This is a genomic window from Microbulbifer aggregans, from assembly GCF_001750105.1.
GTDB lineage: Bacteria > Pseudomonadota > Gammaproteobacteria > Pseudomonadales > Cellvibrionaceae > Microbulbifer > Microbulbifer aggregans.
On the sequence record NZ_CP014143.1, the window covers coordinates 2618187 to 3079559 of the forward strand.

At 58.6% G+C, this 461373-nt stretch carries 398 protein-coding genes and 9 tRNA genes (2 of these 407 running past the window's edge); 227 read left to right on the plus strand and 180 right to left on the minus strand.

The annotated features are described in order from the left end of the window. The 3 genes from AUP74_RS11365 to AUP74_RS11375 form a co-directional block, all read left to right on the plus strand. Window positions 1-384, plus strand: the 3' end of a protein-coding gene (locus AUP74_RS11365) for a DUF2157 domain-containing protein (RefSeq protein ID WP_069947667.1). The gene continues 933 nt to the left of window position 1, outside the view; the window shows 384 of its 1317 coding nt (coding positions 934-1317); the start codon falls outside the window, past its left edge; it ends in the stop codon at window positions 382-384. Further along, window positions 381-911, plus strand: a complete 531-nt coding sequence (locus AUP74_RS11370; RefSeq protein ID WP_226999773.1) for a GDYXXLXY domain-containing protein — start codon at window positions 381-383, stop codon at window positions 909-911. Before AUP74_RS11365 ends, AUP74_RS11370 begins: the two co-directional genes overlap by 4 nt. A gap of 85 nt (window positions 912-996) precedes the next feature. Then, a complete protein-coding gene (locus tag AUP74_RS11375) occupies window positions 997-1605 on the plus strand; it encodes a CPBP family intramembrane glutamic endopeptidase (protein ID WP_069947668.1) in 609 nt (202 codons plus the stop codon). Here the strand turns inward: AUP74_RS11375 and AUP74_RS11380 are convergent. From AUP74_RS11380 to AUP74_RS11420, 9 genes are all read right to left on the minus strand, one after another. Beyond that, on the minus strand, window positions 1592-2176 hold the full coding sequence (locus AUP74_RS11380) for an exopolysaccharide biosynthesis protein (RefSeq protein WP_069947669.1): 585 nt from the start codon (window positions 2174-2176) through the stop codon (window positions 1592-1594). The genes AUP74_RS11375 and AUP74_RS11380 overlap by 14 nt on opposite strands. A 221-nt stretch (window positions 2177-2397) precedes the next feature. After that, the gene (locus AUP74_RS11385) at window positions 2398-2988 is read right to left on the minus strand and encodes a Tll0287-like domain-containing protein (RefSeq protein ID WP_069947670.1); all 591 of its coding nucleotides are present in this window, start codon (window positions 2986-2988) and stop codon (window positions 2398-2400) included. A 120-nt stretch (window positions 2989-3108) separates the two neighbouring features. After that, window positions 3109-4488, minus strand: coding sequence for an MBL fold metallo-hydrolase (locus tag AUP74_RS11390; RefSeq protein WP_226999774.1), 1380 nt, complete (start codon window positions 4486-4488; stop codon window positions 3109-3111). Between the two features lie 125 nt (window positions 4489-4613). After that, window positions 4614-7772, minus strand: coding sequence for an efflux RND transporter permease subunit (locus tag AUP74_RS11395; protein WP_069947672.1), 3159 nt, complete (start codon window positions 7770-7772; stop codon window positions 4614-4616). 25 nt (window positions 7773-7797) lie between these two features. Then, entirely contained in the window at window positions 7798-8943 is a 1146-nt protein-coding gene (locus AUP74_RS11400) for an efflux RND transporter periplasmic adaptor subunit (protein ID WP_069947673.1), read from the minus strand. Between the two features lie 122 nt (window positions 8944-9065). Further along, on the minus strand, window positions 9066-9728 hold the full coding sequence (locus AUP74_RS11405; protein WP_069947674.1) for an NAD-dependent epimerase/dehydratase family protein: 663 nt from the start codon (window positions 9726-9728) through the stop codon (window positions 9066-9068). A 185-nt stretch (window positions 9729-9913) separates the two neighbouring features. Continuing rightward, window positions 9914-10366 (minus strand): NUDIX hydrolase, encoded by a 453-nt coding sequence (locus AUP74_RS11410; protein ID WP_069947675.1) that lies wholly within the window; start codon window positions 10364-10366, stop codon window positions 9914-9916. 105 nt (window positions 10367-10471) lie between these two features. Next, window positions 10472-10831: a DUF4174 domain-containing protein gene (locus tag AUP74_RS11415; protein WP_158514565.1), complete on the minus strand. Its 360-nt coding sequence runs from the start codon at window positions 10829-10831 to the stop codon at window positions 10472-10474. A gap of 221 nt (window positions 10832-11052) precedes the next feature. Further along, entirely contained in the window at window positions 11053-11601 is a 549-nt protein-coding gene (locus AUP74_RS11420; protein ID WP_069947677.1) for an NUDIX hydrolase, read from the minus strand. 524 nt (window positions 11602-12125) lie between these two features. Here AUP74_RS11420 and katG point away from each other — a divergent pair. Next, entirely contained in the window at window positions 12126-14303 is a 2178-nt protein-coding gene (gene katG, locus AUP74_RS11425) for a catalase/peroxidase HPI (protein ID WP_069948856.1), read from the plus strand. A 129-nt stretch (window positions 14304-14432) separates the two neighbouring features. Here katG and AUP74_RS11430 read toward each other — a convergent pair whose 3' ends face one another. The 5 genes from AUP74_RS11430 to AUP74_RS11450 form a co-directional block, all read right to left on the minus strand. Then, on the minus strand, window positions 14433-14870 hold the full coding sequence (locus tag AUP74_RS11430) for a DUF2784 domain-containing protein (protein ID WP_069947678.1): 438 nt from the start codon (window positions 14868-14870) through the stop codon (window positions 14433-14435). Continuing rightward, window positions 14845-15573 (minus strand): DUF6064 family protein, encoded by a 729-nt coding sequence (locus AUP74_RS11435; RefSeq protein WP_069947679.1) that lies wholly within the window; start codon window positions 15571-15573, stop codon window positions 14845-14847. Before AUP74_RS11435 ends, AUP74_RS11430 begins: the two co-directional genes overlap by 26 nt. After that, window positions 15570-16502 carry an aldo/keto reductase gene (locus AUP74_RS11440; RefSeq protein WP_069947680.1) on the minus strand — a complete coding sequence of 311 codons (933 nt, stop codon included), beginning with the start codon at window positions 16500-16502 and terminating at the stop codon, window positions 15570-15572. Before AUP74_RS11440 ends, AUP74_RS11435 begins: the two co-directional genes overlap by 4 nt. Beyond that, window positions 16499-16954: a hypothetical protein gene (locus AUP74_RS11445; RefSeq protein ID WP_069947681.1), complete on the minus strand. Its 456-nt coding sequence runs from the start codon at window positions 16952-16954 to the stop codon at window positions 16499-16501. Before AUP74_RS11445 ends, AUP74_RS11440 begins: the two co-directional genes overlap by 4 nt. A gap of 154 nt (window positions 16955-17108) precedes the next feature. After that, a complete protein-coding gene (locus tag AUP74_RS11450; RefSeq protein WP_069947682.1) occupies window positions 17109-17765 on the minus strand; it encodes a peroxiredoxin in 657 nt (218 codons plus the stop codon). 717 nt (window positions 17766-18482) lie between these two features. On the opposite strand from AUP74_RS11450, the gene AUP74_RS11455 reads away from it, so the two are divergent. The 3 genes from AUP74_RS11455 (at window position 18483) to AUP74_RS11465 (ending at window position 23584) form a co-directional block, all read left to right on the plus strand. Beyond that, window positions 18483-20171, plus strand: a complete 1689-nt coding sequence (locus AUP74_RS11455) for a VRR-NUC domain-containing protein (protein ID WP_069947683.1) — start codon at window positions 18483-18485, stop codon at window positions 20169-20171. Continuing rightward, entirely contained in the window at window positions 20168-22666 is a 2499-nt protein-coding gene (locus AUP74_RS11460) for an ATP-dependent DNA helicase (RefSeq protein WP_226999775.1), read from the plus strand. The genes AUP74_RS11455 and AUP74_RS11460 overlap by 4 nt, the downstream gene beginning before the upstream one ends. Window positions 22667-22768: 102 nt before the next feature. After that, window positions 22769-23584, plus strand: a complete 816-nt coding sequence (locus AUP74_RS11465; protein ID WP_226999942.1) for a CLCA_X family protein — start codon at window positions 22769-22771, stop codon at window positions 23582-23584. A gap of 101 nt (window positions 23585-23685) precedes the next feature. Here AUP74_RS11465 and AUP74_RS11470 read toward each other — a convergent pair whose 3' ends face one another. Both AUP74_RS11470 and AUP74_RS11475 read right to left on the minus strand, forming a co-directional pair. Continuing rightward, window positions 23686-26808 carry an efflux RND transporter permease subunit gene (locus tag AUP74_RS11470; protein WP_069947686.1) on the minus strand — a complete coding sequence of 1041 codons (3123 nt, stop codon included), beginning with the start codon at window positions 26806-26808 and terminating at the stop codon, window positions 23686-23688. Between the two features lie 3 nt (window positions 26809-26811). Next, window positions 26812-27885 (minus strand): efflux RND transporter periplasmic adaptor subunit, encoded by a 1074-nt coding sequence (locus tag AUP74_RS11475; RefSeq protein ID WP_158514566.1) that lies wholly within the window; start codon window positions 27883-27885, stop codon window positions 26812-26814. 476 nt (window positions 27886-28361) lie between these two features. Here AUP74_RS11475 and AUP74_RS11480 point away from each other — a divergent pair, with 476 nt between their 5' ends. Next, window positions 28362-29471, plus strand: a complete 1110-nt coding sequence (locus tag AUP74_RS11480) for a MipA/OmpV family protein (RefSeq protein WP_069947688.1) — start codon at window positions 28362-28364, stop codon at window positions 29469-29471. A 247-nt stretch (window positions 29472-29718) separates the two neighbouring features. Here the strand turns inward: AUP74_RS11480 and AUP74_RS17230 are convergent, their stop codons facing one another. The 10 genes from AUP74_RS17230 to acnB form a co-directional block, all read right to left on the minus strand. Then, on the minus strand, window positions 29719-30225 hold the full coding sequence (locus tag AUP74_RS17230; RefSeq protein WP_145924385.1) for a hypothetical protein: 507 nt from the start codon (window positions 30223-30225) through the stop codon (window positions 29719-29721). A 554-nt stretch (window positions 30226-30779) separates the two neighbouring features. Beyond that, window positions 30780-31241 carry a hypothetical protein gene (locus AUP74_RS11485; RefSeq protein ID WP_145924386.1) on the minus strand — a complete coding sequence of 154 codons (462 nt, stop codon included), beginning with the start codon at window positions 31239-31241 and terminating at the stop codon, window positions 30780-30782. A gap of 177 nt (window positions 31242-31418) precedes the next feature. Beyond that, entirely contained in the window at window positions 31419-31784 is a 366-nt protein-coding gene (locus tag AUP74_RS11490; protein WP_069947690.1) for a hypothetical protein, read from the minus strand. Window positions 31785-31908: 124 nt separating this feature from the next. Then, window positions 31909-32259: a hypothetical protein gene (locus AUP74_RS11495; protein ID WP_069947691.1), complete on the minus strand. Its 351-nt coding sequence runs from the start codon at window positions 32257-32259 to the stop codon at window positions 31909-31911. 93 nt (window positions 32260-32352) lie between these two features. Further along, window positions 32353-32676, minus strand: a complete 324-nt coding sequence (locus tag AUP74_RS11500) for a hypothetical protein (protein ID WP_069947692.1) — start codon at window positions 32674-32676, stop codon at window positions 32353-32355. Between the two features lie 48 nt (window positions 32677-32724). Further along, the gene (locus AUP74_RS11505; RefSeq protein WP_069947693.1) at window positions 32725-33033 is read right to left on the minus strand and encodes a hypothetical protein; all 309 of its coding nucleotides are present in this window, start codon (window positions 33031-33033) and stop codon (window positions 32725-32727) included. A gap of 99 nt (window positions 33034-33132) precedes the next feature. Further along, window positions 33133-33447 carry a hypothetical protein gene (locus AUP74_RS11510; RefSeq protein ID WP_069947694.1) on the minus strand — a complete coding sequence of 105 codons (315 nt, stop codon included), beginning with the start codon at window positions 33445-33447 and terminating at the stop codon, window positions 33133-33135. 46 nt (window positions 33448-33493) lie between these two features. Continuing rightward, entirely contained in the window at window positions 33494-33892 is a 399-nt protein-coding gene (locus AUP74_RS11515; RefSeq protein WP_145924387.1) for a DUF6334 family protein, read from the minus strand. 74 nt (window positions 33893-33966) lie between these two features. After that, window positions 33967-34755: an HNH endonuclease gene (locus tag AUP74_RS17075; RefSeq protein ID WP_083260948.1), complete on the minus strand. Its 789-nt coding sequence runs from the start codon at window positions 34753-34755 to the stop codon at window positions 33967-33969. A gap of 361 nt (window positions 34756-35116) precedes the next feature. Beyond that, a complete protein-coding gene (gene acnB / locus AUP74_RS11520; RefSeq protein WP_069947696.1) occupies window positions 35117-37732 on the minus strand; it encodes a bifunctional aconitate hydratase 2/2-methylisocitrate dehydratase in 2616 nt (871 codons plus the stop codon). A 306-nt stretch (window positions 37733-38038) separates the two neighbouring features. Between acnB and AUP74_RS11525 the strand changes: the two genes are divergently transcribed. The 3 genes from AUP74_RS11525 to AUP74_RS11535 are packed head-to-tail and all read left to right on the plus strand — an operon-like array spanning window position 38039 to window position 39914. Continuing rightward, window positions 38039-38494 (plus strand): DUF1289 domain-containing protein, encoded by a 456-nt coding sequence (locus tag AUP74_RS11525; RefSeq protein ID WP_069947697.1) that lies wholly within the window; start codon window positions 38039-38041, stop codon window positions 38492-38494. Between the two features lie 44 nt (window positions 38495-38538). Then, window positions 38539-39477 (plus strand): lipid kinase, encoded by a 939-nt coding sequence (locus AUP74_RS11530; RefSeq protein ID WP_069947698.1) that lies wholly within the window; start codon window positions 38539-38541, stop codon window positions 39475-39477. Beyond that, window positions 39474-39914, plus strand: a complete 441-nt coding sequence (locus AUP74_RS11535; protein WP_069947699.1) for a hypothetical protein — start codon at window positions 39474-39476, stop codon at window positions 39912-39914. Before AUP74_RS11530 ends, AUP74_RS11535 begins: the two co-directional genes overlap by 4 nt. Window positions 39915-39950: 36 nt before the next feature. Here AUP74_RS11535 and AUP74_RS11540 read toward each other — a convergent pair whose 3' ends face one another. Further along, the gene (locus AUP74_RS11540) at window positions 39951-40898 is read right to left on the minus strand and encodes a hypothetical protein (RefSeq protein WP_069947700.1); all 948 of its coding nucleotides are present in this window, start codon (window positions 40896-40898) and stop codon (window positions 39951-39953) included. A 175-nt stretch (window positions 40899-41073) separates the two neighbouring features. Between AUP74_RS11540 and AUP74_RS11545 the strand changes: the two genes are divergently transcribed. Together AUP74_RS11545 and AUP74_RS11550 are read left to right on the plus strand one after the other, a co-directional pair. Further along, complete coding sequence (locus tag AUP74_RS11545; protein WP_158514567.1) at window positions 41074-41835, plus strand: iron-containing redox enzyme family protein; 762 nt, start codon at window positions 41074-41076, stop codon at window positions 41833-41835. A 72-nt stretch (window positions 41836-41907) separates the two neighbouring features. Beyond that, entirely contained in the window at window positions 41908-42531 is a 624-nt protein-coding gene (locus AUP74_RS11550) for a MiaE family protein (RefSeq protein ID WP_069947702.1), read from the plus strand. A 29-nt stretch (window positions 42532-42560) separates the two neighbouring features. Here AUP74_RS11550 and AUP74_RS11555 read toward each other — a convergent pair whose 3' ends face one another. Then, complete coding sequence (locus AUP74_RS11555; RefSeq protein WP_069947703.1) at window positions 42561-42827, minus strand: DUF3081 family protein; 267 nt, start codon at window positions 42825-42827, stop codon at window positions 42561-42563. A 64-nt stretch (window positions 42828-42891) separates the two neighbouring features. Between AUP74_RS11555 and AUP74_RS11560 the strand changes: the two genes are divergently transcribed. Both AUP74_RS11560 and AUP74_RS11565 read left to right on the plus strand, forming a co-directional pair. Next, a complete protein-coding gene (locus AUP74_RS11560) occupies window positions 42892-43386 on the plus strand; it encodes a DUF3429 domain-containing protein (protein WP_069947704.1) in 495 nt (164 codons plus the stop codon). Between the two features lie 47 nt (window positions 43387-43433). Next, a complete protein-coding gene (locus tag AUP74_RS11565; RefSeq protein ID WP_069947705.1) occupies window positions 43434-44066 on the plus strand; it encodes a malonic semialdehyde reductase in 633 nt (210 codons plus the stop codon). A gap of 77 nt (window positions 44067-44143) precedes the next feature. Here the strand turns inward: AUP74_RS11565 and AUP74_RS11570 are convergent, their stop codons facing one another. From AUP74_RS11570 to AUP74_RS11580, 3 genes are read right to left on the minus strand one after another with little or no spacing between them, the layout of a single operon-like run. Beyond that, a complete protein-coding gene (locus AUP74_RS11570) occupies window positions 44144-45301 on the minus strand; it encodes a saccharopine dehydrogenase NADP-binding domain-containing protein (protein ID WP_069947706.1) in 1158 nt (385 codons plus the stop codon). 48 nt (window positions 45302-45349) lie between these two features. Further along, entirely contained in the window at window positions 45350-46078 is a 729-nt protein-coding gene (locus tag AUP74_RS11575) for a UDP-2,3-diacylglucosamine diphosphatase (RefSeq protein WP_069947707.1), read from the minus strand. Between the two features lie 9 nt (window positions 46079-46087). Next, on the minus strand, window positions 46088-46597 hold the full coding sequence (locus AUP74_RS11580) for a peptidylprolyl isomerase (protein WP_069947708.1): 510 nt from the start codon (window positions 46595-46597) through the stop codon (window positions 46088-46090). A gap of 242 nt (window positions 46598-46839) precedes the next feature. Between AUP74_RS11580 and AUP74_RS11585 the strand changes: the two genes are divergently transcribed. From AUP74_RS11585 to AUP74_RS11630, 10 genes are all read left to right on the plus strand, one after another. After that, window positions 46840-48513, plus strand: coding sequence for a glutamine--tRNA ligase/YqeY domain fusion protein (locus AUP74_RS11585; protein ID WP_069947709.1), 1674 nt, complete (start codon window positions 46840-46842; stop codon window positions 48511-48513). 91 nt (window positions 48514-48604) lie between these two features. After that, the gene (gene cysS / locus AUP74_RS11590) at window positions 48605-49981 is read left to right on the plus strand and encodes a cysteine--tRNA ligase (protein ID WP_069947710.1); all 1377 of its coding nucleotides are present in this window, start codon (window positions 48605-48607) and stop codon (window positions 49979-49981) included. Between the two features lie 78 nt (window positions 49982-50059). Next, complete coding sequence (locus AUP74_RS11595; protein WP_069948857.1) at window positions 50060-50248, plus strand: DUF3012 domain-containing protein; 189 nt, start codon at window positions 50060-50062, stop codon at window positions 50246-50248. A gap of 14 nt (window positions 50249-50262) precedes the next feature. Then, the gene (locus AUP74_RS11600; RefSeq protein WP_069947711.1) at window positions 50263-51717 is read left to right on the plus strand and encodes a Wadjet anti-phage system protein JetA family protein; all 1455 of its coding nucleotides are present in this window, start codon (window positions 50263-50265) and stop codon (window positions 51715-51717) included. Then, entirely contained in the window at window positions 51710-52540 is an 831-nt protein-coding gene (locus tag AUP74_RS11605; protein ID WP_069947712.1) for a DUF4194 domain-containing protein, read from the plus strand. Before AUP74_RS11600 ends, AUP74_RS11605 begins: the two co-directional genes overlap by 8 nt. Beyond that, entirely contained in the window at window positions 52530-56174 is a 3645-nt protein-coding gene (locus tag AUP74_RS11610) for an ATP-binding protein (RefSeq protein ID WP_069947713.1), read from the plus strand. The genes AUP74_RS11605 and AUP74_RS11610 overlap by 11 nt, the downstream gene beginning before the upstream one ends. 145 nt (window positions 56175-56319) lie before the next feature. Continuing rightward, the gene (locus AUP74_RS11615) at window positions 56320-56781 is read left to right on the plus strand and encodes a hypothetical protein (RefSeq protein ID WP_069947714.1); all 462 of its coding nucleotides are present in this window, start codon (window positions 56320-56322) and stop codon (window positions 56779-56781) included. 166 nt (window positions 56782-56947) lie between these two features. Further along, the gene (locus AUP74_RS11620; RefSeq protein WP_069947715.1) at window positions 56948-57418 is read left to right on the plus strand and encodes a GAF domain-containing protein; all 471 of its coding nucleotides are present in this window, start codon (window positions 56948-56950) and stop codon (window positions 57416-57418) included. Continuing rightward, window positions 57418-58188: a class I SAM-dependent methyltransferase gene (locus tag AUP74_RS11625; RefSeq protein WP_069947716.1), complete on the plus strand. Its 771-nt coding sequence runs from the start codon at window positions 57418-57420 to the stop codon at window positions 58186-58188. The genes AUP74_RS11620 and AUP74_RS11625 overlap by 1 nt, the downstream gene beginning before the upstream one ends. 70 nt (window positions 58189-58258) lie before the next feature. Then, window positions 58259-58714 (plus strand): hypothetical protein, encoded by a 456-nt coding sequence (locus tag AUP74_RS11630; RefSeq protein ID WP_069947717.1) that lies wholly within the window; start codon window positions 58259-58261, stop codon window positions 58712-58714. A 22-nt stretch (window positions 58715-58736) separates the two neighbouring features. Here AUP74_RS11630 and AUP74_RS11635 read toward each other — a convergent pair whose 3' ends face one another. From AUP74_RS11635 to folD, 3 genes are read right to left on the minus strand one after another with little or no spacing between them, the layout of a single operon-like run. Beyond that, entirely contained in the window at window positions 58737-59762 is a 1026-nt protein-coding gene (locus AUP74_RS11635) for a class I SAM-dependent methyltransferase (RefSeq protein WP_069947718.1), read from the minus strand. 44 nt (window positions 59763-59806) lie between these two features. Beyond that, window positions 59807-60499, minus strand: coding sequence for a 16S rRNA pseudouridine(516) synthase RsuA (gene rsuA / locus AUP74_RS11640; RefSeq protein ID WP_069947719.1), 693 nt, complete (start codon window positions 60497-60499; stop codon window positions 59807-59809). Between the two features lie 30 nt (window positions 60500-60529). Further along, complete coding sequence (gene folD / locus AUP74_RS11645) at window positions 60530-61375, minus strand: bifunctional methylenetetrahydrofolate dehydrogenase/methenyltetrahydrofolate cyclohydrolase FolD (RefSeq protein ID WP_069947720.1); 846 nt, start codon at window positions 61373-61375, stop codon at window positions 60530-60532. Between the two features lie 321 nt (window positions 61376-61696). Between folD and AUP74_RS11650 the strand changes: the two genes are divergently transcribed. The 7 genes from AUP74_RS11650 (at window position 61697) to AUP74_RS11680 (ending at window position 65940) form a co-directional block, all read left to right on the plus strand. Further along, window positions 61697-61773, plus strand: a tRNA-Pro gene (locus AUP74_RS11650). Window positions 61774-61792: 19 nt separating this feature from the next. Then, a tRNA-Arg gene (locus AUP74_RS11655) sits at window positions 61793-61869 on the plus strand. Between the two features lie 163 nt (window positions 61870-62032). Further along, window positions 62033-62108 (plus strand) — tRNA-His (locus tag AUP74_RS11660). Window positions 62109-62263: 155 nt separating this feature from the next. Beyond that, window positions 62264-62890: an adenylyl-sulfate kinase gene (gene cysC / locus AUP74_RS11665; RefSeq protein ID WP_069947721.1), complete on the plus strand. Its 627-nt coding sequence runs from the start codon at window positions 62264-62266 to the stop codon at window positions 62888-62890. A 341-nt stretch (window positions 62891-63231) separates the two neighbouring features. Beyond that, on the plus strand, window positions 63232-65613 hold the full coding sequence (locus tag AUP74_RS11670; RefSeq protein WP_069947722.1) for a DUF6351 family protein: 2382 nt from the start codon (window positions 63232-63234) through the stop codon (window positions 65611-65613). Between the two features lie 148 nt (window positions 65614-65761). Further along, window positions 65762-65837 (plus strand) — tRNA-Val (locus AUP74_RS11675). 26 nt (window positions 65838-65863) lie between these two features. After that, window positions 65864-65940, plus strand: a tRNA-Asp gene (locus AUP74_RS11680). A 473-nt stretch (window positions 65941-66413) separates the two neighbouring features. Here the strand turns inward: AUP74_RS11680 and AUP74_RS11685 are convergent. Continuing rightward, window positions 66414-67394, minus strand: a complete 981-nt coding sequence (locus AUP74_RS11685; RefSeq protein WP_069947723.1) for a zinc-dependent alcohol dehydrogenase family protein — start codon at window positions 67392-67394, stop codon at window positions 66414-66416. A gap of 198 nt (window positions 67395-67592) precedes the next feature. Here AUP74_RS11685 and AUP74_RS11690 point away from each other — a divergent pair, with 198 nt between their 5' ends. From AUP74_RS11690 to AUP74_RS11725, 9 genes are all read left to right on the plus strand, one after another. Continuing rightward, entirely contained in the window at window positions 67593-67958 is a 366-nt protein-coding gene (locus AUP74_RS11690) for an MbcA/ParS/Xre antitoxin family protein (RefSeq protein WP_069947724.1), read from the plus strand. Continuing rightward, on the plus strand, window positions 67955-68752 hold the full coding sequence (locus AUP74_RS11695; protein ID WP_069947725.1) for an RES family NAD+ phosphorylase: 798 nt from the start codon (window positions 67955-67957) through the stop codon (window positions 68750-68752). Before AUP74_RS11690 ends, AUP74_RS11695 begins: the two co-directional genes overlap by 4 nt. A gap of 26 nt (window positions 68753-68778) precedes the next feature. Next, window positions 68779-69759, plus strand: coding sequence for a 1-aminocyclopropane-1-carboxylate deaminase/D-cysteine desulfhydrase (locus AUP74_RS11700; RefSeq protein WP_158514568.1), 981 nt, complete (start codon window positions 68779-68781; stop codon window positions 69757-69759). Between the two features lie 182 nt (window positions 69760-69941). After that, window positions 69942-70817 carry an NAD(+) kinase gene (locus tag AUP74_RS11705; RefSeq protein ID WP_069947726.1) on the plus strand — a complete coding sequence of 292 codons (876 nt, stop codon included), beginning with the start codon at window positions 69942-69944 and terminating at the stop codon, window positions 70815-70817. A gap of 89 nt (window positions 70818-70906) precedes the next feature. After that, window positions 70907-72076 (plus strand): nucleotide sugar dehydrogenase, encoded by a 1170-nt coding sequence (locus tag AUP74_RS11710; protein ID WP_069947727.1) that lies wholly within the window; start codon window positions 70907-70909, stop codon window positions 72074-72076. Continuing rightward, the gene (locus tag AUP74_RS17235; protein WP_145924389.1) at window positions 72069-72251 is read left to right on the plus strand and encodes a hypothetical protein; all 183 of its coding nucleotides are present in this window, start codon (window positions 72069-72071) and stop codon (window positions 72249-72251) included. Before AUP74_RS11710 ends, AUP74_RS17235 begins: the two co-directional genes overlap by 8 nt. Before the next feature lie 36 nt (window positions 72252-72287). Continuing rightward, window positions 72288-73682 (plus strand): glycosyltransferase family 4 protein, encoded by a 1395-nt coding sequence (locus AUP74_RS11715; RefSeq protein WP_145924390.1) that lies wholly within the window; start codon window positions 72288-72290, stop codon window positions 73680-73682. Continuing rightward, entirely contained in the window at window positions 73675-74883 is a 1209-nt protein-coding gene (locus AUP74_RS11720; RefSeq protein WP_069947729.1) for a glycosyltransferase family 4 protein, read from the plus strand. Before AUP74_RS11715 ends, AUP74_RS11720 begins: the two co-directional genes overlap by 8 nt. A 198-nt stretch (window positions 74884-75081) precedes the next feature. Further along, complete coding sequence (locus AUP74_RS11725) at window positions 75082-76320, plus strand: hypothetical protein (RefSeq protein WP_069947730.1); 1239 nt, start codon at window positions 75082-75084, stop codon at window positions 76318-76320. 317 nt (window positions 76321-76637) lie between these two features. On the opposite strand, the gene AUP74_RS11730 is transcribed toward AUP74_RS11725, so the two are convergent. Both AUP74_RS11730 and AUP74_RS11735 read right to left on the minus strand, forming a co-directional pair. Continuing rightward, window positions 76638-77333, minus strand: coding sequence for an ABC transporter ATP-binding protein (locus tag AUP74_RS11730; RefSeq protein WP_069947731.1), 696 nt, complete (start codon window positions 77331-77333; stop codon window positions 76638-76640). Further along, complete coding sequence (locus tag AUP74_RS11735; RefSeq protein WP_069947732.1) at window positions 77333-78097, minus strand: ABC transporter permease; 765 nt, start codon at window positions 78095-78097, stop codon at window positions 77333-77335. Before AUP74_RS11735 ends, AUP74_RS11730 begins: the two co-directional genes overlap by 1 nt. Before the next feature lie 228 nt (window positions 78098-78325). Here AUP74_RS11735 and AUP74_RS11740 point away from each other — a divergent pair, with 228 nt between their 5' ends. Both AUP74_RS11740 and AUP74_RS11745 read left to right on the plus strand, forming a co-directional pair. After that, window positions 78326-79435, plus strand: coding sequence for a glycosyltransferase (locus AUP74_RS11740; protein ID WP_226999776.1), 1110 nt, complete (start codon window positions 78326-78328; stop codon window positions 79433-79435). After that, a complete protein-coding gene (locus tag AUP74_RS11745; protein WP_083260953.1) occupies window positions 79428-80531 on the plus strand; it encodes a glycosyltransferase family 4 protein in 1104 nt (367 codons plus the stop codon). The genes AUP74_RS11740 and AUP74_RS11745 overlap by 8 nt, the downstream gene beginning before the upstream one ends. 56 nt (window positions 80532-80587) lie before the next feature. Here AUP74_RS11745 and AUP74_RS11750 read toward each other — a convergent pair whose 3' ends face one another. The 6 genes from AUP74_RS11750 to AUP74_RS11775 all read right to left on the minus strand — a co-directional run bounded on the left by AUP74_RS11750 (window position 80588) and on the right by AUP74_RS11775 (window position 87820). Further along, window positions 80588-82249, minus strand: a complete 1662-nt coding sequence (locus AUP74_RS11750; protein ID WP_226999777.1) for a BatD family protein — start codon at window positions 82247-82249, stop codon at window positions 80588-80590. A gap of 59 nt (window positions 82250-82308) precedes the next feature. After that, window positions 82309-84159, minus strand: coding sequence for a VWA domain-containing protein (locus AUP74_RS11755; protein WP_069947735.1), 1851 nt, complete (start codon window positions 84157-84159; stop codon window positions 82309-82311). Next, window positions 84156-85208, minus strand: a complete 1053-nt coding sequence (locus AUP74_RS11760; RefSeq protein ID WP_083260954.1) for a vWA domain-containing protein — start codon at window positions 85206-85208, stop codon at window positions 84156-84158. The genes AUP74_RS11755 and AUP74_RS11760 overlap by 4 nt, the downstream gene beginning before the upstream one ends. Continuing rightward, window positions 85201-85752 carry a DUF4381 domain-containing protein gene (locus tag AUP74_RS11765; protein WP_069947736.1) on the minus strand — a complete coding sequence of 184 codons (552 nt, stop codon included), beginning with the start codon at window positions 85750-85752 and terminating at the stop codon, window positions 85201-85203. Before AUP74_RS11765 ends, AUP74_RS11760 begins: the two co-directional genes overlap by 8 nt. Before the next feature lie 11 nt (window positions 85753-85763). After that, entirely contained in the window at window positions 85764-86765 is a 1002-nt protein-coding gene (locus AUP74_RS11770) for a DUF58 domain-containing protein (protein ID WP_069947737.1), read from the minus strand. An 83-nt stretch (window positions 86766-86848) separates the two neighbouring features. Beyond that, the gene (locus tag AUP74_RS11775) at window positions 86849-87820 is read right to left on the minus strand and encodes an AAA family ATPase (RefSeq protein ID WP_069947738.1); all 972 of its coding nucleotides are present in this window, start codon (window positions 87818-87820) and stop codon (window positions 86849-86851) included. A 294-nt stretch (window positions 87821-88114) separates the two neighbouring features. Between AUP74_RS11775 and AUP74_RS11780 the strand changes: the two genes are divergently transcribed. Beyond that, a complete protein-coding gene (locus AUP74_RS11780) occupies window positions 88115-92995 on the plus strand; it encodes an NAD-glutamate dehydrogenase (RefSeq protein ID WP_069948861.1) in 4881 nt (1626 codons plus the stop codon). Between the two features lie 55 nt (window positions 92996-93050). Next, complete coding sequence (locus AUP74_RS11785; RefSeq protein ID WP_069947739.1) at window positions 93051-94088, plus strand: quinone-dependent dihydroorotate dehydrogenase; 1038 nt, start codon at window positions 93051-93053, stop codon at window positions 94086-94088. Window positions 94089-94308: 220 nt separating this feature from the next. Here AUP74_RS11785 and rmf read toward each other — a convergent pair whose 3' ends face one another. Beyond that, complete coding sequence (gene rmf / locus AUP74_RS11790) at window positions 94309-94560, minus strand: ribosome modulation factor (protein WP_069947740.1); 252 nt, start codon at window positions 94558-94560, stop codon at window positions 94309-94311. Window positions 94561-94913: 353 nt separating this feature from the next. Here rmf and rlmKL point away from each other — a divergent pair, with 353 nt between their 5' ends. Next, entirely contained in the window at window positions 94914-97112 is a 2199-nt protein-coding gene (gene rlmKL, locus AUP74_RS11795) for a bifunctional 23S rRNA (guanine(2069)-N(7))-methyltransferase RlmK/23S rRNA (guanine(2445)-N(2))-methyltransferase RlmL (protein ID WP_069947741.1), read from the plus strand. 23 nt (window positions 97113-97135) lie between these two features. Here the strand turns inward: rlmKL and AUP74_RS11800 are convergent, their stop codons facing one another. The 3 genes from AUP74_RS11800 to AUP74_RS11810 all read right to left on the minus strand — a co-directional run bounded on the left by AUP74_RS11800 (window position 97136) and on the right by AUP74_RS11810 (window position 100976). After that, the gene (locus tag AUP74_RS11800) at window positions 97136-97519 is read right to left on the minus strand and encodes a hypothetical protein (RefSeq protein WP_069947742.1); all 384 of its coding nucleotides are present in this window, start codon (window positions 97517-97519) and stop codon (window positions 97136-97138) included. Window positions 97520-97587: 68 nt separating this feature from the next. Beyond that, window positions 97588-100029, minus strand: coding sequence for a bifunctional serine/threonine-protein kinase/formylglycine-generating enzyme family protein (locus tag AUP74_RS11805; RefSeq protein WP_069947743.1), 2442 nt, complete (start codon window positions 100027-100029; stop codon window positions 97588-97590). A gap of 17 nt (window positions 100030-100046) precedes the next feature. Beyond that, window positions 100047-100976, minus strand: a complete 930-nt coding sequence (locus tag AUP74_RS11810) for a PP2C family protein-serine/threonine phosphatase (RefSeq protein ID WP_083260955.1) — start codon at window positions 100974-100976, stop codon at window positions 100047-100049. A 376-nt stretch (window positions 100977-101352) separates the two neighbouring features. On the opposite strand from AUP74_RS11810, the gene AUP74_RS11815 reads away from it, so the two are divergent. Together AUP74_RS11815 and AUP74_RS11820 are read left to right on the plus strand one after the other, a co-directional pair. Next, window positions 101353-102237 (plus strand): FHA domain-containing protein, encoded by an 885-nt coding sequence (locus AUP74_RS11815; RefSeq protein WP_069947744.1) that lies wholly within the window; start codon window positions 101353-101355, stop codon window positions 102235-102237. Window positions 102238-102240: 3 nt separating this feature from the next. Further along, entirely contained in the window at window positions 102241-102489 is a 249-nt protein-coding gene (locus AUP74_RS11820; protein WP_069947745.1) for a glutaredoxin family protein, read from the plus strand. Between the two features lie 129 nt (window positions 102490-102618). Here the strand turns inward: AUP74_RS11820 and AUP74_RS11825 are convergent, their stop codons facing one another. Continuing rightward, entirely contained in the window at window positions 102619-104595 is a 1977-nt protein-coding gene (locus AUP74_RS11825; protein WP_069947746.1) for a transglycosylase SLT domain-containing protein, read from the minus strand. Window positions 104596-104756: 161 nt separating this feature from the next. Here AUP74_RS11825 and abc-f point away from each other — a divergent pair, with 161 nt between their 5' ends. Beyond that, window positions 104757-106673, plus strand: a complete 1917-nt coding sequence (gene abc-f, locus AUP74_RS11830) for a ribosomal protection-like ABC-F family protein (RefSeq protein WP_069947747.1) — start codon at window positions 104757-104759, stop codon at window positions 106671-106673. A 104-nt stretch (window positions 106674-106777) separates the two neighbouring features. On the opposite strand, the gene AUP74_RS11835 is transcribed toward abc-f, so the two are convergent. Next, window positions 106778-107215 carry a universal stress protein gene (locus tag AUP74_RS11835; RefSeq protein WP_069947748.1) on the minus strand — a complete coding sequence of 146 codons (438 nt, stop codon included), beginning with the start codon at window positions 107213-107215 and terminating at the stop codon, window positions 106778-106780. 141 nt (window positions 107216-107356) lie between these two features. On the opposite strand from AUP74_RS11835, the gene AUP74_RS11840 reads away from it, so the two are divergent. The 4 genes from AUP74_RS11840 (at window position 107357) to AUP74_RS11855 (ending at window position 111708) form a co-directional block, all read left to right on the plus strand. After that, on the plus strand, window positions 107357-107908 hold the full coding sequence (locus AUP74_RS11840; RefSeq protein ID WP_069947749.1) for a hypothetical protein: 552 nt from the start codon (window positions 107357-107359) through the stop codon (window positions 107906-107908). 229 nt (window positions 107909-108137) lie between these two features. Then, complete coding sequence (gene topA, locus AUP74_RS11845) at window positions 108138-110855, plus strand: type I DNA topoisomerase (protein ID WP_069947750.1); 2718 nt, start codon at window positions 108138-108140, stop codon at window positions 110853-110855. Further along, a complete protein-coding gene (locus AUP74_RS11850; RefSeq protein WP_069947751.1) occupies window positions 110852-111343 on the plus strand; it encodes a DUF6586 family protein in 492 nt (163 codons plus the stop codon). The genes topA and AUP74_RS11850 overlap by 4 nt, the downstream gene beginning before the upstream one ends. 107 nt (window positions 111344-111450) lie before the next feature. Further along, the gene (locus tag AUP74_RS11855; RefSeq protein WP_069947752.1) at window positions 111451-111708 is read left to right on the plus strand and encodes a hypothetical protein; all 258 of its coding nucleotides are present in this window, start codon (window positions 111451-111453) and stop codon (window positions 111706-111708) included. A 238-nt stretch (window positions 111709-111946) separates the two neighbouring features. Here the strand turns inward: AUP74_RS11855 and lexA are convergent, their stop codons facing one another. Further along, the gene (gene lexA / locus AUP74_RS11860; RefSeq protein ID WP_069947753.1) at window positions 111947-112552 is read right to left on the minus strand and encodes a transcriptional repressor LexA; all 606 of its coding nucleotides are present in this window, start codon (window positions 112550-112552) and stop codon (window positions 111947-111949) included. 207 nt (window positions 112553-112759) lie between these two features. Between lexA and AUP74_RS11865 the strand changes: the two genes are divergently transcribed. Next, window positions 112760-113398 carry an LOG family protein gene (locus AUP74_RS11865; protein WP_069947754.1) on the plus strand — a complete coding sequence of 213 codons (639 nt, stop codon included), beginning with the start codon at window positions 112760-112762 and terminating at the stop codon, window positions 113396-113398. A gap of 44 nt (window positions 113399-113442) precedes the next feature. On the opposite strand, the gene AUP74_RS11870 is transcribed toward AUP74_RS11865, so the two are convergent. Next, entirely contained in the window at window positions 113443-113754 is a 312-nt protein-coding gene (locus AUP74_RS11870) for a DUF6763 family protein (protein ID WP_083260956.1), read from the minus strand. 143 nt (window positions 113755-113897) lie between these two features. Between AUP74_RS11870 and AUP74_RS11875 the strand changes: the two genes are divergently transcribed. The 4 genes from AUP74_RS11875 to AUP74_RS11890 all read left to right on the plus strand — a co-directional run bounded on the left by AUP74_RS11875 (window position 113898) and on the right by AUP74_RS11890 (window position 117412). Continuing rightward, window positions 113898-114527: a TetR/AcrR family transcriptional regulator gene (locus AUP74_RS11875; protein WP_069947756.1), complete on the plus strand. Its 630-nt coding sequence runs from the start codon at window positions 113898-113900 to the stop codon at window positions 114525-114527. A gap of 70 nt (window positions 114528-114597) precedes the next feature. Further along, the gene (nagZ, locus tag AUP74_RS11880; RefSeq protein WP_145924392.1) at window positions 114598-115638 is read left to right on the plus strand and encodes a beta-N-acetylhexosaminidase; all 1041 of its coding nucleotides are present in this window, start codon (window positions 114598-114600) and stop codon (window positions 115636-115638) included. Window positions 115639-115774: 136 nt separating this feature from the next. Beyond that, window positions 115775-116881 (plus strand): mechanosensitive ion channel family protein, encoded by a 1107-nt coding sequence (locus AUP74_RS11885; protein WP_069947757.1) that lies wholly within the window; start codon window positions 115775-115777, stop codon window positions 116879-116881. Window positions 116882-117196: 315 nt separating this feature from the next. After that, entirely contained in the window at window positions 117197-117412 is a 216-nt protein-coding gene (locus tag AUP74_RS11890; protein WP_067081471.1) for a cold-shock protein, read from the plus strand. Window positions 117413-117573: 161 nt separating this feature from the next. Here AUP74_RS11890 and AUP74_RS11895 read toward each other — a convergent pair whose 3' ends face one another. The 3 genes from AUP74_RS11895 to mfd all read right to left on the minus strand — a co-directional run bounded on the left by AUP74_RS11895 (window position 117574) and on the right by mfd (window position 123262). Beyond that, a complete protein-coding gene (locus tag AUP74_RS11895) occupies window positions 117574-118809 on the minus strand; it encodes a DUF819 family protein (RefSeq protein WP_069947758.1) in 1236 nt (411 codons plus the stop codon). Window positions 118810-118931: 122 nt separating this feature from the next. After that, on the minus strand, window positions 118932-119708 hold the full coding sequence (locus AUP74_RS11900; protein ID WP_069947759.1) for a CsiV family protein: 777 nt from the start codon (window positions 119706-119708) through the stop codon (window positions 118932-118934). A gap of 62 nt (window positions 119709-119770) precedes the next feature. Then, entirely contained in the window at window positions 119771-123262 is a 3492-nt protein-coding gene (gene mfd, locus AUP74_RS11905; RefSeq protein ID WP_145924393.1) for a transcription-repair coupling factor, read from the minus strand. Between the two features lie 384 nt (window positions 123263-123646). On the opposite strand from mfd, the gene AUP74_RS11910 reads away from it, so the two are divergent. The 11 genes from AUP74_RS11910 to AUP74_RS11960 all read left to right on the plus strand — a co-directional run bounded on the left by AUP74_RS11910 (window position 123647) and on the right by AUP74_RS11960 (window position 134491). Beyond that, entirely contained in the window at window positions 123647-125032 is a 1386-nt protein-coding gene (locus tag AUP74_RS11910) for a glyceraldehyde-3-phosphate dehydrogenase (RefSeq protein ID WP_418287629.1), read from the plus strand. A gap of 401 nt (window positions 125033-125433) precedes the next feature. Then, on the plus strand, window positions 125434-126774 hold the full coding sequence (locus AUP74_RS11915; RefSeq protein WP_069947761.1) for a Na(+)-translocating NADH-quinone reductase subunit A: 1341 nt from the start codon (window positions 125434-125436) through the stop codon (window positions 126772-126774). A 2-nt stretch (window positions 126775-126776) separates the two neighbouring features. Beyond that, complete coding sequence (locus AUP74_RS11920; RefSeq protein ID WP_069947762.1) at window positions 126777-127988, plus strand: NADH:ubiquinone reductase (Na(+)-transporting) subunit B; 1212 nt, start codon at window positions 126777-126779, stop codon at window positions 127986-127988. Next, the gene (locus AUP74_RS11925; protein WP_069947763.1) at window positions 127981-128763 is read left to right on the plus strand and encodes a Na(+)-translocating NADH-quinone reductase subunit C; all 783 of its coding nucleotides are present in this window, start codon (window positions 127981-127983) and stop codon (window positions 128761-128763) included. The genes AUP74_RS11920 and AUP74_RS11925 overlap by 8 nt, the downstream gene beginning before the upstream one ends. 2 nt (window positions 128764-128765) lie before the next feature. After that, the gene (locus AUP74_RS11930) at window positions 128766-129422 is read left to right on the plus strand and encodes an NADH:ubiquinone reductase (Na(+)-transporting) subunit D (protein ID WP_069947764.1); all 657 of its coding nucleotides are present in this window, start codon (window positions 128766-128768) and stop codon (window positions 129420-129422) included. 3 nt (window positions 129423-129425) lie between these two features. After that, window positions 129426-130034, plus strand: coding sequence for an NADH:ubiquinone reductase (Na(+)-transporting) subunit E (gene nqrE, locus AUP74_RS11935; RefSeq protein ID WP_069947765.1), 609 nt, complete (start codon window positions 129426-129428; stop codon window positions 130032-130034). Window positions 130035-130052: 18 nt separating this feature from the next. Beyond that, entirely contained in the window at window positions 130053-131276 is a 1224-nt protein-coding gene (nqrF, locus tag AUP74_RS11940; protein ID WP_069947766.1) for an NADH:ubiquinone reductase (Na(+)-transporting) subunit F, read from the plus strand. Window positions 131277-131428: 152 nt separating this feature from the next. Then, window positions 131429-132355: an FAD:protein FMN transferase gene (locus tag AUP74_RS11945; protein ID WP_193427340.1), complete on the plus strand. Its 927-nt coding sequence runs from the start codon at window positions 131429-131431 to the stop codon at window positions 132353-132355. Next, complete coding sequence (gene nqrM, locus AUP74_RS11950; protein WP_069947767.1) at window positions 132355-132591, plus strand: (Na+)-NQR maturation NqrM; 237 nt, start codon at window positions 132355-132357, stop codon at window positions 132589-132591. Before AUP74_RS11945 ends, nqrM begins: the two co-directional genes overlap by 1 nt. Window positions 132592-132632: 41 nt before the next feature. Further along, window positions 132633-134030, plus strand: coding sequence for a Si-specific NAD(P)(+) transhydrogenase (gene sthA / locus AUP74_RS11955; RefSeq protein ID WP_069947768.1), 1398 nt, complete (start codon window positions 132633-132635; stop codon window positions 134028-134030). Beyond that, window positions 134027-134491 carry a thioesterase family protein gene (locus AUP74_RS11960; protein ID WP_069947769.1) on the plus strand — a complete coding sequence of 155 codons (465 nt, stop codon included), beginning with the start codon at window positions 134027-134029 and terminating at the stop codon, window positions 134489-134491. The genes sthA and AUP74_RS11960 overlap by 4 nt, the downstream gene beginning before the upstream one ends. Here the strand turns inward: AUP74_RS11960 and AUP74_RS11965 are convergent. The 7 genes from AUP74_RS11965 to AUP74_RS11995 form a co-directional block, all read right to left on the minus strand. Continuing rightward, on the minus strand, window positions 134485-135492 hold the full coding sequence (locus tag AUP74_RS11965; protein ID WP_069947770.1) for an extracellular catalytic domain type 1 short-chain-length polyhydroxyalkanoate depolymerase: 1008 nt from the start codon (window positions 135490-135492) through the stop codon (window positions 134485-134487). The two genes, AUP74_RS11960 and AUP74_RS11965, sit on opposite strands and share 7 nt — an antisense overlap. Window positions 135493-135656: 164 nt before the next feature. Further along, entirely contained in the window at window positions 135657-137096 is a 1440-nt protein-coding gene (locus AUP74_RS11970) for an extracellular catalytic domain type 1 short-chain-length polyhydroxyalkanoate depolymerase (protein ID WP_083260959.1), read from the minus strand. 141 nt (window positions 137097-137237) lie between these two features. Continuing rightward, window positions 137238-138869: an AMP-binding protein gene (locus AUP74_RS11975; RefSeq protein WP_069947772.1), complete on the minus strand. Its 1632-nt coding sequence runs from the start codon at window positions 138867-138869 to the stop codon at window positions 137238-137240. Between the two features lie 25 nt (window positions 138870-138894). Further along, on the minus strand, window positions 138895-140148 hold the full coding sequence (locus AUP74_RS11980; protein WP_083260960.1) for a thiolase C-terminal domain-containing protein: 1254 nt from the start codon (window positions 140146-140148) through the stop codon (window positions 138895-138897). After that, on the minus strand, window positions 140148-141023 hold the full coding sequence (locus tag AUP74_RS11985) for an alpha/beta fold hydrolase (RefSeq protein WP_069947773.1): 876 nt from the start codon (window positions 141021-141023) through the stop codon (window positions 140148-140150). The genes AUP74_RS11980 and AUP74_RS11985 overlap by 1 nt, the downstream gene beginning before the upstream one ends. A 56-nt stretch (window positions 141024-141079) precedes the next feature. Further along, a complete protein-coding gene (locus AUP74_RS11990; RefSeq protein ID WP_226999779.1) occupies window positions 141080-143320 on the minus strand; it encodes a TonB-dependent receptor in 2241 nt (746 codons plus the stop codon). 162 nt (window positions 143321-143482) lie between these two features. Further along, the gene (locus AUP74_RS11995; RefSeq protein WP_069947775.1) at window positions 143483-144949 is read right to left on the minus strand and encodes a sodium:solute symporter family protein; all 1467 of its coding nucleotides are present in this window, start codon (window positions 144947-144949) and stop codon (window positions 143483-143485) included. A gap of 134 nt (window positions 144950-145083) precedes the next feature. Between AUP74_RS11995 and AUP74_RS12000 the strand changes: the two genes are divergently transcribed. Beyond that, on the plus strand, window positions 145084-145767 hold the full coding sequence (locus tag AUP74_RS12000) for a TetR/AcrR family transcriptional regulator (RefSeq protein ID WP_083260961.1): 684 nt from the start codon (window positions 145084-145086) through the stop codon (window positions 145765-145767). A 109-nt stretch (window positions 145768-145876) separates the two neighbouring features. Here AUP74_RS12000 and AUP74_RS12005 read toward each other — a convergent pair whose 3' ends face one another. Continuing rightward, the gene (locus tag AUP74_RS12005; protein WP_069947776.1) at window positions 145877-146173 is read right to left on the minus strand and encodes a hypothetical protein; all 297 of its coding nucleotides are present in this window, start codon (window positions 146171-146173) and stop codon (window positions 145877-145879) included. Window positions 146174-146351: 178 nt separating this feature from the next. Between AUP74_RS12005 and AUP74_RS12010 the strand changes: the two genes are divergently transcribed. The 6 genes from AUP74_RS12010 (at window position 146352) to AUP74_RS12035 (ending at window position 151941) form a co-directional block, all read left to right on the plus strand. After that, window positions 146352-147983: an alpha/beta hydrolase gene (locus AUP74_RS12010; RefSeq protein ID WP_069947777.1), complete on the plus strand. Its 1632-nt coding sequence runs from the start codon at window positions 146352-146354 to the stop codon at window positions 147981-147983. Window positions 147984-148067: 84 nt separating this feature from the next. Next, window positions 148068-149309 (plus strand): lipoprotein-releasing ABC transporter permease subunit, encoded by a 1242-nt coding sequence (locus AUP74_RS12015; protein ID WP_069947778.1) that lies wholly within the window; start codon window positions 148068-148070, stop codon window positions 149307-149309. A gap of 41 nt (window positions 149310-149350) precedes the next feature. Further along, complete coding sequence (gene lolD / locus AUP74_RS12020) at window positions 149351-150106, plus strand: lipoprotein-releasing ABC transporter ATP-binding protein LolD (protein WP_069947779.1); 756 nt, start codon at window positions 149351-149353, stop codon at window positions 150104-150106. Then, window positions 150099-151361: a lipoprotein-releasing ABC transporter permease subunit gene (locus AUP74_RS12025; RefSeq protein WP_069947780.1), complete on the plus strand. Its 1263-nt coding sequence runs from the start codon at window positions 150099-150101 to the stop codon at window positions 151359-151361. Before lolD ends, AUP74_RS12025 begins: the two co-directional genes overlap by 8 nt. Window positions 151362-151370: 9 nt before the next feature. After that, window positions 151371-151595 carry a DUF7661 family protein gene (locus tag AUP74_RS12030; protein WP_083260962.1) on the plus strand — a complete coding sequence of 75 codons (225 nt, stop codon included), beginning with the start codon at window positions 151371-151373 and terminating at the stop codon, window positions 151593-151595. Between the two features lie 31 nt (window positions 151596-151626). Continuing rightward, the gene (locus tag AUP74_RS12035; RefSeq protein ID WP_069947781.1) at window positions 151627-151941 is read left to right on the plus strand and encodes a hypothetical protein; all 315 of its coding nucleotides are present in this window, start codon (window positions 151627-151629) and stop codon (window positions 151939-151941) included. 18 nt (window positions 151942-151959) lie between these two features. Here AUP74_RS12035 and AUP74_RS12040 read toward each other — a convergent pair whose 3' ends face one another. Then, window positions 151960-152487 carry a DUF2062 domain-containing protein gene (locus AUP74_RS12040; protein ID WP_069947782.1) on the minus strand — a complete coding sequence of 176 codons (528 nt, stop codon included), beginning with the start codon at window positions 152485-152487 and terminating at the stop codon, window positions 151960-151962. 301 nt (window positions 152488-152788) lie between these two features. Between AUP74_RS12040 and AUP74_RS12045 the strand changes: the two genes are divergently transcribed. The 10 genes from AUP74_RS12045 to AUP74_RS17240 all read left to right on the plus strand — a co-directional run bounded on the left by AUP74_RS12045 (window position 152789) and on the right by AUP74_RS17240 (window position 166140). Then, window positions 152789-153469 (plus strand): GntR family transcriptional regulator, encoded by a 681-nt coding sequence (locus tag AUP74_RS12045; RefSeq protein ID WP_069947783.1) that lies wholly within the window; start codon window positions 152789-152791, stop codon window positions 153467-153469. A 3-nt stretch (window positions 153470-153472) separates the two neighbouring features. Further along, window positions 153473-154351 (plus strand): methylisocitrate lyase, encoded by an 879-nt coding sequence (prpB, locus tag AUP74_RS12050; protein WP_069947784.1) that lies wholly within the window; start codon window positions 153473-153475, stop codon window positions 154349-154351. A gap of 148 nt (window positions 154352-154499) precedes the next feature. Continuing rightward, entirely contained in the window at window positions 154500-155627 is a 1128-nt protein-coding gene (gene prpC / locus AUP74_RS12055) for a bifunctional 2-methylcitrate synthase/citrate synthase (protein ID WP_069947785.1), read from the plus strand. Between the two features lie 365 nt (window positions 155628-155992). Next, on the plus strand, window positions 155993-158605 hold the full coding sequence (gene acnD, locus AUP74_RS12065; RefSeq protein ID WP_069947787.1) for a Fe/S-dependent 2-methylisocitrate dehydratase AcnD: 2613 nt from the start codon (window positions 155993-155995) through the stop codon (window positions 158603-158605). 164 nt (window positions 158606-158769) lie between these two features. Next, window positions 158770-159948 (plus strand): 2-methylaconitate cis-trans isomerase PrpF, encoded by a 1179-nt coding sequence (gene prpF, locus AUP74_RS12070; RefSeq protein ID WP_069948868.1) that lies wholly within the window; start codon window positions 158770-158772, stop codon window positions 159946-159948. Between the two features lie 424 nt (window positions 159949-160372). Then, window positions 160373-160882 (plus strand): hypothetical protein, encoded by a 510-nt coding sequence (locus tag AUP74_RS12075; RefSeq protein ID WP_069947788.1) that lies wholly within the window; start codon window positions 160373-160375, stop codon window positions 160880-160882. A gap of 109 nt (window positions 160883-160991) precedes the next feature. Continuing rightward, window positions 160992-161393 carry a hypothetical protein gene (locus AUP74_RS12080; RefSeq protein WP_069947789.1) on the plus strand — a complete coding sequence of 134 codons (402 nt, stop codon included), beginning with the start codon at window positions 160992-160994 and terminating at the stop codon, window positions 161391-161393. 128 nt (window positions 161394-161521) lie between these two features. Continuing rightward, on the plus strand, window positions 161522-164107 hold the full coding sequence (locus tag AUP74_RS12085; protein ID WP_226999780.1) for a TrlF family AAA-like ATPase: 2586 nt from the start codon (window positions 161522-161524) through the stop codon (window positions 164105-164107). Window positions 164108-164364: 257 nt separating this feature from the next. Next, window positions 164365-164859, plus strand: coding sequence for a hypothetical protein (locus tag AUP74_RS12090; protein ID WP_069947790.1), 495 nt, complete (start codon window positions 164365-164367; stop codon window positions 164857-164859). A gap of 216 nt (window positions 164860-165075) precedes the next feature. Next, a complete protein-coding gene (locus tag AUP74_RS17240; protein ID WP_145924394.1) occupies window positions 165076-166140 on the plus strand; it encodes a hypothetical protein in 1065 nt (354 codons plus the stop codon). A gap of 4 nt (window positions 166141-166144) precedes the next feature. Here AUP74_RS17240 and AUP74_RS12105 read toward each other — a convergent pair whose 3' ends face one another. Continuing rightward, a complete protein-coding gene (locus AUP74_RS12105) occupies window positions 166145-166348 on the minus strand; it encodes a hypothetical protein (RefSeq protein ID WP_069947793.1) in 204 nt (67 codons plus the stop codon). A gap of 265 nt (window positions 166349-166613) precedes the next feature. On the opposite strand from AUP74_RS12105, the gene AUP74_RS12110 reads away from it, so the two are divergent. The 4 genes from AUP74_RS12110 (at window position 166614) to AUP74_RS12125 (ending at window position 171274) form a co-directional block, all read left to right on the plus strand. Continuing rightward, window positions 166614-169016, plus strand: coding sequence for a DNA polymerase II (locus AUP74_RS12110; protein WP_069947794.1), 2403 nt, complete (start codon window positions 166614-166616; stop codon window positions 169014-169016). Beyond that, window positions 169016-169603, plus strand: a complete 588-nt coding sequence (locus AUP74_RS12115; protein WP_069947795.1) for a cation efflux transmembrane domain-containing protein — start codon at window positions 169016-169018, stop codon at window positions 169601-169603. Before AUP74_RS12110 ends, AUP74_RS12115 begins: the two co-directional genes overlap by 1 nt. Before the next feature lie 73 nt (window positions 169604-169676). Further along, complete coding sequence (locus tag AUP74_RS12120; RefSeq protein WP_069947796.1) at window positions 169677-170600, plus strand: M14 family metallopeptidase; 924 nt, start codon at window positions 169677-169679, stop codon at window positions 170598-170600. A gap of 107 nt (window positions 170601-170707) precedes the next feature. Further along, entirely contained in the window at window positions 170708-171274 is a 567-nt protein-coding gene (locus AUP74_RS12125; RefSeq protein WP_069947797.1) for an SRPBCC family protein, read from the plus strand. Window positions 171275-171353: 79 nt separating this feature from the next. On the opposite strand, the gene AUP74_RS12130 is transcribed toward AUP74_RS12125, so the two are convergent. From AUP74_RS12130 to AUP74_RS12145, 4 genes are all read right to left on the minus strand, one after another. After that, window positions 171354-172067, minus strand: coding sequence for a YrhK family protein (locus AUP74_RS12130; protein WP_069947798.1), 714 nt, complete (start codon window positions 172065-172067; stop codon window positions 171354-171356). Window positions 172068-172262: 195 nt separating this feature from the next. After that, on the minus strand, window positions 172263-172706 hold the full coding sequence (locus tag AUP74_RS12135; protein WP_069947799.1) for a hypothetical protein: 444 nt from the start codon (window positions 172704-172706) through the stop codon (window positions 172263-172265). Next, window positions 172693-173385 carry a response regulator gene (locus AUP74_RS12140; protein ID WP_226999781.1) on the minus strand — a complete coding sequence of 231 codons (693 nt, stop codon included), beginning with the start codon at window positions 173383-173385 and terminating at the stop codon, window positions 172693-172695. The genes AUP74_RS12135 and AUP74_RS12140 overlap by 14 nt, the downstream gene beginning before the upstream one ends. Next, window positions 173385-174641: a sensor histidine kinase gene (locus tag AUP74_RS12145; RefSeq protein WP_083260963.1), complete on the minus strand. Its 1257-nt coding sequence runs from the start codon at window positions 174639-174641 to the stop codon at window positions 173385-173387. Before AUP74_RS12145 ends, AUP74_RS12140 begins: the two co-directional genes overlap by 1 nt. Window positions 174642-174872: 231 nt before the next feature. Between AUP74_RS12145 and AUP74_RS12150 the strand changes: the two genes are divergently transcribed. The 6 genes from AUP74_RS12150 (at window position 174873) to AUP74_RS12170 (ending at window position 181374) form a co-directional block, all read left to right on the plus strand. Continuing rightward, entirely contained in the window at window positions 174873-175451 is a 579-nt protein-coding gene (locus tag AUP74_RS12150; protein ID WP_226999782.1) for a DUF2306 domain-containing protein, read from the plus strand. Then, entirely contained in the window at window positions 175412-175702 is a 291-nt protein-coding gene (locus AUP74_RS17425; protein ID WP_226999783.1) for a hypothetical protein, read from the plus strand. Before AUP74_RS12150 ends, AUP74_RS17425 begins: the two co-directional genes overlap by 40 nt. A gap of 304 nt (window positions 175703-176006) precedes the next feature. Next, complete coding sequence (locus AUP74_RS12155) at window positions 176007-176855, plus strand: PA4780 family RIO1-like protein kinase (RefSeq protein WP_069947801.1); 849 nt, start codon at window positions 176007-176009, stop codon at window positions 176853-176855. Between the two features lie 49 nt (window positions 176856-176904). After that, window positions 176905-178101: a formate-dependent phosphoribosylglycinamide formyltransferase gene (gene purT, locus AUP74_RS12160; protein ID WP_069947802.1), complete on the plus strand. Its 1197-nt coding sequence runs from the start codon at window positions 176905-176907 to the stop codon at window positions 178099-178101. 146 nt (window positions 178102-178247) lie between these two features. Further along, complete coding sequence (gene dbpA, locus AUP74_RS12165) at window positions 178248-179651, plus strand: ATP-dependent RNA helicase DbpA (protein ID WP_069947803.1); 1404 nt, start codon at window positions 178248-178250, stop codon at window positions 179649-179651. 238 nt (window positions 179652-179889) lie between these two features. Further along, window positions 179890-181374, plus strand: a complete 1485-nt coding sequence (locus AUP74_RS12170) for a bifunctional 2-methylcitrate dehydratase/aconitate hydratase (protein ID WP_069947804.1) — start codon at window positions 179890-179892, stop codon at window positions 181372-181374. Between the two features lie 58 nt (window positions 181375-181432). On the opposite strand, the gene AUP74_RS12175 is transcribed toward AUP74_RS12170, so the two are convergent. Beyond that, complete coding sequence (locus AUP74_RS12175) at window positions 181433-182395, minus strand: porin (RefSeq protein WP_069947805.1); 963 nt, start codon at window positions 182393-182395, stop codon at window positions 181433-181435. 450 nt (window positions 182396-182845) lie between these two features. Between AUP74_RS12175 and AUP74_RS12180 the strand changes: the two genes are divergently transcribed. The 13 genes from AUP74_RS12180 (at window position 182846) to pgsA (ending at window position 197280) form a co-directional block, all read left to right on the plus strand. Then, window positions 182846-185278: a DNA internalization-related competence protein ComEC/Rec2 gene (locus tag AUP74_RS12180; RefSeq protein ID WP_069947806.1), complete on the plus strand. Its 2433-nt coding sequence runs from the start codon at window positions 182846-182848 to the stop codon at window positions 185276-185278. Between the two features lie 184 nt (window positions 185279-185462). After that, complete coding sequence (locus AUP74_RS12185) at window positions 185463-186281, plus strand: hypothetical protein (protein WP_069947807.1); 819 nt, start codon at window positions 185463-185465, stop codon at window positions 186279-186281. Window positions 186282-186303: 22 nt separating this feature from the next. Then, the gene (locus AUP74_RS12190) at window positions 186304-187098 is read left to right on the plus strand and encodes a hypothetical protein (RefSeq protein ID WP_145924395.1); all 795 of its coding nucleotides are present in this window, start codon (window positions 186304-186306) and stop codon (window positions 187096-187098) included. Window positions 187099-187325: 227 nt separating this feature from the next. Continuing rightward, window positions 187326-187946 (plus strand): MotA/TolQ/ExbB proton channel family protein, encoded by a 621-nt coding sequence (locus tag AUP74_RS12195; protein ID WP_069947809.1) that lies wholly within the window; start codon window positions 187326-187328, stop codon window positions 187944-187946. Window positions 187947-187960: 14 nt separating this feature from the next. Beyond that, window positions 187961-188380 carry an ExbD/TolR family protein gene (locus AUP74_RS12200; protein ID WP_069947810.1) on the plus strand — a complete coding sequence of 140 codons (420 nt, stop codon included), beginning with the start codon at window positions 187961-187963 and terminating at the stop codon, window positions 188378-188380. Between the two features lie 131 nt (window positions 188381-188511). Further along, window positions 188512-190341 (plus strand): lipid A export permease/ATP-binding protein MsbA, encoded by a 1830-nt coding sequence (gene msbA, locus AUP74_RS12205; RefSeq protein WP_069947811.1) that lies wholly within the window; start codon window positions 188512-188514, stop codon window positions 190339-190341. A 3-nt stretch (window positions 190342-190344) separates the two neighbouring features. Further along, window positions 190345-191379, plus strand: a complete 1035-nt coding sequence (gene lpxK, locus AUP74_RS12210; RefSeq protein WP_069947812.1) for a tetraacyldisaccharide 4'-kinase — start codon at window positions 190345-190347, stop codon at window positions 191377-191379. Continuing rightward, complete coding sequence (gene kdsB, locus AUP74_RS12215) at window positions 191372-192142, plus strand: 3-deoxy-manno-octulosonate cytidylyltransferase (protein WP_069947813.1); 771 nt, start codon at window positions 191372-191374, stop codon at window positions 192140-192142. The genes lpxK and kdsB overlap by 8 nt, the downstream gene beginning before the upstream one ends. Further along, window positions 192139-193155, plus strand: coding sequence for a UDP-N-acetylmuramate dehydrogenase (gene murB / locus AUP74_RS12220; protein WP_069947814.1), 1017 nt, complete (start codon window positions 192139-192141; stop codon window positions 193153-193155). Before kdsB ends, murB begins: the two co-directional genes overlap by 4 nt. A 63-nt stretch (window positions 193156-193218) precedes the next feature. Then, the gene (locus AUP74_RS12225) at window positions 193219-193857 is read left to right on the plus strand and encodes an alpha-ketoglutarate-dependent dioxygenase AlkB family protein (protein ID WP_083260965.1); all 639 of its coding nucleotides are present in this window, start codon (window positions 193219-193221) and stop codon (window positions 193855-193857) included. A 196-nt stretch (window positions 193858-194053) separates the two neighbouring features. Further along, window positions 194054-194707 (plus strand): response regulator, encoded by a 654-nt coding sequence (locus AUP74_RS12230; protein WP_069947815.1) that lies wholly within the window; start codon window positions 194054-194056, stop codon window positions 194705-194707. A 67-nt stretch (window positions 194708-194774) separates the two neighbouring features. Further along, a complete protein-coding gene (gene uvrC / locus AUP74_RS12235; protein WP_069947816.1) occupies window positions 194775-196622 on the plus strand; it encodes an excinuclease ABC subunit UvrC in 1848 nt (615 codons plus the stop codon). Window positions 196623-196713: 91 nt separating this feature from the next. Beyond that, a complete protein-coding gene (gene pgsA, locus AUP74_RS12240) occupies window positions 196714-197280 on the plus strand; it encodes a CDP-diacylglycerol--glycerol-3-phosphate 3-phosphatidyltransferase (RefSeq protein ID WP_069947817.1) in 567 nt (188 codons plus the stop codon). 179 nt (window positions 197281-197459) lie between these two features. On the opposite strand, the gene AUP74_RS12245 is transcribed toward pgsA, so the two are convergent. The 6 genes from AUP74_RS12245 to AUP74_RS12270 form a co-directional block, all read right to left on the minus strand. Then, window positions 197460-197546, minus strand: a tRNA-Leu gene (locus tag AUP74_RS12245). Between the two features lie 89 nt (window positions 197547-197635). Continuing rightward, a tRNA-Cys gene (locus AUP74_RS12250) sits at window positions 197636-197709 on the minus strand. Between the two features lie 499 nt (window positions 197710-198208). After that, window positions 198209-199450, minus strand: coding sequence for a hypothetical protein (locus AUP74_RS12255; protein ID WP_069947818.1), 1242 nt, complete (start codon window positions 199448-199450; stop codon window positions 198209-198211). Window positions 199451-199652: 202 nt separating this feature from the next. Then, a tRNA-Pro gene (locus AUP74_RS12260) sits at window positions 199653-199729 on the minus strand. A gap of 79 nt (window positions 199730-199808) precedes the next feature. Further along, the gene (locus AUP74_RS12265; RefSeq protein WP_069947819.1) at window positions 199809-200663 is read right to left on the minus strand and encodes an acyl-CoA thioesterase; all 855 of its coding nucleotides are present in this window, start codon (window positions 200661-200663) and stop codon (window positions 199809-199811) included. A 173-nt stretch (window positions 200664-200836) separates the two neighbouring features. Further along, window positions 200837-201574: a peptidylprolyl isomerase gene (locus AUP74_RS12270; RefSeq protein ID WP_158514569.1), complete on the minus strand. Its 738-nt coding sequence runs from the start codon at window positions 201572-201574 to the stop codon at window positions 200837-200839. 404 nt (window positions 201575-201978) lie between these two features. Between AUP74_RS12270 and AUP74_RS12275 the strand changes: the two genes are divergently transcribed. The 4 genes from AUP74_RS12275 to AUP74_RS12290 all read left to right on the plus strand — a co-directional run bounded on the left by AUP74_RS12275 (window position 201979) and on the right by AUP74_RS12290 (window position 208191). Then, a complete protein-coding gene (locus tag AUP74_RS12275) occupies window positions 201979-202665 on the plus strand; it encodes a TetR/AcrR family transcriptional regulator (RefSeq protein ID WP_069947821.1) in 687 nt (228 codons plus the stop codon). Next, window positions 202658-203230, plus strand: a complete 573-nt coding sequence (locus AUP74_RS12280) for a DUF1285 domain-containing protein (RefSeq protein WP_069947822.1) — start codon at window positions 202658-202660, stop codon at window positions 203228-203230. Before AUP74_RS12275 ends, AUP74_RS12280 begins: the two co-directional genes overlap by 8 nt. A 438-nt stretch (window positions 203231-203668) precedes the next feature. Next, window positions 203669-205333, plus strand: a complete 1665-nt coding sequence (locus tag AUP74_RS12285) for a serine/threonine protein kinase (protein WP_069947823.1) — start codon at window positions 203669-203671, stop codon at window positions 205331-205333. A gap of 116 nt (window positions 205334-205449) precedes the next feature. Continuing rightward, on the plus strand, window positions 205450-208191 hold the full coding sequence (locus AUP74_RS12290; RefSeq protein WP_069947824.1) for a TonB-dependent receptor domain-containing protein: 2742 nt from the start codon (window positions 205450-205452) through the stop codon (window positions 208189-208191). Between the two features lie 89 nt (window positions 208192-208280). Here AUP74_RS12290 and AUP74_RS12295 read toward each other — a convergent pair whose 3' ends face one another. Together AUP74_RS12295 and AUP74_RS12300 are read right to left on the minus strand one after the other, a co-directional pair. After that, window positions 208281-208910, minus strand: a complete 630-nt coding sequence (locus AUP74_RS12295) for a cysteine hydrolase family protein (protein WP_069947825.1) — start codon at window positions 208908-208910, stop codon at window positions 208281-208283. Window positions 208911-209075: 165 nt separating this feature from the next. Beyond that, window positions 209076-210698 carry an electron transfer flavoprotein-ubiquinone oxidoreductase gene (locus tag AUP74_RS12300; protein WP_226999943.1) on the minus strand — a complete coding sequence of 541 codons (1623 nt, stop codon included), beginning with the start codon at window positions 210696-210698 and terminating at the stop codon, window positions 209076-209078. 368 nt (window positions 210699-211066) lie between these two features. On the opposite strand from AUP74_RS12300, the gene AUP74_RS12305 reads away from it, so the two are divergent. The 16 genes from AUP74_RS12305 (at window position 211067) to AUP74_RS12380 (ending at window position 226682) form a co-directional block, all read left to right on the plus strand. Further along, entirely contained in the window at window positions 211067-211816 is a 750-nt protein-coding gene (locus AUP74_RS12305) for an electron transfer flavoprotein subunit beta/FixA family protein (RefSeq protein WP_069947827.1), read from the plus strand. Continuing rightward, on the plus strand, window positions 211816-212745 hold the full coding sequence (locus tag AUP74_RS12310; protein ID WP_069947828.1) for an electron transfer flavoprotein subunit alpha/FixB family protein: 930 nt from the start codon (window positions 211816-211818) through the stop codon (window positions 212743-212745). The genes AUP74_RS12305 and AUP74_RS12310 overlap by 1 nt, the downstream gene beginning before the upstream one ends. Window positions 212746-212984: 239 nt before the next feature. After that, window positions 212985-213653, plus strand: a complete 669-nt coding sequence (locus AUP74_RS12315) for a type II secretion system protein N (protein ID WP_069947829.1) — start codon at window positions 212985-212987, stop codon at window positions 213651-213653. 67 nt (window positions 213654-213720) lie between these two features. Continuing rightward, window positions 213721-215691: a type II secretion system secretin GspD gene (gspD, locus tag AUP74_RS12320; RefSeq protein WP_083260967.1), complete on the plus strand. Its 1971-nt coding sequence runs from the start codon at window positions 213721-213723 to the stop codon at window positions 215689-215691. Further along, entirely contained in the window at window positions 215688-217184 is a 1497-nt protein-coding gene (gspE, locus tag AUP74_RS12325; protein WP_069947830.1) for a type II secretion system ATPase GspE, read from the plus strand. Before gspD ends, gspE begins: the two co-directional genes overlap by 4 nt. A 2-nt stretch (window positions 217185-217186) precedes the next feature. Next, on the plus strand, window positions 217187-218404 hold the full coding sequence (gspF, locus tag AUP74_RS12330) for a type II secretion system inner membrane protein GspF (protein ID WP_069947831.1): 1218 nt from the start codon (window positions 217187-217189) through the stop codon (window positions 218402-218404). 75 nt (window positions 218405-218479) lie between these two features. Continuing rightward, window positions 218480-218908: a type II secretion system major pseudopilin GspG gene (gene gspG / locus AUP74_RS12335; protein WP_069947832.1), complete on the plus strand. Its 429-nt coding sequence runs from the start codon at window positions 218480-218482 to the stop codon at window positions 218906-218908. 20 nt (window positions 218909-218928) lie between these two features. Beyond that, complete coding sequence (locus tag AUP74_RS12340; protein WP_069947833.1) at window positions 218929-219501, plus strand: type II secretion system protein; 573 nt, start codon at window positions 218929-218931, stop codon at window positions 219499-219501. Next, window positions 219494-219865 carry a type II secretion system minor pseudopilin GspI gene (gene gspI, locus AUP74_RS12345; protein ID WP_069947834.1) on the plus strand — a complete coding sequence of 124 codons (372 nt, stop codon included), beginning with the start codon at window positions 219494-219496 and terminating at the stop codon, window positions 219863-219865. The genes AUP74_RS12340 and gspI overlap by 8 nt, the downstream gene beginning before the upstream one ends. Further along, on the plus strand, window positions 219862-220623 hold the full coding sequence (gspJ, locus tag AUP74_RS12350; protein ID WP_069947835.1) for a type II secretion system minor pseudopilin GspJ: 762 nt from the start codon (window positions 219862-219864) through the stop codon (window positions 220621-220623). The genes gspI and gspJ overlap by 4 nt, the downstream gene beginning before the upstream one ends. After that, window positions 220623-221633 carry a type II secretion system minor pseudopilin GspK gene (gene gspK, locus AUP74_RS12355; RefSeq protein WP_069947836.1) on the plus strand — a complete coding sequence of 337 codons (1011 nt, stop codon included), beginning with the start codon at window positions 220623-220625 and terminating at the stop codon, window positions 221631-221633. Before gspJ ends, gspK begins: the two co-directional genes overlap by 1 nt. An 11-nt stretch (window positions 221634-221644) precedes the next feature. Next, window positions 221645-222958, plus strand: a complete 1314-nt coding sequence (gene gspL / locus AUP74_RS12360) for a type II secretion system protein GspL (protein ID WP_158514570.1) — start codon at window positions 221645-221647, stop codon at window positions 222956-222958. Between the two features lie 39 nt (window positions 222959-222997). Further along, window positions 222998-223483: a type II secretion system protein GspM gene (gene gspM / locus AUP74_RS12365; protein ID WP_069947838.1), complete on the plus strand. Its 486-nt coding sequence runs from the start codon at window positions 222998-223000 to the stop codon at window positions 223481-223483. A gap of 200 nt (window positions 223484-223683) precedes the next feature. Then, window positions 223684-223956: an acetyltransferase gene (locus tag AUP74_RS12370; RefSeq protein ID WP_069947839.1), complete on the plus strand. Its 273-nt coding sequence runs from the start codon at window positions 223684-223686 to the stop codon at window positions 223954-223956. Window positions 223957-224159: 203 nt separating this feature from the next. Then, window positions 224160-224363, plus strand: a complete 204-nt coding sequence (locus AUP74_RS12375) for a DUF2788 domain-containing protein (RefSeq protein ID WP_069947840.1) — start codon at window positions 224160-224162, stop codon at window positions 224361-224363. 108 nt (window positions 224364-224471) lie between these two features. Further along, window positions 224472-226682, plus strand: a complete 2211-nt coding sequence (locus tag AUP74_RS12380) for a hybrid sensor histidine kinase/response regulator (RefSeq protein WP_069947841.1) — start codon at window positions 224472-224474, stop codon at window positions 226680-226682. 3 nt (window positions 226683-226685) lie between these two features. On the opposite strand, the gene arsJ is transcribed toward AUP74_RS12380, so the two are convergent. The 6 genes from arsJ to AUP74_RS12410 all read right to left on the minus strand — a co-directional run bounded on the left by arsJ (window position 226686) and on the right by AUP74_RS12410 (window position 233759). Further along, a complete protein-coding gene (gene arsJ, locus AUP74_RS12385) occupies window positions 226686-227903 on the minus strand; it encodes an organoarsenical effux MFS transporter ArsJ (RefSeq protein WP_069947842.1) in 1218 nt (405 codons plus the stop codon). A gap of 83 nt (window positions 227904-227986) precedes the next feature. Then, window positions 227987-228988, minus strand: coding sequence for an ArsJ-associated glyceraldehyde-3-phosphate dehydrogenase (locus AUP74_RS12390; RefSeq protein ID WP_069947843.1), 1002 nt, complete (start codon window positions 228986-228988; stop codon window positions 227987-227989). A 59-nt stretch (window positions 228989-229047) separates the two neighbouring features. Continuing rightward, window positions 229048-229398 (minus strand): metalloregulator ArsR/SmtB family transcription factor, encoded by a 351-nt coding sequence (locus AUP74_RS12395; RefSeq protein WP_069947844.1) that lies wholly within the window; start codon window positions 229396-229398, stop codon window positions 229048-229050. Between the two features lie 256 nt (window positions 229399-229654). Next, window positions 229655-230470 (minus strand): exodeoxyribonuclease III, encoded by an 816-nt coding sequence (gene xthA, locus AUP74_RS12400; RefSeq protein ID WP_069947845.1) that lies wholly within the window; start codon window positions 230468-230470, stop codon window positions 229655-229657. A 123-nt stretch (window positions 230471-230593) separates the two neighbouring features. After that, the gene (locus tag AUP74_RS12405) at window positions 230594-232699 is read right to left on the minus strand and encodes a carboxy terminal-processing peptidase (protein ID WP_069947846.1); all 2106 of its coding nucleotides are present in this window, start codon (window positions 232697-232699) and stop codon (window positions 230594-230596) included. A gap of 346 nt (window positions 232700-233045) precedes the next feature. Continuing rightward, window positions 233046-233759 (minus strand): winged helix-turn-helix domain-containing protein, encoded by a 714-nt coding sequence (locus AUP74_RS12410; RefSeq protein ID WP_069947847.1) that lies wholly within the window; start codon window positions 233757-233759, stop codon window positions 233046-233048. Between the two features lie 218 nt (window positions 233760-233977). Here AUP74_RS12410 and AUP74_RS12415 point away from each other — a divergent pair, with 218 nt between their 5' ends. The 10 genes from AUP74_RS12415 to AUP74_RS12460 are packed head-to-tail and all read left to right on the plus strand — an operon-like array spanning window position 233978 to window position 241941. After that, entirely contained in the window at window positions 233978-234445 is a 468-nt protein-coding gene (locus AUP74_RS12415; RefSeq protein ID WP_145924396.1) for a hypothetical protein, read from the plus strand. A 15-nt stretch (window positions 234446-234460) separates the two neighbouring features. Then, on the plus strand, window positions 234461-234973 hold the full coding sequence (locus tag AUP74_RS12420; RefSeq protein ID WP_226999784.1) for a Na+/H+ antiporter subunit E: 513 nt from the start codon (window positions 234461-234463) through the stop codon (window positions 234971-234973). After that, a complete protein-coding gene (locus tag AUP74_RS12425) occupies window positions 234970-235248 on the plus strand; it encodes an MrpF/PhaF family protein (protein ID WP_069947850.1) in 279 nt (92 codons plus the stop codon). Before AUP74_RS12420 ends, AUP74_RS12425 begins: the two co-directional genes overlap by 4 nt. Continuing rightward, window positions 235241-235633, plus strand: a complete 393-nt coding sequence (mnhG, locus tag AUP74_RS12430) for a monovalent cation/H(+) antiporter subunit G (RefSeq protein WP_069947851.1) — start codon at window positions 235241-235243, stop codon at window positions 235631-235633. Before AUP74_RS12425 ends, mnhG begins: the two co-directional genes overlap by 8 nt. Window positions 235634-235651: 18 nt before the next feature. Further along, entirely contained in the window at window positions 235652-236650 is a 999-nt protein-coding gene (locus AUP74_RS12435) for a DUF4040 domain-containing protein (protein ID WP_083260969.1), read from the plus strand. Next, entirely contained in the window at window positions 236640-236993 is a 354-nt protein-coding gene (locus AUP74_RS12440; protein WP_069947852.1) for a cation:proton antiporter subunit C, read from the plus strand. The genes AUP74_RS12435 and AUP74_RS12440 overlap by 11 nt, the downstream gene beginning before the upstream one ends. Next, on the plus strand, window positions 236987-238471 hold the full coding sequence (locus AUP74_RS12445) for a monovalent cation/H+ antiporter subunit D family protein (protein WP_069947853.1): 1485 nt from the start codon (window positions 236987-236989) through the stop codon (window positions 238469-238471). The genes AUP74_RS12440 and AUP74_RS12445 overlap by 7 nt, the downstream gene beginning before the upstream one ends. Next, window positions 238471-239931, plus strand: a complete 1461-nt coding sequence (locus AUP74_RS12450) for a proton-conducting transporter transmembrane domain-containing protein (protein ID WP_069947854.1) — start codon at window positions 238471-238473, stop codon at window positions 239929-239931. The genes AUP74_RS12445 and AUP74_RS12450 overlap by 1 nt, the downstream gene beginning before the upstream one ends. Window positions 239932-239938: 7 nt before the next feature. Next, window positions 239939-240250, plus strand: a complete 312-nt coding sequence (locus tag AUP74_RS12455) for a hypothetical protein (RefSeq protein ID WP_069947855.1) — start codon at window positions 239939-239941, stop codon at window positions 240248-240250. Continuing rightward, on the plus strand, window positions 240247-241941 hold the full coding sequence (locus tag AUP74_RS12460) for a Na(+)/H(+) antiporter subunit D (protein WP_069947856.1): 1695 nt from the start codon (window positions 240247-240249) through the stop codon (window positions 241939-241941). Before AUP74_RS12455 ends, AUP74_RS12460 begins: the two co-directional genes overlap by 4 nt. A gap of 1 nt (window position 241942) precedes the next feature. Here the strand turns inward: AUP74_RS12460 and AUP74_RS12465 are convergent, their stop codons facing one another. After that, window positions 241943-242596, minus strand: a complete 654-nt coding sequence (locus AUP74_RS12465) for a TetR family transcriptional regulator (protein WP_069947857.1) — start codon at window positions 242594-242596, stop codon at window positions 241943-241945. Between the two features lie 221 nt (window positions 242597-242817). Between AUP74_RS12465 and AUP74_RS12470 the strand changes: the two genes are divergently transcribed. From AUP74_RS12470 to AUP74_RS12490, 5 genes are all read left to right on the plus strand, one after another. Next, complete coding sequence (locus tag AUP74_RS12470; protein ID WP_069947858.1) at window positions 242818-243984, plus strand: efflux RND transporter periplasmic adaptor subunit; 1167 nt, start codon at window positions 242818-242820, stop codon at window positions 243982-243984. A 9-nt stretch (window positions 243985-243993) separates the two neighbouring features. After that, the gene (locus AUP74_RS12475; protein ID WP_069947859.1) at window positions 243994-247164 is read left to right on the plus strand and encodes an efflux RND transporter permease subunit; all 3171 of its coding nucleotides are present in this window, start codon (window positions 243994-243996) and stop codon (window positions 247162-247164) included. Between the two features lie 142 nt (window positions 247165-247306). Continuing rightward, a complete protein-coding gene (locus AUP74_RS12480; RefSeq protein ID WP_158514571.1) occupies window positions 247307-249367 on the plus strand; it encodes a TonB-dependent receptor in 2061 nt (686 codons plus the stop codon). 160 nt (window positions 249368-249527) lie between these two features. Then, window positions 249528-250325: a DUF547 domain-containing protein gene (locus tag AUP74_RS12485; protein WP_069947860.1), complete on the plus strand. Its 798-nt coding sequence runs from the start codon at window positions 249528-249530 to the stop codon at window positions 250323-250325. 31 nt (window positions 250326-250356) lie between these two features. Beyond that, the gene (locus AUP74_RS12490; RefSeq protein ID WP_069947861.1) at window positions 250357-252720 is read left to right on the plus strand and encodes a TonB-dependent receptor; all 2364 of its coding nucleotides are present in this window, start codon (window positions 250357-250359) and stop codon (window positions 252718-252720) included. A gap of 139 nt (window positions 252721-252859) precedes the next feature. Here AUP74_RS12490 and AUP74_RS12495 read toward each other — a convergent pair whose 3' ends face one another. Then, a complete protein-coding gene (locus AUP74_RS12495) occupies window positions 252860-253792 on the minus strand; it encodes an AraC family transcriptional regulator (RefSeq protein ID WP_069947862.1) in 933 nt (310 codons plus the stop codon). A 296-nt stretch (window positions 253793-254088) separates the two neighbouring features. Here AUP74_RS12495 and AUP74_RS12500 point away from each other — a divergent pair, with 296 nt between their 5' ends. The 4 genes from AUP74_RS12500 (at window position 254089) to AUP74_RS12515 (ending at window position 257246) form a co-directional block, all read left to right on the plus strand. Continuing rightward, window positions 254089-254835 carry an SDR family oxidoreductase gene (locus AUP74_RS12500; RefSeq protein WP_069947863.1) on the plus strand — a complete coding sequence of 249 codons (747 nt, stop codon included), beginning with the start codon at window positions 254089-254091 and terminating at the stop codon, window positions 254833-254835. A gap of 98 nt (window positions 254836-254933) precedes the next feature. Beyond that, the gene (locus AUP74_RS12505) at window positions 254934-255479 is read left to right on the plus strand and encodes a (R)-mandelonitrile lyase (protein ID WP_226999785.1); all 546 of its coding nucleotides are present in this window, start codon (window positions 254934-254936) and stop codon (window positions 255477-255479) included. A gap of 60 nt (window positions 255480-255539) precedes the next feature. Further along, window positions 255540-256007 (plus strand): cyclophilin-like fold protein, encoded by a 468-nt coding sequence (locus AUP74_RS12510; protein WP_145924397.1) that lies wholly within the window; start codon window positions 255540-255542, stop codon window positions 256005-256007. A gap of 75 nt (window positions 256008-256082) precedes the next feature. After that, window positions 256083-257246, plus strand: a complete 1164-nt coding sequence (locus tag AUP74_RS12515; protein ID WP_069947864.1) for an NAD(P)-dependent alcohol dehydrogenase — start codon at window positions 256083-256085, stop codon at window positions 257244-257246. A gap of 163 nt (window positions 257247-257409) precedes the next feature. On the opposite strand, the gene AUP74_RS12520 is transcribed toward AUP74_RS12515, so the two are convergent. The 4 genes from AUP74_RS12520 to AUP74_RS12535 all read right to left on the minus strand — a co-directional run bounded on the left by AUP74_RS12520 (window position 257410) and on the right by AUP74_RS12535 (window position 260463). Beyond that, on the minus strand, window positions 257410-257916 hold the full coding sequence (locus AUP74_RS12520; protein WP_069947865.1) for a nucleoside deaminase: 507 nt from the start codon (window positions 257914-257916) through the stop codon (window positions 257410-257412). Between the two features lie 69 nt (window positions 257917-257985). Further along, window positions 257986-258795 (minus strand): 4,5-DOPA-extradiol-dioxygenase, encoded by an 810-nt coding sequence (ygiD, locus tag AUP74_RS12525; RefSeq protein ID WP_069947866.1) that lies wholly within the window; start codon window positions 258793-258795, stop codon window positions 257986-257988. Between the two features lie 112 nt (window positions 258796-258907). Next, the gene (locus AUP74_RS12530) at window positions 258908-259501 is read right to left on the minus strand and encodes an FMN-dependent NADH-azoreductase (protein ID WP_069947867.1); all 594 of its coding nucleotides are present in this window, start codon (window positions 259499-259501) and stop codon (window positions 258908-258910) included. A 104-nt stretch (window positions 259502-259605) separates the two neighbouring features. Then, window positions 259606-260463: a mechanosensitive ion channel family protein gene (locus tag AUP74_RS12535; RefSeq protein WP_069947868.1), complete on the minus strand. Its 858-nt coding sequence runs from the start codon at window positions 260461-260463 to the stop codon at window positions 259606-259608. A 430-nt stretch (window positions 260464-260893) separates the two neighbouring features. Here AUP74_RS12535 and AUP74_RS12540 point away from each other — a divergent pair, with 430 nt between their 5' ends. Together AUP74_RS12540 and AUP74_RS12545 are read left to right on the plus strand one after the other, a co-directional pair. Further along, a complete protein-coding gene (locus AUP74_RS12540; RefSeq protein ID WP_069947869.1) occupies window positions 260894-262534 on the plus strand; it encodes an acetolactate synthase large subunit in 1641 nt (546 codons plus the stop codon). Between the two features lie 68 nt (window positions 262535-262602). After that, entirely contained in the window at window positions 262603-264036 is a 1434-nt protein-coding gene (locus AUP74_RS12545; protein WP_069948876.1) for an aldehyde dehydrogenase family protein, read from the plus strand. 67 nt (window positions 264037-264103) lie between these two features. Here AUP74_RS12545 and AUP74_RS12550 read toward each other — a convergent pair whose 3' ends face one another. Next, entirely contained in the window at window positions 264104-265117 is a 1014-nt protein-coding gene (locus AUP74_RS12550; protein WP_069947870.1) for a zinc-dependent alcohol dehydrogenase family protein, read from the minus strand. Window positions 265118-265258: 141 nt separating this feature from the next. Then, entirely contained in the window at window positions 265259-266581 is a 1323-nt protein-coding gene (gene trhP / locus AUP74_RS12555; RefSeq protein ID WP_069947871.1) for a prephenate-dependent tRNA uridine(34) hydroxylase TrhP, read from the minus strand. A 547-nt stretch (window positions 266582-267128) separates the two neighbouring features. Here trhP and AUP74_RS17510 point away from each other — a divergent pair. Together AUP74_RS17510 and AUP74_RS12565 are read left to right on the plus strand one after the other, a co-directional pair. Beyond that, the gene (locus AUP74_RS17510; protein ID WP_257785515.1) at window positions 267129-267260 is read left to right on the plus strand and encodes a hypothetical protein; all 132 of its coding nucleotides are present in this window, start codon (window positions 267129-267131) and stop codon (window positions 267258-267260) included. A 56-nt stretch (window positions 267261-267316) separates the two neighbouring features. Continuing rightward, window positions 267317-267871, plus strand: coding sequence for a SixA phosphatase family protein (locus AUP74_RS12565; protein WP_226999786.1), 555 nt, complete (start codon window positions 267317-267319; stop codon window positions 267869-267871). 24 nt (window positions 267872-267895) lie between these two features. On the opposite strand, the gene AUP74_RS12570 is transcribed toward AUP74_RS12565, so the two are convergent. The 4 genes from AUP74_RS12570 to ycaC all read right to left on the minus strand — a co-directional run bounded on the left by AUP74_RS12570 (window position 267896) and on the right by ycaC (window position 272122). After that, window positions 267896-269233, minus strand: coding sequence for an alginate export family protein (locus AUP74_RS12570; RefSeq protein ID WP_226999787.1), 1338 nt, complete (start codon window positions 269231-269233; stop codon window positions 267896-267898). 350 nt (window positions 269234-269583) lie between these two features. Next, window positions 269584-269652: a hypothetical protein gene (locus AUP74_RS17565; protein WP_418287630.1), complete on the minus strand. Its 69-nt coding sequence runs from the start codon at window positions 269650-269652 to the stop codon at window positions 269584-269586. Further along, window positions 269627-271396 (minus strand): amidohydrolase, encoded by a 1770-nt coding sequence (locus AUP74_RS12575; RefSeq protein ID WP_069947875.1) that lies wholly within the window; start codon window positions 271394-271396, stop codon window positions 269627-269629. The genes AUP74_RS17565 and AUP74_RS12575 overlap by 26 nt, the downstream gene beginning before the upstream one ends. Window positions 271397-271492: 96 nt before the next feature. After that, window positions 271493-272122: an isochorismate family cysteine hydrolase YcaC gene (ycaC, locus tag AUP74_RS12580; protein WP_226999788.1), complete on the minus strand. Its 630-nt coding sequence runs from the start codon at window positions 272120-272122 to the stop codon at window positions 271493-271495. Window positions 272123-272375: 253 nt separating this feature from the next. On the opposite strand from ycaC, the gene AUP74_RS12585 reads away from it, so the two are divergent. Beyond that, entirely contained in the window at window positions 272376-272696 is a 321-nt protein-coding gene (locus AUP74_RS12585; protein WP_069947877.1) for a DUF202 domain-containing protein, read from the plus strand. Window positions 272697-272729: 33 nt separating this feature from the next. Here AUP74_RS12585 and hypE read toward each other — a convergent pair whose 3' ends face one another. From hypE to AUP74_RS12640, 11 genes are read right to left on the minus strand one after another with little or no spacing between them, the layout of a single operon-like run. Continuing rightward, on the minus strand, window positions 272730-273770 hold the full coding sequence (gene hypE / locus AUP74_RS12590; RefSeq protein ID WP_069947878.1) for a hydrogenase expression/formation protein HypE: 1041 nt from the start codon (window positions 273768-273770) through the stop codon (window positions 272730-272732). Then, complete coding sequence (gene hypD / locus AUP74_RS12595; RefSeq protein ID WP_069947879.1) at window positions 273760-274863, minus strand: hydrogenase formation protein HypD; 1104 nt, start codon at window positions 274861-274863, stop codon at window positions 273760-273762. The genes hypE and hypD overlap by 11 nt, the downstream gene beginning before the upstream one ends. Beyond that, the gene (locus AUP74_RS12600; protein WP_069947880.1) at window positions 274860-275114 is read right to left on the minus strand and encodes a HypC/HybG/HupF family hydrogenase formation chaperone; all 255 of its coding nucleotides are present in this window, start codon (window positions 275112-275114) and stop codon (window positions 274860-274862) included. The genes hypD and AUP74_RS12600 overlap by 4 nt, the downstream gene beginning before the upstream one ends. Beyond that, the gene (gene hypF / locus AUP74_RS12605) at window positions 275105-277435 is read right to left on the minus strand and encodes a carbamoyltransferase HypF (protein ID WP_069947881.1); all 2331 of its coding nucleotides are present in this window, start codon (window positions 277433-277435) and stop codon (window positions 275105-275107) included. Before hypF ends, AUP74_RS12600 begins: the two co-directional genes overlap by 10 nt. Beyond that, window positions 277419-277697, minus strand: a complete 279-nt coding sequence (locus AUP74_RS12610; protein WP_069947882.1) for a hydrogenase maturation nickel metallochaperone HypA — start codon at window positions 277695-277697, stop codon at window positions 277419-277421. The genes hypF and AUP74_RS12610 overlap by 17 nt, the downstream gene beginning before the upstream one ends. Beyond that, complete coding sequence (locus AUP74_RS12615) at window positions 277679-278164, minus strand: hydrogenase maturation protease (protein ID WP_069947883.1); 486 nt, start codon at window positions 278162-278164, stop codon at window positions 277679-277681. Before AUP74_RS12615 ends, AUP74_RS12610 begins: the two co-directional genes overlap by 19 nt. Further along, window positions 278161-279489, minus strand: a complete 1329-nt coding sequence (locus tag AUP74_RS12620) for a Ni/Fe hydrogenase subunit alpha (protein WP_069947884.1) — start codon at window positions 279487-279489, stop codon at window positions 278161-278163. Before AUP74_RS12620 ends, AUP74_RS12615 begins: the two co-directional genes overlap by 4 nt. Next, on the minus strand, window positions 279476-280282 hold the full coding sequence (locus AUP74_RS12625) for an NADH-quinone oxidoreductase subunit B family protein (RefSeq protein ID WP_069947885.1): 807 nt from the start codon (window positions 280280-280282) through the stop codon (window positions 279476-279478). Before AUP74_RS12625 ends, AUP74_RS12620 begins: the two co-directional genes overlap by 14 nt. A 25-nt stretch (window positions 280283-280307) precedes the next feature. Further along, the gene (locus AUP74_RS12630; RefSeq protein WP_069947886.1) at window positions 280308-281129 is read right to left on the minus strand and encodes an FAD/NAD(P)-binding protein; all 822 of its coding nucleotides are present in this window, start codon (window positions 281127-281129) and stop codon (window positions 280308-280310) included. Continuing rightward, on the minus strand, window positions 281126-281608 hold the full coding sequence (locus tag AUP74_RS12635; protein WP_069947887.1) for a cyclic nucleotide-binding domain-containing protein: 483 nt from the start codon (window positions 281606-281608) through the stop codon (window positions 281126-281128). The genes AUP74_RS12630 and AUP74_RS12635 overlap by 4 nt, the downstream gene beginning before the upstream one ends. Continuing rightward, entirely contained in the window at window positions 281605-282726 is a 1122-nt protein-coding gene (locus tag AUP74_RS12640) for a 4Fe-4S dicluster domain-containing protein (protein ID WP_069947888.1), read from the minus strand. The genes AUP74_RS12635 and AUP74_RS12640 overlap by 4 nt, the downstream gene beginning before the upstream one ends. Window positions 282727-282925: 199 nt before the next feature. On the opposite strand from AUP74_RS12640, the gene AUP74_RS12645 reads away from it, so the two are divergent. Together AUP74_RS12645 and ppsA (AUP74_RS12650) are read left to right on the plus strand one after the other, a co-directional pair. Next, window positions 282926-283396 (plus strand): GNAT family N-acetyltransferase, encoded by a 471-nt coding sequence (locus AUP74_RS12645; RefSeq protein WP_226999789.1) that lies wholly within the window; start codon window positions 282926-282928, stop codon window positions 283394-283396. Between the two features lie 143 nt (window positions 283397-283539). Next, complete coding sequence (gene ppsA / locus AUP74_RS12650) at window positions 283540-285954, plus strand: phosphoenolpyruvate synthase (RefSeq protein WP_069947890.1); 2415 nt, start codon at window positions 283540-283542, stop codon at window positions 285952-285954. A 38-nt stretch (window positions 285955-285992) separates the two neighbouring features. Here ppsA (AUP74_RS12650) and AUP74_RS12655 read toward each other — a convergent pair whose 3' ends face one another. Further along, on the minus strand, window positions 285993-288734 hold the full coding sequence (locus AUP74_RS12655; RefSeq protein ID WP_069947891.1) for a cation-translocating P-type ATPase: 2742 nt from the start codon (window positions 288732-288734) through the stop codon (window positions 285993-285995). A 104-nt stretch (window positions 288735-288838) separates the two neighbouring features. On the opposite strand from AUP74_RS12655, the gene acsA reads away from it, so the two are divergent. The 6 genes from acsA to AUP74_RS12685 all read left to right on the plus strand — a co-directional run bounded on the left by acsA (window position 288839) and on the right by AUP74_RS12685 (window position 295380). Further along, window positions 288839-290602, plus strand: a complete 1764-nt coding sequence (acsA, locus tag AUP74_RS12660) for an acetate--CoA ligase (RefSeq protein ID WP_069948877.1) — start codon at window positions 288839-288841, stop codon at window positions 290600-290602. Beyond that, a complete protein-coding gene (gene pdhA / locus AUP74_RS12665) occupies window positions 290599-291606 on the plus strand; it encodes a pyruvate dehydrogenase (acetyl-transferring) E1 component subunit alpha (protein ID WP_069947892.1) in 1008 nt (335 codons plus the stop codon). Before acsA ends, pdhA begins: the two co-directional genes overlap by 4 nt. A gap of 45 nt (window positions 291607-291651) precedes the next feature. Beyond that, the gene (locus AUP74_RS12670; RefSeq protein ID WP_069947893.1) at window positions 291652-292632 is read left to right on the plus strand and encodes an alpha-ketoacid dehydrogenase subunit beta; all 981 of its coding nucleotides are present in this window, start codon (window positions 291652-291654) and stop codon (window positions 292630-292632) included. Then, window positions 292625-293794: a dihydrolipoamide acetyltransferase family protein gene (locus AUP74_RS12675; protein ID WP_069947894.1), complete on the plus strand. Its 1170-nt coding sequence runs from the start codon at window positions 292625-292627 to the stop codon at window positions 293792-293794. The genes AUP74_RS12670 and AUP74_RS12675 overlap by 8 nt, the downstream gene beginning before the upstream one ends. Continuing rightward, window positions 293791-294054, plus strand: coding sequence for an acyl carrier protein (locus AUP74_RS12680; RefSeq protein ID WP_069947895.1), 264 nt, complete (start codon window positions 293791-293793; stop codon window positions 294052-294054). Before AUP74_RS12675 ends, AUP74_RS12680 begins: the two co-directional genes overlap by 4 nt. A gap of 123 nt (window positions 294055-294177) precedes the next feature. After that, complete coding sequence (locus tag AUP74_RS12685) at window positions 294178-295380, plus strand: glutaredoxin family protein (protein WP_083261129.1); 1203 nt, start codon at window positions 294178-294180, stop codon at window positions 295378-295380. Between the two features lie 49 nt (window positions 295381-295429). On the opposite strand, the gene AUP74_RS12690 is transcribed toward AUP74_RS12685, so the two are convergent. From AUP74_RS12690 to AUP74_RS12760, 15 genes are all read right to left on the minus strand, one after another. Then, the gene (locus AUP74_RS12690; protein WP_145924398.1) at window positions 295430-296182 is read right to left on the minus strand and encodes a ZIP family metal transporter; all 753 of its coding nucleotides are present in this window, start codon (window positions 296180-296182) and stop codon (window positions 295430-295432) included. A gap of 2 nt (window positions 296183-296184) precedes the next feature. Continuing rightward, the gene (locus AUP74_RS12695) at window positions 296185-297030 is read right to left on the minus strand and encodes a F0F1 ATP synthase subunit gamma (RefSeq protein WP_069947896.1); all 846 of its coding nucleotides are present in this window, start codon (window positions 297028-297030) and stop codon (window positions 296185-296187) included. Continuing rightward, the gene (locus AUP74_RS12700) at window positions 297027-298502 is read right to left on the minus strand and encodes a F0F1 ATP synthase subunit alpha (protein ID WP_069947897.1); all 1476 of its coding nucleotides are present in this window, start codon (window positions 298500-298502) and stop codon (window positions 297027-297029) included. Before AUP74_RS12700 ends, AUP74_RS12695 begins: the two co-directional genes overlap by 4 nt. Beyond that, on the minus strand, window positions 298495-299259 hold the full coding sequence (locus AUP74_RS12705) for a F0F1 ATP synthase subunit delta (protein ID WP_069947898.1): 765 nt from the start codon (window positions 299257-299259) through the stop codon (window positions 298495-298497). Before AUP74_RS12705 ends, AUP74_RS12700 begins: the two co-directional genes overlap by 8 nt. Before the next feature lie 16 nt (window positions 299260-299275). Continuing rightward, the gene (gene atpE / locus AUP74_RS12710) at window positions 299276-299545 is read right to left on the minus strand and encodes an ATP synthase F0 subunit C (RefSeq protein WP_069947899.1); all 270 of its coding nucleotides are present in this window, start codon (window positions 299543-299545) and stop codon (window positions 299276-299278) included. Then, window positions 299538-300236, minus strand: coding sequence for a F0F1 ATP synthase subunit A (locus tag AUP74_RS12715; RefSeq protein ID WP_069947900.1), 699 nt, complete (start codon window positions 300234-300236; stop codon window positions 299538-299540). The genes atpE and AUP74_RS12715 overlap by 8 nt, the downstream gene beginning before the upstream one ends. A 2-nt stretch (window positions 300237-300238) precedes the next feature. Further along, a complete protein-coding gene (locus AUP74_RS17570; protein ID WP_083261130.1) occupies window positions 300239-300457 on the minus strand; it encodes an AtpZ/AtpI family protein in 219 nt (72 codons plus the stop codon). Window positions 300458-300510: 53 nt separating this feature from the next. Next, window positions 300511-300936 (minus strand): F0F1 ATP synthase subunit delta/epsilon, encoded by a 426-nt coding sequence (locus AUP74_RS12725; protein ID WP_069947902.1) that lies wholly within the window; start codon window positions 300934-300936, stop codon window positions 300511-300513. A gap of 71 nt (window positions 300937-301007) precedes the next feature. Then, complete coding sequence (atpD, locus tag AUP74_RS12730) at window positions 301008-302408, minus strand: F0F1 ATP synthase subunit beta (protein WP_069947903.1); 1401 nt, start codon at window positions 302406-302408, stop codon at window positions 301008-301010. 16 nt (window positions 302409-302424) lie between these two features. Continuing rightward, window positions 302425-303336: a pirin family protein gene (locus AUP74_RS12735; protein ID WP_069947904.1), complete on the minus strand. Its 912-nt coding sequence runs from the start codon at window positions 303334-303336 to the stop codon at window positions 302425-302427. Between the two features lie 11 nt (window positions 303337-303347). Continuing rightward, the gene (locus AUP74_RS12740; RefSeq protein ID WP_069948880.1) at window positions 303348-304346 is read right to left on the minus strand and encodes a hydrolase; all 999 of its coding nucleotides are present in this window, start codon (window positions 304344-304346) and stop codon (window positions 303348-303350) included. 99 nt (window positions 304347-304445) lie between these two features. Continuing rightward, a complete protein-coding gene (locus AUP74_RS12745) occupies window positions 304446-305039 on the minus strand; it encodes a DUF411 domain-containing protein (RefSeq protein ID WP_069947905.1) in 594 nt (197 codons plus the stop codon). Next, on the minus strand, window positions 305011-305976 hold the full coding sequence (egtD, locus tag AUP74_RS12750) for an L-histidine N(alpha)-methyltransferase (protein WP_069947906.1): 966 nt from the start codon (window positions 305974-305976) through the stop codon (window positions 305011-305013). The genes AUP74_RS12745 and egtD overlap by 29 nt, the downstream gene beginning before the upstream one ends. A 2-nt stretch (window positions 305977-305978) precedes the next feature. After that, window positions 305979-307268, minus strand: coding sequence for an ergothioneine biosynthesis protein EgtB (gene egtB, locus AUP74_RS12755; protein WP_069947907.1), 1290 nt, complete (start codon window positions 307266-307268; stop codon window positions 305979-305981). Window positions 307269-307439: 171 nt separating this feature from the next. Beyond that, window positions 307440-310043, minus strand: coding sequence for a TonB-dependent receptor (locus AUP74_RS12760; RefSeq protein WP_069947908.1), 2604 nt, complete (start codon window positions 310041-310043; stop codon window positions 307440-307442). 305 nt (window positions 310044-310348) lie between these two features. On the opposite strand from AUP74_RS12760, the gene AUP74_RS12765 reads away from it, so the two are divergent. Beyond that, window positions 310349-312706 (plus strand): penicillin acylase family protein, encoded by a 2358-nt coding sequence (locus AUP74_RS12765; RefSeq protein WP_069948881.1) that lies wholly within the window; start codon window positions 310349-310351, stop codon window positions 312704-312706. 54 nt (window positions 312707-312760) lie between these two features. On the opposite strand, the gene AUP74_RS12770 is transcribed toward AUP74_RS12765, so the two are convergent. From AUP74_RS12770 to AUP74_RS12800, 7 genes are all read right to left on the minus strand, one after another. Then, the gene (locus AUP74_RS12770; protein ID WP_226999790.1) at window positions 312761-312985 is read right to left on the minus strand and encodes a hypothetical protein; all 225 of its coding nucleotides are present in this window, start codon (window positions 312983-312985) and stop codon (window positions 312761-312763) included. 104 nt (window positions 312986-313089) lie between these two features. Then, window positions 313090-314472: a siroheme synthase CysG gene (gene cysG / locus AUP74_RS12775; RefSeq protein WP_069948882.1), complete on the minus strand. Its 1383-nt coding sequence runs from the start codon at window positions 314470-314472 to the stop codon at window positions 313090-313092. Window positions 314473-314608: 136 nt separating this feature from the next. Continuing rightward, window positions 314609-315898, minus strand: coding sequence for a serine--tRNA ligase (gene serS, locus AUP74_RS12780; protein ID WP_069947910.1), 1290 nt, complete (start codon window positions 315896-315898; stop codon window positions 314609-314611). An 18-nt stretch (window positions 315899-315916) separates the two neighbouring features. Then, window positions 315917-316291, minus strand: a complete 375-nt coding sequence (gene crcB, locus AUP74_RS12785) for a fluoride efflux transporter CrcB (RefSeq protein ID WP_069947911.1) — start codon at window positions 316289-316291, stop codon at window positions 315917-315919. A 50-nt stretch (window positions 316292-316341) separates the two neighbouring features. Then, the gene (locus AUP74_RS12790; RefSeq protein WP_069947912.1) at window positions 316342-317688 is read right to left on the minus strand and encodes a replication-associated recombination protein A; all 1347 of its coding nucleotides are present in this window, start codon (window positions 317686-317688) and stop codon (window positions 316342-316344) included. Next, the gene (lolA, locus tag AUP74_RS12795; RefSeq protein ID WP_069947913.1) at window positions 317681-318292 is read right to left on the minus strand and encodes an outer membrane lipoprotein periplasmic chaperone LolA; all 612 of its coding nucleotides are present in this window, start codon (window positions 318290-318292) and stop codon (window positions 317681-317683) included. The genes AUP74_RS12790 and lolA overlap by 8 nt, the downstream gene beginning before the upstream one ends. Window positions 318293-318371: 79 nt before the next feature. Further along, on the minus strand, window positions 318372-320714 hold the full coding sequence (locus tag AUP74_RS12800; protein WP_069947914.1) for a DNA translocase FtsK: 2343 nt from the start codon (window positions 320712-320714) through the stop codon (window positions 318372-318374). A gap of 453 nt (window positions 320715-321167) precedes the next feature. On the opposite strand from AUP74_RS12800, the gene trxB reads away from it, so the two are divergent. From trxB to infA, 4 genes are all read left to right on the plus strand, one after another. After that, entirely contained in the window at window positions 321168-322118 is a 951-nt protein-coding gene (trxB, locus tag AUP74_RS12805) for a thioredoxin-disulfide reductase (RefSeq protein WP_069947915.1), read from the plus strand. Between the two features lie 86 nt (window positions 322119-322204). Beyond that, window positions 322205-322924: a leucyl/phenylalanyl-tRNA--protein transferase gene (aat, locus tag AUP74_RS12810; protein WP_069947916.1), complete on the plus strand. Its 720-nt coding sequence runs from the start codon at window positions 322205-322207 to the stop codon at window positions 322922-322924. After that, window positions 322917-323636, plus strand: coding sequence for an arginyltransferase (locus AUP74_RS12815; RefSeq protein ID WP_069947917.1), 720 nt, complete (start codon window positions 322917-322919; stop codon window positions 323634-323636). The genes aat and AUP74_RS12815 overlap by 8 nt, the downstream gene beginning before the upstream one ends. Window positions 323637-323753: 117 nt before the next feature. Continuing rightward, window positions 323754-323972 carry a translation initiation factor IF-1 gene (gene infA, locus AUP74_RS12820; protein WP_067081888.1) on the plus strand — a complete coding sequence of 73 codons (219 nt, stop codon included), beginning with the start codon at window positions 323754-323756 and terminating at the stop codon, window positions 323970-323972. Window positions 323973-324085: 113 nt separating this feature from the next. On the opposite strand, the gene clpA is transcribed toward infA, so the two are convergent. Beyond that, window positions 324086-326368, minus strand: coding sequence for an ATP-dependent Clp protease ATP-binding subunit ClpA (gene clpA, locus AUP74_RS12825; protein ID WP_069947918.1), 2283 nt, complete (start codon window positions 326366-326368; stop codon window positions 324086-324088). Between the two features lie 111 nt (window positions 326369-326479). Next, window positions 326480-326857 (minus strand): ATP-dependent Clp protease adapter ClpS, encoded by a 378-nt coding sequence (gene clpS, locus AUP74_RS12830; protein ID WP_069947919.1) that lies wholly within the window; start codon window positions 326855-326857, stop codon window positions 326480-326482. A 298-nt stretch (window positions 326858-327155) separates the two neighbouring features. On the opposite strand from clpS, the gene cspD reads away from it, so the two are divergent. Next, entirely contained in the window at window positions 327156-327440 is a 285-nt protein-coding gene (cspD, locus tag AUP74_RS12835; RefSeq protein WP_069947920.1) for a cold shock domain-containing protein CspD, read from the plus strand. Between the two features lie 238 nt (window positions 327441-327678). Here the strand turns inward: cspD and icd are convergent, their stop codons facing one another. Beyond that, window positions 327679-328929, minus strand: a complete 1251-nt coding sequence (icd, locus tag AUP74_RS12840; protein ID WP_069947921.1) for an NADP-dependent isocitrate dehydrogenase — start codon at window positions 328927-328929, stop codon at window positions 327679-327681. Window positions 328930-329146: 217 nt separating this feature from the next. Here icd and AUP74_RS12845 point away from each other — a divergent pair, with 217 nt between their 5' ends. From AUP74_RS12845 to AUP74_RS12875, 7 genes are all read left to right on the plus strand, one after another. Continuing rightward, on the plus strand, window positions 329147-329743 hold the full coding sequence (locus AUP74_RS12845; RefSeq protein ID WP_069948883.1) for an rRNA large subunit pseudouridine synthase E: 597 nt from the start codon (window positions 329147-329149) through the stop codon (window positions 329741-329743). Between the two features lie 118 nt (window positions 329744-329861). Continuing rightward, the gene (gene mnmA / locus AUP74_RS12850; RefSeq protein WP_069947922.1) at window positions 329862-330992 is read left to right on the plus strand and encodes a tRNA 2-thiouridine(34) synthase MnmA; all 1131 of its coding nucleotides are present in this window, start codon (window positions 329862-329864) and stop codon (window positions 330990-330992) included. A 40-nt stretch (window positions 330993-331032) separates the two neighbouring features. Then, entirely contained in the window at window positions 331033-331668 is a 636-nt protein-coding gene (gene hflD / locus AUP74_RS12855; protein ID WP_083260975.1) for a high frequency lysogenization protein HflD, read from the plus strand. A gap of 16 nt (window positions 331669-331684) precedes the next feature. After that, a complete protein-coding gene (purB, locus tag AUP74_RS12860; RefSeq protein ID WP_069947923.1) occupies window positions 331685-333058 on the plus strand; it encodes an adenylosuccinate lyase in 1374 nt (457 codons plus the stop codon). 165 nt (window positions 333059-333223) lie between these two features. Further along, window positions 333224-334378 carry a cupin domain-containing protein gene (locus tag AUP74_RS12865; RefSeq protein WP_069947924.1) on the plus strand — a complete coding sequence of 385 codons (1155 nt, stop codon included), beginning with the start codon at window positions 333224-333226 and terminating at the stop codon, window positions 334376-334378. Between the two features lies 1 nt (window position 334379). Next, the gene (locus AUP74_RS12870; protein ID WP_069947925.1) at window positions 334380-334805 is read left to right on the plus strand and encodes a GNAT family N-acetyltransferase; all 426 of its coding nucleotides are present in this window, start codon (window positions 334380-334382) and stop codon (window positions 334803-334805) included. Beyond that, complete coding sequence (locus AUP74_RS12875; protein ID WP_069947926.1) at window positions 334798-335319, plus strand: DUF7931 domain-containing protein; 522 nt, start codon at window positions 334798-334800, stop codon at window positions 335317-335319. Before AUP74_RS12870 ends, AUP74_RS12875 begins: the two co-directional genes overlap by 8 nt. 3 nt (window positions 335320-335322) lie before the next feature. Here the strand turns inward: AUP74_RS12875 and AUP74_RS12880 are convergent, their stop codons facing one another. Further along, on the minus strand, window positions 335323-337500 hold the full coding sequence (locus tag AUP74_RS12880) for a malate synthase G (RefSeq protein WP_069947927.1): 2178 nt from the start codon (window positions 337498-337500) through the stop codon (window positions 335323-335325). A gap of 359 nt (window positions 337501-337859) precedes the next feature. Here AUP74_RS12880 and AUP74_RS12885 point away from each other — a divergent pair, with 359 nt between their 5' ends. Next, a complete protein-coding gene (locus AUP74_RS12885; protein WP_226999791.1) occupies window positions 337860-338978 on the plus strand; it encodes a cyanophycinase in 1119 nt (372 codons plus the stop codon). 122 nt (window positions 338979-339100) lie between these two features. Here AUP74_RS12885 and AUP74_RS12890 read toward each other — a convergent pair whose 3' ends face one another. Then, window positions 339101-340036: a LysR family transcriptional regulator gene (locus AUP74_RS12890; protein ID WP_069947928.1), complete on the minus strand. Its 936-nt coding sequence runs from the start codon at window positions 340034-340036 to the stop codon at window positions 339101-339103. 109 nt (window positions 340037-340145) lie between these two features. On the opposite strand from AUP74_RS12890, the gene AUP74_RS12895 reads away from it, so the two are divergent. The 4 genes from AUP74_RS12895 (at window position 340146) to AUP74_RS12910 (ending at window position 345822) form a co-directional block, all read left to right on the plus strand. Further along, window positions 340146-341744 carry an isocitrate lyase gene (locus AUP74_RS12895; protein ID WP_069947929.1) on the plus strand — a complete coding sequence of 533 codons (1599 nt, stop codon included), beginning with the start codon at window positions 340146-340148 and terminating at the stop codon, window positions 341742-341744. A gap of 324 nt (window positions 341745-342068) precedes the next feature. Continuing rightward, window positions 342069-343280, plus strand: a complete 1212-nt coding sequence (locus tag AUP74_RS12900; protein ID WP_069947930.1) for an acetate kinase — start codon at window positions 342069-342071, stop codon at window positions 343278-343280. Next, window positions 343280-345412, plus strand: a complete 2133-nt coding sequence (gene pta, locus AUP74_RS12905; protein WP_069947931.1) for a phosphate acetyltransferase — start codon at window positions 343280-343282, stop codon at window positions 345410-345412. Before AUP74_RS12900 ends, pta begins: the two co-directional genes overlap by 1 nt. Before the next feature lie 119 nt (window positions 345413-345531). Further along, the gene (locus AUP74_RS12910) at window positions 345532-345822 is read left to right on the plus strand and encodes an antibiotic biosynthesis monooxygenase family protein (protein ID WP_226999944.1); all 291 of its coding nucleotides are present in this window, start codon (window positions 345532-345534) and stop codon (window positions 345820-345822) included. Here the strand turns inward: AUP74_RS12910 and AUP74_RS12915 are convergent. The 5 genes from AUP74_RS12915 to ppsA (AUP74_RS12935) form a co-directional block, all read right to left on the minus strand. Beyond that, on the minus strand, window positions 345801-348029 hold the full coding sequence (locus AUP74_RS12915; RefSeq protein ID WP_069947933.1) for an acetyl-CoA hydrolase/transferase C-terminal domain-containing protein: 2229 nt from the start codon (window positions 348027-348029) through the stop codon (window positions 345801-345803). The two genes, AUP74_RS12910 and AUP74_RS12915, sit on opposite strands and share 22 nt — an antisense overlap. A 32-nt stretch (window positions 348030-348061) precedes the next feature. Further along, window positions 348062-350278: an acyl-CoA dehydrogenase gene (locus tag AUP74_RS12920; RefSeq protein ID WP_083260976.1), complete on the minus strand. Its 2217-nt coding sequence runs from the start codon at window positions 350276-350278 to the stop codon at window positions 348062-348064. A gap of 260 nt (window positions 350279-350538) precedes the next feature. Then, window positions 350539-351015: a ribonuclease E activity regulator RraA gene (rraA, locus tag AUP74_RS12925; protein WP_069947935.1), complete on the minus strand. Its 477-nt coding sequence runs from the start codon at window positions 351013-351015 to the stop codon at window positions 350539-350541. Between the two features lie 186 nt (window positions 351016-351201). Continuing rightward, window positions 351202-351774: a L,D-transpeptidase family protein gene (locus tag AUP74_RS12930; protein WP_083260977.1), complete on the minus strand. Its 573-nt coding sequence runs from the start codon at window positions 351772-351774 to the stop codon at window positions 351202-351204. Between the two features lie 369 nt (window positions 351775-352143). After that, a complete protein-coding gene (gene ppsA, locus AUP74_RS12935; RefSeq protein WP_083260978.1) occupies window positions 352144-354507 on the minus strand; it encodes a phosphoenolpyruvate synthase in 2364 nt (787 codons plus the stop codon). Window positions 354508-354667: 160 nt separating this feature from the next. Between ppsA (AUP74_RS12935) and ppsR the strand changes: the two genes are divergently transcribed. The 3 genes from ppsR to AUP74_RS12950 all read left to right on the plus strand — a co-directional run bounded on the left by ppsR (window position 354668) and on the right by AUP74_RS12950 (window position 357356). After that, window positions 354668-355495 (plus strand): posphoenolpyruvate synthetase regulatory kinase/phosphorylase PpsR, encoded by an 828-nt coding sequence (ppsR, locus tag AUP74_RS12940; protein WP_069947937.1) that lies wholly within the window; start codon window positions 354668-354670, stop codon window positions 355493-355495. 75 nt (window positions 355496-355570) lie between these two features. Continuing rightward, window positions 355571-356911: an aminodeoxychorismate synthase component I gene (gene pabB, locus AUP74_RS12945; protein WP_069947938.1), complete on the plus strand. Its 1341-nt coding sequence runs from the start codon at window positions 355571-355573 to the stop codon at window positions 356909-356911. A 163-nt stretch (window positions 356912-357074) separates the two neighbouring features. Next, window positions 357075-357356: a hypothetical protein gene (locus tag AUP74_RS12950; protein ID WP_069947939.1), complete on the plus strand. Its 282-nt coding sequence runs from the start codon at window positions 357075-357077 to the stop codon at window positions 357354-357356. 48 nt (window positions 357357-357404) lie between these two features. On the opposite strand, the gene cysB is transcribed toward AUP74_RS12950, so the two are convergent. The 5 genes from cysB to AUP74_RS12975 form a co-directional block, all read right to left on the minus strand. Then, the gene (gene cysB / locus AUP74_RS12955; RefSeq protein WP_069947940.1) at window positions 357405-358376 is read right to left on the minus strand and encodes an HTH-type transcriptional regulator CysB; all 972 of its coding nucleotides are present in this window, start codon (window positions 358374-358376) and stop codon (window positions 357405-357407) included. A 159-nt stretch (window positions 358377-358535) separates the two neighbouring features. After that, window positions 358536-359438 carry a 5'-nucleotidase gene (locus tag AUP74_RS12960; protein ID WP_069947941.1) on the minus strand — a complete coding sequence of 301 codons (903 nt, stop codon included), beginning with the start codon at window positions 359436-359438 and terminating at the stop codon, window positions 358536-358538. 1 nt (window position 359439) lies between these two features. Next, complete coding sequence (locus tag AUP74_RS12965) at window positions 359440-360123, minus strand: TetR/AcrR family transcriptional regulator (protein WP_069947942.1); 684 nt, start codon at window positions 360121-360123, stop codon at window positions 359440-359442. 126 nt (window positions 360124-360249) lie between these two features. Further along, complete coding sequence (locus AUP74_RS12970) at window positions 360250-362610, minus strand: TonB-dependent receptor (RefSeq protein ID WP_083260979.1); 2361 nt, start codon at window positions 362608-362610, stop codon at window positions 360250-360252. A 166-nt stretch (window positions 362611-362776) separates the two neighbouring features. After that, window positions 362777-364084 (minus strand): NAD(P)/FAD-dependent oxidoreductase, encoded by a 1308-nt coding sequence (locus tag AUP74_RS12975; protein WP_069947944.1) that lies wholly within the window; start codon window positions 364082-364084, stop codon window positions 362777-362779. Window positions 364085-364344: 260 nt separating this feature from the next. Here AUP74_RS12975 and AUP74_RS12980 point away from each other — a divergent pair, with 260 nt between their 5' ends. After that, entirely contained in the window at window positions 364345-365679 is a 1335-nt protein-coding gene (locus AUP74_RS12980) for a glutamine synthetase family protein (RefSeq protein ID WP_069947945.1), read from the plus strand. 109 nt (window positions 365680-365788) lie between these two features. Here AUP74_RS12980 and AUP74_RS12985 read toward each other — a convergent pair whose 3' ends face one another. The 21 genes from AUP74_RS12985 to AUP74_RS13085 form a co-directional block, all read right to left on the minus strand. Beyond that, the gene (locus AUP74_RS12985; RefSeq protein ID WP_069948886.1) at window positions 365789-367447 is read right to left on the minus strand and encodes an alanine/glycine:cation symporter family protein; all 1659 of its coding nucleotides are present in this window, start codon (window positions 367445-367447) and stop codon (window positions 365789-365791) included. Window positions 367448-367558: 111 nt separating this feature from the next. Next, window positions 367559-368569: a D-cysteine desulfhydrase family protein gene (locus AUP74_RS12990; protein WP_069947946.1), complete on the minus strand. Its 1011-nt coding sequence runs from the start codon at window positions 368567-368569 to the stop codon at window positions 367559-367561. Window positions 368570-368677: 108 nt separating this feature from the next. Beyond that, the gene (gene yajC / locus AUP74_RS12995; protein ID WP_069947947.1) at window positions 368678-369010 is read right to left on the minus strand and encodes a preprotein translocase subunit YajC; all 333 of its coding nucleotides are present in this window, start codon (window positions 369008-369010) and stop codon (window positions 368678-368680) included. A 108-nt stretch (window positions 369011-369118) separates the two neighbouring features. Next, complete coding sequence (locus AUP74_RS13000; protein WP_069947948.1) at window positions 369119-369565, minus strand: helix-turn-helix domain-containing protein; 447 nt, start codon at window positions 369563-369565, stop codon at window positions 369119-369121. Window positions 369566-369960: 395 nt separating this feature from the next. Beyond that, entirely contained in the window at window positions 369961-370437 is a 477-nt protein-coding gene (gene bcp / locus AUP74_RS13005) for a thioredoxin-dependent thiol peroxidase (RefSeq protein WP_069947949.1), read from the minus strand. Between the two features lie 112 nt (window positions 370438-370549). Next, window positions 370550-371071, minus strand: coding sequence for a DUF2244 domain-containing protein (locus tag AUP74_RS13010; protein WP_069947950.1), 522 nt, complete (start codon window positions 371069-371071; stop codon window positions 370550-370552). A gap of 273 nt (window positions 371072-371344) precedes the next feature. Beyond that, complete coding sequence (locus AUP74_RS13015) at window positions 371345-372325, minus strand: malate dehydrogenase (RefSeq protein ID WP_069947951.1); 981 nt, start codon at window positions 372323-372325, stop codon at window positions 371345-371347. A 124-nt stretch (window positions 372326-372449) separates the two neighbouring features. Next, window positions 372450-373076, minus strand: a complete 627-nt coding sequence (locus AUP74_RS13020; RefSeq protein ID WP_069947952.1) for a dUTP diphosphatase — start codon at window positions 373074-373076, stop codon at window positions 372450-372452. A gap of 18 nt (window positions 373077-373094) precedes the next feature. Next, window positions 373095-373868, minus strand: a complete 774-nt coding sequence (locus tag AUP74_RS13025) for a TatD family hydrolase (RefSeq protein ID WP_069948887.1) — start codon at window positions 373866-373868, stop codon at window positions 373095-373097. A 93-nt stretch (window positions 373869-373961) separates the two neighbouring features. Then, window positions 373962-374315, minus strand: a complete 354-nt coding sequence (locus tag AUP74_RS13030; RefSeq protein ID WP_069947953.1) for a PilZ domain-containing protein — start codon at window positions 374313-374315, stop codon at window positions 373962-373964. 79 nt (window positions 374316-374394) lie between these two features. Continuing rightward, a complete protein-coding gene (locus AUP74_RS13035) occupies window positions 374395-375420 on the minus strand; it encodes a DNA polymerase III subunit delta' (RefSeq protein ID WP_083260982.1) in 1026 nt (341 codons plus the stop codon). Window positions 375421-375445: 25 nt separating this feature from the next. Beyond that, window positions 375446-376075 carry a dTMP kinase gene (gene tmk, locus AUP74_RS13040; protein ID WP_069947954.1) on the minus strand — a complete coding sequence of 210 codons (630 nt, stop codon included), beginning with the start codon at window positions 376073-376075 and terminating at the stop codon, window positions 375446-375448. Window positions 376076-376077: 2 nt separating this feature from the next. Next, entirely contained in the window at window positions 376078-377142 is a 1065-nt protein-coding gene (gene mltG, locus AUP74_RS13045; protein WP_226999792.1) for an endolytic transglycosylase MltG, read from the minus strand. Further along, on the minus strand, window positions 377136-377906 hold the full coding sequence (locus AUP74_RS13050) for an aminotransferase class IV (protein ID WP_069947955.1): 771 nt from the start codon (window positions 377904-377906) through the stop codon (window positions 377136-377138). The genes mltG and AUP74_RS13050 overlap by 7 nt, the downstream gene beginning before the upstream one ends. A 51-nt stretch (window positions 377907-377957) precedes the next feature. Next, window positions 377958-379199 (minus strand): beta-ketoacyl-ACP synthase II, encoded by a 1242-nt coding sequence (fabF, locus tag AUP74_RS13055; RefSeq protein ID WP_069947956.1) that lies wholly within the window; start codon window positions 379197-379199, stop codon window positions 377958-377960. 192 nt (window positions 379200-379391) lie between these two features. Then, the gene (gene acpP, locus AUP74_RS13060; RefSeq protein WP_067080870.1) at window positions 379392-379628 is read right to left on the minus strand and encodes an acyl carrier protein; all 237 of its coding nucleotides are present in this window, start codon (window positions 379626-379628) and stop codon (window positions 379392-379394) included. Between the two features lie 224 nt (window positions 379629-379852). Then, window positions 379853-380608 carry a 3-oxoacyl-ACP reductase FabG gene (fabG, locus tag AUP74_RS13065; protein WP_069947957.1) on the minus strand — a complete coding sequence of 252 codons (756 nt, stop codon included), beginning with the start codon at window positions 380606-380608 and terminating at the stop codon, window positions 379853-379855. Window positions 380609-380635: 27 nt separating this feature from the next. Further along, window positions 380636-381580, minus strand: coding sequence for an ACP S-malonyltransferase (fabD, locus tag AUP74_RS13070; protein WP_069947958.1), 945 nt, complete (start codon window positions 381578-381580; stop codon window positions 380636-380638). Window positions 381581-381624: 44 nt separating this feature from the next. Beyond that, complete coding sequence (gene plsX / locus AUP74_RS13075) at window positions 381625-382611, minus strand: phosphate acyltransferase PlsX (RefSeq protein ID WP_226999945.1); 987 nt, start codon at window positions 382609-382611, stop codon at window positions 381625-381627. Between the two features lie 27 nt (window positions 382612-382638). Next, a complete protein-coding gene (rpmF, locus tag AUP74_RS13080; RefSeq protein ID WP_069947959.1) occupies window positions 382639-382830 on the minus strand; it encodes a 50S ribosomal protein L32 in 192 nt (63 codons plus the stop codon). Window positions 382831-382903: 73 nt separating this feature from the next. Next, window positions 382904-383452: a YceD family protein gene (locus AUP74_RS13085; protein WP_069947960.1), complete on the minus strand. Its 549-nt coding sequence runs from the start codon at window positions 383450-383452 to the stop codon at window positions 382904-382906. Window positions 383453-383652: 200 nt separating this feature from the next. On the opposite strand from AUP74_RS13085, the gene AUP74_RS13090 reads away from it, so the two are divergent. Then, window positions 383653-384243, plus strand: coding sequence for a Maf family protein (locus AUP74_RS13090; RefSeq protein WP_069947961.1), 591 nt, complete (start codon window positions 383653-383655; stop codon window positions 384241-384243). Window positions 384244-384267: 24 nt separating this feature from the next. Here AUP74_RS13090 and AUP74_RS13095 read toward each other — a convergent pair whose 3' ends face one another. Together AUP74_RS13095 and rluC are read right to left on the minus strand one after the other, a co-directional pair. Beyond that, window positions 384268-384912 carry an HAD-IA family hydrolase gene (locus AUP74_RS13095; protein WP_069947962.1) on the minus strand — a complete coding sequence of 215 codons (645 nt, stop codon included), beginning with the start codon at window positions 384910-384912 and terminating at the stop codon, window positions 384268-384270. Window positions 384913-384939: 27 nt separating this feature from the next. Continuing rightward, window positions 384940-385962 (minus strand): 23S rRNA pseudouridine(955/2504/2580) synthase RluC, encoded by a 1023-nt coding sequence (gene rluC / locus AUP74_RS13100; protein WP_069948891.1) that lies wholly within the window; start codon window positions 385960-385962, stop codon window positions 384940-384942. A 751-nt stretch (window positions 385963-386713) separates the two neighbouring features. Between rluC and rne the strand changes: the two genes are divergently transcribed. The 4 genes from rne (at window position 386714) to betA (ending at window position 394261) form a co-directional block, all read left to right on the plus strand. Beyond that, window positions 386714-389731: a ribonuclease E gene (rne, locus tag AUP74_RS13105; RefSeq protein ID WP_069947963.1), complete on the plus strand. Its 3018-nt coding sequence runs from the start codon at window positions 386714-386716 to the stop codon at window positions 389729-389731. A gap of 116 nt (window positions 389732-389847) precedes the next feature. Next, window positions 389848-389935 (plus strand) — tRNA-Ser (locus AUP74_RS13110). A gap of 551 nt (window positions 389936-390486) precedes the next feature. Then, entirely contained in the window at window positions 390487-392553 is a 2067-nt protein-coding gene (gene betT, locus AUP74_RS13115; protein ID WP_069947964.1) for a choline BCCT transporter BetT, read from the plus strand. A 10-nt stretch (window positions 392554-392563) separates the two neighbouring features. After that, entirely contained in the window at window positions 392564-394261 is a 1698-nt protein-coding gene (gene betA / locus AUP74_RS13120; RefSeq protein WP_069947965.1) for a choline dehydrogenase, read from the plus strand. A gap of 102 nt (window positions 394262-394363) precedes the next feature. On the opposite strand, the gene betB is transcribed toward betA, so the two are convergent. Both betB and AUP74_RS13130 read right to left on the minus strand, forming a co-directional pair. Then, entirely contained in the window at window positions 394364-395827 is a 1464-nt protein-coding gene (gene betB, locus AUP74_RS13125) for a betaine-aldehyde dehydrogenase (RefSeq protein WP_083260984.1), read from the minus strand. Between the two features lie 108 nt (window positions 395828-395935). After that, a complete protein-coding gene (locus AUP74_RS13130) occupies window positions 395936-396715 on the minus strand; it encodes a TorF family putative porin (protein WP_158514572.1) in 780 nt (259 codons plus the stop codon). Window positions 396716-397030: 315 nt separating this feature from the next. Here AUP74_RS13130 and AUP74_RS13135 point away from each other — a divergent pair, with 315 nt between their 5' ends. The 9 genes from AUP74_RS13135 to AUP74_RS13175 all read left to right on the plus strand — a co-directional run bounded on the left by AUP74_RS13135 (window position 397031) and on the right by AUP74_RS13175 (window position 405948). Next, window positions 397031-397741, plus strand: coding sequence for a TVP38/TMEM64 family protein (locus AUP74_RS13135; RefSeq protein ID WP_069947967.1), 711 nt, complete (start codon window positions 397031-397033; stop codon window positions 397739-397741). After that, complete coding sequence (locus tag AUP74_RS13140) at window positions 397741-399987, plus strand: glucosidase family protein (RefSeq protein ID WP_069947968.1); 2247 nt, start codon at window positions 397741-397743, stop codon at window positions 399985-399987. The genes AUP74_RS13135 and AUP74_RS13140 overlap by 1 nt, the downstream gene beginning before the upstream one ends. Continuing rightward, on the plus strand, window positions 399984-401264 hold the full coding sequence (locus AUP74_RS13145) for a glycosyltransferase (RefSeq protein ID WP_069947969.1): 1281 nt from the start codon (window positions 399984-399986) through the stop codon (window positions 401262-401264). The genes AUP74_RS13140 and AUP74_RS13145 overlap by 4 nt, the downstream gene beginning before the upstream one ends. A 2-nt stretch (window positions 401265-401266) precedes the next feature. Then, window positions 401267-403732: an endonuclease/exonuclease/phosphatase family protein gene (locus AUP74_RS13150; RefSeq protein WP_069947970.1), complete on the plus strand. Its 2466-nt coding sequence runs from the start codon at window positions 401267-401269 to the stop codon at window positions 403730-403732. A gap of 94 nt (window positions 403733-403826) precedes the next feature. Next, complete coding sequence (locus AUP74_RS13155) at window positions 403827-404507, plus strand: Bax inhibitor-1/YccA family protein (RefSeq protein WP_069947971.1); 681 nt, start codon at window positions 403827-403829, stop codon at window positions 404505-404507. 64 nt (window positions 404508-404571) lie between these two features. Next, window positions 404572-404970, plus strand: coding sequence for a sulfurtransferase complex subunit TusD (tusD, locus tag AUP74_RS13160; protein WP_069948893.1), 399 nt, complete (start codon window positions 404572-404574; stop codon window positions 404968-404970). Next, complete coding sequence (gene tusC / locus AUP74_RS13165) at window positions 404967-405329, plus strand: sulfurtransferase complex subunit TusC (protein ID WP_069947972.1); 363 nt, start codon at window positions 404967-404969, stop codon at window positions 405327-405329. Before tusD ends, tusC begins: the two co-directional genes overlap by 4 nt. A 2-nt stretch (window positions 405330-405331) precedes the next feature. Beyond that, window positions 405332-405607 carry a sulfurtransferase complex subunit TusB gene (tusB, locus tag AUP74_RS13170; RefSeq protein WP_069947973.1) on the plus strand — a complete coding sequence of 92 codons (276 nt, stop codon included), beginning with the start codon at window positions 405332-405334 and terminating at the stop codon, window positions 405605-405607. 2 nt (window positions 405608-405609) lie between these two features. Beyond that, window positions 405610-405948 carry a TusE/DsrC/DsvC family sulfur relay protein gene (locus tag AUP74_RS13175; protein ID WP_069947974.1) on the plus strand — a complete coding sequence of 113 codons (339 nt, stop codon included), beginning with the start codon at window positions 405610-405612 and terminating at the stop codon, window positions 405946-405948. 11 nt (window positions 405949-405959) lie between these two features. Here AUP74_RS13175 and AUP74_RS13180 read toward each other — a convergent pair whose 3' ends face one another. Beyond that, window positions 405960-406367, minus strand: coding sequence for a secondary thiamine-phosphate synthase enzyme YjbQ (locus AUP74_RS13180; RefSeq protein ID WP_069947975.1), 408 nt, complete (start codon window positions 406365-406367; stop codon window positions 405960-405962). Between the two features lie 117 nt (window positions 406368-406484). Here AUP74_RS13180 and trmA point away from each other — a divergent pair, with 117 nt between their 5' ends. After that, window positions 406485-407573, plus strand: coding sequence for a tRNA (uridine(54)-C5)-methyltransferase TrmA (gene trmA / locus AUP74_RS13185; protein WP_069947976.1), 1089 nt, complete (start codon window positions 406485-406487; stop codon window positions 407571-407573). A gap of 82 nt (window positions 407574-407655) precedes the next feature. On the opposite strand, the gene AUP74_RS13190 is transcribed toward trmA, so the two are convergent. Genes AUP74_RS13190 through AUP74_RS13200 form a run of 3 tightly spaced genes read right to left on the minus strand, consistent with a single transcriptional unit; the run spans window position 407656 to window position 410447 of the window. Beyond that, window positions 407656-408120, minus strand: coding sequence for a DUF2489 domain-containing protein (locus tag AUP74_RS13190; RefSeq protein ID WP_069947977.1), 465 nt, complete (start codon window positions 408118-408120; stop codon window positions 407656-407658). 15 nt (window positions 408121-408135) lie between these two features. Further along, window positions 408136-409065, minus strand: coding sequence for an AEC family transporter (locus tag AUP74_RS13195; RefSeq protein ID WP_069947978.1), 930 nt, complete (start codon window positions 409063-409065; stop codon window positions 408136-408138). Next, window positions 409065-410447, minus strand: coding sequence for a DNA recombination protein RmuC (locus tag AUP74_RS13200; protein WP_069947979.1), 1383 nt, complete (start codon window positions 410445-410447; stop codon window positions 409065-409067). Before AUP74_RS13200 ends, AUP74_RS13195 begins: the two co-directional genes overlap by 1 nt. Window positions 410448-410539: 92 nt before the next feature. Here AUP74_RS13200 and murI point away from each other — a divergent pair, with 92 nt between their 5' ends. From murI to AUP74_RS13250, 10 genes are all read left to right on the plus strand, one after another. Further along, on the plus strand, window positions 410540-411394 hold the full coding sequence (murI, locus tag AUP74_RS13205; RefSeq protein ID WP_069948894.1) for a glutamate racemase: 855 nt from the start codon (window positions 410540-410542) through the stop codon (window positions 411392-411394). A 31-nt stretch (window positions 411395-411425) separates the two neighbouring features. Further along, complete coding sequence (locus tag AUP74_RS13210; RefSeq protein ID WP_069947980.1) at window positions 411426-414152, plus strand: PD-(D/E)XK nuclease family protein; 2727 nt, start codon at window positions 411426-411428, stop codon at window positions 414150-414152. Further along, entirely contained in the window at window positions 414149-417607 is a 3459-nt protein-coding gene (locus AUP74_RS13215; RefSeq protein ID WP_083260986.1) for a UvrD-helicase domain-containing protein, read from the plus strand. The genes AUP74_RS13210 and AUP74_RS13215 overlap by 4 nt, the downstream gene beginning before the upstream one ends. Window positions 417608-417843: 236 nt before the next feature. Continuing rightward, the gene (locus AUP74_RS13220) at window positions 417844-418917 is read left to right on the plus strand and encodes a 3-deoxy-7-phosphoheptulonate synthase (protein WP_069947981.1); all 1074 of its coding nucleotides are present in this window, start codon (window positions 417844-417846) and stop codon (window positions 418915-418917) included. A gap of 203 nt (window positions 418918-419120) precedes the next feature. Beyond that, on the plus strand, window positions 419121-419402 hold the full coding sequence (locus tag AUP74_RS13225; RefSeq protein WP_069947982.1) for a DUF427 domain-containing protein: 282 nt from the start codon (window positions 419121-419123) through the stop codon (window positions 419400-419402). A gap of 83 nt (window positions 419403-419485) precedes the next feature. Beyond that, a complete protein-coding gene (tmpT, locus tag AUP74_RS13230) occupies window positions 419486-420127 on the plus strand; it encodes a thiopurine S-methyltransferase (RefSeq protein ID WP_069947983.1) in 642 nt (213 codons plus the stop codon). Between the two features lie 84 nt (window positions 420128-420211). Beyond that, window positions 420212-420670: a thioredoxin TrxC gene (gene trxC / locus AUP74_RS13235; protein WP_069947984.1), complete on the plus strand. Its 459-nt coding sequence runs from the start codon at window positions 420212-420214 to the stop codon at window positions 420668-420670. Between the two features lie 70 nt (window positions 420671-420740). Beyond that, window positions 420741-423305 carry an ATP-dependent helicase HrpB gene (hrpB, locus tag AUP74_RS13240; RefSeq protein ID WP_226999793.1) on the plus strand — a complete coding sequence of 855 codons (2565 nt, stop codon included), beginning with the start codon at window positions 420741-420743 and terminating at the stop codon, window positions 423303-423305. Window positions 423306-423403: 98 nt separating this feature from the next. Further along, window positions 423404-424402 carry an endo alpha-1,4 polygalactosaminidase gene (locus AUP74_RS13245; RefSeq protein ID WP_069947985.1) on the plus strand — a complete coding sequence of 333 codons (999 nt, stop codon included), beginning with the start codon at window positions 423404-423406 and terminating at the stop codon, window positions 424400-424402. Between the two features lie 81 nt (window positions 424403-424483). Then, the gene (locus AUP74_RS13250; protein ID WP_069947986.1) at window positions 424484-425230 is read left to right on the plus strand and encodes a hypothetical protein; all 747 of its coding nucleotides are present in this window, start codon (window positions 424484-424486) and stop codon (window positions 425228-425230) included. 201 nt (window positions 425231-425431) lie between these two features. On the opposite strand, the gene nfuA is transcribed toward AUP74_RS13250, so the two are convergent. Beyond that, a complete protein-coding gene (nfuA, locus tag AUP74_RS13255; RefSeq protein ID WP_069947987.1) occupies window positions 425432-426034 on the minus strand; it encodes a Fe-S biogenesis protein NfuA in 603 nt (200 codons plus the stop codon). Window positions 426035-426338: 304 nt separating this feature from the next. On the opposite strand from nfuA, the gene metH reads away from it, so the two are divergent. The 8 genes from metH to AUP74_RS13295 all read left to right on the plus strand — a co-directional run bounded on the left by metH (window position 426339) and on the right by AUP74_RS13295 (window position 439488). Then, complete coding sequence (gene metH / locus AUP74_RS13260) at window positions 426339-430034, plus strand: methionine synthase (RefSeq protein ID WP_069947988.1); 3696 nt, start codon at window positions 426339-426341, stop codon at window positions 430032-430034. 58 nt (window positions 430035-430092) lie between these two features. After that, complete coding sequence (locus AUP74_RS13265) at window positions 430093-430323, plus strand: DUF2970 domain-containing protein (RefSeq protein ID WP_069947989.1); 231 nt, start codon at window positions 430093-430095, stop codon at window positions 430321-430323. A gap of 437 nt (window positions 430324-430760) precedes the next feature. After that, window positions 430761-432422, plus strand: coding sequence for a nitrite/sulfite reductase (locus AUP74_RS13270; RefSeq protein ID WP_069947990.1), 1662 nt, complete (start codon window positions 430761-430763; stop codon window positions 432420-432422). Then, window positions 432406-432963 carry a DUF934 domain-containing protein gene (locus AUP74_RS13275; protein ID WP_069947991.1) on the plus strand — a complete coding sequence of 186 codons (558 nt, stop codon included), beginning with the start codon at window positions 432406-432408 and terminating at the stop codon, window positions 432961-432963. Before AUP74_RS13270 ends, AUP74_RS13275 begins: the two co-directional genes overlap by 17 nt. A 222-nt stretch (window positions 432964-433185) precedes the next feature. Next, a complete protein-coding gene (asnS, locus tag AUP74_RS13280; protein WP_069947992.1) occupies window positions 433186-434586 on the plus strand; it encodes an asparagine--tRNA ligase in 1401 nt (466 codons plus the stop codon). 100 nt (window positions 434587-434686) lie between these two features. Then, on the plus strand, window positions 434687-435820 hold the full coding sequence (locus AUP74_RS13285) for a mechanosensitive ion channel family protein (RefSeq protein ID WP_069947993.1): 1134 nt from the start codon (window positions 434687-434689) through the stop codon (window positions 435818-435820). Between the two features lie 317 nt (window positions 435821-436137). Continuing rightward, window positions 436138-437457 carry a hypothetical protein gene (locus tag AUP74_RS13290; protein WP_069947994.1) on the plus strand — a complete coding sequence of 440 codons (1320 nt, stop codon included), beginning with the start codon at window positions 436138-436140 and terminating at the stop codon, window positions 437455-437457. A 6-nt stretch (window positions 437458-437463) separates the two neighbouring features. Next, window positions 437464-439488, plus strand: a complete 2025-nt coding sequence (locus AUP74_RS13295) for a CocE/NonD family hydrolase (protein WP_069947995.1) — start codon at window positions 437464-437466, stop codon at window positions 439486-439488. 37 nt (window positions 439489-439525) lie between these two features. Here the strand turns inward: AUP74_RS13295 and AUP74_RS13300 are convergent, their stop codons facing one another. Then, window positions 439526-440116: a rod shape-determining protein gene (locus tag AUP74_RS13300; RefSeq protein WP_069947996.1), complete on the minus strand. Its 591-nt coding sequence runs from the start codon at window positions 440114-440116 to the stop codon at window positions 439526-439528. A gap of 73 nt (window positions 440117-440189) precedes the next feature. After that, window positions 440190-441413 (minus strand): CaiB/BaiF CoA transferase family protein, encoded by a 1224-nt coding sequence (locus tag AUP74_RS13305; protein WP_069947997.1) that lies wholly within the window; start codon window positions 441411-441413, stop codon window positions 440190-440192. Window positions 441414-441605: 192 nt separating this feature from the next. Between AUP74_RS13305 and AUP74_RS13310 the strand changes: the two genes are divergently transcribed. Next, complete coding sequence (locus AUP74_RS13310) at window positions 441606-441932, plus strand: Mpo1-like protein (protein ID WP_069947998.1); 327 nt, start codon at window positions 441606-441608, stop codon at window positions 441930-441932. An 18-nt stretch (window positions 441933-441950) separates the two neighbouring features. Here the strand turns inward: AUP74_RS13310 and AUP74_RS13315 are convergent, their stop codons facing one another. After that, window positions 441951-443384 carry a TyrR/PhhR family helix-turn-helix DNA-binding protein gene (locus tag AUP74_RS13315; protein ID WP_083260987.1) on the minus strand — a complete coding sequence of 478 codons (1434 nt, stop codon included), beginning with the start codon at window positions 443382-443384 and terminating at the stop codon, window positions 441951-441953. 169 nt (window positions 443385-443553) lie between these two features. Between AUP74_RS13315 and phhA the strand changes: the two genes are divergently transcribed. The 4 genes from phhA to AUP74_RS13335 all read left to right on the plus strand — a co-directional run bounded on the left by phhA (window position 443554) and on the right by AUP74_RS13335 (window position 448096). Then, window positions 443554-444369, plus strand: coding sequence for a phenylalanine 4-monooxygenase (phhA, locus tag AUP74_RS13320; protein ID WP_069948000.1), 816 nt, complete (start codon window positions 443554-443556; stop codon window positions 444367-444369). A gap of 247 nt (window positions 444370-444616) precedes the next feature. Beyond that, window positions 444617-445093: an Lrp/AsnC family transcriptional regulator gene (locus tag AUP74_RS13325; RefSeq protein ID WP_069948001.1), complete on the plus strand. Its 477-nt coding sequence runs from the start codon at window positions 444617-444619 to the stop codon at window positions 445091-445093. Between the two features lie 98 nt (window positions 445094-445191). Next, on the plus strand, window positions 445192-446820 hold the full coding sequence (locus AUP74_RS13330) for an aminotransferase class V-fold PLP-dependent enzyme (RefSeq protein ID WP_069948002.1): 1629 nt from the start codon (window positions 445192-445194) through the stop codon (window positions 446818-446820). A gap of 106 nt (window positions 446821-446926) precedes the next feature. Further along, on the plus strand, window positions 446927-448096 hold the full coding sequence (locus tag AUP74_RS13335) for a cation:proton antiporter domain-containing protein (protein ID WP_069948003.1): 1170 nt from the start codon (window positions 446927-446929) through the stop codon (window positions 448094-448096). A 13-nt stretch (window positions 448097-448109) separates the two neighbouring features. Here the strand turns inward: AUP74_RS13335 and AUP74_RS13340 are convergent, their stop codons facing one another. Genes AUP74_RS13340 through AUP74_RS13350 form a run of 3 tightly spaced genes read right to left on the minus strand, consistent with a single transcriptional unit; the run spans window position 448110 to window position 453948 of the window. Continuing rightward, the gene (locus tag AUP74_RS13340) at window positions 448110-451256 is read right to left on the minus strand and encodes an efflux RND transporter permease subunit (protein WP_069948004.1); all 3147 of its coding nucleotides are present in this window, start codon (window positions 451254-451256) and stop codon (window positions 448110-448112) included. Beyond that, entirely contained in the window at window positions 451253-452503 is a 1251-nt protein-coding gene (locus tag AUP74_RS13345) for an efflux RND transporter periplasmic adaptor subunit (protein ID WP_069948005.1), read from the minus strand. The genes AUP74_RS13340 and AUP74_RS13345 overlap by 4 nt, the downstream gene beginning before the upstream one ends. Next, a complete protein-coding gene (locus tag AUP74_RS13350) occupies window positions 452503-453948 on the minus strand; it encodes an efflux transporter outer membrane subunit (protein ID WP_069948897.1) in 1446 nt (481 codons plus the stop codon). The genes AUP74_RS13345 and AUP74_RS13350 overlap by 1 nt, the downstream gene beginning before the upstream one ends. A gap of 338 nt (window positions 453949-454286) precedes the next feature. Here AUP74_RS13350 and AUP74_RS13355 point away from each other — a divergent pair, with 338 nt between their 5' ends. The 6 genes from AUP74_RS13355 to AUP74_RS13380 form a co-directional block, all read left to right on the plus strand. Beyond that, the gene (locus AUP74_RS13355; protein ID WP_069948006.1) at window positions 454287-455471 is read left to right on the plus strand and encodes an acyl-CoA dehydrogenase; all 1185 of its coding nucleotides are present in this window, start codon (window positions 454287-454289) and stop codon (window positions 455469-455471) included. Window positions 455472-455608: 137 nt separating this feature from the next. After that, entirely contained in the window at window positions 455609-456229 is a 621-nt protein-coding gene (locus AUP74_RS13360) for a trimeric intracellular cation channel family protein (RefSeq protein WP_069948007.1), read from the plus strand. Between the two features lie 33 nt (window positions 456230-456262). Then, window positions 456263-457876 (plus strand): alpha/beta hydrolase, encoded by a 1614-nt coding sequence (locus AUP74_RS13365; RefSeq protein ID WP_069948008.1) that lies wholly within the window; start codon window positions 456263-456265, stop codon window positions 457874-457876. 338 nt (window positions 457877-458214) lie between these two features. After that, window positions 458215-459501: a DcaP family trimeric outer membrane transporter gene (locus AUP74_RS13370; RefSeq protein ID WP_145924399.1), complete on the plus strand. Its 1287-nt coding sequence runs from the start codon at window positions 458215-458217 to the stop codon at window positions 459499-459501. 40 nt (window positions 459502-459541) lie between these two features. Continuing rightward, window positions 459542-460552: a glutaminase A gene (gene glsA / locus AUP74_RS13375; protein WP_069948899.1), complete on the plus strand. Its 1011-nt coding sequence runs from the start codon at window positions 459542-459544 to the stop codon at window positions 460550-460552. 152 nt (window positions 460553-460704) lie between these two features. Then, on the plus strand, window positions 460705-461373 hold the 5' portion of the coding sequence (locus tag AUP74_RS13380) for a sulfurtransferase (protein ID WP_069948009.1). It continues 231 nt past the right edge of the window; only the first 669 of its 900 coding nucleotides appear in the window; the start codon lies at window positions 460705-460707; its stop codon lies beyond the right edge, outside the window.

Below are 461373 nucleotides of genomic sequence, written 5' to 3' on the forward strand. Positions count from 1 at the left end.
ATTGTGCTTGGTGCAGCCGGATTGTGGCTTGCCCGCAAGGCGCAGCGGCTCCCCTCCGTCGCACTGCTGTTCGCAACGTTGATCGTTGTGATTCTTGCGGTGATCGTCGATGGCCAACCTGAGCATGCCGTCGGGTTTCAGTTGATCGCCAACTTTGCCCTTCTGGGTACAGGCATCTGGCTGATTGTTCGCGGAATCAACAGTGGCATTTCCCATTATTTCTTCCTCGGGGTGACGGCCATCCTGGCCACAGCCTTCCTGCGCTATATCGACCTGATCGGGGACTATCTCGGCGGGGCCGCGCTGTTTACCCTTTTCGCGCTGCTGCTCCTGTTGGCTGCGCGTTTCTGGAAGCGCGTACGCGAGGGGGAGAGCAGGGCATGATGAAATTGCCGAGTAAGTCTCTGCTACCCCTCACAGCTGCAATCATCTTCCAGGTTCTGGTCCTGATCGGAAGTGTGCTTACGGCACAGGCACCACTGTGGAGCGGTCGGGAGATCCGTATGGAAACCTTACCCGTGGATCCTCGCTCACTGTTCCGTGGCAACTATGCCCGGTTGCAGTATGCCATTTCGGAACTGGATGCTGCCTCCTTGGCAACGGAGCGGCCCCTGCGCAATGGAGAGGTGGTCTATGTCATGCTGGAGCCCGGTAAAAAAGGAGTGTACCGCTACGCTGGTGTGACCCTGGATCAGCCGGAAGAGGGGGTGTTTCTGCGCGGTCGGGTCACCGGCCAATGGTGGCGCAGGGAGGGGGATGTGTACCGAGTCCGCTACGGCATCGAGGCCTTTTTTGCACCGAAAGAGAAAGCCCTGGAGCTTGAGAGGGAGCTTCGCGATGGCGGGGTGGCGGTACTGAGGGTGTCGGATTCCGGCAGGGCGCGGCTGGCGGATATCCTGCCCAAACAGTAACTGACCGTGCCTTTGGCGGCGCCGATGGGAAATCGGTACGCTTTAGAACAGGCAAGTAAAACCACAGCTTGGAAGGGGAAGTGAAATGCAGGACAAGCCATTGACCACGGCGCGGGTATTTCGCATTGCGCTGATTTCCCAGGCGGCGCTACTGCTGCTCGCGCTGCTCGGACTGTGGTTGAGCGCCGTGCAGTTGCCGGCAGTCCGCGGCAATGAAGTGACCTGGATTATTGCTGGCACTATGGCCGCTCTGGCGACCTATGCAGTGGCGGTGTTTCTGACAAGGCTTCCCGGTAGCCTGGGCGCGTCGCTGCGCCGGCTGTGTGCGCTGCTGCATCCGCTGTTTTCGGGGTTCTCGTGGGGGCAGATCGCGGTGGTGGCTCTGGCCGCCGGTATTTGCGAGGAGTTGTTCTTCCGCGTTTTTCTGCAGAGCTGGTTGATGGAGTTTGGACATCCCCTCTGGGGCCTGTTTACTGCATCGCTGCTGTTTGCGTTGCTGCACTTTGCTTCACTGCTCTATTTCACGGTGACGCTGGTGATGGGGCTATTGCTGGGCTGGTTTTACTGGTCCACCGGCAGTGCTCTCGGTGTCATGGTGTGGCACGGCCTGTATGACCTGCTGGCGATCGGCATGCTGGCGAAGTTCCCCCATCTGCTTGGCCTTGAGTCCGCCAACCGTCTCAGATCAGGCTGAACAAAATCATTCCGGCGGTAAGAGCCGTGAGCGCAAAGGCGATAATGGCGAGCAGCCCGTCGTGCGCCACCAGGGCGAGGCCGAATGCCGTCAGGGCCACTCCGGCCATGGAAGCGGAAAAGGGCACCACCTCCATCAGCGGCAGGGCCAGGGCAATGACGACACAGATTCCCGCAATCACGTAAGTCCCGGTGCGGTAGACCAGAAACCGGAAGCGTGGACGCAGCCAGCGGTCGCTGACCTGCGCTGGCCGCTTCAGGAAATGGAGCGCGCGCTGCAGGCTTTTTTCAGAGATGGATCGGCGCAGCAGCCACTGCGGCAGCCAGAAATACTGGCGGCCTAACAGCAGTTGCAGTGCCACTAGCAGCACCAGAATGGCCATGATGGTGGGTACTCCCGGAATGCCGCTCAGGGGTGAGAAAAGAATCAATCCCACCAGTAACAGCAAGGGAGCGAAAGAGCGTCTTCCCACAGCACGGATGACCAGATCCAGGGTCACCCGCTCTTGCGAGGCGGCCTCCCGGCCGATATGTTCGAGCATCTGCTGCAGGCTGGTGAATTCCCGGGACATAGTAAACTGTGGCTACAAAACTGAACCCGCATTCTACTGTGCAGGGGGGCACCCGGCGCAAATGTATTTTCCGCTCGGATCACCTTGGCATAGTCCCGCCGACACTGAATATGATCGATCCAAAGCAGGCGACTGGACATTGAGCCGGTGGCTGTTACTGACGCTCCAACGGGTTGATCCTATCGATAAATAGGTTGAAACCCGTCGTGGTGAGCTTGGCTCTATTCAGTGGAGAGCGCCTTCTCCAGAGTGAACGCACCACGCAGCTCACCCAGTTGATACCCGCGTGCCTTGTCATGCGGGTACAGGCCGTCCAGCTTGTTCTGTACCGCCGGCGACAGGGTGGCGCCATGGCAGGCGAGGCAGGGGCCCTGTACCGGGATGGCCTTCATATAGCGCTGGATTGTTACGCCATCGCGCGTTTCGGTGGTCATGGACTCGAGAGATGCCATGGGTTCACCGGCGTCCAGCCGGGCCTGGAACTTCTCCAGCTGCCGGCGCTCCCAGTCGTCCGGAGTATTGGCCGGGTTCCGCACTTTCAGGCTGGTTCGCCCGACCTGCCAGCCGGTCTCTTCCGATATCTGCTCTGTCAGGGGCATGGCCTTGAGATTGCACACCGAAATGGCCTCCACCGCCCCTCCTTTTTGCATGGCCGAGACCAGCTCCTGCTTGAGAGTTTTACCCAGAGCGACGGCAGCCTGTCGCGCCTGTTGGGTCGCGATATCAGCTTCCTCTGCCCATGCAACGTTCAGGGCTACCGGCAATGCGAGAGCGAAAGGAATGGTAACGGTAACAGCGAAGAGTGCTTTCATTTTGATTTTTTTGTGTTGGTGTTGCAGTGAGCGCAGGTCAGCTGCCCCAAGACGTCGGCAATTCGCCAGAGAAGCTGACCGTCTCATGGAGTCCCTTGTATCGGTTGCGACACCTTCCCGTCAATCTCCCGAGGCCACATCATTTCCTTTTGCTTTCCAGGCGCCCATGGAGCCGAGGAAGATATCGACCTTGTCGAAACCGGTGCGCCTGAGGATAGATGCGGCGATCGTGGCACGTGCACCACTGGCACACATCACGGTGTAGTGTTTGTCTTTTGCGAGCTTTTCCAGTTGCTCCGGCAAGTGTCCCACGTAAATACATCGGGCAGTGGGAATGACCCCTTCGGCGACTTCTTTTTTACCGCGTACGTCGAGTAACTGCCAGCCGTCACCGCCGTCGTGTACACGAGTTTTCACGGTGTCGACGTCCACCACGGGGACGCTGCCAAAAGGTCGCCCGGCGGCGGCCCAGCCCGGCATGGCGGTGTTGAGAAAGCCCAGTACCCGGTCGTAGCCAATACGGGCGAGATGGCGCGCCGCCGACTCGGCCTGCGCGCTGCCGTCAGCAACCAGGATGATTTCATCCGTTGCATCCAGGTACCAACCGGCAAATGCGGGGAGCATGTCGCAGGGAATCGCGAGACTGCCGGGTAGGTGGGCGCCCTGATAGGCGCTGGCGCTCCGCACGTCGATGACCTCGGCCTTTTCAATCAGTCGGTGCACATCATCGGCATCCAGCACAGGGGGCGTCACTACGCGGGCGGCCGGAGCACTGCCATCCAGGTTGAGCTGCTCCATATTGTGAAAGTAGGGCGGCTGCTCGTGGTGTTCGGCCACTTTCCTAGCGATAAACTTTTCACGATCAGTAATTAAAAGCATCGGGTTGTTGACCCGCTCGTAACCGAGGGTGGAAAAGTCCCGATCGGCCATATTGTCACCACACACGGAGCCGGCGCCATGTGCTGGATAGAGAATGGTCTGGTCGCCGAGCGAAAGGATTTTTTGCAGGCTGTCATAGAGGAGACCGGCGACTTCCTCTTTGCGATCCGGATAAAAGTCTGTGCGTCCCACATCACCGACGAACAGGGCATCACCGCTGAATACACCGATTGCCTGATTACCGAAGTCCTGGTCGTAGATGGCAAACGAAAGGCTGTCATCGGTATGGCCGGGTGTTTCCAGCACTTTCAACAGCATGGAGCCAAAGCTGAAGTCATCCCCCTCGCGCACAGTGTCGGCGTAGGTAACCTCACCGGCGGCATTTGGTCCGTGATGGACCGCGGCGCCGGTCAATTCGGCGAGGATCGGGGCCCCGGAAATCAGGTCTTCATTGCGATGGGTCTCAAAAATATGGGTGATCCGGCAGCCACGCTGGCGGGCCATTTCCGCATAAATTTCGCAGTCCCGGCGGGGATCGATGACGGCAGCTTCACTGCCATCACCAATCAGGTAGGAGAGCTGGGCGAGTCCGGGGGACTTGATGGGTTCGACAAACATCATATCTCCTCGATCTTTCTGCTGATGGAGAGGCGGGCAGGGCGATCACAGCGCTTTACCCTCTTACCTTAGTCCCTGAAGGCGAAGGGGTGAGAGTTCAACCCCCAGACTGTACTAGTTGGCGGGCGCTACCCGTCGGACTGCTCGCTGTGCCGCGCCTGCAGCCGCTCGTGCCAGTTGAGCGCAATGACCGTCAGGGCCGGCAACATGGTGAGAGTCACCAGGGTGGCGCCGATGATGCCACTCATCACAATGATGCCCACGCCGCGGTAAAGCTCCGTGCCGGCGCCGGGCAGGAAGACCAGCGGCGCCAGGCCACAGATGGTGGTGATACTGGAAATGGCAATCGGCCGCAGTCGTGAACTGACAGCCTCCTGTACCGCATCGACGGGAGGCAGCCCCTCTTCCTTCATGTTACTGATCGCTCTGTGCACGATCAGGATGGGATTGTTGACCACCGTGCCCATCAGGATCAGGAAGCCGAGCATGGAGATCATGTCGAATGGCTGGTGAAAGCCCTCCAGGCCCATGCTCCGCAATAGGCCACCGACCAGGTTCATCAGCGCCAGGCCCGCGATGCCGCCGGCGATGCCCAACGGGATCGTGGTCATGATCAGCAGCGGATAACCCCAGTGGGAGAAGATGGCCACCATCAACAGGTAAACGATCAGCAGTGCCACCACGTAGTTGCTGCTCAGGGACTCGCGGGTGGCATCCAGCTGGTCGGCCGCTCCGGAAATGGTCAGGCTGACTCCGGCGGGCACCTGTCCAGTGTCTTTCAGGTGTTGCACAAGCGCAGTGCGAACCCGCTCCACGCCGGTTTCCAGGGCCACGGAGCGGGGAGGAATAATATTGAGGGTAACGGTACGCCGGCCATCCACCCTGCGCACCGTGCTGGTGTCCACTGTCTCAATGGTTTCCGCCAGCTCCGAAAGCGGCAGGACGGTGCCTACCGGGGTATAGATAAAAATGTTCTGCAGGGTATCGACCGTGGCTTCGGGGCCTTCACGGTTGTAGAGGTACATGTCGATCTTGTCGTCATCGAGGAAAAACTCGTTGACGAAGGCCCCGTCGGTGAGTGCGGCAACGGTGAAACCGATATCCTCGGCGGTCATCCCGACTTCGGCGGCCCGGTCCCAGCGCGGCCGCACCTGCAGCAGTGGCTGCGCGAGGGCGAGGCTGGAGGGGCGTGTCTGGATACTGGGGTTGTCGAAGATTTCCTCGGCACGTCCATAGGCGGCCCGCGCCACCTCGTACAAATCGGCCAGGTTTGGCCCCGAGATATCGAGGTTGACGCTGCGGGTGCCGCCGTCGTTGCTGCTGATGATGGAACCGCGGGTGGCGAAGGCGCGCATTCCCGGATAGGTCTCGTATTTGGCGACGATCGCCTCCATCAACTCATCGATATGGCGGGGGTCCTTGGTTTCGGAAATGATGCGGATACTCTGCGGCGAAACACGCATGTTCACGTACTTCATCGCCGGTACCTCGACCTCACCCCGCTCAAAAGCCGCCGGCTCGTCCTGCACAAAAGGAAGAAAGTATTCATGCAGCTCCCCGGCGATGGCTTCCATCGTATCCATGTTGTAACCGGGCGGAGCGTTCATGCTGGCAAAGGTTTTGGCTTCCTCACCCTCGGGGAGATACTCGGCTGGCGGCGTCAGCAGCAACACGATCGCCAGGCTGGTCAGAACGGTGATGCCGATACAGTAGAGACGCCGGGCGGGTGTGGCGATCGGCCAGTCGATTTTTCCCAGCACCACATTTCTCAGTGCACTGTCCGGGTGTTGCAGGGTGTCGTCACCGAAACCAAGTCGTGCGGCAGCGGTGGGAATGACCGTGATGGCCACCAGCATGGAGGTAAGGATGGCCGCGGAAATGGCAATGGCGATGTCTGAATACAGCTGACCGGCTTCCTCGGCAATAAAGACCACCGGCAGGAACACCATGACCGTGGTGAGGGTAGAGGCGAGCACCGCGGGCCAGACCCGCTGCACACCCGCAACTGCCGCCTTCAGGCGGTCGAGCCCCCGGCGCCGTTCCAGTTCGATGCTCTCCAGCACCACGATACTGTTGTCCAGGGTCATGCCGATGGCGAAGGCCACTCCGGCCAGGGAAATTACATTGATGGTGCGCCCGGTGACCAGCAACCCGATAAACGCAGCGATGGTACAGATGGGAATACCCACCACACCGAGTGCCGTGGCCCGCGGGGAGCGCAGGAACAGGTACATGATGGCAGTGGCCAGGAGGGCGCCCAGTAACAGGTTCTTCCACACGTTAAAGACAGAATCCTGCACATAGCCCACGTCGTCGGCGGTCAGTGCCAGCTCCATGCCCTCCGGGTGCAACAGCTCGGCATTGATGCGTTCCATCTCTTCCATCATCGCGCGCTTGATGGCAATGACGTTGGAGCCGCTCTCCCGCCGGACCGAGAGGCCGATCGACGGCAGGCCATCGACGTAGGAACTACTGCGGATCTTGAAATGGTCCAGGCTCACCTCGGCCACATCGCCGAGCCGCACGATGCCGTCGCCGCTGCGCTGCAGCACCATCTGGCGCAGGTCGTCCAGGTCCTGGAAGCGCCCCAGGGTGCGCAGCAGGTAGCGGCGCTTGCCGCTCTCGACCTCGCCACCGGATACATCGCGGTTGCGCAGGGTGATGGCGAGGCGCACGTTGTTGAGGGTCAGGTTTCTCTCTGCCAGGCGCTCGGGAATGAGGCGGATCTGGATTTGCCGCTCGGCACCCCCCCAGACATCCACCTGGGCCACGCCCGGCACGCCGGACATGCGCGGGCGCACATTGTCCTCGACGAAGTCCCGCATCATATCCATATCCAGGTTGCGCGGATTACCCGGCAGCGGTGAAATGCGGAAATACATAAATGCGTTGGCGGAAAATGAGGTGGCATAAACACGCGGCTCGTCCACATTGAGTGGATAGCGCGGCACCTGGGTAAGGGCATTATTGACGCGAATCAGGGTCTCGGTTATATCCACCCCGAACGGGAATTCCAGCTCGATTTCCGCACTGCCCAGATCTGCCGTGGCCTGAAGTTCCTGCAGGTAGGGGATATTGCGCAGGTACTCTTCCTGCTCGATCAGGATTTCCTTCTCGATATCCTGCGGGGTGGTGCCGGCCCAGTTGGTCTGGATGGTGACGGTGCGCACCTCCAGGTCGGGAATCATCTGCACCGGGATACGCAGTGCCGCCACCACACCCAGGATCACAATGATCAGCGCGGTGACCGTCACCAGGATGCCGTTGCGGATGATCTGCTCGAACATGCTACCTGTGCCTGCCTCCCGGACCTCAGCCCGGCGCCGGTGCGCGGCTCTCTTGTGGTGCCCGCTGCAGGATGACCTGCTGCCCGTCCCGCAGACTCTCGTTGCCGCGGGTTATGACGGTGGCGTTGGGGCTCAGTCCCTCGCGTATCTCTATCCAGCCGTCGAAGCCCAGACCAGTCTGCACCGGCTGCTCGCGCACCGTGGTTTTCGCCCCCCAGTCCGCCTGTGCGGCGACCCAGACGGTGACACGACCGTCCGGGTAGCGGATCACGGCATCCCGCGGCACGGCCACGGCAGTGCGCTCCGTACCCAGGCGCAATGTGGCCGAGACGGACATGCCGGCAATCAATTCCGGTGTGCGCTCGCCGGTGATTTCGGTGCGCAGGAGAAAAGTGCGTGCACCGCTGCGGCTCAGGGGCACCTTGTGCAGAACCCGGGCCGGGAAGCGCCGGGCCCCACTGGCATCAAACTGCACCTCCAGCGGCGTTTCCTCGCTGATGCGCCCGTAGACCCGTTGTGGCACCTCGAAATCCGCGCGAAGCCGGCGCGCGTCCACCAGCTCGAAAAGGGCGACACCCGGCTCAACCCACTCCCCCAGTTCCGCCATGCGTTGGGCAATGGCACCGGTAAACGGCGCCTTCACCTGGTGGCGGCGCAACAGGGCAGACTGCCGCTCGGCCTCGATCTGGGCAGCGCGGAATTCGGCCTCGCGAATACGCACCTCGGAAGTCAGTGCCAGTACCTCGGTTTCCGAGATGTAGTTGTCTCCGACCAGGGCCTGTGCCTCGCCCAGGCGACGGCGGCTCTCCGCCAGCGCCTCGCGGGCCTGTTCCACTTCGGCCAGTGCGGCGTCGCGGGCAATGCCATTCAACTCCCGGTCCAGTTCCAGGAGCGGCGCTCCGGCCTCGACGCGGTCGCCGACATCCACATGCATTTTGTTGACCAGCCCCGCGACCTCCACGGAGAGCATGGCCTGGCGAGGGGGTGTCAGGGTACCTGTCACCGGGATCGTCTCGACCACTGGCCGCCGGGCGGCAGGCACTGCCTGCACGGAAATAGCAGTCTGGCCCTCCTGCGCCTGCACGAACGACACTGCGGCGATAGCAAGCACCGTGGCTGCGCCGAGAGTCGTTATGAACTTTGTCAGTATTTCACTGGCAATGCGCAGCATCGAGATCCTGACGGGTCGTTATCGTTGGTGCGCCGTTACAGGACTGATGGCGCGGTTTGCGTAAGTCTAGCTGCCCTGTGTTGCTCTAGCGGGATACCGCTCACCCGCGACAAGCGGATCGCTCAGGAGGGGACATTCTTGTCGGGGAACACTTCGTCCAGGCTGAAGAACTCGAGCGCAGGTCCGGGCGTTGTACTGACCTGCACCATCTTTTCTGCGACCTGATCCCCCCGAATCGGGCGAAAGCGGCGCAGGCCAGGCAGTGTGCACAGTAGCGGCAGGATCCAGCTGCCCAGCTTTTCGCCAAGCCGCAGGTGGTTGCGTTCGCCCAGGAGGAGCGAGGGGCGGAAGATACTGATGCGCTCATAGGGCAGGGCGCGCACGACCTCCTCCAGCTCTCCTTTCATTTTGAGGTAGGGGTTGGAACTCTGGGCGCTGGCGCCGCTGGAGGAAACCAGAAGGTAGTGGCTTATCCCACCGCGGGCGCCCAGTTCCGCGGCCTGCTGTTGCATTATCAGATCGACCTGGCGTTGTGCTTCGATGGAGCCCGCCTGGCGGCGGGTGGTGCCGAGGCAGGAAAAGAGCCAGCGGCCGCGAAACAGCTCGCCGTAGTCCTCCAGTCGCGCAAAATCCGCCACCCGGTTTTCCACCTTCGCACTGGCGTGAGGCGCAGGGCGACGGGTAAGGGTGATGATTTTTTCAATATGTGGGGCTTCGGCGAGCCGATCGGTGAGGGCAGCGCCCACCAGACCGGTGGCGCCAATAACGATGGCTGTGGCTGACATAACAGGGCTTCAGTGGCAAAAAGTGGCTCTGACAGTGCATTACCGGGACGAGCAACGTCAACCGCCAAAAAAGGCGGATTGATTGGCCGAGATCCATCGCCAGCACGGGTCTCCGCAAGCAAGAGCGTCTCGGGGGATGGCGGCTGTTATTAGCTGGGGACGGATGGCATGTGCATGGGAAGCCGTTAACTTTCGTTATCGCGCCCCTCTACACGGCCTTGCCACTCCGGTAGCGCTGGCAGTATGTCGGCGAAGAAATCCCTCGCCTCCGGAAAAGTCCGCTCGAGATTGGCGAACTCATTCGGGTAGATCCAGCGCGCCGCCGCTACCTCGTCATCGGCTACCTTCAAATTTCCAGCGATAGGGTTAGCGAGCCACCAGTAAAGATCGTAGTTGGCGCCGTGCGCCGGACATTGCCAGACGCAGCGAATGGGTTGCACTGTCAGTCCGACCTCTTCCCGGGTTTCTCGGATGACAGCGGCAGGCTGATCCTCCCCCGGCTCAATTTTGCCCGCCGGCGGGGTCCAGTACCCGGCCGCGGGTACCTTGTCGCCACGGAGGATCACGAGAATCCGCTGGTCACTCATTATCACAGTGACGACGGCCTTTCCCCTGTGTGTGGCCGAGCCTTTATGCATGATCCCTAGATGCCTGTTCCCGAGTTTTTGGGGCTTCTTTCCAGCGAGGGGACTGCCTGATGCCGCCAGCAGTACAGGCTGTTTTCAAGCTGCGTTGCGCTGATTCTAGCGCTCGATTTCCTGCTTGCGCATCGGCATGGCATCGATCAGAGAAAAGACGTTTTCAAGATTCAACTCGGGGGCCCGGTGTTTTACTCCACCATCCTTGCCGATGAGTACGACGTTGTCGCCGGCCTGCGGGAAATAGCCTTCCAGGAGTTTATCCGCGAAATCTTCCGCAAGTGCTCCCGGGTAGTTTGTTTGCACGATGTTCCTTGCGGCAACAATGAACCAGACCATATCTCGGTCAGTGACCCCCGCTTCGGCTTCGCGTAACTCCCGGGCTGCGCCATCCGTTTCCGTGGCGGCTCGGACGAGCAGAATACGGTTTTTCCACTGCAGCTGATCGAGGCTTTGCAGGGGCATTTCTGATGCTCCTCCAGAGAGGCTGAATGCACTCAACAGGGCGAAGAGAGAGGCCATGGCGGGGAGGGGAAATGTCGGCATGTTGCTTCTCGCTGTGGGGGTGGTCCCGATTACGCCACCGGCCTGTAAATGGGGCGCGCCTTTTCTGTCCCGATTTGGCTCTGTCCCCAAGTTCACCTGGATTCTGCCCTGTGCATTCAGTGTTCAAGGTGGCGAAACAGCTATTGGGGCGGTGCGGATTGCTCGGCTCTCGTGCGGCGGTAGCGGCGAATATACGGTTTGTGGGTGTAGATGATGTCCTCGGGGAGATCGGCCAGTTTGAAAAACTGGAACCCGGCGATCTCGGCATCACGGATTTCGACACCCTCTCCGCCCAGCCGGCCGCGGATGGCGACATTGATGATTTCCGACCTGGGCACCTTGGTCACTTCCAGCACCTCGAAGTCCTCGATTGCTATTCCCAGTTCTTCCTGCAATTCACGTCGTGCGGACTCCTCAAAGGACTCGTTTCTTTCCAGCCAGCCTCCGGGCAGTGCCCACTTGTCCTGGTAGGAGTGCCTGACGAGAAGCAGCTCATCGCCCCGCTCGACGAAGTAGATCATGCCCACCACAAACTTATCGGCTACGGCATAGGAGATATCCCAGCGAACGGGAGGGGAAAGACGGCGATAGACCTCGTACTTGAGGCCTGGGAACAGGATAAACAACAGGGCTGTGAGAGCGCCCAGCAGAAACAGGGCGAGCGCAGTTTTTTTCAGGAAAGATCGCATTTCCCCAGAGTATCCCGCGGTAACGGCAGAGGACCAGGGTTCAATGGTAGCAGGATCGGGTGGTGAATGCTGCCAGTGGCGAGTTGGGCCTCAGGTGCAATGAGTCAGCGAGAGTCGGGATGCACCACTTTCCTTCCTCTTTATGATCCCTCCGGATGATCAGTGCCGGGCCGAGGAAGGTTGGGCCTTTTGCCGGTTGAGGGGAGGTTCGGGCGCATGCTCGATATAGCGTTTCGACCCATACATATTCCTCTCCCTGGAAACCGACCAGAGATTGGCGTGTGACTATTCTTCCTGGTCGTCACTTCCCTCCTGTCTGCCCTTCAGAACTCTGAATCTCTTATATCTTTGTGCATACCCTGCGTTACTTCTCCTCGGGAGCCACTGATATGCTCAACAATAAATCAATCGGCGCTGTGTTGGCGCTTTCTGCATCTTTGTTTTTTTCACCGGGCTTGATTCAGGCCCAGGAGCAGCCTCCACTCGAGGCGGTCGGCAATCCGGAGGGACCTAGTCAAAAGCGCATGCAGGGAGCGCCGAAGTCCAATCAGTTCTGGTGGCCGGATCAGCTGGATCTCGCGCCGCTACGGGATCACGGTGCGGAATCCAATCCGCTGGGGGAAGATTTCAATTACGCCAAGGCCTTCAACAGCCTCGATCTGAAAGCGGTCAAGAAAGATATCGAGACCACCCTGAAGACCTCGCAGGACTGGTGGCCGGCCGATTACGGCCACTATGGCCCGCTCATGATCCGGATGGCCTGGCACAGTGCCGGCACTTACCGGGTGGCCGATGGCCGGGGTGGTGCTGGCGGCGGTCAGCAGCGTTTCGACCCGCTCAACAGCTGGCCGGACAACGCGAATCTCGACAAGGCTCGCCGCCTGCTCTGGCCAGTGAAACAGAAATACGGTGAAGCCCTCTCCTGGGCGGATCTGATGGTGCTGACTGGTAATGTCGCCCTGGAGTCCATGGGGTTCAAAACTTTTGGCTTTGGTGGCGGCCGTGTCGACGACTGGGAGCCGGACCTCGTGTACTGGGGGCCGGAAACCAAAATGCTCGATGCCGAGAAGCGTTTCAAAGGCGGCAAGCTGGACAACCCTCTGGCCGCCACGGTAATGGGCCTGATTTACGTGAATCCGGAAGGCCCAAACAGCAGCGGCGACCCGGTAGCCGCAGGGGAACGCATCCGCCTGTCATTTGGCCGCATGGCCATGAATGACGAGGAGACGGTGGCGCTGATCGCCGGTGGCCACGCCTTTGGCAAAAACCACGGCGCGGTGAAGGCGGACTGTGTCGGCCCCGAGCCGGCAGCTGCGCCGATTCAGGAGCAGGGTTTTGGATGGAAAAACAAATGCGGTAAGGGCAACGCCTCGGATACTTTTACCAGCGGGCTGGAAGGCGCCTGGACCGTGAGCCCGATCCAGTGGAGTAATAATTACCTGCAGAACCTCTACAACTTCGAGTGGAAGCAGGTGAAGAGTCCGGCCGGCGCAATTCAGTGGATCCCCAAGGATCCCAATGCCGCCAACCTGGTGCCGGATGCGTTCGATCCGAAGAAGCGGCATGCGCCAGTGATGTTGACCACGGATCTGGCGCTCAAGATGGACCCGGCCTATCGCAAGATTTCCGAGCGGTTCAAGAACAACCCGAAAGAGCTGGAAGATGCCTTCGCCAGGGCCTGGTTCAAGCTGACCCACCGCGATATGGGACCGAAGTCCCGCTATCTTGGGCCGGAAGTGCCGAAAGAGGATCTGATCTGGCAGGATCCGGTGCCGGCGGTCGATCATAAGCTGATCAGTAGTGGCGATGCCGACAAATTGAAAGCCAAGATTCTCGCCTCCGGCCTGACTATCCCAGAGCTGGTGCGCACCGCCTGGGCTTCTGCTTCCACCTTCCGCAGGAGCGACCTGCGTGGTGGTGCCAACGGTGCCCGCATTCGCCTGGAGCCACAGAAGAACTGGCCGGTGAACAACCCGCAGGAACTGGCCAAGGTGTTGAACAAACTGGAAAGCGTTCAGCAGGATTTCAATAAGTCACTGTCTGGCGGCACAAAGGTGTCCCTCGCCGATGTGATCGTGCTGGCTGGTTCCGCGGCCATCGAGGAAGCAGCCAAGAAGGGCGGCCACAACGTCAAGGTGCCTTTCACTGCGGGCCGGAGCGATGCCACTGCGGAAATGACCGAAGTTGAATCCATCAAGTATCTGGAGCCCAAGGCGGATGGCTTCCGCAACTTCTACACCGAAGGCGGTGGCACCATGCCGCCGGCGGAGGCGCTGGTCGATCGCGCCGACCAGTTGTCGCTGTCGGTGCCGGAGATGACGGTGCTGGTGGGTGGTCTGCGCGCGCTCAATGCCAATACCGGCGGTTCCAAGCATGGAGTGCTGACGGATAAACCCGGAACCCTGAGCAACGATTTCTTCGTCAACCTGCTGGACATGTCCACCGAGTGGCAAAAGTCATCGAAAGGCCCGGGTGTCTACGAGGGCAAGGACCGCAAGACCGGCAAGCCAAAGTGGACGGCCACCACCGTGGACCTGATCTTTGGCTCCAATTCCGAGCTGCGGGCAGTTGCCGAGGCCTATGCGACCAAGGGCAGCGAGGATCGTTTCGTCAACGACTTCGTCGATGCCTGGGTAAAGGTGATGAATCTCGATCGGTTTGATGTGCCGGCATCGCAGGGTTCGCAGACTGCAGCAAGATAATCCGGCGCGGGGGCGAGCAGGGCACAGCTTTCTCGCCTCTGAGATTGAGCATGGAAACTGACTTGAAGAGCGGCCAATTGCCGCTCTTTTTCTTGGTGCGGTGCTTCCCGTAAGCAAGGAAGCTTCCGGTCAGCCCTTACCCGAGAATCGTCGAACAAAAGGCCGCGGTCGCACCCAGTACCAGCTTGCCAGCACCAGCACGCCGAAAACCGTGTAGCTGAGGACAAAGACCCAGTTCGGAAAGCGGTAATACAGAGCGGTGCCCAGCCAGTGCGCGATGAAGCTGCCTGAATAGGTGGCTTCCCCGGCGCGCTCCCGGAGTGCCATTTCCCAGAGCGTGAGCGGGCAGATGGCTCCCAGCCAGGACTGCAGCACCACCACACCAATCGCCGCCAGGTGTGCGAGCCGAAACCACGGATTGCGTACCCAGTCCCAGGATCGCAGTTTTCCAATCAGGATCAGGGCAAGACCGAGCACAACAAAAGCAACGAAAACCACGTGTGTAATGAGGATCAGGTCTGCCGCCAAAAGGTAGAGTGCCTCACCAGTCACCGGGCAGCCCGCCATTTGAATCCCCTTTACCAGAGCGTCCCTCAACCTGTTTGCCACTTGCGATGCTCTTCCAAACCAGTGCCACCGGTATCAGTGCAAGCAGGCTCAACAGTGGCGTGGCCCAGGGCAGCTCCAGTACAAAAAGCGTGAGTGCAGAGAGCACGGTAGTAAGGAGGGGGATGATGCTGGCAATCCAGAGAGTGATACCTTTCAGCACTATCAGGCCAAGGCCCAGGGTGGCGAGCGCGGTGGGATCTGGATGGATACCGAAAACCTCTGCCTGCCGCCAGGAGTAGCCGGCTAATAGCGCTATCAGGGGGTAACCGAGCAGGCTGAGTAGCGCGATCGAGACGCCGACCAGGCTGGAGAGTTTGTCGGAACTTTCCCTTCTGTCTGTCCCGATCCCGGTAGTCCCGATGAGTGTCAGAATCACTGCCTGCGCCAGAAAGGTCCACCCGAAATAATGTGCAGCCCAGTTGAGTTCTGCAAACCGTTGCAGATGGAAGACCAGCCCTGCGAAGATCCATGCTGGTGCCATGAAAAGACAGGCAATGCGGGGGCGACGCTTCAGAGCGAACACCAGGGCGGCTAAGCCAAGCGCCAGCATGGCCAGGTGCAGAGGCCAGACGCTCTCGTTAAGCCGCTCGAGCAGGCGCAGGTAAACTTCCTGCGAGAAGGGGATGAAGTCCTGCAGGCTATACGTGGACCACTCGCTCATAGAGACTCGATATAACTGGCCATCCGCTCTCTGCAAGAGGCAGATGGCATGGGGCTCTGGCCGGCGCGCATATTTTCGTTCAGGTGGTCGACACGGGTTGTAGCAGGGATGGCGCAGTTGACCGCCGGGTGGCTGACAATAAATTTCAGCAGGAAGTCAGCCCAGGTCCTGCAGCCACACTCCTCGACTGCCCACTCGGGTACTTTTTCCCGGCGCTTGAGGCCCTTGATCAGGTTGCCGCCGTCGTAGGGTCGGTTGGCGATGACGGCAATACCCCGCTCGCGTGCCAGTGGCAGCAGGCGATCCTCGGCTTCTCGATGGGTGATGTTGTAGGTCAATTGGGCAAAGTCGATGTCTTCGCTCGCCATCACCCGTTCGAATTCGCTGTGGCGTCGGCTATGGGAAGTGGTGATACCGATATAGCGAATCTTGCCGGCGGCTTTCAGTTCGCGCAGTGCCGCCAGGTGTTCTTCCCAGTCGGTCAGGTTGTGTACCTGCACCAGATCAAAAGTCTTCACGCCCCAGCGTCTTGCCAGCTCATCGACCTGTTCTCGTGCCGTCCCACCCGCCGGACTCCAGACCTTCTCCGCAGAAAAGAGGGTGTCCGGTTCTCCCAGGCGCTTGAGGGCATAGCCGATGACGTCGGGGGCAGAGCCATACATCGGTGATGAGTCGATCAGTCCTCCGCCGTGCTGAAAGAAAGCGTCGACCACTTGGGCGCGTTCCGCCAGCAGCTGCGGGTCGCTGCCGACATTGAATGTTCGCCAGGTCCCCAGTCCAATCACCGGGAGCGGCTCGTCGCTTGAGGGAATGGGTTTTCTGACGGCGGTGGGGCCTGCTGCAATCAGCTTGCTGCACGGCAGCCAGAGAGCTGTGAGGCCGGCGCCGAGTACATTCAGAGCTTGTCTGCGGTTGTATCGAACTGTCATGTGATCCTTGCAGTTTGGGAATTCCCTTTAATGGCTCCGGGGCGCCAGACTGCAGTCCCCAGCAGCAGTACAAAGCATGCGAGCACGAACACTTTGTTCACAAACCAGTTGGTACGCCAGATCGACCATTCCGGGTCAGCAAGGAACCGGGCAAAAAAGCTGACAATGATGACGATCTCGAGGACGGAAACCACAAGCGCCAATGGATAGGTATAGTTTGGCCGGGCCAACAGGGCCCATCCGAGCCAGAGATGAATAACCGGCCAGAGATCCCAGTAGATATACTGGCTCCACGGCTCACCCATTGCCACCGCGTAACCAATGGGAAACAGGTATTTGATGAACAGGGTCCAGGCCACGAGGATGAAAAGAAAGTGGGCGAGAAAGGCAATCCAGCCGCTCGGTGAGGTCTGCCGTTTTCTTTTTGGGGCTGTCTGGGGCAACGGATCCATCGCTTTCTTCTACTGCTCGAATTGAACGGGGGCTGGCTGAAGATCACCCTCACTGCGCGTAGATGCCGAGGCCTGGAGGGTTGGTTTAAAAAGGCCGGGACAAAGCTTGCCCCGGTCTTCTCTCACTTTCAGCGGTCGGATTCCAATCGGCAGCTTATTTGCCCGGCGCTTTCGTATAACGGAGGTAGGGCAACTTGATGTCGATCTCGCCGAATTTATCCTTTGCCTGCTCATCGTTCAGGCTCAGGGCGACGATGACGTCCTGGCCAGGAACCCAGTTTGCCGGTGTCGCAATCGGTACTCCGTCTGTGGCCTGCACAGCATCCAGGGCTCGCAGGATCTCGGCGAAGTTGCGGCCTACCGACATGGGGTATGACATTGTCAGCCGAATCTTCTTGTCCGGACCAATGATGAAGACCGTGCGCACCGTGGCGCTATCGGCAGGGGTGCGACCATCAGGTAGGTAGGCGTCGGCCGGCAACATGTCGTACAGTTTGGAAACGTTTAAAGAAGTGTCATCAATGATCGGGAAATCCGCCTGTGCGCCGGCAAAGGATTCGATGTCACGCTTCCACTTCTGGTGCTCTTCCACACTGTCTACGGATACACCCATCACCTTGGTGTTGCGCTTTGCAAACTCTGGCGCAAGTTGGGCGACGGCGCCGAACTCTGTGGTGCAGACCGGGGTGAAATCTTTCGGGTGAGAAAACAGGATGGCGTAGCTGTCGCCAATCCAATCATGGAATGAAATCTTTCCCGCAGTGGAGTCGGCGGTAAAATCTGGAGCGGTGTCATTGATGCGTAGAGACATCGATTCTGATCCTCGGTTGGTTGTCAGTGCACTTGTCGATCCGTCGCTTCTTACCTCAAAGCATTTGAACTGAGGTTTGAGCATATTTAGCTGGGGGCGGAAGTTCAACGATCAACGACTAGCGGCCAACAGGGAATAGGGCTTTCTGTATCCTGTTCCGATGTGAGCAATTGTCGGTAGGGGTTATGACCCTGTAGCGCGGCTTAAGTTGTCATTCATCATCGTCGACAGAAAGACTGCGTCCGAATCAGCGCTACCGGTCAGCTTCATTGAAATAATCCTGCGCCAGCTGCAAGGAGGTATCAGTGCTAGCTATCGATGGCTATTGAACTTGGGTGAGTTTCCCGGGAGTGAGTTCCTTGCAATTGAATCGAAGGGATCAACGATTTTGTTCAGAGTTGCTTGTAGCTATTCGAACGATGTCGCCGACTGCCACGCCATTTCATTGGCAATTGCTGAAACCCAGCCTCAGTGCTTGCGACCGCCAATAAAAGCTTCCGAGTCGCTCGGGCTCAGGGTAAGTGCCTGGTCAAATATTGTCCGGCGGTGTTGCTGGGCGGGTGCGTGTACTGCTGGCTAGTCAGTCGCGGCGCGGGTTTGTTCGCGGTCGGGGACTTCTGTATAAATATGCAGTAGTGTCCTTTAGCCCGGTTGGGGCATCCCCCATCAATCTGAAAACCCGCTTTCAGAACAGCCGTGAATGCTGAGCAGTAGAGAATGTCCGCCGTCGTCGAACTCGCCCCTGACTATTATCTGACCAACTTTCGTGCCCTGGTGGACTTTGTGGTGGCCCGCTACGAGCGACTGCTTTCTGCCGATGAGCGTCAGTTTTACCGTGCCTTCCGGGCCATGGATATCAACAGCCAGCGGCTGTATGTGCGACTGCTGTCCCGCAAAGGGGTGCCCTCATCAGCAGGCGCTTTGTTTCGCCTCGGCAAACTGAGCTACGTGGAAATCGATGACCTGACCGGCGCCGCGGATCGGTTGGTCTCTGCGGGCCTGTTACTGCGTGATCCAGCATTGCCCCTTGCAGAGATCCTGCCCCTCTACAGCAAGGCCGAGTTATTGGCCTCTAGCCCCACAACCCTACCCAAAACCCTGAAGCGCCAGGCTCTGGAACAGGCGCTTCTGGAGCGGGGTGGAGATGAGGTGGATAGTTTGGGTGTGCTCCTCGCCGATGACGCGGTGCTCGCCGTGCAGGGCGCAGACCATTTTGACACCTTCAAGCTGTGTTTCTTTGGCAACCTGCGGCAGGACCTGACCGATTATGTGCTGCGTGACCTGGGCCTGTATCGTTTTGAGAGCTACCCCCTGGACCGACAACACCTGCCTTTCCAGAGCCGCACACAGGTAGAGCAACACCTGTGTTACTACGCGTGTCTCGAGCAGCTGGATACGGCGATGGAGGAGGGCGCGGAGGCGATCGTTGCGCTGGCGGAACAGCTACCCGCGCATAGCGAGGGGGATGCGACCCTGCACCGGCGCCTGGACCGCCTGCGCCTGACCCTCGCCCGGCAGCTGGAGCGACTGGAGGCGTTCGAGGCGGCCGACCAGCTGTATCGGCAGTGCAGCCGGCCACCAGCCCGGGAGCGCCGGGCGCGGATTGCGGCCCAGTGCGGAGAGGTCGATGTCGCCTTGAGTCTCTGTCAGGAGATCCTGGCGACACCCCACAACGAGGCCGAGCAGATTTTTGCCGAGAGCTTTGGCTACCGCACGGCCAAGCGGGCAAAGCGCCTCGCGGGCTGGGATCAGCCGGCTCGCTACCAGCCACCCACTGAGACCGTCACCCTGCCGCCAGAACCGGATCGCGTCGAGCGGCTGGCCGCGCTCTACCTGCAGGGCGGGCTGCCACCCGCAGAGGTTGAGTCCGATCAGTGTTTTTACGTGGAAAACTGTCTGTTCAACGGCGTTCTGGGACTCTACGTGTGGGACATCCTGTTTTCAGCGACGCCCGGGGCCTTCTTCAATCCCTTTCAGGCCGCGCCCAGTGACTTCCGTACCCCCGACTTCTATCCCATGCGCAGGGAGGCTTTCGAGGTGCGCCTGGCCGAACTGGATAATGACAATCTGGCCCGCCGGGTCTGGTCGAACTACCGCGAAAAATGGGGAATCGCCAATCCGCTGGTGGCCTGGGAAGCGCTTTCTGAGTCCTTGCTGGAACTGGCTCTGGCCAGAATTCCGCCGGAACACTGGCAGCTGCTGTTCAGGCGACTGCTGAACGATATCGAACACCATCGCAACGGGTTGCCGGACCTGATCCTATTCCCGGCAGAGGGAAGTTATGAGTTGGTGGAGGTGAAGGGCCCGGGCGATCGCCTGCAGCAAAACCAACGGCGCTGGTTGACGTTTTTTGCCCGTCACCAGATTCCGCACCGTGTCCTACACGTGGAATGGCAGCAGCCGTGAGTGAGGTAGATCCGGTCGAGAACACCGTAAGTGACGATAAGGCAAAGGACCTCCCGGTGTTGGAACTCTCTGTGGGTGAACTGGTGGCTTTTGCCTGTCGCCGTGGCGACCTGGTTGGTGAGCGAACTGGCGGCCCCTCGGCCCAGGAGGGTATCCGCGTCCATCAGAAACTGCAGAAAAAGCGCCCACCGGGCAGCGAAGCCGAGTACCTCCTGCAGGTGCAGTGGCATTGTGATGGGCAGGCCGTCGTGCTGCGCGGTCGCGTGGATATCCTGCACCCGCAAACCGACCTGCACCGGCCCGTGCAGCTGGATGAAATCAAGACCACCTATTGCCCGCCGGAACACCTGCCGGAGTCGGCCCGCCAGCTGCACTGGGCACAGCTGAAAATTTACGGCTTCTGCTATCTCCTGCAGCAGCGCCGTGAAGCAGAGAAAGCCGCCACTGGCGACCGCATCGCCCTGCAGATGCTCTGGTACAACCTGAAAGAGAAGAAGGGTTATCCGGAGTTGCGGGAGTTCAACTGGGGTGAGCTGGAGCGCTTCACCAGCGACGCCCTGCGGGAGTACCTCCTGTGGCACCGCCGCTGGCAGCAGCACCGGCAGCGCGTGCGTGAGTCTGCCCGGGTGCTGGCATTTCCCTTCACCGACTACCGTGCCGGGCAGAGGCCACTGGCGGTGGCGGCCTATCGTTGTATCCGTGATGGCGGTGAGCTGGTGGTGGAGGCGCCCACCGGTATTGGCAAGACGGTCAGCACCCTGTTCCCGGCGATCAAATCCATGGGCGAGGAGCATGTGGATCAGCTGGTCTACCTGACCGCCAAGAACTCCGGCCGGGAGGTCGTCCGGGATACGATAGCGCGACTGCAGGAAAACGGATTGACCCTGTCCCTGCTGCAAATTCAGGCCAGGGAAAAAACCTGTGCCTGCTCGCTGGGGCTGTGCAGTCGCGATGCGGATGGTATCTGTCCCCGTACCCGTGGTTTTTTCGACCGCCTGCCCGAGGCGCGGCATCAGTTACTGGGGGAACCACTGCTGACCCCCGAGGTGCTGGCAGAAGTCGCCGACCGATTGCAGTTGTGCCCGTTCGAGCTGTCCCTGCAGATGCTCCCCTGGGCCGACCTGGTGGTGTGTGATTTCAATTATGTCTTTGATCCGCTGGTGCGGTTGAATGTACTGCAGGACCGGGCCCAGCGCCGCGCTCTATTGGTCGATGAGGCGCACAACCTGGGTGACCGGGCGCGCGGCATGTTCACGGCCGCGCTCAACCGCAGTGAGAGCCGTCGGGCAGCGTCGGCCTGTAAAGGCACCCATCCGACACTGCGCCGCAGTATCCAGTCGCTGGTGCTGGCTCTGGACAAGTGGGTTGCCGAGCGGCGGGAAGAGGGCAGTCGTTTAGCAGTAACGGGCGACGACAAGACTGAACTGTGGGTGACCTCACTGGCGGAGTCGGATTCGCGCCCCCTAGCCGTCAGCCGAGCCGCCGACAAGGTGGCAACCGTGGTGAGCCAGTTGTGGGAGCAGGGCCAGTCAGCACCCGATGATATCGCTGACTGGCTGAAAGCCCTTTACCGCTTCCTGTGTATCGAGCAGCTGGCTGCAGAACAACATCGTTGCCTGACGCGAGTGCGAGACCGCGATGCGCCCTGGCAAGAGCAGCAGCTGAAGCTTCTCTGCCTGGATGCAGCAGACTACCTGCAGCAGGTGTATCGCCAGTTCCACGCCATCATTGCCTTTTCCGCCACCTTGCGGCCCCCGGCCTACGTCACCCGCGAACTGGGTGTTCAGAGTGCGTCATCCTACCTGCAATTGCCATCGCCCTTTGACCCACAGCAACTGGGTGTCTTTCTCTGCCCGTATGTGGACACCCGCTACCGGGCGCGGGATCGTGCCACGGATGCGCTGGTCGACATGGTGGCGCGGGTCTATGGCAGCCGGCCGGGTAACTACCTGGTGTTCTTTCCCTCCTACCGGTTTATGAAGCTGGTGGCGGACCACTTTGCCGGACGATTCCCCCAGGTGGATCTGGTGCTGCAGCAATCCGGCGCCAGCGAGAGTGAACGCGCGGCCTTCCTCGAGCACTTTACCGAGGGCCGGCAGAGCCTCGGCTTCGCCATTATGGGTGGTGTCTTTGGTGAAGGCGTCGACTACGTGGGCGAGCAGCTGGTGGGAACCATCCTGGTGGGAGTGGGGCTGCCACAGGTCAACGAGGAGCAGGAACTGTTGCGTGCGGCCTACGACAGCGGGAGTGAAGCCCTGGGTGGCACAGGTTTCGACTTTGCCTACCGTTACCCGGGTATGACGCGGGTGCTGCAGACTGCCGGGCGGGTGATCCGCACTGAATCCGACCGCGGCGTAGTGATTCTGGCCGATTACCGTTTCTCCGATCCCTTTTACCGCGCCCTGTACCCGGAACACTGGCAAGTGAAGGTATGCAGTGATGGCGAGGCGCTCTCGAATGGGCTCAGCCGCTTCTGGGAGCCCCTGGTGTCGTAAACTGCCCTCTGGCCACCGACTTGCCCACTGTTGCACAATGGCTGCTGTATCCATGTACAGCTCTATGCTGCAGTCCAACTCTGAACCAAAGCGCCATTGACCGTGTTATCCCGACAGTTCTACCGCCGCGGACCGAATCTGAATCATCTCCACCCGGTTACTTTTACCGATGTGCGCAGGACCTTCGGTTTCCGCTCCATCAGTATCGGCCGCTGGGTGACGCAGGCAGAACGGGATCGTGCCGCCGGGCTTTTCCATGACGCCCTCATCGACTTGATGTCGATCCTGCGGGGCCCCGAACTGCTGATCTCCCTGCGCGGAACCCTGTCGTTCCAGTATGGGATTGGCGGCCGTCCGGGCATATCCGCCTTCTACGAGCCGGCTTCCAGAAGCTTCTCTCTGGCCAAGAACGCGGGCCCGGGCTCCATTGCTCACGAGTGGTTCCATGCACTGGACCACTACCTCGCCGGCAAGGCCTTTACCGATGCCCCCGGGCGCATGTTTGCTTCCGAGGCCTGGTTGCGGGACGCGACTCCGGTGGTTCATCCCCTCAATGACCTTCTCTACGCCTGTTTCCGCACCATCATGCTGGATGAAGAGGGCGAGGAGCCCAGTGAGCTGTTCCGCATCTCCAGTCGGGTCGACAAGGCCAATGGCTGTGTCTACTACAGCGAGCCGGCTGAACTCTGCGCACGCGCCTTCGAGGCCTTTGTGCAGGATGCCAGTATCAGCAACAACTTCCTCGTCGCCGGCACCAAAGCAACCTCTGAGGCAAAAATGGGCCTCTACCCGAGTGGCGAGCATCGCCGGCGCATCAACGCGGCATTTGCCGAGTATTTTGCCTTGCTGGGTAGGGCCCTGCGTGCGGACCTCATGCGATCGGAGCAAGAGGAACTGGAACGAGAGCAGTTGAAATAACAGCGCCCGGAACCGGAGCTCTGCGGGCAGGCCGCCCGGCATTGGGGCGCCCCGCTGCTCCCGACCACCATTCTCGGTGGCGGGAGCATCGGTGGGGGTGATTAGCGGATGGCCTGCAGCTCCGCGTCGAGCCGTGTGGACTCCACCGAACGCGGCTTGTGGAAACGGCCCAGGGCCAGATAGACCACCGGGGTCAGGTAAAGGGTGAATAGCGCCGCCAGGCCGAGGCCACCGAACATCACCCAGCCGATGGCAGCGCGGGCCTCGGCACCCGGGCCGCTGCTCAGAATCAGTGGCAGGCCGCCCAGTACCGTCGACAGCATGGTCATCGCAATCGGGCGCAGGCGCACCCGCGCCGCTTCGGTAATGGCGTCATAGACACTGTGGCCACGGTCCCGAAGCTGGTCGGCGAACTCCACCAGCAGGATGCCGTTCTTGGCCATCAGCCCGATTAGCATCACCAGCCCGATCTGCGAAAAGATATTGACGGTGGTGCCGGTGAAGAACAGAGAGTAGACCGCTGCAGCCAGGCCGAAGGGCACGGTGGTCATCACGATCACGGCACTGCCGAAGCCCTCGAACTGCGCACACAGCACCAGGAATACCACCAGTGCGGCGATGGCATAAGTCATCGCCACCTCCCGCGAACTCTCCTCCAGTGTTTCGGCTTCGCCGAGGAACAGGATGCCTACGTCGGGCGGCAGAATTTCTTTCGCCAGTGCCCGCAGCTCGTCGACCGCACTGGCCAGCGGGTAGCCCGGTTCCAGTCCCAGATCGATTTCAATGGCGCGGCGCTGGCCCAAGCGATCCAGCTCGGCGGCGACGCTCTCCTCGCGCAGGGTGACCATGCTCGACAGCGGCAGCAGGTCGCCGTTGCGGCTCTTCACGTACAGGTTCACCAGGTCCTCTGGCGAAGAAACCGTTGTGTTGGCTGCCTCCAGCATCACTGGCACCGCCTGGTCCCCAACATTCAGGTCGACTACATCGAGGCCGTCGACCACTGCGCGCAGGGTGGTGGCGATATTGTCCAGGGGGACACCGAGATCTGCCGCGCGGCGGCGGTCGATTTCGATCGAAAGCTGCGGCTGGGTCGGGCGGTAACTGATGTCCGGCTGGCCCAGGTGCGGCAGGCGGTCTTCGATGGCGCGGGCCATGTCCCGGGAGGCCTGATAAATACGCGCGTAATCGTTGCCCACCAGCGCTACCTCGATGCCACCGCCGCCACCGCGCAGGGACAGGCTGTTGGGGCTGCTGACACGGATGCGCGCTCCGGGAATTTCTGCCAGCGGGCCGGCGATTTCCCCGGCCAGGGCCTGCTGCGTGGCCTGTCGGGCATCCCATGGCGCCAGCGGCAGGGTGACACGGGCGCGGTTGGGGTCATAGCGGCCGATTTCCGTGAGGATGTCGGTGGCATCGCCGCGCTGCACCAGCGGTCGCAGCACGTCTTCGATCTGCTCGGCCTGGCGGCTGATGTAATTCTGCCCGACGCCATCCGGACCGGTGGCGTCCACACGGATCAGGCCGCGATCCTCCGGCGGCAGCAACTCTTTGCCCAGTACCAGGTAGAGACCGCCGGCACCGATGGCCAGCAGCAGCGCGATGGCAAAGCTCAGGCGGGCATGGTGCAGGCACCGCGCCAGGCTGTGCTGGTAAGCCGCACCGACACGCCCGCCGAACCGGGCCAGCCGATCATAGAGCGGCCGGACACGGGGGGTATCATCGTTGTCGGCGAGACGGGCGGTGAGCATGGGCACCAGGGTCAGTGCCACCACCGATGACAGCGCCACCGCCGTGGCCAGCACCAGGCCGAACTCGCGGAACATACGCCCGGCAGTGCTCGGCAGCAGGGCTATGGGGATAAAGACACTCACCAGCACCGCCGTGGTGGCCAGCACCGCAAAGATCACCTGACGTGTACCCAGCACGGCGGCCGCCCTGGCACCGAGGCCCTGGGCCCGGCGACGCTGGATGTTTTCCAGCACCACGATGGCATCATCCACCACCAGCCCGGTGGCGAGCACAATCGCCAGCAGGGTGAGGATGTTGATCGAGAAGCCCATCAGCCAGATGCCGGCCAGGGTGCCGACCAGGGCGACCGGGATCGCAGTGCTGGGCACCAGGGTGGTGCGGATATTGCCGAAGAACAGCCAGATTGCCGCCACCACGATCAGGATGGTGTAACAGAGGCTGATGACCACCTCGGTCACCGAGCCACGGATAAACACGGCGCGGTCTTCAGTGACGGTGATATCGAGATTGTCGAAGCGCTGGTTCAGTCGCTCGATTGCCCGGTGCACGGCGGCGCTGATTTCGATGGTATTGCTCTGCGCTTGGCGCACGATACCGAGGCCGATTACCGGGCGGTCGTTCAGGTATACCAGCGACTGCACGTCCTCGGGGCCGAACGCCACATGGGCGACATCACCCACCCGGGTCTGGCCGCTGATAATGATGTTGCGCACCTGCTCCTCAGTGACTGTCGATGCATCGGTACGTACCAGCAGTTGCTGGTCCTCGGAGCGGAAGCTGCCTGACGGTACATCCAGAGGTGCCTGTTCGAGCACGGCGGCCACATCGCTGACGGAGAGGCCGAAGCTGGTGAGCCGCAGCGGATCCAACACCACCCTCAGTACCCGCTGGCGCTGGCCGGATATGGGCACATCCGCTACGCCGGAGATCGAGATAAGCTCCGGAACGATGTCCTTCTCGATGATGTAGGTGAGGGCCTCATCGCGGAGCTGGTCACTGGTCACCGCCAGGTGCATGACCGGTTCCGGCTGGTCCGCGGCCTTGACCACCACCAGCCGCTCCACATCGTCGGGCAGCTCCCGCTGCGCCTGGCTTACCGCCTCGCGCACGTCCGCCGCGGCGGTATCGAGGTCGACGTTGGAGTTGAACTCCACGTGGATGCGGAAATTGTTCTCTTCGCTGGAGGACTCGATAGTACGGATGCCGGACACCCGCGCAATCGCGCCCTCGACGATGCCGGTGACCTCGGCGTCCATGGTTTCCGGCGACGCTCCGCGCATCTCGCCACGCACCGAGACCACTGGCACATCCACATCCGGTAGCTCTCGCACCTCGACGGCAGTAAAGGCGGCGATTCCGGCGATGGCGATCAGTAGGTTCAGTACCAGCACCAGTACCGGGCGACGGATGGCAAGGGCAGCCAGGTCGCTCCGGGAGTGTTCGTTTGCGAGCTTGTCGTCAGCAGGGGCAGTCATGGCTTACAACCCCGCGATGCTGGCAACAGGCAGGCCCTCGCGCATCCGCTGGGTGCCCTCGGTCACCACCGACATGCCTTCCGGAAGCGCACCGGATTCCACCAGGATCTTGCCCTGCAGGCGCTGGACCACAGTCACGGGGACGCGGCTGACCGTGCCACCATCGACGGCCCACACATAGGCGCCGTCATTACCCCACTGCAGCGCGACCTCCGGAACCACCGGGTAGCGGCCCGCCGCCAGGTCCAGAGTAATGCGGAAGCTCATACCCGGCCGCAGCCGGTCTTCGGTGTTGTCCACCTGCGCACGCACGTCAAAGGTGCGGGTCTGCGGATTTACGCGACTGTCGATCTCCAGTACTTCACCTTGGTGCTGCGGGCTGCCGCTGGCCCAGGTGGAGACCGCGATGGCCTGGCCCTCGGCAATCTGGCCGAGAAACAGTTCAGGGATCTGGAACGAAACCAGCAGGCTGCTGCGGTCATCGATGGTGGTGATTTCGGTGGACGGGTCCACCTGGGCGCCGGGGTCGATATCGCTGATGCCGATATGACCATCGAAAGGAGCGTCGATGGAACGGTAATCCAGCGCCACCTCGGCCCGGTTCAGGTTGATGCGCGCACGCTCTACGGCACTGCGGGCATCGTCGAGGGCACTTTCGGTGACACTGCCGGATTCGCGGGTGCGCTGATAGCGCCCGTAGCGCCGTTCGGCATCCCGCAATTCCACTCGTGCCAGTTCGACCGCCAGGCGCTGGTCGCGGTCGTCCAGCTGCACGATAGTCTGCCCGGCCTTGACCCTGTCGCCCGCTTTCAGGGTCACCTCGACCACCTCACCGGTGACTTCCGGAAACAGGGTCACGCTCCTGGCTGCCCGGGAGGTCCCCACCGCTTCGATTCGTACCTGGCGCGGCTGCCAGTCGACGGACTGCGTCACGACAGGCTGCGCCCGGTCTTTTTTATTGTCGCCTCCAGCCTGATCGCGGCTTTCGCAACCGGGCAGGGTGCCGAGCATCATAAAGGCCATGCCCAGGAGGCCGCTCCGGGGGAAACTGCTGGCCAACGAGATTACTGAGTTCAAGTTTTCTCCCATCCGCTCTGGTAAGTCGCCTGAAATTATTCGCGCCCCAGCTTACCTGCCAGCCCGCACAATTGTCATCCGCGCGCAGGCGGGTAAATGTTATGGGAAATAGTTACGGTCACCGGTTTGCCACGGATGAGCCGTAAGCCGGGAGCGAAAAATTCCCTGTAATTTGCAGGGGCTTTGCGCAGGCAGCGATGCAGAGCCTACTGCGGGCAGAGCCAGCAAGAGGCAGCACCGGAGTGGCACCGTGGGAGCGAGTTAACCGGAACGATCCTGCTAGGCTGTTATGCTCAGGTCGCATTCCCGCACCGGGTGTTTCTCGATGCCGACATACTCACAAGGTATGACAGGCGGATAAATCGTGAGCGATTAGAGTAGCAAGGCGTGCTCATCGTCATCTATTTCGTTGCGATGCGCGTACTGATCACAATCCACCTTCAAAAACGGTTCTTTCAGTGCGGAGACACACATCCATGAAGACACTGCTCGTAGCCCTGGCACTGTTCACATTGTTCAGGTTTTCATCAGCGACTGCGGCAGAAATCACCGTACGGCTGCAAAACCCGCCCCCCGAGGGCTCACTGGTGTTGCAGGTTTATGACAGTCCAGATGCATTTGGGGATTTCCGCCGCCCGGCGCGTGAGATGCGCTATGCAATTCAGGCTGGTGAGACTTACCTGATTCCCGACGCACCCGCCGGGCAGGTGGCAGTGCTGGTTTATGTGGATGAGAATAACAACCGTGCGCTGGACCGTAGCTTTATCGGTATTCCGCGTGAACCGCTCGGCCTGTCCAATAACTACCAGCCCAAGGGGCCGCCGAGTTTTCAGCGCGCCAGCTTTTCCGTGGAAGAGGGGAGGGCGAACTATATCGATATTGAGCTCTATTCCGTACTCGGTGATGCCGGCCAGTGGGGCGTCGGCCTGGGAGCGGTTGGTCGCAGCAGCCCCTATGTGGGATCGGACACCAGCGTGGTCCAGGTGATTCCAGCCATTACCTATTTCGGTGAGCGGCTGCAGTGGGTCGGCCCCAATCTGCGCTACGGCATCGCCGGTAGTGACCGTCTGCGTCTGGCCGTGACTGCCTCTTATCGGGTCGGCGCCTATGAAGAGGATGACAGCTCCAACCTGCAAGGTCTTGGCGACCGGGACTCCACCGTGATGCTGGGGATTGGTCTGATCTATGAAGGGCCGTACGGCATTGAGTTCGATCTCGGCTACGAAAACGACGTGCTCGATAACGTCGGTGGGGGTGGCAACGCAGTGGCGAGTGTCTCCCGGGGGTTCCAGTTCGGCAATATACGCCTGAACCCGGCCCTGGGGGTGAACTGGATCAGCAGCAGTCTCGCCGACTACGACTTCGGCGTGCCGCAATCGGCCGCACTGCCGGGGAGACCGGCTTACGATGTCGGCAGCAGTATCACTGTTGAGGCCGGCGTTGGTGCGTTATGGGAGCTTTCCGAGAACTGGCGCATTGCCCTCAATGTGGCGTGGGAAAATCTGGATAGCGAGATCACCGACAGCCCGATTGTAGATGAGGACTATGTGATCAAGGGCTTTACTGCGTTGACCTATACGTTTTAGGGTTGCTCGCCTGATTTGCAAAGCCCGTGGTTTTTGTTCATACAACCGACTGCGGGCTCTAGCGTCCACATAGTGTCCCTGTTTGTAGCAAGTCTTTTCATTTCAACCGGCTTGGATGGCACTGAGCTGGTCATTGTTAAAGCGGATGTTCGTGGGTAGGATCAGTACATAACGCCCGAATTAGGGGCGGCTGGAGCGTAGCGTAAGCCGTCCCAGCCGCGTCTTTCGCGGCGATGACAACCGCTTGTTATGTGGTCACTCCGACAGTGCGTAGTTTACGATACATTCTGGTGATTGCTTTATTACCAAATATCAGGAGTAATGAAATAGCAAATACCATGATGTAACCGTAATTCACGGTACCAACGGATGATAGTTGGCCGACGACAACCCCTACTGACCTTAATGCCCAATAAGTCCCGATAAGAAACGTACCTGCTGCTACTAGGCCGCCTTCAGATAGCGACGTGCCTTCCTCGCCGTTGCCGATTGCTTTTTGTGCAATGGTTGACGCCGAAAACCAAAGAACAAAACCAACCATCAGAGGGATACCCAACCAGCCAATTAAAGGCCAGATGGGTACGTCACTTTGAGTACCCCATGCAGCAGGTGAGAAGAACAAGGGTATGACGTTTCCTAAGTTGCTAAGAGCTAGATATGCCGCAAATATTTTTATCGCTAACTCTGAAAATTGTTTCATTGTTTTACCGCATAAACGCCCGGCTTTGGGGCGGACTTGTAGTGGCGAAGCCATGGGAAGGCTGTCCCAGCCCCGCAGGGGCGATAACAGCCGTTTGTTAAATTTCTAGTCGCTGCAGATACCCTGCTGAACCAACCCGAATTCTACGTTTGCCCAGCAACCACAGGGGTCATTGGATTCTGAGCAACTACCGACTGCGAAAACGCTACCCCAGTCACTCTCTGTAACCTGGCACTCTCCCTCGCACTGCGATCCAGTAATGCAGGGTGAACCGGCATCTTCATACTGAACAATGCACATCTGGAAGCCGCTCATACAAACTGGACCAATCGTACCGCCGGCCAAACTACATGACTTTGCGGATTCGATCTCTGAAAGCTTCTCCAGAACAGCTATTTTCTTCGAAGCATTCATCCACTGCGCCATTGCAAAGAGCATTAACAACACGACAACCAGAGAGGAAATAGCTCGAATCATAGATGTAAATTTAACGCCGAAATCAGACCCGGCTTAATTTGAGTGCTTTTTGCACGAAAATAGGAGCGCAGCGACCGTGTAAAAAATGCACAAAGTAAGGGGTCTGCTGCATTACATTGTTAAGTTTTTCGCTACTGGGCCATGTAATAGGGACTGTACAACTCATGTGCAGAATAGTTAAGGTCAACTACTTCAAAGCGACCCGCGATCAACTCCATTTTTCGATCTTTTGAAACGCCATACATGTTGGATATAATTCCGTTCATCAGGCCAACAAGATCTCCAGATGAAACACGGAAGTACTTTATATTATTCATTTCCTGTGCTTTCACAGAAAAGCCTTTTTCACGTGAAAAAGAAAGGAATTTTTCCTTATCCCTAGTCTTAATATCTCCCAATAATACCCAATCTAATCCTACTACATCGTTCTCAATGCAATATTGCAGCTCAACGTGATTCTTCGAATCTTCGATATCAGGAAAAAAAGCAAATATTGCACACGACCCATTACGCCCGTTATTTTCTAACTGGCGGTAGATATTGCTTATATCGCTTCTCGTGACTGTATAGAATCTAAGGTTTTCGTTTTTCATTGCCTCATCCATGACTTGGTTGAAATCAGGTTTGGAGCAGCTAATAAGAAAAATAGTAATAACTAGAAAATATCTACTCATATGTCCGAAAACAAACGCCCGGCTTTGGGGCGGGTTTGGAGCTGCGAAGCAGCGGGAAGGCCGTCCCAGCCCCGCAGGGGCGATAACAGCCGATTGTTATCTGTTATACCGCTGTTCTTTCTCACTGATGCTCCGTGGCTCTTTTTGCATGATGTATATCTGCCTTCTGCTATCTACATAACCAGATATCCTCGCCTGGATTTTTTCACCAATCTGGCAATATTCATCCTTTTTATATAAGTCTGGGTTCATGCCTTCAATGACAATGATCTCTAGAAGAGCTGGAAAACTAAAGCCAAGATCAACCCAAACTCCGAATTCGCTTCTTGCAACAACCTCACCTGCTACCGCACTTTCTGGAGGGTAACTTAACTTTAATGATTCCCATGCGGCCTCCATTTCCGGAGATTGGTAGTCACCGAATACCTCTTCTAATTTTTTATCAAAGTTTTCTGTATACAAGAGACTCGCTCACCTGAAGACACATAACGCCCGGCTTTGGGGCGGACTTGGAGCGGCGAAGCCGCGAAAAGGCCGTCCCAGCCTCGCAGGGGCGATAACAGTCGTTTGTTAGAGGGTTGCCCGTTTAGCACTCCAACTCTCCGAAAACTAGGATGTCATCGACCTCTAAAGGATAATCTAAGTCTTGTTTTATGCATACGAACGAGCCATCAGGTTTCACAATATGGATATCCACGACGGTTTGTCTTTTCTTACTGTGATAGAAAAAATATTTTGGAGGGTCGAAGAATCCTATTTCTTCGATACTTCCATCATAGGGATAAACCTCGACGCCATATTCAGCCGAATAGGCACGAATTGCATCCATAACATTATCGGCATCGATATGAAATCCCTGCCCATCATACAGTTTGGGATAATCACGAAATAGATACTGAAGCTTTTCATCGTTATCTGGGCCAATTATTTGAATCATTCCTATACCCTCTAACGACCCACACAGGGGCAGACAAATAAGCGTAGCGTTTTGGCTGTCCCGACGACCAAAGGGAGCGATTGCTGCGGCTTGTTATGCGTTTCCATACTTGACCAGTATCTCGTTGCAAGCCTCGTCAACCTGGCTTTTGTAAAGCTCTACGCACTCTGCAATCTCCATGTCTGCTGCAGCCAACCATTTTCTAGAGCAGAGTTCTCGAACTTTCGCTGTAGGTAAATGATCTGTTTCAGACTCTATCAACCCAAAAATGTGAAATTCGGTATCCCATACTTGACCATGTATGAAATTTCCAATTTTCCACATCTCAATCACACGATCCATATAGTCTGAATCGTCCGAGAGAAGAGCTTTAGCAAGCTCACAAGCTCTCGTCTTTCTCTCTTCAAGCTCTGTCATATTATCTTACGCATAACGCCGCCGGCAGGGGCAGCTTGCCCGGCCTTGTTATGCATTGTCGCTGGTAAGGTGACTGTACCCAGCTGAAATCACAACATCACAGGCTAACCTTAGGCCGCAGTTACCCTCCACTTCCTTCCCTCGGTACTCATATTCTCCCGGTATAAAATCCAAATATGGAGAGAGATCGTGACCCTCAGAATTCAGACGGGAAACGATCCTGGAGAAGGCTGCCTCGATTTGTTGATGAAGCTCCGCGAGAACAGCATCCTCAAGTTCGTTGGCTAGAATTTTTGCCCTATCGCTATTTATACCAGCGTTCTCGAAGGCTGATTTACTGTATTTTTCAAAATTCATGCATTTCTTCCATGGGATGCATAACGCTCGGTTTAGGGGCGGCTGGAGCGTAGCGTAGGCCGTCCCAGCCGCGCTCTTTGCGGCGATTACAACCGCTTGTTATGAGTTCTGGATCCGCTTGAGGGTCCCGAGAACTCGCTCACCCATTTCTTCGTAGCTTTTAAGTTCCGGGGAACTTGAGCCTTCTGAGTAATACGAAAACTCATGACATAACTCCAGAAGGGCTTCCTCCACCCCTAAAGAGGCACCTTGAATCGCATAATTACCGACGACTTCCTCAAACTGCATCGCAACCTGCGCCCTCTCATTGTGGCCTTCGGCTCTCAGCCAGTCGTCCAGGATGCAAAGAACCTCTCCCAATTTGATTTTGGGTAGCGGTGGTAACTCCTCTTCAGTAGGTTTTCCTACTTTCATAGTGAAGACTCATAACGCTCGGTTTAGCGGCGATTACAACCGCTTGTTAGGTGCTTATCACGCGTGAGGCTGAAAAAACACAAATTTCAGATGCCTCCACTATGACCTCCAGAGCCAGCTTCGAATTTAATCCTGCAAACTCCATCCTCATTCCATCACTGTAGCCCTGGTGATTTGTTAGCATCCAGGACCAAAGTACTTCTTGGCCTATGACTTTATTCCAAGGGTAATTTCTGCTTACGTCGGTGCTACTTAGATTTTTATCATCGGGACCCCAGGAATCAGTAATCACTAATGCATCAAGCTCGGCGTCCGCAAGGAGGAAGTATGTACGACTTTGAAAACAAAGCTCTAAAGCAATCAATAGCTCATTTGCAAACTGATACTCGACAACGTGCCGGAGCACGCCGGCACTATCATGTATATCCTGCAGTGCTTTCAGCAAATTAAGCACCTAACGCCCAAAGCAGCGGCGCGCGTTAGCGCGTCCAGCCCGTAGGGCGATGCTGCCTTTGTTTGTTAGTGCTCATACGCCTGATTTCTTTTCTTAATTAGTTCAACCGAAGGTCGTACACTTATATCTTTTGGCAGCCGCAAGAGCTCTGAATTAAAAAGCACGGTGGCAGCCCTGTCAGCGTCGCTATAGTCTCGCCCTGCCGCTCCATGAAGTATCTCGAAGCCAGTTGTTATTTTAATTATTCCGACATCAAATAGCCTATGATGATTTGAACACAGCAAAACACCATTGCAAGGAGAGATTCGCTCTTCAGGTTTTGCCTTTGACCAAGGGATAATGTGAGCTGCCTCTAGCGCCTCCATGAAGCTGAAACCGCAAATAGCACATTTGCAATCATATGCCTTAAGCAGTGCTGCGCGAAAAATACGCTGTGCTGTACCCCTTATCTTTACTTTTGTATAAATCTCTTTAGCTTTGCTTGGCGCCTTTATAAGTTCATTGGACAGGCTCTCTATGGTGTCATTTTCAGAAAATCCGCCAAATGGATTTGGTATTGATGACCAAGGGTAATCAAAAACCTTTTCAAAAGCTGTTTCTATGTCATCAATATCCCAAGCGATAAACCCCCCTCCCGGTAGCCCCGTGGTTTTACCAACAACAATTGCGGATAACGGAGGCAATTTAGAATCCATACAATATGCTTGAATGGGTTCTAAGGCATTTCCAACGCTTAGGGGATTTGTCTGAATTAAAGGTGCAAGTTCCCCATATATAGGTTTTCTACGATCTTTAGCTGCTGCCACCAAGACTGGCCATAAAAGGCCCGCAGCATATTCCCAATTCTTTGACATTACTGATCTCTTTTAGGCACTAACAGTTTTATTCACAAGCCTATGGCTTGTGTTGCCTTTGGCTATTGTTTCCCAGCTTTCCTTATCTCCCAGCCTAAGAAAACTTCAATAAAATTAGTTGCTTAGCGCGAGTCTGTCGCAATCTTTCTTGCGGCAACACAAGCCTCAGGCTTCTTTTTTCATTGCGGGGGTTGGCTTTTGATCATATGGCGCCCCCCTTTAAAGTCAATGAGTTAAGTCTTGTCTGAGGGTGAACAAAAGCCATAGGCTCCTGTACAAGGTAGAAAATTGCGAGGGAGACCAGGCAAAAAAAAGCCCCGCCGGTGAGGGCAGGGCTTTTCGTTTCAGCTCAGGCTAGCGCTTAAACACTCACTTCCTGAATCTCGGTCGCGGCGATCCGTCGGCCTTCTTCGGCAGACTTCTGGAACTCTTCGATCTGGTCGAAATTCATGTAGCGGTAGATTTCTGCCGCCATGGAGTTGATGTTCTTCGCGTACTCCTGGTACTCCGCCGGGGTGGGCAGTTTGCCGAGGATGGCGCCCACGGAGGCCAGCTCCGCAGAGGTCAGGTACACGTTGGCCCCGTCGCCCAGGCGGTTGGGGAAGTTGCGGGTGGAGGTGGACAGCACGGTGCTGTTCGGGGCCACACGCGCCTGGTTACCCATACACAGGGAGCAGCCGGGCATTTCGGTGCGGGCACCGGCACGGCCGTAGATGTTGTAGTAACCCTCTTCCATCAGCTGGTGCTCGTCCATCTTGGTGGGCGGGGCGATCCACATGCGGGTCGGAACGCTGCCTTTCACCTGCTCCAGCAATTTACCGGCGGCACGGAAGTGACCGATGTTGGTCATACAGGAGCCCAGGAACACCTCGTCTACCTTGTCGCCAGCCACTTCGGACAGCAGGCGTGCGTCGTCCGGGTCGTTCGGGGCGCAGACGATCGGTTCCTTGATCTCGGCCAGGTCGATTTCGATCACCTCGGTGTACTCGGCGTCGGCGTCGGCTTGCATCAGCTCCGGGTTGGCCAGCCACTCTTCCATGGCGCGCGCGCGGCGCTCCAGGGTGCGCTTGGAGCCGTAACCTTCGGCGATCATCCAGCGCAGCAGGGTGATGTTGGAACGCAGGTACTCGGCGATGGTTTCTTCAGACAGCTTGATGGTACAGCCGGCAGCGGAGCGCTCGGCGGAAGCGTCAGACAGCTCGAAAGCCTGTTCTACGGTCAGGTTGTCCAGACCTTCGATCTCGAGGATGCGGCCGGAGAAGATGTTCTTCTTGCCTTTCTTCTCGACGGTGAGCAGGCCCTTCTGGATCGCGTAGTAGGGGATCGCATGGACCAGGTCACGCAGGGTGATACCCGGCTGCATCTCGCCCTTGAAGCGCACCAGTACGGATTCCGGCATGTCCAGCGGCATAACGCCGGTGGCTGCGGCAAACGCTACCAGGCCGGAACCGGCCGGGAAGGAGATGCCCATAGGGAAGCGCGTGTGGGAGTCACCACCGGTGCCGACGGTGTCAGGCAGCAGCATGCGGTTCAGCCAGCTGTGAATGATGCCGTCCGCCGGGCGCAGGGAAACGCCGCCGCGGTTCATGATGAAGTCCGGCAGTTTGTGCTGGGTGTCGATGTCCACCGGCTTCGGGTAGGCCGCGGTATGACAGAAGGACTGCATCACCAGGTCGGCCTGGAAGCCGAGGCAGGCGAGGTCTTTCAGCTCGTCGCGGGTCATCGGGCCAGTGGTGTCCTGGGAGCCTACGGTGGTCATCTTCGGCTCGCAGTAGGTACCCGGGCGCACGCCCTCCATACCGCAGGCCTTACCGACCATCTTCTGGGCCAGGGTGTAACCCTTGCCGGTGTCGTTCGGCTGCTCCGGCTTGCGGAACAGGTCGGTGGACTCCAGGCCCAGGGACTCGCGGGCTTTGTTGGTAAGGCCACGGCCAACGATCAGGTTGATACGACCGCCTGCCTGGACTTCGTCCAGCAGTACCTCAGAGCGCAGTTCAAATTCAGACAGTACTTTGCCGTCTTCAGCCAGGATCTTGCCGTCGTAAGGGCGGATCTCGATGATGTCGCCCATGTTCAGATCGTCGACCGGTGCTTCGAACACCAGTGCGCCGGCGTCTTCCATGGTGTTGTAGAAGATCGGCGCTACTTTGCCGCCGATACAGATGCCACCGCCTTTCTTGTTAGGTACGCCCGGCATATCTTCACCGAAGTACCACAGTACGGAGTTGGTGGCGGACTTGCGGGAAGAACCAGTACCAACCACGTCACCGACGAAGGCAACCGGCAGGCCCTTGGCCTTCACTTCTTCAATTTGTTTCAGCGGACCGGTCACGCCGTGCTCTTCCGGCTCCAGGCCATCGCGCTTCATTTTGTACATGGCCAGCGCGTGCAGGGGGATGTCCGGACGGGACCAGGCATCGGGGGCAGGGGACAGGTCGTCGGTGTTGGTTTCGCCAGTCACCTTGAACACGGCAACCTTGATGCTTTCCGGCACCTTGTTGCGCTTGGTGAACCACTCGCCCTCGGCCCAGGATTCAATCACGCCCTTGGCGTGCTCGTTGCCGGCCTTGGCTTTCTCTTCCACATCGTGGAAGGCGTCGAACATCAGCAGGGTGCCTTTCAGCTGCTCGGCAGCCAGTTCGGCCAGTTTACTGTCGTCCAGCAGGTCGACCAGGGTGGCGATGTTGTAACCGCCCAGCATCATGCCCAGCAGTTTGGTGGCGTGTTCGCGATCGATCAGCGGGCTCTCGGCCTCGCCCTTGACGATGGCGGACAGGAAGCCGGCCTTAACGTAGGCTGCTTCGTCCACACCCGGCGGTACGCGGTGGGTCAGCAGTTCTACCAGTTCCTGTTCTTCGCCGGCGGGGGGATTCTTCAGGAGCTCTACCAGCCCGGCCACTTGTTCGGCATCTAAAGGCTTGGGCGGAATACCCTGTTCGGCGCGTTCTGCGACGTGTTTGCGATAGGCTTCAAGCACGGATAAGTCCCTCTTAGTATGTGGGGTGTAACCAACAGCTGGCGAAGTCTTAGCCGGTTTTGCCGGCCAGGCTTTTTTCCGTTCGTGGCCGCTGGAGGCGGGTGGCGAATTCTACCGGAAAGGCCTACAGCTGTTAAGTTTATTGAAAAATCAATAACTTACGCGAATTACCACTATTTGTTTGGTGAATTCGGGTCAAAAATTAGGCGTCAGACTTCCTTTCAGAATGCAAACAAAATAGTCTAGCGCCGCAATGATTCCACTCCCGCCAGTTGTATTTCTGGCCGTCGAAGAACTGGTCGTTTGATGTACAAGAAAGTCCGCACTCCCTGTATCGGTGTCTGCTCCACTGGCATTGGCGATGATGTCTGCCGCGGTTGCAAGCGGTTCGCCCATGAGGTGATCGACTGGAACGCCTACAGCGAGGAGCAGCGCCGGATCATTGCGGAGCGTCGCGAAACCTACCTGACCAATGCCGTGCGTAGCCAGCTGGAGATTGTCGATCGCGATTTGTTGCTCGCCCAGCTGCAGCACCAGCAGATCCGCTTCGATCAGGACCAGAACCCTTATTGCTGGGTCTTCGAGTTGCTGCGGGCTGGTGCAAGCCAGATACAGAATACCCAGGACTATGGCCTGCAGCCCACGGCGCAGGCGCGAGGCGTCTCCCTGGTGGAGGTGCGGCGACGCATTGACGAGGACTTTTACGCGCTGTCTGTAGCCTACTATTTGCGCTACGTGGCGCCGGGTCTGCAGCAGGCCTGACACGGCTCCGAGGGGGATGCCGGAGGCACGCATAGCGAGGGAATGTGACCAATCAAAGTCAAAGTGCAGGGCAAAAGGCCCTGTTGCTGGTGAATCCGGCCAGCCGTAATGCGGCAGGTGCGGATCTCGATCGGGGTTTGGAGTCCCTCCGGGCCGCGGGCATGGAAGTGGAGCTGCTCGAGTCCTCGTCCGTGGAGGATTCCCGCCGGGCCATTCGCGATCGCTGTGCCCATCTGGAGCTGGTGATTGTCGCCGGTGGTGACGGCACGATCAGTTCGGTGGCGGGCACGCTGCTGGACTGCAAACTCCCCTTCGCCATCCTTCCCCTCGGCACTGCCAATGACCTGGCCCGTTCCCTCGGCATCGAGGGCGATCTTGCGGCCGCGTTTGAGTGTATTCGTGCAGATCACCGCCAGAATATCGATCTGGGGGAGGTCAATGGTCACTATTTTTTCAATGCGGCCAATATGGGGCTCGGCACCAAAGTCACCGAAGAGCTGGAGTCTGAGGCCAAGGCGCGTCTGGGGGTATTTGCCTATTTAAAGGCGGTGATTGCCGCACTGACTCACGCCGAGCAGTTTCGGGTCGAGGCGCAGGTGGATGGCGAACGTCACCGTTTTCACTCGATACAGCTGGCGGTGGGTAACGGCCGCTTTTATGGCGGTGGTAATGTCATCGACCGCGATGCGCGCGTCAATGACGGCAAATTGTCGCTATACAGCCTGCGCCCCCAGCGGCTCTGGGAGCTGTTGACGCTGGCACCGCTGCTGCGCCGTGGGGAGCACCGACTGGCCAAGCGGGTGTTCAATGCGGCCGGGCGCGAGATCCGCATTCGCACCTGGCCGGCAGGCATGGCGGTACATGCGGACGGGGAGCCGGTTACTGAAACCCCGGCTATGTTCAAGGTGATACCCGCTGCGCTGGAGGCCGTCGTGGCCGCCCGCGCACCGGTTCTGCAGGACCAGGAGAGCCGACAATCATGAGTATTATCCGTAACGATACGCAGGTGGCGCTGAATGATCTGCATGTGGCCTTGAAGCGCAGTGCCGATCATTACCGCGATGCGGCGGAGTTCCTGCAGGACGGAGAAGTGAGTGCATTCTGTGGGCGCGCCGCTACGGAGCGCGACCAGTTGGCGGACGCCGTCGGTAAGGCGATCAGGGAGCATGGTGAGTTGCCGTCGGTCCCGGACCGGGATCGGGAAACCGGGGAGCAGTTGCTGGAGCGCCTGGAAAGCCTGTTTTCTGCCGACCAGACCCGTGAGGTTTTGCAAAAGCGGCTGGAACATGAGCGACAGCTGCTGGCCACGCTGGGTGAGCCGGAAATGGCGGCTCTGGATAAGCAGTATGCAGACCTGAAAAGTCGCTGTCGCGATAGCATCGGCGAAGCCATCCAGGCACTGGAACAGCGCATCGGCTGAATGGCAATTTGCTTGAGGCTTACCGCAGAAGCGGGCTTAACCCTGATGCCGCAGGTGCACCCGGAGGGCCGGCAGGAAAGCTTCCCGGTCCAGTGACAGGTCGCGCCGCTGCCGCCGTCGGCCTTCCGGCGGCTCATTGCCCACTCTGGAGTATTCCGGCAATTGCCGGCTCTCATCGCTGACCACCAACACCGGCATGGCTGCATAGCCCACCTGGTGGTAGCGCTCCCCCTCGTCCCCTCGAAAGATCTCCGCCACCTGCAGATTGGGGCGGCTCTGTACCTGTACCTGCCGCAGGTCGTCGTGCTGACTTCTGTGCAGGCCTGCCAGCAGCTGGCGCTGGTATTGGATGCCCGGGTCAGCCCCCTGCGGATCCATCTGCACCAGCTTGCGCTCGCACCAGTCGACCGTCACCTTGCGAATAGACTTGCGGGCCTTGATCCAGCTGACGGCGAGGGCATCGGGGCGCTCTGGGCAGAGAAGAATCTGGCGGTAGCACTGGCGCAGGTGCAGGCGGGGAAAGCCGGCGTCGGCGAACAGGTCGCGCAGGCGTCGGTCCCGCTCATACGCGGGGCGCTTTTCTGTTGAGTCGCGGAATACTTTCACGGCATCGGTAAACGCAAACTTGGCCTCGTTTAGCCGAGAAGCGAGAGCGATGGTTTCTGCCGGCACGCAGAGCAGGCCGGGTATCTGTAAGGTGTTCCGTGCGTCATTACCCGCTTCTTCGCCGTAGCTCAGGCTCGAGAAAAGGGCCCCGGCAAGAGCAAACGGACGCTCGAAGCTGCCCTCGAGTTGCTGGGCGGCGTGCCTGGCAAACGGTGGCTGCAGCAGGTAGTGCTCGTAGGGGCGGGCGCTCTGGTCAAGGTTGGCGAGATTGTCGCGCAGGGCTTCGGCTGCCTGGTGTAACTCGAGTAGCAAAGGCGGAATCAGCGCCGCCGAGTTGGCTGACGTTGATTGATCGCTGTTTGTTGAGAGGTCAGCCATAACGCTCCCCTGAATTTCCTTGCGCACCTGATGGCGCTGGACTGAATTAAAGACAATTTAATAAGTCGTTATCATATGACCAATATCTCTGCTGGTCACCCCCTCCGAGGACTAAGAAAATGGTCGCCAGAAACGGGGATACCGGCTGGCATGGGGCGGGCCTATCATGCGCTGCATGAATCGCTCTGAATTCAAAGAGGGATTATTGCGGGTGATGGAACGCCGGGTGCACTGGTCCGAGGCTGCATTTGCTGCCGGGCAGGTGCCGAGGGATCGGCTGCATATTCTGCTGGAGCAGGAATACGCCAGTCATGTGCGGGATCTTTCGATCCTGCTCGGGCAGGCGTACGTGCAATGCCCGCTGTCGAAGGCGCGCAAGCTGCTGGCGGAAGAGCTCTATGAGCAGGAGACTGGGGGGCTCAGTGGTTCCGACGGTAATGCTGAGTTGTTCCTCGGGCTGGCTGCTGGCTTGGGTTTGTCCACGGATCGCTTCCGCCACGTAACATTACTGCCGGAGGCCGCCAAATTTCACCAGCTCCTCATGGAGGCCTGCAGCCGCCATGGTTGGGAGGTGGGCGCGGCGGTCACCATGGTCTTTCTGGAAGGTAACCCCTATGCGCGCGCCGGCCTCGAGCCTGGCGTGGCTGATGCGCCGCGGGTGCGCCCGGTGGATCATCCACTGGTCCGGTTCTACGGGTTGCCACTGCAGAGTTTGGCCCTGACCCGGGTTCACCATGGCCGCGACCGGGCTCAGCGCAAGGCGGCCTGGCACCTGATGCTGGATTTCGTCGACGAGGAGGCGCGTCCTCGTGTGCTGCAATGGATGGGGCAGGTTCTGCATGGTTGGCTGCACTACCGCGATGAATTGGCAGGGAAAATTGGTCTGCTGCCGGTAGGGGCGCCTCCTTCGGCCGGCCACTGGCGAGACTCGGCTTGAGGCGCCACGGCGGTTATAATCGCGCGCCTGTTTTACCGATGTACTGCCGCGCGCCAGCGCCACGAGCCCGTTATGAGCCAAGCCGTTCCCGATCTCTCTGCCATCCATGACTTCCTGTTGTGCCCCACCCCCGATGCCTGGGTTGAGGCTGCACTCGAGGAGCCCGAGCTGATGCTGGTGGACCACGCCAATTGCGAGAAGAAGGCGGCCGGTACGGCGCTGAACCTGATGTTCCGCTACCTCGAGGACTTCGAATTACTGAACAAGATGTCGCGCCTCGCCCGGGAGGAACTGCGCCATTTCGAGCAGGTGCTGGCGATCATGGAACGGCGAGGAATTCGCTACCCCCATGTCAGTGCTTCCCGCTATGCGGCGGGCTTACGCGAGCAGGTCCGTAGCGCCGAGCCGGGTCGTCTGGTCGATACCCTGATCTGCGGTGCGATCATCGAGGCCCGTTCATGTGAGCGTTTTGCCCGCATTGCCCCTCACCTCGATGAGGAATTGCAGAAATTCTATCTCTCGTTGCTGAAATCCGAGGCGCGTCATTTCCGCGATTATCTGGCGCTGGCAAAGAAGGCTGCCGGTGAGGATATTTCGGTACGCGTACAGGAGCTGCTCGAAGTGGAGCAGGCGCTGGTGCAGAACCCGGACGGCGAATTCCGTTTTCATAGCGGCGCGCCCCAGGTCACTGCTTAGTGCGGGCTAGGTTCCCCGAGGCTGAAGGCCTAGCTGTCGGCCCGGTCGATCTTCGCCAGCAGGTCGACGAATTCCTGTAGTTCGAGCGGGTTGCCGTAGTCCACCGTGTACTTGTTGTGAAAGAACACGGTCAGCTGGGCCCTGCCGTCGCTGATAAACACGGTGTAGCCGTCAAAGTCGGTGCTGCAGGTCAGTCCCCGGTAGTGCCAGCCGTCATCCCGTTTCTCCCCCTCTCTGGTTGCCTTGTCAAATACGCGCAGGGCCTGCTTGACGTCGATCTTGTGTTCTTTTTCCACGGTATTTCCTGCTGTTGGGTACGCTAAGCTTAACTTTCCCCGTCCGCTTGCCAGCTTAGCGCACATGAACGATTCCCTCGATAAGCCACCGCCAACGGAGCCGACGCCGCTATTCGATGCGCTGGCCTATGCCGGAATATTGCCCTTTGTGTTGGGCATCTGGCTGCAGTGGAGGGGGGGCGATCTCCTTGGAGTCGAGGGCCATTTTCTCTTTGCTGCTTACAGTGCCTGTATCCTGAGCTTTCTCGGCGGTATCTGGTGGGGCGGTGCGCTTAACGGTCCAAATCACCCGCGCCGCCTGTCTCTCACTCTGCAGAGCAACGGTGTAGCCCTGCTGGCCTGGCTGGGCCTGCTGCTGTCGTCGACGCTGTGGGGGTTCGTTTTGCTGGCGCTCGGGTTTGCCTATGTGCGCTGGGAAGAGGCGCGGCTCAATCCCAATGCCCGCCGGCTGCGTAACTACTTCCGCACGCGCAGCCGCGTCAGTTACTTGGTGATCCTGTGTCACCTGGTGATGGTGTTGCTGTTGTTATGGCGCGGAGGAGTCAATCAGGCTACCTAGGTATATCGGACGGTCGATATAGAGTAGGAATGAGGAAAGGAGAATCCATGAGCGAGAGTATCCCGGCCGGAGCCCGCGGCCAGCTGTTCACCGAGGCCCGCACCCATAGCCATTGGCAGGACAAGCCGGTCGGTGACGAGACGCTGAAGCAACTCTACGACCTGATGCGGATGGCGCCGACCAGTGCCAACTGTTGCCCGGTCCGCATTCTGTTTCTGCGCAGCAAGGAGGCCAAGGAGCGTCTGCGCCCGGCCCTGAATGAGGGCAATATCGATAAAACCATGGCCGCGCCGGTGACGGCGATCATCGCTCACGACATGAAGTTCTACGAATACCTGCCCAGGCTGTTTCCCCATGCCCCGGCCAAGGACTGGTACAAGGATGATGCGGAACTGGCGGCGGCGACTGCGTTTCGCAACGGCTCGTTGCAGGGGGGCTATTTCATTCTGGCTGCGCGTGCGGTGGGGCTGGATTGTGGACCCATGTCCGGGTTCGATAACGACATGGTGGACAGAGAGTTCTTTGGTCAGGACAGTGATCGGGCCGCTTTCCAGCAGGAGCACTGCACCAGTGGTCATATCAAGTCGAACTTCCTCTGCAACCTGGGTTACGGCAAGCCGGAGATGCTTCACCCGCGCAGTCCGCGGTTCGAATTCGATGAGGTGTGCAAGGTGATCTGAACTGCGCGCGAATGTGTCCCCAGCCATTAACGTTTGCGGGCTGGGTGACGGCATCCGAGGGCAACCGTTAAATCCGCTCAGGTGCCGGCTATGGCGGAGGAGAGGGTCGACTGCCCTTCCAGTGTGTCGACCGCAGTTACCACGGAGTAGGGAGTCAGTTCCCGCAGGATTTCGTCCATGCCCAGCAACTGCCAGCAGATGGCTGCCCCCGCGGCCGGTCCTTCGCCCCGCAGGATTTTCCTGGCCAGTGCTGCTGCGGGGGCGGCGGGAATCCAGGGCCCGTCGCCATCAAGGCCCAGTATTTGCCACCGGCGCGTCAGTGCCAGGCCGGCGTGATTCTCCCCTTGAATTCGAATCTGCATCCCGCCGTGGGGGGAGCCCCCGGGCCAGCGGGCAGCGAGCTTGTGGCCGAGCGATGCGAACCAGGATTCCGTAGCCGGGAGGCGCAGCCGCGCCAGGTGGGCGCAGGCGGCCAACCCAAGTTGCAGGGTCCTTGGCTGCACACCGGTACCAAAGCGCATATCTGACAGGCTCGTTTGCGCCCGCGGCCACAGTTCCAGATCGGGCACCTCGAAGTCACAGACCCAGCGCTCGCCGATGGGGTGTGCCAGTTGTACCCGTCGCAGGCGGTTGCCAGCGAACGTTTCCCGCCACTGGCCGCGGCGGAGGACCGGAAAGCTCTCGCCAAGGGATTCGAAGCCCGCGCGCACCATGGCCAGGCCACGCTCGATGCGGTGTCCGGGTGCAATCTCGATGCGGGCGCTGTCAATGCGGCCAAAGTCGTGTGAGAGAAGTGCCAGGGCGGCCGAGCTGAGTGCGGGCAGGGTGCTGGCGCCGGACACCAGGGGCACGCCGGCAGCTTCCGCCGCTGGCGAGAGCCTTGGAAAATCGCAGACGAACCGGCGGCCGTCGGCAATATCGATATAGGGGGTGTGGGCCTCAATACAGGCCTGGGCGACCCGGTAGTCCTGGCGCTGGAAGGGGCCGGCACAGTGGATCAGCAGGTCCAGGTGCAGGGCTTTGAGCTGCGCCGCCAGATTGATGGAGTCCCGCTCCAGGCGCAGGCCCTCGGCTAAATTGGGCAGTTTCGCAGCGAGGAGGTCGGCGCGAAACTTATCGCGCCCGGCGATGATCAGCTGGATATCCGGCTCATTGGAGAGCAGTTGCGCGATCCGGGAGCCAAAGCTGCCGTAACCACCCAGAATGAGGACCCGTTTTTTGTAGTTCCTGACCATGCCCCGCTGCTCCCGTCTCTGCGGCTGATTCCCTGCAGGCCGAGAATATCAGGAAGTGATGGGCCAGTGGATCAGTTCGAGGGTTTTGTCGTCGGCGCGGATACACCAGCCGTCTTTACCCCAGTCGCCAAGGACGATGCGCTCTGCGTTCTCGCCATCGACGGTGAGTGTGTGGCGGGCGGGGCGGTGGGTGTGGCCGTGGATGAGGGTGTGTACGCCGTGATTGCGCATGGCTTTTTCCACCTCTTCCGGCGTCACGTCCATGATGTCTTCGGCCTTGCGGCTATTCATGGACTTGGAAACAGCGCGGATCTGCGCGGCGATCTGGCGACGCTCGTCCAGTGGTTTTGCCAGCAGGGCCGCCTGCCATTGCGGGTCACGGGCCTGTTGGCGAAAAGCCATGTACTCGGTGTCCCGGGTGCAGAGGCTGTCGCCATGCATCAGCAGCACCTTGCGGCCACCGAGATTGACCAGGCTTGGGTCCTGCAGCAACACCGCCCCGGCGCGGTGGGCGAAGTCTTCCCCGAGGAGGAAATCCCGGTTGCCGTGCATCAGGTACAGTTCGGCACCGGTGCCGCTGTAGCGGCTCAGTTCTTCCGCCACTTCCCGGGCGAAAGGGGAGTCATCATCATCGCCGACCCATACCTCGAAGAAATCACCGAGGATATACAGGGCCTCGGCGCCCGCGGCTCTGGTACGCAGGAATTCATAGAAAGCCGCCGTAATGGCCGGGCGGCTCTCGTCCAGGTGCAGGTCGGAGATGATGTAGGCAGTCAAAACCGGGCCTTACTTGTCCGCGTAGGCGTCGGAGATGGTCACGCCAGTGATCTCGATAGTCTCCAGCGGCACGTCCTGGTGGAAGCCCTTGCTGCCGGTTTTGACGCTCTTGATCTTGTTGACCACGTCCATGCCGTCGACCACTTTGCCGAATACGCAGTAACCCCAGCCCTGTGCATCTTTGCTGCGGAAGTTGAGGAAGTCGTTGTCCTTCACGTTGATGAAGAACTGGGAGCTGGCGGAGTGCGGATCCATGGTGCGGGCCATGGCCAGAGTGCCGGTGTCGTTCTTGAGGCCATTGTCGGCTTCGTTCTCGATCGGCTCGCGGGAGGCTTTCTGCTCCATTTCCGGCGTCATGCCACCGCCCTGGACCATGAAGTTGTCGATCACCCGGTGGAAGATGGTGCCGGTGTAGAAGTCGTCACGGCAGTACTGCAGGAAGTTGGCTGCAGTCTTCGGAGCCTTGTCAAAATCGAGTTCGATGGCGATGTCGCCGTGGGTGGTGTGCAGGGTGATCATAAAACGTCCTAAAGGTTCAACTCGGCGCGCATCATACCTTGTCGCCCGGTGGGATCAAAAAAATCGGACCTATCACAACGACAGTTGTTCAAAAAATGTGCGGCGCTGATTTCTGGTGCGATCATCAGTCTGTCAACCGGTGTTCTGTGGCGCAACTGCGCTATAATCCGCCGCTTAACCAGACCCACGGGATGGCAGGAAAGACCTCCCATTCCTCGCCGCAGCTGTATGTAGAGAATCTTATGACATCCGAGAGCAAACCCGCTCACTTTCTGCAGAACATCATTCGCGAAGATCTGGCCGAGGGCCGGGTGTCCCAGGTGGTGACCCGCTTCCCGCCGGAGCCAAACGGCTACCTGCACATCGGTCACGCCAAGTCTATTTGCCTGAACTTTGGCCTTGCCCAGGAGTTTGGTGGTAGCTGTAACCTGCGCTTTGACGACACCAACCCCGCCAAAGAAGAAGAGGAATATGTGGCCTCCATCAAGCGGGACGTCTCCTGGCTGGGTTTCGAGTGGGCCGACGGCGCCAAGTACACCTCGGACTACTTCGATCAGCTCCACGAGTGGGCGCTTCACCTGATTCGCGAGGGCAAGGCCTATGTGTGCCACCTGAACCCGGAGCAGGCCCGGGAGCACCGCGGCACGCTGACCGAGCCGGGCAAGAACAGTCCCTACCGCGACCGGTCTGTCGAAGAGAACCTGGCACTGTTCGAACAGATGAAGAACGGTGAGATGGAAGAGGGCGAGTGCAGCCTGCGTGCCAAGATCGATATGGCGGCGCCGAACATCAATCTGCGCGACCCGGTGATCTACCGTATCAAGAAGATGGCCCACCACCAGACCGGTGATAAGTGGTGCGTCTACCCCAGCTACGACTTCGCCCACGGCCAGTCGGATGCCATCGAGGGGATCAGTCACTCCATCTGTACCCTGGAGTTCGAGGATCACAAGCCGCTCTACGACTGGTTTATCGAGCACCTGCCAGTGCCGGCCCGCCCGCGCCAGTACGAGTTTGCGCGCCTGAACCTGAACTACACCGTGGTTTCCAAGCGTAAACTGAAGCAGCTGGTGGACGAGAAGCATGTGGACGGCTGGGACGATCCGCGCATGCCGACCCTTTCTGGCCTGCGTCGCCGCGGCGTGACTCCGACAGCGATCCGCAATTTCTGCGAGATGATCGGTGTTACTCGCTCCGACTCCGTGGTGGATGTGGGCATGCTGGAATACTGCATCCGTGATGACCTGGACAAGAACGCGCCCCGGGCCATGTGCGTGATGGAGCCGCTTAAGGTGACCCTGACCAACTACCCGGAAGGGCAGAAAGAGATGCTGAGCGCACCGGGCCACCCGGTGCGGGAAGACCTACCTGCCCGCGAGCTGCCGTTTACCCGTACCGTGTACATCGAGAAAGAGGACTTCCGCGAGGAGGCCAACAAGAAGTACAAGCGTCTGGTACTGGGCAAGAAAGTGCGCCTGCGCAACGCCTACGTGATTCAGGCGGAAGAAGTCGTGAAAAACGATGCCGGCGAAATCGTTGAAGTGCTTTGCTCTGTTGATCTGGATACCCTCGGTAAGGACCCGGCCGACGGTGTGAAGCCAAAGGGTGTTATCCACTGGGTGTCCGCCGATGACAACGTCGACTGCGAGGTGCGCCTGTACGATCGCCTGTTTGACGATGCCGCACCGGATGCCGGAGGCAAAAACTTCCTCGACCATGTGAACCCGGAAAACCTGAAAGTGCTCACTGGCTGCAAGGCTGAAATTGGCCTCGCCAATGCCGAGCCGGAGCAGGGTTACCAGTTCGAACGGAACGGTTACTTCTGTCGTGACAACAAGTACGGCAGTGCGGAAAAGCCGGTCTTCAACCGCACTATCGGCCTGCGCGACTCCTGGGCCAAAGAGCAGAACAAGTAACTCAATTTTTCTCCGGATTCCGGCGTAGGCCGGAATCTGGTTGATCGGGCCCGCGAGCCGGGCTGAAACGAAAGAAAGCGCGAAAGGATTTATGGCTTTACAGCTCCACAACACTTTCTCCGGACAGAAAGAACCCTTCAAGCCGCTGGTGGAAGACCGGGTGCGCATGTATGTGTGCGGCCCCACCGTCTACAACCGGGTGCATATCGGTAACGCGCGGCCAGCGGTGGTGTTCGACACCCTTTACCGCCTGCTGAAACGCAACTACAGCGACGTGGTGTACGCGCGTAACATCACCGATATCGACGACAAGATCATGAAGGCAGCCCGCGATCAGGGTGAGGATATCGGCACACTGTCTGCCCGTTTTTCCCAGGCCTACTTTGAGGATATGGCGGCGCTCAACAATCTGGAGCCCGACATCATTCCTTACGCCACCCAGCATCTGCCGGAAATGATCGCCATGATCGAGCAGTTGCTGGAGAGGGGGCATGCCTACGCGGCGGAGGGGCACGTGCTGTTCGCCGTGGATTCCATGCCCGACTACGGCAAGCTGTCCAAGCGGTCCCTGGATGACATGCTGGCCGGTGCCCGGGTGGAAGTGGCACCCTATAAGAAATACGCCGGTGACTTTGTGCTGTGGAAACCGTCCAAGGATGACGAGCCCGGCTGGGATAGCCCCTGGGGCCGTGGCCGTCCGGGCTGGCACCTGGAGTGCTCGGCCATGATCAAGAAGCACCTGGGAGAAACCATCGATATCCACGGTGGCGGTCGCGACCTGACCTTCCCGCACCATGAGAACGAGCGGGCCCAGAGCTGCTGTGCCAATGGCTCCGATTTCGTGCGCTACTGGATGCACAATGGTTATGTGAATATCGACGGCGAGAAGATGTCCAAGTCCCTGGGTAACTTCCGCATGGTCAACGACCTGCTGCAGCAGTATCCGGGCGAGGTGCTGCGCTTTGCCCTGCTGAGCGCGCACTACCGTTCGGAGCTGAATTTCAGCGCGGACCTGCTGGACCAAGCCTGGCGCAGTCTCGATACCCTGTATGGTTTCCTTCGGGATGTAGAGGATGTCACTTCGGCAGAGTCCGACCTTGCTGGCAGTCCCTTCCTGGCGGCCCTGGAAGATGACCTGAATACGCCGGTTGCCATCAGCGAGCTGCACCAGATGGCGAAGGAGCTGAACCGAACCGATGAGTCGGACAAGCCCCAGCAGAAGGGCCTGTTGTTGGCGGCCGGGCAGATGCTTGGCATCCTGCAACAGGACCCGGAAGCCTGGTTCAAACAGGCTCGCGGTGGCGAAGAGTCCATCTCCGAGGAAGAGATCGAGGCGCTGATCGCCGAGCGTCAGCAGAGCAAGAAGGACAAGAACTACGCGCGCGCCGATGAGATCCGCGAAGAGTTGAAGGCCAAGGGTGTAGTGCTGGAAGACAGCCGCGAAGGTACCAAGTGGCGCAGGGAATAGCCTGTTCCAGCTTGGGATCTGTCGATATCAATTGCCCAGAGAACAACAGAATAAATTGTATTAAAAATGGAAAGCAGCATGAAAAAATTCCTGATCCTCGCCACTGCGATTTCTGCCCTGGTCGCTATGACCGGCTGTGAACCCAAGCGCGGTTCCGAAGCCTGGTGCAAGAAAATGGACGAAATGCCCAAGGGCAAGTGGACCCTGGAAGATGCCGGTGATTACACCAAGTACTGTGTCCTGAACCAGAAGCCGGACGAAGAGTAAGCGGAAGTCAGCGGTTGTTTTTCGCCGACCATTACCAGCATTTCTTCCGTCCCCTTACCGGTAAGTATCGCGAACAGGTCGTAGAGTGCCTGCGGTTACTCTATGAGCGCCTGTATACCGCCAAGGCGGATTATGGCGAGTCCCTGGCGCGGGAGCAGATCCTCGAGATCTTCAGCGAGGCACTGACCCGTGCGCCGCAGCTGGATAGCGATGACGGACCGGAAGACGCCATCCGACCGAAGAGCCCTGGAGCCAAAGAGCACCGTTTCCGTAATCTGCGCGAGCAGGCGGTCTGGGTCCTCAACAGCCTGGTGGAGTTCGGCTGGCTGGAGAAACAGGTGGACAGTGCCACGCTGGTCGCTACCTACCCGTTCAGCCGTCGTGGGCGCCTGTTCACCCAGCCCCTGGTAGAGGTGAACAGCACACGCGTGCGTACCCGCCACCGCAATACCCGCAATACCCTCAATGCGCTGGAAGCATTCGCCAGCCGCGGTGAAATCCATGACCTGATCGATGCCTGGGAATATTCAGAGCGGATCGTCGCGGATTTCACGGACATGATTGCGGAGCTGGAGGAGCGCAAGCGGGAGCTGGTGCGTGAGGTGGAGGCGCAGCTGCTGGTGCAGCAGGCTACGGATGAGTTTTTCTCGTTCATGGAAAGCCGCTTCCAACCGGATCTGGCGATCCGTCTCTCAGCGGACAGTGTGGAAAAACACCGGGATGCCATTGGCCGGGTGATCGCACGTATCCGCCGCAAGGATAAAGCCCAGAAAGCGGAGTGGGAGCGCCGGCTGCGGCAACTGTTGCCGGAGCTGGTGGAAGAGGGGCGTTCACTGCTGTGGTGGATGCTGGACACCATCGAGGACCGCATGCGTCGGGCCTGTGAAGTGAAGCTGCCCGCATTGCGTCACGCCCTGCACGGGTTCACCAAGCGTGCCGATATCATCATCCGCCAATTGAGTTACCTCCACAGCCAGTCGGAGGGCGCGTTCACCGATCTGTGCCAGCAGCTGGGCGAGAACCCCGAGCGCGATGAACTGCTGAGCCACCTCGGGCAGCAACTGGGCAGCTTCCAGCTGCGCCTGTTCGACCCCAGGCAGACTCAACTGTGGCAGCGTCAGCGGCGCCAGCCCGTCAATACCCGGGTGGAGGAAGAGCAGCCGCTGGGCGAGGATAATCGCCGCGAGATTCTCCTGCAGCAGATGCTGGACCAGGCATTCAATTTCAACTCCCGCGACCTGCGTGACTACTTGCAAAAAGCACTCGGCAGCGGCCGTCGCATCAACAGTCGTGAGCTGCCTCTGGACAATGCCCGCGACCTGCTTGCCATGAGTCATGCCCTTGAAGCGGCGGCGGTCAGTCAGGGTGGTGGTCCACGCGTTGCCGTGGAATTTACTGGCGAGACAGCCAGTAACGATTACTTTGACCAATTCGATGAATATTACCTTGAGCTGAAAGACAGTGATTGAACAGGCCTTGGAAGAAGCGCTGGCGCAGTGCCAGGTGACGCGCGGGGAATTCTCCGAGTTGCTGGTGCGCCTGATGGATTACGGCGTAATTTGCCGTGACGAGAGCCAGGTGGAGGCGACCCTCTACGACCGTTTCCAGCGCTGTGAGGCGCTGATACGCGAGTGGCTGGCGCCACTCGGTTTGCGCCTGCAGCACGATAGCCGCTTCCAGTTCATCCGCCTGTATCCGCCGGGCGCCGAAGTGCCGGCGATGCCGGACCAGGAGGAGCCGCACCACGGCGGTTTCCGGGGTCGACTCTCCCAGCAGGAGGTGGCGGCCATCCTGGTGCTGCGGGTGGAGTACGACAAAGCCCTTCGCGAAGGGCAGGTGGATGATAGCGGTTGTGTGACCCTGTCCCTCGAAGCCCTGGAACTGGGCCTGCGTAACCTGCTGAAAATGTCCCTGCCGGACCGCCTGGCTGAACGGCGCAACCTGCTGAAAAAACTGCGACAGCTGCGCCTGGTGCAGTTTGCCGGTGAAGAGACGGAGACCCTGGCCGAGATCTGGCTGCGAGTGCGGCCGACCATTGCGCACTTCGTCAGCGAGAGTGTGCTGGAGCAGCTCCTGGAGGGAGATGTTTCCACATCGGAGGCGAATCCCGCACAGGATCAAGCACCTGCTGGCAGTGATGCCGGTAAGGAAGGCGAGGGCGCTGCCAGAGAAAATATCGAGCGAATCACGCCCGGGACCAATGAGCACAGCCTTTTTGCGGCTGATAGCGAAACCGGTGAATTGGCCGCAGAGCTGATCACTGAAGAGGGGGAGGCCGACGGTGTTTCTTAAGAAGCTGATCCTGATCAACTGGGGCAATATCCCGCAGCTGGAATACGAGTTCGGGCCTATCAACCTGTTTTCCGGCGGCAACGGTTCGGGCAAGACCACGGCGGCGGATGCCATTCAGACCCTGATGACCGCTGCCCACGATACGCTGTTTACCTTCAACCCGGGCCAGGACGAAACCACCCAGCGCGGCCGTGGTGGCAAGCAGGTACGGACACTTGCCTCCTATGTGCTGGGTTGTGACGATGGTAGCTTTGCTCGGTTGGATCCGACCGATTGTTACATCGCCGGTGTTTTTCATCCGACCAGCGGTGAAGACAGCGATCCGTTTACCGCGGTGATGGCCATCCGCGCCCACCTGGATTCTAGTAGCAAGCCGGCGCAGGCGCGCCAGGACGACCTCAAGTTTTTCCTGTTCCCTGACCAGCAGTTGGCCATGGGTGACTTTGTCCGCGAGTACAAGGACGGGCGCCATTTGCTGCCGCTGGACAAGTTCTATTCCGTACTGGCCAAACACTTCGAGAAAGTCGAGCAGTACGACAAGAAAAAGGCTTACCTGCGCCGGCTTTACGGCGCCCTGCGTGGCCGCCGGGATGCTGTTCCGGACCGTGAGGCGATGCACGCCGCGCGCACCTTTGCCAACTTCATGGCGTATAAGCCGGTAAAAAGCATCAACGATTTCGTTGCTCAGGAAGTATTGGAAAAGCGCGATCTCGGCGAGGCCATTCGCTCGGTTTCCGAGCTGATGAAAACCATCCACGCCATGGAGCAGGAGGCCCGCCAGATCGTTGACCGGGTTTCTGCGCTCGAGCAGATCGGCCAATCGGCTTCCCTATATCGGGAGCAGTGGCTGCAACTGCGGGTGCAGGAATACCTGCAGGCACGCCATCAGCAGCTGCGGGTGCAGAAGACCTACCTGGCCGGCAAGCAGAATCAGCAGCAATTGCGCGCCGGGCTGGACACCAATGCACGGGAAACGCAACTGGCGGCCGAGCGCAGCGAGGAGCTCAGCCGTCAGCTGGTAGAGCTGCAGGCACAGCGGCTGGGTATCGACGCGTTGCGTAACAAGGATGAGCTGGAGCAGCGGATCAGCCGCGCGCACCGAGAGTTGTCGGCGCAGGGCGGCCCGCTCTCCGCAGCTCAGGATCAGTGGCAGCGCAATCGAGAAGCGGCGGCCAAGCTGGTTGAGCTGCTGAACGGCTCGGCGGCCGAGCTGGAAATTCCGGCCCTCAGGAATAAGTCCCTGGTGCAGGCGGTTCGGCAGGTAGCGAAGGAAGAAGATCTGCCGGATCTGCACAAACTACTGGGTAAGGACTGGATTGATCTCTCCGCACTTGACCCGCTGCGCGAGCGGACCGTTGCCACGGAGCAACTTCACAGCCGTCTGATGCGCCAGCTGGTTAGCGCCGGCGGGGACGCCAGTGACAGTCTCTCCCTGCGAGAACAGATTGCCCAGCAGGTATCTCGCTGGGAGATGAAAGCTCAGCAGGTGCAGAAACAACTACATGCCCAGGAAAATCGTATTCACCATCTGCAGGCCAACCGCGTGCGCTATCCCCAGTCGGTGGAGCAGGCGGTAGCGGCGATCCGTGAGCAATGTCCGGCTGCGGAGCCGCGGGTACTCTGCGACTACGTGGAGGTACTCGACGAGCGCTGGCAGATGGCGGTCGAGGGATACCTGGGTGGTGCGCGGTTCGCAATCTTGGTCGAGCCTGAGCACGAGGCTGCGGCCATTCGCATCGTGCGCAACCTGCCGGGACGCAGCAGCCGGGCCCGGGTCATCCAGGGGGACAAGGCACGCCGCGACGCGGAGCGCGCGACCATCCCGCAGGGCTCCATCGTCGAGCTGATGTCGTTCAACCACAAGACTGCCGAGTATTATCTGCGCGCCTCCTATGGTTCGGTGCAGCAGGTAGCCGATGAGGAGGAGCTTCGCCAGACTCGCCGTGGCCTCACCGCCGAAGGGGTGGCCAGTGGCAGTTACAGCATGTGGCGCTGCGATATCGAGGATGGGGAGCTCGTGTTCGGCCAGGGTGCGAGGGCCCGGGCACTGGCTGCGCAGCAGCGCGCAATGGAGCAGCTGTTGGTGGAGGCGGGGCAGGTCAACGAGCAGTACCAGCTATTCCGCCGGGTGGCGGCTGCGGTGCGTGATCTGCAGGAGCTGTCACTCATTTCGGTAGTGGACGCGGCACTGGCTGCCCAGCGGGAATGGCGTAGCGCCGAACAGGCGCTGGAAAACCTGGACCTGGCCGATAGCCAGCATCTGGAAGCGCAGGTCGCCGATTTGCGGGAACAATTACAGTTACAGCAAAAGCAGCAGTCCGGCCTGCAACACGAAGCGGGCAAGCTGGAGCGGGACCTGGAGAACACCGGCAAGCAGCTGAAGGCGCTTTCCGGCGAGCTGGACGCGCTGGACGAGGCCCTCTCCGATTGTGAAGCCGCGGTGAAACGTATCGCGCAGATCACACCAGACTACGATGCTGAGCAGATCTTGCAGACGGCCGATGAGCAGGTCGAGCGGGCCGGGGACAATTTCGACTTCGGTGCAGAGCTGGAAGAGTGGCAGGGCCGTCTGGAGAAGTACTGCCGCCAGCTGGATCGTGCGGTGATGGAATATAACGCGGAAGGCTCTACCGGTGATTCTCTTGCCTTCGAACCTGATCTGACATCGGGTCATGATGAACGGCTGTTCCGGCTGGTCTCTGGCCTGTACGACCAGGTGGAGGCATTGCGCAATCGCCTGAAGAACAATCTTCTGGTGGATCGCCACGAGCAGCTTTTGGGACTGAAGAAGTCCTTCAACACCACTTTTGTCACCCACCTGTGCCATGCGATCTACCAGTCCATCAACGACGGTAAGCAGGTGCTGGATGACCTGAACAAGGAGTTGGAGCACCACCGCTTTGGTGCGGACAGGGAGCGGTTCCGTTTCGCCTACCGCTGGGTGCCTGAATTCAAGGAGTACTGGGATTTCTTCCGCGCGGTGATCGAATTGCCGAGTCTCGGTGAGGAGCAGAGTCTCTTCGATGCGGACCTGGACCAACGCCACCAGAAGGTCCGCGATCGCCTGTTGAACATGCTGTTGAGCGAGGATGAGCAGGTGGCGCGGCGGGAGCTGGATCGCATCAGCGACTACCGCAACTATCGCAATTACGAAATCTACAAAGAGCCGGAGGGCAAAGAGCCTATTGCTCTAAGCCAATACGGTACCGGCTCCGGCGGTCAGCTGGAGACGCCGGCCTACATTATTCGCTCTGCGGCGGTGACCTCCGCTTTCCGCTTCAATGAGGGCAGCAGCCACCTGCAGATGGTGCTGGTGGATGAAGCCTTCTCGAAAATGGATGAGACTCGATCCAAAGAGGTCATTCGCTACCTGACAGAGACTCTGGGCCTGCAGCTGCTGTTCATTATGCCCAGCAGCAAGTCCGGTCCCTTCATGGACCTGATCTCCAACCAGTTTGTGTTCAGCAAGTGTCCCAGCGCCTCACCGGTTGGGCAGCTGAACACCCGGGTCTATGTCGATCGCAAGGTCTGTAATCGTGAGCGTATTGCCGAACTCTGGGCCAATCACCGCCGAACGATTCGACAGCAGGCATCGCTGGACTTTATGGAGCTTGTGGAAGGTGAGCCGGCGTAGGTGCCGATCTCACCAGGAAACTTGCCAAGTGTGCAGCTGATCAAGGACTATACGAATAAATTTCGTTATTACTTTCTTTTGATCATCAGTCTATCGCTCAGCTGCTCAGCCTAAAGCACCGGCGGGCAAAAAAACTGGAGAGCCCATGCGTCTGTTTTCGATTCTCGTCATTTTCGTGATCGCCTTCGGTGGCGCAGCCATGCTGTACGAGCAGGAGAGCCGCAAGGTCAAAGGTGTGCTGACCCAGATCACCGAACTTCAGGCGCAACTGGGCGACCTGCAGGCGGAGGTGAACAAGTTGCGTGGGGAGTTGGAAGCGACCAAGCTGGCGGAGCGTCGTCGACCCGGGCTCAAGGAAATGGCTGCCAGCCCGCGCCGCTCGCAGCCGGCGCCTGCGGCCACTACGAGCAGGACGGAAGAAGTCACAGGCCGGGACGGTCGGGCACTGATTGCCTCAGACGTGACCAGTGCACCGCCAGCGATCCGTCGTGACGCGGAGGGTGAAGAGGATCCCGAGTGGAGCCGCCCCACGGTCGATGCCGAAGAATATCGCCGCGAGTCTGGACCGCAGAGTGAAAAAGGGGAGTCCGTCGACCCCTATCAGTGATTGCGATTGCGTCGGAATGACCCTCCCTTGAATCTGTGTGCAGTGGCCCCACTAAGGAGTTGACGCGAAAGGCCTCGGACCGCTGCCGGTGACTATCCGGTAACGTTTGACCCGAGGCCAACAAACACTACCCGGTACGACTGGTGCCGGCTTTGGGACGCCTTACATGTCTTCCAGCGATTTCTATACCTCTCTCCATGCCCAACTGGCGGGCCTGCTTTCGGAAGAGCGCGACTGGCTGGCCAATACTGCCAACGCCAGCGCGCTGCTGTTTATGGAGCTGGCTGATATCAACTGGACCGGTTTTTACTTCCTGCGCGGTGACGAGCTGATCCTCGGCCCATTCCAGGGCAAGCCGGCCTGCACGCGCATCCCGGTTGGTGCAGGGGTCTGCGGTACAGCCGTAGCCACGGGCGAGGCGCAGCTAGTCGAGGACGTTCACGAGTTCCCCGGGCACATTGCCTGCGACGCTGTCTCTGCGTCCGAGGTGGTGATCCCGCTCTACGATGGTGACCGCTGCCTGGGAGTACTGGATATCGACAGTCCCTCTCTGGCGCGCTTTACCGAACAGGACCTGGCCGGACTGAAAGGTTTTGCCGAAGTCCTCCTGCAGAACAGCGACCTGTCCGGCGCCTGATGGCGCTGGTCTGGGAGAAGCGCACCGGCGGCAGTCACTATGAGGTGCGCCGTCACGGTGCCAGTATCCGGCTATACAGCAACGGTGTTTTCCACTCCCAGTGGAACGAACGCGACCCGCTGAAGGGTTCCCTTTGGGAGCTGCTCTTCCTGCCCACTTTTTTCCTGCCGCCTGAACGGGTTCGCTCGGTACTGCTGCTGGGGGTCGGCGGCGGTGCACTGATCCGTCTTTTACAGCGCTTTGTTGCGCCAGAGAAGGTGGTCGGTGTGGACCTCGATCCGGTCCACCTGAAAGTCGCTCGGAATCACTTCGGTGTGCATGACACCGAGCTGGTCTGTGCTGACGCCCGCAGCTATGTCTCGGATTACCTGAGTGACTCGCACAACCTCGGATTTGATCTGGTCATCGACGACTTGTTTGGACACTGCGACGGCGTCGCCGAGCGGGCTGTTGCTGCGGATGAGACCTGGTGCCGACAGTTGCTGCGTCTGGCTCGTAGCAGTGGAGGGCAGGGTGCCTCTCCCGGATTGGTGATCGCGAACTTTGGCAGCCGCGGCGAGCTTTTGGACAGCGCCTGGCGATCTGCCGGGATTCGACAGCGGCTCGGTGGCAGTTGGACGGCGGAACTTCCAGGCTACGAAAATTGCGTGCTGGCGGCGAGTGCGGCCCCCCTCGAGCGACGGCATCTGCTCCGGTCTGCTCCCGCGGCGATCAACCCCTCCAGTCCCGGCTGTCGACTGGTAAGTCAGCTCCGTAGGCTCCGCTGCTAGCGGTTTATTGGCGGGTATTCTGTCTTGCTGCCTATACTGAACGGGAGGTATTTCTTTTCGGGGCAGCTGCATGCGCTACAAAACAGTTGGCGAAGTTATTCAAGAGGACAAGGCGTTCCACGCCCGGTTGGCAAAGCAGTACGGGGAATACGAACAGCTGGTGTCGGATCAGCGTATTGAATTGCTGCTGGATCAACTGCATCGCCGCGAAGAGGCAATGGCCCATACCCTCGACAACCTTCTCCACGATGTGCATCCGGGAGCCCTGAGAACGTGGGTACAGTTTGCGCCTGAGGGGCGCGAGCCGGAATTTTTACAGCGCTTGCGTAATGTCGACCTTAATGATCTGGATGAGATTGCCAAGCTGGCAATGGATATCGAGGTCTATCTTGCCGACCACTATCGGGATCTGCTGCTGGACGCCGATACCCCTTCCGCTCGAGACACGTTCGAGCGCCTGCTCGAGTTGGAGCAGCTGGAAGAGCACACTCTCTCGATGAATTTATTCAATTTGCGGGACTATTGAGCGTGCACAGTCGAGCCCGCCCTCAATTTAATGGCTTACTCAGGTAGTAAACGCAGAAGCCCTTATTTTTGACTAATTGGCGAATCTCGCCGAAATTGTTTTCAGCCTTTTTGGCCAGTGGAATAAATTCATTCACGACGAAGAGCGCCACCCCGTTACTCTTCAGTAGCCTGGCGGCATTGCTGAGGAAGCGTGAGGTGAGGTCTCCCTCCACCTGAAAGCCCTGATGAAACGGCGGGTTGCAGATCAGCCAGTCGGCGATATTGTCACCCAGCTCGGCACCGGCATCAGACGGTACAACCGTGCCCCGAATCTCCATTTTCCTGAAGTTCTCGCGACAGGCAATCAGCGCGGCGGCGTTATTGTCCGTAGCGGTGAAGTGGAAATCATCCAGTTGCGCTAACTGGGTGCTCAGATAACCGTAACCGCAGCCGAGATCCACCACGCTGCTGCCGTTCGCTGGCCGGGTTTCGGCAAAAGATCCCGCAAGCAGGGCGCTGCCGACATCAACCTTGTTCCAGCCAAAGAGCCCCGGCTTGCTGAGCAGTCCACCGAGTTTTTTCAATGGCCGCAGCCCTGCATAGTTGTCTTCGTCGAGGCGGTTTTCTGGTGAAGGTGGACTATGGAGAATGTTGAGAGTCAGGTACTCGCTACCGTGCTTCTCCAGGTGTTTGTCGGAGCTGAAGCAGTTGGCAACTTTGGCGGCATACGTCTTGATGCCACTTTGTTTGCCTCCCAGCATGGCCAGCTCGCCACCGAGGCCCAGGGCCCGGTGGCACTCGTTGACCACATGATGGACAACCGCCTTTTCCTTGGACACCGGGTAGATGATGCGTCGATAGTGTCGCTCGGTTTCATCAAGGCGAAAATCGTTGAAGAAACTGTGCCGGACCTTGCCTTCCGCGAGCCGCGCGATGTCCCAGCGATTGGTGAGCAGGTCACCACTATAGGAAAAGCCTGATTGGAGCAGGAACTTGCTGTTCTCGTCGGCGATCCACAGAGTCTCCGACGGGTTCTCCTGAAGCAGCTGTTGGAGGAGGGTGGACATGGTGTTTTCCCTGCAATACTTCCCTGAAGCAGAAGAGAGTGGTGTTAAGTGACTGACACGATTTCCTCTGGCGTCAGTGGGCGATAGTCACCTTCAACCAGATCCTCGTCGAGCACGATATCTCCGATCCGCTCGCGGTGAAGTTCCAGTACACGATTACCCAGAGCGGCAAACATGCGTTTTACCTGGTGATAGCGGCCTTCACCGATAGTTAGGCGAACCTCGTTGGCAAAGAGGATCTCCAGCTTGGCCGGTTTGGTCCGTTTCTTTTCACCGTCGAGCCAGATGCCCTTGGCAAACTTCTCCACCGCACTTTCATCGATACGTTCCGCCAGCATCGCGTAGTAGGTTTTGTCACAGTGATGCCGGGGCGAAGTGATCTTGTGGGACCACTGGCCGTCGTCGGTCAGCAGGACCAGGCCAGTGGTGTCGATGTCCAGTCGCCCGGCGATGTGCAGTTTCTGCTTGTTGGGCTCTTCGAGCAGGTCGAGTACGGTGGGGTGCTCACTGTCTTTGGTGGCACTCACATACCCCAGGGGTTTGTGCAGCATAAAATATCGCGGGCCCGCTTCTTCCAGCAGCTCGCCGTCGAGGCACAGCTCATCGGACTCACTGACTTTGGTGGCCGGGTTGCCGGCCACCTCGCCATTGACAGTGATGCGACCGGCTTTGGCCGCGCGCTTGACCTCGGCCCGCGACAGGTCCGTGACCTGGCTGACGGCCTTGTCCAGCCGCATCTCCTTGCTTTCACTTTTACCCAAGGGGGATCAGCCTATCTTGCGCTCGCCGGAATCGACGGACTGGTAGATGAGGGTGTTGATGGTCATGGGGCCGACACCACCGGGAACCGGGGTGTAAGCTGCTACGCGATCCACCAGCGGGGCCAGTTCGATATCGCCCACGCCGCCGGGATGGTAGCCGGCGTCGACAACCACGGCACCGTCCTTGATCCATTCGGCCTTGATGAACTCCGGACGGCCCACTGCGCCGACCACGATATCCGCCCGACGGATGTGCTCAGCCAGATCCTTGGTGCGGGAGTGGCAGATTGTGACAGTGGCGTTGGCGTTCAACAGCATGGCCGCCATGGGCTTGCCGAGGATTGGGCTGCGGCCTACGACGACGGCATGCTTGCCTTCCAGCTCTACCTTATAGGCTTCCAGCAGACGCATGATGCCCTTGGGGGTTGCACAACCGTAGGCTTCTTCTCCCATCGCCATGCGGCCAAAGCCGAGGCAGGTTACGCCGTCTACATCCTTGTCCAAGCCGATGGCATCGAAACAGGCGCGCTCGTCAATCTGCTCAGGAACTGGATGCTGAAGCAGGATGCCATGTACGTTCGGGTTCCCGTTCAGCTCCTCGATCTTGGCGAGCAGTTCTTCGGTGGTGGTAGAGGAGGGCAGTTCCACCTGGAGAGAATCCATTCCAATGCGACGGCAGGCATTGCCCTTCATCTTTACGTAAGTGGCGGAAGCGGGGTCATCACCCACAAGGATGGTGGCCAGGATCGGCGTCTGGCCGCCGCTCTTTTCCTTCAGCTTGGCCACGCGGGCCGACAGTTCTTCTTCGGTTTTCTGAGCCAGGGCCTTGCCATCGAGAACCAGTGCAGACATACGGATATCTCAAACAGTAAATAAAGATCTTGGGCGGATGCCGGAATGGACGCGTACCCCGGACTAGCACCTGTGGCGCCAGGTCCGCGAGTCGATTTCGGCACGGGTTTGCGAGGGGCGCTATTTTGTCACAGGCCGCGAATAATTTCCCTACTTGGTCACCGGTTGACCACTACAATGAAAACTCTGCAAAAAGAATAGCTTAGCGGCGTTGACTCCCCCCGGGACCCTGAGTATTATGCGCGCCTCGTCAGGGAGGCGAGCTTCGAAAAACCGCGCTACGCAGCTTTTCGCAGGCACTTCCTGCAGAGAATAGGATTTCGGGGCATAGCGCAGTCTGGTAGCGCGCCTGCTTTGGGAGCAGGATGTCGGGGGTTCGAATCCCTCTGCCCCGACCAGATTCAACCGGGTTTCCTTGCGCCCGTAGCTCAGCTGGATAGAGCATCCGCCTTCTAAGCGGATGGTCGCAGGTTCGAGTCCTGCCGGGCGCGCCATCCTCTTGATGGTGGCGACAGTTTGGCAGATTCGATTCAGTCCGCTGCCAGCTTGTTGTCGCAGGACTATTCGGGCTAACCAGCGTAGCTGGTTGGCACCGGGCGTAAGCTCGGTACATATTTGTAACGCAGCCACAAGGCGTTACTGGTGTCACGATTAATGGTGGCCGTAGCTCAGTTGGTAGAGCACAGGATTGTGGCTCCTGAGGTCGCGGGTTCGATCCCCGTCGGCCACCCCATATCCAGGTCCCTCGGGACCTCAAGAAAGCCCGGCACTGTCCGGGCTTTTTTGTGCTTGTTTCTCGACCCGGCTCGCAGGCGCAAAGAGGCTTGAATGGTGGTAAACTCCGCCGCTCATCTAAACACAAACAACCAACGAGTTAGAGGGTATCCGGTGTCCACGACCACTTTAGAGCGCAAGGCAACCAATGTTCACTGGCATGACGGCGAGGTCACTCGCGAGAACCGTGCCAAGATGCTGGGTCACAAAGGTGTGACTCTGTGGTTCACCGGCCTGTCTGGTTCTGGCAAGAGCACTGTGGCAGTGGCGGTTGAGAAAGCGCTGGCTGCCCGCGGTGTGCTTAGCTACCGTCTGGACGGCGACAATATTCGTCTTGGAATCAACGCGAACCTGGGCTTCTCTGCAGAAGATCGCCAGGAGAATATCCGTCGTGTCGGGGAGATCTCCAAGCTGTTTGCCGATACCGGTGTGGTCGTTCTGAGCAGCTTCATCAGCCCCTACCGCGAAGATCGCGAGATGGTACGCCGCATGCACGTGGAAGCGGATCTGCCTTACCTCGAGGTATTCGTTGACTGCGCCTTGGAAGAGGCCGAAGCCCGTGATCCGAAAGGGCTGTATAAGAAAGCCCGTGCCGGAGAGATCCGCGGCTTTACCGGTATCGACGATCCCTACGAGGCGCCTGCAGCGCCGGAGCTGCACCTGCGCACTGACCAGATGACTCTGGAGCAGGAAGTGGAGATGATCATTTCCAACTTGCAGGCCCGCGGCATTATCGCCTGATCGTCGCTTCGCCCCGGGACGGTAGTATCCGTCCCGGGCTATCGGGTCTTTCAGCAGTTTGACTCTTTCGACGTTCGTCCTCTCTCCAATAGCGCTCGCTAGAAAAGCTATTTCCCCAGTCTTGGGAACTTGTTCTTAAATTTCCCTGCGGTTGGCTGTCATTTTCCTCTACAGCTGCATTCCTGCCTCGGCAGTGTTTCACTCCTGTTGAAGTTCGCCTGCGCCACCGGTTCGCTTAACTCTGCGCACATGTTGTTTGAGGCGCCAACCCGCGGTGGAGATTGTCTCGGGCACATATACTCAAACTATATCAAGGGCGTGAGAGCAGTCTGGAGGCGAATATGTCAGTACGGAGAGGACGGATACTCTCTGGCATCGTGATTGCGGTCTTTCTGGCGCTGGGGGCGGGGGGCTGGTACGGCTACCAGGAGCTGCCACGAATCCCGGGCGTGCCCAAAGCCCCGGTGGTGGGGGTTCCGCAAGGTGCCCTCAGTCACCAGCCGCTGCCAGCCTATGATGGTCCTCATCCCCGGGTGATGCCGAGGCCCCCGGAGTATTTCCCCTTTCCGATTACCATCGGTGAGATCGGCCCGGTGGAAACGCTCTTTGCCGGTCCCTCGACTTATCCCTTCTACTGTGACGAAAACAGTGTCACCAATCGCCAGCCCCTTATCGATAACCATGAAGGGGAGGGGGTGCCAGTATTTGCCGAGGGGGAGAATGGAGAGCTGACTGACGAGGTGATCGGATATAGCCGCGATTGCAGCCACGCCACGGCCGTGACTTACTACTATCGCAGCACCACCGATGGTGATTTTTATCTGCTCGAAGACGCCAACGGCGATATCGATCAGGTGACGGTGAATGGCCGCACGACCGACTTTATCGTGCGCCTTGAGACCGGCACCATCAACCGCTATCACTACGCCATCGCAGCCCTTAAGGGTGACGGGGAAACGGCGAGCCGGCCCAGCCCTTCTAACTGGAATAAACGCCTGATCTACCAGATGCGAGGAGGCGTCGGGGTAGGGCGCAGACAGGGCGACATCAGTAAGGGGGATATCATTTCCCGGCGTGCTGACCAGCTCGCCCGGGGCTATGCCATCGTCTACTCCACAGCCAACCAGACCAGCAACCACTACAATATCTGGCTCGCGGAAGATACCGCACGGCGCCTCAAGAAGCAGTTTGAAGCACTGTATGGCGAGCCTCTTTATACAGTGGGCCTGGGTGGTTCCGGCGGCGCGATCCAGCAATATCTTTTCGCCCAGAATGCCCCGGGTCTGCTGGATGCGGCCATTCCGCTTTACTCCTACCCGGATATGGTCACCCAGACCATCTATGTTTTTGACTGCGAACCATTGGAGTACTTTTTCGATGTGCTGGATGCGGACAATCCCCGCTGGAAGGATGCCCGAGAACGCACTGTGATTCAGGGCCTCTCCGCCAGTAATGAGGTAGAGAGCCGGTTCAGCACTCTGAAAACTGCCGCTGCTCTGTTTGACGGGCGATACAGGGATGGCGGTCAGGGTGCCACAGAATGTACTCAAGGCTGGCGGGGGTTGGTGCCGCTGGTCAATAACCCCAACTTCGCCCACTTCATGAAGTACTTCGATGACGAGGTGGCGGAGCGCACACACTGGACGCACTGGGAGGACCTTCGCCAGTTTTATGGCGCCGGAGAATCCGGCTATGCCAACAGCGCATGGGATAACGAAGGTGTCCAGTACGGCCTCGCAGCTCTGGTCGCTGGGGAAATCTCAGTCGACACTTTCCTGCGGTTGAATGCCAGTATTGGTGGCTGGAAAGAGCCGATCAATCAGAGTGGAGAGAAGTTGTGGTTCCTGAACGGTGACCTGTTCCCGCCGGAGTTGTCGGTTTGGAGCGAGCAGAACATGAATATCGGCAGCCTCGATCGCCCTGCCAGCCGCAGCCGGGCGAGCTTGGAAGCCATCGAGGGGATCTACCGGTCCGGCCACGTTTTTCTCGGCGACGCGGAAATTCCCATTATCGATCTTCGCCACTACCTCGACGGTGAGTTGGACATGCACCACAGCTTTGCTTCCTTCTCCGCACGTGAGCGCATGCGTCGGGCCCGTGGGCATGCCGACAACCAGCTGATCTGGGTGGCTCACAAGGACTACACCCCGCTGGACGAGGCGTTGGATACCATGGACCGCTGGATGTTGAATATCATGGATCACCCGGAGGCTGGCGTTGCCGCCAACCGGCCCGTTGATGCCAGTGATCAGTGTTTCGACCGTGAAGGCAATATCATTGCCGCAGGACCGCACGTTTGGGATGGTGCCTGGAATGGCCAGGCCTCGGGAGCCTGTATGCAGGAGTATCCGACCTACCGCACCTCGCGACAGGTGGCCGGGGCGCCCATCACCGATGACGTCTTCAAGTGCGAGTTGCAACCGGTAGAGCAGGCCCTGGCCGAGGGCGTCTACGGCGAATACAGCCAGGCGCTGTCAGAGCGGATGATGGATATGCAGCGCATCTTCCCGACGGGTGTGTGTGACTACAATGCGCCGGACCTGGCCCGGCCCTCTGAGGATCTTATTCCCGCGCGGGAGCCGGTGCGTATTGCGGGCCACCTGATTCGCCCCGACTACCGCCAACCCGTCGACGGAATGACCGAGGGAGAGGTGGCTGAATCGGCCGCTGATGAGCAGCCTGTACCTGTCTCTTTGCCGATGGAGCAGGGCGCACGGGACTGAATTTGATCAACATGGCTGTAGTTTGAGCGCTCGTGCAGATAATTGTTGGCGCGTATTTATTTCTTGTTGACAGTCGAACTCCATCGGGTATGATTCGCGTCGCTCGAGGGGCAAGACCCCAAACCACAGAGCGACGCGAAAGCGACACGGGTGGTTAGCTCAGTTGGGAGAGCGACGGCCTTACAAGCCGTAGGTCACAGGTTCGACCCCTGTACCACCCACCAATCTCCTCACGGAGATTTACTACCGAGGACCGGTAGTTCAGTTGGTTAGAATGCCGGCCTGTCACGCCGGAGGTCGCGGGTTCGAGTCCCGTCCGGTCCGCCAAATACTAAAAAGCCCCCTCACGAAAGTGAGGGGGCTTTTTAGTATTTGGGGGGATCGGTGGGCGAGGGCCCCAGTTCGAGAAAATTGCCGGGAGCAATTTTGGACGCCGTAGCGAAGCGAAGGCGCCCGCAGGGTTGGCGCCATGGATGGCGCCAATCAGTCCCGTCTCCAACGTTGCCACTATGCTTGCTTGCCACACGAAAGTGAGGGGGGCTTTTTAGTATTTGTCAGATCGTCGTGAAAGAACCCCTGTTCGACAAATTCGTCAGGAACGAATTTGGGCGAGGGCCATGGACAAATCCGCCAGGAGCGGATTTGGGCAGCTTCAGCTGGCCGAAGGCCGAGCAACATGGAGGTGGCGAGTCATTGCCTCCATCAGTCCCGTCCCCGACGCTGCTTCTGCGCCCGCGTGTGCCCCACGAAAAGAATACTGGCTCATGCCGATATGAAGGGTAGTCCAGCTTCACAAAGCCTCACGCCGTCACCAACACCTTCCCACTCCGCTCCCCTTCAGCGGCCAGCGCCACCGCGCGCTTGATGTCTTTCACGCTGAACACGCTGTCGATCGGTGCTTTGAGTTTTCCCGCGGCAATCAGTTTGGTCAGCTCCCCATAAACCGCTATCTGCTGCTCCGGAGACGCGTTCTCAAACCATTTCGCTAGCCAGAAACCTTTTAGTGAAACACCGCGGAAAATCAGCGAAGCCGGGGAGATCTTGCAAGGCTTGCCGCTCATCATGCCGTAGTTCACCAGCGTTGCAGCCTCTGCCAGGCAATCAGCGATTCGCCCGGTCGCGGTATCACCCACCGCATCGATGCCGAGACGGATTGGCGCGCCGCCGGTGGCCTCTTTGACTCGGCTTGCCAGGTCGTCCCCATCGACCAGCACGACATCCGCTCCCTCTTCTTTGAGCGGTGCAATCAGCGACTCGCGGCGAACAATATTTACAGTCCTGAACCCGCGGATCTTGGCCAACTGGATCAGGTAGCTACCGACGCCGGAGTTGGCGGCGTTCTGAATCACCCAATCGCCCGGCTGTAAATCTACAAACTCGCTCAGCAGCAGTGATGCCGTGGGTGGGTTGATGGAGATCATCGACAATTGCTGCGGATCTGCCTCATTGGGCAGGGGGATCAGCTTGTCGGCTTGGGCAACCAGATGCGTTCGCCAGGTGCCGCAGCCCACCGGGAGCAAAACTGTCTGGCCAACGGCAGGCTTATCGACACCAGGGCCGAGCTCAACCACCTTGCCAACGCCCTCATTACCTCCCACGGCTGGGAGGGGCGGCAACATCCCGTATTCGCCGGTCAGTGTCAGCACATCGGAGGGGTTGATGGGGGCGGCCAGAAGCTCGACGAGTACTTCGCCCTCCCCGAGTGCCGGTTTTTCAAACGGCACTGCCTCAATCACATCCTGCGGCACCGGGCCGCGCTCTTGATATTCCGCTTTCAACATTGCTGTTTTCCTTTTCCTGTGCGCGTTGGTTGGGTAGGACTCTAAATCAAAAAAATGACCATAGGCCACTCACCTGTCATGATGACCAGCCATCACTGCAGTTGATAACAGTCCGGTTTGATTCAACTTGGCTATACGCCTTGCAAAATGTCCGCTTGAACGCTAAATTTCGGACAAAAGCGCCATTGGAGTGTTGCAGTGAGCACCTCAGCCTCAATCAAATCCAGCCCAACGGAAGGCACCGTCCTTCTGGAGGCGTTGCTACGCACCAGTGAGCAACTCGGACTGAGAAAGCGGGAGCTCGGGGACATCATTCACCTGGATGATCGCACCCTACGCCGCAAGGTCGAGCTCGATCCGGAAAGTGCACCAGGTCAGCTGGGGCTTTTGTTGGTGCGCGCCTATCGATCTGCCTTTGTGCTGATGGGTGGTGAGGAGGGCGCGCGCCACTGGTTCCAGACGGAAAACCGGGCCTTGAACGGTGTACCCCGGGAACTGGCTACCCGAATCGACGGCCTGGTTCGTGTTGTCAGTTACCTAGACGCCATGCGGGGCAAGGTGTGAGCGAATCCCTGCCTGATCTCATCGTTACCACAAGACGTCGCTTGCTGGGGAAGCTCTACCGTATTGTGGAGTCTCAGGAAGAGGTCGCTACCCGGGGGCTGGTGGACAGTCTCCAGAAACAGCAGGTGCTTGAGAGTCTGCTGGAGCGCAGCAAACCGGCAAGCTTGCCCGGAAGTGAGGGCCTCCACTATCTGCTGGCCACGCCTTTCCGTTACCCCCCTTTGCCCTGGGGTTCCCGTTTCGGGCGTGTTTCCGAGAACGGCATTTTCTACGGCAGCAAAAGCCTAACCACAGTGCTTGCGGAGGCCGCGTTTTACCGGTTGCGCTTCTATTCCGATATGGCTGAGCCGCCACCCCGTCCGATCACCACTTACCACAATATCTTCTCCGCCAAGTACCGCATCCACCAGGGTGTGGCGCTGCAGGATGCTGGCTGGCGGCCTCACTGGCAAAAGCTGAGTGATCCGGTGGATTATCGCTTCACCCAGCAATTGGGCACAAAATTGCGGGGACTGGGTATCGAAGGAGTAGAGTCATTTTCCGCCCGGGCGATCCAAACAGGGCTCATCAGTCTGCCCACTAAAGGCGATATCGAGAGCACTGAGGGAATCAATGTGGCGCTGTTCGAGCCTGCCTCCCTCCTCAAGCGTCCCCCCGCGCAGGAGGCTGACGTGACTGCTGAAACCGGCAAAGATGGAGTCACTTTCCTGATCAAGAGCGCAGAGCGCGTGGAGACCAGGGAGTTCCAGGGCACCAGTTTTGTGGTCGAGGGTCGGCTCCCCGAGCCGGCTTAATCTTCCCCCAGCCGATCTTATCCCAGTTGACGGAAAATCCGGTGACACTCCGATACCTCTCAGAACTGACTCTCCCTGAGCTCGAGCAGGCCGCTCGCGGAGTACCTTATCAGCGTCTGCCCGACGAGCTGTTTCCCGGCATCGAGGTCTGGATTCGCCGGGACGACCTGCTGGACCCACTGATTTCCGGAAACAAGGCCTACAAGCTGCTGTTTAATCTGCTAGAGGCCCGAGAGCGAGGTGCTGAAAAAATAATCACCTGTGGTGGTGCGTGGTCAAACCATATCCATGCCGTCGCCGCGGCTGGCCGCCGCTTTGGTTTTCAAACCGTGGGCATCATCCGCGGCGAACGACCGCGTCATCTCAGTGCCACGCTTCAGGATGCAGAGCGTTTCGGAATGGAACTTCGTTTCGTATCTCGTGATCGCTATCGTAAGCGGGGCGACAAGAGCTTCTTGCAGCAGGTCGGCTTAGAGGACAAACGAGCCGTGTTTGTTCCAGAGGGCGGCGCGAACCTAGCCGGCGCACAGGGTACAAAGTTTCTGGGCGAGGTGATCGGAAGGACCGAACCGGTACACTTCGACCAGGTATGGCTGGCCTGTGGTACGGGACTAACGCTGGCCGGTGTGCAGGCCGGAATCACTGAGGTACCTGTCATTGGAGTACCGGTACTGAAGGCGGAACGGTCAATTATTGAACAGGCGGCTCTGTGGTTGCAGAGGTCAGGCAATAGTGTCCGACTCCAGTCGCTTCGTAATGGGCATGACTGCGGTGGCTACGCACGAACGACCACTGGGCTAATGGCGTATATGAGGCGTTTTGAACGGGTTGCCAGTGTGCCATTGGATCCGGTGTACACCGCAAAGCTGGCTTACGGGTTGCAATGTGAGCTCGAGGCAGGTCGTGTTACTCATGGCCAAAAGATATTGCTCTTGCACTCGGGTGGGCTGCAGGGACGGCGAGGACTGCCAGGGTGGTCAAATAATAACCGCTCAGGCGGCGCATAGCAGCAAAACTGCAGGGACACATTCGACTCGAAAAACCGGGTAATGCATAATGGTCGGTTTGGGGAAACGGGGCTGCGGCCCTCATCGTGCTGCGAAAGTTGAACAAAAAACAAACTGTCGCATCAGAGAAAAAGAACTTTTAACGAGTTGCAGGGCCCGGAATCGGGCACCATGGGGGAACGGTGTCGGAGTTCCAGAACATTGGCCTGATCGGCCGAACCGAAAGCGATAGCGCGGTCCTTTCGCTCAAACGTCTGATGGCGTTCCTGGAGCGGGAGGGGTTCTCTGTTGTGCTAGAAAAAGAAACCGCTACTGCAGTACCCGGTCACTCCGCTCGCGTTTCGTCAAAAGACAAGCTCGGCGAGCTCTGCGATCTGGTCATTGTCGTCGGCGGTGATGGCAGTCTTCTGGGTGCTGCTCGAGCACTCGCCAAATACAGTGTGCCACTTCTCGGTATCAACCGGGGGCGCCTTGGCTTCCTCACCGATATTACCCCCGATGAAATTGAGCAAAAAGTAGGCGAAGTCTTGGCCGGCAAATATATGGCCGAGAGTCGTTTCCTGCTGGACATGTCTGTCACGCGCGATGGCAAGCCCGTCGGAAAGGGCTCTGCTCTCAATGATGTGGTGATTCACCCAGGCGAATTCATCCGCATGATTGAATTCGATTTGTACATCGACGGGCAGTTTGTTTACAAGCAGCGCTCGGATGGCCTCATCATCTCAACCCCGACGGGCTCGACAGCTTACGCACTATCTGGTGGTGGCCCAATCATGCATCCGAAACTAGATGCCATTTCTGTTGTACCGCTGAATCCCCATACGTTAAGTAGTAGACCGATCGTTGTCGAAGGTAGTAGCGAATTCAAAGTGGTTGTTGGTGAGCACAACGTTGCTAAGCCCCACGTTACATGTGATGGGCATGACCAGGTAGTTACAGAGCCAGGTGATGTGGTCCGAATTCATAAAAAGCCTCATCGGCTGACTTTGATTCACCCTATTGATCATAACTTCTATGAAACATGCCGTACTAAGCTTGGTTGGCAGGTAGGTGGATAGATTGGGTGAAAGTCTTACTAATTGAGGTCGCATTTGCAGCTTCAATCGTTTACACGTGTGTTTTCTAATTAACTAGGTATAGCTGATCCATGAAAAGAATAGCCATTGCAGGAACAGGCTATGTCGGTCTCTCTAATGCAATATTGTTTGCCCAGCATAATGAGGTTACCGCGCTGGACATTATTCCTGAGAAGGTGGACATGCTGAACAGTGGCCATTCACCTATTGCAGATGCTGAGATTGAGGAGTTTTTGGTTAATCGGAAGTTGAACTTCCGAGCAACCCTTAACAAGGCTGAAGCTTACGATGGCGCTCAGTATGTAATTATTGCGACGCCAACAGATTATGATCCGGAAACCAACTTCTTTAATACTAGTAGTGTCGAAGCGGTGATTGAAGACGTTCTGGATATTAACCCGGATGCACTGATGGTGATCAAGTCCACAGTGCCGGTAGGGTATACCGAGAAGGTAAGAGAAAAGTTTAATACAAAAAACATTATTTTCTCGCCAGAGTTTCTCCGTGAAGGAAAAGCCTTGCACGACAACCTCTATCCATCACGCATTATCATTGGTGAGAAATCGGAGCGTGCTGAAGAGTTTTCCGAACTGGTTCTCCAAGGCGCCGTCAAGCAGGATGCGCCTGTCCTATTTACAGGTAGTACTGAAGCAGAAGCAATCAAGCTGTTTTCGAATACGTACCTGGCAATGCGTGTTGCTTATTTTAATGAGCTTGATACATACGCTGAAACGCATGGCCTAAGTAGTAGGCAGATCATTGAGGGGGTGGGGCTCGACCCCAGGATTGGCAATCACTACCACAACCCTTCATTTGGTTATGGGGGGTACTGCTTACCTAAAGATACCAAGCAGTTGTTGGCTAATTATGACGATGTACCAAACAATTTGATAAGGGCAATTGTCGAAGCTAATACGACACGGAAGGATTTTGTAGCAGAATCCATCGTTAAGCGAAACCCAGAAACGGTGGGTATTTACCGCTTGATCATGAAATCCGGTTCTGACAATTTCCGCGCTAGTGCTGTGCAAGGTGTGATGAAGCGGATTAAGGCGAAAGGTGTGAGAGTGATTGTCTATGAGCCAGTTTTAAAGGAAGAGAAATTTTTCAATTCTGAGGTCATTAGCAGTCTCGAGCAGTTCAAGGGTGAGGCTGATGTTATTGTAGCTAACCGATTGGTTAACGAGCTCGCTGATGTTGCCGAAAAGGTCTATACAAGGGACCTTTTTGGGAGTGACTGAAGATTTGGTTGCTGATTCATCAGCAGTTCTTGGTCTTTTTGTTGCGCCAAAAAATGAAGTATTTTGGATTGCTCTGTCAGGTTTACTGTTGGTTTCACAAGGGGGGGGTGGCAGTTTACCCAAGGCGGAGCTGGATCAGGTTTTATATATTAGGCCAATAATTTCAGAAGTTTAAGGTCTTGATGTGTAAGTTTTTCCCGAGGGGGGATTGGTGTTTTATAAAACAGTTTTAGTTATAACTGACAAGTTTCCACCAGAGGTGTCGGGTGGTGCGGAGCTTAGTCTTAATAATATGCTCTCAGAAATGAATTATCATAATATGAGGGTTGTTGTGGCGGCTCTATCGCCAGGCAGGTACGAGCTAAAAAAAGATATCTACCGGGATCGTACCGTTTATAGGATTCCTTTTGAGGACTCTTGGCCGGTAAGTACGGTTTCGGCTGGCAAGCTTCGGATGTCTTATCGCTTGCTGAAGTATTTGCTTCGGAACTTCACAAAAGGGAATTTCAAGTCCATATACCGGCTGGGTTTGGCTTCAGTTGTGAGAAAACTTTGGCCGAGGGAGGCTGGCACTCTGCCGCTAATGGATGCTGACTACTTGATTAATTCTCGAGCTGCTTCGATTTTAGGCAAGGTAGTTGAGGAAGTTAATCCTGACGTCATACATGCAGATAATTACAGAAGTATTGTCCTGGCGAACAACTTAGACTCGTCGGTACCGGTGATCTCCTATGTCAGAGATAATAGATTTTTTTGTGGGCATAAAAACCAGGCTACTAATGTTAGGGGTGACATCTGTAACATCTGCGACAAAAGTTGTGTGGACAGGCGCTTCCCTTTGCCTGTTGAGCGAAGCGTAAAGCATCTGATGTCCGAATCCTTACAGATTAGACAGAAGGCATTGGCCAGTTCAGCTGTTATCGCGACTACTAGTCAGTTTCTCTGTGATCAGGTTCAGTCCGTGCTCCCCGGGCGGGAGGTTGTTAAGATCCCTAATCTGATAGAGCCTGCTAGGCACGTGGATGTTGCTCAGGAAGGTATTAGCCGATCTTCAGTTCCGGAAATACTTGTGGTTGGTATGATTGGACACAATAAGGGGCAAGCGCAGCTTGTAGATATTGCAAAGCACCTTAAAGCGATGGTGGGTGACTTCAGGATTGTGATCGCAGGTCGTGGACAGATGGCCGAAAAGGTTTTGTCGGATGCGGAATCCGAAGGCCTGAGGGATCATTTCTGGGTGACAGGATTTTTGGGGCGCGAGGAGCTGTACCGCGTATATGCCCGCAGTACTGTCGTTGCGTGTCCCACGATTTGGCCTGAGCCATTTGGTAGAGTTCCCTTTGAAGCGGCAATGTCTTCACGGCCTGTGGTGGCGTACGCGGTTGGTGGATTAAAAGAGAACATCATTGATCGCGAGACTGGTATTCTGGTCAATCCTCGGGACAAAAGGGCGTTTGCTTCTGCGGTTGCGGAATTGATTAATGACGAAGATTTGGCAAAGGTGATGGGGCGGCGAGCTCGTGACCATGTTTTGTCTCTATTTGAGCGGCAAAATTCCGCCCAAAAGCTAACAGATCAGTGGGAGGCGTTGGCCTTCAATGAATAAAATTTTAATTATCAGTGTCGATTTTTTCCCGAAAATAGGTGGGATATCTTTGATGACTCACCATTTGGCGAATGGATTTTGCCAAAACGGCTGGGAGGTAAGTGTTCTTGCTCCTGCGGATGCTCTGATACCTGCTGACTATTCGGCTCTTTATAGTCTCGTCGTTGACAGAGAATCCAACCCAAAGCGCAGAGCTAATTTAGAAGGCTTGAGGGAAAGAAGGCGAATTTTCGACTTCCTGTGTTCCTTGGGTGAGTTTGACCATGTTTTGCTTTTGCATCCCTTCTATTATGGGCCTGCCGCTTTAGATTATGCTAGGTCTATTCAGGCAACGATCTCCTGTTATTTTCACGGGTTTGAATTGAAGAGTCAGCTTCTTCATCGTGACAAGTTGGTGCAAAGGGTATTGGGTAAATTCTCTCCCATAAAAACGCTTCGGCAATCAACGCTGTGCTTGGCAAAAAGCGTTGATTACGTTTTTACAAATAGTAGCGAGACCGCTGAAATCGTCCGACCGGTTAGATCTTCTAATGTCGTGATCACAGGTTGCGGTCTTGATGTTGAAACATATCGTGAAAAATTGATGGAGCCCAAGGTTTCATCCCTGAAAAGCGGCATTGTCGAGCAAGGTATGACCCTGGGTTTTGTCGGCCGAATCGTTGAGTCGAAGAATTTAGAGTTTCTAATTGATTTGCTGCGACATCTTCCAAGCTACAAGTTGCTTGTGGTGGGTGACGGTCCTAAAAAGAAGGAATTGCAGAAGAGGGCAAAAGTGTCCGGGGTCGGTGATCGTATTACATGGGCAGGCAGGGTTTCGGAAGATGGTAAGTGGGAGGCGATTGATAAGATGGATTTGCTTTGCTTGCCTTCCAGGAAGCTTAATAAAGGCCAAGTTGAAGGCTTTGGAATTGTAATGCTGGAGGCAACCCTTCGCGGTATTCCTGTCGCAGTATCTCATGAAGGTGGCATGCGTGATTTCATTCTTGAGAAAAATGGAATTTATTTGGATATTAATAACAAGAAAAATAGCGCTGATAAAATTCAGAGCTTCTTCCAAGATGGTGGCGAAGTTCTGAGAACTGTAAGTAGGGCTCAAAAACTTCTTGGAGAAAGTCTTACTTATGACAAGATTGCTGAAGGACTCATTGAGTTGCTCCAGTCAAGCCAGCTTGATGCAGAAGAAGACAAAGTAGTTGCTTAAGGTGTGTGGTGGGGGGTGTTGTAGATTACTCCTTTCCCACTGAGCGAGATTGATTTTTAGGTGGCTACTGTTGTTGGGGTAGAGTTGCTACGTGCATCTCCGGAGTGTGATTTTGAAAGTCCCTGGCTTTAAGTCGACAAGTATGCGTTGGTTGGCTTGTAGGGCACTATAAGCGTAACGTGCAATGAGTGTGGTTGTATGAAGGCAATAGTTCATATCGGAACTGAAAAGACTGGGACTAGCACGATTCAGGAGTTCTTCAATCTCAATCGTGCGAGGTTGATGAAAATCGGGGTTGCCTATTTGAAGAGCCCTGGTCCTATAAATAATAGGAAGCTCGCAACATATTGTATGCGAGATGACTTTATAGATGATCACATAAAACAACTGGGCCTCTTGGATCATGAAAGGCGTCAGGAATGGAAAAGGGAATTTTTGGCTGAATTTCAGGGTGAAATTCAGGGTTTGGGCAGTGGTGCTCAGAGTGTGGTGATTTCATCTGAACACTTCCACTCACGGCTTCGCGGGAGGGATGAAGTTCAGAATTTGAAGGAAATTCTTGAGCCGTATTTTGATGATATCCAAATTGTCGTTTACTTGCGAAGGCAGGATGAGCTCGCAGTAAGCCACTACAGTACGCATTTGAAAACCGGAAAATTTCGTGATGAAGTTCTCGACTCGAGAGTGAGTGCTGACAATTCATACTTTGACTATTACGGGCTTGCCAAAAAGTGGTCTGAGGTTTTTGGGTTTGAAAATGTAACGCTTCGCCCTTTTGTTAAGGAGCGCCTTGAGCGCGGCGATGTTTTGGAGGACTTTTTATCGCAGTGTGATATTGATAGCCGAATCGGGTTTAAGTTTCCTGAGAGAAAAAACGAAACTTTATCTGCGCCGCTACAGAAGTTTCTCAGGGCTTTCAATCAGGCTTTTCCACGCTACCAAGATAATAGAGAAGATTTGCTAAGTAGAGACTTGCGCAACTTCCTAATACAGGGGTTGTCTGGTTCCGGAATTACTGGGGGAGAGAAGGTTCTTCCCTCCAGGGCGCAAGCCCTCGAGTTTTATCAGCGTTTTTCGGATGGAAACAACAGGCTGTTTGATGAATTCTTCAATGGTGAGAGTATCTTTTCAGGTGATTTCTCAAGGTATCCGATCGAGCCGCAAGTGGGGAGCCTGCCAGAAGATTTTCTTGCTCAGGCCCTAAAGCTTGTTGCTTCATACATCAATCTGAAGCTCATTAACGAGGTAGACGTAAAGACCGTAAAGCGTTCAGCTGGTCCCGGGTTGATGTTGCGAGATGTGGGTTTGATGTTTAAAGATTCTCAGCCAGAGGTGGCGCTGTGCCTGCTTCGGGAGGCCAGTAAATATCGGCCCAACGGTCCAAAAATACTGGCGGCCATTGAGGAGTTAGAGGAGCGAATTGGTCAGAGTTCTTAATGCTTTGTCCCAGTCAGCTTGTGTGGGCGCTCGGAATTGCGGCTCATTCCCTGCGGTTGTGAAGTCTTCGAGAGTCTGCCTTGCGGATAAGTTTAAGTTTCACGTATTCGGGGGGGTACTCTATAGGTCGTGTGAAGTCTTATTTTTTGTGAGAGGCCTGAGCAGCAGGGCTGCGGCGGCTATGCAGTATTAATTATTTGCTTAATCTTGGTGCTTGTTAGTTTGATGCTCATTCCAACCAGTAAAACTGTCTCATGACGTCCCGTGCAGAATTTTATGGCTAGAGTGGTTAAGTCGTTCTGCCTGATATTGAGTGGCTAGGCTTGTTGGGCTTTCAGGTATAAGTCTGTCACTTGATTCGCACAGCCTGAAGCTTTGATGTTCCCATTTTCAATCCAAATCGCTTTACTGCACAGGTTTTTGATAGTCTTAGCTGAGTGGGATACAAGGATAACTGTCTGGTGCGAGTTGACCTTTTCCTTGATAAGCGCCTTGGACTTTTGTTTGAAATTCTTATCTCCGACGCCGAGAATTTCATCAAGCAAAAGGATGTCCGGTTTTGCTTGGATGCTGATTGAAAAGCCAAGCCTTGCACGCTGACCTGCCGAATAGGTTTTTAGTGGTTGGCTTGAAATATGCTCTAGTTCAGCAAATTTAATGACATCATCGATTTTCATTTTTGCTTGTTTGATTGTCATCCCGTGAGTCACGAGGGCCATGAGCGCATTCTCTTCACCTGTCAGCTTTCGGTTGAATCCAAGGTTTAAGGTTAGTAGCTGAGAGGTGATGCCAGAGTGCCTTTGTATGCTCCCTTGATCGGGCTCAATTATATTTCCGAAGAGTTTCAGCAGCGTGCTTTTTCCGGCCCCATTCCGGCCAATAACGCCAAGAACTTCGCCCCTGTATAGATCAAAGTTTAAATCCCTCAGGACCCAGTCTTTTTTAGCGAAAAGGCTCAGTCGCTTGCGGTAAGCGACTCCCACATTTCTAAAGCTCAAGATCGGAGCAGTCATTAGAGAACTCTTGGGTAAAATCTATCTAAACGTTTTAGTAAAAAAAGCCCTGCTGAAGCCAGTGATATGCCGAGAGTAAGGGGGTATATGAGCCTTCCTGTATTTACAGTATCACTTGAAAGAAGTGTGTCACGGTAGCATTCGATGATTCCGGTTAAAGGGTTGAGATACAGAATCTCTTGGACTATCGCGGGTCTTTCACTAATGTCGAAAAATATTCCTCCAGTAAAAAGGAGGCATGTAATGGATATGGGTATTACATTGGATAAGTCAGGAATGATAGGAACCAGTGATGAGGTAAAATAACTTAGGCCCAGGTTGAGGATTAGTTGAGTCGCCACAATGGGAAACAAGTCTATCCACAGTGTTGTGGGTAGGTAGCCTCCGATCAGAATGGTTGCGATCAGTAGAGGGAGGACAATCATAAATCTAAGGGTAAGTGTTAAGCTCACCGCCGTTGGAAAAATCCATTTTGGTAGATAAAATTGGCCGAGAATCCCTTTGTTGTCAGAGATGGCGTTTGCGCTGTTGTTGATTATCGAGGCAGTCCACTTGAAGGGGAACAGCCCGCACATGAGAAAAAATACAAAGCTTGCGCCTTTATCCCCGCCCCTTAGTCCTGAGGAAAAGGCGAGATAAAAAACCAATGTCAATAGTATTGGTTCCAATATCCACCAGAGGGTGCCCAGATATGAGTCTTCTGCGTCGGCCTTGAGCGCGCCAAGCCCTCGTACCCAAATAATGCTCAGGTAATTTCTTAACATCTTTTCTGACTATTTCGTTTCACTAGCTGTTGGGGCAATTTCACGACATTCACTTACTTGGCCCAGGCCGACAAAAAGTACTGATAAAGAACGCCGCGAATGGCTCGCTAAGTGACTGAATATACTAAATTTCTGCCCGAAACAGTAGTCTGGCCGCACTTTACCGGATCCTGCTTGCCCAATGACATGATGGTACTATTGCAACGTGGACGGTTCCGGAGTCTGAAGGTGGACACAAAAGCAGTTCAGTGTTATCGAACATTTTTTCCTGAAAGCCAGGGTGGTTTAGAGCAAGTCGTACTCGAGATCGCCCGAGGAGGGGGTGGTGAAGTTCTAACCCTCTCCGACCGTGGTGCCAGCAGCGGTGAGTACAGTGGTGTCAGATATCGTACCGCACGGCGCTGGTTCAGCGTAGCGTCTTGCTGCGTAGGTCCTGGGCTTTTTTTAGAGGTGCTCAAAAATTCATCAGGAGTGCTGCACTTTCACTTTCCTTGGCCATTCGGTGATCTTGTCTATGCTGTGGCTGGCCGGTCACGCCCGCTAGTGATTACCTATCACTCAGACATAGTCCGCCAGAGGTGGCTGGGCAGCCTTTATCGGCCCTTGATGCATTGGTTCCTGAGGCGAGCTGATCGCATTGTGGCAACATCTGCTAACTACGTAGAAAGCAGTGATGTATTGCGGGCCTATCGTGACAAAGTGGAAGTCATTCCTCTTGGGATTGCCGAAGGGCTTTACCCATCTTTAGAGCGGTCCTGTGTCGAGTCTGTCAAGGCAAAGTACGGCACAGATTTTATGCTCTTTGTAGGAGTGCTCCGTTACTACAAGGGGTTGGAGTTCCTGATCCGGGCTGCAGCAGGGCGGCCATACCCTATAGTGATTGCTGGCAAGGGGCCTGAAGAAGAGCGGTTGAGAGAGCTGGCTAGTCAGCTTGGGGCCAAAAATGTCCATTTTACGGGCTTTGTGGATGACGATGAAAAAATGGCCTTGATGCAGTTGTGTCGCGCTGTCGTTCTTCCTTCCCATCTCAGGTCGGAAGCGTTTGGGGTAACTTTGATTGAGGGGCTCATGAGCTCGAAACCCTTGGTTTCATGCGAGCTCGGCACCGGGACAAGCTACGTGAACGTTCACGGGCAAACGGGGTTTGTTGTGCAGCCCGCGAGTCCCAAGTCACTACGTCAAGCTTTGGATCGACTGTGGGAGTCTCCCGATTTAGCAGAGCGTATGGGGAGAGCGGGGCGGCTTCGATACGAGGCGCTATTCACCGGGGAGCGTATGGTGCGAGCATACATAGACCTTTACTGTCGGGTCCTGCGCGAGCGAGGCCTGGGTGTTTAAGATTGCGATTGATGCCAGGCCACTGTCCTCTCCGACAGCTGGAATAGGGCGTTATACAAGAGCACTTGTAGAGCGCCTGGTACATCATGATTACGAGTGGTACCTGTACAGTCACCGGCCTTTGGTGGATGAATCGGGGCTGGGCTCGAACGTCTCTATACGGACTGGATCGGTTCGTGCTGATAGCCTTTCCACTCTCTTTGCTCAGGCGGTCTTTCCGGTCTGGGCGCGTAAAGACGGTATCGAATTATTCTGGTCGCCGCGTCATCACCTCCCTCTTTTGCTTGGGGGGGCGGTAGCCAAGGTGCTCACTGTCCATGACTTGGTTTGGCGACACTTTCCGGAGACTATGTCTCGCCCTGGCCTTTTACTTGAGCGGCTGCTGATGCCAGCTTCGATCCAGAGCGCCTCTTCCGTCATTGCTGTTTCTAATAGCACGGCTGAAGAGCTTCGGGATGCGTACCCGCAAGAGTGCCACAAGGTGACGACGGTACTTGAAGCTCCTTTCCTAAGTCCCAGCCAAGCGACCAGTTTCGGCGATTATTTCCTTTTTTTGGGAACTTTGGAGCCGCGCAAGAATTTGCAGAGGCTGCTGGAAGGGTATGCGCGGTACTGTAGCAGGGTAAGGGCGCCATTAACTTTGAAGATCTGTGGCGCCAAGGGCTGGGGCCTCCCCGAGCTTGAGAGGTTGCTTGTTCAGCTGGGGCTTGAAAAGAAGGTGGAGTTACTTGGTTACCTTTCGGATGACGCTCTCCCTGGTCTTTACGCGGGCGCCAGGGCGCTGCTTATGCCTTCTCTCTACGAAGGCTTTGGTCTCCCTATTGTTGAGGCAATGAGTCAGGGTACTCCTGTTTTGGCATCCCGACGGGGCGCCATGATGGAGGTAGCTGGGGATGGAGGCGTTCTAGTTGATCCAGAAAGTTGTGAGGAGATTGCCTCAGCCCTAGTAACACTATCTGAAGACATGAGCCTCGTAGAGACATTACAGGAAAAAGCCAGTATCAGGGCTGGGCAATTCTCGTGGGACAATGCTGCAGAGCAAACACTGGCCCTTTTTGAAAGCCTGCTTTCCGAGCATGTGACCACTACACGGTAATTACCATGTGTTGCTATTAGCGCTCTGTATTCTTTTTATGAAGCATTGCTGCTTATTTAACCAAATAACTCCGGTAATTCTCTTTTTTCCTGGTGTTGATGTGCGTCTTTGTTTGTCTTGAGTAATCTACTGACAAGGATCTGCACCTGTTGCCGGTTCAGTGGCTGCGGGGGCTGGGCATAGAGAGTTGAGTTCAATAGGTTATGTAACTTGTCGAACTCCTCGATCCTGACAACTTTTCGCGTCTCATTAATGCTTTTGCCGGCCAGGTTCGGCCAGTGGGCCCAAACCCATGATTGCAGTGCCTGTTGTACCAAGGCCGCATCACCACTCTCTGCCGCCTTGACCAGGTTGTCGGCCTGTTTACTCGAATTGCTTTTTCCCCTCAGAGGGGAGGATTCTGCTGGGGAAGGAGCTAGTTGCCGTCGGTACCACCAGAAGTAAAAAATCCATAACAGGTGGGTCGCTACTGCCGTGACAGCTAGGTTCCGCCAGAATTGGTCTTGAGTAGATGCTTTCGGTTGGCCCGGTGATAAGCTGATTTGACCATCCGCAGGAGCGGTGTTGGTTGCAGCAGCACTTCCCGTCACCGTGAAGCGAAACGCCGGCAACTGGGTCGCCCGCTGCCTGCCGGTCTTGGTATCCCACCAGGTGATAGTAATCGGCGGCAGCTGATAATCCCCCGGTTTGGTCGCGACAATCGCGGTAGTCTCAATGCGGCTGCCGGTAATACCGCCGGTGCTTACCTGATCATCCTGCTGTGGCTGGTCGGGGTAAGTCTTGAGTCCGTCGACACTCAGTTGGGGCAGGGGAGGGAGCTGGGCGGCGCGGAGACCTTCAGCGCGCAGGGTCAGGATGCGGGTAATGGGTTCGCCCACGGTGAAGGTGTCTGGATCCTGGCTCCAGCTCTGCACGATCCCCAAGCTGGCAGCAGGGAGCCAGTGAGTACCGGTGTAGGTGTTGGGCTTCGGATTTACTTCAATGGTTTGAGGCTCCGAGCGTAAGCGCAGGCGCTGGGTGTTACGGTTGAATAAAGAGAAAGGGTCGCGACGGCCGGCGACGGCGACGTAGTTCAGGGCCGGGATTGTCAATTGGCCGGAACTCTCTGGGAAGATGGCATAGGTGAGCTCATAAACGGCGTGGCCGACACCGTTGATGCGGCGCTCGTAACGCTGTTCATCCACTTTTTCCACGTGTGCGCCGGGTACCTGCAACGCTTCGGTGGCGATATCGTGCAGGCCAATGGTGGTGTACAGGCGCACCTTCACCAATAGCTGCTCCTGGACAAAGACCCGATCTTTGTCGAGCTCCACTTCAAGGAACGCCTGCCGATTAGGGGCGTCTGGCCGGCTGCCAGGCTCACTCACAGCGATGGGAATCGCATCGGAGACCTCGCCGTGGTAGTGCATGGAAGGGATAAACAGATTCCCTTCCCGTTTAGGTGCCAGCACCAGCATCCATTCGACGAAGCTCTCGGCACGGCCGTTGATCACGCGATACTGATTGGATTGCTGGCGAGAGAGGATGTCAAAGTCCTGTTCAAGCAGTTCGAAGTCTGGCTGACCGCCGCTTTCCGTGCCGGAATAGCGCAGACGCAGATTGAGGGTTTCGTCGATACCGATTTCATTGCGGTCGACGGTGGCGTTCAGCAGGTCGGACGCCCGGGCGGCGGTTGGCAGAGTGAGGGCGAATAGTAGGCATAGCAGCAGTGCTGGCATGCAGCAGTCCGGCCTGCAAAAAGCGTTGGTCAGTCTTCTGGTCATCGGTTTATCGGTGACTACCATCGTTGGGTGGCTCCATTCTCCGGCGGTTCCCATTCGCCGGTTCGATAGGCCCGGCGGCGCTGCAGGCTCTCGTACTTGAACTTCTCTCGCATCAGCCCGGCCGGGTCATCGGGAATCTGGCGCAGCCACTGATCCAGGGCCTGCTGGGTCTCAGGGTCCAGTTCGCTCTCCCTGGCCCCGGCCTGTTGTTCTGCGCCGTTCTTCTCCTGCTCTTCGCCATCTTTAGGCTTGCCGGACTGCTGTTCTTCTTCAGCATTCTCCTGCTGATCACCGGAGTCGGCCTGTTGTTCGCCTGAGTCCTCCGGTTCCCCCTGATCATTCTGTCCGGCACCCTGATTTTGCTGATCCTGTTGTTGGTCGGACTGGTCTTGCTGTTGCTGGCCGCTCTGGGACTGCTGTTGATCCTGCTGGCCCTGCTGCTCTTCCTGTTGCTGCTGGTCCTGGCCCTGTTGGGATTGCTGTTGCTGCTGTTGCTTTTGTAGATCCCTTAATTGCTTGGCGATTTCCCGGTTGTGCTGTGCATCAGTCAGTTGCGGCTGCCTGTCGAGTGCGGCATCGAAGGCTTCAATGGCTTCGTCGTAGCGGCCCTGATGGGTGAGGGCATTGCCCAGATTGTACAGGCTGTCGGCGGTTTCGCTCTGGGAAAAGTCCTTTTGCGCGGCGGGAAAGTCACCGGCCCGGTACTGGGCGGTACCGCGCCACTGGGGGTCGCGAAACTTTTCTGCCGCCTCGCCCGCCTTGCCTTCTTCCAGCAGCCGTTTGGCCTGCTGGTCTTCCCGCAGCCACAGGTCCTGGAGCTCTACCGCATGTACCGGCTCCGGTAGCAACAATGTGAAAGAGAGGGGAAGGGCGCAGGCCAGCGCGCCGCGGCGGAATAGCAGTGCGGCCAGGGGCAACAGCAGTAATAGCAGCCATGGGCCTTCCTCGCGCCACTGGTCAAACTCGCGCTCGGTCAGGCGAGCCTGGTCCGGTGGGCTCTCTGCGGGTAACAGCTTGGCAATATCCTTGTCGTCCACCGCGATGCGAGCGAAACGTCCACCGCTGCCGCTGGCCAGTTTTTGCAGCTGCGCGGCATCGAATCCGGCGATGACGATGGCGCCGTTGCTGTCGGTGACAAAGCCGCCTCCGTCCCCTTGCGGGATCGGGCTACCCTCGCCACTACCAACCGCCAGTATCGACAGCTCGACCTGGTCGCCAGCAACCATGCCGGCCACGGTGGGCAGTGCTTCCTTGGCAATGCCGTCGGTAACCGCCAGCAGCTGGCCACGCCCATTGGCACCGTCCTCCAGCAGACGCAGGCCTGTCTCCACCGCCATCTCGATGTTGCTGCCCGGTACCGGCATGATCGTTGGTGACAGGGCCGGGACCAGGTTGGCGATAGTGGCGGTATCTTCCGTCAGTGGTGTGACCACATGGGCCTCGCCCCCGAAGGCAACCAGCGCGGTGAGGCCATCCTCCCGCTGGCGCAGTATGTCGAGAATCTTTAGCCGGGCCCTGGTGAGACGGTTGGGGGTCAGATCCGTCGCCATCATGGAAGGGGACAGGTCGAGCAGGATCACCAAAGCATCCTGGCTGCTGAAAACCGGCGTCGGCAACTTGCGCCAGGTGGGCCCAGCGAGGGCCAGGATCATCAGGGCCAATAGGGCAAAGATGAGGCTGAACAGCCAGGGGCGGCGCTCCCCGCCGCGGAGCAGCAGGTGTGGCAACAGGTCGGGATCAATCACCCTCTGCAGCTGACCGCTGTTGATGATCGTGCGGGCGAGACCAAGGCACATCAGGGCTGCCGGGATCAGTAGCCACAAGACGTGAGGACGCAGGAAGTGAAACTGGGAGAGTTCGTTCATGCGCCGCCTCCCTGTGCCACATTATTGCCTGCTTCGCGTTTGCCGTTGCCCGATTCCCGCAGGCGGAAGTTCATCAGCAAGGGGATTGCCGCCCAAAGCAGAGCCATGAGCAGCACGGCGGCGAGAGGCCAGATATAAAGTGACTTCAGTGGGCGATAGCTAGCCGCTTCCTGCTCCACCGGTTCCAGGCGGTCCAGCTCTGCATAGATCTGGGCCAGCTCCTCGGGGTTGTGGGCGCGGAAGAACTTGCCGCCGGTGCGGTCGGCGATGGCCTGCAGGGTTTCACTGTCCAGGTCCCGAGAGGGATTGATGCGTCGTGCGCCGAAGCGGCTGCCCAGCAGGCCCGGTTGCACCATCTCCTCGGCGCCGATGCCAACGGTGTAGACCCTTACGCCAGCCTGTTGGGCCAGTTCGGCCGCCTTGAGCGGGGCGACCTCGCCGGCCGTATTGGCGCCATCGGTCAGCAGGATCAGCACGCGCTGATCTGCGGGGCGCTCCATCAGGCGCTTGACGGACAGGCCGATGGCATCACCAATGGCAGTGCCCTGGCCGGCAAAGCCGATCTGCGCTTCCCGCAGTAGTGTGCCAACCGTTTCCCGGTCATAGGTGAGTGGCGCCTGAAGGTAGGCGCGGGTCCCGAATAAGACAAGGCCGAGGCGATCGCCCTCGCGTCGCTCGACAAAGTCGCCCACAACATTTTTGACCGCATCGATACGCATGGCTGGGCGAGCGTTGAGAAGCATGTCCGGTGTTTCCATGCTGCCGGATATGTCCACCGCTAACAGGAGATCGCGGGCGCTGCTGGTTTGGGTGATGGGCTCGCCGTACCACTGGGGCCGTGCGGTGGCGGCCAGTAGCAGTAACCACAGAATCGTCATCAAGAACAGGTTGAACGGGTTGTGGGGCGCACCACCGCCCCGTTGGGCCAGGCTGCTATAGAAGGGCACCTTCAATGCGCTGGCGAGCGGCTTGGTGCGCGGTAAAAGCAGGCGGGCCAGCAAGGGTAGCGGCAACATGGCGAACACCCAGGGCCAGGCAAATTCAAACACGGCTGGCCTCCCCGGAATAAACCATGGAGGCGGAAGTTGGCAGGCGGTCGCGTTTGTGGCTGCGGCTCCATTGAATGGCGTAATCCCGCAGTGCGTTATTGCCCTGTTCGTCCCAGCGATCGGCACGATACAGCTGTTCCAACAGCACAGTCTCAGCCGGTCCGGGGCAATCCACTTCGGCAGTGCTGCGCAGGAAATTCAGCCACTCTTGACCCGTCAGGTTGCCGCAGTGTTGGCGGCCATAAGTGGTGACCGCCACGCGCTTGAGGATTTCATTGATGGCCTGGGCGGCATCGGGCTCGCGGGTGTCAACCGCTTGCAGCAGGCGCACCGCCTCTTTGCGGTAGCGGTTGCGGCTCCAGCGCAATTGGCGCTGGCGCACCCAGCGGAAGAAAAAATAGAGGCACGCAGCCAGTGCTGCGGCGAGGAGCCACCAGCCAGGCGCCGGCGGCCACCAGCTGATGGGGTCCGGAGTATGAATGTCCCGTAGCTGATTGAGCAGGGCCTGTTCTGCCGGCGAGGGCTGTGCCGGTTGTTGCTGCATCAAGACCGCTCTCACGCGCTCACGCCTCCGTGTTGCTGCGCGCTGGGCCTGTGGTTTTGTTGGCGACTTCCGTTTTGACGGCCGCCGTATACCGAGAGCAGGGCAGGTACCAGGGGCTGCGTGTTGTCGAAGTCCATGAGTGGGATGCGGTGGCGTCGGCAGAGCCGCTCGGCTTCGGCGCGGGCCTCGGTCTGCAGTTCGGCGAACTGGGTTCGCAGTGCGCGGTTGCTTGCATTGAGAAAGGTACGTTGGCGGCCATCGGAAATGGTCAGGGCCTGCTCAGGTAGATTCTGTTCCAGTGGGTCGCTTACCCGGAGCACCTGCAGATCGGCGTGACGGGTCAGCAGCGCCAATGGTTGGGCGCAGTCTTCATCCAGATCGTGGCAGTCGCTGATCAGAAACAGCGCGCTGCCCGGTCGCGCCACCCGGCGTGCTTCATCGAGTAGCTGCTTCAGCGGTTGGCTGCCTTCCATGGGTACGGGATTGTCGAGGGTTTCCGCAAGCGCCACCATGCCGTGGATCATGGCCAGCACCGAGTGATGGCTGCGGCGCGGGCGGACGGTTTCCAGGTCGTGGTCTGAGAAGAGCAGGGCGCCAATGCGGTCACTGTGTTGCAGGCCGGCCCAGCCCAGGGCGGCGGCGATACCGCAGGCGGTGACTGACTTGAACGCCCGTTGGCTACCGAAAAACATCGGTGAGCGTAGATCCAGCAGAATCACGACCGGCCGCTCGCGCTCTTCCTGGTATAGCTTGGTGTGCGTGGTGCCGGTGCGCGCGGTTACGCGCCAGTCGATTGAGCGCACGTCGTCGCCTGGCTGGTAGTCGCGGACTTCCTCGAAGTTCATGCCGCGGCCGCGGTAGCGGGTTAGCAGGCTTCCCGCCTGGTCGCTCTTAACCAGGCGCGGGCGAAAAAGTTGCATCTGCCTTGCCACGTAGCGCAACTGTACCAGTGGCTCCACCGTCGGGTAGGCGCCGCGGAGATCCAGCTCTCTCTGATTGCTCACTTCAGCCATAGCACCTGTCTGTGGGGACTCCCGCCGCAGTAATCCATGTCGCACAAAAAGCTCTGTCTGTTAATGGGGATTACGCCGAGCCGTTAAATGGCTGGGACATGTTGCAGCAGTCTTTCGATGACCTGATCAGCCGTCACTCCAGCTGCCTCCGCCTCGAAACTCAGGAGCAAGCGGTGGCGCAGCACATCCGGCGCCACCTCCATGACATCGTCCGGGGTCACGAAATCACGGCCCGCCAGCCAGGCGTGGGCGCGGGCGCAGCGATCGAGGGAGATGGTGGCCCGCGGACTGGCCCCAAAATCTAGCCACGATGCCAGCTCGCTGTCATACTTCGCGGGTTCGCGTGTAGCAATGACAAGTTGGACAATATAGGTCTCAACGGCTTCCACCATTTGCAACGCGAGTACCTGATTGCGGGCCTGGAAAATCTCCGCCTGGCTCACAGTATCGGAAGGGCGATTTTCGCCAAGACTTGCCTCGGATCTGGCCAGGCGCAGAATTTTCGCTTCCGCGCTGGCATCGGGATAGGCAAGATTCACCTGCATGAGGAACCTATCCAATTGGGCCTCTGGCAGCGGATAAGTCCCTTCCTGTTCGATAGGGTTTTGCGTTGCCATCACCAGGAATAGCTCTGGCAACGGATAGGTTTTTCTACCGACACTGATCTGTCGCTCCGCCATGGCCTCGAGCAGCGCTGACTGTACCTTGGCCGGGGCCCGGTTGATCTCGTCGGCCAGTACCAGGTTGTGGAATACCGGCCCGGGCTGGAAATGGAATTCTCCGGTTTCCGGCCGGTAGATGTCGGTACCGGTTATGTCTGCCGGCAATAGGTCCGGCGTGAATTGGACGCGATGGAAATCACCCTCTACAGCATCGCCAAGGGTCTTGATGGCCTTGGTTTTCGCGAGCCCGGGCGCGCCTTCCACCAACAGGTGGCCGTCCGCCAGCAGGGCAATCAGTATGCGGTTGACCAGGGTCTCCTGGCCGATGATCTGTTGTCCGAGCCAATCCCCCAGGGAAGTGATGCGTTCCCTGACATTCTGATGCGCTTCCATAGTGTCTCTTTTGTTGAGAGTGATCCTGCCTCTGCCCGCCCGGCTGGGTATCTATCATCTTTTATATATAGTCGCCGCCAATCGGGGTGGGTGTGTTGATTTTAGCGGCAGTTGTCGTTTAGACAACAACCGCCGACCAACTGACCGTGGAACCGACCGTTGGTTCCCGTTGCCACAAGCGGTCAGCGCGGTACGAATTTAAAGCCTGCGGGCATCCGCAGGAGACTGAGCAAATAATCGCGGCCGGTGTTGTTTCCGGGTGCGGAAAAGGAACTTTGGAGGTTCTCCGTGAGTATGGCGACGGTCATAACCGACAGCCGAGAAGATCTAATCGAGCAGGTCCGTGCACTGGTGCGGGCACGGCTTGGTGACGATGCTGCACCGGTGGAGGCATTTGCCGAGCAATTCCTCCACCAGTATCCCCTGGAAGACCTGGTGGGGCGGCGCCTTGTGGATGTTTACGGTTGCATCTACACGTGGTGGGACTTTATTCAGCAGCGGCCTTCGGGGCGTCCCAAGGTCAGGGTTTTCAACCCGCGTCTGGAGGATGACGGTTGGGAGTGCTCCCACACGGTGGTCGCTGTGTTGCAGCGGGATATGCCGTTTCTGGTGGATTCCGTGCGCATCGAGATCAACCGCCGCGACACGGTGATCCACTCCATCAAAAGCACCGTCATGCAGCTGCGCCGGGACAAGAAGGGCAAGTTGCAGGAGCTGCTGCCCCGCCTCCATTCCGGGGAAGAGGCGAAAGCCGGCGCAACGACAGAAGCGCTGATCTATGTGGAGATCAACCGGGACACCTCGGAAGGCAATGCCGCCGACCTGGGTGCGGCGCTTCGCGATGTGCTCGGGGATGTCGAGCTGGTTGTGGACGACTATGTGCCAATGCTGGACACCTGCAGCGGCATGGAAGATCAGCTGCATGCCGGTATCGATGCGGAAGACGCCAACCTGCAGGAGGCCTGTGCCTTTATGCAGTGGATGCGCGACGGAAACTTTACTTTTCTCGGCTACCGGGAATACGAGTTTGCCGAAGAGGGCGAAAAGCGGGTGCTGCGCGAAGTGGAGGAGCGTCGCCTCGGTATCTTCAAGAAACTGGAGGAGCCGGCGGAGCCGACTCCCGAGGGCGCCTTCAATGAAGGCAAGCAGCGCTTCTACCAGGGCCCCAACTACCTCACGTTCGCCAAGTCTTCGGTCAAGTCCCGGGTGCACCGGGCTGCCTACTCAGACTATGTCACCGTCAAGCGTTACGATGCCCGTGGTGAGGTAATTGGTGAGTCGGCCTTCATGGGCCTCTACACCTCGCCGGTTTACACCGAGAGCCCGGCAAAGATCCCGATTATCCGCCGCAAGATGGCATCGGTGATCGAGTCCAGCGGCCTGTCACCGCACAGCCACGACGGCAAAGCGTTACGCCGTATTCTCGATACTTTCCCCCGTGACGAGCTGTTCCAGAGCAGCACCCAGGAACTGTTCCATACGGTCATGGGCGTGCTGAGCATGAATGAGCGCGCGCACATCCGGTTGTTCATCCGTCGCGACCCGTTCGGCAAGTTTGTCTCGGCGACGGTTTACGTACCGAGGGAGCAGTTCAGCAGTGATGTGCGGGAGGCGATTTGCGCGCACATCGCCAAGGCGATCAACGCCAGGGAATCTGATTTTACTACCTATTTCTCCGAGTCCATCCTCGCCCGGGTCCACTTTGTGTTCCGTGTCGACCCGAGCGAGCCAGTGGATATTGATGTCGCGCGGCTGGAGGCGCAGATCGTGGATATTACCCGCTCCTGGGAAGATGTATTCCAAAAGTCCCTTATCGAGAGCCACGGTGAGGAAGAGGGCAACCGCCTGTTCGATATTTTCGGGCACGCTTTCCCTGCCGGTTACCGAGAGGATTTCGAGCCGCGTATTGCCGTGCAGGACGTCAGTGCCGTTCAGGAGCTGACACCGAAAAACCGTGTGGCGATGAGCTTTTACCAGCCGGTCGGTGCGGCACCGGGCAGCCTGCGTTTCAAGGTATTCAACTGGGGCCGCGGCCTGACCCTTTCAGACGTGATCCCGGTGCTGGAGCACCTCGGCCTGCGTGTGATCGGCGAATTCCCCTATACGATCCGGCCCAAGGGCTCCACCGATGTATGGATGCACGAGTTCCACCTGGAGTTCGGCCTGCCGACCCGTGTCGACGCCCAGGCATCTCGCGGCATGTTCCAGGACGCCTTTGCGGCAATCTGGAATGGAGTGGCGGAGAGCGATGCATTCAATCGCCTGGTGCTGGCAGCGCGCCTGAACTGGCGCGAGGTGTCGATGCTGCGCGCCTATGCCCGCTACCTGAAGCAGACCAAGTTCAGTGCCAGCCAGCCCTACATAGCGGCCACCCTGGCCAACCACGTTGAGATCACCCGCAATCTGGTGGCGTTGTTCCGGGCCATGTTTGACCCGCGTATCAACAGCAGCAACAAGCAGGATCAGACCCGTGTGGAGCGCCTGATCAAGAAGATCCACGAGGGACTGGACAGCGTCGACAACCTGAACGAAGACCAGGTGATCCGTCGCTACCTGGACCTGATCCTGGCCACGTTGCGCACCAACTTCTTCCAGGTGGACGCCGAGGGCGAGCCAAAGGATTACATCTCCATCAAGTTCAGCCCGCGGAATATTCCCAATATTCCCGAGCCGCGGCCGGAATTCGAGATCTTCGTCTATTCGCCCCGTGTCGAGGGTGTGCACCTGCGCGGTGGCAAGGTGGCCCGTGGTGGTTTGCGCTGGTCCGACCGCCTGGAGGATTTCCGCACCGAGGTCCTCGGCCTGGTGAAGGCACAGAACGTAAAAAATGCCGTCATCGTGCCCAGTGGGGCCAAGGGCGGCTTCGTGGTGCGCAAGCCGCCGAAAGACGGCAGCCGCGACGCCATGCTGGAGGCGGGCATTGCCTGCTACCGCACCTTTATCCGCGGCCTGCTGGATATCACCGATAACCTGAAAGAGGGTGAAGTCGTTCCGCCTGAGCTGGTGGTGCGCCGGGACGAGGACGACCCCTACCTGGTGGTTGCCGCTGACAAGGGCACGGCCGCTTTCTCCGACATCGCCAACGGAATTGCCGCCGAGTATGACTTCTGGCTCGGTGATGCTTTTGCCTCGGGCGGCAGTCAGGGTTACGACCACAAGAAAATGGGCATCACGGCACGCGGTGCCTGGGTGTCGGTGCAGCGCCACTTCCGCGAAATGGGCGTCAATGTTCAGGATGAGGAGTTCTCGGTTGTCGGTATCGGCGATATGGGCGGTGATGTGTTCGGCAACGGCATGCTGCTGTCGGAACACATCTGCCTGAAAGGCGCCTTCAACCACCTGCATATTTTCGTCGACCCGAATCCGGACGCCGCGGCCAGCTTCAAAGAGCGCAAGCGCCTATTCGAAATGCCGCGCTCCAGCTGGACGGACTATGACCAGAAACTGATCTCCAAGGGCGGTGGTATCTTCGAGCGCCGCGCCAAGTCCATCCGCATCACGCCAGAGATGAAAGAGGCATTCGGTATCGAGGCAGATCAGCTGAACCCGAACGAGCTGATCAGTGCCATGTTACGTGCACCGGTGGACCTGATCTGGAACGGCGGCATCGGCACCTACGTGAAGGCCAGCAGCGAGTCCCACGCGGAAGTAGGGGACAAGTCAAACGATCACCTGCGGGTCAATGGTTCTGAGTTGCGGGCCAAGGTGTTTGGTGAGGGTGGCAACCTGGGTGTGACCCAGCGTGGGCGAATTGAGTTTGCTCTGCACGGCGGTCGCTGTAATACCGATTTCATCGACAATGCCGGCGGCGTGGATTGCTCGGACCACGAGGTAAACATCAAGATTCTCCTCGACAAGGTCGTCTCGAATGGCGACCTGACCGAGAAGCAGCGCAACCAGTTACTCGAGGAGATGACCGACTCTGTGGCCGAACTGGTGCTCGACAACAACTACAACCAGACCCAGGCCCTGAGCGTGGCAGAGCGGCAGGTTTCCGAGCGCATCGATGAATACCGCCGCACCATCAATACCCTGGAGGCCGAGGGCCGCCTGCGCCGTGCCCTGGAGTTCATTCCTGACAATGAGCAGATCACTGAGCGCCAGAACCGCGGGCAGTATTTGACCCGACCGGAGCTGTCTGTACTGATTTCCTACGTGAAGGTGAAGCTCAAGGAAGAGCTCCTCAATGCTGCCATCACTGACTATCCCCGGGTACAGGAAGCGGTGGAGTCCGCATTCCCGCAGGAACTGGTGGCGCGCTACCGGGAGCTGGTCTACGACCATCCACTGCGACGCCAGATCGTGGCCACCCAGGTGGCTAACGAGATGGTTAACAGCATGGGTATCACCTTCTACAACCGTATCAGCGGTGCTACCGGTGCGGATATCAACACGGTCGCTGCCGCTTACCTCAGTGCCCGTGAGGTCTATCGGATGCCGGTGTTCCAGGATCAGGTGGCCGCACTCGATTACAAGGTGCCGGCGGAGCTGCAGATCGAATTGCTGAACAGCATGGTAGGGCGTGTGCGTCGCGCCACTCGCTGGTTCATCCGCAACCGTCGCTTTGACCTGGATCCGGCCAAGGAGCAGGCGCAGTTCGGCGAATCGGTCCAGCGGGTGATCAAAGCCCTGCCGGAGGTCCTGAGTGGCGAGCCACGCCGTGAGTGGGAGCGTCGCTACCGCCGGCTGCAGGAAACACACGTGCCGGAGGAGATGGCACTGCTGGCAGCGTCACCGACGTACCTGTTCTCGGCGCTGGGGATTTCAGAGTCCGCCCGTACCAGCGATCGCCCGGTTGAAGAGGTGGCGCGGGTCTACTTTGGCCTGGCCGATATGCTGGATCTCTACTGGTTCGGCAACCAGATCATCGACCTCCCGGTGGAGAGCTTCTGGCAGGCGCAGGCCCGGGAAACCAGCATGGATGACCTGGACAGCCAGCTGGCCAGCCTGGCGGTGAACCTGTTGCGGCTCGGTGCCGGATCGGACCTGGATACCGATGGCGCGATGGAGCGCTGGGGCGTTATCATGGCGCCCGCTCTGCAGCGCTGGAAAGGCATTCTCACTGAACTCAAGGCATCGCCCTCCAGTGACTTCGCCATGTTTACCGTGGCGCTGCGGGAGCTGATGTACCTGGCCAATGCCACCGCGGACATGGAGTCGCTGGCCGAGGCCTGATGGCACTCCCGGCTTTCGAGCCGGGATGCCCGTTAGTGAGCAATGAAGGACAGCCATGTATTCGACCCTGCGAAAAGCCCTGTTTGCGCTCGATCCGGAGCGCGCCCACCACCTGACTATTGACGCCGTTGGCGCCGCCGAGCGTCTCGGCCTGATGTCCCTGTTCGCAAAGCCGGTGGTGAATGACCCGGTGGAACTGATGGGGCTTACCCTGCCCAATCCGGTGGGGCTGGCAGCTGGGCTGGACAAGAATGCCCAGGCATTCAATGGCCTGGGAGCGCTGGGTTTCGGGTTCGTTGAGGTGGGGACGGTGACTCCGCGCCCTCAACCCGGCAATCCGCTGCCGCGCCTTTTCCGCCTGGAGGAGGCGGAGGCCATCATCAACCGTATGGGCTTCAATAACGAGGGCGTTGATTACCTGGTGAATCGGGTGCGCCGGCGTCGTTATGGTGGCGTGCTGGGAATCAATGTGGGCAAGAATTTCGACACGCCGGCGGAGCGCGCGGCGGACGATTATTGTATCTGCATGGAAAAGGTTTACCCGTACGCCGATTACATCACTGCCAACGTTTCTTCCCCGAATACCAAGGGTCTGCGTGATCTGCAGTTCGGTGACAGCCTGAACCGGCTGCTCGGTACGTTGAAAGAGAAACAGCAGCAACTGGCTGCCTGTTCTGATCGCTACGTGCCGCTGGCCGTCAAGATCGCTCCTGACATGGATGATGAGGCCATTGCCCAGATCGCCGAGGCGCTGCGGAGTTATGAAATCGATGGGGTGATTGCTACCAATACCACCATTGATAAATCTTCTGTCGAGGGCCTGCCTCACGGCAAGGAGGAGGGCGGTCTCAGCGGTAAACCATTGCGTGAAAAGTCCACCCGGGTCATCCGGCAATTGGCCAAAGCGCTCGAGGGTGAGCTGCCGATTATCGGTGTCGGGGGCATTACGGATGGGGAGAGTGCAGCCGAAAAGGTTCGCGCTGGCGCCACCGCGGTGCAGATCTATACCGGACTGATTTACCGTGGCCCCGAACTCGTGAAAGAAGCCGCCGAAGCTATCGCCCTGGCGCGTCGGGAGAAAGCGGAAGGCTGATTCAAAGCCTGGCGGGCTGAGCCTGTGCGGGTGCTGGTCCAGTTGATCCCGGGCTCACTGGCATGCCCTGCGCATCCACAGCAGCTATCTTGCCTTCGTATTGCAAGAGCAGGCACTTTGATGAGCCATGAGGCAGTCGGCTTTGTCGACGCGGTCACAGGCAGGCCCAGTCAATGACTGGGCCCATTACCCCATTTAAATTGATCAGGCTAATGTCGGTTTACGCCGTTCTCCAACCATCCGGGTGATGGTTCTCGGCGGAAAAGTTGCGGTAGGTTTCCAGTTTCTGCGCCTTCGCAGACGCTCCAAACCCGTTCCAGTAGTCTTCCCGCCCCTCGCGCCAGCCGTTAATCCATTCCTGATGGAGTGGTCCATTAATGTAGGGACAGATGTCCTGCGGCTTGTTTTCGGACGCGGCCTGATATCCTTTGCAAAAGGCTCTCTCTAACTGGTTACGTTTTTGGCGTTTCATCGAATTGGCACCTCGCTAAAGCCGGGCCGGCTTTTCTGGTAGTCGGAGCAGAAGAGGCGACACTTCTTCTGCCGGGATTTTATCGGGTGTTTACTGTCAGTTGAGTGAAGGTTTTGTCGCCAGAATTGTTGCCCATATCCATAGCTTATGGTGGACGACCGGCGATCGGAAAGGCCATGCAGGACTGCTGTTGCGCGGCCGCCAACGGTATCAGTAGAGCAAACCGGGCGCTGGCTGTGAACGACCAGTTTGGTCTGACAATGTCATTTAATAGAAACAATACGTATAGGTTAGATGTGCTCTTGCCGCAGTGAGCGGAAGTTGGCACCGGAAACGTCTCGAGAAACTGTGATATGACACAAACACAAAATCTGGACCTGACAGCGACCTGCCCAAAGGGGCTCGAATCACTTCTGGCGGTGGAGCTGAACGAACTGGGCGCCTCGGTCACCCGAGAGCAGCCGGCAGCGGTCCACTTTACCGGCACCCTGCAGGTCGCCTACCGCTGCTGCCTGTGGAGCCGGCTGGCGAATCGGGTGTTGCTGCGGCTGGCCAGTGAAAAAATCACCGATGCCGAGGGTCTCTACCGGGCTGTCGCAAGCCTGCCCTGGGAGGAGCACATCACCCCCAGCGGTAAACTGTGGGTACAGTTTTCCGGCACCAATCGGGAGATTCGCAACAGTCAGTTTGGTGCCCAGAAAGCCAAGGATGCGATTGTCGACCGGCTGCGTCAGCAGGCGGGTACCAGGCCGCTGGTGGAGCGGGACAACCCCGATCTTGCCGTCGTGTTACGCCTGCATCGCGACCAGCTCGATATCTCCATTGATCTCAGTGGCGATAGCCTGCACCGGCGCGGTTACCGCACCCACATTGGTGCTGCCCCGCTCAAGGAAAACCTGGCAGCTGCGCTGCTGCTGCGCAGCGGCTGGCCGGAAATCGCGGCAGAGGGCGGTGCGCTCCTGGATCCAATGTGCGGCTCCGGCACGATCCTTATCGAGGGTGCGATGATGGCAGCGGATTACGCGCCGGGCCTTCTCCGGGAAAGCTTCGGGTTTGAACGTTGGCTCAATCATCAGAGTGATATCTGGCTCGCCCTGCGAGAGGAGGCACTAGCCCGCCGGGAGGCTGGCCTGGCCCGGGAGTTACCGGAAATCCGTGGCTACGATGCCGATGCCAAGGTGCTGTTTGCCGCCGAGGCCAATATCAATCGTGCGGGCCTGGAGCGGCAGGTGCGTGTGAGCTGCCGGCCCGTCGCGACCTTCAGGATCCCCAGCCACCGCCCGGTGAACACGGGGCTGGTACTGACGAATCCTCCCTATGGCGAACGTCTTGGGGAGCAGGAAGCACTGCGTGAAACCTATGCCGAGCTGGGCCGGCAGCTCAAGCAGGAGTTTCCCGGTTGGCTGGTGGGGATCTTCACCGGCAACCCCGAGCTGGGCTTTTCAACCGGGCTGCGCTCTCACAAACAGTACCAACTCTACAACGGCAGTATCCCAAGTCAGTTGCTGTTATTCCGGGTCCGGGAGGGCGCCGGTAGTTCTGCCGAGCCCCGCGCGCTGTCAGAGGAAGCGCAGATGGTGGCAAACCGCCTGCGCAAGAATCTGCGTACGACAGGAAAGTGGGCCAGCCGCAACGGCATCGACTGTTACCGGTTGTACGATGCTGATCTGCCGGAGTATGCGGCAGCAGTCGATATCTATCGCTCCCTGGAGGGGGCAGTTTATGCCCATGTGCAGGAATACCGTCCGCCGGCCAAGATTGAGGAGAACAAGGCCCGCAGCCGCCTGCGTGATCTGGTACGCGCAGTGAGGGAGGTGCTGGAAATCCCTCAGGACAACATCAGTATTAAGGAGCGCCGCAGGCAGAGTCACAAGGGCGGAGGTAAAGCGCCGAGCCAGTATCAGAGGCAGGGCGGGGCAGCGGGTGAGCGGAATTTCTGGATCAATGAATACGGTGCCGAACTGGAGGTCGACATCTGGACCTACCTGGATACGGGTGTATTCCTCGATCACCGTCCTGTGCGGCAATATATCCGTAAAGAGGCAGACGGGAAGACATTCCTGAATTTGTTTTGCTACACCGCCACAGCCACGGTACAGGCGGCCCTGGGCGGCGCAAAACAGAGCACCAGTGTCGATATGTCCAAGACTTACCAGGCCTGGGCGGCTCGCAACTTTCGCCGCAATAACCTCGACCCTTACCAGCATCAACTCCTTGAAGCCGATTGCTTGCAGTGGCTGACTTCAGCACAGCAGAACCGCCGCGGCCACTATGATCTGATTTTCCTTGATCCGCCGAGCTTCTCCAACTCAGCCAAGATGCGTGGGGTTCTGGATATTCAGCGGGATCACGAACGGCTGATCCGTCAGTGTATGACCCTGTTGGCCCCCGGAGGGGCACTGGTGTTTTCGAATAATCTGCGCAGTTTCAAAATGGACGAGGGGATCTTGGCTGAATTTGCGGTTGAGAACCTGTCCAGTGTGCTGCTGGATCGGGATTTTCAACGCAATCCCAAGATCCACAATGTCTGGAGAATCGAAGCGAAAGCCTGAGTGGCAATGGAATTGCTGTGGGATCAGGGCCTAGATTGCCGCTCGGGTACGGCATAGGCAACGCCGTGGCATTCCAGGTAGCGAAGGCATCCCTCGTAGCCGCCAGTCGCTGCTCCGCAGGCCTCCACGACTACTCCATTGCCCCCAAGTTTATGGGTGCGCTGTTTCAATTCCTGCACCAGTGTCGAGCGGCGAGGCTCGTCTTCGTCCGCTCTTCTCTGGCATTGTGCGGCCTCGACGAAACCGAGGGTGGTGGCATCGTAGCGGCCAATCTCAACCGGAGTGTATTCGCGGACTGAGGCGGCTTTGATGCGGCCCTCAGCATAAGGGCAAAGATTGGTGCTGAACTGTACCCCGTGGCATCCACCGAGTGCCGCTAGTGTGATCAGGAGAAGAACGGCTCGCATGGAAAACTCCTTTTTATGGTCAGTAACCGCCGGGATAAGTGACTGGGGCAGCCAGAGCCCTGTGCGTATTAATTGATTTCCATTAGTACGCGGAAACCTACATCCGTGGACAGGCTTTTCTGTTGCAGCCCCTTGCGATAGGCAGAGCTGACATTGGTAAGCGGATCCTGCATGGAGCCACCTTTCACCACGCGCAGGTCACAGTTGTTGATGCGCACCGGGCCGCCATCACGGCGGGCACCACTATGATCTCCCAGGTAGCAATCCTGGACCCATTCCGCCACATTGCCGGCGGTATCATGTAAGCCGAAGCTGTTGGGGAGATAGTGGCCGACCGGAGCGCTCGTGGCTTTGAAAAAACCGACAAAGTCGCTGGCGCATCCGCGGCGGCAATTGGCTTTGCCTCTTGCCTTTTGGTTGCCCCACCAGAATGGCGTGGAGCTTCCGGCCCGCGCTGCATATTCCCACTCTGCTTCGCTCGGTAAGCGGTAGCGTTTACCGGTTTCCCTGGAGAGCCAGCGGGCATAGGCCCGCGCGTCTTCCCAGCTCACATTGATCACCGGCCTGTCGCCGCGGCCCCAGCCGCTATCTCCGGGCAGGGCTGCGCCGGTGGCATCGGCAAAACGGTCGTATTCGTCAAACGTGATCTCGTGGGCGGAGATCGCAAAGGGCTTTGCTATCTCAATGCGCTGCACCGGGCTCGTGAATGGTTGTCGGCTGTTGCCTATTCGGAATGTTCCGGCCCTGACCACGACCATTTCCGGACCATTGCCTCCACCGGCAAGGGGGCTGCGGAGTGTAGTGCCGGGGCGGTAGCCGCGCTCGAGTTTGACCTGCAGAGTGAGATCGTCTTCCTCGAGGCTGACCCAGCGGCGTACGGTTTTGTAGCCCGGCCTGCTCACCTCAACATCGTATCTGCCCGGCGGCAGGGCCATGCCATAGCGATAGCGGGGCACGATGTTCATGATCCGGACCAGAGCCTGTTCCGGTTGCGTGTTGATCCTGAGTCTGAGCTGCTCAAGAACGGGCTCCGTTGCTGGTATCCGGCTTTCTGTTGTCTTGGCGGTTGAGACCTCGGGTTCAGGTTGTACCTTCTGCTCGTCTGGCGCCGCGGCCGGCTGCTCGCTCACTGCGGTGGTCGCTTCCGGTCCTGTAGCCCGTTCCGCTTTCTCTGGTAACTGTGTCGCGGGGCGCATCGGTGGTCGGAGTCCTTCCATTGATTCTGGAACGGCTTCACTGGTTCCCGCGCGCTGGAGTAGCGGGGTGATCTGGGCAGATCGGATCACCGGCTGATCTGCGGAAATTTCTGGCGCTGCTGCCCGGTCGGCCACCGGAACTGCACTGTTGATGGCTGCTGCGCCTTCGGCCCGCCAGGGTAGATGGTCGCCCCAGATTCCATACAGCAGGCCGCTAGCGGCCAGCGCAGCGATAGCAAGGGTGCCGGCAAACCACTGGCGTCTCTTGCGCTGTGGGGCCTGCTGGATCACCTGTTGGATCCGCATGATCGTGTCCTGCTCGGCACGGGGATGATGCCGGTCCAGCGGTTTGTCCCGCACGCGGGCCCAGAGTGCGGCGATCTTGTCTACCAGTGTGCCCCAGAGTGTCATCAGCAGAGCGCGCATGAGGCTCGAGGGACCGACGGCGGTGTTGTTCAGTTGCGTCGCCTGGGTGGTGGGCTTTCCCGCCAGTGCTGCGAGCAGCTGATCGATCGCCTCCACTACGTCCAGCCCACGCTGGAAGCGGTCTGCAGGATCCTTGGCCAGCAGCCGCTCTACCAGCCCCTGAAACAGAGAGTGGCGGGCTGGCAGTCGGGGGATCGGGTCGGTCAGGTGCTTGATGGCAATGGCCACGGCCTCATCGGCCTGGTAGGGCACGGCACTGGTCACCATCTCGAAAAACACCACGCCGAGACTGTAGAGATCGGCACGGCCGTCGATCGCGGCACCGCGGGCCTGCTCCGGGCTCATGTAGTGGGGCGTACCCACCACCATGCCGGTATTGGTCATTCGGGTTGTGCGGGCGACGGCCCGGGCAACACCAAAATCGGTCAACACGGCGGAGCCGTCTTCGCGGAAAAGGATATTCTCGGGTTTCAGATCACGGTGTACATAACCTTTGCCGTGAGCATGATCCAGGGCGAGCGCAATCTGTCGGGCCACATTCAGGGCCTCAATCGGATCCATGATCCCCTTGGCCAGTCTGTCGGAAACCGAGCCCCCGGGCATATAGTCCATGGCGATGTAATTGAGGCTGCGATAGCGGCCGATATCATGAATGGCGACGATATTGGGGTGGGAGAGCTGGCCGACGATGTTGGCCTCTCTCTGGAAGCGCTCGCTGAAGATCGGATCGGCATTCAGCACCGGTGACATGACCTTGAGAGCGACCTGGCGGCCAACGCTGCGCTGAACCGCCAGGTAGACAGTGGACATGCCGCCCTGGTTGATCTTCTTCAGAATCCGATATCCGGGAATCTCCAGTGATGTTGTGCCCGAGCTGACGACTTCCATTGAGTTCATCCCCTGAATCAAAGTGAGTCGAGCAGCCACGCGGTGAGCGTGGCCAGTAGAGCAAGCAAAATTACTGCGCTGAATGCCAGAGTCATAGTGCCCCCGGGGAGGAGGCTGGAGCGAGTGCCTTCACCATCATGAGCAGCCCCAAAGGGCCATTCCCGGCCATCTGCGGGGCTGGTGGGGGCTTCTACAACCTGTACGGTGATGTTGTCCTTCCCGCCTGCATCGAGGGCGGCGGCGATCAGCAGATCTACTGCACGGCGATTGTCGGGGTTTTCCGCCAGGATCCGGCAGATCTCCTCCGCCGGAACCTCCGCGCTGAGCCCATCGCTGCACAGCAGCAGGCGCTGTCCGGGCTGCCACAGTGCAGAGACGCGGTCGATTTCAAGCTGGGGGTTGGTGCTGCCGCCGATACAGCGGGTGATGACATGACGGTTGGGGTGGTTGGCGGCTTCCTCGGCGTTGATCGCGCCGGAATCCACCAGCATTTGTACATAGGAGTGGTCGATGGTGAGTTGCTTTAGCTCGCCACCCCCTGCGCTTGGAGTGAAAACGTAGGCGCGGCTGTCACCGACCCAGTAGATATGAAAGTAGGCGCCGTCTTCCGCCATCACCACCGCAGTGGATCCCATATTGGCGGTGTTTTGCTCCTCCCCCAGAAGCAGCGCATGGGCCCGTTGCAGGGCGCGCTCGTAGTGGCGATCTGTAGCGGCGGAGCGTTGCACCTCCTCGATCACCGTCATGCTGGCAATCTCACCCGCCTGATGGCCGCCCAGCCCATCTGCAACAACCCAGACGCCGCGGTCCTCATCTGACCACAGGGCATCTTCATTTTGCTCGCGTTTATAGCCGGGATGGGTGGCTCCCGCGCTCCGGGAGGGCGGGGAGACGCGCTGGATTGTCCCACTGTGCCGCGATCTTTCGCGTACGTTGGCTTCACTCACTGGCGTGCAACTACCTGTTTATTCTGATTTATCCGGTGGGCACCGCCGTGGGTGCCATCTGCAGCGACCGGGTGAGGCCGCGGGCCGGAATTCCTTCCATGGCCAGAGAGCGTTGATCCTGCCGCCTCCCGGCAATAGCCTGCAAATCCGTTCACTCGTGCATACTAGCGTCAGTGGGCATTGTAAGCTGCAAACCGAATCACACGCTAACCAAAAGTGCCGTGATAAACTCGCTACGGAGAACAATAATGCGCTGTATCCAGGTTGGTTCCCGCAGTTTCAACTGCGAGGCGCCTGCTCAGCCACTGCGGGTTTCGCCGTCAATGCTGAACTGAGGTTCCCATGCCGTGGCGGCCCGATCAAGGACAATATGCCCATGCTCAAACTTTGTGATCTCAAGGACGTCAGCCAGAGTGTATGGCTGGTGGCGCCGAAGGTAACGATCGGTCGTGCCAGCAATTGCGATCTCACCATTGCCGATGAATCGGTGGCTAAGTTACAGGTAGAGATTCTGGTGGAGGACGACAGCCTGGTCCTCAGGAACCTGGCGGAGCACGGTGTGGTTACCGTCAACGGTCAGCAAGTGGAGCGGAGCTGTCCGCTCAAGCTCAATGACAAAGTCACCATCGGCAGCCGCACACTGGGTGTGGTCGATCCCAAGGTGACGCGTCTCAAGGCTGCGTCATCGGCCGCATCGGTGGCCTGGGCGCTACGGGCGAACCACCCGGCGATTGCCGGCAAGGTGTTTCCGGTGCGGGAGACGACCGTAGTGGGGCGTTCCGATGAGTGTGATATCACGTTTTCGTTGTCGCACCTGTCTCGCAGGCACGCCCGCCTTGAGGTGCGCGACGGCCTGCTCTTTGTGACAGACCTGGGGTCTGCCAATGGCACCTATCTCAATAACAAGCGCGTGGTCGAAACCCGGGTGCGGCGGGGTGACGAGCTTCGTTTTGATACCCTGAGCTTCAGTGTGGTTGGCCCGGCTGACGACCTGGATAAGACGACAGTTCGCCCGGCGATCACTATCCCTCCTGAGGTTGTCCGCTCTGAAGGTCAGGTCGAGGCGCAGGTTCGCGACCGATCTGCCTCTGTGGCTGCGCGGGCGCCGGCCGCCAGCGATACGACCCGTGAAAGACAGCGTATGTCTGCAGATGCTGAGGCGATTGAGCGCGGCCAGGGTGTCTGGCCATGGGTGGGAGTGTTGACCATTGCCGCGGTCGTGATCGGTTATTTCTGGGCCCGCGGTCAGGGGTTGCTCTGAAGCATGGCTGATGAACTGATACTTTATACGACGCTGGGCTGCACGCTGTGTGAGAAAGCGAAGCCTGAGATCTGGCCTGTGCTTGAGGCTTTTGGCCTGCACTTAAAACAGGTGGATATTGCCGAGGACGAGGCTTTGATGGCGCGCTTCAGCACCTCAATTCCCGCTGTTGGCCTGGGTGACCCACGGGATGTCTGCCTCTGGCCTTTCGATCAGGCCGCGCTGGCCGAGTGGGTCTCGGCGCGGCTCTGATGTGCGAAAGGCGCGGGCCGCGGGCCTGCGCCTGATTCCCGCTCTTCTCCTTTCCCAATCCAGTCCTTCCTTGTCCCGGCCTGCTTCTCTTGGCGCCGATCGTTTCGGGATCGTTGGGGGTTGTCGTGATTAAAGCCGTGTAGTGGCCTCGTTTTCCCTCAGCAGCGGTAAATTGGTACCGCTTCGGTAGGCATAGATCACGCTATAGGCGAGAACGTTCTGCACGTACTTGCGCGTCTCGCTGTAGGGAATGGTCTCGATCCACACGTCGTAGGGCAGCTGCTGGCGAGTCTCCTTCAGCCACTGGGCAACCCGGGTCGGGCCGGCGTTGTAGGCGGCCGCGGCGAGAATGCGGTTGTTGTCGAAGCGGTTGAGCAGGGTACTCAGGTAGAAGCTGCCGAGTGCGATATTGGTGCTCGGGCTGAGCAGGTCCCAGTTGCGCCGGAAGTCGACCCCGGCGCGCCGGGCGGTAGCGCGGGCAGTGGACGGCAGCAGTTGCATCAGCCCGAGGGCGCCAGCGCCGGACTTGGCGTCGTGGCTGAAATGGCTCTCCTGGCGCGCGACAGCATAGATAAGGTACGGATCCAGTGCAGACTTGCTCCCCATGCGCCGGCTGACATCGGTGACGATGTCGGCGAACGCCAGTGGGAACCTCAGTTCGAGGTCATCCAGGTAGTCTGCTGCGAGCACTGAACGGATCGACTTGTGGTACCAGCCCCAGGCGCTCGCCACCTTACCTGCGGTCAGAAGTTCCTGATGATTCATGCCTTGGGTGGCGTAATCCCATTCCCGCCGAGCATGGTAGAACTCCCCGATTGCCTGCAGTTCCCGGGCTCGCTGCATGGCAGGGCGGGCTGACATCTCCTCGACCGCACGGGCGTTGATGGGCGCGGGGCGATCGACAAAGCTGTAGTTCTGGCCAAGGGTGTCGGCGGCGAGAAAACCGTAATAGCTGCGCTCCTGCGCCGCACGCCGGTAAAGGTAGGCGGCTTCCTGTGCGCGGGAGCTACCGTATTGTTCCTCGAGGACCCGGGCGCGCCAGTACAGCCAGCGCTCGTGATTGCGCGCTGTCTCTGGCAGGCGGTTGATCCAGAAGTCCACCTGGGCCCAGTCCAGTTCCCGCATGGCTTGGCGCGCGAGCCATTCGATGGTGCGCTCGTCGGAAAAATTGTCGCTCTGCTGTACCAGTTGGCGCAGCCCATCCAGGTTGTCCTGGCGGGCGAAATTGAGTGCGATTTCGCGCAGCAGGACATCCCGCTCTTTGTCATCGAAAAGGTAACCGGCATCATAGTGGCGCCAGGCGGTCAGCGCATCTTCCGCGCTTGCTCTGGCGAGCCTGGCGATTCCGTGCAGGACGATCTCCCGGTATTCCGGCTTGTTACTCAGGAAACGCTGGTGATCCAGGAGCTGCTCCGGTGCGCGGTGAACTGCTCGGGCGATTTTGGCCAGGGCGGCCTTTTCGGGGGGCATCTTTCTCGCAACATATTCAGCGAGATCCAAATTGCCTGCTTCCACCGCCAGCATGTGGCGGCGCCATGCCAGGTCTTCGGTGAGGCCGCCGTCACTGATCCAGCGGGCGAAAACCGGGTCGCATTCCTCAGCCTGGGAGTGGCCGACCAGCCACAGGTCCTCCACCAGTTGGTAGGCTTCTGTCTTGTCGCCGTGTCTGGAAAGCGCATCGGCGTAATAACAGCGCAGCGAGGTACGCACTACCTTGTCGGCGTCATAGTATTTCAGGTAGGCGCGGAATCGTTGGCGGCTGCCAAGTTCCCGCAGCACCTTGACCTGCATCCAGTCACCAATGGCGGTGCCCCGGTACTCCTCCAGGAAGCGGTCGATTTCACTGTAGGGGAGTTGCGAAAGTTTCTTGCTGAGCGCCCAGTAGTCCAGGTAAGGCAGCAGGGGATAGTCGGCGAGCTCATGCTTGAGTCTTGAGAGGGTTTCCCGGTCGCCCTGGGCGATAGCCATGCGGGCGCTCTGCAGCTTCTCCCGCTGGGCGACAGCATACTCGGCATCCGGCCTCTCGGCAGAGCCAGCTGCGGCTGAAATTGTTGAAGACAGGGCCAGGGATAAGATCAGCGCGAATCCCTTTGCGTCAATCGACATCTGAATCACCCGATTGAAAATTCGCGAGAGTAAATTTATCAATACAGCGCGAGGAAAACTACGTAAAATTTCCGTCTTTACGCGTGATCTGGAGCGCGTTATTGCCGTTTTTGCGGTGGTAACCGAATGCTCCAATCCACTTTCAATTGTAGTTGTATTTTATGCTCCAGTTAGACAATGTCGGCCTGCGTTACGGTGCCCAGGTGCTGGCGGAAGCGGTTACTGCCCGGGTTGAGAAGGGCGACCGGATCTGTCTCGTCGGCCGTAACGGTGAGGGAAAGTCGAGCCTTTTGCGCCTGATTGCCGGTGAAATCGACGCCGACGAGGGCGAGGTGGTCCGCTCGGCCGGGTCGCGGCTCGCCACACTCGAGCAGGAGCTTCCTGCCGATTGCAGGGACTCCGTTTACCAGTATGTCGCGGCTGGCCTGGGTGATGTTGGTCGCTATCTGGCGGCTTACCGAGAGCAGCCTGACGAGGACCTGCAGGAGCGCATCGAGGCTGCCCACGGTTGGGACCTGTTACCGCGCATCGACAGTATCATCGACCGCCTCGGCCTCGACGAGTCCGCAGTCGTGGCAGATCTCTCCGGCGGCTGGCAGCGCCGCGCCGCGCTGGCGAGGGCCCTGGTTACCGAGCCGGACCTGTTGATCCTCGATGAGCCCACCAACCACCTGGATATCACTGCCGTAGAGTGGCTGGAGGGGTTTCTCGCCGGGTTCACCGGCGCACTGCTTTTTGTCACCCACGACCGGGCTCTGGCCCAACGACTGGCCACGACTGTCTGGGACCTGGATCGCGGTCACCTGCGTGTCTTCAATTGCTCCTTCGATCGCTACCAGCAGGAGAAGGAGAAGCTGCTAGAGGAAGAGGCGCGCCATGAGGCACTTTTTGACAAAAAGCTGGCCCAGGAGGAGGCCTGGATTCGCCAGGGGATCAAGGCCCGGCGGACCCGCAATGAGGGACGCGTGCGCGCCCTGCAGGCGCTGCGCCGCCAGCGCGAGGCCCGTCGCAACCGACAGGGTACGGCCCGCATGGCCCTGGACGCAGGCGAGCTGTCCGGCAAGCTGGTTGCGGAGCTAAAGCACGTCTCCTTTGGTTATCCGCAGGCGGACCAGCAGGGACCGGATCTCGCCGAAACTCAGTACCTGATTCGAGATCTTTCCTACACCCTGATGCGGGGTGACAAGGTGGGCCTGATCGGCCCGAATGGGGTGGGCAAAAGCACGCTGATCCGCCTTTTGCTGGGCGACCTGGAGCCTCAGTCGGGCAGCATTCGGCTGGGAACCAAGCAGCAGATTGCGTATTTCGACCAGCGCCGGGACCAGCTGAATCCCGAGCTGACCGTGGTCGACAATATTGCCGAGGGCCGGGACAGTGTCACCATCGGTGGCAAGAGTCGCCACATCATGTCCTACCTGTCGGACTTCCTCTTCAGTGGCGTCAAGGCCCGCACAGCCGTTGGTGCGCTGAGCGGCGGTGAGCGCAATCGCGCGTTGCTGGCCAAACTGTTCAGTCAGCCGGCCAATATTCTGGTGCTGGACGAGCCGACCAATGACCTGGATGTGGAGACCCTGGAGCTTCTCGAGCAGTTGCTGCTGGATTACTCAGGTACGGTACTGCTGGTCAGCCACGACCGCGCTTTCCTCGACAATGTCGTCGATTCCTGCCTCGCCTTCGAGGGCAATGGCCTGGTTCGCGAGTACGTGGGAGGGTATTCGGATTTCATTCGCCAGGGCGGCCACTTTGCTACCGAGGAGGAAGCCTCCAAGAAAGACAGCACACCGGAGAAGGATGCGGGCGCTGCTGGCGACGCCGGTTCCAGAGATACCAGAGCTGAAGAAAAACCGGTCAAAAAGAAAAAGCTCAGCTACAAGCTGCAGCGGGAGCTGGACAGTCTCCCCGGCCTTATTGAGGCGCTGGAAGGGGAAATAGAAACACTGGAAAGCGAGGTCAGTGATCCGGCTTTTTACGAGCAGGATCCCGCACTAGTCGAGGAGCGGCTCAAGCTGCTGGCAGATCGTCAGGCGGAGCTTGATTCGGCATTTGAGCGTTGGGCCGAGCTCGATAGCGAGGGGTAGATACCGGCTTAATCAACTGCCGGCAGTGAAAAGACCGTATTTCCAGCGTGGCAAAACCCGGCGCGGCGAAATGCCCGCGCCTTGTCTGTCATTGACGCCAGGGGTCAGTCTGAGTGCACCCGGACGGCGAGTACGTCACAGCCGGCGCCGTGTAGAACCCCATTGGCGGTGGAGCCGAGCAGCAGAGCAAGGCCGTGCCGCCCATGGCTGCCCATGATGATCAGGTCTGATTCGAGTTCATCGGCGAGACGGTGAATCTCGGTTGCCGGTTGACCCAGCACTACACGCTGTCGTTCCTCAGCAACGCCGAACTTATCACCTGCCTTCCGCAGTTGTTCTTTTGCCTGGTTCTGAAGCTGCTCCTGCACTTCGGAGAGATCCATCGGGATGTCACCGCCATAGGCAAAAGTGAGTGGTTCGATCACGTGCGTCAGGCAAAGCTCGGCGCCGAACGCCTTTGCCATTTCCCCTGCCTTGTCCAGCACTTGTGAGGATTCTTCCGACAAGTCCAGGGCTACCAGAATGCGCTTGTAATCCGCCATGAGCACGCTTCTCCTTTTTTAATATCGCGTTGACAGTGGCTTGAGAGCTCACAGAGAGTCTACTGTAAAAAAAATCGATTGACAGGACCGGCGCGCGGCAAAGCACAATGGGCGCCATATTCATCAGACAGGGATACGCTTATGTCAGGATGGCTCCCCCTTCTTATTATTATCTTTGCCGTCGCCCTGGTGGTGGGGCCGGTCATGTGGATGAAGCCCAGCGACCGCGACCGCAGGCTTGCAGCACTGCGGCAGCGGGCGACCGCTGCAGGCATGACGGTAAAAATGCGGCCGTTACCGCCGGCATTGGGTGAAGGTACCGCCGCCGTTTACTTCAATCGATGGGAAGATCCCCGTCGACTGGATGTGGGCTGGAACATTGAGTTGCAACGCATGTCCCATGATCTCCACTTCTCCGATCGCTGGGATTGGGCCGGCAAAGCCGCCCCTGAGGCGGCCTGGCCGCTTGTCCGGGAGCTCCTCGGGCGCCTGCCGGAAGATGCCTGCGGTATCCACAGCACTCAGGGTGGCCTGGGCATTCAATGGCAGGAGCGAAGCGGTGACAAGGGTTTTGAGGCCGTGGAGCAGGCGCTGGCGCATCTGAGGCCGGAAATCGAGGAGGCAATCCGTCAGCGCCCCCGACGTACAGAGGAAAATGGTGGTGAGGGCGAAGAAAAGGGCGACGAAAAATAGTTGCCAGGAGGCCTTCTGCTGCCGCTTCTCAGTCGGAGCCCGGCTTCGGTTAATCGGCTTTCAAGAGGCGGTTCGAAGCCTGTAAAACCATCCTGCACGGAGGGGGATTTTACCCCTCCGGCTTGACCGCACTGGGTGCGGAGCTTATATATTCGCGCATTGCAGCGCCCATAGTTGCCACTGGAAAGGCGCTGTCGGCAGTAAAATTTCTTAAAGAATTCAAAGGCTTATGGGTAAATCACTGGTCATTGTCGAATCACCGGCCAAAGCGAAAACCATCAACAAATACCTCGGCAAGGACTTCGTGGTGAAGTCCAGTGTGGGGCATATTCGCGATTTGCCCACTGCCGGCAGTAACAAACAACCTGTCGATCCCAAAGAGCGTGCGCGCAAAGCGGCAGAGACGCGCAAGCTTTCACCGGAAGAGAAAGAAAAGTACAAGCGCAAGAAAAACCGCGAGCAGCTGATCAAGCGGATGGGGATTGACCCGGATCATGACTGGGCCGCGCATTACGAGATCCTTCCCGGCAAGGAAAAAGTGGTCAGTGAATTGCGCAAGCTGGCGGAAAACGCGGACCAGATTTATCTGGCAACGGACTTGGACCGTGAGGGGGAAGCGATCGCCTGGCACCTGCGGGAGGCGATTGGTGGTGATGACAATCGCTATCGCCGGGTGGTCTTCAATGAGATCACCAAATCCGCGATCCAGGAGGCCTTCAAAGACCCGGGCCGGTTGAACATCAATCGTGTAAACGCCCAGCAGGCCCGGCGTTTCCTCGACCGGATTGTCGGTTACATGGTCTCGCCGCTGCTGTGGGAAAAGGTTGCCCGCGGTCTCTCCGCGGGTCGGGTCCAGTCAGTGGCCGTGCGCCTCGTTGTGGAGCGCGAGCGAGAAATCCGTGCCTTTGTGCCCGAGGAATACTGGACCATCTCGGCCGATACTGAGACTGCCAAGACGGAGCCGCTGCACCTGGAGGTCAAGCGCCAGGCCGGTGAGGCGTTTCGCCCCACCAGTGAGGAGCAGGCCAGTGCCGCAGCCAAGGCCCTGCAGTCCAGCGAGTACACCGTTTCGCAGCGGGACGACAAGCCGACCAGCTCCAAACCCAATGCGCCGTTCATTACCTCGACGCTACAGCAGGCGGCGAGCAACCGGCTTGGCTTCAGTGTCAAAAAGACCATGATGCTGGCGCAGCGCCTCTACGAGGCAGGCCACATCACCTACATGCGTACAGACTCCACCAACCTGAGCAAAGAGGCGGTGGATTCGGCTCGGGACTTCATCCTCGAGAAGTTCGGTAAAAAATACCTGCCGGAGTCTCCCAACAGCTACAGCAGCAAAGAGGGCGCACAGGAGGCACACGAGGCTATTCGCCCATCAGATGTACGCATGCAACCGAATATGCTGAGCGGCGTCGAGAGGGATGCAGAGCGGCTTTATAACCTCATCTGGCAACAGTTCGTTGCCTGTCAGATGACACCTGCAGAGTTCACCTCGACATCGGTAGTGGTGACGGCAGGGGATTTCGAACTACGCGCTCGCGGTCGGGTCATCCGTTTTGACGGCTTCCTTAAAGTCGCGCCGCAAGTGAGCAAGAAAGATGAGGACCTGGTACTGCCCGACGTGAAAGTTGGGGAGAAGCTGGCATTGAAAAAGCTCGACCCCAAGCAGCATTTCACCAAACCACCGGCGCGTTTCAGCGAGGCCGCTCTGGTAAAAGAGCTGGAAAAGCGCGGTATCGGTCGCCCATCGACCTATGCCTCGATTATCTCCACCATTCAGGATCGCGGCTATGTCCGTCTTGAGAATCGCCGTTTCTATGCTGAAAAAATGGGCGATATTGTTACGGACCGTTTGAGCGAGAGCTTCAAGAACCTGATGGATTACGGCTTTACGGCCAACCTGGAGGAGTCCCTGGATGCCGTAGCCGACGGGGATCGGGGCTGGAAGGAGCTGCTCAACGAGTTCTATGAAGATTTCTCCTCGCGGCTGGAGAAGGCGCAGTCCCCAGACGGCGGCATGCGTCGCAATACGCCCACCGATACCGATATCGAGTGCAGCAAGTGCGGGCGCCATATGCAAATCCGCACCGGTTCCACGGGGGTGTTCCTGGGTTGCTCAGGTTACGGGCTGCCGCCCAAGGAGCGCTGCACCAATACCATGAACCTGGTTTCCGGTGAGGAGGCGGTTGACGCTGACAAGGATGAAGACGCCGAAACCCGTCAACTACGGGATAAGCGGCGCTGTGCCAAGTGCGGCACCGCCATGGACAGCTATCTCGTGGATGAGCACCGCAAACTGCATATCTGCGGTAACAACCCTGATTGCCCGGGCTACGAGGTGGAAAAGGGCACGTTCAAGATCAAAGGCTACGACGGTCCGGTCATTGAATGTGACAAGTGCGGTAGTGATATGCAGCTCAAATCGGGCCGCTTCGGCAAGTATTTCGGCTGCACCAACGAGGAATGTAAGAACACCCGCAAGCTGCTCAAGAACGGGCAGCCCGCACCGCCGAAGATGGATCCAGTACCTATGCCGGAGCTGCCATGCCAGAAGGTGGATGATCACTACATTCTGCGTGACGGCGCATCGGGACTGTTTCTGGCTGCGAGCCAGTTCCCGAAAAACCGCGAGACCAGGGCTCCGCTGGTAAAAGAGCTGCTCCCGCACAAAGCAGAGATTGATCCCAAGTACAGTTTCCTGTTTTCTGCACCGACTGAAGATGATCAGGGCAGGGACACGGTGGTGCGCTTCAGTCGTAAAACCCAGGAGCAGTACGTACAGTCTGAGGAAGACGGCAAGGCGACCGGCTGGAAGGCTTTTTATCGCGATGGCAAATGGTTGGTAGAGTCCACGGCCAAGCCCGCTGCCAAGCGAAAAGCCGCACCCAAGAAGAAGGCCGCAGCGAAGAAAGCACCGGCGAAGAAGGCGCCGAGCAAGAAGAAATGAGCAATCCCCATACCGGCTCGGTTGCTGCTGCGCTGCGCAAGGCGGCCCTTCTTGCGGATATTGAGCCCGACGGCAACCTGCAACGGCAGGCCCTCGATGAGGCCCGGCTGCTGCAGCTCCGGCGCGCTTATCAGGCTTTTCTTGCCGAGCTGGCGTTTCAGCTACAGCTCGGGGGCCAGCCGGACTCGGCGCTGGCGCTGGCCCGGCTGGCCGAGTCCCAGGGTAAGGGCTGTGGTGAGGCAAGGGAATTGCTGGAGTTGCTGGAGGAACCCGACAGCTGGTTGTCATCCCTCGAGCGTGCCTGGGCTGGCCTATGGGATTTCTCCGGGGATGCGAATCAACAGCGCGCGTCAGAGCCGACTCTGATTCCCAGCAGGGATCTTGGTCGGCGTCCTCTCGAAGCCCTGAACGGGCAGCAAGTGGATCACTGGCAGTCGGCTCTTAGTGAAATTATTCGACGCCAGCGCGCCCATAGTGCCGAATGGTGAACTTCCCGCTCCGGGTGGAATTCAAAGGGGCTCCTGCACCGGCACGCCATGAACCTGTCTCCGGTGCTGTGTTACACTGCGCAAAACTGATGTGAACGGAGATGCGCATGTCCTCTGAGACCTTTGAAATCATTGAACTGGCTAACGGCGATGTCGCCCTGCGCCGGGCCGGTGAGCGCGATGATCCCCTGGTGCGAATCCATTTTTCCGAGGAGAGTGTCCAGTTCCTGCGGGAGCACAAGATCGCGATCGCCAAGGCCATGCTGGAAGCAGGCATTGAAGCTGTTCAAAATTTGGGCGAACTGGAGCCGGAACCGGAAGCTTTCGAGGAAGAGCTGGAACCGGTCAACCATACCATCCACTAAGCCCCTCTAACTAAGCCCCTCTAGATGGCGGGTGCCATCCCCCGAGCTCGCGGCCGCGAGCGGGTCAAACGTCCGGGTTCCCCGGCTACTCAATCCAGTCTTTTTTGCTTGAATAACCCCAGGCCATCATCAGTCCGGGGAGCAGGTTTTATCTGGGGGGCGGATAAACGGGAGGGGATGGCGCTAGCCGGAGCTCTCCACCGGGCTTGTTTCTGCCGATGGAGAGCGGGGTGGGGAATCAGGGAGTCTGACGGATCACACCGACAGCCAGGCCTTCAATCGCGAAGTGCTTGTCCCGCATATCCACCTGAATCACTTCAAACTCGTCATTTTCCGGCAGCAACTGCACCAGTGCCTGATTGCCGCGGCGGCGGAAACGTTTGACTGTGACCTCGTCCTCGATGCGCGCAACGACAATCTGGCCGTTGCGAACCTGATCGGTGCGTTGTACCGCCAAAAGGTCCCCGTCCAGAATTCCTGCATCCTTCATGCTCATTCCATGTACGCGCAGCAAATAGTCTGCCGGAGGGTGGAAAAAGTCTGCTGGCAGCTCGCAGTAATCCTCGATGTTCTCCTCGGCCAGGATCGGGTTGCCCGCCGCGACACGACCAACAATCGGCAGGCCCGGCTGGTATCCGGGAATCCGAATTCCCCGGGATGCACCCGCGACCATTTCAATGGCCCCCTTGCGGGCCAGGGCCTTCAAGTGTTCCTCTGCAGCGTTGGGGGAGCGAAAACCCAGTTCCTGAGCGATTTCCGCGCGAGTGGGAGGGTAGCCGGTATCGTCCAGGTAAGATTTGATCAGGTCCAGTACCTGAGCCTGGCGCGCAGTGAGATTGGTCATGAGAGTCACCTGCCTGATGGTAATCTGTATTTTTATACAGTTGCTGTGATTATATACAGAATGAAAACGAGCGCAAACTTACCGGTCATGACGCAAAAAGCTGCTAAAGTGAAATCAGGGAGAATAATAAGTGCAGCCAGTGGAAAGGCTCGTTAGCCGGTAACTCTGTGAGCCGGGTCTGGTTGCATCAGCAGAGGGAAAGCGATAATGCTAGATGCAAAAATGCCAGAAGCCTGGCGCGTCCTCCGTATCCAATCTGAACTGGTCGATGGCATTGAGCGTTTGATTGCGCTCAGTGGAGCGGTCACCGTATTCGGCGGGGCCAGGTTTACTGAAAGTACCGCCGAGTACCAGCAGGCGGTTCGCCTCGGAGAATTGCTGGCCGGCGAGGGGATCTCAGTGATTACTGGTGGAGGTCCAGGCCTGATGGAGGCCTGCAACCGGGGCGCGCTTCCCCAGCCGGGCACGTCCATCGGCCTGAATATCCAGCTGCCTTTCGAGCAGGCGCCAAACCCGTATCAGGACATCAGCCTGAACTTTCGTTACTTTTTCGTGCGCAAATTCATGTTTGTGAAACACGCCGTGGGGTTTGTCGGCCTGCCTGGTGGATATGGAACTCTGGACGAATTGTTTGAGGCGCTGACTCTGGTGCAAACCAAGAAAGTACAGAAATTCCCCATTGTTCTGGTGGGCGAGCGTTACTGGGCGGGATTGCGAGACTGGCTCGTGGATACGGTGTTGGAGCGGGAATGTATAGACTCCTCTGACCTGGACCTGTTTCAGGTCGTTGACACGGTCGACCAGGCGGCGGAGATCATCATCGACTATATCCGCTCCAAAGAGTAGCGAAGTGCAGCGTTGGATCTCCAGCGCGAGCAGTCAGGCCCCAGTCAGAAGGGGCTTTCGTCGGTGCCAGTGAAACTTTCCCCTTCCAGATTATCCAGGGGGCTGAGCAGCTCCGGAGTGGAGCCAGCTGAATTCGGATCCTGTTCCCGCGCTGTTTGCCCGTAGGCGGCGTGGGCATCTTCTGGAGCGGCTGCGGGCGCCAGTGAGCGGCTGATCCAGTACTCCCGATCCATCTCATCCACGGTGCCGTCCAGGTACTGCACTTCCACTGTCTGGTGAAACTCGTCAAGGGCCACCACCTCGAACACCTCGCCACTTTCCAGGTCTTCGAACCAGTTGCCGATATCTGGTGCCATTTGTGTCATGACTTCCTGCCCCTCTTGTGTTTACCACAATCTAATGTCTGGGCCCCGGAGTCAGTAGCTGCGCCAGCTGCGGATGAATGTGCTAATCTGCGCTAAATACCAAACAACTGTTTTAATTGGTGGTTTGAATTCGTATGACCCAGACTGACACCGTCAGCCGGATACTGGATGCCGCGGAAGTCTTGTTCGCCGAGCGCGGCTTCACCGAGACTTCACTTCGCACCATCACGAGCACCGCTGGCGTCAACCTCGCTGCCGTAAACTACCATTTTGGCTCGAAGAAGGAATTGATCCAGGCGGTTTTCGAGCGGTTCCTGACGCCGTTTACCGAGAGCCTGGTCAAAGAGTTGGACCGCCGTGAGGCGATGGACGAACCTTTGAGCGCCGAAGTGCTGCTGGATGGGCTCTACCGGGTCGCGATGGCAAGTCTCGAGCGGCAGGGCCGTGATCCTCAGCGGTTCATGCGCCTGCTGGGGCTTGCCTACACCCAGTACCAGGGACACCTGCGACGCTTTATCGTATCCCGCTATGGCGAGAGCTATCGGCGATTTGCCGGCTTGTTGTCCAGGGCGCTCCCAGGGCTCGATCCGGTTACTTTCTACTGGCGCCTTTACTTTATGCTCGGGGCCACTATTTTCACCCTGTCCAGTTTCGATGCCATCGAGGCTATCCTCAAAGAGGATTTTGGTGCGGAGAGCAGCCTGCAGGAAACCCTGGAGCGGCTCGTGCCCGCGGCCGCGGCCATGCTGCATGCAGATGGCTAATAGGCAGAGCTGAGCCGTATCCTGCCAACGAGTTGAAGCCCGGAAATGGGCCCCGAACGTGAGATCAAAAATGGAACAGCAAACCGAGGGAAATGGAATCGGTCCGGTAATGATCGATATCGAAGGCACCGAGCTGACCGATCAGGACCGCCAAATCCTCAAGCACCCTATGGTGGGTGGGCTGATTTTCTTCAGCCGGAATTTTAAGGACCGCCCCCAGCTGGAGAGCCTGGCGGCCGAGATCCGCGCGGAGCGCCCCGAGATCCTTATCGCGGTCGATCAGGAAGGGGGCAGGGTGCAGCGGTTCCGGGAACTGGGCTTTACCCGCATTCCCTCCATGCAGAAGCTCGCCCGGGCCGCCGACGACCAGTGCCTCCGCGATGTCGGCTGGTTACTGGCGGCGGAACTTCTTACGGCGGGTATCGATTTCAGTTTCGCTCCGGTGCTGGATGCGGACGATGCCCACTGCCGTATCGTCGGTGATCGGAGTTTTGACGCTGATCCTGCCGCGGTGGGAGCAAAGGTGCGCCCATTTATGGCGGGCATGCATGAGGCCGGTATGGCGACGACCGGAAAGCATTTCCCCGGCCACGGTCATGTTCTGGAAGACAGTCACGAAGAGCTGCCAGAGGATGAGAGAGATCTCGAAGCAGTCATGGCCAGCGACGCCCTGCCTTTTTCGGAGTGTATTCGCAGCGGCGAGCTCGATGCCGTGATGCCGGCGCATATCCGCTTTGTGCAGGTGGATCAACAGCCGGTGGGTTTTTCATCGCTGTGGCTTCAGGATGTGTTGCGTGGCCAGCTTGGCTTCGATGGGGTGATATTCAGCGATGATCTCTCTATGGAGGGGGCCGGAGCGGCTGGCGGTTACGGAGCGCGTATTCAGGCTGCACTCTCTGCCGGCTGCGATATGGGCATCGTCTGTAATAACCGAGCCGGCGCCCTTGAAGTGCTAGACGCGTTGGAGAACTTTCGCCCGGATCCTGCGTCTTCAAAGCGGTTGGCCAGGATGCGGGGTCGGCCAGCCATTGATTCGTGGCAGGCTTTGCAGCAGAGTGAGCGCTGGCAGCAGACCCGGGAATGGCTCAATTCCCTGCTCGCGACGGACTGACACATGTCATAAGCTGCAGCCGCATTGGTTGAAGCCCCTTTGGGCCGCGCTTGTGCCCGTCTTTTTTTTGCCGCCCGGACCAGTGGGTGACGGCTGACAACTTTCAATAACAACGATGTGATTGGAGCAGTAATCAGTGGAAGCTTTTAAGGAACTGATCGTCCCCTGGATTGGTGACAATCGATTCTGGATCGTGGTTATTTTTTCGATCATCCTCGCCACTGCGTTCGGTGCCTGGTTCCTGAGGCGCTTCGTGCAGAAGCTGGAGGTCCGCACCGAAAAGACATCGAACCCGTGGGACGACGCGGTGGTGGGCGCGCTGACGCCGCCGGGGCCGGTGCTGATCTGGCTTGTGGGCCTGACAGTAGCCGCCGGCCGTGCCGGTGCAGCCACGGGAGCCGAGATCTTCGACCTGGCGACACCGATCAGGGATGTCGGCGTGATCCTGGTGGTCACCTGGTTTGCGTGGCGCTTCTCCCGCAATGTCGAGCAGAACCTGCGCGACCCGCGCTATATTGCCAAGCCAATGGATGCGACCACCGTACGTGCCCTTGGCAAGCTGGTGCGGGCCTCGATCCTGATCACCGCGGCGATGGTGATCATGCAGTACTTCCAGTACAGCATCAGCGGTATTCTCGCGTTTGGCGGTATTGGTGGTCTGGCGGTGGGCTTTGCGGCAAAAGACCTGCTGGCCAACTTCTTCGGCGGCTTGATGGTCTATCTCGACCGGCCCTTTGCTGTCGGAGACTGGGTGCGCTCTCCGGACAAAGAGATCGAGGGTACGGTAGAGGACATCGGCTGGCGGCTGACCCGCATCCGCACTTTTGACAAGCGTCCCCTCTATATTCCCAACAGTGTCTTCACCCAGATCTCGGTGGAGAACCCCTCGCGGATGCATAACCGCAGGATCTTTGAAACCGTCGGCATTCGCTACGAAGATGCGCCCCACATGGCCGCTATTGTTGCGGATGTAAAAGCGATGCTGCAGAACCACCCGGAGATCGATACCAACCAGACCCTGATCGTGAACTTCAACAGCTTTGCACCTTCGTCCCTCGACTTCTTCATCTACACCTTTACGAAAACAGTGGAGTGGATCCGCTATCACGAAATCAAACAGGATGTACTGTTAAAGGTTCTGGAGATCGTGGAATCCCATGGTGCCTCCTGTGCGTTCCCGACTTCCACGGTGCATATTGCGGAGATGCCAATGGTGGAAAAGCCGGTTCACGAGCCAGTCTGAATGCATTGGCAGGTTGTGCTGGAAAGTCTGTTTGGCCGGAATGTGACAGCTTTAACAGGTGTAGAAGTTTTGCCGCTTAGCGTTGATGAAAAATTGCGCGAAAAGTCCTCGATGTAGTATTTATTTCACATAGAAACCTAGACACTGGCGCCAATTTATCTAAGAATCATTGTTGTACACCTGAATGACTAGGTGGACAGTGCAAGAGAGCAGCCTGCCGGCTGCCGATATTGGGGTGGCGTTTGTCGCTCTCCACCCGCAGAGGTAACGCAGGGGTAGAGGGTGCAACGCAATAACAATAATGAGGTTGGCTCAATGAGTGATCGCGTTACAGGTACCGTAAAGTGGTTTAACAATGCCCGGGGTTACGGATTCATCACCTGTGGAGAAGGTACCGAGGATATTTTTGTTCACTATCGCAGTATTCGCGGCGAAGGTTATAAGACCCTGAATGAGGGTCAGGCCGTGGAGTTTGAAATGCAGAAAGGTGACAAAGGATTGTTGGCGGAAGATGTCGTTCCCTGCGAATGAGTCCCCGATAAGAACTTCTTTGTAATTGCCACTCCGTTGGGGTGTGCTCATTCAGTATGAGTGAGCATCAATGAGCCCACTGCAGGAGCACTGGTACACCTGGGCGGGCCTTTGGCCCGCCTTTTTATTGCCCGCCTGAAAGTGGTCTGCGGGATGGCCCCTTAAGGGCCTCCCACCACCCGCAGCAACTGACCGCAGAACCATGCGGCGTAAGTGCCCAGCGCATAGCCAAACACCGCCAGCAGCACGCCCACCGGTGCCAGTGACGGATGGAAGGCGGCGGCGACGACCGGCGCCGATGCCGCGCCACCCACATTCGCCTGGCTGCCCACGGCCATAAAGAACGTCGGAGCCTTGATCAGCTTGGCCACCAGCAGCATCAGTCCCGCATGAATGGCCATCCAGATGGCCCCAAGCAGGAACAGCTCCGGGCTATCTCGGAGTGCAGTGATATCCATATGGGTGCCGATGGTGGCCACCAGGAAGTAAATGAAGACCGAGCCAATCCTGGAGGCGCCGGCGCCCTCGAGCTTCGAGGCGGGGGAGAATGCCATTGCCACGCCCAGGCTGGTGGCAATGATGATGAGCCAGAAGAACTGGCTGGTGAAACTGAAGCGGGCCAGGTGCGGTGCGTTGGCCTGGAACCAGGGAGCCAGTTGATCGGCAAAGGCATGTGCAATGGCGGTCACCCCAAAGCCCACAGCGGCAATCAACATCAGGTCGGGCAGCGACGGAATGCGGGAGTGCTTTTTCTGCAGTGTCTCCACTTTCTCCCGTAGCTCAGTGATCGCGGTCGTATCGGCGCCCCGGCGTGCATCAAGCTGTTTCGCATTGCCCGCCATGATGAGCAGGACTGCCATCCAGATATTGGCGATGATCACATCCACGGCAACCATGGCCGAGAACACCTGATCACCGACACTGAAGATTTCTTTCATCGCGGTCTGGTTTGCACCACCGCCGATCCAGCTTCCCGCAACCGTCGTCATGCCACGCCAGACCGCATCCGGACCGCTGACCCCGAGAATGCCCGGGTCGATACTCGCCATGATCATGAGGGCAATAGGCCCACCGATGACAATACCAAGGGTGCCGGTGAGGAACATTACCAGGGCCTTGGGACCCAGGTTCGCGATGGCCTTGAGGTCGATACTCAGGGTCAGCAGCACCAGACTCGCCGGCAACAGGTAACGGGAGGCGACGTAGTAAAGATTGGACTGTTCCGCATCAATGATGTCGAACGTGGTCAGCAGTGAGGGAAGAAAGTAGCAGAGCAGCAGAGCCGGTACGAAGCGATAAAACCGCTTCCAGAAACGGTGGTCGCTGCCTGCGGTATAGAAAACAAAGCCCAGAATGGCGGCAAGCATGCCGAGAATGATGGCGTCATTGGTGATCATAGATAGGTCGTACTTCCGTTGTCGTTATTATTGCAGTCGCTGAATTCGCGTAGCCTCACCCGGCGCGTTAGGGCGGGGTGGGTTTGGGGCCGCCTGTTGGCCGGCGGCCCCGGTAATCTGAATCAGAGGGTGTCAGGGGCTGACTCGGACTCTTCTTCCTGTTCTACCGGTCGTACCTCGATCAGGATGCCGAAGCGCGGATGGTCGAGGTAGTGCAGCTCACCACTGCGCATGCGGCGTTCCTGCTGCAGCACGGCGACCCGGGATGCCGTCAGGGGCGGGCGCGGTTCACTGCGAATGGCGTCTACGGTCAGCGCTTGAGCCGATTGTCCGCTCAGCCCCATGGGTTCGTCCGACATGTTCTGCTCTGCCATTGGTGGGCGGGGCAGGGCGATACCACGGCTGGTCGTTGTGTCCGCGACTGACGGCTGCTGCGCGCCAAATTCGCTGAGCCACAGGTTGGTGCTGAGGTGCAGGTAGCGGGCCACGCTGATGGTGACTGATCCTTCCAGCTGGTGGTGGTCGCCCACCGGGTTGCCGCCGTTGATGACCACGGCGGGGCTGTTGCGCTTGTTCTGCAGAACCTGGCGCCACGCCTTGTGGAACAGCACCTGCTGGCCGCGGGCCCTGCGAATCGCAGCGACCTTGTTGTCCAGCCTGGTGGCGACCTGCTGCAGCAGGGGAGTCTCGCCCTCCATGCTGTTGAAGTCCACCCACTGCTGTGGGTATTCAAGGCGCGGAGATGCCGGCCAGTTCTCACCACTTTGTGCCAAACCGCTGTCGCGACCGAAGACGATCATCTCGATCTCGAACGTATTGCCGGCATAGTTCTTCGCTGAGGCGATGCCGGAAGCGGTGGCGAGGACCAGGCTCGCGCAAAGGTGCAGGAATCTTCTCATGGTGATACCGCTCTGATCGTTAGGGTTACGGCGCCACGAGGGCGCTGAGAAATCGCAGTCTATCATTGCGCCAGCTGCTCCAACACTCCCGTCACTTGTGCCAGCCGCTCCTCGGGGCCGCTTTCGTCCAGGGCGAAGGTCAGCTGGTTGGCGCCGGCCAGCTGAAACACGCCCGGCTGGTTCTGTACCAGCTTCACTAGTGTCAGTGGGTCGACGCTGGTGGCCTCCGAGAACTCGATGCGGCCGCGGGCAGCGGAGGCCTCCAGCTTGCGGATGCCCATGGTGTTGGCCTGCAGCTTGATTTCAGTCGTCCGGAAGAGGTGTTTGACCGGTTCCGGCAGCAGCCCAAAGCGGTCGATCATCTCTACCTGCAGCTCCCGCAACTCCTCACGGGTGGCGGCATTGGCGATGCGTTTGTACATGATGAGCCGGCCGTGGACATCGGGCAGGTAATCCTCGGGAATCAGCGCCGGTACCCGCAGGTTGACGTCCACCGCCGTGGATTCCAGCGGCTCGTCGATGTTTGGCGTCTTGCCCTCACGGATGGCTTTGACCGCCCGGTCCAGCATCTCCATATAGAGGTTGAAGCCGACGCTCTGGATCTGGCCGCTCTGCTCCTCGCCCAGCAGCTCGCCGGCACCGCGGATTTCCAGGTCGTGGGTGGCGAGGGTAAAGCCAGCCCCCAGGTCCTGGGCCTCACTGATGGCTTCCAGGCGTTTGACTGCGTCACTGGTCATGGAGCGCTTACCCGGTGTCAGCAGGTAGGCATAGGCCTGGTGGTGGGAGCGGCCCACACGACCGCGCAACTGATGCAGCTGGGCAAGCCCGAACTTGTCTGCGCGCTCGATCAGAATGGTGTTGGCACTCGGTACGTCGATGCCTGTTTCGATGATCGTGGTGCAAATCAGCACGTTGAAGCGTTTGTGATAGAAGTCGCTCATCACCTGTTCGAGCTCCCGCTCGCGCATCTGGCCGTGGCCGGTTGCGATACGCGCCTCGGGTACCAGAGCCTCGAGCTCGCGGGCGATGCGCTCGATGCTCTTCACTTCGTTGTGCAGGAAGTACACCTGACCGCCGCGGAGGATCTCCCGCAGGATCGCCTCCTTGATCAGCGCGTCGTCCCGCTGGCGGACAAATGTCTTCACCGACAGGCGTCGGGCCGGTGGGGTGGCGATCACCGACAGGTCTCGGATACCCGACATGGCCATATTCAGGGTGCGGGGGATGGGAGTCGCGGTCATGGTCAGGATGTCCACTTCTGCCCGCAGGCTCTTTAGTCGCTCCTTCTGCCGCACTCCGAAGCGGTGCTCCTCATCGATGATCAGCAGGCCAAGGTTTTTGAAGTCCAGGTCGCTCTGCAGCAACTTGTGGGTGCCAACCAGGATGTCCACTTTGCCATCGGCCACCCGCTCTTTGACGCTGTCCACTTCCTTTCCTGAGCGAAAGCGGGAGATCACCTCGACATTTACCGGCCAGTCGGCAAAGCGGTCCTGGAAAGATTGGAAGTGCTGCTGGGCGAGCAGGGTGGTGGGCACCAGCATGGCGACCTGTTTGCCGGCATGGGCAGCGACAAACGCCGCGCGCATGGCCACCTCGGTCTTGCCGAAGCCCACGTCACCACAGACAAGTCGGTCCATGGGTTTCGCGGATAGCATGTCGGCGACGACGGCCTCGATGGCCACCTGCTGGTCGGGCGTTTCCTCGAACGGGAAACCCGCCGAGAATTCGCGGTATGCCAGCCCCGGATTGTCGAAGGCATGTCCGACCCTGGCCTCCCGGCGGGCGTAGATGTCCAGCAGCTCGGCCGCCGCGTCGCGCACTTTTTCCGCTGCTTTGCGCTTTGCCTTCTGCCACTGCTCGCTGCCGAGTTTATGCAGGGGCGCCAGGGCCTCGTCGGCGCCGGAGTAGCGGCTGATCAGGTGCAGGCTCGCGACCGGCACGTAGAGTTTGGCCTCGTCAGCGTATTCGAGGGTCAGAAATTCCGCCGGCTGGCCATCGATATCCAGGCTCTGGAGTCCGCGATAGCGGCCGACGCCGTGATCGATATGTACGACGGGAGAACCGATGCGCAGCTCGGCCAGGTTCTTGACCACATTCTCTGCGTCGTCCTTGGCCTTCTTGCGTCGGCGCTGCTGCAGCACCCGCTCGCCAAACAGCTGTGGCTCGGCGATGACGTTGATGGCGGGGGAGTCCAGGCAAAGTCCCTGGTCTATTGGGGCCACAGCGATCCCGTGGGTGGTGTCGCTGTCGAGGAATTCCGCCCACGAGTCGAAGGGGGTCGGTTTCAACCGAATCCCTTTCAGGAGGTCCAGCAGTGCCTCCCGGCGACCACCTGACTCAGCGCAAAACAACACGCGACCGGAGTGTCCGGCCAGGTAAGCCTCGAGCTTGCCCAGAGGCTGCTCTGCTTTGCCGTCTACCGGCAGGTTGGGTGGCGGCTGGCTGGCGAAGTTGTAGTGGCCGGCAGCTTCTTCCAGGGTGTTTTCGGAAAAAATTGCCCGTGGCAGGTTTTTTATTGCGCTGTTGAATTCGTCCTGACGGAGAAGAATCTGGGCCGGTTCTAGAATTGGTCTGCTGAGGTCGCCGCGGCGGCTTTCGTAGCGGTTGTTGACCTCACGCCAAAAGTTTTCCAGAGGCTTTTGTATGTCCCCCTGGAGAAATGCTGCACTGCCCTCGGGCAGGTAGTCGAACAGGCTGGCGCAGTCGCCACCAAAAAAGAGCGGCAGGTAGTATTCAATGCCCGCGGGTGCGATACCGGCGCTGATATCCTGATAGATGGGCACATTGGCTGGATCGCACTCGAACGCTTCGTGCCAGTGGGCGAGAAAGTTGGACAGGGCCGCCTTGTGCATCGGGAATTCCCGCGCCGGTAGCAGCTGCACTGAATCCACCCGCTCGACGGTTCGTTGGGTTTCCGGGTCAAAGGTGCGCAGTGACTCGATCTCGTCATCGAACAGGTCAATCCGGTAGGGCAGGCGGCTGCCCATGGGGAACAGGTCCATCAGGGACCCGCGGACGGCAAATTCGCCGTGCTCATAGACAGTGTCGACGCAGTGGTAGCCCGCCTGCTCGAGCGCACGGCGCTGTGTGGCCAGATCGAATTTCTGCCCTTCCTCCAGCAACAGTGCATTGCCGGAAATATATTCCCGCGGTGCCAGCCTGTGCATGAGCGTGCTGACCGGCGCGATCACGATGCCCTTTTGCATGCGGGGCAGTCGGTAAAGCGTCGCGAGGCGGTCGGAAATGATGTCCTGGTGCGGGGAGAAAGTGTCGTACGGAAGGATTTCCCAGTCCGGGAAATGGATGATCTCCAGCTCCTCGCCGCCCTCGCTGGCGCCAGCCCTATCTCGCGAACTTTTGTTAAAAAATTTCAGCTGCACCTCCAGCCGGTGTGCTTCCTGGCTGTCGCGGGTGACCAGGAGCACAGGGGTATCTCGCCGCTGGGCCGCGCTCAGTATGGCCAGTGCGGCGGCCGAGCCGCAGAGCTGCCCCCAGTACTGGCGATCTGTTGCTGAGAGAAATTCCGGTGGAGATAGGGGGTTCAGAGAGGTCATGTTTACCTTGTAAATCCGCGCGTTTCCTCGGGGGAAAGAGGTGAGGGTGCGCTATTGTACCGGTGAAGTGGCGCGGGCGCAGTCATCACCGTTTTGGGGCCCGGGCCAGGCCGGGAATCTGGGGGCGCCCCAAAGATGCAATTGCCGCTTTGCTGGCGCAACAAATTGGTAGTTTAACTACAATTTTTAGGTGATTTTTTGCTCGGTTGCGCGGTCTGGGGGGAATACTGATAATGCGCAGCCACGTGGCCCGGGCAGCCCGGAACCCCACGATTTTCCTGCCTACCCATCATATTGCAGAGGTGTCTGACAGTGACTCAGAAGCGACCCAAGCCCGCGGATTTTTTCAAGGACTGGAAGGAGCGCGAAGCGCTGGCTGAAGCCATGATTCCGATGATTGGCAAGCTCAATCGCGAGCGCAACGTCGGTATTTACATGTACGGCCGCAACCTGGTGAACCGTTCCGTACTGAGCATCATGAAGGCGCACCGCTTTGTGCGGCAGGTGGAAGAAAACGAGCTTTCCGAGTTCGAAAGCTTCCCGGTGCTGGAAGCCATCTCCAAGCTGGATCTGGGGCCTGTCCATATCGACCTGGGTACCCTGACCAACAAATATATGCGCGACGATCGCGGCCTGTCCGTCGACCAGTTTGTTAAGGAAGAGCTGTCGGACGCCGAAGGTGCGGGCAAGCCGATTCCGAAGGCGCGCGACGTTGTGATCTACGGTTTCGGCCGTATCGGCCGCCTGGTGGCCCGTCTGCTGATCGAAAAGGCCGGTAGTGGCGATGTGCTGCGCCTGCGCGCCATCGTGCTGCGCAAGGGCAAGGCTGACAATGACCTGGTCAAGCGCGCCTCCCTGCTGCGTCGCGACTCCGTGCACGGCGCTTTCAATGGCACCATCCGCGTGGACGAAGAGACCAGCAGCCTGATCTGCAACGGTAACGAGATCAAGGTCATCTACGCCAACTCTCCGCAAGAAGTGGACTACACCGCACACGGTATCAACGATGCAATCATCGTTGACAGCACTGGTGTATGGCGTGATGAAGCCGGCCTGGCCCAGCACCTGGAGTCTCCGGGGGCCGCCAAGGTGATCCTGACTGCGCCGGGCAAAGGCGATATCAAGAACATCGTTTACGGCATCAATAACGGTGACATCACGCCGGAGGACAAGATCCTGTCCGCCGCGTCCTGTACCACCAACGCTATCGTGCCGGTACTGAAGGCCATGATGGATGGTTTCGGTGTCGAGCACGGCCACGTTGAGACGGTACACGCTTACACCAACGACCAGAATCTGATCGACAACTACCACAAGGGTGAGCGTCGTGGCCGTGCAGCCGCGCTGAATATGGTGCTGACCGAGACTGGTGCCGCCAAGGCCGTGTCCAAGGCCCTGCCGGAGCTGAAGGGCAAGCTGACCGGAAATGCAATTCGGGTTCCGACTCCGAACGTATCCATGGCGATTCTCAACCTGCGCCTGGGTCGGGAGACCACCAAGGACGAGGTGAACGACTACATGCGCGAAGTGGCGCTCCACTCGCCGCTGCGTCAGCAGATCGACTACACCAACTCTCCGGAAGTGGTGTCCAGCGACTTTGTCGGCTCCCGTCGCGCCTGTGTCTATGACTCGATTGCCACCATCGTCGATGGCGATAACGCCGTACTCTACTGCTGGTACGACAATGAGTTCGGCTACAGCTGCCAGGTAGTGCGCTGCCTTGAGGATATGGCCGGCGTACAGTACGCGCTGTTCCCCAAGAAAGACTGAATCTCCCCTCCGTGAGGTTCCGAGGTCGGCGGCCATGTGGGTCGCCGACTGCCCGGTCTGGGTCGCTGTGCGGCCTGACCGGGGCTCTTATACCCCTTGCTCCCTTCTGCCCCCAACTTCCTGTTTTTCCAGCGAAAAAAACCGCTTGACTGGTCATTTCGGCCGCTTCCGCTCTGGTAATGCCAGAGGGGCGTCTTTATAATGCGCGCGATTTTGTGGGGCCACCGTGCGCCAAAGAAGTGATTGTCCTTCTGCCCGATTCCGGGTCCAGCGGTTTAAGACCTCGCGCGACAGGATTTCCCGGGCGTGCCCGAGTCCAGGCCCGACAGGGGTTAGCCCTTGTCGGCCGGGTACAGCGGCCCGCCCGCAGTCTTTCAAACTAGAAACTTAGGCATAGGCGTATGAGAAAGATCCGTCGGGGATTGGATTTACCCATATCCGGCGCGCCCAAGCAGGCCATCCAGGATGGACCTGCGCTCAAGACCGTCGCTGTACTCGGCCCCGATTACCACGGGATGAAGCCGACCATGGCGGTGGCAGAGGGGGATCGCGTCAAACTCGGACAGTTGCTGTTCAGCGATAAGAAGACCGAAGGTGTGCGTTACACGGCGCCGGCCGCTGGTCGCGTGGCGGCTATCAACCGCGGTGCCCGTCGCGTCCTGCAGTCCGTCGTTATCGAGATTGACGGCGACGAAGCGGAAGAGTTCGCTTCCTACGGTGCTGACCAGTTGGCCACCCTGAACGGTGAGCAGGTTCGTGAGAATCTGATCCAGTCCGGTCTCTGGACCGCGCTGCGCACTCGCCCGTACAGCAAGGTGCCGGCGCTGGATGCCGAGCCCGAGGCGATCTTCATCAACGCCATGGACACCAACCCGCTGGCGGCGGATCCCGCAGTCATCATTGCCGAGCAGCGCAAGGCATTTGAGCAGGGTGTTCTGGTGCTTTCCCGCCTGGCGGATACGACTTTCGTCTGTACCGCACCCGATGCCGATATCCCGGTGCCCAGCGTTTCCGGTGTCAGCCGTGAAACCTTTGCCGGTCCGCATCCGGCTGGCCTGTCCGGTACTCACATTCACTTCCTGCGCCCCGTAAAGGCTGGCCGGAGTGTCTGGACCATCAACTATCAGGACGTGATCGCGGTGGGCAAGCTGTTCACCACTGGTCGCCTGTACACCGACCGTGTTGTCGCCCTGGCTGGACCGCGGGTCAAGCAGCCGCGCCTGCTGCGCACCCGTCTTGGTGCCGACCTCAACACCCTGGTGAACGGCGAGACCGTTGGTGACGACAACCGGGTCGTTTCCGGTTCTGTTTTCGGTGGCCGCACCGCCGAGGGCCCGCTGGCGTTCCTCGGTCGTTACCACAACCAGGTCAGCGTGCTGCAGGAGGGCCGTGAGCGTCCGTTCCTGCACTACCTGCGTGCCGGTAACAAGCGTTTCTCCGCGCTGCCGATCTACCTGTCAGGCCTCTTCAAAGGCAAGAAGTTTGACTTCACCACCAGCACCAATGGCTCCGAGCGTGCCATGGTGCCGATCGGTGCCTATGAGCGCGTGATGCCGCTGGACATCCTGCCGACTCAGTTGCTGCGAGCGCTGATCGTGGGCGATACCGCCTCGGCCCAGCAACTGGGTGCCCTGGAGCTGGATGAAGAAGATCTGGCCCTGTGCACTTTCATCTGCCCGGGCAAGTACGAGTACGGCCCCATTTTGCGGGACAACCTGACCCGTATTGAGAAGGAGGGTTAAGGATGATGCGCAAATTCCTCGATTCCATTGAGCCGCACTTCCACAAGGGCGGTAAATACGAAAAGTTCTACGCGCTCTACGAAGCGATCGACACTGGTCTGTTCCAGCCCGCCGACCGCACCAAGACCACTGCCCATGTGCGTGACGGCATTGACCTGAAGCGCATCATGATCAGCGTGTGGGCCTGTGCGATGCTGGCCGCATTCTGGGGCATGTGGAATATCGGTTATCAGTCCAACCTGATTATCGCCGATATGGGCGCGACCGAGTTCGACGGCTGGCGCCACGCCATTATTGGTGCTCTGACCAGCTACAACCCGGCCAGCACCTGGGACAACTTTGTCTACGGTGCCATGTTCTTCCTGCCGATCTACCTCACCACTTTCGTGGTGGGCGGCATCTGGGAAGTGCTGTTCGCGGCGGTACGTGGCCACGAGGTCAACGAAGGCTTCTTCGTAACCTCTATCCTGTTCGCACTGAGCTGCCCGCCGGACCTGCCGCTGTGGCTGGTTGCCATGGGTATCAGCTTCGGCGTTGTGATCGGCAAGGAAGTGTTCGGTGGTACCGGCAAAAACTTCCTGAACCCGGCGCTGACCGGCCGCGCATTCCTGTACTTTGCTTACCCGGCATCCATGTCCGGTGACATGGTGTGGACTGCGGTTGATGGTTACACCGGTGCCACTGCGCTGTCCGTACTGGCCAGCGAAGGCGTGCAGAACGGTGTTGTCAACGCTGCTTCCGGTCCGCTGACCTGGTGGGATGCCTTCTTCGGCAACATGCACGGCTCCATCGGTGAGACTTCCACCTTTGTGATCCTGATCGCTGGTGCGATCCTGATGAGCATGAAGATCGCCAGCTGGCGTATTGTGGCCGGCACCATGCTGGGCATGATGGCGACAGCCACGCTGTTCAACTTTATCGGTTCCGATACCAACCTCTTCTTCAATGTGCCCTGGTACTGGCACCTGGTAGTAGGCGGTTTTGCATTCGGCCTGATCTTTATGACCACCGACCCGGTGTCCGCGGCGATGACCAATCTGAGCCGCTGGTACTACGGCATCCTGATCGGTGTTATGACCGTCCTGATTCGTGTCGTGAACCCGGCCTTCCCGGAAGGCATCATGCTGGCGATCCTGTTCGCCAACCTGTTCGCGCCGCTGTTTGACCACTTCGTGGTGCAGTCCAATATCAAACGGAGGTTGGCACGTGGCTAATAAAGATTCCGTCAAGGGAACACTGATCGTAGCCCTGGTGCTGTGTATCGTCTGTTCCGTTATCGTCTCCACCGCCGCGGTGATGCTGAAGCCGATGCAGCAATCCAATGCTGCACTGGACCTGAAGCGCAACGTGCTGCTGGCCGGTGGCCTGATCGATCCGTCTGAGACAGGTCGTGCAGCGGTTGAGGAGGCGTTTGCCAACGTCACCACAAAATACGTAGATCTGCGCACCGGTCAGTTCACTGACGAGGCTCCGGCTGGCGGCAGCGGCCGTGCGGCAGCCAAGATCCCGTCTGCCAGTGAAAAGCTGGATGCCGAGCAGGACATCGCCAAGATCATTCGCCGGGAAAACATCAAGGAAGTTTACCTGGTCGAGGAAAATGGCGAGCTCAAGAAGATCATCCTGCCGGTACGCGGTTACGGCCTGTGGGGCCAGCTGTACGGCTTCCTGGCTCTGCAGAACGACCTCAATACCGTTGCCGGTATCGGTTTCTACGAGCACAAGGAAACTCCGGGGCTGGGCGGCGAAGTCGATAACCCGAACTGGAAAAGCATCTGGGAAGGCAAGAAAGCCTACGCCGCCGATGGTGACGTTGCCCTGAGCGTGATCAAGGGCAGTGTCGACCAGAACACCCCGAATGCAGAGTACAAGGTCGACGGTCTGTCCGGCGCGACCCTGACCAGCAAGGGTGTCGATAACCTGGTTGAATTCTGGCTCGGCAGTGAGGGCTACGGTCCCTTCCTGAAAAACCTGAAAGCAGGGGAGGCGTAAGCATGAAAGTTAAAGATACTCTGCTGGAACCCATTTTTAACAATAACCCGATCGCCCTGCAGATCCTCGGTATCTGTTCCGCACTGGCAGTAACCAGCTCCATGAAAGTGACGCTGGTAATGTGTGTGGCCCTGACCGTGGTGGTTTGCTGCTCCAACGTGCTGGTATCCCTGATCCGCACCCAGATCCCGAACAGCATCCGCATCATTGTGCAGATGACGGTGATTGCCTCGTTGGTAATCCTCGTGGATCAGGTGATCAAGGCCCTGGCCTACGACATCTCCAAGCAGCTGTCGGTATTCGTTGGTTTGATCATCACCAACTGTATCGTGATGGGCCGCGCCGAGGCGTTCGCAATGAAGAATGGCCCTGTGGCCAGCTTCTTCGACGGCCTGGGTAACGGTCTCGGCTACAGTGTGATTCTGATCGGCCTGGCGTTTATTCGTGAACTGTTCGGTGCTGGCAAACTGCTGGGTGTCACCATTCTGGAAACCGTTAACAACGGTGGTTGGTATGTACCCAACGGTATGCTGCTGCTGCCGCCCAGTGCCTTCTTCCTGATCGGTCTGTTCATCTGGGCGATCCGCACCTGGAAGCCGGCGCAGGTTGAAGAAGAAGAGTTCAAGATTGCGCCGAACAGCAAAGCGCAGGAGGCCTGATAAGTGGAACATTATATTTCTCTGATTGTCCGGGCCGTCTTCGTTGAGAACATGGCGCTGGCCTTCTTCCTTGGCATGTGTACTTTCCTGGCGGTGTCCAAGAAAGTGGATGCGGCCATTGGCCTCGGTGTAGCGGTAATCTTCGTACTGACGCTGACCGTCCCGGTGAACAACCTGATCTACACCTACCTGCTGAAGGATGGTGCACTGGCGTGGGCCGGTTATCCGGATGTGGATCTGAGCTTCCTGGGTCTGCTGTCCTACATCGGTGTAATTGCTGCACTGGTACAGATCCTGGAGATGTTCCTGGATAAGTATGTACCGGCGCTCTACAACGCCCTGGGTGTATTCCTGCCTCTGATTACCGTGAACTGCGCCATCATGGGTGCGTCCCTGTTCATGGTGGAGCGCGAATACAACTTTGGTGAGAGCGTTGCTTATGGTTTCGGTGCTGGCCTCGGCTGGGCCCTGGCCATTACCGCACTGGCCGGTATCCGCGAAAAACTCAAGTACAGTGATGTACCTGAAGGCCTGAAGGGCCTGGGTATCACCTTTATCACCGTAGGTCTGATGTCCCTGGGCTTCATGTCCTTCGGCGGTATCGATATCTAAGCGGGGGAGCGCATTAGCATGAATCTGGAAATTATTCTCGGCGTTGTGATGTTCACCATCATCGTGATTGCGCTGGTGGCGGTCATTCTCGTCGCCCGCTCGCGCCTGGTGAACACCGGTAACGTCAACATCCTGGTCAACGGTGAGAAGACTCTCACCGTTCCCGCCGGCGGCAAGCTGCTGCAGACCCTGGCAGCCAACAACCTCTTCCTGGCTTCTGCCTGTGGTGGCGGCGGCAGCTGCGCGCAGTGCACCTGTAAAGTGATTTCCGGTGGTGGCGATATGCTGCCGACGGAAGCGGCTCACTTTACACCGCGTGAAGCGAAGCAGGGCAAGCGTCTCTCCTGTCAGGTTGCTGTAAAGCAGGACATGGAAATCGAGGTGCCGGAAGAAGTGTTCGGTGTGAAGCAGTGGGAGTGCACTGTGGAATCCAACCCGAACGTGGCTACCTTCATTAAGGAGCTGACCCTGAAGCTTCCGGAAGGCGAGAACGTCGACTTCCGTGCTGGCGGTTATGTTCAGCTGGAGGCGCCGCCCCATCACGTCAAGTTCTCCGATTTCGATATCGAAGAGGAATACCGTGGTGACTGGGAGCATTTCGGCTTCTTTAACCTGGAATCCAAGGTGACCGAGCCTGTAGTGCGCGCCTATTCCATGGCGAACTACCCGGAAGAAAAGGGTGTTGTGAAGTTCAACATCCGTATCGCAACCCCGCCGCCCCGCACTGAGGGCGTACCTCCGGGTCAGATGTCTTCCTACGTATTCAGCCTGAAGCCGGGTGACAAGATCCGCGTATACGGTCCCTTCGGTGAGTTCTTCGCCAAGGAAACCGATAACGAAATGGTCTTCATCGGTGGTGGTGCCGGTATGGCGCCGATGCGTTCGCACATCTTTGACCAGCTCAAGCGCCTGAACTCCAAGCGCAAGATCAGCTTCTGGTACGGTGCACGCTCCCTCCGTGAGATGTTCTACGAAGATGACTACAACGGTCTGCAGGAAGAGTTCGATAACTTCCAGTGGCATGTTGCTCTGTCTGATCCGCAGCCGGAAGACAACTGGACGGGCTACACCGGCTTCATCCACAACGTTGTCTACGAGAACTACCTCAAGGACCACCCCGCTCCGGAAGACTGTGAGTACTACATGTGTGGGCCGCCCATGATGAACGCAGCAGTAATCAACATGCTGAAGGATCTGGGTGTTGAGGATGAAAACATCCTGCTTGACGACTTCGGTGGCTGATTGAAGTGATTAGTCTGCTCGATTTCAAACGAGTGCCGACAACAACAAAAACAGGGCCCGTAAACAGGGCCCTGTTTTTGCTTTTCGGGCTGCTGTTTTTTTCTGTCGGATGTACACCGCGAGAAGATGTATGGCGTTTGAGCGGGCCCACCATGGGCACGCGCTATCACATCACCGTGGTCAACCCGCCGGCTGCCATCGACAGGGCTGAGTTACTGGCCGCTGTCGATGAAGAGCTCGAGGCGGTGAACCGGGAAATGTCTACCTACATCCCGGACTCCGAATTGATGCGCTTCAACCGAGGGCCCGTCGGGGAGGCAGTACCGGTCAGCCGGCATCTGGCCGAGGTGGTGGAGCTGTCCCTGGATATCTCCCAGCGCAGTAAGGGCGCTTTCGACATTACGGTAGGGCCGCTGGTCAACCTCTGGGGCTTCGGTCCCAGGCCGGAACCGGAGGCCACGCCGAGCGATACGGAAATTGCCGCTTTGCTCGAAACCGTGGGTTCCGACGCGCTGCGTCTGGAGCGGAATCCGGATCGACTGACCCGCAAGCGCCCGGTTGAGCTGGACCTGTCAGCGATCGCCAAAGGGCACGGTGTCGACCGGGTCGCCCGGCTGCTTGAGCAGCGCGGTATCGACAACTACCTGGTCGAAATCGGTGGCGAGTTACGCACACTTGGTATGAATCCAAAGGGTGCTAAATGGCGCATCGGTATCGAAAAACCGGTTGCCACCGGCAACGTGGTGCAGGTTCCTGTTGAAATCAGCGGGTTTGCCATGGCCACCAGCGGTGATTACCGCAACTATTACGAGCGGGATGGTGTTCGCTACGCGCACAGCATCGACCCGAGAGACGGACGACCATTGCAGCACCGTCTCGCCTCGGTAACCGTGATTGCTGACAGCTGTGCCGAGGCTGATGGCCTTGCCACGGCGCTCAATGTGATGGGTGCCGAGGCCGGGTTACAATTGGCTGAGCGGGAGGGGCTCGCCGTTTATATGCTGGTCAAGTCGGACGAGGGTTTTGAACCGATCGCCAGCACTGCCTTCCAACCGTTTTTAGAGAGGTCTGCGAAGTGATGATTTATGTTTTTGCGTTTATCGCCGTTGCACTGGTGATAACCGGTATGGCCCTGGGTGCCATCATCCAGAATAAGCCCCTAAAGGGCAGCTGTGGTGGCCTCAACAATATCGGTATGAAGCAGGACTGTGCGATCTGCGGTGGCGATGACGACGAGTGCCGCAAAGAGCAAGAGCGCCAGCAGCGCGAAGCGCAGACCCAGGACCTGGCCTACGACGCAACAAAGCGCCAGTAAACTCAACAAGTACAACAAATCAGAATTATTAGAGCTGTTAGATGGCAGAGCAAAAGTTTGACCTGGTAGTAATTGGATCCGGCCCCGCTGGAGAGGCGGCCGCCATGAGTGCGGCCAAAAAGGGCATGCGTGCGGCGGTGATCGAGAAGCGGCCCGCGGTGGGTGGCAACTGCACCCACAAGGGCACCATCCCGTCCAAGGCCTTGCGCCACTCGGTCAAGCAGCTGATGCGCTATAACACCCAGCCGGTGTTCCGTGCCCTCGGTGAGCCTTGCCGGTTGTCTTTTCCGCAGGTGATGGAATCTGTACACAAGGTGATCAATTACCAGGTGGAAATGCACACCAGTTTCTATGCGCGCAACCGCGTTGAGCTGATTCTCGGAGAAGCCTGCTTCCGCGATGCCAATACCGTTGAAGTACAGCTTCAGGATGGCGCCGTCGAAGTAATCAAGGCTGACAAGTTCGTTGTCGCCACCGGTTCGCGGCCTTACCGCCCGGGTGATGTGGATTTTCATCATCCCCGTGTCTATGACAGCGACACCATCCTGGAAATGCAGCACACCCCGCACTCCATGATGATTTACGGCGCTGGCGTGATCGGTTGCGAGTACGCGTCCATCTTCGCCGCACTGGGAGTCAAGGTCGACCTGATCAATACCCGTGGCAGCCTGCTGGAGTTCCTCGATGATGAGATCTCCGACGCGCTCAGTTACCATCTGCGGGATATGGGCGTGACCGTCCGTCACCAGGAGGAGTACGCCAAAGTGGTGCCCACGGAAAATGGCGTCATCATGGAAATGCAGTCCGGTAAGCGCATTCACGCGGATGCACTGCTGTGGTGTAATGGCCGCTCCGGCAACACCGGCTCACTGGGGCTGGAGAATGTCGGCCTGGAGGCCAACCACCGCGGACAGCTGACCGTCGATGAGCACTACTGCACCGCGGTGGACAGCATTTACGCGGTGGGAGATGTGATTGGCTGGCCGAGCCTCGCCAGTGCCTCCTACGACCAGGGCAGGGCAGTGGCAGCAGCCATTGCCGGTCGCGGTCACCGGGTGATCGAGGATGCGCCTACTGGAATTTACACCCTGCCGGAAATCTCTTCCGTCGGCCAGACTGAGTCCGAGCTGACGGCGGCAAAGGTGCCTTACGAAGTGGGGCGGGCATTATTCAAGCATACCGCCAGGGCGCAGATTTCCGGTGAGCGTGTCGGCATGCTCAAAATCCTGTTCCATATCGAAACCCACGAAATCCTCGGCATCCACTGCTTCGGTGCGGAGGCGGCGGAGATCGTGCATATTGGCCAGGCCATCATGAAGCAGCCGTCCCCCAATAACGTGATCGACTTCTTCGTAAACACCACGTTCAACTATCCGACCATGGCCGAGGCCTATCGCAGCGCTGCATTGGATGGCCTGAACCGGGTGATGCGTCTGTGACGGAGCCCTCGCCAAAGGAATTCCGCGAGCTGGTTAAAGGGTTCTTCGAGCAGATTCCCTTTAACAAGCAGATCGGTCTGGAGATGCGTGAGCTGGATCTCGAGCAGCTCACTCTCTCCGCCGCGTTCGAGTTGCGCCCGGAACTGATCGGCAATATCTGGAAGAACATCCTGCACGGCGGCGTCATTGCGACGGCGCTGGATACTGTGGGTGGGCTGACTGCAATGGTGGCGGCTTACCAGCGGCTCGGGGATATTCACTGGAAGGAAAAGGCCGAGCGCCTGTCAAAACTCGGCACAGTTGATATGCGGGTTGATTACCTCAAGCCGGGCAGGGGAGAGCATTTCCTGTGTAAAGGCTCCATCCTGCGCACCGGCAACAAGCTGGTGGTGACGCGGATGGAGCTGTTCAACGATTCCGAAGAGCTGATTGCCACCGGAACCGCCACTTATCTCTACTGAGCCTGGGCGGACTCCGCCCGCGTTACCCGCCGGTTGTTGGCGAAAAACCATTCGGTAATCCACGCCGGGTAGTTCACATGCTCGCCATCGACGAAGAAACCCTCGACTCCTTCTCCGGCCGGCCACGCATGCCCCATGCCCTGAACCAGCACCGTTGAAACACGCGGGCCGCTGGCATCACACCATTGCGTGACCTCAGCGCCCTCCAAATTCGCGGCAGGCTGGCCATTACAGTCAGCAATCTCGGCATAGTCCGCATAAACGGCCCGTGCTACCTGCGCGCTGCGCTCGGTATGGGTGGGAACCACAATTTCGTCCTCGGAGCCGTGCACAGCGTTCCACAGCTGTGTGCTGAGCAGTGCTTCCAGCGTCTCTCCTTCTGACTGGCCGGCATAGTTCAGGCAGTGCTGTTTGCCCTGCTCGACGGAAACGGAAGGAGAACCCAGGTCCGCTTTGTCGCCCTTTGATCCAGGTGTGGGGCCGGCACTGACGCCGACGCCGGCAAAGATCTCGGGAGCCAGACACCACAGCTGATTGGCAATGCCGCCACCGGAGGAGAGGCCGGTAAGGTAGACCTGCGCCGGATCGATATTGAGGGATTCATCGGCCAATAGTTCTTCCACCATGGCAATCAGATAAGCCTGATCGCTCTCAGCGCGGCTGGCCTCCGGGCCCTCATGGAAGTTCCAGCAGCCGAGAAAACCGTAGGAACCCTCGCCGGAGGCTTGCGGCGCTGCGACCACCATACCGTATTCTTCTGCCACTGCTTCCCAGTTTCCAGACTCCCGAATGGTGTCATTGCGCTGGACACAACCGTGCAGGCTGACCATCAGAGCCCTGCCAGAACTAATGCGTGGAGCGGTGCTGGGGACGTACAGGAAGGTATCGAGCTCGCCGGCATATTCGCGTTCGTCGCTCCATGAACCAGCGACGGAAGGCCCGGATGCCAGTGTGAACAGTGCGATGAGAGGTGTGACAACTTTGGTGTATAGCTTGGTCATTATTTTTACTCTTGACGGCAGTTAAGCCGGGGGGAGATTAAAGCCTTTTCTCCAATCTATCAGACTGAACCCCTCGTCGCACTACACCCTTGGTCTGAGTTCAGATCGAGGTCAGGCACTCGCGGGCCGTGAGGTCTGCGAGTGCCTGTGTATTACCCGGCAAGCTATGGGCAACTGCCTTTTTCGAAGTAGCCGGGTGAAGTCTCAGCCAGGCGGTTATAGGTAAACACGTTCCAGAGCCCTAAATTATCATTGGAGCCTTTTGCATAAGTGATTCCGAGTAAAACATAAGCCCGCCCCATGACCGAGTGACTGTAGTTGTCATCGTAATACTCGGTACAGCTACTGGCGGGGGGAGCTGCTTCAACGGATACGGTGCGTGTCCTGACCGCGCTGCTGGCATCCGAGAAGGTCACCGAGTAGTCGATACTGTAGTTGCCAACAACACAGCTATCGAAACCGGCCCCGGTGACAATGACCTGATCGGTGATATCTCCATTGGAGGCGTCTGTCGCAGAGTAGCCCGGCTCGATGTAGGGATCGCACTCGTACAATGTGATCTCAGTTGGAAGCTCCAGCACCAGACTATTCTCACCGGCAGGAGGCGGCGGGGGATTGCCGGCGTTAACGCGGCGATTGTTGGCGACGAACCACTGGGTAATCCATGCCGGATAATCGATGTAATCCCCGTCGATGTAGTAGCCATCGTTGCCGCCTGATGGCCAGGCGTGGCCCATGCCATTGACCATGATCTTGGACACACGAGGGCCGCTACTGTCACACCAGACAGTCAGGTCTGAATCACCGGCTGCACCGGGAATGACGCTGGAATCGCACTGGCTGATGGTATCGTAGTCATCGTATACCGCTACTGCGATATCCGCATTTCGGTGCGCATGAGCTGGAGCCACAGAGCCATCGCTGGTGCCGTGTACGGTGTTCCACAACTGGGTTCTGAGGAGAGCTGTACCCTGGCCCCCGGGAACCTGGGTAGTGTAATTCTCACAGTTGCTCTCACCCTGACTGACGGAAATCGATGGATTGTTAAGATCAAGGCTGCTGCCGGTGGAGCCGGGCGCAGGCCCGGCATTGACTCCGACACCGGCAAAGACATCTGGTGCGATACACCACATCTGATTGGTAATTCCAGCTCCGGAGGAGAGTCCGGTCAGGTACACCTGAGCGGGGTCAATGTTCAGGCTGGCATCCGCAATCAGCGCATTCACCAGGTCGATCAGATATTTCTGGTCACTGGAATTGCGGTTGGCGTTGTTACCGGTATGGAAGTTCCAGCATCCGGTAAAGCCGTAGGTGCCCTCACCGGAAGCCTGCGGCACGGCGACGATCATGCCGTATTCGTCAGCAGTCGCCTCCCAGTTTCCATCATTCTTTATGTCATCATTTGTCTGTACGCAACCATGTAGGCTGACCATGAGGGCGCGTTTGCCATTTAGTGCTGGAGGCGTGGTGGGTGTATACAGGAAAGTGCGTAGCTTGCCACCGACGACCTGTTCGCTGGACCAGGACCCACTGTAAGCCTGTGCGTTGAGAGTTAACAGGGCGGACGCAGCGAGCGTCGCCATGAGCCATTGTTTCAAGTTCATCGCTTGTTCTCCCTCTTGGGGTGATTATTGTTATGTATACGACTTTGAACTTCTTACATAACGCCTGCCTATACGCTGCACAGGCGAGCTACTGCAGCCCTCCGATTAAAACCACAACTTCCAGATCATCGGCATTGCACGCTATACAGGTGATAGTCTTTGTTGTCTGGTTTTCTGCTGGCAGTCCCAGGTTGTATTGGTAATACCTTGCCTGCGCAGCTCTACTTTTCTTATCTTGTTAGTGGACGTTCTGGGGATCTCGTCTGCCGAGGCAAAACGGATGTAGCGGGGAATAGCGTAACGGGGGATGTTCTGCTTACAGTGGTCGATGATCCCGATAGGATCAAGTGAGTCATCTGCAACGACGACGGCCATTACTTCGTCCTCACCTCCCTCGATATCGGCCGGCACGGCAATGACCGCGCACTCCCGAATACCCGGGTAGTCGAGCAGCGCGGTTTCCACTTCATAGGAGGAAATATTCTCACCGCGCCGGCGAATGCAGTCTTTCAGTCGGTCGACGAAATAGAAATAGCCATCTTCATCCATCCGGCCGGCATCACCGGTGTGGAACCAGAGGTTCTTCCAAGCCTCCAGTGTCTTTTCCGGCATGCGGTAGTAGCCGCTCATAAAGCCTGCGGAAATCCTCGGGCGTACCTGAATTTCGCCAACGTCACCCGGTGAGACTTCCAGATCCGTTGCCGGCTCGGCAACCCGTACCTCGAAATATCGGCTATAGGGCTTGCCGCAGCTACCGGGCCGTGGTGCATCCAGTGGCGTAAAGAGGGGGATGTTGACCTCCGACATTCCGTACAACTCGATCATGCGCACGGCAAAGCGTTGTTCGAAACGTTGGATAAACGTGGGTGCTGCCGGGGCAGCGGCGATGACTCGTAGCTGATGATCGCGTTCACCGGCAGCCCCCGGTTGCTGGTCCACGAACTCAGTCATTACACCCAGAAGGTTGGTGTGGGTTGCACCGTAATCACGGATATCGGAGAGCCAGCGGGAGGCACTGAACTTTCCGCGGATCACTGCAGTAGCGCCATTGATCAGGCAGGCATAAAGTTGCATGAAGAGCGCATTGCAGTGGAACAGTGGCATGGTGATGTAGTAGGTGTCATCGCGCTGGAAATCCAGGTTGTCGATGGTGCCCAGTCCGTAAAGGTAACAGTGGGCGTGGGGCATCATCACGGCCTTTGACGGGCCGGTGGTTCCGGAGGTAAACATCAGCCCGGCCAGATCCTGGAATGTTGCTTCGGACTCGGGCGCGTGCTGGGCGTCTCCCCGCAGGACTTCAAAGGGCAGAACGGGAATATTCAGCTTGCTCGCCGCTTCCTCCGGAATGTCGCCGCTGACAAAAATCTGCTTCAGTGACTCGAGCTCCTGAATGATAGGCGGGAGCTTTGTCAGTTGATCGGGGCTGCACACCAGTACCCGGGCCTCACTGAGGTTCAGTGCATGGGCGAGAAAGCTTCCGAGAAGCTCGGTATTGAGCCCAACGAGCACCGTATCGGCCTGATGACAACCCCACCAGAGTTCGCAGAATTCCGGTGCGTTGGGAAGCAGGGTGGCAACCTTCACTCCCGCTTCTATCTGCGCCTTGCGAAGCCCCGCTGCGATTTGCCGAGAGCGAAGGTAGATCTCGCCGTAGGTGAAACTTGGTCCATCGATAAAGGTGACCGCGGTTTTACCTGGAGCCTGCTCGGCCCAGTGCGCCAGCACCTGGGGCGTAGTCCAGCAATGGATGTCTCTCAGCGAATGAACTGTCATTGTTATTTTCCTGCTTATTGTCTGTTCACACGGCCTGCAGAATGGTGGTGCAATTGACGACGCCGCTGCCGCCGATATTCAGCACCGCCGCGAGTTCCGGGTTCCCGGGATGAGCCGTGCCCACCGCCTGACCGGTCAGCTGGCGGTAGGCGAAATAATGCATGGATGCACCGGTCGCGCCGACAGGATGGCCCTTGGATTTCAGTCCCCCGGACAGATTGATCTGGCAGCGGGCGTCCTTGTCGTGTTCCCCGGCAAGATAATCTTCGCCGGCACATCCCTCATCACTCAGACCCAGTGCTTCTATGCAGAGCAGCTGGTTGCTGGTGAAGCAATCGTGCACCTCTGCCAGGTCCAGATCGCCGGCGGAGATGCCGGCTTCCCGGTAAGCCCGGAGGACCGATTCCCGTGCGCCCTCTAGCTTGTGCAGGGCAGGGCGCCGGGATAGCGGCAGGTAGTCTGTGGAGATGGCGCGTCCGCGCAGTGCGGCGGCATGCTGGCCCTTGAGGCCGCTGTCCCCCCGTACCAGCACCAGGGCCACTGCGCCATCGCTAATGGGGGAGCAGTCGTGTAGCCGCAACGGTGCTGCGATCAGCGGGTTTTTCTCTTCGGGAAGCTCCAGGATGGCTGCAGCGCTGGTGAGTGCCGCAGTCTCGGCAAGGCTTCCGGGGCCAAACTGGGCCAGGGGATTACGGATCCCACGCCGATAATTGGTGGCGGCCACCGTGGCGAGCATCTCGCGGTAGCGCTCCGGACTAATGCCATTGTATTGCCTGTAGTGCTCGCCGAGTGTGGCGAAGAGGCCGGGGAAGGTCATGCCCGTGGAGGACTCCTCGGGCCAGTATGAACAACGGCCCAGCACCTCAGTAACCTGCGGTGTACTGAGCAGGCTCATCTTCTCGATGCCCACCACCAGAGCAGCTTGAATTCGACCGGATTGCAGCGCGTCAGCTGCAGCATGCAGTGCTGCAGATGACGAGGCGCAGGCTGCAGTGGATTGGTGTACGGGTTTGAATCGCAATGCGGAACATCGCTCGAGCGCGAGTGGTGCTAGCAATTCCTGATGGGAGAATGCACCGGGAGAGCAACTGCCAACGTAAACCGCATCGATCGTCGCGGCGTCCAGGTCTGCCCCGGTGAGAGCCCCGTCGACAACGTCTGCCAGCATCTGTTCCTGGGGGTAGGTGTCGATACGCTTCCCGGTTTCCCTGTCCTTTTCACAGTGGGGACCGAAGCGTGTGTGCGCCCCTCCGGTAATCAGTACGGTGTCCGGCTGCATTAACGACCTCCACCGAACGTTGCGAGGAACTGATCAATCGCCTCGACGGCTACCGGTTCGCTGAGGTCCGGAGCGTGACCCCGCCCGGGCACGGTTACCGCCATCAGTCCCGGCAAACGCTGCTGCATGGTGCTGAAACAGTCCTTTGAGAGGATATCGGACAGCTCGCCCCGGAGTGCGAGGACCGGTATGTCATCGAGGCCCTGGAACAATGGCCAGAGATCCGGCGGCACGGCGGCACTGATATCCTGCTCCATGGGTGCCGCCAGAGCCGGGTCATAGGCCAGCACGGGTATGCCGCTGTCATCTTCCCGGTAGAGTCGGCGCGCCATTCGCGCCCAGTCCGCGCCGCCGTAATCCGGCATGGCCACCCTGTTGAGAAGCTCGACTGTAGCGGCGGCGTCTGCCCAGTTCTGGACCGGTTTGGTTTTACCGACATAGCCGCGAATCCGCGCGAGGCCGGCCGGGTCAATCTCTGGGCCCACATCGTTGAGCACGACAGCCTCGACCATTTCGGGATGGCTGCCTTTCAGCAGCAGAGCCATTAACCCGCCCATGGAGGTGCCGATAATGGCAACCTTTTGGATATCGAGATGCCGGAGTAGTGCCAATGTATCGGCAACGTAAGTGGGCAGCTGGTAGTGATCGGGATCGCTGTCCCAGTCTGACAGGCCGCGTCCGCGTTGGTCTGGCACAACCACTCGGTAGGTTTCCGCCAGGTGCAGGGCGAGGTCTTCAAAATCGGCAGAGTTGCGGGTCAATCCGTGCAGGCAGAGCACAACAGGTGCCTGTTCGGTGGCCGCGCGGACATAGTCCCGGGCGTACAGGGTCAGTCCGTCCTCGCTGTGGAAACGAATTTCGTGATAACTGGTCATGGATCGGGTACCTCAAAAACGCGCGGGGTGTTACCCCCGCGCAAGCAGGTGAATGATCAGAACTGATAGGAGAGAGAAGCTGTGATCATTCTCGGGTCGCCGTAGTAACCGATGATGCTGTTGGCGAGCGTTGGGAAGTTATAACCGGCTACACGATACTCCTCGTCGGCCAGGTTTTTGCCGTGCAGCCCCACGGTCCATTGTTCGCTGGGGCTAACCCAGAGCGCGTTCGCATCCACCACGGTGTAGCCTTCCTGGTCGATGGGGGATTCTGTTTCGAACAGGAAGATCTCGCTGCGATAAGAGGCATTGGTATTTAGCATCAGCTGGCCACCGAACATCTCTGTATCGTAGGAAATGCCGAGGTTAATGGTGTTTTCGGGAGTGTTCGAGACCACGCGTTGATCGGCAATGTTGACCGGTGCCAGCGTGGCCGGATCGATGGTAATAAATTCCTCGATTTCAGCGTCGATGTAGCCGTAGGTGAAGTTCACCCGCAGGTTGTCGGTCAGCGCGGCAATGGATTCGATTTCAAGCCCCTGTGCACTGGCCTTACCCGCATTTACCACCTGTCCGGCGAAACTCTCCGCGTTGCCGTCGCCATCGCTGTCGATCAGGATGCTGGTGGTTACCTGCTGATCATCGTAGTCGTTATCGAACAGGGTCACATTCAGGCGCAGACGACCGTCGAGCAGCTGGCTCTTCATGCCGAGTTCCATGGTGCCAACGGTTTCCGGGTCGAAGGGGTCGCCGGAGTTGGGGTTGCCCAACAGGTTCGCCCGCGGGTCGACACCGCCGCTCTTGAAGCCCTCGGCAAAGGAGGCGAACAGCATCACGTCCTGATTGAGATCGTACTCGACCCCTACACGGGGGGAGAATTCACTCCACTCCGGTTCGCGGGTGAAGTCTGAAGCCACGATCTGGTTATTGAAGTCGCCTAGCCCTGCTGTGGCGTTATATGACGAGAAGAAAGAGTCGGTCGACTTTTCATCCTTGGTGTAGCGACCGCCAACCGTTGCTGACCACTGATCATTGAGGGCGTAGGTGCCCTGGGCGTAGAGCGCGGTGCTCTTGGTGCTCACACCACCGATGGTACGGGTGCCGATCAGCGGATTGCCCGCACCGTCGGCAAAGAGGGACTTAAATACATCGAGATCAAAAGCACCGGTGGCTTCACCATCGAAATAATAAAAGCCAGCGACACCACTGAAACGATCGCCGCTGTATGTCAGTTGCAGCTCCTGGCTGAACTGCTCGTCCGTATAACGAGCCTGCGGAGCTTCCACAAGGCTCAGCTGCTGATTATCGAAGTCGATGCTGGTAAGAGTACTTCCCTCGCGCTGGGCAGTGATGGACTTCAGCACCATTGAGTCTGAAACATCCCAGGTCAATGTCAGTGAAGCGCCCTCGTTGACGACTTCCTGGTTTGGGTCGATACCGGAGCGCGTGTCGAAAACATTGTCCAGTGGCGCGGCGCCGGTGACGAATTCATCGGAAATGCGATGACCACCACGATTGTTGGAATCGTCATTGGTCTTGTCCATGTCGAGGCGCACGGCAAAACTCTCCGTGGGCTGGGCCTCGGCTGAAATGCGATAGGCGAGGGAGTCTTTGTTGTAGTTCTCCTCACCCTCGTTGACCGGGCCCATATACTCGCCAAAGCCGTCCCGGTTCAGGCTGGCCACGGCGCCGCCGATCCAGAGCTTGTCGGCAACCACCTCGGTGTTTGCCGAGACTTTCAGGTCGCGCTGGTTGTAGCTGCCTACTGCGGCCTTGACGGAAAGCGGGGAGCTGTCACGAACGCTCTTGGTCACGTATTTAATCGCGCCGCCGATGGTGTTCTTGCCATACAGGGATCCCTGCGGGCCGCGCAGTACCTCGATACGGGCCACGTCGTAGACGTCGAGCAGGGCGGCCTGCGGGCGGGCAAAGTAGATGTCGTCAATGTAGACCCCTACGCCCGGCTCAAAACCCCACAGCGGATCCTGCTGGCCGACGCCGCGGATATAGGCTGTCAGCGTAGAGTTGGTGGCGCGGCTGGCTTCCAGAGTGACGTTGGGTGTCTGCTTGGCGACCTGATCCAGGCGGGTAATACCCAGTTCCTGCATCTGCGACTCGCTCAATGCCGTCACCGCCACCGGAACCTTCTGCAGGTTCTCGGCCTGCTTACGTGCGGTGACGACGACCTCTTCCAGAGCGCCGGTCTTGTCGGACTCCTGGGCGATTGCTCCCACGGTGAAGCTGATGCCCACAGCGGCAGCCAGAGGTTTTAGGAAATGATGTTTTGTTTGGCTCACGGGTGATCCCTCATTCATCGCATTTTTATCGTTATCGATCAGGGCGGTGAGTACGGCTTGCCGCCGCTGAAACTCAACAGTTGTTGAATTCGCTCTTAGGAAAACTCATCGGCTGTTGAAGTGTCAAGGCATTTTTCATCAGCTGTTGAAAGTCGTGCTGGTTTACGCGCCTGTTGAGACTGGCTGCTGTCTCGACGCGCGAGCCAGTCGCCAGAGTTGTAGTATCAGGAAATAGCCCACTGAGATGAGGATGCCGTAGGCGGCGGAGATGGACGGATTGGAAACCCCCGCCACGAAGGTGAACAGAAGGTGGGCGGCGAGGGCGATAATCGCAGCGCTCCCCACCTGCCAGGCTGGGGCAGCATTCTTCCAGAGAATTCCGAAGAGCACCGGCACCAGCGAGGCGGCGCCGAGTCCGTAAACACCCTTTTGGGCGAAGAGGCCCACCAGGGGTGGGGGATCGTAAGCCATCCAGACGGCGATGATACCGATGATCACCAGCACCACTCTGGAAAGCATGAGTCCGCGTCCTTCCTGGAAAGGGCGGCCGCCGGAGAGTGGCTGGTAGATGTCCCGAACGACCATTGCGGAGAGGGCAACGAGAATTCCATCCAGTGTCGACATACCCGCGGCCAGCAGCGTGATACCGATGAAGGCGAGCAGGTACCGGCACGTTTCACTGGCGCCGAACTCGGCGGCGATGTAGCTCGCCACTACAGCGTCTTGTTGCGGGACTTCGAGGCCGTTCAGGCGGGCGTAAAAGCCGACAAAGAGCATCAGCATAAAGCAGACGATGGCCACCGCCGTGGTGCCGACAAAGCGGTTCACGTCGCCATCCTCTTTGAGATACAGCATCTTGGTAAGGATGTGGGGTTGCAGCATCAGGGCGAAGGTAATGAGGAAGCCGCTGCCGAATACCGAGAAAAAGCTGAAGTAGAGTTCGCTGTCCGGGTTTGCCCAGGCGGCAAAGTTCTGGCTGACAGTGCCGAGTGCCTCGATGGGGGCGCCTTCGAAATAGCGCCAGCCGGTGACGAAAATGAGCACGGAGATGGCCAGCATCATCACGCCCTGCAGCGTGTTGGTATAGGCGTGAGCGTAGGTTCCCCCCATCAGCACGTAACTGAAAACAAACAAAGCGATGAGTACCAGTGCGGTTTGCTGGCTGATTGGAAACAGTTGTGCGAGCAGCAGGCTGCAACCCACGAGAATGAGTACCACAAACGCCAGGGACATCAGGTTGATGAGGGCGAAGAACAGGGCGAGCGAGCGGCTCTGGTAGCGACGGTAAATCCAGTCCGGCACGGTGATGGCTCCACCCGCCTCACCCAGGGCCCGGAAGCGTCGGGTGAGTACCAGCAGGGCAGTGATGATACCGGCACCTCCCGCCACCGCGTAGTGAATAAAGGCGGAGACCCCATGCACGTAAACAAAGCCCGGGTTGATGACGAAGGTGGCCGTTGAAGCCACTGAGGCCGCCGTCGTAATGCCGATCAGGTAGGGATTCATATCCCGGTTGCCGATGGCAAAGCCCCGGATATTGCGGGTCTTGCGCATTCCAATCCAGGAAAGCCACAGTGTCGCCACACCATAGGCCGCCAGGCACAGATACTTGAATAGCTCGGCACTCATCGCTCACCCCTTTTATCGTTATGGTCAATGCTTGTTCCGCTATCGCGGGGGCGTGACGATGATTAGATTCAACGCTTGTTGAAGTGTCAAGTGCTGCAGTATTCTTGGGCTCTGATTGAGGAGTGGGCAGATCAATGGCCGAAGTTACTGTGGATTCGAAATCGCGCCGTGGCGTGGAGGCTGCACCAAAAAGCCAGGAGCGCCGCGAGAAGATACTCGACGCCGCTGAAGAGCTGTTTGCCACATCCGGCTTCGATGGCGTCACGTTGCGCCAGATTGCCAAGCTCGCCGGAGTCGACGTGGCCCTGACCAGTTATTACTTCGGCCCCAAATTGCAGCTCTTTGACGCTGTACTCAAAAGGCGCGGTGAAATTCTCAACCGCGCTCGTCTGGATGCGCTGCGCACTGCTGAGGCTGAAGCGGCCCCAAATCCGCCGCCCATTGAGAAAGTGATCGAGGCCTTTCTGCGGCCACTGGAGATCGCTCAAGAGAGTGAGGATCGGGGCTGGCGCAATTACTGCGCTTTGGTGGCCTATGTGAACAACTCACCGGTCTGGGGTAAGAAAATGATCGGTAAGCACTTCGACAAGCTGGTACGGGAATTTACCGCTGCCATGCAGCGTTGCTTCCCTGATGCACCGGCAAAAGATATTTTCTGGTGTTACCACAACCTATCCGGTGCGCTATCACTGACCTTCGCCGATACCGGTCGGATCGATATCCTGTCGAACGGCGCCTGCGAGTCCCATAATTTCAAATCCGCCTATGACCGGATGATCCCCTTCATGGCGGCGGGCTTTCGCGAGATCTGTGGTTAAAGAGAGTTCGAGAGGGGAGGTGCCGCCGACGGCGGCACCAAAAGGCTGCTGCTGCTGAGTACAGCTGCCGAGAAGATAAGGGTGCGGCTGGGGACAGGCCGCAGGGGATTTAACCTTGGGGCTTGCGAACGGTGTGCAGTACCGTGTCCCACTCGAAGTAGACGTAAAAATCCTGATATTCCCAGCGGGTAATGGCCGGGTCGCCAATGGGGCCCTGAATACCGAGCGGCTCGCCGAGGCGGGCGGTTACCTCATCCTTCTTCAGGCCGCGTATGTTCTCTATATAAGTTTCCTTGCCCTGTTCGCCCACAGGAATTTCGAGTTCCTCTGCAGAGGCAACACTGGCGCCGGCCAGCAGGGCGGCGAAGGCAGCGGGGGCCAGCAGATGGAAGGTGGACTTGAGCATGGGTTCCTCTCCGGGATTTCTTTATTCTCGCAGCGGCCGCCATTAAAGCAGAAGTGGCGCCTCAAGTTCTGGAATGTATCACGTTTTCCCGGAAGTGCGTAACGGCGCGCGAACAGCCTGTCTATCGGGGTCTCTATACTGAAGGAGGCGCGATCCCCACTACGACAGGCGGTACGGAATGCGACTCGGCCATTTTCTCTCCACAATCGGGCTGCTATTTGGAGCCAGCTTCTTTGCGTTTTCGTTGACGCCTTCACTGATACCCCGCACGGACTTGATGCAGGGGCTGATTTCCGGCTTCTCATTTGCCGCAGGCTACGGTCTGGGTGTCTTTTTGTCATGGCTCTGGTCGGCGTTGCAGTTACCACAACCCAAAGGAAAAACCCGCCAGTGGCTGCATTGGCTTGCAGTCGCTTTCTGTGCACTGCTGGTGCTGGGATTCCTGTGGCAGGCCACCGGTTGGCAGAATTCGGTACGACAGCAGATGGGCATGGAGCCCGTGACAGGAGTCAGGCCACTGACGGTCTCCTGTGTGGCGGCTGTTGTATTTCTGTTTGTGCTTGGGTTGTCGAGACTTTTCCGGCGCACCTTTCTTTTTCTTTCCCGCAAGCTGGAGCGTCGTATCCCGAGACGGCTTTCCATCATGTTCGGTCTGCTCGCAGCGGTCGCGGTTTTCTGGGCAGTGACGGACGATGTGGTCCTTTCTGCGGGCCTGCACGCCACGGACGCAGCCTACCAAAAACTGGACGCGCGCATGGAGCCGGATCTGCCAGCACCAAAGCAGTCGTGGAAAGCCGGAGGGCCGGGTTCTCTGGTTGAATGGCAGGACATGGGCCATCAGGGCAGGCGCTATCTGTCGCTGGGGCCGACCGGTGATGAGATTGCAGAAGTCAGTGGCGAGGCCAAGGACCCGATTCGGGTGTACGTCGGCCTCAATGCTGCTGACACCCCAGAAGAGCGCGCCAGGCTGGCGCTCGAAGAGCTGAAGAGAGTCGATGGGTTCGATCGCTCGGTGCTGGTGCTGATTACGCCGACGGGCACCGGCTGGGTGGACCCGGGTGGCATCAATTCGGTCGAGTTCCTGCACCGGGGCGATATCGCCAGTGTGGCGGCTCAGTATTCTTACCTCCCGAGCCCGATTGCGCTGATGACCGAGGGAGCCTACGGCGTGGAGACGGCGAAGGCGCTGTTTCGGGCGATCTATGGTTATTGGCGCGAGCTGCCGAAGGAGTCCCGCCCGCGGCTTTACCTGTTCGGGCTGAGTCTGGGGGCATTGAATTCCGATCGCTCATTCGACCTTTACGACATTATCGACAATCCCTTTCAGGGGGCGCTGTGGACTGGGCCACCGTTTCGCAGCACTACCTGGCGCGATGTCACTAAAAACCGCGATCCGGGCTCGCCGGCCTGGCTGCCAATCTTTCGCGAAGGTGCGGTGATCCGCTTTGGCAATCAGGATGGAGGCTACCAGCGCGGTGAGGCTCCCTGGGGCAGCTTCCGTATTGCCTACCTCCAGCACGCCAGTGATCCCATCGTCTTCTTCGAACCTGAGGCGGCGTTCCGCAAACCCGCATGGATGGAGAAGCCACGCGGTCCGGATGTTTCTCCGGAGCTGCAATGGTATCCGCTGGTGACCATGCTTCAGCTTGCTGCCGATATGCATGCCGGGATTGCGCCGGAGGGATTTGGTCACAGCTATGACCCGGCCGATTACCTCGATGCCTGGCTGGCGCTGACCGAGCCAGAGGGGTGGACGGAGGAGGGGCTTGCCCGGGTGCGGGAAAAACTGGCCCAGCGGAACCCGCGCTGAGTTTTGCGGCCCAAGGCCTGTCAGTGCCGAGGAATGTGCCCAAATGCTTGGATTTATTGGCGTTTTTCCGCTTAAATCGCCCCTATGCTAAAACCTGTCCCCCTCTATATCGGGCTGCGTTATGTGGCGGCGCGTCGCCGTCAGCAGTTCATTTCCTTTATCAACGGCTTCTCCCTGTTGGGGATGGCGTTGGGTGTCATGGCCCTGATCGTGGTCACTTCAGTGATGAATGGTTTCGATCGCGAGCTCAAAACCCGCATTCTCAGTGTGGTACCCCACGGCTTTGTCGAGCGGGCAGGGGGGCTGGAGGACTGGCAGAGCATCGCCGAGTCGCTGCGCCAGCAACCCCACGTTCAGGCCGCGAGCCCCTTCGTCAAAGGCTTTGCGCTCTTGGGTGCTGGCGGTACCAGCCACGGGGTGGAGTTCCAGGGCGTGGATCCGGTGGCTTTGCGGGATGTCTCCACCGTGGGGGAGCACATGGTCAGCGGTTCACTCGACGCCCTGCAACCGCGTAGTTACAACATCGTGCTCGGTCGTATTCTCGCCCGGCAGCTGAACGCCATTGTCGGTGACAGTGTCGTCCTCACCCTGCCCGAAGTCGTCGTCACGCCGGCAGGCATCTTCCCTCGGACCAAGCGCTTTACCGTAGCCGGTATCTTTTCCGTTGGCGCCCAGGTGGACCAGGGCGTGGCACTGGTGAATATCGAGGACGCCGCCCGCCTGCTGCGTATGCCCGGAAAAGTGCAGGGGTTGCAGCTCCGCTTCGACGACATGAACAACGCCCTGGGCCGCGTGCCCACTTATGCGGCGGGACTGGGCGATGACTTTTCCGGTGAGGACTGGAGCCAGTCCCAGGGCAGCCTTTTCCAGGCGGTGAAGATGGAGAAGACCGTCGTCACGCTGATGCTGATGATCATCGTCGCTGTCGCTGCCTTCAATATCGTCTCTGCACTGGTGCTGATGGTGGCCGACAAACGTTCGGATATCGCGGTGCTGCGCACCCTGGGCCTGACCTCAAAGCAGATCATGTCGGTGTTTGTGGTGCAGGGCAGTGCCATCGGCATTATCGGCGCCGTCAGCGGCGCTGTGCTGGGGACACTCATCGCCTTCAACCTGACCGATATGGTGACCTGGGTGGAAAACCTGCTGGGGGCGAAGATCTTTGATCCGCGGGTGTTTTTCGTCAGTTTCCTGCCATCCGAATTTCGCACGTCCGACGCGGTGATTGTGTTGACCGCCGCCATCCTGATGAGTCTGCTGGCGACGCTCTTCCCAGCCTGGAGAGCATCACAGATCCAGCCCGCGGAAGCGCTCCGCTACGAGTAAGCCGCGAACAAGCAACGAACAGCCGGGAAACCGAAACCTACATGAATAGCGAAGTGGAACTGAAAACTGCCGAAGCCCCGGATGGGGAGATAGCCCAGCGGGAAGTCGTGCTGGCCTGCCACGCCCTGACCAAGGAATACCGGCAGGGGGGCAGGGATCTGCACGTACTGCGCGGTGTCGAGCTGGAAGTGGCCAAAGGGGAGCGGCTGGCGATTGTCGGGGCTTCCGGATCTGGTAAATCCACGCTGCTCAACCTGCTCGGGGGGCTGGATACACCATCCTCCGGCGAGGTCTGGGTGTCCGGCAGGGATCTGGCGAGCCTCAATGCCAACGAGCGCGGCTGGCTGCGTAACCGCAGCCTTGGCTTTGTGTATCAGTTCCACCACCTGCTGGGGGAGTTTTCCGCGCTGGAAAACGTCGCCATGCCGTTGTTGATCGGTAAGGAGTCGGTGGCCGACGCCCGGGCGGAGGCCGCGGAGATGCTGCGTGCCGTCGGTCTCGGTGAACGCCTCACCCACAAGCCCGCCCAGCTTTCCGGTGGCGAGCGTCAGCGGGTCGCCATTGCCCGGGCACTGGTGACGCGCCCGGCATGTGTGCTGATGGATGAGCCCACGGGCAACCTCGATCGCGCCACCGCCGGTGAAATCCACAAACTGATGGACAGGCTCAACCGCGAGCTGGGTATCAGTTTCGTTATCGTCACCCACGATCCGGATCTGGCAGCGTCACTGGACCGCTGCCTGCACCTCGTGGATGGCAGGCTGGAAAGCGATTGGCACCAGGGTGACCATGTTTAGGCCGCTGCCCGCCTTTATCGGCCTGCGCTATGCCGGCGCCCAGCGTCGTGGCGAGGACTCGGCCGGCTTGGTCTCGTTTATCTCCGGCCTCTCCATGGTGGGATTGATCCTGGGTGTCGCCCTGATGATCGTCGTGATGTCGGTCATGAATGGTTTTGACCGGGAGCTGCGGGAACGCATTCTCGGCATCATGCCCCACGCCACCATCTACAACGCCAATACCGAGATTGACTGGCCTGCCTTGCGGCGCCAGCTGTCCAGTCACCAGGAAGTGGTGGCGGCTGCGGAGGTCTGGCAGGTGAATGCTCTCGCCCGCAAGGGGCGTGAGGTAACGCCGCTGCTCGTGCAGGGTATTAACCCCGAAACCATTGTCGAGGTTTCCAATATCGGTCGCTTCCTCGAACCCGAGAGTCTGGCCGCGCTGAAGTCCTCCGAGGAACCGACGGTGATCCTGGGCCAGGGCATTGCCGAAAAACTGGCGGTCGAGCAGGGCGAGTACGTGTCCCTGATTGTTCCGAGTAGTGACGATGGCGATGGCGGTCGCCGCGCAGCGCGTATCTCCGGTTTCAAGGTGGTCGATATCTTCCACTCCGGCACAGCGCTGGATCATTCCCTGGCACTGTTGGACTGGTCCCGGGCGCAGTACCTGGCTGGCGGCGGGGCGGGGGCCGGCGTCCAGCTGCGCCTGCACGATATGCTCGGTTCCTATTACGTGTTGCGGCAGCTGGTGAACGAATTGCCGGCGCAGAATTTCTACGGCACTGACTGGAGCAGTACCCACGGCAACCTTTACCAGGCCATCCAGATGTCCCGTAACCTGGTCGGTTTGCTGGTGCTGCTGATCATCGCCATCGCGGCCTTCAATGTGGTCTCCACCCTAGTGATGGTGGTGATCGACAAGCACAGCGATATCGCCATTCTCCGCACCATGGGGGCCAGCACCCGCGAGATTCTGCTGACGTTCGTCAGTCAGGGCGCATTGGTGGGCCTCGTCGGTGCCGTCGTGGGTGGAATTCTGGGCGTACTGGGTTCGCTTGTGGTCACCGATCTGGTGGCGGGCCTCGAGTCCCTGTTCGGCGTCCAGTTCCTGAAATCTGACGTCTACCCGGTGGACTATCTGCCTTCTGAACTGCAGTGGGGCGATGTGGCGCTGGTGGTTGGGGCCGGTTTCGTTCTCAGTCTCGTTGCCACCCTCTATCCGGCCCTGCAGGCCAGCCGGGTGCAGCCGGCGGCTGCGCTGCGCAACGAGCAGTAGGTTCCGACAGTGGGCGAGCGTCTCGAATTTGATATCTACGGCCGCTTTACCCTGATGCTGGTCAGGGAAGCTGGATGCTGGCGGGCGTACCGGAAAGGGGAAGGGCGGTCGCGCCCTGAATCCGGGCTGGTGATCCCGTCAGAGTTGCGGGCTGAGGAGCTGCTGACCTTCCTCGATGACTGGTATCACGAGTATGCAGCGCCGGGGCGTGAATTGCGCCAGGTCAATTCATAACAATAAAGTTTGCTGAAGGGATGCAATAACGATGCAAGAAGAATTGCCTTCCACGTCATTTGTGCGCTTCGTGGCGGTATTGCACAGGCCGACAATTTTTTGGTGGCCGTTTCCCTTTATGCGTCCGGAAGAAGGGCGGAGATTCGGCAAGTTCCGGCTGTTTACCTGTGGGATGCTCTACCCGCTTTTTCTCTGGAGCGTGGTCTCTTTAATCCTTTTTCTAAAAAAGGGGATGGGGATTGAAGAGCTCTGGATGTTGTTCCCCGCGATGTCTGTTACTTTCTTTCTCTATTTTGCACTTGTCGCCTACTGCTGGGATCGAGTCCATACTCGCCGTGGGCATTGATGTCCTGTCACCATTACCTCAGCTGACCGCCGAGCGGCGCTGCGCGATGCGCATCTTCCAGCGCTTCACCACGTGCCAGCGCCAGAGTCCCTGCATGGCAAAGTAGGATACCGTCGCGAAGAAAATTCCGGCGAGCAATGAGCCGAAGAACAGCGGCAGCCAGATTTTACCCACCTCGTCGGTCAACCATTCCCACGACAGCTCCAGCTTGAACTCCAGCGGCGGCGTGCCGAGGATCCAGGCGCCGAGCTTGTAGGTCGAGTAGAAGATGGCGGGCATGGTGACCGGGTTGCTGATCCACACCAGGATCATGGACAGGGGCAGGTTACAGCGGAACCACAGCGCCAGCAGGGCGGCGATGACCATTTGCCCGGGCAGGGGCAGGAAGCTGGTGAAGACGCCCACGGCAAAAGCGACGGACACGGAGTGCCTGTTCAGGTGGAAGAGGTTCGGGTCGTGCAGCAGGCTACCGAAAAATCTCAGGCCCTTGTTGGCGCGAACCTGATCGGGAGTCGGCAGCCAGCGCCTGATGATACTCTTCGGCATAACTCAAATAATCCGGATACCGGCGGCCAGAAACTTTGCCAGGATTCTCTCCGCGCTTTCGCGCGGGTCTGTCACCCATCAAAAAGCATAGAGTGCTAAAGGCAGTGGGGCACGGCTGAACCCCGTGCGGGCGCTATTATGCCCGCAACACGGTTTTAAGACTACCGTCCCTCTTCAGGTCGCGATTTCCCTCAAACTGTCAACAATTGTCACTAGGTGACCCACTGTATTTGGTGCGATCCCTTGCATTGGGTTCGTTTCATCAGTAGATTGTCGACAATCTTGAGGTGGAGAGTGCCGTATGGATCTTGGGGAGCGACAGTCGGAGCTGCCGGAGGGCAATTTAAGCCTGGCTGAGCGCCTGTACCTGACCCTGCGTGGCGAAATTGTCGAAGGGCATATACCCGCCGGTAGCAAGGTCAGTGAACCGGAGCTGGCGCGGCGTTTCAATGCCAGTCGTGGCAGCCTGCGCGAAGCACTGATGCGCCTCGAGTCCCTGGGGTTGCTGGAGCGGCGGGTCAATGTGGGTGCGCGGGTCGTCGATCTGACCGAGCGCGGCCTGCTCGAGCTATACGATGTGCGCGAAGCCCTCGAAGGTATGGCTTGCCGACTGGCCGCAACGGAGCGGACGGACGAAGACCTGAAGGCCTTGCGGCAGATGCTCGAACGGCACGAACAGCAGGAAGAACTGCAGGCCGGGCGCGCTTATTTTCAACCGGAAGGGGATTTCGACTTCCACTTCCGCATCGTGCAGGCCTCCCGCAACGATCTGCTGATCGACACGCTCTGCAACCGCCTCTACTACCGGGTGCGCATGTACCGCTACCAGCTGGGTATGGCCAGCCCCCGGGCCAAGCGGGCTTTCCACGAACACAGTCACATCATTGAGGCCATTGAAGCCGGCGACGGTGAATTGGCCGAAATCCTCATGCGCAGGCATATCCGTGCCTCGCGTCAGAACATCGAGAAAAAGCTGAGGTAGACCATGAGTCAGAACCCTTCCGCCGGCGCACGTTTCCGCCAGGCGCTCGTCGAAAACCAGCCCCTGCAGGTGGTTGGCACCATCAATGCCTACTCGGCCATCATGGCAGAGCGGATCGGCCACAAGGCCATCTACCTGTCTGGCGCCGGGGTTGCCAACGCTTCCTACGGTCTGCCGGACCTCGGCATGACCAGCCTCGACAATGTGCTCGAGGACGTACGCCGCATCACTGCCGCCAGTGAACTGCCGCTGCTGGTGGATATCGACACCGGCTGGGGCGGCGCCTTCAATATTGCCCGCACCATCAAGGAAATGATCCGCGCCGGTGCCGCAGCGGTACACATCGAGGACCAGGTGGCCCAGAAGCGCTGCGGACACCGCCCGAACAAGGAGATCGTCTCCAAGGAAGAGATGGTTGACCGTATCAAGGCGGCCGTGGATGCCCGCACCGATGACGACTTCTTCATCATGGCCCGTACTGACGCGTTTGCGCAGGAAGGACTGGATGCCGCCATCGAGCGTGCGCAGGCCTGTATCGAGGCCGGTGCCGATGGCATCTTTGCCGAGGCAGTGACCGAGCTTGAGCACTATCGTGCTTTCAAGGACGCACTGAATGTGCCGATCCTGGCCAACATCACCGAATTCGGAAAAACCAAGCTCTACAACAAGGCAGAGCTGGCAGAGTCCGGTGCCGATATGGTCCTGTATCCGCTGTCTGCCTTCCGCGCCATGAACAAGGCCGCTGAGAATGTGTACACCAGCATTCTGGAAAACGGCGACCAGCAGGCGGTGGTCGACACCATGCAGACCCGTGCGGAGCTGTACGATTACCTGAATTACCACGAGTTTGAAGACAAGCTCGACGCCTTATTCAAGAAGTAAGTGATTAAGAAGTAAGAATTCAACTTTGTACCCACCGTCATCCCGGCCCGGCCGGGATCCAGCACAGATTGCCCGAGCGCACATTGCTGGATGCCGGATTCCGCCCGGCATGACGCAGTAAAAACTTAAATCGATAGGGGAATGAACGATGGCAGAGAAGAAAGTTGGTGGCGCAGGCCTGCGTGGTCAGGTTGCCGGTAAGACAGCACTTTCCACCGTAGGTAAATCCGGCTCCGGCCTGACCTATCGCGGTTACGACGTCAAAGACCTGGCGGAAAACTGCGAGTTCGAAGAAGTAGCCTACCTCATTTTCTACGGTGAGCTGCCCACCAAAGCGCAGCTGGCGGACTACAAAGGCGTCCTCAAGGGCATGCGCGGTCTGCCGCAGGCACTGAAGGAAGTGCTGGAGCGTATTCCTGCCGATGCCCACCCGATGGATGTGATGCGTACAGGCTGTTCCATGCTGGGCAACCTGGAAGGCGAGGAGTCTTTCGAGCAGCAGCAGGATCGCGCCAACCGCCTGCTGGCCGCGTTCCCGTCCATCATCTGCTACTGGTACCGCTACAGCCACGATGGTGTGCGCATCGAAACCGAAACCGAGGACGACTCCATCGGCGGTCACTTCCTGCACATGCTGCGCGGCGAGAAGCCGAATGCGCTGCACGAGCAGGTAATGAACGTGTCCCTGATCCTGTACGCTGAGCACGAGTTCAACGCGTCTACCTTCACCGCGCGCGTTTGTGCCTCCACCCTGTCTGACCTGTTCAGCTGCATCACCGGTGCCATCGGCTCCCTGCGTGGCCCGCTGCACGGCGGTGCCAACGAAGCAGCCATGGAACTGATCGAGCGTTTCTCTTCTGCCGACGAAGCAGAAAAAGAACTGCTGGGCATGCTGGAGCGCAAGGAAAAGATCATGGGCTTCGGCCACGCGGTGTACACCGAGTCCGACCCGCGCAACGCCATCATCAAGCAGTGGTCTGAAAAGCTGGCCGCTGACGTCGGTGACGAGGTGCTGTACCCGGTTTCCGTACGTTGCGAAGAGGTCATGTGGCGTGAGAAGAAGCTGTTCTGTAACGCCGATTTCTTCCACGCTTCCGCCTATCACTTCATGGGCATCCCCACCAAGCTGTTTACGCCGATCTTCGTTATGTCCCGCGTAACTGGCTGGGCCGCCCACGTATTTGAGCAGCGCGCCGACAACCGCATCATTCGCCCGAGCGCCGAGTATGTCGGTCCGGAACTGCGCAAGGTTGTGCCGATTGCCGAGCGAGGCTAATAGAGCCTTTCAAACTTTTGGCAAGGCCCCCAGAGCGTTATGCCAAGGGTCTGGTACCGGTGGCGGTTTACCAGACCTTACGCGGCCATGGATGGCCGCGTAGAGCTTACAAGGATGTATTTAAGGCGTGTCTGGTAAACCGCCACCGGTAGCAGGCCCGCCCCGAGCTCCAACGGCTTAGCTGGTTCTGGGCGCCCCCGATACGGATGGTCCTTTGTGAGACACGCTGTGGATACGTCCCTGTACGCTCTCCACGGCCATCCCTGGCCGTGGAAGGTCCCACAAAGGACCATCCGTATCGGGGGCTCGGCATCCTCCTTCATCTTTCTTTTCGGCTGTGAAAGTCGCTGAACGCGTTAATTGTTATGAATACCGAATACCGCAAAAAACTTCCCGGCACAGACCTCGACTTTTTCGACACCCGAGAGGCGGTCGAAAAGATCAAGCCGGGTGCCTATGCAAAACTGCCGTATACCTCGCGTATTCTGGCGGAAAACCTCGTGCGTCGCTGCGAGCCCGAGCAGCTCACCGACGCCCTGAAACAAATCATCGGTCGCAAGCGTGACCTCGACTTCCCCTGGTTCCCCGCGCGCGTCGTCTGCCACGATATCCTCGGCCAGACCGCACTGGTGGACCTCGCCGGCCTGCGCGACGCCATCGCAGAGAAGGGCGGTGATCCGGCCAAAGTGAACCCGGTAGTACCGACCCAGCTGATCGTCGACCACTCCCTGGCCGTCGAACATCCCGGTTTTGAAGAAGACGCGTTCGAAAAGAACCGCGCGGTGGAAGAGCGCCGCAACGAAGACCGCTTCCACTTCATCAACTGGACCAAAACCGCGTTTGAAAACGTCGACGTCATCCCGCCCGGCAACGGCATCATGCACCAGATCAACCTGGAGAAAATGTCTCCGGTGGTGCAGGTGAAAGACGGCGTCGCCTTCCCGGATACCTGTGTCGGTACCGACAGCCACACCCCGATGGTCGATGCGCTGGGCGTCATCTCCGTGGGTGTGGGCGGCCTCGAAGCCGAGAGCGTGATGCTCGGTCGCGCCTCCTACATGCGCCTGCCCGACATCGTCGGCGTCGAACTGACCGGCAAACTGCAGCCCGGTATCACCGGTACCGACATGGTGCTGGCCCTGACCGAATTCCTGCGCCGCGAGCGCGTGGTCGGCGCCTACCTGGAATTTTTCGGCGAAGGTGCCTCCAGCCTGAGCCTGGGCGACCGCGCCACCATCGCCAACATGACGCCGGAATACGGCGCTACCGCCGGCATGTTCGCCATCGACGAGCAGACCATCGACTACCTGAAGCTCACCGGCCGCGACGACGAGCAGGTCGCCCTGGTAGAGAAGTTCGCGAAAGAAACCGGCCTCTGGGCAGACAGCCTGAAAGACGCCGAATACGAGCGCGTACTCAAGTTCGATCTCTCTTCCGTTGGCCGCAACCTGGCCGGCCCGTCCAACCCGCACGCACTGCTGCCGGTATCCGAGCTGGCCAACCGCGGCATCGCCCAAGAAGGTTGGAGAGAGAAGTGGGAGGAGAAAGAAGGCGAGATGCCGGACGGTGCGGTGATCATCGCCGCGATCACCAGCTGTACCAACACCAGCAACCCGCGCAATATGATTGCCGCGGGCCTGATCGCGCGCAACGCCAACAAGCTCGGCCTGACCCGCAAGCCCTGGGTAAAAACCTCCCTGGCACCGGGGTCCAAGACCGTAAAAATGTATCTGGAAGAAGCCGACCTGCTGCCGGAACTGCAGCAGCAGGGCTTCGACGTGGTCGCGTTTGCCTGCACCACCTGTAACGGTATGAGCGGCGCACTGGACCCGAAAATCCAGAAAGAAGTCATCGACCGCGACCTGTACGCGACTGCCGTGCTGTCCGGCAACCGCAACTTCGATGGCCGTATCCACCCGTACGCCAAGCAGGCCTTCCTGGCTTCGCCGCCCTTGGTCGTTGCCTATGCCATCGCCGGCACCATCCGCTTCGATATCGAAAAAGATGTACTGGGCCACGACAAAGACGGCAACCCGGTGACTCTGAAAGATATCTGGCCGAGCGACGAAGAGATCGACGCGATCGTCAAACAGAGCGTGAAGCCCGAGCAGTTCCGCGAGGTCTACATCCCGATGTTTGACCTGAGCAAGGCGGAAGAAGAGAAGGGCGAGCCGCTGTACCACTGGCGCCCGCAGAGCACCTACATCCGCCGCCCGCCATACTGGGAAGGCGCACTCGCAGGTGAGCGCAGCCTGAAAGGCATGCGTCCACTGGCGGTGCTGGGTGACAACATCACCACCGACCACCTGTCGCCGTCCAACGCGATCCTGGCCAGCAGTGCTGCCGGTGAATACCTGGCGAAAATGGGTCTGCCGGAAGAGGACTTCAACTCGTACGCCACCCACCGGGGCGATCACCTCACCGCCCAGCGCGCCACCTTCGCCAACCCGAAACTGTTGAACGAAATGGTGCGCGACGACAACGGTGCAGTGAAGCAGGGCTCTCTCGCGCGTATCGAGCCGGAAGGCAAGGTCACCCGCATGTGGGAAGCCATCGAAACCTACATGGACCGCAAGCAGCCGCTGATCATTATTGCCGGCGCCGACTACGGCCAGGGTTCCTCCCGCGACTGGGCCGCCAAAGGCGTGCGCCTGGCCGGTGTGGAAGCGATTGTGGCGGAAGGCTTCGAGCGCATTCACCGCACCAACCTGATCGGCATGGGCGTGCTGCCGCTGGAATTCCAGCCGGGCACCACCCGCGAGACCCTGGGCATCGACGGTACCGAGACCTTCGATGTGATTGGCGAGCACAACCCGGGCACTACACTCACGCTGCTGATCCATCGTAAAGACGGTGAAACGGTAGAGGTGCCGGTGAAATGCCGCCTGGATACCCAGGAAGAAGTCTCTATCTACAGCGCCGGCGGTGTACTGCAACGCTTCGCCAATGACTTCCTGGAAGCGGAGGCCAACGCCTAACCCCATCCATCGTCATACCGGCGCAGGCCGGTATCCAGAAAACCTCGTCATCCCGGACCTGGTCCGGGATCCAGCCAAACCCTCGTCATGCCGGACTTGATCCGGCATCCAGGAGGCACTGGATCCCGGCCTACGCCGGGATGACGGACAATGTGAGTAAACCCATGACTCATGCCCCCCAAATCAAAGTCCCCGCCACCTACATGCGCGGCGGCACCAGCAAGGGCGTGTTCTTCCGCCTGCAAGACCTCCCGGAATCCGCCCAGGTCCCAGGCCAAGCAAGAGACAACCTGCTACTCCGCGTAATCGGCAGCCCCGATCCCTACGGCAAGCAGACCGACGGCATGGGCGGAGCCACCTCCAGCACCAGCAAAACCGTCATCCTGTCGAAGAGCGAGCAGCCGGATCACGACGTGGATTACCTGTTCGGCCAAGTCTCCATCGACAAGCCGTTCGTGGACTGGTCCGGCAACTGCGGCAACCTCACCGCAGCCGTCGGCGCCTTCGCCATCAACAGCGGTTTTGTGGATGCAGCGCGTGTACCTGAGAACGGCATCTGCACCGTGCGCATCTGGCAGGCCAACATCAAGAAAACCATCATCGCCCACGTCCCCATCACCAATGGGGAAGTGCAGGAGACCGGTGATTTCGAACTGGACGGCGTCACCTTCCCGGCGGCCGAAGTGCAGATCGAATTCATGGACCCGGCGGATGGCGAAGGGGCCATGTTCCCCACCGGCAACCTGGTGGACGATTTAGAGGTGCCGGGCGTCGGCACCCTGAAAGCCACCATGATCAACGCCGGCATCCCGACCATTTTTGTTAATGCTGACGAAATCGGGTACGTGGGTACCGAGTTGCAGGAAGCCATCAACGGTGACGACAAGGCCCTCGCCATGTTCGAAACCATCCGTGCCTATGGTGCGGTGAAGATGGGCCTGATCGAAAAGGTGGAAGAGGCAGCCGCTCGCCAGCATACCCCCAAGGTCGCGTTCGTCGCGGCACCGAAGGACTATGAGGCCTCCAGCGGCAAGCAAGTGGCCGCAGGGGATATCGACCTGCTGGTGCGGGCCCTGTCCATGGGCAAACTGCACCATGCCATGATGGGCACCGCCGCCGTCGCCATTGGTACCGCCGCTGCGATTCCCGGTACCCTGGTCAATGAAGCTGCTGGGGCAGGGGAGCGCAATGCCGTGACGTTTGGCCATCCGTCCGGCACCTTGCGAGTCGGCGCGGAAGCGGAAATCGCCAACGGACAGTGGACTGCTACCAAAGCCATTATGAGCCGCAGTGCGCGGATTCTGATGGAAGGGTGGGTGAGGGTGCCCGGAGACTGTTTCTAATCAGATCGCGTCGGGCCCGCTTGCCAGCGAGGAATTCCTGACGCTGACTATAGATGACCGGGAAAGCGAGCCTCGAGAGGGGCTCGCTTTTTTTGTGCCCGAAAGGTTTTGTACAAAATTCAGACAAGGCGGAGTCGGGCATCGCTACATCAGCAGCAGGAGTCACTGAATTGGTTGGTGTAATGCCAAGTCATTGACTTAAAAGGCAATTAAAATACTATCGAATACAGCCATATCCAGAATTATAAAAACGCGCCGCAGCCATATTTTTGAGATACATTCGAAGCTCCAGTAACTTGCTGATTTTGAAGGGCTTTCTCTGGATCCTTTGTAAAGTCGCGCCGAGTTACAAGGAGCTGATTTATTTAGACAAGTCCATCTTTTGAATAAACTGTGAGGCGCTCAGAAATAGTCAGAGGTGTACATGTCGCTGCCGAGAGAATTCCCCAGCGTGTTTTGTGAACTCCATAAGCTTGAATTTGACTATGGAGATGGTATCGATTTTGAGCCATACCAAGAATTCATGTTACGCGAGGAAGTCCAAAGCTGGTTTCAAGCATGGACGGGAAATCAAAATGTTGAGTGTGATGATTACCTAATTTTTGGACAGGATGGCACTGGAGGTTATGCGGCGATATGGCCTATCCGGGAAGGCAAGAATCTTATCGAACAACCCATAGTTTTCTTTGGATCTGAAGGGGAGCTAGGGATAGTCGCCTCAAACTTTTCCGATTATCTGTGGCTGTTAGCCAGCAATCATGGTCCGTACGAAGCTATTGCCTACCCGGATGATGAGCGGCTATCCAATGAGGTCTTCTTGGCATTCGCGAATACATATGCAACGACACCGAGAAGGCATGTTTTGCAGATCATTGACGATGCCTCTTTTGAATTTCTGGAGTTCGAGCGAAAAATCCGCGCGCTTTGCGGCTAAAACGGCCTAACCAATAGTTGTAGTTCGTTTTGGGCCTCCGGCCCCACGTCGGCCGACCTTTTCAGGACGCTCCTAAACAAAGGCGTTATGTATCCTTAAGGTGAGTGAGATGAAATATTCAGTCCTTGTTATCTTATTGCTATTTTCTAGTATTGGGAGTGCGGACGTGTATCAGTATTGCCAAACTCAAATAGAGATAGTCAAAAATCTTTCCAAATTGTCGTCGGAAGAGCTCATCAAGAAAAAGTCTGAAGTGGCGAAGTCTGATTCTATTGAAAGCCTGACTAAAGCAACGGGTACTGACTATCCGTCGATGATCTCGATGCTTTCTAAGGAGAATGTCGCTGAGGACAAAGCTAACCTTTTCGTAATGAAAGGGATGAAGGCCTTTGAGATGAGAAATATCAGTTTGGCTATCAATATAAAGGAATTGCCCAGAGAGCCTGACGATTATTTTTGGAATCAAGCGTTTGATATGTGTGTTAAAGGAAATCGTGATCAATTTGAATAAATGGGATTAGATCAAATTTATGGCGTTAACTTGATTGAATAAATGTAATGCCAAAATATTGATCTGACCGCATTTTTTTCTTTAGTTAATGGCTATTTTTTTGTAAGAGGGAGAAGGGGTTTGGGATCATGACAATAAAAAGTGTTGGAAGTCGTTGGTATAAATTTGATTTTCATACGCATACCCCCGCGTCTTCAGATCATAAGAATGCTGGGGAGACAGAAACTGATTGGTTAAGGGCTTTAATGGAGGCGGAAGTCGATTGTGTAGCGATTACTGATCATGTATCTGGATCTTGGATTAATAGAATAAAGGCAACCTATGCAGAGCTTGATATTGCTGAATCTTGGTATAGACCTTTACATATTTTTCCTGGTAGCGAGATAACTATAACGACAGGTCAGTCGCGCGTACATATTCTTGCCGTATTTGATCCATCGTGTAATGAAGCGACGGTTACAGGTGTACTTGGCCAATGTGGAATAGTACAGGGGCACGGAGACGCCGAGTTTACCTCTTCGACAAAATCCATTGATGATGTCATTGAAATTATTCAACGGGCTGGCGGTGTGGCGATACCAGCTCATATCGATGGTCCAAAAGGATTGCTTCATAATATCCAAAACTCCAATCAGGAAATCGAGCGATGGCTGAAGAAAATTGAGGCCGTTGAATGCGTCAATTTGGATTTTCTAAATGGGGTATCTGAAGAGCTTAAGAAGGCCTGTGCACATTTGGCGCTAGTCCGTGGTTCTGATGCGCATAAGTCGGAGGATCTAGGTGGTAGGGCATCTTGGATTAAGATGAGCAAGCCTTCTATTGAGGGGCTAAAGCTCGCTCTGCATGATGACACTTTCTGTGTCGTAAATGGTGATGAGAACCCTAATACATTGCCAAACCTTTACTTAGAAGATCTAAGTATTGAAAGCATGAATTACTGCGGAAGAGTTCCTGGAAAGCCTGCCAAATTTCAATTGCACCCCCTCTTTAATGCAGTTATAGGTGGTCGAGGCACGGGAAAGTCGACTTTTATTGAGTCGATCAGGCTCGCACTAGGTCGTGACAGTGAAATTTCTGAACTAACCCATATTCACGATGAAATTCAATCCTTCAAAAAAGGGGTTACTAATTCTGATACAAAAATATCTGTAACCGTTAATCGAAGGGAAGAGTTATATAGGTCAATTTGGCGCCATGAAGAACCTGTCGCGATAGAAAAATATTCGGAATCAGAAGGTGCATGGTCTGTCGATAATGGTGACCCTAAGGATCGATTTCATGTCAGTATTTACAGTCAAAAGCAAATTAATGCACTTGCGTCAAACGCAAATAGCTTGCTTGACATAATTGATCATTCTGATCAGGTGAATGTGGCGCAGTGGAGGGGTGATTATAATGAGGAAAAGAATAGATATTTGTCGCATGAGAGAGATATTAGGCAGTTAGAGAATGAAATTAAAAATGCTACTCATCTGCAGGCGCAACTTTACGATGTGAATAGTGACATAGAAAGCTTTGAGAAAGGGGGCCATAAAAATGTCTTTAATGACTATCAGAAGCTGGTCTCTGCAAGGCAGTCTATTGAAGAAGCGGGCAATGTTGACGCATTAGTTGATTCTCTCTTGGGTGTTGAGTCTATCGCATGTCATGATCTTTCCTTCTTTGGAGATAAAGAATTACCGGAAGATTTAAAGCAGGTCAAAGATATACATGGGATATTTATTGCTGAAGTTGAAAAGATTAAGTTAGAAGCTGCCGGATTAAGAGAAAAATTAGTCGGTATCGTAAAAGCCAGAAAAGAGTCAATAGATGATTCTGCGTGGTCAAAAAATGCCGAAGATATCGAGGGGAGGTACCATGAGGTGGTCTCTGAATACAAAAACAGAGGCGAAGAGTTTGATCCTGCTCAATATGAAATGTGGTTGCAAACCAGAAATAGAATTAAAGAGAAGCTCGGAAGGATTGAAGAGCTTAAAGATAGACTTGAAGAGAAGAAAAAGTTAAGTAGGAAAAGTTTAAAGAATGTGTTTGTTCTAAGAAGAAGGCTGCAAATTAAGCGCGCTAGATTTATTAAGGAAGTGATCGGCGATAACCCCTATGTGAGGATGAAGCTACTTCCATTCTCAAATACGAAAACCATTGAAGAAAGTTTTAGAAAAGCTATAGGTGTTGAAAAGGGCTTTTCTTCATCAATTTACCAGGAAGGCCAAGAGAATAGTCTTCTCCATAAGTTAGTTGAAGCACCTAAAGATTTGTCCCTGAAGAACAAAGTTAAGCTTTTAGATGATCTAAAGAAAACGGTTATCGGGTTTTCTATGGGGTTAGATATTCCAGGTGTTCGGCTAGATCGGAGATTGGCTAATTCATTGGAAGATAAGGCGGAAAATCAGCCGGAATTGTTTGATAGATTTACCATTTGGTGGCCAGATGATTTGCTGGTTGTTGAGTACGCTAAGGATATTGAAAAAGGAAAGTTTGAAAATATTGAAAAAGGCTCGGCGGGTCAAAAGGCTGCCGCCATTCTTGCATTCCTATTGAGCCACGGTGAGAACCCAATTATCGTCGATCAACCTGAAGATGATCTGGATAATGCTCTTATCTATCAATTGATAGTTTCGCAAATACACCAAAATAAAAAGCGTCGCCAAATAATTATGGTCACACACAATCCAAATATTGTTGTCAATGGTGATGCGGAGTATGTGAATGTTTAGAAGTTTACCGGTGGTCAAATTCAATTGATGGATGCCGGTGGTTTGTGTGAGCAGAAAATTCGAGGACATGTTTGCGAGATAATGGAAGGAGGCACGACCGCTTTTGAAAAGCGCTATCACAGGCTAAGGGCAGTGTGATCGCAGATTAACAAGCAATATTGGGGGCAGAGTAAAATATTGGTGCTCCATACCACTGTGGTGTTTGCTGTCAAAATGTTACTCTGATCCCAATTTTCCTATCATGCAAAGGGGGCAATGTGGACGCTAACGTAGCGAAGCTTGTCGCAACTGACAAGCTTCAGGACTGGGGGGAGGTGGCGTCCGAGATCAAAGGACGTAATCGGAGCAAAACTTTCCAGGTGGCCGCTCCACTATGGATCAAGCGAATGGTAAATGAAGGGAAACTGCTGCTAAATCCTTCGATTATAGCTCAGCTACGCGAACAAGAGTGGATTCCTACTGAGCTTCAGAAGCAAATGATTTGGGCGAGTATTGTTTGCAAGTTAGACAGTCCAGAGCAGAGGCAAGAGAAAGCTCGGATTCGATCATTGATCCAAAAGCGTTACGATAACGAATGGTGGGAAGAGGTTTATGAAAGAGCAGGAAGAGTTTGGCCTGCGTGGGATCGGTATAAAAAAAATATTCTAAGCGTTGGTACTGCCACAGCGACTTTGGCTGCGCACAGTTCGGTGCTAGGTCAAGCGTTTAACCGAGAGTTCGAGGCGATTTTAAAAATGGTTCCGGCCTTGTGAAGGTGGCAATCTTTAATAAGGCGGCGAATATGTAATTTTGGTCAGAGAACAATAAATGGGGACAGGTCAATATTGTGACGTTCATTGGTTTGGGCACATTCAATGCGAAAGTTATCATCTGACCCCATCTATTTCTCTGATCTTTTGCGAGTAAATTCAGCCGCGATTCAGTTGTGCCGGGTTAAAAAGCAGGTGTGAATTCAAGGAAAACGCACCATGCGCCAGGTTCCATACCGATTACTCGCCGCTCTCACCATCACTTTGACGCTCGGTGGCTGTGTCACCTACCCAGCAGCCCCGCCGGTGGTCGTGGGGGGCACCTATGTCCGCAAGGCTCCTCCGGTTTACTCCTATTCAGTGATCACTGATCCCGGCTATCGCTACTACGACGATACGCTCGGCGTTTACGTGTTCTATGACCGCAGCGACGTTTTCTATCGACAGGGGCGTTACTATCGTTGGTATCAGGACCACTGGATCAGTGCCAGTCACTGGGGTGGCCGTTGGTATCCAGCCCCCAACTTTTATATCTCGGCAAACTTCAATGATCGCTGGCATACGCGCTTGCGCCGCCATGGCCAGCGTTATGCCGGAGGCCACGACTACAGGCCGCCGCGCCGGAACAATCATGACGACGGTTACAACCGGCGGGACCGGCATGACAGCAACGGGTATCGACATGATCGTCGTGAGGAGGGCCAGGATCGTGGCCGAGGCGGAGCACATGGGTTTGCTGGCGTAGCCGAGCCGAAGCGGCGGGCGTCTCAGACGGATAACCGGAGCGGGCATCGAGATGATCGTCGTGAGAAGGGCCAGAATCGTGGCCGAGGCGGAGAACATGGGTTTGCTGGCATAGCCGAGCCAAAGCGGCGGGCGTCTCAGTCAGATAACCGCAGCGGGGAGCGCGGTAATGAACACCGGAAGCCACGTCGGAATCCAAGTCGGGACGAGCGGGTAGTTAAAGTTGCGGGCAAGCCAACCGGCATTCGCGACCCACGAGTTGTTCCTGCATTAGAGCGTCCGGCAACTGATCGCCGTACGATACGCGACAGGCCCAAGCCACAAACCCAGCGCGGCGAGCCCCGGCGCCAGCACAATGCGCCAAATGATCGGCGCAAAGCTGCCGCGAAGCCAGCTCCTCGCCAGGAGCGCGAGCAACCAAAGAACGACGAACCAAGGGAAAAGAAAAAGAAGTCCAAAAAGAAAGCGGATAAGCGCGATCAGGAGCGCCGGGTGCGTGAGCCGCACCCCCGACGGTCCAATGAATCACGCCTAATCTAGCGATTTAGCAATTGCCTTTCTTGGCCTGTCCCGGCGGGCAGTGCTTCTGGCTCCCGCCGACAATGACGCCAGGGACTAATACCTTGGCAGGCTTCATTTCCAGGCTGGGGCCAACAACTGCGCAGCCGTTAAGGAAAGCGGTCGCGCACAGGAGCAGGGCGATTTTTAGTTTCATAAGAATACTGTGGTAAGTGAATTTGGCCGCCATGCTAAAGTCTGCGTAACTAGAGGTCTATTTGTCTCCCGGGCTTTTGCCCAATTTTGAGGGCCGTTTCTCACTACAATCCTTCCGAAGGTGCGTTGGATCACACAGCGAAGGCGGAGTCTGGCACAGGCATGAATCCCGCTCGGGCCAAGTGGTTTAGGGGACCGGAAGAGCCCTCTCGTCCAGCTCTGGCGATTGCTGATATCTGTGCATTTATCCAGTAGAATGGCGCCCATCTCTAACCCAAGCCTCAACCCAGAACTGCCTCTTGCCTCAAGGATTCCTTCTCAGTCGCCACAGCTTTGATCAGCGCGGCAGCACCTGCATCCACTACTGGCTGGCCACGCCCGAGGGCCCGGTCAAACTGGTCATTGAAGGTGAGCGCCCGGTCTTTATGGTGAAGGTGGCGGACCGCACCACGGTGACCGAGTCTCTGGCCGGCGTGCCCTACGATTGGCAGCAGCTGGGCTTCCAGACCTTTGGCCGCGAGGAAGCGGCCATGCTCTATTTCCCCACCATCGACGCCCACCGCCGGGCCCAGACCCTGTTGCAGCATCGCGCTATCGAGGTGTTTGAAGCAGATTTTCGTCTCCACGACCGTTACCTGATGGAGCGCTTTGCCCGCGGTGGCCTCTACTTTGAGGGGCAGGCCCGGGCCAAGGATGGCTATACGGAATATCGGCAGGTGCGCCTCAAGGGCGCCGAGGTGCAGCCGGAGTTCAAGGTGGTTTCTCTGGACGTGGAGTGCTCCGGCCAGGGTGAGCTGTATTCCGTCGGTCTCTACGGTCATGGCGTGGAAGAGGTGCTGATGGTGGGCCAGCCTGAAAGTGCTGACACCACCATCCACTGGGTGGATGACGAACGTGCACTGCTCGAGGCTCTGGAGGCCAGGATCCAAAGCCTAGACCCGGACATCATCATCGGCTGGGCTGTGGTGGACTTTGATTTTCGGCTGTTGCTGAAAAGGGCCGGGCGTCATGGCCTGCGTCTGAAGCTGGGACGCGGTGGCACCGATGCCCGCTGGCGGGATGGCCGGGAAGGGAACCAGGGCTTCGTGACGCTGCCCGGCCGGGTGGTGCTGGACGGCATCGACGGACTGAAGAGCGCCACCTACAACTTTGAAAGCTTCAGCCTGGAGTTCGTGTCCCAGACGCTACTGGGCCGAGGCAAAGACACCGAAGACGTGGACAACCGCCTGGCGGCGATTGAGCACGACTTTCGCCATAACAAACCCAAGCTCGCCGCCTACAACCTGGAAGACTGCCGACTGGTCTGGGACATATTCCAGCACACTCGCTTGCTGGATTACCTGCGCCTGCGGGCCCAGCTCACGGGCCTGGAGCTCGACCGCAGCGGCGGCTCGGTGGCAGCCTTTACCAACCTCTACCTGCCCAAACTACACCGTAGCCGCTATGTGGCGCCCAACCTGCCGGCCGATGGCGGCCTTGCCAGCCCAGGCGGCTACGTGATGGACTCCCGGCCCGGCCTTTACGAGAACGTGCTGGTGCTGGACTTCAAGAGCCTGTATCCCAGCATTATCCGCACCTTCAAGATCGATCCTATGGGCCTGGTTGAAGGTTTGGCTGAGGGAGTAGGTGAGGGTACGACTGAGGGATCGGAAGGGGGCCGGGCAGATGACAACAGCATCCCCGGTTTTCGCGGCGCGCGCTTTTCCCGTGACAAGCACTTCCTGCCCGACATCATTACCAACCTCTGGGCCCAGCGGGACATCGCCAAGCAGGAGCAGGATGCCGCCCGCTCCCAGGCCATCAAGATCATCATGAACTCCTTCTACGGGGTACTGGGAAGTGGGGGCTGCCGTTTTTACGACACACGCCTGGCCAGCTCCATCACCCTGCGCGGTCACGAGATCATGCAGCAGACGGCCAGCTGGATTGAGGAGATTGATGGAGGGAAACATCAGGTCATCTACGGCGATACCGATTCCACCTTTGTCTGGCTGAGCGGCCGACCGAGCCCGGAAGAGGCCGACGCGATCGGCAAGCGTCTGGCCCGCGAGATCAACACACGCTGGCAGAACAAGCTCAAAGACGAGCTGGCGCTGGAGTGCGAACTGGAGCTGGAATTCGAAACTCACTACCTGCGCTTTTTGATGCCCACCATTCGTGGCTCGGAGGCCGGCTCCAAGAAACGGTATGCGGGCCTGGTGGTGAACGGAGATGAGGAAAAGCTGGTATTCAAGGGTCTGGAAACGGTGCGTAGCGACTGGACCGCCCTGGCCAAGCAGTTCCAGACCCAGCTCTACGGGATGGTGTTTCACGGTGAAGACCCGTCCGAATATATCCGCGAGACGGTGGAGAAAACCCGGGCAGGGGAGATGGACGAACAGCTGGTGTATCGCAAGCGACTCAGGCGCAAGCTGGAGCAATACATCAAAAACGTGCCACCCCAGGTGCGCGCCGCGCGGCTGGCCGATGAACACCGCCGCCAGCAGGGGCTGTCTCCCCGCTACCGGAACAAAGGCTGGATTCGTTACGTGATCACCCTCAATGGCCCGGAGCCTGTCGATTACCGTCAGTCACCGATCGATTATCAGCACTACATCGACAGGCAGCTCAAACCGGTGGCCGATGCCATATTGCCCTTCATCGAACTGGATTTTGACAGCCTGGTGGATGGCCAGCTGGGCCTGTTCGGAGGCACCGAGTGATGGAGGAAAAGCGCATGGAAAGGAACACCCTTGTCGCACTTTTATCCATTAATGCAGTCATGTTTCTCCTTGAGCTGGTGTTGGGTTTGATCGCGCACTCAACCGGCTTGCTCGCGGATTCCCTGGATATGCTGGCGGATGCTTTCGTTTACGGGTTGTCGCTCTACGCGGTAGGCAAAGCAGTGACGAAAAAGGTCAGTGCAGCGAGAGTCAGTGGCTATCTGCAGATTCTGTTAGGCATGGGCGTGCTGTTCGAAGTGCTCAGGCGCCTGGTTTATGGCAGCGAGCCGCAAAGCACCTTGATGATTGTGGTAGGCATCGTGGCATTGCTGGCCAATGTCGTGTGTGTTGGCATTATCGCAAAGCACCGTGGCGGCGGTGTGCATATGCGTGCTTCCTGGATTTTCTCCGTAAATGATGTCCTTGCTAATCTGGGGGTTATTTTGTCCGGTTGTCTGGTTGAGATAACCGGCAGCAGATATCCGGATTTGACGATCGGTATGATCATTGCTGCGCTGGTTGTTCGAGGCGGGCTCCAAATCCTGCGTGAGGCCAGGGAGGCAGGGAAGCCTGCTCAAAACCCCTGATATGAAGGCTTGGACACCCCTGTAGAGTGTTAGAATGCCGGCCTGTCTGGCACTTCACTGGAGAACAAGCGATATGAATACGGCCAATCCATTCTATCCAATCGGTACCCCCGGCAAGCCCTGGGGCGACGCGGAACGCGCCGAGTGGCTGTCGCGCCAGACCCGTCAGCGCAGTTACGAGTCTGAGGTTGTAAGCAAGATCGAGCGCCTGCGTGATCGTTTCGACGTGGAAGAGTACGGCTGTCTGGAATATGGCGACGAGCGCTTTCCGCTGCTGGCGATCCGCAGCCCTGATTGGAACGATGATCTGCCAGTGGTGCTGGTGACAGGCGGGGTGCACGGCTATGAAACCAGCGGCGTACACGGTGCGCTGCAATTCGTCGATCAACATGCCGCGGAGTACGCCAGCCGCGTCAACCTCATGGTTGCGCCCTGCATCAGCCCCTGGGGCTACGAGCGTATCCACCGCTGGAACCCGAACGCTGTCGATCCGAACCGCTCTTTCTATGAGCACAGCCCCGCCCAGGAGTCGGCCGCGCTGATGCAACTGGTGGCGCCGATCCGCGATCGCGCACTGTTGCATATCGACCTGCACGAAACTACCGATACCGATGAAACCGAGTTCCGCCCCGCACTGGCCGCTCGCGACGGCAAGCCGTTCACACCGGGCGGCATTCCCGATGGTTTTTATCTGGTCGACGACAGCGAGAACCCGCAACCGGAGTTCCAGCAGGCGGTGATCGCGGCGGTGGAGAAGGTCACCCATATCGCCCCGGCGGATGCCGACGGCAATCTTATTGGCTCGCCGGCGGTCGCACGTGGCGTTATCCAGTACCCGCTCAAGCAGCTGGGCCTGTGTGCCAGTGTCACCAACGCCACCTACAAAACCACCACCGAGGTCTACCCCGACAGCCCACGTGCGACGCCCGAGCAATGCAATGAAGCGCAGGCTGTCGCAGTGTGTGCGGCGATTGACTACGCGCTGGCTCACCTTTGAGGTTCAATGGCGCCAGAGCCATTGATTGCTTTGCTTTTGACTCCTTAAGCGTCAATATCATGGGCTCTAACCCTCTTGATTAGTCGCGGAATAGATAAGGAGAGCAAATGCGAGCAGGGAACAAGATAACTGTATTTGTACTTGGCTTTTTCCTGGCCAGCGCTTTCGCACTGGCAGAAGACGTGGCCACACCGATCAACAGCCAGATCCTCAAGACCGATAGGAAGGAGATGGTCCTCGTGCAGGAAGTCAGCATTGAGGCGCCAGTAAGTGAGGTATGGCAGGCGTATACGACCAGTGCCGGATGGATGGCATGGGCTGCGCCACTCGCCGAAGTCGATCTCCGCGCAGGAGGGACCATCCGCACGCACTACGGTAAGGATGCCAAAATAGGCGACCCTGGCACCATCACTCTGCACATCGTTAACTATGTACCGGAACGTATCCTGACGCTGCGTGCAGAGCTATCGGAGCGTTGGCCGTCGGTCATGCAGGAAGACGACGGTAAATTGATGAATGTGGTTGTGTTCGAAGCCCAGGGCGAATCACGCACCCGTATACAGTCTTATGGTGTCGGCTATCGCGACCTGCCGGAGTACAACAACCTGATGCAGTTCTTCATCTCGGCCAATGAGGGTCTTTTCCAGAAGCTGAAAGACCACGTGGAGGGGTGACGGCGAAGCCAGTATGCCGGCAGAAGTTGATCAGCGCGGTAGAGACGCTCACCCATACCCCCACGCCACGCCGGCTCTCTCACCCGGCCTTTGACTCGTTGATTTGTTTTTTAATGACGAGATAGGCACGCAAGTAATTGAAAATTCCACCCAGCAGGAAAAGGCTGCTCCCGATCAGGTATTGCCAGGCCAGAAAGCCGTAAAGAATTTCACGGTCCTCGGGGGCGACCGACCAGAGATAGGGCACAGATGCAACGGTGAATAAAACGGAACCTACGACAAAAGATACCGCTGTGAGGTTCATAAGCTGGAGGGTGATCCGAGATTGAGCCCTGACGATCTGGAGCACATTGATACATGCGCCGAGGACGAATAAAAGGCTGCCTATCACAAAGCACCAGGCGCCAGGGATGATCCAGCCAACACGGGATAAGAAAAAGATACTGCCGAATGTGAACAGGATGGTACCAACGAGGTAAGCCGCTGCCGCGATAAGCTCGAGGTCTGAGGCTAGTGTCCGTTGCCCCAAGCTGCGATGGTACCGGATGGCCTCAGCCATATCGTGCCCGGTCACGACGAGGTAGAGAAGGGAACCAAAAAAGAATGTCCAGGCACCGATATCAGCATAGGCCTCGAAGCGAGGGAAAAACAATACACTGCCAACGATGAATACAATGCCGCCGATTTTGTAGAGGACTGCGTTGATTGTCTCCCAGCGAAATTGAGCCTTAAGTTCAGTCGAACCACGGGTTAAGTCGTAAAGGCGTGGTCGGTTGACAAAAAGGTGTGGCATAAGGACTTCGGCCCGACAATATGGCCTTTCCCGCTAAGTGGAACAGTTTGTCCCTTTGAAGATCGTAACGACCGACAATAGCACAAGGTCGAGCTGGTGGCCGCTCTGTAATAAAGAGGGGGAATAGATGGGGCCCATCAACTTGATGGTGTTAGTTTGGTTGGGGATATGTAATGACGGGAGGTTGATCTGACCCTAACGAGTTTCTGTTAAGTAGCCTGCTGCTGGCCACTTCAGACCAGCTCGTAGTGATACCAGCAGGATGACAAACGAAGTTTCCAGAGCAAGGAAGACACCAATGGGGTGGTTGGGCACACCCTGTATCATCAGGTAGGTTAAATAGAGCGCGGCGAGCAGGTTGCCTGCCAGGGTGACAGTGAGAGCGTAGCCACGCGCTTGCCACAGGGGCTTGCTGAACAGGATATTCAATGCGGCAGTGCCGGCGAGCACCACCCCGGGCAGCATCAGTAACAGGCGACGCTGCAAAGCGACATCCTCGCTCATCATCTGCCCCCAGATGGCGACAAAATGACCGTAGGCGCCGAGGGTGAGCAGAACACCCAGGAGCACAGCACCGACTGCGGCCAGGTTATACAGGGCATTGCGCTGCAAATCCTGAGATGCACTAGAAGCCGACATCGCGCCCTCCGGCGGTGGTCAGCCCGCATTCGTAGGCGAACACGACAGCCTGGGCCCGGTCGCGTAATCCCAGTTTGGACAGCACACTGGAAACGTGAGTCTTTACGGTGGCCGGGCCAATAAACAGAGCCTCGGCAATTTCGGCATTGCTCTTGCCTGCGGCAATCGCCTCCAGTACTTCGCGCTCTCGCGAGGTCAGGCGCTCCAGGCGTTCGCCCAGGTTTCGTCCGGTCCCCAGTTTTTGCGCGAACTGGCTGATCAGACGCTGGGTGATACCGGGTGCGAGCATGGCACCGCCATCCGCCACTGTGCGCACTGCCTCAACCAGCGCCTCGGGCGGAATATCCTTCAGCACAAAACCACTGGCCCCCGCTTGTAGTGCACGAAACACGTATTCGTCGGGATCGAAGGTAGTGAGGATGATGACCCGACAAGGTGTGTCGCTTGCCTCCGCTCTTTCCTCTGTTTGTAAAATACGAGCTGTGGCTTCCAGCCCGTCCATCTCCGGCATACGGATATCCATCAGGATGATGTCTGGCTGATGCTTGCGTGCGGCCTCTATGGCCTCAACGCCGGTGCCGGCCTCGGCAACCACCTCTATATCGGGCTCGTTATCCAGCACCAGGGCAAAACCGCGCCGCACCAGCGCCTGATCATCCACCACCATGACTCGTATCATCAGGTTCCCCCTTCCGTAGTGGGTAATTCTGCAGTCACCTCAAAGCCGCCACCATCGATCACTCCGGCGCGTAAGTGGCCGCCGAGAAGTTCGGCCCGCTCACGCATCCCCGCGATGCCATGCCCGCTGCGGGTTTGCTGTCCAATCGATTGCTCAGCTGCGCCGCGTCCGTCATCACGAACGCGAATGGCAATATGGCCAGGCTCTGCGCGCACCCTGACGTGCACGCTGGCTTCGGCGCCAACGTGTTTGATGACGTTGGTCAATGACTCCTGCACGATTCGATAGGCGGCGAGGGCGGTTCTGGCTGGTACATTGCCGAGCTCGCCCTGGGCCTCGTAGTCCACCTTGGCGACAACTTGCCGGACCTGCTCGATCAGGGCCGGCAGATCACTCAAATCGGGTTGCGGTGCCAGTGCTGCTTCATCAGTGGCCGGGCGCAGAACGCCGAGCAAATGCCGCATTTCCGACAGGGCGTGGCGGCCGGCGGCCTCCACCGCAGCCATGGCTTCACTGGCTGCCTCCGGGTTATTACGGCAGATGGTTCTGGCTGCGCCGGCCTGCACCGTCATCAGGCTAACCTGGTGCGCCACCACATCATGCATCTCGCGCGCGATCCGGGTGCGCTCGGCCGTCACGGCGCGTTCGGATTCGGCAGTGCGCTCGCGTTCCAGATATTCAGCTCGCTCTTCAAGCAAGCGCAGGTATTCGCCGCGAAAGCGCAGCCGCCGGCCAATGTGCCAGAGTACCCACGCCAACATCACCGCCACAGTACCTCCGGCTGTGGGCTGGGTCAGGACCCTCATATCAAGCGCTACGTAAACCAGCGTCGCCAAGACCGCGATCAAACTGATCCGGGCGTTGGGCTCGTAGCGGCCGAGGCTATAGAGCGAAAACGCCAAAGCAACGATGCCATTGGCCGGCAACCCAAGCTCCAGTATCAGGCTGGCTCCCAGGATGACGGCATGCACCTGCCAGGGCTGGGTGCGGCGCCATAACAGGGCGAAGCAGCCGATGAAGGCACATTGAAAAGCGGCGACGTCCCAAAGGCTCTGCAAGGCCAGAACTTCGTTTGCGTCCTGGCGCGACCACATCAGCAGCGTCAGCAAAAAGGCGAGGGTGGCGATGAGCAGGTCGGTCAGCTGTGGCCAGCGTTCGAATGGCCCGCGGAAGGGCTGCCAGACCGGAAGCCCGGGTAGTTCGGGGCTGGGTTCGGGTGCACTTGATGCCCGTTTGGAGGGGGACGGCGATTTCATTTCGGCATGCTAAACCAGGCCCGGCCAGCTGTCATGAGCCTTGCGGGGGAGCGGCCAACAGGGCCGCCTCCCCCTTTTGGGGGAGGCCAGATTCCTGCCTGTGGCGGATGTGCCGGGATAGTAAAAAGCCGACCATGCCCGCCAGGCACATTCAGCCCAAGCCCGCGAGGGCCACGCCAACAGGGTGAACCGGTACGGCGTGATTCCCGCTCTAAACACGCCTGGAGAAAAATGATGAACGACGCTGTACTCAGCACAACAATACTCCGCCCATTCGATACACGTCGGGCCGTCAGTCTGGCGGTTAAGACCTGGTTTGGCATCGCGGCGATCGGTCACGCGATCTTCTTCGCCTACATTCTTGCCGTGTTTTATCCGCCCATTGCCCAGTCCGGGCTATATGGCCTGCAGGGCCTGCACCTGCCGGCTGGCTTCCGCGAGGGCGATACACTGGGCAACCTGGCAGCGGTGGCTCATGTTCTGCTTGCCGCGATTGTCATTGGCGGTGGCCCCTTGCAGCTGATTCCCGCCGTGCGTCGCCATGTGCCGAGTTTCCACCGCTGGTTGGGCCGTAGCTATTTGCTGGCAGCCGTCATCAGCAGCGTTGGCGGGCTGTACATGACCTGGACGCGTCACAGTATTGGCAACCTGGTATCTCAGATCACCATCTCCATCGACGGCGTACTGATTCTGGTGTTGCCTTTCTCGCGCTGCGCACCGCCATGGCCGGCCGCTTCGCCGAGCACCGGCGCTGGGCACTGCGTCTGTTCATGGCCGCCAGCGCAGTATGGTTCTTTCGTGTGGCCCTGATGGGCTGGGCGATGCTCACCGGTGGGTGGGGCATCGACTGGGAGTCCTTTACGGGACCATTCCTGTACGCCTTGGGTGTTGGTCAATACCTCCTCCCTCTGGCCATGCTGCAATGGTATTTCCATTGCCAGAAGCGTGACGCCGGGCAGGGTGCACAACTCGCCTTCGTTGGCGCCATGGTGCCGCTGACCCTCTTTATGGCCATTGGCATCTTTGCTGCAACCATGGGTATGTGGTTGCCGAGGATCTGAGCTTGGCCTGCAGGCTGCCACCAACCGTTCCCATAGATTGGGTTGTAGAGGATCAACGTGGACTATTAACGTGGGCTATCAACGCACTGGCGGCTGGCAATGGCACGCAGTTAAAGCCAGGCGGATTCTCTGTAGCCCCCGCCGGCGCCCGAGCAGTGCAGTACCGCCCATGCCGTCGCCGGGTCTGCTGCAATCGACTACGCGCTGGCGCACCAGTAACATGGCTGACTATTTGCGGCTGCGCGGCCTAGCGCGGCCCGGCCCGGCCGGCGGACCGCCTCCGCCGACGATCAGAACAAGATCCATGAAAGTACCCAAGAGATTACAACCGCTGGTCGATGACGGCATGATCGACGAGGTCATCGCCCAGTTGATGAGCGGCAAGGAGGCACAGGTCTATGTGGTGCGCTGTGGCGACGGCTTACGCTGTGCCAAGGTCTTCAAGGAGGCCAGGCAGCGCAGCTTCAAGCAGGCGGTGCAGTACCAGGAAGGCCGCAAGATGCGCAATAGCCGCCGCGCCCGGGCGATGTCGAAGAAGACCCGCTACGGCCAGAAAGAGCAGGAACAGGCCTGGCTGAGTGCCGAGGTCGATGCCCTGTACCGGCTGGCGTCGGCCGGAGTGCGCGTCCCCCAGCCATTCGGTTTCGTCGATGGGGTGCTGCTGATGGAACTGGTAGCCGACGACGAGGGCTACGCCGCGCCGCGGCTGGATGACGTCACGCTGACCCCGGAGCAGGCCCGCGATTACCACGGCCAGGTGATTGCCGACGTCGTGCGCATGCTGTGTGCCGGCCTGGTCCATGGCGACCTTTCCGAGTTCAACGTACTGCTGGATCCCCAGGGCCCGGTCATCATCGATTTACCCCAGGCGGTGGATGCTGCCGGCAACAACAACGCCGCCATGATGCTGGAGCGTGATGTCAACAATATGCGCGCCTATTTCGGTCGCTTTGCCCCGGAACTATTGACCACCGATTACGGCAAGGAAATTTGGGCGCTTTACGAATCGGGCGAACTGCACCCGGACAGCCGCCTTACCGGACATTTCGAACACGACACGAGCAGCGTAGACGTCGGGGACTTGATGGACGTCATCGATGATGTGCTTGAGGAAGAGGCTGAGCGTCTCGCACCGGCCTGGGAAGGATCATAGGCCGTTGATCATGTACTCCGAGCAACTTTCACAATAAGGCAGGAATTTTATGGTTACCCTGGGCACCCCGTTCTCTTCCACCGCAACCCGCGTCCTGCTCTGTGGCGCGGGGGAATTGGGCAAGGAAGTTGTGATTGAGCTGCAGCGTCTCGGCTGTGAAGTCATTGCGGTGGACCGCTATGCCAACGCTCCGGCAATGCAGGTGGCTGATCGTAGCCACGTGATCAATATGCTCGATGGCGATGCCCTGCGCGGGGTGATTGAACGGGAGCAGCCACACCTGGTGGTGCCGGAAATTGAGGCCATTGCCACCGATACCCTGGCGGAGCTGGAAAAGGAGGGGGTCAACATAGTCCCCACCGCGAGGGCGACCCAGCTGACCATGAACCGGGAGGGCATCCGTCGCCTGGCGGCCGAAACCCTGGGGCTGCCTACTTCCAGCTACCGTTTTGCCGCCAGTGAGGCGGAATTCAAAGCCGCGATCGATGAGATCGGCATTCCCTGCCTGGTGAAACCGATCATGAGTTCGTCGGGCAAGGGCCAGAGCCTGGTGCGCGATGCTTCCCAGATTGAAAAGGCCTGGGCTTACGCTCAGGAGGGCGGCCGCGCCGGTAAGGGCAAAGTGATTGTCGAGGGTTTTGTCGACTTCGATTACGAAATCACCCTGCTGACCATTCGTCACAATGACGACAGCGGCAATATTGTCACCAGTTTCTGTGCGCCGATTGGGCACCGTCAGGCGGATGGGGACTATCAGGAGTCGTGGCAGCCGCAGGCCATGTCGGCAGCGGCGCTGAGTCGCGCCCAGGAGGTGGCCAAAGCGGTGACCGATAACCTCGGTGGCCGCGGCCTGTTTGGCGTGGAGCTGTTTGTCAAAGGTGATGAGGTGATTTTCAGTGAAGTTTCGCCGCGGCCACACGATACCGGCCTGGTGACCCTGATCTCGCAGGACCTGTCCGAGTTTGCGCTGCACGCCCGCGCGATTCTCGGCTTGCCCATCCCCAATATCCAGCTGCACCGCGCCTCGGCTTCGTCCGTGTTGCTGGTGGAGGGCAATTCCACGGAGATGCAGTTTGGCAACCTCGCTGCCGCACTCTCGCGTCCCGATACCCAGCTGCGCCTGTTCGGCAAACCGGAAGTGGCCGGCAAGCGCCGTTTGGGTGTTGCCCTGGCGCGGGCCGACGATATCGAAACAGCGCGGAACACCGCCAATGCGGTGATTGCCGATATTGAGGTGAAGCTGTAGCGGTCATCTGGACCGCCGGTCCATCTCAAGGCTCATCCCAGCTGACCGTCCTGCCTTCACGCTGATGTTCCCCGAGCCGTTTCCAATAGGAAATTGGCCGCTGCTTACCTACAATATGCGGCCATTTCCCCACACGAGTCATTGTCTTGACCAGCCCCGATACCAACCATCCCCGCGATTTTCAGTCACTGCCGCTAGAGCCGGCTCTCCTCAAGAATCTGGAGGACCTCGGATATGAGCGCCTGACGGAAATCCAGGCCGCTGCGCTGCCGGCGATCGTGGAGGGCAGGGATGTCATTGGTCAGGCCAAGACGGGCTCCGGCAAGACAGTGGCATTTGGTCTCGGCCTGCTGCACAAGCTGCGGGTGGAGCGGTTCCGCGTGCAGTCGCTGGTGTTGTGTCCTACGCGGGAGCTGGCGGACCAGGTGGCGCGGGAGTTGCGCAAGCTGGCGCGGGCCATCCACAACATCAAGATCCTGACCCTGTGTGGTGGTATGCCGTTCGGGCCGCAGATCGGCTCGCTCAAGCACGGTGCTCATATCGTGGTGGGCACGCCCGGCCGTATTGAAGACCACCTGCGCAAAGGCAACCTCGACCTGAGCAATGTCGAAACGCTGGTGCTGGACGAAGCGGACCGTATGCTCGATATGGGCTTCCAGGCGGTGCTGGACCAGATTCTGGCGGAACTCCCACAGCAGCGGCAGACCCTGCTGTTTTCTGCCACCTATCCCAAAACCATCGATGCGCTGGCGAACCGAGTGCTGCGCGAGCCAGTGAAGGTGGAGGTGGCTGCGGGGCACACCCAGAGCACCATCGAGCAGAATTACTACCGGGTGGAGAACAACGAGGCGCGCCCGGCAGCGCTGTACCAGTTGCTGGCCAATTACGATGTTTCTTCTGCGCTGGTGTTCTGCAACACCAAGAGGGAGACCGATGAGGCTGCCCAGGCGCTGAAGCGCGCTGGCTTTGCTGCCCTCGCGCTGCATGGTGACATGGAGCAGAAAGACCGCGACCGTACGCTGGCGCTGTTTGCCAACGGCAGCGCCTCCATTCTGGTTGCCACCGACGTTGCCGCGCGCGGACTGGATATTGAAGAGCTGCCGGTGGTAGTGAACTACCATCTGGCCCGCGACCCCGAGGTGCACGTGCACCGGGTTGGCCGCACCGGGCGGGCAGGGCAAAAGGGCGTGGCCCTGTCACTGGTGAGCAAGAAAGAGATCTACAAGCTGGAGCGTCTGGAAGACCTGATGCAGCAGAAGATCACCCTGCAGGAAGTGCCGGACCTGCCCAGGGCGTTTGCGCCGACACGACCGGTGATGTCTACGCTACAGATCGACGGCGGTAAGAAACAGAAAGTGCGTGCCGGCGATGTGGTCGGCGCCCTGACCGGCGAGGGCGGTATCGATGGCGGCCAGATTGGCAAGATCCAGCTGTTCGACTTCTCCACCTTTGTCGCGGTAGAGCGGGCGGTAGCCAAGAAGGCCCTGAACAAGCTGGCCAGCGGCAAGCTGAAAGGCCGTAAATTCCGCGCCCGTATTGTGGGCGTCTGAGTTATTTACGCGGCAGCAAAAGCGTCCAGTTGGAACTACTTTTATTTCGCGGGTGGTTTGATGGCAGAGCGGCCAGTGACTGCCGCGGGGCTCTTCACAAATATCAGTTCGCCGCGACGCGGTAGTCTTAGCAAGAGCCCTCTTGCCACTCCCTTTTTATCTATCCTCACTGCATTACAGCGCGTCATTCCAGTACAGAAAGGAATGACGCGTATTTAAGCGACAGGCAGGGATAGATATGAGCAGCGAGGTCGACGGAAACATCCGGCCGGACTATGACCGGGTCATCCAGGACATCGCCGATTACACCCTCAATTATCAGATCGATTCCGAAGAGGCCTGGGACACCGCGCGCTATTGCCTGATGGATTCCCTCGGTTGCGCCATGCTGGCGCTGCGCTTTCCCGAATGCACCAAGCATCTGGCCCCGATGGTCCCCGACATGGTTGTGCCTTGCGGAGTCCGGATACCCGGTACTTCTTTTCAGCTGGAGCCGGTGAAGGCGGCGTGGGATATCGGTTGCTTGGTGCGCTGGTTGGATTACAACGATACCTGGCTTGCAGCCGAATGGGGGCACCCATCGGACAATCTGGGTGCGATTTTGGCAGTCACCGATTATCTGTCACAGCGGCGACTGGCGAAGGGGCAGCCCAGTTTACCCATGCGGGTTGTTCTGGAATCCATGATCAAGGCTCACGAAATCCAGGGTGTACTGGCCCTCGAAAACAGCTTCAACCGGGTGGGGCTCGATCATGTGGTGCTGGTGAAGGTGGCGTCTACTGCAGTGGCAGCGATGTTGATGGGGGCAAACCGCGAGCAGCTTCTTTCGGCGCTGTCCCATGCTTGGGTCGATGGGCAGGCGCTCCGTACCTACCGTCACGCCCCTAACACGGGCTCGCGCAAGTCCTGGGCTGCGGGCGATGCGTCTGCGAGAGGCGTGCAGTTAGCGGATATGGCGATGCGCGGCGAGATGGGGATTCCCGGGGTGCTGACGGCGAAAGAGTGGGGTTTCTACGACATCTTGTTTAGCAAGACTAATCGCGACCAGCAAATCAAGCCGGCCTCGGAGCGCAGCTTCAGCCTCCCGCAGCCATACGGCAGCTACGTGATGGAAAATATTCTTTTCAAGATTTCCTATCCCGCCGAATTCCATGCACAGACGGCTTGTGAGGCGGCAATCCTGTTGCACCCCCAGGTTGCTAACCGTGTTGATGAGATCGAGCGGGTTGTGATTCGCACCCATGAGTCGGCAGTGCGGATTATTTCCAAGCAGGGCGCGCTGGCCAATCCAGCGGACAGGGATCACTGCCTGCAATACATCACGGCGGTTGGCCTGCTCTTTGGTGAGCTGAGTGCGGATCACTATGAGACTGCGTTTCACGAGTCGCACCCGGAAGTAAATACCCTTCGGGCAAAGATGGAGGTCATTGAGGAGGTCGAGTACTCGTCGGCCTACCTGGACCCGAAGCGGCGCGCAATCGCCAACGCTGTGCAGGTATTTTTTAACGATGGCAGTGCCACTGAACAGACGGAAGTGCTCTATCCGCTGGGTCACCGCCGCCGCCGAAGCGAAGGGATTCCGCTTTTACTGGAGAAATTTGTCGATAACCTTTCTACACGGCTACCTGAAGCCCGCTGTCGAGCGATTGTCGATCTCTGCGAGGACCAGGAACGGTTGGAGCGGACGAGCGTCGACGACTTTATGTCCCTGTTTGTGATCTGAAGAAATCGAAAATAAAAAAGGCGGCCAGTGGCCGCCTTCTCTTCAAGTTCTCAGGAAATCAGAACTTGAGCTCGGTACCGATACCGAAGTAGCTGCGATCGTAATCCTCAGCTGCAGTCTCGTCGGTAAAGAAACCGAAGACCTTGGCTGCGCTGGACAGTTTGTAGTCCAGGCCCAGGCTGTAGGTTTCGCCATCTTCCTGCACGATGTCGGACTGGCCGTACTGGGCCTTCATGGTCCAGGCGTTGATCTTGTAGGCAGCAGAAGTCATCCAGCCGTCCTGGGTGCTGCCGTCTTCTTTTTCCTGCTCTTCGTACAGGGCGCCCACCTGAACCGGGCCGATGTTGTACTGGGTTACAAAGCGGGAAGTGTCCCAACCGTTGGCTTCTACATCCATGTCGTAGGCGTAGGCAACGTAGATACCGTTGTTGTCGTAGGCGAAGGAGACGGAGGTGCCGTTGTCACGGGTAATCTCGTTCTCGAACTCGTCAACGCCAATCACTTCATCGCGGTTGCTGATGTAAGCAGTGGACACCTTGAAGCCGCCGAAGGACGGAGTGGTGTACTGCAGGTTGTTGGATTCGCGGTTGTCGCTCTTGGTGATGATGCTCTTGATATCACCTTCCAGGTCGTTGAACAGGTCAACTTTCTTCTGGGCCACTTTCAGCGGGGTGTCGAACTTACCACCGATCACCTGACCGAAGCCGCCTTCAATACCGGCGTAGATGTTGCGCTGGGAGAAGGTCTCTTCTGCGTCGCCATCCACGTCTACCTGGTATTCCATCTTGTAGATGCCCTTGAGGCCCCCAGCGATATCAATATTGTCGAAGGGCAGCTCGCCCTTCACGCCCAGGCGGGAAGCGTTGCTCTTGATGTCGGTGACGTCGCCGTCGCCTTCGTCAGCGGACTGGAAGGCCACGTTGGCTTTGCCGTACAGCTCCAGCGCTTTGGAATCGTCTTGCGCAGTTGCCAGGGCCGGTACCACGGCGGCAATCGCCAGGGAGATAGCAGTCTTTTTCATGGTCGTCTCGCACAGTTTATGGTTGTGGTTGAGGGCCGGCTTGTTGTCCGAATGTCTGCCATCCCTCGAGTTGGTGCGGATTCTGCGCATCTAATGTGACAAAAAGGTTAAAGAAGACATTTTTTTTAAGTTTTTGTGACCGGCGGGTGCAAAAAGTGGGCGAAACGGGTGATGTCTGAGCGGCTTTACCGTTGTCTGGGGCTATATCATCCGGCTCTTTTGCACTCAAAGAGGGGATCTGGCACAAACACCTGATGGACCGGCGGTTTGCTGCAGACAAGGGATTACGGGGTCTGCCTGCGGCTTGAGCGCCATTTGGTGCTGGTTGGGCCTGGCCCGGCCGGGGGCTGTCCGGCGACAGGGACGTGATGAAGGGGAGGGGGCTACGGGGTGGCGATGACCAATTCGGGGCGGGCCGGGGCACCCGCGGGAGCGGGTCACAGGCTGGGGATGGGATACATACCCGGGCTGGGAGCCCTTGCGGCCTATATCTTTGGCATATTGAGCTGCGGCAGCCTGCCGGAATTGCCCGATCTGGCGAGGTTAGCGGCCCTCGGGGTTTTGACGGTGGTCTTGGCTGCCGCGTTACCGTGGCGCCGAAGGCTGGTGCCATTGGCACTTGCTGGACTGGCGGGAGGACTGCTGGTGAGCTGGCAGGGCCATCACGCGCTGGAAAACCGGTTGCCCGAGCATGCCCATGGCAGTGACTTTACTCTGCCGGTCCGCATTGATTCCCTACCCGCCGTCAGTGAATCACGCGGTCGATTCGGCCAGGGTGCGGGAGTGGATATCCGCTTCAGTGCAAAGATTCTGCCGACGGCGGAGCCAGCGCACTTGCGAAATCAGCGAGTTGAACTCACCTGGTACCGCGCCGCCCCAGACGTCGTAAAGCGGCTGAAGGGTGGCAGCGTGTGGTCCCTGCCGGTTCGGCTCAAACAGCCCCGGGGCAGCGTAAATCCCCATGGGTTTGATTACGAGGGCTGGCTGCTTCGCCGGGGGATATACGCCACGGGTTACGTCCGCCCTCAGGACGCGATGCCCCGGGTGATCGGCGGTACGCCAGGCTTGACCGCGGTGCGGCAGTGGTTTCGGGACGGCCTTTCCTCCACCGGGCTGGGCCAATCCGAGCTGATACTGGCGCTGGTCCTCGGCGACCGCAGTGCGCTTTCCCGGGAGGATCGACAACGCCTGCGAGATACAGGCACAGCGCACCTGATCGCCATCTCCGGTCTCCATGTCGGCATGGTGGCAGCACCGGCTGCCCTGCTGGCCTCTCTGCTGGCACGCCTGGTGGGGCTGTGGCTCGGGTATGCCCCGCGCCTGCTGGTTCCTGGGTTGTCATTACTCGCGGCCACCAGCTATGTGCTGCTGGCCGGTGCTCCGCTCTCCGCCCAGCGTGCCCTGGTCATGCTGCTGGTGTTCTTCCTCGCCTGGTACTGGCGTCGGCGGTTCCACGCAGGTCTGGGATTCGGGCTTGCATTGGCGTTGGTGCTGACACTGCAACCGCTCGCTTTTCATGGCCCGGGCTTCTGGCTGTCGTTTCTCGCGGTCGGGGCGTTGCTGATCGGTTTCAGGGGGCGTTATTGGTTACCGAAACCCCGTTCCACACCTGCGCCCGATAGCCCGGTGGCGCAGATAAGGCACCGCCTCAGTGAGCGGCTAAGGGATCTGCTGCGCAGTCAGTGGTTGATCGGAGTCGTTCTTGTGCTGCCGTCGCTGGCCTTCTTTCACGGCTTCAGTATTTCGGGGTTCGTTTTCAACCTGGTCGCCATCCCGTGGATGGCGATCGGCATTCTTCCGCTGTTGCTGGTCGGTACCCTGTCGCTGGGTACGTCGTTTGGGCAGTACCTTCTATCCCTCGCGAATACCCAGCTGGAGGCGTTGATGGCCATGCTGGGCAATCCCCTGTTTGGCGGTGGAGCCTGGCTGAGTGGCGGGCTTTCCGGAAGCGGCTGGTTATTCGCACTCTATGCCCTCGGGATACTGTGGGTCTTACTGCCAGCCGGCGTCCCGGGCAGGGGATTGGGCTGGATAGTCCCCGCCGTATTGCTCGCCACCATGGCGGGACAATGGATTCCCCGTTCTCCAGCCGTTCCAGTCCTGGAGACAACGGTGCTTGATGTGGGGCAGGGGCTGGCCGTGGTATTGCGTAATAACGACCAAGCCCTGGTCTACGACACCGGGCCGGGCAGTGGGGAGGGCTGGAGCGCGGGCGGGCAGATTGTGGCTCCATTCCTGCTCGGCGAAGGTTACAGGCAGGTGGATCTGCTGGTGTTGAGCCATGGTGACAGTGACCACGCTGGAGGGCTGTCCGGGCTCACAGAGTCGCTTCCGGTGAAGGCGCTGGTAGCGCCAGGTCGACTGGCCGCTAGGGAAGCCGCAACTCTAGATGGCGGTGTGTCTCGTTGTCTGGCCGGGCAGGTGGGGCGCATCGGCAACATGCGCATTGAATGGTTATGGCCGGACAGCTCCGATGTCAGCGGGGAGGAGAATGACCATAGCTGCGTCGCTCTGGTGGAATGGGAAGAACGGCGGATTTTGCTCACTGGTGACATCTCACGCTCGGTGGAGCGGCAGTTGGCACTGCGGTATCCGGATTTTGCACCGGTGGATTTACTGGTGGCCCCACATCACGGCTCGCGCAGCTCCTCCTCGGAGGCACTGCTCGATTGGGGTCAACCCCAGGTGGTGGTCTTCAGTGCTGGCTACCGCCATCACTTCGGGCATCCCCATGTGGAGGTGGTCGAACGCTACCAGCGCCATGGGAGCCGGATCTTTTCTACCGCAGAGCGTGGTGCGGTGACCATTCAGTGGAGCAGCGGGGCAGCTGAGCCCAGGATTCTCTCTGCTCGAGACAAGGGCCCGTTCTGGGTTCGCCACTAGTGGCTTGCCGCTTGGGGACATGGCTGTGCGCATGAGTTCAGGGTTGCTTTGTGAGCCAGATCAAAAAACGTGCAACTTAGTACGCCGCTGGAACTCCGTGGTGAGATCTGTGTCCCATCACCCGGTGGGAGCTGTGCTAAGTTCCCTGCAATCCCGATGAGATAAGAAGTACCGGATATCCAATATGAGAAAAACTGCTCTCTACAGCGCAATCGTCGTGGCGGGCGTGTCCGTCAGCTCCGGCGCGCTTGCATCCGAGTGGAAGTACACCCTGGGGACCGATATCAGTAGCGGTGACTACGGTGACAGCGCGGAAACAGAGATTGTCAGCACACCGTTTACAGCCAGCTACTCTCCCTCCGACAAGTGGACCTTCAAGGCCTCCATGCCTTTCGTGCAGATCGAGGGCCCCGGTGGCGTAGTGCCCGGCGGTGACGGTGGCGTCGTGGTCGGCCGTGGCAACGGCAATGGCCTTGGAAATGGAGGCCAGCAGACACAGGAAACGGAGATCTATTCCGAATCCGGGCTGGGCGATCTGTGGCTGACGGGCACCTACAGCCTGGAGCCGGTGGCCGAGCGCTGGTTCTTTGATCTCTCTGCGAAATACAAAGTCCCCACTGCGGACGAGGAAAAGGGCCTTGGTACCGGTGAGGCCGACTACTCGCTGCAGGCCGAAGTGTTCACCGTCGCTGGCAATTTCACCCCCTTTGCCACCGTTGCGCGAAAGTTCAAGGGCGATCTGCCCGAGAGTGAAATCAAGGACGTCTGGTACATGTCTGTTGGTAGCGGCTACACCCTGACTGAAAACAATAGTGTTGGTCTGTCCCTCGATTACCAGCAGGCGACGACGGATACCAGCGATCCCTCCACCGAGTTGTTCGGTTATTTCAACCACAAACTCAACAATCAATGGAGTGCGATGGCATACGCCTATATGGGCTTGGCGGACGGCAGCCCGGATCAGGGCTTCGGCTTCCAGCTGAGTTATCGCCCAGGAAACTGACGAATAATCAAACAGGAGAATTATGATGAGAATCCCATTCAAAGCGCGTGTTCTGCCCGCGGTGATGGCTGGTCTGCTGGCCGGTGGCCTGTCCGCCTGGGCCGACGATGACGTGGTCGATAACGAGTCTACCGATGTCGAAGTGGTCGAGTCTGTGTCCACAGTTCCCGGCGACAAAATCAACGGCGTATTCGCGGACTTCCTGAGCCAGTTGGACCCGGAGTCGCAAGTAACTGTCGAAGGCCTTCGCGACGGTTCCATTACCTACCAGCCGATGGACGACATGGAAGACACGGACGATGGCGTGGAAGCTGACGCGGCTGAAGACGCGGTGGAAACCGATGAAGTCGAGGGTGCTGAAACCGAGGATATGGCCAAGGGCATGGGCTACGGCAACGTGTTCATCACCCTGGCCCTGGCAGAGCAGCTGATGATGGCATCCGCAGCCGAAGCGTTGGAAGGTGAAGAAGGTGCAATGGGCATGACCGCCGATGAGACCCTGAATCGCGTTCTGCAGCTGCGTGTAGAAGAGGGGATGGGCTGGGGCAATATCGCCAAGGAGCTCGGCTTCAACCTGGGTGAGGTTATGAGTGGCTACCGCTCAAATCGTCCGGAAAAGACCGAGATGGTCAAGGGCAATGCTGGCATGGGTGCTGAGAAGGCCGACAAGGGCATGCGCGCTGAGAAAGCACAAAAGCTCGATCGTGTCGCCAAGATGGATCGTCCTGAAAAGGCCGAGCGCCCGGAAAAGCCGGAGCGTCCTGAAAAGCCTGAGCGTCCCGAGAAGCCTGCCAAGCCTGAGCGTCCCGGTCGCTAAGAAATCTGCTGCTCAAATTTGAGCGGCATATTTCCTTCCTCAGAAACCGCTGCCCGGAAGGGTGGCGGTTTTTTTACGCCTTTCTGATGGGCACTGACGTCCAGCTCGAGGTTTGCAGGCTGCTTCACAGGTTAGAAAGGGATGCACAACAGGGACTTAGCCGCCGGCATCACCTGTGGTAGAGTCTGAGGCCGCTATTCCCTTTCGCAGTTTTGGGGTCAGATAAAGTGCTCGAAATAATAAAATCCGGCGGCTGGTTGATGCTGCCCATTCTCCTCTGTTCCGTTGCGGTTATCGCCATCTGTATCGAGCGGTTGTGGACGCTTAACCCCCGTCGCATCGCGCCGCGCACGCTGCTTGGCGAGGTGTGGAGCTGGCTAAAAAACAACCAGATGAATGGTGAGAAGCTCAAGTCCCTGCGCGATTCCAGCTACCTGGGGCGCATTTTTGCCGCCGGCCTGTCCAATTCCAGGCATGGCCGTGAGGTGATGAAAGACAGTATCGAAGAGGCCGCCAGCCAGGTGGTCCATGAGCTGGAGCGTTTCCTCGGTGCTCTGGGCACCATTGCTGCCGTCGCACCGCTAATCGGCCTGCTCGGTACTGTGGTGGGGATGATCCAGGTATTCACCGCGATCATGCTGGAAGGCACCGGCAACGCTGGCGTGCTTGCCGGCGGCATCAGTCAGGCCCTGATTACCACCGCAGCCGGTCTTACTGTGGCGATCCCGGCGCTGATGGCGCACCGTTATTTCCAGCGCCGAGTGGACAGCATCGTGGTGACCATGGAGCAGGAGGCGGTAAAGCTGGTAGATGCCCTGCACAGTGACCGCCGTATCGAAGCCGTCTGAGCGGGGTAAGTCACATGCAGTTTCGCCGCCAGAAGCGAGAGCAGGACGGGGTCAACCTGACGCCATTGATCGACGTGGTCTTCCTGCTGCTGATCTTTTTCATGGTTTCCACCACCTTTACCAAGGAGAGCCACCTGAAGCTCAACCTGCCGGAGGCGGCAGGCCCACAGGCGGAAGCCCAGCCCCGCACTGTCGAGGTGCTGATCAATGCCGACGGCTCCTATGCAGTGGACGGTCGCGCGCTGATCAACAAAAAACTGGCTACCCTGAAATCGGCGCTGTCGGAAGTTTCCGCAGGCGAGTACAATCGCCCGCTTGTCATTACGGCTGACGCCACCGCACAGCATCAGGCGGTGGTTCGCGCCATGGATGCCGCCGGCCAGCTGGGGTTTGTCCACCTCAGTATCACCACGCGGCAACCTGAAGAAAACTAACGCCTCGCGAGCGGGCCAGCTGCACAATCCATCTCTGTATTGACCAGAGGTGCGCCAGTTGGCCCGATTGAGCGTTGCACTGGCGCTACGGCCCGGTGCCTCGTTCACAGGGAGCCCGGCCAAGAGTTTGTATGGGAAGAGTTAAAACGCCACCGCGCAAGCCTCAACGCGGTGCGGAAACCTACCGCCGCCTGCTTACCTATGCCCTGCCATACTGGCCAATTTTTGCCCTGGCTGTGTTTGGCTTCCTGCTGTTCTCCGTCATGGGTGTCAGTCTTATCGCTGTTACCGAGCTTTTGCTCGATGCGGTGGGCGCCGGCATTCAGGAGAGCAGGGGGTTCCTGGCCAAAATAGTAGCGGGCTATTTCCCCGGCGGCATCATGCCCCAGGAGACGGCGCGCTGGCTGATTCCACTGGGGATGTTGCTGATCATCGTGCTCAGGGCCTGCGGCAACTTTATCGGTAGCTATGGCCTTGCCTACGTGGCCCGTGCTGTCATCCACCAGTTGCGCACCCAGCTTTTCGTGAAAATCGGCGAACTGCCGAGCGCTTATTTTGACCGCTATACCGGCGCCTACCTGATCTCCAAGGTTTCCTACAACGTCGAGCAGGTCACCAACTCCATCACCAAAGCAGTGAAGGTGATGATCAGGGAATCCTTCACCACACTTGGACTGCTGACTTATCTGTTGCTGGTGAACTGGAAGCTGACACTGACGTTTTTCCTGTTTGCACCGATTATTGCGCTGATCGTGCGTGTCGTGGGCAAGCGTTTCCGCAAACTGAGCCACCGTATCCAGAACACCATGGGCGATGTGACCCATGTGACTCAGGAGGCAATCAATGGCTATCACGTTGTGCGGATGTACGGCGGCCAGGCCTATGAAAACAAACGCTTTGCCCAGGCCAGTGACAATAACCGCCAGCAGTTTATGAAGCTGGTGGTAGCGGACAACACCAGTGTTTCGGTGATCCAGATTCTGGTGGGGCTTTCCACCGCGACCATCGTGTGGCTGGCGCTGGCGCCCGGGATGGTTGAGTCCATGACTGCCGGTGTTTTCGCCGCATATATCGGTGCTGCCGCATCACTGGCCAAGCCGGTGCGCAGCCTGTCCGAGGTGTTTGCAGACATCCAGCGCGGGATCGCCGCGGCCGAGAGTATTTTTGAAGTCTTCGATGCGCCCAAAGAGCCAGCAGGGGGAACCCTGGCGCTGCCCGAGCCGGTGCGCGGTGCGGTGACGTTCGAGCACCTGGGCTTCCGGTACGATCCGGATGCGCCGGCGGTGCTGAGTGATATTGATTTCTCCGTGGAGCCCGGGCAAACAGTGGCGCTTGTGGGTGCCTCCGGATCCGGTAAGACAACCCTGGTCAGCCTGTTGTCTCGCTTCTACGAGCCGACCCAGGGACGGATACTGATTGACGGCGTAGATATTGCCGAAGTGCCACTGCCTGATGTGCGTCGGCAGATCAGCATGGTTTCCCAGAGCATCGTGCTGTTCAATGATACCGTCTACCGAAATATTGCCTATGGCGAGCTGGCCGGAGCCTCTCCGGAGGCGGTCCGGCATGCGGTGGAACTCGCACACGCCGCGGAGTTTGTTGATGAGCTGCCGCAGGGGCTCGATACCGTCTTGGGTGACAATGCTCAGATGCTATCCGGTGGCCAGCGACAGCGGCTGGCGATTGCAAGGGCGCTGCTCAAGGATGCCCCCATCCTGATTCTCGATGAGGCCACCTCGGCACTGGACAACGAATCCGAGCGCCATATCCAGGCGGCACTGGCCGAGGTCATGAAAAACCGCACGACCTTCGTCATCGCGCACCGCCTGAGCACCATCGAGAGCGCAGACCGGATCCTCGTGATGGATCAGGGGCGTATTATCGAGAGCGGTAATCACGAAACATTACTGGCAAGTGGCGGGCGCTATGCGGCCTTGCTGCAGCAGCAGACGGCGGGGTAGGGGATGTCACTGGAAGACTGGTTCAACAAGCGCTGGTACCCGTCCGAGGGGCGCGGCATCACGGGCCTTTCCCTATTGGCGCCGGTGGAGGGGCTCTATCGTCTGGCCCTGAAGGGGCGTAAGAGCTGGGCCAGGTCCCACGAGCCCGAGCCGATGCAGGTGCCAGTTATCGTGGTCGGTAATATAACTGCCGGCGGTGCCGGCAAAACCCCGCTGGTTGCCGAGCTTGCCCGCTGGCTGCACGAGCGGGGCATGAACCCGGGCATCGTCAGCCGGGGCTATGGCGGCAGGGCGAAGAGTTACCCCTACCAGGTCACCGAGCAGTCCCACCCGCTGGAGTCCGGTGATGAGCCGCTGATGCTGCGCCTGGTAACAGGACTCCCGGTGATGGTGTCACCGAATCGGGCGGAGGCTGCACAGGCACTGGTCGATTACCACCAGTGTGATGTGATCCTGTCGGATGACGGTCTGCAGCACTACGGCCTCTGGCGCAGCATGGAGATCTGCGTGGTTGATGGCCAGCGTGGTTTCGGCAATGGCCGGCTGCTGCCCCGGGGCCCGTTGCGTGAGCCGGTTTCACGGCTGGATCACGTGGATGTAGTCATCAGCAATGGTGAACCGGCACCCCCGGTCAGGGAGCAGTGCGGTGATCGGCTCGACTACACGATGGAGCTTGAGCCCGCCTGTTGGCACCAGTTCAACCTCGACCAGACCTCTACCCTGAAGCTGGAGTCCGGGCCCGAGCCCGGCCCGGTTCATGGCGTGGCGGCGATTGGTAACCCGCAGCGATTCTTTCGCACATTGAAGACGCTCGGTTACGAGGTAATGGAGCAGGCCTTCAGTGATCACCACGAGTTTTCCCAGCTGGAGTTGCAATTCGACGGGATCACACCGGTGATGATGACCATGAAGGATGCGGTCAAATGCCGTGACTTCTGGCAGACCCACTGGTGGGCCCTGGAAGTCCGCGCAAGGCTGCCGGATTTGTTCTACCAGAAGATCCACCAGCACATTCAGAATTTTGCCAAGCATGACTGACTCTGTTTCTTTCGACGTTGTAATCCCGGCCAGGTTTGGATCCAGCCGTCTGCCGGGCAAACCGCTGGCCGATATCGCCGGCAAGCCGATGATCCAGCACGTATACGAGCGCGCGGGCGAAAGCTCGGCGGAGCGTGTGGTGGTGGCAACTGACGATATGCGCGTAGCCGAAGCCGTGCAGGCTTTTGGCGGCGAGGTGTGCATGACCTCCGCCGACCACGCATCGGGTACCGACCGGCTGCAGGAAGTTGCTGCCAACCTGGGCCTCGCCGAGGACCGGATCATCGTCAATGTGCAGGGTGATGAGCCACTGATACCTGCGGCGGTAATCGAGCAGGTCGCCGGCAACCTTGCTCGCAATGTTGCCGCGGGTGTGGCTACGCTGGCAGAGCCCATCCAGACGCTGGAAGACTTCCAGAACCCCAATATCGTCAAGGTGGTGGCCTCCGAGACTGGCCTCGCCCGGTATTTCTCGCGCGCGCCCATTCCCTGGCCGCGGGATGCCTTTGCTATCGAGCGGCAAGAGCTGCCTGAGGGGCTGAATGCCCGCCGTCATATCGGCATCTATGGCTACCGGGTCGCTCTGCTCAATCGCTTTGTCGGCTGGCCAATGGCGCCACTGGAGCGGTTTGAGTGTCTCGAACAACTGCGCTTCCTGTATCACGACGAGCAGATCCACGTGGCTGACGCCTGTGAGGTGGTCCCAGGTGGCGTGGATACAGAAGCCGATCTGGAGCGCATGCGGAGGCTGCTGGCGCGATGATCCGGCGGGATGTCGACCTTCAACCCTTCAATACCATGGCCATCCGCGCCCGTGCCGCGCACTATGCGCGAGTCGCTGAGCTCGAGGAGCTGCGGGAGGCTCTGGAGTTTGCCCGGCGCCGGCGCCTGCCGATCCTGCCACTGGGTGGCGGCAGTAATATTGTGCTGACCGGAGATTTCCCTGGCCTGGTCCTCCATATTGATCTTCAGGGCCTCACTGTTGAGGAAAGCGATCGCGGCGCCCTGGTGAGCGCAGCCGCTGGTGAGAACTGGCATCAGCTGGTGATGAGTACCGTGGCCCGTAAGCTGGGCGGCCTGGAAAACCTGGCCCTGATTCCCGGCCGTGTCGGTGCCGCGCCTATCCAGAATATTGGCGCCTACGGTGTGGAGCTGCGGGATACTTTCGAGGATCTCACCGCCGTCCATATCGCCTCCGGTGAGCTGCATGATTTCAGCAAGGCAGACTGCCATTTCGCCTACCGCGACAGTGTGTTCAAGGGCGCGGCCAGGGATCAGTACATTATCACCCGTGTGCGCATGCGCCTGCCGCAGCAATGGCGGCCCCACGCCGAATATCCGGCCTTGCAGCAGTACCTGGAGGCGCACCAGATTGACGTCGGCGCCCTCACACCGGAAAAGGTGGCCGAGGCAGTCATCGATGTTCGCCGCTCCAAGCTGCCAGATCCTCTGGATATTCCCAATGCCGGCAGTTTCTTCAAGAACCCCCTGGTCGATGAGGCCGTTTACCGGCGACTGAAAGAGGCCTACCCGGACCTGGTTGCCTATCCTGCCGGAGAGCGCTGGAAGCTCGCCGCGGGGTGGCTGATCGATCGTGCCGGCTGGCGGGGTCGCCGGGTCGATAACGTTGGGGTGCACGACCGGCAGGCCCTGGTCCTGGTGAACCCGGGGCGCGGAACCGGTGCTGAGCTCACCGGCCTCGCTAGCCAGATAGCCGGCGATATCAAAGAAAAGTTTGGTGTAGAGCTGGAGCCGGAGCCCCGTTATTACCCCTGAGCCGATCACTGCGGCTATCGCAAGCATGGCTTCCCCTGGGCGAGGTGCGAGATAGAGGAACAAGTGGACGAGCGCCTTTTTCGCGAGCGGGTTGACCAGCTGGCTGCAGCGTACCCTCGCAGCAGGCAGGTGTCGCTGGCGCCGGGCCGTGCTCTGCTCGTCGAGGACTGGATTGATCCGGCCGAGGCCGAAGTGCTGATGGCTCATTGCCTCGAATCCCTGCACTGGGATCAACCCAGGGTCAGGCTCTTCGGCCGCGAACACCCAATTCCCCGTCGGCATGCCTTCGTCGGAGATCCGGATGTGCGTTACCGGTGGTCGGGGCTCGAGCAGTCTCCGCAGTCATGGACGCCACCACTATCGACTTTGCGTGACCGTCTATTCAGTTCTGGTTTTACCTTCAACTCGATTCTCGCCAATCATTATCGCAATGGCGCCGACGGGATGGGCTGGCATGCCGACAATGAACGTGAGCTGGGAGAAAGCCCGGTAGTGGCGACTGTGAGCCTCGGGCAGCCCCGGCGCTTGTCGTTCCGGGAGCGGGGCGGGGAAGGACGTGTGCGGCTGGACTTGCCTGCAGGTTCACTGCTGCTGACTTCCGGGGCGGTACAGCATCACTGGCAGCACCAGGTTGCCAAGAGCCGTCGTCCATTGGATGCGCGAATTAGCCTTACTTTCCGTTATATCCGTTCTATCGGGTAAGAGCTTTTCTATTTGGGACATTTGTCGCGCTTTGCGCTTGCGCTTTTGTCTGGTATGTTGCTTGAGGGCTCTGTAAAAGGAACTTTGCGCTGCATGGCTGCGCAGAGCGATAACAAGAAACAGCGAAGTACAGAAGACGCCCGAGGTCTGGAATGCGGGTGTCGCGGTCGCTAGAAGAACCGCAGTTGGGGCTATTTTGATTAGAGTCTTAGTGGTTGATGATCACGACCTCGTGCGCATGGGAATCACGCGCATGCTCGGTGATGTCAACGATATTCATGTGGTCGGTGAGGCGAAGTCCGGAGAGGAAGCCCTTGCTTTTGCCAGGCAGGAAGAGGTGGACGTCATTCTGATGGACGTCAAAATGCCGGGCATGGGTGGCCTCGAGGCGACCAGGAAGTTACTGGCGCGCTTCCCCTCGATCAAAGTGGTCGCCGTCAGTGCACTCGACGACGATATTTTTCCCGGACGTTTACTCCAGGCCGGCGCACGTGGCTATGTCACCAAAGGCGCCGATCTCGAGGAAATGGTGCGGGCCATTCGCAGCGTGCAGGTCGGCGAAGTTTTCATCAGTAGCTCCATGGCCACCAAGATGGCTATGCGCAATGTTTCAGGGAAGCCCGAGCACAGCTCACCGTTTGACGATCTTTCAGAGCGCGAACTCCAGACCGCAGTGCTCATTGTCAACGGCAGCAAAGTGGCGGAAATTGCCGATACCCTCGCTGTCAGCCCCAAAACCGTGAACAGCTATCGCTATCGCATCTTCGATAAACTGGGGATTCATAGTGATGTCGAACTGACGCTGCTGGCGGTAAAATACCACCTGTTGGATCCGGAAGCGGTGTTCTGAAGTCATCTTCGCGATGCACGTCGGCGCCGGAATCCGGTGTGACGTTCCACCCGTTCCAGGCAGTTCAATGGCGGAAATCAAAGTCCCAGAGGGGGCGTCTTCCTTTGATAGCAAGCGATTCCTGCAGACGGTCACCCGTCAGCCGGGTGTCTATCAGATGTTCGATGCCGACGGGCGCATTCTCTATGTGGGCAAGGCAAAGAATCTACGCAACCGCCTGTCCAGTTACTTCCGCGCTTCCGGCCTCACCGTAAAAACCATGGCGCTGGTCCAGCGCATCGCCAGTATCGAAGTGACGGTTACCCGCAGCGAAACAGAGGCGCTGGTACTCGAGCAAAGCCTGATTAAATCGCAGCATCCGCCCTACAACGTGATGCTGAAGGATGACAAAGGCTATCCATACATCTTCCTTTCCAGTCGCGACACCTATCCGCGAATTGCCCTCCACCGTGGGGCGAAGCGCAAAAAGGGGCAGTATTTCGGTCCCTATCCCAACGCCCACTCCGTGCGGGACAGCCTGAATTTTTTGCAGAAGACCTTTCGCATTCGCACATGCGAAGACAGTGTCTTCCGCAATCGTTCCCGGCCCTGCCTGCAATACCAGATTGAGCGCTGCACCGCGCCCTGTGTCGGATATATCAGTGAAGAGGATTACGGAGCCGATGTCCGGCACGCAGAGATGTTTCTCGGTGGCAAGAGCGACAGCATCATGCGGGAGCTGGCGGATGAGATGGACAAGGCTTCAAGGGCGCTTGAGTTTGAAAAAGCCGCCCGGCTGCGAGACCAGATAGGGGCTTTGCGACAGCTTCAGGCGGACCAGGTGGCAGAACGGGGCCGCGGTGATGTTGATGTGCTGGGGATCGCCAGCCAGGGTGGGGCCAGCTGCGTACATATCCTGTTTATTCGCCAGGGGCGGATTCTTGGCAGCCGCAGTTACTTTCCCGATGAACGTCTGGGGCTGACACCCTCTGAATTACTGTCTGCTTTCATTCCTCAGTTTTATATCGGCAGCCAGCGCGAGGTGCCAAGGGAAATCCTAACCTCGGAGTCCATTGAGGACGCTGACACGCTGCAGGATGCATTGAAACAGCAAAGCGGCAGGGATGTATCAATCCTGCACAAGCTGCGTGGGAACAGGGCGACCTGGGTAACGATGGCCCAGGAGGCAGCGTCGCAGAACCTGACCAGTCGCACGGCTGCGCAGCAGAAGCTGCAGGGCCGCTTCGAGTCGCTTCAGGATGCCCTGAATCTCGAGCAGGTTCCCGAGCGCCTCGAGTGCTTTGATATCAGCCATTCTGCCGGTGAGGCGACTGTGGCTTCCTGTGTCGTGTTCGACACTGGCGGCCCGGTGAAATCTGATTACCGCCGTTTCAATATCGAGAATATCACCCCGGGTGACGACTATGCGGCTATGGCCCAGGCGCTCAAGCGCCGCTATACACGGCTGGCCAGCGGCGAGGGCAAGTTTCCCAATATCCTGCTGATTGACGGCGGTAAGGGGCAGGTCAGGCAGGCGGTTGAAACTCTCGATGAGCTGGGTGTGGTCGGAGTGCAAATTATCGGCGTCGCCAAAGGCACGACCCGTAAGGCCGGGTTCGAGACCCTGCATATCGTGTCTGAGCAGCGTGAGCTCGTGCTCTCAGCCGATTCGCCAGCCCTGCACCTGATTCAGCAGGTGCGTGATGAGGCTCACCGCTTTGCAATTACCGGCCATCGTCAGCGACGGGACAAAAAGCGTCGCGAATCACCCCTGGAGGGGATTCCGGGAGTAGGGCCTGCGCGGCGACGGGCCTTGCTGCGCCACTTCGGCGGACTACAGGAAATCAAGCGTGCATCGGTAGAGGATCTTGCCAGTGTGGACGGAGTGAGCCGCAAACTGGCGCAGGATATATACTCCGCACTACACAACCATTAAAACTGGATAGCCTAACGGGGCTCGGCGCGCAAAGTTTCCTTTTTGGGTGCCGACTTGGTACCTTACGCGCATCGCAAGCACAGGGAAAAGCATGACTCTCGCCAATCAACTTACTTTGCTACGTGTCGCGTTAATACCGGTGTTTGTACTGGTTTTTTACCTCCCCTATAAGTGGAGCTATTTTGCTTCAGCAATAATCTTCTCTGCAGCTGCCATCACCGACTGGCTCGATGGTTATCTAGCCCGCAAGCTCGATCAGAGCACCCCTTTCGGGGCGTTCCTGGACCCGGTTGCTGATAAGCTCATGGTGGCAACTGCACTTGTTCTGCTCGTGGGATTGCACCAAAACGCCTGGTTTACGATCGCTGCGGCAATCATTATCGGGCGTGAAATTGCAGTCTCAGGCCTCCGCGAGTGGATGGCCGAATTGGGTAAGCGCAGCAGCGTGGCGGTGTCGTTCGTTGGCAAGATAAAAACTACGGCACAGATGGCCGCGATCATTGTGCTGCTTGCTTTTGATGTGCGGGATTACCCGGTAATGGAGACGATCGGATACATACTGCTATACGTTGCGGCTGCGCTGACGTTGTACACCATGGTGATGTATCTGCGGGCTGCCTGGCCGGCCCTGACAGCAGACGAGAATAGCGGCAGCTAGCCGCTTCCTTTCCTGCGTGCTTTCCCGGGGCAGGGCCAACGGAGCCTCGCCCCCTGGCTTCCCTCTGCATTTTGATTTTTGGACGCAAGTTGAGCGTGTTCTGGATCCCGCGCTTGAGCATACGTGCGCGTCAGGTGCAGGTGGGGGGGGTGAGAGCTTGATGTCAGGGTAGGGGTGATTGGTGCCCGGGGCGGGACTTGAACCCGCAAGCCTATAGAGGCGAGGGATTTTAAATCCCTTGTGTATACCAATTTCACCACCCGGGCGGGGTCGGTGAGCGAGAGGCTTTGCCAGGTTGGCTTGCCGCGGGTTTTCTCGCTGCTCGCCCGCTCGATGGGATCCAGCGGGAGAAAAATGGAGGCTAGGGTCGGAATCGAACCGGCGTACACGGAGTTGCAGTCCGCTGCATGACCACTCTGCCACCTAGCCTTTAGGTGCCGCCTGGGGCGGTAAAAACGCGGGAGATTCTAGCGAATTGAGGCAAAAAATCCTAGCGTTTTCTGATACTTACGCGCCTCATGGCGAGCAAGAGCGCGCTATTCTAGGGGCTGGGGGAGATTAGTCAAGCATTGTTGGTCGGGGAGTTTCAATCTCGTGATTCGGGTCGGGTATTCGCGCCCGCTGGCACAGAAGTTCGGCCTGACAGGTTGGCGGGTCGCTAAACAGGAGTTGGCAATAATAGCCGTGGCCGTTATTACGATTCGATCTTGCTTTTAGGGGGCTGAACGGTGGCGATTCACGGATAGTGTTCGATACTTTTTATAACTGGCCTGCGCGACCCCCAACGCGCTCGGTACGGCCGGTAGGGCACTCCGCTGAGTGAGTCCCGAAGAATTGCTAAGGATGAAATCCTCCAAGTTTCACTCCTAATGGTCTTGGCCCTGACGCTCTCCCCCCCCCGTCGTCAGGGCTTTTTTTTGCCTGTAATTTACTCACCGCGGTCGGCGAGACTTTTCTCCGAGAGTGCCTGGACTGGTCTTCCTGCAGCCTTTTCGGCCAGCCGGCGCAATTGGGCGAGGGTAACTTTGCCGCGCTCCTCGGCGAGGCCCCGGGCCACCTGATCGATGCTCGCCTGATTGTCCGTCGCCTCCCGGATTTCCCGGTCCACTGCAGCCATTACCGTTGCCGCCCTGGCTGTTGTCGCTCCGCTGGAGCGCTTTTTGAACAGTGACTTGGACTCCCGACCCCAGTGCTCAAGTCCATCCAGCGCTTCCTTGTAGCGATCCTCGCTGATACCACCGGAGCGTCGCAGGATCTCGAGCGCGTAAAACTCGGCCAGGCCCTCGACAATCCAGTCACTCTTGCCGTCACCGCGGATACCTGTTGCCACATGCACCAGCTCATGGATCAGGCTGCTGGTTCGGTTACCGCTGATCAGGGGGCGGTCGGCGTGCATGAACAGGGAGCGGGTGCCGGAAAGGCCGCCTCGCCACATAGGGTCATCGGCCATCACCACCAGGAGGCGCTCCGGAAACTCCGGAAATACCTCCACTACGTGGGGCAGGTTCCAGTTCAGGAAGGCGAGGGTATCCTGGCGTCGGATATTGTCCCCCAGCGGTGCAGCGACTCTGGAGCTGATGCCGGCAATGATGTCCTGGCGGCTGCCGATCTCTCCCAGGATCATCCAGCCCTTGGGGCGCTTGAAACGACGACCGGGATCCTTGATCCGGAAACGATCTCCAGAAACCTCTTCGTAGGGAAGGGCGGCCGACCACTCTTCGGGCATCTCAAGCCGGAAATATGCCCGCGAACTGAGCCCTGCTGGCAGGGTGGCGGAAATCGGGGGGATGAGTTTGTCGCTCCTCAGGATGGCCCAGTCCTTGGTGATGCGGGAGTCGTAACGACCAGAAGACTTCTGCTCGTTGATTTTGAACTGGTAGCTGAGCGAGGCCTTTTTACCATTGGGCCTCCAAATCGCTTTGTCGCCTTTCATTTCCAGTGGATCACTGCTTTCGAGCTGGCTATGGCGGTCCTCATCCAGGTGCAGTACCAGCTTCTTGGGCAGCAGGTCGCCCTCTAGCTGGATGCGTACGTCTGCAATCCCCTTTTCGGGGTTAATCTGGGCCAGGTAGCGAACATCGAAGCGTTCTGCGGCCAGGGTTACGCTGCTTGCCAGTGTCAGGAAAAGGGTCAGGCAGAGAAGTGCGGGGTTAAGCCGTTGGAAATACATCTCGCTCCCGGATCTGTTGTGATTTGGAAGTTGGACAGGTTAGGCGCCTGCTAGTGCCGTGCAAGTTTACGACAGGTTGCGGGAATCTATGACTGAGGGTTCTCAAAAGTCGCAGCGGGGCAGCGAGGAATGGGGTGGGCAGGAGGTCGAGCCCGGGGTGCCAGGCACAAAAAAGCCCGCATGAAGCGGGCTTTTTCGAATTTGGTCGGTGAGAGAGGATTCGAACCTCCGACCCCTTCCTCCCGAAGGAAGTGCGCTACCAGGCTGCGCTACTCACCGGTTTTGATGTGCTTCATCAGTGAAGCGGGCGGCATTATAACAGCCACTCGCTGTCTGTAAACCACTGATTTAAGAGAAATTAATCTTTTGTGTCTTCGATCTGGCGGATCAGGCCTTCCTGGCAAGTGGACGCTGCCAGCACGCCGTCACGGGTGAACAGCTGGCCGCGGCAGTAGCCCCGGGCGCCACTGGCCGAGGGGCTGTCAGTGACGTACAGCAACCACTCGTCTGCACGGAAATCGCGGTGGAACCACATGGCGTGATCCAGGCTGGCGGGCATCAGGTGTGGATCGAAGAGGGAAATCGGGTGGGGTTGCAGGCTCGTGCCCAGCAATGCCAGATCCGATGCATAGGAGAGCGCACAGCGGTGCTCCACCGGGTCGTCAGACATCTCGCCCTCCACCCGGAACCAGAACATGCACTTGGGCTCGCGCACGGATGCACTGAAGTAGCTCTCGGGGTCTACCGGGCGAAAGTCGATCATGTAGCGGCGTTGGTCATGGGCTGCGCTTGTGAGCCCCGCTTCCTCGGCGATCTGTTGAGTGTTCTTGAGTGATTCCGGATCGGGGATATCACCCACGGGCATCGGTGCTTGGTGATCAAAGCCGGGCTCTCGGATCTGGAAAGACGCGGACATGTTGAAGATAGCGCGGCCCTTCTGGCGGGCAACTACCCGCCGGGTGGTAAAGCTCCCACCGTCACGAATCGGGTCGACGTCATAGATTACTGGCATTTCACTGCTACCCGGGCGCAGAAAGTAGGCGTGCAGGGAGTGAGGGAGGCGCCCCTCAACAGTCCGTGTCGCGGCCATCAGCGCCTGCCCGAGAACCTGCCCGCCAAACAGTATCTTGCGGTAGTTCTCTACATGGTGGCGGCTGCGAAACAGGTTTACGTCGAGTTCCTCGACATCCAGTAAGTTACTGAGTTTCTCCATAAGGGCGTGGGGCCTGTAGCTTTTAATTCCGAGAAGTAAGTATGGGGCAGGGCGGTCGTTCCCTACCAGCGGCGCGGATGATACCAGCTGGGCCCCTGATGACTATTACGCAATGCATCGACCTCCTTGACCAGCGAGATCAAGGGTTGTCGGGTTTGCTTACGTTGCCGGTCTCAGTCTTCATTGACGCGTACTGGCACCCCGACGGCACAGACATCCACATGATTGGGGCGGTGGAGAAACCAGGATTCCGGGCGGTTTTGCCGGGCGCGGATCAGTTCGGCAAAGCTGGCCGAATCTGTCCGCATCACCTGGACATCGGGCTGGGCCGCGGGTGGTAGTTGGCTTGCAATGCGAGCTCGGGCGATTCGGTTTTGCTCCGGTTTCTCGAGTACGCCGCCGGCGCTTGTACCCCTCGCCAACTGTTGTACAGCTGACATACCGTTGAGAACTCGACCAAACACTGTCGTGTTGCGATCCAGGTAGCGCTGGGCCGGGCCGATGACGATATAGAAATCTGTGCCACCGCTGTCAGCGCCCGCTCCCCTTGCCATTGCCACTGCACCGTAACAGTGGGGCATCCAGACCTGTCCACTTTTTGGATCCCGGGCGGCAGGAAAGCCCCCGCTGAAGCCGGTTTCCGGTGCATAGCCATCTGGCCCTGGAAGCACGGTGAAGTCGTCGCTGGAAATGGTGCGTGTAGTGAACTCGGCGGGAATGGTGCGCTTGGCCTCGCCGGTGGCCCGCTGCTCGGACTGGTCGCCGCCCTGAGCCACAAAACCATCGATCACACGGTACATTGCCAGGCCGTCATAAAAACCCTGCTCGGCAAGCCTGCGCACATTGGCGACATGGCCGGGTGCGAATTGCTCTGCCAGTTCAATCAGGACCTGGCCACCGGGCAGCTCCAATAAAAGGAGATTATCCGGTTTTACCTGACGCCAATCTTTGGTTTGGGCCTCGGCAATGATTTGACTGGGAGCGCGTACGGATGGGGCTTCTGGGTCTGATGCTGATCCATTTGCGACGTGTATGTATGTGACTGCAAATAGCAAAGAAGAAATATGCGCCATTCCGCGCAGGCTTTTTGTGATAGACACAGTGTGGTCCTTTATTGTTAGCGCTCTTGAGGTGCCCTTATAAGGCATATCGGATCCAATGGTAACGGCTCGGGGCCTGAGACTCAGCCGGAAGTTCGGAAGAGGTGGCGAATTAGTTAACCAATCCGCTTTTCCAAGTTGCGTGAATTGCCTATCATTCATGAATGAACAGTCAATTTCAGTCTCAAAGTGCAAGGACAGGTAAGGTCGCAGGTATGGACAAGGCAAAAGAGAAGGTGCAGCGCTTCCGCGCCCGTGAGCAGCGGATTCTGGATGCCGCCCTGGAACTTCTGTTGGAGCACGGTGAGGAAAAAGTCACCGTGGAGCAGATCGCTGAGCGTGTAGATATCGGCAAGGGCACTATCTACAAGCACTTCATCTCCAAGACAGAGATCTACATGCGCCTGCTGATGGACTACGAAAAGGCGCTGACCGAGCGGATCAAGGCGGCGGTTGCCTCGGCTGAGCAGGGCGATATCACAGCTCCCGCGCGCGCCTATTTTGAGTCTCGTATGGCGGATCCCGCCAAAGACCGGCTTTTCCAGCGCCTGGAAGAAAAAATTATTGCGCTGAATCTGGCACCGGAAATGATTGCGGACCTTCACGCCATCCGCAACTCCAACGCGGAAGCGTTAAACCGGGTTTTCGAGCGCCGGATGGAAGAGGGCAAACTGAAGCGCGTCCCCGCCTACTTCTACTACTCCACGTACTGGGCGCTCGTTCAGGGTGCGGTGGAGCTTTATCACTCCCGCTCCTTCGCTGACGTGATCCAGGATCGCGAGGGTTTGATGGAATTCATCATGGATGTGGGCGTGCATATCGGCGACGTGTCCGGCCGGCGCCAGCCTGAACCGCCGCCGTCACAGCCTTCGGGTGGCACGCCGGGGTCGTCTTTTGGCTGAACCCCTGTTCGAGCATTTAGAGAAACTCCGCGATGAGTTTTCCGGGCATCCGCCAGTCCACAAGTGGGACCCGGATCTGTGCGGTGACATGGACCTTACCATCCGCCGGGACGGCACCTGGGTGCATGAAGGTACTGAGATCCAGCGCGAGGCGTTAGTCCGTCTGTTTGCCAGTATTCTCCGCCGGGAGGGCGACGAGTATTTTCTGGTCACCCCGGTGGAGAAGTGGCGCATCCATGTCGAGGACGTACCTTTCCTCGTTAACCAGGTTGCCCGGGGTAAACGCAACGGCACCGACCTTCTGTTATTTACGACAAATACCGGTGATGTGGTGCCACTGGTGCGCGATAGCGGCTGGAGCCTGAGGCCATTTGGTAAGACGGGCCAACCTGTTCCGTATATCGAAGTTCGTGACGATCTCTGGGCGAGGGTCTCTCGCGATGTCTATTACCAACTGGTTGATTGGGCGATAGACGAAAGCAAGCCGACTACTGGTGATGCTTCAGCCGCTTCTGATATCGATATCGTCAGTGACGGTGAACGATTTCCTCTGGGCAGCTACTGATGCCGGGTAGCCTTATTGCCTCTTCTTAATTTTTCTGGCTCTCTCCAATACTGCTTCAAGGGGAATTGCTCCCCTGATTCTCAAGAATTGTCCTTCTTGTTTCCCTTTTTTATACGGCGTCAGCCTTAATTTTTTGTCAGCCCTTTTTCATTAGCCGATCACAAAACAAACAGCCACTGAAACCTGTTTGCAACAATAAGTTCATAATTTGAATTTTCGCGAAAGTTTCACGCAAATTTATGTGTGATCGCGCTTTTGAGTAACATTTTCGCAATATTCCCTTCCTACACTCCCCCTCGTCCGAATCGCTCCGGCGACAAAAAAATCACGATTTCGAGGTTTCCAGGGATCCGGGTTTTTGGTTCAGGACGCACAGCTGAAACAAAACAAAGATTTTTGGTTGCCTATTTTTGCAACACTTCCTGTTAGGGGGAATCCATGAAGCAAGTAAACAGCAAACTGCTGCTCTCCGCCGCAATCGCCGCACTGCTGGCCGGTTGTGACAGCGGTGGTATCAGCATCGAGCCGCAGACCGTCGATAACTCCGTAGATAATTCTGTTAGTGGTGGCGGCAACAATAACGATGACAATCCTTGTGCTTCTTACGAGAAGGCCGGTCAGGTACAGCAGGGTTCTTTCGACAGCGACACTGGCAACTGCACTTACTCTGCGAGCTTTGTCGATTCCGGCAACCCGCTCACCGTTGACCTGAACATCCCCGCGCTGGAAAACGGCGGTGCGCACATCTTTGAAGGCAGCCTGTTTGTCGGCAACAACTATGACGATGACGCTTCCATGGCTGCCGCTGGTATCGCTGAAGGCGGCGACGGTGCCAAACTGAACATCCAGGCCGGTGCCACCATCGCTTTCCCGGACTCCACCAAGTTCATGGCCGTTAACCGCGGTTCCCAGGTGTTCGCGGTCGGCACTGCCGAAGCCCCGATCACCTTTACCTCTGTCAGCGATATCGACGGCACCGTAGGTCCGGAAGAAGTACAGCAGTGGGGCGGTATGGTGATCAACGGGTTCGGTATCACCAACAAGTGTGCCTACACCGGCACCCTGTCTGGCGGCGACCTGGCCACTTCCGAGTGTCACCTGCTGGCTGAAGGTTCTGTTGGCAAGGACCAGTCCAACTACGGTGGCGCCAACAACGCAGACAGTTCCGGTCAGCTGGAATACGTACGCGTCAAGCACACCGGTGCTGAAGTTGCCAGTGGCGATGAGCTGAACGGCATCTCCTTCGGTGGCGTAGGTAGCGGCACTATCGTCAAGAACCTGCAGGTTTACTCCACTTACGATGATGGCATCGAGATGTTCGGTGGAGCGGTTAGCTTTGAGAACTACGTTGCCCTGTACGTGCGTGACGACTCCATCGACATCGACGAAGGCTGGAGCGGTTCCATCACCAACGCACTGGTCGTTCAGAGCGCTACCGATGGTAACCACTGCATCGAGTCTGACGGTATCGGCAGCTATGACGGTGACCAGGATTACTCCGCACTGATCGCTGCAGGCCTGAACAGCCGTCCGGTAATCGATGGCCTGACCTGCATTATCTCTGCCCAGGCTGAAGGTACTCACGATCCGGGCGCTGGCTGGCGCTTCCGTGAAGGTATCTTCCCGATGATCACCAACTCCATGGTTATCGCCTCTTACAGCGCCGACGAAAACGGTGCGGAAGGCAGCAACTACTGCCTGCGTGTTGAGAGTGACGAGACCCTGGCTGAAGCGGCAACTGGCACTGAGGTGGCAATCACTTCCAACATCTTCGCCTGTGAAGACAAGACCAAGGGTGGCCCGGTTGGCGCCGACAGCCTGGAAGCCTGGGCTGTTGCCAACGGCAACGTGTTCGCCACCATCGCTGGCGCTGTTAACCCGACTGCCAATGCTGACACTGGCCTGCAGGTACTGGGCGGCGAGCTGGGCGTGCAGACCCTGCCTGTCGACAGCATCCTCGTAGATGGCGCTGCAGTGGGTATCACTCCGGTTGAGCGTGCTTATCTGGGTGCTCTGGATCTGAACGGCACCGACTGGACACTGGGCTGGACCTACGGCCTGCATGACGGCAGCCGTGCCCAGGCACTGTGGTTCGAACAATAAGAAGTAATGGTTGGGGACGGAGTCCCTGATCCCTTGGGGCGCCACTTTCTCAAAGGGAGTCGGCGCCCTGTTTGATTTTACCGCAGTGGTATACAGGAACGATAAGAGGCCTGGAAATGGTTAAGAAAGAAAGATTTCAGAGAGCGCCGCTGGTATTGGCTATGGCCACGGCCTCGTCCCTTGCAGCTGGTGCCTTCGCACAAGACGCAGAGTTAATTGAAACCGGCACTGAAGCGGCACCGCAATTAAGTGCTCCCCAAATTGAAGAAGTGATGGTTCAGGGGCGACTGCGCGACTCCGCCGAGATGCTGATCAGTGAGCGCCTCGACGATGAGGTTGTCACCGACGTACTTGGCTCGGAAATGATTGGCCGGGTAGGGGACTCCACCGTGGCCGCGGCACTGCGCCGCGTATCCGGGCTCTCGCTGGTTAATGACAAGTTTGTTTACGTGCGCGGCCTGGGTGAGCGTTATTCCAGCACCACCCTGAACGGCGCAACGGTGCCTTCGCCGGACCTGACCCGTAACGTTATCCCGCTGGATATTTTCCCCACCTCGGTTGTGGACTCCCTGGCGGTGCAGAAGTCGTATTCGGCAGATCAACCCGCGACTTTCGGCGGCGGTAATGTCGATATTCGCACCAAGAGCATCCCAGAGGACCTGACTTTCGCAATCGAAGTCGGCACTGGCATGAACACCGAAACCGATGGTGACGTGTTGAGTTACCGCGGTGGTGACGATGATGCGTTTGGCACCGATGACGGCACCCGCGGCATGGCCGGCGAGCTGGACTGGTACCTGGAGCGATTCCAGGGGCGTCTCGGTGTGCAGGACATTCGTAAAACCCTGGAGCGTGAAGGTGTGCAGTTCGCTTCAGCCCAGGAAGCCAACGAAGCAGCCCAGGCGCTGAATCGCGAAATCGCCACCTACCTGAATCGTGACATCGCGATCGAAGAGGACTCCAGCAACCCGGATAGCGATATCAAGGGTAGCGTTGGTAACCGTTTCTACTTCGGTGACAACTGGGAGCTGGGTTTCCTGGCCGGCGCGTCCCACAAGAGCAAGTGGCGTGAGGAGCAGCGTCTGAAGCGCAGTTACGGCTTCCCGGAAGAGCGTATCGATACCCAGGATAAGTCCACCTATTCGGTTGACCTGAGCGGTAACCTGAATCTTGGCCTGCGCTATGCCGGTGAGCACGAAATCACCACCAGCAGCCTGTATCTGCGCAACACAGACGACGAAACAGCTGTGCGCGACTACTTCAACGAAAACCGCCAGGTTTCTGACGGGCGTGGTTTTCGCGAGTACAGCATCAAGTACGAAGAGCGCGACCTGTTTGTAAATCAGGCCAAGGGTTCTCATTCAATCGGTATGGCCACCAAAGAGATGGTTCCTGGCGGCGTGCTGAACTGGGTTCCGGAAGAGGCGGTTCTTGACTGGCATTACTCCGAGTCCATGGCGGCAACCGACATTCCCAACGAGGTAAATGTCAACGCCGATACCACCACAGACGCCACCGGTGAAGTTTTGGCTTCAGCAGTCAGTGTTGGCGTAAACGGTGCTGGTTTCCGTTTCACCAAGCTTGAAGATGAAGTCAAGAACTACGGCTGGCAGCTCACTCTGCCGCTCGAATTCTCTGCTTCCACCCTCGAGCTGGCTGGCGGTTTTGCTCGTACCGAGAAAGGGCGTACCTACGAGCAGGCTGAATTCCGGCTGGGTGCCCTGAGCGTGGGCGAACCTGGCGTCCTGCAGGGTGGTTTGGACGAAGTCTTCAGTGATGGGAACATCACCGACCCGGACAACAACTTCGTGTTCGACCGGGCAGGTGCCAACAACCAGAGCTACATTGCAGCAACCCTGACCGATGCTGCCTTTGGTAAGTTCGACTGGACCCTGAATGAAACTTTGCGTGTATCCGCGGGTGCCCGTTGGGAAGACTACAGTCAGGTCGCTCTCGACTGGAACCCCTATGGGTTCACCATTGAAGACCCGCAGATCACCATGGACCGCGAGGAACTGGAGAATGCGGTATTCTCTGAGGATGCGGTTTATCCGTCACTGTCGCTCACTTACATGGGTTCGCTCTGGGCTGAGACCTTCCAGTTGCGCTTCGGTGCCAGTAAGACCGCCGTTCGTCCCGACCTGCGGGAAATTACTGATGCGATCTACATCGATCCGATTACCGACGAGCAAATCAAGGGTAACCCCAATGCTCGCCCGTCCGAAATCAGCAACTACGACATCCGTGCAGAATGGTTCTTTGATAATGGTGACAACCTGACACTGTCTGCCTACTACAAAGACATCGTTGACCCGATCGAATTCTTCGAGCTCGGTTCCAGTGATACCAACGTAGCGCGTGAGATCATCAATGCTGAATCCGGTGAAATCACTGGTTTTGAAATTGAAGGCCTGAAGACAATGGGCTTCCTTGGTGAAACCATGGACAGTTTCTTTGTGCAGGGCAACATCACGCTGCAGGAATCCGAGCTGGTGGCCGGTGTCGAGGCGGATGCTCCGACCAACCCGTTTCGCGAGATGACGGGTGCCTCTGACTATGTCGTGAACATGATGCTGGGCTTTGATTCCCCGGACGGCAACCATGCCGCTACCCTGGGCTACAACGTCTTTGGCGAGCGCCTGTACCTGGCAGGCCGTAATGGTGCGCCGGATGCTTTTGAGCAGCCATTCCACTCGCTGGATCTGACGTACTCCTGGTATCCCACGGAGCAGATGACTTTGAAAGCGAAGCTGCAGAACTTGCTGGATGAGTCCGTAGAAATCGAGCGTAGCAGCGTGATTGTTTATGAAGAGCAACCGGGCTCTTCGTTCTCACTGAGCGCGCAGTACCAGTTCTAAATTTCAGAATTCGGAAGCTCGAACTAAGAAATAGGGATGCTTAAGCCGGGAGCTGTTTCAGTTCCCGGTTTTTTCATTTCTAGAATGTGCTACCCAACGGAGCGCAGGTGGTGTTTGAAGTCTTCCACCAGCTTGTTCGTTTCAATTTCCTCACAGCATTGTCCTACCAGGCGTTCCACGCAGTTGTCTTGCAAGGCCTGGCTTGCTGCGGCGGTAGCGTCCGGGATCAGGACCGGGCAGTAACCATAATCGGCCGCAGCCCGTATCGTGGATTCGATACTGGTATTGGTGTGTACTCCACAGCAGTACAGCTGCTGCACATCGAGCTGGACAAGTAATGCATGCAGATTGGTGTTGCCGAATGGTCCCGAACCGGTCTTATTGACGATCAGCTCATCACCGCGGGGCATCACTGAGTCGATGAACTCCGATTCCCTCGATCCCGGCGTGGCCAGTAGTCCTGCACGCTTCTGCCAAAAGGTCCGCTCGCGGCCATCCCTGGTTTTGGTTCGGGTCCTTATATGGAGGACCTCGATGCCCTTGTCGCGAAAAATCGCCTGGAGCTTCTGCACATTAGGCAGGACTTGCTTCTCGAGCCGATCGAAGAAGTAATTTTGCTCCTCAGGGCTGAACGGGCAGCTCTGTCCCTCCGAGAAGATTCCCTCACCACGGACGGCACAAAGGTGCTGCAGATCGATACAGAGCAGGGCGGATTTCATCGCTTTCCTCGTCTGGAGAGAACGTATTGGCGCCGGAAGCTACCATCAGTGTAGCCCCTGTCTGAGCGTTTGGAGGGAGAGAAGGGTTGTCGAGGGGCCTTCTGTGGGCACAAAAAAGGGCGCTCACAGAGCGCCCTGAAAAGGAAACAAATCGACCACTTGGTCTTACATGTTCGGGTAGTTGGGGCCGCCGCCGCCTTCAGGCGCCACCCAGACGATGTTCTGGGTGGGATCCTTGATGTCGCAGGTCTTGCAGTGAACACAATTCTGCGCGTTGATCTGGAACCGCTTGCCACCCGCGTCTTCCACCACCTCATAGACTCCGGCGGGGCAGTAGCGCTGAGCGGGCTCATCGTAGATGGGCAGGTTGTGGTTCAGCGGGATCTCATCATCCTTCAGTGTCAGGTGACAGGGCTGATCCTCTTCGTGGTTGGTGTTGGAGATGAACACCGAGGACAGTTTGTCAAAACTGAGCACGCCGTCGGGCTTCGGATAGTCGATTTTCTTGCAGTCTGCAGCGGGTTTCAGTTGAGCATGGTCCGCCTTGGTATCGCGGAGGGTCCAGGGGAGCTTGCCCTGGAAAATGTTGATATCGATAAAGGCGTAAGCTGAGCCAAGAATATTGCCGAATTTGTGCTGCGCGGGGCCGAAGTTTCGCTGTTTGTGCAGCTCTTTCCAGGCCCAGCTGTTGCGATAGCTGTCGGCAAATCCGCTGAGTTCGTCGTTTGCACGCTCTGCGGCCAGCGCCTCAACCACCGACTCAGCGGCAATCATGCCGGACTTCATCGCGGTGTGGTTGCCCTTGATCTTGGCGAAGTTCAGGGTGCCGGCGTTGTCGCCGATCAGCAGGCCACCCGGAAAGGTCATCTTGGGCTGCGACTGCAGGCCGCCCTTGGTGATAGCGCGGGCGCCGTAGGCCACCCGTTGGCCGCCTTCCAGGTACTGCTTGATGACCGGGTGGTGCTTGTAGCGCTGAAATTCGTCGAACGGGCTCACATGTGGGTTGCTGTAGGCTAGGTCGGTAATCAGGCCGACCACTACCTGGTTGTCCTCCAGGTGATAGAGGAACCCGCCACCGTGGGAACCGCTCTCGTCCAGCGGCCAGCCGGCAGTGTGTACCACGAGGCCTGGCTTGTGGTTCTCGTCACTGACTTTCCAGATTTCCTTGATACCGATGCCGTAGTGCTGCGGGTCCTTGCCTTCATCGAGCTTGAAGTGGGAAATCAGTTGCTTGCCCAGATGTCCGCGGCAACCCTCGGCAAAGAGGGTGTATTTGGCGTGCAGCTCCATACCCGGCATGTAGGAGTCTTTCTCCTCTCCGGTGGCGGAGACGCCCATATCGCCGGTGGCAATGCCCTTAACGGAGCCGTCTTCGTTATAGAGGACCTCTGCGGCGGCAAATCCGGGGAAGATCTCGACCCCCAGGTTCTCTGCCTGCTCGGCAAGCCAGCGAGTGAGATTGCCCAGGCTGATGATGTAATTGCCTTCGTTATGCATGGTGCTGGGCACGAAGGCGTTGGGAATGCGGGTCGCGCTCTCTGCGCTGCGCATTACATAGATGTCATCGCCTCTAACGGCAGTGTTAAGGGGGGCACCGCGATCCTTCCAGTCCGGGAACAACTCATTCAGTGCTGTGGGCTCGAACACTGCGCCAGACAGGATGTGGGCACCGACCTCGGAGCCTTTTTCCACCACGCAAACGGAGATGTCTTCATTCAGCTGGCGAATACGGCAGGCCGCAGCCAGGCCTGCGGGGCCGGCTCCCACGATCACTACATCGTATTCCATTGATTCGCGTTCCACGGCGCTCTCCTCAGCTAGTTTCACGGTATTGTTGCCGGCCTCAAGGCCTTAGGCTTTTATATTGGTCGCGGATTATATCGGTGTTTATTCAACCCTACCAATTGCAGGAGTATCCATTTGCTGTGGCAAATGTGCCATATTTCAACAGGTTAGCGTGACCAGATTTAGCGCTTTGATTCTGGTCAATAGATCTGGTGAATGGGTCGGGCAGGGCGGATAACCCTATTGATTTTGCTTTATAGAAGGCTCAACATACACCGCGTTCAAACAACTGTTTGACTGAACGATCCGATTCGTACGCGATTTGACCTGTCAGTCGCGGCTTTTAAACAGATTACCGAGACGGGATTTCCATGAAAGTTCTTGTAGCTGTGAAACGCGTTGTCGACTACAACGTCAAGGTTCGCCCGAAGGCGGACGGCAGTGATGTCGACACTGCCAACGTAAAAATGTCTATCAACCCCTTCTGCGAAATTGCTGTGGAAGAGGCTGTACGGTTGAAGGAAAAAGGCGTTGTCAGCGAGATTGTCGCCGTTTCCATGGGGCCCAAGCAATGTCAGGAGCAGATCCGTACTGCACTGGCCCTCGGTGCAGACCGCGGCATCCTCGTCGAGACCGATGAAGAACTGCAGCCGCTGGCAGTGGCCAAGTGCCTCAAGGCCATCGTGGAGAAAGAAGAGCCGCAGATGGTCATCATGGGCAAGCAGTCCATTGATGGTGATAACAACCAGACTGGCCAGATGCTGGGCGCACTGACTGGCATGGCCCAGGGTACCTTTGCCTCTGAAGTCGTGGTTGAAGATGGTTCCGTTAAAGTGACCCGCGAGATCGACGGCGGTCTGCAGACTGTAGAGCTGAAGCTGCCGGCTGTGGTAACCACCGACCTGCGCCTGAACGAACCGCGTTACGCTTCCCTGCCGAACATCATGAAGGCGAAAAAGAAGCCTCTCGACACTACCTCCCCGGCGGATCTGGGTGTCGACATCACTCCGCGCACCAAGACCCTGAAGGTTGAGCCGCCGGCCGAGCGCCAGGCGGGCGTGAAGGTCGCCGACGTGGCGGAACTGGTAGAAAAACTGAAGAACGAGGCGAAGGTAATCTGATGAGCATTCTCGTTATTGCAGAACACGACAACGCCGAGCTGAAGGGCGCGACGCTCAACACCATCGCTGCAGCCAAGGCGATTGGCGGTGATATCCATGTACTGGTTGCCGGCGCTGGTTGCGGTGCGGTTGCCGAAGCGGCAGCCAAGGTAGATGGTGTTTCCAAGGTAATCCTGGCAGACAACGCGGCCTATGAGCATCAGCTGGCCGAGAATGTCGCCAAGCTGGTAGCGGACCTGGGCAAGGACTACGGTCATGTCCTGGCTCCGGCGACCACTACCGGCAAGAACATGCTGCCGCGCGCTGCGGCACTGCTCGATGTGCAGCCCATCTCCGACATTATTGCTGTTGAGAGCGCTGATACCTTCAAGCGCCCGATCTATGCCGGTAACGTCATTGCCACCGTACAGAGTTCTGACGCCATCAAAGTGATCTCTGTGCGTTCCACTGCCTTTGACCCTGTAGCGGCAGAAGGCGGCAGCGCCGCGGTTGAGAGCGTGGATATCGTCGATGACGCCAGCATTTCCTCCTTTGTAGGTGAAGAGCTGGCCGAGTCCGATCGTCCGGAGCTGACTGCGGCCAAGGTCGTGATCTCCGGTGGTCGCGGTATGCAGAATGGCGATAACTTCGAAATGCTGTACAAGCTGGCTGACAAGCTGGGCGCAGCAGTTGGCGCTTCGCGTGCTGCGGTAGATGCCGGCTTTGTCCCGAATGACATGCAGGTTGGCCAGACTGGCAAAATCGTTGCGCCGGACCTGTATATCGCTGTGGGCATCTCTGGTGCCATTCAGCACCTGGCTGGCATGAAGGATTCCAAGGTGATCGTGGCCATCAACAAGGACGAGGAAGCGCCGATCTTCTCGGTCGCTGACTACGGCCTGGTTGCCGATTTATTCGATGCAGTCCCGGAACTGGAAACAAAATTGTAATTTTCGCTTAATATACTAACTTGCATCAGAAGGGCGGCATTGGCCGCCCTTTTGCTGCCAGTTAGGTGCGTTAGTAACGGGTACAGTGGGAATCTGTGCCAGAACTGACAGAACGCCAACAATCGATGGATGTGATCAGCGCCGGTGATGGAAGATTGCCTTTCTGGTAGTGAAGAATGAGAATAGGCGTCAAAGATCAATAATTTAGGCCAGTCACGAATTGGTCATTAGGTTTGTTCATGTCGGCACTACAGCGATTCACTTTGGCCCTGCCCTCCACGGGAAATAGAGCCTTTCCGCGCAGTTTGATCGCCTCTGCCGCCGTCGTCGGCGTCTGGCTGTTACTCAATGTTTTGGCATATGGTGCCAGCTTGCTCCCTTCGACGGAAGAGGAGTCTCTTCTCGCTACGCGTCATTCCACCGGCTCCTCCGCCCGGCAGAGCGCTTCGCTTCCCGGTACCCCATTCTTCGGAGTGGCCGCCGTTGAACCCACTGCGGAGCCACGGCTTGATCTCGCCAACATCCCGATTACCCAGCTGAACCTGGTGTTGTCCGGTGTGCTGGATAACAGCGATGAAAACAAGGCCAGCGCCCTGGTTGCCGAGCGTGGCAAGCCGGCCCAGCGCCTGTTTATTGGTGACAGGCTGCCCGGTGGCGCAGAGCTGTATTCGGTTGATACTGATCACATCATCTTGCGTCGCAACGGCAAAATGGAGAAGCTGACTTACCCGGATGAGGACGGCCGTCCCAGTGTCCCCCTGCGTAACTTCACCACCAGTAATCTCGGCAGGCAGGCCGCAGAAGTCAGCGCCGAGAGTGAACAGAACCGTTCGGAAAAACAACAATCAATCCGGGAGCGCCTGGAGCAGCTCCGCAGTCTTGCGCGGGAGCGCAGGGCAGAACGATAAGAAAAATCGACGATCCCGGATCAATCACTTTTTGACAAAGTCCATTTGATAAAGAGCCAGATAAATAATGAAGAGGATGTTTATTCATCGGCTGCTCGCAGTCGCGCTAGGATTGCTATTGTCGACTGCGTCACTGGCTCAACCCCCGGAGCGGGTCACGCTCTCCCTCGATAACGCAGATATCCGCGACCTGATTAACTGGGCGGCGGACTTCACCGGCAAGAACATCATCGTGCACCCCAATGTAAAGGGGAAGGTGACAGTGGTGGCCGGTGACCCAATGACGCATGACGAGGCCTTTGACGTCTTCATGTCCGTGCTGCAGGTGAACGGCTTCAGCCTGGTAGAACAGGGCGGGACCTGGAAGGTGGTCCCTGATGCCCTGGCAAAACAGCAGGCCATCCCCGTCACGGCTGAGGGGGCGCGGGCCCCGGCGGAATCCCTGATGGTGCGGACCATCCGGGTTGAAAACATCTCTGCCTCGCAACTGATTGCCATGTTGCGCCCCCTGATTCCCCAGACCGGCCATCTGGCGGCTTATGCCGACACCAATACGCTGATCATCGCTGACCGTGCGGCGAATATCGAACAGATCGTACGCTTGGTAAAGCAGCTGGACCGTGCCGGTGCGATTGATATCGAGCTGGTGCCGCTGCAGTTCGCTTCCGCCAAGGAAGTGAAACAGGTACTGAGCGAATTGCTTCAGGGCGGCGGCAAACAGGCAGGCACCGATGTGCAGCCATTGCGTATCGCGGTGGACGAGCGTTCCAACGCGGTGCTGCTTACCGGGGACCCGGTGACCCGCACACAATTGAAGAATGTGATCCGCCGCCTGGACCAGCCGCTGGACGGTGAGGGCAACACAGCGGTGGTCTACGTGCAGTACGCCAATGCCGCGGACCTGAAGCCCATCCTCGAGGGCATGAGTGGCAGCATCCAGAAAACCGAGAAGGATCAGCAGGCCGCGGATGTTGAAGTGAGCATCCAGGTCAATGAATCCCTGAACTCGCTTGTTCTCACGGCACCGCCGGCCCTGCTGGAAACCATGAAGGGTGTGATCGCCAAGCTCGACGTGCGGCGGGCCCAGGTGCTGATCGAGGCCATCATCGTTGAAGTGACCGAAGGCGCAGGGAGTGATCTCGGCATCAAATGGATTGCCGGTGCCAACGATGATGTGGTGGCAGGCTTCAACAACGACGCCTCTCCCAACCCCATCGTGGACGGAGACGGGAATGTGCTGTCTGAATTCAATCCCGCTTCACTGAACCCGCTCAACCTGCTTGGCACGGGGCTGAACCTGGGCTATCTCAGCGGCACAGATGTTCGTGCCGTGGTCAATGCGATTGCGACAACCAACAACGCCAACATCCTCTCCACGCCGACCATCATGGCGCTGGACAATGAGGAGGCGGAGATCCTGGTGGGCCAGAACGTGCCCTTCATTACCGGTGAACAGCTGCTTTCAGGCAGTAATAACGACCCGTTCACCACGATTCAGCGCCAGGATATCGGTACCACCCTCAAGGTGGTTCCCCGGGTCAACAACAACAATTCCGTGACGCTGGATATCGAGCAGAAGGTCGAAAACGTCCTGCCGTTCGCCGAAGGGGCGACCGGAGCCTCCGACATCGTGACGAGTAAACGAGAGATCCGCACCCGGGTGTTGATCGATGATGGAGCGATTCTGGTGCTCGGTGGCCTGATCGAAGACCAGGTGAGTGAAACTGCGTCCAAGGTGCCCCTGCTGGGTGACCTGCCGGGTATCGGGCGCTTATTCCGCTCGAGCAGCAAAGATGTCAGCAAGACCAACCTGATGGTCTTCCTGCGTCCGAAGATTCTCAGCACCCAGATTGCAGGCTATGAGGAAACCCGTGAGCGCTATCTGGATCTGCAGGAGAAGCAGTTCCGCATTCGCGACAAGACCAGCGTGATCTGGGATTGGCACCGCGGTGATGTATTGCCGGACCTGCTGCCCCCGACTGGAAATTACGACGAGGGCGACAACGGACCGGTCGAGGTACTTGAGGTAGAAAAATGACCGTAGAAACGGCCTCCGCTGAACCTGCAATCAAGCGTCTTCCCTACGCTTTTGCCAAGCGGCACCGGGTGTTGCTGGTGTCGGGGGAAGGGGAATCGCGGTGTCAGTACGTAGCACCGCTCAATCCCAGTGTGCTGGCTGAAGTCCAGCGACTGTGTGGATTCCCGCTGGATATCGAGGCCGTTCAGGAAGAGACCTTTCAATCAGCCCTGCAGCAAGAGTACGAAAACCGCGAGGGCGGTAACCTCTCGGATGTTGAGGGGCTCGGGGACGATCTGGACCTGGCCGCCGTCGCCGATTCACTGCCGGAAACCGAAGACCTGCTGGAGCAGGAGGATGATGCGCCGATCGTCCGCTTGATCAACGCGATTTTTGCCGAGTCGCTCAAGCAGGGTGCCTCGGACATCCATATCGAGACATTTGAAAAGAGGCTGGTGGTGCGCTTTCGTGTCGACGGCGTGCTGCGCGAAGTTTTGCAGCCCCGCCGGGCGCTGGCACCATTGCTCGTCTCCCGTATCAAGGTGATGGCCAAACTGGATATTGCCGAGAAGCGGGTGCCACAGGATGGCCGGATTTCCCTGTTGATGGGCGGCCGCGAGGTGGACGTGCGGGTTTCGACCATGCCGTCCAGCGCCGGTGAGCGCGTGGTGATGCGCCTGCTGGATAAGCAGGCGGGCAAGATGGACCTGACCAAGCTCGGCATGGCCGGTCGCGATCTGAAAATCATGAACGAGCTGCTCGGACGACCGCACGGCATTCTGCTTGTTACGGGTCCCACCGGTTCCGGTAAGACAACCACCCTCTACGCCGGTCTCGGCAGTATCAACAACCGTGAGAAAAACATTCTCACGGTCGAGGACCCGGTTGAATACAACCTCGAGGGTGTGGGTCAGACTCAGGTCAATACCAAGGCCGATATGACCTTTGCCCGCGGTTTGCGCGCGATCCTGCGTCAGGATCCGGATGTGGTGATGGTCGGTGAGATCCGCGACCTGGAAACCATGCAGATCGCTATTCAGGCATCCCTGACCGGGCACCTGGTCCTTTCAACCCTGCACACCAACACCGCCCTGGGCGCGGTCACACGGTTGGTGGATATGGGTATCGAGCCTTTCCTGCTGTCCTCGAGCCTGATTGGAGTTTTGGCCCAGCGGCTTGTCCGCGTACTGTGCCCCGAGTGCAAGCAGCCCCATGTGATGGATGCCGGCGAGCGGCGCCTGCTGAATGTGCAGGGAGAGGCTGAGGGCATTATTTACCGACCTTCCGGCTGCGAACACTGCAACCACAGTGGTTATGTTGGTCGGGTGGGCATCTATGAGCTGGTGCCGGTTAACGAGACCATGCGACAGCTGATTCACGACCGGGCCTCTGAGAGCGCACTGGTACTTGAGGCGCGCAAAGTAGCCCCCAGTATTCGTGACGATGGTATAGCCAAGGTGCTGGCCGGTATCACTTCCCTGGAGGAAGTGCTGCGTGTCACCCAGGAGTCCTGACTGTGGCCGCTTTTGAGTACATCGCGCTCACCGATTCCGGACGCAAAAACCGCGGTACGCTTGAGGCGGATAGCGCCAAGGCTGCCCGCCAGCAGCTGCGAGCCCGCGGCCTGGTCCCCCTGGAGGTGGGGCCTTCGACGGAGTCCTCCACCACTGGCGGTGCCTCGCTCCTGTCCGGCAGCCCTGGCCTCAGTGTGAAGAACCTGGCGCTGCTGACGCGCCAGATTGCCACGTTGCTGCGAGCCGGGATCCCGTTGGAGGAGACCCTGAGCGCGATTGCCAACCAGACCCGCAATGCAAAGATCCGCCGCATTGTACTGGCCGTTCGCGGCAAGATTCTCGAAGGGCACAGCTTTGCCCAGGCGCTCGGTAACTTTCCGCGCGCTTTCCCCAAACTCTATCGGGCAACCGTGGAAGCCGGTGAGCATTCCGGCCACCTCGATGACGTTCTCGAGCGCCTGAGCGAGTATGTGGAAAACCAGCAGAAATTCCGCCAGAAAGTTCAGTTGGCACTGATCTATCCGCTGGTTCTGGTGTTTGTCTGCGTGCTGGTAGTGACTGGTTTGATGGTTTACGTAGTGCCGGATGTGATTGAAGTATTCACCGGCACCGGGCAGGTGTTGCCATTGCCCACACGCATTCTGGTATCGATCAGTGATTTCATTGCCGCCTGGGGCTGGCTGGTACCGCCGGCACTGATCGCCCTGGGTATCGGCATTGCAATGATGCTGCGACAACCCGCCGTCCGTTACCGTTTCCACCACCGACTATTGGAGTTGCCAGTCATCGGCTGGCTTGTTCGCGGTGCACAGAGTGCGCGCTATGTCGGCACACTGGCAATCCTCACCGGCAGCAGCGTACCACTGGTCCAGGCCATGGGGATCGCAAGTGGCGTGATGAGCAATGAGTTCCTGAAGGGGCGCCTGCAGAGTGCACAGAAGTTTGTGCGTGAGGGGGGCAGCCTGCGCAAAGCGCTGGAAGATGTCGAATATTTCCCGCCCATGATGATTTATATGATCGCCAGTGGTGAGTCGTCCGGCTCACTGGACGAGATGCTCGGGCGGGCAGCGGAGTCTCAGGAGCAGGATCTGCAGGGCGCTGTAACGGCGTTCGTGAGCCTTTTTGAGCCGGCGATGTTGCTGCTGATGGCAGCCATTGTCCTCTTTATCGTGATGGCGATCATGATGCCGATCATGAGTATGAATCAGATGGTCGTCTAACCGGGCGCGCCCGATTGGACGGCCAAATCAGCGCGCAGAAGCGCAAAGAAGAGAACCGTGACAGAGAGTGATGTTATGAAAAATCTGCGAAAAAGCGGCGGCTTTACACTGATCGAGATTATGGTCGTGATCGTGATTCTCGGGGTGCTCGGTGCCCTGGTGGTGCCCAATATCATGGGGCGTACCGGTGAGGCGCGCATGAAGGCGGCGGTAGCAGATTTGCGCGCCATCGAGACTGCATTGGACATGTACCGGATGGATAACTTTGTCTATCCGAGTTCCGAACAGGGGCTCCAGGCACTGGTCACCAAGCCCAGTGGTTTTCCCGAGGCCAAGAACTGGACCCAGCCCTATCTGAAGCGTGAAGCGAAGGATCCGTGGGGCAATGAATATCAGTACGTCAGCCCGGGCAGCGAGGGCCCTTACGACCTGTTCAGCCTCGGTGCCGATGGCAAGCCCGGTGGCGAGGGTGAGGCTGCTGATCTGTTTGCCTCTGAGCTCTGATCGCTAGAAGGCCGCTTGCCATGAAAGCGTTGCCGGGCCGCCATCGCGGCTTCACCCTGATCGAATTGTTGGTAGTGATCGTTATCATTGCCGTGCTCGCTGGCATGGCGGTGGTTTCACTCGGTGGCGCCGGTGGCAGGGCCTGGAGTGCAGAGGTGCAACGCCTGGCCAACCTGTTGCAGTTGGTGGCCGACCGGGCTTTGATCGACAAGGCGCATTACGGTGTGGTGTTCGAGCCGGACAGTTACAGCGTTGTGCGTTTCGATCCCATTACCATGACCTGGGAATCCCTTGGCGAAGCGGCACAGGGCACTGCTGCGGCTCGTTTCGCGTCACACCAACTCCCCGACAATATCCGTCTCGAGGTGCTGTCCGAGGCGGAAATGCCTGTTACTGCTCCTGCGGAGTTCGCTGCCGACCGCCGCAATGATGAAAAACCTATTCCCCAGTTTGTGTCCCTGTCCAGCGGCGAAGTGCTCCCGGCGGAGCTGGCTGTCCTCCTGTTGGAGGGAGGCCGCGTGCAGCGTGAAGCCCGGATGAATTACAGCAGTCTCAACGGGCTGGAATTGCAGTGGGGCGCCAACGATGAGTAAGCAGCGCGGTTTTACGCTGATCGAAGTGCTGGTGGCGCTGACCATCTTTGGCGTGATCGCCGCAAGCGTGCTCAGGACCATGCAGGAGAGCGTGCGTACGCAGGCTTTTCTGGAAGAGCGGCTGGCTGCCAACTGGGTGGCACAGCAGGTATTGGCAGAAATTCGACTGCAGTCCCCCTGGCCGCCACTGGGAAGAAAGTCTGAGCGGATTATTCAGGGGCAAAGCGAGTGGGTGGTGACGGCCAATGTTGAAGACACCAAAGAGCCGCGCCTTCGTCAGATCAGCATCGAAGTGATGCGACCGGATGCAGAGAATCCCACCCTGACACTGGACGCCTGGGCGGCACAGGAGCCAAAGCAATGAGGCGCCAACATGGCTTTACGCTGATCGAGATGATGGTGGTGCTGACCATCGTCTCTGTGATCAGCATGGGGTCGTATGCCCTCATTGACACCCTGAATGGCACCGATCGCATGCTCACGGAGCGAGCGGAACAGATGCGCCGCTTCTCCATGGCCATGTATCGTATGGAGGATGACCTCCGCCAGCTAACGGCCAGGCCGGTGAAGAATGCCTACAGCGGCTACGAGCCAGCCCTGCGGGGCGATGTAGACGAGCTGGAGTTTACCCGTCTGGGGGCGGCGAACCTTACCGGTGAGCCCCGCGGGGAACTGCTGCGTCTGAGTTACAGCCTGGGTTTCGCGGAGGAGGAGACCACTCTCGAGGAGGCGGGCGCCTTGCTGTTGCGCAGTCGCTGGCGTGTCCTGGACCGGGCGCCGGATACCGAGCCGGTCCCCGAGCCGCTGTTGCTCGGCGTCGAGACGCTGGGCTTCCGGTATTACGACCCCGACACCAAGGTCTGGTTGGCGGAGTGGCCACCGGTGGATAGTCGCAGTCTGGGGAGCACGCTCGAAACCCGGCTTCCGGCCGCGATTGAACTGACGTTGCAGACCAGCGCCGGGGAAATCCGTCGCGTGTTCCCCCTGAACCGCTATGAAATGCTGGGCTCTACAGGTTCGGATGAAGATGGTGAGGCGGGCGCGCCTGAGGGGGCTGACGGTGAGCCAGGAGAGGAAAACCCGGGAGAGCAGGGTGGTACTGAGACGGAGGCCGGGCAGTGATGGGTTTACGTCCTTCGTCCAGCCTCGGTCGCCAACGGGGTGTGGCCCTGATTACCGTACTGCTGGTGCTGGTGATTGCCGTTGCGGCCCTGACACACACGATTACCCGTAACCGCATAGCAGTAACCCGAACCGGAGCGCTGCTCGCCAATACCCAGCTGGCCGAGTTTGTAGGCGGCGCAGAGGCATGGGCGCGGATTGCCCTGGAGCGGGATTTCGAGCAGGACAAAGAGGAGCCGAATTCGGCTGACACGGCTGAGGAGGCCTGGGCGGTACCAGCGCTTTCCTTCAATCCGGATAACGGAAAAATGCGCATTAATATCAAGGAGTTACACTCCTGCTTTAATGTGAATAATTTGACCGATGCAGGTCAGGAGTCTGAGCAAAAGCAGTTTTTCGATCGGCTGGTGCGCAACCTGACTGGTAAAGCCGATCTTGCGCGGGCGATTGAGGATTGGGTCGACAGTGGCGATACCCCGCTGGCTCCGGGCACCGAAGATGACGGCTACCTGGGTCGGGAGGTGGCGCACCGGACTCCGGACGCGCCGATTACCGATATTTCCGAGCTGGCGGCGGTCGTGGGAATGGAGCCGGAAGACTGGCAGGCGCTGCGTCCCTATCTGTGCGCGCTGCCCGAAACAGGGACTGCCATCAACGTCAATTTCGCTCCCCCAGAGATTCTTGCGGCCATTGAGCCCCAGGCTCGGGTGACGGAACTGGAAAGCTTCCGCGAGGCTGATGGTGTTTTCACAGAACGGGAGCAGCTCGAAGCGTACGGTCTCAACAGTGCGCCCGGGCTCGTTTTTCATAGTCGCTATTTTCTGGCCCGGATAGCGGTGCAGCTGGGGGATCAGGGGGATCATCAGCAATACTGGGAGTCGCTCCTGCAGCTGGATGAGCGCCGTGGGCTGGTGCGCGTAGTACAGCGCCAGCGCCGCCCTTTTGCGGTAGCACAGATGGGTGAATTATTGGGTGAGGCAGTTTCTGAGGTCTCCCAAAAAACCAATTAAATCATATGGTTATGACTAAAACATCAAGCCCTGCTAAAGGGCGTTCAAACACCGCCGGTGAGACCCGGCTACTGCGTCTTGCGGAGATGCCCGGCGAATCGAGTGTCGGGCTGTCTCAGTGGTCGGACGGTAGCTGGCGCCAATGTGCTTTGCCTGAATCTCTGCGTACGGCATTTCATCTGCCTGAGACTGGCGCACAAAATGATGAGCTGTTACCACCGAGTATTGCGGAGGGGGATAAAGTACTCCTGCTGCTTCCGGGGCATTGGGTCTGGAGTGGTACCGAGCAGATACCCAAAGCTGCCCGGCGTCAGCCCCAGGCTGTTGGCTATATGGTGGAAGAGCGTCTCGCGGGGGATGTTGAAGACCTGCATTTTCTCTGTCAGCCGCGAAGCGGTGAACTGTGTACCGTTTATGCCGTGGATCGCGAGAGAATGGCTGCTGTATCTGCGGCGCTCAGCGGATTGGGCTGGTCGGTGCTGGCGGTCATTCCGGAATACCAGCTCCTCGATAGTGGTGAGGAAGGTGACATTCTCTGGCTTGATGGTGAGCACGCTCACCTGTGGCAGGGACAGGGGCATGGCATATCGCTTCGCCGCCAATACCTCAAGCCAGTGCTCGAAAGCCTGGCCTTGAGTAGCAACGACGGTTCCTCCGAGCCGGACGGTGGTGTTGTCAGCCCAACTCTCAAAGTGCTGGGTAAAGTCGACGAGCTGTTCGAAGCCGAGCTGCGGATCCTCTTTGGTGATCGGCTCGAATTCCACAGGGAGCAGCCCGAAGCGCAGCTCGTAGCTGCTGCCAAAGCAGCGCAGTTGGCCAATCTGCTGTGCGGTGAGTTCAAGCCGGCGGAACCGACCTCCGAGCGGCACTGGTGGGCATTGCCCGCAAAGGTGGCTGCGGCATGTTTTGTACTCCAGCTACTGCTATTTGTGGGGGCAGGGACCTACAGCAATTGGCGTGCTGCTGCCATCGAGAAAGAGGCTCAGGCGCTGTTTTCCGAGCTGTTTCCCAACGACACCCCGCGTGCAGACATCAGGCGCCAGGTGGAGGGTTACCTCCGACAGTCCTCAGCTGGCGGCGGTACCTTTGCGAACATGCTCCAGCACCTGAGCCAGGTCTGGGCGCAGAGTCGCAGCCAGGGGTTGCGACTGCAGTCGCTGCGCTTTGATGGCACCCGCGGTGACATGGTGTTGCAGCTGCAGGCCAAGAACCTCTCCGATCTGGACACCGTTGTTGGCCAGCTCTCTGCTGGCCCGGTCCGTGCGGAACTGCTTGCAGCAAACGAGCTGGAAGATGGCGTTTCTGGTCGAATCCGTCTCCGCTAAGGGCGTGAGATCCGCTGAAATTAACGAAGTAATCGAACTATGAAGCAGCAGATTGAGCAATTACTGCAAAAGTGGCGGGCTTTGCCCTCGAGCGACCAGAGGGCTCTCGGGCTCCTGGGTGTATTTCTCGGCGGGCTATTTGTTGTCTACGGTCTGTTCTTGCCTGCCAAGCACTACTTCGAGGGAGCGCAGGCTCGGGCGGAAGAGGCCGCCGAGTTGCTGTCATGGATGCAGGATCAGCGACCAGTTCTCGAGCAGATTGGCAGCAGCCAGAGCAACCCGGTTGCCGGTGGCACGCTACTGCAGCGAGTGACTGCTGCCGCGGAGCAGAGAAAGATCGCAATCAAGCGCTTTGAGCCGGAGGGTGATGGACGTGTGCGCCTGTGGATCGAGAGTGCCCGCTACCAGGATCTGCAGCCGTGGCTCAACAACCTGCTCCAACAGGGCATTAGTATCCGCACGGTCAACATGGATGCCCTGGGAGAGCCGGGGATGGTATCCGCCCGCCTGACGCTGGAGGGGTAAGGCATCGCTTCAGCTTTTTGCGAGGATAATCTGCAGTATTCTTCGAGAAAAATGCATCAAGAGTTTAAAAAGCCACAGAACTGTTCTTTTAAATCGTATGGTTTCGCGGCTCGCATAGGCTTCATGGTGGCTGTCGGAAGCAGAAGAAATTGCGCCAGAGGGCCCTATACTGAAAGTAACTTGAAGAAATAGGTGCCACCATGCTGTTCAAAGATACCGCCACTAACCACCTGGTCGAAGTCGCCGATATCGTTACTCTCTCGAATCCTTACGAACTGACCGTTGTCGGCCGCTACCTCTGGGGAGAGGAGGTACAGGATCCGGAAGTTTTCGATAAAACCCAGCTCAGTTTCCTGTCCGGTGAGGCCCTGCCACGGTGCTGGCATGACAGTCGCTACCGTGACCGGGAAGTGCGTCGACTGCGTTGTGGCACCAGGGCTGCCGAAGACAGCGACTACTATCAGGGCGCCTGATTCATGGACTGCCGTGCTCTTGCCTGGACGTAGCCGGAAAGCACTGGTTAAGAGGTGGCGGATAAACACCGGATTGATGCGGCGGGGAGGCCGGTGAGCTGCGCTGATCAACAAGACGCGGTGGGCGGCGGAGGCTTGCGTGACGCTGTTCACCACCTGGGTAACCCTGTAAAATGCGCGCCAATTTTTAAGCGGGCTGATACATGTCGTTTGAGCAGTTTGAAGAGTACTCCCTCTGGCTGGGCGTCGGTGGACTGATTCTTTTCATGATCTTCATTGTCTGGAACCTGGCAAAAGAGTCGGAAGCTGGCCGCTTCGGTACCTTTATCCTGTTTCTGGCGCTCGGGCTCGGTTTGCTCGGCTTTGTTATCAAGACAGTTCTGGTTGAAGTGATGGGAATCGGCTAGTGCCGGGCCGCAAATTGCGGGTCGTCGGTGTCTACGCCGGCCAGATGAGCCAGTATTGCGCAGCCCGGGCGGAACGCCTGTGGTCCACTGCATTTTGGGAAGGGATTCATGCCCATATTTGATCGTCCCTCGCTGAAGGTCCAGAAGGATCGACGGGTTTGCCGGGTCACAGATACCCGGATCGCCAAATACAGCCGGCGGGGTATGTTGCTGTCCCTGCTGGCGTTCGCCATTGCGATTGTTATTGGCGACTTGCGGCTTGTTGCGCCCAGACTGGCACTCGTACTTGGCATCGTGCTGGTGCTGTTTACGCTTTGGCGTGGCTATTACGTCTTCCGTTTTTCCGCCCTCTATGCCACTGGTCCGAACCGCTGGCGCCGACGCTATTTTCTCGCCTCAACACTGGGCGCCGCCTGGTGGGGTGTCATACTCCTATGCCATGTATGGTTGCTGGGTTTTGCTCCGGAGACACACTTCCTGTGGCTCTACACGGTAATTTTCTGTTCGAGCGTCACCTCCGTATTTTCCCCTTACTACCGTTTCCTCGGCTGGTTCGTTGGTGGTTCGCTGCTGCCAGCGGCCATCAAGGCGTTCCTTTCCGGCGATGTGCTCGGTGGCATCTATGGGTTCCTGACCATCGCCTTCGTCTGGCTGATCGTGCACCAGGGGCGCCGTGACTCGGAGAACTACTGGGACCGCCTCTCGGCGATGCAGGATCTGCAGACCCGGGCCAGCAACCTGGCAGCTGCGCGCAAACACTCCGAAGCCGCGGTAGAGCTCACCAACGAGTTTGTAGCGAATATCGGGCAGGAATTTCGCAGCCAGCTTTCCGACTCCCTCGGCGCTCTGGCGCTACTTGAGGCGGAGCCGCTCTCGGAGCGACAGCGGGAGTGGGTGCAGCTGGCGAAGAATGCAGGCAGCCAACAGCTCAAGCTGGTTGATAATGTGGGGCTCTTCACCCGCGTCGCGCGAAAGGATATCCGGTTGCGGCAGGGATCTTTCAACCTGGTCAAGACCATCGAGAAGTCGTTCAAATTCGCGGCGCGGGCTGCCCATCGTCAGCGCCTCGAGTTCAATTTCCAGATTGATGACAACCTGCCGGTGATGGTAATTGGTGACAACCGCAAAACGTCCCAGTTGATTCGCAACCTGGTGGATTCGGCCACGGCCATTGCCCAGGTTGGTGAACTCTGGGGGCAGGTCAGCTTCCGCCCCATCAACCAAGGCGAGGGGCAGCTCACCATCAGCCTCGTGGACGATGGCCGCGGCGAGATTTTGCCGGACGAGAGTGAGCTGTTCGGTGCTTTCTCGCGTCTCGATACCACCCAGGTGACGACCGGCCTCGGACTTTCCATTGCCAAGGGCCTGGCGGAAGCCATGGGCGGCTATCTTCAGCTGCACTCCTCCCCGGATGGCAACCGCTATCACGTGGAGATCAAGCTGGCGATGGAACTGAACCAGCGGGTATATCTCACGCCGGACCGGCGCCTGCAGGACTGCGAGGTGCTGGTGCTCCATCAGAAGGGGCTGTTTGTTGCCGGTCTGGTTCAGGTGCTGCGCTCGTTTGGCATGGAAGTTACCTGCCTGAAGTGGCAGGCCGAGAGCCAGGATGACCAGGAAGCGGCAGTGAAGCGCTCGATAGAGCGCCGCCAGCTCGTGATGCTGGCCCCGGCAATGGGGGACGAAACCCTGCTTGCGGATGTCAGTCGCATTTACACCTCCGAGGGTGTCGACACGGAGGGCTGCCCTCTGATCTGTCTTGGCGGTTATGGCCAGAAACCAGAGTTCGCGCCGCTGATGCAGGCTGTTCCTGGAGCCATGTACCTTGGGCGACCCGTGACCCGCAAGGAGCTGCATGATGCGCTGATCAGTCGTCTTTTCGGCGGGAGCAGGAAGGCGAGTCGTCGTATTGTTTCCAGTAGCGGGGTGTCGCCACGTCAGCGGAATCTGCTGCTCATCGAGGAGTCCCGCCAGCACCAGGGCGTGACGGAGGAGATGCTGCAGGCGCTGGGTTACCGCGTGGACGTGGCGGCGTCAGTAGAAAGTGCCCTTGAGCGTCTACCCGAGGGGCAGTACGACATGATTCTCGTCGACTGCCAGCAGAACACCGAGCACAGTGCCGAGATCATTGAAAGCCTGCGCCACTGGGAGACCGAGCACTCGCCTGAAGATCGGCTGCCAATCGTAGCTCTGACCAGTACCACCGAGGAGCAATTTGAAGGCCGCTGCCTGGCGGCCGGAATGGATGATTTCCTGACCAAGCCTCTGGCCAAAGAGCCCCTCCGGGAGACTCTGGAGCGCTGGCTCGGGGACGACTAAGCGTTATTTGGCGACCACCTGAGGACTGCGGTTGTCCTCAGGAAGGCCCAGGGCGATCAGGGCTGAGACCAACAGGAAAACTGCTGAGATCCACAGGCAGGCCTCCAGGCCTGAGGCCTGAAAAACCCAACCCGACAACAGGGTTCCGGCAAGCCTGCCCGCCGCGTTGGCCATGTAGTAAAAGCCGACATCCATCGATACTCCATCTTCCCGTGCGAAGTGCACTATCAGGTAACTATGTAGACCCGAGTTCACAGCAAACAAGCCCCCGAACAGCAGGAGGCCCACGATAATCGTCGCCTGCGGTGCCAAGTCGGTGCCCAGAAGTAGCGCGATGGCGGCTGGTACGGTGCCGAGACCGGCTGCCCAGACAAATGCTGAACGCCTGCCGGGCGCGCTCCCAGTCAGGCGCGGCGCCTGGGACTGGACGATGCCATAGCCAATGACCCATAAGGCGAGAAAGCCGCCGACCTGCCAGTGGTCCCACCCAAACTGACTGCTCAAAAATACCGGCAGGGCTATCACAAACCAGACATCCCGCGCGGCGAAGAGGAAGACGCGGGCAGCTGCCAACAGGTTGATGGCGCGGCTCTTGGAGAAGATGTCGCGAAACTTGCGCTTTCCACGGGCCCGGCCCAAATCACGCTTCAATAACATCAGACTCCCCAGCCACACCAGCGCCAATCCTGCTGCCATGGCGAAGATGGAGCCGCGGAAACCCCACGTCGCCAGTAGCAGCCCACCGAGAAAGAAACCGACGCCCTTCAGGGCGTTTTTGGACCCCGTGAGCAGCGCCACCCAGTGGTAGAGGCGCCCAGAATCCTGGCCGGGCACGAGCAGCTTGATGGCACTCTTGGCGCTCATCTTGTTCAGGTCCTTTGCGATACCGGAGAGCGCCTGCGCAAACATTACCCAAGGCACCGAAAGCCGGCTTTCCGGAACCAGCAGCATCGCCAGGGCTGCTACCTGCAGACCCAGGCCGATGTTCATGGTCCGGTTGAGGCCTATCAGTGCACCCAGCCAGCCGCCCAGCAGGTTCGTGACAACGCCAAATGCCTCGTAAAAAACGAACAGCAGGGCAATTTGCAGCGGTGAGTAGCCAATCTGGTGAAAATACAGGACCACCAACATGCGCAGCGCGCCATCGGTCAGGGTAAAGGCCCAGTAGTTCGCGGTGACAACCAGGTACTGGCGCACCTCGGGAGAGAGCGTTGCGAGCATAAGCGGTTCAAGCGGCCCAATGTCGACAAGAGGTTACGGCCTTGCGGCCACAGCGATGCGTCCTTTACGGCTAGGTTGGTCGTTTAATCCTTTCCGACCATCGCGGCCAGTTCGATCGTCCGATTGGCGTAGCCCCACTCGTTGTCATACCAGGCGTAAAGTTTGACCTGGGTGCCGTTGATGACCATGGTCGAGAGCGCATCGATGATGCTGGAGCGTGGGTCGGTCCGGTAATCGATGCTGACCAGAGGGCGCTCTTCGTAGCCGAGGATGCCCTTGAGTTCTCCATTTGCGGCATCGCGCAACATGGCATTCACCTCGTCCACGGTTGTCTCCCTGTCCACTTCGAAAACACAGTCAGTCAGTGACGCATTCGCCAGCGGGACCCGCACGGCGTGACCATTAAGGCGCCCCTTGAGCTCGGGAAAGATCTCGGTGATCGCAGTGGCACTGCCAGTCGTGGTGGGAATCAGGCTCATGCCGCAGGCCCTGGCGCGGCGCAAATCTTTGTGTGGAGCGTCAAGGATTACCTGGGTATTGGTGATGTCATGGATGGTGGTCATGGAGCCGTGGCGGATACCGAGCTGCTCGTGGATCACTTTCACCACCGGTGCCAGGCAGTTGGTGGTGCAGGAGGCCGCGGTGACAATCTTGTGGCGCCCGCTATCGTACAGGTGGTCATTAACCCCAAGAACGACATTCAGGACCTGAGAATCCTTGACTGGTGCAGTGACTACGACGCGCTTAACCCCCTGTTGCAGGTAGCCGTCCAGGAGTTTCGCGTCGCGCATTCTGCCAGAGGCTTCGATGACCAGGTCACAGTGCGACCAATCGGTTTCATCGATTGCCTTGTTGCGTGAGTAGAGAATACGGTGGCCGTCGACCGCGATCGCGTTTTCCTCTGCGCTCGCTTCGTGCCTGCAGCGCCCGTGCACGGAATCGAAGTTCAGCAGGTGGGCGAGGGTGGGCGCATCTGCGGCCGGATCGTTGATCTGGACGAATTCCAGTGCCGGGTTGTCGAGGCCGGCCCGCAGCGCCAGCCGGCCGATGCGTCCAAATCCATTGATTCCAATTTTAATCGCCATAGCGTCCTCTCCTGTTGCAGCGCGTCTCTGAATTCCAGCCTAGTGTGCGAATCCGGGGTTTATGAAGCTTGGCAGCGCCCAATCCTGACCGGCCGTGGGCCCATGCCGGCCAGCCTCTGCCGATCTTGCAAGTGGATACCAGGAGGGTGTTCGAGAGTCAGCTCAATGACCTCTCTTGCCCATCGATCCAACTGATCCGCGATGCGATAGAAAACCCATTTCCCCCGTCGCTCGTCATCCAGTAGCCCGGCGTCACGAAGCAGGCCCAGGTGGCGGGAAACCTTGGGCTGGCTCTCGTCCAGGGCTTCGGTGAGTTCGCAGACGCACAGCTCGCCCTCTGCCGCGGTAAGCAGCAGAATTCGCAGACGGGTCTCTTCACCAAGGTGTTTGTATAGCAGCAGTGGTTCCATATCGGGGTTGGCGCTAATGCATCAGCGCAGAATCATATACGCTAGGACATATATGTGGAAGGGCGTATATGTTTGCGGATTGTTAAGCTGGAGGGCGCCGGAATCCCGAGTCGGGTGTTTAACAGATGCACGAACAAAAAGGGCTGCAGTTACGGCGGCGTTTCGTGATTTCCGGGGGAGGTGGGCCAGGTGGACCGGTCCACAGGGGGTGGAGGGGCCATCAAAAAGGGCGCCGCAGAGGGCGCCCACTCGGGAATTAAACTTTGAATTCCGCCCATACAGGCGCATGGTCGCTGGGGCGTTCCATACCGCGGATATCGTAGTCGACACCGGCCTCAGTACAGTGCTCCGCCAGGTGTCGGGTGGCGAGAATCAGGTCGATGCGCAGTCCGCGCTTCGGGTCCCGGTCGAAACCGCGGCTGCGGTAATCGAACCAGCTGAAGATGTCGTCGGTGTCCGGGTGCAACTCGCGGAAGGTATCGACCAGCCCCCAGTCCTGTACCTTCTGCAGCCACTCCCGCTCCTCGGGTAGGAAGCTGCACTTCCCATCGCGCAGCCAGCGCTTTCGGTTGGGCTCGCCGATACCGATATCCAGGTCGGTGGGGGAGATATTCATGTCGCCGATCACAAGCACTGGCGCATCAGGCTTGCAATGCTTGTCCAGGTAGTTGCTGAGGTCGGCATAATACTTGCGCTTGGCCGGGAACTTGATCGGATGCTCGCGGTTCTCTCCCTGCGGGAAGTAGCCGTTAATCACGGTCAGTGGTTCACTCGCACCGATGTCGAACTTTCCGGTAACCAGCCGCCGCTGGGCCTCGGCGCCGTCGTCGGGAAAGCCGAACTCCTGATGTACAAAGGGCAGCTTTGAGAGCATCGCTACGCCGTAGTGCGTCTTCTGTCCAAAGAAGATCACCTCATAGCCCAGGTCCCGGATGACATCGACGGGGAACTCCTCATCGGTGACCTTGGTTTCCTGCAGGCCGATGATGTCCGGTGCGTGCTTATCCACCAGTGCTTCCAGCTGGTGAAGGCGCGCGCGAATGCTGTTGACGTTAAAGGAAACGACTTTCACTTCTCTTCCCCCAAAATAAAAAAGGCCGGGCGTACCCAACCTGTGTGTCGTTCAAGTTTTCACATTATACGGGAAATGCCCCTTAGTCGGCCGGCAGTGATTCCGGCCGACTAAGGTCATGCATTAAAAGTTGGCGACCTGGGGCGGTGTTTTGGCGACCTTTTCGGAGAGGCCAATAAAGTCCGCCATGATGAAGCCCGCTTCGTTCAGGATCGGATCATCTTCCAGCGTGATTTCTACCGGTCCGCCGATTGTCGCGACATCGTCAGATTCGCTCTTCTCGTAGGCCTCAAAGGTGTCGTAGGGCTCGAGACCCTTGGCGGTGCGACGGCGATTTTCCATCACCAGAACCTGCTGGTTCAGTTCTTCCCGCTCCTGCTTACGCGCAAGTTCGTTCAGGGAGACAAACTTGCGGTCGGCACGTTCGCTCTCGAGGCGGAAGTGATCCCGCAGGAAGATAAAGTCCGGGTCGGCGGCTGTCCGTTGGTTGTGTTTGCTCACCAGATCCGGCAGCAGGTCTTTCAGGTTGAAGTACTTGGCATGCCGTACAGCATGAATACGGTCCCAGGGCAGGGCAGTGTCATAGGCACTCTCGCCGACGCTCTCGGCATCGATCAGCTGCGGCATCGAAATATCCGGAGTCACACCAGCATGCTGGGTGCTGTCACCGGAAACGCGATAGAACTTGGATTGGGTGATCTTCAGCTGTCCTTCCTTCAGGGGCGCCATCGTCTGCACGGTGCCCTTGCCGAATGACTGGTTGCCCACCACCAGGCCGCGGTTGTAATCCTGGATGGCACCAGCAAAGATTTCAGACGCGGAAGCGGACAGGCGATTGATCAGCACCATCAGCGGGCCGCGGTACATGGCCCGGGATCGCGACCGGTTGTGGCGGGAAATCTGTTCATTGGCATGCCGGATCTGCACCACTGGACCCTGATCGATGAATAGATCGGTCAGCATGGTGGCCTCCTGCAGGGAGCCGCCGCCATTGTTACGCAGGTCGAGGATGATACCGTCTACCCCTTCCTCTTTCAGCTCACTCAGCAGGCGAGCCACATCGCGGGTGGTGCTCTTGTAGTTGGGATCGCGGCGGCGGTAGGCCTCGAAATCGATGTAGAAGGTCGGCAGATTGATCACGCCGATCTTGAACGTTTCTTCGCCATCCGAAAACTCAAAGGTGGCCTTCTTGGCCGCCTGGTCTTCCAGTTTGACCTTGCTCCGCTTGATCAGAATGGTCCGGTGGCTGCCATCGCCGCCCGAGGGGATGGTCTCGAGGCGCACGTAGGTGCCGGCAGCACCGCGGATCAGATCCACAACATCGTCGAGACGCCAGCCAACAACGTCGACCATCTCACCGTCCTGGTCCTGCCCGACGGCAACGATCTTGTCATTGGGTTTAACTTTACCGGTGCGGTCGGCGGGACCGCCGGCGACCAGTCGGGCCACTTTGGTGTACTCATCCTCCATTTGCAGGACGGCACCGATGCCCTCGAGTGAGAGGGACATGCTCATGTTGAAGTTTTCAAGAGACCGTGGGGACAGATAGTTACTGTGCGGGTCGTACAGGCGAGTGAGGGAGTTCATGTAGAGCTCAAACACGTCGTCACTATTCTGCTGCTTGATCCGCTTCAGCTGGCCCTGATAGCGGCGCGTGAGGAGGTCCTGGATCTCCTCATCAGTCTTGCCTGTCAGGCGCAGGTTGAGAACACTGGATTTGAGTCGCTTGCGCCAGAGTTCATCCGCCTCGCTGATGGACGTCGGCCAGGTGCTTTCCTCTCGATCCAGCAGCAGGTTTTCGTCCCGGGAGAAGTCAAACTGAGGCAGCCCTTTCTCAAGCTGCGACAGGGTGTTTTCCAGTCGGTCGTTCAGCCGCAGCCGATAGCGATTGTAGATATCGAATCCAGCCTCAACCTTTCCGGCACGCAACTGGTCATCCAGCTCGCTCCGCCACTGCCGGAATTCGGCGATATCCGAAGCCAGGAAGTAGCTACGGGTGGGGTCGAGCGCGTCAATGTACTCGTCCCACAGGTCACCAGACATCTCGTCGCCGATTTTCAGCTTGTTGTAATGCAACATCTCAAGCTTCCCGACAATCTCACTGGCGGTACTACCGTGATCATCTTCCGGCAGTAGTGCATCTACTGCTGCCAGAGAGGCGCAGGGCAGGGCGATCAGGGTTGTAAAAAGCAATCCTGAAAAAAGCTTGGTGATCCGATTGGTCAGCATAAGGAGTCTCTTTATACGTCCTACTTCAAAGCGCCCCACGGCAAACTTCCCTCAGGAGCATGGCCGTGGCGACTTATAGCTTAGGACAAGTATAAAGGCTGAAAGCTCCAAAAGGCATGAACCGCCTCCAATACGAGATGAATGGTGCCAAGGTCGGGCATTCGGGAAAACAAACTTGCGCGCCAGGCTCAGATCAAGCACGAACTTCCCAATTCTTGTGGGCGATCTATGGGCTACATAGGCTCGAAGCGAGCAAATCGACTGAAATATGTACAGTTCTCAGCGTCGTGTCTCTGTGTGGCCGGACCATTATCACGGTGTGACTCTGCGGTCGCGATGCCTCCGGTCACGCTTCGACTGCGTGACTGAAAATGTAACCCGAACCCCAGGCGGTCTTGATTGTATCGGGTGAGCGCGCATCGTCCCCGAGTTTGCGTCGCAGACGGCTCACATGGGAATCGATGCTGCGATCGAATGGAAAACTGTCGCGTCCCTTTGTCAGGTCCAGTAGTCGATCACGACTCAATGGTGTTTGCGGGTTCTGAACAAAGGCCAGTAGCAGCGCCGTCTCGCTTGTCGACAGGGCTACGACCTCGGACTCCGGGCTGTGCAGTTCCATGCGTGCCGGATGAAAGCGCCAACCCTTAAATGCGAAGACTCGCGGGCGCTCTTGTACCGAGTCTCTGTGCGCCCGGCGAAGGATAGCTTTTGCTCTGGCAACCAGTTCGCGCTCAGGGTAGGGCTTGCCGACATAGTCATCCGCACCCAGCTCAAGGCCCAGAACGCGGTCAATCTCGTCATTCTTTGCGGATACAAGCATTACGGGCGGTGCAGCTTCGATGCTGCACAGCTCGCGACAGAGTTGGAAGCCGTCCACTCCGTGCAGTTCCACATCCAGGATGATGAGGTCCGGCCGTGGTTCCATCAGCCTGGCCGGGGTTGGGTCGCTGCCCTCGTCTTCGGTCACGGCAAATCCCGCTCTCCTGAGAGTGGTGACCAGGGCGGTGCGATCGCCGGTATCAGGATCAATGACTAATACAGAAGCGCCATAAATGCTCATGGGCAGGCCTTTATTTTTATCTTGCCGAGTCGATAAAGCAGTCCTGTGTTGCTGACTCTGGTGGGTAAGGGCGGCCAGTTAGACAGGTTCTGCGCTAGAGTCAGGTAAAGTTTGCCATCTCCTGACATACTTTTTCACAGTTGTGCCAATGTTTACCACATCAATAATGCCAAAGTAATCCCATAACGTATAAAAAACTGCTCAAGAAACAGGCATTTATGACGAAACAGCGGTCCCGTACAAGGCGGTCGATCCAGCGTCTTATCCCGGCAGTGGCTTTAGCCCTGCTCGCAGTATGCAACTCCCCGGTATATGCCCTCGAGGATGTCGAAGGCTCCAGCCTTCAAGACTCTTGTGCCAGCCTGGTATCCGATCCGGAAGGGTCAGCCGGCATCAGCTGTGCCAGCTATCTGCAGGGTTATCTGGCTGCTACCGAGGGGGTGATCCTTTCCGGCAAGCGTCCATCAGCCTTTCTTGTTCGCGCCCTGAAAACCCGAGGAAGCCGACTCTCCGAAGCCTCAGAACGCGAGCTGGTAGGCAGCTACTGCCTGCCCCAAGAGGCATCAATTCTGGATCTGGCGGGCAAGATCATCCAGGTTTCAGATGTACAGCTGCCGGCGACAGCAAGTGAACTGGTATCTCAGATACTTGAACAACATTACCTGTGCGCGGAAAGCGAGTCATAGAGAGGAGAGTGTGGCTTGAGTACTGAAAAAACCTCTTCCATGGGTAAACCCGATCTTCGCTATTCACTGTACCTGGCTGTCGTGCTGGGGTTGATCTGGCTCGGTAATTCCGGGCATTACTCCGGCTTGCTTCTCAGCTTTGGAGCAGTTTCCATTTTGCTAGTTGTCTGGATCTCCCGGCGCATGCAGGTCGTGGATGGTGAATCCCAACCCTTTCACTTGTCGTTCCGGCTGCTGACGTACTACATCTGGCTATTCCGAAAGATCGTCGAGAGCAACATCAAGGTAGCGGCCTGTGCGTGGAGAGGGCAGGCTGCTATCAGCCCTGTCAGTGCTCGCGTGCCCTGCAAACTTCAGTCGGATCTCTCGCGGGTAATCTATGCGAACTCCATCACTCTTACTCCAGGGACGGTTACGGTTTCGTTGGATGAAGGCGAACTTCTGGTGCATTCACTGACGGAATCTGGCCTTGCAGAACTTCGAACCGGGGAGATGGAGGGCCGCGTCGCGCGGTTGGAGCAAGAATGATTATTGCAACGGCGCTCGCCCTGTTGGTCGTAATGGTATTAGCCCTGGTGAGGGCGCTGATCGGCCCGACGATTCATGACCGCATCCTGGCGGTCAATGTGTTTGGTACTAAAACCGTGCTTCTGATTTCGGTTATCTGTTTTATCAGTGGTCGACCCGAGTTTCTCGATATTGCGCTGGTTTACGCGCTGATCAATTTTGTCAGCATCATCGGGGTGCTCAAGTATTTTGAGTACCAGGGGGCAGGCACAGGCGAGGGCACTTCCAGTGATTGACTCTTTGATCTCCCTGCTCGCTGCAGTGATGCTGGCTGCGGGAAGCTTCTTTATGGTGTCGGGAGCTGTCGGCCTGCTGAGGTTTCCGGATTTCTATTCGCGCATGCATGCGGCCAGCATGACAGACACACTGGGCAGTTACCTGATTATTGGCGGCCTGATGCTCAGTGTTGGTTGGGGCCTGCCCCTGTTCAAACTTGCGCTGATTCTGGTTTTCATTTTTTTCACCAGTCCGACCGCCGGTCATGCATTGGCCAAGTCGGCTCAGCATTGCGAGTTGCGTCTTTCCAGTGGCACGACCACTGAAGAGAAAGCCGGCAGCGAGTACGGCGACGTCACGCAAGGTCCCGATTCCCGGGACCTTGTCAGTGCTGATCGCGTTTGAATCCGGGGGGTTGATAACGTGGAGCTAACACTCGATATCGCGCTGCTGTCACTGCTACTGGTGACAGCAGTTTACATCGCCTGGACGCGCGACCTTTTCGCCGCGGTAATGTTGGCGGGAATATATGGCCTGCTTTCCGCCAGTTTCTTCATGAGTATGGGGGCAGTGGATGTCGCATTCACTGAGGCAGCCGTGGGAGCCGGCATTTCACCGTTGCTCATGCTCTCAACCCTGGCGATCTGTGGCCGGGCGCAGCGGGCAAATCCGCAACGCGCGCTGCTGGCACTATTGACGGTGGTGGTCGTCGGCCTGCTGCTGATTGCCGCCACGATGGAAATGCCCGCATTCGGTTCCGCAGACGCACCGGCCCACCTCCATGTCGCACCACGCTATATCGGCGATTCCATGCGCGAGATCGGTATTCCCAATGTGGTGACATCAGTGCTGGCCAGCTATCGCGCTTTTGACACCCTGGGTGAGGTAGTGGTGATCTTCACTGCCGGTCTCGGCGTGCTGTCCCTGCTGGGGCTTCGTGGTGATGCCCAGAAAACTCCTGTCGAGTCGCCTATGGCTGAACCCTCCCACCTGGTGTTGCGTGTCGTGGGCAAGGTGTTGATTCCGCCGATCATGCTATTTGCCCTCTATGTCCAGTTTCATGGTGAGTATGGTCCCGGCGGGGGATTCCAGGCCGGGGTGATCTTCGCCGTGGGCTTTATCCTTTATTCACTGGTGTTCGGCCTGCAGGCGGTCGAACAGATCGTCAACCGATCTGTAGTGCAGGCTCTGGCGGCGCTGGGCGTGCTGATTTATGGAACCGTCGGCCTGCTGGGTATTATCAGTGGGCGCAACTATCTCGATTACAGCGGTCTTGCGGGGGACTCGGTCACCGGTCAACACCTCGGAATCATTGCCATTGAACTGGGCGTCGGCATTACCGTCGCCTCCGTGATGATGATGGTGTTCTTCGTGTTCTCAGCACAGCTCGCCAGGGGGAGGACAGTCCAGCATGCTGCTTAGTGCGCTTTACAACTACTGGGTCGTTATTCTGTTGATGATGACCGGGCTGTATATGGTCATTGCCCAGGGAAACCTGATCAAAAAAATCATCGGCCTGAATATCTTTCAGACCTCTGTTTTCATCTTTTATATCAGTGTGGGCAAAGTCTCCGGGGGCAGTGCGCCGATCCTCAGTGAGCTGGCCACTGCGTATTCCAACCCGTTGCCCCACGTATTGATCCTCACTGCCATCGTGGTGGGTATCGCCACCACAGCGCTGGCACTGGCTCTGGTGCTGCGTATCCGCCAGGCGTATGACTCCGTTGAGGAGCAGGATATTCTGACGAGAGATAACCAGTGTTAACCCATCTTCCCATTCTCCAGGTCATACTGCCGCTCGTCGCGGCACCGTCGTGCATGATGTTGCAAAAGTCGCGACTGTCGTGGGCGTTTACGGTACTGGTAAGTTTTGCTGCCTTTGTCGTCAGTGCGCTGTTGCTCCAGCAGGTGATGGCAGACGGCGTTATTCGCTACAGCCTTGGTGGTTGGGATGCGCCCTGGGGTATCGAGTATCGGATCGATGCCCTCAATGCCTGGGTTCTATTTATTGTCACCGGGGTGAGTACCGCTGTCGTGGCCGCGGCCAGGGCCAGTGTGGAAGTTGAACTGGGAGCATCCCGCCAGACAGTTTTCTATACCCTGTACCTGTTGTGCTTCGCCGGGCTGCTCGGCATCGTCGCTACCGGCGATGTGTTCAATGTATTTGTCTTCCTGGAAATCTCTTCGCTCTCCACTTATGCCCTGATCGCCATGGGGCGTGATCGGCGGGCGCTCTGGTCGGCCTTCCAGTATCTGGTGCTCGGTACCATCGGTGCGACCTTCATTCTGATTGGTATCGGTTTCCTGTACATGATGACCGGCACCCTGAATATGCTGGATCTGGCGGAGCGGCTGCCGGCGGTTGAGAGCTCAGCGGCGGTACTCGCAGCGTTCGCCTTTATCCTGGTGGGGATTTGCCTGAAGCTCGCTCTTTTCCCGCTGCATCTCTGGCTGCCAAATGCCTACAGTAATGCGCCCTCCATCGTGACGGCATTCCTGGCAGCTACAGCGACCAAAGTTGCGCTCTACTTGCTGGTGCGCTTTACGGTAACGGTCTTCGGTATCGACTTCTCACTGTCCGCGTTGCCACTGCAGTCACTCTTTATCCTGCTCGGGCTGGCCGGTGTCTTCGTTGGTTCCGCGGTGGCGATTTACCAGTCCAACATCAAGCGTATGCTGGCCTATTCGTCGGTGGCCCAGATTGGCTACATGATCGTCGGCATTGGCATCAGTACCGTGGCCGGCATGCAGGCCACGCTGCTGCACTTGTTCAATCACGCGCTGATGAAGGCGGCACTGTTTCTGGCCCTGGCTGGTTTGGTCTATCGGGTTGGTGGCTGCAGCCTGGATCATATTCGCGGTATGGGGCGGCAAATGCCGTGGACAATGGGCGCGATTGCCATCGGCGGCGCCAGCCTTGTCGGGATGCCGCTGACCGCCGGCTTTATCAGCAAGTGGTATCTGATCGCTGCTGCCCTCGACAGTGGTTTCTGGCTGTTGGCGTTACTGGTGGTCGCGGGATCGCTACTGTCAGCGATTTATGTCTGGCGACTGATTGATGCCGCCTATCTCCGGGAACCTGAAAAAACGCTGCCCGCTGCTGCATCCGGAGAAGCACCAGTGGGATTGCTGATCCCCACCTGGGCTCTTGTCCTGGCAAATCTTTATTTCGGTATTGAAACCAGCCTGCCGGTGTCTGTAACACAGTTGGCATCGGCCTACCTGCTTGGAGGGGCCCCCTGATGGAGACTTCCACGCTTCTTGGGCTTGCTCTCGGGCTGCCTGTGATTGCCTTTGCCGGGGTGCTGGCGGCGGACTCTCGCGAGAACCTGCGGGAGGCCATCTCGCTGATTTGCGGTGCCGTATTACTCTGGGCTGTCTGGAATCTGTATCAACCGGTCCTCGAAGGAGAGACCGTAGGGCTGACCTGGCTTCAGGTGATGCCGGGAATCGAGCTCGCCTTCCGGGCGGAGCCACTCGGGCTGTTGTTTGCGCTGGTGGCAAGCTGCCTCTGGATTGTGACCACCCTTTATGCCATCGGCTATATGCGTGGTCACGAGGAGAAAAACCAGACTCGCTTCTTTGCCCTGTTTGCTCTCTCTATCGGAAGCGTGATGGGAATCGCCTTTGCGGAAAACCTGTTCACCCTCTTTGTGTTCTACGAGGTGCTGACCCTCGCCACTTATCCGCTGGTTACGCATGCGGGTACCGAGAAGGCCAGGGCCGGGGGCAGGACCTATCTGACGATTCTGCTCGGTACCTCGGTAGGATTTTTCCTGGTGGCCATTGCCGGGACCTGGCTGGTAGCTGGCACCTTGTCGTTTACCCGCGGTGGAGTCTTCCCGGCAGAGGCCAGTTCGGCGGTGCTGTCACTCCTGCTGGTGTTGTACGTTTTTGGGGTGGGTAAAGCTGCGATCATGCCGTTCCACCGCTGGCTGCCGGCAGCAATGGTGGCACCGACTCCGGTGAGTGCGCTCTTGCATGCGGTGGCTGTAGTGAAAGCCGGTGTTTTCGTGATCCTGAAGGTCTGCCTGATGATCTTCGGCCTTGAAACTCTCAAGGCCATTCCCGCAACGACCTGGTTGCTCTATCTGGCGGCAGTCTCCATTCTTCTCGCTTCACTGGTCGCGCTACGCCAGGACAACCTCAAGGCCAGGCTGGCCTATTCGACGGTGAGCCAGCTGGGTTACATCACCCTCGGCGCCCTGTTGGCGACTTCGGCGGGTATCGCCGGCGGAGCCATGCACATTGTGATGCATGCTTTTGGCAAGATTACGCTGTTTTTCTGCGCCGGGGCGATTCTCGTTGCTGCACATAAAACCGAGATCAGCGAGCTGGATGGGCTCGGCCGGCAGATGCCACTGACGATGGGCGCTTTCTTTCTCGCCAGTCTGTGCATCATCGGTGTTCCGCCCACTGGCGGCACCTGGAGCAAGTGGTTTTTGCTGCTCGGCACCGTCGAGGCTGAGCAGTGGCTACTTGTAGTGCTACTGATGCTGAGCTCCCTGCTGAGTATCGCCTATCTGTTGCCGATTCCACTGCGGGCTTTTTTCCCGCGCAATGGTTCCGCGGCCACCGTAAGCGTCGCGGTTCGCGAAGCGCCCTGGCCATCGATGCTGGCAATTACGTTAACGGCTATTGGCTGCGTGCTTCTGCTCGCATATCCGACGGTAATCTCCCAGTTGATCCAAGTGGGGCTTTAATCAGCTCATGAAGAACGAAAAAGAATACCTTTTTGATAATCCAAGGAATGTGCAGTGGCTGATGCGCGGCTTTTACGCTTGCTGCGCGGTTCTGCTCGGCCTCGAACTGGTGGTGCATCGCCATACCGAGCACACATGGGAGGGGTTGGTCGGCTTTTACCCGCTCTATGGATTTATCGGCTGTGTGGTACTCGTGTTGATAGCCAAGTGGATGCGGGGTTTGCTGATGCGACCTGAAGATTACTATGCGTCGCAAAATGCCGTAGGAGAGAGTGAAAGCCTGGGAGAGGGCAGTAGCAAGGGGGAGACTGCGCGGTGATTTTGATTCCTCCATTTATCGTTTTCTTTATTGCCGCGGTGCTGGTGCTGGTGTTGCGGGGTTGGCCTCGGGCCGTTGCATCCATCCTGATTCCGCTGGTGAGTCTGGCAAATCTGTGGGGAACGCCCTCCGGTGAATATGCCACCATCAGCCTGATGCAGTTTGAACTGGTCTTCTTCTCAGTTGATCGGCTGAGCCTGCTGTTCGGCTATTTGTTCCATGTCGCGGCACTGATCGCAGTGGTTTATTCGCTGCATGTACGCGATACCCTGCAGCAGTCGGTGAGTTTGCTGTACGCGGGCAGCGCGCTGGGGGCGGTGTTTGCCGGTGATCTGATGACGTTGTTCCTGTTCTGGGAGCTGTTGGCACTGACCTCGGTCTTTCTGGTGTGGGCTCGTCGCAGCGCTGCTTCCTATGGGGCTGGGCTCCGCTATCTCATTATGCACATCCTGTCCGGCCTCCTGCTGCTGGTCGGTATCGTGATTTACAGCCGCACGGATCCATCCCTGGCAATCGGCCACATTGGTCTCGAGATGGGCGCCGCAGGATGGCTGATGTTTATCGCTTTTGGTATCAAGTGCGCCTTCCCGTTCTTCCACAGCTGGCTGACGGATGCCTATCCGGAGTCCACCCCCACGGGCACGGTGTTTCTGAGCGCTTTCACCACCAAGGTAGCGGTCTACGCTCTGGCCCGGACCTTCCCCGGCACTGAGCTGCTTGTTTATATCGGCGCAGCCATGGCCTGCTTCCCCATCTTCTATGCCGTGATCGAGAACGACCTGCGCCGGGTGCTGGCGTACAGCCTGATCAACCAGCTCGGTTTTATGGTGGTGGGGATCGGCATTGGAACGGCGCTGGCCATCAATGGCGCCGTGGCGCACGCGTTTAACGATGTGATCTTCAAGGGGCTGCTGTTTATGTCCATGGGGGCAGTGCTGCATGTGACCGGCAAGATCAACGGGTCCGAACTGGGCGGCCTCTACAAGACCATGCCGAAAACCACCGTGTTGTGCATCATCGGTGCGGCCTCCATTTCAGCATTCCCGCTGTTCAGTGGTTTTGTCAGCAAGTCGATGGTGATGTCCGCGGCCTTGAAAAATGGTTATGACTGGGTGTGGCTGGTGCTGCTGTTTGCGTCTGCCGGGGTTTTCCACCATGCAGGCATCAAGATCCCGTATTTTGCCTTCTTTGCCCACGACAGCGGCATTCGAGCCAAGGAGCCGCCGCTGAATATGCTGATTGCCATGAGCATTGCAGCGGCGCTGTGCCTGGTGGTTGGTATCTACCCGCAGGCGCTCTACCAGCTATTGCCACATCAAGTGGCATATACCCCCTATGACATGACTCATGTGCTGACTCAGCTGCAGCTGCTGTTCTTCTCCGCACTGGCATTCGTGTGGCTGAACCTGCGCCGGCTCTACCCACCGGAACTGCCGTCGGTGAACCTGGATGTGGACTGGGTATATCGGCGGTGGCTGCCGACGAGGGTTCAGCGTACAGCTGAGGCGGCGTTCCAACTGGATAGTCGTGTGCGTTCGGCGGCACGGGCCGGGGTAGGGAATCTGATCGACGCCATTAGCAGCCATCACAAACCGGATGGCTTGCTGGCCCGGAACTGGTTGACCGGGAGTATGGTTGCCGGGGTGGTCCTGTTGCTGGGCTTCTACCTGTTGTTGGGGTTTGCCCTCTGATTCAGGGGGCTTCCGCCATGCTCTCCCGGCGCAGGGTCGGTGCGTGGTGGAGCATCTCGATCAGCGTGTCGAGATAGCGTTCACCGAGGCGTGCGAGATCCCGTCCGTCCGGACGGAGTAGCCAATCGCCCAATAATCCGACCAGGGCGCCGTGTAGCATCGGCGCCGCCAGGTCCACGTCCAGATCAGCTGGCAACTGCTCTCGTGCCACGGCGGCGCGGAGTAGATCCTGTATGCGCTCCAATGCCTCGTCCCGGCAGTCCAGCATTCGCTGGCGAATCTCGCCACTCTCAGTCACCAGTTCACAGCGGTGCAGGATGATGTCGAGGATCTGTTGCCATTGCCGGTTGCACGCCACTTCCTGAAACAGCCACAGCCAGCGGGTGCGGAGAATGCCCAGCGGGTTGTGCGAAGGATCTTCGCTCGCGCCTTCGCAGAGCTTCTCACCCGGCAGCTGCACCCGCTCCGCCAGCTCGTTGAACAGATCCGCCTTGTTGCGGAAGTGGCCGTACACCGCACCACGAGTCACACCCGCCAGTTCCGCGACTTCGGTCAGGGAGGGGCGGGCCACGCCCTGCTGATGGAACACGGTGATAGCCGCATCGAGAATGCGTTCGCGGGTCTCCAGTGCATCTTCTTTACGCCGCTTTGCCACTATTCCTGTTCCTCAACTGATGGGAGTGCTGGTCGCGCACCGGCAGCGTGCCGGCCCGCAGGCCGCGCAGTGTAATTCATATTCATGCATGAATGAATACTTGCCGGGAATTCGATCAAGCGCGTAGAATGCGCCGCATCGACAACCATTCATTCCTGTCATTGGCGACAAATTCGACCCTGACAGGCGCTCCCCGGCCCCCCGGCCACAGAGAGGTAATCATGCGGAAACGGAATCTGATCTTCGGCCTGTTGGCCACAGCGTCTCTATTGGCTGCGTGTGGTCAGGAGCAGGGCGGCAGGCCTGCAATGGTGCCGGAGGTGTCCGTCGTGACTCTGGAGCCACGCTCGGTGACGCTCACCCGGGAGCTGCCCGGTCGCACCAATCCTTACAAAGTCGCGGAAGTGCGCCCTCAGGTCCACGGACTGGTTCAGGAGCAGTTGTTTCGTGAGGGCGGTATCGTCGACGCAAGCCAGCCGCTCTACCAGCTCGATGACGCCACCTATCAAGCCGACTTTGCCAGCGCCAATGCCGAACTGCAGAGTGCACGCGCGGAGCGCAATGTCGCCCGATTGAAGGCGGATCGCGTCGCAAACCTGGTCAAGAGTGGCGCCGTGAGCGCGCAGGATCACGACAGTGCCCAGGCTGCGCTTCAACAGGCGGAAGCCGCTGTGGCCAAGGCTACCGCTGCTGTCCAACGCGCCCGTGTGAATCTGGAGTATGCACGGATCAGTGCGCCAATCGCGGGTCGCATTGGCAAGTCATCTGTGACTCAGGGTGCGCTTGTGACCGCCAATCAGTCGCAGGCCCTCGCCACCATTCAGCAACTGGATCCGATCTATGTGGACCTGAATCAGTCCACCAGCGAACTGCTCAGTCTCCGGCGCGCGGTGGAAGCCGGTAAGGTGGCCGATGCACGGGACCTGCCGGTAACCATTCTCCTTGATGACGGTACTGCCTACGAGCACCGCGGAGAGCTGGAGTTTGCCGAGGCACGAGTTGATCCCACCACCGGCAGCGTTCTGCTGCGGGTCGTGGTGCCGAACCCCGAGCACATGTTGTTGCCCGGCATGTATGTCCGAGCGGTGATCGGGCGCGGGCTGCGTCAGGACGCTATCGTCGTGCCGCAGCAGGCGGTGATGCGGGATCCGAAGGGCAACACCAATGCCATGGTGGTGAATGCTGAAAATCAGGTGGAGCTGCGCCCGGTAAGCGTGAGTCAGACCATCGGTGATGGCTGGCTCGTCGAGGAAGGGCTTGGCGCAGGCGATCGGGTGATTGTTGAGGGGCTGCAGAAAGTACGGCCCGGTGTTTCGGTCAGCGCAGTCGAGGCCGTGAAAGAAGGGCAGGTGGTCGCCACTGACGCACCCGTCGCAGCAGATTCCTGAGGTTGAACCATGGCAGCATTCTTTATTGACCGGCCGATCTTCGCCTGGGTCATCGCCATCATCGTCATGCTCGGAGGCGGTCTTGCGGTCAGCAAGCTCGCTGTCGAGCGCTATCCGGATATCGCGCCGCCCACGGTCAGCATTAGCGCCAGCTATCCCGGTGCCTCGGCCAAGGTGGTGGAAGACTCCGTCACTCAGGTGATCGAGCAGAATATGACCGGGCTCGACGGACTGCTCTACATGTCGGCGACCAGTGAGTCGATCGGAAGCGTGAACATCACCCTTACGTTCGCCAATGGCACTGACCCGGATATTGCCCAGGTGCAGGTCCAGAACAAGCTGCAACTGGCCATGCCGTTGCTCCCGGAAGCAGTACAGCGCCAGGGCGTCAATGTGGGCAAAGGCCGCAGTGGATTCCTGATGGTGGTCGGCTTCGTCTCCGAAGACGGACGCATGAATCGCTCGGACATCGCTGACTTCGTCAATGCCAATATTGTCGACCCGATCAGTCGTGTGCCCGGCGTGGGTGGTATCCAGGTATTCGGCTCTCAGTACGCTATGCGTATCTGGCTGGATCCGAACAAACTGGATACTTACAAGCTGGTGCCCAGCGATGTGATCGCGGCAGTCCAGTCGCAGAACCAGCAGGTGGCCGTTGGCAGTCTGGGTGGCACACCGGCCATCGACGGCCAGCAGTTGAACGCCAACGTCGTATCGCAGGGCCGTCTGGAAACACCGGAGCAGTTCCGGGACATCGTGATTCGTTCGAATCCCGACGGTTCAGTGCTCAAGCTCGGCGATATCGCGCGGGTGGAAATCGGTGCGGAAAATTACGACTTTATCAGCCGCTTCAACCGCCAGCCAGCTACCGGGCTGGCGGTGACGCTGGCCACTGGTGCGAATGCGCTGGAGACCGCTGACGGAGTGCGGGAAAAACTCAAGGAACTGGAGCCCTATTATCCCGCCGGCATCAAGAGCGTTGTCCCTTTTGACTCGACGCCATTCGTCGAGGTGTCGATCAAGGGCGTGATCCAGACGCTGATCGAGGCGGTGATTCTGGTGTTCCTGGTGATGTATCTGTTTCTGCAGAATATCCGCGCCACCATCATCCCTACGATTGCTGTACCCGTGGTGCTACTCGGCACCTTCGGGATACTGGCGGCCATGGGTTTCTCCATCAATATGCTCACCATGTTTGCCATGGTGCTGGCCATCGGCCTGCTGGTTGACGATGCCATTGTGGTGGTCGAAAACGTCGAGCGGGTGATGAGCGAGGAGGGCCTGTCGCCACGGGAGGCCACCCGCAAGTCGATGAACCAGATCACCGGTGCCCTGGTTGGGATTGGTGTGGTGCTGTCGGCGGTATTCGTGCCCATGGCATTCATGGATGGGGCCACCGGCGTAATCTACCGCCAGTTCTCGGCGACCATCGTCGCCGCGATGGCACTGTCGGTGCTGGTAGCGATCGTACTCACCCCCGCGCTCTGCGCCACCATGTTAAAACCCATTGCCAAAGGCAAGGGCCACGCCAGTAAGGGTTTCTTCGGCTGGTTCAACCGCAGGTTCGAGCGCGGCAGCTCCAGCTACCAGCGTGGTGTGCGTGGCATTCTTGCCCGCAGCGGACGCTTTATGCTGCTGTTTACCGTGCTGGCCGCCGTCATGCTGTTCATGTTCCTGCGTCTGCCCAGCTCGTTCCTGCCGGAAGAAGATCAGGGAGTGCTTTTCTCCATGGTCCAGACGCCGGTCGGTGCGACCCAGCAGCGCACCATGGACTCGATCAAGAAGGTAGAGGACTACTACCTCGATCACGAGCAAGACACCGTCGCCTCTGTGTTCAGTGTGCAGGGCTTCAGTTTTGCCGGTAGTGGCCAGAATAACGGCATCGCGTTCGTCAATATGCACGACTGGGAGGAGCGCGAGGAGCCGGGGCAGGACGCCGGTTCTGTGGCGATGCGGGCCATGGGTGCGCTGATGCAGATCAAGGATGCAATGGCGTTTGCGTTCTCTCCGCCCGCGCTGCCGGGCCTCGGCACCTCGGGGGGCTTTGACTTCTACCTGAAGGACAATGCCAACCTGGGGCACGAGGCGCTTACCGAGGCGCGCAACCAGCTGCTCGGTGCTGCCGCACAGAGCCCACTGCTGATCAATGTGCGCCCGAACGGCCAGGAGGACACTCCGCAGTTCCGCCTGAATATCGACACCGAAAAAGCGGCTGCGCTCGGTCTGTCCATCGCCGAGATCAATACGACTCTGGGCACAGCCTGGGGCGGCCGCTATATCGATGACTTTATCGATCGCGGCCGCGTCAAGAAGGTCTACGTGCAATCCGATGCGCCTTACCGGATGGTTCCAGAGGATTTCCGCCTCTGGTCCGTGCGCAATCGCGACGGGGAAATGGTGCCGCTGTCTACGTTCGCCAGCTTCTCCTGGGAATATGGTTCTCCGCGCCTGGAGCGGTACAACGGCGTGCCGGCGATGCAGATCAATGGCGCTGCCGCTCCGGGCGTCAGCTCCGGCGAAGCCATGGCCGAGGTCGAGCGACTGGTGGCGCAGCTCCCGGCCGGTATTGGCCTGGAGTGGAGTGGCCTGTCTTTCCAGGAACGCCAGGCCGGTGCCCAGACACCGTTGCTGTACACACTGTCCCTGCTGATCGTATTCCTATGCCTGGCGGCCCTGTACGAGAGCTGGACTGTGCCTACCGCCGTACTGCTGGTGGCGCCGCTGGGTATTCTCGGCGCGGTGCTGGCCAACACGCTGCGCGGTATGGAGCGGGATATCTACTTCCAGGTGGCTATGCTCACCACCGTGGGCCTGACCAGCAAGAACGCCATCCTGATCGTGGAGTTCGCGAAGCAGAACCTGGAGGAGGGCATGGAACTTGTCCAGGCCACCATGCGCGCCGTGCGTGATCGCCTGCGGCCGATTTTGATGACCTCTCTGGCATTTGGCCTCGGCGTGCTGCCGCTGGCGATTGCGTCCGGTGCCGGATCCGGCGCCCAGCAGGCCATCGGTACCGGAGTGCTGGGAGGGATGCTGGTGGGCACATTGCTCGGCATCTTCTTTATCCCGCTGTTCTTCGTGGTGGTACAGCGGCTGCTGGGAAGCCGTCCCAGGGACGTATCCAGCACGCCTGCAGTAGAGTCCACGGAGGAGACGCAGCCTGAGGAGGCGGTGGTCTGACGCCAGGCCTAGTAACGTACTACCCAAACGCCGGCTTTTGCCGGCGTTCTTTTTTTGTGGAAATGAATCCGTAAAATTGGCGCGCAATACGGTGCATGAGAACAAGGCGGGGGAGACAATGCGGCGGATCACGGGGATTTTGATGCTGCTATTGAGCCAGGCAGCCCAGGCCGACGATGTCGACCTGGCTTCTCCCGGCGAGGCTTCCGGACGGCTGGAGACCATGGTCGTGACGGCCAGCCCGATGGCCGCGGGCAGCGGCGGTTACGGCGGCAGTCTCTCGTTGTTGGGGGGAGATGATCTCTCACTGTTGAACCACAGCCATATCCAGCAGGCTCTGGTGCGGGTGCCCGGCGCCAATGTCAGTCGCGGCAACGGCCAGGAGTACCTGCCGGCCCTGCGCTCACCGGTGCTAACCGGCGCCGGGGCCTGCGGCAGCATCCTGGTGATGCAGGACAATATCCCGCTGTTTCCGGCCGGATTCTGCAATATCAACGAACTGCTTGCGGCCCATACCGAGCAGGCCGCGCGGATTGAGGTCATTCGTGGTCCCGCCGGGACTCTGCACGGCGCCGGCGCCATGCATGGTGTGATCAACGTGGTGGGGCCGGCCGCGAGGAGCTCGGAGGGCACGAGTGCGCGGGTACAGGGCGGACCAGAAGATCGCTGGAAGCTGGACCTCCGAAGCAACGGGCGGGCGCTCGGAGAGTCTGAGATTACCTCGGCACTGTCACTGGCACACGATGGCGGATACCTCTCGCAGTCGGGCCTCGACCAGCAGAAGCTCAGTCTCGTCTTCCGCTCCGCTGAAACCGGCGATGAGACTCGTTTGACTGCAACCAATCTGGAGCAGGAAACCGCCGGATATATCGTTGGTGAAGATGTCTACCGGGACTCGTCGCTGCGTCGCACCAATCCGGACCCGGAAGCCTTTCGCAATGTCCGTACCGCTCGACTTTCCCATCGCCTCAAACGCGTCACGGGTTCGGGCTACGTGGTAGACCTGACACCCTATGTGCGCTGGGGGGATATGGCGTTTCTGCAGCACTTTCTGCCCGGTCAGCCGCTGGAAGAAACCGGCTACCGGAGTGCCGGTTTCCGAGCCAACATCCAGGCCGAGGTGGCTGATAGTACCCGCGTTACGGTTGGCCTGGACGGCGAGCTGACCGGAGCATCCCTGCACCAGTCCCAGCGGGCTCCCGCCAGTGGATCAGACTTCCTGCGCGAAACCCTGCCGGTCGGCCGGCACTACGACTACCACGTGGAGGCGGGGCTGTTGTCCCCGTTCGCGCTGGTAGCGCTCAGTCCCAGTGAGGGCCTGACAGTGGAGGCCGGCGTGCGTCTTGAGGCGCTTCGATATGACTATGACAACCGGTTGCTGCCCGGCCGCACGCGCGAGGATGGCTCCGAGTGCGGATTTGGTGGTTGTCGCTATAGCCGACCGGACGACCGGTCCGATGATTTTTTCAACTGGTCTCCCCACCTGGGGCTGGTCTATGAGTGGACCCCGCAGCAGCAGGTGTTCGTGAACCTGGCACATGGTTTCCGCGCTCCGCAGGCGACCGAGCTTTATCGCTTGCAGCGGGAGCAGTCAGTGGCGGACCTGGATTCTGAGGAACTGCGCAGTGTTGAGATTGGCCTGCGGGGTGATCGGGAGCGCTGGCATTATGAACTCGTTGGGTTCGGGATGGAGAAACGCAACGTGATTTTCCGCGATGCGGATTTCTTCAACCGTTCCGGCGCCGCGACCAGCCATCAGGGGGTAGAGATTGCGCTCGGCTACCGGCTGACAGCTCAGTGGGCGCTGGATATGAATGCCAGCTATGCGGAGCACCGCTATCGTGACGACCGCCTGCTGGATGGCGTCGCTCTCGATGGAAAACTGGTCGATTCCGCGCCGCGGGTCTTTGGCAGTGCGCGGTTGCGCTGGCTTCCTGACGAGCAGAGTAGTGTGGAGCTGGAATGGCTCCATCTGGGGCGCTATTACACCGATCCGTTAAACCTGCACAGCTATCCGGGACACGACCTGCTCAACCTGCGGGCGCAAAGGGACCTGGGCGCGGGTTGGTCGGTGGCGCTGCGCCTCCTCAATATCCTCGATGAGTGGTATGCGGAACGCGCAGACTTCAGCAATTTCGGCGGCGACCGCTATTTCCCCGGTGAGCCCCGCTCGGTGTATGGTGAAGTCGCCCTTCGGTTCTGATGCGAAACGTGCCGCCTTCGTCAGCACTGTACCTGCCGGCAACCACGCTAACAGTACTCGGGCGGGAGATATCGTTGGCTGGGTGTAATAAATCGCCGTCCAGGCGCGACCCACATACAAAAGCGGCAATTTCTGCGCGCACTGGCTTTGGGGGCTCACCATGTGGCGGCTGCTGGTACTGCTGTTCTGTTTCTTTCCTTTGACGGCTGTGGGCGCCAGATTTGATCACCGCGACTGGTCAGAGCTTCTGGCTCGACATGTCGACGTGAGGGAAGGTGGCAAAGTCTCCCTGGTGGATTACCGTGGCATGGCGACGAATCGGGCGCAGCTGGAACACTACCTGGATGCCCTGGCCAGGGTGCCGCAGGCTGAATACGCGCGCTGGGCTGAAAATGAGCAGCTGGCTTTTCTTATCAACCTGTACAATGCCGCCACCATCGAGCTGATATTGCAGCGCTACCCGGAACTGGACTCGATTCGGGACCTAGGCTCGTGGTTTCGCTCGCCATGGAAGCGTGACTTCATCGCGCTGTTCGGACGGCAGTACTCGCTGGATGACATTGAGCACGGCATGATCCGCGCAGATTTTACGGATCCCCGTATTCACTTTGCCGTCAATTGCGCCAGTATCGGCTGCCCCATGCTCCGTGAATCGGCATATACCGGCTCGGAGCTGAACGAGCAGCTGGAGGAGCAGACGCAGCGCTTTCTCGGGGACCGCTCGCGGAACCGCGCCAGCGAGAATGCACTTGAGTTGTCTGCGATTTTCAAATGGTACCGTGACGATTTTGCCCGCGGCTGGCGCGGTCACCATAGCCTATCTGAGTTTCTGTACGACTATCGCCAGGCCCTGGGTTTGTCCTCCAGGCAGGCGCGAGCGTTGCAGGAAAATAAGTTGGCGATCCGATTTCTCGATTACGACTGGCGTCTGAACGATGTTGCTGGCGCCCCCCATTAAATCTTTGATGCAAAGAAAAGAGCTCAACTGAATGACTAACAAGGAACGCTTCTCACTGCACCCGCTGGCTCTGGCACTGAGCACCCTGACCTGCGTCACCGCCATAGCTCAAGAATCCGTGGAAGAGGCTGAAGATTCAGTGACGACGGAGTTTGTCGAAGTGCTCGGCGACCGCATCGATGAATCCGCGGTCGGGCCCCACAGCGACGCCGCGGGCGGCGCCTTCGCCAGCGAGCTGAGTGCAGCGGAGATCGCCCGCTCCATAACACCTGTCGGAGAGTGGCTGCTCGATGAGGCGGCAGTGGAAAACCTGCGCGACCTGCAGCGCGTTGCGCCCAATACGTATTCCGCTACCGGGTTCGGTGCGCCGAGCCTGCCCACGATCCGCGGCCAGCTTGGGGAAGTGTTCGAGGCCGGCATGCGTCGCCAGGTAGGAAATAACGGCCTGGGGATACCGCTTTCCTTCAACGGGGTGGGACAGGTAGACGTGGTGCGGGGCATGCCATCGGTAATGCTCGGCTCGACGCAACGCACCGGGGGCTTTGTCAATCTGGCACCCAAGCGACCGAGCCTGGAGAGCGCTTCTGGCAGTGCCGTTGTTCGGGCCGGGCAGTGGGATCGATACCGCTCCCAGGTGGATTACTCCTCTCTGTTGGAGCCGTCGCGCAGTGCGGTTCGCGTCAGTGTCGAGCATCGCAACGAGGGCAGTTTCTACGACTTCAGCGGTATGGACAGCAATAACCTGTTTGCTGCTTACCGCCTCAAACCGAGCGAAGACAGTGAATGGAACCTGTCGGTGGAGTACTACGATGTCAGCTGGACGGACAATGCCGGTATCAACCGCCCGACTCAGGCGCTGATCGACGACGGCCTCTATGTTCAGGGGCAGGGCGTGCGCCCCGATGGCTCGACCGTACCCGGTGCCGGCGCCATTATCAGTCCCACCGGTGCGGTGGAGATTGACCGCAGCCGCGTTTTAACTGACCCGAAGGATATCAATGGCGCCGATACCCTGCTGCTGCACTCCACGTATGAGACGGCGCTCAGCGACGCCGTGCGTTTTGTGAATCGCACCTACTTTGAACACCTGAACCGTGAGGAAATTGCGCAGAACAGCTTCGTTGAGATCATCGATGGTGCCAATACTTTCGAGAACCGCAGTGAGTGGCACCTGGCCAATACCATTGCCGGGTTCGGCCTGCGCTACAACGATGTGCTGGGCTACAGCCAGTTCACCACCGAGGCGGATCTGCCGATCGATTTGACCGGACCACTCAGCAATCGTCGCATCCCGCTCACAGATGCCCAGAAAGCGCGATTAGTGGAGTTGCGGCCCGGGTTGTATGTCTCCCCCGGTGGCCAGTACGACCTGGACGGGGATGGTGCAGGGGATTTCAACCTGTCGGACACCACGGACTCCACCAGCCTGCAGACCGGTGTGTTTGTCGAGCATCGACAGGCACTGTCGGAGGCCTGGTCTGTCACCGCTGGGGTACGCGGTGACTGGTACCGGGTGGAGGCCCGTGACCCCCTGGCGCCGGAGGGCGTCGCTGCGGCTGAGGATAAACACCACGATTTCCTCAAGTCCGGCAACCTGAGCCTGCAGTACGCGCCGGATGGCGACGGCCAGCTTTACGCCACACTTGGCTACCAGGAATCCACTTCCAACAGTCTCGGTGGCGGCAATACCCTCGGCGCTGACAACACCATCAACCCGCTGAATTTCGCCACCGAAAACGAGCTGCTGGAGCTGGGATACAAATACGCTCCGGTAGGGGCTTCGTGGTACTGGGATGCGGCGGTGTTCGACCAGACACGCAGTCTGCGCAACCGCGATGGCAGCAATTCCGGTATTCGGACCCGTGGTATCGAAGTGCAGGGCCAGTACCGCGGCGAGCGCCTGTGGGCCAATGCCGGTGCCAGTTATCTCAATGCGCGCTTTGACAATTCTGCTGCCTTCCAGGATGCCCGCCAGGTGGTCGATGCATTTGACGATTCCCGACCCGACATCATTGCCGGCACCGGTATCGGGGCGCCAAACTTCACCGCCTTCCCGGCGTCTGATGCACGGCTGCATGGCCTTCCGCGATTTAGTGCCTCGGCCGCGATGGGCTATCGATTCAACGATAACTGGTCTGCAGGTGCGAGCCTCGTGGCTACGGGCAGTTATCCGCTGGACTATCTACAGACGGTGGAAATCCCGGCTCAGTTCACCCTTAACACCAACCTGCGTTACCAGTTTGACGATCAACGGACCAGCCTGCGCCTGGATGTGTTCAACCTGACCGATGAGGAAAACTGGGCGCCGGTATTCGAGGGCGGGTATTTCGGTTCGACGCTGGTTTTCCCGGAATTGCCGCGCTATTGGGATCTGAGTCTGGTCTACCAGCTGTAATCATTGGTGGGTGCTCTGGCAACTGATGGCGTCCAACCTGAGTCACCGGATGAGCGTGGCGAAGCGAGGGAGGACGCAGCGTAAATTCTCTGGGGGCAGTGGGCCCGGTATCGATTCGGGCCCACGAACACGCGATGAGTTAACCGTCCTCTGCTCTTATCTTTTGGCGCAGTTCTTCTATATCCCGCCGCGGGGGTGCGCCGAACAGGCGACTGTACTCCCGGCTGAATTGGGACGGGCTCTCGTATCCCACCCTGAACGATGCCGTGGACGCATCCAGGTGTTCGTTGAGCATCAGGCGTTTTGCCTCGCTCAGCCGCAGCCATTTCTGATACTGCAGTGGGCTCATTGCGGTGAGCTGGCGAAAGTGATGGTGAAATGTCGGTGTACTCATCTGTACCATCGAGGCCAGACTTTCAATCCGCAACGGTGCAGTGAAATTCTCCTTCAGCCAGTCGATCGCCTTGGCGATGCGATATCCCTGGCTGTCTACGGATGCGATTTGACGGAGCAGGGCTGACTGATCACTCAGCAACAGCCGATAATGAATCTCCCGCTGGATCAGGGGTGCCAGGACACGGATCGCATTGGGCTCGTTGAGCAGATTCACAAGCCGTCCGAAAGGCTCCGCGATCGTGGAAGTCATCCTGCCAAGCCCGGCACTGACCCCGGTCGGGCGCTCATTGAGGTGCGGCAAGCCTCCCTGTGCAATCAACTCCGCTAATAGTCGAATATCGAGTTTCATTACCAAGCCCAGGCACGGGGCCTTGTGGCTTGCCGTGAGTACCTGGGAGCTTGCCGGTAAGTCGAGCGAGGTAATCAGGAAGTTGGTTGTGTCATAAGGGTACGCCTCGCCGCCAATCAGCATCTGTTTGGTGCCCTGTGCCACCAACACGATACTCGGCTCAATCAGGCAAAAGTCTGGCTCTGTCGGCTCATCGCGCCGAAAGAACAGCAGGTCAGGAATCGGTGTCATCCAGTCCGCCGTGCTCTCCACTCGATTGGCAATCATTTGCGCCATTTCACGCTGAAAAGAGCGAATTCTCGAGTTAGCGCCGTGATCTTTAACCATAAGATGCCTCCATCTATACACGATGCACTATAACTCGGAGCTGGGGCCGCTCAAAGTGAGTCTGATGGGGTTTCATAGGATCAGGCAAGAACGCCAGCGTAATGCTCTAACGATCGGGACTGGCGGCACAGCAGAATGGCTCTCGTGGCAGCAGCGCTGGATAGGGCGAGCGGACCGGCTAAAGACGGCTTCTCAACAATCCCTTCGATGCATTGGGCCTAATTGGGCCATTAGGGTTTTCCGTAGGCACTGCGCGCCAGAATGTTACTGAAGATCAATGTCATGATGAGGTTCCCATGATGGATAACGTAAAAGGCAAGGTGATCGTGATTACTGGCGCCAGTAGTGGTAATGGTGAGGCCGCTGCACGCCACCTTGCGGAGCGCGGCGCCACTGTTGTGCTCGCAGCACGCCGCAAGAACCGCATTGAAGCGCTCGAGAAAGAGCTGGTCTCTGCCGGCCACCAGGCGAAAGCAGTTGTGACCGATGTGGTCGATAAGGAGCAGGTCAAAAATCTACTCGATACGACGGTGGCGACTTTCGGCAGGGTTGACGTTCTGATCAATAATGCCGGCCTGATGCCGCTCGCCCCGCTCGAGCAGGTCAAAACCAATGAGTGGGACCAGATGATTGATGTCAATCTTAAAGGCACGCTCTACGGCATCGCCGCGGCGCTTCCGCATATGTCCAGGCAGAAGTCAGGGCACATTATCAATGTGTCGTCCGTCTACGGACACAAGCTCGGACCTGATGCGACGGTTTACTGCGCCACGAAGCACGCCGTGCGCACGCTTTCCGAAGGGCTGCGCCAGGAGGTCAAGCCCTACAATATCCGCACCACTATCATTTCACCGGGAGCCGTGGCAACGGAACTGCTGGAGCACATCAGCGATAAGGAGATCCAGGCGCAGACAAAGGATTTTGTCAGCCAGATCGCTATCCCGGCAGACAGTTTTGCACGAATGGTGGCTTTTGCGATCAATGAGCCTGAAAACGTGGATGTGAATGAGATCCTGTTCCGTCCCACAGCCCAGCCGATCTAATGGGGCATGTCAGCAGGGTTCTGGAGGCACTTTTTCGGAGTCCTGCTGGTTCCCCTCTCAGTACAGTGGTCGAACAAAGAGTCCAGGGAGGCGGCACAATGAGCGGTCGAATAACCAAAGCATCCACGTTGTTATCTGGCCCGATAAAGGCTTTCACACTTGTCCTGGCCGGTTTAATGGCTTTAACCATGACGGCTTCGGCAACGACCGAGTCCAACAGCGAAAGCAAAAGCAAGGAGGCTGGGATGATTCTCAGGAAAAACGGTTCTCAGGACTCGATTCAGGGTCCGGCAGATTGGTTTACCGGGAGAGCCCGCATTGACCCGATTCAACTGGAGGCCCAGGAGCCTTCACGGGTCACTTCCGCACTCGTCACTTTTGAGCCGGGTGCCCGAACCAACTGGCATACGCACCCCCTCGGTCAGTTACTGATCGTGACCTCCGGCAAGGGCTGGACACAATGCGAGGGGGAACCCCGTGTCGAAATTAACGCGGGGGACAGCATCTGGTGCCCGCCCGGTCACAAGCACTGGCATGGTGCAACCAGCACCACGGGAATGAGTCATATTGCCATTCAGGAGGCATTGGACGGAAAAAATGTTGAATGGTTGGAGCCTGTTACCGACGCGCAGTATCTCGATTAGGTCATGTGCCCAAAAAGCCTGGGCTAATCAACAAAATGGCAAGCTGGATCGGGACCGCAGATGGGTTTTTCACTCTCATTGCTGGCTGGTGCCGGCCTTTTCCTAAGCGCGGTATTAGGGTATTCCGCCGCGAGCCCTGTCACTGAACATAGCCCGGAAAGCGAGGTTGCCATTTTGACGAAGATCCAGATAACCGTGGGGGCTGAAAAAGTGGCCGCCACGATTGAGGATAACCAGACCTCCCGCGACTTCGTTGCCCTGCTGCCACTGACGCTGGAAATGGAAGATTTCCATGGCACCGAAAAGATTAGCGATCTTCCTGGTCGGCTCTCTACGGAGGGTGCACCCAGTGGCTATGCGCCAACAGAGGGCGACATCACCTATTACGCGCCGTGGGGAAATCTGGCAATTTTCTACCGTGACTTTTCACACTCGAAAGGGCTTATTCGTCTTGGACAGTTGGATTCCGGGAGCGAGCTGTTCAAGCAGGGCGGCGGCCTGAAGGCAACCATCGAGCGAGCTGAGTAGCAGCCCTGCACGGTCCTGCAGCGCCAATATCCAAAACGACCGGGAAATCATTCGATTCGCAAAGGAATACCCCCTATGACAATAAAGAAAAGCCAATCCCGCCGAGAATTCCTCTATCGATCCTCCCTGGCTGGTGGTTCGCTGCTGCTCGCCGGTTCTCCCAATCTGTTCGCTCAAAGTAAATCTGGGAACAGGATAAAGTCCAAAGGGTATGCGGCGGTCGATACTTCCGGAAAGCTGGTGCCCTGGGAGTTCGAGCGAAGGCCAGTGGGCGATGATGATGTGCTGATTGATATCAAGTACGCCAGCATCTGTCACTCAGATATCCACCAGATGAAAGGTCACTGGGGCGCCCAGCAATACCCGCAGGTTCCCGGTCACGAGATCGTCGGGGTAGTGGCCGCGGTCGGCAAGAATGTGACCAGGTTCAAAGTGGGTGACCGGGCGGGTGTCGGTTGCATGGTCGATAGCTGCCTTGAATGTGAAAGCTGCAAGAGCAATGAGGAGCAGTATTGTCCTGACACGCTCTTTACCTATGGCTACCCGGATAAACGTTCACCCACAGGTATTACCCAGGGCGGCTACTCCACGAACATTGTGGTCAGAGACCATTTTGTGGTCCACATCCCCGATAACATCAGTTTCCAGCAGGCAGCGCCGTTGCTGTGCGCGGGGATTACCACTTATTCGCCGATTCTCAGGGCCGACCTCAAGAAAGGGGAGAAAGTGGGGGTTGCCGGGATCGGCGGCCTGGGACATATGGCGATCAAGCTGGCCGTCTCCAAGGGGGCAGACGTCTACGCATTCACCACATCTCCGGATAAGGTCGAAGATATCCTGGCATTTGGTGCCAAGGAAGCCATCGTGGTCGATGACACCAAAAAGCTCGCTCCCTATCGGGGTAAGCTGGATTACATGATCTCAACGATTCCGTTCGAGCATGACGTGTCGGCTTATAGCGCAATGGTGAAGCCGTATGGCTACTTCACCTATGTGGGCATGCCGGAAAAGTTTGAGATCACCGTGAATAACCTGGGGCTGGCGGCCTCCCGGGTCAACTTCAACGCCTCCCTGATTGGCGGAATGGAAGAGACTCAGGAGGTGGTGAATTACTGTGCAGACAACAACGTCCTGCCCAAAATACAGATGATCAGGGCGGAGCAGGTCAACGAGGCCTGGAAAAACGTAGAGGCAAAGAAGGCCCGCTACCGCTACGTGATCGATAGCGCAACCATCTGACTGCCATTTGCGGTCTCGAGGAGTTCACTTCGGGCATCTTCGCTGGCTATGCTGAGCTCCTGTCTTGGGTTGGCGGGGGCTTGGCAGACAAAGGCCTGGCATACACAGGCTTGGTATAGAGTGAGATGCTGGAGTGAGACTGCAGCCGATTCAGCCGATTTGATTACGCCGGTCCATCATTCGCTTTTGTCTGGCTCCAGCTGGGGTATAGCTTCTCGGCAGCCATGACATGGATGTGCTCCATGGGGATTTGTCGACTCGCGGGCGGCTTGGCCAGCTCCTGGTAAATGTCATCGGTGGATATGCCATAAGGCTCGGCATCTTTCAGGCTCAGGGCGTAATAGATGGCGGAAACTCCGCTCAGGTACATCGCCGCCAGACACATGGGGCAGGGGTGGCCGCTGGCGTACATCACTGCACCATCGAGCCGGTGATTGCCAGCTGCGGTTGTTGCAGCTCGCAGGGCCTCAATTTCTGCGTGAGCGGTGACGTCGGCACTGCGGTGGATGGTGTTTACCGCTTCGGCTACTATCCGTCCGCCTCTCACCAGCACGGCGCCAAACGGGCGCCCACCCTCCCTGGTCACGTTGTCCTGCGCCAGTTTGACCGCTCGCGCGAGAAACTTTTGATGCTCCGTGTCCCTTTGGTTGTCTTCTGATCTGTTTCCCATAGGCTGGATCCGTTGCCCCTCGTGGTTTCAGCTCAGTATTCAATGTAGTCCGGGCGGATCGGGTCGCGGTTAACGGTCAGAGCTGGGCTGGAAGAGGGCGGAAAGCATGCTGATACTGCCAAGCTCAACGCCATCTGTTGGAATCTGTATGGAGTCTTCCGGGCTGCTGGCGCCAAACGCGTAGAGTAGGGGTAGGTAGTGTTCTACGGTGGGCACGGACAGCAGGGCTGCCTGCCCTGCGCGCTCGAAGTGGATGAGGTTGTCCGCATCCCGCTGCTCGAGCCTGACGCGTATCCAATCATTGAATTCGTTGGCCCAGGAATGTGGGGTTGCACCCGGAGTCCAGCGAATTCGCTGGAGGTTATGGACGACGTTGCCGCTGGCGAGGATAAGGACGCCTTTTTGTCTCAGAGACCGCAGTCGCTGCCCAAGCTGAAAGTGAAATTCCGCTGGCTTGGTGGCGTCGATGCTCAACTGCAGCACCGGTATGTCGGCGTTCGGATAAAGATGCATCAGTATTGACCTGGTGCCGTGATCCAACCCCCAGTCATTACTGATGCTGGCCTCGATCGGCTGGTCCCCTGCTATCTGCAGGTGTTGCTGGATATGGCGTGCGAGCTCGGGGTCACCCGGTGCGGGGTAGTGACACTCGTAAAGTTCTGGCGGGAAGCCGTGAAAATCGTGAATCGTTGCCGGTCGATCATTGCCCGTTACAAGGACACCCTGGGTGAACCAGTGCGCCGAGATCGACAGGATCGCCCGGGGCCGGGGCAGGGCCTCACCGAGACGGCGCCATGCATCTGTATAGATGTTGCTTTGCAGGGCATTTATCGGAGTGCCATGTCCGATGAAGAGAGAGGGTATGGCGTTCAGTCCCATATCGGCTGCTCCGGTTTATGGTGCTGGGTGCAAGCCCGTGCGAGTCTGCCGAAAGCAACAGGGCGTACAAGCCGCCCTGTCACTTCGGAGCGCAAGCCAGTGCTGCCCTGGCTCAGGCAACCTGGGCGATCTGTTCCCGTGCAGAGTCCAGCGCCTGCTGTTTAGATTCATCATTCAGGGCCAGGCCCTCGGCATGAATGATCTCCACATCGTGAATCCCAATGAAGCCGAGGAACTGGCGTACATAGGCGCTCTGGGCGTGCTCCTCGCCATAGACGCCGCCGCGAGTGATGAAAACCACCGCCTTCTTTCCTTTGAGCAGGCCTTCGGGGCCTTCTGCGGTATAGCGGAAGCTAATACCCGCGCGGGCGATGTGGTCGAAGTAGGTGCTGAGTGTGGACGGGACACTGAAGTTGTACATCGGGATGCCCAGTACCAGCACGTCAGAAGCCTTGATTTCGTCGATCAGTTCCTGGGAGAAGTCCGCCACGGCCTTCTGTTCTGCTGTGCGCTCCTCAGCCGGAGTGGTGAATGCCTGAAACCGGTCCTGATCCAGGTGCGGGATGGGCTCTGCGGCAAGGTCCCGGGTAATAACCCTGGCACCAGGGTTCTTCTCCAGCCAGGTCGCCGCGAAAGCGTCCGCGAGCTGAGAGGACTGGCCGCTGTTCTGGAACAGGCTGGTTTGGATTTTGAGTAATTGCGCCATCGAAAACCTCCAATGCGGTTTTTGGTAGTGATGGCGCTATTCAATCACTGACTAATTCGGAAGAAAATCGCAAAAAAATACACTAATCCTTCGAAATAATAGAATCAGCTGTCGCCCTTGGCCGGGGCATCTTCCAGTGAATGGCTCTGCGGGCCGCTGTACCAGAAGTTGTAGAAGTCCTCGGTCACCCGCTGTTCAATCTCGTGCGCCTCCTCCCGGGGGCAGAACAGGGTGATCGTGACAACGTCATGCCCCAGCTCGTTGGTGGTGAAGCTGATCTTGGCTTCAGTGCCAACCAGCTCGACTCCGGTGCGATGCTCGATCATCTGGCAGTAGCGCACAGCCACATCGTGGAATGCCTCGCTGTGTTCACGGATGCGCTCCAGCAGGAACTCCTTGGCCGCAAACGGGTTGCCTCCCTTGTTTTCACGGGTGATGGAGAATGAGTGCTCGATATAGCGCCGCATAAAGTTGAAATTCTTGACTGGCTTGGAGAAGAACACATTGTTGGGGATGTAGAGTGTGATGCCCGTGTAGCCACTGCCGAGACCATGGGGGTCGATCTCCAGTAGTGTGGTGCTGAGCCAGTCGCTATCGATTACCTCGCCGAAATGCTCGCCAACCATGACCCAGTCACCCACCTGGAAAGAGCGCATATTGGCCTGGTACAGCTTGGCGACCAGGCTCTGCACCAGCTCACGCAGCGCAAGCACGATGGCCACCGAGAATGCCGCGATAGAGAGGGCAAACTCCCTAAGCTCGGATACCCAGATGGCGACCAGGCCGATGACGATCACCAGGTTGGAGAAATTGTGGACGGTATTGATGCGACGCCGACGGTCCTGCTTGGACCAGCGGGTAAAGCGCGCAAAGAGGAGTGATAAAAGTATTCTCAGCAGGATGATCGAGACGATCATCAGTGCCGAGAGGAGAAGTTTGTTTTCGAACAGCTGTTCCAACATCGGGTGACTACCGTGTCCGCCGCGCGGCCTACCAAGTGTAAAAAGGCGCCGATTATAGGGGCTTTCGAGGGTTCAACGCACCACTCTGAAAAGAATAGACCGCGAGCTTGTGCGGCCTATCACCACGAGCCTGTCACCACGAGCCTGTCGCGCGAACCTGCTGCATTTGCAGTCCCATCAGTTGACTGGCGCCGCAGGCAAAGGCCGCATGCGGGAAACCGATTCGCCGAGTTCGAAGGTTCGGCAGGGGTACCTTCCGATACTGCCAATTTTCTCGACTGTTGACGGCTAGCCCTCTTCGAGCGTGTGCAAGCGGCGAGTACCGCGCCTCTGGTGTGTGCCTCAGCACTTTGCTTGCGTTTCATAGCCGTGCAGCGACAATGAGGTAATTGCAGGGAAGAAAAAACAGCCGAGGGCGGAGTAATCGTCGATGAAAGCATCTGACTTGTTTGTGCGGGCACTGGAGGCGGAGGGCGTCGAATACGTCTTTGCTATCCCGGGGGAAGAGAACCTGGATCTTTTGGAGTCACTGCGCGGCTCGAAGGTCAAACTGGTTGTCACCCGTCACGAACAGGCTGCCGGTTTTATGGCTGCCACCTACGGGCGCCTGACTGGAAACTCCGGTGTCTGCCTGTCGACCCTGGGGCCGGGCGCCACCAACCTGGTGACGGCGGCCGCCTATGCCCAGTTGGGCGCAATGCCCATGGTGATGGTGACCGGGCAAAAGCCTATCAAGAGCTCCAAGCAGGGCCAGTTTCAGATCATCGACGTGGTCGACATGATGCAGCCCCTGACCAAGTTCACCAAGACCATTGTCAGCGGCGACAATGTGCCCGCGCACGTGCGCGAGGCGTTCCGGCTTGCGGAAGAAGAACGCCCGGGCGCCACTCACCTGGAGCTTCCGGAGGACATTGCCCGTGAGCACTCCACCATGCCGGTGCTCGAGCCCAGCTACACCCGTCGACCCATCGCTGAAGAGAAAGCCATCCGTCAGGCGGCGGAGGCAATCGCGGCGGCGCGCAAGCCGCTACTGCTGATTGGCGCCGGCGCCAATCGCAAGCTGACGGCCAAAATGCTGCGGGAGTTCGTCGCCAAGCTCGGTATTCCGACGATCACCACCCAGATGGGCAAAGGGGTGATCGACGAGTCGGGCCCGCACTTTATCGGCAATACGGCCCTTTCCGATGGGGATTTTGTGCATCGGGCGATCGATCAGGCGGACCTGATCATCAACGTCGGCCACGATGTAGTGGAGAAGCCGCCTTTCTTCATGCGCCCAGGCGGTGCCGAAGTGGTGCATATCAACTTCAATTCTGCTCAGGTGGACCCGGTCTACTTCCCGCAAATCGAGGTGGTCGGTGATATTGCCAACAGCCTCTGGCAGCTGAAGGAGCGCCTTGAGCCCCAGGAGCACTGGAGCTTTGCGGATGCAAAGCGGATTCGCGAGGCGTTACAAAAACATATCGCCGACGGATGTGGTGACGATAGTTTCCCGATGCGTCCGCAGCGGGTGGTAAAGGAAGTCCGCGGTGTCATGCCTGAGGATGGCATCCTCGCCCTGGATAACGGCATGTACAAGATCTGGTTTGCACGAAACTATCCGGCCCATTCGCCGAATTCCGTGCTGCTGGACAATGCATTGGCCACGATGGGGGCCGGCGTGCCGTCGGCCATGGCGGCAAAGCTGGTCTACCCGGAGCGCAAGGTGCTGGCGATCTGTGGTGACGGCGGCTTTATGATGAACTCCCAGGAGCTGGAGACCGCCGTGCGCCTGAAGCAGGATCTTGTCATCCTGCTGCTGCGGGATGATGCCTACGGCATGATCAAGTGGAAACAGGCGCAAATGGAGTACCACGACTTCGGCCTGGATTTTGGCAACCCGGATTTTGTCGCCTACGCGGAATCCTACGGCGCCCATGGCCATCGGGTTTCCGCAACCAAGGAGTTCAAGCCATTGCTGGAGCAGTGCTTTTCCGAGGGCGGCGTGCACTTGATCGATGTGCCGGTGAATTACAGCGACAATGACCGGATACTGAACCAGGAAATTCGTGAGCTTGCCCGCAAGCTCTGACGGAGATCTATCTGCCTGCGCATTTTGGCTGTTTGCCGCCAAGAAACACCCAAGCAATGGAGGGCGCCGTGCTCCGGGAAACTTATCCTTACTACCTTGCCAATAAGGCGGTGTTCGCCAACGCCGATCTGGCTGTGACCGACAAATACTCCGGGGAGGTCGCCACCCGCGTGGCTATGGCAGACACCGGTGTGATCGACAGCGCAATCGAGTGGGCGGTTCGGGCAGAAAAACCGCTTGCCGCCATGCCGCCTTACGAGCGCCAGGCCGTGCTCAACCACTGCGTGCAACGCTTCCAGGAACGTTTCGAGGAGCTGGCTGAGGCGCTCTGTATCGAGGCGGGAAAGCCGATCAAGGATGCTCGCGGCGAGGTGTCCCGCCTGATTGATACATTTCGGGTTGCCGCCGAAGAGTCGGTGCGGATTGACGGTGAGGTCCTGAACCTGGAAATCTCCGCCCGAGCCCGCGGCTACCGTGGTTTCGTCAAGCGGGTGCCGGTGGGAGCCTGCTCGTTTATTTCTCCGTTCAACTTCCCGCTCAATCTGGCTGCCCATAAAGTGGCGCCGGCGATTGCCGCTGGATGTCCGTTCGTGCTCAAGCCCGCCAGTCGTACGCCGATCGGTGCACTGATCATCGCCGAAGTGCTGGCGGAGACGGACCTGCCCAAAGGGGCTTTTTCGGTCTTGCCGTGCCATCGGGAAGGCGCGGATCTCTTTACCGTGGACGATCGCTTCAAGCTACTCAGCTTCACCGGTTCTCCCGCGGTCGGTTGGGACCTGAAGGCCCGGGCGGGACGAAAGAAAGTCGTGCTGGAACTGGGTGGAAATGCTGCCTGCGTAGTGGACGCGGATGCCGATCTCGACGATGCCGTGGAACGCCTCATTTTCGGGGCTTTTTACCAGTCTGGCCAAAGCTGCATTGGCGTCCAGCGTATTTTCGGTCATGCCGCCATCTACGATGAACTCAAGCAACGGCTGGTGGAGCGTACGAAACAGCTCAAGAAAGGCGACCCCAAGGAGGAAGAGACTTTTATTGGTCCAATGATTTCCGAAGGGGAGGCGACCCGGCTACACAATTGGATCAAAGAGGGCGTCGAGAAGGGCGGCACCCTGCTGTGTGGTGGAAATCGTGACGGCGCCATGCTTGACCCGACCCTAATGGAAGGGGTGCCGAAAGGATGTGCGGTGGTCGAGGAAGAAGCTTTTGGGCCGGTGGCAGTACTGGCACCGTTCGAAGACTTCGACGCGGTGCTGGCGCAGGTGAACGACAGCGCCTTCGGGCTGCAGGCCGGAATCTTTACCCGCGACCTTTACAAAGCCCAGCAGGCGTGGGATGAGCTGCATGTGGGCGGCGTTATTATCGGTGATGTGCCCAGTTGGCGCGTGGACAACATGCCCTATGGCGGCGTCAAGGACTCCGGCCTGGGCCGTGAAGGTATTCGCTGGGCGATTGCGGACATGACGGAAGAGCGCCTGATGGTGATCCGCACCCCACAGACGTAGGGTTACCACTACAGATTTGGAGATGCCAATCCGTTCTTCTCTGACAGCCAGTGACACGTATTGACGTTTACCACTCGACGCAGATTTTCCCGAAGTGCCCGCCGCTCTCCTCAAAACGGAAGGCGTCTGGCAGCTGCTCGAATCCGAAGGTTCGGTCCACAATCGGCCGGATGCCCGTCTGGTTGAGGGCCGTGATGTAGTCCTGCTGGTTGCGACGACTGCCGACGATAAGGCCCTGCAATCGAGCCTGCTTTGCCATCAGGGTGGCAGTGGGGACGTCGCCGGCCATACCGGTCAGGACGCCAATCAGGGCAATATGCCCGCCTACGCGAACGGCGTTGATGGACTGGGCCAGCGTGCCTGGGCCGCCAACTTCCACGACGTGGTCGGCGCCGCGCCCATCCGTCAGTTCCAGTACTTTTTCTCCCCAGTTTTCTTCCTGTCGGTAGTTGATCGTATGGTCGGCGCCGAGGCTTTTCACCCGTTCAAGCTTCTCGTCTGAAGAGGAGGTTGCGATCACTGAGGCGCCCATCGCCTTCGCAATCTGAATGGCTGCGATGGAGACCCCGCCAGTGCCCAGGGTGAGAACGGTGTCGCCGGCCTTCATTGCACCGTCAACAATCAGTGCCCGCCAGGCGGTCAGTCCGGCGGTGGTGATGGTGGCGGACTCCGTATGGCTCCAGTCCTGTGGCGCATGGGTGAAGGCTGCCGCATCCCGCACGGCGTGAGTAATGGCGAAGCCGTCAATGCCATCGCCCGGAGTTCCGCTAAAGTCATGGACCGCGGGGGAGGGGAGTCCATCGGACCACTGGGGAAAGAAGCAGGAAACCACATGATCCCCGGCGGCAAACTCTGTCACCCCGTCACCAACGGCCTCTACCACGCCGGCGCCATCTGACATCAAGACTCGCCCGTCATCGGCAGGTATCTGGCCGGTGGCGACCAGTAGATCGTGAAAGTTCAGCGATGTTGCGTGAATGGCAACGCGGATCTGGCCCGGGGCGGGCTTGCCCGGATCCGGAATGTCCTTTATTACGAGTTGGTCGAGGCCTCCGGGCGTGCGGACAACATATCCTTTCATCTGGGCAGCTCTCATTGGTCGGGCAGGACGATCACTTCGAACCTGAAGTCTAGATGCCTGCCGCGTGAGAGTTGCTTGCTGTGTGCGATAGTTGGGTTGGCGCAATCTGGATGTGTCCGCCAAATGGGGCCTCGGTCGCGTCTATTTCAGGTGGCGCATTACCATTGCGTAGCCGCCGTCGGCAGACAGCTGCACACCCTCCGGCTTGGGGATTCGAACCACGTGGCCCGAGCCCGGGGCGGTCTCAATAGAGCGACCATGGGTATCTTCCAGCACCTGCAAGCTGAGGCGCTGATTGCCCTGAGGGGTGATCAGGTCCAGGGTGTCGCCACGCTCGAAGTAGTTCTTTACGTCAAGGGTCAGCCAGCTCTCGTCAGATTCGCGCACTTCGGCGACGAACTGCTGGGCAGTATTGGTGGAGCTTCCCTGTTCGTAGTTCTGGAATTCGCTGGGAAGGTGTCGTCGGTAGAAGCCCTCCGTGTAGCCGCGATTGGCCAGGTGCTCCAGCTCTGTCATCAGACCCATGTCAAAGTTGCGCCCGGCGAGCGCGTCGTCGATGGCCCGGCGGTATACCTGAGCAGTACGCGCCACATAGTAATGGCTCTTTGTACGTCCCTCGATCTTGAGGGAGTGGATGCCCATCTGCACAAGCCTGGCGACATGCTGCACCGCGCGCAGATCCTTGGAGTTCATGATGTAGGTGCCGTGTTCGTCCTCATAAGCGGGCATGTATTCCCCGGGCCGACTGCGCTCCTGCAGCAGCACCGGCTCAATACCTGCGTTAACCGGATCGAAAACCCGGGCAGATGGCTCAACAGCAATCAGGTCGCCGACTTCGTTCTCACGTGCCGCGTGGGCGTTGTACTCCCAGCGGCAGGAGTTTGTACACGCCCCTTGATTGGAGTCGCGATGGGTCATGTAGCCAGATAGCAGGCAGCGGCCGGAGTAGGCGATACACAGTGCGCCATGCACAAAGACTTCCAGCTCCACTTCCGGGCACTGCTGGCGAATCTCCTCGATTTCATCGATCGAGAGTTCGCGGGAGAGGATCACCCGGCTGATGCCCTGGCGCGCCCAGAAACGCACAGAGGCCCAGTTCACGGCGTTTGCCTGTACCGAAAGATGCACCTCCTGCTCTGGCCAGCGCTCGCGCACCAGCATGATCAGCCCTGGATCTGACATGATCAGGGCATCCGGCCTCATTTCGATAATGGGTTCCAGGTCGCGGAGATAGCTGCGCACTTTGTCATTGTGGGGTGCGATGTTGCTGGCCAGGTAAAACAGCTTTCCCTGACTTTGAGCCTCCTCGATCGCGGCCGCCAGATTATCCAGCTTGTTGAATTCATTGTTGCGGACTCGCAGGCTGTAACGTGGCTGGCCCGCATAGACCGCGTCTGCGCCGTAAGCGAAGGCGTAGCGCATGCTCTTGAGGGTGCCGGCGGGGGAGAGAAGCTCTGTGCTCATGGGAGTTACCACATTTAGTCTGTACTGGCAGGCGCGACATTTTCCGCACCATCGGCTCTCTCAGCTTGATCCAAATCAAGGGCAAGGCGGAGTTGCCTGGTCGTTGCGGGTTTACTGTGGGGACATGCTCTGGTCTGGATTCGCACGGGTTCCTTCCGGGCGGCCGACTGCCCCGAGAAAGACCGACCTGGGTGCGCTCATAATTATTTATGTGCGTCGTGCGGGCTGCCAGCTCCTGCCATCGATAGCACTTGTATCCTGCGCGCCGGACATAAATAATTATGAGGTTCGCACATAACTATTTATGGTGAGATGAGCCATAAATAGTTATGTTTTCAGTGTGGTGTGCGACCTTCCATGGGTGACATAAATTGTTATGTGGTCGTTACATAAATAGTTATGCGAGGCCGGCGTGGCATCAATCATTATTGACGGAAGAAATGCAGACTCTAAGCGGGTCTCAATCAGTCTGGATCAGTTCTTGTGGCGGCTCGTTTGCGCAGACTTCCGTTCAGAAGCGGATGCGCGCAGCTGGGTCAGGGCATACATGGCTACGCTACACACGACCAAGGGCCTGACTGCGATTGTGCGGGATCACTGCTTACACCGTATCGTGAAGCCGTCGCTGATTCGGCGGGTTCAGGGGCTGGAAGGCCAGATGGATATCGACGAGTTGTGATGGCTCGAGGAGGGTAAAGTTACGCGCTCAATGCGTGGCTTTCCCTGTTTCGCGGGATGCCTGCGGATTTATTCGGGCGGCGGTACGCAGGGCTCGGATACGGAACGAGTACGACCGTGAAAAAACTCACGTTGATTCGACACGCAAAATCTAGCTGGGATAATCCCGCTCTGGATGATTTCGACCGCCCGCTCAGCAGACGTGGCGCAAGGGACCTACCGGCCATGGCTCAAAGAGTGCGGGATTTTGGCCTCGTTCCGGACCTGCTGTTGACCAGCAATGCCGTCCGGGCGCTCAGTACCGCTGAAGCCGTAGCTCGCACGCTGCAACTCAATTCCGGTGAGGTGCGGGTGGTACCGGAGCTTTACGCGGCAGGCTGCCAATCGCTGCTACAACAGTTGTTGCAGCAGAATGACCGCTGGCACCACCTGATGCTGGTGGGGCACAATCCGGGGCTCGAGGATCTTGGTTACTACCTGACACGCGAAAGGCTAACCAAGTTTCCCACCGCCGCAGTCCTGCATATTCGCCTGGGGATTGCCCACTGGCGCCAATTGGCTGAATGCTGCGGCAGCGTCGCACTCTTTGACTACCCGAAACTGCATCAATGAATCGCAGCCCGCTGCGCAGTCGGTCTAAAACCGATACTGTAGCGTCAGTTCGGTAAAATTGAGGTCTTCCGAAGGGCCAGTTTCACGGAGGAACCTTTCGGGCATGCCAAAGGTGTGTATCGCTGTGAATACCAGTCCACGGCATAGCGTGTATTCAGCCGTTAGCGAAAGCGCTGTTGCGGCAAAGTGGGCGTCGCTGTCGTCGGGGCTCCGCACAATCTGCCCGCTCGGGCTGTAAAGCCCATCTTCTTTTTCCAGACGCCAGAAGAAGTTCAAGTCCACGGTCAGGGCCAATGGCTCCGTGGGCTGCAGGTAGAGAAAGGTATGGAAGTTGTAAAAGTTGCGGGGGCCGAAAACTGCCGCCTCGGAGAAGTAGTTGCCGCGGGGGTAGATTGGGTTGAATGTGCCCAGGTCGCTGTTTTCGGGGTCGTTGTCGCCGCTCGCTATATTGACGCTGAGTTTTAGCGTGGGTTGCCAGCGCGCATCAGGCCATTGATAGGCGGTTTCTGTCGCCAAGGTCCAGGCCCTGATCTTGCCGCTACCGAAATGACCAAATTGGTACAGGGCCTCCCAGTTCCAGTCCCAGTTGTCTTGCTCTCCCCAGTAACGCGCACCAAGGGAATGTCGGTCCTCATGGGCGGTTCCCTGCACATAGGTCGAGTTCTCATTCTCGTAGCCGAGGTAATAGAGGTCCAGGTTTCCTGGATAGGGCAGCGGGTTCTGCATTGCGCTGTAGATGCCCCAGAGTGCCTGGGTGTCATTGGTTTTGTCATCAAAGACTCCACGCCTGTCTTCTCTGGGCCGTGCAGCCACCACATCGACCCGCCAGTTGGGCGTGATTAAGAATCCCCGTCCTCCATCAAATGTCCGCCGGACATTCGGGCCCTCGCGAACGTCAACAATTCGGCCGGAACCGAAAACAATCTCCTGGCGGCCTATGCGTGCAGTTGCTGTTCCGCCGCTCCAATCATTGGAGCTCAGGTCGAAGAAGGCGTTTTGCCATTCCAGTTCGTCTTCGTCGACCGGACTGGGGCCTGCGGCGCGGCCAGTCTCCAGGGCACTGGTAAGCTGGCCGAAGAAGCGCAAGTGGCGATTCCAGTGCAGATCACCAAACAGTGAGTAGCGCTGGAGCCAGACTCCATGGGAGTCCTGTGGGCTCTGACCGAAGGTTGGATTGTTGGTGTACTCGTAACGTTGTCGGATCTCTCCGCCCAGGGTCAGGTAGCTGTCGGGACTGTTTCCCAGCGGGATGTACTTCCAGCAGTCCGGCCATTGACGTGGCCACGGTATCCCGCGCAGGTAGGAGTAATCCTCGTCAAAGCGCAGCTTCTTGATGGGGGGCGGCTCGCCAATTTCCGCCAATGCGAATCCACTCAAAAAGACTGGCATGAAACCGAGAGCGGTTTTCCACCGCGGGCGTATGCCTGCCTGAATCAGGCTGCACCTATAGGCTGTGGTGTCGGGCGGGGAGGTGACTTGCGCCTCTGAAGCACCAGCTCTACATATTCTGCCTCGTTGCAGGGCCTCCCCATCGGGCAGTTCAGATCTTACAGTCTTCGCCATCAGGAGAGTCGAACGCGGAGAGGTAGCAAGCGCCGTCTCGGTCCACAGCTTGCACCCCAGACATGGCTCCTGGCTTCATTGCTGGAAAGGAAAGGGCGGTGTGGTTGTGTGCCCAGGCCTCCTGCCACCACCCGCTACAAGGGGGCGCGTCACAGCTGCATCTTTCGTAAGTGCTGGCAGGTGGCGCAAACATTAACGTTTCGCTGCAGGATTGAGATTGACCGGAGACCAGTCCGGCAGCGCGGGTAAGGGTGGTTTCCGATACTCTAGGTAGGCATCGGAGGCATATTCAATCTCGCCGTTGACGGCTGTAAGTTCAGCGCTGGTGTCGAGGAGTTCGCGCTCATCCACGGTGAAGATATCGCGGTCAAGAATAGCGAAGTCCGCCACCATGCCGGGGGCAATATCTCCCTTGCTGTCTTCCTCTCCGGAAAACCACGCAGAACCCTGAGTAAACAGCTTGAGTGCGGTCCTGCGGTCGAGGCGATTTTCGGGGCCGTACAGCTCGGTGCCGCCAACGGTGCGCCCGGATACCGCCCAGTAGTAAGTCACCCAGGGGTTGAAGCTGGCAACGCGAGTGCCGTCAGTGCCGAGGCCGACAGGGATACCCAGTTCAAGCATCTTGCGCATCGGGGGCGCGCGTCTAGCGGCCTCTTTACCGTAGCGGTCGATGAAGTATTCACCGGCAAACGCCATGCGTGCCTGTACTGATATGCCACCGCCCAGGGCCTTGATGCGCTCCAGGTTTTGGTCTGATACGGTTTCCGCGTGGTCGAAAGCCCAGCGCACCTTGTTGATAGGCTGCGTTTTGTTGACCGTCTCCAGGACATCGAGCATGCGCCCGATGGATTCGTTGTAAGTGGCATGAATCCGGAAGGGCCAGCCGTTCTTTAGGTGCAGCCGCACCACCTGTTCCAGTTCCTCCTCCGCCTGCGCTTTCAGGTCGGGCCTGTTGGAGGTGAAGTTCTCGTAATCCGATGCGGACCATACCAGCAACTCGCCACCGCCTTCGATCACATAACCGTTCTTCCGCTCGCTGTCCAGATTTTGATCGTGGTGGTAATCCGCCATCCACACCTTGAACTGACTGAGTTCTTCGCCGGGTTTCTGTGGGAAGAGGAAGGCGGAGACGCGCATCGGTAATTCACCCTCCGCCGCGAGTTTGGTGGATGCCTGATAGTCCTCGGGAAACTGGTGGCCGCCACCCCCTGCGTCTACGGCGCTGGTTTCGCCCAGGCTCAACAGGTGTCGATAGAATTGGATCGACGAGTTGTACTGTTCTGCCGGGCTCAATGGGGGGAGGGCGCCGATGGTCCGATACAGAATCATCGGGTTGGGGTCGGCAATCAGGCGTCCGGTCGGGTTGCCATCGGCGTCCCGCTCGTACCGGCTGCCCTTGGGTGCCACACTGTCACGGTCTATGCCGAGCGCCTGCATGCCGGCATTGTTCAGTAGGCCGCCGGAGTAGAGAAACAGCACGAAAACGGGGGTGTCCGGTGCGACCTCGTTGAGCTCCTCTACCGTGGGCATGCGCTTTTCCTTGAACTGGTATGGCGTCCATCCACCGACGACGCGTACCCATTGTCCTTCAGGGGTGCGCTTGGCCTGTTCGCGAATGAGCGCCAGGGCTTCCTCCAGGCTGTCTATACCTTCCCAGCGGGTTTCATTGTTATAAAAGCGCCCACCGCGCACTACGTGCAGGTGGGAATCGTTAAGGCCGGGGATCACGCGCCGTCCCCCGGCATCGATCACTTTGGTGTTCTTGTCTTTGTCTGCCAGCAGGCTCTCTGCATCTTTGCTTACCGCAGTGAAAACGCCGTCTTCTACGGCGAAGGCCGTCAGATCTTCGCCGCCACTAAAGCTGGTCACTTTGGCGTTGGTGACAATGAGGTCAGGCGCCGCCAGGGCAGGGATCGCACAGCTCATGCCGAGGGCAAGAAGAAGTCGGAGCAGGGCCTTCATGGCTGATATCTCCTCGTCGAAAACAAAACACCCCGAACTCGGTGGTGATCTCAACTAGCGGCGCCGAGACGGCGGTCCGCGGCGTAGCGCAGCTCGTTATTTCCCGGACGTTAGCTGGGTGTAGCTGGTGATGAGGTTTCGGTAGTCTGGGATATGGTTGCTGAACAGCGCAGCCAGACCCTCCACGTCATTGCGCCAGTCGCGATGGAGCTCACAGGCGACCCCAAACCAGGTCATTAGCTGTGCGCCAGCTTCTGACATTCGATTCCAGGCCGAGTGACGCGTCATCTCGTTAAAGGTGCCAGAGGCATCAGTCACGACGAACACCTCAAAACCTTCCTCAATGGCCGACAGCGCTGGAAAGGCTACGCAGACTTCCGTGACAATGCCGGCAATCAGCAGCTGCTTTTTGCCGGTGTCTTTAATCGCTTTGACGAAGTCCTCGTTGTCCCAGGCGTTAATCTGGCCCGGGCGTGCGATAAAAGGCGCATCAGGAAATTTTTCCTTCAGTTCCGGCACCAGCGGACCGTTGGGGCCTTCCTCGAAACTGGTGGTCAGAATGGTGGGCAGTTTGAAGTATTCAGCCAGGTCTGCCAGTGCCAACACGTTGTTCTTGAACATGTCGGGCTCAATGTCGCGAACCAGCGACATCAGGCCGGCCTGGTGGTCAACCAGTAAGACGGCGACGTTATCCTTGTCGAGTTTTACGTAGGGTTTGTTCATCATCGTATCCTAACGGTTAACCAGTTATAGGAAGCCTAGGTGATAACAAGCTGGCAGACGGCTTAAGCTGGGGCGATTGGGGCTAATGCGTGTGCATTGGGCTTACATTGACATTCCCCATAACCAGTACATAGTTCGCATAATATAGATTATGTTAAATTGTGCATTTGCATATCCGGGCGTGGCGCTTGAGCAGCTCCACTGCTACCGGTGACCTAGACTCTCCTCGTGAGCCAATCGAGCTCTGGAGACATTGATGTCCACCCATTTCACAGAACATGCTGCCAATGAGCGAACCTTTCTGGCCTGGGTGCGGACGGCGGTTGCGGTGATCGGTTTTGGACTGGTCGTTGGCCGGATGGGTAATGAACCGCCTTCGATCTGGTCCGAGGTGGCTTTACTCCTGACCGGCGGGCTGGTTGTGCTTCTTTCTTATGTCCGTATGGAGCGGCAGCGAAGGCGGATTGATCGCGATGCCGGCCTGTTGGATAAGGCAAACCCTGTTGATCTGTTACTAGTGGGGCTTCTATTTGGCTTGTTTGCCCTGATTCTGCTTTTTGGAAAGCATCTGGCCTGATATCCCGGAGTGGCGTTATCTGTGGCTAGCCGATCAACATATTCTGGGCAATTGTTCGCCGGCAAGGCGATCGAGTATGCGCTCGCAGCCCAGTGCAGTTTCCAGGATAACCGTCGGCCGGGCACTCCTCCCTCCGACCCTCCCAATGATCGTGCTGCCAGTGGATACGGGGCTGGCCTGTAATGCTGCCAGGGCAAGTTCGGCTTGTTCCGGCGGTACTATGGCAATGAAGCGCCCCTCATTGGCAACATAGAGCGGGTCGAGGCCCAGTAATTCACAGGCACCCTCCACTGATTCGCAGACGGGGATTTGCGCTTCCTGTATGAGCAAGTCTTTGCCTGACGATTCAGCGAGCTCAGCCAGCGCGGTGGCAAGTCCTCCACGGGTAAGATCTCTGAGGCAATGGACCTCGAGGCCATGGCGCAATAAATCCTGTACCGCGGTGTGTAATGGAGCACAGTCTGAAGCCAGAGGCATCTCAAACTCCAGTCCCTCGCGCGTCGCCATAATTGCGATGCCGTGCCGGCCCAGATCTCCCGAGAGCAGGATGGCATCGCCCTCCCCTATGATTTGCGGTGAGACTTGAACGGGGTGCTCAATGACACCGATCCCCGCAGTATTGATGTAGAGCCCGTCGCCCTTCCCTCGCTCGACGACCTTGGTATCGCCGGTAACCAGCTGGACCCCGGTTGATTTTGCGGCGCGCCCCATGGAATCCATAACCCGCTTTAGCGTCTCCATGTTTAGCCCTTCCTCCAGGATCAGGCTGCAGCTGAGATATAGCGGCTTTGCGCCGCTCATGGCGAGATCATTGACTGTGCCATAGACGGCCAGTTCGCCAATGTCACCGCCGGGGAAAAATAGCGGCGTCACCACAAAAGAGTCGGTGGTAAAGACAATCTTGCTGTTGCCGATGGCGAGGACGGCACTGTCATGGCCCTGACGAAGCCAGGGGTTGTCGATATGCGGGAAGACAAACTCTCGTAGCAGTTGTTGGGTGAGCTCGCCGCCGCTGCCGTGGCCCAAGCGGATGGCCTCATCCGTGGCAATAGGTAGGGGACAATCAGTGTTCATTGGCCACGCTCCGTTTGCAGTAGCGGAAATAGGCTGCGCAGGCGCCTTCGGAAGAGACCATCGGCGCCCCCAGGGGGTGTTCAGGCCGGCACCGTTTGCCGAAGTGCGGGCAATGCTCCGGCTTTTTCCGTCCCTGCATAATGGCGCCGCTGATGCAGCCCGAGCAATCCCGCCCGGGAGAGGCCTCCAGTGGGAATCTTGCGCCGGCGTCAAAACGTTCGAATTCGGGCCGCAATCGGAGGCCGCTATCGGCGATGTCACCTACCCCGCGCCAGCACTGCGGGCTGACTTCAAAGACCGCTTCGAGCGCAGCGCGGGCGGTCGCGTTGCCCGTTTGGGAAACCGCACGGGTATATTGGTTTTCGACGCGATGGCAGCCCGCTTCAAGCTGGCGGACACACATCAGAATGCCCTCGAGAATGTCCAGAGGCTCAAACCCGGTGACCACAATCGGAATGCGGTATCGAGCGGCGAGGGCCTGGTAATGCTCGTAGCCGGTAATGGCGCACACATGCCCCGCCGCCAGGAAGCCCTGCACGCGGGATTCCTCGGAGGCGCAAATTGACTCAATGGCCGGAGGCACCAGGAAATGCGAGACCAGCAGGGAAAAATTCTTGATACCGCGCTCATGCGCGAGCTGCACCGCAAGGGCATGTGCCGGGGCCGTGGTCTCAAAGCCGATCGCAAATAGCACCACTTCCCTGTCCGGGTTTTGCTCTGCAATCGTCAGCGCGTGCAATGGGGAATAAAGCGTGCGGACATCTCCCCCGGAAGCCTTTACCGACAGCAGGTCCCTGCTGGTACCGGGCACCCGCAGCATATCGCCAAACGAACAGAAGATGACTTCAGGGCGCGAGGCGATGGCCAGCGCCTGCTCGATTATTTCCAGTGAAGTCACGCAAACCGGGCATCCAGGGCCGTGAATCAGTTCAATGTTGTCTGGCAGGAGTTGATTCAGGCCAAACTTGACGATGGCGTGAGTCTGACCGCCACAGACCTCCATGATCCGCCAGTGCCCCCTGGTAATTTTATGGATCTCTCCCGCCAGCTTTTCGATGGCATCCCGCTGGCGATACTCGTGCAGGTACTTCACTCTGCGTTCCCCCGGCTGGTGATCGGCTCCACCAGCTGTTCGAGTTCATGAAAGATCTTCTGCGCCTCATTTTCCCGCACCACGCTGATCGCCACGCCGACATGAACGATGACATAGTCACCTGTCTGGGCATCGGGTACGTAGGCGAGATTGATCTCACGGACGATGCCGCCAAAACTAACTCGCGCACTGCGCTGCAGTGGTGAGTTATTGAGGATTTCCTCGATTCGACCGGGAACACCTAGGCACATTGGGTGCTGCCCTCCTCTGCTGGCCTGGCAGTGGCACCCACCGTGCGTCCGTAGTAAATCTGGCCGAGGGCAATGCCGCCATCATTAGGTGGTACGAGGCGATGGGTGTGCACATCAAAGCCCCGGCCTGTGAGCGCCGACGCTGTAGCTTCCGTCAGCACGCGATTCTGAAATACACCGCCAGAGAGGAAGATCTGCTCATGACTGGCTTTGACGGCAAGTGCCACGACCATTTCCACCAGCGTATTCTGGAAAGCCGAGGCAATGTCTTCCACTTCGGCGCCCGCTGCCTGCTCTTCGAGCATTGCTGCCAGCATTGGTTGCCAGCCCAGGGTCCATTCACCGTTATTCTCGATACACTCGAAGGGATAATGCTCAAGGCGGCGTGATCGTTGAGCAGCAAACTCGACAGCCATGGCCGCCTGGCCCTCGAACGTCGTTTGGCCTGCGAGGCCTAGCAGCGCAGCAACAGCATCGAACAGCCGGCCGACGCTGGTACACAGCGGACTGTTGAGATTGCGATCGAGCATTCGCGCGATGATACGGATCTCCTCTGGTTTGAAGAGTGCCCGCAGTGTCGACCGTGTGAAAGCTGCGGTGCCAAATGCAGTGTGCAGGAGCCCGGCCGCAGATCGCCGCGGTTGCCGGATTGCCGTATCGCCACCGGGGAGCGGGAAAGGCGCAAGGCTCGCAAAATGCCGGACCTGGTCGCCACCATTCCAGAGCAGGAACTCACCTCCGCGAATCACGCCATCCTGCCCATAGCCGGTGCCATCCCAGCAAATGCCGAGGGCGCTGCCATGGTGCTTGTGTTCGGCCATGGCGGAAAAAAAATGGGCGACATGGTGCTGCACTGGCCTGTAGGGGCGCGATTCTGCAGCAGCCCAGCGAGAAGAGGCGTAGGTGGGGTGTAAGTCGCAGAGCACGCTTTCAATCTGCAGGTCGTAAAAACGCGTGAGGTCGCCGATGGTCTGCTCGAATACTGCGCTGGATCTCCGCTCGTCGAGATCGCCGATATGCTGGCTGCAATAAACCGTGCTGCCGCGGCAAATCGCGACCGTGTTTTTCAGATTGGCGCCGACCGCCAGTAAATCTCCGGCGCCTTGTGCCCCCCCGGGGCCTGGAAGCTCGATTGGCAAAGGCGCATACCCCCGTGCACGGCGCAATAACTGCGGTTGCCCGCCAATAATTCGTGCGACGGAATCGTCGATGGGCCTGACAATGGTCCGATCATGGACCAGGAAGAGATCGGCAATGCCACCAAGCCGCTCGATGGCCTCGGCATTCTCTGTGCAGATGGGTTCGCCGGCCAGGTTGCCGCTGGTGGCGACAACTGGCCTTTTGAATTCAGACATCAGCAGGTGGTGCAGGCCCGAACAGGGCAGCATGGCGCCCAAGTTGGGGTTTTCCGGAGCCACTTGCGGGCTGATTCCAGAGAGAGACTTTTTCTTGCTGCGGAGGAGCACAATCGGACGCGCCTGGCTGCAAAGCAGAGCCTCTTCCTGAGTTGAAATATGGCAATCAGCGCGCAGTGATTCGATATCCGGGTAAAGCAGCGCGAATGGCTTGGCGGGACGCTGTTTACGCCGGCGCAGGCGGCGCACTGCTTTTGTGTTGGTCGCATCGACCAGTAGTTGGAAGCCCCCGACACTCTTGAGGGCCACAATGTCACCCCGACACAGCGCGGAAGCCGCGAGGCGGATTCCATCTTCAGTCGTCGCCAGTGTCTGTCCTTGATTGTCCAGAAGTTGGAGCTGCGGGCCGCAGGTCGGGCAGGCATTGGGCTCGGCATGGAAGCGGCGATTGGCACTGTCACGGTATTCCCCCTTGCATTGTGGGCACATGGGGAACGAGTTCATGCTGGTGTTGGCCCGGTCATAGGGCAGGCTCTCGACAATGCTGAATCGTGGGCCGCAGTTAGTGCAGTTGGTGAACGGGTAGTGAAAGCGATGATTTGCCGGGTCAAACATTTCGCTCAGGCAGGCATCGCAGGGCGCAAGGTCCGGCAGGAGCGTGGCGCTCCTGAGTCCGCCTTGTTTACTTGTGCGTATGCTGAACGCTTCTTCCATATGGCATGCAATGCGCTGCACCTGTAGCTCCAGGATTTCAGCATGTGGTGGCTTTTCCCTGCGGATTCCGTCCAGGAACTCCCGGAGGGAATCGGCTGGGCCCTGGGCCTCTATGTGCACTCCCTGGCTATTGTTGGCAACCCAGCCTGTCAGATCGTAGTGCTGTGCAAGCCGCAGGATGAAAGGCCGGAAGCCCACACCCTGCACGACGCCATTGATATCGATAGCCCAGCGTTCAGCCTTCACTGTCATTGTCGTTGTCGAATTCCAGGCTCTCCAGAATGATGTCCTGGGCGAAAGGATGGTTGATATCGGGGAGCTCCCGGATCTCGAGGCGCAGTCCCTGCAGGCTGGTGCCGGCGGTGGCATGATCAAAATGCTCGCGCAAGTGTTCTGGCGAGATATGGGCCAGTGCGCCCAGTCGCAGTTTCGCCATCGTCAACCTGCCGTTCTCGGCGGCAGCCAGTTCCTGGATTTTTGCCACCAGGTCATTGATCAGGGATTGTTCGTGCATTGAGGGCCGCCCTCTTCCATTACATATCGTGTCAGTACTTCCTGCGCGATGGTATCTGCCGTTGCTCGCACAGATGGGGATAGCGGTGTGCCGGTGCCGAAGTCGGCGCCGCATATAGCATAGACGGTGAGTTGCCGCGGCAAGGCGTCGAGAATCCGCCCGAGTTCGATGGCTTCACCGAGGTTGAGGCCATGGCTGGAGGTCTGGCATAGGCTTGCGGGGATTGCCTGCCGCAGCCCATCGAAGCGCAGCAGTGTCCCAGCTGGACGGCAATCGTCCATCAGTGCATCAATCAGGATTACCCGGCGGTGCTTCCAGTCCTCCAGCAACTGAGGCATATCGCCACCATTCTCGATACAGGCCAGCTGCTTTCCCGCAGCGCATTTCAGGCAGTCGAGGACGTAGGGCCCGGCGGCGTCATCGCCGCGGAAGCGATTGCCGAGACTGATGATGGTCCAGGCTGTCACGGATTGTCCCGCCCGTTTCGATCCAGGTGGATTTTGAGGAAATGTGTGGCGCAGGAAATGCAGGGATCGTAGTTACGGATGGCCTGCTCGCACTGTGCCTGTAGCTTGTCTTCAGGCAGGTGCAGATATTTAGGCAGCATAATGCGTAAATCGTCCTCGATGGTTTTCTGATTCTGCGAAGTGGGGGGTACGATCTTGGCATCGGTGATCTTGCCATCTTCATCGAGGCTGTAGCGGTGATAGAGCAGCCCTCTGGGCGCTTCCGTCGCTGCATACCCGGTGCCGGCTTGTGCTGTTGAGGGCATGTATGGGGCTTGCGGCGCCCGGTACTGGTTGATGATCTCGATCGCCTCATCAAACGCGTGTAATACCTCGATGCTGCGGACCACAATGCTCTGGAAGGGGTTGTTGCAAAACGTGGGGAATCCAACCTCCCTCGCGACTTTTTTGGCGGTCGCAGAGAGGTGTTCCGCGTTCAGGTTGTAGCGCGCCATGGGGCCGACCATATATGGCCCGCGCTCACGAAGCAGACTGTGTAACGCGTTGGTGTGAGGAACATGCTCCTCCCGGAAGTGCCGGTCATATTCCCGGGCGGATATATCCAGTCCGCAGGTGGAGGTGATTCGCCCCTCGTTCATCGGGTATTCGCCGGGGTGTGTCAGGGCTACGAACTCGTATTTGTCGCCGTCCGACCGCTCGAATTTGGGAAACGGCAGTGAGGCAGCCCAGCGTACCATCTGCTCTGCCAGGCCCCTGGCGGTCAGCAGTTCCTCGCCAAGCTTGTGCAGCTCCTCCAGGGTGGGGATGCGATAAAAGCCGCCGACGCGGACATTGATGGGGTGAACTTCACGTCCACCCAGTAGATTGACAATGGCATTGCCTGTCTTCTTGATCTGCAACCCTTCCTGGACGACGCGGGGGTGATCTCGAGCCATGTCTACCGCACTGTCATACCCCAGAAAATCTGGAGCATGCAGCATGTAAATGTGCAGGACATGGCTCTCTATCCACTCGCCACAGTAGATCAGGCGCCTCAGTGCGCGCAGTTCCGGGGTCGGTGTCAGGCCCAGCGCATCTTCCATCGCATGCAGAGCGCTCATCTGGTAAGCCACCGGGCAAATACCGCAGATCCGGGCGGTGATATCCGGTGCCTCCATGTAATCGCGGCCACGAAGAAATGCCTCGAAGAATCGTGGTGGCTCGAAAATCTTGAGCTGGACATCCTGTACGCCACTGTCGTCATAGCGAATATAGAGGGCGCCCTCCCCCTCCACTCGGGCCAGGTAGTCGACCTTGATCGTTTTACTCTTTTTACTCTTTGTCATGGCCGCCCTCACGGCTTTGCCTGTCTGTCCAGCGTCGGCTCTCCCGTTCAAAAGCCGGTGCTCCCGCATTGAAGTTGCGCAGGTTCTCTACCACTGTGGCTTCTTCTGCCCCAAGCTCTCGCTGCCACCAATGGGATAGTGAGCCAGTGTTGGGGTTCTCCTTCGGGCCGTAGCAACCGTAGCAGCCGCGATTGTATGTCGGGCAGATTGCCCCGCAGCCTGCATGAGTCACGGGGCCCATGCAGGGTGTACCGTGTGCGACCCAAACACAGACATTGCCGCGTAATTTGCATTCGATACAGACAGAGTGGGATGGGATCTGTGGCGGGCGCCGATGCAGGAAGGCGCTGATGACTTCCAGTAGTTGGCGCTTGTTGATTGGGCAACCCTGCAGCTCGAAGTCCACCGACACGTGGGCACTGATCGGCGTGGAGGTTCCCAGTGTGGCGATGTATTGCGGCTCGGCATAGACGACTGCGGTGAATTCCTCCACATCGGCGAAATTACGCAGTGCCTGAATGCCACCCGCTGTGGCACAGGCGCCAATGGTGATTAGGTTCCGCGACTGCCTGCGCACCTCGCGGATCCGGTCCCGGTCTGCAGCGGTGGTGATGGAGCCCTCCACCAGCGACAGGTCGTAGGGACCCTCTGCTTCCCGGCTGGAAGCCTCTTTGAAGTAGGCAATGTCTACGGTGTCGGCCAGCTGCAGGAGTTCATCCTCGCAGTCGAGCAGGCTCAACTGGCAGCCATCGCAGGATGCGAACTTCCATACCGCCAGCTTTGCCTTATCCATATCGCGCTCCCCTGGCGCCGCTCGACTAGAGTGCGCGGATCCCTAGCCAGTTCCGCACATCGGAGTAGCGGAAGACCGGCCCGTTCTTGCAAATGAAATTCGGGCCCCACTGGCAGTGGCCGCACAGCCCGGTACCGCACTTCATGTTGCGCTCCATGGAAATGTAGATGTCAGCGGGCGAAACCCCTCTCTCCATGAGGACCTGGATAGAAAATCGCATCATCGCCTCGGGCCCGCAAAGGAATGCAACGCAGCCTTTGGGATCGAAATCTGCACTGCTCACGGGTTTGGTAATCACGCCGATATTGCCGTGCCAGGATGGGTCTGCGTGATCCACGCTCAGCTGCACTTCCATCTCTCGGTTCCAGGCTTCAAGCTCTGATCGATACAGCATCTCTTCCGGTCGCCGGGCACCGTAAAAGAGCCGGAATCTGGGGATAGGCCGCGGCTTGCTCTGGTTCAGCAGGTGGTAGATGACCGGACGTAGTGGCGCGAGACCCAGACCGCCGGCAATCACGAGAAGCTCCTTGTTGGCCGCTTCGGCCAGGGGCCAGCCACTTCCAAACGGGCCCCTCACCCCGATCTCTTCACCCTCACGCAGCCTTGCGAGGGCCGAGGTGACCATCCCGCGGGTACGGATGGTATGTACGGTATGGCTGCGACCCGGCAACGCCTGGCCGCTCATCGAGATCGCTACCTCGCCGGCGCCAAAGGCGTAGAGCATGTTGAATTGGCCAGGGCTAAAGTCGTGGCTTACGACATCTTCCCCGTTGGGGGCGAGATGGACGGTGAAAGCCCCTGGATATTCCTCCGTCCGTCGTTCGATACGATAGATGCGAGGGATCACGTTGCCCCCGGGTTTGCCGGTGGCCTGTCTCCGTACAGATCCAGCAACTGTATCCGAGCCTCCTTGAGTCGCGCAGTGGTGATACGGGCAAAACGCTTCAGCAGCTCGAAGCCCAGCGCAGGCTCCGCCTCGCATTTTTCCCGCAGGCACTTGCCATTCAGTCGGATTGCATGGACGGTGTCCTGTGCCCTGGCGTCGAATGTCCACTCATACGGGGGGAATAACCATGACCACCCAAAGATATCTCCGCCTTCCAGTGTCTGCAGACAAAGCGCGCCATGGTTTGGCACAAAGGTTTCCACCGCGACGCGACCACTGCGAATGAGGAAGAAGTAGTCGGCAGGCTCGCCCTCCCGTGCGAGGTAATCACCAGACTGAAAGACACTGTTCTCCCCGCACCCGGCAATAAAGTTCTGCTGCTCCCTGGGCAGCCCCTGGAAGAAACCATGTTCCTGCAAGCGTTCGGCGATCGTTTTCACTCGGCTTCCAGCTCTCTGATACGGGCAACCTGTTCTGTCAGGTCGATACCGACCGGGCACCAGGCAATACAGCGCCCGCACCCGACACAGCCGGACGAATCGAACTGGTCGTGCCATGTGGCCAGTTTGTGACTCATCCACTGACGGTAGCGGGAACGGGTATCCGGCCTCACCGCGCCGCCACTGATGTAGCTGAAGTCGCCAGTAAAGCATGAATCCCAGCGCTCCCGCCGTTCAGCCTGCTGACCTTCGAGGTCCGTGCGGTCTTCTACCGTGGAGCAGAAGCATGTAGGGCAAACCAGGGTGCAATTGGCGCACGACAGGCAGCGCTCTGCGACTTCGTCCCAGGCGGGGCTTTCGAGGTTGCGATAGAGCAGCTCTTTCAGGTCGCTGCTGTCAAAACTGCGCGGTCCGGCCTCCAGCGTCTCTACCGTTTTCTGGATGGCTTGCTCGGCCAACTCCAGCTGCCTGGCATTAGCTGGCACAACCGGAAGCTTGCCAAGAATCTGACTACCCCGGTAGGAGTCACTGCCAATAAGAAAATAGTGGTCTTGCCCGTCAATGACTTCGGTCATGGCCAGATCGCTGCTTAGCGTCACCGCAGGTCCGGTTTCCATCGAGGAGCAGAAGCAGGTCGCGGCCGCTGAGGTGCAGTTGACCGCGATGGTGAAAACATTGGCCCGCCGATTGACGTAACTGTCGTTGCGATAGTGGTCATCGATAAAAACGCGGTCCTGTATGGCCATGGCATGCAGTTCGCAACTGCGCACGCCCAGAAATGCAACAGCTGGCGCTTCATCCACGATTTCTGTCACCTGGATCCCGTTATCGGTACGCCGTGCACGCCACACCTGCCTGTCGGGCAGTTGCAGGTATTGTTTCCAGGAGTGAGGTCCTACGGCAAAGCCGAAGAAGGCGCTGTCGTTGCGGCGCCTCGTGCGGTAGTGCCCCTTCTCCTGTTCGTCGGTCCAGCCCCGCGGGAGTTCGCTTGCGCTATTGACTTGTCCGTAGACGATCGCGCCTTCGCGAGGGACTGGGCCCACGACCTGATAGCCCTCATCGCGGACCACCTGAATCAGTGTGTCGAGATCGTCTGCCTGCAGTACAAAGTTGTACACCTTGGTGGCACCCCCTGGCTGAATCCTGCGCGTAAAGAATCAATCTGGTTGGTTGCCCACAACCAGGGCCTTCTATTATTGAGGCTGATTGTAGAAAGCGGCAGCCCAGAGCGAGAGGAGACTGGCGACAATGTCAGAACAGGGACGACATGAAGCATTGACGCGGACAGTGACTGAAAAACTGCGCAATGATAGAACGGTGACAATTCGACCGATGGATAGTGGTGACCTGGAGCTGGAGCGGGAATTCATCACCAATCTGTCAGCAGAGTCGCGACATTTCCGTTTTCTCGGCGGTGTTGGCAAACCGAGCCAGCAAATGCTGGAAGCCTTAACGGATATCGACCACGAGCAGCGGGAAGCTTTTATCGCCATCGCTGAGGATGACTCCAAAGAGAAAGAAGTCGGCGTCTCCCGCTACGCGCTGGATCCTGACGGTCAATCAGCAGAATGCGCGGTGGTTGTTGCTGATGACTGGCAGAAAGCGGGGCTCGGCACTCTGCTACTCAATCGCCTGGTCGAGTCGGCCCGGGCCCGGGGCATCCCCCTTCTCTACTCCATTGATTCAGCGGAGAATCACAAACTGCAGGAAGTGGCGAGGAATATGGGATGGCAGTGCAAGGTGGACCCTGACGATCACACTCAGGTGATCTACACAATGCGCCTCTAGTGCGGTTGAAGCGTGCCACCCTTGCTTTTGCTCCATACTCCCTGACCGAATCCCCCGCTCGTGGCTGCCCCGCCCGCACGGCGAGCGGGGCGCGCCTGTGGCGTAGCGTGGACCTTTAAACATTAAGCCTGGCGGTGACCCATATGTCTGCACCACAGCGATTTATCCGCTGGTTCGCGGATACCTCTCTTGATGATATTGCTGCCGTCGGTGGCAAGGCCGCGTCTCTGGGTGAGATGTACCAGAGCCTTGCCTCACAGGGGATCCGGGTTCCCAATGGTTTCAGCGTCACTGCAGACGCGTATCGGGCCGTGCTGGATGCGGCGGATCTATGGGAACCATTGCGGTCGCTCATACAAAAAGCTGGGAACGGGGAAGAGCGGCAGTTAGGCGAAATTGGCGCCGCCGCACGCAAGTTGGTCTACGAGGCAGGACTTCCCGAACCAGTCAGGCTGGAAATTGCAGACGCCTACAAGACCCTTTGCGCAGAATATGGCGCGGAGCTCAGGGTTGCGGTACGCAGCTCGGCCACTGCCGAGGACCTGCCTTCGGCGAGCTTCGCCGGCCAACACGAAAGCTTCCTCAATATCGGTAATCTGGATGGCCTTCTGGATGCCTGCCGACGCTGCTTTGCCTCGTTGTTTACCGACCGCGCGATCAGTTATCGGGAGCGCAATGGTTTTGATCACCTGAAGGTCTATCTGGCCATCGCCGTAATGAAAATGGTGCGGGCCGACCGGGCCTCTAGCGGCGTCATGTTTACGCTGGATACCGACACCGGCTTTCGCGATGTGGTCTTTATCAATTCGGCCTATGGACTCGGAGAGAATATTGTCCAGGGAACCGTTGATCCAGACGAGTTCTACGTCCACAAGCCCACGTTCGCACAGGGACATCGCTGTGTTTTGCGTCGTCATCTGGGTGCCAAGCAGAAGATGCTCACCTGCGACGAAAATCCTAACAGTCAGGAGCTCCATAATCTGGACACACCGGCAGAGCGCGGCCAGCGATATAGTCTCAGCGACGATGAGGTGCTGGTCCTGGCGGATTATGCGCTAAAGACTGAAGCCCACTACAGCCAGCAGCGTGGCGAAGATTCCCCAATGGATATCGAGTGGGCCAAGGACGGGGATGATCACCAGCTGTATCTACTACAGGCACGTCCGGAGACGGTCGCATCCCAGACGCCGCGCAATCAACTGAAGCGATTCCGTTTTGCCACAAAGCCAGATAAAGCCTCCCTTCTCGCCTCCGGGCGCGCAATCGGTACTGGTATCGCCAGTGGGCAGCTTCGGCGAGTCGACAATGCTGCCGGCCTGGCAGACTTCCGCGATGGGGAAGTGCTTTACGCAGAGAGCACGAGCCCCGACTGGGGTCCGGCGATGCGACGCGCGAGCGCTTTGATTACGGAACGAGGCGGACGAACCTGCCACGCTGCGATTGTGGCGCGGGAATTCGGCATCCCGGCGGTAGTGGGGATCGGGAATGCTGGCGGAGCCTTGCCTGCCGGTGAGCCCGTCACCGTCACTTGCGCTGAGGGCGATGTTGGAAAGGTTTTCGATGGCGAGATTCCCTATGAGGTCAGTACCATCGCGCTGGACGATGTGCCGCGGACCAGGACCAGGATGATGATCAACCTGGGCAGCCCGGACCAGGCCTTTCGGCTAAGCGCCCTGCCCTGTGACGGCGTTGGACTGGCGCGGATGGAGTTCATTGTCAACGAGCACATCAAGGCCCACCCGATGGCGCTCGCGCACCCCGAGCGGGTCGACGATCCGGACGCACAGGCGGCGCTCGCCGCACTCACCAGCAATCACAGCTCCGGCGCGGACTTTTTTATCGAAAAGCTATCAGAGGGCATTGGTACCATTGCTGCTGCCTTCTACCCGCGCCCTGTGATTGTGCGGACCTCGGATTTCAAGACCAACGAATACGCGCGGCTGATTGGTGGTGGTGGCTTCGAGCCCCACGAGGAAAACCCGATGCTGGGATTCCGCGGGGCGTCGCGCTACGCCCATGAGGCCTATGCCGATGGCTTTGCGTTGGAATGCGCGGCCCTGAAACGAGCACGGGAGGAAATGGGGCTCAGCAACATCAAGGTGATGATCCCCTTCTGTCGCAGGGTCGGTGAAGGCGAACAGGTCGTGCAGACGATGAGAGCGCATGGGCTCAAGGCCGGTGAAAATGACCTTGAGATCTACGTAATGTGTGAAATTCCCAATAACGTCGTACAGATAGATGCCTTCAGTCAGGTTTTTGATGGCATTTCCATTGGCTCCAATGATTTGACCCAGCTGGTTCTCGGTGTAGACCGGGATTCGGACATAGTCGCTTTTGATTTTGATGAGCGGGATGCAGGGGTAATGGAAATGATGAAACAGGCGATCGAGGGTGCCCATCGAAACGACATTCCTGCTGGTATCTGCGGGGAGGCTCCATCCAATTATCCGGAAGTGGCGGAGTTCCTGGTGCGTCAGGGCATTGACTCCATCAGCCTCAGTCCGGATGCGCTCTTAAAGACGCTCGAGCGAGTGGCGGCCCTGGAGCGGGATCTGTGACGATTTGTTCCACACACACTCATCCTGAAACAACGCCTTTAGCTGGTTGATTGGCGTGGGTCGACCTGAAGTCGGCTGTGGCGCCCTGAAACGAGCAGTAGCAGCTCCATGGCAGCGAGCTGCAGCAGGGCGATCATCAGTAACGTTACCCAGTGCCCCGCACTGACGGGGTTCACGCCGAGAACAGTCTGCATCAGTGGTGAGTACATGGCCGCGATATGCAGACCCTGCGCCGCGAGCGTGCCCAGCAGCAGGACCTGGTTGCTGAACAGTGGATGGCGAAAGACCGAGCGGATCTCCGAGCGGCTGTTAAAAACCTGCACATTTTCAAACAGTACCATCAGTAAAAGGACGCTATTGCGGGCCGACTCCACACTCCAGCCCTGTTCGAGCAGCCAGACAAAAGTCAGGAATGCGAGGCCTCCCATCACCAGCCCGGAGAGGATGACGCGCCTCAGCATCAGTGGATCAAACATGGATTCCCGTGGTGGCCGGGGAGGCTTTTTCATCTCATCCCCCTCCCCTGGCTCCAGTGCAAGCCCGATACTCTGTATGCTGTTGGTAACCAGGTTGAGCCAGAGCAGTTGTACCGGCGTAAGCGGTAGCGGTAAACCAAAGGCCGTGGACAGGATGAACAGCACCACTTCTGCAGCGCCGGTGGAGATCAGGAAAAAAATCACTTTGCGGATATTTCGGTAAGCGATGCGGCCCTCTTCGACGCCAGAAACTACAGAGGCAAAATTGTCATCCGTCAACAGCAGATCCGCGGAAGCTTTGGCAACCTCGGTGCCGCGTTGACTCATTGCTACACCCACGTGGGCGCTGCGCAGCGCAGGGGCGTCATTGACCCCGTCCCCGGTCACAGCGACGAACTCTCCCTGGCGCTGTAGGGATTGCACGATCGTGAGCTTCTGCTGCGGTGAGACTCGGGCGTACACATTCGCGCCTGCAGTGAGCGCGTCAACGGCCTTTTTGCCTTTTTGTTCGGCCGTGTCCAGTTCGGGCCCAGTCACTGGCTTCGAGCTGTCATCAGCCATCCCTAGTTCACGGGCGATACTCAGCGCCGTGTGGGGATGATCACCGGTGAGCATGCTCACCCGAATGCCGGCGTCCTTGCAGGCGCTCACTGCTCGGGTTGCCTCAGGCCGCAGGGGGTCGACCATGGCTACCAGGCCCAGCAGGCACAGGTCGTGTAAATGGTTTTTCAGGTCTTCCGGTGAGCGCGCATTCAGGCCCGACTGTCGCCCCTCGGCAATGGCCAGTACCCGCGCCCCACGCTGCGCCAATTGCTGCATCATGGTAACGGCTTTGCTTTCATCCAGGGGGGTATCACCATCGGCCGCGGCCATCAGGCTGCACATCGGCAGCAGTTTTTCGAGTGCGCCTTTGACGCAGATCAGCTGCCCCTCATCCTCCTGGTGCAGTGTGGCGGCATATCCGAGAGCTGGTTCATAGTGCACCTGCGTATCAAGTGGATAGCGTTCCAGCAGTTCGAGGCGGGTATGCCCGCTGACGTAAGCCATCATCAGCAGTGCCTGGTCGACAGTGTCTCCGGTTGCCTGCCACTCGCCATTTTCCAATGGATAGATCTCGGCTTCGTTGCACAGCGCGGATGCCCTTACCAGTCGCCCGAGCCTTGAATGAAAGTCTACGTGCGGTCGGCGCCTGTTGCGTTGCGCTGCTTCGTCAGAGGGCCCGCCGGTATCGGCAATCCGCACTGTCTCTTCATCCAGAAAGGCCACCTCACTTGCGGTGAGTTGGTTTCTGGTCAGGGTGCCAGTCTTGTCTGCTGCGATCACTGTGCAAGAGCCGAGACTCTCCACCGCCACCAGTTTGCGCACGATCACATGGCGGCGGACCATGCGTCGGGTAGCGACCGACAGCACAATGGTCAAAGCCATTGGCAGCCCCTCGGGGATTGCCGATACGGCGAGCGCGACCACTGTCATGAAAATAAGCAGCGGCGGCGTATCCCGCAAGAGTTCAATGCCGGCCAGCACCGCGACAACAAAAAGCAACGCAATCGTAAGCTTCTTACTGAACCGCTCGATGCGTTGAACGAGCGGTGGTTTGACTTCCTCTGCAGCCTGCAGGCTCAGGCTCAAACGTCCCATTTCGGTCTGTAGTCCTGTGGCAGTGACCAATCCGCGGGCTCTCCCACTGGTAACGAGGCTGCCCGCGAAGCACTGGTTGTTCCGGTCCGCGACCGGCGCTTTCAGCGTGCAGATGGCTTCTGCATTTTTATCGACCGGTAACGATTCACCGGTTAATACCGATTCATCGATTTCAAGGCCCTCGGCTGCCAACAGGCGCAGGTCTGCGGGCACCCGATCGCCCGAGGCGAGCATAATCAGGTCACCGGGGACGAGGTTCTCGGCGGGTAATTCATGGGGTTCACCATCGCGTATCACCTGCGCCTGGCTCACCATCAGTTTGCGTAAAGCCTGGGCATTCCTGTGGGCGTGGTATTCCTGCAGCGCCCCGATGAGCGCATTGACCAGAAGGATGGCACCGATAAATGAGGCGTCAGCCAGTTCACCGACCAGCAGGGAAACCACCATTGCTGCCAGCAGGACGTAGATCAGGGGGCTGATGAATTGGCGCAGGAACAGGCGCGGAAATCCGGGGAGCCGTGGCGGTGGTAGGCGATTGATGCCATAACTGGCAAGGCGCCTCTCGGCATCCGCACTGGAAAGCCCGAGTGGATCAGTTTTGAGTGCGGCAGTGGCTTCCTCGGCACTTAATGTGTGCCAGGGAATTTGGTCATGGGTTTCGGTCATCAGCTTTTTGGCGTTATAGGGTTGAACCCACCAGGTGATGCTCGCTCACGAAAAGCTCAATGCAACATTAGCACCCCGGTTGTCTGATGGCCGGGATGATCATTATGTCTGACAAAGTTATCGCCAAGCGGAGTGAAGACTGGGAGCTGATTCCCAATCTGCTGGACTATGGCTCGGCCCGGGAGCACTTTACCTGGGAGCATGAGCGGGAACTTCTCCAGGGAGGCAAGGTTCACGGGCTGAACATCGGCTACGAGGCGGTAGACCGTCATGCCAATGGCGAGCGACGGAATCATGTCGCCCTGCGCTGGCTGGACCGGGATGGGGCCGCCACCGACATCACCTACGGTGATCTCCAGCTCCGTACCAACCGTTTCGCCAATGTCCTGCAGCAGCTGGGTGTGGGCCGGAGCGAAAGGGTATTTGCGTTGCTGGGAAGGGTGCCGGCACTCTATGAAACAGCGCTGGGAACCCTCAAAAGCGGTAGTGTTTTCTCACCACTGTTTTCCGCATTTGGACCCGAGCCCCTGCAGTCTCGCCTCTCCATCGGTGATGCCAAAGTGCTGGTCACCAATGTGACGCTCTACAAACGCAAAGTGGCGCCCATCCGCAATGCCCTGCCTCAGCTGGAGCACGTCATCCTCGTTCGAGAAGCCCCTACTCAGCAACTTCCCCCAGACACCCGGGATTTCAACACGTTGATGGATGCTGCTGCGGAAACTTTCAGTGCCGTAGAAACGGCACCGGACGATCCGGCGCTGTTGCATTTCACCAGTGGCACCACGGGCAAACCCAAAGGTGCTATCCATGTCCACGAGGCGGTGCTCGCCCACCACGCCAGTGCACGCCTGGCCCTCGACCTGCATCCGCAGGATGTCTTCTGGTGCACGGCCGATCCCGGCTGGGTAACCGGTACCAGCTACGGGATCATTGCCCCGCTCACCATCGGTGCGACCATGATCGTTGACTGTGAGGAATTCGAGCCAGAACGCTGGTACGGCATTCTTCGCGATCACAAAGTCAGTGTCTGGTACACGGCGCCGACGGCGGTCCGGATGATGATGAAACAGGGCGCGGCGCTGGCGCAAAAATTCGATTTGCCGGCCCTGCGTTTTATGGCCAGTGTTGGCGAGCCACTCAACCCTGAGGCGGTGGTCTGGGGGATGGAGGCCTTTGGCCTGCCGTTTCACGACAACTGGTGGCAAACCGAGACCGGCGGCATCATGATCGCCAATTTTCTCAGCCAGCCAGTCCGGCCCGGTTCGATGGGCCGCCCTCTTCCCGGCATCGAGGCTGCCATTGTTGACGCCGGAGAGGACGGTTCCCTTTCAGTGGTTGAGGAATCCGGTAAGGAGGGAGAGCTGGCGTTGAGGCGGGGCTGGCCCTCGATGTTTCGCGGCTACCTGCACGAAGAAGAGCGCTATCGGCGCTGTTTCCGCGGTGACTGGTATCTTACTGGCGACCTCGCTCGTATGGATGACGACGGTTACTTCTGGTTCGTCGGCCGCGCTGACGATGTGATTAAGTCTGCCGGACACCTGATCGGTCCCTTCGAAGTGGAAAGTGCCCTGATGGAACATCCGTCAGTGGCGGAAGCGGCGGTAATCGGTATGCCTGACCCGGTAGCGATGGAAATCGTCAAAGCGTTTGTCTCTCTCAAACCCGGCGTCAGCGCAAGCGAGGATCTGCAGCGGGAGCTACTGGCTTTCACCCGCAAGCGGCTGGGTCCTGCGGTCGCGCCGAGGGAAATTGCCTTCCGCGACAACCTGCCCAGAACCCGTTCCGGGAAAATCATGCGCCGGCTATTGAAGGCCCGTGAGCTCGGGCTGCCCGAGGGAGATACCTCAACCCTGGAGGGCGGGAAATGAACCGGGAACCGTCTCGATTGAGCCGCAGCCAGGGCCTCCGGTGGCTGAAGGACATGATGCGCATCCGTCGTATGGAAGAGACCTGCGCTGAGCTTTATGGCCAGGAAAAGATCCGCGGCTTCCTGCATCTGTACACCGGTGAGGAAGCGGTAGCCGCCGGTGCTATTCCCGAGCTGGAAGATACCGATGCCTTTGTCGGCACGTATCGCGAGCATGGCCACGCGCTGATGCGGGGAATCTCCATGAACGCCATCATGGCGGAGATGTTTGGCAAAGTGGAGGGCTGCAGTCGTGGCCGTGGTGGCTCCATGCACCTGTTCGACGCCGGGACACGATTCTTTGGTGGCAATGCCATCGTATCGGGAGGGTTGCCCCTGGCGGTCGGTCTGGCGCTCGCCGATCGAATGCAGGACAAGCCTGGCGTCACCGCCTGCTTTTTTGGCGAAGGAGCCGCTGCCGAGGGAGAGTTCCATGAGTCACTCAATCTGGCTGCGCTCTGGCAGCTCCCGGTGCTATTTGTCTGCGAGAACAATCTCTACGCGATGGGAACTGCGCTGGCGCGCTCGGAATCGGTCACCGACATTCACGCGAAAGCAGAAGCGTACGGCATCGACTCGCAGCCAGTGGATGGAATGGATGTCATGTCAGTGAATAGCGCCATCCGTGCGGCCCTGAAAACAGTGCGGGAAAAGCACCGGCCCGGTTTCCTGGAAATGCGCACCTATCGGTTCCGCGCTCACTCCATGTTCGACCCGGAGCTCTACCGCAGCAAGGAAGAGGTCGAGCAGTGGAAGCAGCTTTGCCCTATCGCAACATTGACCGCGCAGCTACAGGCGCAGCAATTGCTGGAAGACCGTGACCTGACGACCCTGGAAGCCTCGGTTGATGCAGAGATTCACGCGGCCGTGGAGTTTGCCGAGGCGGGAAACTGGGAGTCAACGGAAGACTTGTTGCGGGATGTGTACACGGAAGACGCTGTCACCGCGCAAGAACCAATACCCTGACAGAGGTCTGGTTTACCCAGAGGTGCAAACACTAAGGACGCCACGATGAAAACAACCTACCGCGAGGCCATGCGCGCTGCACTCAGGGATGCCCTGAATGGGGACGAGCGTGTATTCCTGATGGGCGAGGATGTCGGTCGGTACGGCGGCTGTTATGCGGTGAGCAAGGGGCTGTTGGAAGAGTTTGGCGAAGAGCGGGTACGGGATACGCCTCTGTCTGAATCCGCATTTGTGGGTGCCGGCATAGGCGCGGCACTGGGAGGCATGCGTCCAATCGTGGAAGTCATGACCGTGAATTTCAGCCTGTTGTGCCTGGACCAGATCGTCAACACGGCCGCAACCCTGCGACATATGTCCGGTGGGCAATTCAGCGTACCCATCGTTGTTCGCATGACCACGGGTGCAGGACGTCAGCTGGCGGCGCAACATTCCCACAGCCTGGAGTGCTGGTACGCCCATGTCCCTGGCCTGCGCGTTATTGCTCCCGCCACACTGGAAGATATGCGAGGCATGCTGAAACTGGCACTGGCCGACCCCGATCCGGTAATCCTTTTTGAGCACAACGCGCTCTACAACCAGGAGGGAGAGCTCGAGGAGGATTGGCATGTCACGGATATCCGACGGGCGGTGGTGCGCCGCAGCGGAAGCGATGTCAGCCTGATCAGTTATGGCGGCAACCTTCACAAGGTACTGGCGGCGGCGGAGGCACTGGCCAAGACGGGGGTCGAGGCCGAAGTCGTGGATTTGCGTTCCCTGCGTCCACTGGACGAAGAAAGCATCCTGGCGTCAGTTCGGAAGACGCACCGCGCCGTCCTGGTGGACGAGGGCTGGCGCACTGGCAGCCTTGCCGGGGAGATCGGCATGCGCATTGCGGAACGCGCCTTTTACGATCTCGACGCGCCATTGGCCCGTGTCTGCACCGAAGAGGTGCCCATTCCCTACCCCAGGCACCTGGAGCAGGCAGCGCTGCCACAGATTGAAAGCATCGTTGAGAAGGTGCATGAGGTGATGGGTCAACATGCCTGAGTTTCGCCTTCCGTCCCTGGGGGCCGATATGGAGTCAGCCACACTTCGGGAGTGGTTCGTACAGCCCGGGGCAGTGGTAAAGAAAGGCGATGTTGTCGCTTCAGTGGAAACCGACAAGGGCATCATCGATATCGAGATACATGAATCCGGCACCATCGCCAAACTGCTGGTGCAGCCGGATGAAAAAGTGCCTGTGGGTGCAGTGCTGGCGACACTGGACAGTGAGCAGGACCTGAAGCCCACAGAGAGGACAATAAAATCTGCAGCCAAACCTGCGCCGCTCGCGATAGCACAAGGTCCCGATAAAGATGCCGGGTTAACTTCTGAGCCTGAGCCTGAGCCTGAACTAGAGAGACTACGGATATCACCGCTTGCACGTCGGCGTGCCCGCGAACTGGCGGTGGATCCGGCTTCGGTTACCGGCAGTGGGCCGGATGGCGCCATTACACTGGAGGATATCGAGCGCTATGCCGGTCCCGCCGCACCGCCGGAGCCGAAGGAGGCGGGTATGCGGCGGGCGATCGCTGCTGCCATGAGCCGCTCGAAGCGTGAGATACCCCATTATTACCTCTCGACGAGTATCGACGTGACCGGAATGTTGGCATGGCTGCAGGAGCGGAACGCCAAAAAGGGTGTCGAGGAACGCATGCTGTACGTTATTCCGCTCCTTAAAGCTGTGGCCGGAGCCTTGAAAAAAGTTCCAGAGCTGAATGGCCACTATCGCAATGCTGCACCAGAGATATCCGCTGAATTGCACCTCGGTGTCGCCATCTCTCTGCGCTCCGGCGGTCTCGTAGTCCCTGTGCTGCGTGGGGTTCAGGACAAACCCCTGGACAGTCTGATGCCGGATTTCGCGGATCTGGTCAATCGGGCTCGCACTGGCCATCTTCGTAGCTCGGAAGTCGAGGGTGCCACCATTACAATATCGAGCCTTGGTGATCAGGGTGTGGAAGTTGTCTTTCCGGTTATCCATCCCCCGCAGCTTGCCATTGTCGGATTCGGGTCTGTAGCTGAGAGAGTGCGTCCAGTCGATGGGAAACCCGCAGTCCGGCAAATCATTTGCGCCAGCCTGGCCGCAGACCATCGCGCCAGTGATGGGCATCGCGGTGCAATCTTCCTGGCCGAGATAGACCGGTTGCTACAGGAGCCGGAAAAACTATGACGCGGAATGAAATCAGCAGTTTGGTGCTGGAGAAACTGCTGCAGGTGGCACCGGACATTGATCAGAATGCACTCGCCCCGGATATTCCGGTGCGGGATCAGTATGATTTCGACTCGATGGATTTTCTCAATTTTGTCATCGCCATCGGTCGCGAGTTTCAGATGGATATCCCAGAGCGGGACTATCCAATGCTGCAAAGTGTCAATGGTGCCGTCGACTACCTGGTTGCCAACCTCCATAGCGGAATCTCCGGTGAATAACCAAACATCATGCTGTGCGGTGTCATTCTGCATGCATTCAAGCCGGGGGCTGACAGTCGGCTGCCTGCCAATACCGGTACCGTCGGTGTGCATCGGCCAACGGTTGAATTCGGCCATGGCCTGATGAAGCACAGAAAGGCGGACAGCGAGCCGTCACGATCACTACCACCCCGGTCCCCCTGCTCTGGCTCGCAGTCGAATTTCAGTCTTCTTCTACTGGTGACGTTGCTGCTTTTTGCCGCAGCCAGCTTTCCTCAAGTGTCCTCTGCCGAACAAGCTGAGCCCCGGGTGCTGGAAGTATTTGTTCGCAAAGGATGCCCGCACTGCGCCGCAGCAAAACGGTATCTGCCTTCCTTTGTGCGTGACCGCCCTGACCTCCGACTTGTTTACCGCTCCCTGGATACGGATCCAAGGGCGCGAGAAGACCTCGCTCGTCATTCCCGTCGCGCCGGTGAGTGGCCACCGGGCGTGCCGACATTTGTTATCGAGGGGCGAGTCCTGGTGGGTTTTGTCAGCCCCGAAGTTACCGGCCCGAGACTCGCAGAATTGGTCGATGGTGGAGGTGCCGGCCCGCCGGGAAAGCCCGAAGCGCCGGGGCTCGGTGAACTCAGCGTCTCAAGCCTCGGTCTGCCTCTCTTTACCCTGACCCTGGGGTTGATTGATGGTTTCAACCCCTGTGCCATGTGGGTGCTGCTGTTCCTGCTTTCCCTGCTTGTCAGGCTGCAAGACCGCCGACGTATGGCCCTGATAGCAGGCACCTTCGTACTGGTCAGCGGTGCGGTCTACTTTGCTTTTATGGCCGCGTGGCTAAATCTCTTCCTGCTGGTTGGCTTTTCGTCACTGGTACGCTGGCTGCTGGCAGTCCTCGCACTTGTCATTGGCATACTCAACGTGCGTGATTTCCTGATGCCTGAGGCAGGTCCGAAAGGTTTCACTCTGGCGATTCCGGACTCGGCGAAACCAGGAATCTTCGCCCGGCTGCGCGGAGTGCTGCAGGCCAATACCCTGCTCTCGTCCCTCGTTGGTGTCGCTGTACTGGCCGTTATCGTCAATTTTATCGAGTTGCTCTGTACCGCCGGGCTGCCGGCCATCTATACCTCTGTACTGGCGCAGCAGCAGCTGAGTGCGCCCGCCTATTACGGGTACCTGGGTCTCTATATTCTTGCCTATATCGCGGACGATGCGCTGATGGTGACGATTGCCGTCATTGCTTTGAGTAGCCGCAAACTCTCCATGGGTGCTGGCCGCTGGCTGAAACTGGTCAGCGGGCTAACCATGGTTATGCTCGGTATTGTGATGGTATTTTCGCCGCAGTGGCTCATCTAGATTTTGCGGTGCTTCGGTAGCCTGCTTGCTGGTCTTGATCTATGCCCGGTCAAAAGCAACAGGCGAGCGCATACATCAGCGCCAGGCCCGCGGCAAAATATCCAAAGTGCACTGCAACCCTGCCAAAGCGATCCTGTTGCTTGATTTCGGGGATCAAGTCCGAAGCAGCGATATAGATAAAGTTGCCAGCCCCGAACAGCATGAGCCAGGTTACATCAAACTGACTGGATAGCCCGTAAGCCGCCAGGGCCCCTAACGGGAAGGTGAGCGCAGACAGGAGGTTCCACAGCAGCGCCCGCCGACGGGACCATCCGCCATGCACCAGCACGCCGAAATCTCCGAGTTCCTGCGGTATCTCATGCATCGCTGCAGCAATCCAGGCGGAAAACCCTGCTCGCGGGTCGATGAGAAAAGTGCTGGCAATCGCCAGTCCACCGATCAGGTTGTGTATACCATCGCCAATCAAGATCAGGTAGGTAACCGGCGGTTGATTGGATTTGGGTTCACCGCGGGGGCGGCTGCCCTGATGGGAGTGATGCCAGTGCAACAGTTGCTCCATCAACAGAAAAGCACTGAAGCCGGTCACTACCCATGCCGCCGCTGTCAGAGGTGGCATGCTCGCTACGCCTTCCGGCAACATATGGAAAAAGGCACCGCCCAGTAGTGTTGCCGCAGCCAGTGAGATCAGTGGCAGCAGCAGGCGCTCCAGGGTCTGATCCTTTAATAGAGCCGTGATGCTGCCGATCATCGCTATGGCACTCATCAGGAGACTGCCGAGGATAATCCATCCAAGCTCTCCCAAAGCTACTCCTCCTTCGGCGAAAGCCCGGTGGCATCTGCATTCAGAAGAATGACTTCGATCTCTTCGATGATTTCTTCCTGACGCAGCTGGTTGTCGCGATAAGTGAGTCGTTCCAGTGACTGGTCCAGGTGCCGGACGGCTCCATCGAGGTGACGTGTGCGGCGCTGGTTTTCTGCCATCAAGGACCGGTAGAGAATCTCATGCAGCGTCGCGAACAGGGAGTGGTGGGCAAGTTCTCCCAGCAACTCCGCCGGCGGAAGATAGATCTCGGGAGCATAACCAACGCGCGGCACAGTCGCTGGACGATTCTGGAACGGCGGCAGTAATGTGCGGGTAACCGGCTCCTGAGCGTCGGGATCCTGGTAAATTACCTCTAGCCCCAGAGCGTGTGAGCTCGTGCCCTGACCGGCGAGCACAGCGGTCAGGCGTTTGAGAGCGCCGTCGACCTCCTCCATCAAAGCAGCACCTTCCACTGTCTGCAGTAGTTGCGGATGTCGCTCGACACGGCTGCAGAGTTTGTGTCCGCAGGCCACGAAGCCCTCATAGGTGGGGCCCAGGGTGTCTTCCAGGCTCTGGATTAAGGATTCGTTGAAGTTTCCGCAAAATCCTCGTTCGGAACCGACGACGAGGAGCAACGTTCGCTCCGGTGGTGCAGGCTGGACCCCCGGAAAAAAGCCTAAAAGATCCGCAGCACAATGGTCGATACCTCGTACCACCTGCTGCTGAATCTCGAGAAATCCCCGAAGCCTTCGCGACTCCATGAACGCCAGGGACTGCATGGCACTCATGATCTGGCGCGCCTCGCTCAGGCGGTGTCTGTGACGTGCAAGCTGGTGCCGTTGGCTCAAGACTTCGGTCCCGCGGGTTTCTGTAGCCAGCCTTCGGCCAGTTGCCGCCACTGATCCCTGTCATCATCCAGTGTGAGTCGGCTGCTTTTGATCTGCTTGAGTAACTTGTCCAGGAGCGCTGGTATTTGGGCCTGCTTTACATCATCGAGCAGGCCATCATTGAAGGCGACCATCCATCCCAGCTGAAACTCGATGGGCAACGGGGAGAGCCGGTCCTGCTTCAGAATTTCCCGTAACACTCTTCCGCGCCGGATTGCTCTCTCCATACCTGCCTCGAGCTTGGCGCCGAACCGGGTAAACATCTCCACCTCAAGAAACTGCAGGTAATCCAGCTTCATACGGCCCGCTTCTCGCTTGATTGCCGGGTGCTGCGCGCGACCACCGATACGAGAGACGGACTTACCGATATCAATTGCCGGACGAAAACCGCCGGTAAAGAGCTCGCGATCGAGATAAACCTGACCATCAGTGATCGAAATCAGATTGGTGGGAATGTAGGAGGCAAGCTCACCGAGTTTCGTTTCCACGATGGGAAGCGCAGTCATACTACCGCCGCCATTATCACTATTCAGGCTGGTAGAGCGCTCTAACAGCCCGGCATGAACGGAAAAGATGTCACCGGGAAATGCCTCCCGGCCTGGCGGACGACGAAGCAGCAGGGATAATTCCCGGTAGGTCTTGGCATGGGTCGACAAATCGTCGTAAACCACCAGACTGTGCTGGCCCCGCCGCATCCAGTGTTCGGCAATGCTACAGCCGGCGAATGGCGCCAGATGCTGTAGCCCCGGCAGCGCACTGGCCTCGGCAACGACCACCGTGGTGTATCCTAGGGCACCGGTTTTCCGCAGCAGATTGATAGTGCCGACCACGGTGGAGCGTTTCTGGCCAATCAGGACATAGATACAACGGACCTCCTGCTGCTTCTGATTGACAACTGAGTCCAGAGCCAGGGCGCTGCGGCCGAGTCCTTCATCCCCAACGATGAGCTGCCGCTGACCGCGGCCAATGGGAATCATGGTGTCAAGGATCTTGTTACCGGTGTAGAGGGGTTGGCGAACAAAGTCCCGCTCAATAATCGGCGGGGACCTTCTTAGCAGGAGCGCCCAGCTTGTCCCTTGTGGCGTCCCCTCGCCGTCTAGCGGATTGCCGAGAGGGTCAATTACCCGGCCCAGCAGGGAGTCGCCAACGCCGATACCCAGTGGCTTCTGATTACGCCGTGCCACCGTGCCCGCTGTCAAAGCCTTGGTTTCCTGGAGCAGGACTGCGCCCACCAGTGATGGTGTCAGGTCAAATACAAGTCCACGGCTGCCGTCATCAAAATCCAGCAAATCGTCGATGCCAACACTTGGCAGGCCGGTGACCCAGGCGATACCATCGCCGACCGAAACGACCCGGCCCTGTTCGCTGATACGAAGTTGTGGCAAGTAGTCCTTGAGCCAGTTTTCACGCCTCTCCAGAATCTCACTATTCATGCTCGGCACCTGGAGATGCCACGGCGAGCCGGGCAAAACCCCTGAGTTCATCACGCAGATTCGCACCCAGTTCCCAGGCGCCGAGATTGATACGGAAGCCGGCCAGAAGCTCGGGAGCCTGAACAAAATCGGGACTGACTGGCCTTTGCAGCAGTTCCTCAAGAGCCTGTTTGATCGTGTTACGTTGGTCCTGGCCAAGGGGATAGGCACTGGCAACCTCGACCGTGGCATCTGCCACGCCGATTTCAGAACGCAGGGCCTTCGCCTGTGCTGCTGAAAGGTTGCCGAGACCGTCCAGTAACAGTTGGCTGAACCGGGATTCCAACTCGGGGCCAGCTGACATTGACAGTATTCGCGAGGCGAATTCCCCACCCTGTTTCAGGGCCCGACTTTCCAGCTGGCGCTGCATCTCCAGGTTCTGCTGCTGCTGGAGGTGTTCCAGTTTCCTTTGCTCTTCCCTGAGATCGGCGCGCAGTGCCTTTTCCCGTCGCTGGCGCTCCTCCTGCAGTTCGGACTCCAGCGTATCCCTGGCTTGTTGTTGTTCGTGACGCCAGTCATCCAGCCGCGATTCATACTGCTGCTGCATCTCCTCGGCCTTCGTTTGTGTCGCTTTAGCGTCCGCAATACGGTCCTCAATCGCCTGCTGTCGACGGGCAATCACATCTCTTACCGGGCGGTACAGGAAGTGTTGGAGGATCCAGACCAGAACCAGAAAGTTGAAAATCTCCAGCAGAAAGGTCGACCAGCTGAGTTCCAAGGGTGTCTCCTGTGGTTCAGGACTTCAGCAGGTATTCCAGCAACGGATTGCGGAACAAAATAATCAGCGCTATGACCAGTACATAGATTGCCAGCGACTCGATCATCGCGAGGCCGATGAACAGAGTGCGCATAATGGATTTCTCTGCTTCCGGCTGTCGGGCCAGTGCGTCCAGGGCGCTACTGATAGCGCGTCCCATCGCAAAGGCAGGCCCGAGGACGCCGATCGCAATGGCGAGGGCGACGAATACTGTAGACCCCAGCGTGAACCAGCTGATGTCAGTCATCCCTTTCCTCCTGCCGCAGCTGTCGCAGTTGTTGTGATTGGAGCCCTCCGGCGACATAAATTAGGGCCAGCATGCCGAAAATATAGGCCTGAACCAGTGCCTCGATAATATGCAGCATCAGTATAGGGATCGGGGCAAGGAAGCCAGCTACCAGTAGTATCAATAAAGCTGCCATTTCAAGGCTCATGATGTTGCCGAACAAACGCACCGCTAGAGCGACCGTGCGGGTGATCTCACTAATGATATGAAAAGGAAGCAGGATCGGGCTCGGCGTCAGATAGTGTCGTAAGTAACTTCGCAAGCCCTGGCTGCGTATACCGAACCAGTGCACAGATAGAAAGACCAGGATAGCCAGAGCGGCGGTGGCGGAAAGGTCGCGGGTGGGCGAGTGAACTCCAGGCAGCAAGCCGCAGAGATTGGCGACTACGAGGAAGATCCACAGCGTACCGATAAATGGCAGTAGTAGCCGGACATGCTCTGGCGCTACGGCACGAATAGCGTCCTCGATTGTGACAATGATGCCTTCAGCGACTGCCTGCGCCTTGCCCGGTTGTTCTTTCAGCTGTCTGGACAGCAGCCAGGCGCAGAGAGTCAGTGCGAAAACAATCGCCCAAGTCGTCAAAACTGTGCTGGTGATTGTGACCGGGCCGAGCTGAAAAAGAACCTGGGGTGAAAGGGCGTCATTTTCCATTGCTACTCCTTCAACAGAAAATAGACATTCATTCCGCCTACAACCAGCCCCACAAAGATGAAGCTGAGAGTCCAGCGGGTGGAGTACCCCGTAAATTGGCTGTCAATCCATTGGCCGAGGTACGCACCTGCTACGATTGGAAGGACGAAAACCAGCCCTAGAGTCCCGAGATAAATCGTCTGGGAAAGCAAGGTTGGGCGATCCCGCTCTGCCTGCCTCATTCGCCTGGCTTGCCTTTCGACCCGCTCCCGCAGTTCTTTTTCGTGATTCCGTTTCACCGGATCTCGCTTCCAGTTGAACTCCGCCGTTCCGCCTCCCACAACCTGCGCAGAACGGATTCCTCCATTTTTCGCAGGCTCTCTTTCATATCGCGAAGGCTCTCCTCTTCTGCCACCAACTGTGCCTGAAGTCGTTCGGCGACACGGGCATAGTCGCGGTCGAGCAGAAAGCGGCGGGTGTAGATCTGCAGTTGGTTATCGAGAAAGTAGAGCACCCCGCCGGGGAGTGCCAGATATTGCCAATCGCCGTCCTCAAGGCGGAAGCGACTGAGGCCGAACAGCAGAGAGGTAATCATGCGCACATGACCGGCCAGAATACCGAAGCTGCCACTGGCGTCCTCACCAACAAAGGAGGTCGCAGCCTCAAAGGTCTTCTGTTCGGTTGCAGAAAACAGCTGCAGGCGAAAGGTCTTGACGGCCATAAGTTGATCACCAAACCCGGGCGAGACAAGTAAACTTCACTACGGGCGTGTCGCGGCTATGCATTTTCACATCAATGAGCAGTGTTGCTGATGCTTCCCTGCATATAGCACTGCTCCTCTGTCAGCTCATCCAGTTCACCACGTAAAAACGCCTCGCAGTCTTTGATTGTGTCATCGAGGCTGACACTGATACCGGGTATTCCGGTCTGGGACGTCACGACGTTGAACGGTTGCGTGAGGTAGCGTTGCAGCTTGCGTGCGCGCAAAACGGTCTTCCGATCCTGCTCGGACAGTTCCTCGATGCCGAGCATTGCGATAATGTCCTCAAGTTCCCGATACCGCGCCAGATGCTCCCGTACCCCTTCTGCGATCGCATAGTGCCGGTCGCCAAGTACGTGCCGATCCATGGCACGGCTTCCTGACTGCAGAGGCTCCACGGCGGGATAAATCCCCTTCCCCGCTTGCTCGCGGGACAGCACCACGGACGAGTCCAGATGGCCCAGGATCGCGTCTACTGCCGGGTCGGTCATATCATCTGCCGGTACATACACGGCTTGCACCGAAGTAATGGCGCCTGCGCGGGTCGACAGTATGCGCTCCTGCATCTCCGCCACCTCCGAAATCAGTGTCGGTTGATAACCAACTGTCGCCGGCATACGCCCCAGGAGGCTGGAGATTTCGCTGCCCGCCTGCACAAAACGAAAGATATTGTCCATTACAAACAGCACCTCCCGTTGCATAGTGTCTCGCAAGTACTCTGCGTAACTGAGCGCGGAGAGCCCAACCCTGAAGCGGACGCCCGGCGACTCATCCATCTGCCCGAAGGCCATCAGTGTCTGTTCCATCACGCCCGCTTCACGCATTTCATGCCAGAGTTCATGGCCCTCGCGGATCCGCTCGCCGACGCCGGCAAAGACCGAAACTCCCTGATGCAGAGCGGCAACCGCATGCATGAACTCCATGATCAGCACGGTCTTGCCTACGCCCGCGCCGCCAAACAGGCCGGTTTTGCCACCGCGGACAAAAGGACACAGGAGGTCGATCACCTTGATACCGGTCTGCAACAGGTCACCGGTACCAATGGAATCCCACAGTGCCGCAGGCGGGGCGTGAACATTACGATAGGCCTCTGCCGCGAGGGGCGGGCCGCCATCGAGTGGTTCGCCAAAGATATTCAGGAGTCTGCCGAGGCACTCGGGGCTCACCGGGATGTGAAGGGGGGCGCCGGTATCGTAGACCGCCATGCCCCGACGCAAACCGCTAGTCTGGTGCAGCGTGATTGCTCGGACATGGCGCTGGTCAACATGTTGATGCACTTCAAACAGGCAGGAATCACCATCGAGCGGCGTCAACAGTGCCTGATGCAGTGGTGGTAGGAACTGGCATTCGATAGTCACCACCGGGCCGTGAACTTCGCTGATCACCCCGATCGCTTGCTTATCGGTTGTTTCCGCTGAGCCTGAGGCTCCCATCTGGCATATCCCTCCTTCAGGGGTAAGGGATAAACTCCTGTTCGTCACCGGGCACCTTTGCGAATCGGCCATCCCGCCAGTCCTGGATCGCTTGATCAATTCGCTCACGGCGGCTGGAGACAAAGTTCCAGTCTATGAAGCGGTCGCCCAGATGCTCTCCACCGACGATGGCGATACGGCTCGGTTTTACCGCCTCTATTTCGACTCCCTCAGTATCCTTGAGGATCGCCATCGCGTACGCAGGAATGCGATTGTCACGGGCGCGGACTTCACCATCGGCGACGTAGATGGCGCGCTCCTCTCCTGATGGTATCGACAATTTCTGTCCGGTTTGCAGGTGCGCCTCAACGTAGAGTGTTTTGGCGAATGTCTTGACCGGTGAGGTGACGCCGTAAGCGCTCCCCATCATGACACGAACCGGTACGCCATCCACCTCCACGGCGGGAATGTCAGCAGAGGGATAGTGATGGAATTCGGGTGGGCACTCTTCCTCTTCTTGCGGCAACGCCAGCCACAACTGCAGCCCGTGCAGCCGATGTGGCAGGCTGCGCACTTCGTCTCGCTCCCTCTCCGAGTGAACGATACCCGAACCTGCCACCATCAAGTTGATGTCGCCCGGCCGGATGGACTGCAGGCTGCCAAGCGAATCCCGGTGAAGGATTTCCCCCTCAAAAAGGTAGGTCACCGTTGCAATATTGATATGGGGATGTGGGCGGACGTTGATCCCCTGCCCGGCCGGGAAGTCCGCTGGGCCCATATGATCAAAGAAAATCCAGGGGCCAACCATTCTCCGTTCACGGGCAGGGAGTACACGCCTGACGGAAAAGCCACCGAGATCCCGCTCCCTGGGCTCGATAATCAGGTCCACGGCGTCACAGCCCTGAACGATGTCGCACTGCTGTTCCACTTCCCGGGTCAGGTTGCTCACCTTCGCGACTCCTATTTCATATCTTTGTTTTCGGTGTTTTGCAGCTGTTTCATCAGATACGCAGGTATTCTCTCTTCCAGCCAGTAGTGGGGCTTCCACAAGCTGCCACTAATGAAGCCGACGTGCCCGCCCTGTCGGCTGATTGCCAATTCCACACATTCACTGACCTCTTCTTGGCGCGGGACGGCGGATGAGCAGATAAACGGGTCGTCCTCAGCGTGAATGATCAGGGTCGGGCGTCGTATCTTTTGCAGCAGCGGCTTGCTGGATGCACGGGTGTAATAGTCGTCCACATCCCGGAAGCCATGTAGCGGCGCAGTAAATGCGTTATCGAACCGCCGGAAGTCCGCGAACAGTTCCCGATTGGTGAGATCTGGCAGCGCGGCCCTGATTCCCGGATCCTCACTTTTCCGCTCCAGGCTTCTTCGCAAGCTTTGCAGCAGATGGCGCTGGTAAACTCGTGAAAACCCGCTATTGATCCGCCGGCTACAGGCGTGCAGGTCCATCGGTGCCGAAACCGCCACACCAGCAGCCAGTGGGCACTGGTCACCGTCCTCCGCCAGCCACTTGAGGAGCACATTGCCCCCGAGAGAATAGCCCACCGCCGCAATGGGTGTATTCGGATATAGGGCCCTGAGTTTTGCCGTGAGCCAGCGTGGGTCGTCACTGTCGCCGCTGTGATAGGCCCGGGGCAGCCGGTTAGGCACATCACCACAGCCCCGAAAGTGCATCACGGCGACTTGCAGCTTTAAATCAAGCAGCTGTTGCATCATGCCCTGTATGTAGGGCGATGAAACGGAACCCTCTAGCCCGTGCAGCAGAAGGACCAGTGGGTGCCGCTCCGAGTCGAACAGGGGCTTTGGCATATGGATGGCCAAACGGTCCCCGTCATCTGTTTCGAACCAGCGAACCCGGGTGGTTATCCATGGCGTGGACCGGTGCAGCCGGGGGAAAAGGGTCTGGAGATGGCAATTACCAAGGCCGGTAGCGGGAACAAACTTCTTTGACATGACGACAGATCTGGCTTGGGAGCCTGACACGATAGCGCCGGCCTGAAACAATGAAAAGCCCGCAGTCGCCTCTTTACGGCTCGAACAGGGGTGGCGGTCCTAGGGGTTCCGCTGGGCCGCGTCTGATGCGCTGGTATCGTTTTGCGGATTCTCTTGCTCCGCCTGAGTAACCCGTGCATAGAGCTGGTAGTCGCCGCCCAGTAACAGGAGGTAAACGTTGTAAGGCTCGAAGTCGTTGCCCTTGTACATGCCCGGGCTACCCTCGGGCATGCCGGGGACCGACAAGCCCAGAGCATTCTCGGGTGGGTCGCTCAGGAACTGGCGAATCAGGCGAGCGGGTACATGGCCCTCGAACACATAGCGGTCTCGCCATACCGCTGTGTGGCAGCTACCGAATCCCTCCGGAATTGCCCATTGGGATTTCACTTTGCCCATGTCGCTGCGATTCGTCACCGCCGGGCTCATGCCCGCACTTTGCAAATGCTCAATCCAGTCTTTGCAGCAAAAGCAAAAACGATGCTTGAAGACCGTCAAGTCCTCCTGGTTAAAGGTGACCAGTGTCTCCTCCCGGCTTTCGATACCGGAGCTTTCCTTCGTCTCCTCGGCAACCGTGGGGAGCGTTACCAGCAGAACAGCACCAAGGACCGCGAATGCACGGATAGAATCAGTAAACTTCCGCAAAGTGGATGGCATAGTGATTACTCGGGTCAGTCCATTGGTAGGCCGTCGAGAAGCCGACAGACTTCAAAAGGGTTTTGAACCCTTCGAGGGTGTACTTATGGCTATTTTCGGTGTGTATGGTCTCGCCCTCCCGAAAGTGGAAGGTTTCCCCCCTGATATGCACGCTCTGGTCAGCGAGACTGACCAGATGCATTTCCACCCGCTGTCTGATCGGGTGGTAAAAAGAGCGATGCGAAAACATTGAAAGATCAAAATCGGCACCGAGTTCGGTGTTGATCCGCTTTAGCAGGTTCTTGTTAAACCTGGCGGTGACCTGCTCACTGTCATTGTAAGCCCGCTCGAGTACAACCGGGTCCTTATCCAGGTCAGTACCGATCAGCAGTGCATCTCCTGTCGAAAGCCTATTGGCAAAGCTGGATAGCAGGACGCTGGCCTGGTCCGGGTCAAAATTGCCGATGGTTGAGCCTGGAAAAAAAATCACTCTGCGACGGGCCTTCATCGCGGGTAGCTCGTCCCATACTGCCCGGGCTGTAAAGTCGCCGACAGCAGCGTGAATGTGCAGATTTGGCAGGCGGGCCTGGATGCGCGCTCGCGCTGCCAGCAAAATTTCGGGAGAAATATCCATCGGCATATAGCCTGCTGGTGAGGTCAGCTCTTCCAGCAAGGGTTCTACTTTTTCACAATTGCCTGCACCGGGTTCAATGATCAGTGCATCGGGACCGATTGCGCTCGCCATCTGCTCGAGCTTACCGGAGAAAATGTCCGCTTCTGTCCGCGTTACGTAATAGTCCTTCAGCTCGCAAATCCGCTCAAACAGACGGGATCCCGATTCGTCGTAAAGATACTTGCAGGGCAAGGTCTTCTGGTCGCGGCTCAGTCCACTGATGACGTCCTGCAGAAAGACCTGCACTTCTGGGTCTACGCCGTTATGGGGTGGGTTGATTGCCATATTCACGGGTTATCTCCTGCCAGGCGGAGGCCGGAAAACTGCCAGCTCTGGTGCGGGTAAAAGAAGTTCCGATAGCTCATGCGGATATGGTCCGCCGGCGTGACGCAGGAGCCACCCCGCAACACTTTCTGGTTACACATAAACTTGCCGTTATACTCGCCGACCGCATCAGCACTGGCCCGAAAGCCCGGATACGGTAAGTAGGCGCTGGAGGTCCATTCCCAGACGTCGCCGAGAAACTGTCTTTGGCCTCGAGCCGCCTGTGGTCGCCAGTTGCGCTTTTCCAGCAGGTTGGCAGCAGCCAGCTGGTCGGGTGCCCGCAGCTGGCAGGCGGCCACTTCCCATTCAAATTCAGTGGGGAGGCGCTGGCCTACCCAGCTTGCGAAGGCGTCGGCTTCGTAAAAGTTCAGGTGACAGACCGGCTCTGCGTCCTGCTCCGGCTGCAGGCCGGCGAGAGTGAACTGGTACCAGCGCCCTTCCCTGTTGCGCCAGTAGGCTGGGTGTTGCGCCTGTGTTTCTCGAACCCACGCCCACCCGTCAGATAACCACAATCGGGGCTCCTGATAGCCGCCGTCCTCGATAAATTCGCGATATTCACCATTGGTGACTAACCGGGAAGCGATGCGGAAATCCCGCAATAGGTTGCGATGCGCTGGTCCCTCGTTATCGAAACAGAAATCTTCTCCCTCGACACCGATACTGTAGGTGCCACCTGCAATCTCGATCCAGTCCAGAGGCTCCGGGCCGGATGGGGACTCCTCCTCTTCCTCACTGGCATCGAGGTAGGCCGGGTAGCCGGGATTGATTGAAAAGGCATGTTTGATGTCGGTAAGCAGCAGTTCCTGGTGCTGCTGTTCATGATTGAGTCCGAGCGTGACGAGCTTGTGCAGTGCGCCATCGATTTCAATATCACCCAGCAAGCGGCTCATGGCCCTGTCGACAAACTGTCGGTACTCGTAGATTTCCTCCCGGCATGGGCGGGAGAGCATGCCGCGATGGGGGCGACTAAATGGCTGGCCGAGCGAATTGTAGTAAGAGTTGAAGATCTCGTGATAGGCGGGGTCGAAGACCCTGTAATTCGGTATTTCCTGGCGCAGAATAAAAGTTTCGAAAAACCAGGTGGTGTGGGCAAGGTGCCACTTGGTGGGACTGGCATCCGGCATTGATTGCAGTTGCATGTCTTCCGCCGAAAGCGGATCTGCCAGGGATTCTGTCTCGTTTCGAATTCGCCGATAGCGGCTGAGGAGGCGGGACTGGACTTCTCTGGATACCTCAGGCGCTGGGAGTGTCATTCCGTATACATTCCGCGTCAGACTTCACTTCATCATACGCAGTTTTGGCGGCAATCCCATGAATTTGCCAGTCGAGAAACGCGATCTGGCGCCTCCTTTTTCGTGTTTGCACCAGGCACAAAAAAGGCCGGCAGAGCCGGCCTTTCTCGTTCTGATTGTCGAAAGTGACAATTAGAAGCGTACGGTGAAATCCGCACCGTACATGCGTGGCATGTAGCGCCAGCCCGGGCTGGCGCCGATAGCAGCACCAGTACCACCGTAACCACCGGCGATTTCCTCGTCGGTCGCGTTCTGCACCCACAGGGCTGCAGAGTAGCGGTCGGAAGCGCTGTTCCACGCTGCGCGCAGGTTCAGCAGCTGGTAGTCCTCGATGATACGAGTCGGATCGGAGATAGAGCCGATACGCTCATCCGTCCAGTTGTAGTCGCCGCGGAAGACCAGGTCGGCACCAGAGGTCATAGGTACGGTGTACTCAGCCATCAGGTTGAACTTGTTCTCCGGGGTGGATACACGCGGCTGACCCACGCGCGCTGCGGCGTCTTCCGCTGTCTCACCGATGGCCTCGATGTAGCCGAAGCGGGTGAACTCGGTATCCAGGTAGGAGTAGTTACCGGCGATGAACAGGTTGTCAGTCGCGGCCCACTGAACTTCCACCTCGGCACCGGTGCCCTCGGCATCGGAGTTACGCAGGTTGTAGCTGGGGATTGGAGTACCAACCAGGTCCAGCTCCTGCAGGTTGTTGTATTCGTAGGCGAATACAGAGGTATTCAGGCGCACACGGTTGTCGAACAGGCTGCTCTTCATACCGATTTCGAGGTTGACCACGTCTTCCTGGTCGAAGGAGGCCTCTACACCCGGACCGAAGTTCAGGGAGTTGAAACCACCAGCCTTGAAGCCGTCCGCCAGAGAGATGAACGTCATCACGTCATCGTTCCAGCGATAATCCAGCACGATACGGCCGGAAATATCGCTCCAGCTATCGCTCAGCTCGGAATCCAGCATGGGCTGGCCGTTATTGAAGAACGCGAGGCCCATCGGAATGCCGGCGTCAACGGTCGGCAGCATGATGGTGCCCTGGACCGGGTAGCCTGCAGGCAGGTTGACCAGCTCTACCGGGCCGCCCAATGTCAGCGGCAGGATATTCTGGTAAGCAGTCTCGATGGTGAAGTCCTTCTCGTCGGCGGTGTAACGCGCGCCGATGGTCAGGTCCATACGATCTGTCAGGCTCCAGGTGGCGTCACCGTAGATGGCCGCAGAGCGGTAGTCACCAGTGTTGAGTACGTTTTCGTTCCAGGCAGCGTCGGCCATTACCCACGGCTGAATGCCGCGCATCAGCTGGGCAACCATATCCTGGGGGTTCAGGTTCTGGGACGCAGTCAGGCCGGTGAGGCCGAAGGCGCCAAGGTTCAGAGCCTGGTCCAACTGACCAGAGCCGGCCAGCAGCTGGTAGACGAAGTTGGACACTGCCAGACCTTCCTGGCCACCCATCATCATCGCCTGGCGGACCTGCACTGCCATATCTTCCTGCTCGGTTTGGCTCAGTGAGTCAAACACATCCTGCGGGATGCCGAAGGCAGCAGAGTTACCCTTGAGACCTTCGTAAACTGCGAAGGATTCCAGGGAGCCGGAGGTGAAGTAAGCTTCCGTCAGGTGCTCCAGTTTCTCCTGGGAGTAAGACGCGCCTACGGTCCACTTGAAGGTATCTGAGGCGCCGTTCAGGCGGAATTCCTGGGAGAACTGGGTCTGGTCGTCGAAGTTGGCGGAACCAAACTTGTAGTCAGCCAGGGAAGTACCGTCCTCATCCTGCTGCAGGTGGGCGTCAAAGCCGCTGTAGGAGGTGATGGAGGTGAAGGTGAAATCTTCGAAGTCGCTGGTAACGGTCAGGGAGGTTCCGAAAGCGTCGCGATCCTCGATGGTCGGGGTATCCAGTGCATAGTCACCGAATACGCTGGTGCCACCGTCCAGAGCCTGCAGGCTCGGTACGATGGAGGAACGCAGTGCACTGCCCTGATCCATGACACCGTAGTTGGCGCGCCACAGTACCTCAGTATTCGCGCTCGGCTCCCACAGCAGGGAGACGCGGTAGGTCTGGGTGTCCTGGTTGCCGGCGTTGAAACCACCAGCCAGGTTGTCCGCCCAGGCATCACGACGGTTGTTGGAGACAGTCATGCGGCCGTAAACGTTGTCCGCCAGCTGCTTGTTCAGCAGCAGGTCGGAAGACTGGCGGCCGTAGTTGCCGGCAGTCAGGCTGACTTCGGTGGTGTCATCGGCCTGCGGCTTCTTGGTGATAATGTGGATGGCACCGCCGGTGGCGTTGCGGCCAAACAGGGTACCCTGCGGGCCTTTCAGTACTTCCACGCGCTCGATATCAGCCAGCGGCACTTCTGCGCCGGCGCCACGACCGGTGTAAACACCGTCCACGTACACTGCCACAGCAGGGTCGGAACCCACGGTGAAGTCACCGGTCTGGATACCGCGAATGCTGTAAGTCGGCTGCAGCGGGGTGTCGTTGTTCATCTCGACGCCGGGAGTAAACTTACCCAGGTCGGTGAGGTTTTCTACGCCCATTGCTTCCATGTTCTCGCCGGTGAAGGCGGAGATGGCAATGGGAACGTCCTGCAGGTTCTCCGCGCGCTTCTGCGCGGTTACCACTACTTCCTCGATCTCCGCGGCATAGGCGGTACTGCTGATCGCGGTGGCAATGGCAATGGCACCGGAGAGTGAAGACAGGCTGAATTGCCGGCTTTTACCGGTCTGATCGGCGTTGTGCATCATCGCGTCCTCGCGTTTGTTGTTATCAGAAAAGCGTGATGTTCTCGGGTTTTTGTTATTCCGCGCCATATTACGGCGCAGGATTCCGTTTTTAAAGCCTGTTATGACTTTTTTCTCATGACTGGTCAGTTCTGTTCGTATCCCGAGGGTTTGGTGCACTTTACTGGCATTAGATTCCTCTTTAAACGATTTTCTGTGACTGCCACATGTCCCAGAGTAACTGTTTTGGCGCCATGCTACTTGTTAATATGCGCCATCAAAGTGTTACTAACCGTATAAAAATTAAGAACTTAGTGCTGGAATCCATCATGTCCCCTACTCTGCTCAACAGCCGCAACCTGAAACGCCTGATCTTCGGGCTGCTGGCCCTCGTCGTAGCGCTGCTGGTCGCGGCTTGGCTCTGGCTGCGACAGAGCCTGCCAGTTTTCGAGGGAAGTCTCGAGACGGGAGTGGTGTCCAAACCAGTCACCATCGAGCGAGATGCTCAGGGCATCGCTTTTATATCCAGCGACAATCGCTCTGATATCGCCTTCGCCCTCGGCTTTCTCCACGCCCAGGAGCGGTTCTTCCAGATGGACCTTTTACGGCGCAATTCTGCTGGCGAACTTTCAGGGCTGGTGGGACCTGCAGCGCTCAAGCACGATCGTGAGGTTCGGCGACACCAGTTCCGCGCGCGAGCGGAGCGCAACATAGCGGCGATGCCGGAGGAAGATCGCCGGGTCCTCAGCCGCTATGTCGCCGGGGTGAATTTCGGGCTGGGTCAACTTGGTGCAGCTCCATGGGAGTATCTACTGCTGGGAACCGATCCCGAGCCCTGGACGGAAGCCGACAGTCTGCTCACCATTTTCAGCATGTACCTGACCCTGCAGAGCCCGGTAGGTAAATTTGAGTGGCGCGACACGGCGTTGGCGGAACTGCTGCCCGCCGACCTTTATGACTTCTATTTTCCCGATGGTGGCCAGTGGGACGCACCACTGATGGGTAACGCAAGAGAGCCGATCTCTCTGCCCACTACCAGCCTCGCTTCACTGCTGGAAGACGGCGATCCCGTCGTGTACCAGCGGATGGAGAGCGATGACAAGATTTACGGCAGTAATAACTGGGTTGTCGGCGGTGCGCTAACCGAACACGGTAGTGCCATTCTGGCGGATGACATGCACCTGGGCCTCAATGTTCCCAACATCTGGTACCGCGCCGGCTGGACGATCCCCGGCACTGACCGAGCTATGCGTGGCGCCACACTCCCTGGCGGCCCTATCGCAGTTGTTGGTACCAATGGATTGGTCGCATGGGGCTTTACCAACACCACGGCAGACTGGGGGGACTTGATTCGCCTGGAAGTGAGTGAGGACGGCACCCGCTATCGGACGCCCAAAGGGTGGCAGGAGTTTGAAGTTGCCAGGGAAGAGATTGCGGTCAAAGGGGCTCCTTCGGAAAGCGTCGAAGTGCGAAAGACCATCTGGGGGCCGGTTGTTGCTGAAGACCATCGCGGCACCCCGCTCGCGTATCGCTGGGTTGCGCATGATGTGCGCGGCGCCAACCTGAACCTGCTGCGCATGGAGACGGTAACTTCGGCCAGTGAAGCACTGGATCTCGGGCCGCAGCTCGGTATTCCACACCAGAACCTGGTGGTTGGGGATCAGGCGGGTAACATCGGCTGGACGGTTGGCGGACCGGTACCCCGACGGGTGGGCCTGGCCGGCGATCGCTCTGTGTCCTGGGCCAACGGTGAAGCCTATTGGGACGGTTACCTCCCCCCGGAGGAGCATCCTCGCATCTTCAACCCACCCTCCCATCGGATCTGGACCGCTAACGCCCGCACCATGGACGGGGAGTTCCTGCGGGTAATGGGAGATCACGGCTATGCCCTTGGCGCTCGCCAGCAGCAGATTCGCGACGGCCTGATGGCCCGGAACAGTTTTACCGAGCAGGATCTGCTCGACATCCAGCTGGATGATCGGGCGGTGTTTCTCGCTCGCTGGCAGAAGCAGCTGCTCCAGACTCTGGATGGCCTGGAGGGTTACGAGGATGTGTACGGCCATGTCTCCAGCTGGGGCGGCCGGGCGGCCGTTGATTCGGTCGGTTACCGCATTGTCCGCAACTACCGCCTCAAGTTTATGGAGCTGACAACGGCGCCGATTCTCACCTATATGCGTCGTTTCCAGCCGGACTTCTCCTTTGGGCCCACCAAACGTCAGTTCGAGTACAGCATCTGGGAGATGGCGACCCGCGAACCTGCGCATCTCCTGAACCCGGAGTTCGAGTCATGGTCGTCACTGAAACTGGCAGCACTGGACGCAGTGCTCACCGAGATGGCGGAAGATGAGAGACCGCTGGATCAACAGAACTGGGGCAGCGAGAATACCGCCCGCATTCAGCATCCACTGGGCAAGGCTGTTGATCTCGTGAACTGGTTTACCGCGATGCCAGCAGACCCACTGCCCGGTGACACCCATATGCCCCGCTTCCAGTCGCCGACCCATGGTGCCTCACAGCGCCTGGTGGTTTCACCCGGTCGAACCGATGCCGCCATTTTCCATATGGCCACCGGCCAGAGCGCGCACCCGCTCTCTCCGTTTTTCGCCAATGGTCATCGGGACTGGGTAGAGGGTCGCCCCTCCCCCCTCAAAGAGCAGGCCACCCGCTATCGACTGACCCTCCACTGATTTATTGCAGGGCGGGATTGACCGCCCTGCATCTTCGGCGGAGAAGTATTCCCGTTATGCGGTTTCGTCGAGTAAGGCGAAAGAGATAAAGGACGTGAGCAAGCCCAGGGGGACTACGAAGGGCAGCAACGGAAAGCAGAGCATCAGTACACCGGCGGCAATCCAGAGGTTTTTGACCCAGCCACGCTTGTGGCGGTAGCGCCGTGAATAACGACGGGAATGCGCGTCTTCCGGATCCGGCAGACAGATTTCACTCTCTCTGGGGAGGAAAGTGCGCACTATTAAAGTGCAGTAAAACCGGATCCAGGCCAGCCACATAATCCACACCGCTTTTCCGCTTCCATAGCAGTATAGATGCGGTCAGGCGGGGGACGATGTGAGAATCAGGGCTCGAACCAGCTCAGCTTTTTGTGCAGGCCGACAACCCCTCCGACAATGGTCAGCGCTGGAGCCTCCACGGCTTTCTCCACGGCAAGCCGGGGCAGCGAATCCAGGTCTCCGACTACCACCCTCTGTTCGCGCGTAGTGCCCTTCTCGACCAGTGCTGCCGGTGTCGACGCTGGAAGGCCGTGAGCCGCGAGCTGATGGCAAATTGTCTCCAGCCCCGTCAAACCCATGTAAAAAACAAGGGTCTGAGCCGGACTCGCGAGTTCACGCCAGGGCAGATGAAGCTCCCCCTCTTTGAGGTGGCCGGTAATAAAGCGCACAGATTGGGCGTGATCGCGGTGGGTGAGCGGAATGCCGGCGTAACTCGCACAGCCAGAGGCCGCCGTGATTCCCGGCACCACCTGAAAGGGGATGCCGGCATCCGCCAGCTTGTCGATCTCCTCGCCGCCGCGACCGAAAATGAAGGGGTCACCGCCCTTGAGTCGCAATACTTTCTTGCCCTCCAGCGCCAGATCCACGAGGCGTTGATTGATATCGTCCTGGGGCACGGAGTGAAACTGCTTCTTTTTTCCTACATAAATGCGCTCGGCATCCCGACGGACCAACTCCAGTACCTGATCGGATACCAGCCGGTCGTAAAGCACCACATCCGCCCGCTGCATCAGGCGCAACGCCCGGAATGTCAGCAGGTCGGGATCGCCGGGGCCGCCACCGACCAGATAGACCTCGCCGCGATTCAGGGAGCGCGTATCCGGTTCGGCGAGGGCCGCGTGCAGCAGGCGCTCTCCCTCCTTCGCCCTGCCCGCCTCGACCTCGGCAGCTACTGGCCCGGAGAAAACCCACTCCCAGAAGCCCTTGCGCGCCGGCTCGGGCAGCGCTTGCTTGACGGTGTCGCGGAATCTGGCTGCCAGTTCGGCGAGTTCACCGAGCCGCGGTGACAGCAGGGCTTCCATTTGCGCCCGAATGCCGCGAGCCAACACTGGCGCTGCGCCGCCACTGCTGATGCCGATTGCGATGGAGCCGCGCTCAACGATTGAGGGAAAGGTAAATGTGCACAGGCTGGGTGCATCGACCGCATTGACCGGAAGGCGGCGAGCTTGGGCATCCCTGGAGACTTCGGCGTTCACCGAAGAGTCCGATGTGGCAGCGATAACCAGCTCGGCCGAATCGAGGAATTGCGCCCGGTAGTTGGCCTGGAACAACTGGCCCCCACTCTCGCGCACAAGCCCTTTAAGCTCCTCGCCAACCTCGGGGGCTACCACAATCAGGCGCGCCTCTGCCTTGCGCAGCAAGCGCGCTTTGCGGGTGGCTATCGCGCCGCCCCCGACAATGACGCAGGGGCGGCCGCGTAAATCAAACGCGAGTGGCAGGTATCGCACCAAGGAATTTCCCTGTGATGTGGCCAGCAGGTGAGAGTCGGCCACAAACCGTTTAAATCAGTTGCCTGTGTATTCGGCAATTGAATTCCAAGTTGGCCTCCCGTATGCCAGCAAGCCGCGGGAGGCCCTGCTGCTGTTACTTCTTATCGGGGTTGATCGATTCCTTGCCACCCATGTATGGGCGCAGTGCGTTCGGGATCTCGATGCTGCCGTCCTCACGCTGGTAGTTCTCCAGCACCGCGATCAGTGTTCGACCAACGGCGAGCCCGGAACCGTTCAGGGTGTGTAGCAGTTCGGGCTTGCCGGTCTCCGGGTTCCGCCAGCGTGCCTTCATACGGCGGGCCTGGAAATCGCCGACGAGAGAACAGGAAGAGATCTCCCGGTATTTATCCTGGGATGGCAGCCATACTTCGATGTCGTAGGTCTTCCGTGCGGCGAAACCGATATCGCCACCACAGAGAATCACTGTGCGATACGGCAGGTCGAGTTTTTGCAGGATCTTTTCCGCGTGGCCGGTAAGGTCCTCGAGGGCCTGCTCAGACTGGTCTGGACGGGCGAACCAGACCAGCTCAACTTTCTCGAACTGGTGCTGGCGAATCATGCCGCGTGTATCGCGACCGTGGGAGCCGGCCTCGGAGCGGAAGCAGGTCGTGTGGGCCACATACTTGTGCGGCAGGGAGGCGGCATCCTCGACGATCTCGTCACGGTACAGGTTGGTCAGCGGCACTTCCGCCGTCGGGATCAGGTAGAAATCCCGCTCGTCTTCCAGCTTGAAAAGGTCTTCGGAAAATTTGGGCAGCTGTGAAGTACCGTACAGGGAGTCCGCATTCACGATGACCGGAACGTTGGCCTCGCGATATCCGTGTTCCTCGATGTGCATGTCCAGCATGAACTGGGCCAGGGCACGGTGCAGCTTGGCGACCTGACCGGTCATCACGGCAAAGCGCGAGCCCGTCAGCTTTGAAGCCACTTCGAAGTCCAGGCCGTTCAGCTGTGCGCCCAGATCTACATGGTCGCGAACCTCAAAGTCGAAGCTGCGGGGCATGCCCCAGGTACGCACCTCGACATTGTCGTCTTCGCTCTCCCCCTCCGGGACGGCCTCATCCAGCAGGTTGGGGATAGCGGAGAGTATCGCGTCCAGTTCCTGCTGCAGTTCACCGAGCGCCTCCTTGGCCTCGCTCAATTGGCCGCCGAGGGACTCCACCTCTTTCAATAGCGGCGCAATGTCCTCACCCTGGGCTTTGGCTCGACCAATATTCTTCGATTTGCTGTTGCGCTCGCTCTGCAGGCTCTCGGTACGAACCTGCAGCTCCTTGCGCCGCTCCTCCAGTTCCTGGAGGCGGGCCGTGTCGAGTTCAAAACCGCGCTTTTTCAGAGTCGCGGCCACTTGATCCATCTGGTTGCGAATGAGTTTGGGGTCGAGCATGGTGCTTTGTTTACCGCATTATAAATATTTCATGGTCAGGGCGATGGCCACGCCGGTGGCAGCCAGGCAGAGCACCAGGCTGATCAAAATATAGGCGAGGGCCATCAGGGGCTGGTCATTGTGCCACAACAGCAGTGTTTCCAGCGAGAATGTGGAGAATGTGGTCAGGGCGCCAAACAGGCCGGTCATCAGTAGCAGCCGCCATTCGGGAGAAAGCATGCCGCGCTCAATAATTGCCACGTATACCACACCGATCAGGAAAGAGCCCAGGACGTTGACGATCAGGGTGCCGAGTGGAAAGCGGCCCTCGAACACGGGGTAACTCCAGACACTTACCAGATGGCGAACCAGGGCTCCGATCGCCCCGCCCACTGCAATTGCCAGCCACTGCATCCTCTCTCCCCATTCTTCCACCCCAAGCCGTGAGGTGGCCCCTGTGTTGGTCAGTTCTTGCCGGACGGATAGCGCCGCTGCGGACTCTCGAGGTTCAGCTGGCGCAGTCTTTCCAGTTTTTCAGAGATCTTGAGCTCAAGTCCGCGGGGAACCGGCTCGTAATAACGTCGCTCGGCGATCGCTTCCGGAAAGTAATTCTCACCGGCAGCGAACGCGTCGGGCTCATCGTGGGCATAACGGTATTCGGCGCCGTGGGACAGGCTCTTGGCCAGCTTGGTCGGCGCATTGCGCAGGTGGATTGGGACCTCGTAGCTGGGATCCCGGCGCACGTCCGCCAGCACCCGCTTGTAGGCGCTGTAGACAGCATTGCTTTTGGGGGCGACAGCGAGGTAGGCGATCGCCTGTGCGATGGCCAGCTCCCCCTCAGGACTGCCCAGGCGTTCCTGCACATCCCAGGCGCCGAGGGCAATCTGTAGCGCGCGTGGATCGGCGTTGCCGATATCCTCACTGGCCATGCGCACGGCACGGCGCGCCACGTAGAGCGGATCGCAACCACCGTCGATCATGCGCGCGAACCAATAGAGCGCGGCATCCGGGTCTGAGCCGCGCACCGCCTTGTGCAGGGCTGAAATCTGGTCGTAGAAATAGTCCCCCCCCTTGTCGAAACGCCGCACATCGGCGCTCAAGACCTCTGCCAGGACCGCCTCATCAATCACGTAACGGCCGCCCTCTTCCCGCGACAGGTCGCAGGCTATTTCCAGCAGGTTCAGTGCACTGCGGGCGTCGCCGTCAGCAGCCCGTGCGAGCTTGGCGAGAATCTCCTCGTCGATCTCAGGCTGCAACTTATGCAGTGCCTCGTCTTCGGCAAGCGCACGGTGCAGCAACTGCAGCAGTTCTTCTTCCGAGAGGTTGCGCAACATATAGACCCGACAGCGGGACAGCAGTGCGTTATTCAGCTCGAAGGAAGGGTTTTCTGTGGTCGCACCGACAAAGGTAACGGTGCCCTCTTCGACATAGGGCAGAAACGCGTCCTGCTGGGCCTTGTTGAATCGATGCACTTCATCCACGAACAGGATGGTGCCTCGCCCGCTCTGGGCCCGCTGCTGCTCGGCCCTGGCCACGGCCTCGCGGATATCCTTGACCCCAGCCAGCACTGCGGAGAGCGTGGTGAAGTGGGCATCACACTCTTCGGCCAGCAGTCGCGCAAAGGTCGTCTTCCCGACGCCCGGTGGTCCCCACAGAACCATCGAGTGTAGCTGGCCGCGCTCAACGGCCTCGCGCAGGGGTTTTCCCGCACCCAACAAATGCTTCTGGCCCATATACTGGGCCAGAGAGGTTGGGCGCATGCGCGCGGCTAGCGGCTGGTTTCGCGATTGACTCGCAAAAAGGTCACTCATCGCGAATGATGTCCGTCCCCGCAGGTGGCTTGAAGTTGAACAGCGAGTCAGTGAGCTTCGGATTGGCCTGGACCCGGTTGAACTGAATCTTGGTGGTCTGCCCCATGCCGTCGCGAACGGTCATTCCCGACGGAAGGCCCTGGTTGGAAAAGCGGATTTCCATGGCCTTGAAGGGGGCGTCGGCGCGTTTGGGTGTCAACTGGAAGGCGCCATCCTTCGCATTGACGTCAAAGGAACTGCGAATCTCCTCGACCTTGCCGCCGAGCAACAGTGCCGGTGTCTCCTTGAGTCGGTTGTCGACCGGGCGGATGGTGACCTGTTCCAGGTCCGGGTCGTACAGCCACAGCTTGCGATTATTGGTCACCAGCAGCTGCGGGAAAGGCTCACCGGTTTCCCAGCGCAACTTACCGGGTCGCTGGACCGAGAATGTACCGCTGCTCTTTTGCAGCACCTCACCACGTTCATCGATGAGGGTCTGCTTGAATTTTCCTGAGATAGCACCGAGGGGTTGCAGCAGGCGGCTGAGGTCATCGGTGGCATCGGCCAGGGCGCCAGTGGAGACCAGGCCAAGGGCGAGCAAGGCATTACGCAAAAACATTTTCATTGCTGATATCCATTTCGGGACTGTCCCTAAAGATTAGATGGCGGCGGGTGAACTCCACCTGAATGCGCGGACGCTGCAATCAGGCTGGTGGCGGCGCCAACACCTCGCGGTTGCCATTGTGTCCGGCCGGCGAGACAACACCTGCAGCTTCCATGGCATCGATAATTCTTGCAGCGCGGTTATAGCCAATCCGCAACTGTCGCTGCACCGAGGAGATGGAGGCCTTGCGAGACTTGGTGACGAACGCCACCGCCTCGTCATAGAGCGCATCCGATTCTGGATCGTCGCCCTCTCCACTTTCGGTTTGCATACCCGGCACAGGGATAGAGTTGTTACTCTCATCGACGATGCCATCGATATAGTCAGGCTCTCCACGCCGACACCAGTCGGCCACGACTTTGTGCACTTCATGATCATCAACAAAGGCGCCGTGGACACGCACAGGCACTCCGCTTCCGGGCGGCAAGTACAGCATGTCGCCATGGCCGAGCAGCTGTTCCGCCCCGCCCTGGTCGAGGATGGTGCGGGAATCCACTTTAGAGGAAACCTGGAAGGCGATTCGGGTCGGCACGTTGGCTTTGATCAGGCCGGTAATGACATCCACGGATGGCCGCTGCGTGGCGAGCAGCAGGTGAATACCAGCAGCTCGCGCCTTCTGTGCAATACGTGCGATCAGCTGCTCTACTTTCTTACCGACAATCATCATCATGTCGGCGAATTCATCGATGACCACCACGATGGCCGGGAGCGGTTTGAGCTCAGGTCGGGTCTGCTCTGCCTCCGGGACACTAGACATCGGGTCCGGCTGCCAGGTGGGGTCGGTCAGAGGTTCGCCGGCCTCAGCAGCCTCCCGGACCTTGCGATTGAAGCCCGCCAGGTTGCGGACTCCCATGGCAGCCATGAGCTTATAGCGACGCTCCATTTCACCCACGCACCAGCGCAGGCCATTGGCAGCATCGTTCATGTCGGTGATGACCGGGGTTAGCAGGTGTGGAATGCCCTCGTAAACCGACAGCTCCAGCATCTTCGGGTCTACCAGAATCAGGCGGACCTCTTCCGGTGTCGACTTGTACAGCAGGCTCAATAGCATCACGTTAATGCCCACGGATTTACCTGAGCCCGTCGTTCCCGCCACCAGCAAGTGGGGCATCTTGGCGAGGTCGGCCACCACTGGCTGACCGGAAATGTCGTGACCGAGGGCCAATGTCAGTCGCGATTTGCTGTTTTCGTAGACATCCGCTGAGAGCACCTCGGTCAGGCGCACCATCTGCCGATTCTCGTTGGGGATCTCGATACCGACGACGGACTTGCCGGGGATAACTTCCACCACGCGAACACTGATAACCGCCAGGGAGCGGGCCAGATCCTTGGCCAGGTTACTGATTTTGCTTACCTTGACCCCGGGTGCCGGTTGAATCTCGAAACGGGTCACGACAGGGCCGGGCAATACAGACACTACCTCGGCTACGACGCCGAAGTCTTTGAGCTTCAGCTCAAGCAGCCGCGACAGGGCCTCCAGGGATTCCCGGGAAAAGCCCGCTTTCTTGTTCTGGTCGGCCGCATCCAGCAACTCCAGTGGAGGCAGCTTGCCGGTCACAGGACCGCTGGAGAAAAGCTCGCCCTGCTTTTCCTTCGCCGCACGGGGGCTTGGCTTCGGCGCGGGCGCCACGGGTTCGATCTTGGGTGGGATGCGCTTGGCTGTCCTCTGCTTTTCCTCCAGCACTGCCGCCTTGCGCACGACAACCGCCTCTCGCGCTACACGCTCTTCGGCCCGTTGCTGACGGGCGCGCTGTATCCTGTTGCCAAGCCAGCCGAGGAAACCGAGCAGGTTTTGCCCGATAGCATCTGCCAGACGCAGCCAGGACAGCCCCGTGAATACGGTAATCCCAATGGCAAACAGTGCCAGCAAGAGAATGGTGGCCCCAACGTAGCCGAGGCTCGCCTCCCCTGCCGTCGCCAGGGCTGCTCCGACGATGCCGCCATTGGAGAAAGGCAGCGGCTGCTCCATCTCGGCGAAGCAAAGCGTCGCAAGGCCGGCACCGGTTACCAGTAAAACGATCAGCCCGGCCACCCGGAGCGTAAAGAGAGGGCCGTGGAAACGGGCATTGCGGTCGCGCAGGATACCAACCGCCCGCCAGCCGATCAGGATCGGGAAGAGATAGGCCATCCAGCCGAGCAGCGACAGACACACGTCTGCCAGCCAGGCCCCGGTCGGGCCGATGGCATTGTGAATCTCCCCACCGACACCGGTGTGGGACCAACCCGGGTCCTGGGGGGCGTAGCTGAGAAGGCTGATCGCCACAAGCAGCGCGCCCGCGAGCAGGGAGATCAGGGCTCCCTCCCGGAGAAATCTGGCAATCAGGGATTCGGGTTCACCGGCGGCTTCCCGGCTACTCTGTGCGCTCGCGCTGTCGGCCTTCAATGGCTTACCTCAATTTCTTCGCGCCCCGCTGCTGCCTGCGAGGCTGCCCCAGTTACTTCTTTTTGTTACTCAGCCGCTCACTTCCCGCGGCTCTAGGCGACTGTGTACTACAGCGCTGTGCGAAATGCTACCGCGCAACGACTCCAGAATCAGTGTCAGGTAACAAAACCTTGTTGTAAATCAGAATGTTAGGGCATTTTTCTAATACAAACTGTGAGTTTTGTTGAGCTTTGTCGAAATGCGCGCCGCGTGCAATTTTTGCTCAACCAGTGAGGTCCGATTAGTGAAATCATTGCCCTTAATTGGGGATATAGAGCCAAACTATTTCGCCGCCCCCCTTCAATCCCCTATGATACGCGCTGATCTAATAGGCCCCGTCACGGCATGATGCCCCGGGACCCGGTGCGCGGATAGCGCGTACACTGTGTTCATCAGTTTGTTGAAGAGTCTTTCATGAGCAATAACCATCACCGCCTGATTATCCTGGGTTCTGGCCCAGCCGGATACACTGCCGCCATTTACGCCGCTCGCGCCAACCTGCAACCGGTTGTGATCACCGGCATGCAACAGGGCGGACAGCTGACTACCACTACCGAGGTTGAAAACTGGCCAGGCGGCGTAGCGGAGCTGCAGGGCCCGGACCTGATGGTGCAGATGCAGCAGCATGCTGAGCGCTTTGAAACGCAGATCATTTTCGATCACATCGATTCCGTCGACCTGAAGCAGCGTCCTTTCGTGCTGAAGGGCAATGAAACCTACACCTGCGACTCACTGATCATCGCCACCGGCGCATCAGCGCAGTATCTTGGCCTGCCTTCCGAAGAAGCTTTTCAGGGGCGTGGTGTCAGCGCCTGCGCAACCTGTGACGGTTTCTTCTATCGCGACCAGAAAGTGGCTGTTGTCGGCGGTGGCAACACCGCAGTGGAAGAGGCGCTGTACCTGTCCAACATTGCCAGCGAAGTTACCCTGATCCATCGCCGCGACGAACTCCGCGCAGAAAAGATCCTGCAGGACCGCCTGATGGACAAGGTGGAAAACGGCAACATCAACGTATGCTGGCACCAGACCCTGGACGAAGTCCTCGGCGATGATAACGGCGTAACGGGTGTGCGCCTGCGCAGCACTCAGGATGATTCCACCAAGGAGCTGGACGTATCCGGGGTGTTCATCGCCATCGGTCACAAGCCCAATACCGATATCTTCAAAGACCAGCTGGAGATGAACGGTGGCTACATCATTGTCCAGAGCGGATTGGATGGTAACGCGACCCAGACTTCTATCCCGGGTGTATTTGCGGCCGGTGATGTTTCAGATCACATCTATCGTCAGGCAGTTACCTCTGCGGGTACTGGCTGCATGGCGGCCCTGGATGCAGAGCGCTACCTCGACTCCCTGTCTGACTGATAAGTCCCGACCGTCAGTCGCCGCTGGAGTAGCGGCGGCGACTGCCTCCCGCCTATCCGCCCAGGCTCCTGCCCGCGAGGTGTATCTTGAGCGGTAACTCCGAGGGTAGATTGACGCTGCTGGACGAGCATCGCATCGACTTCCCCGACACGGCCAACGCCCTGCTGGATCCGAATGGTCTTCTCGCCATCGGCGGCCAGCTGAACCCCGACTGGCTTCTTGCGGCCTACGAACGGGGGATCTTCCCCTGGTTCTCGGAGGACCAGCCAATCCTCTGGTGGAGCCCCTCGCCTCGCTGCGTGGTTTTTCCGGGCCGTTATCGCATTGGTCGCAGCTTACGGAAGGTGCTGCGAAGAGGAGACTTTTCGGTGAGTTTCGACCGGGCATTCAAGGATGTCATCACCGCCTGCCGGGCCCCGCGCTCCTATGCGGATGAAACCTGGATCACCGATGACATGCTCGAAGCCTACCTGGCGCTACACCGCCGTGGCCATGCGCACTCGGTCGAAGTGTGGCAGCGGGATCAGCTGGTTGGAGGGCTCTACGGCGTCGCCTTGGGCAGGATCTTTTTCGGCGAGTCCATGTTTCACAGGGTCACCGATGCCTCAAAAGTCGCTTTTGCTCACCTGGTTCGCCAATTAGACTTGTGGGGCTGCCCGATGATCGACTGCCAGGTGAGCAATCCCCACCTGACCAGTCTCGGTGCAGTGGAGGTGCCCAGAGAGACCTTCGAGCGCGAACTTCGCTCGGGAATCGCCATGACACCCTTTCCGCAGCCATGGAGCCTGACGTGGACCTATGAGTAAGTACTCCCAGCTGGACTCTGTCCGCCTGCTGGCCACTCTGCCCCACCCCTGTGGTTACCTTCCGGATCAGGAGGCGACCACGGTATTCGTGGATCCGCAGACGCCCATCGACCAGCGCCTGTACAGTCGCCTTTCGGAGTTGGGCTTCCGGCGCAGTGGCGCCTACCTTTATCGTCCGCAGTGCGCGAATTGCAGGGCTTGCATCCCGGCGAGGGTCCCGGTGGGCCTGTTCGTGCCCAACCGCAGCCAGCGGCGCTGCTGGAAGCAGAACCGGGATCTGGATATTTTTCACGTAGAGAACATCGATACCGATGAGCACTACGAACTCTATGCGCGATACATCGAGCGCCGCCACCAGGATGGTGAGATGTATCCGCCCAGTCGCGACCAGTTTCGCAATTTCCTCACGCCGGCCTGGGGCGCCACCCGCTATATCGAGTTCCGGGCCAGGGGTCGACTGGTGGCCACCGCTGTATCTGACGTGCTCACGGCGGGAATCTCTGCGATCTATACTTTCTTCGATCCCGACGAGACCCGCCGAAGCCTCGGCAGCTACTGCATTCTCTACCAGATTGAGTGGGCAAGAAGGCTGGGACTTCCAAGCCTGTACCTCGGGTACTGGATCGAGGAGTGCCAGAAGATGGCCTACAAGCGCCAGTTCCAGCCCACCGAGTTGCTGCGGGACAACCGCTGGTCCCTGCGTTCACCCTAGGGGTTCTGGAGCCGGGCTTTGCTCTGCAGTAGCTTTTCGTGCAAAATGCACGCCCGTCGTACCGCGGCCGTGCCGGCGCGGAAGTATGAACTAAGCATTGGTAAAGGTTACTGCCGCATGGCAAAAGACGATTACATTGAAATGGAAGGCGAGGTTATCGACACCCTGCCGAACACCACTTTCCGCGTGAAGCTGGAAAACGGCCACGTGGTCATCGCCCATATCTCAGGCAAGATGCGCAAAAACTACATTCGTATCCTGACTGGCGACAAGGTAAAGGTAGAGCTGACTCCCTACGATCTGACCAAGGGACGTATCACCTACCGCGCCCGCTAATCGGCATCCGGTCACCCCGCTCCCCGGGGAAGACCGGAACGCAAAAAAGCCACCTTGAAGGTGGCTTTTTTCGTTCTGGCCCGAGGGGGTTTTGGCCCCGGGGCCGACGAGGATCAGGCGCTGGCGGTAACGGCCGTGCGAATCACCAGCTCGTCATTTTCCACCGACACCTCTACCCGGCCCCCCTCCTCTGCCAGTTCACCGAACAGTACCGCTTCTGCCAGGGGCTTACGCAGCCTGTCCCTGATCAGGCGGGCCATGGGGCGGGCACCCATCTTCTCATCGTATCCGTGTACGGCGAGCCATTCGCGGGCCTCGTCATCCACATCGAGGGTCACCCGGGCATCATCAAGCTGCGACTGCAGCTCCACCACGAATTTGTCGACCACCGTCTTGACCACATCAAGGTCCAGGGCGCCAAACTGGATGATGCTATCCAGGCGGTTACGGAACTCGGGTGTAAACATTTTCTTGATTTCCTCCATGCCATCGGAGGAGTGATCCTGGCTGGTGAAGCCGATGGAGCGCCGACTCATCAGCTCTGCGCCGGCGTTGGTGGTCATGATCAGAATCACGTTGCGGAAGTCCGCTTTGCGGCCGTTGTTGTCCGTCAGCGTGCCGTGATCCATGACCTGCAGCAGCAGGTTGAACACTTCCGGGTGTGCTTTTTCGATTTCGTCCAGGAGCACTACGCTGTGCGGGTGCTTGGTGACTGCGTCAGTCAGCAGGCCACCCTGGTCGAAGCCCACATAACCCGGAGGCGCACCGATCAGGCGCGAAACTGTGTGCCGCTCCATGTACTCCGACATATCGAAGCGGATCAGCTCGATTCCCATGACTTTCGCCAGCTGACGACAGAGTTCTGTCTTACCGACACCCGTGGGGCCGGCAAACAGGAATGAACCGATGGGTTTCTCCTCTGACCCAAGTCCGGCCCGGCTCAATTTGATCGCCGTGCTGAGGGCGCCGATGGCGTTATCCTGACCGAACACCACCATGCGGAGGTTATCTTCAAGTTTTGCCAGCTGCTCCTTGTCGGAGGCTGAAACGCTCTTGGCCGGGATGCGGGCCATTTTGGCGATCACGGTTTCAATTTCGTGCACACCAATCAGATCATTTCGATCCTCTGGGGCGAGCAGAGCCTGGTAGGCACCCGCCTCATCAATCACATCGATGGCCTTATCGGGCAGGAATCGCTCAGTAATGTGGCGACTGGATAGCTGTGCAGCCGCCTCCAGCGCCGCATCCGTATAGCGCACCTTGTGGTGATCTTCGAAGCAGGCCTTCAGGCCCTGCAGGATCTGCACGGTTTCTTCGATGCTTGGCTCATTGACATCGATTTTCTGGAAGCGCCGCGACAGGGCCCGGTCTTTCTCGAAGATGCCGCGATACTCGGTAAATGTCGTCGACCCGATACAGCGCAGTTGTCCGCTGGAAAGCAGGGGCTTGAGCAGGTTTGAGGCGTCCATGACGCCACCGGAAGCGGCACCGGCACCAATGATGGTGTGGATTTCATCGATGAAAAGAACGGCGTGCTCGCGCTTCTTCAGCTCTGCGAGTAATGCCTTGAAGCGCTTCTCAAAATCACCGCGGTACTTGGTTCCTGCGAGAAGGGAGCCAAGGTCAAGGGAGTAAATGGTGCTCTGCCGCAGGGGCTCTGGCACATCCTCATCGACGATGCGGCGCGCCAGGCCCTCGGCAATGGCTGTTTTGCCGACGCCGGACTCCCCCACAAGCAGCGGGTTGTTCTTGCGGCGGCGGGCCAGTACCTGGGTAACCCGCTCTACCTCCGGGGCGCGTCCGACAAGGGGGTCGATCCTGCCAAGGATCGCCTCCTGATTGAGGTTGGTAGCGTAACTTTCCAGCGGGTCAGAACCTCCCGGTTCTGCCCCGGGGCCGATCTCTTCTTCCGTCTGCTCGGGCGATGGCTCGGGATTGTGGTGATTGTTTCCACTGGATCCCACGCGGGAAATCCCGTGGGTGATGTAATTCACTACATCGATACGGGCCACACTCTGCTGTTTCAGATAGTAAACAGCCTGGCTTTCCTGCTCACAGAAAATAGCCACCAGTACATTTGCACCGGTCACTTCTTTCTTGCCCGAGGATTGCACATGAAATACGGCACGCTGCAGGACGCGCTGGAAGCCCAGAGTTGGCTGTGTCTCGCGCTCTGTATCGGCCTCAGGTATCAGGGGTGTGGTGGAGTCGACAAACTCGAGGAGTTCCCGGCGTAGTGCGCTGAGGTCTGCGCCACAAGCGTGCAATACATCTGCGGCAGATTCATTATCCAAGAGTGCCAGCAGCAGGTGCTCCACGGTCATGAACTCATGGCGCTTTGCACGAGCGCCCTTGAACGCCAGATTGAGCGTTACCTCTAAATCCTTGCTGAGCATCTGAACCTCAAACCGTATTCGCCAAAATCACCCGTCAGTTCCACTTGGGCGCGCGCCGGATGACGGCGTCTTGCGTGTGCCTGAATCCTTTCAGGCGACGGGACCCTGGAGTCAATCGTCCTCACTGTCGTCCGCTTCGATTTCACACAGCAAGGGGTGCTGGTGCTCTCTGGCGAATTGATTGACCTGCGCGGCCTTTGTTTCCGCTATATCTCGAGTATAGACACCACAGATGGCTTTTCCCTGTGTATGCACCTGCAACATTAGCTGAGTGGCGCGCTCTCGCGTCACACTGAAGAAGGTCTCGAGAGCCTCCACGACAAAATCCATTGGCGTGTAGTCGTCATTAAGCATGACGACCTTATACATGGGGGGCGGCTTCAGTTTTGGAGCCGCCTCCTCGAGGGCCAGGTCGCCGTCCATCTCATACGAGTAGGAGTCCTCATCGGATCCGTCGGAGTGTAGTTTAATGGCCAGAGATATACCCATAGTGAAACTCAATCGAGAATTGCCGGAAGTGCTGTGCAATGCTCGCAGCGGACCGATCCCCACCTCCTAAAGGGGGGCAGCTGTGCTGCGGGCGCCCATTGTAACCTCATTTGCCCTGCTGCACAGGGTCGCGGCGCGCAGCTTGACATTCCCGCAGCACTTGGCTACAAGAGGGTTGTACGCATCTATTGGGGTGCCTCGCGGGCAGGAAAGCAGTCGAGGGGCCTGAACCGATAACTATAAAAGCAGACTCTGTAAGGCGGCCTGCAGTCGCCCCGGCAATTAGAGGGAATTCGCCATGCCTACCGGTACCGTCAAGTGGTTCAATAACGCCAAGGGATATGGGTTCATCCTGGCCGATGAGGGGGGAGAGGATCTTTTTGCCCATTACTCGGCTATCCAGATGGAAGGTTACCGTACGCTGAAGGCTGGCCAGCAGGTCTCCTTCGACATCATCAAAGGCGACAAGGGCTACCACGCAGCCAATATCAGTGTCGGCACGTCCGAAACTGCTGATGCCGGCGCTTCCGATGCCGAGCAGGCGGAATCGCGGCGGGTGCGCGAAGCCGAGGCCCTGGACTGACGCCGACACCATACCCTGATCGGGCGCCACTGCCCCGCTCACCCGGCCCTCTTCTAGCCGCTCGGCCCAGGGCACAGCTGCCTGCAGGCGAGTTGTGCCTGGAGAATGGAGGCCAATACCAATCTGGTTGTTAATGCGCTGTAGCAAGCTCAGCCAGGCGCCAGACATAAAAAAAGGCCCCGCAATTGCGGGGCCTTTTTTGTTGCTTCGGAGGGGGCAACCCCTCCGCTGCTGGTCGTCAGGCCATGTGCTTGATGACTTCGTCACCGAACTCAGAGCAGGATTTCAGGTCTGCACCATCCATCAGGCGCTCGAAGTCGTAGGTTACGGTCTTGGCTTCAATAGCACCTTCCATACCCTTGACCACCAGGTCTGCAGCCTCGTTCCAGCCCAGGTGGCGCAGCATCATCTCGGCGGACAGGATCAGGGAGCCCGGGTTTACCTTGTCCTGACCAGCGTACTTCGGTGCAGTACCGTGAGTCGCCTCGAACAGCGCAACCTCGTCAGACAGGTTTGCACCCGGAGCAATACCGATACCACCGACCTGGGCCGCCAGGGCGTCAGACAGGTAGTCGCCGTTCAGGTTCAGGGTGGCGATCACGTCGTATTCCGCCGGACGCAGCAGGATCTGCTGCAGCATGGCGTCGGCAATTACGTCTTTCACAACGATTTCTTTGCCAGTTTTCGGGTTCTTGAAGCTGCACCAGGGGCCGCCATCAATCGGCTGGGCGCCAAACTCTTCGCGAGCCAGCTCATAACCCCAGTCGGCGAATGCGCCTTCGGTGAACTTCATGATGTTGCCCTTGTGCACCAGGGTCAGCGAGTCGCGGTCCTGATCGATGGTGTACTGCAGAGCCTTGCGCACCAGGCGCTTGGTGCCCTCTTCGGAAACCGGCTTTACACCGATACCGCAGTTCTCCGGGAAGCGGATTTTCTTAACGCCCATCTCGTCCTGCAGGAACTTGATGACTTTGGTCGCTTCTTCGGTGCCAGCCTTCCATTCGATACCGGCATAGATGTCTTCGGAGTTCTCGCGGAAGATCACCATGTCTACCTTGTTCGGCTCCTTGACCGGAGAAGGAACACCGGTGAACCAGCGAACCGGACGCTGGCAGACATACAGGTCCAGCTCCTGGCGCAGGGCTACGTTCAGGGAACGGAAGCCGCCGCCAACCGGAGTCGTCAGCGGGCCCTTGATGCCCACGGAGTACTCTTTCAGCGCTTCGAGAGTTTCAGCGGGGAACCAGTCGCCAGCATAGGTTTCTGCAGCTTTTTCACCGCAGTAAACTTCCATCCAGGAGATGGCTTTCTCGCCACCGAACGCTTTCTCTACTGCAGCGTCGATCACCTTGCGCATTACCGGGGTGATATCCACGCCGATACCGTCACCTTCAATGAACGGAACGATGGGACGATTCGGAACGGTCAGCGAACCGTCGGAATTGACTGTGACTTTCTGGCCGTCTGCCGGCACCTGGATATGACCCATATTGCTTAAACTCCCAAAACTCTGTGACTTTTTAGGTCGGGTGTTGCTTACCCTTTTCCCCTGACCCTACGGGGGCGGGATGGAAAAAACGGCGGGATTATAACAGCATCCACCCGTTTTTGTAGTTGAATTACAATGCCTTAGCACCGGACGCCGCGTTAAATGCCGCCCGACACAAGCAATTTATGACGATTGATGTCACAACTTGGAGCAGTATTTGAGCAAGCTCATCCTCCTCAACAAGCCCTATGGCGTGTTAAGTCAATTTACGGACAACAATGGGAGGCCTACCCTCGCGGACCTCGTCGACGTCCCCGGGGTTTATCCAGCGGGGAGGCTCGACTTTGACTCGGAGGGCCTGCTCCTTCTCACGGATGACGGGCGCCTCCAGCACCAGATTAGCCATCCCCACAAAAAGCTGCCGAAAAGCTACTGGGTGCAAGTGGAGGGGCGGGTCACGGAAGAGGCGCTTGGCAAGCTGCGTCAGGGTGTGGTGCTCAAGGATGGCCTGACCGCGCCAGCCAAGGCGAGCAGGCTTCCATCTCCGTCCGTCTGGCCACGCACGCCACCCGTTCGCGAGCGAAAGAATATCCCCACTTCCTGGCTTCAGCTAACCATCACGGAAGGCCGCAACCGGCAGGTGCGCCGCATGTCTGCAGCTGTGGGGTTCCCTACCCTGCGGCTGATACGGGTGGCCATTGGCAGCTGGCGCCTGGGGGAACTGAGACCGGGTGAATTCTCAGTCACCGAGGTTCATGCAGCCCCAGAGGCTGGCAGGAGGAGCAACGTGCGGCGACGAACTCGCCACCGCTAACTAGGCTGAAAACTGGAATTTACGCCCCATCATGGCTGGATAGTTGGTACCGGACGGAATTCGCAGGTAAAATTGCGCCCCATTTTTATAGTTGTACCGACCCCGATTGACTCTCTTTATGTCAGCGACCAATACCTCCACCCCGAAAAAACGCGTCATCGTCGGCATGTCCGGCGGTGTGGATTCCTCCGTAGCGGCCCTGTTGCTGATCCAGCAGGGTTATGAGGTGGAGGGGCTGTTCATGAAGAACTGGGACGAGGACGACGGCACTGAATATTGCACCGCCAAGGCCGACCTGGCGGATGCCGAAGCGGTCTGCAAGCGCCTCGGGATCAAGCTGCACACGGCAAATTTTGCCGCGGAATACTGGGATCATGTCTTCGAGTATTTTCTGGCGGAGTACAAGGCCGGCCGTACACCCAACCCCGATATCCTCTGCAACCGGGAGATCAAGTTCAAGGTTTTCCTCGAGTATGCAGAAATGCTCGGTGCTGACCTGATCGCCACGGGCCATTATGCGCGCCGCAAGGACATCGACGGGCGAACGTACCTGCTGAAGGGCCTCGACAACAACAAGGACCAGAGCTATTTCCTGCATGCCGTGGGCGAAGCGGAGTTTGCCCGGTCCCTCTTCCCTCTCGGCGAGCTTGAAAAGCCGGAAGTGCGCCGTATCGCGGAGGAAAACGGGTTCATCACCCACGACAAGAAAGACAGCACCGGTATCTGCTTTATCGGTGAACGCCGTTTTAAGGATTTCCTTGAACAGTATCTGCCGGCTCAGCCCGGTGAAATCGAGACCCCGGAAGGGAAAAGCATGGGTCGTCATGCCGGACTGATGTACCACACCATCGGGCAACGCCAGGGTCTCGGTATCGGCGGCGTGAAAGGTGCGGGCGACGCGCCCTGGTATGTGGTTGGCAAGGACCTGGATCGTAATGTGCTCATCGTGGCTCAGGGCGCTCACCATCCCCTGCTCTACGCGACGGGCCTCGAGGCGAGCCAGACCCACTGGATCAATGGCGCTGCCCCGGCACCGCAGTTCCGGGCACGGGCAAAGACCCGCTACCGCCAGCCGGATCAGGACTGCCAGGTGAAGGTGGAAACCAACGGCAGCCTGACCGTCCACTTTGATCAACCACAGCGCGCCATCACCCCCGGCCAGTCACTGGTGCTTTACGATGGTGAAATTTGTCTCGGTGGTGCCGTGATTGAGCGCGCCACCGGTATCGGTGTCGATGTGAATCGCTAGAAAGCAATACGTGATATTGCTGAAAAGTTAAGGAGTGAACTTGAGCAAGTGGCGGGAACAGGCGCTGGCGCTGGCGGCCGTATTCCAGTCGGCGGTGATGGTGGAACGTCTGGCAAAGACCGGAACGGCCCCTCAGGAAGAGCTTGAAACAGCTGTGTTCAGCTTATTCCAGCTGAGCCCGGAGCGGACCGAAGACGTCTTCGGCGGGGCGGAAAAGGTCCTGCCCGGCCTGAAAGTCGCCAGGCAGTTACTCAAGACCCGCCGCCACCCGGAGTACACGGATTGCCTGCGTTACGTGCTGTCGCTGTTGTACCTGCAGCGGCAGCTCAGTAAAAAAAGCGACCTGCTGTCGATCATCGGCTCAAGACTGGAGAAGGCCAAGGTACAGGCGGAGCACTTTTCTCTTACCCACGAGAATGTGTTCTCCAACCTCGCTACCATTTACAGCGACACTCTCAGTACCTTCCGTTTTCGAATCCAGGTGCTCGGCGACTTCAACTATCTGCAGCAGCAGCGGATAGCCAACCAGATCCGCACCATGCTCTTTGCCGGCGTCCGCGCCGCTACGCTCTGGCGCCAGCTCGGGGGCAGTCGCATGCACCTGATCTTCCAGCGCAGGAAATTGCTCGCCGCGACTGAAGAACTCATCGCGCAACTAGAATCACCCAATACCTGATTTTCGGAGAACATCCATGACAGTCGAGTTATCCGCCCTGACCGCGGTTTCACCCATTGATGGCCGTTACGAGAGCAAGACCGCTCCGCTGCGCGAGGTTTTCAGCGAATACGGCCTGATCCGCGCTCGCGTCGAGGTGGAAGTGCGCTGGCTGCAAAAGCTCTCCAAGCATCCGGAAATTTCCGAAGTGCCGGCTTTTGATGGCGAAGCCAGTCAGCTCCTGGACGATATTGTGGCCAAGTTTTCCGTGGAGGACGCGGCGCGCATCAAGGAGATCGAGCGCACCACCAACCACGATGTGAAAGCTGTGGAGTACTTCCTCAAGGAGAAAGTCAGCGCAAATGCCCAGCTGGCAGCAGTGAACGAATTCATCCATTTTGCCTGCACCTCGGAGGACATCAACAATCTGTCCCATGCCCTGATGCTCCGTGCCGGTCGCGACCAGGTGCTACTGCCGGCAATGAACCAGATTATCAGTGAGATCGCTGACCTCGCGAAGAAGTTTGCCGAGATTCCGATGCTGTCCCGCACCCACGGCCAGACAGCCAGCCCCACCACCGTCGGTAAAGAATTTGCCAACGTGGTCGCTCGCCTGCGCCGCCAGATCAAGCAGATTCACGATGTCGAGCTGCTTGGCAAGATCAATGGTGCGGTCGGCAACTACAACGCACACCTTTCCGCGTATCCCGAGGTCGATTGGGCCACCAATGCCGAGGAGTTCGTCACCTCCCTTGGCCTGACCTGGAATCCCTACACCACACAGATCGAACCGCACGATTACATCGCCGAACTGTTCGATGCCATCGCCCGTTTCAATACCATCCTGATCGATTTTGACCGGGATATCTGGGGTTACATCTCACTGGGATACTTCAAGCAGAAGGTCGTTGCCGGCGAAGTCGGCTCGTCCACCATGCCGCACAAGGTCAATCCCATCGATTTTGAAAACTCCGAGGGTAATCTGGGCCTGGCAAACGCGGTGTTCCAGCACCTGGCGTCAAAACTGCCGGTCTCCCGCTGGCAGCGCGACCTCACTGACTCCACTGTCTTGCGCAATATGGGTGTCGGCGCCGGTTACGCGGTCATCGCCTATGCCGCGACCCTCAAAGGTCTCGGCAAGCTGGAGATCAATCTCGACCGTCTCGCAGAAGATCTGGACAACGCATGGGAGGTCCTCGCCGAGCCGATCCAGACCGTGATGCGTCGTTACAACATTGAAGAGCCTTACGAAAAGCTGAAGGCACTGACCCGGGGCCAGGGTATCACCCAGGAGACTTTGAAAACGTTCATCGACGGACTGGAAATTCCCGACGATGCCAAGAAGGACCTTTACGCGCTGACCCCAGCCTCCTATATCGGCAATGCCGTTGAACAGGCAAAGCGCATCTAATGTCTCCGGGCGGCGCCATCACTGGCGCCGCCAATTCCCGCCCTTTCCTACCGATGTCGTTAGTGCTTTACTGCAGGCATCGTTGGTTCCCGTCGATTTCCAGATGCCCCGAGCGGCATGACGGCGACTCGTATCAATCCAGGCATATTGGCAGTCACAGCAACCATGGATACAGCACTCACCCATCTGGGAGAAATGCCGGTCGAGGTCTTCCTGAAAGACTACTGGCAGAAGAAACCCCTGCTCATTCGCAACGCTTTCCCTGGCTTTGTATCCCCACTCTCCGGAGAGGAGCTGGCGGGTATGGCGCTGGAGGAAGCCATAGAGTCCCGGCTTGTACTGGAGCATGGTGAAGATGGGCCCTGGGAGCTACGCCAGGGGCCTTTTACGGAGGAGGATTTCCTCGCCCTGCCACGATCTCACTGGACCTTGCTGGTACAGGCGGTCGATCAATGGGTGTCGGAGATCGCGGATCTCAAACGCCGCTTCCGCTTTCTTCCGGAGTGGCGACTCGATGATGTGATGATCAGCTACGCAGCGGACGGCGGAAGCGTCGGCCCCCATTTCGATTACTACGACGTCTTCCTGCTGCAGGCCGAAGGCAAAAGACTCTGGCACCAGGGGCCGAAAGCTACCGATTCCAGTCCCAGGCTCGAAGGCACCCCACTGAACATCCTCAAGGAGTTCGAGCCCGAGAACAGCTGGCTCCTTGAGCCCGGCGATATGCTCTACCTGCCGCCACAGTACAGCCACTGGGGTATCGCCGAAGGCCCCTGCACAACGATCTCCGTCGGTTTCCGCGCACCTTCGGCAAAGCATATTCTTGAGGATCTCGCTGCAGAGGTAGCCCTGCATCTCCCCGATCACTTGCGCTATACCGACGCAGGGCTGGAAAGAGCAGACAACCCCGCTGAGATCGATCCCGCCGCGGTGCGGCGCCTGCAAGAGCAGCTGCGAACCTTGCTGGAACAACCGCTGCAGATCGCACAGTGGTTTGGTGCGGTGATGACGGAAGCAAAGTATCCGGACATTGTGGCAATGGATGCGGGTGATGCGGCAGACTGGCGGGAGCAGTTGCTGCAAGGGGCTACGCTGATGCTCAACCCAGCCTCCCGTTGCGCCTTTTCGCGGGAACCCGGTACCCTTTTTGTTGATGGCGAGGCCCTGCCGGTTGATGAAGGTTTCGCCGTGCAGTTCTGTGCGGCACGAACGATCAGCGCCCAGGATCTGGACGATTACCCGGAGATTGCCCGCGAAAGTGGTTTGATCGACACGCTGGTGGCCCAGGGAACCCTGATTTACCCCCCGGAGGATTTCTGAGATGGCGGAGTTCGAAATTGCGGTGGCGGACTGGGATCGGGACCTGGATGCCATTCGCATGGTTCGAGAGACCGTATTTATCCGCGAGCAGAAGGTCGACCCCGCGATCGAGTGGGATGATCAGGAGACGAGTGCAGCTCACTTTCTCGTGCGGCTCGAAGGTGAGCCGGTCGCCACTGGCCGTCTTACCAGCAAAGGAAAAATAGGCCGCATGGCTGTGCTACCCGCCTTTCGGGGTAGGGGTCTCGGGCTGCGCCTGCTGGAAGCAATTTGCAACTATGCGCGAAGCCGGGGGCTGCACCATGTGTTCCTCCACGCCCAGTGTCATGCACAGGACTTCTACGCCAAATCCGGTTTTCAGCCCGTCGGCGGAGAGTTCGAGGAAGCAGACATTCCTCATATCAAAATGGAGCGAAGCTTTGATTGAGAGCGGGCACGAGACTGGTTTTACCACAGCGGAAGATCCAGAGCGCATTGCGCTACAGGATGCCGAGGCGTTCGCACTGGCACTGATCGATCTATGCCGGAATTCCCGGCGCGAAGTCTGCCTGTTCTCGAATCATCTGGAGAGGGAGCTCTATCACCGGGAAGATGTTGTAGAGGCACTGTCCGCATTCGCCCGACGTAGCCCCTATGCCCGTGTGCGCATTCTCATCCGCGACAGCGACCCCATGTTGCAGCGCCATCACAGGCTGTTGGCACTGCTACAACGCCTGCCTTCGCGGATTGAGCTGAAGAAACTCCAGCCAACGGTGGATACGCCAGACACCGAGTTTGTTGTCGGCGATGATGCGAGATCCCTGTTGCGGGAAGATCGGGAGCAATGGCTTGGCGTTTACTGTCCTGCTGATCGGGTGCGCTGCCAGCGATTGCGGGAAGCATTCGAGCAAGACTGGCCCCTCGCAGTGCGAGACGCCAGCCTGCGTCAACTGGTTGTCTGAGACTCAACCTGCCTGCCTGGCCTTGAATTCCCGCCGGCGACGGTGGAGAACCGGTTCCGTATAGCCGTTGGGCTGTACTGTTCCCTCGAAGACCAACTCACAAGCGGCCTGAAAAGCGATGCTGTCATCGAAATTGGCTGACATATCGCGGTATGACGAATCGCCGGCATTCTGACGATCTACCACTGCGGCCATACGTTGCATGGTTTCCATCACCTGTTCACGGGAGACGATGCCGTGCTGGAGCCAGTTGGCGATGTGCTGTGACGAAATCCGCAGTGTGGCTCTGTCCTCCATCAAGCCGACATCGTTGATATCCGGCACTTTAGAGCAACCAACGCCCTGCTCCACCCAGCGCACTACGTAACCGAGGATTCCCTGAGCATTGTTGTCCAGTTCCCGCTGGATCTCTTCGGCCGTCCACTCGGGCTTATCGGCTACCGGGATCGTCAGGATGTCATCCAGTTGCGCCGGCTCACGCTTGGCCAATTCTTGCTGACGCTCGGACACATTCACCTGGTGATAATGCAGTGCGTGCAAGGTTGCGGCAGTCGGTGACGGCACCCAGGCCGTGTTGGCGCCGGACTGCGGGTGGCCGATCTTTGCCTCCATCATGTCGGCCATCCGGTCCGGCATAGGCCACATGCCCTTGCCGATCTGCGCCCGGCCCTGGAGGCCTGAGGCCAGGCCCACATCCACGTTCCAGTCCTCATAGGCACTGATCCAGGCAGACTGTTTCATCTCGCCCTTGCGAATCATCGGTCCCGCCAGCATGGAAGTGTGGATCTCATCACCCGTGCGATCGAGGAATCCGGTATTGATGAATACAACCCGCTCTTTTGCCGCCGCTATACAGCCCTTGAGGTTTACCGTGGTGCGACGCTCCTCGTCCATGATGCCCATCTTAAGGGTATTGCGGTCGATCCCCAGCGCATCCTCGATGCAATCGAACAGGGTGTTCGCAAATGCAACCTCCTCCGGGCCGTGCATCTTCGGTTTCACGATATAGACGCTGCCGCGACGGGAATTACTGGTCGGACCATTTCCACGTAAATCATGCAGGGCAATCAGGCTGGTGATCATGCCGTCAAGAATGCCTTCTGGGACTTCGTTACCCTCGGCATCCAGGATCGCCTCATTGGTCATCAGGTGGCCAACATTGCGGACAAACATCAGGCTTCGCCCCGGAAGCGTCAGGGGTTCGCCGTCGCGATCGGTATAGGTCCGATCGGGATTCAGTTTGCGAACCTGGGTTTTACCCCCCTTCTCAATGGCCTCCTCAAGATCGCCCTTCATCAGGCCAAGCCAGTTGCGGTAAACCAGGACCTTGTCCTCCGCATCCACCGCGGCTACGGAGTCTTCACAATCCATGATGGTGGTCAGGGCGGCCTCCATCAGGATGTCCTTGATGCCGGCACTGTCGGTCTTGCCGATGGGACTTTCGCGGTCAATCTGGATCTCGAAGCGCAGACCATTACTCTGCAGCAGAATCGCTTCCGGATTGCAGTTATCACCACGGAAACCGAGGAACTGTCCACGGCTTTTCAGGGTGGCAATCTTGCCGTTAGATAATTGCACCTCCACCAGATGGCCATTGACCCGGTATTCCACCGCATCAGCATGACTACCCTGAGTCAGGGGCGCCGCCTGATCGAGGAATTCGCGCCCAAAGGCAATCACCTTGACTCCACGGGCCGGGTTGTAGCCGGCACCCTTTTCAGCGCCGCCCTCTTCGCTAATCACATCGGTACCATAGAGGGCATCGTAAAGACTGCCCCAGCGGGCATTGGCCGCGTTCAGTGCATAGCGGGCATTCATGACCGGAACCACCAGCTGGGGACCAGCCATGGTGGCGACTTCCTCATCAACGTTTTCTGTGGTCACTTTGAAGTCAGCCGGTTCGTCGAGCAGATAGCCAATCTCTTGTAGAAAGGACTTATAGCGGTCAAGATCCCGGAAAACGCCCGGATTCTCCCGGTGCCACTGGTCGATATGGGCTTGAATCTGGTCCCGCTTTTCAAGCAGCTGGCGGTTGATGGGGGCCAGTTCAGTGATGATCTTCTCCAGTTCGGCCCAGAAATGCTCGGCGTTCACACCGGTACCGGGGATGATCTCCTCGTTGACCAGTTCCTGCAGTACCTTCGCCACCTGCAGTTTTCCGATTTGGACTCGCTCCGTCATATCCAAGCCTCTTGCTGAATAGGTTATCGATATTTCATTCCCGGGATTTTAAACAGTCGCCAGAGCATAACACCAATTTATAGGCGCAATTCCCGCCATTCACTTGAGCAATATTGACTTATTTCGACATGTAGGCGCGCAAAAAATTTGGCCGCTTCTCCCGCATTCCGCGCGATCTATCGAATTTGCATCACCGGCTAGCCACGCTCCAGCCGTATGCTAGCTTGGATGCCGGGCCCTGCTGAGGTACCGAAGTGGCGGTTATGGCAGAGGGGTTGCTGGGGCCTCGAGACGCGGTATTCCCGGTGTGCAAGGACGGGAATGAACCGCTTAATAATAAGCAATCAAAAGGCATCCCAATGAAACTCACCAAGTCGCGTTTAATGACGGCCCTCACGGCCGCACTACTGGCAACCCAGGTTACTGCCAAGCCGCCCGAGGGTGGCGGAGGCAATGGTAATGGTGGTGGCGGAGGCGGAAATGGCGGCGGCAGCAGCTACGAGTACTATCAGGCCTGCGGCACAGCCACCAATAGTGTCAGTACCGCTCAGGCTTCGCTCCTTATCGGTGGCGCCGAGGCCAACGCCAATGGTGAAGAAGCGGCTACCCAGTGGCTGGTGAGCCACGCCCCCGGGGGAGACTACCTGGTGCTGCGTACTGGCGGCACCGGTGGGCAGGCGGACTGGATGTGCAGCACCTTCGGATCGGAGCTGGGCTCGGCCGCAGAGCTCTCTGTTGATGGCACTAGCGCAGCCAGTGACCCTGTAGTTATCTCCTATATCCAAAATGCCGAAATCATTTTTATCGCCGGCGGTGACCAGAATGAGTACGAGGACTTCTGGAAAAACACCCCAGTGGAAGACGCACTCAACGATCACCTGAATGTAAAGCGAGCACCAATTGCCGGAACCAGCGCCGGACTCGCGATCCTCGGCCAATCCTACTATGCGCCGGCCAATCTCGGTGTGCTATCTCGTGAGATTCTCGACGATCCCTACCATTCAAATACTCAGGATATTAACCATGGCGATTTTCTCCTCCATCCCCAGCTGGACGACGTGATCACAGACAGTCATCTGGATCGAGTCAGCGGTAAAGGCCGAAGTTCTGAGACCCGTCATGGCCGCACCTTCGGCTTCCTCGCCCGAAGCGCTCAGGACCGCGGCACTCTAAACGCGCGGGCAATCGGCCTGGAAGAAGCCACATTGCTGGCCATCGACGCCAGCGGTGTGGCGACCGTATACGGAGAAGGTGCAGCCTATTTCATGCGCCCAATCAGTTTCCCCGAGCAGATCACTGCCGGCGCACCCCTCATCTGGGATAACGGTGGTCAAGCTGTATCCGTTTACAAGATTCAGGGCGACAATAACGGGAATGGAAACTTTGACCTCGGTGCCTGGAGCGGCTCCGGCGGGAGCAGCAGCAACTGGTATACAACTTCCGGGTACGACGGATTAAATTGCCAGACCGGTTGCTGATCAGCCACATCGCGAGCGCGATTGCGTCCAACCGGAAACAGGCGGGGCCGTTTCATCTGGCCCCGCTTTCGTGCCTCGGCAGTTCTGACCCTTAAGGGTCAACCTGAGCTGACCGCCCTCAATCAAAGCTGGCGCCCGATATCCAGGATCAGCCGGCGCAACCAGCGGTGAGGCGCGCTCTGCTGGAGTAACGGGCTCCACGCCATCTTCAGTTCCAGCGGTGGAATTTCCAATGGTGGGTCGCGCCGTACGATGCGGGCATTGCCCTCGGCCAGCTGAGCCAGGCGTGTCGGCACAGTGACGATCAGGTCGCTCTGCTCTGCTAACAGCATGGCCACCTGATAGTGACGGGTAAAAACCGAGATATCGCGCTTTTCGCCCAGCCTACCAATTGCTTCATCGACCCACCCCAGGCGCTGCACGTCCTCAGGATTTACGCCCACGCCGACGCCCATGCCCGTTTTGCTGACCCAGATGTGCTGAGCACGCAAATAGCTGGTGAGACTGTAGTCATTGAGAATTGGGTTATCTGCGCGCATTACACAGGAAAAGCTGTCCCGCCACACGGTTGCCTGATGGAAGCTCTGCGGCATGCTGTCAAAGCGGTTGATCACCATATCCACTTTGCCCTGCTCCACATCGACGAAGCTGACATCGCTGGGGGTCATAATGTCGAGACTAATCCCCGGTGCCTGCTCCCGCAGCTGTTTCAGCAGGGCCGGGATCAGGGTCGATTCCGCATAGTCACTGGCCATGATGCGGAAAGTGCGGCGGGTTTCTGCAGGCTTGAAGTCCCGGTTTGGCTGGATCACTCGATCGATCGAAGCCAGGGCCTCGCGCACCATCGGCTGCAGTTCCATAGCGCGCTCCGTGGGCATCATGCCCTCACGGGTGCGCACCAGCAGGGGGTCATCAAACAGCTCTCGGAGGCGCTTGAGCCCGTTGCTCATGGCGGGCTGGGATAACCCCAGATAGTTAGCGGCCCGGGTCACGTTGCGCTCACGGAGAAGCACATCCAGGTAGACAAGGAGGTTGAGGTCGGCTCTTTCCAGATTCATGGCTTATTCGTCGAACTGATAGTGAAAATAATGGCAATAAATTAGCCAAATTATGCCACTGGCACTAGGATACTCAACACATAAATGCAGTCACTTCGAGGAATAAGCCATGTCCACTTACGCTCAAGAAATAAATAAAGCCGCCGAGCTCTGCAAAGCCAATGGCAGCTCCTGGGATGCTATTAACCCGGAATCCGTGGCCCGCATGCGCCTCCAGAACAAATTCAAGAACGGCCTGGATATCGCCAAGTACACCGCCGATATCATGCGTAAAGACATGGCAGCCTATGACGAGGACACCAGCAAGTACACCCAGTCATTGGGATGCTGGCACGGCTTTATTGGCCAGCAGAAGATGATCTCCATCAAGAAGCATTTTGAAGGCAAGACCGATCGTCGCTACCTGTACCTGTCCGGCTGGATGGTTGCAGCCCTGCGCAGTGAATTCGGTCCCCTGCCCGACCAGTCCATGCACGAGAAAACCGCGGTATCTGGCCTGATCGAGGAACTGTACACCTTCCTGCGCCAGGCAGACGCCCGTGAACTGGGCGGTCTGTTCCGTGAGCTGGATGCGGCTCGCGAAGCCGGTGACAAAGACGCCGAGAAGTCCATTATTGATAAGATCGATAATCACGTGACCCACATCGTGCCGATTATTGCTGACATCGATGCGGGCTTCGGCAACGCGGAAGCCACCTACCTGCTGGCCAAGAGAATGATCGAAGCCGGTGCCTGCTGTATCCAGATCGAAAACCAGGTCTCCGACGAGAAGCAGTGCGGCCACCAGGACGGGAAAGTGACCGTTCCTCATGAAGACTTCCTGGCCAAGATCCGTGCGGTGCGTTACGCCTTCCTCGAGCTGGGTGTGGACAACGGCGTGATCGTTGCCCGTACTGACTCTCTGGGCGCTGGCCTGACCAAGCAGATTGCAGTGACCAATGAGCCGGGTGATCTGGGCGATCAGTACAACGCCTTCCTGGATTGCGAAGAAGTGGCTCCGGGTGACCTGGCCAATGGCGATGTCATCATCAACCGTGAAGGCAAGCTGCTGCGTCCGAAGCGCCTGGCCTCCAATCTGTTCCAGTTCCGCAAGGGCACCGGTGAAGCGCGCTGCATCCTCGACAGCGTCACTTCCCTGCAGAATGGCGCCGACCTGATCTGGATCGAAACCGAGAAGCCGCACGTAGGTCAAATCGGCGCAATGATGGACGAGATCCGCAAACAGGTCCCGAATGCCAAGTTGGTTTACAACAACAGCCCGTCTTTCAACTGGACCCTGAACTTCCGCCAGCAGGTATTCGATGCCTGGAAGGAAGAAGGTAAGGACGTTTCCGCCTACGATCGCGACAATCTGATGAGCGCCGAATACGACGATTCCGAGCTGTCCAAGGCGGCTGATGAGAAGATCCGCACCTTCCAGCAGGATGCATCCCGTGAGGCCGGTATCTTCCACCACCTCATCACCCTGCCGACCTACCACACCGCAGCCCTGTCCACCGACAACCTGGCCAAGGAGTACTTCGGCGCGAAGGGTATGTTGGGCTACGTGGAAGGCGTGCAGCGCAAGGAAATCCGCCAGGGTATTGCCTGCGTCAAGCATCAGAACATGGCCGGTTCCGATATGGGTGACGACCACAAGGAGTACTTCTCCGGTGAGGCAGCCCTGAAAGCAGCTGGTAAAGACAACACCATGAACCAGTTCGGCTAAGCGAGCAGGATCTTTCGGTTACCAGGGGCGGCGCAAGCCGCCCCTTTTCATTTTCCCGACGGAAAGGAAAGCGGTGGGCTATCGATGCCGATGTTCACGACTGACAGTTTCATAATGGGATAGCTCAACACATATTCATCGGACTCCTTCGTCGCCATTGATCGGGCAACAATCTCAAGAGCTACCAGATGAGTTTTTGATTCACGCATTTATGGGCCGCATTGCGGCCTTTTTTTGTCTGACCCAAAGAAACCTCCGCGGTGATGATAAGCACGCCAGCAGGGTCTAACCTTAGAGCATCGGTGTGTTAAAGCGATAGTCACCATGGGTGCTACCAGCCAGGTTCTGATATTCAATACCGGCAGCTCGTCCCTCAAGTTCGCGGTTGTCGACCCCTCCACAGGACTGGACATTGTAAGTGGTATTGGAGAATCACTAGGCAGTGATGAGCCAGCGCTGGAGTGGGAATGCCGAGGGGTCGAGCAGGCTCGAAAACTGGCATCGGGTTCCGGACACCGGGAGGTCATTGAGCTCCTAGTAAGCGATGTACTGTCAGAACTACCGGATCTGCGTCAGCGGTTGGTCGCCGTCGGCCATCGAGTGGTCCATGGCGGCGAACACTTCGCAAACTCGGTGATTATCGACCAGGAAGTCATAACGACCATCGACCAATGTTCGGCTCTCGCTCCGCTGCACAACCCGGCCGCGCTCGCCGGCATCCGCGCCGCCCAGGCCGCGTTTCCGGAGTTGCCCCAGGTAGCGGTATTCGATACTGCCTTCCACCAGACGCTGCCGGAACACGCTTTCCTCTACGCACTGCCCTTCTCCCTATATCGGGACCACAGAATTCGTCGTTACGGTATGCATGGAACCAGCCACCGTTTTGTCAGTGAGCGAGCGGCGATGTTGCTGGGCAAGCCATTGGAAGAGACCAACACGATAACAGCCCACCTGGGTAACGGCGCCTCGATCACAGCAGTCAAGGGCGGCGCCAGCGTTGATACCAGCATGGGCATGACACCGCTGGAGGGGCTGGTGATGGGCACCCGCTGCGGTGATATTGATCCCGGTTTATTGCTTCACTTGGTCGAGACCCTTGGAGTGACAGCGGCGGAGTTGAACCGACTGCTGAACCGGGAAAGTGGCCTGCTGGGCATTTCCGGGCTGAGCAATGATTGCCGTGAGCTTGAGCAGGCAGTAGTGGATGGACATCGCGGCGCGCTACTAGCCTTGGAAATATTTAGCTACCGGTTGGCAAAATACATCGCGGCTTACCGGGTTCCTTTGCGACGGGTGCATGCGCTGGTATTTACCGGAGGGATCGGCGAGAACTCCAGCTGGATTCGGGCGCGAACCATGCACTGGTTGGGCGCCCTTTCCTATGAGCTGGATAGCGAGCGCAACGACAAGATGCGTTTTGGGGCCGAAGGGGCAATCAGCCGCGAAGGAACACCGACAGTGCTGGTGATTCCAACCAACGAGGAGTGGGTGATTGCCCGGGATGCCGCAGCACTCGTACAAGGGGAGAACCGGTAGTGCCACGTACAGTCATGCTGGTTCCTCTCAGTGTCAGGGTTGGCATCACTTCTGTCAGCCTGGGCATCATTCGCGCGCTTGAGCGTAACGGTGTCGGTGTTACCTTTTTCAAGCCGGTCACAGAGCCACCAGCAGCCGACGGCGGCATTGAACGATCAACGGAGATATTGCGCAAGGCATCAGATCTCGAAATTCTCGATTCCTTCAGCCCGCAGTACGCCGAGTCAAAAATATCCAATGGGAAACTTCCAGACTTGCTGGAGGAGATCCTGGCGCGCTATCGCGAGGGGACGAAATCAGCCGATGTGGTGATCGTCGAAGGTGTGCTCCCCGATACTGACAGCCAGTTTGCCAATCAGCTGAACTACGAGATCGCAAAAACCCTCGATGCAGAGGTGGTGATGGTGGTCTGCCCCTACCGCGACTCGACACAGCAGCTCCGTGAGCGACTCGAGTTTGCCAAAGCGATTTTCGGCGGAGACAGGTCTTCGCAAGTTGTGGGTTGCATCATCAACAAAGTGGGTGCCCCCACAGAAATGCCGGATGCACCGGGCGCAGATATTACCGGTGTCTTCACCCAGCCAACCCGGCCCCGCAGCCAACTGGACATCCTCTCCCTCTACGGCAAAAGTCCGCTACGGATTGTGGGCTGCATTCCCTGGAATGCAGACCTGCTGTCCCCACGGGCAGTGGACTTGGCCCGCCACTTCAACGCAGAGGTGATCAGTCGCGGAGAACTGGAAAACCGACGACTCCACAGCATCACCTTCTGTTCCCGCTCACTGAGCAACATGGTATACCGCTTCGAGCCCGGCGCCATGCTGGTGACTTCCGGTGACCGCACAGATGTCATCGTTGCGGCATGCCTGGCGGCCATGAACGGCGTCAAGATCGGCTGCCTGCTCCTCACCGGTGGCTACTACCCAGAGCCGATGGTACGCAAGCTGTGTACCCCGGCACTGGAAACCGGTTTGCCGGTGATCCTGGTCCAGGACAACACCTGGCAGACCGCCATGCGCCTGCAGAACTTCAATACCCGCACGCCGACAGATGACCGGGATCGCATCGACCGGGTACAGGATTTTATCGCCGGACATCTGGACCACCACTGGGTCCAGTCCCTGAGTGTTGAATCGGCGAGACCCAAGCGTCTTTCCCCACCGGCGTTCAGATATCACCTCACGGAGCTCGCGCGACAGGCCAACAAACGTATCGTACTGCCTGAGGGGGATGAGCCACGCACGATCCGCGCAGCCCTGATCTGTTCCGAGCGGGGCATTGCCCAGCCCGTATTACTTGGGGACCCCACAGACATCCACCGGGTCGCCGAACAACAGGGTATCCACCTGGGAGACAAGATCCAGATCAGAGACCCCGAAGAGATACGTGAACGTTATGTAGAACCCATGGTGAAGCTTCGCAAGAAGAAGGGCCTGACTGAAGTGGTAGCCAGGGAGCAGCTCCAGGACAACGTGGTTCTGGGCACAATGATGTTGGCGGAAGGTGAAGTGGACGGGCTCGTTTCCGGTGCGGTGCATACGACCGCCAACACCATCCGCCCTGCCCTGCAACTCATTAAGACCGCTCCGGATACCCGTCTGGTTTCGTCGGTATTTTTTATGCTGCTCCCAGAGCAGGTGCTGGTCTACGGTGACTGTGCCATCAACCCGGACCCCGATGCGGAGGAGCTTGCGGCCATCGCCATCCAGTCCGCGGACTCGGCGCAGGCATTCGGTATTGAGCCGCGCGTGGCGATGATCAGCTACTCCACCGGGAGCTCTGGTACCGGCACCGATGTCGAAAAGGTTCGGCAAGCGACTCGTATCGCCAAAGAGCTCAGGCCGGACCTGGTGATCGACGGTCCGCTCCAGTACGATGCTGCAATCATGGAAAACGTAGCGGAGAAAAAGGCACCCGACAGTCCGGTTGCGGGCCGCGCGACCGTGTTTATCTTCCCCGATCTCAATACTGGCAATACCACCTACAAGGCCGTTCAGCGGAGTGCGGAGCTGGTGAGTATCGGGCCCATGCTGCAGGGGTTGCGCAAGCCTGTTAACGACTTGTCCCGTGGGGCCCTGGTCGATGACATCGTGTATACCATAGCGTTGACCGCAATCCAGGCCGGACTCTGACAGCCCAACACCGCACAGCAAGGGGACGGAGATCTTCCTGCAATTTGTTAGGTCGGAGTCCCTGTATATACTCCCGCAACCTGACATGAAAAAGGACGTTCAAGGGGGATCAGGGAGTGATGCTGGAAGCCGCTACGCTCGACGTTAAGCCTTCAGAGGAAGAGGCTTTCGAAAATGCCTTTACGCAGGCGCAACAGATCATCAGCGGGATGGTTGGTTATATTTCCCATGAGCTGCATCGGTGCCTCGAGAAACCAAGCCGGTATCTCTTGTTGGTGCGCTGGGAAAGACTGGAAGATCACACCATGGGTTTCAGGGAATCACCTGAATATCAGCGCTGGAGAGAGCTCCTGCACCACTTTTACGAGCCATTCCCGACAGTGGAGCATTACTCCGGCATTTTTCCCTGATTGCCCCGCAGTGGACGCCGCAGATCAACATAGTTCTTCAGCGCAGCCGCCACCGCGTAACCTTCCAGCCTGTGCTCGTAGGTGTCGGTCCCCTCGAAGCCCATGCGCTCCAGGCAACGATGGATATAGGCCGCATTTTCGGACCGGTCTCGATGGGCGGCGCGCCCGCTGATGATCAGGGGCAACATCTTCCACCACTTGCGGCTCTGCACTTTCAGTTGTTTCAAGGCGACTGCCAGCAGGGCTTCCTCGTCGGTGAAGTCGGTTCCGAGCGGATAATGCGGCAACAGTGCGAGCCGCTGCGGATCATTAAATGCGGCGCGGATGCGCTCCGGCGTGTTGGCAGTAAATTCCAGCGGAATATCGTAGTCTTTCTCTATCTTCCCAGCAGACTTGGCTTTCTCCAGTAATGCGCCCTGGAAACGCGAGTCACAGATACCCAGCATTGCCACCATTACGTCCCGGTCCTTCTTGCCACGAAGGTCAGCTACGCCATACTCAGTAACAACGATGTCGCGAAGGTGACGGGGGATGGTAGTGTGGGGGAATTCCCAGACGATATTACTCTTGGTTTCGCCGTTGCTGAACCGCGTACTGGGCACTGCGATAATAGAGCGACCATCATCCAGCTCATGGGCCTGAGCGACAAAGTTGTACTGCCCTCCGACCCCACTCACCACCTGGCCATTGGCCAGACCGTCGGATATCACGGAACCGTTGAGAGTAACCATCATGGCCGAATTCACGAAGCGGGCCTCCCGGCGCTGCGCCACCTTGAGCGCCCGATGCTCCAGCAGGTCGTTGATGTAATCGATGGCGGTCATGTTGATACCTGCCAGTTCTTCGGCCGGCATCTCCCTCAGCTCCCGGTACATCGAAGCGGGGCCAAGATAAAAGCCCCCGTGTAACCAGGTTCCCCCTTTGAGCTTCTGGTTTGCGCAGCTACCGAGCAAGCGCCGGCGTCCGCTCTCACTGTGCAGGTCGCACTCCTCCTCCTCTCCATCCGGGCTCAGCAAGCGATGTCCTCTCCAGCTGTAGCTGGGATCGATAACGCCAAGCCGCTGTAGAAATTCGGTGTCCTCTGGAGTCAGTGGACTGCTGATCCGGCCAGATCGTTGCAAAGCAAGGAGAATGTCCTCTGTCGCACTTGGAGTGATCACCCCATCGTCCAGAAGCCGTTGTAACACGGCGTCCGGATAGACTTCCCTTTTCAGGATGTCCATACGCCGAAGGTGTAAAAAGCCCGGCGGTACCATCTCGCTCGCACCGTATAGGCCCTGCTCGAACCGTTCCACTTGCAGAGGCAGACGATGTCGAAACTGCAGCGAATCGTCGCAGGTCAGATCCCTGAGTGTCTCCGTATAGGTAGCGTTGTAGACCTGCCGAAGTCCGAGCACATGACAGATGGCGTCCCCAAGAGCACCAATCCCCACCTGCAGGGTGCCGCCATCTTTGATCAGGCTTGAGATATGGAATGCGAGCGCGTATTCCGTAAAGCCCACCGGAGGCGAAGGAGCTGCAAATAACGGGGCATCGAATGGTTCCCCCTCCAACAGGAAGTCAAACGCCTCGCACTCCAATTCCGAGTCACCCGGCATATAGGGCAGCTGAGGGTTGCACTCGCCGACGAAAACAAGACGGTGATCACCACGCTGCTGAGCCATGCGCAACAGGGGTAATGTGAGATCTGGGTTGCTACTGAGGCTATAGCGATCTCCATTGGGGTCGGGCGACACCATTTGTGCAATCACATTGACACCGCGGTCCATCAGATCCCGCGGTACATGGGTATAGTTGGAACTGACATAGTCCTGCTGTACCGCCGGATTGTTCAGGTAAGCGCCGGTCAGCAGGAAGAATTCACAGATTTCGATATTATCCGGCAGCATCCGCTTATGCCTGGCCGGTGTGTAGGCGAGATCGATATATTCGCTGTAAAGCCGATCCAGCAATGGCTGGATAAATCGCCGCTCGATCTCGCTATTTCCCTTGGGGCGCTCCAGGGTGAGGGCGGTGAAAATGGTAAGGGAAATAGAGGGGTCCTCCGCTGCCCGGGCGTAGAGGGCATTGGCAAAATGGTTGGCCTTTCCAATCCCCAGAGGTAGGCCCAGGACAATCTTTTTGCCGATGGCCTCGATGACTGCATCTACACAGGCCTCAGCGCAGTCGAAGCGCTGAGGCTGCTGCGGATCCCTGCCCTTCTCCATGGATGAAACCTCGCGCGGATTACCGCCCCTCGCTACTTGCTCAGATCATCGAAGTGATCTACCTGAATGGCCATATAGACGGCATCAGCGACCTCGCGCAGCTTATCCGCTTCCTCATCAGTGATCAGGTTTTTCTCTCGCGCTTCTTTGATGGTGTCCTGGTTGAGCATGCGGATACCTGCCTTCTTGAGCTTATCCCTGGCCTCTTCGTTGGCACAGACCAACTGGAAAGCCTGCTCAACGATATCGACACCATCACCCGGATTGCCCAGGAAAACCCCCTTGGTGAGGCGGTCGCGGGTCTCGGAGGGAGCCATCAGCAGCTCCGCACACACCTGGGCCTGGCGGTCCGATGCCGAATGGATGCTGTGCCCCCAGGGCATGGTGAGAAAGTGCATCAGGTGGCCGAGGAAACGGTGCGGGAAGTTCTGATAGACCTCGAGCAGGCTCTGCTCGATCTTGTGAAGCCCGGCGCGCATGGCAAATTCCAGCAGGGGCCGGTCTTCCTTCGGTGAACCATCGTCCTTGAAGCGCTTCAGTGTACAACTCAACAGGTAAAGCTGGCTCAGGACATCACCCAGTCGCGCAGAAATCAATTCCTTGCGTTTCAGCTCGCCACCCAGGGACATAAGCGAAATCTCTGTCGCCAGGGTCAGAATAGCGGAGTAGCGATTTAACTGGCGATAGTATTTGGCCGCATACCCTACCCCTTTCGGGCTGCTGGCGAAAATACCGACAGTCCAGCCATGAAAAATACCGCGGAGAAGGGTCTTGATCTGGAACCACATATGCTTGGGCAGCAACTTGTCCAGCTCAGCCACGCCTGCCTCGGTATCCGGGTTTTCGGCCGCCATCATTTCATCCAGCAGATAGGGATGACAACGGATCGCGCCCTGCCCGAAGATCATCAAGCTACGAGTGAGGATGTTGGCACCCTCCACCGTGATCGCAACAGGCACAGCACGGTAAACGTTGCCCAGGTAGTTCAGGGGGCCATCCATGATCGCTTTACCAGCATGGATATCCATGGCGTCGTTGATGGCGTCACGGAGGCCGTAGGTCGCGTGGGCTTTCATGATGGCGGAGACCACTGCCGGCTTGTGTCCATGATCCAGGGCGCAGGTCGTGGTTTTATGCGCACTGTCGAGTACATAGGCAATACTCGCGATTTCGGCCAATCGCCGCTGGACACCTTCGAATTTGCCGATAGGAATGCTGAATTGCTCCCTCACCCTGGCATAGGCACCGGTCATGCGGGCAGCCATCTTGGCGCCACCGGTGGAGAGGGATGGCAGGGAAATGCCCCGCCCCGCAGCGAGGGCGCTCATCAGCATGTGCCAGCCGCGGCCCACGTTTTCCTGGCCGCCGATAATCCAGTCCATGGGGATAAAGACGTCTTCCCCCCAGTTGGGACCGTTCTGGAACGCCTGCATGGCTGGAAGGTGGCGCTGGCCAATGGTGACACCTTCGGTGTCCGTGGGGACGAGGGCTACGGTAAATCCCAGCTCCTCTTTGTCCCCCACGAGATGATCCGGATCGTAGAGCTTGAAGGCGAGTCCAAGGATGGTCGCGACGGGACCCAGGGTGATGTAGCGCTTGTGCCAGTTCACCCGCATGCCGAGGGTCTTCTCCCCCTTATAGTCGCCATAACAGACGACTCCGGTATCGGTCATGGAAGCTGCATCAGAACCGGCCTCGACACCAGTCAGGCCAAAACAGGGGATCTCACGGCCATCTGCGAGTCTCGGCAGGTAATAGGACTTCTGTTCGTCAGTGCCGTGGGCCATTAACAGCTCGCCCGGGCCCAGCGAGTTGGGCACCATCACGGTTACGCCGACACTGGTGCTGCGCGTGGAAATCTTGGTAACGATGTCGGCATGTGCGGTCGGAGAGAACCCCAGTCCGCCATACTCTTTGGGAATGATGATGCCGAAAAAGCGCTCCTTTTTGAGGAAGTCCCACACTTGCTCGGGAATACAGCGCTCTTCGAAGCTGATCTTCCAGTCATCGATCATCTGGCACAGTTTCTCGACCGGGCCGTCGATAAAGGCCTGCTCCTCCTCTGTCAGCTCTGGTGGCCCCATGTTGAGGAGCTGATCCCAGTCGGGCTTACCGGACAGTAATTGCGCATCCCACCAGACTTCACCAGCCTCCATGGCCTCCCTCTCGGTCTGGGAGATCGGCGGCAAAACCTTCTTGATCAATTTTAACAGGGGACGGGTCAACCACTTCTTACGCAGGTCGCTCATGTCAATAATTCCAGGTGTTGCGTGAATTTGATCCGGTGCAGGAATGGCTACGAACTGAACACAACTTCAGCTCACATGATAGGCGACCTCGATGGACAATGGTCGTCGTCCCGGTCACAGTCAGACCGGATTGGCGCCTAATTCCTCTCACGGGAAGAGCTTCCCGGGTATCAGACCTTGCAGGCGATTGGAGCGACGTGAATGCCCCTACTCATGTGACGGGAAGTCAGAGTAGATTCGAGATCGAAATGGAGTCGGGGTTAGAGAAGCGGCTTGCCCGAGACGATGACTCCATTGTTGTCGGCGTAAATATAGTTGCCCGGGGTAAAAGTCACACCACCGAAACGCACGGCAATGTCCCTCTCCCCAATTCCTTTTTTTTCCGTCTTCATTGGGTGAGATCCCAGCGCCTGAACCCCGATTGGCAACTGTCCAATCTCGTCGACATCCCGGATGCAACCGTACATGACGATTCCTTCCCAGCCGTTCGCACAGGCCTTCTCGGCGAGCATGTCACCGAGACAGGCGCGCCTCATCGAACCACCGGCATCCACGACCAGCACTCTGCCGTTACCTGGTTCTGCAACCGCATTTCTGACGAGCGAGTTATCCTCAAAACATTTGATGGTGGTGATTTGCCCTCCAAAGCGCTCACGGCCGCCGAAGTTAACCATCATGGGCTCGAGCACTTCTACTTGTTCGGGGTGGGCATCACAGAGATCCGGGGTGCTGATCATCGCTACTCCTTGCTTGTTCATTGCGGATGGGAAGGCGATTCATGCCTAGCGGTTAATGACCCGCTTTCGACGCATCATAAGCTCACCAAGTCTAAAGGTTGCCCGGGCTTGAGCAAAAAAATATCGGGCATTCATCACAATGATGATGCCCGAGCAGATCACTGCGTATGTCTGATGAATAAAGTCTTACCAAGTCACTTTTACCGGAGTGCCAACACGAGCATAGCGATAGAATTTCTGTGCCATGTGTGGGGGCATACGCACGCAACCATGTGATGCGGGATAATTCGGCACATGACCGGACGCATGCAGGCCTACCCCGCCATTGAAACGAATGTAGTAATTCATCTTGGCACCTCGGTAGTAGGTACCGGGAGGACGGCGGTCCTTACGGGTATTGACGTCTGCTTTGACGACCCGTCCAGTCCGTCTATCAACATAACTACCGTAAATGGTGGAGCGATGATTGGGGTGCTTCGAAAGTACCCGGAAGTGGCCCGGGCTCGTTTGATAGCCTGTCTTACCGGAAGAGACTTTTGAAACTCCAACAAGGCGCCCGCCTTTGTAGAAGTAAGCCCGCTGTTCGCTCAGGTCGATGTGAATCTGGGATGAGCCGGAGGAGTTGGCGGCAGCGTGCTCGTCGAACCAGTTGATGCCCCGTGTATTGGCAGCAGCATTCGGTGCCGCGAGCGCCACGAGAAGACAGAATGCCAAACCGGCCAGATAGAGTTGCTGGAAATTTAATCTGGATACTTGCATGGCTCACCTCGCACGACTCAATGAAGGTCACCCGCTATAGCTTCGAAGTCGGCGCCGCCATAAATGGCTGGTGAGCGCCGCGCTTCTGGATGCCTCGGGGCTCAGTGTCCACTGCAGCAGGATTTTCTAAATGAAGGATGTGCAGTAGAACTATTTCGATTCTATTGCCATAAATAAATGTGCTTAGATTGAATTGTTCTTTTCTGGGACCGGGTTAAACAGGACGAAGATTTCGATAAGGTAAGAGTGAGTCAGGGACAACTCGAAGGCTGGAAAAGCAATGCAGAATAACGTAAAAAAATGAAACTTTTTACTTACGCAAAAATTACCCAATAAAAAAGCGACCCCGAGGGGTCGCTTTTTTGAATGTCAGACTTCCTCGTTGGCGAGGAACAGCCAGGTATCGACAGCGGTATCCGGATTGAGAGAGACGCTATCGATCCCCTCATCCATCAACCAGCGGGCGAAGTCCTTGTGGTCTGATGGGCCCTGACCGCAGATGCCCACGTACTTGCCAGCCTTGCGGCAGGCCTGAATAGCCCGCGATAGAAGCACCTTCACGGCAGGATTGCGCTCGTCAAACAGGTCGGCAACCAGACCGGAGTCGCGATCGAGGCCTAGCGTCAGCTGAGTCAGGTCATTTGACCCGATCGAAAAGCCATCGAAATGCTGGAGAAACTCCTCGGCCAGCAGTGCATTCGAGGGCAATTCGCACATCATGATGACTTTGAGTCCGGCCTCACCACGCCTGAGACCATTCTCTGCCAGCAGGTCGATGACCTCTGCGGCTTCTTCCGGGGTGCGGACGAAGGGCACCATGATCTCAACGTTGGTCAGTCCCATTTCATCCCGAACTTTCTTCAATGCCTTGCACTCCAGCGCGAAGCACTGGCGGAAGTCTTTGGAACGGTAACGGGCAGCACCGCGGAAACCGAGCATCGGGTTCTCTTCGCTGGGTTCGTACAACTGGCCGCCCAGCAGGTGAGCGTACTCATTGGACTTGAAGTCGGAAAGCCGAACAATTACGCGGTTGGGCGCGAATGCCGCGGCCAGTGTCGCAATGCCCTCCACCAGCTTCTCGACAATGAAATCGTCAGCGGAAGCGTAACCACCGATACGCTTGCGGATGCTCTTCTGCAGGTCGTCGGGCAGGCTATCCAGCTCCAGCAACGCTTTCGGATGGATGCCGATCATGCGGTTCAGAATAAACTCCAGCCGAGCCAGGCCGACACCCTGATTGGGCAAGTGGCTGAAAGCAAAGGCGCGATCCGGATTGCCGACATTGAGCATGATCTTGAACGGCAGCTCTGGCATATCGCTGACTTCGGTCTCCTCGCGCTCGAAGTTCAGTTCGCCCGCCATGACAAAGCCCGTATCGCCCTCTGCACAGGAGACTGTCACGGGGGTACCGCTCTCAAGCTTGTCCGTGGCATCACCACAGCCCACCACGGCGGGAATGCCCAGTTCGCGGGCAATGATGGCCGCGTGGCAGGTCCGGCCGCCACGGTTGGTGACAATGGCGCTGGCTTTTTTCAGTACCGGCTCCCAGTCCGGGTCGGTCATGTCGGTGACCAGTACCTCTCCGTCCTGCATCGCCGCCATATCTTCTACGGAATCCAGCACGCGGACCTTGCCGGCGCCGATCCGCTGGCCGATGGCACGCCCTTCACACAGCACTTCCCCACGCTCGCGAAGGTGAAAGCGCTCCAGGCTGGTACCCTGGTCGCGCGAGCGCACGGTCTCGGGGCGGGCCTGGACGATAAACAGCTCGCCGCTGTCACCGTCTTTTGCCCACTCGATGTCCATGGGGCGTCCGTAATGCGCTTCGATCTTGCAGGCCTGGTCGGCCAGGCTGGTGAGCTCGGCATCGGTGAGAGAGAAACGCTGACGATCTTCCTCGGGCACCGGCACGGTTTTGACAGAACGGCCGCAATCGCCGCTGCTGTCGTAGACCATTTTGATCGCCTTGCTACCGCGGTTGCGACGCAGAATAGCGGGTCGGCCCGCCTTCAGTGCCGGCTTGTACAGGTAAAATTCGTCTGGATTCACCGCACCCTGCACGACAGTTTCACCGAGGCCGTAAGACGATGTGATGAAGACTACGTCGCGGAAGCCACTTTCGGTGTCCAGGGTGAACATCACACCGGCCGCACCTGTCTCACTGCGTACCATGTGTTGGATGCCGGCAGAGAGAGCCACGCCGGCATGTGCATAACCGGTATGAACGCGGTAGGCAATGGCGCGATCATTGTAGAGGGAAGCGAAGACCTCCTTTACCGCCTTGAGGACAGACTCGATTCCACGAATGTTCAGGAAGGTTTCCTGCTGACCGGCGAATGAGGCATCCGGCAGGTCCTCGGCGGTGGCGGAGGAGCGCACGGCCACCGCGGTCTGACCGCCACCCAGGGCCTCGTAGCCAGTACGGATCTCATCTTCCAGGGTGTCGGGGAACGGCGTGTCGAGAATCCACTGCCGGATCTCCTGCCCGGCGGCGGCCAATGCGGTAACATCCTCTACATCGAGTGTCTGCAGGCGGTCCGCAATCCGCTGCTCCAGGCCCTCATGGGTGAGGAAGGCGCGAAACGCCTCCGCGGTAGTGGCGAAGCCACCCGGAACATGGACGCCGGCACCGGCCAGTGACGAAATCATCTCGCCCAGTGATGCGTTCTTGCCGCCGACCTTGTCGACATCACCCATGCCCAAGTGAGCGAATTCGATTGTGAAGTTCGTCACGCAGTTGCCCTCAGCTGCTGGAAATCTGGCGCTGATTATAAGGATGCATTTTGTAAAAAATACCCGGCAAATTACGGCAAAAATGTAGTTTTTCTACAACAGTTGACTACAAGTTCAGCAACGTTAGCCTGCCGGGAAGCAATAGACGGAAAATCGGAACATGGCGAAAGACAAGCGGACAGCTTTTTTTATCTCGGATGGTACAGGCCTGACGGTGGAGGCCATTGGACACAGCCTGCTTGCCCAGTTCAGGGATCAGCAGGTGGAACAGGTGACCATCCCCTATGTGGACTCTCCTGAGAAGGTGGAGCTGGTCTTGAAACGCATCGAGCAGTCAGCCGCTGAATCCGGCCTGAAGCCGGTGATCATTACCAGTATCGTTTCAGACAAAATCCGCCAACAACTACACCAGAGCTCGGCGCTGATGCTGGATGTCTTTGAGAGCTACCTGACACCTCTGGCGAGCCTTTTCGGCCGTGACCCGGCCCAGAGTGTCAATGTTTCCCACGGGATCGCCGACGATCGCCGCTACAGTGAGCGAATAGAGGCGGTACACTTCGCCATGGATAACGACGATGGTCGGCGGGTGCGCGAGTTTGATCGCGCTGACGTAATCCTCGTCGGCGTTTCACGGTCTGGCAAGACGCCGACGTGCCTTTACCTGGCACTGCAGTTCGGCTTGCGCGCCGCCAACTATCCCATCACCGAAGAGGATATGGACTCCACTACTCTACCCAAGATCCTGCGTCCCTATCGTCACAAGTTGTTCGGTCTCACCATCGACCCCGAGCGCCTGATGAGCATTCGACAGGAGCGGCGGGCGAACAGCCGCTACGCTTCCCTTGAGCAATGCGAGTTCGAAGTTCGGCAAGTAGAGCAGATGCTGCGACGAGCACAGGTGCCCTACCTCAATGCCACCCAGCTCTCAGTGGAGGAACTCGCGACCCGACTCATGTCGCAGGCTGGTATTGAGCGCCGTATCGGTTAAAGTAGCCGCCTTTTTATCCTCCACAGGAGCGCCGCCGGTGAACCGATGCCGGCGGCAGGCGTAAACGAAGCTGGAATGAAATCGCTACAGATCGTATCCCTGCCCTATTCCCTGAATACGCCGGCGGCTTTTCAGGCCATCGCCGACCTGCCGGCACCCGTATGGCTGGACAGCGGCCGGCCATTGGCGCGCGGGGGCCGCTACGACATCATCAGTGCCGACCCGATCAATACCCTTGAGCTTACCGCCGATTCCGAGGCGCCGTTTGCGGCACTGGATGACCTGTGGTGTGAATTGAGCCAAGCAGATAGCGATGCGCAACTACCTTTCTGCGGTGGGGTGATCGGATACGCAGGGTATGAACTGGGGATGGAGGGTAACTTTCTTCCGCCTGACCTGCGTGAAACACCCCTGCCTGCGGGGTTCTTCGGCCTCTACACCTGGGCCCTGATCGTGGATCACCAGCTACAGGCAAGCCACTTGGTATTTCACCCAGCCTCGTCACCGGTTCAAGTAGCGGATCTGGTGGCACGCTTCACGGCCGTGCGCTGGCAAACCGAGCCCAGAGCCGGACGCTTCCGCCTGCTGGAACCCTTTACGCACGAATTATCTGGCGCTGCGTATCAACGCCGCGTAGCCCGGGTGCTGGAATACATCCAGGCCGGTGACATCTATCAGGCAAACTTTACCCAGCGCTTCCGTGCCGGCTACGAGGGGGACCTGTTCCAGGCGTACCTGGCGCTGCGCAGCCGGGTTGCTGGCCCATTCTCCGCCTATCTGGAGATTCCCGATCGTGGCAGTATCCTGAGCCTCTCACCCGAGCGATTCATCTCTGCGGACGGCGCCCATGTACAGACACAGCCGATCAAGGGCACTGCGCGTCGCCAAACCGATCCCGAAAAGGATGCGCAGGTTGCCGCGGCACTTCAGCGCAGCGAGAAAGATCGGGCGGAAAACCTGATGATTGTGGATCTGCTGCGCAATGATCTGGGTAAATGTTGTCAGCGCGGTACCGTTCGCGTCCCCAACCTGTTTGAACTGGCCACTTTTGCCAATGTTCACCACCTGGTCAGCACGATTACCGGCGAGTTGCCGGAGTCGTGTACCTTTGCCGACCTGTTGCAGGCAAGTTTTCCGGGCGGCTCCATCACTGGTGCCCCCAAGCGCCGGGCGATGGAAATCATCCGCGAACTCGAATCCAGTCCGCGCGGCGTCTATTGCGGCAGTATTGGTTACCTGAGCAGCTGCGGGCGTGCCGATACCAATATTGCCATTCGCACTTTTTCGGCTGATGCCCGAAGACTTACTTGTGCCGCCGGTGGCGGCATCGTTGCGGACTCAGTGCCCGCTGCCGAGCATCGGGAATGCCTCGACAAGGTCGGCCTGCTCCTCTCCACGCTGGAGTCTCTCCAATAGCGCTTCCGGTCTCGCACTGCGACCGCTGGCGGTTTTTTGGTTATAAAACTATCCCGCATTGATATTTCACCAGGCCTTGCTCGCTTGGTACCTTGCGCGCAAGGATGGTGGTAATGGTGCCTAACGCCTGTCCACCCTGGCAGTTTGGGAAAGGAAACAATCAATGCGGATTACCTTTGTAAAGAAAGTACTTGTGGATGGTAATCCCTGTGCGAAATGCCGGGATGTCGAGGAAAAGCTGCGTGAAAATAACCAGCTGGAGCTGATGGATCAGATTGTCATCGCAGACGAGCGCGATGCCGATAGCGCGGGCATGCAGCTGGCCCGGAAGCACGAGGTTTCACGTGCACCGTTCTTCCTGGTAGAGGAGCCCGGTCAGGTGCCGCGCGTCTACACCGTGTACTTCAAGTTCGTGAAAGAAGTGCTTCGCCCCCTCTCACCCTGACCTCAGCTGGTAGCAACAGTGCTGGCGTGCAGGTCCAGCACCCGCGGCTTAGTAAACGGGCAACTCGAGACCGGCAAAGAGTTCATCGAGTTCTGCCCGCGATGAGGCGTGTGCTGCCTGATCCACCAACTCTCTTGTGAGGTGTGGAGCAAACTGCTGGATAAATTCATACATAAAGCCGCGCAGGAATATGCCTTTGCGGAAGCCAATCTTCGTCACACTGGACTCGAAAAGACTACTCGCATCCAGCGCAACCAGATCCTCATCCGCTTCATCTACGGCCATATCGGCGACGATCCCAATCCCCAAGCCCAGACGGACATAAGTCTTGATCACGTCAGCGTCGGCGGCGGTGAACACGACTTTGGGAGATAGACCGCGCTCGAGGAAAGCCTCGTCCAGCTTAGAGCGACCGGTGAAACCAAAGACGTAAGTGACGATTGGATACTGGGCGATGTCTTCAAGGGTGAGCTTGCTCACCTGGCACAGCGGATGATCACGCGGCACCAGCAGGCACCGGTTCCAGCGGTAAACCGGCATCATGACCAGGTCACTGAATAATTCCAGCGCCTCGGTGGCGATTGCAAAATCGGCGGTGCCATCTGCGGCCATCTCTGAGATCTGCATCGGCGTACCCTGATGCATATGCAGCGACACGTCCGGATAGCGGCTGATAAATGACTTGATGACTGGTGGTAACGCATAGCGCGCCTGGGTATGGGTGGTGGCGAGGGACAGGCTGCCCTTCTGGTCGTTGCTGAATTCCTGCGCGACCTGCTTGATGTTCTCGACCTTGCGCAGTATCTCGCCAGCCGTCTTGAGGATCGCCTCACCCGCGGGAGTGACGCGGGTCAGGTGCTTGCCGCTGCGGGCAAAAATCTCGACCCCGAGCTCGTCCTCAAGCAGGCGAATCTGCTTACTGATACCGGGCTGGGAGGTGAACAGGCTCTGTGCGGTCGCTGAGACATTGAGGTCGTGGTGTGCCACCTCCCAGATGTAACGCAGCTGCTGCAGCTTCATGGGCTCTCCCTTTCTCGACACTCACGCATTCCCGCGTGCCGGACACCAAGTTATAAAAACGCTATGAGGTTATTCGAGAAGAGAATAGCAGCCGAGCCTTCTACCAGCCAAGTCCCCTCAGGCTAGCAAACGCGAATTTTCGCGCCCCAAGAGACCGCCTCAGCTGGGCTCCTCGTTGGCGATCCCGTGGGGCACGTGGCCGGTCGCGACATGCTCTGCCGCAGAGGCACAGTGGTTGGGCTGATCATCGAAGAAGACGTCGGCCCCGAAAGCTCGCAGGAACTCGCCCTTTGGTAGCCCTCCCAGGAACACAGACTCATCCAGACGGATGTTCCAGGCCCTGAGAGTTCGGATCACTCGCTCATGAGCCGGTGCGGATCGTGCCGTAACCAGTGCCGTGCGAATCGGGCAGTTATCGGCATCGAACTCCGCCTGAAGCCGCTGCAGTGCCTCGAGGAACCCCTTGAACGGACCGCCGCCCAGGGGCTGCTGTGCTGAGGCACGCTCGGAAGCGGTGAAGGCTTCGAGACCCTGGCGCTTGAAAATCTGCTCAGCCTCGTCGGAGAACAACACTGCGTCACCATCGAAGGCAAAACGGAGCGTGTCATCTTCGCGCTGGCGAGAACCTCCGGCCACCAACGTTGCCGCGGCAACCCCCTGCTCCAGTGCATGACGTACATCGCGGCCATCGCTGGAAAGGAACAGGTCACAGCCGAAGGGGGCAATGTAACGATAGGGACTTTCCCCATTGCAGAAGGCTGCACGGGTGATATTGAGCCCGTAATGCTCGATGGAATTGAATACTCGCAGCCCGGTATCGGCACTGTTGCGGGAGAGAAGGATCACCTCTACCCTTGGCTCGCCTTCCAACCGTTTGTTGATCTGCAGGAATTTCTTGACCAGCGGAAAGGCATCTCCCTTCGGCAGCACTTCATTTTCCCGCTCCACCTGGTGGGAAGAAAACGCCTCAAGACCCTGCTCTTCAAATACCTGATGGCTCTCGCGCAGATCAAATAATGCACGAGAAGAAATCGCGATCACCAGCTTGTTGGCGAGCTGCATGTCAGGGCGCCTCCACGTCGTCCAGACCGCCGGGGCGGGCCTCGTCGCGATTCCGAACCAGGATTGTCAGCAACATCTGCTGAAGATCATCTTTGGTGCGCTGGGACCGCACTCCCTCCTGGTTGACGATCACCAGGAATACCGCGTGGAAGGTTTCCAGCGTGAGCCTGGCAACACGGTTCATTTCGTTGGGCGGGCAGCTAAACCCGAGCCGCAGGAACATTTTGGTGAGATGGCGGATCACCAGTTCATCATGGCGGGCATCCAGTTCGTGCAACTCGGGAATGCCCCACATGGCCTGAACCAGCGGCAGCAGACCGCGCTGCTCGCGATAGACAGCCAGAAGACGCTCCAGAAGTTCTCCGGTAAATGTCTCCAGGGACATTTCTTCGAGTTCCCCCTGGCCAAGCTCCTCGAGTGCCGCTGTCATACCGGCCAGCCATTGCTCTCCCATGGCATAGAGAATGGCATGTTTATTGGGGAAATAATGATACAGGGAACCGACGGAAACGCCGATTTCCTTCGCAATCAGAATGGTGGTCAGGTCGTCCAGCCCAACCTCTTCCAGCAATCGGCCGGTCGCATCAAGAATCTGCCGAGTGCGCTCGCGGGCTCTCGCCTGAACCGGCTCGCGTCGCGGGGTCAGTTGGCTCTTGCGCTTTTTCTGGTCTGTACCTGTCAACACCTTCCCCCCATCTCTGTTTGGGCCAGTTTATCACCTTTTTCCGCGGTTGCAGGCACCCGGCAACCGCGACCAAGGGTCAAAAAAAACCGGTGCAGAGCACCGGTTTTTTCGGGAGAACCGCATTCCTTAGAAGCGGTAATCCAGATTAACACCAACCACGCGACCGCGGGATGGGTCAGTCTTGGTTGCGGGCAGGTTGTACAGTGCCTCGGCGTAGCCCCAGTGGTAGTACTCCTCACCAGTGAGGTTCTCGGCATAAATGCCTGCAGTCCAGCTGTCACTCGGCGCGGTCAGTGCGACGCGCATGTTGAACACATTGCGTGCATCCAGCCTCACGTCGTCAGTGTTTTCCAGGTCGGACCACTGTTCGCCGGTGTAGGTGTACTCACCGGAAACAGAGAGCTCACCCAGGCCGGTGGTGCGACTGTAGGTCAGTACCGCAGCAGAGGAGAACTCCGGGGAGAACGCCATCTGGTTGCCATCACAGGAATCGCAGAACTCAGCCGGCGCACCGGTGAACTCGGTATCAAGCCACGCCATACCCAGGTACAAGTCGAGGTTATCCGTCAGCAGCCAGCGGGCATCCAGTTCCAGGCCCTGGCCCTGGGATTCACCAACATTCCGGGTGATTGCCGCAGCGCCCACGAAGAACGCCTGCTGCAGATCCTCATAGGTGTACTGGAAAGCGGCCGCGTTCAACGCCAGGCGGTTGTCCAGCAGACGAGCCTTCAGGCCCAGCTCGTAAGAGAGTACGTTCTCTTCATCAAACTTGCTCGGCTCGGCGTTGCTGCTATCCACCTCATAGCCCTGCTCGTCCAGCCACTCGTACTGGCTGTCTTCGGTAGTACCATAGGCAGGATCGGTGATGTTGTAGGACAGGTAATCGAAACCGCCGGACTTGTAGCCGGTCGCCACACTGGCATAGGCCGTCAGTTCGTCGCTCAGCACCTGTGTCAGGGTTACACGACCGGAGACATTGTCCCAGGTGTTGTCGGCCACGATCGGTCCGTTGGTATACATCGCCTGGTAGTTCCAGCCGCCGGTCCAGGTATCAGGCCACGGCGAGTCAACGCTGTAGGACTTCTCGTCCTCAGTGTAACGAACACCCAGACCCAGAGTGGTGGAGTCGGTCAGGTCATAGGTGGTGTTGGCAAAAACGCCCCAGCCGGAGTATTCACCCACGGTGTCGGCTTCTTCGATGGAAAGATTGCCGGGCGCGTACTCCCAGGGATCACCCTCGAAACCAAAGGCTTCGTCGAGAACGTCCTGAGGCAGAGCATCACAGGTCACGAAGCTGTCGAGGCCCTCTTCCCACTCGTCGGCATAGATGCCGTCACAGATGAAGTCCTCGTTATCGATACCGGCAAAATACGCATTGACCTCTTCCTCGTAATAGGAGGCACCCAGCACGTAATTGAACGGCCCGGAGTTATTGGAGGTCAGACGGAATTCCTGGCTGAAGAAATCGCCATTCTGGTCGCGCACATAGGTATCGATATGCTCGGCAGTGCCGTCGAAGTCCTCAACATAGGTGTAGTTGTGGGTCTTGTAACCGGTAATGGAGGACAGGGTTGAACCGCTGGCCAACTCGTGCTCGACAGTCAGGATGACGTCGGCGATCTCGGCCTCATCCTTACCAATCTGGTCGTTGTAGACCTGATCGTAATCGCCTTCCAGAATCGGGTAGTTGTAACCAGCATCGTTGTCGAAGGCGCGATAGATGGTGCCGTCGCTGATACGGTCCTCGTACTGCGCCAGCAGGGTGACTGTGGTGCTGTCAAAACCGTCGTAAACGGTAGTGATGCGCATGGCGTTCAGTTCGCTGGCACCCAGGTCACGGCCACCGGCCAGGTTCTCTACGTGACCGTCTTCCTGGAAGTGCTTACCGGCAAAGCGTACGGAAAGGTCATCACCCAGCGGCATGTCGAGGCCACCCTCGATCTCAGTGCGGCCGTACTGGCCAGCACCTACGGAAACCTCACCAGCCATTGTGTCACCAGGCTTGCGGGACACCATGGAGATGGCTCCGGAAGCGGTGTTACGGCCAAACAGGGTGCCCTGCGGACCTTTGACAACTTCGACGCGCTCCAGGTCGTACATGCTCGGCGTCGCACCGGTGCGGCTCTGGTAAACGCCGTCCAGGAAGATACCCAGTGCCGGATCGCTGCCGCTACCAAAGCTGTTGTTGTTGACACCGCGAACTGATACGGAATCGAAGTAGGAGTCGGTGGTCTCACCAGAAACCCCCGGGGTCAGCGCGAACAGGTCTTTGAAGTCGCTCAGGTTGCTGTTCTTGACCGTGTCGCCGGTAAAGGCGCTAACCGCCATCGGCACATCCTTGAGGGACTCTGCACGCATCTGCGCGGTAACAGTTACCTCTTCAATCTGTGCCGCGGTAGCACCCGTGCTGACAGCAATGACTACGGCACCCACGGCCGAAGCCAGGGTGTTCTTGGTCGTGAACAATTGTTTCTCGTTAACAGGCATGGTCGTCCCCGTGTTGTTTTTATGCAGGGCTGCTCATCCGATACCGCTGATGACAGTACCCAAGTGATAAAACTTGAAGCTTCGTTATCCCACAAACCGAATGATTATTCAAATTTACATTCTGGATTACGGATTCATTGTTTTCTGGCACTGATTTGGTGCAGTTTCAGCTGCCCAACTTGTCCTTCAGGCTGTAGTAGAGCATCCCCGCCACCAGTCCCGGCCACCGGAGCAGCGTGCCGCCAGGGAAGGTCGGTGTCGGAATTTGCGCCAGTATATCAAAACGTTCCTCGGTGCCAGCTATTACTTCTGCAAGCAACTTGCCAGCGAACGTGGCGGTCGGCACACCGTGGCCGGAGTACCCCTGGCTGTAGTAGATATTTGGCTCCAGCCGGCCCAGATGCGGCATCCTGTTCAGGGTAATGGCCAGGGTCCCGCCCCAGCCGTACTCGATGCGGGTATCGGCGAGCTGGGGGTACACCCGCAACATGTACTTGCGCACAAAGCTGCGGATATCCTGCGGGAAGCGGGAGGTATAGTTCTCACCACCGCCGAAAATCAGCCGGTTGTCACCGGATAGCTTCCAGTAGTCAATGACAAACAGGGTGTCCTGGAGGGCGTGATCGTTGGCGATCAGCTCCTGGGCCAGGCTATCCGAGAGGGGCTCGGTGGCCAGAACGAAGTTATTGATCGGCATGATCTTCCCCGCCATGCGGGGCTCAAGGTTACCCAGGTAACCGTTGCAGGCCAGCACCACGTTGCCAGCCCTCACCTGCCCTTTTGCCGTCTCCACCACGCAAGGTGAACCGCCACGGTAGCTGGAGACCCGGCTGTGCTCGAAGAACTGCACTCCAGCGGCCGCAGCGGCATCAGCCAGGCCAAGGGCATAATTCAGAGGGTGCAGGTGCAGGGAACCACTATCGATTTGCGCCCCATAATAACGCTCGGAGCCCACCAGGCTGCGGACCTCGTCTTCGCCGACATAACGCATCTGGTCATAGCCATAGCGTTCCCGCAGCATTTCCACTTCCTGCTCAAGATCACTGTTGTGGCTGCGCTTTGCCGCCAGGTGCATGATGCCCCGCTTGAGATCGCACTGGATGTCGTGCTTTTTGATCAGGGACTCGACCAGCTGAACCGCTTCCACTCCCATATCCCAGAGTTCTTTGGCGGTATCGAAGCCCAGCATCTTCTCGAGGTCTTCCTGCCCTTTTCTCTGGCCAACACCCACATGGCCACCATTGCGCCCCGACGCCCCCCAGCCTATCCGCTCAGCTTCCAGCACCACCACCTTGTAGCCGCGCTCCGCCAGGTGCAGAGCTGAGGACAGGCCTGTGTAGCCTGCACCAATCACGCAGACATCCGCTTCCACGGTCCCCTCCAGCGCTGGATACACTGGTGCTGCGTTCGCGCTGGCGGCATAGTAGGAATCGGTATGCCCGACCAGTTTGCTGACCGTACCTGCGTTATTCATAGATTCTTCTCCAACTGCGTAGGGTCCCCGGGCACCCCAAAAACCGAACAATAATTCAATTTATAATTGAATAATAATTCGGTTTCTTGTCATAATCAAAGCCTGCAATCTGGTTTATTGACCTAATTGCCTCCCGCATCGGCCACCAGGCACCCTTGCCTGTGGACTGTTCGGCCCCATAAAGGCAGCGCCGATACCCCCCGATCCGGGCGTATACTAAAACAATCCCTCCAGGGGGAATCCTTCGACCAAGGTGTAACATGGACAAAATTACAAAGTGGCTGGCAGAGCACAACATCTCTGAGGTGGAGTGTCTGGTGCCCGACATGTCCGGCAATGCCAGGGGCAAATTTACCCCCACGGACAAGTTCCTCACCGAAGACAGCCGGCTGCCGGAAAGCATCCTCGTACAAACCGTCACCGGAGACTATGTCGATGAGCACAACGAGCTTGTCGACCCCGCCGACACCGACATGCTGCTGGTACCCGATCCGGATTCCGTGCGCCTGAATCCCTGGGCTAACGAGCCCACGGCCCAGATCATCCACGACTGCTACACACGGGATGGCCAGCCGCATCCGATCAGCACCCGCAACATTCTCAAGTTCGTACTGGCCAAATATGAGGCCATGGGCTGGAAGCCGGTGGTCGCGCCCGAGGTTGAGTTCTACCTGGTCAAGCGCAACCTGGATCCCGATGAAAAACTGTCCGCCCCGGTTGGCCGCTCAGGCCGCACCGAAAAGACACGCCAGTCCTACAGCATCGACGCGGCCAACGAGTACGAGCCGATCATCGAGGACATGTACGACTTTTCGGAGGCCCAGGGCCTGGACGTGGACACCCTGATCCACGAGTCCGGCACGGCACAGATGGAAATCAATTTCCTGCACGGTGATGCGCTTCGCCTGGCCGACCAGGTTTTCACTTTCAAACGAACCGTACGTGAGACCGCGCTTCGCCACGGTATCTATGCCACATTCATGGCCAAGCCGATGGAAGATGAGCCGGGCAGCGCCCTGCACATTCACCAGAGTGTTGTCGACATCGAGACCGGCAAGAACATCTTCGTGGACGAAGATGGCCGTGAAAACCAGCGCTTCATGCACTTTATTGGCGGCATGCAGAAGTACACCCCGGGCTTCATCAGCTTCTTCGCCCCTAACGTAAACTCGTATCGCCGTTTCACCCCGGAAATCGCGGCGCCCACCAGCCTGCACTGGGGGTATGACAATCGCACGACCGGCCTGCGGGTACCTGACAGCTCACCACAGGCCAAGCGTCTGGAAAACCGTTTCCCTGGCGCGGACTGTAACCCCTACCTGGCAATTGCGACCTCCCTCGCATGCGGGTACCTGGGCATGGTCAATGAAATCGAGCCAACCCCACCCTATAAGGGGGACTGCTCTTCAGAGCCGATCAGTCTGCCCCGCACACAGGAGCACGCGCTCAGCCTGCTGCTCGAATGTGAAGAAGCGGCAGAAATGTTCGGGGAGAAATTTGTACGCGCGTGGAGTGCGATCAAGCGGGATGAATACGAGGAATTCAACCGGGTGATCAGTTCCTGGGAGCGCGAGTACCTGCTGCTCAACGTGTAGCCCACCTACCCCAATAAAAAAGGCGGCCAGATGGCCGCCTTTTTTGTGCGCAATCCTGATGGAAGAAACAGCCGGGATTTCCCTCCGGCTGCTCTATCTCCCCACCCGATTACTTGTGGCTCGGATCCTTCCAGTATTCCTTCACGGTATCTTTCATCTCACGTGCAAGGATGGTGATACCAAAGAGGTTTGGCAGGGTCATGATGACAATCGCCACTGCAGACAGATTCCAGATGATGGTGGTGTCCTCGATGGCCGCCCAGAAAAACGCCAGCACGTAGACCAGCCGGTAAGGCATCACCGCCTTGGGGCCGAACAGGTAGATCATCGAGCGGTCACCATAGTATGACCAGGCGATAGCGGTTGAGAAGGCAAACAGGAGAATACCGAGTGTCACAATCAGACTGCCGTATTCGCCAAAGAAACCGCGCTGGAATGCCACATTGGTCAACGCCACGGAATGCACCAGGGAGTTACCCCAGATTTCCACGTTCTCATTAACGAAGCGGCCATCCCGAACTGTCAACACGCCACTGAAGCTGTCATCGGCAACCCGGTACTCCACGTCCTCGGCAATCGAGCGCGCATTGATCAGGGTGAACTCACCTTCGTTCAGAGCGCGGCCATCGGCCACCACGACAGAACCGTTGAACGGCTTCACTTTACTGTCGCCATTACTCAGGAAGTGGAACAACTCGCTGACATGCTCCTGATCTTCATCGGTGTAGCTGCCCGCAACCGCCACCATGTCTGCGCGCTCGAAGCGGTTCATATGCTTCTCGGTCCAGACCCCGGACGACAGGATCACCAGTCCAGTGAGCGTACAGATGATGATGGTATCGATGAACGGTTCCAGCAGCGAGACCATGCCCTCTGAAACAGGCTCATCGGCACGGGCCGAGGCGTGCGCAATAGGCGCGGAACCCTGCCCCGCTTCATTGGAGAAGAGACCACGATTCACACCGCGGTTGAAGGCATAGGCGAAGCTCGCCCCGAGGAAGCCACCCGCAGCCGCAGAGCCGTTGAAGGCATCCCGGAACACGGCCAGGAAAGACGGCACGATGTTCTGGTAGTTGTAGATGATGACTGCCAGTGCACCGACGATATAGAGCACTGCCATGATGGGTACGATCGTAGAGGTCACCTTGGCGATGCGGGTGATACCGCCGATGATCACCATGCCGAGCAGAACTGCCAGCACCCCACCGGTAAGAGCCTTGTTGAGCCCGAAGGTGTCATACATCGCCTGGGCAATGTTATTGACCTGCGGCAGGCTGCCTGTGCCAAATGAGCTGATAACGGTAGCGATCGCAAACAGCACCGCCAGCCACTTCATATTCAGACGCCGCTCCATGTAAAACATGGGGCCGCCTGCATAGTAGCCGTCCGCTGCCTTGATCCGGTATTTGTGCGAGAGAGTTACCTCGACGAATTTTGTCGTCATGCCCAGGAAGGCGGTGACCCACATCCAGAAGAGCGCGGCCGGCCCACCGAGAAAGATAGCCAGGCCAACACCACCGATATTGCCCGTGCCGACAGTACCGGAAAGTGCGGTTGAGAGTGCCTGAAAGTGAGAGGTATCACCGGGATCACCGGGCTTATCGTACTTGCCCTGCACAATCTTGATCGCATGGCCGAAGTAACGAAGCTGCGGAAAGCCCAGAAACAGGGTAAAGAACAGACCTACACCCAGCAGCACCCAGGGAAACCATGGCGCTGAACCGAGCATCCCATCCATGGACAATAGGATATTGTTAAAGGATTCCAAGCTGACCCCCACTACTCTTATTCGTTTTGCTTGTTTTATAAACAGAAAATTCTGTCAATTTTGCCGGGCAGATTAGCAGTTTACTGTTGTTTATAACAGTAAGGCATAGGCTTACTGCAGGAATCCAAAATGCTCCCGGTGCGGGAAGAGCCCAAAATGCCCTCCTGTATGCACGAAAACCAGATTCTCGCAGTGCCGGTATTGGCCGCGATGCAGCTCTTGCAGCAAACCGTGGAATGCTTTGCCGGTATAAACCGGATCCAATAGCACCCCTTCCAGGTTTGCCACTTCGGCAATGGTCCGGTAGACCGGCTCTTCAGCGATGGCGTAGCCCGGACCGATATAATCCGCATTGACCGAGATATCCAGTGCTGCCGGATCAAAGCCACCGCTGTAGCTGGACGCCCAATCGGCCACATCCTCCCGCACCTTGTCGTAGAAGTACTCGGCACTATCACAGACGGCAAACCCGGTGACCCGAGTCTCTGCCCCCACAAGATGGCAACCGAGCGTGAGCCCCGCCTGGGTGCCCCCACTACCGGTTGCACAGATAATCTGCTCCGGTTCGAAACCCGCCGCCTTGCAGTCACTCAGCAATTCCTCGGTTCCGGAGATATAGCCCCAGATACCGAGCCCATCACTGGCCCCCGTCGGGATACAGAGCGCACGATGGCCGCGCTGCTCATAAAAGTCCCGCCAGTAGTCAAAGAGCTCCGCCTGGCGAGAGAAGTATTCCCGCGGCGGATAGAAAGCACAGGAGGCACCGGCCAGCTGATCCACAAGCAGGTTTCCATCAGCTGCGCCACTGTGTTCGCCGCGGAGAATCAGCTGTACACGCAGCCCAAGCTTGGCTCCCACCAAAGCCGTGGTGCGACAGTGGTTGGACTGAATGCCTCCGCAGGTGATCAGGGTGTCACATCCGCGCTCCCGAGCGGCACCCGCAATAAACTCAAGTTTACGCAGCTTGTTTCCCGACATACCGGATTCGGTCAGGTCATCCCTTTTCACCCACAACCGGGGGCCGCCATGAGGGGTGGAGTGCTTCTCAGTGAGCCGATCAAGAGGCTGAAGCGGAGTCGGCAGTCTCGCAAGACTAATTTTTGAAGGATATTCGAGTGGCATTGTTCTTCCCTAAGCTCGCACGGTTATTGTGCATTTCCTGCCCAAACAAAAAACCCGGCTTTCGCCGGGTTTTTCAGCTGCCGGCCTGGCCGGGAGCGCCGATCTGAATCAGATCTTTTTGATGGTTCCCTTGGGAAGGATTGCGTGCACAGCAACCTTCTGGAAACGCAGCTGGGTATTGTCGGCTACTTCCAGCACGATGTAATCATCATCCACCTTTTCGATGCGCCCCAGCATGCCGCTGGTCATGACCACTTCATCGCCCTTCTTCAGGGCACCGACCAGCTCCTGGTGCTCTTTCTGGCGCTTGCGCTGCGGACGAATAATGAAAAACCACATGAAAGCGAAAAGACCGGCGAACATGATCAGTGTAACCATCGGGTTACCCTGCGGGGCCGGCGCTGCTTCCTGTGCTACTGCGGCGGGAATGAAAAAGCTCATGCAAAACCTCAAAGAGTCAGCCAATAAATTGCAGCCAACTCTAACGGGTTTGCCGGGCGTAGGCAATCAGAGGGGACTGGCGAACAGCAAGACCAGCCCCCTTTCAGCTTAGAAGCGCTGTCGTACCTGCCGGCGATAGCCGGTTGGTGACATTCCAGTCCAGCGCTTGAAGGCACTGGTGAAGCTGGTCCGATCTGAGAAGTCCAGGATGCGCGAGATACCATCAACACTCAGTGCGGTATCCTTGAGGAAATGCACTGCATGACGGAAGCGAACATGGTCGCGGAGAGCCGCGAAACTCAGGTTGTGCTCCTGAAGCCGGCGCTGCAAAGTGCGCGTCGACATACTGAGGTCTGATGCCACCGGTCGAATCGCAAGGGATGCCTTACCGATCCGCTGCTCGAGGACATCGATCACCCTCGCGGCAATTCCAAAGCTGGTGGCCTCCGGCGGGGCCAGCAATTGATCGAGGATGTTGGGATCCCCCGACAACCGCGCCTGCTGGAGAGGCTTATCTTCCGAGAGGGAATCCTGGTCTGGCTGAATCTGGTTCATGAGCTGCTCCTTTTATGTTCCGTGAGCCGCAGTTGTTATTCTGTGTCCGCTTCCTGCGAACCCCTTTTCCTCAACCTGCCCCGTTTACTTCTTGTTAGAGCGGGCTACTACCCGGGTGCCGGGATGCACCTGATACCGACAAAGAATTATTGCTACAGAGCTGTACAGTTTTTAAGCAAACCGCGCCGACCACGTCCCGAGGGATACAACTCTGCATCGGCGCACCTTTCCTTCACACCACCGAGTATAGACCAAGATTTGATAATGCAAGGGGCGACAGCAAAATTTTTTGGTTAATGTCAGGAAAGGGAGATTTGCGCCAAAAGACCAGAAGCGGGGATATTGCGGTGGCCAGATTGGGCCACCGGCGGACAGAAGGCTGAAAACAAGGCGTCTCAGGAGAGGTTTTCACGGATCCAGTTCAAGACCTCATCGTGATGGGTCTTTGTCTTCACCTTGTCGATGATGTGCTGCAGCCGCCCTTCCCTATCGATGATGAAAGTGGTGCGCAGCAAGCCCATGTATTCCTTGCCCATAAACTTCTTGAGCCCCCAGCAACCGTACTTGTCGGCAACCTTGTGATCCTCGTCAGCAAGAAGGTCGAAGTTCAGCTCATGCTTGTCGATAAACTTCTGCAGCTTCGCCTCAGGGTCTGGGCTCAGGCCGAGTACGACTGTATCCAGATCGGCAAACTCTTTCTTGGCATCACGAATTCCGCAAGCTTGAGTCGTGCAACCCGGAGTCAGCGCCTTTGGATAGAAATAAAGCACAACATTCTTGCTGCCCCGGAAATCTTTCAAGGCAACCTTCTCTCCGGCCTGGTTTTTCAGTGTAAAGGCCGGCGCTAAGTTGCCGATTTTCGGAAATGCCATGATTACCCCCTCAACAATAGTGACGAGACCCTGTGCCTAATCAGCAACAGGTCTCAGGTTTTGAAAAACGGCATATTATAGGCGAGGCCTACTTCTGACAGCAGCGCACCAGTTAAAAGTCTTGCACGCTGTAACGGGATTCCTTGCGGGCAAAAATACCGCAGTCACTGAGTTTTTGCACCAGGGCCGCGCGCTCCCCATCAGTAAGAAACTCACCGATTTCCAGACAACCCTCGGGGCCGGCGAAACTGACTGAAGCCGGTTCCGCCGCATTACCACCCATTCGAACGAGGACCAACAAGTTGTCCCGCGAGAATTCCCGATGGTAAAAGCTTTCCTGTCGATGACCCCGACAGCAGTCAAGCACTACGCGCTCACCGCTAATACGGATCACCTCCCGCCGGGTACCCTCCATGTAAACGTAGGCAAACAAAACCCCTAGCAACAGCACTTCTAGACCCGCAAACGGCAGAATCATCCATGCGCCTGCCAGGGCGAAGGCGAGGCTGATGCCCAATGAGACGGCCACCAGGGACACAAACACCCACAAATTACCGGAGAGGGACAGAGACTGGTTGGGGGCGAGGAGAATACAGGCGTTCTTGCGTGATACGCGGCCTACTTCAGTGACCATAGCGACAGAACCCGTTGCATAAGTCCCTTTAGTGTAGACACGGGAATGCAGAGTTAAAAATCGCGCCACCCCCCCCCCCCTCGGCGCAGTCTGCTCACCTGGCGGGCGGGAGCAAAGATCAGGCGGGAGGCAACGATCCCGCGTCGGGCCGCTACCCGGAACTACGATGCTGCCTGGTCGCAGGAAGCTTATTATGAACGTCGTATCACACAGTGCCGGAAATGAAAAACCCGCGGAAGCCGCGGGTTTTTCTAAACGGACAAGCAGAGGTGCTTACGGCAGCAGGTGAGCCACTGCGTCACGCTCTTCTGCCAGCTCTTTCTCGGTCGCAGCCATCTTCTCGCGAGAGAATTCGTTGATGTCTACGCCCTGCACGACGGTCCAGTCGCCATCTTTGCAGGTGCACGGGAAAGAGTAGATCAGGCCTTCCTGGATGCCATAAGAACCATCGCTGTAGACAGCCATGCTGGTCCAGTCCCCTTCGGCAGTGCCCAGGGCCCAGTCGCGCATGTGGTCAATGGCAGCATTGGCTGCAGAAGCGGCGGAAGACGCTCCACGAGCCTTGATGATCGCCGCACCACGCTGCTGCACGGTGGGGATAAAGTCGTTTTCGTACCAATCCTGCTCGACCTTGTCCATCGCCGCCTCACCACCGACCTTGACCTGATGCAGGTCCGGGTACTGGGTGGAGGAGTGGTTACCCCAGATGGTCATGTGAGTAATGTCATTGACCGAAGAGCTGGTCTTGCCCGCCAGCTGGGAAAGCGCGCGGTTGTGGTCCAGGCGGGTCATGGCAGTGAAGTTACGCGGATCGAGGTCCGGCGCATTGCGCTGCGCAATCAGTGCATTGGTATTGGCCGGGTTGCCGACAACCAGGACTTTGACATTGCGGGAAGCAACGTCATTGAGGGCCTTGCCCTGCGCGGAGAAAATGGCCGCATTGGCTTCCAGCAGGTCTTTGCGCTCCATGCCCGGGCCACGCGGACGCGCACCAACGAGCAGCGCATAGTCTGCATCTTTGAACGCCACGTTGGCATCGTCACTCTGGACGATACCGGCGAGCAGCGGGAAGGCACAGTCTTCCAGCTCCATCGCAACGCCCTTCAGGGCTTCCAGGGCCGGAGTGATTTCCAGCAGCTGCAGGATAACCGGTTGATCCTTACCCAGCATCTCGCCGGATGCAATTCGAAACAGCAGAGAATAGCTGATCTGGCCGGCGGCGCCGGTAACAGCAACTCGTACAGGTGCTTTCACGTTAGTTCTCCCTCGTTTGTGAGCGGCCCGCATTATAGAGACTTACGGCCAAATTTCACCTCGGCACACAACCTACTCGACCAAAGTCGTAGCTCGGGGACTGTATTCCGGGCTGATAAGTTGATCAGGCGACTGCCACCGCCTGATAGCGAGACTGCAGAGCCCGATATAGCTGCTCGCTGTAATCGGGGGCAGCTGTGTCGAGCGCGCCGGAGAGTTCCGCCAGATGCTCGTTGTCTTCACGACCCTGCCAGGTCTTTACATAACTGCCATCTTTGTAGCCGTTGTCCTGGCGGAATCGATTGAGGACGTTCTTGCCAACATAGCGTTGGTAGAGTTCTGCGAACTCCAGCTCCACATCAGCCATTAGCTGGGCAAAACCGACCAGGTCGAAGCTCCGGCTCGCAAGGGTGTTCAGCGTGAAAGCCTCCAGGTGCTCGCGGAAATCCCCCGCTGTCGGCTTGGATGCTTGCAGCTCGGCGATCATGCGCTCAGCCACAATTTCCGGAGCGCCGTGCTGCAACTCAAGACTGAGCCCGAAGTGCCAGATATCCACCAGCTCCAGTTTGACCTGATCCATTTCCGGACTCTGCTTCTTCCACCACTTCCAGCCGTAGTGGTCCAACAGTTCGGCACTCTCTACCCAGATAGCGCGGTACCAGGGGAATTTCTGCCCCCGCCAGTCCGCATTTACCACGGAATTGATCTCGTCTTGCAGGCGCAACATCACCTGCAGCTGTTCTTTCATCATGGAAACCCCTTTTGCGGCTCAGGCGGCACGCGGGAAAAGTCGGTAGAAGTTTTCTGTTGTGATTTCGGCCAGTTGCGCATACGGGATGCCGCGCAACTCGGCAATAAATTCTGCCACCTCGCGAACGTAGGCAGGGATATTTGGCTTACCCCGATATGGGACCGGCGCGAGATAGGGAGAGTCTGTTTCCACCAGCAGGCGATCCAGTGGCAACCTGCGGGCCACGTCCCTCAGTTCCTCGGCGTTCCTGAAGGTCACGATCCCGGATAGGGATATGTAGTAGTTGAGGTCGAGTGCTGCCCTGGCCATTTCCCAGCTCTCGGTAAAGCAGTGCAGCACCCCGGCGTGCTCCGGATTGCCATGCTCGCGAATCAGGTCAATGGTGTCCCCGCGCGCGTCTCGGGTATGGACGATGACCGGCAGTCCGGCCCTGCCAGCTGCCTGCAGATGCGAAGTGAAACTCTGCTGCTGGATCTCTCGGGTCTCGGTGCTGTAGTAATAATCGAGCCCCGTCTCTCCCAGAGCGACAACTCCGGGCTTTCCCGCCAGTTCGATCAACCTATTGACGTCCGCCAGGCCGGAATCCACGTCCAGCGGGTGTACCCCCACCGAACAGACGACATCGGGGTGGGCCCCGGCGATGGCAACCACATTCTCCACATTGTCGAGACTGATACCCACGCAAAGGAACTTGCTGACCCCGCGGCTTCTGGCGAGTTCGAGTACGGCATTCAGGTCACCATCAAACTGATCGAGCTTTAGCCGATCAAGGTGACAGTGAGAATCCACCAGTAGCGGAGTCTCGCCGCTCGCTGTCGGGTTACCTTCAGCTTGCGAATGGCCGGGTTCAGAAGACACTTGGTTACCTCAGTTGTCGGGGGAGCGTTACAGCGTATGGGTCGGACGGCTGGATTCGAGAGATCCGGCCAGATAGGTCTCAATTTTGCCCTGCGCGATATTGTCCTTATCGCTGAACTGTACACCGATACCGGGGGTACGGTTTCCCTGGGCTCCGGCGGGTGTGATCCACACGACTTTACCTGCGACAGGGACCTTCTCGGGCTCGTCCATCAGGCTAAGCAGCAGGAATACCTCGTCACCGAGGTTATAGGACTTATCTGTGCTGATGAACAGGCCTCCATTCTTGACGAACGGCATGTAGGCCGCGTAGAGCACTGATTTGTCCTGAATCTTCAGCGATAGGATGCCGTTACGGGCACCGCCCCCCATGCCTTTCATGGCCAGACCTCATTGTTCGTTATTGCCGCTAACTTATCTGAGCCAGTCCGTCGTGTCCAGACAGGGGGTTCCGGTCCTGCTAACCGCCGTAGAGGCGCGTCCAGCGGATCAGGAGCTCCTCCATCAGCAATCGACGGTTGGGGTTGGCGCCACTGGCCAGCGCCTGCCGGGCCTGTAGTAGCTGGTCGTAGAATGAGAATAGCGGTCGCAACGCTTCCTGACCTGAACCGGGCAGGCGCTGGAGGAACCTTCCCAACTGCTCATCCACGCCGCTATCACTGCTCCGGGCCCTCAGCATCTGCACCAACCACTGCTGCCAGAAAAGCAGCAGTTCAGTGAGCTCACACCCATCACCGGGAGTCTCCCAGCGCCCGGCCAGAGTGACCGGTGAAGCCGTCCCCTGCGACAGCCCCGACAGGTCGGCGAGAAACTGTTCGCGCAGTTCCAGTGACTCCGGCTCTGCCAGGGCGAGAGCACGCAACGGCGCCCCACCCGCGACAGCAAGTGCGCTGCGTGCAGACGCCCCCTCCAGCCCCCCATCTCGCAGCCACTGCAGGGCTGACTCCTCGGCAGGAGCAGGGAAAGGAACTGTCTGGCAGCGGCTCCGAATAGTGGGCAGCAGCCCTGCAGGAGCGTCACTCACCAGCAGGAAAATCACCGAAGAGGCTGGCTCCTCCAGGTTTTTCAGCAGGGCGTTGGCGGCATTGATATTCATGGCTTCAGCCGGAGCCAACAGGACTACCCGCGCCCCTTCCCTGCCGCTGGTTTGGCCGACAAACCCACCCAATTGGCGGACCTGTTCAACTTTGATTGGACCGCCCTCTTTCTCCGGCTCAACGCGCAGGAAGTCAGGATGGGAACCCGCTCCCCAAAGCCTGCAGCCGCGACATTCGCCGCAGGCGAGTCCCTGCCGTGGTGAATCGCAGAGCACTAGTGCGGCAAATGCCTCGGCAAACCGTCTCTTGCCAAGCCCCGCTTGCCCGCTCAGGAGCAATGCGTGCGGGCAACGTCCGGCATGCCACTGGGAGCCAAGACGGGTCCAGGCATCCCTCTGCCAGGGCAGTGGCGAGGGTATGGGACTTTTCTGGATATCAGCTTGAGACAACGGTTTGAATTCCTTGTAACCCTTCTCAGGGGTGTTTGAGCAGGCTTTCGAGCTCCACCGCCAGCCGCTGCTGCACTTCGTCGAGTGGACGCGCGGCGTTTACCACCGCGTATCGATCAGGCGCTGCGGCCGCGCGGGCAAGATAGGCATCGCGGACTTTGTGGAAGAACCCCAGCTTTTCACTCTCAAAGCGATCGGCAGCTCCAGTCTCTGCAGCCCGGGACAGCCCGATCTCGGGATCCAGGTCCAGCAGGAGCACCCGATCCGGCCTCAGGTCGCCCTGAACGGTTTGCTCCAGTTGCGCAATCAGGCCGCGGTCGAGGCCACGACCACCCCCCTGGTAGGCGTAGGTCGCATCAGTAAAGCGGTCGCAGATGACCCAGGCTCCCCGGGCAAGGGCTGGCCGAATAACCTGGGCCAGATGCTGCGCTCGCGCAGCAAACACCATCAGCAACTCTGCTGTGGGGTCGACGCTTTCCTCGCGATTTTCGAGTAACAGCGCCCTTAACTGCTCTGCCAGAGGCGTCCCACCCGGCTCTCGTGTCTGAATGAAGTCGATATCCCGCTCGCGCATCCAGTCGGTGATGAAACGCAGGTTGGTGGACTTCCCGACCCCTTCACCGCCCTCGAGGGTAATGAATCTTCCTTTCGGCATACTCAGTTCTCTTTCCCTGGGCTCGAGCGATAATCCGCGCGGCGCTTCAACTGGTACTCACGGACTGCGCGGTTGTGCTCAGCCAGGGTCGAAGAGAAATGATGGTAACCGTTCCCCTTGGCCACAAAGTACAGGCTGTCACCATCCTTCGGGTTCAGCGCTGCCCGGATAGCCTCCCGGCCCGGCAGTGCGATGGGAGTCGGCGGCAGCCCGTTGATGACATAGGTGTTATAGGGCGTGGCCTGACGGAGATGGGAACGCCGCAAGTCACCGTCAAAGTCCTCACCAAGCCCGTAGATCACCGTTGGATCTGTCTGCAGCCGCATACCGCGTTGCAGCCTGCGAACAAAGACACCGGCGATTTCATCCCGCTCTGACGGCTGACCGGTTTCCTTCTCGACCAGTGAGGCCAGAATCAGCGCCTCCTCCGGAGTGTCAAAGGGCAGCGCATCGCTGCGCTGCTCCCACTCATCTTCAAGCACCCTGCGCATGCGCTCATGCGCCTGCTTCAGCAGCTCAATATCCGTGGTGCCTGAGCGGTAAATATAGGTATCCGGAAATATCCAGCCCTCGAGACTGGGCGCATCAAGCCCCAGGGCCTCCAGGGCGCTCTCCGTTGACCCGCCGGCATCCGTTTGCACGACATTGCGGCCGGCGCGGATCTGGTCCAGAGCCTGCCGCGCCGTCCAGCCCTCAACCAGCGTCAACCGATAACGGGTCACGTCACCCCGGTGAAGACGGTCCACCAGGTCCATGGCATTCGTGCCCTTGGGCAACAGATACTCTCCGGCGTGAATGCCAGTCTTGTCCTGCCAGTATGCGTAGAGAAGTACCAGTCGCGGCCACTTCACCACCCCCTCCGACTGCAGTTGCCGCAATACCCTGGAAAGGTTACTGCCGGTTTCTACCTGAAACCGCAGCCCACCCTCTTCCACTGCCAGAGGCTGAACGAGACTTTTCTGAGCCCCCAGCGAGGCAATGCCAACGGTGACCAGAAGCAGAACTGAGCCTGCGAGCAGGAAACGCCAGGGCCGCTTTTTCTGTTTGCCTTTTTTCTTATCTACCACAGCTCTTCAACCACCAAATTCTGTAAACGAGATGTTTGCTGCCCAACCGCCCATTTGTGCGACCCGTTGAGCGCCCGCACGGGAATCACACCGCGAACACTGTTGCAGATCGCAACCTCTTGCGCCGCCTCAAGGCTTTCCAGGTCGAGAGAGGTCTCGACAATGGCCACCCTTTCCCTGAGCCAATCCCGCATGACTCCACGGACACCACAGTGTGCAAGGTCGGGCGTGACCCAGCGACCATCCTGCCAGAGCAGCAGATTACAGCGCAGCGTCTCTACAAGTAGCCCCCGGTCATCCAGCAGCAATCCATCGTGGAGGAGATCATTAAAGGGCAACTCCTCCATGGCGCGATTATATCGCGACCGGGCCAGCTCTTTGCAGCCCGCATTGGCACTTTCGCCACAGGGGAGTCGTGTCTCACAAAGATACAGGGTCACGCCCTTACCTAGACCTGCGGGAGCCACTAAAGGTTCTGCCCGCAGGTCCCAGTAGGGGCAGCCATCAAAGAGGCCGACGCGCAGGCGCAACCTGAGCTCGTGGTGGCTCAGGGACCCGAGCGCTTTACCAAGAAAGCGTCCGATACGGTCTAGAACGGACACCGACACCCGGTTACTCCGCATGAGGCGCGCACGATGATAGGGCCACAGGGGCACACTGCCGCGTGCGCCACGCATGGTTTCGAGAAGACCATGGGTAATCTGCGCATCATCGGGAAGGGAGCCAGAGGCCTGGCCATTGATGACTAGCAGGGGGAGATCCATCTGGAAATGCCAAAGACAAGCGCCCGTCGCGAATGACGGGCGCTCGGTGCGTTAAACGCGCTTGAAGATCAGAGAGCCGTTGGTGCCACCGAAGCCGAACGAGTTCGACAATACAGCATCGATGGACAGCTTCTGGGCCTCACCCGGTACCAGGTTGATACCAGCGCACGCCGAATCCGGATTTTCCAGATTGATCGTGGGCGGCGCTACCTGATCGCGGATCGCCAGAACGGAGAAAATTGCCTCAATGGCTCCCGCCGCACCCAGCAGATGACCGGTCATGGACTTGGTGGAGCTCACAGCAATGCCTTCGGCATTGTCGCCAAACACAGATCGCACTGCCTGGATCTCCGCCTTGTCTCCGAGCGGCGTTGAGGTGCCGTGGGCATTGATGTACTGAACTCCTTCAGGGCCCAGCTGAGCGTCGTTTAGCGCATTGCGCATAGACAGAGCTGCACCAGCCCCGTCCTCGGGGGGAGAGGTCATATGGTGAGCGTCGCCACTCATACCAAAGCCTGCGAGCTCTGCCAGAATCGTCGCACCGCGGGCCTTCGCGTGTTCATACTCCTCCAACACGAGGACACCTGCGCCCTCACCGAGAACAAACCCATCTCGATCCTGATCCCACGGCCGGCTGGCAGTCTTGGGGTCGTCATTGCGGGTAGAGAGTGCGCGAGCGGCACAGAAACCGCCGAGTCCCACGGGGGTGGTTACCATCTCAGCGCCACCGCAGACCATAACGTCAGCATCGCCGTATTGAATTGCCCGCAAGCCGAGGCCAACGGCATGGGTGCCGGTGGTACAGGCCGTCGTCGTGGAAAGGTTCGGGCCTTTCATTCCATATTTAATGGAAATGTTGCCGGCAACCATATTGATAATGGCCCCAGGGACAAAGAAGGGAGACACCCTGCGTGGGCCCCTCTCTGCGATCAGCATCGCATTTTCCTCGATCGCCGCAATTCCGCCCATGCCGGAACCGATGCAGGCACCAACACGGGGCGCATTGTCCTCAGTCACTTCCAGGCCGCTGTCCTCTACCGCCTGAATGGCCGCGACCATTCCATACTGCAAGAACATATCCATCTTGCGGGCGTCTTTGGCCGCCATGTACGGCGTCGGATCAAAGTCTTTCACCATCGCCGCAAAGCGGGTGGAAAAGGCAGAGACATCAAACTTATCAATCGGTGCGGCACCGCTGGTGCCCGCGAGGATTCCGGACCAGGTTTCATCTACGGTGTTGCCCAGCGGGCTCACCATTCCCATTCCGGTAACGACTACTCTTCTACGCGACACTCGTCTTCCCCCGAATATCTACTGTGCGCTGCACCTTTGGCCCGGCACTGCCGGACCTTGCGCCGAAGTGCAGTCACTTTTCCTTGGCGCTAATAAAACGAAAGCCGTTCTATGCAACATAGGACGGCTCTCGCAGTACACATGGTTTCGGGCACAGTGCGTCGACCCGTAACCTAAACTTCCCAGCTGGGATTAACCAAGGTTTTCCTTGATGTAATCGATAGCCAGCTGGACAGTTGTAATTTTTTCAGCTTCTTCGTCGGGAATTTCGGTTTCGAATTCCTCTTCGAGAGCCATTACCAACTCAACTGTGTCGAGGGAGTCAGCGCCCAGATCTTCAACAAAAGAGGCTTCAGGTTTTACGTCTTCTTCCTTAACGCCCAGCTGTTCAGCAACGATCTTTTTTACGCGCTCTTCAATGCTGCTCATGATTCAATTTAACTCCTAGTGGATAAAAATCTGTTGTGGTCGCTACTGCTTTCTTACTGTTTTTAACAAAAAAGTAAACGACCGGCTCACACAGCTTCCGGATAATGCGAGGCGGCATTGTACCCTGATTTTTTCGGGATGTAATGCACCGCCTCACACGGCCATCTGCAATTCTATAAAATCTTTAATAATCAGTGACTTAGATCAGCTTTTTAGAGCTGTTCTCAGCCCATATACATCCCGCCATTCACATGAATGGTCTCACCGGTCACGTAACCGCCTGCCTCACTGGCCAAAAAAGCGACAACGGATGCGATCTCCTCGGGGGCTCCAAGGCGACCGAGAGGAATTTTGCCCATCAGGGCTTCTCGCTGGGCTTCCGGTAAAACCTTGGTCATATCGGTATCGATAAAGCCCGGGGCAACGGTATTGACGGTGATGCCCCGTGAGCCTACCTCTGCAGCCAGTGAGCGGCCAAAGCCTGCAACACCCGCCTTGGTGGCAGCGTAGTTGCTCTGGCCCGGGTTGCCCATACTGCCAACCACGGAACTGATATTAATGATGCGACCCCAGCGCGCCTTGGTCATGTCTCGCAGGCAGGCTTTGCTGACGCGGTACACAGCGGTCAGGTTAGTCTCCAGAACAGACGCCCACTCATCATCTTTCATGCGCATCAGCAGGTTATCTTTGGTGATGCCGGCGTTGTTGACGAGAATTGTCGGTGCACCAAACTCAGCTTTCACGCTTTCCAGCAGGCCGGCCACGCTATCTGCACTGGTGACATCCAGCACCTTACCGCTACCTGCAATGCCTTTTTCGGCAAAGCGCTGGCTGATCTTTTCCGCCCCACCTTCGCTGGTTGCAGTGCCAATTACGATGGCGCCCTGCTCTCCCAGCATATCGGCAATTGCAGCGCCGATACCACGGCTGGCGCCAGTGACCAGAGCTACCCGGTCTTTTAAAGAAGTATTTAGTGTCATTCTGTCTCTCGCTCCCGTTTACTGGGATTACTGTGCAATCGTCTGCAGGGCTTCCTGCAGCTGGGCCGGCGCCTCAATATTGTGGCTGCTGAGCTGACGATCAATTCGCTTGGCGAGGCCCGCCAGGACTTTGCCCGGCCCACACTCAACGAGGATCTCAATGCCGTCCGCCGCCATCGACTGGACACAGGAAGTCCAACGAACGGGGCTGTAAATCTGCTCAACCATCAACTGCTTGATTGCCGCCGGGTCGGATTCTGTTTTGGCATGCACATTGTGCACAACCGGTACTTCCGGTGTGCGGAACTCTGTCGCATCAATCTGAGGTGCGAGCTTTTCTGCCGCCGGGCGCATCAACTCCGTATGGAAGGGGGCGCTGACCGGCAGCGGCATCGCTCTCTTGGCTCCTGCCGCCTTACAGGCTTCAATCGCCCGCTCAACTGCAGCACTGCTACCGGCAATCACGACCTGACCCGGAGAGTTATAGTTGACTGCCGCAACTACTTCACCCTGGGCAGACTCACGGCAGGCGGCCTCTACGGCTGCGTCATCCAGGCCGATGACCGCGGCCATCGCGCCCTCGCCCGCAGGCACCGCCTCCTGCATCAAGCGCCCGCGTTCACGAACAAGGCGCACCGCATCGGAGAAGTCGAGCACCCCGGCACATACCAGCGCGGACCACTCTCCGAGACTGTGACCGGCCATTCGGGCGGGGACTGCCCCACCGCGGGCTACCCACACGCGATACAGCGCCACACTGGCGGTAAGAAGAAGGGGTTGGGTGCGCTCAGTAAGGTTGATGTCCGCCTGCTCGCCATTCTGGCTTAAATCCCAGAGGTCGTAGCCGAGAACATCTGAGGCTTCGGAAAAAGTCTGCTGGACTTCAGGAAACTCAGCGGCCGCGTCCGCAAGCATACCTATCTGCTGCGAACCCTGACCGGGGAAAACGAATGCGAGCCGTGCACTGGTCATGGAACATCCTTTAACCTGGTTGGCGAAACGGGGCCGTGGCCTACTTACGGCGCCAGGGCCCGACTCAATCGGCCGGCGAGGTCCGCCTCGGCACACTCTTTGGCAGTAATCATGGCCCGGTAAAACGCCTCACTACTGGCGCCCCCGTGGCTCTTGATTACGTTGCCTTTTACCCCCAAAAAGCTGGCGCCATTATAGCGGGCGGGTTCCACCTGTGTACGCCATTTTCGCAACAGTTTTATGGCCAATTGGCCAAAAAAACGCTTGAATGGATTCTTGCGCTCAATCGTGAACGCTTTTTGACCCATGAGTCGGATCACGCCCTCTGCGGACTTCATGGCGACATTCCCCATCAGCCCATCACAGACGACGACATCGGCAACGCCGGTGAAAATATCGTGCCCCTCGACAAAGCCAAAGTAGTCAATGCTCGACTCGGATTCAAAAAGCTCCGCAGCACGCCGGATCTCTTCGGTGCCCTTATGTGGCTCCGCACCAATATTGAGCAGCGCCACTTTCAACTGCCGCTTTCCGGTATGGACGCGCTGGGCCTCGACTCCCATTCGCGCGAACTGGACCAGGTCCTCGGCCGAACAGTCAATATTCGCACCCAGGTCCAACAGAAAACAGGAGCCAGCCTCAGCGGGCAGTGATTTGCCCAGCGCCGGGCGACGCACACCCTCAATGGTTCCAAGGATGCTGCGACTGAGCGCAAGTAGTGCACCGGTGTTGCCCGATGTAACCATCGCATCTGCTTCGCCATCGGCAACGGCTTTCAGCGCACAGGCCATGGAAGAGTCACGCTTTCTACGTAGCGCATGAACCGGGTTGCACTCCTGGGTGACAACCTGCTCACAGGGAACGACCTCTAGACGGTCAGCGACAGAGGTGGAGTGGAATTCGCGGAGAAGATCCTGAAGCTGAGGTGCTGGTCCGTAGAGCTTCAGACTCGCCAGGGGGAATCGTTGAAGGAATCTTATGCAGGCCGGAACGACAGAGCGGGGACCTAAGTCCCCGCCCATCGCATCCACGGCCAATCGTAATTGGCTGGACAAACTTTACTCTTCTTCAGAGCCGCCGACTTCGATCACCTTGCGACCACGGTAGAAACCGTCTTTGGTCACGTGGTGACGACGATGCTTCTCGCCAGTAGTCGGATCGACGGACAGAGTCGCACCTGCGCCCAGGGCGTCGTGAGAACGACGCATGCCGCGACGGGAACGAGTCTTTTTGTTTTGCTGAACAGCCATGGCTTGCTCCTAAAATAACCAAATTACACTGGAACCGGGGCGCCTACCGGCGAGCCCAACCCGTCGGCAACCACTAGGATTTATCCGACGAACCCTTCAACTGTTCCAGCACTTTAAAGGGGTTTTCCCGCTGCTCTCCCTGCTCTTCGGACTTGTCAGCGAACTGGAACTTGTCGCGCGCGACACATTCCTCGTCGTGATAAGCCACCATGGGCAGGTTGAGCAAAATCTCATCTTCCAGGACCTGGTACAGGTTGAGCTCATCGCCATCCTGTATCACAGGGTCCAGATCCTTGGGCAGTGATTTACCCTGCTCCTCAGACCATACAATTCCCCAGTGCACGCCAGCCTCAACCGACTCTGGCATGGGCTGCAGGCATCGCTGACAGAGCAACTGCACGTTGCAACTGACCTTGCCTTCAACTGCCATATGACGATTCAGGTCACGGCCGAAAGTCAGTTCCGCGCGCACATCGCCGTCAACCGACTCAACTGCCGCAAGCAACCTGTCGAGGGCGCTTGCAGGCACAGTGCCGGAAAGCACCTGCTCCCGCTGTACCAACTTGCGGGCATCCACGATCTTTGGAATCGTATCCGCCTGCTGACTTGCACCTCCAGCCATTCTCAGAGCCTCCCTGAACACATCTGGCAAGGGCCCCTCTGAGCGGCCGGCGACGCCTCTGAGGGCACCGCGAACACTGGGGGTATCGACATAAGCGCGCAATTCTATGGACAAGCCATACCCTTGTCAAAACAATTCCACCGCCGCTACATTGGCCAGAAATCGGGCCTATCCACGCTGCCAGCCTCAGGAGAATATCCATGCCTCGCCAACTGATTCTAGCTTCCAGTTCTCCCTACCGCCGGCAACTGCTGCAACGACTCCAGCTACCGTTTGAATGCAGCTCACCCCATATAAATGAAGAAGCAACGGTCGGAGAGACTCCCGAAGCGCTGGCGGGACGCCTTGCCAGCGAAAAGGCGCAAGCACTGGCCGCCCGCTTTCCTGACGCGCTCATCATTGGCTCGGACCAGGTCGCGGACCTTCAGGGGCAGGCCCTGGGCAAACCGGGCAACCTGGAAACAGCCCGCGAACAGCTACTGGCATGCAGCGGTGAACAGGTTGTATTTCATACAGGGCTAAGCCTGCTGGATACCGCCACCGGCCAACAGCGCACCGAAGTGGACCGGTTTACCGTTCACTTCCGCAAACTCTCAGAGCAGCAGATTCTGAACTACCTGAACCGGGAACAGCCCTTTGATTGTGCCGGATCGTTCAAAGTGGAAGGGTTGGGGATCGCACTCTTCGAGAAAATGGAAGGATCAGACCACAATTCACTGATCGGACTCCCATTAATTCGACTGGTTAGCCTACTGAGTGAGTTCGGCCTGCCCCCGCTGGAGCAACCCTGACAACCGACCGAGAGCAGCCCGGCGTCAGGACACCAGAGGTGGCCAGCTAAGCAGCTCCGGAAAGTGATCGATGATTGCGCTGGGTCCACAGGCCTGCAGGCGCTCGGGATGGTGGACTCCGTAACTCACCCCTACGGCTGCCATATCCAGAGCCGCGGCCATCTGCAGGTCATAGACCGTATCGCCCACCATCACCGCTTCTTCTACCGGGATCCCGGTCTCCAGCAATAGCTCTCGCAACATCCGCGGATGCGGTTTTGACGCCGTCTCGTCAGCACACCGACTGGCAACGAACAGAGCACCCAGCCCGTGGTCTTCGAACTCGCGATTGAGCCCACGTCGACTCTTCCCGGTCGCCACGGCCAACTGATGGCCATCGCTCTGCAAGCGATCCAGAGTTTCGAGCACGCCATCGAAGAGCGGCAGGGGCTCAGAGCGCGCCGCCAGCCACTCATCCGCATAGAACTGGCGCATACTGTCCCGCTGCTCCATGGACGCCTCAGGAAAGAGGCTGCTCACCGCCTCTGGCAATCCGAGACCAATAATGTTGCCGATCGCCTCGGGGTGGAGCACCGGCAGCCCTGCGCGATCCGCAGCCCGCTGCATACAGAAGACAATACGGGCCTCGGAATTACAGACAGTACCGTCCCAATCAAGAATCACCAGCATCTCAGTCCTACCTCTCCAAATGCCTCGCTAGGCCTGTGCCGGAAGCTCAGCCCCGGAGCGCAGGTTGGACAAGACAAGCTCCAGCTCCTCCGAGAGAGGCGCCTCCACCTTAACCTTCTGCCCATCGGGCAAGGTACACCCGACAAGGGCAGAATGAAGAAACAGCCGCTTCAGACCTACAGCCCGAAAGGCCTTATTGACATCATCAGCGGTGTACTTGGCATCGCCCGCCAGCGGGCAGCCGACAAACTGTGCGTGAACCCGGATCTGATGAGTGCGCCCGGTCACCGGCTCAGCTGCGAGCAGGGTCGCACCCGAAAATCGCTCCAGCACCTGGAAACGCGTCTCGCTGGCCTTACCTTCCGGGTCAACAGAGACCATACGCTCTCCGCTCTTGAGCGTGTTTTTTCTCAGGGGCGCCTCTACCACCCGCCGCCCCCGGGGCCATTTACCGGCAGCCAGGGCCAGGTAGGATTTCTCCATGCGCCCGCCGCGCAACTCCGTCTGCACATGCTTTAGCACAGAGCGCTTGCGCGCCACCATGATCGCGCCACTGGTATCCCTGTCCAGCCGGTGCACCAGCTCCATGAACTGGCTTTCAGGAAACATCTGGCGAAGCACCTCAATCAGGCCCAACCGGACGCCGCTGCCACCATGCACTGCCAGGCCAGCCGGCTTATTGATGACCAGAAGCCCATTCGCATCATAGAGTATGGATTCTTGCACCAGCTGACGCAGCTGGTCCCCGGCCACCGGCGCTGGAGCCTGCTCTGCGGTCCGCACGGGCGGCACTCGCACCACATCTCCCGCCTGGAGCTTGTACTCCGCTTTCACTCGACCTTTATTGACGCGCACCTCACCCTTGCGGAGGATCCTGTAGATGCGCGAACGCGGCACACCTTTCAGGCGCGCCTGGAGAAAATTGTCGATCCGCTGGCCCGCCAGCTCACCCGGCACGGTGAGAAACTGGACACCGGGAGCACCGGATGTGGGAGTGGCTACAGATTTGCCGGCCCCTGAGGCATCGGCGGAGGGGTGTTTACTTCGCATCGGCGAATGATAGCGGGCCCAGGCTACCAATTGAAGCGCCCCTGCCCCCGTGCTATATTCGGCCGGCCTGAATTGGGCTGGTTTTCGGCGGTGTGCGGCACTATGAGGTAGCCACAGGCACCGCTCCAGAGAAAATACCGCCAATCGGCCGGTGCGTGCGACCAGCACGTCATCAACAAAACTCTGCCGGCCAGGTCGCTCACCTAGAGAATATTACGGAGCACCTCGTCGGCCACAAGGTCCCGCCTAACAGCGGGTGTTTATGCGAAGGTAAGACGGGCTGAAGCCCGCAGCGCTTGAAGTTAAGACTCAATCAGTTACGTCCCGCTCTGTCGACATGTGCCAGCGACCGCACTGGCAACCCGGAAAGCATCGGTAACCCGGCTTCCGGAGACACAAAATAGATGACCAGAGGGCCCGGCCAAAAGCCAGCCGGAACAGAGCCTTGAAAAGACGTAAACCTCGCCGCCCGAGTTACCAAGAAATCGGGGCGGCGCCCGGGAGTACCGCCTCTGTGAGGCCGGAGCGAAACCGGGTAGTACTGAAACAGTGGTGCTAAAGGTGCCAACGGGTTTCGCGATGCTATGCGCGCCCGGAGTTTAAGCAGTGAGACTGCCCCTGATCTCCCCCGCAAACGCCGGGTGGAGATTCAGAGTCCGTCCCTGCCCGCCCCACGCCTGTGCGCGGGGCCACAAAGAGCCTGCGAACTTCAGTGTCCTGCCTTTGCGCAAAGCAAGGACTAACGACACGCATGAAGAGAATGCTGATCAACGCAACTCAACCTGAAGAGTTGCGCGTTGCCCTGGTCGACGGCCAGTGGCTGTACGACCTCGATATCGAAAACCGCACCCGCCAGCAGAAAAAGGCGAACATCTACAAGGGCAAGATCACCCGCGTAGAACCCTCTCTCGAAGCTGCCTTCGTCGACTACGGCGAGGAGCGTCATGGCTTCCTCCCCCTCAAGGAAATTTCCCGCGAGTACTTCCTGAAGCAGCCCAAAGACATCGAGGGTCGCGTCAAGATCAAAGACGTGGTCAAGGAAGGAATGGAGGTCATTGTCCAGGTGGACAAAGAGGAGCGCGGCAACAAAGGCGCGGCCCTGACCACATTCATCAGCCTCGCCGGTCGCTACCTGGTGCTGATGCCGAACAATCCCCGCGCCGGTGGCATCTCCCGCCGCATCGAAGGTGATGAGCGCTCGGATCTGCGCGATGCCCTCTCAGAGGTCGAAGTACCCTCGGGCATGGGTATCATCGTGCGTACCGCCGGCGTAGGCCGCAGCGGTGAAGAGCTTCAGTGGGACCTCAATTACCTCCTGCAGCTCTGGGATGCCATCAAAACTGAAGCTGACACCTCCAAGGCGCCGCATTTCCTGTTCCAGGAGAGCAACGTCATCATTCGCGCAATCCGCGATTACATGCGCGATGACATCGGTGAGGTCATCGTCGATGACAAGGGTGCCTACCAGCTGGCGGCGGAATTTGCCCGCCAGGTGATGCCCCAGTACGCCAGCAAGGTGAAGTATTACGAAGACGCCATTCCGCTCTTCAATCGCTACCAGATCGAAAGCCAGATCGAGACCGCCTTTGAGCGCGAAGTGAAGCTGCCGTCCGGCGGCTCCATCGTCATCGACGTGACCGAGGCCCTGGTATCCATCGACATCAACTCCTCCCGCGCCACCAAAGGTGGGGATATCGAGGAGACCGCCCGCAATATCAACCTGGAGGCGGCAGACGAGATCGCTCGCCAGCTGCGCCTGCGTGATATGGGTGGCCTGGTGGTCATCGATTTCATCGATATGCAGAACAAGTCCAACCAGCGTGAAGTCGAAAAGCGCATGGAGAAGGCCCTGAGCATGGACCGCGCCCGCGTCCAGATCGGCCGCATCTCCCGCTTCGGCCTCCTGGAGATGTCGCGACAGCGCCTGCGCCCCTCCCTTGGCGAGACCACCTTCCGCGTCTGCCCCCGCTGTAGCGGCCAGGGCACCATTCGCGGTACCAAGTCGCTCGCACTCTCCATCCTGAGACTGGTGGAGGAAGAGGCCAAGAAAGAGCGCAGTGCTGAGATTCGCGCGATCTGCCCGGTGAACGTGGCGACCTACCTGCTCAATGAGAAGCGCGGTGCGATTTCCAATATCGAAGCTCGTAACAAGACCCGTGTAGTCGTGGTGCCCAATGCGGAACTGGAAACGCCGCACTTCGAGGTTCAGCGTCTTCGTGATGACGACACCGCCACGCTGGAAACCTCTTACAAGATCGCCGGCACAATCGAAGACACCACCGCCAAGGCTGAAGAGGAGCCGCTGCGCCCGATCGCCCAGCCGGCTGTACAGCAGATCACACACACCGCTCCTGCTCCGACTCCGGTGGCCAAGCCGAAGAAGAAGGAAAAAGAAGAGGAAAAGGCCGAGCCCGGCCTGATCAAGCGCCTGATTGCCGCTATCGCCGCCCTGTTCTCTGGCGAAGAGGAGACCACTAAGAAGCACAAGAAGACCAAGGGTCGCGGCAAGAACTACCAGCAGCGCAACCGTGGCCAGCGCCGCGGTGGTCGTGGCAATCGTGGCCAGCGTCGCCGTGAGGAAGGTGACAAGCGCGAACAGGCCCGTGATGAAAAACGTGCGGACAAACGCGAGGAACGCAAGCAGGACAAGCGCGAAGAGCGTAAAGAGGACAAGCGCGAGGAGTCCAGGGACGAGACCAGTGCCGAGCGTCCCCAGCGCCGTCGTCGCCGTCGTCGCGGTGGAGAAGGACGCCGTCGTCGGGAAGAACAGCAGGCCACTGCCACCGAGCAGGAAAACCAGGTGGTAGAAGAAGCTACGGAGGAATCCGTTGCGTCTTCCACTGATGAACAGCGTCCTGCGCGTCGCCCCAGTAATGTACGCGGCCGCCCACAGCCCCGTCGCCGTGGACGCCGGGGCGGCAACGCCGCTGCAGCAGCCGTGGCCCAGAACCAGGAAGAGCTGAACCAGGAGGTTAACGAGGCGATCGACGAAGCCGAGGGTGAGGCCAAGGTTTCCGCTGACAAGCAACGCTCTCAGAAAGACAAGACCCAGGCCCCTGAAGCATCTGTGCCCGCAGAGACTGCGGAAACTGCAAAGCCGGCCGCTGCAGAGCCTCAGGCTGAGAAGAAGCGCAAGCCGACTCCCGCAGCACAGCCGCAGGCTGAAGTAGTCGAGCCCCAGCAGAAAGAGCAGCCTGAAGAGCGCCCAGCCCCCGAGGCGACTGCTCCGGCCGAGGTTACTGAGACCGCACCTTCTGCCACTCCCGAGAAGGTCCAGGCCCCGGTAGCCGCTGAAAAAGCCGCACCGAAAGCTGAACCGGAAGCGGCGGAGCAGGCACCGGTAGCGGAGAGCGAGACGCTTGCGGAACAGGCGGTTGCTGAAGTTGCCGCTGAAGAGCCCGCACCTGTTAAAGGAGAGGACGCCGAAAAGGCAAAGGTGGACTACGCCACTTCCGAGGCCGAGGAATTTGCTCTGGATGTTGCCGCAGAGGAAGCGCCTTCTGTGACCACCGCAGCTGAGGCTCCGGCCGCCGAGCAAGCCCCGATGACTCGCGCCAGCAACGATCCGCGGGTAAATCCCCGGCCATTGCAGGAGCTTGCGATCGTGACCGAGCATCGCGATATCGGCGAACTCCGCCCGCTGGATACTGCGCAACCCGCTGGCATCCAGCACGCACCGCGCCAGCTGGAACGCCCCGCCAATGATCCGCGGGTCTCCCGCCGGGCGGAGCAGGCCAACGACAGCGGTAACGACGCCGAGGTAGGCTGATGATCTGGCTTAGCCGCATTTTGTTCAAAAATGCGGCTAAGCCATTGAACTAGCTAAAAAAATTGTCCGCGCCCTTGTACCCGTAAATCGTCCCGGTATAATGCGCCAGACAAATTGGTGGGGTGGCTGAGTGGTCGAAAGCGGCGGTCTTGAAAACCGTTGACTGTAACAGGTCCCAGGGTTCGAATCCCTGCCCCACCGCCATATAAAGAAACCCGGCTCATGCCGGGTTTTTTTATATGTGGTTGGGTAGATTTGGATGAGAACCCCGTTCGAGTCGGAGCGGGCACAGCCCGCGAAGACCAGCGAGCGCAGCGAAGCTAATCCCGTCGACGAATCGCCCGGGTACAAGCCAGCTTAAGCCGGGCCTCTTTTTGTGTGGTCGGAGGTAGATTTAGATGAGAACCCCGCTCGAGCCGGAGCGGGCACAGCCCGCGAAGACCAGCGAGGGCCGCGAAACCAACCCCTGCCCCTTGATCCCAATCCCTCTCCCCTCTCTCAGGCCCAATCAGACTAGCGCTAAAGCGGCAAAGCTAACCCCATCCCGAATCCTTCTTAATTATCTGCCGCAATTAAAACCCATCGACTCACATCCAATCACCATAGCGTCTCTAAAGCTTTTCAGCGCCCCGCGGCCGATCCTCGATGAGGAACATCTGAAACGGTGACTCGCACTCCTGCACTGCTGAGCGGCTGGAAGTAAGGCATTTCCCGCTGGTCTATGCTGATGGCACAAGTTTATATATGTGACCGCCATGCATAGTCCAAAACCCTCAGCTGAGTCATCCGCTGCAACTTCTGAAGAAGCGCAAATTAAGAAATTGGTGTTCTATGGTTCGGTGATTGGCATCGTGCTGTTCTCCCTCTGGGCGATGATTTTCACCGAACAAGCCACCAATGTGATCTACGCGGTTTTGGCGTGGATCTCAGGGAGCTTTGGCTGGCTCTACTTTCTTGCCATCGTCTCTTATCTTGCTTTCGTTATCTTCATCGCCTTTTCCGACTATGGAGACATCAAACTTGGACCGGATCATGCCGAGCCTGAATTCAACATTGTCACCTGGGCGGCCATGCTGTTTGCTGCGGGTATCGGCATTGATCTGATTTTCTACTGTATCGTCGAGCCGGTGACCCAATTCATGGCGCCGCCGGTTGGTGACGGGGGCACGGAAGCGGCGGCGCGGCAGGCAATGGCGATCACGTTCCTACACTGGGGCCTATCGGGATGGGGCGTCTATACGCTCGTCGGTATGGCGCTCGCCTTCTTCAGTTATCGCCATGGGTTACCCCTTACGATTCGCTCCGCCTTATACCCGTTGTTCGGCAAAAGGATTTACGGACCGATCGGCAACGCTGTGGATATTGCGGCAGTGCTGGGCACCGTCTTTGGCGTGGCAACAAGCCTCGGCATTGGCATTATCCAGCTCAATTTCGGCCTCAAATACATGTTCGGGGTGCCGGAGGGGACGTTTACCCAGTCTGTGCTGGCCCTGCTGATTGTGGTGTTTGCGGCTATTTCAGCGGCAACAGGTGTGGAACGGGGTATCCGTCGGCTATCCGAATTCAACATGCTGCTGGCCATTTTGTTGATGCTGTTTGTTCTATTCACCGGGCAAACGCGATTCCTGCTGGATGCCTTCGTCACCAATATGGGCGATTACCTGCAAAACTTTGTCGAGATGTCGTTCAACACCTTCGCTTTTGATCCCCCTCAGGACTGGCTCAATGCCTGGACAATCTTCTTCTGGGCCTGGTGGATCGCATGGGGTCCCTTTGTGGGCCTGTTCCTGGCGCGTATCTCTCGCGGTCGCACCATCCGCTCATTTGTTGCTGGGACCCTGATTCTGCCATTTATGTTCATGGCGGCCTGGATGTCGATTATGGGGAACTCGGCGATCGATATGGTCCTGGGCGGGGCCTCTGAGTTCGGCGAACAGGCGATGGCCAATCCAGGTTCGGCAATTTATCTGTTCCTGGAACAGATGCCCTGGACGCTACTGACCACCATTGTGGTAACCATTCTCTCTATTGTGTTCTTTGTCACTTCCGGAGACTCCGGCTCTCTGGTGCTATCAAACCTCACCTGTCGCCTTGAGGATCCGAATCACGACGCCCCTCCCTGGATGCGGATTCTCTGGGCCGCCATCATCGGTATCGTCACCGTCGCGCTACTGATGACTGACGGCCTCGCCGCACTGCAGAGCGCAGTCGTGATTATGGGGTTGCCATTCGCATTCGTATTGATCCTGATGATGCTGGGTTTACTGAAAGCACTTCGCCTTGAGGGACTCAAAACGGCCAGTATGCAGGATGCACTCTCCGGCCATCTCTCTGGCAGAACCGTTTCACGCGAAGGTCAAAGTAACTGGACCCAGCGCCTCACACGAGCCATGAGCTTCCCCACTCTCAAGCAGGTAGAACAGTTTATTGAGAAAACGGTACGCCCGGCCTTTGAAGCCGTCGGACAGGAACTGGCCGAGAAAGGTTACGAAGTCGATATATCGGGCGAAACCGGTGGCGAACCAAACCTGTCTCTCAATGTCGATCTAGGCAAGGAGGTCGATTTCACCTACCAGGTCTGGCCTCGGCAGTGCTCAATGCCCGCCTTCACCTTGCGCGCGGAGAAGCCCCGATCCACCTATTACCGCCTCGAACCACATCTTCGGGAGGGTGGTTTGACCTACGACCTGATGGGCTACACACGCGAGCAGGTCATTGGTGACATTGTCGACCACTTTGAAGCGCACCTGCAGTACCTGCATATGAAGCGCGAACTTTCCTCACGCCCCCCGGGCGAAGAAAACGAGCCGGGGCCAGCATAGGGGGCAACCGATGAGCGAGCAAAAATTGGACGAGAGCTTTGACTATATCGTGGTCGGCGCTGGCTCAGCGGGTTCGGTGCTGGCCAGCCGGTTGACAGCGGACCGGGACAACAGCCTGTTGTTGCTGGAATTTGGCGGCAAGGATAATTCTATATTTATCCAGATGCCTTCGGCATTTTCTATTCCACTCAACATGCCGAAATACGACTGGGAGTTTTACACCGAACCGGAGCCTGGCTTGCATGGCAGACGGATTCATCAGGCAAGAGGAAAAGTGATCGGTGGATCTTCGTCCATCAATGGCATGGCATTTGTGCGTGGCTGCGCGGGTGATTATGAGGAGTGGGTAGAGCACGGTGCAGACGGCTGGGGCTATCGGGATGTCCTGCCCTATTTCCGGCGTGCGGAGACCTGTGTCTATGGTGGCGATGAGTACCGCGGTGACCAGGGGCCTATCACCACCTGCAACGGCAACAACATGCAAAACCCGCTCTATCGCGCTTTCATCGAGGCGGGCAAGCAGGCAGGCTACGGGTTTACCGAGGATTACAACGGCTTTCGTCAGGAAGGCTTCGGTAAAATGGATATGTCAGTCCGTGATGGCGTCCGCTGTTCTACTGCCCTCGCCTATCTCAAGCCCGCCCTCAACCGCAACAATCTCACCCTGAAGATGCACGCTCTGACCACCAGGGTCATTATGGATGGCAAGCGTGCAATAGGGGTGGAGTATCGCCAGGGGGACAAGACATTTCGCGCACGGGCCAAGCGCGAGGTAATACTCTCGGCCAGCGCTTTCAACTCACCCAAACTCCTGATGCTGTCTGGCATAGGCCCGGCAGAGCACCTCAAGGAACACGGTATTGAGGTAGTGCACGATTTACCCGGTGTGGGCCAGAACCTGCATGACCATCTGGAAGTCTGGGTCCAGCAGGAATGCAAGCAGAACATCACGCTGAATGGGTGGTTGGGTCCCCTTGGAAAGGCGTGGATTGGCATCAACTGGCTGCTATTCAAGCGCGGCCTTGGCGCCTCCAATCATTTTGAATCTAACGGATACATCCGCACCAGGGCCGGCCTGAAATGGCCTGATATCCAATATCACTTTCTTGCCGGTGCCATTGCCTACGACGGCTCCAGTGCGGTCAAGGGTCACGGCTTCCAGGTCCATTTGGGGTGCAATAAACCCAGGAGCCGCGGCTGGGTCAAGCTCAAGTCTGCAGATCCGGCGCAAGCACCGGAAATGTTCTTCAACTATCTGCAGCACGAGGAGGACAAACAGGATTTCCGCATCGCGCTCCATTTAACCCGTGAAATCTTCGCTCAGGAAGCGATGGATCCCTACCGGGGAAAGGAGATTGCGCCCGGACCGGATGTACAGTCCGACGACGAGATCGACAACTGGTTGGCAGAGTCCGCAGAGACGGCCTACCACCCTGCCGGGAGCTGTCGTATGGGTACCGATGAAATGGCCGTGGTTGATCCCGAATGCCGCGTCCGGGGTGTCGAGAACCTCCGTGTGATCGACTCCTCGATCATGCCGACCGTAACCAACGGCAACCTCAACGCGCCCACCATCATGATTGGCGAAAAAGGTGCCGATCATGTACTGGGCAAAGGTATGCTGGCCTCATCCGACGCTGAGAGCTATGTTGCGGATTCGTGGGAAAGTCGTCAGAGGGTGGGAGAACCGCAGCGCCCGCTCAAATAGGGTTAGCCCCTCAAGTCGGGCTGATAGTAAGGTGCGGGCACAGGGCCGACTGTGCTCGCTAACTTCCGTGTTGCTTGTGCCAGTAAGGTTTCTTTGCCAGCCCTAGTAGGGGGCGTCAACATCCCCTTCCGCGACATAGACCGTCTTGAACTTGGCGTAATGCTCAAAGGCCCGCCTGCTGTTTTCCTTGCCGATTCCCGACTGTTTGAAGCCGCCGAATGGCATCTCCACCGGGGTCAGGTTGTAGGCATTGATCCAGACAATACCGGCCTCGATAGCGGCCGCAACCCGGTGCGCGCGCTGTATATCGCGGGTGAAGACTCCGCCGGCGAGGCCGAATTCGGTGTTATTGGCTCGCTTCAGCACTTCCTCTTCATCTGCAAAGCTGAGGAGTGAGAGCACCGGGCCAAAGATTTCCTCGCGCACGATGGTCATATCGTCACTGAGACCATCAAAGATGGTTGGTTGCACAAAGTTGCCTTTTTCGTGACCCGGAACATTGGCCCGCCCTCCGCCAACCAGAACCTTACCGCCTTCCTCTTTGCCTTTTTCCAGGTAGTTCAGGACACTTTGCATGTGGTCCGCGCTGATCATCGGGCCTACATCAGTACTGGGGTCTAGAGGGTCACCCAGCTTTAGCCGCTCCGTTCGGGCAACCAGTTTCTCAACGAACGCATCCTTGATTTTCTCATGCACGAATACCCGGGTGCTGTTGGTACAGATCTGTCCCTGGGTATAGAAGTTACCGAGCATCGCTGCCCCGACGGCGTTATCAAGGTGTGCGTCATCGAAGACGATCAGAGGGGATTTCCCCCCCAACTCCAGCGTGACCGACTTGAGGCTGTCCGCGGCAGCTTTCATCACTATCTTGCCGGTGCCCACTTCCCCGGTGAGGGAAACTTTGGCTACCGCCGGATGCGTTGTCAGGGACTTTCCAGTCTCAGCAAATCCCTGCACTACATTGAAGACTCCGTCCGGCAGGCCAGCCTCTTTAAACAGCTCCGCAAGTCGCAGTGCGGACAGCGGAGTCAGTTCTGCAGGCTTGAATACCATCGCATTGCCCGCGGCGAGCGCTGGCGCCGCCTTCCAGGCAGCAATCTGTAGCGGATAATTCCAGGCTCCGATACCTGCACAGATGCCAAGTGGCTCCGGACGTGTGTAAAAGAACCCACCCGGTACTGCCTGATACTCACCCTGTAGTGATGCGGCCTGCCCGCCGAAATATTCCAGGCAGTCGGCTGCCGAACCCACGTCTGCCTCCGGAGTTTCAGCCAGTGGCTTGCCGCCATCGAGAGATTCCAGCCGAGCCAGCTCATCGCTATGCTCCCGCAGCAGATTTGCCGTTCGGACCAGTATCCGTCCTCTCTCAGCACTGCCCAGCGCCCCCCATTCCGACTGGCCCTGGCGAGCAGACTCGAGCGCCCGTTCCACATCCTCCGAGCCCGCCAGGGCTACTTTGCAGATTACCTCCCCGCTTGCCGGGTTAATCGTTTCAAAATAGTCACCTGTGGCAGGCTCAACATACTTGCCATGTATCCACAAAAGTCGATCGTCCAGTTCCGACATGGGGCTCTCCGGGAAAAGTTTATCTGGGGAGTCATTTCACTTGGCGCGGGGAGATGGAATGCTGGCCAGAGCCGGTCAGTTGCTCATTGCACTCCCCGTCTCGCGAACTTAAAAGTTCCGGGTAATACCAAGTACAAATTCGCCATCGGTCAGCTTGCGGCTGGCGAGGAATGGATCAACACCATCAGTGTCATACCAGCGGAGACCAATGCTCCAGTCGTCAATGGCCCAGTCTATGCCTGCATCCCAGTAGACGAAGTCAAGGTTGTCAAAAGAGGAGTCGAAAGCCTGTTCACCGAACCTCACGGAAGCAGAGACATTCTTCGGGAACTGGTAGGAAAAAGTCACCTCGTAGGCAATGCCGCTGACATCATCGAGGAAATCTTCACCAAAGTAATTTTCCGCATACCAGATACTGGGGCTAACGGAAAACTTGTCTTTGGTGTAAGTCACGTAGACATAAATCTCCCCATAGTCCAGATCAAATGCGGACTTTGGGTAGTTGTAGGACCAGTAGCCGATATCGAAGCTGAAGTCACTTTCCCCGAAATTGCCGGCAAACCCAAAATACGGATCCAGCTCCATGCTATTGCCAGGCCCGCCAAAGTTGGTGTTGGACGCCCAGAGACCAGCATAGAAGCCAACATCATGGGACCAGTTCATATCTCCCTGGACTGCCGGGCCATCATTCGAATTGGAGATGCTGCGGAACATGTAGTTAGAGGTTATGAGGACGCTACCGCCGAAAGTACCAAAGGAGGACTCCTCTTCACCCTCAGTCTCCGGTTCGGGCTCATCGCCACTGGCAGCAATTAACTGTCCGCAAAAACCACAAGAGAGCCCAAACAAAACAACAGCCAGCACTCTGCGTAGCTCAGATTTTTCCATGACATCTTCCCTGAACTGCAAACTTCCTCTATCGAGGAAGAAAATTTCCCTAAACCTTAGGTATATGTGAGCACGGCCTATTTGCAACCGGTTGATGGAGACTGGCGCATCCCGCAACGAACCGAAATGGGGTTGACTTGAACGGATCAGCGACAAGGTCCTCCGCCCAAACCCCTCTTCAAGCCATCCAGCCTCTGTGGTTACCGCTATCGGTAAGATGGTGTGTGACTGGCCTGGCCACACCATCCTCCGACCTTGTCTAGGCTATAGGTTGGCACCTTTTAAACCAGCCCGGAGTCAATCCCGAGTCTTCTTATGCAGGCCAGGCATAAATACCTCTTGTTCCTCGCGGGCTGCGTGCTGGTGGTGACCGCCGCAGTTGGCCTGTTGGTCTATTTCGACCTGGATGACCAGTTGATTGAGCTGCTGCAGTGGCTGGAGAGCAAGGGCTGGCAAGCGAGCCTTCTGTTCATACTGATCATGGCCCTGGCAATCGTGGTGCTGGCGCCCGGCGTCATCTTCACAATGGGGGCCGGCTTCGTATTCGGGGTCGTCAAAGGCACCATTTTCGTGGTCGTCGGTACCGTTCTCGGCGCCACCATCGCTTTCCTGATCGCACGCTACTTGTTTGGTGAACGCCCTTCCCGCTGGCTGATGTCCCATGTTCGCCCGCCGAACCTGGGCGAGGTCATGCGCCGGGAAGGCTGGCGGATGATTATGCTGACACGCCTTGTGCCGCTCTTTCCTTTTAAGTTATCGAACTACTTTTTTGGTCTGACTCCGGTTCGACTGAAGGACTTCGTCATCGGCAACTTCATTGGCGTCATCCCGCTCACCGTCAACAATGTGTATGTAGGCTCCATCGCCGCGGATCTGGCGACGCTTGGCCAGACAGGGGCGGAACGCACGCCTGTTCAGTGGGCCCTTTATGGACTGGGCTTTGTGCTGGCGGTTATCGCCCTGATTGGACTGACTCGAATGGCTCGCCGTGCTCTGGCGGAAAAGATTGAGGAAGAGGATCTCTAATGCCCTGGATGAAATGGCTGCCCTGGCGCTTCTTCGTACGGAAATTTGCAACATCGCACGGGTTTCTCGATCCACTGTCCGTAATGGCGCGGATGCAGCGCTTCGCACAGCCCTCAGAAGTGGCAGAACCCATCGAGTTGTTGCGTGCCGGTGTCATCTTCCATGCCCGCGCGTTGATGAACAGCAAGGTTATCCAACACAACCTGGACTGGGTATGGCCCTACTGGGTCGAACGGCAATTTGACCCGGCCGATGAGTCCTTTATCCCGCGGGCTTTTTCCATCACGCATTGCAATCTCAGTCACCGCAACTGGACCGCGGTCGGGGTTCCCGACTGCGAGGAAATGCCTGTCGTTGACCCCCGTGGATTACTGACGCCCCATTACGATGGCTGGTCTGTGGATGCCTGGTTAATGGCGGACAATGGCGAAGCCCTGGTTCCCGCCAAGGTCAGGGACTGCGAACAGCAACTCGACATTCGTGAAGACAACATCGCCGTAATCACCGACTGCAAACTCGGTGAACTCCGGCTTCGCAACACCGCGCTGGTGGAACGCGAGGCCAGCGACAGCGTATGCCGGCTCAATCTTCAGGGGCAGAGCCCCTCCGGTGGCTGGTTGGTCGTCTCTCTGAGACCATATAACCCCGAAGGGGTCAGTTTCCTTCACAAGGTCCGGCTCGGAGACAATCGTCGCCAGTGGCTGGTAGAAGACAAATTCGCATTGGAATTCGACCGCGCTGTGGAGCACCACCTGGCATCAGACTACCGTCACGGGGACGTCTACCTTGACCTGAATAATCAGGGCGGCAGGACCCACGGTGAGTGTGAGGTCGGTATGGCCACCGCAGCCGCAATGTTTCGTGTCGAACCGGGCCAGCCGCTGGATATCTCGGTGAAAATTCCACTGCACTCCGGGCGCCACGAATCACAGCTGCCGCCAAGCTGGCAGGAGAACCTGAAGAATCACTGTCAGTTGCAGGTGCCTGATCGCGAATTGCAGTTTATGTATGACGCAGCGATCCGAACGCTGATCCTGCATTCCCCGACAGATGTATACCCGGGGCCCTATACCTACAAGCGCTTCTGGTTCCGCGATGCGGCCTTCATGATTCAGTCGCTGCTCCACGCGGGGCTGGTGGAGCGGGCAGAACGCGCTCTCGATCAGTTCCCCAAGCGACAAAAGCGTGACGGCTTCTTCCACTCTCAGGATGGCGAATGGGATTCCAATGGTGAGGCCCTGTGGATATTCGACCTGTTCTGCCAGCTCACTAACAAACCCCTGAAAAGTGCCTGGCACGAACCCGTGCTGAAGGGCGCTCGCTGGATCGACAAAAAGCGCCTGCAGAAGGACGGCTCACCCTGCGGTGGGCTTCTTCCCGCAGGCTTTAGCGCCGAGCACCTGGGACCTAACGACTGCTATTACTGGGATGACTTCTGGGGTGTGGCCGGTCAGCGTGCCGCTGCGGCAATGTGTGATCGCGACGGGCTCAGTGCAGAGGGTAAGGAATTCTCCCGACAGGCGGATGATTTCCAGCAAACCATCGACGACAGTCTCAACGCCTGCGCTGAGCGTCTGGGACGTCCGGCGATGCCGGCCTCACCCAACCGGCGACTGGATGCCGGCGCCATCGGCTCCATTGCGGCAGGTTACCCGCTGCAGCTCTACCCTGAGAAGGATCCGCGGCTACTGGACCTGGCTGAATTCCTGATGGAAAAGTGTTTCGTCAGCGGCGGCTTTTTCCAGGATATGATTCACTCCGGAATCAATGCCTACCTGACCCTGCATATTGCCCAGGTGCTTCTCAGGGCGGGTGATCCGCGTTGCGTTGAACTGATGCGCAATGTGGCCCGATTGGCCTCTCCCACCGGGCAATGGCCGGAGGCGATCCACCCGCATTCCTTTGGTGGCTGCATGGGTGATGGCCAACACGCCTGGGCCGCCGCCGAGTGGGTGGCAATGCAGAGAAACTGTTTCGTTCGTGAGGAGGGCGACCTGCTGGTTCTCGCCAGCGGCTTGCCACCTGAGTGGCTGGCAGATAGCGCCGCAGAGAAACCGATCCGCTTTGGCCCTGCCCTCACACGCTTCGGCGTCATTACACTGGAGATTCAGCCGGGAAGCACCCCGCGGGTTTCATGGAAGGCAGACTGGTATCACGGTGAACCGCTGATGCACGTTAGAGCACTTGGATACGCTCCTGTTGAGGTGCAACACGGCCAACAAAGCGTGGAGCTCACAGCCCAGTGAACATCGTCATGCTCACCAACACCTACCTGCCGCATGTCGGCGGGGTAGCCCGCTCGGTTGCCGCGTTCAGCGCAGAGTACCAAAAACGCGGTCACCGGGTATTGGTAGTGGCCCCTACTTTTGCTCACACCGATCCAACCGAAAAAGGCGTGCTGCGCATTCACGCGCTGCAAAATTTCAACGGCAGCGACTTTTCCGTGGCACTGCCGTTTTCCGGGGATCTCACTGAACGCCTGGATGAATTCCGGCCCGACATCGTGCATTCCCACCACCCGTTTCTACTGGGAATGACCGCACTGCGCATCGCCCGCTCCAGGGAACTGCCCCTGGTGTTTACCCATCACACGCTCTACGAGCGTTACACCCATTACGTGCCGGCCGACTCTCAGGTACTGAAGCGCTTTGTCATCGAGCTGGCCACCCGTTATGCCAATCTTTCCAGTCTGGTTTTCGCTCCGAGCCAGAGTATCGCCGAGCTGCTCCGCGCCCGCGGCGTTTCCACACCAATTGCAGAGGTTCCCACCGGCGTCGCTTCGGAGCAGTTCGAACCCGCCGATGGCGACGCGGCACGCCGCGAATACGGTATCCCGAAAGACGCTTTTCTGCTCGGGCACCTGGGTCGTTTGGCGCCGGAGAAAAATCTGGAGTTCCTGTCCGGCGCGGTAGCAGAATTCATGCATGAGCACGAGCACTGTCACTTCCTGCTCGTCGGTAGTGGGCCCAGCAGCCGGGCCATCGAAAACCTGTTTCGGTCTCGTGGCCTGGGAGACCGTTTGCATATGCCGGGGACGCTCCAGGGCGCTGAACAACGCAATGCCTACCGGGCCATGGATGCCTTTGTCTTCGCTTCCACCAGTGAGACCCAGGGTATGGTGCTGACCGAGGCCATGGCTGCGGGCACCCCGGTCATCGCCCTCGACGCCAACGGTACCAGGGAGGTGGTAAAGGAGCGGATCAATGGTTGCCTGGTCCTTAATGAGACCAGGGGGGATTTCGTGAGTGCCATCGAGTGGCTCTACCAGCAGCCACCTGCGGAGAAGGAGGCGATCCGCAAGGCCGCGCTCGAGACCGCCGAAAGCTTCTCCATGGAAAACTGTGCCGAAAGAGCCCTCTCACTCTACCAGCCGCTGCTCCGGCAGGAATGGGCCATCGACGACTCGCTCTACGCGCAGTGGATGCGGCTCCGCAACCTGATCGGCGCCCAGTGGGACATCATCGAGGGCGTCACCAGCGCGGCTGGTGCAGCCTTTAACCACACCCAGCCGCGGTCCTCCTGACCATGATGACGCGGATTGAAACGGCCCTGCGTCGCTGGCGGCGCAAGTTCAGCCGCAGCGAATGGATGGCAAAGCTGCTCAAGCTGCCAGCCAGCGACAGCCACCCGAACGACTACGGCCTGATCATCATTCAGGTGGACGGTCTCGCCTATCCGCAGCTCGAGCAGGCACTGACAAAACGCAGGATGCCCTTTCTGCGGCGACTGATTCGAAAAGAGCACTATTCACTTCACCACCTGTTCCCGGGAGTCCCCTCCACCACACCGGCAGTGCAAGCGGAGCTGTTTTACGGCGTCCGCGCTGTGGTGCCCGCTTTTGGCTTCATGATGCGTGACACCAACGAGCTGGTGCGCATGTATGAGCCCGCTGCCGCGGCAAAGGTGGAGGAAAAACTGGAGCAGTCCGGCGAACGTCCGCTGCTGCGCGATGGCAGTTGCTACCTCAGTCTGTTTCGGGCCGGTACCAGCGACGGCGAGGCACACTTTTGCCCCGCCTCCCGTGGATGGGGTCCCGCTCTGCGGGAGGCCAGCCCGTGGACCGTGCTGCTTCTGCTGCTGAGCAACCTGTGGGGGCTGATTCGAACTGGCACACTTCTCGTCGTGGAGACCTTTCTTGCCCTGATCGATTCCATCCGCGGTGTGATCGGCGGCCAGGATCTCTGGCGCGAACTGATGTTCGTTCCTACCCGGGTGGCGGTCACCATCCTGATGCGGGAACTCTGTACCTTCGGGGTAAAGATCGATATCGCACGGGGCCTCCCAATCATCTACGTCAATCTGCTTGGCTATGACGAGCAGTCCCACCGCCGGGGGCCAAGCTCGGCCTTCGCCCACTGGACCCTGAAGGGTATCGACGACGCCATTGCGCGAATCTGGCGGGCTGCCCACCGCTCCGAGCGGCGTCAGTATGATGTATGGGTCATGTCCGATCACGGACAGGAGCATGCTGAACCTTACGAGAGCCGTCACGGGCGGGGCATCGGCGAGGCTCTCACTGATGCATTGGCCGAACTTCCCACCGACACCGATGATTACCGCAGTACCGGCAGGCATGGCCACCAGCTGCAGCGCGCAAGGCTGTTCGGCAGCGAATGGATCGAGAAGCTCATCCCGGATGTGGATGGCGGTGAAACCGAGGGCAAATCTCCCCTGGCACTGGCTGCCCTGGGTCCCATGGCCATGCTCTACAACCTGCCGGTAGAGCCATCCCAGCGGGCGGAGGTTGCACGGCTGATCGTGGAAAAGGCGTCCGTCCCCCTGGTCCTGTACCAGGATGGCGATGGTGACGACGCCCCGGTCCGCGGCTGGCACCACAGTGGTCCGGTGGAGCTGCCTAAAGACGGCCACTGGCTGATGGGCGACGCCCATCCCTTCCCGGATGAAACCGCGGCAGATTTGGAGAAGCTCTGCCGTCACCCGGATGCCGGGGATTTCCTTATGTCCGGCTGGTGTGCCGGCGAGGAACCCATGACTTTTGCGGTGGAGAACGGTAGTCATGGCGGCCCGGGTCCCAACGAAACCCACGGCTTCTGCCTGCTGCCTGCGGATATCCGTGCACCCCGCAAAGGCTATTGGCGCGCCGAGGATCTGCGCCAGACAGCCCAGGCCTTCCTCGAGCGGGCCCAGCCGCTATCGCCGATACCAAGGCCTGTGGCTGAGCGTACCATCCGCGTCATGACCTATAACGTGCACAGTTGCCGTGGAGTCGATGGTCGCTATGCGCCCGAGCGGATTGCCCGGGTGATCGCGCGCTACCAGCCAGACGTGGTCGCGCTGCAGGAGCTGGATGTCAGTCGCCCCCGCAGTGGAAGCGTCGATCAGGCCCACCAGATCGCACAGTTCCTCGAGATGGAGTTCCACTTTCACCCGGCCATCCACCTGGAAGAGGAACGCTACGGTGACGCGATCCTCTCCCGCCTGCCCATGCGCCTGGTCAAGCGGGATATTCTGCCCGGTCCGCCGGAGGGGACCGGCAACCGCTTCCTACCCTCCGTCGACGAGCCCCGCGGCGCGCTATGGGTGGAGGTTGATCTGCACGGCGAGAAAATCCAACTGCTCAATACCCATCTCGGCCTGCAGAAAGCGGAGCGGCTGGCGCAGGTGGAGGCTCTGCTGGGGCCGGAATGGCTGGGCCATCCGGACTGCAAGGGGGCAAAGATCCTGGTGGGCGATTTTAACGCCCTGCCGAACTCGGCAGAGCACAAGCTGCTCTGTACTCAGCTACGGGATGCCCAACTGCACTCGCCCCGCTACAAGCCCCAGGGTACCTACTTCAGCCGCATGCCGAAGGCCCGTATCGACTACGTGTTTGTCGACCGGCACCTGCGCGTCAAGAAGATCCAGGTGCCCAGTACGGAGCTGACCCGGCTCGCCTCGGATCACCTGCCCCTGATCACCGATATCGAACTGCCCGTGCGACAAAAACCCCATGAAGATCAGGGAAAAAGCGGGGAAAAGACCGATTCCTGAAGCGACTGGCCGGTAGAACCTTCAACTGACTTGATGGTCCAACCCAGCAGCTATATGATTCATCTCAATCGTTAAATAGCAGGAGTCGCTTACAATGCAGCCGCAAGTTTATACCCAGACCCGTGCAGTGGATCGCTCGGAATCTGCCAAGGTTCTGCGCAACACCTATGCCCTGCTGGCCATGACAGTGCTGTTCAGTGCTTTCACCGCCGGCATTGCCATGGCTACTGGCATGGGCCGGGGCATGGGCCTGATCTGCTCCATCGCCGCTATCGCGCTGGTGTGGTTCGTGCTGCCACGCACCGCCAACTCTGCCGCCGGCGTGGGTGTCGTCTTCGCCTTTACCGGTCTGCTGGGCGCCTCCATCGGCCCGCTGTTGAACCACTACCTGGGCATGGCCAGTGGCGGCCAGGTCGTCATGCAGGCCCTGGGAACCACCGCCCTGATCTTCTTCGCTCTGTCCGCCTACGTGCTGACCACCCGCAAGGACTTCAGCTTTATGGGTGGCTTCCTGTTCGTGGGCCTGATTGCTGTTCTGGTATGCGCCATCGGCATGATGATTGCCAGCTTCTTCGGCGTTTACATGCCGATCGCCCAGGTGGCACTGAGCGGCGTGATCGCACTGTTGTTCTCCGGCTTCATTCTCTATGACACCAGCCGCATCGTACACGGTGGTGAAACCAACTATCTGATGGCCACCACCTCGCTGTACCTGAACATCCTGAACCTGTTCACTTCCCTGCTGCATATCTTCGGTTTTGCTTCCGATGACTGATCGCCCGCAGTGACCTGAACCCCAAATGCCCCGCGCTGCGGGGCATTTTAGTTTGTGGACTCTGATGATATTTTCACTCGTCGTTTACTCAGCCCCACACGCCAGTGAATCTGCAGCTACAGCCCTGCGCTTCGCCCGTGCCGTAGTGGACGCGGGCCACCAGCTCTACCGGGTGTTCTTTTATGCCGACGGCGTGCACAACGGCAGCGCCCTGGCGGCCCCGCCGCAGGACGAAAAAGACCTCCTCACTCCCTGGCAGGAACTGAAGCAGGAACATGGAGTTGACCTGGTCGTCTGTATCGCCGCGGCCCAACGCCGAGGGGTCCTGAGTGACAGCGAAGCGGAACGCCTGGAACGCCCGGCGGCCAATCTCGCCGATGGATTCGAGATGGGCGGCCTGGGCCAATTGGCAGACGCCACCGCGCACTCTGACCGGGTCGTGACATTCGGGGGCAATGGATGAGTCAGGTAACGCTGGTGATTTTCCGCCGCTCCCCCTATGGAAGTTCTCTCGCCCGCGAGGGTCTGGAAGCCGTGCTTGCCGCAGCGGCTATGGATCAAACTCCGGATGTTTTGTTCATGGGGGACGGAGTGTTCCAGCTGATGTCCGGTCAGGCACCGCAGCAGATCGAGCAAAAGAGCCTGTACCGGAACCTGCAGGCACTGCCCATGTTCGGGGTCGAGCGGATTCATGTCTGCCGGCAAAGCCTCGAGGTGCGCGGCATCCACAAAGACACCCTCGCGCTGCCGGGGATGGAGCTGGAGCTGGCCCGCGATGCCGGAGCCCTGATCTCTCGCTACCGACATGTATTGAGTTTCTGAACATGGCCCTGCACATCGTTAACCAGTCTCCCTATCGCTCCAGCGCACTGCGCGAATGCCTCGCTGCCATGGCCGAAGGCGACGCACTGCTGCTCATCGAGGACGGTGTTTACGCTGCCACAGGTTCAGAGGCGGCGATGATGCCCGTAGCAACCTACTGCCTGCAGGCAGATGTGAATGCGCGCGGTATTGAGGCAGAGCAATCCATAGAGTTGATCGACGAACAGCGCTGGGTTGCACTGTGCGTCGAACACGCACCAATTGTCAGCTGGTTCTAGGCATGAGCAAGTCAATCACCATTGAGGGACGTGAGATCCCGCTCGACAAGGAGGGCTACCTGCGCAACCTGGATGACTGGAGCCCGGCCGTGGCCGAGTACATGGCAACCTCCGAAGACATTGATCTGACAGAAGCCCACTGGGAAGTGCTGAGACTGCTACAGGACTTCTACCGGCAATTCGAGCTGTCCCCGGCGATGCGACCGCTGGTCAAATACGTCGGCCAGCAACTCGGGGCCGACAAGGGCCGCAGTATCTACCTGATGCAACTCTTCCCACCAAGCCCCGCCCGGGTTGCGAGCAAGATCGCGGGGCTGCCAAAGCCGACCAACTGCCTGTAACGCCGGCCCGGTCACCCCACATGCATGACCACGCGCCGCCGGCCGGCGTGATGTCGATGCTCCCACAAATAGAGCCCCTGCCAGGTGCCAAGCAGCATGCGCCCGTTTTGCACCGGTATGGAGAGGCTGGTTGCGGTCAGCGCTGCCTTGATGTGGGCCGGCATATCGTCCGGGCCTTCGAGCGTGTGGGTGTAAAGGGAGTCGTTTTCCGGCACCAGGCGGTTCAGCCAGTTTTCCAGGTCGTGGCGCGCCGACGGGTCGGCATTCTCCTGAATCAAAAGGCTGGCGGAGGTGTGCTGGATAAACAGGGTACAGAGTCCCTCTCCGACTCCCTGGCCCGCCAGCCACTCGGCCGCCCGGTCAGTGAATTCGTGCAGCCCCTGCCCGCGCACTACTATTTCGATTTGCCCTACCGGCATTGCCAACCTCCTGTGCGCGCCTGAGCCTTTGAGCAAGCAGCGCGCATCTGCGTTATACGGAAACGGCCTGGGCCGCTATAATCCGCGCCCGCCCGCAAACCGAGACTGGACGCTTCTATGGCTCTACATCGAGTAAACACCGACGATTACCGTGAACAGCTCGCACAGAAGGCGGAGCGCCTGCGTGAAGCCTATAGCCGCTATACAGACCTCGATCCGGAGGTGTTCCCCTCCCCGCCCATTCATTACCGGTTGCGGGCCGAGTTCAAGGTCTGGCACGAGCAGGGCCGCGCCCACTACGCCATGTACCGTCAGGGCGAGTACAAGAAGCCATTCATCATCGACGAGTTTACCGTCGGGTCGGAGCTGATCAACCAGCTGATGCCGCAGGTGCTTGCAGCGGTCAATGAAAGCGAGACGTTAAAGAAGCGGCTGTTCTCGGCGGAGTTTCTCACCACCCTCAGCGGCGACGCACTGATCACGCTGATCTACCACAAGAAACTGGATGAGCAGTGGGAGGCGGAAGCGCGGGCGCTGCAGGAAAAGCTGGGGTTCCCGATCCTGGGTCGCTCACGCAAGCAAAAGGTCGTGCTCGACAGAGACTATGTCACCGAGCAGCTGGAGATCGGCGCACGAACCTATCAGTACAAGCAGGTGGAAGGCAGTTTTACCCAACCGAACGGCGAGATATGCCGTGCCATGATCGGCTGGGCCAAGGATGTATGCCGGGAGGCGAGCGGTGACCTGCTGGAGCTCTATTGCGGCAACGGTAATTTCACCATTCCCCTGGCTGAGCATTTCCGCAGGGTGCTTGCCACTGAAATTTCCAAGGTTTCGGTCAATTCTGCCCAGGAAAACATCCGCGCGAACGGCGTCGACAATCTGGAAATCGTGCGCCTATCCAGCGAGGAATTTACCCAGGCGATCGACAAGGTGCGGCCATTCCGCAGGCTCAAGGGTATCGACCTCGACAGCTATGATTTCTCCACCGTGCTGGTGGATCCACCCCGGGCCGGCCTCGACCCGGATACCTGCGCCATGGTGGCCCGCTTTCCGCGGATTCTCTATATCTCCTGCAACCCGGAGACACAGCTGGAAAACCTGGCTGAGCTCTGCAAGACGCATCGGATCGAGCGCTTCGCGCTGTTTGACCAGTTTCCCTATACGGACCATACCGAGTCGGGTCTGCTGCTGGTGAGGAAGTAGCGCCAGAGCGCTAGCTCGGTAGCACGCTTGCGTGTCCGGGCCAGCGCTCTCGAGCTGGCACGGGCGCAAAACCTGGCGCTGTTTAAAAGCTCCGACCGAGAATACGGCGGGCGGCATCCAGGGCGAAATCCCGGTATTCCATCTCCAGCTTCGCCATCTCCTTCTCGAACTCGAATTGCTGCTTGCGGGACAGGGCTTTCCAGTCTTTCAGAATGGGAATGTGACTGGCCTTGTCGGCAACGGTGTAGAAGACCACGAACTCCTCGCGCACACTGTCACCCACCTGAAGTGCGTCCAACAGCACGCGCAGCCGAATAGAGGCTTCCGTCAGACCGACCCCCTCATCCAGCAGGGTGCGGGCAATGATCTGGACGCTGTCATTGACCCGCTGGCGCTGCGCTTCCGCGGCCTGCTCCAGCTCTTCGAGCTGACGGGCCTGTTGACGCTGCTGAACCTGCAGCTTGCGCAGATAGAAGCCCGCAGTAACGGCGAGAGCAAAAATGACCAGCGCAGCCAGAATCAGCAACCAGACTGGGAATTGGGACATAGCGGAACCTACTAGCTAGACAACAGAATTCAACAGCGCCAGACCGACACTGGCGGTAACAACGGACAGCAGCGTGCTGAGGGCGACAATGTTTGCGGCCAGCTGGCTGTTGCCGCCCATCGCGCGCGCCATGATAAACGAAACCGTGGCCGTCGGCGCTGCGGCCATCAGGAAAAGTACCCCCATGGATTGCGCGGGCAAATCCAGCAGCCAACCAAACGCAAGTAATACAACCGGCACGATCAATAGCTTGAACGCGGATGCCCCGAAGGCGGAAAGCGAACTGCGACGGAGCAGACTGAAGTCCAGGCTGGCACCAATACAGAGCAGTGCCAGCGGCAAGGTGATTGAAGCGAGATAGTCTCCGGTCTGCAGCAGCATGGCGGGAAATACCAGCTCAAGCTGTCTGGCCAGCAATGCCATGACAATCGCGATAATAAGGGGATTCTGGGCGATATCTTTGAGGAGGCGGCGCCAATGAAAAGCCTGGCTCTGGCTGTACGCGGCAAACAAAGACACGGCCGCGAGGTTGTATATCATCGTCACCACGGCCATCAGCAGGGCCGCCTGAGCCAAGCCAGTATTCCCATACGCCTTGGCCGCCCAGGCCAGGCCGATGATCCCCAGGTTGCCCCGGAACGCCCCCTGTATAAATGCGCTGCGATCCCCATATTCCAGGGGACGCGCCATCAGCCACGCCAATGGCAGCGATACCAGCGTTCCCAGCGTTGCCGCCAGCAATAGCGGCCACTCGTCCGCCAATGCCGATTCCGCGTTGAAGATTTTAATAAACAGCAGTACCGGCAGCGTGATCAGAAACACCAGCCGCGACGCATCGTCGACGAACGACTCACTGAGCAGACCGGCACGGGCGAGCCCGTAGCCGATCAGCAGAGTCAGAAAGATCGGGCCGGTAACGGAGAGCGCAAAGGCGAAAGTCTCCACTAGGCTTCTTCGCTCTCCTCTGCGGGCTCCGGTTCCGGCAGTGCCGCTTTGTGATTTTCGCTTGCCTTGTCACGCAGGTCGGCATCCAGCTGGCGACGGGTCTTGGCACCCAGCTTGCGCAGGCTGTCGATGCGCTTCACCGCGTTGCCACGGCCAGTGGCCAGGCGCTTGTAGGTCTGCTCGTAAGCTTCCTCCGCCTGACGGATACGGTTACCCAGCTCATCGAGGGATTCCAGTACCATGGCAAATTGATCGTGCAGTTTGCCCGCTTCAGCGGCGATCTTTTCTGCGTTCTTGTTCTGTTTTTCGTAACGCCAGATGTTTTCCACCGTACGCAGCGTAGCCATCAAGGTAGTCGGACTGACCAGCACGATGTGCTTGTCGTAGGCATCGCGGAACAGGCCCGGATCCGCCTGCATTGCCAACATATACGCGGCCTCGATGGGCACGAAGATGAACACGAAGTCCAGTGTCCGTACCCCCTCCAGCTGCTCATACGCTTTTTTGTTCAGGCCGGCGATATGGGCGCGAAGGGAATTCACATGTTGCTTCAGGGCCTGTTCCCGCTCCTCGTCCGTTTCGGCGGAACAGTAGCGCTCGTAGTCCACCAGTGAGACCTTCGAGTCGATGATGAGGTCCTTGTTCTCGGGCAGACGCACGATGACGTCCGGCTGGCGCCGCCGACCATCACTGGAAAAGCTCACCTGGGTGTCGTACTCCCTGCCCCGCTGCAGTCCGGATTCCTCGAGCAGGCGCTCCAGCACGACCTCGCCCCAATTGCCCTGCACTTTGCGATCCCCTTTCAGGGCCGACGTCAGGTTAAGGGCTTCATCACTGATGCGCTGGGTCTGCTCACGGAGCGCCTTGATCTGGCCGAGCAGGCTGTTGCGCTCGGCATTTTCCCGGTCATAGACGTGTTCGACACGCTTGCGGAAATCGCCGAGCTGGCGCTCGAGCGGATCGAGGCTCTTGCGCAGGCTGTCCTCGCTGCGCCGGGTGAAGGCCTGCTGCTTTTCCTCAAAAATCCGGTTGGCGAGGTTCTCAAACTGCTCTGCCATCGACTTGCGGGTCTGCTCCAGCAGCTGGCGCTGCTCCACCAGTGCCGCCTCACTTTTTTCGACCAGCACTTCGCTACGAGTCAGCCTCTGCACCTTATCGGCGAGCTCGGCCCTCACGCCCTGCAGCTCCGCCGAGACCGCCATCTCGCGCTCCCGGCTGCTTTCGAGGCGGGCCAGGGTCACACCCAGCTCGGCGCGACACTCATCCAGCCGCCGGCCCAGACTGACCCGGGCCAGTGCTGCGGTTGCGACCAGCGCACACAGGAGCACCAGGGCCGCTACCAGCGCCAGCTCCATGGTGATCTGCAGGGGGAAATACTCCATAACTTTTCTCTTCTGCAATCCCTCCGCGGCAGCGCCTGGCGGCCTCAAACGGGCGGGATTTTGATATCCTTTCCGCAGATCAACTGCGGGTGGTGAGTTTGACAAGCGGGCATTCTAACAAGGGCCGGAATCCGGCCCCAAGTGCACTGATCTTTGACTCCGGTGTCGGTGCGATCAGCATCGCCCGTGAGATACGCCAGCTGTTACCCGGGCTCACCCTCCACTTTGGGGTGGACAATGGCTTTTTCCCTTACGGGGACAAGACCGAGGAGGCGCTTCGCCCTCGCATTGTGGGGTGTGCCACGGCGATGATGGAGCGATGCGGAGCCGATATCCTCGTCGTCGGCTGTAATACCGCCAGCACCCTCGCCCTGCCCTCCCTGCGCGAGAAACTCTCACAACCGGTCGTGGGGGTGGTGCCTGCGGTGAAGCCCGCCGCCGCCGCCAGCCACACCGGCACCATCGCCCTCATCGCCACAGAGGGCACGGTCAACCGGCACTACACCCGCGACCTGATCAGCGAATTTGCCAACGGTGCCAATGTCATCAACGTCCCGGCACCGGAACTGGTCCGCCTCGCCGAGGCCAAGCTGAGGGGCGAAGCGGTCACCGAAGAGCAACTGGCACCGGTCATCGCCCGTATTTTCGACGCCCCGGGTGGTGAACTTGTCGACACTGCCGTACTGGCCTGCACGCATTTCCCGCTGCTCCGCGAGGAACTTGCCCGATCAGCCCCAAGGCCGGTGGCGTGGCTGGACTCCGGCGCAGCCATCGCCCGGCGGGTGCAGTGGTGGCTCGAACAACTGCAGTTGGCACAACCCGCGACACCGGGACACGGCAAACTGATGTGCACCGCCACAGACGAACAGGGCAGGATTGCCGCGGCTTTCCGCGAGTTCCCCCTGCAGGAAGTCGTGGATGTCGTGAGCCCCGCAGGCCAAGAATAACAACCATTACCAGAACCCCCTGGGAGATCCCATGCTGCAACCGGCATTTGCCGCCCTCGACATCCTTGCCCGACTGCCCGAGAACAGTTTGCTGCTGACACCCAACAACCGGCTGCGCAATCGCTGCCAGCAGGTTTATGCCTATCACCAGGGCGAGCGCGGCAACTGGGCGCCGCCACCGGTGGAGTCGTTAAGGGGGTGGCTGGATTCGGTATGGGTCCGGCTTCAGCAATCGGGCTGGGCACCGGCCTGGAAACCGGTGCTGAACGCAGAACAGCGGCAATTGCTCTGGCAACGTGCTCTCGACCAGACCCTGGAACGTCAATTGCTGAACAGCCAGCAGCTCTGCCGGGATGCGGATACGGCACTGTCCCAGCTGTTCCAGTGGCGACTGTTGGATGACCTGGACGATCTCGACGCTGTGATTACGGCGCCGCTGGAGCAGTTCGCCCTGTCGCGGGCGGAATATCCACTGTTTGAACTCATCGACGCTTTCAACCGGGAACTGAAAGCCCAGGACGCAATCACACCGGACCAGCGGGATTTACTGGTGGCGGAAGCGTTCCGTTCCGGAGTTATTGAGCCGCTCAAGGAAATCCATCTGGCAGGGTTTGCGCAGTTGCCCCCCATCTTCCGGCATATTATCGAGCAGGCCTGCGCTGAGGTCGTCGAGCACCAGCAGCTCCACAGGGCCGGTTCCCGGGCGATCGCTTCATGTCCTGACCTGGAAAGTGAGCTTTATCAGGCGGCCCGCTGGTGCGCAAAATTGCTGGAAGAAGATCCCCACACCAGTATCGGCATCGTGGTGAACAACCTCGGCCAGTGCCGGGACCAGGTGGAGTCTATTTTCGCCCGTGTTCTGGAGCCCCAGGCGCTCGATCCGCGCCAGCCCCGCTACACCCTGCCTTTCAACTTTTCCGCCGGTACGCCCCTGGCCCAGACGCCCATTGGCGCGGGTGCCCTGCAACTGCTGGAGCTACTGAAGGACGAATGGGCGTATGCCGAGCTTCGCGGTCTTCTGTTCAGCCCCTTCTGGGGCCTGGCTGTGGCCGGCCAGGAGGACGATGACTCTACGATCGACAGCGAGTTCTGGCTGCGGAGCGCCCTGTTCCGCACCTTGGAAAAACGCGAGCTGCGCACTGTTCGCGGAGATGTTCTGCGCAGCACCGCAGAAAAACTCGCAACGCGCATCGGCCTGGAGTCTCCGCAACTACCGAGACAGCTCGAACTCATCGGCGATCGTGCCAGACGATGGCGGCGGGCGCCCGCGGAAGTCTGGGCCCTGCGATTTTCACAAACGCTGGAAGCGTTGGGCTGGCCAGGCCCGCGCAACCCGGACAGCCAGGAATACCAGCAGCTCAATCTCTGGGAACAGGCCCTCGAAGACTTCGCCGCGCTGACACCTTTTGCCGGCAGCCTCACCCTGATGCAGGCACTCCAACACCTGCGCCGCATCGCCAGCCGGACACCGTTCCAGGCGGAGACCCGCGATGGCCCTGTGCAGATTCTGGGCGTGCTCGAGGCCGCCGGTCTGTCCTTCGATCACTTGCGCCTGGTCGGTTTTGGCCAGCAGCAGTGGCCGCCGGCGCCGGCGCCCAACCCACTGCTGCCAGTGCAGTGGCAGAAGCACTGGCAGATGCCCAGGGCCAGCGCAGAGCGGGAACTCGAGCTGGCCCGACAACTGACCAACGACCTGCTCGAAGCCAGCGCAGACGTCGTGGTGAGTTATGCCCGCGAGGCAGATGGTGTGGAGCAGGCGCTGAGCAGCCTGTTCCCGGACGCCCTCCAGGGCGATGCCTTTGACACTGATCCATTGCACGAGCACTGGCAGAGCCTGCAGCAAAACGGGGCGCTCGAACGGCAGGCCGACCATCGGTTCCCGCCACTGCAACCGGCGGAGTGCCGGCCCGTGCGCGGTGGTTCCGGGGTTCTCAAGAACCAGGCTCTGAGCCCGCTGAACGCCCAACTCCATTACCGGCTGGGGGCCACCCGCTTCAACGAGCCGACCCTCGGTCTCAACCCGGCCGAACGGGGAAAGCTGGTCCATGAGGCACTGGCCGTATTCTGGCAGCGATGTGGAAACTCGGCGGCACTGGCCGCGCTGGAAGACGAACAGCGCCGCGACCAGATCAGCAGCGCCGCAGAGTCCGCCATCGAATCCCTCCGGCACCAGCACCGACACCTGCCCCACGGCTTCTGGCTTTTGGAACACCAGCGGCTGACGCGGCTGCTGGAGCAATGGCTCGAGCTGGAAAAATCACGCCCCGCATTCACGGTTGAAAAAGTCGAGTGGGCCCAGGAAGCTGAGATTGGCGGCCTGCAGATGCAACTGCGGTTGGACCGTCTCGACACCCTTCCCGATGGCACCCAGCTGGTGATTGACTACAAGACAGGCCAGACCACGGTCAGTGACTGGCTCCAAGAGCGAGTCCGGGAACCGCAGCTGCCGCTCTACGCGCTCACCCAGCCGGAATCACGCGCTATCGCTTTCGCACAGGTTCGCTGGGGCGACTGTAAGTGGAAGGGCTCCGGTGACCTGGAACAGCCCATCGACGGGATCAAGGCGGTGGCAGACCTGCAAAAGGATGGGCCATTGACCACCTGGCACGATCTCACCGAACACTGGCAACAGAGCCTCACCCAGCTGGCCGAGGAGTACCGCGGCGGGTATGCCAGCCTGAAGTTCGATCGTCCCGCCGATAACAACCGGGATCTGTGGCCCCTCAACCGCTGGCCGGAAAGAGAGGTGCGGAAGTGAGTGAAGAGATAGCAGTGGAACAAAGTCATAAACCCGTTGACGCCGCGGCCCGGGCCCGGGCCCTGGATATCACGCAGAGCTTTGCCGTTTCCGCACCAGCGGGTTCCGGCAAGACCGGTCTATTGACCCAGCGGGTGCTCAAGTTACTGGCGCACTGCCAGCAACCCGAGGAAGTGCTGGCCATCACTTTTACCCGCAAGGCGGCCGGGGAAATGCGCGAGCGCCTGATTCATGCGCTTCTGAAAGCCAGAGACGAACCACGCCCGGAAAATTCCCACGACGCAGTGACCTGGGATCTCGCGCGGGCCCTGCTGGAGCAGGATCAACGCCAGAACTGGCAATTGCTCCAGGCTCCACAGCGTCTGCGCTTCCAGACCATCGACGGGCTCTGCCGCAGTTTGGCGAGCCAGCTGCCGATCGACAGCGGCCTGGGCGCACCCGGCGAGCCGCTGGAACAGGCCAGTATTGCATTTGAACTGGCCGTAACCAGATTGCTCGAGGGACTGGATGCGGATCAGCCAGACTCTGCTCTCTCAAGACTGCTGCTGCACCTGGACAATGACCTCGGGCAGCTGAATAAACTGTTACAAACCCTGCTGGAAAAGCGCGAGCAGTGGCTGGCACAGCTGCTCGGTGTTGGCTCCGAGGATGCCAAAGCTTACTTTCACCACGTCATTGACGAACTGGTGGCGGAAAATCTGGGGGCATTGGAGGAGGCGCTCGGAAGCTTTGCCGGTGAACTCGCAGAGCTGGCCAATTACGCCGGCCAGAATCTGCAGCAGGAAAATCCCGCGCACCCCCTTTGCCGTTGCTCAGATCTCAGCGGACTGCCGGGCACAGATCCGACAAACTTACTGGACTGGCTCGCGCTGACAGAATTGCTGGTTACCGGCAAGGGCGAGTTGCGTAAGCCCGGGGGACTGAACAAAAAACTGGGCTTTATCTCTCCGGCCAAGAAGGATCCGGAGTACGATCGCGCGCAGGAATACAAAGCGCGAATGAAAGCGGTGCTGGAGGAAATGGCTGGCGACCCCAATCTGCTCGCCGCCATCAACGAAATCCGGCAATTGCCAACTTCCCTGCCGGAGAGCCAATGGCAACTGTTGCAGGCCATGGCCGAGGTACTGCCGCAAATGGTGGCTCAGCTGAAGCTGGTCTTTCAGCAGCTGGGGGCCACGGATTATACCGAGGTAGCACAGGCTGCCCTGATCGCACTGGGAGATAACGACGCTCCTACCGACCTGGCGCTAAAACTGGACCTGCAGGTCCGACATATCCTGGTGGACGAGTTCCAGGACACCTCTCAGCTGCAGCTGCAACTACTTGAAAAGCTCACTGCCGGCTGGCAGCCAGATGATGGCCGCACGCTTTTTATCGTGGGTGACGGTATGCAGTCGTGCTACGGCTTCCGTAATGCCAACGTGGGCATTTTCCTCGACGCGCGCGCCCGCGGTATCGGTGAAGTCCCGCTCAACCCCCTGGACCTCCAGGTCAACTTCCGCTCTGATCGCGCGGTGGTGGATTGGGTCAATGAAATATTCCGGCAGGCATTCCCCGCCCAGGACAATATTGGTCGTGGCGCGGTCCGCTATCTGGATTCAGTCGCTTTTCGCGAGGGCAAGCCGGAAACGCATCCAGCCGTGCAGTTCTATGGCTGCATCGATGACCCAGAGCGTCTTCACGAGGCTGAACAGGTCACGACGCTCGTCGGGGACCTCAGGGCCAGTGATCCGGAAGGCCGTATCGCCATCCTGGTGCGCAAGAAACGGCACCTGGCGCAGATCCTTCCCGCACTGGATGCCGCAGGGATCAGATACCAGGCCCCGGAACTGGCGCCACTGGCCAGCAAGATGGCCATCATCGACCTGCTCAGCCTGACCCGCGCCCTGCTCGATCCCAGTGATCGCCTGAGCTGGCTGGCGGTGCTTCGCGCGCCCTGGTGCGGCCTGTCCTGGTCCGATCTGCATTGTCTCGCCAACTGGAATAACGGCGCCCTTCACGCCACCGATGCTGCCGTCCGCCCGCTACTGCAGGCCCTGGACAGCCTCGACGAGGTCACGGGCCTCAGTGAAGAGGGCCGTGTGCGCCTGCTCCGCACGACGCCACTGCTTTCCCGAGCCTGGCAGGAGCGCGGGCGCAAGCCACTGAGGTCTTTGATCGAGGGGCTATGGCTCAGCCTCGGTGGACCTGCCTGTACCGCGCCGGAAGAAGTGGCCAACGTCGCCGATTATTTCCGTTTGCTGGAGCGCTATGATCGCGGCGGTTATATCCCCGACTGGCAGGAATTCCAGCTCGGCCTCGAAAAATTATTCGCCCGCCCCGGTGAAGACGCCCGGGTGCAGGTCATGACAATTCACAAGTCCAAGGGCCTCGAATTCGAGCATGTGCTGATTCCTGGTCTCGACCAGGGCGGCAAGCCCGGAGGTGACCAGCTCCTGCGATGGGCTGAATGGCTAAACAATCGGGGGGAGAGCCGGTTCCTGCTGGCACCGAAAAGTGCCCGCGGCGACAGGGATCCCCTGTTCGACTTCCTGAAGTTCGACAACAATGAACGCGAGCGTCTTGAAGGCACAAGACTGCTGTACGTTGGTTGCACCCGCGCTATTCACTCCCTGCACCTGCTGGGCTGCGTCGAGCAGGAAGAGAAGAAACCCAGCTTCAAAGCACCCGGCGCCGCCTCACTGCTGGCGGGCATCTGGGAATCCATTTCCGAGCAGTGTGAATGGTGTCACTGGTTGGCACCTGATGACAGCGCATCCGCCGGTGCTACCACAGCCGGTGCGGAACACGACAGGGACTATTTCCTGCACTTGCCTGACAGCTGGGAAACACCGCGTTTCCCGGCGCTCGAGTGGATGGCCCCCTACCGCATGCCCGACTACCAACCAACGCCGTCAGACGAACCGAACCTGCCGGAGCTGGGCAAGGTTGGCCAACGCTGGTTGCGCCACGCCGGCACCATTGCCCACGAAACTCTGGCAACCATTGCCGAAACCGGCATCGAGGGCTGGGACGAGCAGCGGGTATCTGACCAGCGGCCACTCTGGCAGGCGCGCCTGCGACAACTGGGCCTTTCCGGGACGTCACTCGAGTTTGCAGCCGAAAAAGTACAGCAAGCAGTATTACGCGCTCTTAATTGCCAGCACGGCCGCTGGCTCCTCGACAATAAACACAAGGACTCCGCCTGTGAGCTAACAGTGCATACAGGAGGACGCCAGCTTCGGACCTACATAATCGATCGTACTTTCGTGGATGATCAGGGCGTTCGATGGATTGTCGACTACAAGACGGCGGAACCGGTTGAGGGGCAGGATCGAGAGGTGTTCATTGGCGAACAGCTTGAGAGCTATCGCGACCAGCTCGAGATTTACAGCCGCCTATTTATTGACCGAGGTGAAAGAAAAATACGGCGCGCCCTTTACTTCCCACTGCTGCAGGAACTGGCCGAGCTCTGAGACCAGTGGAAGGGGCACACGGTGCGCCTATCGCTGTCACGATAATTTCCCCATCGATGGCAATCCGGCTCCTACAAATACTACCCTGTGTAGAGCCGGTTTGCCGCTCTCTCCCCCTTCCCGCAAGCCACATATGGTTTCAAATGAAACCCTCGCCGGGATTGACCTGGGCCAGTAGGATAGTCCTTCCAATTCATTGACTTACCGTCATTGAGGCACAACAGAAAGACAGAGAAATGACCAAGCAGCAGTTCGACGACCTGAACGTCGTCTCCCAGGAAGTACTGATCAGCCCCAAAGAGCTCAAGGCCGAGCTGCCCGTCAGCGAGGCAGCAGAAGCCACTGTCGCTGCAGGCCGCGCTGCCGTGCGCAATGTGCTCGACCGCAAGGACCACCGCCTGATGGTAGTGATCGGCCCATGCTCCGTGCACGATGTGGATGCGGCCATGGAATATGCCCGCCGTCTCAAGGCGGTCGCGGACCAGGTCTCCGATACCCTGCTGGTTGTCATGCGTGTCTATTTTGAAAAGCCTCGCACCACGGTCGGCTGGAAAGGTCTAATTAACGACCCGTACCTGAATGACTCCTTCAAGATTCACGATGGACTGCATATTGGCCGCAAACTGCTGCTGGATATCGCCGAGCTGGGCTTGCCCACGGCCACCGAAGCCCTGGATCCGATTTCACCACAATACCTGCAGGACCTGATTTCCTGGTCCGCAATCGGCGCTCGCACCACCGAATCCCAGACCCACCGCGAGATGGCCAGCGGTCTTTCCTCGGCGGTAGGTTTCAAGAACGGTACTGACGGCAGCCTGGACGTGGCCATCAATGCGCTGCAATCCACCGCCAATCCCCACCGCTTCCTGGGTATCAATAAGGAAGGCCAGGTGGCGATCATCCACACCGCCGGCAACAAGTACGGCCATGTGGTCCTGCGCGGCGGTAACGACAAGCCGAACTATGACTCCGTCAGTGTCGCGGTATGTGAGCAGGAGTTGCGCAAGGCGGAACTCATGCCCAACATCATGATTGACTGCAGCCACGCCAACTCAAACAAAAACCACGAGTTGCAGCCGTTGGTGGTGGACAACGTCACCCATCAGATACTGGATGGCAACCAGTCCATTATCGGCATCATGGTGGAGAGCAACCTGAAGGCCGGCAACCAGAAGATTCTGGATGATCACAGCCAGATGGACTACGGCGTGTCCGTAACCGACAAGTGTATCGACTGGGAAACTACCGAGAAGCTGCTGCTGGGAATGGCAGAGCAATTGCGGAATGTACTGCCAAAGCGTGCAATCTGATTCCTACTACTCCAGGGGGGTCGGGTCTCCGGCCTCTTCCCTTCCATCACCGTTTGCGCCGGCGTTTCGCTACCCACTCCAGGCCGCTGCGGGCGCAGAACCCCTGGCATTGAAATGGAAGTCCCAGAAGGACCCCGAGCTTCTAGACAGATGGCTTCACCCAGCAAGCGCGAATACATCATTCGTCTACACCGGAGGCTACCGTGAAGGCTGTCTGGAACGGCGCCATACTCGCTGAAAGCAATAATACTATCGTGGTCGAGTCCAACCATTACTTCCCACCCGACTCATTAAATAGAGCCTTTCTGAGACCGAGCCAAACAACGACGCACTGTTCGTGGAAGGGCGAGGCCCACTACCTCACAGTCGAAGTCGATGGCAAGACCAACGAAGATGCGGCCTGGTATTACCCGGAGCCCAAGGAGGCGGCGAAGAAAATTCGGGGCATGGTGGCGTTTTGGCATGGCGTCGAGATTCAGGAATAGGTAACTTTATCAAAACGAGCCCGTGCACTGAGCTCGGCAGCGACGGCTAATCCAAAGCACCCTGACACTTACAAAGATCCAATATGGAACCGGAATTCTGGCATCAACGCTGGCAGGACAATGAGATCGGCTTTCATGAATCCAAAGCCAATCCGGCTCTGGTCCGCAACCTGGAGCTGCTGGGGCTGAAAAAAGCCAGCCGCTTCTTCCTCCCCCTGTGCGGAAAGACCCTCGATATCGGCTGGCTGCTATCGAAAGGCCATCGAGTGGCCGGAGCAGAGCTTAGCCAAATGGCCGTGGATCAGCTGTTCGATGAGCTAAAGGTCGAGCCTGAAATCTCCATCCTCGGGGACCTGAAACTGTATCAGGCTCCGGGGCTTGATCTTTTCTGTGGCGATATCTTCGACCTGACAGCTGAAATCCTCGGTCCTGTGGACGCAATCTTCGATCGTGCAGCCCTGGTAGCACTGCCGGAAGCCATGCGCGAACGCTACGTCAGTCACCTGATGGAAATTTCTGCGCGTGCACCACAGCTGCTAGTGACCTTTGTCTACGACCAGGCACTGATGCCGGGACCACCTTTCTCGGTCTCTGATGAGGAGGTAGGCCGCCACTATGACGACCACTACCATCTGAGGCAGATTGAAAACAAGGCGATTCCAGACGGACTGAAGGGATTGGTGCCCGCTGAGCAGCATGTATGGTTGCTCAACCATGCCACCTGAGCAGACCACGGCCAGGCGCTGATCAACCTTGAAAAAGCGGCGAGTGACAAGATATACCACTCGAAAGCATCCTGAGACTTGTTCATGAACGATAATGCACCCTTGCAAATCGTCTGCCCAGTCTGCAGCGCCATTAACCGGGTGCCAGGCAACCGACTGGCTGATCGACCAATCTGCGGCAAGTGCCGCAAAGCGCTACTAGCCGGCCAGCCGATCAATGCGACCGACCAGAATTTCAGCCGCTTCGTTGACAAGTCGGACCTGCCAGTAGTGGTCGACTTCTGGGCAACCTGGTGTGGCCCCTGCCAGCAGTTTGCGCCGGTATTCAGCCTGGTGGCAGGAGAAATGGCCACCCGGGCAGTGTTCGTAAAGCTGGATACCCAGGATAACCAGCAGACCGCCGCGCGCTACCAGATACGCTCGATTCCCACTCTGATGGTCTTTCACCGCGGCCGGGAGATAGCCCGCCTGTCCGGGGCCCTGCCCAAGCCACAGTTCCAGCAGTGGCTAAACCAGCAACTGGGACCACTGCAGAATAGCTAGCCCGGCAACGGCATAAACTGACCAGAAGCGGGCGCATTGGCCGTCTGTATGCAGGCCGGGAATCGGTATAATGCCCGCCATGTCAGAGTTACCCATCCACGCAGCCCTGCCCGACCTCCTCGACGCACTCCGTGAGCACAATAACGTTGTCCTTCAGGCGCCGCCCGGCGCCGGCAAGACTACCGCAGTGCCACTGGCACTACTGGACTGCGACTGGCTCGGCGATCGCAAAATCATCATGCTCGAACCTCGCCGACTGGCCGCCCGCAGCGCTGCGGCACGCATGGCAGACCTGCTTGGGGAATCCGTAGGCCAAACCGTCGGCTACCAGATCCGCGCCGAACGGAAGACGAGCAAGGACACGCGTATTCTTGTGGTCACTGAGGGCATCCTGACGCGCCTACTCCAGTCCGACCCCGAACTGGCACAGACAGCACTGGTGATCTTTGACGAATTCCACGAGCGGAATTTGCAGGGCGACCTTTCCCTGGCGCTGTGCCTCCAGTCTCAGGAATACCTCCGTGATGATCTCAAGCTGCTGGTGATGTCTGCGACACTGGAAACCGAGGCTGTGGCAGAGGTACTGGGCGGCGCACCCGTCATCCGCAGTGAAGGCCGGAGCTTCCCGGTTCACATTCACTACCTGGCCCACCAGCAACTGCCGGCAGACAAACGTCACATGCCCAATGTTGTGGCGCGCCAGATCGGGGAATGGCTGGAGCGCGAGAGCGGCAGCCTGCTGGCATTCCTACCCGGTGTGGGCGAGATCCGCAAAGTTGAAAGCCTGTTGCATGAGCAACTGGATAGCCAGAGTGGGATAACCATCGCGCCGCTATATGGCGATCTCAGCAAACAGCAACAGGACACGGCAATTGCACCGGCGCCCAAGGGCCAGCGTAAAGTCGTGCTGGCCACCAACGTGGCGGAAACGAGCCTGACCATTGAGGGTATCCGCATCGTCGTCGATTCCGGCCTGATGCGTGAATCCCGTTTCGACCCCAATACCGGTATGAACCGACTGGTGACAACCGGCATCTCCCGCGCCTCCGCAACACAGCGCAGCGGGCGTGCCGGGCGTCTCTGCGAAGGCGTCAGTGTCCGCCTGTGGAGTGAATCGCAGCAGGATTCGCTGGCAGCAAAAAATACACCGGAAATCCTGCTTAGTGACCTGGCACCGCTGATGCTGGAACTGGCGCAATGGGGCGTCAGCGAGGTCGACGAGCTGCGCTGGCTCGACCTTCCACCGCCGGCAGCTATCTCACAGGCACAGGGGCTATTGCAGCAGCTGGGCGCGATCGACAGTGAATTCCGCATCACCCAACACGGTTCTGCCATCCTCGCGCTCGGTACTCATCCCCGGCTCGGCCACATGATGCTCAAGAGCACCGATTGGGGGCTGATCGAACAAGCCTGCCTGCTCGCAGCACAGCTGTCTGAGCGGGACATCTTCCGCGGCGAGGCACGCTGGAACCGAAACATGCAGCAACGCATCGATACGCTGCAGGGAAAAGCCCGCGCGGCGAGCGCAGATCACGGTGCCATCCAGCGCATTAGACAGCAGGCAAAAACCTGGCAGCGGCAGCTGCAAAACCTTGTCGGCACTGATGCGGCCCCGAGCGAAGCGATCGATTCCGGCGACCGGGTCGGCGTGCTGCTCGGCCTCGCCTACCCCGACCGTATTGCCAAAAACCGCCACGACCGGGAACGCCGCTTCCTGCTTTCCGGGGGTCGCGGCGCACACTTCAGCCATGACGACGAGCTGGCCCTGGCGGATTACCTGGTAATTGCCGAGCTCGACGGTCAGGGACGGGATGCCCGAATTCAGCTGGCTGCAGAGATTTCCGAACGGGCCTTAAGGCAGGCGTTTCCCGAGCTGATTACTGAGGAAACTGCCGTGCGCTGGGACGAAGCCAGCGGGCGCGCAGTTGCCAGCGTGCGTACCAGTATTGGACGCATTGTCCTGGATGAGCGCCCTGCCCCCGATATCTCACCGGAACTACTGAGCAGGGCGCTGCTCGACGCAATCCGCCAGAAAGGCCTGCAGATACTTCCCTGGAGCAAAGAAGCAACCGCGCTTCGCGCCCGGGTCGAATTCCTGCGCCATATGGCTGACGAGCCTCCGAACTCGCTGGGCGATCTTGAATTTCCGGACTGGAGTGATGGGGCGCTGACTGAGACCCTGGAGGAATGGCTGCTGCCCCACCTGACGGGCATGAACAAGCTCGAACAGCTGAAACAACTGGACCTCTTTCTCATTCTCAAGACGGGGTTGGACTGGCCCTTACAGCAAAAGCTGGATGAACTCGCGCCTACACATATGAGCGTTCCCAGTGGTTCCCGCATCGCCATCGATTACTCGGAGGAGGTTCCCGTACTGCCGGTGCGCCTGCAGGAGATGTTCGGCCAGGCGCAGACACCTGCGATCCTCAAGGGGCAGTATCCACTCATGATTCACCTCCTGTCCCCTGCCCGCAGGCCTGTGCAGGTGACCCGGGACCTGGCCAGCTTCTGGGCCAATACCTATCACGAGGTGCGCAAGGAGCTTCGGATCAGATACCAGAAGCACTACTGGCCCGACGATCCGGTTTCAGCGCAGGCGACGGCCACCACCAAGAAAAGGATGCAGCCGAAGTAGATCGCACAATCAAACGCTCCGGCCCGTCGCTTTCTTGATGAAAGGCCGGCCTGAACCCGCTAGTCTATCGAAGTCCACTACAGGGAGAAGTTGGGGAAATGATTTTGATTCAGCGTGCCGCGGTATGGTTTTTGCCGCTTCTGCTACTGGCCTGCGACCTGGATGAGGTGCCCAGCTTCGTGCCAGAGTCCAGCGTGACCAACTACCGCCTGGAGATGCGAGAGCTGGTTCAGGACATCAGTCGCTACGCCAGAAGCCGGAACCGGGATTTCATCATCGTTCCCCAGAATGGCGTGGAGCTTGTGACTGCCACCGGGCGCGTCACCGGCGCAGTGGAAACCGAGTACCTCGCAGCCCTGGATGGCATCGCCCAGCAGGGCGTGTTTTTTGGTCTCGAGACAGTCGACCAACCATCCTCAGCAACCGAATCCGAGCGCCTGCGCGGGTTTCTGGACATCGCCCGCGACGAAGGCGGTGTTACCGTCTTCTCAACCGATTTCGCCGTCACTGAGCGCAATGTCGACGAGTCGATCCTGCTGAATGAAGAGGCAGGCTACCTGGGCTTCGCCGCCCCCCGGGCGGAACTGGACACGATACCGGACTACCCGGCGGTAATTCCGAACAGCAACCGGGCTGATATCGAGGACCTGGGGTTCTCCCGCAATTTCCTGCACCTCACCAATCCACAGCTGTTCTCCACCGCCCAGGAACTGGTCGATGCGGTGGTGGAGACAGATTACGACGTAGTAATCATCGATTTCTTCTTTATCGGAGTACCGTTTACCGCCGAGCAAATCCGGCAACTGCGTTTCAAGGCCAATGGTGGCCGGCGTTTGTTGCTGGCATACCTCAGCGTCGGCCAGGCCGAGAGCGACCGCTTTTACTGGCAGAGCTTCTGGCCCAGCAACCCGCCGAACTGGCTTCTGGACGAAGTCTCAGGTTCTCCGGGGAATTACCACATCCGCTACTGGCTGCAGCCCTGGCGGGACACCCTGTTCGGTGAGTCCGGGGATTATGTCGATCGCGTTATTGATGCCGGGTTCGACGGCGTCTACATGGATCACATCGACGAGTTTGAGTATTTCGAAGAGCTTTAACACTCCAAACAGGCGCCCCGGCGAGCACTCCGCCGGAGTTCCGGCCAGGATGAAATTCTCCTCCGGAAAGGCTTCAATCCCATGAATCACTATCTATCCTTTCTGGGCATTCTACTGCTGTGCCTGATCACATGGACGCTCCCGCGGTGGAAAATTTTTCGGGAAAAAGTGCACCCCCCCATATTGAGTGTTTCCGCGGGAGTAGGCATCTCCTATGTTTTTTTGGTCTTGCTGCCCAAGCTTGCCGAAATCCAGTCGGCCATCGACCTGGATGCTGACACCGATGCGCTCTTACCTGCCGGACTACATGTATACCTTGCTGCGCTGACGGGATTCGTGATCTTTCTACTCGTTGCCAAGAAAGATCTCTCTGAGGATCGCCTCGGTATAGGACAGAAACCGTCTAGCACCACGCTTTTAGTAGCAAGTGTCTTCGGCCTTTACAATGCACAGATCGGTTTCCTCCTGGGTGACTGGCCGTTCGCCTCACTGCTCGGCTATTTCGGGCTGACGTTTGCTTTTGGGATGCACTTCATCGGCATCAATTACCACCTCTGGATGCATTACCCCAAACGCTATCGCCGCTACTTCCGGAGCATTTTTTCCCTAAGCTTACTGCTAGGCTGGCTTGCCTCCTTCCTCTCAGATCAGCTCGGGCCGGCCTTCAAGTTTTCAACCTTGTTTGTCGTGGGCGGGATTATCATTACCGCAATACGGGAAGAGATACCACCGAAGGAAGCAGCCAATATCCCCTACTTCCTGCTTTCCGTCGCAGCCACCAGCCTGTTTATCGTTTCCACCGAGATGTTGCTAGCCCGCGGACAATGAGTTCGAGATCCTATGACCAACTGGCTTCGTCATAGCGGTTGCTGTTTGTTACTCCATGCACATCCACAAGCAGGGGCACTCGTAAGTCCGATATAGCGGCCAGCGCCCTACTGGCACTGCAGCTGTCAAGAACCCATTAACGCATGGGCAATAAAAAAGGCGAGCCATTGGCTCGCCTTTTTTATTTCAGATCCACAAGGATCAATAATACGCTTGGGACTTATCGGTATGGTCGGTAATGTCCTTCACCCCAGCCACTTCCGGGACCTTCTCCTTCAGGGTTTTCTCGACGCCCTCTTTCAGGGTCATATCCACCATACCGCAACCCTGACAGCCACCACCGAATTTGAGGATCGCGTAGTTGTCCTCGGTGAACTCCACCAGGCTGACCTGACCGCCGTGGGCAGCGAGGCCCGGGTTGATGTCGTTGTAGAGCACATAATTGATGCGGTCCTCAACGGGACTGTCATCGGTAATCTTGGGCATGCGCGAGTTGGGTGCGCGGATGGTCAACTGGCCACCCATCTTGTCCGAGGAGTAGTCGACGCGCGCCTCATCGAGGTACGGCACTGATCGACCCTCGAAGTAAGCCTTGAGGCCGTTCAGCTCCATCACGACATCGTCCTCCTGCTCTTCACCGGGACGACAGTAGGCAATGCAGGTCTCGGCGTTCGGGGTACCGGGGCTCGAGACAAACATGCGGATGGCAATTCCCTCACAGTCCTGCTTGTCCAGCAGCTCCCGCAGGTACTCCTGGGCGGACTCCGTGATGGTGACATTCAGTTCGGAAGACTGTTCAGACATATCGCTTCTCAAATAACCGAGTTTCTTTGTCGGGTATTTTACTCCGACTGGACGGCAAGTTAAACCTTCCACTGCCAACGCGAAGGACATTGCAGATGGACCGAGTGCAACAACGGCATGCTTTTCCGCATTTGGCACGAATTGGGACACAAATTCGGCGAAATCCGCATTTGGGAACCAGTATTGTTGTTTTACTGCATCTAGGCGGCTGCGGCTCATCAGGCCGACGCAGGCGCCCGGGAGTGATAAGATAGCCGCCCTTTTCATACCCGCGAACACCAATAAACGGCTTAAGGAATCGCCCATGTCCCAGCAGTCCCGCAGCGAACGTCTCCAGCAGCTTCACGCCGCCCTCGCCGACCGCATCCTGATCCTGGATGGCGCTATGGGGACGATGATTCAGCGGGAGAAGTTGCAGGAGGCCGATTATCGTGGCGGGCACTTTGATGAACACGCCGGGGACCTCAAGGGCAATAACGACCTGCTCAGCATCACCCAGCCGGAGCTGATCGAACGGCTGCACCGGGAATACCTGGATGCCGGCGCCGACATCATCGAGACCAACACCTTCAACGCCACCAGGCTCTCACAGGCGGACTATGCGCTCGAGGACCTGGTACCGGAACTGAACCGTGCGGCAGCGGAAGTGGCTCGCCGTGCGGCAGATGCCGCCTCGACCCCGGACAAGCCGCGCTGGGTTGCGGGTGTCGTGGGTCCCACTTCACGTACCGCCAGCATCTCCCCCGACGTCAACGACCCCGGGGCGCGCAACGTAACCTTCCAGCAGCTCGTGGACAACTATGTCGAGGCGGGCCGCGCGCTGATCGAGGGCGGCTGTGACCTGATCCTGATCGAAACCATTTTCGACACCCTGAACGCCAAGGCGGCCATTTACGCGCTGCAGCAGCTGTTCGAGGAGCTGGGCTTCGAGCTGCCGATCATGATTTCCGGCACCATCACCGATGCGTCCGGTCGCACCCTTTCCGGCCAGACCACGGAGGCCTTCTATTATTCCGTGGCCCATGCCAACCCCCTCAGTGTCGGCCTCAACTGCGCGCTGGGCGCCACCGAATTGCGCCCCTACATCGAGGCGCTCTCCGGCGTCTGTGGCGAACATGTCTCCGCCCACCCCAATGCGGGCCTGCCGAATGAATTCGGTGAATACGACGAAACACCGGAAGAGACCGCGGCCATTGTTGCGGAGTTCGCGCGCAGCGGCTTCATCAATATCCTCGGTGGCTGCTGCGGTACCACACCGGAGCACATCGCCGCTATCGCCCGGGCGGTTGCCGATGTGCCGCCGCGGCAAAAGCCCGAACTGAAGCCAGCCCTGCGCCTGTCTGGACTGGAGCCATTTGTCGCCGATGAGAACTCCCTGTTCGTCAACGTGGGGGAACGCTGTAACGTCACCGGTTCAGCCCGCTTCAAACGCCTGATCCTCGAGGAGGACTACGATACCGCCCTCGAAGTGGCCGCCCAGCAGGTAGAGGACGGCGCACAGGTAATCGACTTCAACATGGACGAGGCGATGCTGGATTCCGTCGGCGCCATGCGCCGCTTCCTCAACCTGGCCGCTACGGAACCGGAGATCGCCAAGGTGCCGTTCATGGTGGACTCCTCCAAGTGGGAGGTGATCGAGGCGGGACTGCAGTGCATCCAGGGCAAGCCGATCGTCAACTCCATCAGCCTCAAGGAGGGTGAGGCGGATTTTGTCGAGAAGGCCCGCCTGTGCCGGCGCTACGGCGCCGCAGTGGTGGTCATGGCCTTCGACGAAGACGGCCAGGCCGACACATTCGCCCGCAAGCGCGAGATCTGTGAACGCAGCTATCGCATCCTGGTGGACAAGGTCGGCTTCAACCCCAGCGATATCATCTTCGACCCGAATATTTTTGCGGTCGCCACCGGTATCGACGAACACAACAACTATGCGGTGGACTTTATCGATGCCACCCGCTGGATCCGCCAGAACCTGCCAGGTGCGCAGGTCAGTGGTGGCGTGTCCAATGTCTCCTTCTCGTTCCGGGGCAACAACCCGGTGCGCGAGGCCATCCACTCCGTGTTCCTTTATCACGCCATCAAGGCGGGACTGAACATGGGCATCGTCAACGCCGGCCAGCTGGCCGTATATGACGACCTTCCCGAGGAGCTGCGCGAGCGGGTCGAGGATGTGATCCTGAACAAGCGCCTGGATGGCACCGAGCGCCTGCTGGAAATCGCCGAGAAATACCGCGGCGATGGCGGAGGCCAGGCGCGCAAGGAAGACCTCGGCTGGCGTGAGTGGCCGGTGAACAAGCGCCTCGAACACGCCCTGGTGAAAGGCATCACCACCTATATCACCGAGGATACCGAGCTCGCCCGGGAGGCGGCCTCGCGTCCGCTCGACGTGATCGAGGGCCCGCTGATGGACGGCATGAATGTGGTCGGCGACCTGTTTGGTGAGGGCAAGATGTTCCTGCCCCAGGTGGTCAAGTCTGCGCGGGTCATGAAACAGGCGGTCGCCTACCTGCAACCCTATATCGAGGCGGAGAAAACCGTCGACAGCAAGCCGAACGGCCGCATCCTGATGGCGACGGTCAAAGGTGACGTCCACGATATCGGCAAGAACATTGTCGGGGTGGTACTGGCCTGTAACAACTTCGAGGTCATCGACCTGGGTGTGATGGTCCCGGCGGAGACCATCCTGCAGACCGCCCGGGAAAAGAACTGCGACATCATTGGCCTATCCGGCCTGATCACCCCGTCCCTGGACGAGATGGTCCACGTGGCCGCAGAGATGGAGCGCCAGGGTTTCGACGTGCCGCTGTTGATTGGCGGCGCTACCACATCGAAAGCCCACACCGCGGTGAAGATCGACCCGGAGTACCGGCGCAACCAGGTGGTTTATGTCGCGGATGCCTCCCGTGCAGTCGGGGTGGCCAGCAACCTGCTCTCCGATGATCACCGCCCGGCATTCGTGGCCAATATCCAGGAAGAGTACGAGAAGGTCCGTCACCGCACCGCCAATCGCAAGCGCAATGACAAGCGCCTGAGCTACGAGGAAGCTTTCGCCGCGGCACCGGAGTTCGACTGGCAGAGCTACGAGCCGCCTGTACCCCGCAAGGTCGGCGTAACCGTGATCGATGATTTCCCCCTGGAACAGCTGGTGGATACCATCGACTGGACGCCCTTCTTCATCTCCTGGGACCTGGCCGGCAAGTACCCGGCCATCCTCAATGACGAGGTTGTTGGTGAGGCGGCCACAGACTTGTTCAAAAATGCACAGCTGATGTTGCAGGAGATCATCGACAAGAAATTGTTGAGAGCCCGTGCCGTGATTGGCCTCTGGCCCGCCAATAGCGAAGGGGACGATATCGTCGTCTACGCCGACGAGAGCCGCACTGAAGAACTGGCCCGCCTGCACCAGATGCGCCAGCAAGTGCAGAAACTGGGCGGTGATGGACTGTGCCGCTCACTGGCGGACTTCGTAGCACCTGCCCACTCAGGCGTTGGTGACTACGTCGGTGGTTTCGCGGTGACCACCGGTATTGGCGCAGACGAGCTGGCGGCGAAGTACGAGGCAGCCCACGACGACTACAGCGCCATCATGGTCAAGGCGCTGGCAGACCGCCTCGCAGAGTCGTTCGCGGAATACCTGCACCGCCAGGTTCGAACTGGTTACTGGGGCTATACCCCGGAAGAAACCCTCTCCAATGAAGAGCTAATCCGCGAGAAGTACCGCGGCATACGCCCTGCCCCGGGCTACCCGGCCTGCCCGGACCACACGGAGAAAGCGACCCTGTTCAAACTCCTCGGTGCCGAGGAAAACGCTGGTGTCAGCCTGACCTCCCATTTCGCCATGCTGCCAGCCGCCTCCGTCAGCGGCTGGTACTTCGCCCATCCGGAGGCCAGGTACTTCAATGTGGGCAAGATTGGGCGCGACCAGTTGGAGAGCCTCGCCCAGCGTAAGGGGGTTGAAGCGACCGAGCTGGAACGCTGGCTGCGCCCGAACCTGGAGGACTGAAACCGCGCGCTGAAGATCTGCGCCCGCGCACGGGGCGCGTCAATGACAGGGAGTGACCATGAAAAACAATGATAACGAACACTCAAAGGAACATCGTCAGCCCGGCTTTTTACAGGTGGTGCTGAGCACACTTGCCGCCGCCATCGGCGTTCAGAGTAATAAAAATCGCGAGCGGGACTTCCGCAGTGGCAGCATCAAGGCTTATGTCGCGGCCGGTATTATCTTCACGACGCTGTTCGTGTTGACACTGGTACTGGTAGTGAGAACGGTACTGGAAAGAATGGGCTGAGATAAAGCGGGGGAAGCGGTCGCCCGGGACGGCTCTACTCCGGGCGCCGATCTGTCTTACTGGCTGGCGACCCAGTAAATACAGGTGACGACAAAAATGGCCACCAGGGCCACGGCGGCAATGGCGTCTGCCGCGTTATCACTTTCAGTGGATACAACTACTTTCTCATTCATCGAAAGACTCCGATTGCCGATTATTCTTATCCTATGTAGTTGGCCGCCTGACGACGGTCAATCAAGTAGAGCAAATCCCCGAAACCCGCGCAAGCGGCCCCGCCACAACCAGGCAAGCAGCTTATAACCATTAGTTCCTAACATAGCAAAAAATATTGTTATTTTTTGCATAAGCCCACTGGTATGTTAGGCGCCATTGGAGAATCCACAGGACCGTCGTGCCCCTCGCCGGTTCTGCAAAAAAGGTCATGGAATCAAGCTGTTATGTATCGATACGACGATCGGGACCACGCCATTATCAGCGAGCGGGTTGCCCAGTTTCGGAACCAGACAGAGCGCTACCTCTCCGGGGAACTCAGCGAGGAGGAATTTCTGCCGCTGCGCCTGCAAAACGGCCTCTATATCCAGCGCCTGGCACCCATGCTGCGGGTCGCGATTCCCTACGGACTTCTTAACAGCGCCCAGCTGAGTCGCCTGGCGCGCATCAGCCGCGATTACGACAAGGGCTACGCGCACTTCACCACCCGACAGAACCTGCAGTTCAACTGGCCGCAGCTCGAGGATGTACCGGATATTCTCGCCGAACTCGCAGAGGTGGAAATGCACGCGGTGCAGACCAGCGGTAACTGTATTCGCAACACCACTTCCGACCCCTACGCGGGCGTTGCCCGCGATGAAATTGCGGATCCGCGCCCCTACTGCGAGCTGATTCGCCAGTGGTCCACCTTCCATCCCGAATTCGCTTTTTTGCCGCGAAAATTCAAGATCGCGGTAAATGGCGCGGAATCCGATCGTGCCGCTATTCGCGTGCACGATATCGGTGTGCAGATTGTTGAGCGCGACGGCGAGATCGGCTTTGCAATCTATGTCGGCGGTGGTCAGGGTCGGACCCCGGTCATTGCTGAACTGATCCGGGACTTCCTGCCGGAGCAGGATCTGCTCTCCTACCTCGAGGCCATTGTCCGCGTCTACAACCAACTGGGTCGGCGGGACAACAAATACAAGGCGCGCATCAAGATCCTGGTAAAGGCCCTGGGGGCCGAGGAATTTGGCTCCCGTGTCGAGCGGGAGTGGGAACAAATCAAAGATGGTGTAGACAAGCTCACACCGGAGGCGCTCGCCTGGGCCAAGACATTTTTTACCGCCCCGGATTACAAACAGTTTGATGGTGCCGAGAGCGATACCGCACTGCATGCGGAGGCCGCTGAAGACAGGGCGTTTTCCCGCTGGCTGGAAAGGAACACTTTTCCCCACCGGGTTCCCGGCTACCGCGCCGTAAAGCTGTCCACCAAGCCGACCGGCGTTCCCCCCGGTGACGTCACCGACCGGCAGCTCGATGCCATTGCCGAGTTGGCCGACGCATTCAGTTTCGGCGAGGCAAGAATCACCCACGACCAGAACGCAGTGCTGGCCGACGTCGAGCAGGCCAGCCTGAGAGCACTGTGGCAATCGGCCCGCAAGCATGGCTTCGCTACGCCCAATATCGGCACCCTGACAGACATGATCTGCTGCCCGGGCGGCGACTACTGCTCACTGGCTAACGCCAAGTCTATCCCCGTTGCAGAGGCCATCCAGCGCCGCTTCGACGACATGGATTACCTGTACGACCTGGGCGACCTGAACCTGAACATCTCTGGCTGCATGAATGCCTGCGGCCACCACCACGTGGGGCATATCGGCATTCTCGGCGTAGACAAGAAAGGCGAGGAGTTCTACCAGATCCAGCTCGGCGGCAGTTCCTCTGAGAGCGCGAGCCTGGCCAAGGTTCTGGGACCCAGCTTTTCGCGGGCCGAGGTTCCGGATGTGGTCGGCAAGATCCTGGACCTCTACGTGGAGCATCGACATCCCGAGGAACTGTTCCTCGACACCTACCAGCGTATCGGCCTGCAACCGTTCAAGGAAAAAGTCTATGCCAAAGCCAGCTAAAGGAAACACGCCGCAGCCCGAGAACCCGGCAAAGTTGATTGTGGACGGCGCCGTGACGACAAACGAGTGGCAGCTGGTATCGAGAGAGGAAGCCCCCCAGAACCTCGGCGCCGATACTCTGGAAACGACCAGGCTGATCCTGCCACTCGAGGCCTGGAAAACAGCGAAAACGGAACTTGGTGACCAGTCCCTGCGACTCGGCGTCTGGCTTGACAGCGATGAAGCTGCCGACCTGCTTGGTGAGGACGCCCGCGCACTGTCCGTGATTGCAGTCCACTTCCCCAGTTTCGCCGATGGGCGAGGCTTCACCACCGGCCGCCTGCTGCGCGAGCGCTACGGCTTCCGGGGTGAGCTGCGAGCGGTCGGGAACTTCATGCGCGACCAGCTGACCTACCTGCGCCGCTGCGGCTTCAACGCCTTTGCATTCCAGGGTGACGAGCCCCTGGAGAAGCTGCTGGCGTCACTGCATGACTTCAGTGACAGCTATCAGGCCGCGGTTGACCAGCCGGTACCGCTGTTCCGCCGGCGCGGCTTGGCCTGAGCCCCTTGGATCCGGCCGTGTGAGCGGCTGGATCCCCCACACCTCCCACTGCCTCCCCGCCAGCCCCGAATCGCGACTGACAACCGCTACCTGCCCGCCACAGAGCTCACTAGCGGGACTGGATTTCCGCTGCTCAAAACGTCAATATGCCCGCCGTCATTCACCGACAGCGGCTTGCGTATAAACTGAGCAATCCGCCGTGAATTCAGGTAAGCGAGAACAATGCAAGTTGAATCCGTAGATTCCCTTTTGAAATCCACCGGACGCGAGGGCTCCGAAACCCGCATCCAGGGCTGGATCCGTACCCGCCGCGACTCCAAGGCCGGCCTGTCCTTTCTCGCCGTGCACGACGGCAGCTGTTTCGACCCCATCCAGGTGGTCGTCGAGGCGAACATCAGTAACTACGAAACCGAGGTGCTGCGCCTGACCACCGGCTGCGCCGTCGATATCGTCGGCACCATCAAGCCGTCGGAGGGCAAGGGCCAGTCCATCGAGCTGCTGGCCAGCGAAGTCCACGTGGTTGGCTGGGTCGAAGACCCGGATACCTACCCCATGTCCCCCAAGCGCCACACCATGGAGCACCTGCGGGAGCATGCCCACCTGCGCCCACGCACCAATGTAAGCGGCGCTGTTGCCCGGGTACGAAACTGCATCGCCCAGGCGATCCACCGGTTCTTCCACGAAAACGGCTTCCTTTATGTGCACACGCCAATCATCACGGCCTCTGACTGTGAGGGCGCCGGAGAGATGTTCCGAGTCAGCACCCTGGATCTGGAAAACCTGCCGCGCACCGACAAGGGCGAAATCGATTACAAAAGGGATTTCTTCGGTGAGGAAACCTTCCTGACCGTGTCCGGCCAGCTGAATGTGGAGAGCTACTGCCTGGCGCTGTCCAAGGTCTATACCTTCGGTCCCACTTTCCGGGCTGAGAACTCCAACACCACCCGCCATCTGGCGGAGTTCTGGATGGTAGAGCCTGAGATCGCCTTTGCCGACCTGGCCGACGTCGCCGACCTGTCGGAAAAGATGCTGAAGTACGTCTTCAAGGCGGTACTGGAAGAGCGGCCTGACGACATGGCCTTCTTCGCCCAACGCATCGACAAAGAGGCCATCAGCCGTCTCGAGAACATCATCGACAACGACTTTGCCCGCATCAACTATTCCGATGCCATCGAGATTCTCGAGAACTGCAAGGAGAAGTTCGAGTTCCCGGTTTCCTGGGGCATCGACCTGGCCTCCGAGCACGAGCGCTACCTGGCTGAGAAGCACTTCAAGAAGCCCGTGATCGTCATGAACTACCCGAAGGACATCAAGGCCTTCTACATGCGCATGAATGACGATGGCAAAACCGTGGCTGCGATGGATGTACTGGCCCCGGGCATCGGCGAGATCATCGGTGGCTCCCAGCGGGAAGAGCGACTGGACAAGCTGGACCAGCGCATGGACGAGATGGACATTCCCAAGGAACACCTGGACTGGTACCGGGACCTGCGCCGCTACGGCACCGTGCCCCACGCAGGTTTTGGGCTGGGCTTCGATCGTATCGTGTCCTACGTTACCGGTATGGGGAACATCCGCGACGTGATCCCCTTCCCGCGCACGCCAAAAAATGTAACGTTCTGAAGTTGCAGCTCTCGGGCGGGCCGGTACCAATCCGGCCCGCAATCCCGACATGCTCGTGCACATGAGTGCACCTTGAAGCCGAAAAGGAATTCGCCATTTGATGAACAGCGACAACGTGGAAGCTCCGCTCGGAGGACTTCAAGCGATTCTCCCGGAACGCCTGCAGCCCATCGCGGATTTACTTGAGCAGCATCCCCTGCTTGGGGCTTCTGCAATTCTCGCAAGCGCACTCATCATCGCACTGGTCTGCCGGTTTGTTGTCTTCAGGCAGCTGCGACGCTGGTTACCCTCTGATCGCACCGGCCCCGGAGCTACGCTGCTCGTGCAACTGCAGCGACCCGTCTTCACCACCATACTCTGTCTCGGCTTGATCGCCGCGCACAAGCTCCTGACCGGCGGCGAGGACGTGGGGATTGTGTCCAGCCTGTTGTCGACGGTCATTCTGGTCAGCTGGGTACGTATGCTGTTCTTCCAGTGCGGAACGCTGCTGCAGGTCATCAGTGCGAAGTCCGCACGGTTTTCCCTGATCGACCAGCGCGCCATCCCCCTGCTCGACCTCTCCTGTAAATTGCTGGTCATCCTGTTCGGCAGTTACGCGCTGTTGCTGATCTGGGGCATCAACCCTCTGGGCTGGCTGGCGTCCGCGGGCGTGATTGGTATTGCGGTGGGCTTCGCGGCCAAGGACACACTGGCCAACCTGTTCTCCGGGTTCTTTATTCTCGCCGATGCCCCGTACAAGGTGGGGGACTACGTCAACCTGGACAGCGGTGAGCGCGGCAGGGTCACTCAGATCGGGCTGCGCAGTACCCGCATCATGACGCGCGACGATGTGGAAATCACGCTCCCGAACTCGCTGATCGCCGGTGGCAAGATTATCAATGAGAGCGGCGGCCCGAGCGCATCGATCCGTGTGACCATTCCCGTCGGTGTTGCCTACGGTTCCGATGCGGACGAGGTCTGCTCTATTCTGCTTGAGGTTGCCCTGCAGCACACGGAGCTGGCTGCATCGCCGGAACCACGGGTGCGCATGCGGCGCTTCGGAGCCTCGAGTCTCGACTTCGAGTTGCTGGTCTGGATCAACTTGCCGGAGGACCGCGGCCGGATCAGGCACGAGTTGCTCTTGGGTATCTATAAGACCCTGGCGGCGCACAATGTGGAAATCCCCTATACAAAATCGGATATCTACATCAAGGAGCTGCCCTCCCTGAGCCCCAGCCGCAGCGATGAGCAGTGAAGAGGCCAGGTTACTCGCTTTTTTTTGGCCTATATGCGCCGGCAGCATCGGGTAACGGTACTGGCCTGAAGCGCCGCCTGTCCTGCTTTTCCAGCTGGTGCAGAAGCGGTGATAGGCCCCGCCCGCGAGTGATGCCCCCTACAGCTCTCTGATCACTCAGCTAACGACCTGCGCTATCTCCTCCCCGTTCCCATATCGCCCTTCGTTATAGCGGCCCGACTTCTTATCCGGAAGCGACCGGCCGTCGGCTTGCGAAAATTCTTGCGCTGCTAGACTGCTTTGAGAGCCCATCTTAAAGCACGTCCGGGAAGTAATGCATGACGAGGCAGTTCTTTGTATTCGGGCTCGCGCCCCTCCACTGCGAGTACCTGAACGCGGTGCGCGGCGCGGAGCAGTTTCAATGGCGAAAACTCTTCTCGGATGACGAGATTGTCTGGTTCCCGGATCGGCCCATGAATGAGCTTCTGTCCACGGCCGAGCAGACGATCTCCAGGTGCAACGGCAACCTCGCCGGCATCATCAATCACTGGGATTTTCCGTCCAGCGCCCTGCACCCTTTCCTCTGCAAGCAGTTCGGATTACGGGCGGCGACCCCCGAAGCCGTGCTCAAGTGCGAACACAAGTACTGGAGCCGTCTCGAGCAGAAGAAGGCTCTACCGGAGTGGATCCCCGAGTTCTGCCCCATCGACCCGTTTGCGCAGAACCCTGTCGAGCAGCTGACGATTGATTTCCCTTTCTGGCTCAAGCCGGTCGTCAGCCATTCATCACAACTGGGTTTTCGCATCGAAAATGAACATGAGCTATTGCAGGCCCTCAAGATCATCCGCGCCGATGTAAGACGGCTGGGCGAGCTCCTGAATACCGCCCTTGCCCGGGTGCAGATACCGACTGAGATTGGCGAAGTCGACGGTAACTGGTGCATCGCGGAAGCGCTTCTCAAAGGCAAGCAATGCGGTATCGAAGGAACCATGGTCAACGGCAGTTACCATGTCCACGGTATCGTGGATACCGTCAAAGACAGCCACAACCTGAGTTTCACCCGCTACGAGTACCCCTCTGTTTGGCCCGAGTACGCCCAGCAGAAAATCTGTGATGCGGGCGAGACCCTGTTACGCCAGATAGGCTTTGACAACTCTGCCTTCGGGATCGAATTTTTCTGGGATGAGGAGACGGATGATTTCAAGGTGCTTGAGATCAACACGCGCATCTCCCAATCGCATAGTGATCAGTTCATCAAGGTACACGGAGTATCCAATCACGAAGCCGCGCTGGATATCCCTCTCAACCGGCACACGGACTTTTCGGGGATGCAGGGCGACTTCCACTGCGCAGCGAAATTCATGCTGCGACGCTACGAGGACACCACGGTAACCCGCGTTCCCACTCGCGGAGAAATCAAAGCGCTCGAAGAGCAGGTGCCCGGCTGCAAGATATCGATCCTCGTCGATGAGGGATCCCGTCTCTCGGATCTTGCGAGCCAGGACAGTTACAGCTTTGAAGTAGCGAATATCTGTCTCGGTGGACAGGACCAGGAAGAGATGCTGCTCCGCTACCGAGACGTCGCCAGAGCGCTGCACTTTGAGTTCTCAGACGGCCAGGATTTCGAGCCCTTTCAGTTCGAGAGCGTGCGGTACTGATTTTCCATGCAATATGTAAGCACCCTTCCCCACCGGGTCACCACCATCGAGCACACAGAGATCCCCCTGCCTGACGGCGGCTGGCTTGCGGCCCGTATCTGGCTCCCAGAAGATGCGATGACCAGTCCAGTACCGGCGATTATGGAATACATTCCCTATCGCAAACGGGACAAGACACGGTTCCGGGATTCCCTGATGCATCCCTACCTGGCAGGCCACGGGTACGCCTGCGTCCGGGTCGACCTGCGCGGCAGTGGTGAGTCCAGCGGCATCATGACAGACCAGTACCGGGAGCAGGAACTCAGCGATGGTGTCGAGGCCATCCGATGGATTGCAAGGCAACGCTGGTGCAATGGCAGTGTGGGCATGCAGGGTATTTCCTGGGGCGGCTTCAATGCCCTGCAGGTGGCAGCCCGGGCACCGAAAGAACTGAAGGCGATTGTCTCCTGCTGCTCGACCGACGATCTGTACAAGGACAATATGCACTACATGGGGGGCTGCCTGCTGACGGACAACCTCTCCGAAGCCACTACCATGTTTTCCATCAACACCTGCCCACCGGACCCGCAACTGGTGGGGGAAAAGTGGCGATCCATGTGGCTTGAGCGGCTCCGGGAGAGCGGGCTCTGGCTGGATATCTGGCTCCGCCACCAGTACCGCGACGGCTACTGGGAACACGGCTCTGTCAGTGAGCAATACGACGCGATCCGCTGTCCGGCAATGCTGGTCGGGGGCTGGGCCGACGGTTACACCAATGCCATTTTCCGGCTGTTACAGCACCTCCAGGTTCCACGGCTGGCACTGATCGGCCCATGGGGGCACAAGTACCCGCACCAGGGTGTTCCCGGCCCCGCGATCGGATTCCTGCAGGAGTCCCTGCGCTGGTGGGACCACTGGTTGAAGGATCGGGATACCGGCATCATGAGTGAGCCCATGCTGCGTGCCTGGATGCAGGACAGTGTGCCGCCCACCACCTATTATCACGAGCGTCCCGGGCGCTGGGTGGGGGAAGACTGCTGGCCCTCGGACAATGTCGTCGAGCGCGTCTACGAGCTCTCGCCCTATCGCATCCTGTTCGGCAATGAACCCCCCTGCGTGATGGAGAATGTGCTCAACGTTCAGTCTCCCCTCAGTGTGGGACTGTTTGCCGGCAAGTGGTGCTCTTATACCGCCGCACCCGACTTGCCCCACGACCAGCGGCAAGAGGACGGCGGCGCGCTCGTATTTCAGAGCGCACCTCTGGATGACGACCTGGAGATTCTCGGTTCACCACGGCTGGAAGTGGAGCTCACTGCCAACCGGCCGATCGCCATGATCGCGGTGCGTCTCTCTGACGTCGGTACGGACGGTGCAGCAACACGAGTGACCTATGGGCTGTTCAATCTCACCCACCGCCACGGCCATGACAAGCCGGAGGAACTGGTGCCCGGGCGCAAATACCGGTTCAACGTGGATATGAACTATGTTGCACAGGCCTTTCCCCGCGGTCACCGGTTGCGCATCAGTATTTCCACCTCCTACTGGGCGCTCGCATGGCCACCACCCCGGCCGGTTAAGCTGGAGATTTATTGTGATACCAGCAATCTGGTGCTGCCGCTGCGCCGTGCCCGCCCGGAGGACCACGACATTCACTTCGCTCCAGCCGAAGCCGCCGAACCTTCAAAGCAGGAGTACATTAAGCCGCCGCACAATAACTGGCTGGTACACCAGGATCTGGCGGAGGACATCTCCACCCTGGAAGTGATCAAGGATGACGGCCTGGTACGCATCGATGAAATCGACCTGGAGTTCGCCAGCCGTACCTGGAACTGGTACACCTTCCAGGAAAATGATTTCAGCTCATTGAAAGCGGAAACCCGTACCGAGCGGACCTTCGCCCGCGGTGACTGGAAGGTGCGCACCACCACGCGCACGGTGCTGACGGCCGACCCCGACAATTTCTACATTCACGCGGAACTGGATGCCTGGGAGGGAGAATACCGCGTGTACACCCAGCTCTGGGAACGCACGATTCCACGGCAACACCTGTAGTGCTCAGCACGTTGACACGCCGCAGGAGGGAAACCGTTCAGAATTGCTGAAAAATGGTCATTGCCGCGATCAATATGAACCAGATGGCAATCCATATCCATTGGGTCCATCCGCGGGGTTCATCGATACCGGTAGCGGCCACCGGTGCACTGGCATCGCGGACGTTCGCAAGATCCAGGGTATGGCGGGTAAGCTCGGGGCCCTGGTAAACATAAACACGCCGAGCACCGGCACTGAGCCCCAGGGCCTGAAAGGCGCTAATCTCCACTTCCGTCAGCCCGCCCTGGTTTTTTTCCATCGGCTGCAGGACTAGGTTGGAGGGCGCCGAGAAGAGCCCCTCTGCACCCAGTTTTTCGAAAATTCCCTCCAGCAACAATTCCGCAGCCTTGAAATGGGCCAGCAGGCTCCGCGGGTGGGAAAAAGGGTTAATCACCTCCACGTCGCTGCTGGAAGCGGAAGAGGCGCGACTGCCTATCGCCACCCGCTTACTGCGGCGCTTGCCCTTGCGAACAGCGACCAGAGGCACCTCATCAAAGATTCTGCCGGAATCGATGTCAGTGACCCGAATCCGCTTCTCCCACAGCTGCAGGTAAAGGGTCGCGTCACTGCCTTTGATCAGGTTTCTCATCTTGCGGGCTCCGCGATGAACAATCGCCACTCTCCCAGTCTAGAAGGTCGACCCGTGCAGAGATTTCTTCGCCTCAGAGGACGCCGGCATCACGCAGTGCGGCAATCTCCTCGTCGGACTTGTTCAGGGTATCCCGCAACACCTCATTGGTGTGCTGTCCCAGAACCGGTGGTGCCTGATCGTATTCGAGCGGAGATTCAGAAAAGATCGCCGGGTTCCGCACAGTGCGGACTCGGCCGGCCTCCGGGTGTTGCTGCTCGATCACCATACCGCGGGCCTGCACCTGTGGATCGGCAAAGACCTGTTGCAGATCATTGATCGGGCCACAGGGCACGTGCGCATCACTGAGCTTTTCCAGCCACCAGGCGGAATCGCGCTCGCGGGTTGCGGCCTCAACCAGGGGGATCAGTTGTTCACGGGCAAGCACCCGGGCTGAATTGGTCGCATAGGCGGGTTGCTCCGCCACATCTTCCAGCCCGGCAATCTTGCAGAAACGCTTGAACTGCTCGTCGTTGCCCACCGCCAGCATGAAGTAACCATCCCTCGACGGCACTGCCTGATAGGGCACAATGTTGGGATGACCTGTGCCCTGCCGCTCCGGACTCTTACCGGATGTAAGGAAATTCTGCGCCTGGTTCGCCAGCCAGGCTACCTGAGTGTCGAGCAGCGCCAGGTCGATGTACTGCCCGATTCCCGTGTGCTGTCGATGTACCACCGCCGCCAGTACCGAGGACACCGCGTACATGCCCGTCATCAAATCGGCCACCGCCACACCCACCTTCTGCGGGCCCGCGCCGGGTTGCCCTTCGGGCACGCCGGTAATACTCATCAGACCACCCATACCCTGAATCATGGCATCGTAGCCGGCCCGGTTCCGGTAGGGTCCGGTCTGGCCGAAACCGGTAATGGAGCAGTAAACGATGCCGGGATTGATGGCCCTGATGGACTCGTAGTCCAGGCCGTACTTAGCCAGACCGCCGACCTTGTAATTCTCCAGCAGGATATCGCTCTCGCTCGCCAGCGCGCGAATGATCTCCTGCCCTTCCGGGCGGGTAATATCCACCGTGATGGATTTCTTGCCGCGATTTGCGCTCAGGTAGTAGGCCGCATCGGCAGTATCTGCCCCCTGTTCGTCTTTAAGGTAGGGAGGGCCCCAGTGACGGGTATCATCCCCTTTTTCCGGGCGCTCGACCTTGATGACCTCGGCTCCAAAGTCGGCAAAAACCTGTCCCGCCCAGGGGCCGGCGAGAATGCGACTGAGGTCCAGTACTTTCAGATGGGAAAGGGGGCCCGACATACACTCCTCTCTGTGTGGCGTTTCTTTGTTTGGCTTGTTGTGGCCCGCAGCCTACCAGATTCCCCGAGAGACTGTTCACCCAAAATTTCCCCGCATTCAAGGGTGTTGCCCGTCATATTGGACAGACTCGAGAATGGCCTTAAACTGGCAACACTTCCGATAACAACGATTTACAACGAAAGGAGCGGAGCCATGCCCGCCAGCAGCAAATCGAGAGAAACAGAGTTTGCGTCCTTCCGGGAGTTTTATCCCTATTACCTCAACGAGCACCGCAACCTCACCTGCCGCCGACTGCACTTTGCCGGGACCGCCCTCGTGATCGCCCTGGTCGTGACCGCCATCACCAGCGGTAACATGAGCTGGCTGATAGCGGTTCCCTTTGCCGGGTATGGTTTCGCCTGGGTCGGGCACTTCTTTTTCGAGCACAATCGCCCGGCCACGTTCAAGCATCCGTTCTACAGCCTGTGGGGCGATTTCGTCATGTTCAAGGATATGCTGATCGGGCGTATCGATCGCTGACAGAGCGCCAGAGCGGGGCTAGCTCTGCTGCCTGGCGCTGGAGCTCACGGCAGTAAGGCCGTGGTCCCGCAGTTTATTGGCGACAGCCGTATGAGACAGCCCCAACCGGGCCCCGAGCTCTCGGGTGCTTGGATAACGCTGCAGCATTTCCTCTAACAACTGCCGCTCCACTGCCCGCATGATGTCCCGGTAAGTCATCCCCTCGCCCCAGTCCTGCCATGGCGTCAGTGATACAGGTTCCGGGCACGGCAAATCCTCCGGCGCCAACCGTTCTCCTCCCCTGCGACGACAACGGTTAACCCCCTCCGTCAGATGATCTCGTAATTCAGCAAAGTTTCCCGGCCAGTCGTGTCCCATCAACAGCGGCCGACACGTGTCGGAAAGACCCTCGCGCCCAGCTTCTTTCAGCAGAGCGCTGGCAAAGCGCGCCACCTCCCCGCGCAACTGACGCAACGGCGGCAGGTGCAGGGTCAGCGAGGAAAACAATTGTGCTAATGCCGGCGGTAACGAACTGGCGCTGCGACTGGTACCAACCAGGCGCAGCGCTGCGGGGCAATCGCGCAGCACCCGAACCAACTGGGTGGCATCACTGACTGACAGCCGATCCAAGTCGTCCAGGATCAGTGTGCCGCGGTCCGGCAGCGCGCCACTGCCAGGCAGAGGCCCGGCAGCACATTGCCAGCGCACACAGCGTCCCCCGGAGGCCAGCGGGGAGAGAAAATGAAATGCCCCGGCAAAGGTGGTTTTGCCCGTACCGCGCTCTCCGGTCACCAGCACCGGGGATTGGAGGGAAGCCATCTCCTGCAACTGCAGACAGGCCTCACGCCGCCGACCGAAATCCCACAGTATGGACAGTTCGCCGAATGTTTCAGCGCCGCTGCCATCCGGATCCGCACTCAGGGTAATCACCGCTCCGGCCAGGGAATCGATGGAGGCGGGACTTTCCTGATCCAGTATCGGGGTCCATTCCAGCAGGAAATCCCGACCACGTACCGAGACTGGCACCCCGTACCGGGGGGCTGTCAGGTCCCGCAGTAGTTCGGCAAGCTGTAGATCCGGCAGAAACCGCTGCAACTGCAGCCCCGGCACACGATCCAGGCTGACCCCGAAGGCCCGTGCGGCAGCCAGGTTTGCGGCAACAATCCGCCCCTCCCGGTCCACAGACAACACAGGCTCGGCCACATGGCGCAGCAGTGTATCCAGTTCAAAGTGTCTTCGCTCAGAGGGAATCAGACCGATCCGGCGCACACGGCGGATTCCCGGAACATCCGCCAGGGACTTCTCAATTGCACGGTACTGGGCCAGCAACAGCCCGGGGACATGGAGGTAGACTTTGTCTCCGCTTTCACCGCCAAGCTCTCCGGAAACCACATTTACCCGAAAATCGGTAAATATATGTGTTATTTCCTGAAGTATACCCACACGATTGGCACAGGTAATCTCGATTCTCACAGCGCACCTGTAAAGATTTATTTACAAAAAGTGTAGCGCTGGCGCCGGTAATGAGACAACCCGTAGGCCTCTGCCCTCCCCTCTCGAGGCATCGGAGCCTAAGAATAAGTGTCCAAGCTAATAAGAAGAATTGAGAGCTCCCCAAGGCGGGGCTCAGAGGAGTAGCCGAATGAAAAGTGAGAGCAAAAGCAGCGGCAAGAAGGGCACCAAGTACATCGCCCGCGAGCCCGATGCCAATGGCATCATCCAATACTCCGATGTGGAGCATGAAACCTGGCAGCGGCTCATCGAACGCCAGCGCAAAATCATCCCCGGTCGCGCCTGTGACGAATACCTGCACGGGCTCGAGCTGCTGGACCTCCCCACCGACCGTATTCCGCAACTGCACGAAATCAGTGACGTGTTGCGCCGGGAGACCGGCTGGGAAGTAGCCAGGGTGCCCGCCCTGATCGGATTCGAGACCTTTTTCGGGCTGCTGGCAGACCGCAAGTTCCCGGTGGCCACCTTTATCCGTACGCCGGAAGAATTCGACTACCTGCAGGAACCGGATATCTTCCACGAAATCTTTGGCCACTGCGCCATGCTGACCAATCCTGCCTTTGCCAACTTCACCCAGAAGTACGGTGAACTGGGCCTTGCGGCTTCGCCCAAGGAACGCGCGTACCTGGCCCGCCTCTACTGGTTCACGGTGGAGTTCGGACTGATGCAGACCAGCGAGGGCCTGCGCATCTACGGCGGCGGCATTCTGTCATCCCCGAAAGAGACCCTGTATGCCCTGAGCGATGAGCCGGAGCGCTTTGAATTCGATGTCCTCGATGCACTGCGCACCCCTTACCGCATCGATATCGTGCAGCCGGTCTACTACATGCTGAACGATCTGCAGCAACTGCAGGAGCTGACCGAAATCGACCTGATGGCCAAAGTCCGCCAGGCCATTGAACTGGGCCTGTTCGAACCCCGCTTCCCGCCTAAAGACGCCGCCTGAGGCGCACTTTTCGCCGGCCCGGACTCCTCCGCAGCCGGCGAAAAATTCAACTACCAGCACCATTTTTTGGAGACTATCGTTACGGCATCTGGTGGCGCGTGAGCCAACCGATTCCCGCCGGGATCTTCCCTTAGGGTCGGATGGCAGCGCGACACGAAATGTAGCCGGGGTATTTTGTACCACTGGCGGCTGAAAAAGCATCGCCGAGGGAGATAATCCCCCGCTCCAATGGGAGGCTTTTAGAATTATGTCCTCACTTGATGCGATCGATAGACAACTTCTTGCCATCTTGCAGGCAGATGTTAGCCTCTCCATCGAGGAACTGGCGGAGCGTGTCGGGCTGACAAAGACTCCCTGCTGGCGACGGGTACAGAAGCTTGAGAAAAGTGGAATCATCCGTCGCAAGGTGGCACTGCTGAATGCAGAAATCCTCGGCTTGCCGGTATCGGTATTCGCCCAGGTCAAAACCGATCAGCACACGGCGGAATGGGCCGACGCCTTTGCGGCCCACATCGCCAAGTTGCCAGAAGTGGTCGACTGTTACCGTATGGCGGGAGACTACGACTACCTGCTCCGTATCGTCGTGAGCGATATCGCGGCTTATGACCGCTTCTACAAGGAGCTGATCCGCCACGTCGGTATCAGCGATATCGTGTCGAACTTCGCCATGGAGCAGATCAAGAGCACCACGGAGCTGCCAATTCCTTCCGGAGAAAAAGAATAAACCGGCAGCGTGCCCGATCCACCACGGGTGGCGCGGCCGCTGCACAATAATTGGCCGCGCGCCCAGGCGCAGCGGCCTCAGTAACTTTCGAGGTAACCATGGCCGCCTGCGATGCACTCCTGGCCCGAATCCGTGACGCCGTCATCGGCGAGCGGATGCCGCTGTCCACTCCCTTTGGAACCCGTCCACTCATCTATGCCGACTACACCGCCTCAGGACGTGGACTGACCTTTATCGAGGACACAATCCGCAACCAGGTACTTCCCTGGTACGCCAATACACACACCGAGACTTCAGCCACTGGCCGCCAGACAACCGCGTTTCGCGAACAGGCGCGGGCTGCAGTGCGCCGCTCGGTGAACGCAGACGATGAGCATGCGGTGATTTTCTGTGGCTCCGGGGCGACAGCCGCCATCAACCGCCTGGTAGACAGTCTCGGACTGCGCAAACCAGCCAGCAAGCACTTCCCGTCTGAACAGGCCGAACTGCCGGAGCACCTGCGGCCGGTCATCTTTATCGGCCCCTACGAGCACCACTCCAATGACCTGCCCTGGCGGGAGTCCCTGGCCCAGGTGGTGACCATCCCCCAGTGCCCCGAGGGTGGCGTGGACGTGGCCGCACTGGAGGCAGCACTGCGGCGTTACCAGGACCGACCACTGAAGATTGGCAGTTTTTCCGCCGCTTCCAACGTCACCGGCATCCGCACGAATGTCGCCGCCGTGACCGCACTGCTGCACCGTCACGGTGCTCTGTCCTGCTGGGATTACGCCGCGGCAGGGCCCTACGTTCGTGTAGATGCCGCCGGTGACGGCGACAGCACCCGCATCGATGCCCTGTTTATCTCCCCACACAAGTTCGTTGGCGGCCCCGGCACTCCGGGGGTGCTCGTCATCGACCGCAAATTGCTGCCAGCCGGCCAGCCGGCGGTTCCTGGCGGAGGCACCGTTTCCTGGGTCGGCCCCGAGAAGCACACCTACCTGCCACCGGGGGAGCGCCGTGAAGAGGCCGGCACCCCGGCCATCGTCGAATCCGTGCGTGCGGGCCTGGCCTTCCAGCTCAAGGATGCGGTCGGCGCCGACGAGATCGAGCGCCGTGAGGCGGAGTGGCTGCGACGGGCCTTTGCCCGCTGGGCGGCCAACCCCAACATCGACATCCTCGGCGGTACTGAAGCCGAGCGGGTCAGCATCGTCTCCCTGCACATCCTCAGGGAGGGCAAGCCCCTGCATCACGGTTTTGTCGTGGCCTTGCTCAACGACCTGTTCGGCATTCAGGTGCGCGGGGGTTGCTCCTGTGCCGGGCCCTATGGCCACGCACTGCTGCACCTGACCCCGGAGCAGAGTGAGGCACTGGAGAGCGTGGTTGCTGGCGGCGAAAGCCTGCTGAAACCAGGCTGGGTGCGCCTCAATTTCAATTACTTCCTCGACACCGAGACCGCGGACTATCTCATCGAGGCGATCGAACTGATCGCCGAGCACGGGTACCGGTTGCTGCCCTACTACCAGTACGACGCAGAAGCCGGTGTATGGCGCTTCCAGGGTGAACACAGCGAACCGCCACTGCCGCTGTCACTGGACGGCGCCCAGGCACCGGTACCGGAGCGCATCGAGACACCACTGGCAGAGTTTGTTGAAAGCGCACGGGAAATTCTGGCAGCGCCCCGCGGTGAAATCTGCGCACAGCCGATTCTCTCGCCACGGGCGGAAAATCTGCGCTGGTTCAATCTCTGACCAGTAGCGGGTCCGACCACTGAGGAACCATCGCATCCGCCGCGATGGTTCCAGCCGTGCCATCATCTATGGATAATGCAACAAAGCCGGCAAACAAGGACGTGCAGTGGCGGAGACCTCCCTCTTTCAATCATTCTTCCTGATTTTCAGTGGCGCGGCCCTGCTGGCCACGCTGGCGCTCTATGGCCGCCAGCCCCTGCTGGTGGCCTATATCGCCCTCGGCGTGCTGCTTGGCCCCTCGGTCCTCGGGGTCGTCAACAACGTCCAGTTACTCGCCGACATGTCGACGATTGGAATTATCTTCCTGCTATTCCTGCTGGGTCTCGATATGCAGCCGCAGGCGCTGCTGTCGGTGATCCGCAAGGCAACTTTTGTCGGCATCGTCAGCTGTGCGGTCTTCCTTGGTCTCGGGTATGGTCTGGGCCAGTTGTTCGGGTTCACTACGGTTGAAAGCTGGGTGATCGGCATGGCGATGATGTTCTCCAGCACCATCATCGGCATCAAGCTGTTACCGACCACCGTGCTGCATCACAAGCACCTGGGCGAGTTGATGGTCGGCCTGCTGTTGTTCCAGGATTTCGTCGCCATTGCCTGCCTGATGATTCTGCTGAGTGGCAGCACCGGCCAGGTGGATTTTGCCCAGCTGGGTATCTCTTTCGCGGCCCTGCCACTGCTGGTGCTGGTGGCGTGGGTGATCGTGAAATATGTCCTGCTGCCACTGTTTACCCGTTTCGACCGTTTTCACGAATATATCTTTCTGCTGGCCCTGGGCTGGTGTATGGGAGTGGCAGAGCTGGCGGAAATCCTCGGTCTGTCGCGGGAAATCGGTGCTTTCATTGCCGGCATCACCATGGCGACCAGCCGTATTTCCCAGTACATTGCGCTCAGCCTGAAACCCCTGCGGGACTTCTTCCTGATCCTGTTTTTCTTCAGTATCGGCGCACAGTTCAAGCTCGCTATGGTGCCGGAAATTGCGGTGCCGGCGCTGATCACCGCCGCCGCCGTGCTCGCAGTCAAACCACTGGTATTCCGTCTGCTATTGGGCAATCAGAGTGAGCAGAAAGTGCTGGCCTGGGATATCGGCTTTCGCCTCGGGCAGATCAGTGAGTTCTCGCTGCTTATCGCCTTCCTCGCCACCAGCCAGCAGCTGATCGGCAGTGGTGCCTCGCACCTGATCCAGGCGACCGCGATCCTGACCTTTCTGGTGTCGTCCTACATCGTGGTGATGAACTTCCCCAATCCCATTGCGATCAAGGACGAGCTGCGGCGTGATTAGCTGCGCCGCTTCTTCAGTGGTTGGCCAGCCGCGTGCGGCTTCGAAGTCCAAACAACAGCGGAATATCCCGCGCGAACATCAGGTAGAGGCACGGCACCAGTAACAGGGAAATTGTCGTGGCGGCGAGAATTCCGTACCCAAGGGAAATGGCCATCGGGATCAGGAACCGCGCCTGCACCGAAGTTTCAAAAATCATCGGCATCAGCCCGCAAAATGTGGTCACCGTAGTGAGGATAATTGGGCGAAAACGACGTGCGGCCGCCTGTTTGATGGCATCGGTCACATCGACTCCCTGCTCACGCAAGCGGTTGCCGTATTCGATCATCACCAGAGTGTCGTTGATGACCACACCGGCCAGGGCCACCATGCCCAGCAGGCTGATCATGCTCAGACCGTAGCCCATAAGCAGGTGACCCAGTACTGCACCGATGACACCGAACGGAATGGCCACCATGACTGTCAGCGGCTGTATATAGCTCTTCAGCGGAATCGCCAGCAGCAGGTACAGTGCTGCCATGGTAAGGGTGAAGGTCAGCCCCAGGGACATCAGCCCCTCACGCTCCTCGGCCTGGCGCCCTTCGTAGGAAATTCCCAAGCCCGCATACTCCGCCTTCAGTTGCGGCATAATGCTGCGGTTTAGCTCATTGATGACCAGCGCTGCCTGGTCGGCCGGCTCGACATTGGCGGTGACGGTCATTACTCGGCGCCCTTCACGCCGATTGATGCCCGCATAGGCGCGCCCCTGGTCGATGGAGACGAGATCCGGCAATGGCAGCCAGATATTGCCCGGTGCCTGCACCATGATACTGGCCACATCTTTCAGTGAACCGCGCTGGTTCTCCGGCAGTCGCACCATGATTTTTACCTGATCCCGGCCGCGCTGCTGGCGCAACGCCTCTGCACCATAAATCGCGGCGCGCAACTGCCGACCGATGTCCGTAGCAGATAGCCCGAGGCTCTTGGCGGTGTCACTCAACGTGAGATCCAGTTGCTGCTTGCCGAGAGAGATACCGGGATCGATATCACTGACACTGGGGAACTCCTCCAACGCCTCTGCCAGCCGCAGAGCCACCGCCTCCAGGGTGCGGGTGTCCGTGTGCCTGAGCTCTACCGTCAGGGCAGGTCCAGCCCCCGGACCACCGCGATCAGCGGCAAAGCTGGAGCTGAGCGCCCCGGGCACAGGACCCACCTCCCCTCGCCAGGCGCGCACAAACTCTCCCGTCGTAAACGGACGCTGATCTGCCGGAACCAGATAGACATCGACCTGCACCCGGTTGTCCCGGATCAGGCCGCGCATACCGAGGAAAACCCCTTCGCGAGCCATTTTTTCCAGCGCGCGATCTGCAGCCCGGGTAATCTGGGCACGGGCGCGCGCCAACTGCTGTTCTGCCGTACCAGCGGGAAAGGTGACTTCCACCCGGCCCGAGTCCCGTTCCACCCGCGGCAACAGTGTAAAACCCATGCGGCCACTGGCGGCGTAGCCGGCCACGACCATCAGTGTGGCCAGTGCCACAGCAATTGTGATGTAGCGATGGCGGATACAGACATCGAGAAAAGGCTTGAAGCGCTTTACGACAAAGCGATCGAGGCTGCGGGCAATCGTGCGTTGCCGCGCCGCAAATCGTCGTGCTCCGGCTTTGCGATAGCCTCGCCGTGAATAGGCCAGATGGGCAGGCAGAATGAACAGCGCTTCCAGCCAGGAGATGACAAATACAGAGCCTACGACCAGTGGAATGATGCCGAAAATTTTGCCCATAAATCCGGGCAAAAACATGAGCGGAATAAAGGCGACAATGTTGGTGAGAATGGCAAAAGTCAGAGGTACTGCCACCTGTCGCGCACCGGCAATGGCAGCCTCCAGATTGTTGTAACCGAGGCGTCGCCATTCATAGATATTTTCTCCTGCGATGATTGCATCATCCACCACTATCCCCAGTGCGATGATGAAGGCAAACATGCTTACCATGTTGATGGACACATCCATCGCCGGCAGGAACAACAGCGCGCCGAGGAAACAGGTCGGAATACCAAGGGTCACCCAAAAAGCCAGGCGCAACTCGAGAAAGGCACCCAGCACGATGAAGACCAGCATCAGGCCGATAAAGCCGTTCTTCAACAGCAGCGACAGTCGCTCTCGGAAAATTTCCGAATCGTCGTCACGGATACTGATCTTTACCCCATCCGGCAAGGTCGGCTCCACTTCTGCCAGAACCTCACGGGTCGCCTGACTGACACTCATCGGGGTTTCGTTGCCAACACGAAATACATCGACGCCCATCGCTGGCTGACCGTTGAAGTTCATATTGCGCGGCTCTTCCACCAGCGCATCGCGGACCGTGGCAATATCCTTGAGACGAACAGTGCCGCCCCCAGCCGCCTGGACAACGACAATTTCACCAAACTCTCGCGCCCAGTCCCGGCGCTCGGTGACCCGCACCAACACTTCGCCGGCTTCAGTTTTTACCGCTCCGGCCGGCACATCCACCGCCGCAGCACGAACCAGCTGTGCGACTTGCGGTAGCGACAACCCGTAGCGTCGGAGACTCTCGCGGGAAACCTCCACGGCCACCTCATAGTCGCGCACACCGTAGGCCTCCAGAGCGGTAATGTCCGGGTGTGCCTCCAACTGCTCATAGAGCAGCATGGTGATTCCACGCAATGCGTGAACGTCGATATCACCATGCACCACCAGGTCGAGTACATCGCGCCGGTGATCGGCAAGGCTGACCTGGGGTCGTTCAATGTCGTCGGGGAAGGTAGTGACCCGGTCGATGGCCTGCTGGATGTCCTGGTAGACCTTGTTGCCGTCCACGCCGGCCTGCAGCTCCACGCTGAGCGTGGCACTGCCCTCGTTGGCCGTGCCGCGCATCTCGCGGATACCGGGTATTCCCTGTACTGCCTGCTCGGCCGCGACCAATACCCCTCGCTCCACCTCCTCGGGGCTGGCGCCGGGATACGCGATCTGTACCGTAACCATATCGAGGCTGAAATCCGGGAAAACTTCTTTTTTGACCACCGTCGCAAAAGTGAGGCCGCCGAGAATCAGTACCAGCATGAGGAGATTGGCGGTGACATGGTTGTGGGCCATCCAGGCGATCGGCCCACCATGGATGTCGACTGGCTGCCGCGGAACCCGTTTGGAACGCTCCAGCTCACTCATCCGCGCTCTCCGGCTTCAGGTGGCGAACCACCCTCCTCCAATTCCGAAGCCGCCTCGCCTTCCCGACTCTCTTCCGGATCGCGCTGGCCAGGTTTCGTGCCCACCGCAGGAGCCTCTCGAACGCGCACCAGCATGCCATCGGTGACTGCCGTCAACCGGGTGGTGACAAGGCGTTCACCACCTTCGAGCCCCGATTCCAGCACAGCATAATCACCACTGAGATATGCCAGCTCGACCTGGCGGACGGTAATCCTGTCATCGCGCACTTCCCAGACCTGGCCACCGTCCTGAAGCGCGGTCAGAGGAATCCGCACCCGTGCCCGCTCCGCCGGGCTGACGATGTTGACCTGGGCCAGGTCATTGAGCAGCAACTTGGGCTCGGAGACCAGCTCCTGGGACAGAGGGTCCTGTAGTTCGACGAGGACCCTGGCGAGACGCCCCTGCTCCTCGAGCACGGGAATCAACCGCACGAACTGGCCTCGCCGGTAGGTCCCCGGTGGCCACTGGCTGCCACGGATTCGCACCTCAGCACCCTCCCTTTGCAAACGAGAGAGCTGTACCGCTGGAATCTCTACCTCAACCTGAAACAGGTCCGCCCCCGCCAGCTGGTAGAGCACGGTGCCCGGACCAACCCGATCGCCGATATCGACGCTGCGGCTGACCAACAGTGCATTGAACGGAGAGCGAACTTCGGTCAGGCGCAGATCTCTCTCCGCCAGGCGCACGGCTGCCTCGGCGGCCTCAACCCGGGCCTGCGCCGCGGCCAGTTGTGGCTCCCGTAGCACCAGGGCGCGGTCGGCTTCTGGCACGGAGCTGCCGAGCAGCTCGTACTCCTCTTTCGCCACCAGTTGCTGTCCCCGCTCCTGCTGCAGTTCCGCACGGCGTTCAGCCAGGGTGCTGCGTGCAGTGCGGAGTGCCAGCTCGTACGGTTCCCGCTCTATGCGTGCCAGTAGCCGGCCCGCGGGCACGGTCGCCCCCTGGTCCAGGTCGTAATCCAACCACTCAACCCGCCCTTGCACCTGGGGCTCCAGATCCACGGTCTCCCGTGGACGGACCCGCCCGAGCGCCTCGACCGTCACCGGGAACTCCCCAAGCTCGGCCGTGATCACCTCCACCAGGGGCGCAGGCGGCGGCTCATCGCCCCGCTGCATGGTGGGTTTTTCTCGGAGGAACCAGCTGGCAATCAACACCGCCCCAACCAGTAAGCCAACCGGTAACGCGAAGTTCCAGTTCAGCCGCTCCAGCATCAGCTACCTCCCTGCCGGTAGCGCTCCAACTCAAGCGGCTGAGCGTCCGGAAGGTCCTCCCCGGGTATACCGCCGGACAGGGCACGATAGAGCACGACCCGGTTCTCGATCAGCTCCCGCTGGGCGGCCAGCATTTGCCGCTCGAGGCTTTGCTGTTCATTGGTGGCTGTGAGCACGTTGAGGAAATCTACCGTGCCACGGGTATACGCCCGGCGCTGGCGCACCACAATAAGGTCGGACAGTTGCGCGCGTTCCCGCAGGTACCGCAAACGCTCGCGCACCGCCTGTTCCTGTATCAGGGCACGCTCGACCTCGGACAGAGCAGATAAAACTGTGCTTTCCAATTGCGCCCAGCGCTCCTGCTCGGCGGCCTCCTGACGCTTGCGCTCCGACGACAGACGTCCTCCGTCAAAGATCACTCCCTCGGCAGCGGCGGTGAGTGTCAGCAGCCAGTCTTTGGTGATATCGCTGATGGAGGGGCCACCCCCGCTGTAGAAGGCGGCGAGGCTGATCACCGGCAGGCGCTCGGCCCAGGCCTGTTCGGCCAGGTAGTAGCCCTCCAGCAGGTTGCGCTGTGCCTCGAGTACATCTGGGCGTCGCAACAGGAGGTGCGCGGGAACACCGGTATTGGGCAGGGCCGGCAACATGGGTAAGCCGGTGCGGGGCTCGACCATACCATTCAGGACTTCGGTGGTTGTGCCGACCAACGTCGCCAACTGAACCTTGAGGGCCTCGATGTTGAACTCGGTCTCTGTCAGCTCCTGTTGCGACTGTACAACCAACGACCGTTGCTGCAAGACATCCGCAGCGGCACTGATGCCACCACCGAAACGGAGTTCCAGTACCCGCAAGGTCTTGCGGTTGATATCCAGCTGTTGATGCAACAGATCGCGCTGCCCCCACTGTTCGCGGAGCTGCAACCACGTGGTGGCGACTTCAGAAGCCAGGCTGAGTGCGGCAACCTGGAGGCTCTCCTCGCTGGCCAGGCGCGCCGCTTCAGCGGCGCGGGCGCTCGACCTGACCCGCCCCCACAGATCGATTTCGTAGCTGGCGGCGAGGCGTCCACTCCAGCTGCCGCCCTCATTTTCGCCACCGGAAAAATCAAAGCCGCTGTCCTGGGAGCGGCGCTGCTCCGTGTGTTCCAGCTCGCCACTGACTTGTGGCCAGAACCCTGATCGGGCGCCGCGTGCCACCGCGGCCGCCTGCTCGAGACGCCAGAGTGCGGCCTTGAGATCCGGACTGCCAGTCAGCGCTTGCTGTACCAGGGCGTCCAACTGCGGGTCGCGAAAACTTCGCCACCAGCGCTGATCCGGTATCGCGTCACCGGAAGCGGAGAATTGGTCAGGTAGAGCCAGTGCCTCTTGCGGTAACCCGGGTGGCAGCGGCTGGACCGCGCAGGCGGACAGCAGCGGCAGAACAATGACCAGCGCTCGCAGAGCAGACAAGGGCACCACCGGAAAACCGTTTACAGCAAAATCAGTAACGTTGTCTTGAAAGTATCGGGCACTTGCCGGGTGCTTCAAGGAAATTGACCCTTCCTTACCCCAAAAGCAGAAGATTGTGCTGCTCGGAACAGAGGGAGTGCCCTTCCGGTCAGACTTCGGTATCATGGCGGCGCCGGCAAATAGTGATCACAAATTTCCAGCGATCACCGTCCACGCACAGCAGCCGCATCGCGGTCAGCCGGGTCGGCCCTGTGGCCCCGCGGCGCAACTGATTACCATGCATTGCCCGGGTTAAAGACCCCGGTTGCCACTGACAGCAAAGGTAGACGAGACGAATAATGAGCAAGCATCAACCCCTCGCCCACTGGGAAGACATCCTGCTGCTGGACCAGCAGCTCAGCGACGAAGAGCGCATGGTCCGTGATACCGCGCGCGAATACTGTCAGTCGCAGCTTATGCCGCGCATTCTCGAGGCCAATCGCCACGAAGTCTTTGACCGCGAGATCATGAGCGAAATGGGTGAGCTGGGCCTGCTGGGCTCCACCATCGAGGGTTACGGCTGTGCCGGGCTGAACTACGTCTCCTACGGACTGGTAGCCCGCGAGGTAGAGCGCGTCGACTCGGGCTATCGCTCCGCGATGAGTGTGCAGTCCAGCCTCGTGATGTACCCCATCTCCGCCTACGGCAGTGAAGCCCAGAAAGAGAAATACCTGCCCAAGCTCGCGACTGGCGAATGGGTTGGCTGTTTCGGCCTGACCGAGCCGGACGCCGGCTCCGATCCCGCTGGCATGAAGACCCGCGCCAAGAAAGTCGACGGCGGCTATCGCATCAGCGGATCCAAAATGTGGATCACCAACAGCCCCATCGCCGACGTGTTCGTAGTCTGGGCGAAGGATGACGAGGGCATCATCCGCGGCTTCGTCCTGGACAAGGGGATGGAGGGCCTGAGTGCACCGAAGATCGAAGGCAAGTTCTCCTTGCGCGCCTCCATCACCGGCGAAATCGTGATGGACAACGTCTTCGTACCTGAAGAAAACAAGTTCCCGGACATCGGCGGCCTGCGCGGCCCGTTTGGCTGTCTGAACCGCGCCCGCTACGGTATTTCCTGGGGTGCCATGGGTGCCGCTGAATTCTGCTGGCACGCAGCGCGCCAGTACGGCCTCGACCGCAAGCAGTTTGATCGCCCGCTGGCACAAACGCAGCTGTTCCAGAAGAAGCTGGCCGACATGCAGACCGAGATTACTCTCGGCCTGCAGGCTTCCCTGCGCGTGGGCCGACTGATGGATGAAAACAAGGATTTCGATCCCACCATGATCTCCCTGGTCAAGCGCAACAACTGCGGCAAGGCCCTGGATATCGCGCGCATCGCCCGCGACATGCACGGCGGTAACGGCATCGCTGACGAATTCCATGTGATTCGACACGTCATGAACCTCGAAGCGGTCAACACTTACGAGGGCACCCACGACGTGCACGCCCTGATTCTGGGCCGTGCCCAGACTGGTCTGCAGGCGTTTTTCTAGTGCCGAAGGGCAGCGGACCGGGCAACCCGGTCTGCCCTGCCCGTCCGGCGCCCCACTGGAAGTGGTGACAGGCGCCGGTTACCCCTCTACCATCTGCGAGTCGTCTCCATCCCTGACTCGAGAGTTCCCAACCCTCTATGGAACAACTGCTCTTCTGGTGCGATCTGATCGGCATCGTGGTTTTCGCCTTTTCCGGCGTTCTCGCTGCGGGCCACAAACAGATGGATCTGTTCGGTGCCGTGGTACTGGCCTGCGTCACTGCCACCGGCGGCGGCACCCTGCGCGATATGATCCTCAACGTTCCGGTTTTCTGGCTGCAGGACAGCCACTACCTCTGGCTTGCCACCGCCACCGGCGTCGTCAGCTTTTACCTGATCCGCTACCTCCAGGTACCCATGCGCCTGCTGAAGATTGCGGATGCCATGGGGCTGGCCGTGTTTGTGGTTATCGGCACCCAGAAAGTACTGGGCCTGGGCCACTCCCCCGCCATCGCTATCGTGATGGGGGTGATGACCGGTACTTTCGGCGGCCTGATCCGGGATATCCTTGCCGGTGACATTCCCCTGCTGTTGCGCCGGGAGATTTATGCCACTGCCGCCCTGAGTGGCGCCGCGGTGCTGGTATTATTGGACGCCAGCGGCGCACTGCCGGGCGAGATAGTGGTCGCCATCGCCATCCTGGTGACCCTGGGAATCCGCCTTGCCGCGCTGCGGTGGAATCTATCAGCCCCCATTGCCCGGTTTGGCAACCACGGTTAACACGCGCAACTGCGCCGCACACGGAACCACGCTGTGACTTATTCGCTTCCACTGAAAGCCCTGCTATTGATCCTTCCGCTGGCCCTGACAACAGCGTGCCAGCGCAGCGATCCGGCCGAAGCCGCCGATAGCGATCCCACAGCCCAGCTCGAAGCCAGACCCTGCTGGTTCAACGTGGATGACAGCTGGCCGGTCACACAGTGTTTCATGATGGAAGTACCGGAGAATCACGAAAAACCCCAGGGGCGGAAAATTCGCTTTCCGGTGGTTCGCTTTATGGCCAGTGAAAAGAATCCGGACAAATTTCCGCTGCTACATCTCGGGGCCGGCGGGCCTGGGGCCAGCATGGGACTGGAGCCAGAGAACGCGAGCGAGTGGCTCTGGATCAATTACGCCGCCATGACTGTGGAAAATGGACGCGACCTGATCGTGATCGACCCTCGCGGCACTGGTATGGCCGAGCCACGCCTCTCCTGTACCGAATTTATCGAGGATGCAACAACGGCCTTCCAGCGGCCCCTGACTTCAGACGAGGAGGGCCGGGTATTCAGTTACAGCCTCGAGCGCTGTTACAGCCGCTTGAGCGATGAAGCAGATCTTGCCCAGTACAACAGCTCGTCGGTGGCGCGTGATATTGAGGCGTTGCGAGAGGCCCTGGGGGTCGAGAAGATCAACCTCTACGGTGTCTCTTACGCCTCCCGCTACGCCCTCACCATGGCCCGGGATTTTCCGGATTCAGTGCGGGCGCTGGTACTCAACAGCGCCGTTTTTCCCGATATCCCCTACGTGCAGCAGTTGGCTGAGGACTCCCTGTCAGCCTACCTGCGCGGCATCGATTTTTGCGGGAGTGACAAACTCTGCGCCAGCCGCTACCCGAACTTGCGGCAGCGACTGGAAAGCCTGGTAGAACAGCTGGATGAGTCCCCGGTGACAGTCTCAATCGAGCACCCCTATGCCGATGGCGAATTCCCGTTTGTCATGACTGGTCAACGCCTCCTGCGCGTGCTGTTCCAAGCGTTATATGACGAGGGTTTTTACCCCGAATTTCCCGCGGTGATCGAAGGGCTGGAAAAGGGGGATCCGGCGCCGGCTCGTGATGCGGTGAGTAATTTCATGGCCATCATCCTCGATCCCTATTTCGGTGACGCGGCCGGTATCAGCCACTTCTGTTTCGAGGAGGCCCCTTTTGTCGACTTTCAGCAGGCGCGACAAAAAGCAGACGGCACCGGCATTCTCGGCGGCGCCGTGCGCGCGGACCTCGAGCTGATGCAGCTACAGTGCCGCATCTGGGCCATCCCTCCCGCTGATCCGATTGAAGCTGAGGCAATTGCTGCCCCGGTGCCTACCCTGATCCTTCACGGCGCGCTGGATCCGGTACTGGATGCAGAGGATGCAGAGCGCGCCCGCAACACGCTCCCCAATCATCAATGGCTGCTGTTCCCACAGCTGGCACACGATGTGATCTCTGCCAGTAACTGTGCGGAGGCTGCCGCTGCAGAATTTCTCAATAGCCCCACAGAGCCCGTGGTGGAACAGGCTCTCGCCTGCCGGAAAGATGAGATCGCGGCCCAGTCCACAGAAGCATCCAGCGAGCCCGAGGAAGCCCCCCCGGCACGCACCACCGCCGGTGATGAAGGGCAACGGTGAGAGTGGCGGCGACAAACAGGCGGAGCCGACGCCGGAAAGCTAGCCGCCGTACTTGTCAGCGATACTTTTGCTGCGCCCGGTCAAAGAGCGCGCCCCCCTGTTTTTTGACATGAAGCAGCACCCGCGCGGCTGTTTTTGTTGGAGTCCGCACGTCAATCCCCCGCAGTTTCGCGCCAACGGCGGCAACCTGACGCCAAGCTGCGCCAGTTAGCACAAATGTACCACTCAAACTCCTAAACTCTCTTCGACAAGATGAGCCCCTCGTACGGGGCCACTGGGCCGACCGGGAATGGCGGCCCTTCTCGACAGCAATCTCAAGAAGACAGGGATGGTCACACATGCTCGCGAGATTACCTGGCGCGCCTGAACACTGCTCAGGCGCCTCCACGGCTTCCAGTCATGGCTCTCTTGCGCTTGTCGCTATAGCAGCTGCTTTCACCGGCATTGCACCAGCGACCGCCGGCGACGCCGGGGAGCCGGGTTTCTTCAGCCCCCCGGAAGTGAACCTCTACACCAACATCATGCTGGATGCCGGCTACCAGAAGTACACCAACAACCCGGACTGGTTTGACGTGGTCCGGCCAACGAAATTACCGGCCTTCGAGGGCGAGTTCGAACCAGACGGCAAGTGGTTCCAGGGTGTGCGACAAACGCGCATGGGCTTCAAGGGAACATCGCAGACCCGCTGCGGAGAAGTGAAAACCCATTTCGAATACGAGATGTTCGGGGTCGGGGCGAACGCCGGTGAGACCACATTCCGGCTCCGGCACGCCTGGGGTGAGTTCTGCCAGGTTGGCGCCGGGCAGACCTGGAGCGTATTCATGGACCCGGACATTTTCCCTAACACCATCGAGTATTGGGGCCCCAGCGGCATGGTGTTCTTCCGCAACGTGCAGTTCCGCTGGACACCCTGGCGCGACGGGGATTCGAGTTTCGCAGTGTCTGTCGAGCGCCCGGGCGCGAGCCGCGATGAAACGCCCTATGAAGACCGGATCGAACTGCAGAATATTCGCTCGCACCTGCGCTGGCCCGATCTCGCAGCCCACTATCGGGCGGGCACCGACTGGGGCTACCTGCAGGTAGCAGGCATCGTTCGCCGTATCGAATGGGAGGACATCCTCGAGGACGAATTTGATCTGAGTGGCGATGAAACCGGCTGGGGGGTCAACATCACCTCCAACATCATCATGGGATACACGGTACTGAAGCTGGGGGCCGTGTACGGCGAAGGGGTGCAGAACTACATGAATGATGCGCCAGCAGATATCGGCGCAGTTCTGCAACCCGATAACCCGGTGACGCCACTGACTGGTGAAGCCCTACCGATGCTCGGCCTGACGGCCTACCTGGATGTGAACTGGAACAAGCAATGGACCTCGTCAGTCGGGTATTCCAGCCTCGATATCAATACCACCGACGGCCAATTGGACAGGGCCTATGAAAAGGGCGAATACGCATCGGTTAACCTGCTGTACCACCCGACCGACAAGGTCTTTCTTGGCCCGGAACTCCAGTATGCAGAGCGGGAAAACGCGCGTGACGGCTTCCGTTCCCACGACTTCCGCGTGCAGTTTTCCATCAAGTACATGTTTGATATGACCCTGAGAGGAGATCGCGATGATTGACCCACGGCTTTACAGGTCATGGCTGTATGGATTCGTCAGCATGAAACTGCTTGCCCTAGCACTGGTAGCGCTAGTGTCGACACCGGCTCTCGCCATGGAGCCGAAGCAGATCCAGGCAGCGCTGGACCGGGCCTACGAGAAATACAAAGGACTCAAGGAAGGCGCGAATGCCGACTACATTCCGGTGCTCGCCAAGGTGGATTCAAACATCTATGGCATTGCGCTGGTAACACCGGACGGCAAGGTCTACACCGCCGGGGATGTGAAATCGGAAGTATCGATCCAGTCGATCTCCAAGGTGTTTACCGCCGCCAAGGTGATGGAGCAATCCGGGCCTGACCAGATCTTCGGCACCATCGGCGTCGACGCCACCGGTATGCGCTTCAACTCCATCGTCTCCATCGAAATGTCCAAACAAGCATTTGGCGGTCCGGAGATGAATCCCCTGGTCAACCCCGGGGCCATCGCTGCCACCAGCATGGTCAAGGGGAACAGCCGTGACGATATCTTCAATACGATCCTGTCCTTCTACTCCGACTTCGCCGGTCGAAAGCTCACCGTCAACCAGGAGGTGTTCAAATCCGAGTCCGACACCAACCAGCGTAACCAGGCCATCGGCATGCTGATGTACGCCTACGGCTATATCAAGGACAACCCCCAGCAGGCGACCGATATCTACACCGAGCAATGCTCCGTCAGTGTCAACGCCAAGGACCTCGCCACCATGGCGGGTACGCTCGCCAACGGCGGACTCAACCCGGTAACCCAGAAGGCCGTCATGAAGCCAGACAATGTGCCCAAGCTGCTGGCGGTGATGGCCACCGCCGGCCTGTACGACGACTCGGGCAAGTGGCTGTGGCGTACCGGCCTGCCCGGCAAGAGTGGCGTCGGCGGTGGCATCATCGCGGTATCGCCGGGCAAATTTGGTATTGCCGTCATCTCACCGCCCCTGGACGAGGCAGGAAACAGTGTCCGCGCCCAGAAGGCCATTGCCGATATTTCCAATGCGCTCGGTGGCAACCCCTATGCCATCATGCCGGTGAAGAAGTAACCCCCAGGCGGCCGGGGCACCGGCCGCCTCAACCTGCACCGGAGACCATCCGGAGTCACTTTCCCCCTGTCGTTCTTTGCTGGACAGCGGCATTAAATCCGCTTAATTTGGGCCCTATAACGATTAAAAAAGCGACGGGAACCCAGCGCGCCATGACTAGAGATTCAGCGCTTTCAGTGGCAGAGCTTGCCGAAGCCCTACAAGCCCCCGATACCGGCGAGGATCGGCGGTTGGTGGTATTGGACTGCCGGTTCAACCTGGCTGAGCCTGGGGCTGGAAGGTCGCAATATGCCGCCGGGCACATACCCGGGGCGGTCTATGCCAGCCTCGACGATGACCTGTCAGGGCCAGTCCAGCGCTTTGGTGGCCGCCATCCCCTGCCTTCACCAGACCAATTCCAGGCCTTCGCGCGCCGCGCCGGCATCGGCGCAAAGACGCATGTGGTGGTCTACGACGATCAGCGACTTGCCTTTGCGGCCCGCGCGTGGTGGTTATTGCGCTATTTCGGGCATGACTCCGTTTCCGTGCTCGACGGCGGTTTCGCGGCCTGGAAAGCTGCAGGGCAGCCTCTCGAATCCGGCTCCACGCCCGGTCCGCAGGCCCAGGGGAATTTCGTCGCACATTCAGGAGAAATGACCACCGTCCACTATGACGCCGTGTTTGAGCACGTTGGCAACCCACCCTGGCGCCTTGTCGATGCCCGCGAGAGCTCGCGCTTTGCCGGCCACCAGGAACCGATCGACCCCCTCGCGGGACATATTCCAGGTGCCGTAAACAAGCCCTGGCAATCTGCCACCAATGAAGACGGGAGCCTCAAGAGT

Coding starts and splice junctions, on each gene's coding strand:
- AUP74_RS11370 (WP_226999773.1), top strand. CDS start 381: ATGATGAAATTGCCGAGTAAGTCTCTGCTACCCCTCACAGCTGCAATC.
- AUP74_RS11375 (WP_069947668.1), top strand. CDS start 997: ATGCAGGACAAGCCATTGACCACGGCGCGGGTATTTCGCATTGCGCTG.
- AUP74_RS11380 (WP_069947669.1), bottom strand. CDS start 2,176: ATGTCCCGGGAATTCACCAGCCTGCAGCAGATGCTCGAACATATCGGC.
- AUP74_RS11385 (WP_069947670.1), bottom strand. CDS start 2,988: ATGAAAGCACTCTTCGCTGTTACCGTTACCATTCCTTTCGCTCTCGCA.
- AUP74_RS11390 (WP_226999774.1), bottom strand. CDS start 4,488: ATGATGTTTGTCGAACCCATCAAGTCCCCCGGACTCGCCCAGCTCTCC.
- AUP74_RS11395 (WP_069947672.1), bottom strand. CDS start 7,772: ATGTTCGAGCAGATCATCCGCAACGGCATCCTGGTGACGGTCACCGCG.
- AUP74_RS11400 (WP_069947673.1), bottom strand. CDS start 8,943: ATGCTGCGCATTGCCAGTGAAATACTGACAAAGTTCATAACGACTCTC.
- AUP74_RS11405 (WP_069947674.1), bottom strand. CDS start 9,728: ATGTCAGCCACAGCCATCGTTATTGGCGCCACCGGTCTGGTGGGCGCT.
- AUP74_RS11410 (WP_069947675.1), bottom strand. CDS start 10,366: ATGCATAAAGGCTCGGCCACACACAGGGGAAAGGCCGTCGTCACTGTG.
- AUP74_RS11415 (WP_158514565.1), bottom strand. CDS start 10,831: ATGCCCCTGCAAAGCCTCGATCAGCTGCAGTGGAAAAACCGTATTCTG.
- AUP74_RS11420 (WP_069947677.1), bottom strand. CDS start 11,601: ATGCGATCTTTCCTGAAAAAAACTGCGCTCGCCCTGTTTCTGCTGGGC.
- katG (WP_069948856.1), top strand. CDS start 12,126: ATGCAGGGAGCGCCGAAGTCCAATCAGTTCTGGTGGCCGGATCAGCTG.
- AUP74_RS11430 (WP_069947678.1), bottom strand. CDS start 14,870: ATGGCGGGCTGCCCGGTGACTGGTGAGGCACTCTACCTTTTGGCGGCA.
- AUP74_RS11435 (WP_069947679.1), bottom strand. CDS start 15,573: ATGAGCGAGTGGTCCACGTATAGCCTGCAGGACTTCATCCCCTTCTCG.
- AUP74_RS11440 (WP_069947680.1), bottom strand. CDS start 16,502: ATGACAGTTCGATACAACCGCAGACAAGCTCTGAATGTACTCGGCGCC.
- AUP74_RS11445 (WP_069947681.1), bottom strand. CDS start 16,954: ATGGATCCGTTGCCCCAGACAGCCCCAAAAAGAAAACGGCAGACCTCA.
- AUP74_RS11450 (WP_069947682.1), bottom strand. CDS start 17,765: ATGTCTCTACGCATCAATGACACCGCTCCAGATTTTACCGCCGACTCC.
- AUP74_RS11455 (WP_069947683.1), top strand. CDS start 18,483: ATGTCCGCCGTCGTCGAACTCGCCCCTGACTATTATCTGACCAACTTT.
- AUP74_RS11470 (WP_069947686.1), bottom strand. CDS start 26,808: ATGACTGCCCCTGCTGACGACAAGCTCGCAAACGAACACTCCCGGAGC.
- AUP74_RS11480 (WP_069947688.1), top strand. CDS start 28,362: ATGAAGACACTGCTCGTAGCCCTGGCACTGTTCACATTGTTCAGGTTT.
- AUP74_RS17230 (WP_145924385.1), bottom strand. CDS start 30,225: ATGGCTTCGCCACTACAAGTCCGCCCCAAAGCCGGGCGTTTATGCGGT.
- AUP74_RS11485 (WP_145924386.1), bottom strand. CDS start 31,241: ATGAAAAACGAAAACCTTAGATTCTATACAGTCACGAGAAGCGATATA.
- AUP74_RS11495 (WP_069947691.1), bottom strand. CDS start 32,259: ATGATTCAAATAATTGGCCCAGATAACGATGAAAAGCTTCAGTATCTA.
- AUP74_RS11500 (WP_069947692.1), bottom strand. CDS start 32,676: ATGACAGAGCTTGAAGAGAGAAAGACGAGAGCTTGTGAGCTTGCTAAA.
- AUP74_RS11505 (WP_069947693.1), bottom strand. CDS start 33,033: ATGAATTTTGAAAAATACAGTAAATCAGCCTTCGAGAACGCTGGTATA.
- AUP74_RS11510 (WP_069947694.1), bottom strand. CDS start 33,447: ATGAAAGTAGGAAAACCTACTGAAGAGGAGTTACCACCGCTACCCAAA.
- AUP74_RS17075 (WP_083260948.1), bottom strand. CDS start 34,755: ATGTCAAAGAATTGGGAATATGCTGCGGGCCTTTTATGGCCAGTCTTG.
- AUP74_RS11525 (WP_069947697.1), top strand. CDS start 38,039: ATGTACAAGAAAGTCCGCACTCCCTGTATCGGTGTCTGCTCCACTGGC.
- AUP74_RS11535 (WP_069947699.1), top strand. CDS start 39,474: ATGAGTATTATCCGTAACGATACGCAGGTGGCGCTGAATGATCTGCAT.
- AUP74_RS11540 (WP_069947700.1), bottom strand. CDS start 40,898: ATGGCTGACCTCTCAACAAACAGCGATCAATCAACGTCAGCCAACTCG.
- AUP74_RS11545 (WP_158514567.1), top strand. CDS start 41,074: ATGAATCGCTCTGAATTCAAAGAGGGATTATTGCGGGTGATGGAACGC.
- AUP74_RS11550 (WP_069947702.1), top strand. CDS start 41,908: ATGAGCCAAGCCGTTCCCGATCTCTCTGCCATCCATGACTTCCTGTTG.
- AUP74_RS11560 (WP_069947704.1), top strand. CDS start 42,892: ATGAACGATTCCCTCGATAAGCCACCGCCAACGGAGCCGACGCCGCTA.
- AUP74_RS11565 (WP_069947705.1), top strand. CDS start 43,434: ATGAGCGAGAGTATCCCGGCCGGAGCCCGCGGCCAGCTGTTCACCGAG.
- AUP74_RS11570 (WP_069947706.1), bottom strand. CDS start 45,301: ATGGTCAGGAACTACAAAAAACGGGTCCTCATTCTGGGTGGTTACGGC.
- AUP74_RS11580 (WP_069947708.1), bottom strand. CDS start 46,597: ATGATCACCCTGCACACCACCCACGGCGACATCGCCATCGAACTCGAT.
- AUP74_RS11585 (WP_069947709.1), top strand. CDS start 46,840: ATGACATCCGAGAGCAAACCCGCTCACTTTCTGCAGAACATCATTCGC.
- cysS (WP_069947710.1), top strand. CDS start 48,605: ATGGCTTTACAGCTCCACAACACTTTCTCCGGACAGAAAGAACCCTTC.
- AUP74_RS11595 (WP_069948857.1), top strand. CDS start 50,060: ATGAAAAAATTCCTGATCCTCGCCACTGCGATTTCTGCCCTGGTCGCT.
- AUP74_RS11615 (WP_069947714.1), top strand. CDS start 56,320: ATGCGTCTGTTTTCGATTCTCGTCATTTTCGTGATCGCCTTCGGTGGC.
- AUP74_RS11620 (WP_069947715.1), top strand. CDS start 56,948: ATGTCTTCCAGCGATTTCTATACCTCTCTCCATGCCCAACTGGCGGGC.
- AUP74_RS11625 (WP_069947716.1), top strand. CDS start 57,418: ATGGCGCTGGTCTGGGAGAAGCGCACCGGCGGCAGTCACTATGAGGTG.
- AUP74_RS11630 (WP_069947717.1), top strand. CDS start 58,259: ATGCGCTACAAAACAGTTGGCGAAGTTATTCAAGAGGACAAGGCGTTC.
- AUP74_RS11635 (WP_069947718.1), bottom strand. CDS start 59,762: ATGTCCACCCTCCTCCAACAGCTGCTTCAGGAGAACCCGTCGGAGACT.
- rsuA (WP_069947719.1), bottom strand. CDS start 60,499: ATGCGGCTGGACAAGGCCGTCAGCCAGGTCACGGACCTGTCGCGGGCC.
- folD (WP_069947720.1), bottom strand. CDS start 61,375: ATGTCTGCACTGGTTCTCGATGGCAAGGCCCTGGCTCAGAAAACCGAA.
- AUP74_RS11670 (WP_069947722.1), top strand. CDS start 63,232: ATGTCAGTACGGAGAGGACGGATACTCTCTGGCATCGTGATTGCGGTC.
- AUP74_RS11685 (WP_069947723.1), bottom strand. CDS start 67,394: ATGTTGAAAGCGGAATATCAAGAGCGCGGCCCGGTGCCGCAGGATGTG.
- AUP74_RS11710 (WP_069947727.1), top strand. CDS start 70,907: ATGAAAAGAATAGCCATTGCAGGAACAGGCTATGTCGGTCTCTCTAAT.
- AUP74_RS11720 (WP_069947729.1), top strand. CDS start 73,675: ATGAATAAAATTTTAATTATCAGTGTCGATTTTTTCCCGAAAATAGGT.
- AUP74_RS11725 (WP_069947730.1), top strand. CDS start 75,082: ATGAAGGCAATAGTTCATATCGGAACTGAAAAGACTGGGACTAGCACG.
- AUP74_RS11730 (WP_069947731.1), bottom strand. CDS start 77,333: ATGACTGCTCCGATCTTGAGCTTTAGAAATGTGGGAGTCGCTTACCGC.
- AUP74_RS11735 (WP_069947732.1), bottom strand. CDS start 78,097: ATGTTAAGAAATTACCTGAGCATTATTTGGGTACGAGGGCTTGGCGCG.
- AUP74_RS11750 (WP_226999777.1), bottom strand. CDS start 82,249: ATGCCAGCACTGCTGCTATGCCTACTATTCGCCCTCACTCTGCCAACC.
- AUP74_RS11755 (WP_069947735.1), bottom strand. CDS start 84,159: ATGAACGAACTCTCCCAGTTTCACTTCCTGCGTCCTCACGTCTTGTGG.
- AUP74_RS11765 (WP_069947736.1), bottom strand. CDS start 85,752: ATGCAGCAACAACCGGCACAGCCCTCGCCGGCAGAACAGGCCCTGCTC.
- AUP74_RS11770 (WP_069947737.1), bottom strand. CDS start 86,765: ATGGCTGAAGTGAGCAATCAGAGAGAGCTGGATCTCCGCGGCGCCTAC.
- AUP74_RS11775 (WP_069947738.1), bottom strand. CDS start 87,820: ATGGAAGCGCATCAGAATGTCAGGGAACGCATCACTTCCCTGGGGGAT.
- AUP74_RS11780 (WP_069948861.1), top strand. CDS start 88,115: ATGGCGACGGTCATAACCGACAGCCGAGAAGATCTAATCGAGCAGGTC.
- AUP74_RS11785 (WP_069947739.1), top strand. CDS start 93,051: ATGTATTCGACCCTGCGAAAAGCCCTGTTTGCGCTCGATCCGGAGCGC.
- rmf (WP_069947740.1), bottom strand. CDS start 94,560: ATGAAACGCCAAAAACGTAACCAGTTAGAGAGAGCCTTTTGCAAAGGA.
- rlmKL (WP_069947741.1), top strand. CDS start 94,914: ATGACACAAACACAAAATCTGGACCTGACAGCGACCTGCCCAAAGGGG.
- AUP74_RS11800 (WP_069947742.1), bottom strand. CDS start 97,519: ATGCGAGCCGTTCTTCTCCTGATCACACTAGCGGCACTCGGTGGATGC.
- AUP74_RS11805 (WP_069947743.1), bottom strand. CDS start 100,029: ATGGAAGTCGTCAGCTCGGGCACAACATCACTGGAGATTCCCGGATAT.
- AUP74_RS11815 (WP_069947744.1), top strand. CDS start 101,353: ATGCTCAAACTTTGTGATCTCAAGGACGTCAGCCAGAGTGTATGGCTG.
- AUP74_RS11820 (WP_069947745.1), top strand. CDS start 102,241: ATGGCTGATGAACTGATACTTTATACGACGCTGGGCTGCACGCTGTGT.
- AUP74_RS11825 (WP_069947746.1), bottom strand. CDS start 104,595: ATGTCGATTGACGCAAAGGGATTCGCGCTGATCTTATCCCTGGCCCTG.
- abc-f (WP_069947747.1), top strand. CDS start 104,757: ATGCTCCAGTTAGACAATGTCGGCCTGCGTTACGGTGCCCAGGTGCTG.
- AUP74_RS11835 (WP_069947748.1), bottom strand. CDS start 107,215: ATGGCGGATTACAAGCGCATTCTGGTAGCCCTGGACTTGTCGGAAGAA.
- AUP74_RS11840 (WP_069947749.1), top strand. CDS start 107,357: ATGTCAGGATGGCTCCCCCTTCTTATTATTATCTTTGCCGTCGCCCTG.
- topA (WP_069947750.1), top strand. CDS start 108,138: ATGGGTAAATCACTGGTCATTGTCGAATCACCGGCCAAAGCGAAAACC.
- AUP74_RS11850 (WP_069947751.1), top strand. CDS start 110,852: ATGAGCAATCCCCATACCGGCTCGGTTGCTGCTGCGCTGCGCAAGGCG.
- AUP74_RS11855 (WP_069947752.1), top strand. CDS start 111,451: ATGTCCTCTGAGACCTTTGAAATCATTGAACTGGCTAACGGCGATGTC.
- lexA (WP_069947753.1), bottom strand. CDS start 112,552: ATGACCAATCTCACTGCGCGCCAGGCTCAGGTACTGGACCTGATCAAA.
- AUP74_RS11865 (WP_069947754.1), top strand. CDS start 112,760: ATGCTAGATGCAAAAATGCCAGAAGCCTGGCGCGTCCTCCGTATCCAA.
- AUP74_RS11870 (WP_083260956.1), bottom strand. CDS start 113,754: ATGGCACCAGATATCGGCAACTGGTTCGAAGACCTGGAAAGTGGCGAG.
- AUP74_RS11875 (WP_069947756.1), top strand. CDS start 113,898: ATGACCCAGACTGACACCGTCAGCCGGATACTGGATGCCGCGGAAGTC.
- nagZ (WP_145924392.1), top strand. CDS start 114,598: ATGGAACAGCAAACCGAGGGAAATGGAATCGGTCCGGTAATGATCGAT.
- AUP74_RS11890 (WP_067081471.1), top strand. CDS start 117,197: ATGAGTGATCGCGTTACAGGTACCGTAAAGTGGTTTAACAATGCCCGG.
- AUP74_RS11895 (WP_069947758.1), bottom strand. CDS start 118,809: ATGATCACCAATGACGCCATCATTCTCGGCATGCTTGCCGCCATTCTG.
- AUP74_RS11900 (WP_069947759.1), bottom strand. CDS start 119,708: ATGAGAAGATTCCTGCACCTTTGCGCGAGCCTGGTCCTCGCCACCGCT.
- mfd (WP_145924393.1), bottom strand. CDS start 123,262: ATGACCTCTCTGAACCCCCTATCTCCACCGGAATTTCTCTCAGCAACA.
- AUP74_RS11910 (WP_418287629.1), top strand. CDS start 123,647: ATGATTCCGATGATTGGCAAGCTCAATCGCGAGCGCAACGTCGGTATT.
- AUP74_RS11915 (WP_069947761.1), top strand. CDS start 125,434: ATGAGAAAGATCCGTCGGGGATTGGATTTACCCATATCCGGCGCGCCC.
- AUP74_RS11920 (WP_069947762.1), top strand. CDS start 126,777: ATGATGCGCAAATTCCTCGATTCCATTGAGCCGCACTTCCACAAGGGC.
- AUP74_RS11930 (WP_069947764.1), top strand. CDS start 128,766: ATGAAAGTTAAAGATACTCTGCTGGAACCCATTTTTAACAATAACCCG.
- nqrF (WP_069947766.1), top strand. CDS start 130,053: ATGAATCTGGAAATTATTCTCGGCGTTGTGATGTTCACCATCATCGTG.
- AUP74_RS11945 (WP_193427340.1), top strand. CDS start 131,429: ATGGGCACGCGCTATCACATCACCGTGGTCAACCCGCCGGCTGCCATC.
- nqrM (WP_069947767.1), top strand. CDS start 132,355: ATGATTTATGTTTTTGCGTTTATCGCCGTTGCACTGGTGATAACCGGT.
- sthA (WP_069947768.1), top strand. CDS start 132,633: ATGGCAGAGCAAAAGTTTGACCTGGTAGTAATTGGATCCGGCCCCGCT.
- AUP74_RS11965 (WP_069947770.1), bottom strand. CDS start 135,492: ATGACCAAGCTATACACCAAAGTTGTCACACCTCTCATCGCACTGTTC.
- AUP74_RS11970 (WP_083260959.1), bottom strand. CDS start 137,096: ATGAACTTGAAACAATGGCTCATGGCGACGCTCGCTGCGTCCGCCCTG.
- AUP74_RS11975 (WP_069947772.1), bottom strand. CDS start 138,869: ATGACAGTTCATTCGCTGAGAGACATCCATTGCTGGACTACGCCCCAG.
- AUP74_RS11980 (WP_083260960.1), bottom strand. CDS start 140,148: ATGCAGCCGGACACCGTACTGATTACCGGAGGGGCGCACACACGCTTC.
- AUP74_RS11985 (WP_069947773.1), bottom strand. CDS start 141,023: ATGACCAGTTATCACGAAATTCGTTTCCACAGCGAGGACGGACTGACC.
- AUP74_RS11995 (WP_069947775.1), bottom strand. CDS start 144,949: ATGAGTGCCGAGCTATTCAAGTATCTGTGCCTGGCGGCCTATGGTGTG.
- AUP74_RS12000 (WP_083260961.1), top strand. CDS start 145,084: ATGGCCGAAGTTACTGTGGATTCGAAATCGCGCCGTGGCGTGGAGGCT.
- AUP74_RS12005 (WP_069947776.1), bottom strand. CDS start 146,173: ATGCTCAAGTCCACCTTCCATCTGCTGGCCCCCGCTGCCTTCGCCGCC.
- AUP74_RS12010 (WP_069947777.1), top strand. CDS start 146,352: ATGCGACTCGGCCATTTTCTCTCCACAATCGGGCTGCTATTTGGAGCC.
- AUP74_RS12015 (WP_069947778.1), top strand. CDS start 148,068: ATGCTAAAACCTGTCCCCCTCTATATCGGGCTGCGTTATGTGGCGGCG.
- lolD (WP_069947779.1), top strand. CDS start 149,351: ATGAATAGCGAAGTGGAACTGAAAACTGCCGAAGCCCCGGATGGGGAG.
- AUP74_RS12025 (WP_069947780.1), top strand. CDS start 150,099: ATGTTTAGGCCGCTGCCCGCCTTTATCGGCCTGCGCTATGCCGGCGCC.
- AUP74_RS12035 (WP_069947781.1), top strand. CDS start 151,627: ATGCAAGAAGAATTGCCTTCCACGTCATTTGTGCGCTTCGTGGCGGTA.
- AUP74_RS12040 (WP_069947782.1), bottom strand. CDS start 152,487: ATGCCGAAGAGTATCATCAGGCGCTGGCTGCCGACTCCCGATCAGGTT.
- AUP74_RS12045 (WP_069947783.1), top strand. CDS start 152,789: ATGGATCTTGGGGAGCGACAGTCGGAGCTGCCGGAGGGCAATTTAAGC.
- prpB (WP_069947784.1), top strand. CDS start 153,473: ATGAGTCAGAACCCTTCCGCCGGCGCACGTTTCCGCCAGGCGCTCGTC.
- prpC (WP_069947785.1), top strand. CDS start 154,500: ATGGCAGAGAAGAAAGTTGGTGGCGCAGGCCTGCGTGGTCAGGTTGCC.
- acnD (WP_069947787.1), top strand. CDS start 155,993: ATGAATACCGAATACCGCAAAAAACTTCCCGGCACAGACCTCGACTTT.
- prpF (WP_069948868.1), top strand. CDS start 158,770: ATGACTCATGCCCCCCAAATCAAAGTCCCCGCCACCTACATGCGCGGC.
- AUP74_RS12075 (WP_069947788.1), top strand. CDS start 160,373: ATGTCGCTGCCGAGAGAATTCCCCAGCGTGTTTTGTGAACTCCATAAG.
- AUP74_RS12080 (WP_069947789.1), top strand. CDS start 160,992: ATGAAATATTCAGTCCTTGTTATCTTATTGCTATTTTCTAGTATTGGG.
- AUP74_RS12085 (WP_226999780.1), top strand. CDS start 161,522: ATGACAATAAAAAGTGTTGGAAGTCGTTGGTATAAATTTGATTTTCAT.
- AUP74_RS17240 (WP_145924394.1), top strand. CDS start 165,076: ATGCGCCAGGTTCCATACCGATTACTCGCCGCTCTCACCATCACTTTG.
- AUP74_RS12105 (WP_069947793.1), bottom strand. CDS start 166,348: ATGGCGGCCAAATTCACTTACCACAGTATTCTTATGAAACTAAAAATC.
- AUP74_RS12115 (WP_069947795.1), top strand. CDS start 169,016: ATGGAGGAAAAGCGCATGGAAAGGAACACCCTTGTCGCACTTTTATCC.
- AUP74_RS12120 (WP_069947796.1), top strand. CDS start 169,677: ATGAATACGGCCAATCCATTCTATCCAATCGGTACCCCCGGCAAGCCC.
- AUP74_RS12125 (WP_069947797.1), top strand. CDS start 170,708: ATGCGAGCAGGGAACAAGATAACTGTATTTGTACTTGGCTTTTTCCTG.
- AUP74_RS12130 (WP_069947798.1), bottom strand. CDS start 172,067: ATGCCACACCTTTTTGTCAACCGACCACGCCTTTACGACTTAACCCGT.
- AUP74_RS12135 (WP_069947799.1), bottom strand. CDS start 172,706: ATGTCGGCTTCTAGTGCATCTCAGGATTTGCAGCGCAATGCCCTGTAT.
- AUP74_RS12140 (WP_226999781.1), bottom strand. CDS start 173,385: ATGATACGAGTCATGGTGGTGGATGATCAGGCGCTGGTGCGGCGCGGT.
- AUP74_RS12145 (WP_083260963.1), bottom strand. CDS start 174,641: ATGAAATCGCCGTCCCCCTCCAAACGGGCATCAAGTGCACCCGAACCC.
- AUP74_RS12150 (WP_226999782.1), top strand. CDS start 174,873: ATGATGAACGACGCTGTACTCAGCACAACAATACTCCGCCCATTCGAT.
- AUP74_RS17425 (WP_226999783.1), top strand. CDS start 175,412: ATGGCCGCCAGCGCAGTATGGTTCTTTCGTGTGGCCCTGATGGGCTGG.
- AUP74_RS12155 (WP_069947801.1), top strand. CDS start 176,007: ATGAAAGTACCCAAGAGATTACAACCGCTGGTCGATGACGGCATGATC.
- purT (WP_069947802.1), top strand. CDS start 176,905: ATGGTTACCCTGGGCACCCCGTTCTCTTCCACCGCAACCCGCGTCCTG.
- AUP74_RS12170 (WP_069947804.1), top strand. CDS start 179,890: ATGAGCAGCGAGGTCGACGGAAACATCCGGCCGGACTATGACCGGGTC.
- AUP74_RS12175 (WP_069947805.1), bottom strand. CDS start 182,395: ATGAAAAAGACTGCTATCTCCCTGGCGATTGCCGCCGTGGTACCGGCC.
- AUP74_RS12180 (WP_069947806.1), top strand. CDS start 182,846: ATGGGATACATACCCGGGCTGGGAGCCCTTGCGGCCTATATCTTTGGC.
- AUP74_RS12185 (WP_069947807.1), top strand. CDS start 185,463: ATGAGAAAAACTGCTCTCTACAGCGCAATCGTCGTGGCGGGCGTGTCC.
- AUP74_RS12190 (WP_145924395.1), top strand. CDS start 186,304: ATGATGAGAATCCCATTCAAAGCGCGTGTTCTGCCCGCGGTGATGGCT.
- AUP74_RS12200 (WP_069947810.1), top strand. CDS start 187,961: ATGCAGTTTCGCCGCCAGAAGCGAGAGCAGGACGGGGTCAACCTGACG.
- msbA (WP_069947811.1), top strand. CDS start 188,512: ATGGGAAGAGTTAAAACGCCACCGCGCAAGCCTCAACGCGGTGCGGAA.
- lpxK (WP_069947812.1), top strand. CDS start 190,345: ATGTCACTGGAAGACTGGTTCAACAAGCGCTGGTACCCGTCCGAGGGG.
- kdsB (WP_069947813.1), top strand. CDS start 191,372: ATGACTGACTCTGTTTCTTTCGACGTTGTAATCCCGGCCAGGTTTGGA.
- murB (WP_069947814.1), top strand. CDS start 192,139: ATGATCCGGCGGGATGTCGACCTTCAACCCTTCAATACCATGGCCATC.
- uvrC (WP_069947816.1), top strand. CDS start 194,775: ATGGCGGAAATCAAAGTCCCAGAGGGGGCGTCTTCCTTTGATAGCAAG.
- pgsA (WP_069947817.1), top strand. CDS start 196,714: ATGACTCTCGCCAATCAACTTACTTTGCTACGTGTCGCGTTAATACCG.
- AUP74_RS12255 (WP_069947818.1), bottom strand. CDS start 199,450: ATGTATTTCCAACGGCTTAACCCCGCACTTCTCTGCCTGACCCTTTTC.
- AUP74_RS12265 (WP_069947819.1), bottom strand. CDS start 200,663: ATGGAGAAACTCAGTAACTTACTGGATGTCGAGGAACTCGACGTAAAC.
- AUP74_RS12275 (WP_069947821.1), top strand. CDS start 201,979: ATGGACAAGGCAAAAGAGAAGGTGCAGCGCTTCCGCGCCCGTGAGCAG.
- AUP74_RS12285 (WP_069947823.1), top strand. CDS start 203,669: ATGAAGCAAGTAAACAGCAAACTGCTGCTCTCCGCCGCAATCGCCGCA.
- AUP74_RS12290 (WP_069947824.1), top strand. CDS start 205,450: ATGGTTAAGAAAGAAAGATTTCAGAGAGCGCCGCTGGTATTGGCTATG.
- AUP74_RS12295 (WP_069947825.1), bottom strand. CDS start 208,910: ATGAAATCCGCCCTGCTCTGTATCGATCTGCAGCACCTTTGTGCCGTC.
- AUP74_RS12300 (WP_226999943.1), bottom strand. CDS start 210,698: ATGGAATACGATGTAGTGATCGTGGGAGCCGGCCCCGCAGGCCTGGCT.
- AUP74_RS12305 (WP_069947827.1), top strand. CDS start 211,067: ATGAAAGTTCTTGTAGCTGTGAAACGCGTTGTCGACTACAACGTCAAG.
- AUP74_RS12310 (WP_069947828.1), top strand. CDS start 211,816: ATGAGCATTCTCGTTATTGCAGAACACGACAACGCCGAGCTGAAGGGC.
- AUP74_RS12315 (WP_069947829.1), top strand. CDS start 212,985: ATGTCGGCACTACAGCGATTCACTTTGGCCCTGCCCTCCACGGGAAAT.
- gspD (WP_083260967.1), top strand. CDS start 213,721: ATGAAGAGGATGTTTATTCATCGGCTGCTCGCAGTCGCGCTAGGATTG.
- gspE (WP_069947830.1), top strand. CDS start 215,688: ATGACCGTAGAAACGGCCTCCGCTGAACCTGCAATCAAGCGTCTTCCC.
- gspG (WP_069947832.1), top strand. CDS start 218,480: ATGAAAAATCTGCGAAAAAGCGGCGGCTTTACACTGATCGAGATTATG.
- AUP74_RS12340 (WP_069947833.1), top strand. CDS start 218,929: ATGAAAGCGTTGCCGGGCCGCCATCGCGGCTTCACCCTGATCGAATTG.
- gspI (WP_069947834.1), top strand. CDS start 219,494: ATGAGTAAGCAGCGCGGTTTTACGCTGATCGAAGTGCTGGTGGCGCTG.
- gspJ (WP_069947835.1), top strand. CDS start 219,862: ATGAGGCGCCAACATGGCTTTACGCTGATCGAGATGATGGTGGTGCTG.
- gspK (WP_069947836.1), top strand. CDS start 220,623: ATGGGTTTACGTCCTTCGTCCAGCCTCGGTCGCCAACGGGGTGTGGCC.
- gspL (WP_158514570.1), top strand. CDS start 221,645: ATGACTAAAACATCAAGCCCTGCTAAAGGGCGTTCAAACACCGCCGGT.
- gspM (WP_069947838.1), top strand. CDS start 222,998: ATGAAGCAGCAGATTGAGCAATTACTGCAAAAGTGGCGGGCTTTGCCC.
- AUP74_RS12370 (WP_069947839.1), top strand. CDS start 223,684: ATGCTGTTCAAAGATACCGCCACTAACCACCTGGTCGAAGTCGCCGAT.
- AUP74_RS12375 (WP_069947840.1), top strand. CDS start 224,160: ATGTCGTTTGAGCAGTTTGAAGAGTACTCCCTCTGGCTGGGCGTCGGT.
- AUP74_RS12380 (WP_069947841.1), top strand. CDS start 224,472: ATGCCCATATTTGATCGTCCCTCGCTGAAGGTCCAGAAGGATCGACGG.
- arsJ (WP_069947842.1), bottom strand. CDS start 227,903: ATGCTCGCAACGCTCTCTCCCGAGGTGCGCCAGTACCTGGTTGTCACC.
- AUP74_RS12390 (WP_069947843.1), bottom strand. CDS start 228,988: ATGGCGATTAAAATTGGAATCAATGGATTTGGACGCATCGGCCGGCTG.
- AUP74_RS12395 (WP_069947844.1), bottom strand. CDS start 229,398: ATGGAACCACTGCTGCTATACAAACACCTTGGTGAAGAGACCCGTCTG.
- AUP74_RS12405 (WP_069947846.1), bottom strand. CDS start 232,699: ATGCTGACCAATCGGATCACCAAGCTTTTTTCAGGATTGCTTTTTACA.
- AUP74_RS12410 (WP_069947847.1), bottom strand. CDS start 233,759: ATGAGCATTTATGGCGCTTCTGTATTAGTCATTGATCCTGATACCGGC.
- AUP74_RS12415 (WP_145924396.1), top strand. CDS start 233,978: ATGACGAAACAGCGGTCCCGTACAAGGCGGTCGATCCAGCGTCTTATC.
- AUP74_RS12425 (WP_069947850.1), top strand. CDS start 234,970: ATGATTATTGCAACGGCGCTCGCCCTGTTGGTCGTAATGGTATTAGCC.
- AUP74_RS12440 (WP_069947852.1), top strand. CDS start 236,640: ATGCTGCTTAGTGCGCTTTACAACTACTGGGTCGTTATTCTGTTGATG.
- AUP74_RS12450 (WP_069947854.1), top strand. CDS start 238,471: ATGGAGACTTCCACGCTTCTTGGGCTTGCTCTCGGGCTGCCTGTGATT.
- AUP74_RS12455 (WP_069947855.1), top strand. CDS start 239,939: ATGAAGAACGAAAAAGAATACCTTTTTGATAATCCAAGGAATGTGCAG.
- AUP74_RS12470 (WP_069947858.1), top strand. CDS start 242,818: ATGCGGAAACGGAATCTGATCTTCGGCCTGTTGGCCACAGCGTCTCTA.
- AUP74_RS12475 (WP_069947859.1), top strand. CDS start 243,994: ATGGCAGCATTCTTTATTGACCGGCCGATCTTCGCCTGGGTCATCGCC.
- AUP74_RS12480 (WP_158514571.1), top strand. CDS start 247,307: ATGCTGCTATTGAGCCAGGCAGCCCAGGCCGACGATGTCGACCTGGCT.
- AUP74_RS12485 (WP_069947860.1), top strand. CDS start 249,528: ATGTGGCGGCTGCTGGTACTGCTGTTCTGTTTCTTTCCTTTGACGGCT.
- AUP74_RS12490 (WP_069947861.1), top strand. CDS start 250,357: ATGACTAACAAGGAACGCTTCTCACTGCACCCGCTGGCTCTGGCACTG.
- AUP74_RS12495 (WP_069947862.1), bottom strand. CDS start 253,792: ATGGTTAAAGATCACGGCGCTAACTCGAGAATTCGCTCTTTTCAGCGT.
- AUP74_RS12500 (WP_069947863.1), top strand. CDS start 254,089: ATGATGGATAACGTAAAAGGCAAGGTGATCGTGATTACTGGCGCCAGT.
- AUP74_RS12505 (WP_226999785.1), top strand. CDS start 254,934: ATGAGCGGTCGAATAACCAAAGCATCCACGTTGTTATCTGGCCCGATA.
- AUP74_RS12510 (WP_145924397.1), top strand. CDS start 255,540: ATGGGTTTTTCACTCTCATTGCTGGCTGGTGCCGGCCTTTTCCTAAGC.
- AUP74_RS12515 (WP_069947864.1), top strand. CDS start 256,083: ATGACAATAAAGAAAAGCCAATCCCGCCGAGAATTCCTCTATCGATCC.
- AUP74_RS12520 (WP_069947865.1), bottom strand. CDS start 257,916: ATGGGAAACAGATCAGAAGACAACCAAAGGGACACGGAGCATCAAAAG.
- ygiD (WP_069947866.1), bottom strand. CDS start 258,795: ATGGGACTGAACGCCATACCCTCTCTCTTCATCGGACATGGCACTCCG.
- AUP74_RS12530 (WP_069947867.1), bottom strand. CDS start 259,501: ATGGCGCAATTACTCAAAATCCAAACCAGCCTGTTCCAGAACAGCGGC.
- AUP74_RS12535 (WP_069947868.1), bottom strand. CDS start 260,463: ATGTTGGAACAGCTGTTCGAAAACAAACTTCTCCTCTCGGCACTGATG.
- AUP74_RS12540 (WP_069947869.1), top strand. CDS start 260,894: ATGAAAGCATCTGACTTGTTTGTGCGGGCACTGGAGGCGGAGGGCGTC.
- AUP74_RS12550 (WP_069947870.1), bottom strand. CDS start 265,117: ATGAAAGGATATGTTGTCCGCACGCCCGGAGGCCTCGACCAACTCGTA.
- trhP (WP_069947871.1), bottom strand. CDS start 266,581: ATGAGCACAGAGCTTCTCTCCCCCGCCGGCACCCTCAAGAGCATGCGC.
- AUP74_RS17510 (WP_257785515.1), top strand. CDS start 267,129: ATGGCTACGCTACACACGACCAAGGGCCTGACTGCGATTGTGCGGGAT.
- AUP74_RS12565 (WP_226999786.1), top strand. CDS start 267,317: ATGCCTGCGGATTTATTCGGGCGGCGGTACGCAGGGCTCGGATACGGA.
- AUP74_RS12575 (WP_069947875.1), bottom strand. CDS start 271,396: ATGAAGGCCCTGCTCCGACTTCTTCTTGCCCTCGGCATGAGCTGTGCG.
- ycaC (WP_226999788.1), bottom strand. CDS start 272,122: ATGATGAACAAACCCTACGTAAAACTCGACAAGGATAACGTCGCCGTC.
- AUP74_RS12585 (WP_069947877.1), top strand. CDS start 272,376: ATGTCCACCCATTTCACAGAACATGCTGCCAATGAGCGAACCTTTCTG.
- hypE (WP_069947878.1), bottom strand. CDS start 273,770: ATGAACACTGATTGTCCCCTACCTATTGCCACGGATGAGGCCATCCGC.
- AUP74_RS12600 (WP_069947880.1), bottom strand. CDS start 275,114: ATGTGCCTAGGTGTTCCCGGTCGAATCGAGGAAATCCTCAATAACTCA.
- hypF (WP_069947881.1), bottom strand. CDS start 277,435: ATGACAGTGAAGGCTGAACGCTGGGCTATCGATATCAATGGCGTCGTG.
- AUP74_RS12610 (WP_069947882.1), bottom strand. CDS start 277,697: ATGCACGAACAATCCCTGATCAATGACCTGGTGGCAAAAATCCAGGAA.
- AUP74_RS12620 (WP_069947884.1), bottom strand. CDS start 279,489: ATGACAAAGAGTAAAAAGAGTAAAACGATCAAGGTCGACTACCTGGCC.
- AUP74_RS12625 (WP_069947885.1), bottom strand. CDS start 280,282: ATGGATAAGGCAAAGCTGGCGGTATGGAAGTTCGCATCCTGCGATGGC.
- ppsA (WP_069947890.1), top strand. CDS start 283,540: ATGTCTGCACCACAGCGATTTATCCGCTGGTTCGCGGATACCTCTCTT.
- AUP74_RS12655 (WP_069947891.1), bottom strand. CDS start 288,734: ATGACCGAAACCCATGACCAAATTCCCTGGCACACATTAAGTGCCGAG.
- acsA (WP_069948877.1), top strand. CDS start 288,839: ATGTCTGACAAAGTTATCGCCAAGCGGAGTGAAGACTGGGAGCTGATT.
- pdhA (WP_069947892.1), top strand. CDS start 290,599: ATGAACCGGGAACCGTCTCGATTGAGCCGCAGCCAGGGCCTCCGGTGG.
- AUP74_RS12670 (WP_069947893.1), top strand. CDS start 291,652: ATGAAAACAACCTACCGCGAGGCCATGCGCGCTGCACTCAGGGATGCC.
- AUP74_RS12675 (WP_069947894.1), top strand. CDS start 292,625: ATGCCTGAGTTTCGCCTTCCGTCCCTGGGGGCCGATATGGAGTCAGCC.
- AUP74_RS12680 (WP_069947895.1), top strand. CDS start 293,791: ATGACGCGGAATGAAATCAGCAGTTTGGTGCTGGAGAAACTGCTGCAG.
- AUP74_RS12685 (WP_083261129.1), top strand. CDS start 294,178: ATGAAGCACAGAAAGGCGGACAGCGAGCCGTCACGATCACTACCACCC.
- AUP74_RS12700 (WP_069947897.1), bottom strand. CDS start 298,502: ATGAATAGTGAGATTCTGGAGAGGCGTGAAAACTGGCTCAAGGACTAC.
- atpE (WP_069947899.1), bottom strand. CDS start 299,545: ATGACTGACATCAGCTGGTTCACGCTGGGGTCTACAGTATTCGTCGCC.
- AUP74_RS12715 (WP_069947900.1), bottom strand. CDS start 300,236: ATGGAAAATGACGCCCTTTCACCCCAGGTTCTTTTTCAGCTCGGCCCG.
- AUP74_RS17570 (WP_083261130.1), bottom strand. CDS start 300,457: ATGAGGCAGGCAGAGCGGGATCGCCCAACCTTGCTTTCCCAGACGATT.
- AUP74_RS12725 (WP_069947902.1), bottom strand. CDS start 300,936: ATGGCCGTCAAGACCTTTCGCCTGCAGCTGTTTTCTGCAACCGAACAG.
- atpD (WP_069947903.1), bottom strand. CDS start 302,408: ATGGGAGCCTCAGGCTCAGCGGAAACAACCGATAAGCAAGCGATCGGG.
- AUP74_RS12740 (WP_069948880.1), bottom strand. CDS start 304,346: ATGTCAAAGAAGTTTGTTCCCGCTACCGGCCTTGGTAATTGCCATCTC.
- AUP74_RS12745 (WP_069947905.1), bottom strand. CDS start 305,039: ATGCCATCCACTTTGCGGAAGTTTACTGATTCTATCCGTGCATTCGCG.
- egtD (WP_069947906.1), bottom strand. CDS start 305,976: ATGGCAATCAACCCACCCCATAACGGCGTAGACCCAGAAGTGCAGGTC.
- egtB (WP_069947907.1), bottom strand. CDS start 307,268: ATGACACTCCCAGCGCCTGAGGTATCCAGAGAAGTCCAGTCCCGCCTC.
- AUP74_RS12760 (WP_069947908.1), bottom strand. CDS start 310,043: ATGATGCACAACGCCGATCAGACCGGTAAAAGCCGGCAATTCAGCCTG.
- AUP74_RS12765 (WP_069948881.1), top strand. CDS start 310,349: ATGTCCCCTACTCTGCTCAACAGCCGCAACCTGAAACGCCTGATCTTC.
- serS (WP_069947910.1), bottom strand. CDS start 315,898: ATGCTCGACCCCAAACTCATTCGCAACCAGATGGATCAAGTGGCCGCG.
- crcB (WP_069947911.1), bottom strand. CDS start 316,291: ATGCAGTGGCTGGCAATTGCAGTGGGCGGGGCGATCGGAGCCCTGGTT.
- AUP74_RS12790 (WP_069947912.1), bottom strand. CDS start 317,688: ATGAGTGACCTTTTTGCGAGTCAATCGCGAAACCAGCCGCTAGCCGCG.
- lolA (WP_069947913.1), bottom strand. CDS start 318,292: ATGAAAATGTTTTTGCGTAATGCCTTGCTCGCCCTTGGCCTGGTCTCC.
- trxB (WP_069947915.1), top strand. CDS start 321,168: ATGAGCAATAACCATCACCGCCTGATTATCCTGGGTTCTGGCCCAGCC.
- AUP74_RS12815 (WP_069947917.1), top strand. CDS start 322,917: ATGAGTAAGTACTCCCAGCTGGACTCTGTCCGCCTGCTGGCCACTCTG.
- infA (WP_067081888.1), top strand. CDS start 323,754: ATGGCAAAAGACGATTACATTGAAATGGAAGGCGAGGTTATCGACACC.
- clpA (WP_069947918.1), bottom strand. CDS start 326,368: ATGCTCAGCAAGGATTTAGAGGTAACGCTCAATCTGGCGTTCAAGGGC.
- clpS (WP_069947919.1), bottom strand. CDS start 326,857: ATGGGTATATCTCTGGCCATTAAACTACACTCCGACGGATCCGATGAG.
- cspD (WP_069947920.1), top strand. CDS start 327,156: ATGCCTACCGGTACCGTCAAGTGGTTCAATAACGCCAAGGGATATGGG.
- icd (WP_069947921.1), bottom strand. CDS start 328,929: ATGGGTCATATCCAGGTGCCGGCAGACGGCCAGAAAGTCACAGTCAAT.
- mnmA (WP_069947922.1), top strand. CDS start 329,862: ATGTCAGCGACCAATACCTCCACCCCGAAAAAACGCGTCATCGTCGGC.
- purB (WP_069947923.1), top strand. CDS start 331,685: ATGACAGTCGAGTTATCCGCCCTGACCGCGGTTTCACCCATTGATGGC.
- AUP74_RS12865 (WP_069947924.1), top strand. CDS start 333,224: ATGGATACAGCACTCACCCATCTGGGAGAAATGCCGGTCGAGGTCTTC.
- AUP74_RS12870 (WP_069947925.1), top strand. CDS start 334,380: ATGGCGGAGTTCGAAATTGCGGTGGCGGACTGGGATCGGGACCTGGAT.
- AUP74_RS12880 (WP_069947927.1), bottom strand. CDS start 337,500: ATGACGGAGCGAGTCCAAATCGGAAAACTGCAGGTGGCGAAGGTACTG.
- AUP74_RS12885 (WP_226999791.1), top strand. CDS start 337,860: ATGAAACTCACCAAGTCGCGTTTAATGACGGCCCTCACGGCCGCACTA.
- AUP74_RS12890 (WP_069947928.1), bottom strand. CDS start 340,036: ATGAATCTGGAAAGAGCCGACCTCAACCTCCTTGTCTACCTGGATGTG.
- AUP74_RS12895 (WP_069947929.1), top strand. CDS start 340,146: ATGTCCACTTACGCTCAAGAAATAAATAAAGCCGCCGAGCTCTGCAAA.
- AUP74_RS12900 (WP_069947930.1), top strand. CDS start 342,069: ATGGGTGCTACCAGCCAGGTTCTGATATTCAATACCGGCAGCTCGTCC.
- AUP74_RS12910 (WP_226999944.1), top strand. CDS start 345,532: ATGCTGGAAGCCGCTACGCTCGACGTTAAGCCTTCAGAGGAAGAGGCT.
- AUP74_RS12915 (WP_069947933.1), bottom strand. CDS start 348,029: ATGGAGAAGGGCAGGGATCCGCAGCAGCCTCAGCGCTTCGACTGCGCT.
- AUP74_RS12920 (WP_083260976.1), bottom strand. CDS start 350,278: ATGAGCGACCTGCGTAAGAAGTGGTTGACCCGTCCCCTGTTAAAATTG.
- rraA (WP_069947935.1), bottom strand. CDS start 351,015: ATGATCAGCACCCCGGATCTCTGTGATGCCCACCCCGAACAAGTAGAA.
- AUP74_RS12930 (WP_083260977.1), bottom strand. CDS start 351,774: ATGCAAGTATCCAGATTAAATTTCCAGCAACTCTATCTGGCCGGTTTG.
- ppsR (WP_069947937.1), top strand. CDS start 354,668: ATGGCGAAAGACAAGCGGACAGCTTTTTTTATCTCGGATGGTACAGGC.
- pabB (WP_069947938.1), top strand. CDS start 355,571: ATGAAATCGCTACAGATCGTATCCCTGCCCTATTCCCTGAATACGCCG.
- AUP74_RS12950 (WP_069947939.1), top strand. CDS start 357,075: ATGCGGATTACCTTTGTAAAGAAAGTACTTGTGGATGGTAATCCCTGT.
- cysB (WP_069947940.1), bottom strand. CDS start 358,376: ATGAAGCTGCAGCAGCTGCGTTACATCTGGGAGGTGGCACACCACGAC.
- AUP74_RS12960 (WP_069947941.1), bottom strand. CDS start 359,438: ATGCAGCTCGCCAACAAGCTGGTGATCGCGATTTCTTCTCGTGCATTA.
- AUP74_RS12970 (WP_083260979.1), bottom strand. CDS start 362,610: ATGCCTGTTAACGAGAAACAATTGTTCACGACCAAGAACACCCTGGCT.
- AUP74_RS12975 (WP_069947944.1), bottom strand. CDS start 364,084: ATGAATAACGCAGGTACGGTCAGCAAACTGGTCGGGCATACCGATTCC.
- AUP74_RS12980 (WP_069947945.1), top strand. CDS start 364,345: ATGGACAAAATTACAAAGTGGCTGGCAGAGCACAACATCTCTGAGGTG.
- AUP74_RS12990 (WP_069947946.1), bottom strand. CDS start 368,569: ATGCCACTCGAATATCCTTCAAAAATTAGTCTTGCGAGACTGCCGACT.
- yajC (WP_069947947.1), bottom strand. CDS start 369,010: ATGAGCTTTTTCATTCCCGCCGCAGTAGCACAGGAAGCAGCGCCGGCC.
- AUP74_RS13000 (WP_069947948.1), bottom strand. CDS start 369,565: ATGAACCAGATTCAGCCAGACCAGGATTCCCTCTCGGAAGATAAGCCT.
- bcp (WP_069947949.1), bottom strand. CDS start 370,437: ATGGCATTTCCGAAAATCGGCAACTTAGCGCCGGCCTTTACACTGAAA.
- AUP74_RS13010 (WP_069947950.1), bottom strand. CDS start 371,071: ATGGTCACTGAAGTAGGCCGCGTATCACGCAAGAACGCCTGTATTCTC.
- AUP74_RS13020 (WP_069947952.1), bottom strand. CDS start 373,076: ATGATGAAAGAACAGCTGCAGGTGATGTTGCGCCTGCAAGACGAGATC.
- AUP74_RS13030 (WP_069947953.1), bottom strand. CDS start 374,315: ATGAAAGGCATGGGGGGCGGTGCCCGTAACGGCATCCTATCGCTGAAG.
- tmk (WP_069947954.1), bottom strand. CDS start 376,075: ATGCCGAAAGGAAGATTCATTACCCTCGAGGGCGGTGAAGGGGTCGGG.
- AUP74_RS13050 (WP_069947955.1), bottom strand. CDS start 377,906: ATGGATCTCCCCCTGCTAGTCATCAATGGCCAGGCCTCTGGCTCCCTT.
- acpP (WP_067080870.1), bottom strand. CDS start 379,628: ATGAGCAGCATTGAAGAGCGCGTAAAAAAGATCGTTGCTGAACAGCTG.
- fabG (WP_069947957.1), bottom strand. CDS start 380,608: ATGACACTAAATACTTCTTTAAAAGACCGGGTAGCTCTGGTCACTGGC.
- fabD (WP_069947958.1), bottom strand. CDS start 381,580: ATGACCAGTGCACGGCTCGCATTCGTTTTCCCCGGTCAGGGTTCGCAG.
- rpmF (WP_069947959.1), bottom strand. CDS start 382,830: ATGGCTGTTCAGCAAAACAAAAAGACTCGTTCCCGTCGCGGCATGCGT.
- AUP74_RS13085 (WP_069947960.1), bottom strand. CDS start 383,452: ATGGCTGGAGGTGCAAGTCAGCAGGCGGATACGATTCCAAAGATCGTG.
- AUP74_RS13090 (WP_069947961.1), top strand. CDS start 383,653: ATGCCTCGCCAACTGATTCTAGCTTCCAGTTCTCCCTACCGCCGGCAA.
- AUP74_RS13095 (WP_069947962.1), bottom strand. CDS start 384,912: ATGCTGGTGATTCTTGATTGGGACGGTACTGTCTGTAATTCCGAGGCC.
- rluC (WP_069948891.1), bottom strand. CDS start 385,962: ATGCGAAGTAAACACCCCTCCGCCGATGCCTCAGGGGCCGGCAAATCT.
- rne (WP_069947963.1), top strand. CDS start 386,714: ATGAAGAGAATGCTGATCAACGCAACTCAACCTGAAGAGTTGCGCGTT.
- betT (WP_069947964.1), top strand. CDS start 390,487: ATGCATAGTCCAAAACCCTCAGCTGAGTCATCCGCTGCAACTTCTGAA.
- betA (WP_069947965.1), top strand. CDS start 392,564: ATGAGCGAGCAAAAATTGGACGAGAGCTTTGACTATATCGTGGTCGGC.
- betB (WP_083260984.1), bottom strand. CDS start 395,827: ATGTCGGAACTGGACGATCGACTTTTGTGGATACATGGCAAGTATGTT.
- AUP74_RS13130 (WP_158514572.1), bottom strand. CDS start 396,715: ATGGAAAAATCTGAGCTACGCAGAGTGCTGGCTGTTGTTTTGTTTGGG.
- AUP74_RS13135 (WP_069947967.1), top strand. CDS start 397,031: ATGCAGGCCAGGCATAAATACCTCTTGTTCCTCGCGGGCTGCGTGCTG.
- AUP74_RS13140 (WP_069947968.1), top strand. CDS start 397,741: ATGCCCTGGATGAAATGGCTGCCCTGGCGCTTCTTCGTACGGAAATTT.
- AUP74_RS13150 (WP_069947970.1), top strand. CDS start 401,267: ATGATGACGCGGATTGAAACGGCCCTGCGTCGCTGGCGGCGCAAGTTC.
- AUP74_RS13155 (WP_069947971.1), top strand. CDS start 403,827: ATGCAGCCGCAAGTTTATACCCAGACCCGTGCAGTGGATCGCTCGGAA.
- tusD (WP_069948893.1), top strand. CDS start 404,572: ATGATATTTTCACTCGTCGTTTACTCAGCCCCACACGCCAGTGAATCT.
- tusC (WP_069947972.1), top strand. CDS start 404,967: ATGAGTCAGGTAACGCTGGTGATTTTCCGCCGCTCCCCCTATGGAAGT.
- tusB (WP_069947973.1), top strand. CDS start 405,332: ATGGCCCTGCACATCGTTAACCAGTCTCCCTATCGCTCCAGCGCACTG.
- AUP74_RS13175 (WP_069947974.1), top strand. CDS start 405,610: ATGAGCAAGTCAATCACCATTGAGGGACGTGAGATCCCGCTCGACAAG.
- AUP74_RS13180 (WP_069947975.1), bottom strand. CDS start 406,367: ATGCCGGTAGGGCAAATCGAAATAGTAGTGCGCGGGCAGGGGCTGCAC.
- trmA (WP_069947976.1), top strand. CDS start 406,485: ATGGCTCTACATCGAGTAAACACCGACGATTACCGTGAACAGCTCGCA.
- AUP74_RS13190 (WP_069947977.1), bottom strand. CDS start 408,120: ATGTCCCAATTCCCAGTCTGGTTGCTGATTCTGGCTGCGCTGGTCATT.
- AUP74_RS13200 (WP_069947979.1), bottom strand. CDS start 410,447: ATGGAGTATTTCCCCCTGCAGATCACCATGGAGCTGGCGCTGGTAGCG.
- AUP74_RS13210 (WP_069947980.1), top strand. CDS start 411,426: ATGCTGCAACCGGCATTTGCCGCCCTCGACATCCTTGCCCGACTGCCC.
- AUP74_RS13220 (WP_069947981.1), top strand. CDS start 417,844: ATGACCAAGCAGCAGTTCGACGACCTGAACGTCGTCTCCCAGGAAGTA.
- tmpT (WP_069947983.1), top strand. CDS start 419,486: ATGGAACCGGAATTCTGGCATCAACGCTGGCAGGACAATGAGATCGGC.
- trxC (WP_069947984.1), top strand. CDS start 420,212: ATGAACGATAATGCACCCTTGCAAATCGTCTGCCCAGTCTGCAGCGCC.
- hrpB (WP_226999793.1), top strand. CDS start 420,741: ATGCCCGCCATGTCAGAGTTACCCATCCACGCAGCCCTGCCCGACCTC.
- AUP74_RS13245 (WP_069947985.1), top strand. CDS start 423,404: ATGATTTTGATTCAGCGTGCCGCGGTATGGTTTTTGCCGCTTCTGCTA.
- AUP74_RS13250 (WP_069947986.1), top strand. CDS start 424,484: ATGAATCACTATCTATCCTTTCTGGGCATTCTACTGCTGTGCCTGATC.
- nfuA (WP_069947987.1), bottom strand. CDS start 426,034: ATGTCTGAACAGTCTTCCGAACTGAATGTCACCATCACGGAGTCCGCC.
- metH (WP_069947988.1), top strand. CDS start 426,339: ATGTCCCAGCAGTCCCGCAGCGAACGTCTCCAGCAGCTTCACGCCGCC.
- AUP74_RS13265 (WP_069947989.1), top strand. CDS start 430,093: ATGAAAAACAATGATAACGAACACTCAAAGGAACATCGTCAGCCCGGC.
- AUP74_RS13270 (WP_069947990.1), top strand. CDS start 430,761: ATGTATCGATACGACGATCGGGACCACGCCATTATCAGCGAGCGGGTT.
- AUP74_RS13275 (WP_069947991.1), top strand. CDS start 432,406: ATGCCAAAGCCAGCTAAAGGAAACACGCCGCAGCCCGAGAACCCGGCA.
- asnS (WP_069947992.1), top strand. CDS start 433,186: ATGCAAGTTGAATCCGTAGATTCCCTTTTGAAATCCACCGGACGCGAG.
- AUP74_RS13285 (WP_069947993.1), top strand. CDS start 434,687: ATGAACAGCGACAACGTGGAAGCTCCGCTCGGAGGACTTCAAGCGATT.
- AUP74_RS13290 (WP_069947994.1), top strand. CDS start 436,138: ATGACGAGGCAGTTCTTTGTATTCGGGCTCGCGCCCCTCCACTGCGAG.
- AUP74_RS13295 (WP_069947995.1), top strand. CDS start 437,464: ATGCAATATGTAAGCACCCTTCCCCACCGGGTCACCACCATCGAGCAC.
- AUP74_RS13300 (WP_069947996.1), bottom strand. CDS start 440,116: ATGAGAAACCTGATCAAAGGCAGTGACGCGACCCTTTACCTGCAGCTG.
- AUP74_RS13305 (WP_069947997.1), bottom strand. CDS start 441,413: ATGTCGGGCCCCCTTTCCCATCTGAAAGTACTGGACCTCAGTCGCATT.
- AUP74_RS13310 (WP_069947998.1), top strand. CDS start 441,606: ATGCCCGCCAGCAGCAAATCGAGAGAAACAGAGTTTGCGTCCTTCCGG.
- phhA (WP_069948000.1), top strand. CDS start 443,554: ATGAAAAGTGAGAGCAAAAGCAGCGGCAAGAAGGGCACCAAGTACATC.
- AUP74_RS13325 (WP_069948001.1), top strand. CDS start 444,617: ATGTCCTCACTTGATGCGATCGATAGACAACTTCTTGCCATCTTGCAG.
- AUP74_RS13330 (WP_069948002.1), top strand. CDS start 445,192: ATGGCCGCCTGCGATGCACTCCTGGCCCGAATCCGTGACGCCGTCATC.
- AUP74_RS13340 (WP_069948004.1), bottom strand. CDS start 451,256: ATGAGTGAGCTGGAGCGTTCCAAACGGGTTCCGCGGCAGCCAGTCGAC.
- AUP74_RS13345 (WP_069948005.1), bottom strand. CDS start 452,503: ATGCTGGAGCGGCTGAACTGGAACTTCGCGTTACCGGTTGGCTTACTG.
- AUP74_RS13355 (WP_069948006.1), top strand. CDS start 454,287: ATGAGCAAGCATCAACCCCTCGCCCACTGGGAAGACATCCTGCTGCTG.
- AUP74_RS13360 (WP_069948007.1), top strand. CDS start 455,609: ATGGAACAACTGCTCTTCTGGTGCGATCTGATCGGCATCGTGGTTTTC.
- AUP74_RS13370 (WP_145924399.1), top strand. CDS start 458,215: ATGCTCGCGAGATTACCTGGCGCGCCTGAACACTGCTCAGGCGCCTCC.
- glsA (WP_069948899.1), top strand. CDS start 459,542: ATGAAACTGCTTGCCCTAGCACTGGTAGCGCTAGTGTCGACACCGGCT.